Below are 461,373 nucleotides of genomic sequence, written 5' to 3'. Positions count from 1 at the left end.
GCGGGTTGGGCGCGATGTACATGCTCTGGCCCTGTGAGCCGCGTTCGTTGTTGCCCAGCGGGGTGCGCTGCATGTACCACCACGCATCGCGTGTGTCGAACAACGCAGCTTCCCGTTCCAGTGTCTCGTCGTCGATTTCGCGCAGCACGCTGTAGTCGTCGAGCACCCAGAAGCCCCGGCCGAACGATGCGCCGACGAGGTCGTCTTCACGACGCTGTATGGCCAGGTCGCGAAACGAGATCGTCGGTGCTTTTCCAGCAAGCTTGTTCCACTCGCTGCCGCCGTCGAGGGTGACGAACATCCCGAACTCGGTGGCCGCGAACATCAGCTTCGGATCGACGTGATCCTGGATCACACGCCAGACCAGATGGCGCTCGGGCAGATCGCCGGCGATGGACTGCCAGCTGCGGCCGCGGTTGGTGCTCTTGAGCAGGTAGGGTGCGAAGTCGCCGTACTTGTGGTTGTCGAGCGCAACGTAGACCGTGTCGGCGTCGAACAGGTCGGCCTTGATGTCATTGACGAAGGCGGTGTCGGGCACACCCGGCAGCTTGCCGACCTCGATTTCGCGCCAGCTCTCGCCGCCGTTTTCCGAGACCTGGATCAGGCCGTCGTCGGTACCGGCGTACAGCAGGCCTTCCTCGACCGGCGATTCGGCCAGGGAGGTGATGGTGTTGTAGTTCGACATCGCAAAGGTATCCCATGGCGCATCCCAGCTCCACTGGCGACCCATGACGTCGAGCTCGATGCGTTCCTGGTCGCGCGTGAGATCACCCGAAATCCGGGTCCAGCTGTCACCGCGATCCTCCGAGCGCCAGACCCGTTGCGAGGCATGGTAGATCCGCGCCGGCTCGTGCGGGCTGACCAGGATGGGGGCGTCCCAGTTGAACCGGTTCGGCGCCTCGTCCTGCCCGACCTGCGGCTGGATATAGACGATTTCGCCGGTGGTGCGGTCGTAGCGAACCAGGTTGCCCTGCTGCCAATGGGCGTAGACGATGTCGGGGTTTCCCGGTTCGGTCGCCGGTTGGTGGCCATCGCCGAACAGGATGACTTTCCAGTCCGAATTGCGAATGCCCGAGATGTTGTCGGTGCGCACCGGCCCGCCCTGGGTGTTGTTGTCCTGCGTGCCGCCGTATACGTTGTAGAACGGCTTGTCGTCATCGACGGCGACCTTGTAGAACTGGGTCACCGGCAGGTTGTCGATGAAGCGCCAGGTCGCGGCATGGTCGAAGGTCTCGTAGAGCCCACCGTCGGTGCCGATGAGCAGATAGTTCGGATCGTTTTTCCGGAACGCCAGGGCGTGGTTGTCGACGTGCTTGGAGTCGTCGGCAATCGACTCCCAGGTCGCGCCGCCGTCATCGGACACCGAAGCGCGCACGTCCATGAAATAGATCCGGTCGAAGCGGTGCGGGCTGGCGTAGATCTCCTGGTAATAGTGCGGACCGGTGCCGCCGGCGATGCGGTCGGACATCTTCTTCCACGAGGCACCGCGGTTGTCGGAGCGCCACACCCCGCCTTCGCGGCGGTTGGTTTCGATCGCCGCATACAGCACCTCGGGCTTCTGTGGCGAAATCGCCAGCCCGATCTTGCCCAAGTTGCCTTCAGGCAATCCCTTTTTCAGCTCGGTCCATGTCTCGCCGCCGTCACTCGAACGATAAATGCCCGAGTTCGGTCCGCCGCCAACGTAGGTCGCGACGGTCCGGTGACGCTGCCAGGTGGCCGCGTACAGCACGTTCGGGTCGCTCGGGTCCATGACCAGGTCGGTCGCACCGGTCCAGACATCGTCGCCTTCGTCACCGACCAGCGTCCGCGTCCAGTTCTCGCCGCCGTCGGTGGTCTTGTACAAGCCGCGCTCACCGCCGGAACTCCACAGCGGGCCCTCGGCGGCAACCCAGACGATGTCGGAATCTTCGGGATGAATGATGATCTTGGCGATGTGCTCGGAGCCCTCGAGCCCGACCTTGTTCCAGCTCGCGCCGCCGTCGTGGCTGACGTAGACGCCGTCGCCGTAGCCGACGTGGCGGCCGCCGACGTTCTCGCCAGTACCCACCCACACGGTACTGGGGTTCTTCGGATCGAGCGTGATCGCGCCGATCGAGTACGAGCCCTGCCCATCGAAGATCGACTCCCAGGTCGTGCCCGAGTTGGTGGTTTTCCACACGCCGCCGGAGCCTACCGCGACGTACCAGACGTTGTGGTTGTCGGGATGTATGGCGATGTCGGCGATCCGTCCGGACATGAACGCCGGGCCGAGGGTGCGCAACTCCAGTCCGGCCAGCGCCTTCTCCAGCGCCGACTTCTGTTCATCCTCGCCGTTGCCATTGTCTTGGGCCATCGCGTGCGAGCCGGCAAGCCCGGCGCCCAGCAAGGCGATGAAAACCAGTGATGCAAGAGTTCGATAGATCTTCATTTGCGTCCTCACGGGATCCTGTATCTTAAGTAGAACACCCAGGTTCGAGAAGCTGCCATGGAAGGGTCAGCCCGAACCGGAAACATCCTCTTCGTTAAACGCTGCAAGGTGGAACTCTACGGCCTCTTCGACCTCCCGGACACCGGGCTCCATCAGTTTCGGGACGTCACCGCCTGCCAGCACTTCCAGAACGGCATGCGCCCCATGAGAAAGCGAGGTGAGGTTATAACCGCCTTCCAGAACAAGGGCCAGACGCCCCTGGCAGTGCTGATCGGCAATCTCCTGCACGATCCGCGTGATCACCTTGAAACCATCGTAGGTCAGGTTCAGTGCCATATCGTTTCGGTGCGGATCAAATCCGGCTGAAACAAGCACCAGCTCGGGTTTGAAGTATTCGGCCGCCGGCACGAGAATTTCTCGAAACACCTTCTCGAAGGCAATGTCCCCGGCGGACTCCGGAAGGGGCACGTTGATGGTGTAGCCCTCCCCCAGGCCATCCCCCACTTCTTCCAGGTGTCCCGAACCGGGATAGAACGGCGCGGCACAGTGCGTGTCGAAAAACAGCACATCCGGGTCTGCCCAGAAAATATCCTGCGTGCCATTGCCATGGTGGGCGTCCCAGTCAATGATCAGGACGCGCTCCAGGCCCAACTTTGCCTGGGCATGCGCGGCAGCCACGGCAACATTGTTGAGCAGACAAAAACCGCGCGCACGCACGGGCTCTGCATGGTGGCCAGGCGGGCGAACCAGCGCGAATGCACTATCTGACTCACCCTTTACAACGCTTTCCACAGCAGCAATTGCATTGCCGGCGGCCGCGGTGGCTGCATCAACACTGGAGGGAGAAACGGCTGTTGTATCCCGATCAAGCCAGGCGCGTTGACCCGCCAGTGAGAAAATATGGTCCAGGTATGAGGTTGTATGCACCCGTGCAAGCTGGTCATAGCTGGCCGGTTTGGCACCTGTGCGAATCTGCACCCCGGCAATGGGATTTTCATCCAGATGCGCTTTGATTTCGGACAGGCGCCCCGGGTGCTCGGGATAGCTCCATTTGAAATCCAGCCCCTCGAGAACGGTCCTGACGCGCTTCTCCACCCGACTGGGCAGGAAGGGAAGCTCTACTTCGGGGTTGTGCTCAAGCATGATCTCGTCAAAAAACACATGAACGCTGCGATCGCCAATCACGTGACTCTCCCACTTTCGAAAAATCGTAATTCAGGGAAACCTCTGGAGTGACAGGTTGCCGATGCCATCGCTACTCCAGGGCGGCTTTTACGGTCGAAGTGTGTGCCGCGGCGTGAACGCCCGTGGTCTTGAACCCCAACTTCGTCCAGACCGCCTTGGCTTGCTTGTTTGTTGCCGAGTATTCGAGGACCAGTTCATGCGCATTGTGGCTTTCGGCAAACGCCACCAAATGCTTCAGCAGAGCGCTGAAAACGCCGCGGCTGCGAAAATCGGGCTCAACCCACACATCATCGATAACGCCCGTTCTATACTCCTCCGGCTCTGCCTGTTCCCAGATGCCCTGACTGCGATAGACATAGACATATCCCATGCCGACAAGACCCGCCTCGGGGCTATCCGCAACAAACAACCGTTTGTTCTCATCGTCCAGCGCTGAGCGCAGAATTTCCAAAAGGCGCCGGGATTCTTTTTTCTTGAGCTTCCGTGGTCCAGAACCAGCGACGTGGAGCGCAAGTTTGGCGAGGAACTCCACAAGCACCGGAAGGTCGGCCTCGGCTGCCTTCCTGATCGTAACTGATTGTTTTCGCGCTCTTTTCTCTGCCATGAATGCTATTGAGACTCCCAGCAACATCTTGCCCTGCCGCTTGATTAATGTACAGCAAAACAACATTCTGGTCAGATGACAGGGAACCCGACCACGGACAGGGACGTCGTCGTCATCGGCGCCGGGGCTGCCGGACTGATGTGTGCACTGAAAGCCGGAGCACGCGGGCGAGGCGTGCTCGTGCTCGACCATGCCAACAAGGTTGGCAAGAAGATCCTGATGTCCGGGGGTGGGCGCTGCAACTTCACCAATATCCACTCCACGCCTGAGCACTTTCTCTCGGCCAATCCGCACTTCTGCAAGTCGGCGTTGAGCCGATACACGCCGTGGGATTTCATTGCGCTGGTTGAAAAGCACGGCGTGCCTTTCCACGAAAAGAAACTCGGGCAGCTCTTCTGTGATCGATCCTCGAAAGACATCGTGTCACTGCTGCTGGCCGAATGTGAAGCGGTCGGAGTAGAGGTTCGTACACACTCACCGGCAGAGATTGAACAGCTCGGCCCGCCGCATTGCCTGAAAGTGGACTCGGAAACCATTCATTGCGAATCTCTGGTGATTGCCACCGGCGGATACTCGATTCCACGCATGGGCGCAACCGGATTCGGTTTCGACCTGGCCCGCTCGCTGGGACTGGCCATCCAGCCGACCCGGGCTGCCCTGGTACCCTTCGTGCTGGAGGGCCGCAAGCTCGACCAGATCGAAGGGCTCGCCGGGATATCGGTCGACACCGCCAGCGAGGCCAGTGGCGCCACGTTCCGGGAGAACATCCTGTTTACTCACAAGGGCCTGAGCGGCCCAGCCATGCTGCAGGTGTCGTCGTACTGGCAGCCGGGCGAGCCGGTAACCATCGACTTGCTGCCGGATCTCGACCTGGTCCAGCACTTGCGCAACGCGCGTCGACAGCGGCCGCGCACTCACCTCAAGAACGTGCTGGTCGAGCACCTGCCGCGCCGGCTGGTTCAGCGGTGGTGCGAATTGTGGCTCGGCGACCGACCGATGGCCGAGATCGGCGATGAGGAGATCGCCAATATCGCGGGCCACCTCAAGCCCTGGCGCGTGTGGCCGGCCGATACCGAAGGCTACCGCACGGCCGAGGTCACGCTGGGGGGCATCGATACCGATGCCCTGTCTTCGAAAACCATGGAATGCCGCGATCACCCAGGCCTTTTCTTTATCGGCGAAGTGGTGGATGTAACCGGCCATCTCGGTGGCCATAATTTCCAGTGGGCCTGGGCTTCGGGCCATGCGGCCGGCCAGGTCGTATAGGGTCAGATCGCGAAGCCACCCGGCGTGAAACGGCGCAGTTAAAAAAAGGCGGCCCCGGGGGGCCGCCTTGTAGTCTTACCTTCTGCGATTCAGATCAGAAAACGACCTGGGCAGTGTTGGAGCAGGTGGAGGTGCCCGCCTCGCAGATTTCGAAAGTATAGCTGCCGCCACCGCGGTTTTCACTCGACCAAGTGTAAGCGCCGTCATTTGCGGTGGTGGTGTGGAACGCACCGTTGACGTAGACATCCACATCCGTCGACGCGCCATCCCAGGTGAGATCTGCGTGGTGACGACCCTTGACCTTGTAGCCCGTGGCCGACAGGGTGATGCCATCGCTGACCGGCTCGCTGACCGTAACGCTCTGGCTCGAGCTGTCCGTCTGCCCGGCACTGTCGGTGACGGTGAGGGTCACCGTGTAGGTGCCGCCTGCCGCGTAGGTGTGGCTGGCGGTGGAGCCGGAAGCCGTTGCGCCGTCACCGAAGGCCCAAGCGTAGCTGGAGATGCCGTTGTCGTCCGACGAACTCGTGCCGTCGAAGGAACAGCCGAGATCGGTGCAGCCGTATGTGAAGGACGCGGTGGGCGGATCATCCGTGGTGGTGGTTGAAACGGTTACGCTGGAACTGGCGCTGTCAGTGGCGCCATCATCGTCAGTCACTGTAAGCGTGACGGTATACGTGCCGTCCGCGCCGTAGGTATGAGACGGGTTCTGCGCCGTGGAGCTTGAGCCATCGCCGAAGTCCCAGCTCCATGAGCTGATGCTGCCGTCACTGTCGCTGGAAGTATCGGTGAAGTCGCAGGTCAGCTCGGTGCAGCTGAACGTGAAACTGGCGCTTGGCGGTGTATTGGTGGTTCCACCACCGATTAAATCGACCGCAGCCTTGGCCTGGACGAGACCGTATCCGTAAGAATCATCACGCCCGGCAGCACCCAGATCTTCCGCGGTGACCTGCAAAACATTTCGGATATCGTTGTTGGTCAAAGTGGTGTCGGTACTCCAGACCAGCGCAGCAACCGCTGACACGTGTGGCGTTGCCATCGAGGTGCCGTTGTAATAGTCGTAGTTGCCGCTTTCCACGGTTACCGCCACGGTATTGCCGGTGCGACCTGACAGTTGCGCTCCGCTGGTGTCTGAGACCCCAACCGAGGGTATGGTGGTTGCCGTGGGGTCACTCAGGGCGCCGAACAGCATGCCGCTGACATTGTTGTAGATAACTGCGGCGACACCGCCACCGGCTTCACAGGCAAGTGTCTTGTCTTCAAAGGAAATATTGCCGCGCTCAATCAGGCAGACCTGACCACCGCCGCCGGGGCAGGTACTCTCGCCCAGACCGCAATCGACCAGCGCGCCTGAAGCTGTACCGGTCGTCGTGCCCTGCATCGCTGCAGCTTCGAATCCGGCACCGTCGGAATTGTCTGTAACGCTGACATTGAAGCCCATGCCCATTGGGACGGTCGACAGAACGCCAACACCCGGCGCCGCCAGTTCAACCGCCGCATTTTTCTGCGAGAAATCGGCCACGACCTTGTTGTCGTCAATAGCCGCCACAGAAACCACTGAATCATAGCTGGCGGGATAGCTGTTGTTGGTGGTGCCATCGTTACCAGCAGCTGCAATCGAGAGAATGCCATAGTTGTCGTTCAGATCCTGAAAGGCTGCATCCTCGGTCGAACTGGCGCAGCTGAAAGGTCCGCCACGGCCGCTGTCGGAACAACCCAGGCTCATGCTGATGATATTGGCACCTGCGTTAGCGCAGGTATAGGCAGCGTCGACCAGGTCCGAGGAATAAGTCCAGGCGCAGTCGGAACCACCGAAGACCTTCACGATATGCAGACCAATCTGGCCGCTGGGGTTCACACCCACGACGCCAACGCCATTACCCCCGATCGCTGCGACGGTCCCCGCCACATGGGTGCCGTGACCGCAAGCGTCGACTGACCATTGCCCGCTGCCGGAATCGTTGGTTCCGCTAAGATTGAGATTTCCACTCAGGTCTTCGTGCGAGGCGTCTATGCCAGAGTCAATGATGCAGACGGTCCGACTCGCGGTATTGCTGTCACTGACCTGGTCCGCCTGGACCATGGCAATGCCATAAGGTGAGACTTCGCCGAATGGGTAGCGGCGCTGGTCAACTTCGATATCGAAATTGGGATTACTGGAAAGGGCAGTAACGGCCTGATCAGGCAAGTAAGCTGCAACGGCACCAAGCCGATCAAGGGTACGTACAACATTGCCCTGATTCTGTATGACGGCGCTCTGTGCCTGTGCGGTATTTCCGTTCTTGGCCGTAATGATATAGCGGCCGTCTTCAGCCGCCTCCGATATGCCCATAGCGAGCATCAAAGCAGCCGCCAGGGCCGTTGTGATCAAGAAACGAATCATATGCGCTCTCCCGAGAAGGATGTTGAAGCTACATTGGGGGGGGGGGAAGCCCTGCCGGCGATTTAAAAATATGAATCAAAAAGTATACTTTTTACCGCACATCAGGGACTTACCCGAGCTTACACCCGCACCCGCGGCAAGTCAAAATCCCGAGTATTTCTGGCTGCGCACCCTATTCGAAACGGTCGCAGAAGATACCGCAGACGTGCCAACCCAGACCCTGAATGACATTCTGAGTGGTTTCGGCGTTGTCCTGGCTGCGCCAGGCCATCGCCACGCGATCGCCAACGCCACCGATTCCGGGGAATCCCTGACTGTTTACAGTCCAGGTGTTGATCAGCATCTGGGGACCGGCGAAGGAATCAACGCCATTGACGACCCGGCCCTCGATGCTATCGGGCTCGTTGTCCGGGCCGACACTTGACTCGCTCTGCCAGAGGACAAAGAAATTGTCGCCATACCCTGCCACCTTCGGCCAGTCCTGGTTTCCGTCAACAAGAGAGTTGATGCGGAAGTCCGGCCCAAGCGCTGCCAAAGTCGAACCGAAGAGGCGCCCACGGACTTCGGCTACAGTTCCCGGAGTGGTGTCGGTTCCTTCGGAATCGGTCCAGACAATCAGCACCCGACCGTCGTCAGACGAGGCCACTGCGCTTTCGTCACGGGGAGCGTTGACGGCGATAGTATTGACCTGGAATTCGTCACCCACGGGCGTGCCATTAGCGGCGAATCGACGAGCATGAATCTCGGGATTGGCCCAGACCACGACGAACCCGCCATCCGCAAGCGGCGCCACGTCACAATCGCGGACGGAGCCGGTATACAGCGCGTTGACCTGAAACTGATCACCGTTGGGCGTGCCGTCGGGGTTAACCAGACGCGCCTGGATCGTGATGTTGTTGAAGCCCGCAGTCTGTGTATTGTCGCTCTCCCAGCAGGCCACGTAGCCGCCACCACCCAGGGCCGAGACATTCGCACTGATATCGATCGCAATTTCCGGTAGCAGCGCACTCAGTACTCGCTCGCTGCCGACCTTTTGGCCGTCGGCATCGTAGGCCTGACTGCGCACCACCCGGCGATCGAAGTTATCCTCGGGCATGGGCGGCTCGCCGCTCTGCCAGATCACCAGGAACGAGTTGTCAGCCGCGACCGCGATCCGCGCCAAGTCCTGTGTGGAGTCGGTGTAGGTGTTGACCGTGACGGGATCGATCAGCGGCGTGCCACCGACATCGAAAATCCGCATGAAAACATCCTGGCCTGCCACGCCTCCGTTTGAGTCCCAGACGAAGATCTTGCGCCCGCGATAGTCCACTGCGGCATCCGGGTAGCGCGGATCGCCGCCCGGCTTGACCGCAAGCGGGCCATCAACCCAGAGTTCGGAATCGGGTTCGCCAGGGTGTTCAGCTCGGGCCTGAGGCGCGGCGGCGGCCAGTACAAGCAGACTGGCCAGCAGCGCGGAGTGCGTTAGCACGCGGGTACGATCGGACATCGCTCTCTCCCTTACCGCAACAAAGCGGCAGACCCCTTGCATTTCAAATAGCACAGGACCGGGCACAGGTCAAGACGCTCCGCGTCATAGTCAAAGAATCACGAATTTCCTGGCGTTTTCGGAATTGCTTACACTAGACCTTTCGCGCCACAGCGAACCGTGCATCTGACAGCCAGTGTTCAAGAAATTCATTCTCAATCACCGCCGCCAGATGGCTGCCGGCGATGGCAAGGGCCGGACCAGTGAGCGCGTGCGCCGGTGGCTGCGACGTTCCGGCTGCCTGACCTTCAAGCGCGAGCCCATTGCACGCGGCATCGGCGTCGGCCTTTTTGTCGGTCTGACCCCGACGGTCGGGCTACAGACCATGTTGATGCTGGCAGGCTGCCTGCTGATACGCGGCAATTTTCCAGCCGCATTCGCCATCTCCTGGGTCAGCAACCCAGTCACCCTGCCCCCGATGATCTACGCCTACCATGAACTGGGAGAATGGCTGTTCGGGTCCTGGGCGCAAACCTTGTTCAAGGGCTCCGATGCGATCGACAATGCGCTGATTGCGGTGTTGAGTACGGTCCTGGGCACGCTCCTGATCGCCATCCCCATCGCGCTGATCGGCTACTTCGCCTCGCTGGGCATATCGGAGGTCTGGCACCGCCGCCGCCACCGGGCCCGGGAGAAACGCCGCCAAGCCGCCCGAGACGAGCGTGAATCCTGAGTTCCTGGTCACCACAGTTCGGTATCGAACAGACTTGGCGGCCGCAGGCCACGTACATTCCATTCCAGTACATCGGCACGCTAATGCTTCAAAGGAGAAGATCAGATGAACAATACTCACGGGACGAAAAAAGGCACCCGGATTCTTAGCGCACTTTTCGCACTGCTGTTCGCCCTCGGCGGCAGCGCCATGCTGACCGGTTGCGAAGACCAGGGTCCCGCTGAAGAGGCTGGCGAGGAAATCGATGAAGCTATCGACGACACTGGCGACGCGATCGAAGATGCAGGAGACGACATCGACGATGAAACCGACAACGGCTAAGGCTCGATGCGGCCTGTCATCACTTGCAGTTCAGTGAGGCTCATCCGCGTCATCGCGCGCGCTATCTAGGCTGGCTTCTTCCGGCAACGGCGGTCCGGTAAAGATAAGGCTGAATTGCTCGGCGATTTCTATGATGCGGGGCACCCAGGCCTGCGACTAGTCACTCGAAGCCTTGAATTCATCCATCGCATTGTAGATATTGTCACGCCAGCCAACCGGATCCTTGATGCCAAAGAATTTGACCTCGGCATGGTCGGAACCCGAGGAATAGAATAAGAGATCACCAACCCCGAAAATCCGCTGGAATATACTCTGGTCGAGCTCGACACTGCGAAGATCGTTGATTCGAATGCTTTGCTGGTTTCTGGAAATGATTCCTTGGTGCCTGGAAACACGATTACCTTCGATCGTGAACTTCCAGGAAAACCGCTTGAATACCACGACACCGAGCGTTAGCAGTGCAAGAACAAGGAGCACACCGGCAACGACAACACTCTCGGCCACCCATTCCATGACAACGCTAGCCAGGGATGCAAGCAACAGCAAGAGTGCCAATGTCAATCCCGCCCAGTAGTTTCGCCACGCCGGGCGAAGCTGTACGTCGATACTCGGCATGCTGAATCTCCCGTCCGCTGATATTGCAGATGTGTCGAACCGGGAGTCTACCGCTTACCACGCGCACCGTGCAAAATCAGCGGAACAAGACACGATTGCGCAGTCAGGCAGTGTGCCTTGACAGGCTTCATCGCAGTTCGACCAGCTCAGACAGAAGCACTCATGCTCAAAGTGGCCGATCCCTGTCAACGGTGGATTAAGGGCGCTTCATTTGCTGGCGCTGCACACGCCAGCGTTCAAGCTGCGCCTGGATCGGCTCCGGGGCCACGACCTGCGGATTGGAATGGGGCGAAATGCCTTCGTCTTGTTCGCGCTCCTGAACCCGCTCTACAGCAGCGTCGAACGCGGCCCGAAAATCATCTGTCTCGCTCAGCGAATCGGCCAGGTAAGCGCGACCGAAATAGGTTAGATCGGCTTCGTCGGAACAGCCGAACGAGGTGCGGTCTGACGCGGCGGCCGCAATGATCATGGTGGTGTCATCTCGAATCGACTCGATGAAGCCGCCGGCATAGCAGGCCGAAACCACGACGACCTTCCATTTAATGCCGCTGGCGACCAGCATTTCGCCGAGTTCATCGGCGGCCAGGTCAGGCAGCATCATGTCGTTGAAATCAAGCACAAATCGATGGTCCTGGCTACCGTGGCTGGTCATGTAGACAAACAGAATGTCTTCGTCGTCCATGCGGTCGGCGAGCGTAATGAGCGTTTGTTCGAGACTGGTGCGCGTGGCCATGGGAATGCGTTCATAACTCGTGCGGCTGTTGACCAACGAGACCGAACGATTCTCAGTGCCGAACCGCGCATCGAACAAGTCAACGGCAAATGCCACCTCGCGCCGAAATACTTCCTGACTACCGTCACCGCCTACGGCGAGTAAATACAGATCGATTTTGTCAGGATTGCCGGGGTCGATCTCGGCAAGTGCGCTATCGAGTAGCTCCCCCTGGTTGTAGAGAACCGTCTCAACTGCCTGTCCACGACGGCCCGTTTCGGAACCCCCGTCGACGAGAGAGCCGTAGCGCCATATGCCGGTTTCGGCTTCACCGCCGTCGGCCGATGTCAACGTTCCCTCACCATGACGAAAACCGTATTCGAATTCGCCTTCATACACGCCGCCATCGGCGTATTCCATACGTCCGGACCCGTTCGGCTCGCCCTGATGAAATTCGCCGGTGTAGACATTGCCCTGAGTGTCGACGCGGCGACCCTGGCCCTGCAAGCCGCCATTGACGAACCGGCCCTCGTCGGTCGTACCATCAGCGTGGGTATAGGTGCCCTGAACCTGATCCCCTTCCTCGAACAACCCCTCGCGGACTTCGCCGTAGCGCGTTTCAAGACGCCCGTCGCCATGAAAATACCAGTTCTTCATCTCGCCTTCGTAACGGTTGCCGTTACCGTCGGTGTAGGTACCCTCAACGAATACATCTCGCTCGAAACGCCCCTCAAAGGCCTCACCCCCCGGTGCCTCCAGACGCCCGTCACCGTGCATCATCCCCGCCTGGAATTGGCCCTCATATACATCGCCGCTGGCGGCCTCAAGCTCCCCATCGCCCGACATCAATCCATCTTCGAACTCGCCGACATAGCGTGCGCCGTTCTCCCACTCAATTTCGCCCTCCCCATGTAAGCGTCCGTCAACCAGCGGCCCGAAATAGCGGCCCCCATCGGCCAGAACGACGTCAGGTGAATTGGACAGCGCGAGCAGCGAAACCGACACAACCAGCAGCAAGATCACGCTGGCGATGCTGGCGCGCACGAAGCTATTGGTCATTTCAAATCCCAGAATTCATTCAAGCTACAGACTACCCGAAATGGCGTTCGTCAGAAACGCGAGACATCTTCCACAAACTCAGTCGCCCTGCTTCCATTCAGACCCACCCAGCACCATTTCGCCGCCTTGCAGCAATTCAGAACCATTCATCCTTCATCGCAAGACAGGTGTCGTCCATGCGCTCTAGAATCTCGAGGTCGCGGGCGACAGCAGGCAATTCCCAGTGGAAAAAATAGCGGGCCGCCTGCATCTTGCCGCGATAGAAATTGCGATCTGCCTGACCGATATCGGCATCGAGCCGGGCGGCGGCAACATTGGCCTGCCTGAGCCACATCCAGGCCACCACGACATGGCCGAACAGATGCAGATAGACCGAGGCGTTGGCCAGGGCATTATCAGGCCCCACCTCGCCCAGCGCTTGACCGAGCCTGCGCGTCACCGCGCCGACCCGTTCGATGGTTTCCCCCAGTGACTGCGCCCACTCTTCACAGTGCGTGTCGGCGGCCGCCCTTATGTCGGCCTGAATCGCGCCGAACAGCAGTTCGAGCCCCTTTTTCTGCCAGACCTTGCGGCCCAGCAGGTCCAGGGCCTGGATGCCGTTGGTGCCTTCGTGGATTGGGTTGAGGCGATTGTCGCGCCAGCATTGCTCGACCGGGTACTCGCGGGTGTAGCCGGCACCGCCGTAGACCTGGATGGCCAGGTCGTTGGCCCGGGTGCCGTATTCGGACGGCCAGGCCTTGATGACCGGCGTGAGCAGGTCAAGCAGTTGCCGGGCCCGTTCGCGTTCGTCCCGTTCCGGATGGGTCTGGCTGTCGTCGACCAGCCTCGCGCCGTAGAGACACAAAGCGAGCGCACCCTCCACCCAGGCCTTCTGTGCCAGAAGCATCCGCCGGACATCGGCATGCTCGATGATGGGGACCGGCGCGCTGGCCGGATCCTTGTTCGAAGCGGGGCGTCCCTGAAGCCGTTCGCGGGCGTAGTCGAGACTGTGAAGGTAACCGCGATAGCCGATGGCCGCTGCGCCGAAACCGACACCCAGGCGGGCCTCGTTCATCATCTGGAACATATATTTCAGGCCCTGGTGCGGCTCGCCCACCAGGTAGCCGTGGCACGGCGCGTCGTCGCCGAAGCTCAGGGCGGTGGACGTGGTTCCGCGGTAACCCAGCTTGTGGATCAGCCCGGCCAACGAAATTCCATTGCGTTCAGCCGGACTGCCGTCGGCGTCCAGCCGGTACTTGGGCACGATGAACATGGAAATGCCCTTCACGCCGGCGGGTGCGCCCTTTATGCGGGCGAGTACCAGGTGAATGATGTTGTCGGCGAGTTCGTGTTCGCCACCTGAAATGTAGAGCTTGGCGCCCCGGATCAGGTAATGATCGTCCTCAGTGGGCGTGGCCGAAGTGGTCAGATCGGCCAGTGAGGAACCAGCCTGCGGTTCGGTCAGCGCCATGGTGCCTGTAAACCGGCCGTCGAGCATGGGCGGAAGGTAGGTCGAGCGCTGCAACTGAGACCCGAACAGCCGGATCACATTGGCCGCCGCCATGGTCAGGAAGGGATAGCCGGCGGTCCCGGGATTGGCCGCAACGAAAAAGCCATTGCAGGCGGTCATGACGCTCTCGGGCAGCTGCATGCCTCCGAGCGCCTCGTCGTAGCGCCCGGCAATGAAACCGGCCTCGGCATAGGCGTTGATCGCTTCCTTGACCTCGGGCCGCATCTTGACCCGCCCGTCGACGAAACGTGGTTCCTCGCGGTCGGCCACAGCGTTGTGCGGCGCGAATTTCTCCCTGGCGATGCGATCGGCCGAATCGATCACCGCGTCGAAGGTGTCACGATCATGCTCGCGAAACCGCTCCCGCTCGCACAGCCCAGCCGTATCCAGCACCTCGTAGAGCTGGAATTCGAGATCCCGCCGATCGAGCAACGCTTCGGTCATGAACAATCTCCCTTGTTAAGCATAGATCCGGACAGCTCCGGAGAGCTCAATGACTATCGGCACAGGCCATCAGGATGACACTGTTCGATAATACCGATTGGTGATCGGGAACAGTACATTGAACATCTCAGCATGCATTCGTTTCAGTCTGACAGGGGCGGCACTCATTTACTCGATGGCTATTTTGGCTGACGAAGCGCCCGCCAGCCTGGAAACGACCATTGCCTCGCTCGACACGGCTCTTTTCGAAGCATTCAACAATTGCGAAGATCCGGAAGAGTTGGCGCGGCATGAGGCCTTTTTCGCCGAGGACGTCGAGTTCTATCATGATCAGGGTGGAGCGACCTTCTCACGCGACGAGATGATCGAAGCAACGCGTAAAAACGCCTGCGGAAACTACTGGCGCGAGCGCATCGAGGGCAGTCTGGAGATCCACCCGATCGCGAACTTCGGCGCCATTGCGATCGGCAAGCACCGGTTCTGCGAATTCGCCACCGGCGATTGTCCGGGCGTGGCGGAATTTACCACCATCTGGCGCAATGATGGACACCGCTGGCGAGTCACGCGGGTTCTAAGCTACGGCCATCGTCCGAGCGAATAGCAAGAAGCGTTCCTGTTTTCCCTGCGGATGGCACCCGCGTCGCTGACGCACATCGCGTGGTCGCCCGGCCCGGGTTCGTCCTCGCCGGGGGATACATTTTCAGACAGCAGCCGATCCCGGAGATGATCTCAGTCCCTGATCAGCTGGACCTACTCCGCCTAAGGCGAAGTGGCAAGAAGCAACGGGATACATAGCGTCATGAATCGCACTATCACCAGATCACAAGATTTCAGCCAATCAATCTGGCCACCAAAGCCTGGTCGGGGAAATTGGAGAGGAACCGGATGTGGTGGAAGACTGCCCCGCGCCGCGCGATAATCAGTCGGCCGTCGTTGTTGTCCCGCGCGAAGTTGCCACCGCCAGCCACTCGTCCCAGCGCGGGTCAGTCCCCAGCGGCCGCAGGAACTCCGACGCCAGGGCAAAGCTTATGTACTCGCGCCGCGCCAGGTAGCCCTCTTCCCGTAACCTGTAGCCACGCTGCAGCCATTCGAAGGCCGGATTCGGGAGTCCGGCGAAGGCATACAGTTCGGCGAGACGTAGTTCCGGCAAGTCCATGGAAGCAGCCTGCAGACGTGCCACAACCTCGGCATCCGGCAAAGTACCGTCGATCACTACCCGAGCCATGGCCTCCAACCAGTCGGCTTCCGCCGTATCGCCCAGTTCCCGGGACAGTGCCAGGGCCGCCTGCGGATCGCCTTCCAGCAGGTGGAGCCGACCCAACATGTGGTGCAGGATCTGCTGGACCCGTTCTCCCTGCAGCAGACGTAGGGATTGCTCGATCAGTTCGCGGGCTTCGGCAAACTGGCCGTTCATGATCAGCAAGTTGGCCAGGTTGAAGCGATTGACAGCGGACAGCGGATCGATGGCCAGGGCCTCGCGCATCAGGGACACGGCCTGGTCCAGATCATTCCGCGCCTTGGCCATCCCAGCCAGGTTGCCCAGAATCAGGGCATTGTTGCGGCCCCGAGCCACGGCCTTGTCGAACAACTCCCTGGCGGTATCGACCTCTCCCTTGTAGTAATACCATTGGGCCAGTCGGGAATAAGCCTCCGGGTGTTCCGGGTCCAGCGCGATGGCGCGTTCGGCAGCCGACCGCATTTGCTCCAGGGCTTGTGCTTCCGGCATCTCGCCATGCGCTGCCAGAAGGTAATAGGCACCGGCCAGCCCGGCCCAGGCTTCGACCATATCCGGATCCAGTTCCACGGCTTCCCGGAACAGCGCCTGGGCTTGCAGCAGATCGCCGGTTTCCCTGCGGTGCAGCAGGAAGCGTGCCTCCACGTTGCGGGCATAGGCTCGCGGATCAGTGAGCCGCGGCTCGCGGGCTTCCATGTCGCCGGCCAGGCTGATCTCAAGGGCGCTGGCAACCGATCGGGCAATGTCGTCCTGGATGATGAAAATGTCGCCCAGTTCGCGCTCGAAGGTTTCGGACCAGAGGTGTGAGCTGTTGCCGGCATCAATAAGCTGCGCGGTCACGCGGATGCGGTTACCGGACGATCGTACACTGCCTTCCAGCACGTGGGTCACATTCAGGGTCGACGCCACCGTGGCGATATCCGGGAACTGGCCCTTGAAGGAAAATGACGAGGTTCGGGCTATCACTCGCAATTCAGGCAGGCCGGCCAGCACATTGATCAACTCCTCGGTAATGCCGTCGGCCAGGTAACCCTTGTCGCCGGCGGCACTGAGATCGGCGAAGGGCAATACCACGACGATTGCGTCACGGTCAGCCGGGATCTCGTCACCCGACGGGAGACCGCCATACCAGGGATTAAACCACCATGCGGCGGCCACCGAAAGCAACACCAGGATCATCGCCGCCAGTCTTGTCGGGCGACCACGGGGCTCGTCCAGGTCGTTTTCCGCCAGGGGTTCCGGCTTGACGCGGAGGCGATAGCCACGTCGCGGCAGGGTCTCGATGAGGCGGCGGAAGCGCTGGTCGCCGCCGGCAAGCACCAAGTGCCGCCGGAGCTGGTAGATGCACCGGGAAACCACATCCTCGGTCACCACCCGGTCATGCCAGATCCGGTCCAGCAACTCCGTGCGGGTCACGACACCACCTGCGGCGATGACCAGGGCTTCAAGCACCTGCATGACCTTGGGATCGACGCGCTCACTACCGCCGGGACCAACAATCCGGCCAGTGGCCACATCCACTCGAAGCCCGTCAAGGCGGAACCGACCAACTGGCTCCCCATCTGCAGCGGCATGCGTCGTCTCGTCCATAAACAGGATCCGCATGGTCCCCATCAGAAGAATATCAATGTTCCATCAGGATTGACAATCGCCTGCAGCGCATCAAGGAAACGGAGGGCCCGCACACCGGCCAGGAATACTGAATCCCGTTTGAAATCAGCCCGATATCAGGGCTTCGTCAGGACATTTGGGGCACCGCCCCCTCACAGTGATTCTCCGGGGCAATGACCCCGCTTAGGGACAATCCAGTGCGCACAGTCGACATTCCTGCGCACAGGAATCCCTCTCAAAGCACTCAACGCTACCGGAGGAACCCATGAAGCCACTCAGAATCACATACCTACTCACCGCCATCGCCATCGCCGGCTGGCCGCACCTGGCCGGCGCGGACGCGGTTACCGACTGGAATGCCAATGCCGGGGAAATCGCCAAGGCAGCGGTCATCTCTCCGGCGCAGGATCCATTTCATGAATCGCGCATCTACGCCATGGTGCATATCGCGATCCACGACGCCCTGAACGCCATCGATCGCAGGTCCCGTCCCTATGCATTCGACGGCCATGCGCCCGGTGCCTCGGCCGACGCCGCGGTGGCCGCCGCAGCCCACGGAGTGCTGGTGGCGGAACTGCCCGGCATCCCCGATGTATTCGCCGCTGCAGTTCCCGGCGCGGTGGCACTGGCAGACGCTTACTACGCAGACGCGCTGGCGGCGATACCCGACGGCCCGGCCAAATCCGACGGAATTTCAATCGGACAACAGGCGGCCGATTCGATCGTGGCACTTCGCACCGGAGACGGGGCGGATGCCGAGTTTCTCGACTTCGCCTTCCCCGAGGGCACGGCGCCGGGCGAGTACCGGTTTACCGAGGGTTTGCCGTTCGCCGCGGCACCAGCATGGGGCGATGTCACGCCGTTCGTCCTGAATCATGCCGCCCAGTTCCGGCCACCACCCCCGTACGCGGTCAGTTGTGGACAGCCGTCACCGGACCTGCACTCCGGGCGCTGCGAAAAGTATGCCGAAGATCTGTATGAGGTCCAGGTCCTGGGCGGCAACGATGCCACCGGACACGACCGCACGCCGGATCAGACCGAGATCGCGCTGTTCTGGATCGAAAGCTCCCCGCTGTCTTGGAACCGGCTGGCCAGGGATCTCTCCACGGCTAACGGGCTGGACTCGTGGGAGAACGCGCGCCTGTTCGGTATTCTCAATACCGCCATGGCCGACGGTTACATCGGATCCATGGAAACCAAGTACCACTACCGGTACTGGCGACCGGAAACAGCGATCCGGACGGCGAGCAGTGACGGGAATCCATGGACGGTGGAGGATACGCTCTGGACGCCTCTGACCCCGACACCGCCGATCCCCGACTACGATTCGGCCCATGCCGTGGAGGGCGCGTCTGCCGCGGAGGCCTTTCGCCAGTTCTTCGGCACCGATCTAATGGCCTTCGACGTCTGCAGCCTGAGCCTTCCCGATCCGGATACGCATTGCGGCGGCCCGGCCGAGATCCGGCGCAGTTTCTCCAGCTTTTCCGATGCCGCCCGGGAAAACGGTGAATCGCGAATTCTGGTCGGCTATCACTTCCGCCTGGCGGTAGAAATGGGACTGGAACACGGCCGCAAGATTGGCGCCCGGGCCGCCCAACTCTATTTCAAGCCCTTGAACTGACACCGGGACACACCCAATTCCGGACGCCAGACAGCTCCGTGATTCAACAGCCGGCTGGCACAGCCAGCCGGCGGACCGGAAACCGCCCTACGGCAACTACTGCAGCGCTTCCAGGCACTCCGCTTCTACCAGACTCAGCCATCGCTTGAGACAACCGGCAGGATGAGTCGACTTGGGTGATCTTCATCGTGGTGCAGTCGCACCGTCGCGGTGCGGGCATCGGCTGCGATCTGCTCGTGTACCGGTTTGGCGGCGTTGTAGTGGCGCTGGTTGTCGATGCCGTTGGCCGGCCGGATGAACAGCCGCAGGCGGCTGCCGTCGGCAATCTTGCGCGAGAACCAGTAGAAGCGGTCGAACACCAGCTTCTCGACTTTGCCCGGGCTCATCATGCGGACCTCGCGCGGACCGTCGCGGTGGCGCGCGCGTAGCGTCTGGCCGGCCAGCGCAATGCTGCTGCCGTCGGCGCGGATTTCGTAGAGCGTGGCGTCGATGTCGGTATCGGGCACGTCCATCTCGATAAAGGCTTCCAGTCGGACGTAGCCGCTGATCTCGGTAGCCTCGTCGAATGGCTCGGTGTGGAAGATCAACCCATCGCCGTGGGTCATCACCACCTCGGTCTGGTCGACGATGTAGTCGTCGGCCGTACCGCGCTCGGCCCTGGACGTATCCAGGGGATCGTAGACGTATTCGGAATAATCGCTGCCGGTATCCGGCTCGGGCGCCAGCACGCCAGATTGATAGATATTGTGCTTCGGGCGGTCCGCGCCGAGATTCAGAACGAGCTCGTCATCGGCGACCGCATCCAGCGATGGCGCCGATTTCCACTCGTTGGCGCCGGCGACAAAGTAGGTCACCCGATCAAGCAGGAACTCCGGCCGCTCGCCGTCTTCCATTGTCCAGCGGTACCAGTCGCGGTCGAGCGCGAAGGCATCGAACATCATCTTGTCGCCGAACTCGATGCCGCCAAACGACTGCGCGGGCATGCGCGTGCCGCTGTGGTTCCACGGGCCGAGCAAAAGGTAGTGCTTTTCCTTCGCCGCCTCGCTTCCATGGCGCATGTGTTCGCGGTAGTACTGCATCGCGCCGGGCTGGTCGCCGTCGTAGTAGCCGGTGATCGTCAGGATGGGCAGGTCGAGCCGGGCCAGTTCATCGGCCGACGGGACACGTGCCGCCCAGTAGTCGTCCATGACCGGCCGTGAGATCCACTCGTCGAACGTCTCGCTCGGCATGCCGACAAGCACGTCGAGTTCCTCGAACGCCAGGCCGGACTGGTGATACTCGAGGAACTTGCGCTCCCAGAAAGCGTTATCACCGAACGTGCGGCCCTGCGGCGTCACGCCGGCCGTGAGCGTCAGCCAGCGGATAACGTACGGGTACTGCACGTTGTCGTTCATCGGAAAATCGACGCCGTGATACGGCGAGGCAATCGGCACGATCGTATCGAGATTCTCGGGAAAATAGCGCGCCGTGACCCACTGGTTGTAGCCACCGTAAGAGCCGCCGCGCATACCGATCTTGCCGTTCGACCAGGGCTGTTCGGCAATCCACTGCACGATATCGTGGCCGTCGCGGCCGTCTTCGAGATCCAGCGGCTTGAACGACCCTTCACTGTTGCCCCGCCCGCGTGTGTCGACGATCAGGAACGCAAAGCCGTGCCGGGCGAAATACTGCGCATCGGGGTGATAGCGATCGCTGATATACGGCGTGATCGTCACTATCGTCGTCAACGGCCCGTCATCATCGAGCGAATAGCCGTCGGGCCGGTACAGCGTGCCATTGAGCACGGTGTCGTCGCGCACCGGAATCTCCACGCCCCAGGTGAAGTCGACATCTGTGTCAGCGCGGCCGACATCGTCGGGGGATTCGGCGACCGCCGTCGCGGAAAACATGACGCACAACGTGATTGCAAGCAAGTTCTTCATCGACAAGGTCCGTGACAACTGCGCCGAGCATAGCAGGACGACAGCAATTTCCTGCAATTCGCGGTTGTCCTGGTTTCCCTTGTCCGCTGCTGTTAGCGATAATCAGGCGGCGATGAGACGTTTAACACAGTCATATGCGCGGACTTGGTTGGGCCTGATGGTAGCCCTTGGTCTGGTCGCCTGCGCTGCCAATGGCCCGCCCGAAGCCGCTCCGGATGGTTTCGTGTTCGAGTCGTTCCAGGCCGATGGCAAGGCTGAAAGCGTCGTCGTTCTGGCGCCGGGATGTGGCGGGGTTTCGGACAAGGACCATACCCAACCGATGCGTCCGCTCGCCCGACGACTGTCGGCTCACGGGCATCACGTCGTGATCGCCGACTATGAAAGCGCCTATGGCATGAAGCGAACCTGCCATGGTGGTGCGCGTCTGGAGGATGTTGCAGATGCAATCGCGCTGGCCGCTGATCAGGGCCGCGTGGCCGCCGGACTTTCAGACCCGATCGCCCTCGTTGGCTGGTCGCTCGGCGGCTCGGGCGTGTTCCTGGCGGGCGACCGGGCCGGAGCCGATCGTGTCGTGGCGCTGTATCCGGACTGCACGCCCTTTGCATCCCTGTCGGTCCACATCGACTATCTCGTCCTGGCGGGTGCCGAGGACCGGCTGACGCCGCTTTCGGAGTGCGCGGGCATACGGGCGCGCAGCGAAGCAAACGGCGCGGAGTGGGTGATCTATCCGGAGACCTACCACGGCTTTGACTACAAGGCGTTTCGCGGCGGTCTCTCGGGACAGCGCAACGCCTCTCGCGACAGTTTTGTTGCCGTGAAATACGATGCCGAAGTGGCTGAAGATGCCCACCGGCGCATTCTCGATTTCCTGGACAGGGACGACACGGCCGACTAAGCGGGAGATTGCTCTGGAAACCGACGTCCTCATACTCTGATTTGCTCTTGATGCGCTATCTGGACCAGGCCTGAGGGCACATCGCTCACCGATTTGCGGCCAGACTGGTGCGGATTCGTTCTCTCACTTCCTCAAGCACCGCGAGCATATCCGCGGCGGTGGTGCCGGGATGGTTGTTGAACAACGCGAAGGGATTGCTGGCACGCCGATTGCGGGCCGGCAAGCGCTCGGTGATCGTAAAGACCACATCCAAAATTGCGGGCGGGACATTCCTGGAGCCCATCGGGGTCCGGCCTGTCACCTCCTTCGCCGCCTGTGCCCCGGCGCAGCGGAGGCTGTAGCGGTCGGCCTGCGTGGGGCAGGCACCGGGCACATCCCGTGGGTTCCAGGCATCGGGTGCAGAGAGTATCTCGATCGTCCGCTCGACAATGCGCAGATCGTCCTCGTTATACACCAGGCCGGGCCGCAGGCAGTCGTCACCACAATCGACCGAGGCCACCGACTCGCCCGCCACGATCGCAGCTACCCAGTCGCGAAGGCGATGGCCGTTCGATCGATAGTGGTAGAACAGATCCTGGTTCAGAACTGTGTGTCGAAACCCGCCGACCGTGAAGGACCGGAACTCCGGCACGTGCTCGCGGATGATCCGACGGTTGGCCCGAAGGCGCCGGAGAACGTCGAGGTCCTCGGCATCGGCAAGCTCCAGATAGAAGCGCTGTGTGGCGTCATGCGCATGGTCGAACTGGTAGAGCCGGAGGTTGGGCGCGGTGTGCGCGGCGTGGATGTAGACCGGGTTCATTCCCATATCGCCCTCGAAACGCTCCCACCCGCTGTGGCGACGCAGGACCTCGGGAACACCCCACTGGCCCGGATCAGCGCCGGGGATCTCCTCGCCGAAGCTCCCGAGTCCGTCACCGAGACCGACGACACGAGCCGACGGGTAATGCTGCGCCAGCAAACTGGCGTAGAACGGCGTTCCCAGCGCACCATCACTCTTACCCGCGACGAAGATCTCCCGCGGTGACTCAAAATTCGAGCGGATCCAGTCCATGGCGGCCATGGTGTTCGTCACCCCGCGGTGGTGGATCGTGAACTGCCGTGCTTCGCCGGACTCTGACTCCAGCGTGTAGGTCACGTCGCGGTCACCCAGGCGCCCATCCCCAGTGCATACCGGCACCGCCACCATCGAGTAGCCGGCAACGGGATTGTCCGGATGCTCCAGATCGAAAATCCCGCTCATCCCAGCCGGATCGCGCTTCGGTTCGACCGTCGAGGCGTACCTGAGAGCCTCCTGCTCGGGATCACACGTCCTGGCATCCCAGCACCCGCCTCCGGCATGCAGGTAAACCATCAGGCGATCAGGATCGGCCACGCGTGTGAAGAAGTGAAAGTCGTCCCCGTGAGCACAGGTGGTCTCGCCACCAGGGTGAAGCGTGTTCCAGCCGTCCTCGAGTTCGGAAAAATCGGGGAGCGCAGCATTCACCGGGCTGCTGTTCTCCTGAGCCTTAACCTGGACCGAATGCACCGAAGAATGAAAGTGTACGATTTTCCATTCGTCATTCGTCTTCTGCCAGACCTTGGTGACCACTTCCCTCTTGAATGAACGCGGGTCATCATCGGAGGGTTGGAAATCGATAGTCCTGATAAAATAGACAGCATCTTCCGCGAGCACGTGAAAGGCATCGTTGATCTCCGGCGAGCCAGACTTTTGCCCGAACGGTCGGGGGAGATTCCTGCAGAACTCCAGACCCTCCATCAAGTTAACTCGTCTTCCCCCCAGATAACGGGTGGCTTCGTCGCTGAAGAACGAAGCGACCTTATCGCAATCGCCTTCGATAAACGCCTTTTGCTCCTGTCGATGCTGTTCCTCGACTTCGGCCCGAACGGCCGCTTCGACTTCATCCGTTAGCGAATGTGCATGGCTCAGCGTCGGAACTGTGCCTACTACCAGAACGCATAATAGAACTGAGCATCTCATCATTGGTAATCCTATTTAGGGGCTTGCATTTCGTCATGGGCTCCGCTCTACCAATCATCTCACCCGATCGGCTGATCGACGGCCTGTTGCCAATTAAATCGGAATTCAGAGCAATTTACTGCCATCGATGTATCTCCACGCCAGTATGGATTTGGCGCAGATTGAAAAGGTATTGGCTTCCCCAACGCCCTCTCGGATCCTCAGAGAGACAATGAACGGCTGATCCTCGATCCGGATTCCATCCATAGATCTTGCTGACGACCAAGAACAAAAACCAGGCCACCCACGATTTGTACAGAAACAGCCGCGGCCCTGGTAGCAAGCCCCCGATCGGGCCTTCCGGTTGACCGGAACGTGCCGGGCGCCAGCCCATGCCCGAATACGGTCTCAGGCGCCCCCCGGAATGCTCGACATGCCAAATCGCGACCAATTCGGCCCCATTTTCAGCAGATTCTGAAGTCCAGCTGGGCACGAGGGGGCAGATACCGCCAGCAAAATTGTGGGTCTTCTGATTTTTGTACCCACAAAGTCAGTCGGCTATGATGTGACGCTATTCACGTTTTAAAATCTCACACGTGACAGGCAGGTCAGGGAGACCGAATCAATGAAGAACATGAACGCACTGGCGCTGGCCTTGGGTTGCCTATTATCAACAGCAGCGCCGGCACAGGACGAAGCAAGCGACCGGGCGGCCATTCTCGAATTGATCGACCAGGCATTTGCTGCGGTCGCCTCCGGCGATACGGACGACTGGCGTGCGATTCAGCTTGCTGAAGGGACCACGCTGTCGTTCCGCCCGGATGGCGAGCGGCCTCACTGCGGCGTGGATTCGATCGACGTGGTCAAGGTCGACGGTGTGTGGAAACTCGCCAACTTCATGTGGACGGTCGAGCCGGACGAGTCTCCCGACACGCCGCCTCTCGCGCAAGATGTCAGCGACGACTGATGCTGTTGCGCCGCCTCGCCACCGCCATCCGCCGCCAGGACTGGTTCATCGTCGTCATCGAATTCGTGATCGTGGTCGCCGGGATCTTCGTGGGCCTCCAGGTGACCGAGTGGAACGAACAACGCCAGTTGCGCGAGCGCGAATTGAATTACCTGGTGCGGCTGGCCGAGGACGTAGGCGCCATGCGCACCGAGATCGCTGAAATCCAGGAGCGCGCGAAAGGCCTCCCTGATAATGCTTTGCGCGCGTTCCGGGCGCTGGAAGCCTGCGACGCCGCGCTGGCCGAGCCGAACGATTTCCGGCTGACCTTCGCCTTCTACCAAAACCAGCGTACCGCGGTGCTGGTCGAGCGCACTTACGAAGAGATGCTTGCCTCCGGGGCACTGGCGGCAATGGCAGATCGACAACTTAGCAGTGCCATTGCCGGCATGTTCAGCGGGCTGCGCAACTACAAGCACTTCGTTACCGAAGTCCGGGTTTCACTGCCGGTGATTGACCAGGTGCTGTGGCGCCACCTTGATCTCTCCTACGATGAAGAAGGCGTGCCGACCCTCAGAAACTTCGATTTCGATGCGGCCTGTGCCAACCGGGAACTGCGCAACGCCGCCTGGGAAATCTACGACCTGTTCTGGGACTGGCAGCGCGCGACCGTACATGTCGCCGATCAACTGGACAGTTTCAGCATTCGCCTTGATGATCATCTGGCCGCACGCGGCGTTGCTGACGTGCGTTCCTGACGCTCAGACGACTCTGCCTATTCTGATTCAGCCAGGAAAATCGTGGGTATCTTGAACTTCCTGCTTTCTTGTCGTTAATAGGAAACCGGATTCTTGATGAAACGCCACAGTATCTTGCAGGCAATCGTCCAGCTTCGTGCGCGACGTTCGACCTGTCTCGATATCCGATCGATCGCGCTTCGATCATACAGATTCCCTCCCTGAATCACGGACTCGATCTTCCAGGTATTGCGAATATCTTCCAGTGGATTGGCGTTGAGCAAAACAAGATCCGCTCTCTTTCCAACTTCCACGGTGCCGTAATCAGCTTCAAGACCAAAGTATCGAGCAGGTTCCAGCGTCGCGGCGTGCAAGGCATCGGCCGGTGACAGACCCGCCCGCACCAGCTGCTCCATTTCCCGGTGCACATCGGCACCGGCGACGATGTAATCCGTTCCCACGAGCACCTTGACACCGGCGCGATGAGCGGCAGCCGTCAACTCCAGCCCTTTTTCGTAAAACTCCTGATAGGTCGCCCTCGCCTCAGACGATGGGTCCTGTGCGAGTGTCGCATTCACATCCTCCATCCACTGCCATTTCATCAATGGGTGCAGGTATCGCAAGAGTGGATCGTCACGAACAGCAGGCGCGTCTGCATAGGCATCCACCCAACGTGTCAGGTGTGTCGGGACATACCATGTCCCTTCGCGCTTCATTACCTCAAAAATGGCTTGTGCCATTCCTGGATCATGCTCATCGAGCATAAGCCGCCGGTTCTCGCGCCACTCCGGCGTACCCGCCAGCGTCCGAAGCTTTTCACTTCCGCTGAATGACTCATGGAGCATGAACCGAGCATGTTCAATGCTCTTCTGGTGCACCGCCGCTTCAATCGCGCTGACTGCATGCGGACGGTGCCCGACCACATCCAGACCAAGCTCCCGCGCCTCATCCACGAGTGCTAAGTAAGCGTCACGCGGAATTCGATCATAAACCTTGATCGCGTCCACACGGTCTGAAAAGTGCCGGACGAACGCCCGGGCCTGCTGCGGTGTGGCTGTTCCATAAAAATCCGGCAGTCCCTTCATCCGCGCAAGCATTCCGGGCCCATTGGCCATGAAACTTGTAGAAGCCATGATTCGGGGCCCGACCCGCTCGCCCTGTTCCACTTCGCGGCTCCATCGGCGTTTATCCTCGGGGCACGCAATGAACGGATCCTTAGGCTGCGGACAGCCCTGCATGTCGCGGACGTTTGTCACGCCGTATGCAGTGTAGAGGGGCATATCCAGCAGGGGTGAGACTGCATATACATGGACGTGCATGTCCCAGAGAGCTGGAATCAGGAATCGATCCGTCCCATCGAGATCAAGGTCAACTGACGGAACCTGGGTATCTGATGTATTGCCGACCGCCACAATTCGACCGCCTTCAACCAAGACGGTCTGCCCGGGTATCAAGGTCCCGTTCTGTATATCGACAATCGTGACATTGCTCAGCGCCAATCGCTCAAGACCCGGCGCGGGCTTGACCGAATCGAGAGGCCACAGCACGCCAACCGCAAATGCCACCAGAACACTCGCTACGACAATGGCGAGAGTGGCTATAACGCGCTTCAGATACCTTGCTTTCAACTGAACTCTCCAGTTTCGATGCACGCGTCGTGCACCAAAACATGGATCATACAAGGTTCACTCATTACGCGGCTGGACAGCCTGCACCCCGCCGACGCAGGTCGTTTGAACTACGGGCGCGCGTAGACTATCTCCCCGGATTTCGCCACCACGACCACCTTCTCCAGCACGGTCGGGTCCGTTGTCGGGTCGCCATCGACGATGATGAAATCGGCGAACTTGCCGGCCTCGAGCGTGCCAAGCTTGTTGCCCAGCCCCATATATTCTGCTGCCTGCCCGGTAGCGGCCCGAAGGATTTCGACGGCCGAGAGGCCATTTTCCCCGAGCAGCGCTACTTCTCTGTGGAACGCCTCACCCGGAGATAAATGGGGCGAATCGGTCCCAAGAACGATGAGACGAGGGTCCGCCTCTGCGATCCGGGCGAGCGTAGTGTGCATTCCCTCAAGCAATCCTTGCATAACCTGCGAAGTCTCATGGTCGCCCTGGGCGGCGGTGATCTCGGCAAAGCTATCGAAGATGGTCAGCGTCGTTGCCACCGACACGCCCTTTGCCTGCATGAGTTCGACAAGCCGCTCGACGTCCCCGGACTCCGACGAAGCGGCGGGAATGTGCACGAGACCGTCAAGGCCGGCCTCAATGGCATCGATGGCCTTGGCCGGCTGCTGGATGTGTGCGTACGCCCGCAGGTCCTGACCGTGGGCGGCGTCCACAATGGCACGCATCACTTCGGGCTCGAGCACACCACCCTCGCTTTCTTCCGCTGCCTCGTAAACAAACTTGATGAGGTCGACGCCCTCACGATCGACCCTGGCGACACCCGCACTGGCTTCCTGTGGCGTGGCCACTTCCACGGCGAGGTGCTCGCGGCACCACGGGTTCGGGCCGCCCTTGTCCAGGAAGCCGCAGAACGTAAAGACAGGGTGACCATCGGGCGCCGTGAACAATCGCCCAGCGGTGTAAATACGAGGTCCGAGGAGGCCACCCTCACGCACGCGATCACGCACCCCCGCAACGAAGGGCCAATAGTCTCCCGGTGACATCACCGTCGTGATACCCGCCTCGATGTAGTCACGCAGGCGTTCCGGCAAGCGTTCCTCGACATACTCAGCCATCGCAGCATCACTGCGCGGCTGCTCGAAGAGATTCTCCATCATCAGGTGCACGTGCGTATCAATGAGCCCGGGCATTACGGTGCCACCCGCCGCATCGATCCGGCTTGCCCCCGGCGCATCGATTGTTCCCTCGGCAACGGTCACGATGCGGTCCCCGGCCACCGCAATCGATCCACTCTCCAGAACAGTAACGTCACCAACAAATACTCGGGCATTCTCCACCACAAGCGTGGGCTCTGACGCAGAGGTGGCAAGGGGAATCTGCAGGAAGGCCAAGAGCAGCAGGGCGCTAATTCTAGGCATGACAGACCCCATTATCGGGTTGAAATGGTATGTGAATCCGCCAGCTAATGGCGCATCCTTACAGCAATCTAGCAGTGCTGACCGGATTCCTCAACTGAGCGGGAGAAATCCAGGACACCCATTAATCTGTGCAAATCGTGGATGCCCTGGTTTTCGGGTTCTCAATCGGACCCCCCGGGCGTGAGGATTTCGTCACCGCTAGTCCACCCAGGCGGCATGGCGTTCCACAACTTTTTCTGATTGTCGAGAATCATGCGCTGGTTGGCCAGTACCATCCGCTGGTTTTCAACCATCGTGCAGTAACGCAGCTTGTTGGACCCTGCCGTGGCGATTCTTCCCACGCCATCGCCAAGCCCGGAGAAAAGCGCTCCCCACTGCTTACGCGAATTCTGCTTCACGAGGATGCCGGGGTATCCATGTACCCCGGCCTTACCTTCCAGATGGGTCTCGCCCAACCCATCGAGGGTTTTGCCGAGCAAGGTCAACACAACACCAGCGCCAGTCGTGACCACGACGGCGTTCTGACTGAACGCCGGATCATCCAGCAGAATGTCACAACTACTCGGTGCGTCGAACTGCACGGATTGCTCCGCTGGCGCCAATGCCAGGGCGAGAAAGTCGAGGTGGAGCGCCAGTTCGGACAACATGTCCGAAAAACCCGACTCCATGATCGGAAGGTGACCGTCGAGCACCCGGTAGAGTGGAAAGAGCGCCCGGCCCGGAGCCTGCTGAACCAGTGATCTCAAGCGGCCGAAGTCGGCTTCGACATCCAGGTTGGCCGCCCGCAGCAGAGCGTTGTTGGACAGGGCGAAATCGTCGATCACGCCGAGCATCTCGCCGCGAAACTGCCCGCAGGGCGAGTTCGAATCGCAGTCATTGCCCAGGAACTCACCGCGACCTTCGTTCATTTCGTCGACGCGGCTCTTCAGATCGCCGACCGCCTCTTCGATGGTGTCCTGCAGGTTGAGGATCTTGGTACGGGCGTTCTGGACCCGGGTTGCCACGGTGCCCGCGTCGGTGGCGGCGTTGGCGGCACGGGAAGCAGCGTTCTCCGCATCGGAAAGCACCTTCTGGATATCGCTGTTCCACCACAAAAGCTGGAAGTCATCATCGTCCGCGCCGGCAATGCCGGAATGGACAAGGGCACAAAGGAGTAGAACGACAAGTGGCAGTCTGGAACGGGCTCGATGGATGTGTTCGTGCATGCCGGGACCTCCTCACAGTCCGAAACTGGAGCAAATAATCCGCTCATGCCGAAAATTGAATCCCAGGAGGGACCATCAACCCCGAACTGATTATGTGACGTGCATCACACTAATGTCAAATATCCTTCCGGCTCGGATTACGTGATCGCGGCTTGCGTAGCAGCGGCACCCCCACCCAGTCGGATCAGCCAGGAGAATCATGGGTGTCCTGGTTCTCGCCCTGGCCTGTGAGCCTGGCACCGAGCGTAATGATCGCCACGACAATAGCGCCGATCACGACGCCGAGAAGTCCGTCGAGCAACAGTCGCGTGACCGGCTCTAGCGGCCCGGTCACTGCCGCCCAGCCCTTGAAGAGGTGCTCGACCCAGGGGATGTTGTGCGAGAAAATGCCGCCGCCGACCAGAAACATTGCGAGGGTGCCCACGATCCCAAGGCCCTTCATCACTACCGGAGAGGCGCCGATAAGCCACTCTCCAAAACGGCCGATCCAGCCACCGCGTTTCGACAGTTTGATACCCAGGTCGTCGATCTTGACGATGCCGGCGACAAGTCCGTATACGACTACGACTACGAGCGCGCCGATGGCGACAAGTACGCCGAGCTGCACGCCCAGCGTGGCCGTGGCAACCGAGCCCAACGCGATGACGATGATCTCGGCCGACAGGATGAAGTCAGTACGAATTGCACCCTTGATCTTTTTCTTCTCGAAAGCGACCAGGTCGACCTTGGGATCTCTAAACGCCTTTTTCAGCTGCTCCTTCTCCTGCTTGTCGGCTTCGCTGTGGAAGAGCTTTTGGTGGACCTTGTGGGCACCCTCGTAGCATAAAAAGGCACCGCCGATCATCAACAGCGGCACGATCGCCCATGGGATGAACGCGCTGATCAGCAGCGCGGCCGGGATCAGGATGATCTTGTTGAGAGTCGCGCCCTTGGCAACTGCCCAGATGACAGACAGTTCGCGCTTGGCGGAGATGCCCGTGACCTGCTCGGCATTGACCGCCAGGTCGTCCGCAACCAGCGTCGCGGTCTTCTTGGCGGCGACCTTGGTCATCACGGAGACGTCATCGAGCAAGGTGGCGATGTCGTCGAGAAGACTGAGTAAGCTGGCTCCGGCCATGCCATGTCCCGTTCGGCGATTGTGGACAATCAGTCTGTCACAGTCGGGGCGGCTTGTGGCTCGTTCTGACCGGCGGACCGCTCGACACGCCAAGTCGCGGCCCTTCCGACCCCATTTTCAGCGGATTCAGATTTGCAACCGACCCCGGCGAGGCTAATTCAGCCGGGGAAATCATGGGCATCCTGGTTTACTCTCACACTTTTGACCGGGAGACGAAAATGAGGATCACCGTATTTTGGATGTTCGTCCTGGTTTTCTACGTCGGGACACCTTCGACGGCAGCCCCCGAAACTGCGCCGGGAACGGACGAGGCAGCTCTGCTCGCATCGCCCGAAGAAGTCTACTTCGAAAGCGAAGACCTTACGCTTTCAGGGCTGCTGTTCAGGCCGTCGTCGGTTGGTCCGTATCCGGCGGTTGTATTCATCCGCGGGTCGGGCCCGTCCAGTCGTGACAGTTATTGGGCAAGGGCCTTCGCCGAAGTCTTTCTTCGCCACAACATTGCCGTTCTATTGCCAGACAAGCGTGGATCGGACAAGTCCGAGGGCGATTGGCGGCACGCCGATTTCGAAGAACTGGCCGGCGACACGATTGCGGCCGTTGAATTCCTGAAGGCGCAACCTGGAATGCGCACGGACGCGGTCGGCATTGCCGGCCTCAGCCAGGGCGGCAAGATCGCACCGATCGCGGCGGCCGGGAGTGACGACATCGCCTTCGTGATCAACATCGTCGGCGCCGCCACAAGCCTCGTGGAGCAGGTTTCCTGGGAGATGTTTCATACCTTCCGGGAGGCGGGCGTGAGTGGCGTTGAGCTTCAGAAAGCGCTCGAGCTTCAGGTACTGGCCGAAAAGTATCTGCGTGGAGAAATCGACTGGGCGCGATTCGAGGCGGCGCTGTCGCGAGGGCTGGAAAGCCCCTGGCGGCCCGTAGCCGAGGGGTTCCCGCAGACCGAGGACGCCTGGCAATGGACGTTCTTCCGTGGCGTCGGCGACTACGATCCACTTCCGTTCTGGCGAGCCGTGAAACAACCGGTGCTGGTCATCTATGGGGAGGAAGACCGAAATGCGCCGGCTGTGCGCAGCACCTACCGCCTCCTTCGCGTATTCCTGGAGGAAGAGCACCCGGACGCCTCGGTGCACGTGATCGCCGGTGCCGGTCACGCGCTGTGGAACCCAGAGACGACGGATACACACATGCCGAAGCTTCATCCAGAAGTTCTGGAGACCTTGAACAGCTGGATCGGCAGCAGGTTGAGATAGTCAGCTATCTCGCCTGAATGACTGGCATCCGGATAGTCGAGCTGTCAGAAAAACCAAGGCTCCCTTGATGTTCAGGAAATTTCCTGCAAATCGTGGGTGTCCTGGTTTCTTCAAGTGGGCCGCACATAACAAAACCCCGGCCTTCTGGAACCGGGGTTTGTCCGCGAATAATTTGAGATTGGAGCGCTAGCGCTGGTCTCCTGATGCTCGGCAAACCTGACTGCTCGAAGAGCTTTCAAACTTGTCGCCAGATCTCAATGGAGAGAGCCTTCTAGCACCGCTTCACCCTTGTGAGGCTTTCGCGTGGGATACAGATTTACGCCTGTTGCGCATGCCTGTCAAGACTTTTCGATAAAAAAGTGACAAGAAATTTCATAACAATCATGTTCTTGCGGGCTTATTGCATTTTTGCAAAAACCCCGTGAACAAGATTTCATATCTAATTGATTGAACACCGAGTCAATCCCACCATACGCCGATACTCAGTGATCCCAAGCCTCTATCGGAGTCGTGTGATCACCAGGTGGGCTGATACAGGTTCTACTCCTCCAGCGAGAGGAGTGATCGTTAGCGCTGCGGGTGAACCAGCAGGATTCTGTACAGAGAGTATCGAGTCAACTGCTGTCGTCTCCACAAGAGCAATTCCTGCAATCTGAGAAGTACCCGTCGCACGGCCGACCACGGTATAGGCAAGCTCCGTCCCATTGAGTGTGAGCGTGAGCTGACCGGACTCGTCCACGCTGACTTGAAACATGACCTGGTAGGTGCCGATATCGGCCAGACCAGGGCGAGGATGATGCCGACCGAACGTAGCGCACGATTGAGCCGCGGCGGTTCGCTATCGGCCGGATCAGTAAGATGTGGTTTCGTGTTCATGAGAACTCCTCCAAATTCGAGAAGCCGGACTCAAGTGCACACGACAATCCAAAAAGCGCAAACACTCGAACTCTTGAGTGTCAACACTATCAACCCTGGTTCCGGACCTCAATTCCAGTCCTGAGTCCGAGATCGAAGATTCAGGATTCAGGACACCCACGCTTTTGGGTGTCGTTGTTATCCCTATTCCTGATTTAGGCCGCGACAGGCGCCGCGGGACTACGTGTACCGCTACCTGGAACTGCCCGCCAGCCAGCCCATGAGACCGCGGCCCCCAACGCAAAGCCGATCACCAGGGTGAGCCAGTCCGGCATGGATGCGTACAAAGCGAACCCGGCACGGAGCCACTCACTGCTTGGGCCGACGTACATCGCTACGGCCTGCACGGTCATCAGAATCGCCGCCAGCAGGAAAGGAGTGCGCCAGCGGCGATCACGAAGATACAGCACCACCGAAAAGACGATACTGATTCCGATAGAGATCACGATCGCATCGATTATTTGCTGCGGGAATTCGCTGCCGGTGAAGACCAGGAAAGGCATATGGTCCAGAATGATCCGACTGAACGCCGACTCGAAAAGGATCAACGGCGTTGACAGCATGTAACCCGCATGCAACCGAACGTTGCGACGATTGCTCAACGCCAGGTAGTACAGCGACAGGTAGGCGACGATGGCCACGGCCATGCCGATTCCAAAGCTGGGCGTCAGCCACTGACCGCTGCCGCCGTCGCTCGAAACGAAGCGCTCGGCGGAAACGTTGATGATCATGACGAAACCGACAATCAAGAACGGGAACAGGAAGAGACTGAGCATCCCGCCGTACCGGTGAAGATGCCTGCGGCGACTGTGGATCGACCAGTGCTGGATCATGAGCAGGATGACCCAGAGTGTGGCCGTAGTGGCGTGGACGTGGAAGGCCAGCGGCACTTCGGCGATCGGCACGAAATAGCTGCCCCAAAAGCCCACGATGATCGTCAGCAGCACAAAGCCGACGAAATAGTTCGCGTGTTTGTACGGCATGTCGGCCCTCCCTGGCCACAGCCCGGCTGAAATACTACGCGCCTTGCCGTACGGCGGCAAGCTAACGGAATCCGGGACACGGTGGATTTGTTACAGTGGATATCTAACTCATCAACGAGAGGCCAGCCATGCACACACGATACGCACTGCCCGCGCTGCTCGGAATCCTGCTTGCGTTCACCGTCCAGGCCCAGGACGAGAGGCCGTTCTCGGTTGAGCCCATCACCTCTTTCGACGAACCGTGGACGCTCACCTTTCTGCCGGACGGCCGGATGCTGGTCACCGAGAAGAAGGGGAATCTCAGGGTGGTCACGCAGGCGGGTCAGCAATCGGGACCGGTCGAAGGCCTGCCGGACGTCGATTATCGCGGCCAGGGCGGGCTGGGCGACGTGATCCTGCACCCGGACTACGCCGACAACGGAATCATCTACCTGAGCTACGCCGAGAGCGGCATCGGGGATGTCCGCGGTGCGGCGGTCATGCGCGCCGTCCTTGAGCTCGGCGAGCGCGGCGGTCGGCTCTCCGACGCGGAGGTGATCTGGCGCCAGTATCCGAAGGTACTCGACGACGGCCATTACGGGCATCGCCTCGCTTTCGACGACGAAGGCTATCTTTGGATCTCCTCCGGCGATCGACAGAAGTTCACGCCCGCCCAGGATATGCAGAGCAACTTGGGCAAGATCCTGCGTCTCGAGGAGGACGGTTCAATTCCGTCGGACAATCCCTTCGTGAACTACTTCGAAGAGGAAGCCCTGGTCGATGGAGTCGGCCCCTACAACGAGATCTGGACCCTGGGCCATCGCAACCCCTTGGGGATGGCCTTCGATGCCGACGGGCAGCTCTGGGCGATCGAGATGGGCCCGGCGGGCGGGGACGAGCTGAACCGCATCGTGCGGGGCGCCAACTACGGCTACCCGGTGGTCTCCAACGGCGATCATTATGACGGGCGCGATATACCGGATCACGACACCCGTCCGGAATTCACCGAGCCCGTGATCTCCTGGACGCCGGTCATCTCTCCGGGCGACCTCATGATCTACGGCGGCGAACTCTTCGAGGACTGGCGTGGGGACGCCTTTGCGGCCGGGCTGTCGTCCCAGGCCATCGTGCGAATCCGCTTCGACGGCGACAATGCCGCCGAACTCGAGCGCTATGACATGGGCGCGCGGATCCGAAGCATCGAAGAGGCACCGGACGGCAGCATCTGGGTACTCGAGGACGAGCGCGGCGAGAGTCAGGGACGGCTGTTGAAGCTCACACCTCAGGACTTGCCTTAGAAGCCGCCCTCCTCGAAACGGTCTGCGAAGAGTGTCAACACCACTTCACCGCTGCCGGCATCGAACAGACCGCCGGCCTGGCCCGGATTTCCGTTGGCATTGCCCTCGACATCCGCTGGTCTGTCCTGCAACTCGATATCGCGTCCCGCCGAACCGCTGAAGCAAGCGTCCACGGCGGGGGAATCCGGCTCGAGGCGCAGGTCGCCACCTGCCGCGGCGATGAATCGTGGGTCGGCTATCGCTGCCGAAGCAGTCGAGTCAGAAAGCGCCGCAGAAGATGCTGCGAAATTACAGCTTCCACCGAAGTTGCCCGATGACCCTACGTCCCACAGGAGGCTGTTGATTACGGTGGCGCTGACCGAGTCAGTACCCAGGAACAAGCTGATTGGTGCAGTACCCGAAGTTGTCGGATAGAAGTTGTCCGCCGTCGTGACGTGTTCGAACCGGATCTGACTTGTCCCGATACGCTCGGCAATGTAACGGGCCTCGTTGTCCCAGACCATGACGTTGGAGAGCGAAAGAGAGGACGATTCATCCGACACCGCCAACAGGGAAATCTGATCTTCACGCCCGGCGCTACTGCTGTTGCCTTCCATGTAGGTTTCGCTGATCGATATCCGAGCACCCTGGTCAACCCAGGCGACGGCACCGAAGAAATCATCACCCAGCTGGTTGAACGACAGGGTTGAGCAGCGCAACGGATCAGCGCAGGAGTCGACCGGAATTCGGTAGATTTGCACATAACTATTCTGGGTGGCATAGACGGCCGCCCCGCGCTCGGCCTGGTTGTTTTCGATCTTGGCGTTGGCCAGCAACACGTTGGTTTCCGCGCCTTCGGCATAGATACCACCACCGCGCTCGGCGCTGTTGTTCTTGACCAGAATCTGGGTCGTTTCCGATGCCGAGAGCGTGACCAGGGCAGACGAGAAAGCGGCAATCCCACCGCCATTGAACGTGGCGGTGTTGCTCTGAATCCAGGCCTTGTTCCGGAGGATTACCTGGCATGAACCGCGAGCATAGATACCACCACCCCACTGACCGGCGAAGTTGTTGGATATCGGGCCACCGACGTTGACGACTGCATCGTCGGTGCAATAAAGACCGCCTCCGAATCCGCCAGATACCGTATTGTCGAACAGCCAGCTCTCACTCTCCATGGAGAATCGGCCATTGCCCTGAACACGAACGGCGCCACCATTGTTCCTTACCCACACATTGTTCAGATCGAGCTCGCCTCCGTTTCCCACTTCCAGGGCTCGCACTCCACTGCCACTGAGCTCCAGGTCGACCAGCTCGATCACCGAGCTGCCGCCACTCGAGCCCGAGATTTCGAAGATCGGGTTACTGGCGCCCCCGTCGATGGTGGTGCGCCCGGCGGTGGGAGTGCCATCGCCACACGACGCGAATCCCCCGCGGATGCTCAAACCGCCCGTGCTGGTGCCGGGGTCGAAGCCGTTCAGCGCAAGATTGATGTCGGTGTGTGCAACGCCGTTCGCCAGATGGATCGCGTCATCGCCGGCTGCGAAAGCTGCGGTAAGAACGGCGGCTGACAGGCTGTTCGTCTCGCAGTTTCCGTCCGAGTTCGGGCCGACCCAGATCACGCGCGCCGAGACGGGCGCTGCAGATAGACTCGCCAGGATCAGCAGGAGCGTGAGGAAAGCGCACCAGCCGGGGCGATGAACGTTCACGGCGGTGACGCGGCCGGCCTGGCGAGGCGAAAGGTTCGTCGACCGGCACGAGATCGGCTTGAGGGATTGCTTGATCATTCGAAGCTTCCTTCTCCCAACAGGGAACTTGCCCGCAACACGGAATGCGGGGTCAGCCTATCTAACGACACGGGTCCGGTTTCCGTGCCAAGAATCGGGAGATCGGATTAAATGGACGAGATGTCCCATGCTGGGGACAGGATTCCCGCCAGCAAGACAACGAGGGGGAATGTGGGAGGATATCTGGGATGGGAATCCAGGAGAATCCAGCACACCTACAAATTCCTGGACGAGGAGATGCCTCCCGAACGGCTTTGGAAGGCTGCCGATCTGGGCCAGCGGCGGAAACCGTGGGTGTCCTGGTTTTTCGGTCCGAACTCAGTTGGAACCGTCAAAGCTGCTGCCGAAAATGCGGCCCGCTTCATTATCGACCGGCTCGTCGGTTTCGACCGTGTCATTGAAATGCCAGTTGATGTGCGAAGTGGGCGCCATCTTGATCGTCGCCCCGGACACCTGCCAGTGATTCGGGGCAATCGGCGAACCGGAGACACTGCACTGAGCGAATGAATGCCCGCCCATCCAGACGGTGATGTCACAGTTGCTGCCGACTCCTTCATACGAGATTTCCAGCTCGTAGCTATTCTCCGTGTCGTGCACGCGGTCCGTCCCCGCCATGGCCAGGCGCGCCATCGCCACGTCATCGTGTCCCAGCCCAGTACGTTTTTCACCATAGTAGATCCCCTGGTGCATGACCGCTTCGGCGGGCGTCAGACCGAGGCTACTCGAAACCTGTTTTCCGGCGACCGCAGGATAGGCGTGACCGGCCGGCAGGTCGGCCACGTCGACACTGTAGGTCGAGGCATCTACGACATCGGCAATCGAGAAGGGATTGTTGTTGCTCTTGCGAAACCAGTGCAGGTTCACGTCGTCGCCACGTTCGTCGTCGACGGTTGCGATCACGCCGTCACTGCCCGCGTGCAGGGTATAGCCATTATCCGGTCCGCTACCGGGGATGGCTCGCGCGAACCGGCGCTTGTCACCGCTCAGTCCCGACTCCGAGGCCAGGTTCGGGTGAGCCAGCCCGATGCAATGCCCGATTTCATGCAGCAGCACCGACTCGGCATCAACATGGTCAGCGGGCACACCGGATTCCGGCGACATCTGACTGTTGCCAAGGCTGGGCTCGAGTCGGTTCCAGTGCTGAATGCTGTTCTGTATGGCGATTGCCAGCTCGACCCTACTCTCACTTTCCGGATCGATGCAAACCGAGACCGTCACCTTGCCGCCCTCGCCAATGTAGCCGCTCGGGTGGGTAATCGTAGCCGGCTCCTGCAACAGGTCCGCAAAACTGAACGAACCCGCGAACACCGGGGCGCACACTCCCGATGTAAGGAGCAGAATCATCAGTGGGTAACTCGCATCACGCAAGGATTGGAGGCTCACCGCGTAGCGGCAGCGTGATTCACGATCCAGTCCATCAGCACCCGGTCAATATAGGCCGCCTCGGCCAGCGCCTGATTTCCGGGCATGACGCCTGCCCAATGATCGGGAGCCTGAATGCGGATATTGACCGGTGAACGACTGCCGGGATGCGTCCGGATCAAAACGACATCGGCGTCGTGCACCTGGTGAACTTTCCCGCTGCGGGTCAGACTGCGATGAACATCGATATCCTGCAGCGCCCGCTGGGCCTGCTCGGTTCGGGCGATTACGTTTTCCAGCGTATCGATATCGTATTCGCCCGGCTCCAGCATATGGTGCCCACCATTGCGCGCGTACGACGGAAGCTGCAGCTCCACGCGCCCATCGATGAGCCAACGCATGACATAGCGGTTCTCGTTCCCGGCACTCATTGAGTGGATGCGCACATACTCGATGAATGCCTCGCCCTCGACACCCTCCTCGGCTTTTGCCGGGGACGCGAACGCCAGGGTAAAGACGATTGCGGCAATGTCTGTGGCTGAAGTGACCATGGGCTTTCCAGGGCATGGCGCCATCACCTGACGAAGTCGACAAGCGTTGCAGCGTCTTGCGCTAACCCATGCTCGCTCCCATTCCGATGCCGGTCTGTTCGCCCCACCACACTGAACCATTCAGATGCGGGTCAGACGAGTGCGATGGCAATAGAAATACGCTCCATGCAGAGTGGCGAGCATCAAGGACAATTGTGTAAGCCGGTACGTCCGTCGCGTGTTTCCATGTGGCGCCGACCAGCGAAACGAAGATGGCAGAGACGCTGATTCGGTCCGGAGAATTGTGGGGGTCCTGATTTCTATTGCCAGAAGACCTCCCTGGCAGTATTCTCAGAGAGCGAAATTTTACCTGTTGACTGCAGGAACGACGACATCCCCGATGGCTCGCTCCCGATACAGGACATTGATGTCCGCCGTCGAATCCCGAATCCCGGTTTTCCTGACGGTTTCGAGCCACCCGGGAGTCCCTCATGAACCATTTCTTGCCCTGCCTGCTGCTGCTCGTCAGCGGCGCTTCGATCGCTCAGTCGGCTTGCCTGCCTTCTTCAACCACCGCCTGCCTGGTTCAGGAAAGGTTCGAAGTCACCGTCGCATTCGATACTGAGGCGGCCTCGTTCGTGCCGCCCGCCGTGGGCAGCGTTTCGGGCAACGCCGAGGTAGCCTTTCTAACCTCCGACACCGTCGCATTCTCTTTTTACGATGCCGAACAGATGGACGTGTACGTCAAGGTGCTTGCAGGATGCCCGGTCAACGACCGATTCTGGGTTTTCGCCGCCGGCGCCACCGACAGCCAGGTGACCGTCAGCGTGACCGATACCGCAACGGGTGAGACGATCGAATATTTCTCTCCGGCCGGGCAGGCGTTCGCACCGATCGCTGACACCGACGCGTTTGCGACATGCGACCAGCCTTTGCCGGCGGCGCAGACCAAAGGCCCCGCCGAACGGCTCCGGGATGATGTCCGGGGTACCTGTGGCGCGACCTTCTGCCTGCAGGATGACCGATTCGCGCTCGAAGTGGCTTTTTCGGCGAGTACCGGATCATCTGGACAGATCAGCAACGCCGCATCGGTGGATCACTCGGGGCTTGGCTGGGCTTTTGACAGCCTCAATCTGGACCTGCTCTCGACGGTGATCGACGGTCGTGCCGACAACACGGCGTTCTGGTTCCTGACCTCGCAAGTCGGCGACCTTGAACTTGAATACACGCTGACCGACACCGACACGGGGCGGACCAACACCTACCTCGACCCGCTGGGGCCCGGTCTTACGCTGCTCGACCGCGGCCAGCCGGTGGATGCAGAGATCCGTCAGACAGGGACACGAGGCGCCTCCGGTGACGCGGTTTCATTCGAGCTTATGCTGACCAATTCCGCCCCGGCCGAACGCACCTTCTCGGCCGCGATTCCGACGCCCCCGGGCACATCGAATCCCCGGTTCACGTGCTCGGCCGCCGACGGTGCAGTCTGTCCGCAAGCTTCGGGGAGCGGAGCGTTTCAGGTTGACGGTCCGCTGGCCCCCGGCGGTCGTCTGAGTTTCATCTACAGTCTGGATCTTGCGCAGCAGCCAACCCCGGATTTTCGGGTCGAGGCTTCGGTGGAAACGGCAGCTCACGCGCTTTCGGACGCCCGGACCCTGAACCGCGGTGTCGGGATCACCCCCGCGCCGTCACCCGTGCCCCTCGACGCCCGCTGGGCGCTGGCCATTCTTGCGATGATGGTGGCACTGCTCGCGGCCCGGCGGCTTGTCGGAGTTCGCGCCTGAGAGAAATCCAATCCAGGAAACCTACGATTATTATTGGATGGCGAGGCCGGCTCGGCCAAGTTAATCGTGGGGTTCTGGTTTCCTTGGTCAGCTTCCCCGTAGCCGCACGACGTGGCCGACCGCCGGGTCGGTTTTGCCGTCAAGCATTTCGCCGATGATGTCGCGCGCCGCGTCCAGGCCCTGCTGCTGGCGGACGTCGATCAACTGGTTGCCACGCACATAATCGAAAAATCTGACGGTCGCCTGACCGATTCGCTGCTCGAAGCCCGCAGTGCCCCAGTCGGCCTGGCGCTGCGCCACCCAGTCCGGGGCGAAGAAGAATTTCGGCTCCGGGCCGGGCAGATCGTCGGGCGCCTGGGGCGGCTCGTGGCGATGGGCGGCGCCTAGCGCGGCGTCGTAAACCAGCTTGTCGCCCAGATGCCGATGGATGCGCTTTTGCACGTCGACATTGCCGGCGACGTCCACGTACACGGTCGACCTGTCGGCTTCCAGATCCTCGAGGTCGTCGTAGGTCAGCGCACTGGCATAAAGACCCAGCCCGTCGACGAACTTGCGGTGCTCGGCCGACGTCAAGCCGATCGTTTCGATCGCCTTAAGCTGGTCTATGCAGAACGCGACCGCGTAGCCGGTCCGGCTCGATGCGCTGGAGAGCACGACGCGTTCGGCGCCGAAGAAATCGTTTTGAGCGAGAAAGTCGGCAAGCCCGTAGGCGGTGACGAACAGCGGCCGGAAGATCGCGTTCAGCGGTTCGGTGGCGTCGTCGTGGAGCGGGTTCTCGTCGGTGCGCTGATACCAGTTATAGACCGCCGGCAGTTCGCGCCGGTGTGGCGCCTCGTCGCGGAAGCTTTCCGACCCGGACTTGCCCGGATGCACCGTCAGATGCGTAGCGGTGGGGTAATACCCGAAAAATCGCTGGCCGACGTCGATGCCGTCGACGCCTGAATCGACCACGTCTGCGTAGCCCCAGACCGGCAGCAGACCCCAGCCCTCGACGCCGGTGGGGAAGAAATCCCAGTAGTGCAGCGCATCACCGAAGGCCGCATAGGTGATGTTGTTGACGGTCAGCGCGAACCGGTCCAGCGCCAGGATCACCTCGCCATCCAGCGCGTCGGGCCGCTGGCCGGGCGAGTCGGTCTTCATGTCGGAAAACCGATCGCGATTCATCAGAAGTCGGGTCACGGTCTGCTTGTCGTTCATGGTTTCGGCTCCGCTCGAATGTGATAACCATCGTGACGGATGGGTCGGGGAATCCAGTGCGATTCAGTCAGACCGAGGCAAGGCTGACTCAGCCAGGAAATTGATGGGTGTCCTGATTTTGGCATCATCCATCATTCAAGTAGCGGTCGAACCATCTAACGATTTCGACCGTCGAGGTCACGCGGTTCTCAGTCTTCTGCCAGCCGTGGCCTTCATCGGAGAAAAGGACGTATTTCACCGGCACGCCGCGTTCCTCGAGGTTGTCCACCACCTGCTCCGCTTCCACCACCGGCACATTCGTGTCGTTGGCGCCGTGTAGCACGATGGTCGGGGCCTTGACCTGGTCGACCCTGTGGATGGGTGAGAGCTCGCGCAGCAAGTCGGCCTCGGTTTCCGGGTCGCCGTACTCCACGGTCGAGATCGCGGCCATCCATGGCTCGGTGTTCTCGAAGAAAGTCTTGAAATTGACCACCCCGAAGAGGTTGGCGCCGGCGGCGAACAGGTCCGGGTACTCGGTGAGGCCGGCCATCACCATGTAACCGCCGTAGGAACCACCCATGATGCCCAGGCGGTCCGCATCGGCAATGCCCGCCTCAATCAGGTAGTCCGCCGACGCCTTGATGTCCTTCACCGCGTTGAACCGCAGCCGGCCGTTGTCCAGGTTGACGAAGGTTTTGCCGAACCCGGACGACCCCCGCACGTTGGGCGCGAACACCCCGATCCCCTGGCTCACCATCGCCTGGATGGTGGCGTTGAAGGATGGACGCTCCTGACCCTCGGGCCCGCCGTGGAAATCCAGCACGTAGGGCGCCGGCTCGCCGACGTCGCGGGGACGATACAGCCAACCCGACAGTTCCAGCCCGTCGTGGGCGTTGTAGCGCACCAGCTCGGGGGAAACCAGTGACTCGAAGTCAATCCCCCGCGGGTCGGTCTCGGTCACCTGGCGGAACTGCCCGCTCGCACGATCCAGGGTCCAGACATTGGTGGGCTCGTCCGAGCCCGACACGGTCAGCGTAAGCATGCGCCCGTCGCCGCTATAGTCGTTGACGCCCGCGATCTCGGCCGGGAGGGCCGGACCGGCCCGCATCTCGCTGGTCTCCAGATCGAAGACCGCCAGCTCACTGCGCCCGGCCGCGTTCCAGTTGAGGACCGCCTCCGTGTGCGCTTCGTTGACCTTGATACCGCTGAGCTCCGCGTCCTCGCGTTCCGCGATGAAGGCCATGGGCGACGCGCGGCCATCGGCATCGATGGTCACTTCTGCCAGGGCAACCATTTCGCGGCCGACATTGGAGGCAAAAATGATGCGCGAATTGCCGATGAAATGCGCATCCTGCGACAGCGCCACGCCCTCGTGGGGCGTCAGGAGCAGCTCCTCGCCGGTCTCGATATCGAGCAGATAGAGGTCGGTGTTGCCCCGCGATCGCATGCGCCAGATCACGGCGCGGCTGGAGTCTGGTGATATGTCGGAGACCGTACCGATTCCCGGGTTTTCCGCGATCAGCCTGGACTCGCCGTTCTGGGAGTCGTACAGGTACGCGTCCATCGAGCCGTCGCCCGCCTTGTTTGATGAGTAGGCCAGGTAACGGCCGTCGTCGCTCCACTCCCCGAGCCAGTTGTTGGTCTTGCCGCCCTCGGTGATGCGTTGCATGTCGCCGCCCTCCAGCGGGCGCAGGTAAATCTGGGTGTTCAGACCGCCGCCCGGGGCCAGGCTGAGGGCCAGGGTCTCCCCGTCGGGCGACCAGGACACGCCGCGGATCTGGTCAGTGACCTCGGTGATCTGCGTGGCTGCGCTACCGTCGAGGCTGGACAGGAAAAGCTGGGGCAGGCCCGGCTCGCTGGAGGTGTAGAGAATCCTGTCGCCCCCGGGAGAGAACAGGCCGCCATAGGCGCGGTCGAGAGCCGCCATGCGCTCGACCTTTGCCGCCAGGTCGTCGGCCTTCGGGTCAGCCTCGGCGGCCGGCGCGGGCTCAGTCTGAGGGCTAGCCGGTGTATCGGTGGATGGGTCCGAATCCGAGCCGCAGGCCGTCAGCCAGAAGCCGTTTGCCGCGAGAAACAGGACGCCCAGCGTTTTCAGGATGTGTCTCGGCATGATCTCATTCCTTTCATGGCGACGGGTGTATGAGAACTATAAGCGCCCCGTGGCGAAAAAATATACGAAAAAGTTCAGACATTTGTTGGCTTTTCAGCCATTTTCCTGTATAACGCGCGTGCAAGAAAGCTTCCCCCCAACGGCGCCACCCAGCGGTGAGCGCCGTTTCGTGCGTTTTCTGGCTCTAGCGGGACGACAAGTCCGCCCTATCGCCTTCGGCAAGGCGGTACCAGAGGGCCTTTCAACGCATGGCAGCTTTTCCACAAACCCACCCACTGGCAATAATAGAATCATGAGTGAACTTTCGCACTACCGAAACATCGGCATTTTTGCGCACGTTGATGCAGGCAAAACCACCACGACCGAGCGCATCCTGAAGCTGACCGGCAAGACCCACAAGATGGGTGAAGTACATGACGGCGCTGCCACCACCGATTTCATGGACCAGGAGCAGGAACGCGGCATCACGATTCAGTCCGCTGCGACCACTTGCTTCTGGAAGGACCACCGCCTGAATATCATCGACACGCCCGGACACGTGGACTTCACCGTTGAAGTCTATCGCTCCCTGAAAGTGCTTGATGGTGGTGTGGGCGTGTTCTGCGGTTCCGGCGGCGTTGAGCCCCAGTCGGAAACCAACTGGCGCTATGCCAACGATTCTGAAGTCGCGCGCATCATTTTCGTCAATAAGCTCGACCGCATTGGTGCTGACTTCTACCGGGTGGTCAAGCAGGTCAAGGACGTGCTGGCCGCCAACCCGCTGGTGATGGTATTGCCGATCGGCACCGAGAGTGACTTCAAGGGCGTGGTTGATCTGCTCACCCGCAAGGCCTACATCTGGGACGATACCGGCCTGCCCGAGAACTACGAGATTACCGATGTCCCTGCCGATATGGCGGACGACGTCGAGGCCTACCGTCAGGAGCTCATCGAGACCGCGGTCGAGATGGACGATGACCTGATGATGGCTTACATGGACGGCGATGAGCCCTCCATCGAAGACATCAAGCGCTGCATCCGCGAAGGCACCCGCACGCTGAAGTTCTTCCCGACCTACTGCGGTTCGGCGTTCAAGAACAAGGGCGTTCAGCTGGTTCTGGATGCGGTCGTTGATTACCTGCCGAGCCCCGACGAAGTGGAGCCGCAGGACCTGACCGACGAAGAAGGCAATCCCACCGGCGAGCATGCGCTGGTTTCCCTGGACGAGCCGTTCCGTGCGTTGGCATTCAAGATCATGGACGACCGATTCGGTGCCCTGACCTTCATCCGCATTTACTCCGGCAAGATCAAGAAGGGCGACACCATCCTGAACTCGGCGACCGGCAAGACCGAACGCGTGGGCCGTATGGTGGAAATGCACGCCAATGACCGCAATGAGATCGACTACGCTCATGCCGGTGACATCTTCGCCTGTGTGGGCATGAAAAATGTGCAGACGGGCCACACCCTGTGCGCCACGGACCACCCCTGCACCCTGGAAGCCATGGTCTTCCCGGAACCCGTGATCTCGATCGCGGTTGCACCGAAGGACAAGGCCGGCAGCGAAAAGATGGGCGTAGCCATCGGCAAGATGATTGCCGAGGACCCGTCCTTCCGCGTCGAGACCGATCAGGATTCCGGTGAGACCATCCTCAAGGGCATGGGCGAACTCCACCTGGATATCAAGGTCGACATCCTCAAGCGGACCTACGGCGTGGAGCTGGAAGTGGGTGAGCCCCAGGTGGCCTACCGCGAAACGATCACCCAGCCGGTGGAAGACAGCTACACCCACAAGAAGCAGTCCGGTGGTTCCGGTCAGTTCGGCAAGATCGATTACCGCATCAGGCCCGGCGAACCCGGTTCCGGCTTCAAGTTCGAGTCCAGCGTCGTCGGCGGCAACGTGCCCAAGGAATTCTTCCCCGCGATCGAGAAAGGCTTCGCCGGCATGATGGCGCAGGGCCCGCTGGCCGGCTTCCCCGTGCTGGACGTGGAGATTGAGCTCTTCGACGGCGCCTACCACTCGGTCGACTCCTCGGCAGTCGCATTCGAACTGGCAGCCAAGGGCGCGTTCCGTCAGTCCATGGTCAAGGCCGGACCGCAACTGATCGAACCGTTCATGAAGGTGGACGTGTTTACCCCTGAAGACAACGTGGGTGACGTGATCGGTGACCTCAACCGTCGCCGCGCCATGATCAAGGAACAGGAACCCAACCCGACCGGCATCCGCGTCAAGGCCGAAGCGCCGCTGGCGGAGATGTTCGGCTACATCGGCCACCTGCGTACCATCACCTCCGGCCGCGGTCAGTTCTCCATGGAGTTCTCCCACTACATGCCGTGCCCGCAGCAGATTGCCGAGAAGGTAATCGAAGCGGAGAAGGAACGCCAAGCGGCCAAGGCCAGCTAAGCGCGAACTTCATAGCGTGGAAATCAGGGCCCCGGCGGCGAAAGCTGCCGGGGCTTTTTTTATGAGTGGCCGGTTCTCGTTCCCGGTTCTCGCCGATTTGGAAGAAAGATCATGGATTTTGGCTGTTTCTCACCGGAGGCGAGCTCGCATTCCCATACACTGGTGAGCATGAATGCAGTCAACATCGAAATCTGGTCCGATATCGCCTGTCCCTGGTGCTGGATCGGCAAGCGCTCGCTGGAAGCGGCCATCGCATCCTCGGACCACGAGGTCGCAATCCGCTGGAGAGCCTTCGAGCTTAACCCGGACGCGCCGGCCGATGCGCCGGAAGCGGTCGATTACGTGGCCCGATTGGCGGACAAATACGGCACCAGCCGGGACGAGGCCGAGGGCTTCATCGCTCGCATGGTCGAGGCCGGCCGCGGGCGCGGTCTGGAAATCCGTTTCGATCGGATCCGGCCGTCGAATACCTTTGATGCCCACCGGCTTCTGGCGTTTGCCCATCGGCACGACCGCCAGACCGAGTTGAAGGAAAACCTGTTCCAGGCGTATCTGCATGAAGGGCGGTCTATCTCGGACCCCGAGACCCTGTTGGCGGTCGCGACTGAAACTGGTCTTGCCGCCAGCGACGTGTCGGCAGTACTCGAGGGCACCGATTACGCCGAGGACGTGCGCAACGACGAAGACCTGGCTCGCAAGCTCGGTATCACAGGCGTGCCCTGCTTCGTTTTCACACAGCTCAACGAGGGCATCTCCGGCGCGCAACCACCCGAGGTGCTGGGCGATGTGATCAACAGGGCTGCTCAAAGATAGACCGATTCTCGGTCCCGGGTCTCACGGATTTCGGAGAAAAAATCGTGGATGTCCTGGTTTTTCGTTCCTCGGCCTGGCCTCGGCTGTGCTGCTATGAAACGGCCGGGCGGCGGTATCCCAGCAATCTGGCCGGCAGCAGAACAATCGCCCGCAGCAGTGCGAAAAAGCCTTCAAATGCGATGCCGATCAGACGAAACGGCAGCAACAGCAGCCAGATCACCGGCCAGAGCAGCAGCACCAGCAGTGCCAGCGGCCAGCTGAGCACGAAGAGGATGCACCAGCAGATCGCGATCAAAAGTGTTTTCATGACGAAGAGCTCCTTCCGGTAACGAATCCTCGACCGACCGTGAGCGGGATTTCCGGGCCGGCGATGACTCTTGTCAGGAAAATTATAGGGATTCGATCGGCGGAACGACAGCGCCGGAAGTCATGGTTGCGTACTCACCTTCGGGCTCATTCTCAGCACATTCCGATGTCTCGCCAACCAGGTAGAGGCTGATTCAGCCAGGAGAATCGTGGGTGTCCTGGTTTTCTCGTCTCGCAATGAGGCTCAGCGCACTGACTCAATTGTGAAACCCTGACATTGTGTCTGCGGTGGCCCGTATGCACCCGATGCGGGATTTTGGCCGCTGAAACTCCAGTCAAGAGAAATGCACAACGAAGGTCATCACGTTCTGGATCGCTCTCAAGGACCTTTGAGGAACACTGTCCTGGCCGTCGCTTTTCTGGCCTGGCTGCCGATCTCGGGTGGCGCCGCGTCAGCTTCCGTCAAGTCCGACATACATCGATGCATCGGGGAAGACGACGTGACGATCTTCACCGATCGCGCCTGCAACGCGCTCAGGACACAGGACCGGGTAGAAGAACCTGTCCGACCAGCAGTACTCAACCCACCCTCGCCGCATCATGACTGCTCACGGCAGATCGAACTTTTCCACGCCCAGGTCAGTGCCGCGCTTGATTCAGGCGACGTCAACAAGCTTTCCGGCCTCTACCACTGGATGGAAGACACGCCAAACAGCGCCAACATACTGATGGACGAACTGCAAGTCATCAGCAGCCGGCGCCTGGTTGACGTCGAGGTCGAGTCGATCGAACTCGATGGCGAGGAACAGCCGACCCGGCTCTGGCTGGACCAGTATGTTCCCGAGCGCCCGGGCCAGACCATTCGCACGGATTTCAAGCTGGTCATGAACGGCGGCTGCTGGTGGCTGAAACGCTGATGAACTCCAGAACCTCGTCCCGACCTTCGGGAAAACCCTCCGCTGGAAATCAGCAAATGGGGTGCTTATACTTCCTATACGCTTGGCGTCGCTTGGCCTGCCCTCAGAAATGAGATACCTAATGAGACGCGCAGCGGCCCCTATGCGTCTGCCGGAGGATCAAGATGCGCCTAGCCTGTCTTTTGTCGTTATTGGCCACCATCTTCTTCAACAACCCTGCAACTGCCAACGATTGGAATAATCTCGCCGAACAGCACACGTTCGAATTGCAGGATTTCACCTTCCATAACGGTGAAACCCTGCCCTCGGTCACGATGAACGTTTACACACTCGGGGAACCGCGGCGCGATGAGGCCGGGAATATCTCCAATGCGGTGATGCTCTTGCATGGAACGGGCGGAAGTGGATTGTCACTCCTTCGCCCTTCGTTCGGTGACCAACTCTTTGGCCCGGGCCAACCGCTGGATATAGAACGCTACTACATCATCTCACCGGACAATCTGGGGCATGGCGACAGTTCAAAACCCAGTGACGGGCTGCGTGCCGCGTTCCCGCGTTACGATTACGATGACATGGTCCTCGCACAATACAGAGTGCTGACAGAGGATCTCCAGGTCCGGCAACTGGAAATGATCGTCGGAACCTCGATGGGTTGCATGCACAGCTTCATCTGGGGATTGGACCATCCCCGCTTCGCTCGCAGGCTTGTAAAATTAGCTTGCAATGCGATCGAAATTGCCGGCCGAAACCTGATGCTTCGCCAGATGGTCATAGACGGGTTCGAAAACGATCCAGCCTATGCGAACGGAAATTATCGCGATGCTGCCGATCTGGCGCTGGGTCAGCAAATATTCGCAAATGCGATCATAATGGCGGGCAGCAATCCATATCGCTTGCAGGCACAAGCCCCCACGCGCGCGGAAGCCATCGAATATCTTCGGGACTCCGTGGACAGAATACTCGCCAGGGCTGCCGATCCCAACGACACCATCTACCAATTTGGTTCTTCACGCCATTACGATCCGAGTTCCCGCCTCGAGCAAATCACGGTACCGGTGCTGTGGATCAATTCTGCCGACGATTTCATAAATCCTCCCGGACTCGGCAACCCGGAACAATTGGCTCAGCGAATGCCGAATGCTGAATTCGTCCTCATCCCCGCGAGCGAGGAAACAAGGGGCCATGGGACCCACACTCACTCGGTGTTTTGGACGAAGGAATTGTCGGACTTCCTGTCACGCTATCCTTGAACGCCGCATCAATATGAGACTCTCGAATTTGCCACCCTCACCGGAGCGCGATCGCTGGTCCTTGATGCCGATTGCGGCCATGGGGACCCTTGGTGCGACGCGGAAAACTTCCACGCCGCACTGAAGGCTTTCATCGAACGCGAATAGCCAGGGATTGGCCGCTACCGGCCAGGCGTGCGGCCGAGCCGAGAAAAATCGTGGGTGTCCTGGTTTTCCGCTCGCCAAGTATTGCCGGCGTTGTGCGGGCCTTCCCGTTACGCAAAACTATCCGGGGTCATTCCTCGTGCAATTCGACGATGGCTTCGATCTCGACGGCGATGTTCGACGGCAGCGAAGCCATACCCACTGCTGCGCGCGCGCCCTTGCCCGCCTCGCCGAACGCGGTCACGAACAGATCGGAAAAGCCGTTGATGACTTTTGGGTGATCCGTGAAATCGTCGGCGGCGTTGACCATGCCGAGGATTCGCACCACCTGTTTGACCCGCGACAGTTCGCCCACGGCCGATTTAATGGTCGCCAGCATGCAAAGCCCGGTCAGCTCGGCCGATCGCCGGCCCTGCTCCAGGGTCAGGTCGCGCCCGACCTTGCCGGTGGTGAAGTCATCGCCGCACTCGCCGTGGCCGGACAGGAACAGCAGATTGCCGGCCTGGCGGGACGTGACGTAGGTCGCGACCGGCTTCGGCGGCTCGGGAAGTTCATGGCCGGCGGCGGCCAGGCGTTCTTCCGGGGTCTCGGCGACGGCGCCGAAGCAGATGGCAATCAAAAGCAGACCGGCCAGCAATTGGTGGCGTATTGAAACTCCGGGATTATCTGATTTCATATCGGCTTCTCCAGTCTTTTGTCCGCAACGCGCGTTTCGGAATGACCTTTCGAACTTCCCGAATCAAAGGTTTCCGGCATCGACATCGCGCAGGAACCGGACAAGACCCATCATGTAGGTTTTCTGATCGTCGTACTGCGCCAGATGGCTGCCGTCCGGGCAGTGCAGGTAGCGGCCGCGTCCTACCTGTCCGGCCATCCATTCCATGTGCTTCGGGTTCATGGTGTCGTGCGCGGCGCCTATGGTCAGCGTCGGAACCGTGATCTGCGACAGGTCGGCGGAGCGGTTCCACTCGGCCAGTGTGGCGCCGGGCGTCATGCCGAACTCGCTGTAGCCTTGCATGTGCACGTAAATTTCCTTGTTGATGTGCTTGAAAGTGCGCATGATCGAATCGGGCCAATCTTCCAGCGGCATGCGCAGCACGTGCTCGGTGTAATGGTGCTGCATCAGCAACTCTTCGTAGCGCGGGTTCTCGTAATCGTCTTCGGCTTCCATGCGCTGGATTTCGGCAAACACCTCGGGATCCATCTGCGGGCCGAGCACATCGCGCGCGTAGCGGTTGTACTCGCCCACGTCGGAAACCATGTTCGAGATGATCAGGCCCTTGAGATTCCGCTGGTGTGCGAAGGCATACTCCATTGCCAGCATGCCGCCCCAGGACTGGCCCAGCAGAAAGAAGTTGTCCGGATTCAGTCCCAGTACCCGACGGACCTGTTCGACCTCGTCGACAAAATGCTCGATGGTCCACAACGTCGGATCGCCTGGCTGGTCGCTGTAGTACGAATCGATCTGGTCATAGTAGATGTACTCGATGCCCTCGCGCGGAAGCCAGCCGTCGAAGCATTCGAATAGCTCGTGCGTCGCACCGGGGCCGCCGTGTAACAGCAGTACACGGATCTTCGGGCTATTCCCGACGCGCCTGGTCCAGACCCGGAACGTTCCCCTGGGGGTTTCGATCGGAATCATATTGATGCCGCCGGTGAATTGGTCGTCGGCACCGGAATAATCCAGGTAATCGGACAGGTCTGTCATGGAATGATCCCGCCGTTCCGAAACCCCAAGCATAGCGGCAGTAGCTTGCGCCGACAAATCACGCAAAACCAGGACACCCACGAATTCTGCCAAGTCGCACCGCTGGACGCGCTGTGGATTCAGCCTGGAGGATCGTGGGTGTCCTGGTTTCTTCCCGACGGGCCGAACCCGATTCAGCTTTCGTCTCTCAGCCCGATGGTGTGAGCCCCTCCCGCCGTTACGTCGATCCAGCCCGAGAGCGGCGACGTGACGAGCGCAGCATCTCTCGGGGGGTCTCCACCTAGCTGGCCAAGGTTGTCATTGCCCCAGCAGTGCAGCGTCGTGCCGGCGACGACGCAGGCGTGGATGAGGGCGCGCCGCACACCGTCATCAACAACGTTCGCGCCGCCGACGCTTAACGCCTTGATGCCACCACCCAGGCTTGAGCCGGAGCCGATCAGGCAGCGCTCATAAAGATAGGCGCAGCCGGTGCCATACCACGCGTCTTCGCCCAGCACCTGCCTCAGGTTCCCCCAGCAGTACAACGTGCCGCGGGAAGTAACAGCGCACGTGTTGTTGTAGCCGGCGCTCAGCAGCGCCCAGTCACTGCCGGGCACCGAGTAGTGCGCCGACACGTCGACCGGGGTCGAGCTCCCCTCGCCCGCTTCGGAGCCGAACTGGTTGAGTCCGTTGTCGCCCCAGCAGAAAAGCCGGCCGCCACGATCTGGTTCGGCGAAGGTTTCGATCCCGCAGCTGTGGCGCAGTCCCAGGGCCACCTGGATCCAGGATCCGCCGACCTGCGTCGGTATGGAGCGCTGATCGAATGAGCCGATGCCCAGCTGCCCATCGTTGTTGGCTCCCCAGCAGTAGAGCCGTCCACCACCTCGGATTCCGCACACGTGACCTCCGCCGACCGAGGCGACGACATCGACCCAGTCCGAAGCCAAACCCACCCGCAGCGGAACCGACGAGCCCTCGTTGAGCGTCCCCTGCCCCAACACCCCGGAGCGGTCCCATCCCCAGCAATAGAGCTCACCGGCTCGGATGCCGCAGGTGTTCCCGCGTCCTGCGGACACGACCATCCATCCCGTGTCGCTTCCCACCTGCTCCGGAGACGAGCGGTTGTCCGTGTCACCGACGCCGAGCTGGCCTGAGCGATTCAGACCCCAGCACCACAACGTGTTGTCGACCTTGATTCCACAGCTGTGATAGCGGCCGGCGTCCATGTCAGCCCACGCGCTGGCGGAGATCTCCTGCGTGGGCAGCGCGGCCTGGCCACCCTCGTAGCCCAGCCCCAGCTGACCGCGGCTGTTGTCCCCCCAGACATAGGCATGCACCCGGCTGTCTGGCTGAACCGGTGTAGAGAACTCGAATCGATCACGGAAAACCGAATCCGCGACTTGCGCGACCGCACCACATGACGACAGTGCAAGGACGACAAGGCTCAGCTGAACGACATCTGATACTAGTTTCATCTCCACCTTCCCCGTCCGGCAGACCAGCGCCAGGGCGCCTGGCTGATCAACACATTTGCCATTACAGTCTGATCGCGCACTCGACGCCCCGGCACGACTGGCTGCGTGCCCGGCCATCTGCCGACCCAGCGGACGCGATCGCCTTGAGCCGGCTTTCAGAGCGCGGCCCTAGTCATACACACGTTCTTTCATCGCCTGATCCGCCAATTCGATTTGATATCCAGGACACCCATGAATCGTGGGAAGTCTTCTACATTCGAACGCGATACTTTCAGGATCGGAATCCAGGACACCCACGAATTCTGCCCAGTCGCACCGATCGACGCGCAGGTCGGAAAATGTCGCCTTCGTTCCTAGAAGATTTCCTACAAGTTATGAGTGGACCGGCCCTGGGTCCCGCTTCTCGCCGATTTGGCAGGCAGAATCGTGGGTGTCCTGGTTTCTTGCCTGTGCGAAACAGCATTGCAAAACGGGCCGCACGGGAGCAGAGTAAAAAGCCATACCATCATCACATCGCGTCCACATGGACGACTCCGGTCAGCGCAGCGAGGGGCTGAGAAGTCCCGCAGCACCAACCCGCACACCTGACGGCGTCTTGCATTGAGCGCAATGTTGTGGGAGTTCGAATGATATTCAGTTCCAGAACAACGATCTTCTTTCTGCCTGCCCTGCTGCTGTGCTGCGGCGCCAAGGCGCAGCTGATCCCGGAAACCTCGCAGGTCTTCAGCCAGAGCAGCGCAAGTTCGAAGACGGACCTGGGCGGTGGTGTCGAATTCGGTGACAGGATCGGACAGGCACTCGCTTCCGGTGATTTCAATGGTGACGGCCACCTGGATTTGGTGATTGCTGTTCCGTATGAAGACCAGGGAGATAACACCGAATCCGGTTGGGTCCACGTGGTCTACGGCAGGCGCGGCGGTCTGTCTGCCGAAGATGATGAGATCTGGAGTCAGGCTGGCACGATCGAAGGCCTGGTGGAACCAAGGGACGAAAGTGGCTTCTCGGTGACCACCGGTGATTTCAACGGCGACGGCATCGACGACCTGGCCTTTGGCGGCCCGGGCGAAGACATTGGCTCGATCTTTCGCGCCGGCGGCATCAACGTGATCTACGGATCGCCGTCAGGCCTGACTGATATCAACAATCGGGGGTTTAATCAGGACACTACGGGCATCAGCGGCGAATCAGAGGAAGGCGACCAAATGGGGTATTCGCTGGCCGCTGGCGATTTCAACAACGACGGCTTCGATGATGTGGCCATCGGCGTTCCGACCGAGGATATCGGCACGGTCGAAGATGCCGGCACGGTCCAGGTGCTGCTTGGCAGTGCGAGCGGGCTGGCCGCCGAAGGGAACTTCTTCCTGGATCGCAGTGCTGATGGCATGGGCGGTGTCGCCACCGATGATGTCTTCGGCAATGCACTCGCCGTCGGTGATTTCAACGGGGATCAGTTCCCCGACCTGGCCATCGGCGCACCGTTCGACTCACGCACGACTGATAACGCCGGGACGGTTCACCTCATCTACGGCGGGGTTGATGGCCCGGACCTGTCGACCAATGAAGTCTGGGGCCTGGACTCGCCCGGAATCGACCTGCTGCCCGCCCAGGGCGACGAATTCGGCAGCAGTTTCACCGTTGGTGACTTCGACGCCGATGGCTTCGATGACCTGGTGGTCGGCCTGCGCGGTTACCAGAACAGCACAGGTGCCGCGCTGGTCCTCCATGGCACCAATGAAGGGCTGGCGAGCGCGCGCCATCGGCTCCTGCAGCCAGGGGTCGACGGCTTTGCCGGCTCGCCCTTGCAGGAATCCCGGTTTGCCGACGACCTGACGGCCGGAGACATCAATGGCGATGGTGCTGACGAACTCATGGTTGGAAGCCGAGACCGCCACGTCGGTTTACAGCGCAGTGCCGGCGCGGTACTGATCGCCTATGGCGAACCGGGCGTCGGGCTGGTCAACGAGGGCAGCATGCTCTGGGACCGCTCCGACCTCGAAGTCGCCGGCAATCCCGTCAGCTACGACCGCTTCGGATCGGCCGTATTGCTGGCCGATTTCGACGGCGACGGCCTCGATGATGCCGTGATCAGCAGCCCAAATCGCGAAGTGGCCAATGTTTTGGAGGCCGGAGACGTGGTTGTGGTCTACAACTCGGGTACGTTGTTTGCGGATCGTCTCGAGGCCATTGGCAGTCCATTCAAGGATTGTGATGACTGTCCGGTGATGGTCAATATCCCCGGCGGGAGCTTCATGCAGGGCAGTCCACCCGGCGAGCCGCAGAGAAACACCGACGAAGGTCCGAGGCGGATGGTCAATGTCCCGACTTTCGCGATCAGCCAGACCGAGGTGACATTTGCGCAGTGGGATGCCTGCGTGGCTGACGGTGGCTGTGGGCACAATCCTGACGATGAAGGCTGGGGTCGTGGCGATCGCCCGGTGATCAATGTGAGCTGGAACCACGCCCAGCAGTATGTCACCTGGCTCAGCAACAAGTCCGGCCAGGACTACCGCCTGCCCTCGGAGTCGGAATGGGAATATGCCACCCGCGCCGGCACCACGGGCCGTTTCAACACCGGCGCCTGCATTTCCGGCGACCAGGCAAATTTCCGCGCCTCGACGACACCGGCAACGGGTTGCGCGACCGGCAACGAACCCCAGCAGACTCTGCCGGTTGCGAGCTTTGACCCCAATGCGTTCGGGCTGTACGACACCCATGGCAATGTCTGGGAGTGGGTGCAGGACTGCTGGAACGATAACTATGTAGATGGCCCGGTCGATGGCAGCGCCTGGATGTCGGGCGACTGCGACAAGGCTATGCTGCGGAGCGGTTCCTGGAGCAACGGCGGCCAGTTCGTGCGTTCGGCCTCCCGCAACTGGCAATACCACCGGGACTTCGGGTACGAAGGTGCCGGTTTCCGTTTAGCCAGATCAGCAACGCAGTGAGGGAAAACACCACAAGGAAACACCAGGACACCCCTGAATTCTGACAAGTCGCACCGGTCGACGCGAAGGTCGGAAAATGTCGCCGGTGTTCGCAGGAGATTTCCTTCAAGTCATGGGTGGACCGGCCCTGGGTCCCGCTTCTCGCCGATTTGGGAGACAGAATCGTGGGTGTCCTGGTTTTCCAATTCTCCTTTGAGCAATTACTCGATCCGCTGTTTCAACCGCTCCAGCGCAGCCTGAATTGCGGGCTGGCCCATGTAGGCAAAGCCTTCGAAATCACCGTGACGAGTCGGAACGGCCGGCAGCCCCGGTGCCTGCACGGTATCCGGAAGGACGACCGCCTCGTAGACGCGCTGTTCCCAGTCATTCGGATCCAGGTCGGGCAACTGCTCCAGCCGCACCATGACCCGGGTTCGATCGGGAAAATGGATCGTCACCATGCCGTCTTGTTCGGCCCGGCCCTGCGCAATAAAACGGCGCATCGCGCGAACGCGCGGATCGTTGAGATCCGCCGCCGAACAATCTTCGACGCCGTCGATCCAGCACTGTAAGCGGCGCACCAGCGCATCGCGATGACGACCTGCCGAACCGCCATCGGGCCCGACCAGATCGATGGCCGACCGGATGTTACTCTCCAGACCGAGGTCTGCGATCCGAACGGGATTGCTCTCAAAATCAGCAGGTTTCTGTGCGCCCCCCATGGAAAACCACGCACCGGCGGAAAGCACGAGCAGTGCCTTGATGAATCGAACCATTGACCATTTCCCTCAAGAACTGGCTTTTCAAGCTAGCGAGGGATTCTAGAGTCGTCGCACTAAAAGAGCGCCTGCCAATGCAACGAACGGCGCTTCTCCAACACTGGGGACTCGCGACAGCCACGATTTGTAGGAGATTTCCTACAAATCATGAGGTAACGATTCCCGGCCGTTTCCGTCACGGCCCGGACCCGATGCTCCCGTACACTTGGTTCCATGAGCAGCGAGCCTGATCAGCCGCCCGGCATATTCACCCAGATCCGGCCGCTGGCCACCTATGGCCGGCGCGCACTTTCCCTGGTTTGGGCGACCAGCCCGTGGCTCACGGTGGCGCTGGCGTTTCTCACGCTGGTCGCCGGCCTGCTGCCGGCCTCGATTGCCTATGTCGGCAAGTGGCTGGTCGACAGCGTGGTGGCCGCCATCCAGAACAACACGCTGACCGAGGCGGTGTGGTTCTGGCTCTCGCTGGAGGCCCTGCTAGTCGCCGCGATGGCCGCCTCCCAGACGGCGCTCAATATCTGCAACAACCTGCTGCGCGCGCGTCTGGGACACCGGGTCAACGTGATGATTCTGGAAAAGGCCCAGCAAATGGAACTGGCCCAGCTCGAGGACGCCGAGTTCTACGACCGGCTCACCCGCGCCCGGCGCGAGGCATCCACGCGACCGCTTTCGCTGGTTCAGAAGACCTTCGGCGTGATCCAGAACGGGATTGCCATCGTCAGCTTCAGCGGCCTGCTGTTCGCGTTCTCGCCGTGGGCGGTGCTGGTGCTGATCGCCGGCGGCCTGCCGGCCTTCCTGGCCGAAGCCAAATTTGCCGGTCAGGCCTTCCGGCTGTTCCAGTGGCGTTCGCCCGAGACGCGCGAAATGATGTACCTCGAATCGGTGCTGGCGCGGGAGGACTACACCAAGGAGGTCAAGCTGTTCGACCTGGCGCCGACCCTACTCCAGCGCTACAAGGACATCTTCACCAAAATCTTCCGCGAGGACCGCAAGCTGACCATCCGACGCGGCTGGTGGGCGTTCGGCCTTGGCCTCGTTGGCACCCTGGCGCTCTACGGCGCGTTCGCCTGGGTGGTGCTGGCCACCGTGGCCGGGCGCCTGACGCTGGGCCAGATGACGATGTACATGATGGTCTTCAAGCAAGGTCAGTCGGCCGTTAGTGCCAGCCTGACCTCGATCAACGGCATGTACGAGGACCATTTGTACCTGACCAGCCTGTACGAATTTCTCGAGCAGCCGGTGCGCGCGCGCGAAGGCAAGGTCAGTCAGGGCGAGACCCCCGGCCGCGGGCTCGAGATCGTGGATCTGTCCTTCCGCTATCCGGGCAGCGACACCCTGGCGCTCGATGGCATCAACCTCAAGCTGGAACCCGGTACGAGCCTGGCGCTGGTCGGCGAAAATGGGTCCGGCAAGACGACACTGACGAAGCTGATCGCCGGGCTCTACCAACTCGAAAGCGGCGACATCCGGCTCGACGGAACCTCGTTGCGCGACTGGGATGAACGGGCTCTGCAGGATCGCATCGGAGTGATCTTCCAGGATTTCGCGCGCTACCAGTGGCTGGTGGGCCACAACATCGGTGCCGGGGACGTCGAAGAGTTCGAGAGCCAATCGAAATGGCATACGGCCGCGATCAAAGGCCTGGCCGACGAGTTCATCCGCGACCTGCCGAAGGGCTACGAAACGCAACTGGGCCGCTGGTTCAAGGACGGACGCGAGCTGTCCGGCGGGCAATGGCAGAAGATCGCACTAGCCCGGGCCTTCATGCGGGAGCATGCCGACATCCTGATCCTGGACGAACCCACGGCAGCCATGGATGCTAAAGCCGAGGCTGAAGTGTTCCAGCACTTCCAGGCGATGGCTGGAAACCGCATTCTGATCCTGATCTCGCATCGCTTCTCGACCGTGCGCCAGGCCGACCTGATCGCAGTGATGGACCAGGGCTGCATCACCGAGATCGGTACGCATGAACAATTGATGGCGCTCGACGGCCAGTACGCCACCCTGTTCGAACTGCAGGCTGCCGCGTACCGCTAGGCCGCACTCTAAGCGCTGTGAAATTCGTGGGTGTCCTGGTTTTGCCCTTCCTAGCGGGAGGACGGCTTGTCCCCCAGCACGTTGTTGAGGCTATTGGGCTTGTATGTGCCCTCCCTCTTGGCCGTCTTGTCGGCACGCTTTTCCTTCAGCGTCTTGCCGGGCTTCTTCTTGCCTTCCCGGTGCTGGGTGTCTCTGCCTTTGGTCATAGTCGTCTCCACGAGGCACTCGCCGCCCATGGTGGGCGGGCATTGCGCCCACAATGATTGGACCGCTGGAAAGGGAGTTGATTCGGTCTGCGCGAACTTTCCTACAGCGCAACGCGGCAATCTCGGGATTGGCGTACTTCTTGGCCCGGCGGGAAAATCGTGGGTGTCCTGGTTTTCCCGAATTACCTTAGACTGAGGCCGGTTCATTGAACGGACAGGACTGATGACGGCAAGATGGTTTACACCGGCGCGCGCCGCCCTGGCCGTGCTCCTTTTGGCGGCCTGCACCAGCCAGGCTGAAACCGGCGAAGAGACCAGAGCGACGCTCGAAGCCGCCAACGCCGCGTATGACGCGGCGATTCTGGCGCAGGACCGCGCCGCGCTCGAGGCGCTGTACTCCGAGCGCTACCGATACTTGGCCGAGGACGGCGCGATGCGAGGCCGCGCGGAGAAGATCGCGTTTCTGACCGATCCGGCAAACCGGCTCACCGACGCGCGGAGCGAGGAAATTGAGGTGGAGGTCTTCACGGACGCCGCCCTCGTCACCGGCCGGTTTTCGGGGGGTTACATCGCGGACGGCCGCGAAGCGCGGTTCAGCGAGCACTTCACCACCGTCTGGGTCAAAGAGGACGGCGCGTGGCGGCTACGCTACGAACATGCCAGCCCACTGCCGGACACGCCCTAGGCGGGCGCGCCAGGCCAGAGCACCAACGCGGCCGCGCCTCTAGTGGAAAGTAGCCAAAAGCAGGACAGCCACGAATTCTGCCAAGTCGCACCGGTCGACGCGCAGGTCGGAAAATGCCGCCTGCGTTCCTAGAAGGTTTCCTTCAAGTCATGGGTAGACCGGTCCTGGTTCCCGCTTCTCGCCGATTTGGGAAACAGAATCGTGGGTGTCCTGGTTTTGTTGTCGGCTATCAGCATCGATCGGCACCCGCCTGGCGCTTATGGCCCACGGGCCCGGATTGAGCGTCAGCGAGCTGACCTCTCCGCCCGTGCGCTCGAAGCGGATGACATCGCGCGCGGGAAGATCAATGATGAATCGGTCACCGTCGGCCGCAAGAAGAGCGTGTTCTGGCTGGTCGAAGTAGATCTGGTCGATGCCTCCGTACCAGGCGACAAGGACGCCATCCTTTTCCCGAATTGCGACCCTGGCGAAGTCGGTGAACTCGAAGTCACCCACGAAGTCCGCCAACTCCGCCGGGGGCAGCGGGACGTCTAACGGTACGGGCTGCTCCGGCAGTTCCGGAACACTCGTCAGCACGGCGTCCCAAGCCAGCTCGGAGGCGATCATCGCGAGGTCGTGTGGCGTGAGGTCCGGGTTATCGACCTGGTCGGTCGAGACTGCGTAGAGAACATCGCCATCGTGCTGGGTGGCAAAGGGCTGGATGGCGCGGCTCATGGAACCGTGCACTTGCTTGGCCAGTCGCTCCAGGTGTGCGATAGGCAGCTTCTGATTGGTCACCACGAGCGTGAGCGTCGTGTTCGTGGTCGGCCCGCCGGCTGGAGCCTCACTTGCATCGTGGACACGCACCTCGAGCATTTCCCGAATTGATGGGCAATCGCGGTCAGGATCGTTGCGCGCGCAGCGCACGACCCGTCCATTCCGATCCACGATGGCGCCGACCGAATTGACCACGGTGAAGACACCGATCTTCGTGGGGCCGACCTGAGTGAAGGCGCCGCCCTGCCCCGAGTGCGGCCACCTATGGCTATTCGAGGCGCTGAGTGGTTCCGTGAAGTACACGCCCTGCATGGCAAACCTTCCGGCACCGTGGGGACCCAGGGGAAACTGACCGGGCCGGGCGTTCTCGAGTGCAACACGGCCCAGGCGGTCGTCCGGCGTGATGCGCGTCATGCGGCGGCCGCCGACGTCATAGATGATGGCTCCGACGGCTCCCGCGATGAAATTCGGGTTGCTGCGCTCGGCCTCGAGATGCTTCAGGGCGTTGGCCGCGCCGGTTGTTGCCGACAGCCCGTACCAGGAGCCGCCGGAGAACACGACCAGCTCCATCATCTTCCGATCCCATCCATTCATGAGCGCCGCAGCGTTGACGGTGCCGGGACTGCCACCCCGGACGTCGACCGCGGCCTTCACTGCGTCGGGGAAGTAGAACACGGTAGTGCCGGTCGGCCCTTCGTCATACTCAGCAACGCCGACGAGCATTTCGGGGAAGTCGAAGGTGAGCACGGACTCGGCTCGAGGAGTGACCGGGATCGGTTGTCCGGCATCGGCCGCGTGCGAGGCAGGTGCCGCGGCGAAGCACATGACCAGCACCAGCACCATCTGGCAAAACGGCGCCAGATCCCCTATCGAGTCGTCGAGAAACGGAAACGCTGCGACCTTCTCCAACGTCATCACCTATTGCCGTTCGTTCGGGTATACCACGATCGAGGTGGTCCAAACCTGGATAAGCCCGGTCACCGAGGTCACGCGGCTCTCGGTCTTCTGCCGGACATCGCCCTCGTCGGGAAACAAAGGTTCTCTAGGTGTCTGGCTTCCCAGGTCATCCTCGCGCCCGTGAATCGAAGTATAAGCGGCCAATTTCCTGATTTCCATTCGTACTCAGCGGAATCCAGCGAGATCCAGAACACCCACGAATTCTGCCAAGTCACACCGGTCGACGCGCATGTCGGAAAATACCGCCTGCGTTCGTAGGGGATTTCGTATAAGTCATGAGTGAAGCGGCCCTGGGTCCCGCTTATCGCCGATTTGGGAAACAGAATCGTGGGTGTCCTGTTTGCGAGTATGCGTATGCGTACTTCCAGGGAGAAACTTGGCGGGAACAGGCTGCAAACAGCGTGAACAGGAGTTGAGTGGTTCCAATCTGCCTTATCTCAAACTCAATGGAGCGAGGAAATGATCTCAATAGCAAGGGTTGGTGTTATCGCATTGGTCTGTTCATTTGCATTTGCGTGCTCGAACTCGGATTCAGGTAGTGATGGGTCATTATCAAGTAACGGAGACACTTCGTCCGGCGCGGTGCGCTCAAGTGCCGGCTTCCAACGGGTTGATGAACTATCGCCAGAAGTGGGCCGAGTATTCGAGAACTCCCCTAACCCATTCAAGAAGAAGTGCAATTTGAGCGAGGGACTTTGTGTCTGTGATAACGCTGGTGATTGTGCGGAATTGGTATTAAATTGTTGTCTCAATAAGATCTGCACTGAAAAGGCCTGCTCATGTAGTCATAACGGCAATTGCGACAGTGATGGCAATGTGAAAGATCATTAGAACCAGGACACCCAGGATTTGCAGGCTGCCGATCTGGCCAGCAGCATAGGCAATGGAGCAGTTGCGGTTTGCGCGACACGCGCAGAAAGCGAGTGCGGAATGCCGTCATGCGTGGATGGGGTGCTTCAGGCGAATTCGCGCTCAAGAAGCTACGAGAACAGCCAGAAACGCGGCTACCCGATTTTCATCCAGTTTCAGTTTGCCAGCGGATCGGGCCGTAACTGGAATTTGTAGACCTGGCTGGTAGTACCCTTGCCGGTCTCGGTGTGGAACGGCGCGCGGGTACTCAGCGTCGCCCAGACCGCGCGGCCTTTCCAGCCGGCGCCCGGATCGTCGATCCGACCGTCCATCCACTTCGTGTAGAAGCCGGTGGGATAAGGCACGCGCAACACGACCCATTCCCCATCGTTCCAGACAAGCAGGCCCTCGGACTCGTTGCCCGTGTTGATGGGCGTATTCGGCCCGAGGCCGAGCACGTCGTGCTGGTCAACCCAGGTGTAATAACTGGCTTCAGCACTTCCAGACTCATCCTCCAGCCCTTTGAGCTGGGGGAGCGGCTCCTCGTAGAACGTCCACCCTTCCGGGCAATGCTGACCGGTGGCATCCGGGCCGTTGAGCGGTCCCTGGCACGCCGAGCGGTCGAACCGGCCCAGGTGACCGCTGCCGAGGGCTACCCACGCCACCCCATTGCGGTCGATATCCATGCCGCGGGGGGAATAGCCCTCGATCGGCCCTCCTTCATCGTCCAGGGGCAAAGCGTAGTACTCAGTAAGGGCCGTTCGGGCCGGATCCTCCCCGGGCTCGATGCGTACAAGGCCGCCCGGGTAGCCCGGCATGGAGCCCCAGACCGAGCCGTCCGCTGCCGGGGCAACGGCATAGAGGCCGTAGAAGCCGGGCGTGATCCGCTTGTCCAGCTCCGGATCCACCGCTTGATCCGGCTCCACGTAGTCGTCGCGCTTGCCGTTGCCGTTCGTATCCAGGATGAACGGCGTCCACCCCTGGGCGGCTTCCTCGTCACCGGTCTCCAGGTACTCCTTTGTATCCAGATAGCCGATCACCGGGCCGCCCCCGCTCGTCCACAGCGTGTCCTGCTCGTCCTCGGCAAACATCAGGTGGTGCGTACTGAAGCACGTGGGAATCGGCGTGTACTCCCCGCTTTCGGGCTCATAGACGCCCAGGTGCCGCGTGGAGCGCTCGAGCGGGAATGCCTGGGCGGAAGGATGATCCGAACCCTCCCGGCAGTAATCGGGGGTTTCGAAGGCCCGCGCTGTGGCCGTGATCCATACCCGGCCCTCCGCATCGATCATCGGGTTATGGACGTTGGTTCGACTGTCCCAGATCAGTTCCTCTCCCCAGTACGGGGACGGGGCGGGCATCGACTGAGCCGGTGCGATCGGCGGATGCGGCTCGAGGGTATGCAGGGGAATCCGGCTCGCCTCGTGGACTTTCGGATCCAGCACGGGCAGGTAGTCGGCACTGGCTTCCAGTGCCCCATAGAGCTTGCCGTCGGAATTGACGGTCGGATCCCGGCGGTCTGTCGAGACCAGGTCGTGGAGATAGTCCTGGGGACCGGCCCAATCCCACTGGGTGATGACCACGTTTCGCTCGAGGCCCTGCGGACGGGGCGGCTCGGGCGGCAAGGCACCATCGGCGATCGCCTGCGTCCAGTTCGCGAACATCTGGAGTGTGCCGTCCCAACCCATCATGTTGGTACTCCCCATCATGCTCGCGCCGGCCTGGCCGGACTTGATGCGTCGCTCCCACGCCTCCCTGTGGGTCTCGAACTCACCCATCTCCGGGTGAAACTCGCGCGTCCCCCGGGTACCCATGCCGTGGCACCCCAGGCAGCTGAAGTTGAGGAAGCTCAGGAAGCCGGCCCGGTGCTGGATGTTGGCAGAAAACCCGTTGCCGTCCTGGCCGGTGCCCGGGAACGCGTCCCTGGAGGGGACCTCGAGCAGAGAGAGCCAGTATCCGGCCGGATAGTACTGCGCCGCCACTTGTGGATCGGGGGCTTCGACCGCCTCCAGATCAAGTGACGTGCCCGGGGTCGCCTCCTGCTTCGGAGAGTCCACAAGTCCGTAGCCCCGCACCCAGATCTCATAGGTGGCATCGGGAAGATCAGGGACCAGATAGCGACCCTCCTCGTCGGTGACCACGATGCGGGCGAACCGCGTCGGCAGATCGTGGGTTTCGGCGATCACCCATACCCCTGCCTCCGGCCCGTCTGGTCCCGTGACCACACCACCGACATCGTCCTCGCCCACTTCCACAACCTGATCGGCCTCGCCCACTTCCACAACCTGATCGGCCTCGCCCACTTCCACATCCTGATCGGCCTCGCAGGCAGTCAGCCCGACCAGAATGAGGACACAGAGAGACCACTGAATGGTTGCACTGAACACCGAGAGCAAGCCGGGGAAACGGTCTGACATGATGAGACCTCCTCAAGAATCGGTCCGGTGAAGGACAGGCTTATGCGGGATGTAATCTTGCCTATGGAAGTATAAGCGCCCTATTTCCTGAAATCCAAGAGCGAGAAAGGCCGGGGTCCCGGCAATGACTTCTGGCATTTGCCAGGAATGGCTTGGCACTCATAGAATGAAACTCTTACTTCTGCCGCTCACGCGCCGCTCCACTATGAAAGCACTGCTTATTGCCATTTGCTCGTGTCTGTTGTTTGTGCTGAGCTGGCCGCTTGCGCTGCTTGTCCTGCTCCTGTGGCCGCTGATCTGGCTGCTCAGCCTGCCCTTCCGGGTTCTGGGCATTGCCGTCGAGGGCGTGTTTGCTCTACTGCGCGCGATCGGCCTGCTGCCGGCCAGAATGCTGGGCTACCGCGACCGCACGGCCTGACGCGGCATGGGACTCAACAAGCGACAATACGCACTTATCGCCTTCCTTAGCGATAACAAGAAACAGATCGATGTAAATGAGCAGATCTATCGCAACCTAAACGACGCAAAAGATTGCCTCGTATTCACTCTTGATCTAGAGCTTCGCTTGGATCTTCTCCTAGAGAATTATGCTGCATTGGAACGTTACGTCATGAGAGCTGCGGTCAACAATGCCATATTCCCTGGACAGGCAAGCAGTGCGCTGTCTGAAACAAAGCATGAGATCAACCGACTTCTAGTTAACTTGCTGTCAAGTGCTCGGTTATATCTTGATCAAACAGCAAGCGCTATATCGCGATTCAAGCATTCACCAGAAGGCACTACCCAAGCGTTCAGGAATCTTCGCAAAAATGCTTACGACGGAGATTCGTCTTATCGCATTATGGAGGCGCTAAGAAACTACAGTCAGCACTGTAGTCTGCCCGCACACTCTATTTCTTTTAACACAAAAGTCGACGAATCTAATCCTGATTCCCCTCGCAATAGATATACGGTTTCTTTCGGAATAATGCCTCGAATGCTGGAAGCGGACACCCGCTTCAACCGCTCGGCACTAAAAGAGCTTCAAAGCATTTCCGATAGCCACGGTCGCGTAGAGGCATTCCCAATTGTTCGAGAGTACGTTAGCTATATTTCAGATATCCATTTGCGCGTTAAAAGAATGTATGAAAATCTTATAAATGGCGCAGATACCCTTTTTGAAAACACCTACTCAGATCTTAGATCTGAATCAGGTGAGGCACCTCACGCTGTGTTCTGCACCCGCGTCGATGGCGACGATTACACAGAACTTCCCATCAACAGAGACCTGATAATTGAGCGGAAGAATCTAGAAAGAAAACATGTGCTGTCTGGATCCTTTAACACCAGATATGCATCGTCACACTAGGAGCGATAATCCAGGACACCAACGACTTTTAGGGAATTTCAGGTTGCCCGGCACCCTCGCGAATGGATGCATCGCGTCCAAGGAACTGAATGCCGCTGCTACCGGGCGATTGGCTCAGCCGAAGCGTTGATGCTGAAGGCTGCTGATCTGGGCCAACCCCGACCTAATCTGGACCTCCGGTTGAATGGTATGAACCGGGCGCCAGCCCGTGCGTGAGTTCGGCCTCAGACCTCCGGCGAGCCGCTCGACACGCCAAATCAGGGCCACCTCGACTCCAACCTCAGCAGATTTTGATTTCCGGGCGACCACACCGAGGCTGATTTATCCGAGAAAATCGTGGGTGTCCTGGTTTTCGTCCCTGGTTTCTGCGACCCGGGAGAAGCTAACTCAACCCGGAAGATCCTGGGTGTCCGGGTTTTCGGGATTCTTCAGGCCAGGCTGAGTTGGGGCTTCCCGAGGGCGCCCTTGGCTGTGGGGCTCGGTGGGTCCAGCAGGCTGAAGACCAAGTTATCTAACTCCTCGACTGGAAGAGAAAGCTCCTTGGCTACGTGCGAGCGGGTAGTTCGCTCCTTCCAAAGTTCCTGAAACACCTTCTGAAGCACAACAGAACGCTCTCTTTCCATGCCTTCAGGCTCTGAGTCCTTCATAGTCGATCGGATTTCAATGCAGAATCCCCGGTACTGCCAATCGCTGAGAATGCCCTCTTTGTGGAGTCGATAGGCCAGTGCTGCGACCGAAACGCCCCACCGCTTCTTGAGCTTGACAAGCTGGCTAAGCGATCGAACATGCGAAGGAACGTTGCCCAGCATGTCCATAGTCGGAATGAGGAAGAAGGATGCGAACTGATCCGCCTCCTTCTCCGCTTCTCTGCCTTGGGGCTTACCATGGCGATGCAGGACCAAGTGCCCCAATTCGTGCATGGCGTCGAAGCGGCTCCGCTCCGCCGTTTTGAAAGTGTTCAAGAAAATAAAAGGTCGGTCGTTTCGCCAGCACGAGAACGCATCCACGTTCCGCGTGTCTTCCGCCAACGAGAAAATACGAACACCCTTGGACTCCAGCAGCTTGATGACATTAGAGACCGGCCGTTCGCCGATTCCCCAATAAGTCCGCAACGATCGGGCCGCGGCCTGTGGATCGCCCTCAAAGCGCATATCAGGGAGATCGACCTTCGGTAGGTTAAACCGTTCCTCTATCCAGTCGGATAGCTGCAGTGCCAGCGCCCCTGAATTGACTGCAGCGTCCTTTTCCTTTACCGACATGGTTGACAGTGACCTGAAGCTGATCGAGTCGACGCCGGGAACCTCTACATCGTCCCCAAAGAAGAACTCGTACGGGAAATTCAGCTGAGCAGCAATCGCCCTGAGCGTGTCGGCTTCGACATTCTCAGCCTTGCCGTTCTCGATCATTGAGAGGTATTGCGGCGTAATCCCGCTCTTTTCGGCAAGCTGGCGCGCTGTCAACTTCCTCCGCTTCCTGGCGAAAACGAGTCGGGTCGGGTTGAACACGGTTACGCCTTCTTGGTGACCGACACTTCGAAATCATCTTTATCGGATACTAAATCCTGCTCCTTGCCGTAAGGCTGCGGGTCGTCCTCCGAGCCGGTCAGGATGTAGACTCGCTCAAGGAGCTTACCAAAAGCGCCGTCTTCGATCCTGCTCGGTCGTGAAAGCTCAGCCTGAGGCTCCTCACTCCGGTTCGAAACGCAGAAGAACCACACTTCCTTGTTCTCACGAAGCCCATCCTCACCGGCCATTTCTTCAAAGAGGCAAAGTGTGCCGTTGTCGACCAGTTTGGTGACACCTTCCCTCTTCGGACAGATCGGACGGGGCTCAACGACACCGCAGGCAAAGTCGACGTTCTGAAAAAGGATGATGAGTCCACGCTGGCTGTTCTGGACCCCCTCGACTCCCTTCACGGAGTATCCTTCCCAGCCATTCAGCCTGAGAAACGCGCCTCGAAGGTTTGCCACGCCCGCCAAATACGACAACAGGCCTGGTGCGTTCTGAGGATGGAGCGGCGTGGCCTCATTTCGAGCCGCGGTTGCCGCCAAGGCGACATCTCGGAGAATCGAAGGCTCGCAGCCGAAGTCGTGCAGCTTGTTTCGAACCTCGAAGACAGATTTGTAGATTGCTGAGCGTGTCACTGGCACTCCAGTTGAAGTTTTTTCGCCTCAATTGTGGCACGAATTCTTCAACTGCGCAAGCAGGAAATGCAGAATTCCTCCGGTAATCCCCCGTTTTGGTGCGCCTCGAAAGTAGAGCCCGGTAAACTCTCCGTAGCAGAGGAGGCTCCGCCGGACGGACGTTGGCAGGTTGCCAAACATCCCCGTGAGTGGATGCATCGTGTCCAGGGAACTGAAAGCCGCTACTACCGGCCGATTGGCTCAGCCGAACCCCTCATACTGAGGGCTTCTGATCTAGGCCAACAATGGATGAAGGGTGTATCTGGAGAGTTTGTTCTCAAGACACTGAGGCAACAGACGCAGCCCTGGTAGTGTCCCGTTAAAGGCCCAACCCCTGACTCAGGCACTCACGTCGCCATCCCGTGGCCGAAATCGGCGTCAGACTCGCTGCCCGCCGCCCGAATCGTCAGATTTCCCCTCTCAAGACTTCCAATACAACATTCTCAGTTTCCCAGCCAACCAAGTCGAAACCAATTCACCCGGCAAAATCGTGGGTGTCCTGGTTCTTCCGTCTTGATTCGGTTCAGCGGCAGCAACAATCAGGCGGCGAAATCCCCTTGACGAGAGGGAGGCGTCCATATATGCCCTAGTTCTCTCTGGTTCTTCAATTTGGGTTGCGCGGCCCAGAAACTTGCAATATCCTCGTTATGATTGGTGGTGGAACCGCTATTGCTCCGGAGCGCGCTCCCATGTGGAGCCGTCCCTGTTGGACGACACTAATCTAGAGGAGTCATCACTCCTTGTCGCTCGCGACAAGCCTCAAAAAGTTGAGGCGAAACACTGCTACTTGCTGGGCGCTCCGGAGCATCTTTTTTGGAGATCGAACATGGGGGATGAAGGAACACGACTAGCGAGCCGTATTTGGTGGACAAGAAAAGCAAGGATTAAAGCGGAGCAACGGATGCTTCGCTATAACGCTTTTTTTAACGCTCTCCTGCTTTGGTATTCGTTCTCAGCCGTTGCAGCTAGTGTTTACTACTTGAATATAGCAACAGGAGACCAAACGGCCGAAACTATTTGGCTCATCTTCTCCATTCTAGTTTTAGCGCTCGCTGGATTCATGAACGGATTCAGATTTAAGGAACGGGCAATTCAATTTAAGCATGGGTACGAAGAACTCAGCACTTTATACGTTCGATTAGAAAGCCAAGACCTCGGAGCTTCAGACGCAGCTGAAGAATACCGTGAAATCCTCGCGCTATCTGAAAATCATCTCCAGAAAGACTACTTCGCAGCGCTCTGTGAGGAATTTATGATGAATGATGCCACCGATTTGGACAGAGAACCGAAGCTGTACGTCGTGGTGTCCTACATTTTCCACCTGTCAGCAGGTTTTCTTACCGGACTATTTCTCGTCTCTCTGCCTTTACTGGTTTTAGCCGCAGCCTTGCACATGTAGAAATGAAGACCGTAGCTAAAGAATTTGAAGAAACATTTAGCGAAACCTCGCTTCTGCACATTTGGAACACTCATATCAAACACACCAGCTCAACTGGAGTTGATAACGTAAGAGCTGTTGTATTCGAAACTTCCCTTAAAGAGAACATCTCGACAATATCCAAAAAGTGCCTTAATGGAGACTTTTCATTCACACGATATAAGTTGCGCCTGATTAGCAAAGGGAGAGGTAAAGCCCCGCGAGAAATTTCCATTCCAACTGTACGAGACCGACTGGTCTTAAAGGCCCTAAGCCAGTTGATCGCGAGTCGATTCTCAACAGATCTAAATAACCACCTTCCACAAAAAATTGTTGCGGATACAAAGAGGGAGATTCAGGCCCGCCCTCCTCTCGGGTACATAAAATCAGATATAAGGAACTTTTATCCCTCCATAAAGCACCAAGAACTACTGACTCGCTTAAGGAAGCGGATCCGTGATCCACGCGCTCTAAATCTTGTAGCGGACGCGATCGCGCAGCCTTCCGTATCTCATCAAAGACACAAAGGCCCGCTATCAACACTTGGTGTTCCCCAAGGTCTATCGGTATCAAATCTTCTTGCTGACCTTTATCTAAAAAACCTGGATGGCCACTACAGGAAACAGCAAAACATGCGCTATTTCCGATTTGTCGATGACGTCCTCATCTTACTGGACTCAGGCAACCGTGAAACGGTGCATGAGGAGCTTAGAGTTCGCTTCCGGCGACTAGGCCTAAAGATTCACCCGCTCAACGATCCGGAACGAAAGACTGTATGTGGAGATGCTACGGACCCCTTTCCCTACCTCGGATACATCTTCGACACAAACAGTATCCGCCCGCGCGAACTATCAATTACCAAACTCCGGGAATCCATAATTTCGCTTTTCACTTCTTTTAGACATGCAAAACAAAAAGACTTAAATTACCTCCAGTGGCGTATCAATTTACGTATCACAGGCTGCGTTTTCGAGGGAAAACGAAGGGGCTGGCTTATCTATTTTTCGGAAATTAACGACGAACCACTTTTGCATTCTTTGGATGCTTTCGTAATGAAGCTATGTAAGCGGTTTAATGCTGACTTCACTCCGAAAAAGTTCGTTCGGACATTTTTTGAAACGAATCATCGCAGGCATGAAACCAACTATATTCCAAACTTCGACGACTACTCCATTTCAAAAATGCGGAATTTACTAGAAGACTACTATGGGGAAAATGTCCAACAGCTAAGCAATGACGAAGTAAGGCTGCGATTCCATAAGAGGGTCGACAGGGAGACTAAAAAGCTTCTTCAGGATATCGGCAATTTCAGCTGATGACGGAATTCATTCCCCTCCTCATTAAATACCCCGCGGCTACGGATGCGACACTTGGTGCTTTCTGATTTGCGCCTAACATTGCAAAGGAATGCGCTCTACTTCGACGCATCTCTCTTCCAAATTCTTATCATGCAACGATCAGCAGAAAGAAGTGCACAGACCTCCGCTAGGCAAGGCTTCGCAGGATCTTGAGCACGCTAGTTCTCACCTTTCAGGCTTTAGAAGCTGACCAATCCCGCCTCAGCCACAGGTCGACGTCGTCTTTCAAATACTGCATCAGCTCAGAGACCGGCGGCAGCATCCGTGACTGCCCTGTTGGGGCATAGCAGTTTTTCCCAGTACGGTAGAAAACTGGGCCTCCGAACCATGCAGATTTGGTCAGAACAACACGCTTCTGCGCACCAACACAGGTGTTTTGAACGCGTGCCAGTTGGTAGTGATGCCGCCCCCCGTACCCGTTGTAAATCATCATGAGATCACCCTGCGCTAAGGGCTTATCAATAATGTACTGTTTGATAGCTTCTTCAGTCCAGCCAAAATAGGGGTGATCACCCTTGGCATCAATCTCGAGCTCTTTAGTCATAGTAACCGATCATCTCCTTCCATCTGTTTAATCTGCCTGAACAGTGCGCACCAATAAATTGTGTTCTCAGGAGGATTAGGGCTCATCCTGCTATTACATATCCTCCTCTACGAGCTGCCTCCCCTCTTCAAGAACATGCCTCGGAATAACGATAAACAGCAACTCTCTCGCTGCGATTATTACTTGCTCCCCATCTTCGTCATCAAAACTGACAGCGGGAACCACATCTGGACCATTTTCAAGGTGAAAGAACAGGTCGTAAGCTTGCTCTGGGTCCTCAATAAACGTTTCGAAGGGATCATCAGCATCACGCATATACATGAGCACTGGACCCTCATATCGCCCTGGTCCGGACGGAAAACTCGGCTCGAAAAGTATATGCAAGACCTGGACAAAATTCGGATTCACGGCAACCGATTTACCGTCAACGGTATCGAAACACAAAAATCCCTCATTTGTAGCGTTTACCGGATTGGCGGCCACTATTTCGCGGACACGATCGCGCTCCCGCTCTAGCACTTCAGCAACTAAAGGCTCAACTTGTCCTCGAAAGAAGAACTTCAGGAAGTAGCGATAAACCCCTTGCGCCATAAATCACTCCAAGAATGAAGGCTATCGAGGCCACAGGCGACTCGAAGAACCTGGGTGTGCATGCGATTCAGATTTTGACCAACGACTGGCCGGCTGTCACTCGGCGCATTCGCGTAGCCCGACGAAACGACAACCGAACTAAACAAAAGCGAACAACTTCATCAGTTCGCCATTAGCCTTCCCAGAGCCTCGCCCGGCTCATGCGCCCTCATAAAAGCCTCCCCAATCAAAAACGCCCCAATCCCTCCGTCTTGCAGCCTCTTTACATCTTCCGAGCTGTGAATCCCACTCTCCGAAACCACCAACCGATCCTCCGGCACCATCGGCGCCAACCTTAGCGTAGTCTCCAGGTCAGTAACAAACCGATGCAAATCCCGATTATTGATCCCCACCAGATCCCCAGGCACCGCCAACGCCCGCTCCATCTCTGCCTCGTCGTGCACTTCCACCAGCACAGCCAGCCCCACTTCCTTACCCAACGCGGCCAGTTCGGCAAGCTGGTCATCATCCAGCGCGGCAACAATCAACAACAGCGCATCGGCCCCTATGGCGCGGGTCTCGACGACCTGCCAAGGGTCGATAATGAAGTCCTTACGCAGGACGGGCAGGCGGCAGGCCGCTCTAGCCTCGACCAGGAAGGCCGACTGGCCGCCGAAGAAGCCTTCGTCGGTGAGGACGGACAGACAAGTCGCCCCACCCGCTTCGTAGCTCTTGGCGATCGCTTCGGGGTCGAAGTCGGGGCGGATGATGCCGGCAGAGGGCGAGGCGCGCTTGACCTCGGCGATAACGGCGTCCTTTGTGGCGGCCGCGCGGGTTTTCAGTTCGCCGGCAAAGTCGCGCGTGGGCGGCAGATCCTTGACGATTGCCTTGAGTTCTTCCAGTGGCCGGTCGGAGCGGCGGTGTTCGACTTCGTCTTTCTTGGCGGCCAGGATCTGCTTGAGGATGTCGGCGCTCACAGGGCGTAGCTCCGGGTGGCGTATTGCTTGAGGCGTTCCAGGCCGGCGCCGGTGGCGAGGATGTCTTTGGCCTGCTGGATGCCGGCTTCCAGGCTCTCGGCGCGGCCGGAGACGTAGATGGCCGCGCCGGCGTTGAGCGCGACCATGTCGGCGGCCGGGCCGGGCTCGCCGCCCAGGGCAGCTTCGACCAAGCCCAGGCTTTCTTTCGCATCGCCCACTTGCAGCGCGGCCAGGCTGGTGTGCTTGATGCCGTAATCGTTGGGCTGGATTTCCAGCTCGCTGATTTCGCCGTTCTTGAGTTCGGCGGCCTTGGTCGGCTCGACGATGGAGATTTCGTCGAGGCCGTCATGGCTGTGGACGACCAGCACGTGGCGGCTGCCCAGGGCGTGCATCACCTCGGCCAGGGGCAGGACCAATTCCGGGGCATACACGCCCAGCACCTGGTTGGGTGCGGCGGCGGGGTTGGTCAGGGGGCCGAGCAGGTTGAACAGGGTTCTCAAGCCCAGCGCCTTGCGCGGGCCGATGGCGTGCTTCATGGCCGTGTGGTGCTGCGGTGCGAACAAAAAGCCCACGCCCAGTTCGTCGATGAGGATGGCGACCTGTTCAGGCGTGAGGTCGAGCCGGCAGCCGGCGGCTTCGAGCACGTCGGCCGCACCCGACTTGCTGGATACCGAGCGATTGCCGTGCTTGGCCACGCGCACGCCGGCGGCGGCCGCGGCGAAGGCCGATGCGGTGGAGACGTTGAACAGCGAAGCGCCGTCGCCGCCGGTGCCGACGATATCGGTCAGGCCCTCGCGGTCGATGTCGACGCGCTGGGCGACCTGGCGCATCACCTCGGCGGCGGCGGCAATCTCGATCGGTGTCTCGCCCTTGACGCGCAGCGCCATGAGCAGGCCGCCGATCTGCGCCGGCTCGGCTTCGCCGGCCATGATCTCGTGCATGGCCGATCGCATCAGCTCGCCTTCGAGGTCGCGGCCTTCGGCCAGTTCGTTCAGGGCCTGCTTGATGGCGGTCATAGTTCTATCTTCATTGCTTTTGGTCCAGAAAATTCCTGAGCAGGTCGTGGCCATGGCGCGTGAGGATCGATTCGGGGTGGAACTGTACGCCCTCGACGGGCAGTTCCTTGTGCCTGAAACCCATGATCTCGTCCCGCTCGCCGTTTTTCTCAGTCCAGGCGGTCTCTTCCAGGCAGTCCGGCAGGGACTCACGCGCGACGATCAGCGAATGGTAACGCGTGGCCTCGAAGGGATTGCTCAAGCCCGCGAACACGCCCTTGTCAGTGTGGTGCATGTCTGAGACCTTGCCGTGCATGACTTCGCGGGCGCGCACCACCTCGCCGCCGAAGGCCTGGCCGATGGCCTGGTGGCCCAGGCAGACACCGAGTATCGGGAACACGCCGGCCAGTTCCTTGACCACGTCCAGGCACACGCCGGCCTCGTTGGGCGTGCACGGGCCCGGCGAGAGCACGATGCGGTCGGGCGCCAACTCACGAATGCCGGCAATATCGATGGCGTCGTTGCGCACGGTATGCACGTCCGCGCCCAGCTCGCCCAGGTACTGCACCAGGTTGTAGGTGAACGAGTCGTAGTTGTCGATCATCAGCACCTTCATCGGTGCAGTCCTCTGGCTGGGCTCATGCATCCTCCGGTGGGCGGATGCGGTCGAAGACATCTTCGGGCAGGGGCAGGAGCCTGGTACGGCGATGCTCCTCAGCATCGGCAGCCACCGTCTGGTGGTAGTCTTCCGGCACCTCGACGCCATCCAGTCCGAACCGGGCCATATCTTCGGCCGACAGGGCCCAGACGCAATTGCAATCCAGATCGTGGCCGACGACGGTGATGCGCGCGTCGACGCCGATTCGCTCGTAAAACGCTTTCTGACGCTCTCTTATTTGCTCGAGTTGGCGACGGAGCGACAGCCCGGTCCGAGGCTGGACGCGCGTCGGGATGTTCCAGCTGCGCTGTATCGCCGACCCGTGCCAGGTCACCGTGGCGCCTTCGGCAATGACTTTCCGGCGGCCCGCGGTGAAGACGTAGTTGGCACAGGATGAGTGACAGCCGGTGTTGACCGCTTTCACATCGAGCCCGTGTTCGAACACCAGCTCGCCCAGATCCATGCCGATCATCACGTCGCCGCCGGGCGATTCGATTGCCAGCCAGTTGATCGAGTCACCGTGCTTCTGGAGCAGCTTGGCCACCTCATCAACCGCCTCTTCGATCATCATCCCGCGATAGATGATGTGGTCAGCCTCGTGCCAGACTTCATAGCCCTTCGGTTCCGACGACTCCTCCGGCGAGGTCGCGCAAGCGCAGACAAGCAGAACGATAGCGATCAATATCAGCAAGTTTCGAAGTTTCATGACAGCCTCCCTCCTGCTTCACTCACCGCGCGGATCAGTGCGCGGCCCTTGTTGAGGGTTTCTTCCCATTCGGCCTGCGGGTCGGAGTCGGCGACGATGCCGGCGCCGGCCTGCAGGTGCAGGGTGTGGTCCTTGACCAGCGCGGTGCGGATGGCAATGGCCAGATCCGCGTTGCCGTGCCAGTCCAGGTGGCCGACCGCGCCGGCGTAGACGCCGCGGCGGACCGGCTCGAGTTCGTTGATGATTTCCATGGCGCGCACTTTCGGGGCGCCCGAGAGCGTGCCGGCCGGGAAGGTGGCGCGCAGCACGTCAATCGCGCTCATGTCGGTGTCGAGCTGGCCGTGGACTTCCGAGACCAGGTGCATGACGTGCGAGTAGCGCTCGATGACCATGCGGTCGGTCAGCTCGACCGTGCCGGTGGCGGCGATGCGGCCAATGTCGTTGCGGCCCAGGTCGATGAGCATCAGGTGCTCGGCCAGTTCCTTGGGATCGGCCTTGAGTTCCTCTTCAAGGCGGCGATCCTCTTCGGCCGTCTTGCCGCGCGGGCGTGTGCCGGCGATGGGGCGCACCATGGCCTCGCGGTCGGACACGCGCACCAGCACTTCGGGCGAGGAGCCGACGACCTGGAAGTCGCCGAAATCGAAAAAGTACATGTAGGGCGAGGGATTGAGGCTTCTCAAGGCCCGGTAGACGTCGAGCGGCCGGGCGGCCAGGTCCACGCTCATGCGCTGGGACAGCACCACCTGCATGGTGTCGCCGTCGAGGATGTATTGCTTGATGCGCGCAACCGCGTCCTTGAAGTCCTTTTCGGCAAAGCCGAAGCGGAAATCATCCTCGCCCGGGGCTTCGAGCGAGACCGGCGGCGGGTAGCCGGGCGAGCCGCTGCGCAGGCGATGGACGAGCTGGTCGAGGCGGCGATTGGTGTGGTCCCAGGCTTGTTCTTCGTCCGGGTCGGCATTGACGATCAGGTAGAGCCGGCCGGCCAGGTTGTCGAACACGGCCAGTTCCTCGGCTTCCAGCAGCAGGATCTCGGGCACGCCCAGCTCGTCGGGCTTGGCCGAAAAATCCAGCCTGGGTTCGAGGTGGGCGACCGTCTCGTAGCCGAAGTAGCCGACCAGGCCGCCACTGAAGCCGGGCAGTTCGTCCAGCTCGGGGGCCTTGCGGCTTTTGACCAGGGCGTCGATCTGTTCGAGCGGGTCGATGTCGTCGCTACGCTCGACGACGCGGCCGTATTCCAGGGATTCGAGCGTGCGACCCGTGGCGCGCCAGGCGCGGCGGCACGGCAGGCCGATTATGGAATATCGACCCCAGTTCTCGCCGCCCTCGACCGATTCGAGCAAAAAGGCGTTGGGGCCGTCGGCCAGCTTCAGGTAGACCGACAGCGGCGTATCCAGGTCGGCCGCAATCGAGCGCCAGACCGGAATGCGGTTGTAGCCTTCGCGGGCGAATTCCTCAAAACGGGCCGAATCCACTGGGCCATCCATCGAAAAGAACGAGCCGGCTATTGTATGCGCCCAAGCGCGGGCTGGCCATCAACAGCAACTATGTCGCCCCGGAAACCGCGAAGCGGTTATCCGGGGCCTTGCACGCTTCGGCTGGCAGTGAGTTTTGCCGTGCCGGCGTGAATGTGCGAGGTCCCGGATCGGGGTCCGGGACGACGATTCGCGTCGGTTTCGGGGCGCGCTGTCGTGGGCTACGGACCGGCATCTTCGAAGCGGTCGGAGAAGACCGAGATACTCAGAAACTCCGCTTCGACCGTGACATCGGAAGTGACGCCCGCATCCGTGCGCGGGTTCTCGGTGCTGCCGTCGCTCCACTGCGAGAAGAAGTAGCCGCTGTCCGGCACCGCTTCGACCGACGCGCCGTCGCTGCCGTGGTCGACGGTCTGCGTTGTCGTGCCGCTGATAGTGCCGTTGGCGCCGACCGTATAGGTCAGCGTGTAGCTATTGATCTCGTACTGGGCCGTCACCGTCAGGTTGCCTGTGACGTTGTCGAAGGGGACATCCCAGCCGGTGAAAGTGTAGCCCTCGCGCGTGGGATCGGCCGGAGCCGTCGCCGCCGAACCGTGATCCACGGTTTCAGCCTTCAGTTCGCTGCCGTCATGGTCGACGAAGGTGACCGTGTAGGAATTGATCTCGAATTCAGCTTCCACCGTCACATCGGCCTGCACATTGGTATCGGTGCGCGGATTGGCGGTGCTGGCGTCGCTCCACTGAACAAAGTGATAGCCGGTGTCGGGGACCGCTTCGACCGAGGTTCCGTCGCTGCCGTGGTCGACCGTCTGCGGCGTCGTGCCGCTGATCGATCCGTTGGCGCCAGCCGTGTAGGTTAGCTGATAGGTATCGATGGCGAATTCGGCTTCGACTGTGATGTCGGAGGTCACATTGGTGTCCGTGCGCGGGTTGGCGGTGTTGCCATCGCTCCACTGCACGAAATGGTAGTTGGCATCCGGTACCGCTTCGACCGACGTGCCGTCGCCGCCGTGGTCGACCGTCTGCGGTGTAGTACCGGTGACTGAACCGTTGGCGCCGGCCGTGTAGATCAGCGTGTAGGAAGCGGCTGTCTCGTAAGAAATCTCCAGGCACCATTCTGCCAGGGTGCCACTGAAATCACCGGCAACGTCCGCGGCATTCAGCGTCCAGGTTCCATCACTGGCCAAGCCGTCAAAGACCGACAGGGCCTCGTTGGGCGTGGGGTTACCGAACAGCGCAGGGGGCGAACCGCCACACTGATCTTCTACCGGCCCATCCGTGCCTTCGTCATCGAGCCAGAGATCAAAATCGTCAGCGGAACAGCCAAAACCGCCGTTCGTCACACCCGGTTGGTCGACCACGATGGCCTGAGTCGAGCTATCAGGATGGGTCAGGCTGAAGACAAGATCACCAACCCAATCATGATCCCCGCGTAAATAGAGATTGACATCGACGATGTTCTCGCTGGGGGTCACCGATAACGAATCGGAGACACCCGCCGTATCGCCATCCGGGATCGCTACGTTGGGTGCACTGCAAACCTGAACAATGCTTTCCGTGATGAAGCTGAAGGCCGATGAAACGACTCCGTCACCACAGGAGTTCACGGCGGTCACCCGCCAGTAGTAGGTCGTACTTTCATTCAAGGCAACCGGCAGATCGTAGCTAGTGCCTGCCACGGTCGCTGCATGCACGATGGAGCTGAAACCGGAATCAGTCGCGATATCAACTCGGTATTCCGAGGCATCAATGGCTGCATTCCAACTCAGAGAGGGCTGCAGGGAAATGCCGGCACTGCTGTCGGCGGGAGACTGCAAAGTTGTCTGATCGGGCGTTGCTGAGTCCACGTTCAGCGTCAAAAATGCACTCGCCGTATTGCCCGGATCCGCATCGTCGATGGCGATGGCCTCGATGTCATAGCTGCCGCTTGCAACGCTGCCCAGGCCGCTGATGGTCAGAACGGACTGATTGATTGGATACACGACCGGATTTTCCGAGTAGCTTTCCGAGGCGCCGGCTGGAAGGCTGGCGACCGACAGATCGGTAGTGCCACCGAACTGTTCGCTGAGTGTGAGCGTGGAGTCAACACTTCCCTCAGAAGAACACACACTCATTTCGAAAGGATCCAGGAGCACACCGGTATCGGCCAGTTCGCCGGTCATCACCAAGGAAAAATCCTGGCCACTCAGATCTGGCGGATTCTGCGCGGTGCTCACTGATGCCACTTCGATCTGCCATTCGCCGGTCACTGGTGACTCGACGTAGACATTCTCCACGTTGTTGATGGCGTCACGCCCAGCCGGATCCGGCTCCGACCATGCTGCGGTGAACTGATTACCCCGGTAAACCGTACCGTCGGGCGCCGTAATGATCAGATCGAGATCGTTGATATGACAGGGATCGCAACCGCCAGCGCCCGGCGGATCGGTCCATGTCATGGTCACACGGAACGGTTCAGTTGAAGAGTCGACGGCAATGCTCGTATCCCAACTTTCACCGGTGGAGAGATGATCGACCTCATGTTGATCGAAGTATCGAATCCCGTCAGGCACCGGGCCCTCAATGGCCTTGCGCAGGTTGATTCGGCCCCACCCCTGATCCATGGATGGAAACCCGAAGCCCATGTCAGTGGCAGTGTTGATCAGGGCCGCCTTAACCAGTGCTGGGCTGGGCATCGCGCCATGACGATCGAGATGGGCTTCCATGAACACCGCCGCAGCACCGGCCACAACCGGACTGGCCATGGAAGTGCCGGGCATCAGTGCATATTCACTGCCCGTCCAGGCCTGTTCCCATGGATTGGTGGCCGAAGGGTCCGTACTTTCGGTTGACAAGACATCGGAACCAGGCGCCACGACATCGGGCTTGATGCGCTGCTGGGCTGGGCCGCGTCCGGAAAAGCACGCCATGCTGTCGATGCCCGGGCCGCTACAATTACTGGGCACATAACTGCCACAACGATCGTTCTGCGACGCCCCGACGGTGATCGCGTTTTTGGCGTTGCCGGGTGTGCCGATTGTTTCGCTTGTGGGACCATCATTGCCCGCAGCGAAGATGATGGTCATCTGGTCGGAGATCGAAGTCGACGGATCGGCGTCTCGCACGGCGGCATCGATATCCGCAGTTTGGGCCAGATAACCATAGGTAGTGGTGTAGCCCCAGGAATTATTGGTCAGGTCGGCGCCCTGCTGGGCATGCCATTGCATCATTCCCGTCTCGGTCGTGCTACCGCCGTCAAAGATATTGTTGTGGGTAATGCTGGCATTCCAAGCGATACCCCGGGCATCGGGCAGCGGTGTCGTTTGATCACCGCAGTTGGACGTATTGTTGGGAGAACTGGCAGCACCGCGACCGGCCACCGTGCCCGTGACATGGGTACCGTGTGCATTGTCCGTTTCGGTCTCCGTACCCAGAAACGCCACGACACTTCCGGCCGGAAAATCCGGGTGGCTCAGATCCATTCCTGAATCGTTTACGCCCGCAATAATGCCCGAACCGGTATAACCCAGCCCGGGCTCGGTCCACACGGGCTCGGCATTGATGATGTAGTCCTTGGCTGCCAGGTTGTTGAACTTACGGCGCGGATATTCACCGTGCACGAACGCCACTTCGGGCACATCTTCCAGAAGCCTGGATAGGCCCGGGGCCGTTGCCAGGAACTGAGCCGCTCGGCGACCGGGACGGTACTCAGGGCCCTGTTGCAGAATGGCCAGCACCCGCCGATGGACATTGGACAGATCCGCATCGGCATGAAAAATGACCCGCACCAGCGCGCGTTCTCCAGACATCCGCATGCCGACAGCAGCAGCCGTGGCACGGCCCGAAAGCCAGTCGCTCACTTTCGGTGCAATGCGACTTGACTCAGGCAAAGGCAACGCATGCCGGATGACCTGGAAACCTTGAGAGGTCACAATTGATGTCGCGGCATCCTGGATCCTGGCACTGTCGCCGCGCACCACCAACCCATATGGGCTTGCGTGATCAACGATCGTTAGATCTTGAGCCTCGATCTCATCCCGCCACCGGGCATCGAGCGGCCCCACAAGGGAAAGGAGAAAATAACTGTTCGTGTGCGCCGAAAGTGCTTCCGGCTCATATCCATCCACAGTCCCGCGCCAGGAACGGTAACTCAGGGACTGCCGGTCCTCCAGTTCACTGCTCAAGCGGCGCAGCTGCAAAGGCAGCGAATTTGCCGGCGTACGAACAAGCCACCGACCCTGATACCCATGAATCAATTCGGCGTCCGCAGGCAATTGCCCGACCAATGCCTGTGGAACCATGAAATATTCCAAGGTCAATGCATCCGGCGAGCGCGAGCCAGGCTTCTCCGGGCCATCGGCGGCCCAGACCACTGACGAGAGAAAAATCGCCGTGAGCACAATGGAGACAAGCTGCGTGATGCGCTTGCGGTCAACATGCTGGTTTTTCACTGGTAAATCACCATCGTTGCCGCTAGATGTTCGGCGGCGTTGTCGTTTCAATTGAGGGATTGTGCTGGTGCGGTGCCGAATCAATATTCGAAATCTCTTATATCACCGCAACCCGTCGCATTCAATCGCCGCGCAGTGCCCGGATGACTTGGGCGTAGTCGTCCTGGCCGAAAATTGCTGACCCCGCAACGAGCGTATCGGCACCGGCCTCGCGGATCTCGGCCGCGTTGTTGGGTTTGACGCCGCCGTCGATTTCCAGGCGGATGTCGCGGCCGGAGTCGTCGATGATTTTTCTCGCCTGCTTGAGCTTCTCGAGGGCGGCGGGAATGAACTTCTGGCCGCCGAAGCCCGGGTTGACCGACATGATCAGCACCAGGTCGACCTTGTCGATGACCCACTCGAGGATGTCGAGCGGCGTGGCCGGGTTGAACACCAGGCCGGCCTTGCAGCCCTGTTCGCGGATCAGGGCCAGCGAGCGGTCGACGTGCTTGGTGGCTTCCGGATGGAAACTGATCACGCTGGCGCCGGCCTTGGCGAAATCGGGAATGATGCGGTCGACCGGCTCGACCATCAGGTGCACGTCGATGGGTGCGGTGATGCCGTGGTTTCTGAGCGCCTGGCAGACCATCGGGCCGATGGTGAGGTTGGGCACGTAGTGGTTGTCCATGACGTCGAAGTGCACCCAGTCGGCGCCGTCATCGAGCACCTGGGTGACTTCCTCGCCCAGGCGGGCGAAATCGGCGGAGAGAATGCTGGGCGCAATCAGGGTGGGCTGCTTCATGGCTGGATCAGGTGCGTATAATTCGGGGCTGGCCGACATTGTACCCGCCAACGTGAGCGACTACCCCGTCCCACCGCTGGAACTGCTGCACCAGGGCAAGGTGCGCGATATTTACGCCGTCGACGACGATCGCCTGCTGATCGTCGCCTCCGACCGCCTGTCGGCCTTCGACGTAGTCCTGCCCGACGCCATTCCGGGCAAGGGCGAGATTCTCACGCGCATTTCGAAGTTCTGGTTCGCCCAGTTCGCCGACCTGGTGCCCAACCACCTGCTCGACGGTGATCTAACCGAGATCGTCGGCAGCGCGGACCTGGCGGCCGAGCTGACACCGCGCAGCATGCTGGTCAAGCGCCTGAAGTCGCTGCCGGTCGAGGCCATCGTGCGCGGCTACCTGGCCGGGTCGGGCTGGAAGGACTACCAGAAGAGCGGCGGCATCTGCGGCATCGAGCTGCCCGAAGAGCTGGAACAGGCCGGCGCCCTGCCCGACCCGATCTTCACGCCTTCGACCAAGGCCGCCGTGGGCGATCACGACGAAAACATCGACATGGCCGCCATGCAAAAGCAGATCGGCGCCGAGCTGGCGCTTCGCATTCGCGACATCAGCCTGGCCATCTATCGCCGCGCTGCGGCCTTTGCGCGCGATCGCGGCATCATCATCGCCGACACCAAGTTCGAATTCGGCGTCGACGGTGACGGCGAGCTCTACCTGATCGACGAGTTGCTCACCCCCGACAGCTCGCGCTTCTGGCCGATCGATCAGTGGCGCCTGGGCACCAGCCCGCCCAGTTTCGACAAGCAGTTCGTGCGCGACTACCTGGAGACCCTGGACTGGGACAAGACCGCGCCGGGGCCCAAACTGCCCGCAGAAATCATCGAACAGACGGTGGCGCGCTACCGCGAGGCCGAACAACGCCTGCTCGATGCCGATGCATGAATTCGGCCCACAGCGCGTAGCGGCCGATTCAGCACTCGGCCGGGTCACCGCCGGCATTCTGTTTCTCACCCTGGCCACCGCCCTGGTGGTCCCGAATGCGCTCGACGCCGGCATGGTCGCTCTGGTGCTGCTGGCCCTGGGCTGGCTGCCCCGCCCCGACGGCTGGCGCCGGCATGAACTGCACCGCATGGAATGGCTGTTTCTGGCCAGCATCGTGGTCTACGTGGCCGCCTGGCTGCTGGCCTGGACCGGGCACGGCCTGGCCGAGGCGGGAAGCGGCACCACCGAGCGCCTGCTGAAGCTGCTGGGCGCGATTCCGGTGTTTCTCTACCTGCGCCGGGTCGACGGCCTGGAAGACTGGTGGTGGAACGGCCTGGTCGCCGGGGCCCTGCTGGCCGGCGGCTATGCCCTCTGGTGGTTGCTGACCGGACAGACGGGCGAGTACGACGCGCGCGTGACCGGCCCGACCAACCCGATCTATTTCGGCGGTTTCGCCATGGCCTACGCCCTGATGCTCATTCCCCGCCTGGCCGACGAACGCCAGTCCACGGGAGCGCGTTCGCTGGCGGGCCTGGCCGTGATGCTGGCCTTCGTTGCCAATGCCCTGTCGGGATCGCGCGGGGCCTGGCTGGCGATTCCGCTGCTGTTGGCGGTCTACCTGTTTACCGCCGGTGCGCGCCAGCCGATCCGGATGCGACTCGGCGTGCCGCTGGTCATTCTCGTGCTGAGCCTGGTCGTGCTGTTCGTGCCGACCCTGCCGATGAGCGAGCGGGTCAGCGAAACCCTGCTCGAACTGAGCCTGATCGCCGAGGGCACCAATGGCCAGGGCGGCATCGGCTTGCGCATGCAGATGTGGGAGATCGCGGCCGGCCTGATCCAGGCCGACCCGCTGTGGGGAACCGGGCCGGGCACGTTCCGGGTCGCGCTGGTGGAATCGGTTCAGGCCGGCCTGTATGACCCGGGCCTGCTGCGCTACGAGCATCCCCACAACCAGTACCTGTCGAGCCTGATCGAGGGCGGCGTCGGCCTTTTCGCCTGTCTGCTGCTGCTGCTGGCCGCGCCGATCCTGCTGGTCTCGCCGTTGAGCCGGACTTTCTCGCAGCAGTGTCGCTACCTGGCCTGGTGCGCGCTGGCTGCCGCCGTGGTGTTTGCGACCCTGGCCCTGTCCGAGTCGCTGTTCGAGCGCAATGCCGGTGTTGTCTGGCTGGCCTTTTTGGCCTCGGTCACGACCGCCCTGGCCGGCGGTAGCGCTCGGCAGCAATCAGTCCCGGGCGAGCGCGAGGATCCAGGCGGAGATCCCTGAGGCCGCGTCGCCGGCCTGCCATTGTTCCATTTGCCGGCACAAGTCCCGGGCCAGTTCCGGCTCGCGCTCGATGCGCAGAGCGGCCGCAGCAAGCCGATCGGGGTCGGGCTCGGCGGCAATCGCCGCACCGGCCTGTGCCAGACGCCTGGCCCGCGCGGGCTGATCGCGACCGCCGAGCGCTACCAGCACCAGCGGCCGAACGGCGGCGAATGCCTGGGCACTGAGCATGCTGCCGGCGCCGATCACGGCCAGTTTGGCCTCGCTCAGCAGGGCACCCACAGCGGCTGCCGGCATTTTCGGGATCACCAACACGTCCGGATCTGAATCGACCGGGCCGGCATACTGCGGCCCCATCACCACGACCGCCCGGCGACCGCTTTCGCGGCTGAATTTGCGGGCGGATTCAAGAAAGATCTCCGGCACCGGCCGGCCCTGCAGTTGATAGCCCCCGCCGCCGGGGATGAACACAGCGCCCGTATTGGGTGCCGGTAACTGATCGCGCCAGGGCTCGAGTGCTGCCGTATCGGCTAGCGGAATGACCGGCGGCGACAGTTCCGCCCGGCTGCCGGGGAAACAGGCCAGCAGCGCCCGTTCATGAAAATGCAGTCGCCGCTCAGGGCGATCGTCGATCACCACGTGCAGGTCCTGCCAGCGAAGCTGGCGCGGCCTGAACCCCTTGAGGCGCTTGCGGGGCCGGTTACTGATCCACACCACCCGGGCGCCGGCTTCCTTGGCAGCCCGCATCTGCCGGACCCGACCGCTGTGGTCGAAAACCACCACGTCGGGACGCAGGGCGCGGACTTGTTCAATCACCGCGTCGCCCGCTCGCGCCGGCGTGTCATCGAGCAGGTGGTAATCGAAGCGCTCGTCGCGTTCGACCCGGGCTTCGCGATGCAATAGAAAGGCAATCCCGGCGCTTTCGTCCTGGCGCCGGATCTCGCGCGCCAGGGTCAGGCAGCGGTAGTACTCGCCGCTGCCCTTCGGTCCGCTGGCCGGGGCCAGGAGAATGCGCACAGCCGCGCGATTCATGATTGTTGCCGCCGCTTGCGCTTGCGGTGTGGATTGACGCCTGGATAGCGATTCGCTTCGCCTTCAGGCGCGGTCTTGAAGCGGCGGTGGACCCAGAAGTACTGCGCCGGATCCTGCCGGATCTGGCGCTCGAGAAAGGCATTGAAGCGGGCCAGGTCGTACGCGTCGTCGCCGCTGGGAAAATGCTCGAACGGCGGTTCGATCACGACCCGGACACGGCCGGACTCGGCGTCGCGCAGCGGGTACATGCCCAGCACCACGGCATCGCCCATGCGCGCCATGTTGGAAATGCCGGTGGCGGTGGCCGTGGCCAGGCCGAAAAAGGGCACGAAGATCGAACGCTGCGGCCCGAAGTCCTGGTCGGGCGCGTACCACAGCAGCTTGCCGGCGCGCAGGTGACGCACCATGGCGCGCAGTTCGTTGCGCCGGAACATGCCCCGGGCGTAGCGCAGGCGGCCGCGGTTCTGGAATTTCTCGACCGCCTGGTTGCGCTGCGGCCGGTAAACACCCCAGGTCGGCGTGGCTTCACACAGCAACCGTCCACCCAGTTCGAGCGAGGTGGCATGCCCGGTCAGCAGCAGAATGCCCTTGCCGGTCGCGCGGGCCCGCTCGAGGTGCTCGAGACCCTCGACCGTGCCAAATCGCTCGTCGAGCGTGCCCGGCCGGCACCAGGCGATGGCGCCCTCGGCCAGCATCTCGGCGAGGAAGCGAAAGTGGCGCCGGACAACGTCCTGACGCTCTTCGGCACTCATCTCGGGAAAGCACAACTCGATGTTGCGCTCGGCAATCCGGCGACGCGACGGCAGAGCCAGTGCGAACAGCGGCCCGAGCGGGCGAACCAGGGCGCGCGCCGCGCCCGGGGGCATGCGGCCAAGCAGCCGGATCGGCTGAAGCAGGATCCAGGTCAGGAAGTCGATCATGCGGGTTGCCGTTGCTCGTCGACGCCGACCACCCGGCGCGCCGGGCCGGGGCCCGGATCATGAAGTAAACTCGTCGCCGTCATGCTTGCAGTCTACCGTTTGCTCATTGTTCTCGTCGCGCCCCTGGCGCTGATCTGGCTGCGCTGGAGAATCGCCGGACCGGCCGAGCTTCGCGCCCGCTGGAAAGAACGCCTCGGCCAGGTGCCGATGGCCGGCGAGCGGCCGGTCCTGTGGCTGCATGCCGCCTCGGTGGGCGAAGTCAACGCCATCGCCGCCCTGGTCGAGGCACTGCTCGAGCGCTATCCCGAACACAGCCTGGTCGTCAGTACGATCACGGTCACCGGCCGGGCCGAGGCGATTCGCCGATTTGGCGACCGGGTCGAGACGGTGTTCGCGCCGCTGGACACACCCTGGCTCGTCGGTCGCTGGCTCAAACGCATCCGTCCGCGGCTGGCCATGGTAGCCGAAACCGAGATCTGGCCCGAACTGTATCGCGGCTGCCGCAAGCGCGGCGTGCCCCTGGTGCTGGTCAATGCCCGGCTGGCGCCCTCGGCCATGCAGCGCTACGAACGCTTCCGGTCGCTGTTTGCCGGCGCCCTGTCCGCCGTCGACCTGGCGATCTGCCAGAGCGAGGATGACGCGCAGCGTTTTCGCGACCTGGGCATGGACAAGGATCGGGTCGCCATGGCCGGCAACCTCAAATTCGATCGCATCCTGCCCGACAACCTCGGCGCGACGGTCCGCCGGCTGCGCGAGCAGTGGGGCGAGCGGGCGACCTGGGTGGCCGGCAGCACGCGCCCGGGCGAAGAAACGATCGTGCTCGAGGCCCATCGGCAGTTGCGGGAGCGGCGTTCCGACGCCCTGCTGATACTCGCGCCCCGCCATCCCGATCGCAGCGTCGAGATCCGCGGCCTGATCGAAGAGGCCGGGATGAAACAGCAGTCGTTCGACGAAACCATCGAGGCGGATACGGCGATCGTGTTGGTCGATCGGATCGGTGTGTTGCAGTCCTGTTATGCGGCCGCGCCGGCCGCCTTCGTCGGCGGCAGCCTGGTCGATATCGGCGGTCACAACCTGCTCGAACCGGCCGCCTTCGGCAAGGCGGTCATCGCCGGCCCCCACCTGCATCAGCAGGCCGACTCGGCCCGGGCGCTACGCGCCAACGGTGCACTGCTGGAAGTCCACGATGCCGACGAACTGGCACAGGCGGTGGGGTCGATCTGGGAAGATCCTCAGTGCGCGCTCGACTACGGTCGGGCGGCCCTGGAGGTGGTGGAAAACGGGCGCGGCAGTGTCCGCCGCACCCTAAAATTGATCGAACCCCTGATCAGTTGACCAAGAGCTCGTTGACCCAGGCCAGATCGTCTTCGTTCAGGAGCCCGGCGGTCTGGCGCAGGCGCAACTGGTTAAGGATGAACTGGTGGCGGGCGTCGGAGTAGTTGCGCTCGGCCTGGTAGAAACGCTGCTCGGCCTGCAGCACGTCAACGATCGTGCGTGTACCTACCTCGAAACCGGCGTTGGTGGCCTCGAGCGCGCTATTGGCCGAAACCTGGGCCTGGCGGCGGGCTTCGACCTCCTGGATGCCGGCAACGATGGCACGGTAGGCGGTTTCGGTCTGGCGCTTGATGGCGCGCTCGGTCTGCGACAGCGTGGCATCGGCGGCGCGAAGTGAATAGCCGGCCTGGCGACGGCGCGATTGCGTGGCAAAGCCCGAGAAGATCGGGACATCCAGGACCAGGCCAACTTCCCAACCCTCATTTTCCAGGGTTGCTGATGCAATCGGTTCCTGCGTGACCGGATCGCGACCCACCCACTCGTTGTCGCTGAAGCTCGAATAACCCGCTTCGAGTCCCAGGCTCGGCAAGTGACCGGCTCGGGCAACACGCAGATCGGCCTGGGCTACATCGACCTGGGAACGCTGTTGCATCAACTGCGGATTGAGTTCCAGGGCCTGTGCCACCCACTCCTCGACATCGGACGGCTCGGGCATTTCCAGCGGGATTTCATTGGCCAGGCGCGCGAAGTTCTCGAACCACGCACCGGCGACTTCCCGCAACGCGTCGCGGGCATCCTCGAGGGCGTTCTCGGCCGTGATGACGCGCGCACGGGCCGCATCGTAGACCGCACGTGCTTCATGGACGTCGGTCACGGCCGCCAGACCGACCTCGAAACGCTGCTCGGCCTGCTCGAACTGGCGCTGAAGAGCGGTCTGCTCGGACTGGGCAAATCGCACCGAGTCGAGGGCCGTGAGCACATCGAAGTAGCGTTCCGAGACGCGAAACAGGAATGCCTGCCAGGCCTCTACATACTGTGCCTCGGCCACGCTCAGTTCAGCCCGCCCGCGATCGAGCCGGCCGTAATTGGCATCGTCGTAGATGCTCTGGCGCAGCGAGACGCTCCAGTTGTCAGTATCGGTGTCTTGCGATTCAAGCTCGGTACCGGCGATGGTCGTGGTTGAAGATCCCTGCCTGACGCCGGCCGAGGCATTGATGCTCGGCAGCAGACTGGCGCGGGCCTGGGTAGGGATTTCACCGGCCGCATTCAGCCGCTGCTCGGCGACGCGGATCTCGGCATCGTGGCTCTGCGCCAGCTCATAGACACCCATCAGGTCGACGGCGTTGGCCGTACTGCTCAGCCCCAGCGCGACCGCCAGGGTCAGGAAGATTTTGTTGCGATTGATCATGTGATTCGGCTCGCTTGAGAAATCAGAATTCGAACTCGGGCTTGTCTTCGGCGCCGATCAGGCGCGGCAGGTCGGTGTCGAACAGACTGTCGATCCGCCAGTGGTCTTGTTCCGTACGGGTCATGCAGATCGCCTCCATGGCCGGACTGAAACCGCGTACGGCAAACAGGCGACCACCGGCCTTGACCCACTGGCAGAAGCGCTCCGGGACGGACGCCGCCGAGGCGGTCACGACAACCACATCGAAGGATCCGTCGGGCTGGTAATCCGACAAGGCATCGGCGGCGATCACTTCGACCCCTTCAACACCGACGCTCTCGAGCCGACGTTCGGCCCGCTCGGCCAGTTTCGGCAGACACTCGACCGAGACGACCGAGGCACCCAGGTGGGCGAGACAGGCGGCGATGAAGCCCGAACCCGTGCCGATCTCGAGCACGCGCTGGCCAGGCTGGATCTCCAGCGACTGGAGCATCCGGCCTTCCTCGATCGGCTTCATCATGACCTGGTCGTCACCCAGCGGAATCCGCAGGTCGGAAAATGCCAGGCGGCGATACTTGGCCGGCACGAAATCCTCACGCGGCACTTCGCGCAGCGCATCAAGCACGGCGGGGTCGAGCACGTCCCAGGTGCGAACCTGCTGCTCGACCATGTTGAATCGGGCCTGTTCGAGATTGATCGACATGGCTGAAACTTCCAATGACTTTGATGACGGATTGCGGAGATATTGTACTCGGTCACGCATCAATTCGACTGTGCCAGTGGTCATGAACCGATTCGGTCCGTCCGAACCCGCTCGACCCCGGGCAGCGGCTGCTAACATGTTGCGATTGACCCCGCACCCGACAGGCACAGTTCATGACCGATCGCGCCCCCGAAACCGCCTCCGAAATCGCCCGCCGCCTCGACGACGACCTGCTCAAGCCCTGGCCGGGCTCGCGCATCGTCCACATCAGCGGCTCGCGCCCCGACATCCAGGTGCCGCTGAGGGAGATTCGCCAGCACGACACGCCGGCGACCTTCGGCGCCCAGCCCAATCCGCCGATTTACGTCTACGAGACGGCCGCGGCCTATATCGACCCCGAGACCCGGCCCGATCCGGCCGCGGGACTCGCGCCGCTGAGGCAGCCCTGGATCGACGCGCGCGCCGATACCGAAACCCTGGACAGGCGCTCGTCCGAGTTTGCCCGCGAGCAGGAGGCGCTGACGCCGGTCGAACTCAAGTTTCCGAATCGTCCCGCCCCGCGGCGCGCCCGGGCCGGCCAGAACCTCAGCCAGATGCACTACGCCCGCCAGGGCATCGTCACGCCCGAAATGGAGTACGTGGCGATCCGTGAGAATGCCGGGCTCGAACAGCTCGAGGACGCCTACCGGGCCGCGGGCCTGATGCAGCGCCATCCCGGCCAGGCGCGCGGCGCGAACCTGCCCGAGATCGTCACGCCCGAGTTCGTGCGCGACGAGATCGCCGCGGGCCGGGCCATCATTCCGGCCAACGTCAACCATCCGGAAGCCGAACCGATGATCATCGGCCGCAACTTCCGGGTGAAGGTCAATGCCAATATCGGCAATTCCGCGGTCAGGTCCTCGATCACCGACGAGGTCGAGAAACTGGTCTGGTCGCTCCGATTCGGCGCCGACACGGTGATGGACCTTTCGACCGGCAAGCACATCCACCAGACGCGCGAGTGGATCATCCGCAACTCGCCGGTGCCGATCGGCACCGTGCCGATCTACCAGGCCCTGGAAAAGGTCGGCGGCGTGCCCGAGGACCTGACCTGGGAGCTGTTCCGGGACACCCTCATCGAGCAGGCCGAGCAAGGCGTGGACTACTTCACCATCCATGCCGGCGTGCGCCTGCCCTTCGTGCCGATGACGGCCCGGCGTGTGACCGGCATCGTCTCGCGCGGCGGCTCGATCATGGCCAAGTGGTGCCTGGCACACCACCGCGAGAGCTTCTTGTACGAGCACTTCGAAGACATCTGCGAAATCATGAAGGCCTACGACGTCAGCTTCTCGCTGGGTGACGGCCTGCGCCCGGGCTCGATTGCCGATGCCAACGACCAGGCCCAGATGGCCGAGCTGCGCACCCTGGGCGAACTGACCACGATCGCCTGGAAACACGACTGCCAGGTGATGATCGAAGGCCCGGGCCACGTGCCGTTGCAGCTGATCGAGGAGAACATGACCGAGGAGCTCAAGCACTGCCACGAGGCACCTTTCTACACCCTGGGGCCACTGGTCACCGACATCGCCCCGGGCTATGACCACATCACCTCCGGCATCGGCGCGGCCAACATCGGCTGGCACGGCACGGCCATGCTCTGTTACGTCACGCCCAAGGAGCATCTGGGCCTGCCCGACAAGCACGATGTGCGCGTGGGCCTGGTGACCTACAAGATCGCCGCCCACGCCTCCGACCTGGCCAAGGGGCATCCCGGCGCCCAGCTGCGCGACAACGCGCTGTCGAAGGCGCGCTTCGAGTTCCGCTGGGAGGACCAGTTCAACCTGGGCCTCGACCCGGCCCGGGCGCGTGAATACCACGACCAGACCCTGCCCAAGGACGCCCACAAGGTGGCCCACTTCTGCTCCATGTGCGGGCCGAAGTTCTGCTCGATGAAGATCACCCAGGACGTGCGCGAGTACGCCGCCGAGCACGGACTCGACACCGACGAGGCGGTCGAGGCCGGGATGGAAGAGAAGGCGCAGGAATTCCGTGAGTCGGGGGCGGAGGTCTACCGCAAGCAGTAAGCCGGAGTACACTCAAGGACTGCATTCCATGGAGGAAGCCCCATGCGTATTCTGATTGCTGCCCTGACCCTCACCCTGGCACTCGGCGCGCAGGCCGGGTCGCTGGTTTTCGAGAATGTCCGCCTGGTCGATGTCAAGGACGGCTCGGTGTCGGAGCCGATGCGCGTCGGCGTGGTCGATGGCTTCATTGTCGATGCCGATTCGATCGAGCAGCCCGACGCGACCGTCGAGGCAGACGGTTTCCTGATTCCCGGCCTGGCGGAGATGCACGCCCATGTGCCGCAGATGCGCGCCGGCGAACAAGTGGTTCACGACACCCTGATGCTCTGGCTGGCCCACGGCATCACCACCGTTCGCGGCATGCTGGGCGAGCCGGGTCACCTGACGCTTCGTCAGCAGCTGGCCAACGGCGAGGTCCCCGGCCCGCGTCTGGTTACTTCCGGGCCCTCGTTCAACGGCAGTTCGGTTTCTTCGCCCGAGGCGGCACGCCGCATGGTCCTGGCCCAGCACGAGGCCGGCTACGACCTGCTCAAGCTGCATCCCGGCCTGTGGCCGCAGGCCTTCGACGCGATCGTCGAGAGTGCCGACCGGCTCGGCATCGACTACTCCGGTCATGTTTCCGTCGCCGTCGGACTGGAGCGCGTGTTCGAATCGAGCCAGGGCACGATCGATCATCTCGACGGCTATGCGCAACTGATGGTGCCGGAAGACCACGACCGCCACGGCACCGATCCGGGCCTGTTCGGCGTCAACCTGATCGACGGCATGGTCGCCGACCGCATTCCCGACCTGGCACGCCGAACCACCGATGCCGGCATCGCCAACGTCCCCACGCAGAGCCTGGTCGAGAACTGGGCGACCGGTGATGTCGACGCCTTGATGCAGCGCGACGCGATGCGCTGGATTCCGGCCGACATGGCGGCACAGTGGCGTGAGCGGGTCACGCAACTGCGTGCCAGCTACGACTCCAGCGCGGACGCCGAACGCTACGTCGAGCTGCGCCGACGACTGATCCGCGAACTGCACGAGGCCGGGGCGATGATCCTGGCCGGCGCCGATTCACCACAGATCCTGAGCGTGCCCGGCGATGCCATCCACCACGAGCTGGCGATCTATGTCGATGCCGGGCTGACACCCGCCGAAGCCCTGGCCACCGCGACTAGCAACGTGGCCGACTACCTGGGCGAGAAAAACCGCGGCTGCCTCGAGCCCGGCTGTGTGGCCGACCTGGTGTTGCTGGAGTCCAATCCGTTGGAAGACATCGACCACACCCGCTCAATCCAGGGCGTGATGCGCGCCGGCGAGTGGTTCGATCGCGGGCGGCTGGATACGGCGCTGGAGGCGATCGCCGAGCGTGCGGGTGGCGGTACGACCGAAAACCTTTGACACGCAAAGCAGCGAAGCAGCAAAGAACGCGAAGTTGATGAAAGATACTGAAAGAGGCAATCAGGAACCAAGCATTCTTTCTAATTACTTTTATTTTTTGTGAATTCTTTGCGTGCTTTGCTGCTTTGCTGCTTCGCTTTTATAGGATTTTCCTGCTCCATGAACCCGACAACTCCAAACACAGCCTACAACCCGCTCAGCTACATCGACCGCCTCGACGAGCGCGCCGTCGAATCGATCGAGCTGGTCGTGATCCATGCCACCGAGCTGCCCGACCTGGCGACGGCGCGGGAGTACGGCGAACGCATTCACCATGAAAGCTCGCAGACCGGCAATAGCGGGCACTTCTACATCGACCGCGACGGCAGCGTTGAACTATGGGTACCGCTCGAGCGCGTGGCACATCACGTGCGGGGTCACAACCGAAACTCGGTGGGGATCGAGCTGGTCAATCAGGGCCGTTGGCCGAACTGGCTCGACAGTCGCCACCAGGACTGGACCGAGGACTACAGCGAGGCGCAGATCGAGGCACTGATCAAGCTGCTGGAGAAACTGCAGACCGACCTACCCGGCCTGCAATCGATCGCCGGCCACGATGACCTGGACACCGGCGTGGTGAACGCCAGCGATGATGCATCGATCACGGTCCGAAGAAAAGTCGACCCCGGGCCGTTGTTTCCTTGGGGCGAAGTCGAAGCCCGAGTCGGTCTGAAGCGCTCTGGGATGTAAATCTTATAAACGCAAAGCAGCGAAGCAGCAAAGATCGCAAAGAAAACCTATTCTCTTTATTCTTTTAATCTTTCTTTGCGTCCTTCGCTGCTTAGCTGCTTTGCGTTTTAAAGGTTTTAAGGTTTTAAGGATCAACCCCCACTGCGATCCTTGAGCGCCGCAGTGACGATTTCTTCGATGTGGGGCGACAGGCCCTTCTTGTCCGCCAGTTTCTGCAGCTGTTCCTTCATCATTGCCGCGCGCTTGTCGTCATAGGCACCCCAGCGGTTGAAGGTGGTGGCCAGTCGGGCACCGACTTGCGGGTTGAAGTCGTCGAGCTGGTTGAGGACTTCACCGACCAGCCGGTAGCCGGCACCGTCGGCGCGGTGAAAGGCCACCGGGTTCCCCATCGCGAAGGCGCCGATCAGTGAGCGCACCTTGTTGGGGTTGTTGAGCCGGAAGGCGCTGTGATCCATCAGGCGGTGCACATCGTCGACCGCACTCGCGTCGGCGCGCGTGGCCTGGACGGTGAACCACTTGTCCATCACCAGCGGGTTGTCGGCGAAGCGCTGTTCGAAGTCGGCCAGTGCACGGTCGCCCCCCTCGAGTTCGTTGTGCGTGAGGATGCGGAAGGCGGCCAGGCGGTCGGTCATGTTATCGGCCTGCTCGTAGTGCTTCGAGGCCAGTTGATCGGCACCGTCCGACCCCCCCGCGGCCAGCAGCCCCAGCGCGACGTTGCGCAGGCGCCGGCGGGCGGCATCGGGTCCGTCGGCCGACCAGTCACCGCTCGGGGCCAGGGCTTCGAAACGCTCGAGCAGTCTCATCTCCAGTTGACGGCCGAGCAATTGCACCAACTTTTTGCGGGCCGCGTGGATCGCATCGACATCAACCGGACTGCGGTCCTGGGCCAGCTCGCCTTCCGATGGCAGGCTGAGCAATTCGGCGGCGAGTGCGGGATCACGGTCGGAGTCATCGAGCACGGCGGCCCAGGCCTCGACCAGCAGGTCGGCATCATGGTCTTCGCGCCCCTCGATCCAGTCACCGAGGACGCGCTCGCTCAGGCCGCGCATGGCACGCCAGCGGCTGAAAGGGTCGGGATCAAAGCCGGCCAGACGTGCCAGGTCGCGGCTGGACCAGTCGAACTCGAGCTTGACCGGGGCGGAGAAGTCCCGGAGCAGCGACGGCAGCGCATCGGCGGACAAGCCGCTGAAACGGAACTCGGCCTCGCTGTCGGTCAGCACCAGCAGACGGGTGTTCGGCCCGGATTCACTCTCTCCGGCCAGGGTGACCGGCAGCGGCCGGTTGTCGGCATCGAGGAAGCCGACCTTGACCGGGATCATCAGCGCGCCGAGGTTGCGGTTGTCGCGGTGATCGGACAGGTGCTGTTTGAGCGTGAGCACGAGTTCGCCGCTGTCGTCGTCGAAGCGCGTGTCGGCTTCGAGCGTCGGCGTGCCCACCTGGCGGTACCAGCGCTCGAACTGCTCGAGGTCGGTGTCGTTGGCATCGGCCATGGCGCGCCGGAAATCGTCGCAGGTAACGGCCTGGCCATCAAAGCGCTCGAAGTAGAGATCCATGCCGCGCCGGAAACCGTCGCGGCCGAGCAGGGTCTCGTACATGCGAACGACCTGTGCGCCCTTCTCGTAGACGGTGGCGGTGTAGAAATTGTTGATCTCGACGTAGCGCTCGGGCCGGATCGGATGCGCCATCGGCCCGTCATCCTCCGGGAACTGGCGCGCCATCAGGGCGGATACGTCCTGGATGCGTTTCACGCCCCGGGAGCGCTGGTCGGAGGTGAATTCCTGGTCGCGGTAAACCGTCAGCCCTTCCTTGAGGGTGAGCTGGAACCAGTCGCGGCAGGTAACGCGGTTGCCGGTCCAGTTGTGGAAGTACTCGTGGGCGATGACCGACTCGATGCCTTCGTAGTCGGCATCGGTCGCGGTTTCACGGTCGGCCAGCACGTAGCGGGCGTTGAAGATGTTGAGACTCTTGTTTTCCATCGCACCCATGTTGAAGTCGTGGGTGGCGACGACGTGGAAGACATCGAGATCGTATTCCAGTCCGAAGCGCTCCTCGTCCCAGGCCATCGAGCGCTTGAGACTGTCCATGGCGTGATCGAGCTGCGTGATGTTCTCCGGTTCGGAGTAGATCTTGAGTTTTACCTCGCGGCCGGACTGCGTGGTGAACGTGTCTTCCAGCACGTCGAGCTCACCGGCGACGATGGCGAACAGGTAGCTCGGCTTGGGGAACGGGTCGTCCCAGACCGCGAAGTGGCGACCGTCTTCGAGTTCACCGTCCTCGACGCAGTTGCCGTTGGACAGTAGGACGGGGAAGCGCTGGCGATCACCGGCCAGGCGCACGCGATAGGTCGCCATGACGTCGGGCCGGTCGGGGAACCAGGTGATCTTGCGGAAACCCTCGGCCTCGCACTGGGTCAGCAGCATGGCGCCGGAGCGGTAAAGGCCCTCGAGCGCGGTGTTGCGGTCGGGATGGATGAGCACCTCGACGGTCACCACGGCCCGATCGGGCACGTTCTCGACCACCAGGGCTTCGTCGCCGGAACGCTCTTCGAACGGCACGGATTCGCCGTCAATCTCGACGCGCCGGGTGTCCAGGTTGGCACCCGAAAGGGTCAAGGGCTCGGAGTCGACCTCCGGATTGCGCCGAACCGATATCCGGCTGATAACCCGGGTTTCGGCAGCGTCGAGGTCGAAATCGAGTTCTACATGATCGACCCACCAGGCCGGTGGCCGGTATTCCTGGCGGAGAACGGGGGTGCGAGGCTGGTCACCACGTGCGGACATGAAGAACTCCTGTACAGACTGGACGGGTAGTATAGGGGGATGCCTGTCGAATCCTCGCTAAAACCCGGTGACACCGTCCGTGCCCGGGAGCGGATCCGGTCGATGATCCGGGAAACCCCGGTCATGACATCCGATATTCTTGATGAGTTGACGGGCGCGACGCTGTTTTTCAAGTGCGAGCACCTCCAAGACACCGGATCGTTCAAGCTGCGCGGCGCCAGCCATGCGGTGTCGCAGCTACCCGCTGACTGCCCGGGGGTGGCCACGCACTCCTCCGGCAATCACGGTGCGGCTCTCGCCCGCGCAGCCTCCCTGCGCGGCTTTGCCGCCGACATCGTGGTGCCGGAAGGCGCGGTGGCCAGCAAGGTCGACAACATCCGCCGCCACGGCGGCACGATCCATTACTGCGAACCCACCCAGGCCGGCCGCGAAGCAGCCCTGGCCGCCCTGGTCGAGACCGGCCTGACGCCGGTGCCACCCTACGACGACGATCACATCATCGCCGGCCAAGGCACGGTCGGGCTGGAACTGCTCGAACAGGTGCCGAACCTGGATGTCATCGTGGCGCCGGTCGGCGGCGGCGGTCTCGTCTCGGGGATCGCTTTGGCGGCACTGACCTGTGAACACCACCGGCCGCAGGTCATCGCCGTCGAACCAGCCGGTGCCGACGACGTGATGCGCTCACTCGCAGCGGGCCGGCGGGTCGACGACCATCGGCCCGACACCATTGCCGATGGCCTACGCGCCCTGGTCGGCGAGCGCAACCTTGCGCTGATTCGGCAACATGTCGAGGCGGTCCTGCCGGTCAGCGAGGCGCAGATCATCTCGGCCATGGGCAACATCTGGCAACACCTCAAGCAAGTGGCCGAACCGTCGGGCGCGGTCGCCCTGGCCGGTGTGCTGGCGCACGCCGAGCGGTTTCGGAACCAACGGGTCGGCATCGTTATCAGCGGCGGCAACCTGGATGTCGCCGAACGGCTGGCGGGCCTCTGAATCACTCCGTAGGGCGACCCTGCCCGGCTGCCGGCAAAGCCGTCACGTGCCCGAGCGATGACTGGTATCCTGATCGCAATTCCTGAATCAGCTTCGAGGGGAGCCTTGCCTGTATGGAGTTATGGCTTTTGCGTCACGCCCGTGCCCGGGCGGCAGCGCAGGACGAGCACGATCGCGACCGGCCGTTGACCGATTCCGGGCGCCAGACGGCCGGCAATCTGCGTGAATGGATCCTTGAGTCGGGGCTGTCGGTACCCACCCGCGTGCGCGTCTCCCCGGCTACTCGCACGCGTGAAACGGCCAAGCTGGTCCTTGACGGTCTGGAAGCGCCCGAACAGGTGGTCGAACCGGCCCTGTGGGACGCGCTGGAGGAGGATCTCATCGGCGTGCTGCAGAGGAACGCCGACGCCGACTCGCTGATGCTGGTCGGCCACAATCCGGGCTTCGAATGGCTGGTGCAATGGCTGACCAACCAGCGGCCCCGCCTGGGCGTTCAGCCGGGCACACTGATCATCATCGATGCCGAGATGCCGCCCGCGCCTGGTTGCGGGCGAATTCGCCAGATCACTCAGCCCAGCGACCTGGCGTAGACTTCGGCCAGCCGCTCGATGCCTGCCTGATCCTCGGCCGAGAAACGACCCGGGCTGGGGCTGTCGATATCGAGCACACCGATCACCTGTCCGTCGACGATCAGGGGTACGACGATTTCCGAGCGGGAAGCCGGGTCACAGGCGATATGACCTTCGAATGCGTGCACGTCCTCGACTCGCTGGGTCGTGCGGGTGGCCGCGGCCGTGCCGCATACACCGCGCCCCATCTCGATGGTGACGCAGGCCGGCCGGCCCTGGAACGGTCCCACGATCAGTTCATTGCCTTCTAGAAAGTAGAACCCGGCCCAGTTGATTTCCGGCAGGCTGTCGAAGATCAGGGCGCTGAGATTCGCGGCGTTGGCAATGCGGTGCTTCTGTCCCGAAAGCAGACCCTCGGCCTGCTGTACCAATTCGTCGTAATTGACGGTGTTCTCGCTCATTGGGGCTTCCGAAAGATGAGTGTGCGGTTGTTGGCCGGCATCGCGATCTCGGCCTCCGGCAGCAGGCCGGCTCGTGTCCCGATCTGGATCACTTCACGCGCGTCGCGCAAACCCATGGCCGGGTCGCGCATTTGCAGGCTCTGATCGAATTTTCGATTGCTCTCGGCATCATAGCGTCCCGCGTCGTGAAACGGCCCATAGATGGCAAGCAATCCGCCAGCGGTCAGTATGCGGGCCGACTGTTCCAGGAGGGTCGGCGTATTCTTCCAGGGCATGATGTGCAGCGTGTTGGCCGTGAATACTGCGTCCCAGGGGCCGGACGGCCATTGGGATTCGACCACATCCAGTTCGATCGGTGCCGGCAGGTTCTCGCGCTCAAGCCGAGTCTTCAGACTCGCCAGGTGTTCACGCCGGTCGCTGGCCTGCCAGGCGTCCACATTCAATCGGTCGCTGAAATAGACGGCGTGCTGACCGGTACCGGAGCCGATCTCCAGGATCCGGGCAGCCGGCGGCAGCCACCGCTCCAGCACCCGGGCAATCGGTTCGGCGTTGCGCTCGGCCGCGTCGGACCAGGGTAGATCTCTTGCAGTCATGATTCAGACCCGCTGATTTGTCAGGCGTTGCCGCAGTTGTGCAACGGTCGGGGCCAACGCGTCGCGGGCCCGGTGCCGGCCGTCCCGGACCCGCGCCTCACCGCCCACTCGAACCTCGGCGATCATATCCGGCGCGTGGGCAAATACGAAAGCATCGAGCTGTTCTGCCGGGGGCAAGCCGGCAAGCAGTGGATGGGTGTCGCTGAGGACAACCAGGTCCGCGCGCCGGCCCAGGGCCAGTTCACCGACCGGCTGCTGTAGCGCCCGGGCGCCCGAACGCGCTGCCTGCTGCCAGAGTTCGGTCGCGATATTCGATTCCGTTTGGCAAAGCACGTTGCGCTGATGAAGCCGCAGGCGCTGTCCCCACTCGAGCAGGCGGAGCTCCTCGGCCGCGGAGACCACCAGATTGCTGTCGGATCCGATGGCTGCCCGACCGCCGCCTTGCAGATATTCGTAGACGGGAAACAGACCGTCGCCCAGATCCGCTTCGGTAGTCGGGCAGAGGCCGACGACTGCATCGCTTTGGGCCAGCAGTTCGACCTCGTGATCGTTGGCGTGAGTGGCATGAATCAGACACCAGCGCTCGTCCAGATCGACATGCGATTGCAGCAACTCGATCGGCCGGCAACCATGATGTTCGAGACAGGCTTCGACCTCGGCGGGTTGTTCGGAAATATGCAGATGTACCGGCCCTTCCGGTATCCGCTCGAGCAGCATAGGCAGGTCGGCAACATCGACCGCGCGCAGGGAATGCGGCGCGACGCCGACCCGGGTCAACGATGATCCGCCGGCGTGGCGCAGTTGTTCGATCAGCTCGATCAGTTCATCGAGGGACAAGCCGAACGGCTGCTGCCGCTCGCCCAGCGGCTGACGCCCGAAGCCGCCGTGCTGATACCACACCGGCAGCAGGGTCAGGCCGCAACCGGCCGATTCGGCCGCCTGCAGGATGCGGCCTGCCGTTTCAAACGGCGGCCGCCCGCCGATTCGGTGCGGGTAGTGAAACTCGCCGATCGTGGTGTAGCCGCCTTCGAGCAGTTCCATGAATCCATGGGCGGCAAGGGTCTGGAAAGCCTCGCCGTCGAGCATGGCCACCGCAGCGTACATCTGTTCGCGCCAGCTCCAGAAGCTGTCATCGACGGCACCACGACGACCGGTCAGTCCGGCAATCAGGCGCTGATGGATATGCGAATGCACGTCAACCATGCCGGGCAGCACCGCGCCCTCGATCTGCTCACTACCGGCCGGAGCGGGGCCGGACTCGATCCCGGCGATCAGGCCCTGTTGGTCGATCGTGAACACGACATCTTCTTGCCACCCCCGGGGCAGGAGCGCATGCCGACAGTGCAGGACGCGGGCACTCACTGTGGCCGCCACCGGGTCAGTCGGCCAATGATGTCGTGCAGGACGCTCACCAGTGGGGCCGCGCGTTCCGCGTCCCAGCGCGACGGATCGGTTTGGTCCATGTAGCAGGCCTGGGCGATCTCGAGCTGCAGGGCGTGGATCCCCTTCTCGGGCTGACCGTAGTGCCGGGTGATGTAACCGCCCTTGAAGCGACCGTCGACCACGTGGCTGAAGCCGCGCGCCTTGTCCAGCACATCCGCCACCGTCTGCCCCAGCTCGGGGTCGCAGCTGGCACCGTCGTTGGTGCCGAGATTCAGATCGGGCAAGCGACCTTCGAACAGACGCGGTACACGGCTGCGAATCGAATGCACGTCAAACAGCAACGCATGGCCGTGACGCTCGCGAATCCCATCGAGCGTCTGGCGCAGCTTGTCGTGATAGGGCTGCCAGTAGCGTTCGATTCGGTCTTCGATCTCCGCAGCATCCGGTGGATGGCCGGCGTACACGGGCTGGCCATCAAAGGCTTCGGTCGGCACCAGGCCCGTGGTGGGCCCGGCGTAAAGCGGCTGGTCGTCGCGGCCCCGGTTGAGGTCGATGACATAGCGCGAATGAAGCGCACGAAGCAAGCATGCCCCGAACGCCGGCGCCTGTTCGACCAGCCTGTGAACATGCCAGTCCGTGTCGGGAAGCGAACGGATCGGCGGGGCCAGGCGCGCTTCGATGCGTTCAGGAACGTTCAGGCCCGCATGTGGCACGTTGACCAACAGCGGTGTCGTTCCAGCGAGATACTCGTAGACCATACGGATATTGTACGGCCTCCAAAAAAGTGGGCCCGGCAGTGCCGGGCCCGTGATGGACTCAAAGTGAGCCGGCGATGCGGCTCGAGCGCCCTCAGGGCGCTGGGCACGACGGCGAAACGGCATTATTGGTGCCATTTATGCCGGTAGCGAGGAACGTGCCTACCGGCGTACCGCTCGGCGTCGTGAAGGTACAGGTGCCAGTGCGTGGGAAGCCTTCGGCATCGGCTGCCGCACACTCGGTCAGACCCACCGCCACGCGCGCGGTGGTTACTCCGTCGGCATCGGTCACGCCCGGGTCGGATTCGATTTCGAGCGTGCCACCCTCGGCTTCGCACTCACCGGTAAGATCCACGCCGGAAATCGGCTCACCCTCACCGTTGAGCAGGGTCAGGGTCACGGTTACCGATACGATGTTCGGCGACGGATCGTTGTAACGCGACGGACTAACCAGCAGCATGGCCGAGCCCGGCGGCACGACCTGGACGTCGGCCGTGGCCCCGCCCACGCTGAAGCGGATGAGCGACTCCTCACCTTCCGGCACCATGCCGGAGGTAGTCACCTCGGTAATGGTGCAACCGTCACCGGCGGAACCGGTCGGCAATTCGGTTCGGGCCGGCATGGGCTGGCCATCCAGGCTTCCATTCGCAGGCCCTTCGACAATGTCGCCTCGAATGAACACATCGTTGATTGGCGCGCCTAGCGCATCGCTCAGGCAAAGCTCGATGTTCGTGGTGGAATTGCCCTGAATTGAAGAAGGAGTGGCCGAAAGCCGGGCCGGGGCAATGCCCGGAAAGACCATGGCTTCGACATCGGCAACCGTCTGACTTTGATCGGCTTCGACCCGGTTTCCCTGGCCCCAGAGCACCAACGGCCGACCGATGGCGCTGATCGGATAAGTTAGCTCAACCGAACCGCGACCCTGAGTAGTCAGGCTGGTATGACTGTCGACCACGCCCATCCGCGAACGGCCAATCACCCAGGGAATGACGAAGCCATCGTTGACAATGCTGCCGCTACCGTCGTTGCGGTTAAAGTCTTCGGTCACGGTAATGGTCGATGAATCGATCACGCTTGCCACCGTGCGCGCAGCCTCGTGTTCACGGTTGCCGGGCACGCTCTTGCCGAACAGGGCCAACGTATCACCCGGTTCGACAGCCTCGTCGACCGTGGACGGATTGTCACCGAAGCCTTCTGGAGGATCGACAACGCTGAACAGGTTGCCACCCTCTTCCGGATTACCGTCGCCACCGGAGAACACGAACGTTCTCGGCAGGGTCTGGGTCAGCGGTGCATCGATCTTGCCGAAATCGATTGGCGTATTGGTGAGGACCGCGTTGCCCGCCTGGTCGCTTCCCTGTGCAGTGATGGTCAGTGAATAGGTGCCATCGGCATCGGGCGGAATCACTGCGCCGGTTTCGGGATCGATCTGCGGCTCCTGGTCGGTCTGGATGCTACCCACCACGCTGTTGGCAATGATGGCGCTGACCGAAGGACTGACGATTTCGAGACTGAACAGGCGGCCGTCGCCGACGCCTACCGTAGTCGTGGCCGTCAACGGGTCGAGCAGGTCATTGTCGACGTTGTTGTCGGCACGGTCGACCGTGGCCGTGATTTCGTGCGGACCGGTCTCGGTCGCGCCGCTGATCGAGAAGTTCGCCACACCATTGACCGTCTGCACACTGATCTCGGATCCGCTCACCGAGCCGGAAGCGCCAGTGCCGTTCAAACGGGCGTCGCTGCCATCGGGCGCATCCAGCGACAGAATGACGTTGTTGTACTCTGCCCCGCTGCCCTCCGGATCGGGCACGGGGTTGCCGCCGGAATCCGTGACGAACAGTGACACGCTCTTGCTGGTCGATCCACCCGATCCCTGCGTGTAGACAGGATCACTCGACATCGAGAAATCGAGGTTGGCCGGCAGGAAGTCGGCGGCTCCTTCGATGATTTCGATTTCGAAATCTTCCGAGAATGTATCGCCGGTTTCGGCGTCCTCCGCCGAAACACTGACGGTCAGCGTTCCCGGTTGATCAAAGCTGTGGACAAAAACGGTGGCGACACCGGCAGTCATGTTGACCGGCGCGCTTCCCATCAGCACGAAAAACTCGTTGACGTCATCGGTTTCCGGGTCGTCGAGTGTTGAAAACGCGCCGCGGCTGACCGGGGAAACGGCGACCGAAATCTGGCCTTCAACCACGCTGCCGGCACTACCGTCAGGGTTGTTGTAGCGCACGGTCAGCTCATTGATGAAGGGCGAGCCCATGAAGATCTCGACATTCTCATTGTTGGCCGGCATGGAGCTCGCGCCGCTGATTTCGAGGCGAGCGTCGGCATCGGGATCTTCAATCACTTCGATCTCGCGCGTGGTCGATACCGTTCCGGAGCCACTCGGGTTGGCTCCGGAGGCCGTCAGGGTGACCGGTCCAGTGCTGGAACGCGCCGTGAAGGTGAAATTGGCCTGCCCGCCGCTGGTGGTGGCAGTCGCCGATTCACCCGACGATCCACCCACGGGCGAAACGACACCGCGGTTGGTGTTGCTGGAGCGCAGCGTCACCGTGGTGCCGTCGGCAACCGCCGATCCGTCGGCAGCCCGGAAGCGCACACCAACCGAAGTGGAACTGTTGGTCGCAACCTCGCTCGATTCGACCGTGATACTCATGCTTGCCGATCCGCCGTCGTCGAACCCGCCCGAGGAACTGCCTCCGCAAGCGGCCAGGAGAGCGGCGGTCACCAGAATGATGCTATACCTGAATATCTTCATGAATCGAAATCCCGAGTTTTTTGATGTGATGTTCATGGCTGGATTGCTCCCTCGAACCGGTCAGTCGGCCACGACCCGTTCGTCGAGGATGGACGGAGTCACGAAGATCAGCAGCTCGCGCTTGAGTTCTTCGGTTCCGCGATTCCTGAACAGGGCGCCGAGCACCGGCACGTCGCCCAGGACCGGCACTTTGTCTTCCTGGTAGTTGCGTTCTTCCTGGAAGATGCCGCCGAGAACGACCGTCTGTCCGTTATCAACCAGCACACGGGTCCCCAGCTCGCGCGTGTCGATGCTCGGAATCTGCTGGCCGTTCTGCGTGACGAATACCTCGCCAATCGTGTCCTGCTTGACGGTGAGCTGAAGCTGAACGCGATTGTCGGGCGTAATCAGCGGCGTGACGCGAAGTTCCAGCACCGCGTCTTCGAACTCGATATTGGAGCTCTGTCCGCCGCCGCCGGTCTGGACCGACTCATAGGGAATGCGCACACCCTGATGGATATAGGCTTCGGCCTGGTTGGCCGTGATCACGCGCGGGTTGGAGATGACTTCACCCCGACCTTCACTTTCCAGGGCGCTGAGCTCGAGGTCGAGCAACATGTCCGCCGCCAGCACGCTGAAGCCGAGGCTGCCGGCCGGGTTGGAAACCGGCAGGTTGACGTTGAGGCGATCGCCCAGGCCGGGCACGCCCACCGGGGTCGACGAGCCGGTGCCGCCGCGTCGATTAGCGAGACCGTCACGGATCATGCCGTCGGTCCCTTCAGCCGTCGCCGCCATGGTGTAGAGATTACCGCGCGAATCCTGCCGGGCTCCGGTTACACCGAAGCGCACGCCGAGTTCGTGATTGAAGTCACTGCGGGCAATGACGATTCGCGATTCGATCTGGACCTGGCGCACCGGCCGGTCGAGATCAGCGACCAGCTCGCGCACCTGCTCGATACGCTCGGGGGTATCGTTGATCAACAGTGTATTGGTGCGCTGATCGATGGAGACTGAACCGCGCTCCGAAAGCAAGCCGGTCTCGGAAACTTCGCCTTCGGAGGCTGCGCGAATGAGCGTCGCCATTTCAGAGGCGTCAGCGTAACTCAGCGAGATAATCGCAGTGCGCAACGGCTCCAGGGTCTGCCGATCGGCACGCGCCTGGAGGATGGCCTGCTCACGTGCTGCGATTTCGTCAGTCGGCGCGATCCAGATGACGTTGCCCGACTCGCGCATGTCCAGGTTCTTCGATTCGAGCACGATATCCAGCGCCTGATCCCAGGGCACGTTGGTCAGCCGCAGGGTCAGATTGCCGGTGACCGAGTCGGATACGACGATGTTCTTCTCGGACACGTCGGCAATCAGGGCCAGCACCGACCGGACCTGGATGTCCTGGAAGTTCAGGGTGATCCGTTCGCCTTCGTAATCGCGATCCTCGAAGAAGGTCAGTTCACGATCGGCTGGAGCTTCTTCCTCTTCCGGCCGGCCGACTTCGATGACGACCTGGCCGCCGGACTGGTAAGCGAGATGCTCGTAGGCCCCGGCGATTTCCAGATTGAGGCGAACACGATCGCCGCGCTGCTCTGGTGTGATCATCTGGACCGGCGTGGCAAAGTCGGTGACATCGAGACGCTGGTGCAGATCCGAAGGCAGTTGCGTATCGAACAGATCCACACGCAGGCCGCCGGTGCGCTCATTGACCGAGAGATTAACGCCCGAGCGATCGACATCGACCAGAACACGGCTTGAGCCGTCATCGCCGCGCCGGAAGTCGATGCCGGTCACCTCGTAGCCGGCCGAACCGCCGGACATTGCCGTGCTGCTCGTAGCGCGTGAGGCGGCGGAAGCAGTCGTTCCGGTTTCGACAACCAGGGAAACGCTGTTGGCACCGACCTGCACCTCATACGGTGCGTTGCGGGCCATGTCGACGACCAGGCGTGTCCGACCACCGGCACTCAGGGCGGAGTAGCTTTGCGCCGGGCCGATATCAACCGGCACGCGTGACGCGTTCACGCTCGAGGTCGTATCCGGCAATTCAAGCACGATACGCGGTGGATTCTCGGTGGTGAAAACGGATGGATTGCCCGCCTCGCCATCCAGGCTAAGCACGAAGCGCACTTCTCCGGATCCACTTTCGACCTCTATATCCGTCAATTCCGTGGCCTGGGCCGCCGAGGCCATCCAGAACAGCCCGATCAGAAGCGATAACGCTTTGCTACTGCTGTTCATTGCCCATCTCCCGTTAATCGCCCATGAAGACTTCATCATGATGTTCATTCCTTGCCGGTATCCGGTTAGTCTTCAGCCATGGCCACGCGCACCCGGCGTTCGACCCAGCCGCCACGACCATCCTGTACAAGTTCACGCACTTCGACCTGGTTGGGCTCGACCGCCGTCACCAGACCATGATTCTGCCCCATGTAATTGCCTTCGCGTACCCGGTGGACTACGCTCTCGTTGTCGCGGATCAGGGCATACTCCACGTCATCCATTTCGATCGTCCCCACCATCGACAGGGTGTCGAGTGGAAATTCCTCCAGGTACTCCTTGCGCCGATCCGGGTCGGGACGCAACCCGCCTCCTTCGCCGGCCAGCTGCTCGTCCTGCTCATCGCGACCGCCCACGCCCCGGAACGGATCGCGCAGGCCTTCGCCCTCGTACGCGACGACTTCCGGCGTCTGAATCGGCGGTATCGGGTCAATCGGCTCGGGTTCGCGCTGGCGAACATCCGAGACCCAGTCACGCAGGTCATCCGTCCCCTTGGTGCAAGCAACTGCCAGCAGCGCCAGAGTCAGGATCATCAGGCTTCGAATCACCAGATTCATTGCCCACCTCCCGCGGTTACGGCACCGCCTTCGGTGTCATCGAGATAGCGGTACGTGGTCACCACCCCCTCCAGGCGCAGGCGGCCCGTGCCTTCGACGGGCTGCAGGGAAATGTCGCGCATCGTCAGGATGACAACTCGCGACAGTGATGCCACCGAACTGACGAAATTGCCGAACTCGTGGTAGGTGCCGACCATGCGTACATTGATCGGCTGCTCGGCATAGAAATCGCGCTTGATTTCAGCGCGTGGTTCGAACAGCTCGTTGTCAATGCCGGCCCCGAGCGCCGTCTGGGAGATATCGACCAGCAGCTCGGGCATTTCAGTGCGCGACGGTAGCTGGCGCAGCATCACCTCGAGCATCTCTTCCATCTCGGCCAACTGGGCCTTGTAGGCCTCAAGATTGGCAGCCTTCTCCTGCTTGGTGCTGAACTCCTGCTTGAGCTCGCTCTCGGTGCGCTCGCGTTCGGCCAGCGTCTCGCGCTTGTCCTTGACGATATAGAAATAGCCACCGATCAGGATGACCAGGGCCAGCAGCCCGAGCAGCAGAACCTTGACGCCGGTCGAAGCCGAACCGATGTTGCTGTAGTCGAGGTCTCTGATTTCCGAAAGATCCATGCGTCAATTCTCCTCGCCGGACGAATCGCCCGCTTCGTCTTCTTTGACCACTCTGGGCGAAGCGAGTCGCGCCCTCAATTCGAACCGGAACGGCTCGGCGCCGGCCCCTTCACCCGGGATCACCTCGATGATGCGCAATTCAGGTTGATGCAGCCACTCGGCGCTCTCGATGTTGCGCATGTAATCGGAAACCCGCGTTTCGGATTGTGTCGTCCCCAGGATAGTCAGTTCTTCACCCGCCTGGCGTACCGATGACAAGCGGACACCCTCGGGTACGGTCTGGGCCAGGTAGTTGAACAGGTGAACCATCATCGAGCGATTTTCCTGCAGCCGTTCAATGACGTTCTTGCGTGCCAGCAGGTTGTCGCGCCGCTCCTCGAGTTCCTCGATCTGCCTGATCTGATCATCGAGCGTCCTGATCTCGCCACGCAGGAAGTCGTTGCGCACCTCCTGGGCATCGATCTGGCGCTGCACCAGATGACCGGCCAGGAACACCAGCAGAACGGCCCCGATGGCGGTCGCCACCAGCCCGATCATGAAGTTTCTCTGTCGCTCCTGACGGCGATTCTCTCGCCAGGGCAGCAGGTTGATTCTCGCCATCAGTCAAACCCTCGCAACGCAAGCCCGCAGGCTGTGGTCAGTGCCGGCCGCGCTCGCTCCAGTCGTTTCGCATCGATGGCCGGCGCCAGGCGCATGCCCTCGACCGGGTCGGTGACCTCGCAGGAGACACCGACCTCGTCGCCAACAGCCTCGGCCAACCCTGGTGTCGAGGCCGCACCACCCGTGAGGTAGAGCGTGTTGATCCCCGAATAGTCGCTCGACGAAGAATAGAACTGCAGGGCACGACTGATCTGCTGGATGACATTCTGCCTGAAGGGCTCCAGGATCTCGTCCTCGAATCCGGCCGGCGGGGTCTCGCCGCGCTGCAGGAATGCAGCCTGCTCGATGTCCATGCCGTAGCGGCGCATGCAGTCCTCGATCAACTGCTGTCCGCCGAACGCGTGTTCGCGACTGTAAGTCATTCGACCGCCGCGCAACGCGATCAGCGTCGAGGCATTGGCGCCCATATTGAGCACGCCGACGGTCTCGGCATCATCCAGGCCCTCGCGCTTTCGAACCAGCTCGAAGGCGCTGGCCACCGCGTAGGACTCGACATCGACGAGGCGCAGGCTGAGTCCGGCCAGATCCGCGATTTCCGAGCACAGATCGACATTCTCGGTCTTGGAGGCCGCGAGCAGGATCTCGACCAGATCAGCATTGCGCGGCGCCGGCCCGAGCACCTCGAAATCCAGACTGACTTCTTCGCGTGGATACGGGATGTACTGCCCGGCCTCGACTTCGATCTGGGCCTCGATGTCATCTTCCGTGAGATCTGCGGGCAGATTGATGATCTTGGTGATCACCGCCGAGCCGCTGACCGCCATGGCGCAGGCCTTGGCTTTCGATCCCGAACGCTTGACGGCACGCCTGACGGCCTCGGCCACACGGTCGGTGTCACCGATTGCACCTTCGGAGATCGCGCCTTCCGGCACCGGCTCGATGGCAAATGCCTCGACCCGATAACCCGAGCCGCTGGCACCGAGCTGCAAAACCTTGATACTGCTTGATCCGATATCGACACCGAGCAATGGTGGTGGCGCTGTTCGGAACAGCTTGCTGAGAAAATCACTCATGTTTTTTCTTATGCCCTCGTGGTCGGCATGGCCCTGTCCATGTCATGGCTTGACCTGTCCGAAACGTCCCCCACAACGCCGGTCTGGACAAGCGTATGTCTGTGCTACCCTCTGCTCAAAGGTCGTCCGGATCTCAGTTCGTGGGCACTTTTGCCCCGGAACCCCGTCCAAGACGAGCGTCATTCCGACTTGTCTGTGCCTACATTTACCATAACTGATGGTTCGAATAAAGCCTTTAATAGTTTTTTCTATCCGCCTGTTTTTCCTGCTGTTCGCCTTGGGGCTAATTGGCGTGGTCGTGATCTGGCTGACGATTGTGCCGTCATTGCCCTCGGTAGAGTCGCTGCGCGACCTTAAACTGCAGGTTCCGTTGCGCATCTACTCGACCGACGGCGCGCTGATGGCCGAAATCGGTGAACAGCGCCGGCGACCGGTGGCGCTGGATGATATGCCGGAAAATCTCAAACTCGCATTTCTGTCGGCGGAAGACGATCGCTTCTACCGTCATCCCGGCGTCGACTGGCGTGGCACGACCCGGGCGGTGTGGCTGTACGCGCTGAGCATGGGCCGCGGACGGGTCCCGGGCGGCAGCACCATCACCCAGCAGGTCGCACGCCGCTTTTTCCTGTCGACCGACTATTCCGTCACGCGCAAGCTGCGCGAGATGTTGCTGGCCTTCAAGATCGAGCGTGAGCTCGAGAAGGACGAGATTCTCGAACTCTACCTCAACAAGGAGTTTCTGGGCCATCGCGCTTACGGCGTCGCTGCAGCGGCCCAGGTCTATTACGGCAAGACCCTCGAAGATCTGACCCTGGCCGAGATGGCGATGATCGCCGGCCTGCCCAAGGCGCCATCGCGCGACAACCCGATTTCCGGACCTGAGCGCGCCATGATCCGGCGCAACTGGATCCTGGGCCGAATGCTCGAACTCGGCCATATCTCGGAAGACGCGCATGCAAGCGCGGTCGCCCAACCCAATACGGCCAGTTTCCACGGCCCGGTGGTCGAACTGGAAGCGCCGTGGATCGCCGAGATGGTGCGCAGCGACGTGGTCGAACGGGTGGGCGCCGAGGCGGCCTACAGTGAGGGCCTTGTGGCGCTGACCACCATCGATTCGGACCTTCAGCGGGCCGCCGTCCGGGCCGTGCGCGACGGCCTGGTCGCCTACGACCGCCGGCATGGCTGGCGCGGCCCGGAAGACCGGATGCCGGCCGAGGCACTGTCCGACGATGACCGCATCGAGGACCGACTGGCTTCGATCCGTCCCATCGCCGATCAGCAGCCGGCCCTGGTGGAACAGGTCGAGGCTGAATCGGCCAGGCTGCGACTGGCTGGCGGGGAGTCGATTTCGATCACGCTCGAGAGCGTTGAGTGGGCTCGTCCCTTCCTCAACATCAACGCCGTCGGTTCGGCACCGGAAACCGTCGCCGACGTGCTCGAACCGGGTGACATCGTGCGCGTTCGCCGCGCCGGGGAGGGTTGGCAGCTGGCACAGCTACCCGAGGCCGAAGCGGCCCTGGTGAGCATGCAGGCCGGCACCGGCGAGATCCGGGCCCTGGTCGGTGGCATCGATTTCGCCCACAGCCAGTTCAATCGCGCCACCCAAAGTCAGCGCCAACCGGGATCTGCGTTCAAGCCCTTCATTTACGCGGCCGCCCTGGACCACGGCTTCACGCCGGCCTCGCGCGTCAACGATGCTCCGGTGGTGGTCAATGACCCCTCGATGGAGCGGGAGTGGAAGCCGACCAATTTCAGCCAGCGCTTCTTCGGCCCGACCCGGCTGCGCGAAGCCATGGTCAATTCCCGCAACCTGGTCAGTGTCCGCTTGCTGATGGACATGGGCATCGATACCGGTCGCGATTACGTCACGCGATTCGGGTTCGAGCGATCCAAGCTCCCCAACGGGCCATCGATGGCACTGGGTTCGGCAGCCATTACCCCGGTCGAACTCACGGCCGCCTATGCCGTGTTTGCCAATGGCGGCTTCGAAGTCGAACCGCAATATCTCTACAGTGTCCGCGACGCCGACGGCGAGAGCATCCTCGAGACCGAGTGGCGCCTGCCCTGCCCGGACTGCCCCGAGATTCCACCCCCAAACGAACCCGAGACAGCCGTCGAGGAATCCCCCGACGGCCCCCGGCAAATTCGCCCTGAACTGGCGCGTGAAAAGATTTCGGATGCGGACGAGTCCGGGACGGAACAAGATTACGAGCTGGTCGGGCCGCCGCGCCCACAGCATGCCGAGCGTGTCCTGTCGGGCCAGACCGCCTGGCTGATCGACTCGATGCTCGGCGACGTGGTGCGACGCGGCACCGGACGACGCGCACTCGCCCTCGAGCGCGGCGACCTGGCCGGGAAGACCGGCACCACCAACGATCTGCGCGACACCTGGTTTGCCGGCTACGGCGGTGACCTGGTCACGGTCGTGTGGCTCGGCCGCGACGACAACGAGTCGCTCGGCAGCCAGGAACAGGGCGGGCGCACGGCCCTGCCCCTGTGGGTGGATTTCATGGCAACCGCCCTCGAGGGCCGCCCGGAATCCACCCGGCCCACACCGATCGGTCTGACGCGCGCGCTGATCGATCCGGAAACGGGGCTGCGGGCCCGTCCCGGCGCACCCGGCGCGGTCCATGAATGGTTCCATGCCGATAATCTGCCGCCGCTGTCAGACCCCGAAGATTCGGGCGAGCAGGCCGACCCGTACGAAGTTTATTGATGACCCATGGGCAGTCGACAGCCGCCAAAGAACAATCGCATCCGGCTGGAAATCGCCGCCGAGGCTGCGCGCATCATGGCCACAGAGGGCCAGCGCGGTTTCCTGGCCGCCAAGGAGAAGGCCGCCAGCCGACTGGGTGCGAGCTCGCGCACCAGCCTGCCCTCGAACAGCGAGGTCGAGCAGGCCCTGCGTGAGTGGCAATTTCTGTATGGCGGCGAGTCGCTGCGGCAGACGCTGCTCGAGTTGCGCGAGGCTGCCCTGTCGGCCATGCATTTCCTGGCGCCGTTCCGGCCCAAGCTGGTCGGACCGGTGCTCGAGGGCACGGCCGACGAATTTTCGCGAATCAGCCTGCATGTGTTCGCCGACGATCCCGATGCCGTGGTTAGGTTCCTGATGGAACGCCACGTGCCGTTCACCCAGGAAGTGCGTCGCATTCGCTGGCACGACGGCAGCGGTCGCGATCTCGAAATCGTCGTCATCGAGGGCGGTGGCCACGCCATCGAGCTGATCCAGATGATCGGCCCGGACGCCCGCCAGGCTCCGCCGAGCCCGGTCGACGGGCGCGGCCAGCGCCGCGCCGGGGTGGCCGAGGTTGAGCGACTGCTGGCCGATTCAGGTTCGGTTCACCCGGATGAGCTATGGTCATGATCATGAAAAGTCGTGGACGCACGATCAAGCTATTGGCGCTCGCCATGCTGGGCCTGATGCTCAGTGGCTGCGTCACCTATTACGAGCGCGGTGACGGCGTCTATTACGAGCCACGCGCCCAGCGTGCGCACCATGTTGCGCTGATCGACCCGCTGGTTTACCCGTACTGGTCGCTCGACCATTTCTACTTTTCGCACTACTACCATCCGTACTCCGTCGTCGTGCATCGCTACGATCCCTGGTACTACCCCTTCCCGGGCTGGTACTACGCTCACCGCCCCGGCTACCACCACCCCTGGTATGGCTATGGATCGCGCTATCGCTACTACCAGCCCTGGTATGTCGGCGGCTACTTCAGTTTCGGCGACTACCGCAGCTCACACAGGCATCGCGTCAAGCAGCTCGATGCACGCCTGCATGAACTCGAAACGCGTCGCTCACTGGCGGTTCGCTCGCAGCGCCCGGACCGCACGGCGCTGATGCCGAGGGTCTCCCAGCGTCTGCCGGCCAACCGCCGCACGCCGACCGACCAGCGGCTGGCGCCCGCGCGCGGTCCGGCATTGGAGCGCCAGGACCGCAGCGGCCTGGCACTGGAGCGTCGCGCCGAACTGCTGCGGCGCCTGGATGATCGCGACAGACCCCGGACGATCGACCCGGTTGCATTGCCGGACAGTCGTAACCGGCCGCCGCAAACCTGGCGTCCGGAATCCTTGCCCAGCCGCCCGCCCGAGCGGACAGTGGAACGAACCCCGCCGCGTGACGGCGCGCGCAGCCAGGCACCCGTTCGCCAGCCTGCGGCTCCGCCGGCACGACAGCAACGCCCGCGAAATCCGGTGAGCGTGCCCGACAATCCCCCGTCCAGATCGCCCGCCAGAACGCGGGACCGGCCGCCGGCCCGCCCCAATCGCAGCAGTTCGGACACCCGCCGGGAACGCCGACACTGAGCTGGCCCGTTGTGCGGAACCTGCGCGCGGCGATACAATAAACCCTTGATTTCAAACCCTGTCGGTCAGAACCGATGCGTTATCCCGATTCATTTGATGTGATCGTCATCGGCGGCGGTCATGCCGGTACCGAGGCCGCCCTGGCCGCGGCGCGGGCGGGTGCGCGCACACTCCTGGCCACCCACGCGATCGAGACCATCGGTCAGATGAGCTGCAATCCGGCCATCGGCGGCATCGGCAAGGGCCATCTCGTCCGGGAACTCGATGCCCTGGGCGGCATCATGGCGCAAGCCGCAGATGCCGCCGGCATCCAGTGGCGGCGGCTCAACGCGCGCAAGGGCCCGGCCGTGCGCGCCACCCGTTGCCAGGCCGATCGCACGCTCTACCGCAACGCCATTCGTCGGGCGGTCGAAGCACAGGCTGGACTGACCCTGTTCCAACAGCCGGTCGACGACCTGATCGTCGAGGGCGATCGCGTGACCGGTGTGCGCACCGCCATGGGCCTGGACTTTCATGCCCCGGCCGTGGTGCTGACCACCGGCACATTCCTGGGCGGGCGCATCCATATCGGCGAGACCAAGCTGGCCGGTGGCCGGGCGGGCGATGCGCCGGCCAATGCCCTGGCCGCGCGCCTGCGCGAACTGCCGTTTGGCGTCGGCCGGCTCAAGACCGGCACGCCGCCACGCCTGGACGGCCGCAGCATCGACTTCTCCCGACTGGAGGAACAGCCCGGCGACGAACATCGGCCAGTCTTTTCCTTTCTCGGCCGACGCGAAGATCATCCCGAGCAGGTCTCGTGCTACATCACCCGCACCAACGAGAGCACGCACGAACTGATCCGCGACAATCTCGATCGTTCACCCATGTATGCCGGCGCCATCGAGGGCACGGGCCCGCGCTACTGCCCTTCGATCGAGGACAAGGTGGTGCGCTTCGCCGACAAGGACTCGCACCAGATCTTTCTTGAGCCTGAAGGACTGGGTCTCAACGAGTGGTACCCGAACGGCATCTCAACCAGCCTGCCCTTCGACGTGCAGATCGAGCTGGTGCGTTCGATTCCGGGGCTGGAACGGGCCCATATCACGCGCCCGGGCTACGCCATCGAATACGACTTCTTCGACCCGCGCGAACTCAAGCCCAGTCTCGAGACGCGACACCTGGCGGGGTTGTACTTTGCCGGGCAGATCAACGGCACCACAGGCTATGAAGAAGCCGCTGCCCAGGGCCTGATCGCCGGCCTGAATGCGGCCCGCCAGGCGCACGGCGAGGCGCCCTGGACACCCGGTCGCGACCAGGCCTACATCGGCGTCCTGATCGACGACCTGATTACCCAGGGCGCGCCCGAGCCCTACCGCATGTTTACCAGCCGGGCGGAATTCAGGCTGCACCTGCGCGAGGACAACGCCGACCTGCGCCTGACCGAAGCCGGCCGGGAGCTCAACCTGGTCGACGACAAGCGCTGGCAGCATTTCCGGCAGCGACGCGAAGCGATCGAGTGCGAGCGCGAGCGTCTGCGCGGACTGCGAATCCCGGCATCGTCGGAACTGGCCTCACGCGCGGCGCAGGCGCTGGCCGTGGAGATCCGCAAGGACACGACGGCCGAGGAACTGTTGCGTCGACCTGAAATCGACTACGACGCGCTGATGGCAGTCGAAGGCATCGGCCCCGGCGTCAATGCTGAAGATGTCGGCGAACAGGTCGCCATTCAGGTGCGCTACGCCGGCTACCTCGATCGCCAGCGCGCCGAGATCGATCGTCAGCGCAAGGCGGCCGAACAGACCATCCCCGAAGACTTTGCCTTCGAGACGGTCAAGGGCCTGTCATCCGAATTGCTCGAAAAGCTCGACAAGACCCGCCCGCACACCATCGATCAGGCCAGCCGGATTCCCGGCATGACGCCGGCCGCCATCTCGCAACTGCTGGTCTACCTCAAGCGCCACCGTTCGGCGGCGTGACCGGGGCGGATCGCCCGCCCCGGATCACCGTCAGCTTCCGTCCAGTTCCGACTGCCAGTTGCGCGGACGCATGCGCGTATCGACGATGCGTGCCGGTGTATCCGGCGGCAGAATCTGCAGGGTCTTGAGGAACTCGATGATGGCATCGCGGCCGTAGTCGTCGAGCGCGCGCCAGGCTTCCCAGCTGGCCAGGGCTTCGCCGCGGTGGGCTTCGATCGCCTCGCGCATGGTGGTGAACTTGCCGTGGTGGAAATACGGCGGTTCGTTGGCAATACCCCACAGCCGTTTGGTCAGGAAGCGGCAATTGCCGCCGTGAAATTCCGGCGTTCCCGGCAAGGCGTGCATGTTGAGTGATTCGCAGTTGGGGTCGTCCGGACCACTGGTGATGTCGTGGACTTTCATGTCCGTGAAAGCCGGCACGTGCACGGCCTGCGTGGCGGGATCGACCGCCAGGCGCGGCAACTCCAGTCGCCGGTCGTTCAGGTCGAAGACGAATTCCGGAGCCTCTCCGGGCTGCAGGTTACCGGACGGATTGTAGGGATTGGGTTCGGCGAACTCCCAGCCACCGTCGGTCAACGGCAACGACGGCGTGTGGCAGCTACCACATCCGACATCCATGAACAGCGCCTCGCCATCGGCCACGGCCTTCTCGATGTAGGCATTGCGCGGAATGACGCGGCCGGGTACACCCAGCTGGGCCTGGTAGGCGGTCAGCGCCGTGATGTCGGCCGTACTCAGGTTGTCGTCGTAACCGTCCTGGTCGACGTCGCCATGACCGGAACGCTCGACCGACTGGATCCCGTGGTGGTGATTGATCGCGTTGTTCGAAAACTGGCGCAGGGAAATCACGGCACTGGCCTGGTGAAATGGCCGGATGATCAGGCTGGGCGGCTGTTCGGCACCGCCGCTGGCCAGGCTCGGCGGCACCAGGCCTTCGACCTCATCGACGATCCAGCTGCCGTCGGCTGCCCTGGACAGGACACCGAAGGCCACGCCCTTGCTTTCCAACGAAACCGACTCGCCCGGCGCAAGCGCATCGCGCTGGCGCTGCAAGTCCGCGGTCATCTGGCGCGACAGCATCTCGATGTAGCCGGCACCGAACATGCCCAGGGTGGAACGTGAATTGGCAATCGTCTGCAGGGTCACCGGCAGGCCGATCTCGTCGAAGGCCCCGCGCGTGGCGAAGTCTTCCTCGTATTCGTCGAGGGCGTCAAAGGTCGCGAAATCGAAACGCTGCCCCAGCACGTGCACATTGGTGACGAAGTCACCGCCACCGCCGGAGCGCGGCATGTTGTGGCAGCCCGCACAGGAATTGGCGTCCGGGCCCGAGATGCGGTTGAAGTTGAATGGGAAGTCCAGCGGCGCATCGGGATCGGACAGCGGCGCACCCGTGCCCTTCAGTCCGCGCCGACCGGCCCCATCCTGGACGGTCCAATTGGCATCGAACAGGCGCTTGCCGTGTTGCAGGAGTTCGGGCAACGCGATCGTGAATTCCTCACCGTCGGCAAGGTAACGGGTCATGGCCACTTCGCGCCCGATCGGCGGTGGCTCGGAGCTGCACTCGACATCCGCACCGAGCATTTGCTTCAGTACGCACTCGCGATAATCGGGGATCTCCTGACCCGATACCGGCGAGGCCAGAACGGCGAGACACGCAGCGAAGGCCAAACCCCTCAAAACGATTCGCCACGACGCAGGCACAAAAGCCCCCTGTCCAGAGCGGTTTTCCAACCGCCCGAAGTCTGTCACTGTTTCCAATTGATATTTCCCTTTGTAGTTGTTTTTATTACTGCAGTTCAACCCGGGCAACTCCCGCCCGGACCGGTCTGAAGATCCGTTCAACTGCGATCGACCGCGTCGGCGGCATCCTTCCAGGCTTCGCGATCGATATTCAGGTCTGGAAACTGGTCGGGATCGAAAATCGGAACCTTGCCGGCACGCCACTGCCGATCGTAGTCATTCATCAGTCGGAAGCCGACTTTCATCAGCAACGCGAGCGCGACCAGGTTGAATACGGCCAGCAGGGCCATTGTCAGGTCGGCAAAGCTGAAGACGGTGGTCAGGTCCTGCATCGAACCCCACAGGATCAGGACCAGCATCAGCAGCCGGAAGATGATGAAAAAGACCGGGTTATCGGGCGTCATCCAGCTCGAGGAGTTCTCACCCAGGTAGAAATTGTAGAGAATCGAGCTGAACGCGAACAGGGTCAGGATGACGCTGACGAATGTCTGTCCCCAGGGCCCGACATGGTCCTGCAGGGCGAGCTGGGTGAGCACCACGCCGTCTTCGACCGGGCTGGCTTCGTAGATACCGGACATGAGAATGATCATGGCCGTCGCGGTGCAGATGATGGCCGTATCGATGAAGACGCTGAACGACTGCACGATGCCCTGGTTGACCGGGTGCGGCACGAAGGCCACCGCGGCGACATTGGGCGCGCTGCCCAGACCGGCCTCGTTGGAAAACAGGCCCCGACGAACCCCCATCATGATGGCCGCACCAATGCCGCCGCCGACGGCCTGCTCGAGGCCGAACGCGCTCTTGACGATCAGCGACATCACGCTCGGAATCTGGTCCACGTTGAGACCGACAACGGCTACGGCAACGATGACGTAAGCCACCGCCATGATCGGCACGACGATCTCGGTCACGCGCGAAATCCGCTGAACACCACCGAAGATGGTCAGCCCCACGACAATGGTCATGACGATGCCGGTGATGTGCATCGGAATATCGAAGGCTTGTTCCAGCGAGGACGAGGCGGTAAACGACTGCAAGGCCACAAAGGCCAGCCCGAAAGTGAACAGCAGCAGCAGGGTGAAGATCATGCCCAGCTTGCGACTGCCCAGACCGCGCTCCATGTAGTACATCGGCCCGCCGCGGAAGGTCGAGGACTTGAAATCGGCCACCTTGAAGGCCTGGGCCAGGGAACACTCGAAGAAACTGGTGGCCATGCCGATCAGGCCGACGACCCACATCCAGAACACGGCGCCGGGGCCGCCAAGCGTAATCGCCACGGCCACGCCGGCGATGTTGCCCGCGCCGACCCGCCCGGCCACGCTCAGGGTCAGGGCCTGGAAGGAGGAGACGTGTCCGGTATGGTGCTTGAAAGCCTGGCCCAGCACACGGAACATTTCCACGAAGTAGCGCAACTGGACAAAGCGCGAACCAATGGTGAAAACCAGGCCGATCGTGATGAGCACGACGACCAGGATGTAGGACCAGAGAAAGTCTGTTACGGCAGCCAGCATGAGTTGGAATCATCCCCGTTGGTGTCAGCAATCACGCCGGCCTTACCTTCCCCGACCGGCCGGCGTGAAGCCGCCATCATACTGAAAGCTCCTGGAGATTGGAACGCGCCGGACTCAGCGCGGCGCTTCGCACAGGCAGTGAGCCATCACGCCGGGTCGGCCGGACTGTGCCTGCGAGAAGACCAGGCGCAGGTCGTCAATCAGTTGCCGACCGAAGTCACCCGGCAACCACGCAGCGACGCCGAGTGTCGTATCGATTCCGGCCATGCGAATCGAGGCGGCACTCATGTCGACGAAGAACTGCTCGAAAGGCGTCAGCTGACGTTCGACGTAGTCCACCTCGTAGTCCTCGCCGATACCGGCACTGCGCGCGGCCGAGGCGATCGCCTGATCGAGTGTTCCGAGCTGATCGACCAGGCCGCGTTGCTGCGCCTGCTGTCCGCTCCAGACCCGGCCCTGGGCCACCTCGTCGACCTGCTCGAGCGACATGCGCCGATACTCGGCCACCAGCGAGATGAATTCCTGGTAGCCGTGTTCGATGAAGCTCTGCAGCAGCCTTCGGGCCGGCTCTTGCAGGGCGCGATCGGCACGCAGGGCACCGGACAGGGGCGTGGTGCCCACGCCATCGGTATGGATACCGATGCGGGCCAGGGTGTCCTGGAAGGTGGGGAAGAACCCGAAGATACCGATCGAGCCGGTCAGGGTGGTCGGATAGGCCCAGACCTCGTCGGCGCCCATGGCAATCCAGTAACCGCCGGAGGCGGCGACATTGCCCATGCTCACGATGACCGGCTTGCCGGCCTCCCTGAGCGCCATCATCTCGCTGCGAATCATCTCGGAGGCGAACGCACTGCCGCCACCGGAATCGACACGCAGGACGACGGCCTTGATGCGCTCGTCACGGGCGGCTTCCCTGAGCAGGCGCGAGGTCGATGCCGACCCGATCGTGCCCGGCGGCTGGTCCCCCTCGGTAATCGCGCCCTGGGCGACGACGATGCCGACACGGTCGGCCCGCGGATGCCATTCCCTGGAAGCGTTCACATAGGTTTCGAAATCGATCTGGCGGAAACCGCGTTCCGGGTCGCTGGCACCGCGGTTGGCCAGTTCAGCGCGCACCTCGGGACGATTGACCAGGCGATCGACCAGGCCGCGATCCAGCGCCATGGCCGCAATATCGCCGTCAGCCGCTTCCACCGCGTCGGAGAAATTCTCGGTCAGATCGACCAGCACTTCGACCGGCAGACCCCGATGAAGGGCCACCTGGTCCAGCCAGCTCTGCCACAATTCGCCCAACCAGGCTTGACTGGCCCGCCGGTCGGCTTCGGACATGTCGTTGCGAATGAACGGTTCCATCGCCGACTTGAACTCGCCGACACGGAAGAGATTGACGTCGACATCGAGCTTGTCGAGCCCTTCGGCGTAATACTGGCGATAGCGACCGTAGCCTTCGAACAGCAGCAACCCGTCGCGATCTAGCCAGATCTCGTCGGCCATGGACGCCAGCATGTAATGGCCCTGCATCATCATGCCGCCATGTGCGACGACCTGCTTGCCCGACTCGCGGAACTCGGCAAACGCATCGGCCAGTTCGGTCTGCATGCCCGGCGCCACGCCCCAAAGCTCGTCGGTGCGCACCAGCACCTGAACGATGCGATCGTCTTCGGCCGCGTAGTCGAGCGCCGCCAGGATGTCTCGCAGCCGGGTCTCCGGGGTCTCCTGACCGAGCGCCTCGTTGATCGCCCGCTCCATCGGCGTGCCCGTGTACTCTTCCACGATCAGGCCCTCGGGCGCGATCACCAGTGTGGTCCGCTCATCGACCAGAATCTCGTCGGAGGAGAAGAACAGCACCCGAATGACAAGCGCCAGCAGGATCAGGAACAGGATGTTGAATACGGCCATGCGAAAGGCCGTCAGGCCGCGCCAGAAGCCCAGCCAGAGCCGGACGAGCACGTTGGGTCTCGAGTTCGAAGTCATCGAAGGATGTTTGCGCTGGAAAAGAAGGCGTTCATTCTACCCAGCCAGCGTCCCGGCCCACAATGTGCCGTTGGTCATTGCTTCTCGAGCGTTACCCAATCAGCCGCGTGGCTCACGAGCCACTTCGCGGATCTCGTTCCAGGACGCCGTGATCCGCATGAAACGCCCGCCGAGCAGGAACGCGGCCACGGTCAGCCCGGCGATGATGCCGCACCACATGCCGGCCGGCCCCCAGTCAAGCCGGAAGGTCAGCCACCAGCCGAGGGACATGCCGACCAGCCAGTAGGCCAGAATGCTGTAGAGCATGGGCACGCGGGTATCCTTGAGCCCGCGCAGCGCGCCAGCGGCCGAGACCTGCAGGCAGTCGGCCAACTGGAACACGGCGGCGAAAAACAGCAGGCTGGCGGCCAGCGCGATGACCGCGGGATCGGAAGTATAGAGACGAACGATGGTCTCGGGGAAAAGCACGATGACCAGCGATGACAGCGCGCCGAAGGCCAGCGCCATCATCATGCCGACCACGCCGGCACGGCGCGCCCCGGCGCGGTCCTTGCGGCCCACCGCATTGCCGACACGCACGGTAATTGCGCCCGACAGGCCCAGCGGCACCATGAAGATCAGCCCCGAATAGTTGATCGCCACCTGGTGGGCGGCCACCGGAATCGTTCCGAGCGTGCCGATGGCCAACGCGGCGGCGACGAACAGGCTGACCTCGAGAAAAACCATCAAGCCGATGGGCAGACCCAGCCTGGCCAGCGCCAGAATTTCGCGTCGATCGGGTCCATCGAAGCGCGAGAATACCTGGAAGGGACGGTAGCGCGGCCGCCACAAAATCCAGCTCGCGATCATTCCCAATTGCAGCCACAACACGATCGCGGTGGCCCAGCCACAACCCTCGGCGCCCAGTTGCGGGAATCCCAACTTGCCGAACATCAGCACGTAATTGAGCGGCACGTTGATCAGGATGCCGACGACGCCGATATACATCGTCGGCCGGGTATAGCCGATTCCCTCGGAAAAGAAGCGCAGCACGAACATCCCGGCCAGCGCGGGTACGCCCCAGCTGATCGCCAGCAGGTAACGATTGGCCAGGTCGGCGACGGCCGGTTCCACGCCGATCAATGACATCACCCACTCGCCGCGGCGCATCAGCACGAACAAGACGGCCGAAACCATCAGTGCGAGCCAGAGTGCCTGGCGGGTCAGCTCCCCGGCCTGCCGACGCCGTCCCGCTCCCTCCAGTTGGGATACCGCGGCCGACACGGCCATCATCAGTCCGACAACGAAAACCATGCCGGCCGACCAGACCGACGAACCGACGGCCACGGCCGCGAGATCGAGTGCGCCCAGGCGGCCCGCCATCACGGTGTCGACAAAGCTCATGCCGTAGCTGGTCACCTGACCGACAATGAGGGGGCCGGCCAGCAGCAAGGTCCGGCGGATCTCGGCCGGCAGGTTGGGAGCGTGCGCGCTGGCGGACATGCGACTTGAAAGACGGCCGGAACCGGTTGAGGAAGCGGCATTGTCCGTTGCCCGACGGATGCATGCAAGCATGCGTACACGGCGCGGCTGTTATCCTGCCAGAGGCAATGAATGAGCCGGTAACGGCCGGTTCTCACTTACGGAGGCGGAGCATGCCCTTGCGACTGATTCTGATCTGTTTGAGCCTGGCATTGCTGAGCGCATGCAGCACACGCCAGGTCCAGGATTCCCTGGCCGGAGCAACCGCCCAGCAGCTGATGACGCACAGCATCGACGATCTGGCGCGAAGCCTGCCGGATGCGGACTTTGCTCCCCACGCCGGCAAGCGCATTCATCTTGCCAGCCACTTCGTCGAGTATACGGGTCTGCAGAATTACGCCGACCAGCGCCTGGCGGTCGAACTGGCCCGGCGCTTCGACATCAAGGTCGTCGAAGACCCGCTACTGGCAGACCTGCAGCTGCAGGTCTTCTACACGGCCCTGGGTACGGACCACAGCCGCAAGGGCTTCGTGCTGCCCATTGGATACATTCCCGGGGTGGATGACACGACCCAGATCGACCTGATCTCGCTCGACCAGTTCCACGGCGTGGCGGAGATGTATTACTTCCTGGGGCCTTCCGGCAGCGAGCAGCGAGGCGATGTGCTGCAGGCGCGCACCCGCACCGACGCGATCGGGCTGCCGATCATCACCATTCCCATCTCCAGCATCGACCGCAGCGGGGAAGGCGGGGACTGATTCGGGCTAGCCGTCCTTGAGGCGATTGCGAAAATCGCGCGCCAGGCGTTTGCCTTCTTCTACGCCCCATTGATCAAAGGCATTGATGTGCCAGACCACCGACAGGGCGTAGACGGCAGCTTCCAGGGTGGCCAGTAACCAGCCTAGCCTGCCGGCATCGAGTCGATCGACCAGCAAGGTTGCGACCGGCCGGCTACCGGGCAGCTTCTGGTGCGGTTCGCCGTCGCTGCGACCGTTGGCAAATGCGCTGGCCTGGGCATACAGATGGGCAAGCTGGCGACGCTGCCAGTCCGGGTGCTCGTGGTCAGCCTCGCGCGCGCCAACCAGAATCAGTGGGTGCGTGTCCGGCCCCTGATGCAGGGCCTGGAAAATCGAGTGCTGCAGGTCGGTTCCCAGCCCGCCAAAGATCAGCGGCACGGTTGGACCGTCGACCGGCTTGCCGTCGAGGTCGACACCCTTGCCAAGGCTTTCCATGAACAACTGTTGCAGGTAGTCGGCCAGCAGGGCCAGGCGTGGCTCGTAGCTGACGATACCCAGCGTGCTGCAGTCGAGTTCACGACGCAGGTAGTGAACCAACAGGCCGATAAGAACGGCCAGTCCGTTCGCATCGGGTTGCCCGTGAAAGTCGAGATCCGCTGCTTCGGCACCGGCCAGCAAGGCCCGGAAGCGTTGGGAACCGACAACGGCCGCGGCGCTTACGCCCACCGAGGACCACAGTGAAAAACGGCCGCCGGTCCAGGCAGGAAAAGCCAGAATGTGGTCATCGTCGAGTCCGAATTCCCGGGCACGATCGACGTTGGCGGTCGCCGCCCAGCTTCGCCGGGTCCAGTCGGCCCCCAGCCAGTCGCGCGCCGCACGCGCCTGCTCCAGGGTTTCCTCCGTGGAAAAGGATTTCGAGGCGATTACCAGGCCGGTGGTGGCCGGATCCAGCTGGCGGCACAAGCGCTCGAATCGCCGACCGTCGAGCGTCGACAGCCAGTGGACGCGCACGGCACTGTCATCTTCATCCAGCGCATCGGCCACCAGCCTCGGCCCCAGGTCCGAGCCGCCGATGCCGACATGCAACAGGTCGGTCAGGCCCGTCTCACCGGCGTGCAGCCGATCCGCAACGGCCAGGAAGCGATTGCGCCCGGCGATCAAATCCGCTCCCGCTTCCGGCGACAGGCCCTGGAACGGATCGTTGGCTCTCAGGGCCATGTGCAGCGCCGGCTGACCCTCGCTGGGATTGACGATTGCCCCGGAAAAAAGGCGCTCCACGGCCCCATCCAGGCCGCACGCAGCCGGAAGGCGCTGCAGGGACGAGAGCCCTTCGCGGGTCAGGGGGATATGGGAGAAATCAAGGGTCCAGCCGCCGCCGCGGCAGACGAAGTCGCGCGCCCGGTTCGGATCTTCCGCCAAGAGTTCGGATACGGGCGGAATGTTGTTTTTTTGCAACATCCCGGAACCGGTTTCAGGCAGCCTGGGCCGGCACGCCCTCGGCCGTGCGCGCGATGCGGTTCTCGGTGTCGGGATAGACCAGGCGCGGCCGGTGCAGCTCGGCCTCGGTTTCGCTCATGCGCGCATAGGCGGCAATAATGACCAGATCGCCCGGGCTGGCGCAGTGCGCCGCAGCGCCATTGACCGAGATGATGCCGCAGTCGCGCTCGGCCCGGATAGCGTATGTCACGAACCGTTCGCCGCTCGTAATATTGTAGATATGTACTTGTTCGTGCTCGAGAATTCCGGCCGCCTCGAGCAGGTTCCTGTCGATCGCACAGGACCCCTCGTAGTCACGTTCGACGCGCGTGACGGTCGCGCGATGAATCTTGCCCTTCAACATCGTCAATTGCATGTTGCCGAACCTCTGTCAACAAGGGTTTGGTGATAATGCGTCACCCAAAAAAAACCCCTCCCCTGGTCGAGGGAGGGGCAACGGATGTCGGAGTGATGTACCTCGCTTCGCGCCCTGCGACCTTGCTCAACCGTTGCGGTTTTACCAAGGTTGGTGGTAAGTCTACCACAGCAATTACAGATTGCCAAGAAAAGTGACCTCGGACACAGTCCGCAAAGCACGAGAATTCGAGTGACTACGCGCTCAAAAGTTCCATTGGCCTTCTCACCTGTTCCTCTATAGTGGTATTTCGACTCGCCACGGATGAGTTTTCATGAGCGCTCCGACCCCTGCCATGCCGGCGGAAACGGCGCCGGCGCTTTCGATGCACGGCATCGATCGCACGTTTCGCTCGGGCAAGCGATTGGTCCCGGTTCTACGCGGACTCGACCTCAAGATCGGAAGCGGCGAACGCGTGGCCGTCATGGGCGCCTCCGGCTCAGGCAAGTCCACCCTGCTCCACCTCGCCGCCGGAATGGACCGGCCCGATGCCGGGCAGGTCGAACTGCTGGGCCGCGATCTCGGTACCCTGGCCGAACCCCAAATGACACGGTTCCGCGCCCGCACGGTAGGCCTGGTATTCCAGGATTTCAACCTGATCGACTCGCTCAGCGCGGGTGAGAACATCGACCTGCCCCTGTGGCTGAACGGGCGGCCCCGGAAAAACGAAGCCCTCGACGAACTGACCGCGGCACTGGGCATCGATGAGCTGCTCGACCGCTTGCCCGAACAGCTATCAGGCGGCGAGAAACAGCGCGTGGCCATCGCGCGTGCGCTGGTCCATGAACCCGGCCTGATGCTGGCCGACGAGCCCACCGGCAGTCTCGACGAAAGCACGGCTGCAGATGTGCTCTCGCTGTTCGAGCAGATCACTGCACAACGCGGCTGTGCCCTGGTGCTGGTGACGCACAACCCGGCGGCAGCGGCCATCTGTGACCGACGCCTCGAGCTGCGCGGCGGACGCTTGCAGGAGATTTGATGCGCCTGCTGCTGCAGTCTTCGCGGCGATTCTTCCGGCGCCATCCCGGCCAGTTGATGCTGGCCCTGGCCGGCATGGCCGCCGGCGTGGCGGTCATGACCGGCGTGGCCCTGATGCGCGATGTCCTGGTCGATTCGCTCGACGGGGCCGCGACCGCCCTGGCCGGTGAGGACAGCCTGCGAATCAGCGCGGCAGACGGCCCCCTCGACGAAGCGATTTATGCCGAGCTGGCCACCCGAGCGGGCTCACCCACCCTGCTGCCGGTACTGGCACAAACCGTTCGCCACCGGGATCGGCACCTCGAATTGCTCGGTGTCGACCTGTTCGGCGGCGGTGCGCGCTCTGGTCGGCTGCCGCCCGGGCTGCCGGCCGAACTTCTGGCCTTGCCGGATGCCGTTGCCGTCAGCCCTTCGACCCTCGAACGTCTCGATCTCGAAGTCGGCGACACCCTGCCACTTCGCCACGGCCGTCGCGAAATCACGCTGACCGTCTCCGCACTGTTGCCCGAACACCGTGGATTCGACGACCGCCTACTCATGGACATTGCCGCGGCCCAGGACCGGCTCGACCGTTCGGGCGAACTGAGCTGGATTGACGCTCCGGCCACAGCCCGCGACTGGCTCAACGAAAACCTTCCCGAAGGCCTGGAGCTGCGCTCGGCCGACGCCCGGCGCAGTTCGGCCGCCCGCCTCACCGAGGGCATGCGCGCCAACTTAAGCGCCATGGGCCTGATCAGCCTGGCGGTGGGCCTGTTCGTGATCTTCAGCGTGCTGTCCTTCCTGCTGGTGCAGCGTCGACGGGCGCTGGCCATGCTGCGCGCCGTGGGCGTGACCCACGGCCGGATTGCGCTGCTGCTGTTGAGCGAAACGGCCGTGATCGCGGGGCTCGGCGCCCTGGCCGGGCTGGTGCTCGGCACGGTCCTGGCTGATGCACTGCTTGGCCTGGTCCGCGACCCGGTGGCCTCGCTCTACGATCTGCTGCCACCGGCCCGCGTCATGCCCACGACCGGACTCTACCTGGCATTGTGGGGCCTGGCCGTCGGCATGGCGCTGATCTCGATGACCGGGCTGTTGCGCGAGGCCCGCGGCATTCCGCCCGGCCAGTTGCTGCGTCGCAGCGACTCTCAGAACCGTGACTGGCATCCGTTGATCCTGGCCCTGGGCCTGCTGGCGCTTGCGCTGGCCGTCATCGGCTTTTCCGACAGCCTGCCGGCGGCCTTCGCCGGGCTGTTTCTCGGGCTGGCCGGCTGCGCACTGCTGGCCCCAGTGGCGGGGCTGCGCGTATTGCGAATATTCAAGTCCATCGCCGGTCGCAGCCTGGTCGCGCGCGCCCTGGCGCTGCTGCTGGCCGGGCGCCGGCGCATTGGCCCACCCCTGGCCGCGCTGGGTGTTTCGCTGGCGCTGGCGGCGGGCATTGCCATGATGGTGATGGGTTTCCGTGCCGCCGTCGATGACTGGATCGACCGCCTGCTGCAGGCCGACAGCTACGTCACCGCCAGCCGCGGCGCGCTCGATCCGGAACGGGTGGCCCGCATTTGCGATCTGCCGGACATCGCCGCCACCACCAGCGCGCGCCGCATCCCGCTGGAGGACGGCCGCGATCTCGTCGCCTACGATCTCCACGAACAAGCCTGGCGCGGCTTCGAATGGCTGGCCGGCGATTCACAGGCGGCCTGGGCGGCATTCAGCCAAGGCCAGGCCGTGGTGATCTCCGAACCGATGGCCCGTCGCAGCGGCCTTCAGGTTGGCGACACGGTCGAGATCAACGCAGCCAATGAAACGCTTGAACGACCGATCGCGGCGATCTACCGTGACTACGCCAGCGAGCGGGGCAGTATTGCGATTCACGCCCCCCTCTATCGCCGTGTGTTCGATGATCCGCTGCGCGACAGCATTGGCCTGTACTACGCCGATCCGCCGCCGGACCGGCAAGTGCTGCTGGAGGCACTCGCCGCAATCTCGGACGAACTGCGGCTCACCGCTCGCGAGCAAGTCCGCGACACCACCCTGGCGGTCTTCGATCGGACCTTCCGCATTTCCTGGGCCCTGGCGGCACTGGTCGGACTCATTTCCGTGATCGCCCTGGTCAGCGCCTTGCTGGCGCTCGGACTGGAACGCCGGCGCGACTATGCCACCCTGCGGGCGCTCGGACTCACACCGGCGCGACTCTACACCCTGGTCATCGCCCAGACCGCCGGCCTGGCCCTGGCCGCCGCCCTGGTGGCCGTGCCGATCGCCCTGGCCATCCACCTGGGCCTGTCGCTGGTCGTCCAGCCCCGGGCCTTTGGCTGGAGCCTGCCGCTGAGCTGGCCGCTGTTGCCGGCCGCGGCCTTGCTGCCACTCGCCGTCGTCTGCGGAGTGCTGGCCGGCCTCTACCCGGCCTGGCGGATCGGCCGACGGCCGCCCGCGCGGGAACTGAGAGGCGACTGAGATGGCCAGGGACTTCGCACTCCTCATTGCCGCCGCGCTGGCGCTCATCGCATGGCTTGCCTGGCAGGTCCAGCGCGACGATGCCTCGTCCGATGCGATGCAGGCCGGCGAATTGCTGGCCAGCGCGCCCGCGGAATTTCGGCGCGTGACCGGCCCGCGGGCATTCGAATTTCCCGCCGACCACGCCGCCCACCCAGGCTTTCGCAACGAGTGGTGGTATTTCACCGGCAATCTCGAAACACCCGAGGGCAAGCTACTCGGCTTCCAGTTCACCCTGTTTCGATTCGAGCTCGAGCCCGGTCCACGGCCGCAGTCGGCCTGGGCAAGCGATACCGTCTGGATGGCCCATCTGGCGCTGAGCGACATCCAATCGCGGACCTTCCATCAGGCCCAACGCTTCGCGCGCGGCGCACTCGGCCTGGCCGGCGCCGACACACATCGGTGGTGGTTGCGGGACTGGACGGTCGAACGCGTCGGCGACCGCTTCGAGTTGAGCGCATCGACCCCCGATTTCGACCTCGACCTGACGCTGGTGCCACAAAAGCCGATTGTGCTGCAGGGCGATGCCGGCTACAGCCGCAAGGGGCCCGAACCCGGTAATGCCTCGTACTATTATTCGATCACCCGTCTGGGCGTCGAGGGCGCGGTCCGGGTTGATCAGCGGGAGTGGCCGGTCAGCGGCCTGGCCTGGCTGGATCGCGAGTGGGGCTCGAGCCAGCTCGCCGCTGACCTGGCCGGCTGGGACTGGTTTTCCCTGCAGCTCGATGACGGGCGTGACCTGATGGTCTACCGGCTGCGCACCCAGGACGGCGAAGCCTCGCGCTTTTCCGCCGGCAAGCTCGTCGATCCCGACGGCAACGCGCGCACGCTCGGCCCCGAGGAGTTCACGGCGACACCCCAACGCCAATGGCGGGATCCCCAGGGCCACCGCTGGCCGGTCGCCTGGACGGTTGAGGTGCCTTCGGAGGACTTGAAGCTGGAAGTCGAGGCCCGCTTCGACGAGCAGCGCTGGACCGGCGCGGTCGACTACTGGGAAGGCGCGGTCAGCGTGCGCGATGCCGGCACGGGGGAATCAGTGGGGCGGGGCTATCTCGAACTGAGCGGCTATGCTGAGTGAATAAAGAATAAAACCTTTGAAACGCAAAGACGCAAAGCAGCAAAGAACGCGAAGAGAAGAGAAATTAATATTCAAAAGAGCTGTAGGGCCATAGAACTATTGCATCGGCGCTCCAGCAAATAGAAATCCCTTCAGTATCTTTGCGTCTTTGCTGCTTCGCTGCTTTGCGACATAAAGGTTTTTCTGGTCAACCTTCCACCGATCGGTCGACGAACACCTGCCCGTCGCGCATGACGAAGCGGACATCGTTGAGAACGGACACATCCTCGAGCGGGTTACCGTCCACGGCGATCAGGTCGGCGGCATAGCCGGATTGTAGCCGGCCCAGGACCTCTTCCTGCCCGAGTAGTTCGGCAGCATTGATGGTTGCTGTGCGCAGGGCATCGGCCGGGCTCATGCCGACCTCGACCATATAGCCGAATTCGGCTGCATTGCTGCCGTGCGGGCATACGCCACAGTCGGTGCCGAAGGCGATGCGCACGCCGGCGGCGTGGGCGCGTTCGAAGGTCTGCTGAATCACCGGCCCGATCCGCCGGGCCTTGTCCGCCACCACCGGCGGATAGTAGCCCTCCTCCTCGGCCTTTTCGGCGACGAACTTGCCGGCCGAAATGGTGGGTACGTACCAGGTGCCGCGCTCGATCATCATGGTCATGATCTCGTCGGTCATGTAGGTGCCGTGCTCGATCGAGTGAATGCCGGCAGCTACCGCGCGCTTCATGCCCTCGCTGCCGTGGGTGTGGGCGGCGACGTGCATGCCGTAGTCGGCGGCCGTCTCGATCACGGCGGTCAGTTCCTCATCGGTGAACTGGGCGTTGTCGCCGCTGCGGGCAACGCTCAGCACGCCGCCGGTGGCGGTGATCTTGATCAGGTCGGCACCGTCCTTGTAACGCTGGCGAACCGCCTGACGGGCCTCGGCCACGCCATTGAGTACGCCCTCGCGCGGGCCCGGGTCACCGGCCAGATCCTGGCGCCAGGCGTTGGTCGGATCGGCATGCCCGCCGGTGGTTGCCAGGGACTTGGCGGCGGTGAAGATGCGCGGCCCGGGGACGCGCCCGTCTTCGATCGCGTCGCGCAAGGCGACCGAGGCATTAAAGGAATCGCCCAGGTCACGCACGGTGGTAAACCCGGCCTCGAGTGTACGGCGCGCGTATTGTGCACCGCGCAGGGCAACATCGGCCTCGTCGAGGGTAAAGCGCTCGATATAGGCCGAAGGGCTGGACTCGGAGGTGATGTGCGTATGCATGTCCATCAGCCCCGGCAGACAGGTCAGCGAGGACAGATCCACCCGCTCGACGTCTTCGGCCCACTCCGGGTGTCCCGACTGCAACTCGGAAACCTTGCCGTCGACAATCACTACGGTATGCGCCCCAAGGCGCTCACCCGCATCGACATCAATCACCGACCCGCAGCGCACCCAGGTTTCCCCGAAAGCTGCACCGGCACAAGCCATCAACCCGACAAAAACCAACAATCGATTCATGTATTACTCCTCGCAACCCATAGTCAACTAAAACCTTAACAATCCTTACTCAGGGAGCCTCTGAAAACGTAGCGAGCGGGTGGCTGACGGTGGCCGCCGGAGCGCAGGAACCGCAGCGCAGGCGAAGTATCCGGTGCGGTTTGCGCGGAGCGCAAGGAGCACTGGATCGGAGCCGTCGCGCGTGTATATGTGAATACATGAGGATTCCGAGCACCGCCGGACGCCGTCAGGCACACGCGCAGTAGTTTTCAGAGGCTCCCTAAACGAGCCACCCGGCGATCAGCATCAAACTCATCACCACCAGCCACAACACCAGCATCCGCCAGGCCAGCTGATGGCCGCGCCGCAGCCCATCAGCGCGATCTGTCTCGGTGTCGATCAACGCTGTGGCCACGGCATCCAGGATTCCCGGCGCAAAGAACCACCAGGGCCGCTCGGCATGGTAGCGCTTCCAGGCCTGCACGACCCGGTCGAGGTCAGTGACCAGACCGGTCGCCAGGGTCATCAGTACCAGCACCGGCCACTCCAGCACCCAGCGCAGGCGCGCGAGCCAGTCGAGTTCGGCCGCCTTGAGATCATCGATCTGCATGGCCTTCTGACACAGCCGGTAGAGCAGCGCGCCGGGGATTCCGAGGAAAGTAAACCAGAACAGGATGGCGAACCAGCGCGAGCGAGCACCGTGCAGTACCGCGGCGGCCGCCTCGCTCGCGCCGGCATCCGATTCCAGACCGAGGGAGGCGGCCGCCTCCCGGCTATCGGCGTGACCCGGCTCGTCGAGCATGCGCTGGATGTCGCGATCAAGATCGCGTGGCCCCAGGGTATAAATGAAAACGACCAGGGCCAGCAGGGCCCAGCCCGCCAGGCCGAGCAGGGCTGTCATCAGCCAGGCCGCCAGCGCCGAGGCAATCACCACGGTCAGGATCAGCACCGCCAGCACCAATCCCGGCTGTTCCGGAAACCGCTGGCGCGTCTCATGGACTGGCCAGAGCAGCCAGTCGAAATTGCGCCAGCGGCCGACAGCCGTGAAGTAGTGACTGAGTACCAGCCCGGCGAGAACGATCAGAACAGTCATGGACGAGTGATACCACGAATCGGCAACCCGATGCCAGCCCGTGCCAGCCAGCGGCCTCTAATGAACGCAGGAGGCTTCGGAAAACGTAGTGAGCGGGCGGCTGACGGTGGCCGCCGGAGCGCAGGAACCGCAGTGTATGTGCGAATACATGAGGATTGCGAGCACCCGCCGGACGCCGTCAGCCGCTCGCTCACTGCGTTTTCCGGAGCCTCCTAGGCGACGCCGAAAGAGGAGCCACAACCGCAGGTCGTCGCGGCGTTGGGGTTGCGAATGACGAAGCGCGCGCCCTGCAGCGACTCGCTGTAATCGACCTCGGCGCCTTCCAGGTACTGAAAGCTCAGGGGATCGACCACCAGCGTGACCTCTTCGCGATCGACGGTGATGTCGCCATCCTCGACCTGCTCGTCGAAGGTGAAGCCGTACTGGAAACCCGAGCAGCCACCCCCGGTAATATAGACACGCAGCTTGAGCGCGGGATTGCCTTCCTCGAGGATGAGTTCGCGCACCTTGGAGGCAGCAGCAGGGGTGAAGATCATGGGTTCGGCATCGGTCATTGAAACGCTCCAGTCGCGGTCGAAAGCTTGGACACCGACAAAATGGTGATTGCTCCCATATCCTTCAATCATGCCCAAAAAGAAAGCGGCCTGTCGACCGCTTCAATAGGTAATGCCCCAAACCGGATGGATCAGCACACGTTATATTTGGATTTCATGATGTTGTATTTTCATGAATTTTTTATAATGTGCGCGTTGTTTATACCGTGCCCACCCCGGCTGCGTCAAGCCGCCGGCGCCAGGTCGGCGGCACGCGTTCACGCACCCCCACTCGACCGGAGAATCCGCCATGCGCTGGCTTGAAGCCTTTCACGTCGTCTTTGTCGTCACCTGGTTCGCCGGTCTGTTCTACCTGCCGCGACTATTCGTCTATGCCGCGGAAAACCCCGGCGGGCAGCGCTTTGAGCTGTTGATGGTGATGCAGAAGAGGCTGCTCGGCATCACCCACATCGGCGGGGCGCTGGCGATCGGTTTCGGGCTGGCCACCCTGGCCGGCGAACCCTGGCACCTGTCCGGCGGCGGCTGGATGCACGCCAAGCTGGCCCTGGTCGCCGGCCTGGTCGCCTATCACCTCTGGTGCTGGCGTCTGGTGCGGACCTTCGCCCGCGGCGAAAACCGCCACGGCTCGAAATGGTACCGGTTCTTCAATGAGGTGCCGGCGCTGTTCCTGATCGCGATCGTGGTGCTGGTGATCGTCAAACCCTTCTGAAAGACACGTTGGCTGGTTTGCTGGTTAGCTGGTTGGCTGGTTCGGCAACCGATCGGGTTGCGGGGCGGCTTCGCCGCGCTTGACCACGGGCACCCTGTCGACTTATCGGCTGATTCCAAGGCCAACGCGGCGCAGCCGCACTCCAAGGCCAGGCAGCTGCCGAACCAACCAACCAGCAAACGAGCCAACCAGCCAACAGGCCCTACTGGCGCAACCGCTATCAGGAGTCGCCAGCCCCCAGCATGTCTCTTGCCATGTAAAGCGCCGCAATCGTCCTGCCCTCACTACAGTCCTCGCGGCGGATGAGCGAGACCAGGTCGTTGAGCGGCCACTTGATTACCTCGATTTCCTCGGGCTCGTCGCCGGGCAGGCGTGAGGGATAGAGATCGCGGGCGAGAATCACGTGCGTTCGATGCGTCATGTAGCCGGGCGCCAGGGTCAGGTAGCCCAGTTCGGTCAGCGAATGCGCGGCATAGCCGCATTCTTCCTGCAGTTCGCGATTGGCGCCCTCGATGTGGGTCTCGCCCGGTTCGAGTCGCCCCTTGGGCAGGCCGAGTTCGTAGCGGTGCACACCGCAGGCGTATTCGCGGATCAGCAGCGCATGATCGTCGTCGGGCATGGCCACGACGATCACCGCGCCGACACCGCGACTGATCAGGCGCTCGTAGGTGCGCCGCTCGCCGTTGGCAAATTCGAGGTCGACTTGCTCGACCTTGAACAGGTCGGCGGGACGGCGTTCACGCCGGTCGTGGATGACGGGCAGGTCACGGGAAGTCTCGCGTTCACTCATGACGGGAGGATAGCAACTGACCGTGCAATTGGGGACAGGCTGCCAGCACCGAGGTGGTCTCCAGGCCGGGCTCATCGCCGGCCAGGTCGGTGAAGATGCCGCCGGCTTCGCGCACGATCACCGCAACCGCCGCGATGTCGAGGATATTGACATCGCTTTCGATCACCACATCCTGACCGCCATCGGCCAGGCGGTGGTAGGAATAGAAATCGCCGTAACCGCGCGAACGTGCCGCCCGCGACACGATCTCGCCGACCCAGCTCCAGCCGGCGCCGCGCGAGAGCGAGCGCAGGTTGCCGAAGCAGACGTCGGCCTGCTCGAGACGATCGACCGCCCGGGTCCGAACCGGTTGTCCGTTGATGAACGCCCCGCCCCCGCGCACCGCCCAGGCGGTTTCATTGAATGGCGGGGCCGACGAAACGCCGAGAACGAGTTCGCCGTCGATCATCAACGCGATCTGGGTCGACCAGAACGGCAGCTTGCGAATGAAGCTGCGGGTGCCGTCGATGGGATCGATCAGCCAGAGACAGTCGCCGTCGCCGTCCCGGCCGAATTCCTCGCCGAACAGGGCGTGATCGGGAAAGTGCTCGCGGATCACTTGCCGGATGGCCTGCTCGGCCTCCCGGTCGGCGACGGTGACCGGGCTTTCGTCGGCCTTGAGGTCGACCGCGATGTCGCCCCCGAAGTAGCGCATGGCCACGCGTTCGGCTGCTTCGGCCGCCTGTCGGGCAACGCTCAGCGCATGGTCCAGATCGATCATGCCATCGTTCCTTGTCCTTGTTGTTCGACATTTCTCGCCACCGAGCGGGCGCGAGAAACCTACCATCCCAGGGCACCGCTGAGCTGCACCCGCACCTGGCCATCGGGTTGCGGCTCGCCCAGCCAGGCAATCTGGCGCGCCAGTTCCGGGCGATCGGAGCGCGCACGCAACCACAGGTCCACGGTATAGCGATCGACCTCGAGGTCAATCCGGCCGCGCACCTGGATGGCACCCTCACGGGTCGATTCGACGCGCGCCTCCTGTCCCGATTCCCCGCTGCTGAGGGTAACGGTAATCTCGCCCAGCGACTCGTGCACGGTGCCCTCGAGCCGGGCGTTTTGCCAGACCAGCTGCCCATCGATTTGCGGCGCTCGATCCTCGGCAATCAGGGCCCGTTCGATATCGAGCATCACCTCGCCGCGCGGGCGGGCGTTGGCCAGCCAGAGCCGGACGTCGAGTCGATCCATGCTGATGGTGCCGCGCACGTCCACCAACTCCGTGCCGCCGGCGCCCGCTCGCCAGAATCCGGACAGGTCCGTGCCGACACCATCGGCCTGCCAGCGCCAGCTGCGGCCACCCTGCCAGGACCAGTCCAGATCGACCGGCACGAAGCCGGGCTGCCGCCAGGTAGCGTTGCCTTGCCAGAGCGTGCCGCGCACATCGTGCAGATCCTCACCAGCCTCGAGCCGCGGCATCACGACACTCGCCGGCAGGGTCACGATCACGATGACGGGAATTGCCAGCAGCGCCAGCCACAGAATCTTTCGCATCAACTCGCCCCGGAATCATTCACCAGGGTCACACGCACGTTGACGCGGCCTTCGGCCTCGGCGCGATCGACCTGGAGCTGGTCGACCTGGACCGGCCGGGTGCGGGCGAACTGTTCGAGCCAGCTCATGACCGTGACGAAATCGGCGCCTTCGAGCCAGACGCGGACCTGGCCGTCTCCAGATGGCTCGATACGCGCCACGCTGCCGGCCAGGCCGGCAGCCCGGGCGGTCTCATCGGTTACGCCGAGCAGGGAGCGTCCGTCCAGATCGCGATCGGGCCCGCTGTTGCGTCGAAGCTGCTCGGCCAGCGGTGCCACGGCCTCGAGCCAGCCAAGCAGGGCCTGCTGTTCGGCAATGCGCTCGCGTTCCTGTGCGCGCGCCTCGGCCAGCGGCTCCCAGATCCAGACGTAGACCAGCGCTGCCAGGGCCACGCCGAGCGCCAGGAGAATCAGCCGCCGCTGGCGCGGCTCGATCTGCTGCCAATAGGCCTTCATGCGCCACCCCGCTCGGCCACCCGGATGCGACCGGTGGCGCCTTCGTCATCGAGACTGGCCGACTGCACCTCGGCCGAAAGTTGCAGAGCCCGGAGTCGTTGTTCGAGCTCATCGAGCGCCGCGACGTCCGGAGCGCGCAATCCGAGTTCGAGCACGCCATTGCGATAGTCGATGCGATCAACCAGCAGATCCGGCTGCCCATCGATCACCGGTGCGACGCGATGCATCAGGTCGAGCAGGCCGGCGGCCTGACCGAAGCGCAAGCGTGCCAGCTCGCGTTCGGCCTGGGCTTGCGGTCGCACGATGCGGCCAACATCGGGAAAGGCCTCACGGAACTGCGCTTCGATGGCGGTCTCGAGGGAATCGGCGCGGGCCGCCAGCTGCCAGCGCTCCACGCCCGCGGTCATGATGCTGCCGACGACCAGGACAGCGGCCAGCACCGCCACCCAGCGCCAGCGGGTATGCGCCGCGGCGGCCGAACGCGGCGCCCAGGGACCGGATAACAGGTTGACCGGAACGCTGCGTGCGCGCTCGGCCAAGACTTGCAGCAGGGGCCGTCCGGCGGCGCCGTCGGCCGGATCGGAATCGGCAACCCAGTCGGGCATGTCACCGCCGTACCAGATCCATTCGGCTTCAGGCTGCGCCACCGACGCGATCATGTCGGCGGCCAACTCGCGATCGAAGCCGGCGAAGGACCACTCGCCCCAGCGCACCAGGATCCTGCCTTCATGCTCGGCCAGGCCGATCTGCCCGGGCTGCCAGGGCAGGCACAGCGCATCCGGCACCAGGCGCTCGGGCGCGAGATCGCCCAGGCGCGCCATGATTTCATCCATGGTCGCGTTGCCCACGCTCACGCAGTAAAGCCGGCCTTCGGCGTCACGTGGACCGGGCACGACATGTTCGTCCTCGGCGCTGCCGGCGAGGTGTTCCTCGGCCGCCCAGCGCAGGGCCTGGCGCAGGCGCTGACCACGCAGCGGCGGCAGGTCGAGCGTCAGCCCGAGGCACCGGGACGCGTCGACGAGGACCAGCGCCGGCCGGTCGGCAGGCCAGCCCGGAGCATCCTTCGAGGCCTGGCCGCGGTCGACAACGGCTCCGGAACGATCCAGCGCCAGCCACGGCCAGTCACGGCCGCAGGCGTGAATCACCAGGCTGTCGGAGCGCGCTCGCGCCATGTTCAGGGCACTCCCTGGCTGAGATAACGCCGGCCATCATAACCCGCCCCCGCGGCGTTGATCAGGCGGAAGTAGTCGCGTTCAACGCCGTCGAGCACCACCCGCGCCTGGGCCATGTACCAGCGACTGCGAATCACGATCCGGATCTGTTCGTCGGGCCGGATCACGCCCGCCACGAGCGGGTGTTCGCGAAACCGCACCGGGTCGGAGAACGGGCCGTCGGCGATCACCCGGCCGGCCTCTTCCACGCCCAGCTCCTCGATCACCGCCGCCAGCACTTCGGGCCGCGCCGTGTTGACGTTGACGCGCAGCTCGGATTCGGGCAAGGCCGCTACCAGCGGCTCGAGCTGTCGCCAGGCCGCCTCGTCCACGCTTCGGAGCCAGCGCAGCTCACTGGTATTGGCCAGGGGCACGCCGGCCGTGCGATAGGGCGGATCAAGGCGGCCGTAGTAATCGCTGGCGGCGCTGCCCGGCCGCGGCATGACCGCGCCGTCGAGCCAGTCGGCGAGTTCGTCGGCGATCACCGGCCGCAGACCGAGCAGCTCGAGCAGGCGGGCGAATGCGGCCCGTGCCTCGGTCGCCACGGCCCGGTCGGGATGGCCCAGGGCATTGAGGTTGAAGCGCCCGCCCTGGTCGACCACGCGACCCTGGACCATGCCGCCGGGCACCTCGAAAGGCACCGTCCAACTGTTGTCGAGAACGCCGGGATCAGCCCCCTCGGCGACGGCCTGACGCAACTTGTTCCCGGCCAGAAGTTCCATGCCGCGGGCGTACTGCCAGGCGCGTTCCGAGGCCAGCAGGGCCTCACCGCGGGCCAGCGAGCGCTGGCCGCGTTCGAGCATGGCCGTGGCGATTACCGCCGCCAGCGCAGCCGTTACCAGTGCGATCAAAAGCGCACTGCCGCGCTGTCGGCCTGGCTGTCGACGCCCCCCCCTCATTGCAACACCACCACGCGCCGGATGCGTCCGAACCGCCGGCTTTCCAGGACCGTCTCGATGGCCGTCGGCAAGCGGGCACTGGCCGCCTCTTCCAGCGGCCAGCCGGAATGCCAACTGCCCGTGCCGTCGCGAAAGCGGAATCGAAGGGCGGTGACATCGGCCAGCACGGTCTCGGTCACCGACCGGCTGCCGGGCGCGCGGTCGGTCACCGGCCAGTGGATGCGCTGCAGGTCGCTGCCGGACAGTCGCCAGCCGAAGCGCTGCAGCGTCGATCGGTCCAGCCCGGCCGGATTGGCCCAGCCTGCGCGTGTGCCGGCGAGTACGCGCTCGTCACCGACCAGTGCGGGCTCCAGACGGCCACCCGGGGCCAGGGCCGGGCGGGCAGCCAGCTGACGCAGATCGTTGTCGAGCCGGGCCACGGCGACCTGCACCGCGGCAAATTCATCGCTGCGATCGCGATGCGTTTCGGCCGCCCGGGCCAGGGCATCGAGGGCGACATAGGCGCTGGCCGCCAGGATGCCGAAGACGACCACGGCGACCAGCACCTCGACCAGGGTATAGCCACCGGCCCCTCGCATTCGGCCCGTCATGGCGCGATGAAACCGGTATGTAGCGTCACCGGCTCTGAACGCGCTTGGTCTGAATGCACGGCCACATCGACACGCAACAGTTCCTCACCCGGTGCCGGCTGGATCAGCATGTCCCAGTACCAGGTCCGGCCGCCCATTTCGCTTGTGCCCTGGCGGCGCCCGGTCGCCACCCCGCTTTCCAGCCGCAGTTCGGCCAGCGCATTGTCGGCAACCCACAGCGCCAGGCTGCGCTCTTCCATTTCGGCCTGGCCGTCGAGCACCTGGCTGCCGGCACGCCCCAGCGCGGCCACCGCCACGGCCACCACCACCAGGGCGACCAGCACTTCCAGCAGCGTGAAACCGCGGCGCGACTTCACCGCCCACGCTCCAGCGCCAGGCGTCCGCTCGCTTCACCGATCAGCGCCAGTGACTGCCCCTGCAGGCGAAAATCGAGGGAGAAGGGGCTCAGCTCGCCGAGTGGATGGCAGACGATCTGGGGCGCTTGCGGCGAGTCGCCCAGGGGCACGCGATGGCCATCGAGCACCAGCTCGAGCTGCGGCTCGCCGATCCAGCTTCGCGGCCGGTCCAGGCCCTCGTCAGGCAGCGGTACCCAGCCCTCGCCGGACGACTGCCAGAAGTCGTAGCCGGCTTCATCGAGGCGAATGCCGCGCGGGCGCGACTGGAACATCGACTGTTCGCACTGGTGCTCGATCAGCGCAGCCAGACGCTGCACCTGGGTATCGGGATCGGACGGCGCACGCCAGTTGCCCAGGCGCAGCACGACCAGGGCGGCAACGATGGCGGCAATCGCCACCACCACCAACACCTCGATCAACGTGAAGCCGGTGGATACCTCAGTCTTGCCAGTTGCCGATCTCAGCATTTATGCCCTCGCCGCCGGAGGTGCCGTTGGCCCCGAACGACCACACGTCGATCTCGCCGTGCACGCCGGGGTTGAGATACTGGTAGTCGTTGCCCCAGGGGTCTTTCATCAGGCGCTCGATATAGCCGCCCTGCTTCCAGTTGGGCGCTTCCGGCTGACCGGCGGGCTCGCGCACCAGTGCCTCCAGCCCCTGCTCGGTGGACGGGTAGGTATAGTTGTCGAGCTTGTACATGTTGAGTGCCGTCACCAGGGCCTGGATGTCCTGCTTGGCCTTGGTCACTCGTGCCCGGTCGGGTTCGTCCATGACGCGCGGCACCACGACCGCGGCCAGAATGCCGATAATGACGACCACAACCAGAATCTCGATCAGTGAAAAACCACCGTGAGCGCGCTTGTTCATTCGATTAACCGTTCCATGTCGATGCGTTATAGCCCGTCGCGGCTCATGATACGCGCAATCGATCCGGCAGCAAGCAACGGGCGGCCCTGATGCGCACGGTTCGCGCCTGGACCCAACAAGCGCTGGCGGTCGGCCGGTCGATCGAACTCGAAGCCGGTCCGGCCCGGCACCTGGTGCGCGTGTTACGCCTGAAGGCCGGCTACGGCGTCGTGCTGTTCAACGGCGACGGCAAGGAGTATCCCGCAACGATCGAGGAAACCGGCCCGGGCGATCGCTGCCGACTCCAGGTCGAACAGGCGCGGGAGGCGGACACCGAATCGCCACTGTCGATCACCCTGGTGCAGGCCATCGCCCGGGGCGACCGCATGGACTGGTGCATCCAGAAGGCCTGCGAACTGGGCGTGACCGCGATCCAGCCGGTCTTCACCGAACGCACCGAAGTGCGCCTGGACGAAAAGCGCGCCGACAAGCGGCTGCGCCATTGGCAACAGGTGGCCGTGGCCGCCTGCGAACAGTGCGGCCGGGTGCGCGTGCCGGAGATCAAGACGCCGCTGTCCCTGACCGATCTATCCGTCTCCGAGGGCCTGTCACTGTTTCTGGATCCGCAGGCCGAACGAAGATTGTCACAACTGAAACATCCCTCGGCGACACCCGTGCGGATCGTGATCGGCCCCGAAGGCGGGCTGAGCGAGGCCGAGACACGGTGGCTGGCAAGACAGGGCTTTATCGCCCTGCGCCTGGGCCCGCGGATCCTGCGCAGCGAAACCGCCGGCCCGGCCGTAATCGCCGCGCTCCAGGCCCGCTTCGGAGACTGGCAATGAATGTGACCGGCGACAACGGCGACTGGCTGCAGGTGCGCGTGAGCGTGGACGAAGCCCGGGTCGACGAGGCCGAAACCGCGCTGCTGGAAGCAGGCGCCCACGCCGTGACCCTGCTCGATGCCGCCGATGTGCCGGTGCACGAACCCCTGCCCGGCAGCACACCGATCTGGCCGCAGACCATCGTCGAAGGGCTGTTCGAGGCCGATGCCGATCGATCGACTGTTGCCGGCGTACTGGCCGACGCCGGCCTGGACCAAACGGCGGCCAGCCTGCAATTCGTCGAACTGGCCGGGCGCGACTGGGAGCGCGCCTGGATGGATCAATTCAAGCCGATGCGTTTCGGCCGCAACCTCTGGATCTGCCCCTCGCATCTCGAGCCCGACCCGGACTGGCCGCTGGTGATCCGGCTCGATCCCGGACTGGCCTTCGGCTCGGGCACCCATCCGACCACCGCGCTGTGCCTGGAATGGATCGACTCGCTCGAACTGGATGGCCGCGACGCGCTCGATTTCGGCTGCGGCTCCGGCGTGCTGGCGATTGCCTGTGCGCTCAAGGGCGCCACTCGCCTGGTCGCCGTCGATCACGATGCCCAGGCCCTGCTCGCCACCGAGGACAACGCCGTGCGTAACCGGCTCGACGGCCGAATCGAGACCCTGCTGCCCGAGGCCTTCCAGCAGCAGGATGCGAATCAGCGCCGTTTCGACCTGGTGCTGGCCAATATCCTGGCCGCGCCCCTGGTCGAACTGGCGCCGCAGCTGATCCAATGCCTGCGTCCGGGCGCCGAACTGGTGCTCTCCGGCATCCTGCCCGAACAGGCCGAGGGCGTCATCGCCGCCTACCAGCGCCTCGGCCAACCGCTGGACATGAGCGAACAAGACGGCTGGGTGCGGCTGGTTTTCCGATGCGAAGCCTCGGCAACATGATGGGCGTGCTGCGTTGGCTTCACTGCCAGATCACCGACCTGTTCACGGCCTTCGTGCTGCCACTGTTCGGCGCGCTGCTGCCGGCTCGCCTGACCAAGTCGCTGTTCTGGCGACTGGCGGCCTGGCCGGGGCTGTTTCCCGGACGCTACCCGTCGGCCCGCCGCAGTGCCCGGCATTTTTACGGCCGGGCCGGCGAACTGCCCCAGACCTGGGCCTGGACCACGCTGATGGAAGCCGCCGAGACCTGGCGACTGAAACTGGGCCTGTCGCCGCGGCTCGACGTCGAGGGCAACTGGCCGGACCGTCCCGGCTTCGTGGCGGCCAGCCTGCACTACGGCATCGGCACGGGCGTGCTCTGGCACCTGCGCGAGGCCGGTTTGTCGCCGCGTTTCGTCTTCCGGCCAGTGGCGCGCGGCGACCTGCCGGGCCGGCCGATCCTGCTGGCCTGGTATCGACTGCGCACACGCCTGATCGAGCGCCTGTGCCCGGCCGGGGCCATCACCACCGGCGGTGCCCGGCAAGAGATTGCCCGCACCCTCGAGCAGGGCGACGCCACGCCGGTGATCCTGTTCGACGCCCCTGATCTCGAGGGACGCTGGCAGCTCGAAATCGGGCGGGCACAGCTGGGGCTGCGCGCGGGCGGGACCCGACTGATCGAGCAGTCCGGCGCGCGAACCATATTCTTCCACGTGCGGGTCGATCGACAAAGCGGACGCAGCCGCCTGGCCATCGAAGCCCTGCCCGGCAACGACGGACTCGGTACGCAATTGGCCGCGCGCATGCAGGCCGTCATCGAGGCTGATCCCGGCCAGTGGCTGCTGTGGCACGGCATCGAAGGGCTCTACCCGCCGCGCGCTGCCGAAGCGGATCAGCCGCCGGCACCGCCCGGAGGTGATAGCATGCCGCGTCATTCCGACCCGCTGGACTGACACAGGGCCAGGGCCATGTCTGAGCACCCGTATTCCGAACCGGTTCGCAGCGCTCTGGCCGAAGAATGCCTGGCGGCGACCCTGCTTGCCCACTGCCGCTGGATGGACGAGGCGACCGCGCCGACGGCCATCGATACCGACATCCATCCCGACTGCCAGATGCTCGGGCATTCGCTGCGCGCCCACGGCGATGTCAACCGGGCCGTCAGCCAGTACTTCAGCGTGGCCATGCAGCAATACCAGGTGGTGCGCCAGCTGATCGAACGCCTGTTCGATGCGCCGACAGAGATCGACTTCCTGGACTTCGCCTGTGGCTTCGGCCGCCTGCTGCGCTTTCTGGTCCACAGCCTGCCGCGTGAGCACCTGTACGCTTCCGAGATTCAGGCCGACGCCCTGGCCTGGGTGGGCGAGCGCTACGGCGTCCACACCCTGCCTTCCGGACCTGACCCGGCCGACTTCGCGCCCGGCCGGCACTTCGACATGATCTGGGTCGCCTCGCTGTTCTCGCACCTGCCCGACGCGCTGTTCCGAAGCTGGCTCGAGCGCCTGGCCAAATCGCTCTCGCCCGGCGGCGTGCTGTGTTTCAGCGTGCACGACGAAGCGCTGCTGCCGCCCGATATGGCAGTCGGCGACAACGGGATGCTCTACATCGCCGGCAGCGAGAACGACGGGCTCGACCCGGCCATCTACGGCACCACCTTCGTGACGGCCGACTACGTAAAGTCGGTCATTACCGAGACAATCGGTGAGCACGCACGGGTGCGTCGCCTGCGCCGCCTGCTCGCCCACGAACAGGACGTCTACGTCGTCACCGGAGTTCACGGACCGGACCTGTCGCCGCTGGCGGAATTCAGGTGCGGCACCCGCGGCTGGCTCGACGAGCTCGAAGTCGATCAGGCCGCCGGCACGCTCTGGCTCAAGGGCTGGGCCGGTTCGCTTGACGAGATCGGCCTGGCCCACGTCGAAGTCCGCCTCAACGACCGGGTTATCCAACAGGAGGCAAGCGAGCCGACGCCGCGCGTGGCCGAGGTGCTTGGCCGGCCCGAACTGGCCCGCAGCGGCTTTTCCCTCAGCCTGCCCTTGCCTCCCGGGACCGATCCCTGGCTGGCGCTGTCGGCCGTGGCCGAGGACGGCGAACGCGCGCTGATTTATGCCGGGCGCATCAGCACGGCATGACCTTCGATTCGCTTACCTTCGCGCTGTTTATCGTCGCCCTTTGGGGCCTCGTGGCCTTGAGCCGCGGCTGGCGTATTCGCAAGTTCGAACTGCTGGCGGCCAGCTACCTCTTCTACGCCGCCTGGAATCCGGTCTTCATCTGGCTGCTGGTGGTCTCGACCGTGGTCGACTGGCACGCCGCCAAACGCCTGCATGCCAGCACCCATCAGGGCCGGCGCCGGGCCTGGCTGCTGCTGTCGATCATGGTCAACCTCGGGTTGCTGGGCTGGTTCAAGTACGCCGATTTCCTGATTGCCAACTACAACGAGCTGCTCGACTGGCTGGGATTGGGTCTGCAGTTTCAGGCGCCCCTGCTCGACCTGGTGCTGCCGATCGGTATTTCCTTCTACACCTTTCAGACCCTGAGCTACACCTTCGACGTTTATCGCCGGCGCATCACGCCGGGCGAGGACTTTGCAGACTACGCGCTCTACGTCAGCTTCTTCCCGCAACTGGTGGCCGGGCCGATCGTGCGCTACGAGCAGTTCGCGCCGCAGTTGGCCGCGGCGCGGCCGATGACAGCGGCCAATCTCGAGATCGGAACGGCCCTGATGGTCGGCGGGCTGTTCCTCAAGACCGTGCTCGCCGACAGCCTGTTCGCACCGGTGGTCGACACCGGCTTTGCCACCGCCGGCACCACCGGCACGCTGGCCGCCTGGGCGGCGATTTTTTCCTTCAGCGGTCAGATCTACTGCGATTTCGCCGGCTACTCGCTGTGTGCCATCGGCGCGGCGCGGGTGTTCGGCTTCGTACTGCCCAAGAACTTCCATGCACCCTATGCTGCCGTCGGCTTTTCCGATTTCTGGCGGCGCTGGCACATTTCGCTGTCGACCTGGATTCGCGACTACCTCTATTTCGGCCTGGGGGGTAACCGCCACGGCCGCGCGCGCACGCTCGGCAACCTGGTCATCACCATGGGCCTGGGCGGGCTGTGGCACGGCGCGGCCTGGACCTTCGTGCTGTGGGGCCTGGCTCACGGCCTGTGGCTGGTGATCGAGCATGCGCTGCGACCGCTGGGTCAGAAAGCCGCCTGGCTGGGCGCGCGCTTCATGCAGCCGATCTGGATCGCCATCACCTTCCTGGTCGTCACACTCACCTGGGTGCCATTCCGGGCCGAGAACCTGAACCAGGCCGGCCGCTTTCTGGCCGACCTGTTCTCCGCCGGCGATGCAGGCCTGAGCGTCGCCGGCTGGCTGGCGCTGGGCAGCATGACCGTGCTGCTGGCCTGGCACGCGCTGATCCGCCGGCGCGAGATCGAGCAGGACTACGTCAGGCTGACCTGGCCGCTGCGCGGCGTTTTCGTCGGAGCGCTGCTGGCCGCCGTACTGCTCAGCCCCGGCGAAAACCGGGCCTTCATCTACTTCCAGTTCTGACCATGCCTTCGCCGCGCCGACCCATCGCCGTCATCGTCCTGGCCCTGCTGGTGGCCGCGGGCACGATTGCCGCCTGGGAAGGACTCTGGCGCGCAAGGGGCTACGAACCGTCGCTCTACGACGACCCCGACCTGTGGGCGGCCCATCGCGATCGCGTCAGCCACGTCGACCAGACCCGCAATTTTGCCGTCGCTGGCGCCTCGCGCATTCAGCTGGCTTTCTCGACCGGGGCTTTCGAGCGGGCCATGCCCGGCTGGGAGGCGACCTCACTGGCCATCAACGGCCACTACCCGGTTGCGGTGCTTGAGGACCTGGCCGCTGACGAGCACTTTGCAGGTGTGCTGCTGGTGGCGGTCGACGCGCGCGGACTGGCGCACTGGTTCCGTGACATGAGCGCGCCCTGGGTGCGGCACTACGAGCGTGACTTCGGTCCGCAGCGCCGCGTGGAACGAGAACTGCTGAGCGCCCTGCAGCGGCGGCTGGTGAGCGCCGGCAGCGAGTTCAACCTGATGCAACGCCTGGTCGGCTGGTTCGCCGGCCAGCCGCCACCGCGTCACTACACACGCTTGCTGGATGACCGCACGATCGCCGCGGATTACGAACAGGCCGACGTACCGGGCCTGCGGCGGCACTTCGTCGCTTCGCTGGCGGAGGATTATCGACAACACCCGCCACCCGATGCCGAGCGCTGGCTTGAGGATCTCGAACCCGTACGGCAGGCTGTGCAGGCCATTCAGTCGCGCGGCGGGCGGGTTGTCTTCCTGCGCATGCCCACGGCCGACGAACACTGGGCGCTCGATCGGGAAAACTATCCGCGCAAGCGCTACTGGGATCGATTGGGCGCAGCGACCGGCGCGATCACCATCCACTTCGATGATCACCCGACATTGACCGCACTGGAGCTGCCGGACACCTCCCACATCGACCAGGGCGACCGCGCGCGCTTTACCCGGGCGCTCGTCAAGATCCTGCGCGAGCAGGGCGCACTTCCCTGAACACGTACCATCTCCAGTGCCTATGCGGGAGCTCGCGGTCAGCCAGGCCGTGCTGCAATGATAGGTGCGCGGTCCCGGCTCATTGGCCGGGACGACGGAGTTAGTTGGTCTTACCGAACGCCTCGATCGCCTTCATGATCTCCGCACGCGCCTCATCCGGCCCGTGCCAGCCCAGCACCTCGACCCACTTGCCCATTTCCAGATCCTTGTAGTGGCTGAAGAAGTGGCGGATGTTGCGGCGAGAGAAGGTGGCCAGGTCGTCGATCGACTGAATGTCCTCGTGCAACGGCGAAACCTTCTCGATCGGCAAAGCGGCGATCTTGACGTCGCGACCGGCCTCGTCGGACATCTCGAGAAAGCCGATCGGCCGGCAGCGGATGATCGAGCCCGGCATCAGCGGCACGCGAATGAGCACCATTACATCAAGCGGATCGCCATCCTCGGCCAGGGTATTGGGCACGAAACCGTAATTGCAGGGGTAGCGCATGGCCGTGGCCAGCAAGCGGTTGACGTGGATGGCTCCGGTGGCCTTGTCGACCTCGTACTTGACCGGCGGGCCGTCGAGGGGAATTTCGATGACGGCGTTGAAGTCGTCGGGCGGATTGACGCCCGGGGCAATGTCGTTGACGTTCATGCTGCGCCCCGCAGATCGAAGAGTCTGCGGGAATTATAGTGCCCGGGCCGGGATCAGCGAGTCAGACGGCGACGACGGACCATGGAACGACGCACTCGTCCGGCGGGGTCCGTGCGCCGACCTTCGCCTTTGGCGCCATCTTCGGATGAGGCTGAGCGATCGGCCTCCGCCTCGTCGGGCTCCGACGCCGCCTTCGGCTCAGGTTCCGGTTCCGGTTCCGGTTCCGGTTCCGGTTCGGGTTCGGGTTCGGGTTCGGGTTCGGGCTCGGGCTCGGGCTCTGGTTCCGGTTCTGGTTCCGGTTCTGGTTCTGGTTCTGGTTCTGGTTCCGGCTCGGGTTCCGGTTCTGGCTCCGGCTCGGGCTCGGGCTCGGGCTCCGGCGGCGCATGCAATAGCGAGCGGCCCGCGACTTCGAAATCGACCACGCCCGATACTCCCCGGACCTTCTCCAGCGCCTCCATCAGTGCTGTGGGGTCTTCAATCTCCGTTTCGCTTTCCGCCATCAACAACAGCTCTTGTCCCTCGTCGCCATCGACGAAACGATGGGACTGAAACTGCAGCCCGGCACGCGCCACCGCCGATATAGCGGCGGCAAGCATGCCCGACTTGCGGGTCAGCGAAAGCGTTACGACAACTTCGGTCATATCGGACGGGCCCCTCTGTTTGGCTAGTCGGCGACTGGCTGCTGGCAACCCCGGCTAGTCCCCGCATTTTTCAATGCGAAAGCCGGAAAAGGCCGCAGAGTATAGCAAGAAACGGCTTTTTTACTTACAATTACCCGGTTTTGCGGACTCGAGCACTTTAATCGGGTCCCGGTCACTGCCGATTTTTTCGCCATAACCTGCCTGTTTTTTTCGGGAGACAAGATGAACCAACTGATGATCCCCCCGGTGCTCGGGGTCGTGGGCCTTATCGTGGCCTTCATTCTCTATCGCGTGGTCATGAGCTACCCCGCCATGGAAGGCAAGCCCAGTCAGATCGCCGTGCTGATCCAGCAAGGCGCCTCGGCCTTCATGCGCCGCGAGCTGATCCTGATCGGCCTGTCGGTTGCCGTGATCTTCGTGGCCCTTTCGGTATCGGGTCTCGGAATCCAGACCGCGGTGTCCTTCCTGGTGGGCGCTATTTGCTCGGCCCTGGCCGGCTTTTTCGGCATGTTTGCCGCCACCCGTGCCAATGTGCGCACCACCACCGCCGCCCATGAGCACGGCGCCGCCAAGGCGCTCAGTGTGGCCTTCTACGGCGGCTCGGTCATGGGCATGCTGGTTGCCTCGCTGGGCCTGCTCGGCCTGGGCGCCCTCTACCTCGTCTTCGGCGCCGATCCCGAAACTGCCCATCGCATTCACGGCTTCGGCATGGGTGCCAGCGTTGTCGCCCTGTTCTATCGCGTCGGCGGCGGTATTTTCACCAAGTCGGCCGACGTCGGCGCCGACCTGGTCGGCAAGGTCGAGGCAGGCATTCCCGAAGATGACCCCCGCAACCCGGGCGTGATCGCCGACAACGTCGGTGACAACGTGGGTGACGTGGCCGGCATGGGCTCGGACATCTTTGAATCCTACTGCGGCTCGATGATCGCCACCGTGGCACTGGCAACCGTGATGGTGCAGCAGGCCGGCGGCGGCTACGTCGACGGCCTGGGCGAGGGCTCGGCCATCATGGGCCTGCCCCTGCTGCTGGCATCACTTGGCCTGGTCTGCTCGATCGGCGCCATCCTGCTGGTCCGCGCCTCCTCGGGCAAGAGCCCGGAAGTGGCGCTGCGCACCGGCACCATCTCGGCGGCTGTCGGCTTCATCGTACTGGCCTTCTTCCTGATTCGGTACCTTGGCATCGAAACCGGCGTCTGGTTCGCCGCCCTGATCGGGGCTGCCGGGGGCATCGTCATCGGCCTGTCAACCGAATACTTCACCGCCGGCAAGCCGGTGCGTGAAATTGCCCGCGCAGGCGAAACCGGCGCAGCCACGGTCATCATCGCCGGGTTGTCGACCGGCATGCGTTCGGTGGTCATTCCGGTGCTGTCGATCTGCGTGATGATTTTCGTTGCCAACCAGAGCGCCGATCTTTACGGTGTGGGTATTGCTGCCGTGGCCATGCTGGCCACCGTCGGCATGACCATGGCGATCGACGCCTACGGTCCCATCGCCGACAATGCCGGTGGCATCGCCGAAATGGCCGGCCTGGGTGAAGATACGCGCAAGATCACCGACTCGCTCGACGAGCTCGGCAACACCACGGCCGCCATCGGCAAGGGCTTCGCCATCGGAGCTGCCGCCATGGCCGCGCTGACCATCATCACGGCCTACATCGCCGAGGTCAGCCACCGCCTGCCGGGTTTCTCCCTGGAGATTTCCGATCCGAACGTGCTCATTGGCATGTTCATCGGCGGTATCTTTCCCTTCCTGGTCGCGGCCATCACCATGACCGCCGTGGGCGACGCCGCCTTTGAAATGATCCAGGAAATCCGCCGCCAGTTCCGCGAGATTCCGGGCCTGCTCGAAGGCAAGGCCGAACCGGACGCCCCGCGCTGCGTCGACATCGCCACCACCTCGGCCATCAAGCGCATGTTGCTGCCGGCTGCCCTGGCGGTGCTGGGTCCGGTCGTGATCGGATTCGGCCTGGGTGCCGAAGCACTCGGCGGCATGCTCGGCGGTGCGCTGCTCGGCTGCGTACTTTTGGCCCTGACCATGGCCAATGCCGGCGGCGCCTGGGACAACGCCAAGAAATACGTCGAAAAGGGCCACCATGGCGGCAAGGGCTCCGACACCCACAAGGCCAATGTCGTGGGTGACACCGTGGGCGATCCGCTCAAGGACACCTCGGGCCCATCGATGAACATCCTGATCAACGTCATGGCGATTGTCAGCCTGGTGATTGCACCGCTGCTGGCGCGCTGATCAGATCTCGTTCAAGAGAACCCATTGAAGCGCGGCCCCTGGCCGCGCTTTTTTTGTAACCGCAGATTACGCAGATTTACACAGATTAAATTGGGTCGAATTCCATTTTCTGCCCTGTTTCACCCGCCTTGGAATGCGTTCAATCAGGTTGCTGAAAAATCTGCGTCAATCTGCGTAATCTGCGGTTTCAGGCAACAGTGACCCAGTCCGGGAGAGCGTTCCAGACGGCTTTGAGTTCCCGCATGTGCTGGCGATACGCCGGACAGAGTTCAGCGACGCGTTGCCAGAACGCGGGCGAGTGGTTGGGATGCTCGAGGTGAACGAGTTCGTGGATGAGGACGTAGCGGCAGGCTTCGGGGGAGCAGAACAGCAGCCTGGCGTTGAGCGAGAGATTGCCGGTCGACGAACAGCTGCCCCAACGTGAGCGTTGATTACGGAAACTGACCCGGCCGTGGTCCATGCCGTGCATTTCGGCCAACTCATCCACCCAGGGGGTCAGCGCGCGGCGAGCCCGCCGCTTGAGCCAGTCCTGCAGGCGCAGGACGGTCGCCTGATTCGATTCGTTCGCTGGCAGATGCACGGACCGACCGGGTCGTTCGGAATCGCAATGGCGAACTTCTTCTTCCCCTTCGCCGTAGACCACGCACCAGTGTTCTCCCAGTGCTGGAAGCTCGATACGCATCGGGCGTAGGCCGAACATGGCCGGATCGCGCCCCGCCCTCTGCCGGGCCAATCGCTCCCGCACACGGGCAATCCAGCCTTCCTGCGTCGCCACGAAGCGATCAACCTCGCCACGCCGTACACCTCTGGGCGCCGTGACGACCAGCGCACCGTCGCGCTCGACGCGCAGCTTGACGCGTCGGGCCCGGGGATGGTGGCGAAGGCGGTAAGTCATGGCTGGTTGGCTGGTTGGCTGGTTGGCACAACATAGTACTGCGCTACCATACGCCGCCGGGCCGGAAGTGGCGATCGCAGATCACCGCAAGCCTGAACCGGCAAACAAGCGAACGAGCAAACCAGCCAACGAAATGATTAATCTTTCTGGAATCACCCTCCGCCACGGCCCCGAGCCCCTGCTCGAGGACGCTTCGGCCACGATCTATCCCGGTCACAAGGTCGGGCTGGTCGGGGCCAACGGCAGCGGAAAATCCAGCCTGTTCAGCCTGCTCCTGGGCGAGCTGTCGGTCGATCAGGGCGACGCGTCGGTTCCGGATGACTGGACCATTGGGTTCATGGCCCAGGAGATCGCCGATCTCGAGCGGCCAGCCATCGAGTACGTGATGGACGGTGACCAGCGCCTGCGAGATGCCGAAGCCGCGCTGGTCAGCGCCGAGAGCGGCAGCGACGGCCACGCCATTGCCGAGGCGCACGCCCGGCTGGACGATGCCGACAGTTACACGGCCCGCGCACGCGCCGGCTCCCTGCTCAATGGACTGGGCTTTTCGGCCGACGCGCACGAGAATCCGGTCGGCAGTTTCTCGGGGGGCTGGCGCATACGCCTGAGCCTGGCGCGGGCGCTGATGACCCCCTCGGACCTGCTCCTGCTCGACGAGCCAACCAATCACCTCGATATGGAAACCGTGGACTGGCTGGAGGGTTGGCTCAGGCGTTACGACGGCACGTTGGTGGTGATTTCGCACGACCGCGATTTTCTCGACAACGTGATCGAAGAAATCATCCACATCGAACAGCGGCAGCTCAACACCTACCGCGGTGGCTACAGCGACTTCGAGCGTCAGCGCGTCGAACAACTGGCCCAGCAGCAGGCGACCTTCGAGAAGCAGCAGCGCCAGATCGCGCATATGCAGCAGTTTGTCGACCGCTTCCGCGCCAAGGCGACCAAGGCGCGCCAGGCCCAGGCCCGGCTCAAGGCGATCGAACGCATGGAGCAGGTCGCCCCCGCACACGCCGATTCGCCCTTTGACTTCGTCTTTCCTGAACCGCGACGCGCATCCAATCCGCTGGTTCATCTCGAGAACGTACGGCTCGGTTACGGTCAGACGGTTGTGCTCGACGCCATTTCGACCAGCCTGGCGCCGGGTGATCGCATCGGTCTGCTCGGGCTCAACGGTGCCGGGAAATCGACCTTCGTTCGTGCCCTGGCCGGTGAGCTCGAACCCCTGGCCGGCCGCATCACGCTGACCCGCAACCTCAAAATCGGCTACTTCGCCCAGCACCAGCTCGAACAACTCGACCCCGAGGCCAGCCCGGTCACGCATCTGCAACGCATCGCTCCCGACGAGCGCGAGCAGAGCCTGCGCGATTTTCTCGGTGGCTTCGACTTTCGCGGCGATATGGCCACGGACCGGGTGGCACCGTTCTCGGGTGGGGAAAAGGCGCGCCTGGTGCTGGCCCTGCTGGTCTGGCAGGCGCCCAACCTGCTGCTGCTCGACGAACCGACCAACCACCTCGACCTCGAGATGCGTCACGCCCTGACCATGGCCCTGCAGGGCTTCGAAGGGGCCGTGGTGACGGTGTCCCACGACCGCCACCTGCTGCGCAATACGGTCGACGACTACTGGCTGGTGGCCGACGGCGGTGTGCGACCCTTCAAGGGCGATCTCGACGACTACCGCCGCTGGCTGCAGGAGCGCGGGAGCGCCGCTGGGGAGAGCGCCTCACCCGCCGCTTCCGAGGCTGCCAGGCCGCATTCGGCCGATGCCCGCAAGGCCAGGCGCCGCGACCAGGCCGAGCGCCGGGCCCGCATCAAACCGCTGCAGAACCGCGTCGACAAGCTCGACCGCCAGCTCGAACAGTCCAATCGCGCGCTGGCCGATCTCGAAACCGAACTGGCCGACCCGGCGCTATACGAAGACGACCAGTCCGAGCGCCTGCAACAATTGCTCGCCCGCCAGACCGAACTGCGGGAATCGCTGGATGAAATCGAGCAGGCGTGGATGGAGGCCGCCGAAGCGCTCGAAGCAGAACAAGGCTGACCGGCTTGTCGCTCCGGGCCGTTTCATTTATGTTGAACCGTCGTTCCTGAGGGCCCCCGACACGTGACCACGCTGCTTGCAATCGGCGACATGCATCTTGGACGGCCGCCGTCAGCGATCCCGGAGGATCTCGACCGGCGGCGCGACGCGCTCGGCCCGGAAGCGGCCTGGACGCGCTGCGTGGAACTTGCCCTGAACCGTAACGTGGACGCCGTGCTGCTCGCCGGTGACCTGGTCGATCAGGGTCGCGACTTCTTCGTCGGCTACGGCCAACTCAAGGCCGGCATCGAGCAGCTGGTGGCTGCCGACATACCCGTACTGGCCGTCGCCGGCAACCACGACACGCTTATCCTGCCGCGGCTGGCCGACGAAATCGACGGCCTCGAACTGCTCGGCGCCGGCGGCGAATGGCAGACACGCCGCCTCGGCAACCTGGACATTGTCGGCTGGTCGTTTCCGCGCGAGCAGGTCCGCCAGAGCCCACTGTCGAAGCTCCAAATCCAGCGCGGCAAGTACCCGGTCATCGGCTTGCTGCACTGCGATCTCGATCAGGCCGACAGCCCTTACGCTCCGGTCAGCACGAGCGAACTCGAGGCCACACCGGTCAACGCCTGGCTACTCGGCCACATTCATCGCCCCGACCGGCTCGACGGCGATCGGCCGATCGGCTATCTCGGCTCGGTCACCGCCCTGCGCGCTTCAGAAACCGGGCCGCGCGGGCCCTGGCTGTTGCAGGTCGGGAAACAGAAGATCACCGCCGAGCACCAACCCCTCGCACCGATGCGCTATGAAGCCATCGAAATCGACTGCACCGAACTCGACGATGCCGCCGGGCTCGGCGAACGCATTCTGGCCGGCACGCGCGATCGCATCCAGGGCCTGGCCGAGCACGATGAACCGCCGCTGGCGGTCGGCTTTCGCATCACGCTCACGGGACAAAGCGGCCGGGCCAGCGAGATCACGGCGGCCGCCGGCGAACTGGCCGCCGACGGCCGGTCGTGGAACGAGGCCGGCATCGCCTGCTTTATCCAGAAGATCGAGTCGGCGCTGCTGCCGCAGCTGGATCTCAAGCGCCTGGCCCGCCAGTCCGACCCGCGCGGCCTGCTCGCGCGACGGCTGCTGGCGCTCGAGGCGCCCGACAGCGAAGAGTACGATCGCCTGGTCCAGCGCGGCCGTGAAGCCATGAGCCCATTGATCGGTTCGCGCGAATTCCGGGATCTGGACCAGTCACTCGACGACGACACCGTCGCCGCCTGGCTGAAGCGCGCCAGCCGCCTGGCCCTGATTCGCCTGACCGATCAGCACGAGGACGCACGGTGAAGCTCGAGCGCATCGACATTCGCTCGCTGGCCGGGCTCGAAGGCCCGGTCTCGATCCGCTTTGCGCCCGATGCCGTCAATTTCATCACCGGCCCCAATGCCTCGGGCAAGTCCAGCATCGTACGAGCCGTCCGCGCCCTGCTTTACCCGGAACTCACACCGGGGTTCTGCCACATCCGGGCCCACTGGCGACTGGGCGAGCGAACACTGGAATGCGAACGCCATGGCGAACAGGTCACCTGGCTGGAAGGCAGCGAACCGGCACCGCCGCCGCCCCTGCCCGCCGCAGAGAGCATCGGTGCCTACCTGGTCAGCTCCGAGGACCTGGCCCGCCTGGGCGACACCGAGGAACACATCGCCGGCCAGGTCCGGACCCTGCTGGCCGGCGGCTACGACCTCGACGCGGTCCGGGCCGAAGCCCCGCTGGTCCGGCCACCCCGACCACAGAAGCGCTCGCGTGAACTCGCCGACCTGGCCCGCGCGATCGACGAGAAGCAAGCCGAGTACGACAGTCTCAAGGATGAACTTGACCGGCTCGACGCGCTGCAAGCCGAGTTTGCGGCCACCGGCGATGCGGCCACCCGCCTGCGCGCCTGCGAGGACGCACTGGCACTGGCCGACGCAATCGCTGCGCGAACGGCGCTGGAAAACACACTGATCGAGGAGTTTCCCGGCGGCATGGACCGCCTGCGCGGGGACGAACTCACCCGTCTCGACCAGATCGACGAGCAGCTTGCCCAGCGCCGCAAGGACATCGACCTGACCCGCCAGGCGCTGGAACAAGCCGAACAACGACTGACTGCCAGCGGCGGCGTCGACCCGCAACAGCTCGAAGCCGTGCAGGCCGAACTGGCCGACCGGCGCGATGCCCTGGCCGACATCGAGCGCCGTATCGACCAGCATGCCAGTGCCCTGGAACAGGCGCTGGCCGAACGCGAAAGCGCCGCTGCCCGGCTGGGCGGGCAGCACAAGGAAGAACCACCCGGTGCCTTGACGCCCGACGACGTCCAGCACATCGAGCGCCAAGTCGACAAGGTCCTCGACCAGCGCGAGAAACTGCGCGCCATCAGCGCCGAACTGGCGCGCCTGCACGTACCCGGCAGCGCCTCCCCGGACACCGCCCAGTCGCTGCTCCAGGCACGCGACGCGCTGGTCGACTGGCTCGAACACGCACGCCTGAGCGGCCTCGAGGGCGTGCTCTGGGGCGGACTCACCCTGACGGCTGTTTTGGCCGGCTGGCGAATGCTCGGACCGCGCGAGATCGAGCCCTTCGGTGAACTGGTGCTGCTGATCGCCCTGGCAGTCGGCATTCCGGCCGCATTGCTGGTGCGCTTCGTGCTGCGCTATCGCTACCTGGCCGCGGCCCGCTCGCGCTTTCTGGCCAGCGAGGTCGAAGCGCCGCTGAGCTGGGCCGAGAGCGAGGTCGAATCACGGCTCGAGCGACTCGAACAGGAACTGGCCGCGGCCACCAGCCGCGAGGTGCAGCACAATCGCGCCATCGAGTTGCGCGACCGACTCAACCTCGAGCGTGACAACCTGGAGCAGTCGCGCACCCGCCTGGAGGAGGCAGCCGGCAAGCACGGCCTGAGCGCCGAACCGCGCATGGACGCCGGGTTCCTGCTCTGGGCGCGCTACCTGCACGACTGGCAACGCGCTGACGAAGAAGTCCGAAAACAGAAAAAGTCGCTCGAGCAGGCCCGCTCGGCCCACGCCAGTGCCCGCGGCCAGGCCACCAAACTCCTTGAGCGGCATGGATTCGAAGCCCTGGACGACGTCTCCAGCCGCAAGCTCGCCACCGTGCTGCACCAACTGACGCCGCGCATGCGCACCAACGCCGAGCTGCACAACGAAATCCAGGCGCACCGCCACCGGCTCGGCGAACTCGAAGCCGACATCAAGATGCTCGATGAGCGCCACGGACAGGTATTCGAACAGGCCGGTCTGAAACCCGGCGCCCATGACACCCTGGTGCAGCGCATCGAGCAATTCGAGGAGTGGCGCCAGCTCGAGCAACAACGTCGCGATCGCTCACTCGAAGTCGCCCGTCTCGAGCAACGACTGGAAGGCGACGTGGCACTGTTGAAGCAGGCCCGTGAACAAAAACGCGATGCGCTCGAGCAGCAGCGCGAGCAACTGGCCGAACAGGCCGCGCGCCGCGACGAACTCAACCGCCACATCGCCACCATCCATACCCGGCATGAGGACCTCGTCAAGCGGCGCGAACTGCAGGCTTTGACCGGGCGCTACGAGAACTGCCGGCAGCAACTGGAAGAAGACTTCGAGGCCCAGCTATTGGCCATTGCCGGCGAAGTCATGGTCGAGGACGTTCGCAGTGCCCACCAGGCCGACAACGAGCCGGCCACGCTGCGCCGCGCCGGCCAGTGGTTCGAACGCTTCACTCGGCATCGCTACCGTCTGCGCTTCGGCGGCGAGTTCTTCGAGGCCTACGACACGCGCGCCGAGCGGGCGCTGGCGCTGACCAAGCTCTCGACCGCGACCCGGGCACAGCTGCTGCTGGCACTCAGGCTGGCCTGGATCGAGCAGGCCGAGCGCAACCGCGAACCGCTGCCGGTGTTCATGGACGAGGTATTGACCACCTCCGATCCAGACCGCTACCAGCTGGTGGTGCAGTCGGTCCAGGAAATCGTTGCTGGCGGACGACAGATGTTCTACCTCACCGCCCAAAGCGACGAGGCAACCGCCTGGGCTGCCTGGGCCGGCGACGGGCCACAGCCGCATACCGTCGATATGGCCGAGGTCCGGCGCGGCCAGGTGGAGCCCCTCAAGCTGGCCATGCCGGCGGGCGAGAGCCGCCGTCGCGAGGTGCCCGAGCCGGCCGACAAGGACCCGGAAACCTGGGCCCGGGAAGCCGGCATCAGCGCCATCAATCCCTGGCTGGGCACCGGTATGGTCAGCGTCTTCCACCTGCTCCACGACCGGCTCGAACTCGCCGCAAGACTGATGCGGGTCGAACTCGGCCGAGTCGGCGAGCTGAGCGGCTACATCGACAGCGAAGAAGACGATTCGATCATCGACGAAAACGAACGCGACCTGCTCAAACGACGTTGCAATGCTGCAGCCCTGATCCTCGATGACTGGCGAGCCCGTCATCACCGTCCGGTCGACGCCGGAACCCTGAGTGCCTTCGGCCAGATCACCGATACGTTCATGCCGCGGGTACTCGACCTGGTTGACGAGGTCGGCGGGCATCCCGTCCGGCTCATCGAGGGCCTGCATGCCGGCCAGGTCAGCCGCTTCCGCAATGACACCACCGAAGCGCTCGAGCAATGGCTGGTCGACAACCGTTACCTCGCCCTGCATCCCGACCACCCCGCCATCACCGCCGCCGAAATCGCCAGCCGCACTGGCCTGGCAGCAGAAGAAGCCGCCGACCTGCGCGAGTGGGTGGTCAGCGCCATCGATGATCCGCTCTCGAACCACCAGAGCTGACGAATGAGGACCGGGTCAGGCCGGCACCTGTTCTCGCTCCCGCGACTTGTCCTCCCGTGAAATCGTGCGATTTCGCGGGAGGATACCCTGCGATGCTCAAGCCGATCGGGGTCCACCTCAACTCGCTACGGGCCTTCGGCCCTCCGCTCAGACATCGGTGGCCCTTGTTCCGATCGGCTTTGCGCTTCTCGGCGGCGTCGAAGTCGCGAAAACAGGTGCCGGCCTGACCCTCACATGCCGTGACACACGCTCCACCAGATGCAAGGGCGCGCCGAAATCGGCGCTCGCGACTTCGACGCAGCCGAGGATCGCAGGCTCACGCGGATCAAGGACCGCCGATGTTTGAGCGGAGAGCCGAAGGCTCGTAGCGAGTTGAGGCGGGCCCCGCGTGAGGCGAGAACCGCAGGGAACCCGGCTGCTGAATCAGCCGATTCTGCAGCCGGGCAAGTCGTGGGAGTGAGCGGCGATTTCGGCGCGCCCGACCAGCCTATCCCTACAGATTTCTCCCATAGAACAACTCCTGCATCTCCTTGCGCAGGCGTTTCTCGATGCGAGTGCGCTGGCGTGTTTCGAGATCGTTGGCGTTGATGCCGAACAGGTAGTTGTCCAGTTCGAACTCCTTGAGCCGCATCTTGGTGTGGAACAGGTTTTCCTGGTAGACGTTGACGTCGATCATCTCGTAGGCCTTCTTGGTATCGCGGCTGAAGTAGTCCTGGATCGAGGTGATCTTGTGGTCAATGAAATGCTTGCGGCCGCGCACATCACGGGTGAAGCCCCGCACCCGATAGTCGACCGTGACGATGTCGGACTCAAAACTGTGAATCAGGTAGTTGAGTGCCTTCAGCGGCGAAATCACGCCACAGGTCGCCACGTCGATGTCGGCCCTGAAAGTGCAGATGCCGTCATGCGGATGACTTTCCGGATAGGTGTGAACCGTGATGTGGCTCTTGTCGAGGTGCCCGACCACCGACTCCGGCAGCGGCCCGGGCGCGGCCAAACCGGCTTCGCCGGCATTTTCGACCGGCTCCTCCGCAATCAGCATGGTCACACTCGCGCCCTGCGGCTCGTAGTCCTGGCGCGCGATGTTGAGGATGTCGGCACCGATGATGTGCGAGACGTCCGTCAGGATCTGCGTCAGCCGCTCGGCGTTGTAGGCTTCGTCGATATAGGCGATGTAGTCCTTGCGCTCGCCGCTGGAAGTGGCAAAGCACAGATCGTAGATGTTGAAGCTCAGTGCCTTGGTCAGGTTGTTGAAACCGTGGAGCTTGATGCGGCGTGAAACCATGCGGAAATTCCGTAATCGGCGCGGGCCAAACGCGCGATTATCGACGATCTGACCCGCTCGTTTCCACCCCGCAGGAGACGTCCGCCCGGGCACTCACTCACACGGAGTTTGACGTTCATCACGGACCACGGCAGAATTGATGATCATTAGCGGTGCCACACGGTGCCCAAGGGGCCGTCATCAAACACACAATCGAGCAGATGATGAAAGAATTCCAGTTCTACCCGATCGATCGGGAGGCGATGGATCGTTTCCTGAGTATTTGTCAGCGCCAGCATTTCCCGGCCAAGTCCACCGTGACGCGGCCCGGCGACCCTGGACAGAGCCTGTATTACATCATCGAGGGCTCGGTTTCGGTGTCGACCGAGGGAGACGACGGTCGCGAACTGATCCTGAGTTATCTCAACCCCGGCGACTTCATCGGTGAGATGGGCCTGTTCATGAAGCCCTCGCCGCGCGAATCACTGGTGCGCACCCGCACCAAGTGCGAAGTGGCAGAAGTCTCCTACGAGCGCCTGCGCGACGCGCTGGACAAGGAATTGAAGGAGCATGCCGTCGACATTCTCACGGCGATCGGCTCGAAATTGGCCCAGCGACTGCTCCACACCCGGCGCAAGGTTTACCACCTGGCCTTCCTCGACACCCAGGGTCGAATCGCCAAGACACTGATCGACCTGTGCAGCGAGCCGGATGCCATTTCGCACCCGGAAGGCACGCAGATCAAGGTCACGCGTCAGGAATTGAGTCGCATCGTCGGCTGCTCGCGCGAGATGGCCGGTCGGGTGATGAAAAGCCTCGAGGAAGAGGGCATGATCCGCGCCTCGGGCAAGACCGTCGTCGTTCTCGGCACTTTCAAGGGCGCACCGGGCTGACCGGCGCCGCCCGCGGCGTCACAGCAACCAGAGCGCGAGACCGGCGGCAGCGGCCAGCACGATTGCCACTGCCAGCCAGGGCATCCAGCGAGGGTGACCGGAGCTACCAGCCGTATCAGCCTCGTCGGGATTGTGAAAGCGGAATTCCACGCGACCGAAGCGGAGGCGATCGCCATCGCTCAGCGCCGCACTCGAGACTTTCTGCTCATTGACAAAAGTCCCGTTGGTCGACAGCAGGTTGACCACGCGCCAGCCGCCGGCGTCGCGGCTCAGACGGGCGTGTTCGGACGAAACACTGGCGTCGTCGATTCGCAGGTTACAGCTTTCGGCCCGGCCGATGACCATGCGCGCCGAAGTGAGGGCGAAGCTCTGGCCGCTGACACCCTCGCTCAGACCCGACAGCTCGGCCCGTGAGGTTGTGGACTCCGCCTCGGATGCTTCCCCGATCAGCTGGCTGACTTCCTCGCGACTGAAAACCTGGGTGCCCTGCGGCCCCTGGTCCCGACGTGCTCTGCGTTCATTGTCACTGGTCATGATCGTTATCTCCCGTTAGCGGCGCCGAAATGGCCATTTCCATCGCGCAGCCGGCGTCGGACCCTCCATTGGTGCAGCGACCACGACGACCGACACGTTGTCGTGCGCGCCTGCGGCCAGCGCGCCTTCGAGCAGGGCGTCGACCACCCGCACTGAATCGACATCTTCGGCCGCATTGAGAATTCGTTCAATCTCCGCGTCGCCGAGCTCCCCCGACAGGCCGTCGGAGCATAGCAGGATCAGATCGCCGGCCTGCCAGCGTCCCGTGACGACATCGACCCGCGGATCCTCGTTTCCGGCCAGGCCCAGACAATCGGTCAATACATGGCGTTGCGGGTGACGCGTGGCTTCATCCGGCGAGAGCGCGCCGGACGCGACCAGAGCCCCTGCCACGTTGTGATCCCGGGTCAACAGCTCGAGCCGACCCGTTGACGGAGAAAACCGGTAAGCACGGCTGTCGCCGACCCAGCAGACTTCGAACTCCGGCGCCCGCTCGGCCAGGGCGACGATGGTCGTTCCCATGTCGTTGTACTCGGGGCGGTTGTGCTGTTCGCCTCGGATGGCGTAGTGCGCCGCCACCACAGCATCGGCCAGCGCCGCGCCGCCGGCTACCTGTTCACGGACGGTTTCGCGCGCAACCTCGCTGGCCCGGGCACCCCCGGCATGGCCACCCATACCATCGGCTACCAGCCAAAGGCCCAGTTCGTCGTCGGCGAGAATGGCATCCTGGTTTTCCCTCCGCACGCGGCCGATATCGCTGACCGATGCCGACCGCCTGCTCCCCGACGTTTCCGTCACACTGCTCATGATTGTCGTATCGCGTAGAATTTCCGGTGTCTGCGGCCCGCCTGTCACGGCGGCCTGACCGTGTTTTCGGCCAGAATAGCCGATTTTTACCTCCACAGCGAACCCACTCGAAACGACCACAACGTGAACCCGCAAATCCCGACGGCCGCAACGACACACTGGCGCATCCTCAAGTTCGGTGGCAGCTCCGTGGCACGCGCCGAAAATTGGCCGCACATCGTCGCGCGAGTGCGCGAATTCAGCCAACAGGGGCAACCCGTGGTAGTGGTCGTTTCGGCCCTGCGCGGCGTGACCGACCGGCTGCAGGCGCATATCGACGATGGTGCACAAGCCGACAACGCGGTGCTGCTGGCCGAACTGGGCCAGCGTCATCGGCGCCTACTCGAAGAATGCGGGCTGGACCCAAGCGCACTCGACGAAACGCTGGCAGCGCTCCAGACCTTCCTGGACGGCGAGTACGATTCAAGCAGCCCGGCCAAACAGGCCCAACTGCTGGCGTTTGGTGAACGACTGTCGAGCCGATTGAGCGTGGCTCGACTCGAGCTCGACGGCGTCGCTGCGCAATGGCTCGACAGCCGCGACCTTCTGGTCAGCTTCGAGACCGAGTCGCGCTCCCGACGCGCGCGCTACCTGTCGGCACGTTGCCGACCGCAATCCGATCCGGCAAAAGCGAAAAGCCTGGCCAAGAAGAGCCGGGTCTGGGTGATGCCCGGATTCATCGCCGCCAATCCCGGCGGCGAGACGGTGCTGCTCGGACGCGGCGGATCGGACACCTCGGCAACATCGCTGGCAGCGGTGCTCGGCGCCCATACCGTGGACATCTTTTCGGACGTACCCGGCCTGTTCTCGGCCGACCCGCGGCACGTGCCGGGTGCCCGCCTGCTCAGGCAGGTTGGCTTCCGCGAAGCCCAGGAACTGGCCGCCATGGGAGCCAAAGCCCTGCATCCGGCAGCGCTGATTCCGGCCCACGAACACGGCATCGAAATCAAGATGCACCAGACCGACCGGCCCGACATCGAGGGCACGCGGATTACACCGGCGGCGCGCGAGCATGGTGCCCAGGTCAAGGCCATCGTCCAGCGCAAGCCGATTACCCTGGTTTCGCTCGAAGATATCGGCATGTGGCAGCAGGTCGGCTTTCTGGCCGCGGTGTTCGAGGTGTTCCGGCGGCTCGACCTGTCGGTCGACCAGGTCTCCACATCGGAGTCGAACGTGACACTCACGCTCGATCCCGATGCCAACGTGGCCGATCGACCCGTGCTCGAGGAACTCGCCCGCGAGTTGGGCAAGCTGTGCAAGGTCGAGATCCTGAGCGATTGCGCGACCGTCAGCCTGGTCGGGCTGGGCATCCGCACGATCCTGCACCGGCTCGGCCCGGCGCTGGAAGTGTTCGAGCAACGCCGCATCTTCCAGGTCAGCCAGGCGGCTAACGACCTCAACCTCACCTTTGTCGTCGAATCGCGCCACGCCGACCGCCTGGTCCAGCAGCTGCACCAGCAAGTCATTCCCGGCGGCGTCGGCGGCGACTCGGTGTTCGGCCCGACCTGGGAGCAGTTGTTCCGCAACGACGCCGGCCCGGTCGCAACCAAACCGTGGTGGCAAACGCGCCGCGAGGAACTGATCAAACTGATGGACGGCCGCGAATGCGCCTACGTCTATGACCTGCCGAGCGTGCGCGCTGCCTGCGAGCGGCTGCTGTCACTCGGCGCGGTCGATCGCGTGCTCTATTCGATGAAAGCCAATCCGCATCCGGAAATCCTGCGCACCGCGGTCAATGCCGGACTGGGCATCGAGTGCGTCTCGCTCAACGAGGCGCGGCGCGCGCTCGATTCCGTCAACGGACTTGCGGCAGGGGACATGTTGTTCACGCCCAACTTTGCCGGTCGTGCCGAGTATCGCCAGGCCGTCGAGCTGGGCCTGCCGCTGACCATCGACAACCTTTACGTACTCGAGCACTGGGGCAGCGACCTGGCCGGCCAGTCGGTCTTCCTGCGCCTGGATCCGGGCTCCGGGCTGGGCCATCACAAGCTGGTGCGGACCGCCGGCAGCCATGCCAAGTTCGGCATCCCCTTAAGCGAACTCGATCGCGCCCTGACCCTGTGTCGCGCCCACGATATTCGAATCAGGGGGCTGCACGCCCATACCGGCTCGGGCATCATGCATGCCGACAACTGGCACCGCAGCCTGGAAACCCTGGGCGAGGCCGCCCGGCGTATCGACTCGGTCGAAATCATCAACCTCGGCGGTGGCCTGGGTGTGCCGGATCGAGCCGACGAACTGCCGCTGGACATCGCCGCCATGGACGGCGGCCTGGCACAACTGCGCAAGCAGCTGCCGAGCTCGGTGCGCATCTGGATCGAGCCCGGACGCTACGTCGTCTCACCCGCCGGCGTGCTGCTGGCCCGGGTAACCCAGACCAAGGGCAAGGGCGATGTGCGCTACATCGGCCTGGCCACCGGCATGAACTCCCTGATTCGCCCGGCGCTCTACGGCGCCTGGCACGAAATCGTCAACCTCTCGCGCCTGGACGAGGGCGGCAACCGCGTCTACAACGTGGTCGGCCCGATCTGCGAAAGCGGCGACATCCTCGGCCTCGATCGACTGCTGCCCGACTCGCGCGAAGGCGACATCATGCTGATCGCCAACACGGGCGCCTACGGCGCGGCGATGGCCTCGCACTACAACCTGCGGGCGCCCGCGCCGGAACTGACTCTGGACTGAGCGCCCTCGGCGGGCGCCGGCTCCGCCAGACGTGCCACCGGCCGGAACAGTCGCCGGTAGCGGGCCGGCGTCAGGCCGGTCCGGCGCTTGAACAGCCGCCTGAAAAAGGATTCATCCTCGTAACCGACGCGGGCACAAATCTCGTCGACCGGCTCGCCGGTCGACTCGAGCAGCTGCTTGGCTTCCTCGACCCGCAGATTCTGCACATAGTCTTTCAGCGTCACGCCGGTGGCCCGCTTGAAACGCCGCTTGAGCGTTCGCTCCGCCAGCCCCGAGTATTCGGTGACCCCGGCAATCACCGCCTCGTCGGCAAAGTGGTCGGCCAGCCATCCCTCGCAGCGCCGGATGGCTGCATCGGCATGCAGAGTGTCGCGGACCAGCGGCTCGAAGGGGAGCTGACCCTCGCCGTGCCACTTGAGCAGATAGACCTTGGCGATGCGCAAGGCCTCCCCGGGGCTGATGTGCCGGGCGATGATGTGCAGCGCCAGATCATGCCAGGAGGTGGAGCCGCCGGCGGTGACGATGCGGCCCTCGGCATCGGCGACGACCAGATTGGGTTCGGGCCGGAAGTCGATTTGTGGGTATTCGCGCTCGAACAGCGCCCGGTAGCCCCAGTGAGAGGTGGCGGCGCAACCGTCGAGCAGCCCGCTTTCGGCCAGCATGATCGCGCCGGAGCAGGCTGAGTAGATCTCGGAACCGGCAGCGTAGGCAGCCTTGAGCCAGGTCATCAACTCCGGGTACCGGCCGTGAAAGGATTCCTCGGGACCCAGCCAGAGTTCCGGGAGGATGACGACAGGCGCAGCCGGTCCCTGCAGAATCGTTTTCTCCGGCACGACCGGCACCCCGTGCCCGCATCGAAACATCCCCGGGGCCGGTGCCACGATTTGCACACCCAGGCGCCTTTCAGCGGGCGATTCATGCGTCAGTGTCTGCCACAGTTCGCCGGCTGCCGACAGCACGTCGACCATGCCGTACAAGGCCGAACCGGCCGTTTCCGGTACCGCCACGATGTCGACCGCGACGAGCTTTCGGTCCGAATCATTCATTTTTTCGCCCCGCCTGGCACGAATGCCCCGATTTTGGCCCTTTTGCTGCTTAATTGCCAAATCGCCGTTGCTTAATCTGATCCTGCGCCCGAATGCTTCGGGCAATGACACAAACCACAGCAAGAGGATCGATACCATGCAACAGACACAGACGATGAACGGCCTGAACCTGGAACAGATGACCCAGACAGTACAGGCATTGAGCGACGACCCCGGCCTGGCCCAGTTTGAGTTCCGTGCCCGCAACACCTGGATCAGTGGCGGAGAGAACCGCTCTAAGATCAAGGACTTCTACGGTGCCGGCCAGGAAGACAGCTCGCGTGCCCAGGGCTGGGAATTCACCAACGGCGAACCGCCGGTGCTGCTCGGCGACAACGAGGGCGCCAACCCGGTCGAGTTCCTGCTGCACGCCCTGGCCGGTTGCGTGACCACCACCACGGTGCTGCACGCCGCCGCCCGTGGCATCACCATCCACCGGCTGTCGACCGAGCTGGAAGGCAGTATCGACTTGCAGGGCCTGCTCGGGCTCGACGAGGATGTTTCGGCCGGCTATGAGAACATCACCATCCGGATGGACATCGAGGCCGACTGCAGTGACGAGGAGCTCGATGACCTGCTGGCGTTTGCCCAGGGCCACTCGCCGGTCTGCAACACCGTGTGCCGGCCGGTTCCGGTGACGATCGAGCGGGTCGGCGCCGACGCACGTGCCGTGGCCTGAACCGGCTCGGCGCCAGGCGCGATCCCGAACTTCGGGATCGCGCACTTCAGGTCTCGAACCCGTCAAGCCAAGCAATTACCCGTTTCCGCAGTCGCCTGCGCGCGCCGGGGTCCTCAACGCTCTCGGCGGGCTCGGCCGGACGGTCAGGGAATTCCCGGACGACACGGTCGCGGGCTGAATCGGAGCCCCCGGCACGCCGGTTCAGTTCGTGACGACAACGGTCAGCGGCAGTCGCTCGAGCAGTCGACGGCCGCCGGGTGAGCCCAGCCAGCCGTCTCCGCGACGTACCACCAGTTCCACCACTCGCTCCTCGGCCAGGGCACGCAGCAGATCGCCGGTGCCAAGCGCCGGCAGGGCCCGCGAACGCCACCTCGGAACCGCATCCCCGAAGGCATCGGCCAGTCGCTCCGTGCCGTGAGCGCCGGCCGAGGGGGCCAGCAACACCACCAATTCTCGGCCGGCCATTCGGGCCCGTTCCACCGACAGGCCGATCATGGTGCGTCCGGAATCGACACTCTCGACCAGCACCGCGATCCGACCACGCTCGCTCGCCGGCGCGGCCGAACAGATGTACACCGTGCCGCCCGCCTCGCGCGCCAGCGTCAAGGACGCCCGGCCGAGCTTGCGCCCCAACCGTGCCGACCAGCCAACACGCCCGAGCACCAGGAAATCACCGGGCTCCGACAGGGCGAGCACTTCGTCCACCAGGCGTCCGTGCAAGACGACCAGCTCCCAAGCCAGATTCCGCGCATCGGCGACCTGCTCGATGGCCCGGCGGATGGTCGCAGGAGCGCGTTGCCGACGGCGGGTCAACTGCGCCTCGTAGAGCGGCCGGATCGACCCGGACACGGCGCCGATCTCACGGGCAAAGGAATATGCGGCGCTTCGAACGCGGTCCGGCTCTTCCACTGAAACGGCGAGCAGTGGCACGTCATGACGCCGCGCGAGATCGGCCCCGGCCTCTAGTGCATGCAGGGCGTCCGGGGACGCATCGACGAGAACGACGACCCTGGTCGGCGCCAGTTCATCGAGTGGGCTGTTCTCAGGCTTCTGCTCCATCGCCTTCCTGGCCCTTGTCGCGCTCTTCCCTGAACTTCCGGGCGATGCGCGCGAACTCCCGCAATCGGTCGGCAACGCGCCGGTTGAAACTGCCGTCGGGGTAATGGCCTTCGGCGTCGAGTTCGCCGGCGGTCATGCCGGTCAGCAGGTCGAGAGCATCGTTGACGGTCTCGGCCGGGTAGATCCGGAATCTGTCTTCGGACACCGCCTCGCGGACCGCCGGCTTGACCATCAGGTGCTCGACGTTGGCGGCCGGCACGATGACACCGTGCCCGTCGAGTTCTCCGGCCTGTCTGCATACGTCGAAGAATCCCTCGACCTTCTCGCTGATGCCGCCCACGGCCTGCACCTGTCCGTGCTGGTTGACCGATCCGGTCACGGCCAGGGACTGCCTGAGGGGCACGCCGGAAATGGCCGACAGCAGCGCGCAGGTCTCGGCGAGCGAGGCGGAATCACCCTCGATGCCACCGTAGGACTGCTCGAAGACCACGCTGCCCGACAGTGACAATTCATTGTCGGGCGCGTAGCGGCTGGCGATGAAACGCGACAGGATAAGCACGCCCTTGCTGTGAATGGGGCCGCCCAGTTTGACCTCCCGCTCGATGTCGACGACCTGGCCCCGACCCGGGCGTGCCGTGGCTGTGATCCGGGAGGGGCGCCCGAAACGAAAGTCGCCGAGCTGGATCACCGAAAGCCCGTTGAGCTGGGCCACGGCTTCGCCACTGGTGGAGACCATGACCGTGCCCCGGTCGATCTGCTCGAGGCTGGCCTGGCGCAGGCGGCCGGCTCGCTCATTGCGCTCGTCGATCGCGCGCTGCACGTGCTCGCGAGTGATCACCTCGGAATTCGCCTCTCCGGCCCAGTAGCCGGCCTCGGTCAGCACGTCGCGCAGCACCCGATCATCCGCGGTCAGCTTGCGCTGGTCGTCGGCAAGACGGCTCGCGTGCTCGACCATTCCGGCGACCGCTGAACGATCGAGCGGCGGCGTGTTCGACTGCCTGGCCAGGGAAGCGAGCATGCGAGCGTAGAGCGTGTGGTTGTCGTCGTTGCGCTCGATGTCGTCAGCGAAGTCGGCTTCGACCTTGAACAGCTCGAGAAAGTCTGGGTCGTAGTGCGCCAACAGGTAGTAGAGCAGCCGCTCGCCGACCAGCACCACCTTGACCGAGACCGGAATGTTCTCGGGTTGCAGGCTGCTGGTGCTGACCAGGCCGTAGAGCCGCTCGAGTGACTCGATACGCACGTTGCCGGAAAACAGCACGCGCTTGAGACTTTCCCAGGCCATCGGATGCGACAGGACTCGCCGGGCATCGAGGATCAGGTAGCCGCCGTTGGCCTTGTGCATGGATCCCGGGCGGATCATCGACACGTCGGTGTAGAGGGCACCGTTGCGCATCTGGTGCTCGATCCAGCCGACCAAGTGATGGTGCGTAGGCAGGTCCTCGTAGATAATCGGCGCACCCTCGGCTTCGGCATTGTCGACGAGCAGGTTGACGCGGAAGCGTTCGAGCAGTTCGTCGGGCGGGCCACTGCCTCGTCGCCCGCGCAGCGCCTCGGCGTTTTCGACCACATGCTCTCGGGCAGCATCCAGGTAGCTGGTCACGTCCGGTTCGTGCGACCAGTGATCCTTGAGTTCCCGTACCGGCCCGCCGAGCGCGAACAGAATCATTTCCTCGTTGAGCTCCCGTAGCCGGTTGCGAAGCTCCTTGCGCAACGCCGGGATGCGCTGGATCTCCTGCTGCAACTTCTTCTGCAGCTCGGCGACTTTGTCCTCGATCTTCTTGCGTTCGTCGTCGGGAAGCTTCTCGTATTCGTCGGGTTCCAGCACCTCGCCGTCACGCATCGGCGCCAGCGTAAACCCGCCGGGCCGGGAAATCAGTGCGATGCCGGATTCGTTGGCCTCCTCGCCGATCGCGCTCAGCCCCTTCTGCTGACGCTGCTCGAACCCTTCCTGTAGATCCTGCATCCGGCTCTGGTATTCCTCGCTCTCGAACACCGCCGCCACGCCAGTACGCAGTTCCTCGATGAAGCCGTCCATATCGCGACGCAGGCGCCGGCCATCGCCGGCGCTCAAACGGATGGCGCGCGGAGCGTCGGGCTCGGAGAAGTTGTAGACGTAGCACAGGTCCGGCGGCACGTTCTCATCAGCCGCGCGTTGCTCCAGAAAGCGGCGCACCAGGGCATGCCGGTCCACGCCGCGGGGACCGAGCACGAAGAGATTGAACCCGTGGTTGCGGATGCCAGTGCCGAACCGCATGGCCTGAAGGACCCGCTCCTGACCGACAGGATCGCCAAGCGGTTCCAGAGTTTCGGTGGTCTCGAAATCCAGACAGTCTTCCGGACAGCGCCGGTAGACCTGGTCAACGGCGAGCGGCTTGATGTCGGCCATGGAATTCCCCGTATCTCATCCTTCCGGTCTACTTTAACGCCGAGACAGTACCCACGGACAAGCTCACCCGCCGATTCAGCACACGCAATGACACCGGGTGCAAAAGGGACTATATTGATTTACAGTATCGGCATGGGTGCCGCCACCAGAAACAAGGGCCGAGGAGCCACCGCCAATCCGGATTCCCGATTCAGCCGTCGGCAACGGGAATGCTTCGATGACGGCTGGACGCAAGAGATCGAGGCATTGCCCGCATTGCCGACGACGGTGACAGCGGAGCGGGCGCGATCGATCATTTCGCACAACCGATCTCCGGACGTGCCCTTCGAGCAGTCGATCAATCCCTACAGGGGCTGCGAGCACGGCTGCGTGTACTGCTTTGCCCGGCCCTCGCATTCGTATCTGGACCTCTCGCCGGGCCTGGATTTCGAAACCCGGCTGTTCTACAAGGAAAATGCCGTCGAACTGCTCGAGGCCGAACTGCGCAAACCCGGCTACCGCTGCAAGACGATCGTGCTGGGGATCAATACCGATGCCTATCAACCGGTCGAACGGCGCCTGGGCCTCACGCGCCGGCTGCTGGAGCTGATGGCCGAGTATCGCCATCCGGTCAGCATCCTGACCAAGGGCATCACCATCCTGCGTGATCTCGAACTCCTCGAAGATCTGGCCCGGGATGGTCTCGTCTCGGTGTCGGTCAGCCTGACGACCCTGGACAACGACCTCAAGCGCAGGCTGGAGCCGCGCACGGCCTCACCCGCGGCGCGTCTTCGCATTCTCTCGGCGCTGCACGAGATCGGCATCCAGCCAGGAGTGATGGTCGCGCCGGTCATCCCGGCGATCAACGACCATGAAATCGAGTCCATCCTTGAAAGCTCGGCGCAGGCCGGCGCGGTCCGGGCCGGCTACGTCGTGCTGCGCCTGCCGCACGAGCTCAAGGGCCTGTTCCGGGAATGGCTGGCGACGCATTATCCCGAACGCGCCAGCCACGTCATGAGCCTGGTCCGACAACTGCATGGCGGGCGCGACTATGACCCGGCCTGGGGCAAGCGCCAGACGGGTCGGGGTGAGTTCGCCAAACTGATCTCCACGCGATTCCAGATTGCCCGGCGGCGCTTCGGGCTTGCCGGCGATCGCCGCGAGCCGCTCAACACGGCAATCTTCCGGCCTCCGACACGCAGTGGCGAACAGATGGCGCTGCCGTGGCAGGCTTGAATGTCCGAAATGTCGCTATTAGAAATGACAATCATGGCAGCGGCATGTCGATGCCATGATCATCATGTCAATCCAATCCACCGAGTCCGGCGCCGTGCTCAACCGTCGTCGCCGGAACATGGATTGACTCCCATCCGCAGCAGCTTGCCGACAGTATCGGCCTCACCCCAGTGTTCGACAATGCGACCGATGGCGGCTGTGGATCGGGCCATTCAATCTTTGCCATCTCTGCGCGCCCCGGCAACCGGCAGGATGGTGCCCACGGCCAGCGCCACCTGTCTTTCGCCTTCGTCATCGCAGGCGTAGACCGCGCACTGGCATACGGCCTGGCGACGACCGCTGCTGACAACCTCGGCGCGGGCGATCAGACGCCTTCCTCGCGCCGGCCTCAGATAGTGCACCTTGAATTCAGAGGTGAGGCTGTCGCCGAGCACCGAGCCACCGGCGAAAGTCAAAGCATTGTCGGCCAGGTAGCTCACGACCCCGCCGTGGGCAAAGCCGTGCTGCTGCAGCAGGCGCTCGTCGAGCTCGAGCTCCAGTTCGGCCCGGCCGGGCTCGAACCGGTTCAGGCGTGTGCCGAGCAGCTGGCTGAACGGCTGCGCCTGAAGAATACGACGGGCCATGTCGATCGTGGATTGTTCCATGGCGAGCCTCCTCATGCAAGCGGGTGCGAGACCGCACCGATCTGCGACAACGCGGGCTGCATGTCGATGGACAACCAGGTCTCGGCGATACGGCCATTTTCCAGACGGTAGAACACCATGCCGTCGAATTCCACTCTGCGGCCGGTCGCCGGCAGGCCGGCGAATTCGCCGGAGTGGGTAACCGCCACCGTCCACTGCACTGCGACATGCTCGTGGTCGGCAACCATGCGCGCAATGCGGAAATCCATCTCGGAAAATGATTTTCGGAATGTCCGGAACCAGTTCTTGTAGCTTTCCCGGTCATCCGGATTGCCACCGGCGAATCCGTGGCAGACGATCTGCGGATCCACCGTGCGATCGATCACTTCCAGATCAGGCAGACCCCAGGAGTGCGTTTTCGCCAGGAATTCCTTTACGGTTTCAACATTGGTTTCGATGAGTTCAGTTTTCATGAGCATATCTCCCGATCAGGCAGCAGCGTGCAGGACGTCGGCGACGGCTTCGACATGGAAGGTGTCGGCAGGTCCACCACCATTGCGGCACCATGCGTTGAAAATGATGGGCGAGAGCGTCTCCAGCCCACCGGCGACCGGCGGTAAATGGCTGGATACCACGCACTGCGGCGCCAGGGCACCGAACGCCTTGAGCGTAGCTCCCAACCCATCCCGATCGACCTGCCCCAGCCACGGCGAATCGACCGCGGACCATTGCACCATGCCTTCGCGCAGCGCCTGTACACCGGCATCCTCGGCCCGCTCGACCGGCCCGGGCAGCAGGGCGCCGTAGCAGTCTGCGGTGAACAGCAACCCGTCACCCGGATCGAACAATCCCAGCGTCTCCGGCGCGTCGTAATACGGCGGTCGGATCGGGAGCAGCCGTCGACCGCCGATCTCCAGCAACCCGCCCGGTTCGACGATCTGCATGCGCTCAGGACGGATGCCGGCCATCGCCAGCTTGCCCATGCCGAGAAAACTGGTCAGCACCTTCGCCGAAGGCGCCACTTCGAGTAGTGCCGCCAGATTGCCGACGTGGTCGGCATCGGCGTGACTGATCCAGATCCACTTCAGGTCGACCGGGTCGACGACCTCTCCAAGCCGCTCCAGCCAGTCATCGCGCAGCGCAGCCAGACCGGTATCGACCAGCAGCGGTTCGCTGCAGTTCAGCACCAGACTGTTTACGGCCAGCGCGCCCATACCGGGCACGGGCATGAACGAGGGCAGCAACTTCCAGTCGCCGGCGATCGCTCGCAGCGGCTGCATGATTGGTGTTTCGATACTTGCCATGACGGTGTCCTTTTTTCGATGAACATAACTGTTTATTGAAAATAAATAATAATCAAACAAAACGGGGTTGTCAATGCTTCAGTAAACAGTTATGTTTATCCAATGGCAAAGAAACGCAAGTACACGCAGAAGAAACGTGCCGAATCCGCCGAGGAAACCCGGCGCCGTATCGTCGAGGCCACCGTCGAGCTGCATCAGGAAATCGGTCCGCGCGCCACGACGATCAGCGCCATCGCCGAACGTGCCGGGGTGCAGCGACTGACGATCTACCGTCATTTCCCCGACGAGACCGCAGTCTTTCAGGCCTGCACCAGCCACTGGCTGGAAGACCACCCCTTGCCGGACCCGGGCAGCTGGCAGACCATCGATGATGCCGCCGAACGCACCCGGACGGCGTTGCGGACGCTCTATCGCTACTACGCACAAACCCAGGCCATGTGGGATGCGGCCCACCGCGACGAGCCCGACGTACCCGCACTGCAGCAGCCGATGGCAGCGGTACGGGAGTATCTCGCGGGCATTGCCGACGATCTGGTACGTGCGCTCTCAGTAGGTGGCCGTCCGAAGAAGGCGCTAACAGCCACAGCCCACCACGCGGTCGCGTTCCGAACCTGGCAGTCGCTAGACCAGGCCTCAATGACGCCGGATCAGGCCGCCGAAGCAGTCACGAACTGGATTGCCGCCAGCCGCTGAGCAGCGGCAACCCGGCGATCAACGCGGCCACGTATTCCCGCCCGAGCGGTATTGGCCCTGACTAAATCAACGACTGCCTATCAGCCCGGCGAGATAGGTATTGGCCTCGACCAGTTCGTACCCTGCTGTCTCCTCGACAAAGTGGCGCAGCCAATAGCTATGCCCGCTGCCATAGACAACCAGCACCCGGTCTCCCGGTTCGGCCACCCGGGTCAATTTGGCAAAGATGCGCGCGTTGCGCTCGTAGTAGCGTGCGTTCAGCAGCGCACCCGGCTGCTGTTCGTGGTCGGCCAGCTCCAGCAGGCCATAGTAGAACTGACGATGCCCACGATCGATCAACCGCGGCTGGTTGATCCAGAACAGGGCATGGCCGATCGTCTGTTCGGCATGCATGCGCCCCATCGTCTCGACCAGGGCAGCGGCCATTTGCTGAAGCGATTCGACTGCGTCGCTTCGGCCGCTGGAATCGGCAAACTCGGAAACGACGCCGAATGGGAAATAGTCGGTTTCGTCGCTTTGCTCATCGATGCCGTACACCGCCTCATGGCCAAGCCGATGCGCCAGCCGGTAGCCGATCTGCTCGCGTTCGTTCCGGACCTGTTTCAGGATATCCGGCGTGAAGTCCTCGAAAGCCGCCAGTGACAGGTCCTCCCGCCCGGACACAGCCTCGACGGCAATCTTGTCGGGCTGAAACGTCGCCAGTGCCTGCGCGACCTGCTCGAGCTGTTCTTGACGCGCCGGTACGGTGACATCGTCAACCTCGACGTTGTGCAGATCCTGGCCCGGATTGGCCAGGTGATAAGTGCCCAGGATCATGACCTCGACATCGCGGGCCTGCAGCGCAGGAGCGCACAGCGTGGTGATCAACAGCATCGTGGGCATCAAAACCAGTCTTTTCACGGCACTTTCCAATCATTCAATTCGTGTTTCACACCATTGTGCAGCCAGAGGGAGGGCGGCCACATGTGCCAACGGTCCTGCCTTACACCATCCCGGCCATTTCACTATCCACCCAATGGCCGTCAGGACGGAAAGACGCGAAAAGTCACCAACAGATACACCGCGTAGGCCAGGAGGAATATTGCGCCCTCGATGCGGCTCAGTCGCCGCCCGGTCCACAGCATGAACAGGACGGCCACGCTGCAGGCCAGCAGTACCCACTGATCGAACACCACCATCCGATGAGGCAAGGGCAGCTGCTGAAGCAATGACGAGACCCCGAGAATGCCGAGCAGGTTGAACAGGTTGCTGCCCAGGATGTTGCCCACGGCCACTTCGACCTGGCGTCGGATCGTTGCGATCAGGGAGACCGCCAGTTCGGGCAGCGACGTCCCCACCGCAACCAGGGTCAGGCCGATGACAGCTTCCGAAACGCCCAGGTCGCGGGCCAGGGCCACGGCGCCGAGCAACAGCACGCGCGATCCCGCGATCAACAGCAACAAACCGCCCATCGTGGCAACGACGATGTAGACAACCGACCGGTCCTTGCTGCCGGGGACGTCGGGAGTTTCCGATACGCCGGGCTGACTTGCCTGAAGGCTTCTTTCGCTTCGATAGGCCCAGGCCAGGTAGCCGGCAAGTCCGGCCAGCAGAATCAGCCCATCGATACGGCCCAGTGCGATGCCACCGGCGAGCACGATGACCAGTCCGCTGACCGCCACTCCGGCAACGCCGTCTCTCGACAAGCCCAGCGGCGTAACCGGCAAGGGCCGGACCACCGCACAGAGGCCGAGAATCAACAGGACATTAGCGATGTTGCTGCCCATTACATTGCCCAGCGCAATGCCCGGCTGATTGATCAAGGCGGCATCCACGCTGACCACCAGTTCGGGTGTAGACGTACCGAACCCGACCACGACCAGCCCGGTCAGCAGGGCGCTGATCTGCAAGCGCCGGGCCAGACCCAGCGCGCCGCTGATCAGCACCTCACCACCCAGAGTAAGCAGGCCAATTCCGGCGATTACCAGCAACAGGTCGATCCACATTGATCCAGCTCCCACGATTTCTGAATTCGAGTCTAACCCGTGGCCGATGCGATCAGCTTGAACCGCAGCGGCGATCAGGGCTATTCTGCATGGATCAGAGCCGATCGAATAACTGCCGCGAAGAAGCAGCCAAAAGGGAGCCCTTCATGAATCAGCCAGAGTCCGCCAAAGCCGTCACGGCTTCGCAGACGACCATCGAATTTCGCGGTGGCAAGGCGCTCAGCGCCCTGCCCATCCTGTTCTTCATCGCCTGGGCCATTTTCCAGTCCGGCCTGTTGGGCATCAGCGCTACCGGCGGCCTGATCGTCGGCATGCTCGTCGGCCTGATCCTGGGCATGCTGTTTGTCAAGGGCGACTGGAAGGAATACGCCAACACGGTGTTCGAGGGGATGGCCCAGCCCGTAGCGGTCACTGCCATCGTCGCCTGGTTGTGGGCCGGCATGTTCGCCGGCACGCTACAGGTCGGCGCCTTCGTCGACGGCCTGGGCTGGCTGGCCGTGGCCGCCGGCATCGGCCCACTGCTGTTCCCGGCCATCACGTTTCTGCTTGCAGCCCTGCTGGCGACCGGCATCGGCACCGGCTACGGCACGGTCATCGCCTTTGTCGCCCTGTTCTTCCCGGCCGGTGTGGCACTCGGCGCCGACCCGGTGATCATGTTCGGCGCGATCCTGTCGGGTGCGGTATTCGGCGACAACCTGGCGCCAGTCTCCGATACCACGATCGTCAGTGCGGTGACCCAGGATTCCGATGTCGGCGGCGTGGTCGCCAGCCGCTTCAAGTACGCCATTATCGCCGCCATCCTGTCGCTGATCGCCTACGTGATCGCCAGCGCCATGTTCAGCGGCAGCACCATCGCACCGGAAGTCGCCGAGGCCTTCCGCGCGCAGACCAATCCGGCCGGCCTGCTGCACCTGCTGTCCATGGGCGTGGTGATCTTTACCGCGATTGCCGGGCGGCACATCATCGAGGCCATTTCCTGGGGCCTGATCGTGGCGATTGTCGTCAATCTGGTCTTCGGCCTGGCGCCGGGCACGGACATGCTCGTATTCAATGTCGCCGAAGGCGGCTGGGCGGCCGCTACCTTCGGTGGCTGGCCGCTGGTCGAAGTGGTCGCCGCGGCCGATGCCGGTGTCGGCGGCAGCCTCTACGACGGGGCGCTCGGCTTTGCCGAACTGGCCGTATTGATCCTGCTGGTCATCGCCGGCGCACAGATCATGATGCGCGGTGGTGCCTTCCACGCGCTCGAGGACTGGCTGCTCGGGACTGTAGCCAAGACCGTGCGCTCGGCCGAGATGGTCATGGTGACCGTCACCGCCTCGATCAATGCGGCGATCACCATCAACACCGCCGCCCAGATCGCGGTGGCGCCCTACATCGCCACCATCGGCAAGCGCTTCAACATCAACGGCTACCGCCGCGCCAACATCCTGGATGCCAACACCTCGGCGCTGGGCTACATCTTCCCCTGGGCCGGCGGCGTGCTGGTCGGCTATACCCAGATGACGGCCCTGGTCGAGCAATACGACTGGTTCAGCACCGACATGGTGGTCGCGCCCATCCAGGCCTGGCCCTGGGTCTTCCACGGCTGGCTGCTGGTCATCGTCTTCCTGGTCTCGGCCTGGACAGGCTTCGGCCGCGAGTACACCACCGATCGCCTGAGCAACCGGAGTACAACATCATGAGCAAGGGACTGTTTGCCAACTGGCGTTTTCGCAGCAGCACGCCGACCTTCGAGCCGGGTGAGCAGCTCGAGGTTTACCTGACGAATTTCGATGGTAGCCGCGGTGAAGCGAGGGTCGGTGACACCATCCTCGAAGTCGAAGGCGCCTCGGCGGGGCAGGTCGATCAGCTGGTCGAGATCACTGTCGACTCCTTCGACAAGTCCGCCCACCGCGGCCAGGCGCGCATCCGCTCGGGCTGAGCAAAGTCGGCGACCTCCGTCACGGCTGTTTCCGGGCGATGCGCGCGTGCACCTCGCCCAGCTGCATCAGGGCTGCCGAGGCATACCAGGGGTGAAATTCGGCCTGCAGGCGCCCGGCCTCGATAGCCGGATCGCTGGCGGTCAACTCGCGCGCTGCCTCGACCGAATCGACGGCGAACACGAATGCACCGCGCAAGTCCCCGCCCTCGATGAACGGCCCGGCCAGTACCAGCACGCCCTCGTCGGCCAGCCGCCGGATGTTGGCCATGTGACCCTGTTGCAGCGCCATGGCGGCCTCGGGATCCTGGTCGGTATTTTCGCCGGCGTAGAGCATCACCAGCACATAGCGGCGCATGCCGTAGTCATCAGCACCCAGTTCTGCCGCCAGTTCGGCATCGAAACCACCCGATGGACCATCGGGGTTCTCGGCTGCCACTGCGCTGGGCAATATGCTCCAGGCCAGGCAGGCCAGGAGCGCTAGATAGCGGACTGAAGTATTCATCGTCGATTCCTGGTCCGGGTGATCCTGCGCCAGTCTGCCACATCTGTCAGGGGCTGGAGATCTGGTCCACAACCGGCTTGCGCATAGGCGGGCGCTTTCTCGCTCCGACGACTCTGCACGGGATAGCCGCTTCCAGCGACGCGGGCAAAAGAACGATCGGCAGGCTATGATGCGCGTTCCAAGGGAGGTTCACTGCAACATGAAACGGATCCGCTGGACGGCGGCGCTGATACCACCCCGGCGCGTCGGACTGATACCGACCTGGTTGTTCGTGCTGCTGGCGCTGGCCGCGTATCTCGCGACCGCGGTGCTGGCCCGCCAACTCGTCGGCGCCGGGCCTGTGGCCACCATCTGGCCGCCGGCCGCCGTGGCGCTGGCGGCACTGCTCCTGGGCGGCTGGTGGATGCTGCCGCTGATCATCCTCGGCGATATCCTGGCCATGAAACTCACGGGGCTGCCGACCCTGCCGCTGGCCGTGGTGGGCGGCACCGTGAGCCTGATCGCCGGTGTCGTGCTCTACCGGCGCATCGTATCCCGCGCACCTCTGCCCCAGCGCTTCAACGAAAGCGTCAGGCTCATTTTGATCGTGCTGCCCGTCATTGCAGCCATCACCGCCGTCACCGGCGTGGGTGCGCTCCGTCTTGCGGACCTGTTGGATCGCTTCTCGACGCCAATGCTGGTAACCAGTTGGTGGCTGGGCGACCTGCTCGGATTGATCGTCTTCACTCCCCTGCTGATGGCACTCGGCGCCCGACTCTGCGGTCTGACCGGCACGTTTCACAGCCGGAAGCGCGGTTACGCCTGGGAGCGTGCGATCGTGCCGGTGGTATCGATCGGTGCGTTGGCTGCAACCTGGCATCCCGCCCTGGCGCCGGGTTTCGCAACGATGGCCGAGCTGCCGGGCATCCACGTGGTTCCGATTCTGCTGGCGCTGTTCATGCTCATGCTGTGGAGCGCCCTGAGACTTTCCTCGCTGACCACCTTCCTGGTTACCCCGATACTTGTCGTTGCCGGTCTGCGACTCGGTCTGGCCGGCCTGGCATCGCTTGAATCGAGCGCCGTCATCGCCCAGTGGCTGGCGCTGCTGCCCACCCTGCTGGTGATGTCGGCAACAGCTCTGCTGATCGAAGCCGGTGACCGCGACCGTGACCAGTATGAACGCCGTCTACGCTTCCGGTCGCGCCACGACCCGCTCACCGGCCTGCTCAATCGCCGTGCATTTGCCGAGCAGGCACGAACCCGACTCAGCGGCGGAGACGAACCCTGGCTGCTCGGCTACATGGATCTCGACCAGTTTCAGTCCATCAACGACACGCTCGGACACGGCAGCGGCGACGAAATGCTCGCCGAACTGACCGAATCGATCCGGACGATCCTTGAACCCGAAGACTGCCTGGCCCGGTTGGGCGGCGACGAGTTCGGCTTGATCGTAAGTGGCCGCTGGGACGAAGTGGGTGAGCAGCGTATGCGAGCCCTGCACGGGCAGGTCGGCAAGTTCCGTTTCGTCCGTTCGGGACAATCATTTTCGACCCGCGCCACCATCGGCGTGACACCGCTTGCCGGCGACCCGGAGGACTACGAGCGGCTGCTCGGAACCGCCGATACCGCCTGCATCGCGGCCAAGGAAAGCGGCGGCAACCGCATCCTCTACTCCGCCGGACCGGATCGAGTCTACCGGCGTCTGGCCGAGATGCGCCAGATTCCGGTCATCCAGCAGGCCATCGACGAAGACCGGGTCGAGTTGTACGAACAACCGTTGTTCCGGCTGGATGGAAGTGAATCCAGCCCGATGATCGAAATCCTGTGCCGGCTCAGGAGCGACGAAGGCTACCTGCTGATGCCCGAGGCCTTCATCCCCGTTGCCGAACGCTTCGGCCTGATGCCTGCAGTCGACCGAATGGTCGTGCGCCACGCAATCGAGTGGCTCGGCAAGTGCGCCGCTCCGCCGCGGCGCTGTTTCATCAATCTGTCGGCTGCCTCGATCAACGACCCCGAATTTACCGCGTTTCTGATCGAAGCAATCAGTGACGATTCCGTCGACCCGTTCAGGCTGGGCTTCGAGATCACCGAAACGGCCGCCATCCAGCATTACGAAACCGCCAGTGACCTGATCGACCGATTGCGTGCCCTGGGGTGCCTGATCGCGCTCGACGATTTCGGAACGGGCATGTCATCGTTCGGTCACCTGCAACACCTGAACGTCGACATCGTCAAGATCGATGGGCAATTCGTCCGCGACTTGACCGAACGCCCCATCAACGAGGCCATCGTCCGTTCCATCGCCGAAATCGGACACAGTACCGGCATCCTGACCGTTGCTGAATGGGTCGAGTCGGCGGAAGTCGTCGCCATCATCAAACGCATCGGGATCGACTACGCTCAGGGCTACCATTTCGGTCGACCCAGCCCGGTGAAATGACACGGGCGACCCGAGATCGGCGGCACTCCAGGCACGACTCTCTCGGAGTTCCCGGACGAGTAGCCAGCCCAATCAGCTCGGATCGGATCGGATGAGTCTCGCGATCAGCCCTTCGAGCCAACGCAGGGCTTGCGGATACTCGCTCGCCCGGAACACGAACTCCTGCCCCCGCGAAGCCGATCGGAGGCGGGTAATGCCGCCCGAGTCCGACCAGCGAGCCGCGTCGCGATGGTAGGTCATGGCCGACCGGCCGTTGCCAGGATGCATCCACACCGGCAACCGCCAATGGCTGGGCAGGGATGAACCGGGGTCACTGAGCTGCAACAAGCGGTGATACCGGGGACAGACACCGCTGCCCGCAAGACCCGTCTTTCCGCCATTGGGAAAAATCAGTTCCTTGCGGCCAAGGTAGAGCACGTTGTCAGCCGATGCCGGATGACTGAAATGCGGGTGCTCCCGTGCCCAGCGCCGAATCGAGTCGGGACATTCCGCAACTGGAACCATATCGGCGATCTGCAGCCAGCCCCAGATCAGGTGAATGCGCGGCGAACTGCGATCGAAGCGGTATCGGCCATGCCGGCGCAGCACGCGCTGGAAGAGTCCGAAGAACACGAACAGGTCGCCCGGCCCAACGCCCTGGTTACGCAAATGCCCCTGAGCAGCGCCTTCCTGGCCGAACAGCGGCTGCCAGCCGGTCGGCCGCGGGCGGTCCTGGGCGACCAGATCGGGGTCGAGGTGGGCGCGCGAACTGCGACGAACACGGCCGCGCGTCAGGTTGGACACCAACTCGCCAACATCCCGTCCCGGCCCGCCAATCTCGCCGTAGCGCACCGGTGAGCTCGGATCGGGAATCGGCAGCGACACGATCCGCCCGTCCGGCAGAATCGGGCTGGGCACGCCACCGGCGGTGGAGTCGAACCCCTTGCGACTGAGGATGATCTTCACCCTCCTCATCGTGCCAGAGGACACACGGGCTTTCACCTCACCCGCTGCGCACCAATCTGCGTTAATCTGCGTTCATCTGCGCCCTCAACGACTCCTGAACCTCCATATGAGCAGTCAGTATCAAGCCTCCGACATCGAAGTCCTCCAGGGCCTGGAGCCGGTCCGGCGCCGGCCGGGCATGTATACCGACACCACCCGGCCCAATCACCTGGTGGCCGAGGTGGTCGACAACGCCGTCGACGAGGCCCTGGCCGGATATGCCAAACACATCGACGTGGTCCTGCACGAGGACGGCTCGATCGAAGTCACCGACGACGGTCGCGGCATGCCGGTCGACCCGCATCCGGAGCACAAACTCCCGGGTGTCGAACTCATCCTTACGCGCCTGCACGCCGGCGGCAAGTTTTCGGGCAAGAACTACAAGTTCTCCGGCGGGCTGCACGGCGTGGGCGTGTCGGTGGTCAATGCCCTGTCGAAGAAGCTCATCTGCCGCATCAAACGCAATGGCGAGGAACACGAGATCAGCTTCGCAGGCGGCGAGACCAATGCGCCGCTGACGGTCGTCGACTCGGTCGGCAAGCGCAACACCGGAACCCGGGTGCATTTCTGGCCGGATCCGCAGTACTTCGACTCGCCCAACATTTCACGCCCGCGCCTGAAGCACTTGCTCAAGGCCAAGGCCATCCTCTGTCCCGGCCTGGAAGTCAAACTCGACGACCGCGCCAACAATGAGACAGAGACCTGGCAGTTCGAAGACGGTCTGACCGACTACCTGACCGAGAGCCTCGAGGGTTTCGAGCGGGTCCCTGAAAAGCCTTTCACCGGCGAGTTCTCAGGTGCCGACCAGGAGGCCCAGTGGGCGCTGGCCTGGGTCCCCGAGGGCGAGCTGGTCCAGGAATCCTACGTCAACCTGATTCCCACCCCGGCCGGCGGAACGCACACCAACGGCCTGAGAACCGGACTGATCGAAGCCCTGCGCGAGTTCTGCGAGATCCGCAGCCTGCTTCCCAGAGGCGTCAAGCTGGCCCCGGAGGACGTCTGGGAACGGCTCAGTTTCTTGCTGTCGATCAAGCTCGAGGATCCGCAGTTCTCGGGCCAGACCAAGGAGCGGCTGTCGTCAAGATCGGCCGCCAGCTTCGTCTCGGGCGTGGTCAAGGACGCCTTCGCCCTGTGGCTGAACAAGCACGTCAACGACGGCGAGACCATTGCAAAGCTGGCCATCGACAATGCGCTCAAGCGCCAGAAGGCGCGCAAGAAGGTCGCCCGTCGCAAGGTCACCGCCGGCCCGGCCCTGCCCGGCAAGCTGGCCGACTGCGCTTCAACCGATCTGGAAGAAACCGAACTGTTCCTGGTGGAAGGGGACTCGGCGGGAGGCAGCGCCAAGCAGGCGCGCAACCGCGAGTACCAGGCGATCATGCCGCTCAGGGGCAAGATCCTCAACACCTGGGAGACCGACCCGGCCCAGGTTCTGCAGTCGCAGGAAGTCCATGACCTGGCGATCGCCATCGGCGTCGACCCGGGTTCCGACGACCTGGGCAAACTCCGCTACGGCAAGGTCATCATCCTGGCCGACGCCGATTCAGACGGCCTGCACATCGCCACCCTGTTATCCGCCCTGTTTCTCAAGCACTTCCGGCCGCTGGTCGACGCCGGCCGGGTGTTCGTGGCCATGCCGCCGCTGTTTCGCATCGATGTGGGCAAGCAGACCTTCTACGCACTCGATCACGAAGAGCGCAAGGGACTATTCGCCCGCATCGAAGCCGAGAAGCTCAAGGGCAAGGTCACCGAAACCCGCTTCAAGGGCCTGGGCGAAATGAGCCCGCTGCAGCTTCGCGAAACCACCATCGACCCCGACACGCGCCGCCTGCTGCAACTGACGGTCGACGACCCGGCGCAGACCGACGCCCTGATGGACATGTTGCTGGGCAAGAAACGCGCCGCCGACCGACGTGCCTGGCTGGAGGAAAAGGGGAATCTGGCGGAGATCGAGGTCTAAGCAACGCCCATCCGGCCCGGGCCACGCAGGCCGCGCCTATCGCTCATTATCTTCAATCGCGTTCGGGCAACGGGCTGAAGCGTTTAGCCTGCTACGGCCTATTCTGAACGACTTTCAGGTGGTACTGCGCCAGCGGTCCAGCCAGGCGCGCAGTTCGTCACCAGGCAGCGCAGGGCTCCAGAGAAATCCCTGCCCCAACTCGCAGCCCAGTTCGGCCAGAATGGTGGCCTGCGCTTCAGTCTCCACCCCCTCCGCAGTCACGCTCATATCGAGAGAATGTGCAGCCTCGATCATGGCGAGCACGAGCCGGCGGCTCTTGCCATCACCCTCGAGGGGTCGAATGAACGCGCGATCGATCTTGAGGTTCGTTGCCGGCAGCCGCCTCAAGTAGGCGAAGGATGAGTAGCCCGTGCCGAAGTCGTCAATGCTGACCCCGACGCCATGATCACGCAGACGGCTCAACAGCCGAATGGCCGTTTCGGGCTCGCGCATCAGTGTTGACTCGGTGATTTCGATCTCCATATGCTCCGGTGGTGTTCCCGTCTCGCGCAACCCCTTGATCAATTCGTTGACGAGCGTATCGTCGGCAAGGTTGCGTGGTGCGAAATTGATGCTGACCGGGACCAGGATGCCGCTGCGCGCGAAGTCAGTTGCGGTCCGCAAGACAAACTGCGTAAATGATTGAATCAGGCTGGTATTTTCCAGCTTGGGCATGAACGCGCCGGGAGCCACCAGACCGTCGCTGGCGCGCCACCGGATCAGTGCTTCCGCGCCGGCCGGCTCGCGCCGATCCAGAGTCAATTTGGGCTGGTAATGCAGCTCGAACTCGCCTCTCTCAAGGGCCTTTTCGGCCCGGGCGATCAACTGCATGGACTCACCGCCGGAACTTTCCAGCGCGGGCTCGTAGGTGACCCACTTGGATTCGCCTGAAATCGCCCTGCGCAAGGCGACACGTGCCCGCCGGATATACTCCTGCGGTTGGATTTCACCCTCGCCTCCTGCGTGCCCGATTCCTAGCGCAGGCTCGATCCGAACGGGTGCATCATCGACCTCCATGGAGGTACCGGCAACATCGTGCACCCTGCGAGCGAGCCGCTTCAATTCACGATGCCCTCTTGTTCGTGCGATGCAAGCCAGTTCGGAAGTGCTGAAGCGGTATACACACCGCAACTCGGGACAGACGCGCTGAAGGTGGTCTCCCAGTTCGCCCATGACGCGATCCGCCCGTTCGATGCCGATGACATCGACCAGTTCGACAAGATCAGTCGCTCTCACAAGTACGACCGCCAGCGTACCGGCCTCGGGGTTGGCGATCCTCACACCGAGGTCGTGCTTGAGAGCAGTCTGATTGAGCAGCCCGGACGTGGAATCAACGCGCGCCGCCCGGATCTGCTTGCGCGCCGCCTGTCGGAGAAAATCGAACAATCCCCCGGCTACGGTACCGACCATCAGGAAGACGCCTCCGCGAACCAGCCAGTGTTCGAGCGGCTGAGCGGTCGCATCAGCGACATCAAGTGGCATGAAGGGTCCGATCAACAGCGAACCGGCCAGGGCCATCGCCAGTCCACCGGCCAGTCCATAGGCAGCGGCCGCGAGCAGTACCGGCAGAAGCATGACGTAGGTATAAGCACCACTGGCTCCGCCGGTGTTGTACACAAGAAGCCAACAGCCCCAAAGCAGTGCCAGCAACCCCACACTCTTCAACAGATGGCGAAGCCAGCGGGATTGCACCGACGGCAGTTCTCTCGTCACGCGAGTCAATAGAGCATTCATGATGCGAGACCCCTCCACCGCAGTTCATCGGCAACGGTGCACCCTCACGAGGCCACCGCCTTCTCCAAAGCGCGCATCGCCCTGCAATGCACTCGCATTCTGGGCAAATGATATCTGCCCAATACAGATTTGCCGATTCAGACTATCAGCAGAGCCGTCCGACTGCACGCGTGGCCCCCGAAACGACTGAGGGCTTCCAAAGTCGGAACTCTTGCAATTATGAAGGGCTACTGGGCAAGAAACGCGCCGCCGACCGGCGTGCCTGGCTGGAGGAAAAGGGAAATTTGGCGGAAATCGAGGTCTGAAAATGGCTTTCAGCACTGGTACTGACAGTGAAAGCCATGCCATAATCGCCGCTCAATTACGAAACGCTTCGTGGAGTTTGCCAGATGATGAAATCAGTATTGCTCGCTGTTGTCAGCGCCCTCGTGCTTGCCGCCTGCGCCACCACCCCGCAGAGAACCCCTTCCCCGAACGATCCGTTCGCCATGCCGATCGAGGAGTTCCAGCAGGAGACGGCCAAGCTGCGGGCCAACCTGAAGGACGGGGAACCGCGCGAGCTCGATGAGAAGGAGTGGGAACGCCTGGACGAAATCCTGGCCAATATGGACGAGCTGGTGGGAGACGCGACCGAGATCGACCAGATCCCCATGAACAACCGGACCCGCCTCTACGAACTGCGTTCGAGCATGCTCAATCTGCTGGTCGGAGATGTCGAGGACGAAGTCGTGTGCTTTCGCCAGCAAACGACCGGCACTCGCTTGAAAGACCGGCAACGTTGCTACACCCTGGCTCAGCTCCAGGCTGAAAAGTTCGAAGCCGAAACTCTGATGCGCTACATCGATTCCATACCGCAGGGCATGGACGAGTCCGGCGGTTTCTGACCGCCGCACCGCAGGGCTGATACCCGGTGGCGCAGGATCTTGCGCCACCGGACTCCTCCTTCACGAACCCATCATGCGCGTTCTGGTCCAATCCAGATATGGAATCACGTTGCATGAACCCCACGCGTCGGCGCCTGATGAAGCTGGCGACCCTGTCGCTTCCACTGGTGTGGCTAGGCGCGGCCGGAAGGTGGGGACATGCGGGAGATGGCCCAATGTCTTTCGAAACCCTCGAACTTGAAGCGCGTCAGTGGCGCGAAATTCTCACGCCCGAACAGTTCCGCGTGCTGCGACGCGAAGGCACCGAACCCTCTCGTAGCAGCCCCCTCAATGACGAGAAGCGGGCTGGCATCTACATCTGCGCCGGCTGCTTTCTGCCGCTTTTCTCGAGCGAGCACAAGTTCGAATCAGGCACCGGCTGGCCCAGCTTCTACCAGCCGATGCATGCCGAACATGTCGACACAAAGAAGGATTTTCGCCTGATCTGGCCGCGCACCGAATACCACTGCGCACGCTGCGGCGGTCACCAGGGGCACGTCTTCGACGACGGGCCGGAACCGACCGGCCAGCGCTGGTGCAACAACGGCGTGGCGCTGGAATTCGTCCCGGAAGGCGAATCCCTTCCTGAGCTGCGCCGGGGCGAATGAATTCATGAAACCGCAGATGAACGCAGATGAACGCAACTATTTGCGACCCTTCGCCGCTGCGATCGTGTTCGTCCTGCTCATCGTCATGCACTCAGCAATGGCAGATGACAAAGAGCATGCGCGGGCGACCTTCGCTGGCGGCTGTTTCTGGTGCATGGAGCCACCCTACGACAAGGTTGAGGGCGTGATCGAAACCGTCTCCGGCTTCAGCGGCGGACACGTCGAAAACCCAACCTACGATCAAGTGGTTCGTGGCGGGACCGGGCACCTGGAAGTGGTCCAGGTGGTCTACGACCCGGAGAAGGTCGACTACGGGCAGTTACTCGAAATCTACTGGCGCAACGTCGATCCTTTCGACGGCGGTGGCCAATTTTGCGATCGTGGCGAAAGCTACCGCCCGGCCATCTTCGTCCACGATGACGAACAGTCCGAGCAGGCTCACGCCTCCCTGGAGGCGCTCGAGTCTTCCGGTCGATTCGACCAGCCGTTTGCCGTGACCATCGAGCCCTTCGAGGCTTTCTACGCGGCCGAGGACTACCACCAGGACTACTACCGCAAGAATTCGGTGCGCTACAAGTACTACCGCTGGAGCTGCGGGCGCGATCAGCGCCTGGAAGCCATTTGGGGCGATACGGCAGCCGAGAATTAATCAGCGATTCGCCCGGCCGTGACTTTTGTCACGCTCACTTCACGACCTGATCGGGCACCCTGTAGCCTGTCATCCGGAACAAACGGAGAGATTGCCGATGCAGTCCTTTGCACGAACCTTTGTTGAACTCTTGCTTGCCCTGTCGTTGTTCACGCTGTTGCCTTTGGCGCAGGCGGCAGAAATCGAACATGTCACTTCGGTCGAAGGTATCAGCGAATACCAGCTCGACAACGGGCTCAAGGTACTGCTTATGCCGGACGCGAGCCGCCCGACAACCACCATCAACATCACCTATTTTGTCGGGTCCAAGCATGAGAGCTACGGCGAGACCGGGATGGCGCACCTGCTCGAGCACATGGTGTTCTACGGCACCGAGAAGCACGAAGACATCAAGGCCGAAATCTCCGAACGCGGCGGGCGGGCCAACGGCACCACCTGGTACGACCGCACCAATTATTTCCAGACCCTGCCGGCCGGCGAGGAAAACCTCGAATGGGCCCTCGGCATGGAAGCCGACCGTATGGTCAACTCGCTGATCGACGGCGAGGACCTGGAATCGGAAATGACGGTCGTACGCAACGAATTCGAAATCGGTGAGAACAGTCCATTCCGCGTGCTGATGCAGCGCGTCATGGCCACCGCCTACCTGTGGCACGGCTACGGTCGCTCGACCATTGGCGCGCGCTCCGACATCGAGAACGTGCCAGTCGAGCGCCTGCGGGACTTCTATCGCCGTTACTACCAGCCCGACAACGCCATACTGATCCTGTCGGGCAACTTCGAGCCCGAACAGGCCCTAGCCCAGGTCAATGAACACTTCGGTGCCATTCCGGCACCCGAGCGCAGCGGCGACATGAAACTCTGGCCGACCTACACCCGTGACCCGGTCCAGGACGGCGAGCGCAGCGTCAACGTGCGACGCTCCGGCGAGTTTCAGATGGTGCTGGGCGCCTGGCATGTTCCGGCCGCAGCGCACGAGGACGCCGCCGCTGTTCAGGTACTCTCGCACGTACTTGGCGAGGCACCCTCGGGGCGCCTCCATCAGGCCCTGGTGGTTGAAGAACTGGCCAGCCAGGTCGGAACATTCGCAATGTCGCTGGGTGAGCCCGCCCTGCTGATGGCCTTCGCCCAGGTCGACAAGGACGACGATCTCGCCGCGGCACGCAATGCCCTGGTGGAGACGATCGACGCCCTCGAGGACAATCCGCCGACCGAGACCGAAGTGCAACGTGCCGTCAATGCACTCAAGCGCAATGTTGAAGTCACCCTCAACGACTCCAACCGTGTCGGCATCCAGCTTAGTGAATGGGCGGCCGCCGGCGACTGGCGGCTGATGCTGCTCAACCGTGACCGGCTCGACCAAGTCACGGTCGATGACGTGGTGCGCGTGGCCAACACCTATCTCACGCGCGACAACCGCACCATCGGCCAATTCATTCCCGAAGACGAGCCGCAACGTGCGGAAATCCCCGACGCGCCGGATGCCGAAAAGCTGCTCGCCGACTACCAAGGTCGCGAAGGGCGCAGCGAAGGCGAGTCTTTCGATCCCTCGGCCGAAAACATCGAGGAACGGCTGGTCCGTTTCGAGTTGTCCAACGGCGCCGAGGTGGTCCTTATGCCCAAGGAGACGCGCGGCGATCGGGTCCAGGGCCAGATCACGATGCGCATGGGCACGCTCGAAACACTGCGCGGGCCCAAGCCATCCGGCACGACCGCCAGCATGCTGATGCGCGGTTCGGAGCAATACGACCGACAGGCAATCCGGGATCGCGTCAGCGAGCTGCAGTCAACCCTGCGAATTGGCGGCAACAGCGATCTGTCGGCCAGCATGGAAAGCACGCGGGGCAATCTCGGTGAACTGCTGGCACTCACCGCGGAAGTGCTGCGCAATCCGACCTTCGAGGCCTCCGAACTGGAAGAATTGCGACGCCAACAGTTGACCCGACTGGACCAGGCACAGGACGACCCGATGTCGGTGGCCTCGCACAAGCTGCGGCGTCACGCCAATCAGTATCCACCGGATCACCCTGAATATACGGCCAGCTACGAAGAGGTCGAGGCTCGGATCAAGGCCGTTGAACGCCAGCAACTGGTCGATTTTCACGCGCGTTTCTACGGCTTCGGTCCCGGCACGACCATCAGTTTCGTCGGAGATTTCGACGCCGAGGAAGTAAAGGATGCCCTGGAATCCCTGTTTGGGGACTGGACCCCGGAGATTGCCTACGAGCGCTACGAGCGTCCTTATTTCCAGCCCGAACCGGCGGTTCTGGAAGCCCAGCTCGATGACAAGGCCAACGCCGGGCTGCTTGCCACGCACGCAATCCGGATGAACGATGAGCATCCCGACTATCCGGCACTCAAGCTGGCCGGGCACCTGCTCGGCGGCGGCTTTCTGAGCTCGCGCCTGGACGATCGCATACGCAACGAGGAGGGATTGAGCTACGGCGTCGGCGGCACCTTCAATGCCGACAGCATCGACGAAAACGGATCCTTCTATGCCTACGCCATGTACGCACCCGAAAATCGTGAGCGACTGATCGAGGTGCTGTTCGAGGTACTCAACGATGCCATTGACAACGGCTTCGACGAAGCTGAAGTGGCCGAAGGTCGTCGCGGCTACCTGCAACAGCTCGAACTGGCGCGCAGCAATGACGGCCAGTTGATGTCGATGCTCAACAGCAACCTTTACCTGGATCGCGACATGTTCCACCAGGCCGAATTCGAGCAGAAAGTCAGCGAACTGAGTGCCGAAGAGGTCAGCCAGGCGGTGCGCGAACATCTCGACCCGGAAAAGCTCAGCTACGCAGTGGCCGGAGACTTTGAGCAGGATTCGGAAGAAGAAGCCCAGGAGTAGGCCATGACTTCCCCGGCGGCGCCCTGAACGGATGCCGCCGGGGTATCATGCGCGGCATCATGTTTCGCCGTACCCTCCTTCCCCGCCTGGTCTACGGCCTATACCGTGGCTGGAGCGCCACCTGGCGCCTGCGGCGGCACGAACCGCCGGCAATGGCCGAATACCTCGCATCGGGCCAGCCCTTCGTCGTGGCCATGTGGCACGGCGACGAGCTCGGCATGGTCTGCTTCGGGCCGTTCTATCGTCTTGCCGTAATGGCCTCACACAGCAAGGACGGCGAGCTGCTGAACTACGTGCTGCGGCAGTTCGGATTCGCCACCGCCCGCGGTTCTTCCAGCCGCGGCGGCTCGAGCGCTCTGCGAGGCCTGATGCGCCTGGCCCGCCAGGGCTACTCGCCGGTGATCGCCGTCGACGGCCCACGTGGGCCGGTTCACAAGGCCAAGCCCGGTGTTCTCGAGCTCGCCCGGGTCACTGGCCTGCCGGTCTTTCCCTGCGCCATGGCCTGCAGCCGGCACATCCCGCTGCATCGCTCCTGGGACCTGACCGACCTGCCTACACCCTTCGCCAAAGTGCTGATCTACTGGGGTGATCCCATCGTGGTCGCGCGCGAAGGCGACGCGCGCTCTGCCGCAATGACACAGCAACTGGAAGACGCCATCAACACTTGCCGCCGCAAAGCCCGCGAAATGCTGCCAGACATCGACTAATTCACCGCGTGGTGAGGCCAGACATTATCCCCAGCGCCACGGTTCCGGTTTGTGAAAATGGAAGCCCTGGCCATACTGAACGCCAACCTCCCGCAAGCACTCCAGAATCTCGGGGCTGCTGACGTGTTCGGCCACTGTCGGAATGCCGATGACCTCGCCGACACGATGAATCGCTTCGATCATGGCCAGGTCGATCCGGGCGCCGGCGATATCCTTGACCAGTTCACCGTCGATCTTGAGATAGTCGATTGGCAAGGTCTTGAGGTAACCGAACGAGGACAAGCCACTTCCGAAATCATCCAGCATGACCTTGACGCCCAGCGCCCGCACGCTCTCGATGAACTCTACCGCTCGCTCAAGGCTGAGTATTGCGCTGCTTTCCGTGATCTCGAATGCGATCGCTTGCGGTGGCACGCGGGTTCGCTGCAATTCGTCGGCGACGAACGCCGCAAACTCCCGCTCTCCGAAGGAACTCCCTGACAGGTTGATGGAAAAGCGCTCGTCCTCCTGGTGTCGACCGGCGTCGAGACGGCGGCGAATGCCTTGGAGCACGTGGGACACGACCCAACGATCGATGGCAGACATCATGTTGTATCGTTCGGCGCCGGGAATGAAGCGATCCGGCATGACAAGCTCGCCGGCTCGATCTCGCATGCGTAGAAGAATCTCGTAATGACGCTCGCCATGATGCCCCGGAAGGAGCATGATCTTCTGAAAGTGAAGCTCGAAACGATCCTCCCTCAATGCATCGGTGATTTCCGCGGCAGCATCAATCTCCAATTGATGGCGACTTAGATCGCTGTCGTCAAAATGGTAGACCTGGATGCGATTGCGCCCCCTGTGTTTGGCGGAATAACACGCCTGGTCCGCCGCCATCAGGACCTCGGCCAAACTGGTATGGCCGGCCACATCGACTATGCCTATGGACATTCCAATGGTGAAGTTCCGACCTTCCCAGGAAAAGGAAAATTCGTTGATCAGCGCCAGGATTTTTCGCCCGACTTCTTCGGCCTTGACCATCGAACAGCCGTGCAGGATCAAACCGAACTCGTCGCCGCCAAGCCGTGCCAGGGTATCGGACTTACGCAACTGGTTACTCAGAAGCACTGCAAGCTGTCGTAGCAACTCATCGCCGGCATGATGGCCGCATGTATCATTCACCACCTTGAACTGATCGAGATCCATGTACAAAACTGCGTGCGAACGCCCGATAGCTCTCTGGTGATCGAGCATGTCCTTGAGAACCTGCTCGAACTTGCGTCGGTTGAACAGCCCGGTCAGCTCATCGTGCGCGGCCTGATAGGCCATTTCCCGAGTCACTCTGTGACGCTCGCTGACGTCGCTCATGGTGCCGATCATGCGATAGGCCTTACCCTCATCGTCGAGTAGAAACGTCCCGTTGTCCTCGGCCTGAATATAGTCACCGCCACGGGTTCGAAATCGGTACTCAACGTGATAGTGGCTACCCCTCACCTCCGCTTCATGTAATAGCGCCAGGGCCTCCCCGCGGTCTTCGGGATGAATTCGCGCAATCCACCCGTCCAGGTCGACGCCTGAAAGCGCTTCCGCCGTCTCCCCGGTGACCCGCTCGATCGCGCCGGACCAGTGGATGGCTCCGGTGGCGAGATCATAGTCATAAACAAGCTGACCGGTATTTTCGGCCATGATTCGGTAACGCTTTTCACTTTCCCGGAGTGCTGTTTCGGCCCGGACCCGCTCGCTTACGTCGCGCACGATGCCGTGAAAGCCAGCGGGCGTACCATTACTCGAAAGCAGCAGGGACAGCGACGTTTCAAGGTGCCGGCTTTTGGACTGGCGATCAGTGATTTCCCAGGAGAACCCCGGGTTCGGCTGACCGGTGTTGAAGACTACATTGCAGATATCGTAGACACGCTCCGCCGTGGCGGGCGTACACAAGTCCCGATAGGTAATTTTTTTGAGCGCTTCAGGATCACAGTCGAGTATGCGAGGCAAGGCTTCGTTGAAGAACAGAAAATTACCTTCAAGATCGACTTCGAAATAGCCGTCCTCGATGGTTTCAACGATGGTGCGGTACTTATCCTCGCTTTGCCGCAGCATCTCCTCGGACAGCTTCTGCTCTGTCACATCGCGATAAATGCCGTAAACGCCGACCTGACCTTCACCCAGAGTAACCGGATGACCCAGAATCGACACGTAAAGCATGGTGCCATCCTTCCGATAGCGGACGGTGTCCTTTCGGATCGACTGATGGTCAATGACGCGCCGCGTCAAGTCGCTGGCTTCTTCGTCCAACCCCCCATCGACAATCAGGCTATTGATCGGCCGGCCGACAACCTCGTCCTTGCGGTAGCCGAACATGTCCAGAAATCCGGGGTTAACGCGGACAATGCAATCACGATTGTCGAGCAGGACGATCCCTTCCGGCGCACTCTCGAACAACTTTCTGAATAGCGCCTGCTCGAGCGCCGGATCGGCCCCTTCGGTACGGAGGGCGTTGAATAGATCGGGCTTCTGGGTGAAGTTGACCATGCCAAGTATCCAATCACTCTTGAAACTGCCAACATTCGCCCCCGAATCGTCCGTCCCGAAAAAATGGAACCGGAAGCCATCATATGTCAGTGCCGTAGTTCACGCCAGTACCTGGCACCGGGCCATCGCTGCAGCCATCCGGGGGTGGTCTGAGGCCGCGGGCAATGGTTTAAACTACGTATCCATGAAGATCGCAAGCTGGAACGTCAATTCGCTCAAGGTTCGCCTGGAGCAGGTGCTCGACTGGATGGAACACCAGCGTCCCGACGTGCTCGGACTGCAGGAAACCAAACTGACAGACGAGAAGTTTCCCGTCGAGGCCATCGAGGCAGCCGGTTATCACGTGGCCTTCGCCGGCCAGCCGACCTACAACGGTGTTGCGCTGATTGCCCGAGAGCAACCACTCGATCTCATTACCGAGATCCCGGACTTTCCCGACGAACAGAAGCGCGTCATCGCCGGCACGATCGGCAATGTCCGAGTAATAAACCTCTACGTGGTCAACGGCAAGGAAGTCGGCTCCGACAAGTACGACTACAAGCTCGCCTGGCTGGAGGCCGTGCAAAAGTGGATCGCCGACGAACTCACGCGCCACGACAAGCTCGTCGTGATGGGCGATTTCAACATCGCGCCGGATGACCGCGACGTGCACGACCCCGAGGCCTGGCACGAGAAGATCCTCTGCTCGACACCCGAGCGCGAGGCGCTCAAGGCCATGCTGGACCTGGGTCTGCACGACAGCTTCCGGCTTTTCGAACAGCCGGAGGCGACCTTCTCCTGGTGGGACTATCGTGCCGCCGCTTTCCGCCGCGGCCTGGGCCTTCGCATCGACCTGGTGCTTTGCTCCGACGCGCTGAAGATGGCCTGCGCCGCAAGTTACGTCGACCAGGAGCCGCGCCGAAACGAGCGGCCTTCCGACCATGCCCCGGTCGCGGCGGAATTCAAGCTGTAATCAAACCGACCGGCCGGCGTTCGAGGTGAATGCCGTCAATCCGACCAGTTATCCGGGGAACTGAGATACCCGTGCAGTGCGGCAATTTCATCGTCGGTGAAACGCACGAATCGGGATCTGGCCACACCGGCCATCAGCCCCAACTCTTGTCCGCCCAGCGGTTCCCCAGCTCGCATAAGCGTTTCGAAATCCTCGCGCGAATACGCCAGTACGACGGCAAGACTGGGCGTCGAGCCATCAGGCGAACCGCGTAGATCGCTGCCATGGCACTCGGTGCAGACCGTATTGGCCAGGTAACGTCCGTAAGCTTCTTCATCGGAAGGTTCAGGCGGCGGCGAATGTTGATGGTCAATCACTTCGGCCGCAAGAAGTGATCCAAATTTCCGCTTGAAGAAGAATCCCATGACTCGGGCAACGGGTCCATACCTCGACTCCGGAAGGGTCTGCTCGCCTGCCGGCTGGCTGCGCAGATAGGCCAGGATCAGGCCCAGATCCCGATCACTGAGGGTTGAAAGCATTTCCGACGGCATGATGCGAAGGACGCTAGTGCCGTCCGGCTTTACGCCGTGGCGGATCGCGCGCTCCAGGTCTTTGGTGGAGTAGCGCGCAGCAAGTTCCCCAAGATCCGGTGCCACGACCCGGGTCCCGTCGAACAACTCGATCATCACCCCGCCAGTCGTAGTTCTGCCATGACAACCACCGGAGCAGCCTCGCAATTGCGCCAGGCGCTGACCTTCCTCGATGCTCGCTGCATCCGATGGCACGGCAATGTCTTCACCCGTGATGTCGTAGCTCCTGGCTAGATCACGACCCATGAGGATGTAGACAAGAATCACCGCAATCGCCGCCAGACCGACAATACCGAGCAAGGTCAGTCCGATCCACTTAAAAGTCCGCTTGATCCACATGACAGCCTCCCTGGTGTGACTCATGGAATGCGCGGAGTCGCCGACCAGCACACCCCGGAACATAGCGCTGACCCAGGTGTCGAGTCAAAACTCCCTTCCTGAATAGTCATACGTTGCGGGGGGTGAAATCGAGCCATTTGCAGGGGCTGGTTTGCCAACTCGCTGCCGCTGGGTTGGCTGATGCCACCGGGCGTCGTGGCGCCCTCGACTAGTCAAAGGCGATTTCGCCCGCCTGCTTCGCGGGCGCAGGATTGGTTGACGCCACTTGCCGCGGTGCGGCCCTCGACAAGTCAAAGGCGGTTTCGCCCGGCGCGCTTCGCGCGCACTTGCGGCGAGGTACTTTTTTGTCGCGCCAAAAAAGCACCCAAAAAATGCGCTTAAAAGATGACGGTCGCGTCTCAGGAGTACCTGGTCGGAGTGGCTTCACAAACTACGACTGGGGCTTCGCTTGAGCCCGGCTGCCGAACATGCTGGCTTACGATGACGCCTGCAGCGGCCCGCATCTGGCACAACGACTTCGAGTGGCGTACCACCCTGAGAGCTTGTCCCACCTTCAATCGAAGCCGACGCTGATCGAGGTCGTGCAATCTGGGTGCGGGCTACGCCAAGCCTTTATCGAAAACGCCATGTTTGACGACCGAGCAAGAGCGAAGGCAAAAGCGGTATCTCCGTTAAGCCCAGAAGACCTCTGGTCCTGCGGACCAACCGCGTCTTGTAAGAGCGTTTTTGGTGACTTTTGTCGCGACTGACAAAAGTTACTCGCCCAAAGAGCTTGCGAAGCAAGCCGGGCGAAACCGCCTTTGACTTGTCGAGACCCGCCAACCTGGCAGTAGCAACGCACTGCCCAGCGCCACAGGATTCAGTGGACTAGCCTGCGAAGCAGGCGGGCGAAATCGCCTTTGACCTGTCGAGGGCGCCACTGCGCCCAGTGGCAACAGCCAATCCAACGCCCAAGGCAAAGAAACGCCAAGCGCGGCGATTCACCCCAGAATCGCCTGCGCCCCACCCTCCAGGTTATACACCTGCGTATATCCCTGCTTCCGATAATGCTCGGCATACTGCTGCGAGGTCTGACCGATGTTGCACACGAACACCAGCGGCTGGTTGGGATCGCCGTCCTTGAGTTCGGCCATCAGGTCGGCATCGAGCACTCGGGCGAAGTCCAGCGGCTTTTCGGCGCGGTCGGTCTCGCTGCGGGTGTCAATCACCAGAAGCCGCTCACCCGAATTCATGCGCTCTTGCAGTTCGGCCGGCGTCATCTGCTTGACCGGTGCCGGCGCGCCCGGCAGGTCGAGCTTGAGCCCTTCTCCCTGGACGGTCTCGACCCAGTCGATGGTCGCACCCTTGGCGCGCTGGGCGCTGGCCAGGTCCATCAGCACGGTGATGCCGTTCGACTCGGTCTCGATCTCGCTGCCCTCCTTGGGCCCGACCTGGAACTGAGCGTCCCAGCCGGCGTCGATGGCGAAATGCAGGTGGTTGCCAGGGTAGGCCTCGAGAAACTCGCGGATCTTCACCGCCGCCTTGTCGGTGATGGTGATTTCCGGCGGGGTGCGGTCGGGCTTTTCCAGCCCGAACATTTCGTGCAGTTCGCCGGTGTTGAACATCTCGCCGATGATGTCGTTGCCGCCGACCAGTTCACCGTCGATGTAGAGTTGCGGGATGGTCGGCCAGTCGCCGTAGACCTTGATGCCCTCGCGGATCGATTCGTCCTCGAGCACGTTGTAGCTGGCGTAATCGCCCTCCAGCAGCTGATCCAGAATGCCGGCGGTCTTGGCCGAGAAACCGCACTGCGGCATCTTGGGGGTACCCTTCATGTAGAGCACCACGCGGTGGGAGGCAATCTGCGTTTCGATCTTTTCGCGAACGGCGGGGTCTAGAGACATGCGTGCAAGAACCTGATTAAGTGAGTTTCGATATTGATTGTTGGGCTTCGGGAGGCCACTATCAAGGCAATTGCGGCATTCCCGACGCATCGAAACATCGAACACGGTATCCTACTGGGTTCCCCGAACGTACGCCAACGTATGCCCCCGACGGGGCAGCGCGACCGGAGACCTGATTGAAGACACTGCATCATCCTGATTTCGAAAAAGATTCCTGTGGTTTCGGGCTGATCGCCCGGCTGGATGATGAAGCCCGTCACGACACCGTGGCCGATGCGGTTCAGGCCCTGGTGCGCCTGACCCACCGCGGTGCGGTGGCCCCCGACGGCAAGACCGGCGATGGATGCGGCCTGCTGCTCAAGCGCCCGGCCGAGTTCCTGCGTGCTGCGGCCGAGGACGCCGGCATCGAGGTGGGTGAGCGTTTTGCCGTGGGCATGGTCTTTCTGGCCAACGACGACGAGCGCGCCGAGGCGCAGAAGGCCGTTCTGGCCGCCGAGATCATCGCTCGGGACCTGACCGTGGCCGGCTGGCGCCGCGTGCCGATCGACCCGGAAGCCTGCGGTGAGTCCGCCCGCGCCACGCTGCCGCGGATCGAGCAGATTTTCGTGTGCCCGCCCGAGAACTTCGACGAAGACGATTTCGAGCGCCGGCTCTACCTGGCGCGCCGCCGCTGCGAGCAGTTCGACGGCGATCAACCGGACTACATCGCCAGCCTGTCGTCACGCACCATCAGCTACAAGGGCATGGTCATGCCCGAGTACCTGGCCCGCTTCTTCCCGGACCTGGCCGACGAGCGCATGAAAAGCTCGGTGGCGGTCTTCCACCAGCGTTTCTCGACCAACACGCTGCCGAAATGGGAACTGGCCCAGCCGTTTCGGATGCTGGCCCACAACGGCGAGATCAACACCATCCGCGGCAACCGCCACTGGACGCGGGCCAGGCGCAAGCTGCTGGCCTCGCCGCTGCTCGCCGAGCTGAGCGATATCGATCCGCCGGTCGCCATGCACGGTTCGGATTCGAGCACGCTCGACAACATGCTCGAGCTGCTGGTCGCCGGCGGCATGGACCTGCCGCAGGCGGTACGCATCCTGATTCCGCCAGCCTGGCAGACGGCCGACAACCTCGATGCCGACCTGCGTGCCTTCCACGAGTTCTTCGCTTTCCACCAGGAAGCCTGGGACGGCCCCGCCGGACTGGTGATGTGCGACGGCCGCTACGCGGTCTGTGCACTCGATCGAAACGGCCTGAGACCCGCGCGCTGGACCCGGACTACCGACAACCGGCTGATCGTCGCCTCCGAGACCGGCGTGGTCGACGTTCCGATCGAACAAGTCGCCGCCCGCGGCCGGCTCGGCCCGGGCCAGATCCTGGTCGCCGACCTCGAAACCGGCGAACTGCTCGATCACCGCGGCGTCGACGAGCAGCTCAAGAACCTTCATCCCTGGCAGGACTGGCTCAAGTCGGGCGTGCAATACCTCGATTCCGAACTGGTCGACGTACACATGGCCGCCGAGCCGTTCGACACCGACACGCTGGCCAGCTACCAGAAGATGTTCAATCTCTCGCGCGAGGAACGGCGCGAGGTGGTGGCGGTCCTGGCCAACACCCAGGCCGAGGCGATCGGCTCGATGGGCGACGACACGCCCATGCCGGTGCTCTCGACCAAGGTGCGCTCGCTGTTCGACTGCTTCCGTCAGCAGTTCGCCCAGGTCACCAACCCGGCCATCGACTCCCTGCGCGAGAGAATCGTGATGTCGCTCGAGACCGGCATCGGGCGCAAGGGCAACGTGTTCGAGCCCGGCCCCGAGCTGGCCGACCGCGTGGTGCTCAACTCGCCGGTGCTGTCGCAGCGCAAACTCAGGCAGCTGATCAACACGCCGCAGTTCGGCCTGTCCTCGGAGTTCCTCGATCTCAACGTGCCGGCCGACCAGCCGCTCGACGAGGCGCTGGCTGACCTGTGTCGCCAGGCCGAGAAAGCGGTCGACAACGGCACCCTGATCCTGCTGATCTCCGATCGCTACCTCAAGCGTGACCACCTGCCGGTCCACGCCCTGCTGGCCACCGGTGCAATCCACCATCACCTGCTCGAGACCGGTCAGCGGCCGCTGTGCAACCTGATCGTCGAGACTGCCACCGCCCGCGATCCGCACCATTTCGCCTGCCTGATCGGATTCGGCGCCACGGCGGTGTATCCCTATCTCGTCTACCAGACCCTGCAGGCGATGGCCAACGCGGGCGAATTCGACAACCCGCGCAACGAAGCCCTGCAACTCGGCCGGGCTTATCGCCGCGGTATCCGCAAGGGCCTGTACAAGATCATGTCCAAGATGGGCATCTCGACCATCGGCTCCTACCGCGGGTCGCAGCTGTTCGAGATCGTCGGTCTGGCCGATGAGGTCGTCGACCTGTGTTTCCCCGGCGCGGTCAGCCGTATCCAGGGCGCGACACTAGAAGACCTGCACGACGACCAGCGCAAGCTTGCCCGCTGGGCCTGGGAGAAGCGCGTGCCGATCGAGCACGGCGGCCTCTACCGCTACGTCGACAACGGCGAGTACCACGCCTGGAACCCCGATGTGGTCAAGGCCCTGCACCGGGCCGTGCAGTTCGAAGACCGCGCCGCCTGGGACGAGTACTCGCGCCGGGTCAACGAACGCGACCCGGCCACCTTGCGTGATCTGCTCAAGATCACCAGCCAGAATCAGCCGATCGACATCGACGAGGTCGAACCCGTCGAGGCCATCTACAAGCGCTTCGATTCGGCCGGTATGAGCCTGGGCGCCCTGTCGCCGGAAGCGCACGAGGCGATTGCGATGGCCATGAACCGGATCGGGGCGCGCTCGAATTCCGGCGAGGGTGGCGAGGATCCGGCCCGCTACGGCACCGAGAAACGCTCGAAGATCAAACAGATCGCCTCAGGGCGCTTCGGCGTCACACCCGAGTACCTGATCAACGCCGAGGTCATCCAGATCAAGATCGCCCAGGGCGCCAAACCCGGTGAGGGCGGCCAGTTGCCCGGTCACAAGGTCGACAAGCTGATCGCCCGGCTACGCTACGCCACGCCCGGCGTGGGCCTGATCTCGCCGCCGCCGCACCACGACATCTATTCGATCGAAGACCTGGCGCAGCTCATCTACGATCTCAAGCAGGTCAATCCCGAGGCCCTGGTCTCGGTCAAACTGGTCTCCGAGCCCGGCATCGGCACGGTCGCCGCCGGGGTGGTCAAGGCCTACGCCGACCTGATCACGGTCTCCGGCTACGACGGCGGCACGGGCGCCAGCCCGCTGACCTCGGTGAAGTACGCCGGCGCTCCCTGGGAACTGGGCCTGTCGGAAGTCCGCCAGGTGCTGATGGCCAACGACCTCAGAGGCCAGGTGCGAATCCAGGCCGACGGCGGCCTGAAAACCGCCGTGGACGTGGTCAAGGCCGCGATCCTGGGCGCCGAAAGCTTCGGTTTCGGCACCGCGCCGATGATCGCGATCGGCTGCAAGTACCTGCGCATCTGTCATCTCAACAACTGCGCCACCGGCGTGGCCACCCAGCACGAGGTGCTGCGCAAGAAGCACTTCATCGGTCTGCCCGAGATGCTGACCCACTTCTTCCGCTTCCTGGCCGAAGACGTGCGGGCCCTGCTGGCGGAACTGGGCGTGGCAAAACTGGAGGACCTGATCGGCCGGACCGAGTATCTCGAGCGCATCGAGGGGCTGACCGAGCGGCAGAATCGCCTCGATCTCTCGCCGATCCTGGCCGAGACCGGCCTGGAGACCGGCGCCGAGCGCTTCTGCGTGGCCGAGCGCAACCCGCCGCACGACAAGGGCGAGTTGGCCGAACGCATCGAAGCCGACACCGCCGAGGCCGTGAAGAGCCAGTCCGGTGGCCACTTCGAATACACCATCCGCAACAGCGACCGCTCGATCGGTGCGCGTCTGTCGGGCTTCATCGCCCGCCATCACGGCAATCAGGGCATGGCCGACTCGCCCCTCAGCCTGGACTTCACCGGCACCGCCGGCCAGAGCTTCGGGGCCTTCAACGCCGGCGGCCTGGATCTGACGCTGACCGGCGAGGCCAACGACTACGTCGGCAAGGGCATGACCGGCGGACGCATCGTTCTGCGCGTGCCCTCGACCATCCGCTACACCGCGGCTGCCACGCCGATCATGGGCAACACCTGCCTGTACGGCGCCACCGGCGGCGAGCTTTTTGCCGAGGGCCAGGCCGGCGAGCGCTTCGCCGTTCGAAATTCCGGGGCCATTACCGTCATCGAAGGCGCCGGCGATCACTGCTGCGAATACATGACCGGCGGCGTGGTGGTGGTACTGGGCAAGACCGGCATCAACTTCGGCGCCGGCATGACCGGCGGCTTCGCCTACGTGCTCGACCTCGACCGCGGCTTCGTCGACCGCTACAACCACGAGTTGATCGACATCCACCACATCGCGCCCGAAAGCATGGAAAACCACGTCCACCACCTGCGCAACCTGATCATGCAGCACCAGGAACTGACCGGCAGCCGGCACGCCGCCGAAGTGCTCGACGACTTCCGCCGCATGCTGCCCAAGTTCTGGCTGGTCAAGCCCAAGGCCGCCGACCTCGACGACCTGATCGCTTCACTGAGGAACGCGGCATGATCGTTTCGACCGGAGTTTATGGAGCCGCAGATTACGCAGATTTGCGCAGATTGAAACTGAACCGCTCTCCGATTTCACTCATTCGCGCAGCTTGTGCAGAATTGATAAAAAGGCCGCACTCTGTGAATTCTGTGGGCCCAGCCTTTTCAAATCTGCGTCAATCTGCGAAATCTGCGGTTTCGCGAACACCATGACCATGAAAAAACCGAGCACTCTTCATTTTCTCGAAAGCCCGCGCCGCAACCCCGAAGAGGTGGCCATCCCGATTCGTGTACGCGAGTGGGGGGAAATCTACGGGCAGTACGACGAAGACGGCGCGGCCGACCAGTCGGCGCGCTGCATCGACTGCGGCAATCCCTATTGCGAGTGGAAGTGCCCGGTCCACAACTACATTCCCGACTGGCTGCGCCTGGTCCGCCAGGGCCGCCTGTTCGAGGCCGCCGATCTGTGCCATCAGACCAATGCCCTGCCGGAGATGTGCGGACGCATCTGCCCGCAGGACCGGCTATGCGAGGGTGCGTGCACGCTCAATGACGGCCTGGGCGCGGTCACCATCGGCTCGGTCGAAAAGTACATCACCGACGAGGCCATCGAGCAGGGATGGCGCCCGGATCTTTCCCACGTACAGCCCACCGGGAAGAAAGTCGCCGTCATCGGCGCCGGACCCGCCGGCCTGGGTTGCGCCGACCGCCTGGTGCGCCACGGCGTCGAGGCGCATGTATATGACAAGTATCCGCGCATCGGCGGCCTGCTGACCTACGGCATCCCCCCGTTCAAACTCGAAAAAGAGGTGGTCGAAACGCGTCGGGAGATCATGGAAGGGATGGGTATTCACTTCCATCTCGGCCAGGAGGTGGGCAAGGATGTCTCGCTCGACGAACTGCTCGGGACCTACGATGCCGTCTTCCTCGGGATGGGCACCTACAAGTACGTCGATGGCCGCCTGGACAACCAGGACTTGCCTGGCGTGATTGCCTCCCTGCCCTACCTGATCGGCAATGTCAGCCAGGTCCTCGAAGAGCCGCTCACAGGTTTCGACTACGTGAATCTGAAGGATCAGCGTGTGGTCGTGCTGGGCGGCGGCGATACCGCCATGGATTGTGTACGCACGGCCATCCGCCAGGGCGCGAGCGAGGTCACCTGTGCCTACCGGCGCGACGAGGAGAACATGCCCGGCAGCCGGCGCGAGGTGAAGAACGCGAAAGACGAGGGCGTCCAGTTCCTGTTCAACCGCCAGCCGCTGGGCATCGTCGGCGACGGCAAGGCCGAAGGCGTCAGGCTGGCCGAAACACAGCTCGGCGAACCCGACGAGGCCGGGCGCCGGCGCCCCGAACCGGTGCCGGGCAGCGAGCAGGTGCTGGCCGCCGACACCGTGATCATCGCCTTTGGCTTTCGCCCCAATCCGCCGGAATGGCTGATGGCTGCCGGCGTGGACACCCACGAGGACGGCCGCCTGGTCGTTGGTGCAAATGGCCGCAGCGACTTCCAGACCAGCCACGACAGGATCTACGCTGGCGGCGACATGGTCCGTGGCGCCGACCTGGTGGTCACCGCCGTCTACGAGGGCCGCGAAGCCGCCCACGGCATTCTCGCCGACCTGGGTATCGAGGCCCCCACCGCCCAGCACGAAACCGCCGCAGCCGCGGGCTGAGCGCTCAGGTCCCTGGCGTGGCCGCTTCCGGCGCGGCCCGCCAGCGTTCAGCCTCCTCTGTTCGGCCGGCCCCGGCGTGAATCTCGGCGATCAATTCGCGGGTTTCCTGCAGGTCGTTGCCACCTTCAGACTCCGCCTGCCGCCGTTCATGCACGAACAGGGCATTCTCCAGCGCCTGCTCGTGCCGGCCCAGTTCGAGCTGCGCGCGAGCGGCCATTTCCAGCGCCCAGAGCCGGTCGGGATGATCAACGGACTGAAGTTGCTCCTGCCAACGCGCCACTTCCTCGAAATGCCTCAGCGCTTCGTCCGGCCGGTTGGACCTCAGCAGCGCATTACCCAGGTTCATTTGCAGCCTCAGCGTCGTCGGGTTGTGCCGGCCGTAGGTTTCCCGTCCCAGTCGGTAAATCTCGGAGAACTGGGCGATGGCCTCATCAAAGCGTTCGAGATCCAACAGGGTCGCCGCGATATTGTTCATTGCCCGGATCGAGGATGGATTGCGCCGGCCGAAGTGGGTACTCAGAATCTCGTAGACTTCAGTTTCCACCGCCAACGCCTCCTCGTGGCGACCCAGGCCGCTCAGAGCCGCACCGACATTGAGCATGGCGCTGTAGTAGGCGTTTTCGGTCTCGTCGAAGTGCCCGCGGGCGCGCTCCAGGCTTTGCTGGAACCAGTCCAGCGCGGCCTCCAGGTTGCCCGACAGGGCCTGCACATAGCCCAGGGTGTTGAGCGCCCGCACCGTGTATTCGTGGTGCGGACCGAGTTCGGCCTCGGCCCGCTCGAGATTGGCCCGGGCGGTTTCCAGCGCCGCTTCCGGGTGACCGGTATCGATCAGCAGATTGGCCCGGCTGTCCCAGGTGTCGTGGCGCAGGTCGAGCTGGCCCGGATCGTCGGGGTCCATGCGCGCCTCGATCTCATCGAGTTGCGCGCTGGCCGCTTCGTACTGGCCGCTTCTCGAAAGCAGGCGGTAGAGTTCCTGCCGGGCCTCCAGGGTCCGGGTGTGATCGGGCCCCAGGGCCTCGAGCCTCAGGTCGACGATGCGACCTGCCAGCGGCAGGCTCAACTCGATCATGCCCGCGCTGTTGTAGACGTCGCGGACCGTCTCGAACAGCGCAGCCTGCAGGTGTGGGTCGTCCGAGAAATCACGTTCGATGCTCTCGACCGCCCGCTCGAGCACGAACTCGTCGATCAGGTCCTGGGCCATATCAGTCGGGTTGATGCGTCCCACGGCCAGTTCGAAGGCTTCCCGGCCGGCCTGCACGGTGTCCGCGTCGGCACGCGGGTCGAACGACTGCTCGAACTGACTGCGAAGACGCTCGACAAAACCCTCGCCCAGCAGTCGGGGATCGATGTCACCGAGCATCGAGCGCTGAAAGCCGGTCATGCGTTCGAGCTCCTGGGTGCGTTCCTCGGCCAGCCGTTGCTGCTGGCGAGCCTCAGTCATTCCGATAACCGCGAGCGTCAAGCCGACCACCAGCGAGATTGCAACGATCGCGGCCGCGGATACCGACCACGCGTGGCGGGTCAGGAAGCGACGCAGGCGGTAGCCGCGCGAGTCTCCCATGGCGCGGACCGGACGGCCATCGAGCCAGGCACGAATGTCCTCGGCCAGTTCCACCGCGCCGGCATAGCGTGCCTCGCGATCGGGGTGCACGGCGCGGGTGGCGATGGCGTCGAGGTCACCCTGCAGTCGCCGGCGCAGACGCGGCAAGCCCATGCGCCGGTGACCGGCGAGGTCGACCGAATCGGCCGTTTCGGTTTTCAGAAGGTCGCTGGGCCGGGGCGGGTGCCTTTCGGTCAGGCGCTGACGCAGCATCGAGGACTCGGTATCCCGAAACAGGTCGGGATCGTGCGGTCCGCGGTCGACGAGCAGTTCGTAGAGCATCACGCCGAGCGAATACACGTCGCTGCGGGTATCGATCGGCGCACCTTCCTCGAACAGCTCCGGGCTCATGTAGAACGGCGTTCCCGCCGAGCTTTCCGCCTGATGCTCACTGGGCGAAGCGGCCGTAGTGGCAATCCCGAAATCGATGATTTTCGGGGCGGGCACCCCATCAATCATCGAAACCAGCACATTGGCCGGCTTGAGATCGCGATGGATCATGCCCTTCTGGTGCGCGTGGGAAATGCCCTGGCAGATGCGGATGAACAGTTCGAGCCGCTCGCGCAGGCTCAGGCGGTGTTCCTTGCAGAAGCTATCGAGCGGCTGCCCGCGAACGTACTCCATGACGAAATACGGAAAGCCGTCGGGGTTGGTGCCGGCATCGTAGATCTGGGCAATGGCCGGGTGGTGCATCTGCGCCAGGGCCTGGCGCTCGACCAGGAAGCGGACCTCGGTGATCGGGTTGCGGATCTGCTTGCGAATCAGCTTGATCGCCACTTCGCGGTCAACCGGCTCGGTCTGTCGCGCCAGGAAGACCTGCCCCATCCCGCCGCTGCCCAGCGGGCGGATGATCTGGTAACCCGGCAGGTTCAGTTCGGCATCCTGCTCCGGAGCGGAATTCTCCGCGCCCGAGAGCACCTGCGTGGCGTCATCGCGCGATGAGTCGTCGGATCGATCGTTATTCATGGCGGGCTGGTCCGGCCCGTCGGGCCGATTTCCCTCTTGTCACGAGGCCCCATTATGCATTGAAGCCAATCCCGACCGGCCCGCCGCTTGTCGCTCCGCGGGGCCGGTGTTAGCCTCGAATCCCGTTCCCCATCCTCCCGGATTGTCCCGAGCCTCGACATGAACAATACAGGCACCCGACTTCGCGGCTCGCTGTGGCGATGCTTGCGTGACGTCGACGACTTCCTCGACCGTCACGGCTGGCAGCGCACCCGGGGCGTGGGAAAGTCCGTCTGGCGGAGATTGGGTCCGCTGGTTCTGGGACGGCAATCGGCCGTCGGCGCGCGGGCTCATCAGCAAGCGGATAAAAAGGTCAACCTCGAGGGCCGCTTTTGTGCCGCGCCGTTTCGCCAGTTCGATGTATACGAAGGCGGGCCGGTGCACCTGTGCTGTTCATCCTGGCTGCCGACGGCCGCAGGTGACCTCAACCGGCAGTCGGTCGAACAGGCCTGGAACTCGAAGACCGCCCAGGCCATCCGCGCCAGCATCCATGACGGCAGCTTCCGTTACTGCAACCACGCCGTCTGTCCGGCGATCCAGGACGATACCCTGCCGACCGTCGAACAGGCGCGCGAGGATCCGGAACTGCAACGCATCATCGACGATCGGCTGACCCGGCTGGAGAGCCTGCCGTGGTTCATCAATCTGTGCAACGACGCGTCCTGCAATCTCTGGTGTCCCAGCTGCCGGACGCATCGCATCAACCACACCGACGGGGACACGCTGACGAAACTCCGGCGTGTGCAGGCACAAATCGAGGAGACCCTGTTTGCCCATCCAAGCGAGCGGCATTTCCACATCAACGTCACCGGCTCCGGCGACCCGTTCGCCTCGCGCATCTTCCGCGAGTTCCTGTTCGGGCTCGACGGCAGGGATTTTCCGAACCTGAAGATCAACCTCCAGACCAACGGCGTCCTGCTCACGCCCAAGAACTGGCGGCGCATGGAACGCATCCATCGCAACATCGAGACCGTGCTGGTGTCGTTCGACGCCGCCTGCCCCGAAACCTACGCCGTCACGCGCCGGGGTGGCCACTGGGCCACGCTGATCGACAATGTGCGGGCACTCGGCGAGTTTCGCCGGCGCGGCGAACTGGGTCATTTGCGCCTGGATTTCGTGGTTCAGCAGGCCAACTACCGCGAGATGCCGGCCTTCGTCGAACTGGCCGAGTCCCTGGGCGCGGACGCGGCCAGTTTTTCGAAGATTCTCGATTGGGGCACCTGGTCGCGGTCGATGTTCGAATTGCAGTGCATCTGGCGGGAAGACCATCCCGAATTCGACCAGTTCATGGAGGTCCTGCGTGACCCGGGACTGTCGCGGCCCGGCGTCATTCTGGGCAATATCGCGCCCTATCGAAACAGGGCCCTGTCAGACAACCGGGAACAGATCGGATCAGCCGCCTGAGTTGCCTTTCCATGCCCGACTAGGGACCGTAGGGGCCGCCGTCATCTTCCGGTTCATCGCCTTCGTCTTCCTCGTCCTTCAGCACGGGATCCTCGGCACGGTCTCCGGGGGCATCGATGGGAATCGGTTCGCCTTTCCAGTCCTCCGGAACGGCCTCGTCGTCAAGGTATTGCTGAAGTCGGTGTCGTCGATGGCGCTGGTTTTCAAACTGGATCTCGAGGGTGAAAGTCAGGCGCCAGTCACTACGCCGCTCACCGGTGTCCAAATCCAGGGGCCAGGCGTGTTCGGGCTGGATTTCGTAGAACAACCAGTGGCGCAGGAACTGGCGCCGGTAGCGCAGGGCCACGAAATACTCCTCGGTCTCGAAATCGGGCTCGGTATGCCCCCAGGCACCGACTTCAGCCCGCACGGCACTCTTGATGTCGAGCTGTCGGAAGGACACCAGACCGGTGCGCCAATCGATGCCGTCGGATTTCTGCGACCAGGTGCCGCGAGCGCTCCAGCGCAGCAGCCGATCGCGATCAGGGAGCCACTCCCAGTCCAGTCGCGTCGTCAGGCCCAGGCCTTCATCGCGCTCCCAGAAAGCTGACTGGGTGAAGCGGCCCAGGGTGCGATCAGTCAGGCCGCGGATGTGGCGATAGCGTCCGCGGACGCGGGGATTGAGCGAACCGCTGCTGACGCGCACGGTGCCGTCGAGGTCGAAACGGCTGCGAGCGCGCTCACTGGCAATAAAGCGCAAGCCCAGGCGAGTCCGGTTTTCCGGGTCATCGAAGGCGCCGGTGTCGGGATAGTCGCCCTCCAGTTCTTCGTCGCGGGCGATGAGCAGGCGCACCCGCTCGGACAGGCGCGGCAGAATCAGGTTGGCACGAACGCCGGCGCGGTACTTCCAGCCTTCCGACTGATCCCAGTGGGCAGCATTGCGAAGGCGAATGAAGCTGCCGACCGGGTTCTCCTCGAGTGTGCGCGGATCGCCGAAGAAGCCGTCAAACCAGGCGGCCGGTTCGCACAGGCGCTGGCTGAGATAGGAATGGGTCAGGTCGAGCCAGCCTTCCGGCCGGCCCGCTTCGTCGCGGCAGGAGATCTCCATCAGGCGCTCCTGGCGCGCTTCACGTTCGTCTGACTCATCCTGCGCTGCCGGCTCCTCGGCGGCCAATACCGGGATGACCGTGCAAATCGCCACCAGCAGCGCGATCCCGTGCGCTTTCATGACACAATTCCCAACGACATGAACCGTACCCATCCTCCAGGCGATCCAGGACCCCGGGAATCATGATACGTCAAGAATCCGGCCCCGCCCATTCAACTTGCAAGGCCTGCCGGTCATGACCTCGAACGCCTCTGACTCGCGTCCCTACGCCGATCTGTCGCCGGATTGCGTACTCGACGCCCTGGAAGCGCTCGGGACGGTCACCGACGGCCGGCTGCTCGCGCTCAACAGCTTCGAGAATCGGGTCTGGCAAGTCGGCCGGGAAGGCGACGAACCGGTGGTGGTGAAGTTCTATCGGCCCGCGCGCTGGTCCGACGACGCCATCATCGAGGAACACGCATTCACGCTCGAGCTGGCCGCGGCCGGCCTGTCGGTGGTGGCGCCGATGGTCATCGACGAGCGCACGCTGCACGAGCACGCCGGCTATCGCTTCGCCGTCTTCCCGAGGCGCGGCGGGCGCGCCCCCGAACCGGCCCACGAGCCGACGCTGCGGCGCCTGGGCACGACCCTGGGACGAATGCATGCCGTGGGCGCATCGAAGACCTTTGAGCACCGCCCGGAGCTGACCGTCGAAAACCGTGGACGCGAGCCGGTGCGATGGCTGGTCGAGCATCAGTGGCTGCCCGCGCACCTGGAATCGCCATTTGCCAGCCTGGCCGAACACCTGCTCGAAGCGGTCGAGGCCGCCTTCGACCGCGCCGGAAAGTACCGCACGATCCGTCTGCACGGCGACTGCCACCCGGGCAATATCCTCTGGCGCGACGACCAAGCACATTTTGTCGACCTCGACGACTGTCTGACCGGCCCGGCCGTGCAGGATCTGTGGATGCTGATCTCCGGCAGTCGCGAGGAGCGCGAACGGCAGTTCGGATGGCTGCTTGAGGGCTATCGCCAGTTCCACGATTTCGACCCGCGCGAACTGCACCTGATCGAGGCCCTGCGCACCCTGCGCATGCTCTACTTCCAGACCTGGCTGGCCCGGCGCTGGGACGATCCCGCCTTTCCGGCCGCCTTTCCCTGGTTCGGCGAAGATCGGCATTGGGAGAACATCATCGGCCAGCTGCGCGAACAGCTCGGTGAACTGAGCGAAGCGCCGCTCCAGATCGACCCGGTCTGACATGGCCCTGCCGGTCGATACCGACCGATTTGCCCGAGCAGCGCAAGGCCTGCTCGAAGACGGCTGGTGGGTCGGCGAAAACGCCCTCGATGCGCAACTGGTCGAACGCCTGCGTTCCGATCTCGAAACGCTGATCGTCGAAGACCGCCTGCATCGCGCGGGCATCGGCCGCGAACGTGACTACCACGTCGACCGCGCCATCCGCAGCGACCGCGTTTTCTGGCTGACCCGCCGACGACCTGTGCAGCACGAGTTCCTGGAGCGCATGGAGGCGCTGCGCCTGGCACTCAATCGCGAGCTGTTCCTGGGCCTGTTCGAGTTCGAGGCCCACTATGCCCACTACCCGCCCGGCGGGCACTACAAGACGCACTACGACAGCTTCCGCGGTGCGGCCAACCGGATCGTTTCGACCGTCGCCTACCTGACCGACAACTGGCAACCCGGCGACGGCGGGGAGCTGGTGATCTATGCCGAGAACAACGACGAGATTCTGGCGACGGTCGAACCGCGCGCCGGCACCTTCGTGCTGTTCATGAGCGAGGAAATCCCGCACGAAGTCCTGCCGTCGCACACCGACCGCACCAGCATCGCCGGCTGGTTCCGGCTGAACAGCTCGATCGGCGGGCAGATCGATCCGCCGAGGTGAGCTGCGGACGCGCCCCGCCCGACTGGGATAAACGGGTGGCGGGCGAGAGCGGCCGGTTTCGTTACACCGGGTAGGACCACACATAACGGACCGTAGAGGCATGAGTCAAGCCGCACAGACCGAAGCCAATGAATTCGTGGAGTTCTGGAACGACACCCTGGCCGTCAAGTTCGAGCGCTTCCGCGAAATCCTGATGAACGGGCTGAGCTACCACAGCACCAAGCCACTCGGAGAACTGGACCTGCCTGCGGGCAGCCGGGTTCTCGATGTCGGTTGCGGCTGGGGCGATACCGCTATTGAGCTTGCCCGAATGACCGGTCCGGACGGCTATGTCCTGGGGATGGACTGCGTCGATCAGTTTCTCGAAAAGGGTCGACAGGACGCGGCGAGTGCCGGACTGGACAACATCGAATTCATCGCCGGCGATGTCGAGTCCTATCCGTTCCGGAGCGACTTCGATTTCGTCTTTTCGCGCTTTGGCATGATGTTTTTCAGCAATCCGGTAGCGGCGATGCGCAACGTCCGCACGGCCCTCAAGCCCAAAGGCCGGCTGATGTTCATCGTCTGGCGACGGATCGAGGAGAATCCCTGGGCGCGCGTGCCCAAGGAAGTCGTGCTGCAGTATCTTCCCGAACCCGGCGACGATGCCCGCACCTGCGGGCCGGGTCCGTTCTCGATGGCCAACTCGGAGATGGTCGAGAAGCAACTGGAGATCGCCGGTTTCGAAAACATCGCGTTCGAGCCGGTCGACGGCCCGGTCACGGTCGGCGACTCGATTGCCAATGCCATCGAATTCCAGTTGGCCATCGGCCCGGCCGGGGAGGTCTTCCGCGAAGCCGGCGAAATCGCCGAGCAACGGCGCGAGGAAGTCGAGCAGGCCTTGTCGGCCGCTCTGTCCGACTACCTGGATGACGGCAAGGTCGTCATGCCGTCGGGTTCCTGGCTGGTCACGGCCGACCGGGCCGACTGACAGGCGGGGCCGGTCGCAGCCCCGGGGCCCGGGAATCACCCGGTCCGGGATTCGATTTGTCCATCCCGCAATTGCCACAGGCACGGAGCCCAGTGGATCAGGCGAAATTAATTGACCGGTCGACCAGTTAATTGTAAACTTCGGGCATGAACGATTCCGCCACCCGTGATCCGGACCTCACTCGCGCCCGCATGCTCAAGGCCGCTTTCGAACTGTTCGTGGACAAGGGCTTCGCGGCCGTGAGCATGCGTGAACTCGCCGAGCGCTCGGGCGTCACCAAGAGCCTGATCCACCACCATTTCGGCACCAAGGAAGCGCTCTGGGATGCAGTCAAGGAAGCGGCCTTCTCACGCTACTACGAAGGCCAGAAGGCCGAACTCGAAGGCACGGATTCTCCCGACTCGGAACTCCTCAAGAATGGGGTCATCCGCTATTTCCGATTCCTCCAGGAAAACCCCCAGGTCGTGCGGCTCTTTACCTGGATGCACCTGGAAGGCGATACCACCTGCAACGAGATGGATGCCGAGCTGGTCCGGCTTGGCGCCCGGCGCGTACGCGAAGCGCAGGAGGCCGGGCTGCTCCGCGCCGATGTCAACCCCACCCACGTCGTCACTGTCTTCATCCACGCCTGTTCGCAATGGTTCGAGGTGCGCCCCCAGCACAAGAACTGGGAGGGGATCGGCAGCGACGACGAGTATCTCGAGGATTTCCTCAAGATCTTCATGGACGGCCTGGCACCTCGAACCACCGGACCGGAAACCGACAGCAACTAAGGCGAATGGATTATGAGTTTCAGCAACCTTTTTCACGCGCCAATAACTGACCGGCCGGCCAGTTTACTGCGCAAGGCCCGACACATCGGGGTCCTTATCATTTTCCTCGGATTGGCCGGGGCTATGGTCGCTTGCACCGGCGAAACGGACGCCCAGGGGCAGGCGCCCGAGTCGGGGCAACCGGTGCGCGTAGCTGCCGTGAGCGACGGCAAGCCGCCGGTGCGGCTACGCCTGCCGGGTGTGACCCGGGCAGTACAACGGGCCGACCTGGCCTTCCTGCACAGCGGGCAGCTGGCCGAACGCCTGGTCCGACGCGGTGAGAAGGTCAGCGCCGGGCAGGCGCTGGCCATCCTGCACAACCCGTCCCTGATGCCGGGCGTATCGGGCGCCGAAGCCCGCGTGCGAGAACTCGACGAACAACTGCAGCAACTCGAGCGAGAAACGCAGCGCCTGACCAACCTGCACGAGCGCGATCTGGTCTCCACCGATGAACTCGATCGGGTGCGCGCGCAGCGCAATGCCGCCCGCCAGGCGCGCAGCCAGGCGCAGGCCCGCCTCGAAGAAGCGCGCGAGCAGCTTGCCGAGGCTACCATCCGGGCACCCTTCCCGGGCCGCGTCGCGGCCCTGCCCGTTGAACCGGGACACTTCGTCAGTCCCGGCCAGACGATCGTATCGATCAGCTCGCCCGAGCGTCTCGAGGTTGCCGTCGACCTGTCGGCCCGCCAGGCGCAATCGTTGATCGCGGGTCAGTCCGCACTGGTGCGCAGACTCAACGGCGGGCCGCAGCTGACCGGAACAATCCGGGAAATCGGCCTGCCCGCACCCGGGCAGCCGGCCACCGCCGTGATCGAACTGCCCGAAACCGACTGGCCCGAGTGGTCACCCGGCCAGGCTGTGCACGTCGAACTGGCCTGGACCAACGGCGAACAACTGACCGTACCCCTCGATGCTCTCATCGATACCGGCGACGGCCTGCCCCACGTATTCCGGGTCCGCGGCCAGCTGGCTGAGCTGGTCAGCGTTGTTCCCGGCGAACTCGACGGCGCCCAAGTGCAGGTCGCCGGCGAAATTGAACCCGGCGACGAGGTGGTCATCGCCGGGCACGGCCAGCTGCTGGACGGTGAACGGGTGCGGGTACTGCGATGAAACTGATGCAAGCCGCCCTGCACCGCCGGCGCCTGATCCTGGCCGGCGTGGTGATGCTGTCGCTGATCGGCCTGGCTGCCTGGTTCAGCATGGACCGGCAGGAAGACCCGTTCTTTCCTCACCGCTACGGCAACATCCAGGTCGCCTGGCCCGGCGCCGAACCGGCGGAAATCGAGAGACTGGTCCTCGACCCGCTGGAAGAAGAGATCGCCGGCATCGAGGACGTCAACGACATACGCGGGACCGCGCGGCTGGGCTTTGCCCACGTGATCGTCGGCATGCATCAGCATGTTTACGACACCGACGCTGTCTGGGACCGCATTCGCGTGGCTGTCGAACAGGCCGAGCGTCGCTTTCCCGAAGGCGCAGGCCCGGCCGTCATCGAGGACCGCTCGATGGAAACTCACGGCATTGTGCTGGCCGTGACCGGCTCGAACGATTTGCTCGAACTGCTCGACGCTGCCCGCGAACTACGCCGCGACCTTTTCCGCATACCCGATGTCGGACGCATCGACCTGCTGGCCGACCCCGGGGAGCGGCTCGTGATTCGACTGGACGATGCCAGTGTGATGGCCAGCGGTGTCAATCTGGAATCGCTGGCCGGGCAGATCGCCGAGCGCAATCGGGTCGTACCCGGCGGCTCGCTGGCCAGCGGCGGCCGCAACCTGGTCGTACGCCCGCTGACGGATTTCGAGGACATCGACGAACTGGCCAGAACCCCGATTCGTACCGCCAGCGGGCAAGTCGTAGAGCTGAGCGAGATCGCCAGCATTGATCTGGGGCCGGAGGAGCCGGCCGTCGAACGCATGTGGGTCAACGGCGAGCCCGCGATCGGACTCGGCATTGTCATTCCCGAGAACCGGCTCAATGCCGTGCGCTTCGGTCGCAACGCACGAGCGGTGATCGACGAGCTACGCGAAGAATACGCACCGCTGGAAATCCGGGAAGTGTTCTACCAGCCGCGTTGGGTGGAAAAGCGCCTGGCGGAACTGGGCCGGTCGCTGCTGATCGGCGTCGGCAGCGTGGCTCTCGTACTCCTGCTGGCCATGGGCCCGCGGCTGGGCCTGGTCGTTGCCACGCTGCTGCCGGTTGTGACACTCAGCGGCTTGGCGATTTACGCCCTGGGCGGTGGCGTACTCCACCAGATGGCGATCGCCGGCATGGTAATTGCCCTCGGCATGCTCGTGGACAACGCCATCGTGATGGTCGAAAACCTGCAGTGGCATCTCGACCGTGGCATGCGTCGGAGCCGCGCAGCGGTGAGCGCAGTATCCGAACTGGCTGGCCCGCTGGCGGCCGCGACGGGTACCACGATTGCGGCGTTCACCCCACTGCTCCTGTCAACCGGCGATACAGCCGACTTCACGCGCGCCATTCCGACCATGGTGATGCTGATACTGGTGGTGAGCTATCTCTACGCCGTGATCGTCACACCCGCCGTAGCCGCCGTGCTGCTCAGACCGGGTGACGGCGAAGCCTCCGCAAGGCTTGAACATGTCGGTCAGAATCTTGGCCGTATGGCGGTCCAACGTCCGTGGCCGGTCATGGGCGCAACCGCGCTACTGATCGTCGCGGCGCTGAGCATAAGCAGCTTCATGCAACGCGACTTCTTTCCCAGTACCGACCGCAACCAACTCATTGTCGACCTGTATTTCGCCGAAGGCACGCGGCTGGAGCACACTGCGCTGAAGGCCAGCGATCTGGCCGCTTCCATGGAAAACCTGCCCCAGGTCCGGGCTGTTCATCATTTCGCCGGCTTCAGCGGGCCACGCTTCTACTACAACCTGATTGAAATTCCGCGCTCGCCCCACCTGGCCCGGCTGGTCGTCGTCACCGAAGACGATTCCCAGCTTCCCGAAGTCATGAACTGGGTCGACCGGTTCGTGCCCAACCGCATTCCCGACGCCCAGGTCGTCGCCCATCGGCTCGGACAGGGGCCGCCAGTGGATGCACCGGTGGAAGTGCTGCTCTACGGCGAAGATGCCGCCGAACTGGCGCGTGCCAGCCGGCAAGTCATGGCCGCGATGCGCGCCACGTCCGGTGCACGCGATGTGCGCCACAAGCTCGGCGACGGCATGCCGACGTTGACTTTCACCATCGACGATGCAGAGGCGATACGCCACGGCATCAATCGCTCCGATCTCGCTAATGTGCTCACCCAGGCCAGTTTCGGTGATCAGATTTCGACTTGGCGCGCAGGCCGAGAACCGGTGCCCATCCGCCTGCGAAGCCCCGAGGGCGAGAGCCTGCCCGAGCGCGCGCTGGCCGGATTACAGGTTTCCACCGCCACTGGCCCGGTGCCCCTGGACCAGTTCGTGCGGATCGAACTCGGGCTCGAACCGGCCGTCATCCATCATCGCGACCTCCAGCGCGTCACTTCGGTGCTGGCCGAGACGACCGATGAAGTGACCTACAACCAGGTGGTGAGCGAACTGCAACCTCGCCTCGAGGCGCTGGACCTCCCGGCCGGCATCCGAATGGAACAGGGCGGTTCAGCCGCGGAGGCCAGCACCGCAAACAGTGCACTATTCAGCTCGCTGCCCATCGGCGTGGCGCTGCTGATCGGCTTTCTGCTGTGGCAGTTCAATTCGTTCCGTCTGGTCGGACTGGTGCTGCTGACCGTGCCGCTGGCGGCCATCGGTGTGGTGCCGGGTCTGATCCTGGCCGGCCAGCCCTTCAGCTTTACCGCCACCTTGGGCGTGGTGGCGCTGATCGGGATCGTGGTCAACAATGCCATCGTGCTCATCGACGTGATCCAGACCAACCGAAGGGACGGGCTGACCGTCGAGCAAGCCGTCTCAGGCGCCGTGGGCCGACGCATCCGGCCGATCCTGCTGACCACCGCCACAACCATCGTCGGGTTGCTGCCGCTGACCTTCACGCAGTCGACGCTGTGGCCGCCCATGGCCTGGGCCATCATTTCGGGCCTGCTTGCGGCGACCTTGCTGACCCTGGTGGTGATTCCGGCCGCCTACCGGCTGATCGAATCCGATCAGCGATAGACGGCCGAAAGGAAACTACTCCACGTAGCTCAGGCTAAAAGAGCAGTGGTAACCACATATGTCGTAATGAGCTATAAGCCTTCAAGCAAGGTATACAGAATGTGAGTAGTGCCCGCCTCGTGAACAACGAATCTTGCACTCTTGTAGGCGTACGTTTCACCTGGGTTATAGTCCAAGATCACCTCCTGAGTAAATGCCGGACGTGCCATGCCTCGTTCAGTGAATTCCTTGTACACAAACCTAATCTCGCCAGCTGCAACGCCGGCATATGTAAGAGTTGCTGTGGGGCCCGAGCTCCGCCCGCGAGAACCGTCACGCGGCTCTAGATGTTCCGTATGGGTCACCTCAACTGGGTTGGGGAGAGGAACTGAATAGACATTGGCAGGAACTAAATCCTCATCGCGGTCGCGGGCGTACCACCACCAAAAGAAGTCAGTTGCAACATCCTGTCCCGTTGGAACAAATAGACCGCCGTATGCCTTACGCGATCCGAACGGCGTTAAGTACCGATAGTACTTTCCCTGGCTTGATTCAGCGACCAACTTATACGGACCAGCTTTAAGGGGAAATCGAAAAACATGTCGCTTGTGTTCAACTTCGAGCTCCGGCTGTGGATCAATGGTTATTGCCGGGTACTTATTTGAAGGAGGACGATAATCAAACTCTCCTGCTTCAAGCATGACATCGCCAACTTCTGCCCGAGATCGAGTTAGCGGATCTGGCTCATGCAATTGCCCCGGAACGAAATCGGGGTCAACGGGTGACAATCCACGCATGCTGCCAATGTCACTGGCGCAGCTGACGCAAATAAGAACTGTTGCTGCGACCATGCCAGCCAACATCACTGAACGGCTTGGTTTCATCTTCTAGATTCTCCCCAAATTCCCAAGTGATCCGATTCTGCTCAAATAGCTGATTGGTGTCAATCGCGTAAATTTCAAAACGGGCGATGTGTCGGCCACCGGTCGCTAAATACGGCCGAAGTTTCAATCCTGAAGTCGATTTCTACCTGCAGTGAATAAAAGAAGTGCGGAGGAACTGCATCCAATACGCTACAGAAAGCCACAACCCTAATAGTCACACCCCTGAGGCCCAGATTCAATTGACCTAGGTGCTACCTGTCGCTAACCTGTGGGCGAAATCGGGATCTCGGCCCAGCGGGTCCAGACCTTTGTGCGGCTCGGCAAGAGCGAGGCCTGGCAATCTTCGACACCAGTCAGCATCCGAGCCACTGCGGTTGCCGTCGGCGCCAATGCGGCCTAGAATACGCGGTCTTGGGGCGATTAGCTCAGCGGGAGAGCACTGTCTTCACACGGCAGGGGTCGCTGGTTCGAACCCAGCATCGCCCACCACCGAACCCAGGCCGAAAGGCCGTGAAAAGCCCATGATCTTCATGGGCTTTTTTGTGTCAGCAGGCGTGGCCCGGATCGAGGGATACGATCGGAAGGCAGACCTTTTCAGTGCACCTCGAAATCGTCGGCAAAGATGAGGTCCAATCCGGTGCCGGCAACGACGCTCGACGTCGTCGATCCGGTACGACCATCGGAGTCGGTCGCCGTGAGGGTGATCTGGTGGGAACCGAGGGAGAGGCCGTTGTCCAGTGCAACCGTTTCTCCGGTGCCAAGGATGCCGTCCCGGTCGGAGCTCCACTCCAGGGCCGTGCCGGCGAGGCGACCTTCCTCGGGATCCCAGGCGTCGCCCCGAAGGATCATGGGGGCACCTGCCACCACGGTGGCGCCATTGGCGGGCATGGTGATCCCCGGATGAGGGGCCCCTGCGTCTATCTCGAAGGCCCCGGAGGTGGCCTCGGCAGTGTGGAAGCCGTCGCTGACCAGGACTCTCACCCTGGCAGTCTGACTGGCGGCAAGGAAACGCGTCGGGGCGTCGAAGGAGGCACCTCCTTCCAGGCCCATGGCCAGGGTTTCCCAGGTCGCCCCGTCGTCGTAGCTCAGGAGCACTGTGATTTCTAGGGGGTCACCATCCGCGTCTTCCGCGTCCCATTCGATCGCGATGGCACCGCTCGCCGTCGAGGCGGGCGCCGGCGAGGTGATCGAAACGGTCGGGGGATTGGGCGAGGCGCCAAGAGAAGCAGACTCGCCAGTTGTCGTATCAGTGACGACGAGACCCGCCGGCTCCGTGGCCGCGGGAACGGGGACGGCGGCGAAGAAAAAACCGTCCTCTGGCCCGAGCCCGAACTGCAGGTTCTCATGATCCCCATCCAGCAGAAGAGCGACGCTCCGCGAGGCGATCTCGGCCCCGGAGCCGTCAACGAGAGCGACACTGACGTCTCCGGCCTCGTAAGGTTGGTCCATGCCGAGCAAACGGACGGCGGGCTCGATGACAAGGGTTCCGTCGATAGCATCGACGCTTCCGGAGACGAGGATGAACTCTTCGAGCTCTCCGCGGGAAAGCGTGGATTCCGTTTCCGTGGCGCCCGCAGGCTCGCCGGCGTTAGCCAGGACCTCCCGCAGCCGCTGATAGGTGTACGTCGACGGCCAGCGATCCTGGCCAGCATCCGGCGCGTTGCAATAAGACATCAGCGCGGTGCTTTGGCGGGGATCCACGACAGCCAGGTGCTCAAAACCGCTCTCATAGGCTCGGGGCGAGAAGCCCCAGACCTCCTCGTCCACGCCGGCGCCGAGAGGACCGATGGTCGGCCAGGTGAACTCCCACTTATCCTCGGTGGCCGATTCGTTCTCCACGCCCGGAATCTCCTCGACCCAGGGATGGAGGTTCGAGGCCAAACGACTATACTTCGAGCCGCAGATCCCGACCGAGTTCGCGCCCTGGTGCTCAACCACCGCGTGGGCCCGCCCGTAGTTGTGGGCAGCCTCGTGCACGCCGATGTTGCGGGGGCGGCCTCCGTCACCGGGCAGACCGAAACCGTTCAGGTAGGTCGCTGCGGTCTTCAGCAAAGCCATGCCAGATTTTGTAGAGGTCGGCCAGCGGTGGCGCAGGAAGCCCCAACTGCGCAGATTGGGCGGGTAGCGGACCGGGTTCAGGCTGCGGTCCATCCAGCGCATATTGGCCAGGCGGCGATTTGCCTTGAGCAGGGTCGGAGCTCGATTGAAACTGCCGACGTCGCGGTAGCGGTAGTCCACCACATCCGTCGGGAAGGCGTCGGTGACCCGCAGCCGCTGCTCCCGCAACTCCCGCTCCCCCGGTGCGGTGAACTCCCCACCGAGCTGGGTGATCTCCAGTGTTATCGCCCCGCCCGTCAATCCGGATGTATTCAGGGTCAGGTCTTCGTGCTTTCCTCGCAATGTGATTATGTCGTATCCCTCGTTGCGCCCATCAACGATCACCCGTCCGTCCCGGGCGCCCAGCACCGCTTCAACGGCACCCTCAACCTCTTCGGCGGTCGCCTCGACGTCGAGGGCATCGCTGAAATCCCCGTCGCTGACCAGCTTGAAGGTCCCGGCGGCATCGTCGCTGCGGCGAAGCGCCCGGACCTCGTTCGAGTCGTAAGGTATCGAAACGAACTCGGCGATGGGGCGGTCCGGCGCCTCAAAGACAACAACGTCGACACAATCCGGCTTGCCGTCGGGCTCGGCGCAGGTAAGGCCAGAGGTGATGGAGGGTTCGAAGGAAAGCTCCAGGACTTGGTTTGAGGGCTTCGTCCACGAGCGGGGCAAAATGAAATTGAGGCTGCCGTCCGGATCTGCTCGCACGGATTCGTTCTTGTCCGTGTCCGGGTCGTCAAGCACCGAGGCGTCCTCGACGACGGCAACAGGACCGTTCACCGGCTCGAGCGGGCTTCCGGAGAGGGCCTCACCGCTGGCAGTACCATGGAGCAGTCCGGTCATCTCGGTGGGGCTGGTCGGTCCGCCGGTTTCAAAGAAGACCCGCACCACGGTATCCTTGCCTTCGTAAAGCGGGATGGTGTTCCTCCAGGTCTGGATGGTCTGGTTGACCTCGATCGCCCGAAGGACGGGACCGTCGCTGGACACCACCTCCAGATCCTGACAGGAGTGGCCGCTCTCATCACCCTCGGTGTCGAAGGCCCGGGCACAGATGCGTCGAGTACCCACGGTGTTGAACGAGAGTGTGCCCTCCCCGGTTTCGATTACCTCGTCGTAGGCGCCGTCCTGGGCCTCAAGAGGTAGCCACTCGCCAGAGTCAACCTGGACTTCGGTCCCGGTGATCACCGTGTCCCCAGATCCGGTGTCATCGGCGTGGACCAGCACGCGGACGACCTCGAGCGTGCCGGCGGGCGACGGCGTCAAGTCAAGCTCCGGTGGCTCCAGGCCGTAGGGGCGAATCTGTCCAGCATAGACGAAGGCGGCGCCGTCGGAGACGCCGTCGGGAGATGCCTTCCAATCGCCGAGACCGAGGTCGGCCAGCCCGTCGCCGGTGACATCGCCGAGGCCACCAGTGTAGGCTTTGGTCTGGCTGGTCACGTGCCAGCGCTTCGTGGCGTCGAGATCGGGCACGATGCCACCGTGAAGGGGATCAAGGATGGCATGGGCCGACTGAAAGTAGTTACCGTCGGCGGTGTGCTGCAGCACGATCACCAAATCCCCGCGCTCGTCGCCGTCAAGATCCCCGGCATCGTCGATCCATAGGATCGGTGTTCCGATGACACCCTCGAACGTGGCCAGGGTGGCAAGATTGGTGCCGTCGTGGATTGTCACCCGGTTCTTCAGGTCCTCCGCATACTGCCCGTCCCAAGGGATCCGACCCCAGACCACCGCCAGCTCGCCGACGCCGTCGCCGGTCCGGTCGCCGATCCCTGCCACGTCCTTACCCAGCGAGGTGTAGAGGTCACCCTGAATCCGCAGGGCCTCGCCATCTGCGATGTTACGGGAGGTGCGATCGGCTTGACCGTAAACGAGGAAAGCAGCGCCGCGGCCCGACTCCATCGAGGGAAGACCCACGAACAGGTCATCGAAGTCGTCGCCGTCGGTGTCCCCGGCCCCGGCGACGGCGCTGAAGAACTCTGAGCCGGAGGTCTCGGCGACGATCAGGCGCGTGGCTCGACTCTCGTCTCCCGACACGGCTCCCGTGAGGTCGATGGCTCGCGACTCGGCGGCGCCGTAGACGACAAAGAGGTCATAGGAACCGCCCAACACGGCGATGTCGTCGTAGCCGTCGCCGTCGAAGTCCCCAATAGCGTCAACTTCCCGCTGACCGCCGCTGGCGATGGCGGTGCCACCATTGGTGATGAGAAAGCCGTCGGCGTTGCCACCTGCAAGAGCAATGTCCCCCAGGTCGACGGTCCGGCTTTCGGTCCCTCCAAAGACAACGTAGCCGTCGGGCTCGTGGGCCCCCAGTATCAAGACGTCATCGTAGCCGTCGTTGTTCATGTCCCCTGCTGCCGTCACCACCTCCCCGTCATCGGCGCCCCCGATGATCCGGATTCCGGGAATGCCGTCCGGCTGCGCCACAGTGGCCAGCGCGACATCGCCGGTGACGGGTCCGAAGATCACCCAGATCTCGCCGGACCCCGAGAGACTTTCCCGAGCCCCCACCACCACATCGGCAATGCCGTCACCATTGACGTCCCCCGCGCCATCGACGGCGAAGATCCGCTGGCTGGTTCCGTCCCCGAGAAAGATGGCGGCAGCGTCCTCAGGGCCCGGAGCCGGGTTGTCCACTGGTCGTCGAGTCGGTGCGGCTTCAGCGGGAGATGCAGCGGCGACGAAGAGCACCCCGATCAGCAAGAAACAAGAGAGTTTGTCCAGGGAAATCCACCCTCCCCGGTTTTCGGAAGGGGCTTGGGGGCCCCATCCCCGCTGCCGCCCGTGCCTGCCTGTCTCGCCCATCTGCGGGCGAACGGTATCGAGCTTAATGCAGCGTGTTCGGGTCAGCCCGGCCAGCTGTTCCAAGGCCCTCGGCCACTCCCGCACCCCCATCGCCGCGCCAAAGAGCGCAGCCAGCGCTTGACCGAATTGTCTCCCTTGGGTGGCCGCCATACCCCAGCCGAAATGTGATGCCTATCACACTTATGCCTGAAAATGTGCGAAATATCAAATCAGGCTACCGCTCGAACGTCGGGCAAAGCGCCACGCGGGACTTCCTGATCATTCGCCCCGAGAAGTGGATGTCGCGGCCATTCGTCTACTTACCTGGTGGCATTATTGCAGGGTCGGCTTTCCGGCCCCGTTTCCTTTTTTAACCATCCAATCCCTTAGGGACAATTGCGTAGTGACGCTCCAGGTCGCCGCCGCATAGGATGCCGTCATCGACGACACCCAAGCGGAGGACGATTCGTGACCCGTCTGATCAATGCAATTCGGCTGCGCCTCGACGGCGCCGGTCTGTGGCTGGCGCCACTGGGCCTGAGGCTGCTTCTTTTCTACGAGTTTTTCAACGCCGGCACGAACAAGCTCGGCGCTGGCAGCGAAGCACCGGGCTGGTTCGCCGGGCAGGACTTTCCCGTACCCTTCGGGCTGCTGCCGGCCAATCTGAACTGGCTCCTGGTCACCTGGGGCGAAATCCTGGCCGCCGTGCTGCTCCTGCTTGGACTGTTCACGCGCTTCGCCGCTTTCACGCTTGTCGTCATCACCACCGTCGCCATTGCCGCGGTGCACTGGCCGGAAAGCTGGAGCAGCCTGTCGCAGTTGTGGGAAGGCTACTCGGTCTCCCGCGTCATGGACGACGATGAGTTCCGCGGCAACTTCCGCATTCCCCTGCTGTTTCTGGCCATGCTGCTGCCGTTGCTGTTTGCAGGTGGTGGCAGACTGAGCCTGGATCGCCTGATCCTGCGCCTGACCGACAACCTGGATTCCGACCAGCCGATGGTCGATGCCACGGCTTTCGCCATCGCCGCCCTGGTGGGCGCGATCATGACAATCTGGCTGATTCCGTCCTGGGGCCTGGTCCTGTTCGCTCTGGCCGTCGCACTGCTGGTCCGTGGCAGAATGACGAGCCGGCCACCCCGCCATGCCGATCCGTGAACAACGTGCCGACCAGCAGCCAGCCCGAACGCACTTACGCACCCTGCGTCTTCGTTACCGACGATGATGCATCAGTACGGGATGCGATCGGCTTCCTGCTCCAGTCGGAGCAGCTCGATCACCTGCTCTGTGCGACCGCCGACGAGCTGCTCGAGATGGTCTCACCTCAGCACCGCGGCTGCATTCTGCTCGACGTGCGCATGCCCGGCCTCGACGGTCTGCAGGCCCAGCAGGCGCTCAACGAACGAGGCATTCGACTGCCGGTAATTTTCATCTCTGGTCATGCCGACATCAGCACGGCCGTGCGCGCGGTGCAGGCCGGCGCGCTGGATTTTCTGGAAAAGCCATTCGACGACGAACTACTGCTCGAAAAGGTCCGCAACGCCCTCGATCTGGACCAGTCCGACTGGGAGAACGAACACGAACGCGACGACATCGAGCAGCGCATCGCTGCATTGACACCGCGCGAACGCCAGGTGGTCGAAGGGATCCTGGACTGCAAGCTCAACAAGATCATCGCCGATGATCTCGACATCAGCGTGCGCACCGTCGAGATCCACCGCGCCAACGCGCTCGACAAACTCGGCGCGCGCAACAGTTCGGAAATGATCCGGATGGTGCTGTCGAGTCACAGCTACCGCGACTGGCTGCTTTAAGTGTGATCTCTCAGTAGGTTGTCCACACGGACCGTCCAAGACAGACTGATGGGTGTCGAGCTCATCATTCAGTCAAGGAGGTCCGAGTGGACATACACAAGAATGCCAAGTTAACGCCGCGAGGTCGAGAGGGGCTGGTCAAATTGGTGATCGATTCAGGTTGGAGCCAGCGGCAAGCGGCCGCCGCCTATCACGTCGATCCCAAGACGGTTTCCCGCTGGGTGGCTCGCTACAAGGCCGAGGGCCCGTGCGGCCTGGAAGATCGCTCGAGCCGTCCTCGCAACTGCCCTCATCGCACGCCTAGAGCCGTGATCAGGCGAATCTGTCGCCTGCGCCGCAAGGACCGGCTGACGATGGCCGAGATCGGCCGTCGCGAGAAGGTCAGCCGGGCAACGGTTGCTCGGATTCTGGCAGCCCACGGCCTCAATCTGCTCTCGGAGTTAGATCCCAAGCCGCCTGTCCAACGCTACGAGCATCCACATCCCGGCGCCCTGGTGCACCTCGACATCAAGAAACTGGCGCGCTTCCGCGTGCCCGGTCACCGGGTGACCGGGATGCCCCGCAAAGACTCCAAGGGCATCGGCTGGGAGCATGCGCACGTCGCCATCGATGATCACAGTCGCGTCGGTCAAATCCAGATGTGGCCTGATGAGACCTCGGCCACTGCGTGGCGGGCGCTGATCGCCACGGTGCGCTACTTCCGGTCACTGGGCGTGCGTATCGAGCGGATCTTGACCGACAACGGGAGTTGCTACCGGAGCTACCAGTTCGCCCGCTGCTGCCGACGCCTGGGCATCAAACACAGGCGCACCAAGCCTTACTCGCCACAGACCAACGGCAAGGCCGAGCGCTTCATCCAGACCGCAATCCGAGAGTGGGCTTACGGTCACAGCTACAATACGAGCGAGATCCGGGCAGCAGAGCTGCCACGTTGGGTACATCGCTATAACTGGCACCGACGCCACGGCGGCATCGGTGGACGAACCCCCATCAGCCGCTTAGGGCTGTCCGGGGACAACCTGCTGAGACTGCACATTTAAGGAGCTTCGAAGACAGGCTCGAAAGCTGCCCGGGATCAGTCCTCGACAGCGGCCATGGCACGATGGATCGGCAGGCTGAAACAGAAGGTCGCCCCCGGACCTTCGGTATTCTCGACCCAAATCCGGCCGCGGTGACGATCGACCACCGAGCGGCACAGCGACAGACCGATCCCCAGGCCCTGCTTGCGTGTGCTCACGAACGGGTCGAACAGGCGCTCGCCCAGACTTGCATCCACACCCTTGCCGGTGTCGCGGACGCAGATGACGACCTGCTCGTCCTCGGTGCGGGCATCAACGCAAAGTTCGCGGCGCGGATTGTCACTGTCGTTGATCGCATCGATGCCGTTTCTGACCAGGTTGAAGATGACCTGCTGGATCAGCACCGCGTCGACGCGCACGGTCGGCAATTCCTCCGGCGCGGAAATTTCCAACCGAACGTGATGGTGGCGCGCCTCGGTTTCCAGCAACACCCGGCATTCCCTGACGAGATGGGCTGCGGGAACCGGCCGCGGCTTCATCTCACCACGCTTGATGAACGTGCGCAGCTTGCTTACGACCTGCCGCGCGTGCTGCGCACTTTTCAGAGACCGATCGAGGCCCTGGCGCAGGTCGTCTTCAGCAAGCCGGCCCTGATCGAGCATTTTCTGCAGGGTCTGGCTGTAGGTGATGATCGCGGTCAGTGGCTGGTTGACTTCGTGGGCCAGTGCCGAGGCCAATTCGCCCATCGAACCCAGCCGGGAAACATGCGCCAACTCAGCCAGGTGTTGCCGTGCCCGAGCCTCGCTGTCGCGCAGGGCTCGCTCGGCCTGCAAGCGCTCGATCTCGGCGCCAGCGCGCGCGGCAATGATGCGAAACATCGATTCGACCACGGCATCCTCGGACATCGGCTTGCGACCGTAGACCGCGATATGGCCGAGGGTCCGTCCATCGCTCGGCGCCAGCACCGGAATACCGATGAAACTCTCGGGACTCCCTTCCTCAGCCGCCCACTCCGGAAAGCGCCTGGAAAGATCGTCGGGATAGAAGCAGAAGGCGCCGCCGTGGATCACTTCCTCGCACGGCGTTCCAACCAGATCGAACTCGATGTTCTCGGCCACACCCTCACCTTCCCAGAAGGCGAGCGTGCGGACATGGTTTTCGGGATACTCCAGGCATTCCGTTGCCAGGGCAGCGTGAACGTCCAGGCTCTGGGCCAGACGCGTGACCAGGGCCCGGAAATAGTCGCCGCCGGTCAGGGGCGCGGTCACCTCGTGGATCATGGCCACCATCTCGTCGGCGCGCCAAGGACGCCCGGGATGACGACCGACACGCTCCTCCGGGACGGTACTGCTTGCGTCCGGTAACAAACCCAGCCAGTTGGAAATTGCACGAAAGCTCATATTCCGATGATATGACCGATGGGACAGGCCGGGCAAATGCGGATCATGCGATGATGCGTCTGTATTGGATCCCCGAGAACAGAAAGGACGCGCTGTCCATGGAATGGTTGAGCTGGGAACTGTTGATCTGGCCAGGCTGGGTGCTGGCGGTCCTGCTGGTGATCATCGGCCTGGCCGGGACCATTCTCCCCATACTGCCCGGTGTGCCGATCGTGCTGCTGGGACTGGTGCTGATGGCCTGGCTGGACGGCTTCGTGCACGTCGGCTGGGGTACGCTCCTGTGGCTCGCCTTCCTGACCGTTCTGTCGGTGCTGATCGACTTCATCGCCACCGCCGAGGGTGCCCGACGATTCGGCGCCGGCCGCTACGCAATCCTCGGCGCCACCCTTGGACTGCTGGTCGGTCTGTTCTTCGGCATCATCGGGATTCTGCTCGGCCCGTTCGTGGGCGCCGTGCTCGGCCACATGGCCGGGAAAGCCAACCTGGATGATTCGCTTCGCGCCGGCTTTGGCGCCAGCATCGGTGTCGTGGTCGGAACCGTGGCCGGTGCGGCCATCGGGGCGATCATGGTGGTCTGGTTCGCGCTGGCCTGGTGGCTTTAAACGAACGAACTCACGCACAGGCTGATCAACCCGCCGGAGAAGATCCCCAGGGCGAGCATGGCCACGCCGTTGATGGTGAGCACCGCGCGGAAGTCGACCGGGGCGGTGACCGGCTCGGGGTTGTCCGGCTCGTCGAAGTACATCAGCTTGACTACGCGCAGGTAGTAGAAGGCACCAATCACAGCCGTGACGACGGCGATGATCGAGAGTCCGGTATAACCGGCTGAAAGGGCCGCGGCGATCACCTGCCACTTGGCGAAGAATCCGACGAAAACCGGAATGCCGGCCAGCGAGAACATGATCATCAGCATCATCAGCGCGTGCCAGGGGTTGCGCCGGGCCAGGCCCTTGACGTCGTCGAGGTTCTCGGCCTCGACGCCGTTGTTCGACAGCAGGATCAGCACGGCGAAGGCGCCGGCGGACATGATGGCGTAGGCGATGGCGTAGAACATGGCGGCGGCATAGCCCTCGGGCGTGGCCGGCAGCAGGCCCAGCAGGATGAAACCGACGTGGGCGATGGTCGAGTAGGCCAGCATGCGCTTGATATTGGACTGGGCAATGGCGACCACGTTACCGAGAATCATCGACAGCGCGGCCAGCACCACCAGCATGCCCTGCCATTCGCTGTGCAACGCGATCATGCCATTGTCGAGCAGGCGAATCGCCAGCGCCACGGCCGCCAACTTGGGCACGGAACTCAAGAACAGCGTGATCGGTAACGGCGCTCCGTGGTAGACGTCGGGGATCCACATGTGCAGCGGCACCGCCCCGAGCTTGAAGGCAATCCCGAGAACGATGAAGACCAGGCCGAAGGAAAGCAGCATGTCCTCGCCCACACCTGCGCTCAGTGCCGTGGAGAGCTCACCCAGGGCCAGGCTGCCGGTCGCCCCGAATATGAAGCTCATGCCGAACAGCATCAGCCCCGAGGCCAACGAGCCGAGCACGAAGTATTTCATCGCCGCCTCCGAGCCCTGCATGGAATTGCGATCGAGTGCGACCAGCGCGTAACTCGACAAGGTCAGCAGTTCCAGGCCCAGGTAGATGGTCAGCAGGGAGCCGGCGGAGATCAGCACCATGGTGCCCAGCAATGCGAACAGGCTGAGTGTGTAGAACTCACCCTTGAACAGACCGAACGAACGCAGGTAGTGCTTGGCGTAGACAAATACCCCGATAAAGATCAGGTAACTGAAGACCTTGAGGACGTCGCCAAACCGATCGCGCACGAAGCTCTCACTGAAGGCGTAGACCGTTTCACCGGAAGGCATCATCAGCCGCAGGCTGAGGATGGTGGCGAAAATCAGCGTCACCACCGCCAGGGTATGCGTCAGCCCACGCCGTTCGTCGGAAATGAACAGGTCGGCCAGCAGGATCACGCAGGCCATGCTGAGCACGAAAATCTCGGGTAGCGCCAGTTGCAGTTCAGCGATCGTCATGTCGAGTTATCCAGTCTTGCTCTGCATGATGTGCTCGACCAGGTTCTGGATCGAGGGCTCCATGAGTTCGATTAGGGGGAATGGCCACAGACCCAGGCCCAGCGTGAAGACCGCCAGGACCGTCAGCATGAACCACTCGCGGCCGTCCAGATCCTTGAGCGTGGCTACGTTGTCATTGGCCACCTCACCGTAAAACACACGCTTGACCAGCCACAGACTGTAGGCCGCGCCCAGGATCAGGGTCATGGCCGCGGCAAAGGCAAACCAGAAACTGGCGTGGAAGGCGGCCAGGATCACCATGAATTCGCCGACAAATCCGGACGTGCCCGGCAGGCCGGAATTGGCCATGAAGAACAGCACCGCGAACATGGCGAACCACGGCATGGTGTTGGCCACGCCACCGTAGGCCGAAATCTCGCGGCTGTGGACCCGGTCGTAGAGCACACCGACGGCCAGGAACATCGCACCCGAGATGAAGCCGTGCGAGATCATCTGCACCATGGCGCCCGACATACCCAGTCCGGCGCCGGTCACTTCACCGGTGTTGCGGGAGATGGCGAACGCCAGGAACATGCCGAGCGTGACGAAGCCCATGTGCGAGATCGAACTGTAGGCGATCAGCTTCTTCATGTCGCTCTGGGCCAGGGCGACGAAGCCGATATAGACAATGGCGATCAGGGACAGGGCGATGACCAGCCAATCCAGGTAAGCGGCCGCATCGGGCGCGATCGGCAACGCAAAGCGCAGCAGACCATAGCCGCCGATCTTGAGCATCACGGCGGCCAGCACTACCGAACCACCGGTGGGCGCCTCAACGTGCGCGTCCGGCAACCAGGTATGTACTGGCCACATCGGCACCTTGACCGCAAAAGCGATCAGGAAGGCGAGGAAGACCCAGATCTGCGCGGTCAGGGAAAACGGGTGCTGCTGCAGGTCGGCGACGGCAAAGCTGCCCGAATCCAGGTACAGCCACAGCAACGCGATCAACATGAACACCGAGCCGAAGAAGGTGAACAGGAAGAACTTGATGGTGGCGTAGATCCGGTTGGGCCCGCCCCAGATGCCGATGATCAGGAACATCGGCACCAGGATGGCTTCGAAGAAGACGTAGAACAGGATGGCATCGAGCGCGGCGAACATGCCGGTCATCAGCGCATGCAACATCAGGAATGCAGCCATGTACTGATGCGGACGGTCAGTGATGCGCCAGCCACCGACGATAACCAGCACGCAGATCAGGGTGTTGAGCAGGATCAGCGGCAGCGACAGTCCGTCGATACCGAGATGATAGTGAATGTTGAACGCCTCGATCCAGCTCGTCTTTTCAACGAACTGCATCTGGGCACTCGTTGCATCGAATCCAACATACAGCAACAGCGACAGGCCGAAAGTGACCAGCGCGATCATCAGCGCCAGCGGACGCACCAACTCGGGTGTGCGCTCACCCAGCGCCGCGACAACAACCGCGCCGGCAATCGGAATCCAGGTCAGCAGACTCAGCAGTGGCCAATCCAACATCAGTTAGTCCTTTAGCTCGCCATGTGCATGACTGATTCGTCGCGAGACGGATCCAGGCCCTGTAGATGCGGCAATTCGCGACCAAGCGAACCGCAGGCGTACTGACAGGTACGTTGAGGATTCGCGACCGAGTGAAGTGCCGCAGATGCAGGGCCTGGGTACGTCGTAGTAGAAGCAGTCATGTACATGGTGAGCTCAACCTCAGCGGAGCAGAACGAACGACGCCACGAGCGCGACCAGCGCGACCACCATGACGAAAGCGTAGTGGAACAGGAAGCCGGACTGTAGCTGGCGCAGCGCGGCCGACATGCGGCCGACCATCCGGGCCGAACCGTTGACCATCCAGCCGTCGATGACGGTGCGGTCACCGCCGCGCGACAGTCCGGAAGCAATGCTCAGCCCGGCGCCGGCCAGAATCTTCTGGTACAGGTCGTCGAAACCGTACTTGTTGTCGAGCAGCTTCCACACGGCATGGAAGCGCTGCTTGACCGAATCGGCCAGGCCTGGATTGAACAGGTAAACGTAGGTCGATATGCCCACGCCCAGCATGGCCAGCCAGAACACCGGCGTCAGGAAACCGTGCAGGGCAAAGGCCAGAACGCCGTGATCGAACTTGCCGGCGAGATTATTGGCTACGACATCATTGGCCTCGCGCACGAATATCGAGTCCGCCATGGCGCCGCCGAAAAGCAGCGGCTCGACCGTAAAGTAGCCGATCGCCAGCGACGGGATGGCCAGCAGGATCAGCGGGACGGTCACCACCGCGGGCGTTTCGTGCGCATGCGAACGGGTTTCCTCGTCCATGCGCGTCGGCCCGTGGAAAGTCAGATACAGCATGCGGAAGGTATACAGCGCGGTGATCACCACGCCTGCCATGACCGCGAAGTAGGCGAATCCGGCGCCGGGGCGATCAGCATAGTGGACCGCCTCGATGATCAGGTCCTTCGAGAAGAAGCCGGAGAAAAATGGAAAGCCGATCAGGGCGAGCGAACCGATCCAGGCCGTGGCGGCGGTGATTGGCATGTATTTGCCCAGGCCGCCCATCTCGCGCATGTCCTGCTTGTGGTGAAGTGCAATGATGACCGAGCCGGCGGCCAGGAACAGCAACGCCTTGAAAAAGGCGTGGGTCATCAGGTGGAAGATCGCCACCGAGTAGGCCGAAGCCCCGAGGGCCACGGTCATGTAGCCGAGCTGGGACAGGGTCGAATAGGCGACCACGCGCTTGATGTCGTTCTGGACGATACCGACCAGGCCCATGAACAGGGCGGTGATGGCGCCGATGACCAGGATGAAGCTCAGGGCCACCTCCGAGGTCTCGAAGATCGGCGACAGGCGCGCGACCATGAAGATGCCGGCAGTGACCATGGTGGCGGCGTGAATCAGGGCCGAAATCGGCGTCGGGCCTTCCATCGAGTCGGGCAGCCACACGTGCAGCGGCACCTGCGCGGATTTACCCATGGCGCCGATGAACAGGCAGATGCATATGACCGTCATCAGTGACCATTCGCTGCTTCCGAACAGGCTGATGGTGGTGCCATCGACTTCAGGCACCCGGGCGAACACTTCGCCGTAATGCAGCGAGCCCATGTAGACCACAATGGCAGCGATGCCGAGCAGAAAGCCGAAGTCGCCGACGCGGTTGACCAGGAAGGCCTTGAGGTTGGCCTTCACGGCCGTGTCCTTCTTGAACCAGAAGCCGATGAGCAGGTAGGACACCAGGCCAACGGCTTCCCAGCCGAAAAACAGCTGCAGGAAGTTATTGGCCATCACCAGCATCAGCATGGCGAAAGTGAACAGGTTGATATAGGCGAAGAAGCGCTGGTAGCCGGGATCGTCGTGCATATAGCCGATGGTGTAGATGTGCACCATCAGTGACACGAAGGTCACCACCGTCATCATCAGGGCGGTCAGGCTGTCGACCAAAAATCCGACCTCGAAGCGGATACCGTCGGTCACCGCCCAGGTGTAGACGGTGTAGTCCATCACCGGCAGGCCGTTGAAGAAGACCTGCCAGGCCACGTACGCCGACAGCGCAGCCGAACCGGCCACCGCAAGGATGGTGATCCAGTGCGCGCCCGCACGACCGACCTGGTGACGCAACAAACCAGCCACGGCACTGCCGACCAGCGGCAGCAACGGTATCAACAGCAGTACGGTCTCAATACTCACAAGATCTCCCCGCATGCACGAGTTCCTGAAACCGCAGATTTCGCAGATGTACGCTGATTAGCGAAAGACCGATTTGCCATGACTGTTTGCCAAATCGGTGATCGCATAAGTGTTTTCTCCGAACTCATCTTCATGATTTTTCTTTATATAAATCTGCGCTAATCTGCGAAATCTGCGGTTACAAAATTAACCCTTAAGGTCGGCGATATCCTCGACGCTGATCGAGCGGCGGTTTCTGAACAGCACCACCAGCAGCGCCAGGCCGATGGCGGCCTCGGCCGCGGCCACGGTCAGGATGAAGAACACGAACACCTGGCCGTCGAGCACATCGAGGAAGCGGGAAAAAGCAATGAAATTCATGTTCACCGCCAACAGCATCAACTCGATGCACATCAGCAAAATGAGCACGTTCTTTCGATTGAGAAAAATACCGGCCACGGCAATGCAGAAAAGGACCGCACCAAGGGTGATGAAATGCGCCAGTGTCAGCATCAGGCATCCTCCCCTTCGCTTTTCATCTTGACCACGCGCAGGCGCTCGTCGCGCTTGACACGCACCTGGCGACTCGGATCCTGGCGTCTACTCTCCGGACGCCGGCGATGGGTCAGTGCAATAGCTGCAATGATGGCAACCAGCAGCAGTACGGCTGCAATTTCGAAGGCGTAGAGATATTCGGTATAGAGCAGCTCACCGATCGCGCTGGTGTGACTGTAGTCGTCACCCTCGGCCGCGGGTAGCGGAACGGCCTCCATGCCGCGCGTCCAGACCACCAGGAACAACTGGACGGCCATGGCCAGCGCCACCAGCACTCCAGCAGGCAGGTAGCGGGTAAAGCCTTCCTTGACCGGCGTGACATTGACGTCGAGCATCATCACGACGAAAAGGAACAGCACCATGACCGCACCGACGTAGACGAGCACCAGCGTGATGGCCAGGAACTCGGCCTGCAGCAGCACCCAGATGCAGGCTGCCGAGAAGAAACTGAGTATAAGAAACAGTACCGCATGAATCGGGTTGCCCACCGTGATGACACTGAGCGCCGAGAGGACCAGGACGGTACTGAACAGGTAAAAGACGATTTCGATGATTGGCATACCAGTCAGACCCTTAACGGAAAGGAGCGTCTTGCGCGCGGTTGGCAGCGATGCTTTCCTCGAAGCGATCGCCGATGGCCAGCAGTTGCTGCTTGTCGACCACCTTTTCCGACTTGTGCTCCATGTGGTACTCACCGATGTCCGTGAGCACGATCGAGTCGACCGGGCAGGACTCCTCGCAGAAACCGCAGTAGATGCACTTGAACAGGTCGATGTCATACCGGGTCGTACGCCGGGTGTTATCGTCACGATTGTGTGACTCGATCGTGATCGCCAGGGCCGGGCAGACCGCCTCGCAGAGCTTGCAGGCAATGCAACGCTCTTCACCGTTCGGATAGCGTCGCAACGCATGCAGACCGCGATAGCGCGGTGACTTGGGTGTCTTTTCTTCCGGATAGTTGAGTGTATCCCTGGGCGCCACGCCGAAGCGCCAGGTCACCGCCATGCCGCGAAACAGCTCGAGCAGCATCAGCGAACGAAGATATCGGGTAATCGCTTGCATAAGAACCTCGATCAGCCTCCGAACCAGCCCATCACGCGAAACACGCCGGCGACCATGATCCACACGATGGTAATCGGAATGAAGACCTTCCAGCCCAGGCGCATGATCTGGTCATAGCGATAGCGCGGGAAGGTTGCCCGGAACCACAGGAACAGGAAGCAGAAGAAAGCCGTTTTGGCCAGGAACCAGTGCACGCCGCCCTCGCCGAGGAGCGTGTCGCCCACGACCGGGAGGCCGGCGAACGGCGACAGCCAGCCACCCATGAACAGCAGCGCCGCCAGCGCCGAGATCAGGATCATGTTGGCGTACTCGGCCAGGAAGAACACGGCAAAGCCGGCACCGGAGTATTCGACGTGAAATCCGGCCACGATCTCCGATTCACCCTCGGCCACGTCAAAGGGCGCACGGTTGGTCTCGGCCACGCCGGAAACGAAGTAGATCACGAACAGTGGCAGTAGCGGCAGCCAGTACCAGGTGAAGATGTTGCCGGACTGGGCTTCGACGATCGCAGTCAGATTGAGCGTGCCGGCCAGCACGATCACGCCGACCAGGGCAAAGCCCATTGCAATTTCGTAGGAAACCGTCTGAGCGGCCGCGCGCAGCCCCCCCATGAGCGCGTACTTGGAGTTCGACGCCCAACCGCCGAGCAGGATGCCATAGACACCCATCGAGGTCAGCGCCAGCACCAGCAGGAGCCCGGCATCGATGTCGGCCAACACCAGCCAGTCATCGAACGGCACAACGGCCCAGGCGGTCAGGGCCGGTGCCAGCGACAGCAGCGGGGCAAGCACGAACAGGAACTTGCTGGAGTTGGCCGGAACAATCAGTTCCTTGAACAGCATCTTCACCACGTCGGCAAAGGGCTGCAGCAGCCCCAACGGACCGATGCGGTTCGGGCCGCGGCGGGCATGCATGTAGCCGAGCACCTTGCGTTCGAAATAGGTGTAGTAGGCCACGGCGATGGTGACCGGGAAGATGATCAGCATGATCTTCGTTACGGTCCACAGCAGGGTGGTCAACTGCTCGGTCATGCCGACACCTCCAGGCTGATCTCGCCACCACCGGCGCCCAGTTCGCTGACCGGACAGACGGCCACCGGCAAGCCGACCGCGCCGGGAGCAACACGGGCGTCGATGACCAGCGCCATTTCGGTGCTGGCTTTGCCCTGGACAACGCGTACCCGCTCGGCGCCTTCCAGGCCGTGGCGTCGCGCCGTGGCCGGATGGACACGTACCGCGGTCGGGCCTGCCTGATTGGTTTGCTGCAACGCCGGCGCTCGGCGCTGCAGGCTGTCGCCGGCATAGAGCGGCACTTCACCCGTTCGCCACAGCGTTTCACCCTCGGCCTCGAACGGGTCGATGAGTTTGTCATGCGCGGGATCGATTGCTTCGGCCGCCAGCGCCCGCTCGGTCACGGACTCGAGCGTGTCAAAATCGAAGCCATCGGCACCGGCCAGCTCACCCAGTCGGCGCAGGATTTTCCAGCCTGGACGGGCTTCGCCAGGGGGTTTTCCGACCGCTTCGAGCCATTCGCGATGACCGTCGGCATTGATCCAGCTGCCGGCGGTCTCGGGCAGCGGCGCCAGCGGCAACAGCACATTGGCCGTTTCGCGCAATACGCTGTTGTCAAAAGTCGTGACCGCAACCACCGAGGCCGCGCCTTCGAGCGCCCGCTTCGATGCAGCCGGATCGGCCAGGTCGAAATCAGGCTCGAGATCCCACAGCAGGTAGGCCTGCCGGCCCTTCTCGATCATGGCGCGGGCATTGAGCCCACCGGACCCCGGCACGCTGCCGGCAGCCCAGGCGCCCATGCTGTTGGCCGGGCCGGGCAGCACCACCAGGGCGACTTCCAGCGCTTGGGCCAGCCACTCGGCAATCTGTCGCAGCCAGCCGGCCTCGGGGTGATTGAGCGCCTGGTCGCCGAGCAGCAGCACGCCGGAGTCGGCGTCCTTGAGCATGCTCGCGACCTGCTGGACTTCCGGCTCGGGATGGCGCGCGGCGATGAACTCGCCCAGCTTGCCCTCGGGCTCCTTCGCACCGGTCAGGTCGGCGGCGGCCTTGGCCAGCCGGGCGAAGGTGTCGACCATCGCCTGCGGCGGCACGATCAGGCGCTCGGCCAGGTCAAAATGAAAGTCCCAGGCCACGCTGTTGAGATCGGCGATCTTCGCGCCGTTGAGGCGCCAGGCCGTACGCACACGATGGCCGAGGATCGGCTGTTCGTGACGGATATTGCTGCCGACCAGAACGATGGCATCGGCTTCGGCGATCTTTGCCTTCGGCACATCGAGATGGCCACGGCCGGCTTGCGGATGTGAGAAGTCGAGCAGGCGCAGACGGTGATCGATATTCTCGCTGCCCATGGCGCGCGCCATGCTGGCCGCAAGGAAGTGCTCTTCCACAGTGGCCCGCGGGGAGACCAGCACGCCCAGCTCCGAGCCGCCATGCGTCTCGACGGCGCCCTTGAGTGCGCGGGCGGCGGCATTGAGCGCCTCGTCCCAGCTCGCTTCGCGCCATTGCCCGTCGACCTTGAGCTGCGGCGTGGTCAGGCGATCGGCCGACTGCAGGCCGAAGTGGCTGTAGCGGTCGCGGTCGGCCAGCCAGCACTCGTTGACCGCTTCGTTGTCGCGCGGCACGGCGCGCATGATCTTCGACCCACGCGTGTGATAGAACAAGTGCGAACCCAGGCAGTCATGCGTGCCGATGGACTTGCGCGCACGCATTTCCCACGGCCGCGCGGTGTGCCGGAACGGCTTGTTGGTCAGCGCGCCGACCGGACACAGGTCGATGACGTTACCCGACAGCTCGGAGTTGATATTGCGCTCGACGAAGGTGCCGATTTCCAGGTGTTCACCGCGGCTCATGCCGCCAAGCTCGCAGGTGCCGGCGATTTCCTCGAGGAAGCGCACACAGCGCGTGCAATGGATGCAGCGGGTCATGTCGGTTTCGATCAGGGGACCGACGTTTTTGTCGCGCACCACCCGCTTGCGCTCGGTAAAGCGCGACACCGAGCGGCCGTAGCCCATGGCCAGGTCCTGCAGCTCGCACTCGCCGCCCTGATCGCAGATCGGGCAATCGAGCGGATGGTTGATCAGCAGGAATTCCATCACCCCACGCTGGGCATCGACGGTACGGCGCGACTCGGTGAATACCTTCATACCGTCGGCCACCGGCGTGGCGCAAGCTGGCAGCGGCTTGGGCGCCTTTTCGACGTCGACCAGGCACATGCGGCAATTGGCCGCGATCGACAGCTTGTGGTGATAACAGAAACGCGGAATGTCGATCCCGGCACGGTCGGTCACCTGGATGATCATCTCGCCCTTCTTCGCCTCGAGCGCTCGCCCGTCGACCTCGATGGTGACGATATCGTCCTGTTTGTTTTCGGCAGTAGCCATCGTCAGTCCGAAGTTTGAATATTTGTGCAAACCGCAGATGAACGCGGATGAACGCGGATAAAGTTCATTGAAACCAAGCCGGCGCGAGCTTGTGGCCGAGCAATGCGCGCGCAAACGATCAAGCTATTGCTTTTCAATCTGTGTTCATCTGCGTTCATCTGCGGTTCCAAATTAAAGTCCTAAGCCGCTTCGCCAACGCTATCGGTCACCATCGAGCGGCCGTGTTCAATGTAGTACTCAAATTCTTCGCGGAAATGCTTGAGGAAACCCTGCACCGGCCAGGCGGCGGCTTCACCGAAGGCGCAGATGGTGTGGCCTTCGATCTGCGTCGTGACCGATGCCAGCGTATCCAGGTCTTCCATCTTTCCCTGCCCGGCCATGATTCGCTTGAGCATGCGATACATCCAGCCCGTGCCTTCGCGACAGGGCGTGCACTGGCCGCAGGATTCGGCGTAGTAGAAACGCGCGATACGGGTGCAGGCCGCGACCATGTCGGTGGTCTCGTCCATGACGATCACCGCGCCCGAACCCAGGCCGGAGCCGGCTTTCTGGATGGCGTCGTAGTCCATCGTCAGGTCCATCATGACATCGGCCGGCAGCACCGGCATCGAAGAACCGCCCGGGATCACGCCCTTGAGCTTGTTGCCGTCACGCATCCCGCCGGCCATTTCCAGCAGCTCGGCAAACGGCGTGCCCAGCGGCACTTCGAAATTGCCCGGTTTGGCCACGTGGCCGGAGACCGAGAAGATCTTCGGGCCACCGTTGTTGGGCTTGCCCAGTTCCAGGAACCAGTCACCGCCGTTGCGCAAGATCGCGGGGACCGAGGCCAGGGTCTCGGTATTGTTGATGGTGGTCGGACGCCCGTAAACACCGAAGTTGGCCGGAAACGGCGGCTTGAAGCGCGGCTGGCCCTTCTTGCCCTCGAGCGACTCCATCAGCGCGGTTTCCTCGCCGCAGATGTAGGCGCCGGCACCGAGCAGGTTGTGGATATCCATATCGATACCGGAACCCTGGATATCCCGGCCGAGGTAGCCCGCCTCGTAGGCTTCCTTGAGGGCGGCCTCGACGCGCTCGAACGGCTCGTGATGAAATTCCCCGCGCAGGTAATTGAAAGCCACGGTGGCGCCCATCGAGTAGGCGGCAATGGCCATGCCCTCGAGCAGCGCGTGCGGGTTGTAGCGCAGAATGTCGCGGTCGTGGCAGGTGCCCGGTTCGGATTCGTCGGAATTGCACACCAGGTACTTCTGCCCGGGTGCCGAGCGCGGCATGAACGACCACTTCAGGCCAGTGGGGAAACCGGCGCCGCCGCGGCCGCGCAGGGCCGATTTCTTGACTGTCTCGATGATCTCTTCCTGGGGGGTCTTGTCCTTGAGGATCTTCTCCCAGGCCTGCCAGCCGCCGTGCTTGCGATAAGCCTCGAGCGTCCAGCAGTTCTCTTCGTCGAGATGTGTGAAACAGACGTTGTGTTCAGCCATGGTCCATCACTCCAACCCATCCAGAATCTCATCGACTTTCTCGGGCGTGAGATTCTCGTGGTAGTGGCCGTCGACGATCATCATCGGGGCGCCGACGCAGGCGGCCAGGCACTCTTCCTCGCGCTTGAGAAAGATGCGGCCGTCCGGCGTGGTCTCGCCGATACGCGTGCCGAGCTTCTTCTCGACGTGCTCGACGATCTTGTCCGAGCCGCAGAGCGAGCACGAGATGTTGGTGCAGATCGAGATCGAGTGACGGCCGACCGGCTCGGTCTCGATCATCGAATAGAAAGTCGCGACCTCGTAGGTCCAAACCGGAGGCACTTCCAGGTATTCCGCCACGGCATCCATCAATTCAGCACTGATCCAGCCACCGTTTTGGTGCTGGGCGGCCACCAGGGCCTGAATAATGGCCGAGCGCCGGCCCTCGATACCCTCCGGGAACTTGGCCCGCCAGTGATCGATTTCACGGCGAGTCTCCTCGTCGAGTAGCTCAGCCTTGCCGGCAACCGGGCTGACAGTCGCGTTATCCGTCATCGGTCGATTTCTCCGAACACAATGTCCTGCGTGGCGATGAGTGCCGCAATGTCGGCCAACATATGACCCTGGGCCATTTCATGCATTGCCGCGAGATGCGCATAACCTGGCGCACGCAAATGCACGCGGAAAGGCTTGTTGGCGCCGTCGGATACCAGGTAGCAACCGAACTCGCCCTTGGGTGCTTCGACCGAAGCGTAGGTCTCGCCCTCGGGTACACAGTAGCCCTCGGTGAATAGCTTGAAGTGATGAATGAGTGCTTCCATGTCGTCCTTCATCTCTTCGCGTGTCGGCGGGGCTACCTTGAAATCTCGCACGATGACCGGACCGGGGTTGTCGCGCAACCAGGCGACGCACTGCTTGATGATCTTCGCCGACTGGCGCATCTCCTCGACACGCACCAGGTAGCGGTCGTAGCAGTCGCCGTTGGTGCCGACCGGGATATCGAAATCGACCTCGCGGTACTTGGCGTAGGGCTGCTTCTTGCGCAAATCCCATTCGACGCCGCTGCTCCTGAGCATCGGGCCGGTAAAGCCAAGTTGCAGCGCACGTTCGGGGCTGACTGCTCCGATACCGACGGTACGCTGCTTCCAGATACGGTTGTCGGTCAGCAGGGTTTCGTAGTCGTCGACGCGGTCGAAAAAGTCGTCGGTAAAGGCCTCGATGAAATCGAGCAGGCTGCCCTGGCGCCACTGGTTCATCCGCTCGAGATCCTTGCCCTTGCGCCAGCGCGATTCGGCCACCTTGGGCATTTCCTCGGGCAGGTCGCGGTAGACGCCGCCGGGCCGGTAGTAGGTGGCATGCATGCGCGTACCCGAAACCGCCTCGTAGACATCCAACAGGTGCTCACGCTCGCGGAAGGCGTAGAGAAAGACCGCCATGGCGCCTAGGTCGAGCGCGTTCGAGCCGATCCACATCAGGTGATTGAGGATGCGCGTGATCTCGTCGAACATGGTGCGGATCCAAAGGGCCCGCTCCGGTGCCTCGACGTCGAGCAGCTTCTCGATGGCCATGACATAGGCGTGCTCGTTACACATCATCGAGACGTAATCGAGCCGGTCCATGTATCCGATCGAGTGATTGTAGGGCTTGGATTCCGCCAACTTCTCGGTCGCTCGGTGAAGCAGGCCGACATGCGGATCGGCTCGGACCACCGTTTCGCCGTCGAGCTCGAGAATGAGTCGCAGCACGCCGTGGGCAGCCGGATGCTGCGGCCCGAAGTTGATGGTGAAGTTGCGAATCTCGCTCACGATCCTGTGCCTTCAAGCTTCTGATCAATGTAGCGGCTGTCGCGCCGCACCACGCGGGCCACGGTCACGCGCGGCTCGATTTCGACGGGCTCGTAGACCACTCGGCCCTTGTCCTCGTCGTAGCGAACGGTGACGTTGCCGATCAGCGGGAAATCCTTGCGGAACGGATGGCCGATGAAGCCGTAATCGGTCATGATTCGGCGAAGATCCGGATGCCCCTCGAAGACGATGCCGAACAGGTCGAAGGCCTCGCGCTCGTACCAGTTGACCGAATTCCAGACTTCGATCAGCGAGGGCAGCACCGGCAGTTCATTGTCCGGCGCAAAGCAGCGCAGACGCAGTCTTCGGTTGTGCCTGATCGACAAGAGCTGCACGACCGCGGCAAAACGGTTCTGAATTTCACCGGCTTCCGGGCGCTCTTCCCAGGAAAACCGACCCGGCCCGAGCGCATCGGCCGCGCGCGAATATCCCTCGCTGGTGGCCTCGGCCGTTTCCCACTCGTCATCGCCGTAGCCGAGGTAGTCGATGCCGCACAAGTCGATCAGTTGCTCGAAGGCCAGCTCAGGTTCGTCGCGCAGCAGAAAGGCCGCATCAAGCCAGTGATCGCGTGCAACCTCGATCGTGAGCTGCCCCCGATATTCGGTCATCGAAGCAATGCGCTCGCCGAGAATGTCTGTCAGCGACTGGGCCAGCGCCTGGTTGCGGGAGGAAAACTGGGTCATGATCGGGCGATGGTGTGGGTGCGGCGGATCTTCTTGTAGAGCTGCAGGATGCCGTAGACCAGCGCTTCGGCCGTCGGCGGGCAACCGGGCACGTAGATGTCAACCGGCACGATGCGGTCGCAACCGCGGGTGACCGCGTAGGAATAATGGTAGTAACCACCGCCGTTGGAGCACGAGCCCATGGAAATGACCCACTTGGGATCGGGCATCTGGTCATAAACCTTCCTGAGCGCCGGGGCCATCTTGTTGACCAGGGTCCCGGCCACGATCATCACGTCCGACTGCCGCGGGGTGGGTCGGAAGATCATGCCGAAGCGGTCGAGGTCGTAGCGCGAAGCGGCCGCATGCATCATTTCCACGGCGCAGCAAGCCAGGCCGAAGGTCACCGGCCACATCGATCCGGTACGCGCCCAGTTGATCAGCGCATCGGCACTGGTGGTCACGAACCCCTTCTCGAGCAGTGGGTTGTCGCCGCCGGGGCGCAGAATGTCGTCAACCTGGCCCTCGGGAACCGGGTTGTGCATGATCTCGCTTATTCCCATTCCAGCGCTCCCTTCTTCCATTCATAAATAAAGCCGATCACCAGAATCAGCAGGAACACGCCCATCGCCACCAGGCCCGTCATGCCGACGGCGTCGAGCGCCACCGCCCAGGGAAAGAGGAAGGCGATTTCCAGGTCGAAAATAATGAACAGAATGGCGACCAGGTAGAAGCGCACGTCAAACTTCATGCGCGAGTCCTCGAACGCCTCGAAACCGCATTCGTAGGGCGAGAGCTTTTCAGCGGAGGGGCGTCGCGGCCCGAGAATGCCGCCGACCAGCAGCAGGCCCACACCCATGCCCAGGGCAATGGCAAGAAACAGCAGAATCGAAAAGTAGTCAGCCAGCATCCGTATTCCTGCCAGTCGATCGTTGTTGCCGCACGAGCGATGGCATCGTGGCGGCTAGTTCAAATGGTGCCGAAGGCCGGACTCGAACCGGCACGGCCAAAAGGCCACTGCCCCCTCAAGACAGCGTGTCTACCAATTCCACCACTTCGGCATTGTCCATGGTTTGACGAGCATCAAAAGCAGTCGTCAGCCGGCGGACGGCGGCTCCTCGGGTTCGGACTGGTCATCCGTTGCCTCCTCCTCGCCAACCGGAACCTCGAGAAATTCATCATCGGCTTCCGTCTCGGGCGTTTCGGGCGCATCCTCGGCAGCAGCTTCCTCACCCTGCTCAGCCGCGGGCCCGTCTATCTGGCCAGCCACACCAAGGTCATCGACGGTCTGACCAATATCGCCGCTGCGCGCCACCATCACGGCCATCGTCAGACTGATGCCGAAAAACGCCACGCCCAGCCAGCTGGTGAGCTTGGTCAGGAACCCGGTCGCACCACGCGACCCGAACACCGTGCCGGAAGCGCCGGAACCGAAAGCGGCACCCATGGTCGCGCCCGGTCCCCTCTGGACCAGTATGATGGCCACCAACGCGGCAGCAACCAACACCTGAAAAACGATCAGAACCGTATACATCCAAACAATCTCGTTTCAAACAATTAGGGATCAGGCCGCCTGGTAGATGCCCATGAAGGACTCGGCCTGCAGCGACGCGCCGCCGATCAGACCACCATCGATGTCATCTCGGGCAAACAAATCAGCGGCATTGTCGGGCTTGACGCTGCCACCGTAAAGGATCCTGACTCGGCCGGCTATTGTAGCATCCTCAGCGGCCAGCTGCGCTCTGATCGCCGCGTGAACTTCCTGTGCCTGCTCCGGGCTGGCGGTCTTGCCAGTACCGATCGCCCAGACCGGCTCGTAGGCCACGATCGCCCGCGCGAAGGCCTGGATACCGGCCGTTTCGAGGACGGCAGCGATCTGCTCCCCAACCACTTCGCGGGTGCGACCGGCTTCGCGCGCTTCCAGGGATTCGCCAACGCACAGAATCGGCTGCAGACCCGCGTCCTGGGCGGCGACGAACTTGCGTGCCACCAGTTCGCTGGTCTCGCCATGTCGGCTGCGCCGCTCGGAATGACCAACCAGGACATGCGAGCAGTTCCAGTCGGACAGCATCGCGCCGGAGACTTCTCCGGTATAGGCGCCGCTGGCGTGGGCGCTCAGATCCTGCGCGCCGAGCAGCACCGGGGTGGCATCGGTCAGGGAGTCGACCAGCGGCAGGTAGGGGAAAGGCGGCAACACCATGACTTCGGCCGATCGATTCGGATCGAGCCGGGCGAGAATGCCGCCAATCAGGCTGCGAATCTCGGGCTTGCTGCCGTGCATTTTCCAGTTGCCAGCAATCAGCTTGGTGCGCATGGTCTTCACCACACAGGCGTCGGAAGGGAGGCAGATTCTACTGTTTTTGGACCGACGGGTCGACGCTCAGCGGCCAATTCCCCCACCACAAGACCTTCACATCCGTGTAGTGGACGATCACCTGTTCAACTCAATATCAATTGAAACCACGGAATACACGGAACACACGGAACACACGGATGACATCCGATCGGAAAAAGTGACCTTCCGTGCTTTCCGTGTATTCCGTGGTTGCTTCGATTCTTCGACTCTACTGACCCCAGCGGCTATCTACTCGGCACCGGCGACGGTCATCTCCTCGATCAGCAGCGAGCCGGTGCGGATGTTGCGGCGAGTATCGATGTCGGTGCCCGCCGCCACCAGCTTGCCCAGCATGTCGCGCAGATGGCCGGCGATCGTGATTTCCTCGACCGCGTGGGCGATCTCGCCGTTCTCGACCCGGAAGCCGGCGGCGCCACGCGAATAGTCGCCGGTGACCAGGTTGACACCCTGCCCCATCACTTCGGTCACCAGCAGCCCGTTGCCCATCTCGGCCAGCAACTCATTGAAGTCCAGGCTGCCGCCGTCGAACTCGAGGTTGTGCACCCCGCCGGCATTGGCCGTCGTTTCGAGCCCGAGCCGACGCGCCGAATAACTGCTCAACACGTAACGGGCCAGCACACCGTCATCGACCAGGGGCGACTCGCGTGTGGCCACGCCTTCACCATCGAATGCGGCCGATTTCGCCGCGCCCTTCAGCCGGGGACGCTCGATCAGCGACGCCCAGCCGGGTAGGACAGGCTCGCCGACGGCGTCGAGCAGGTAGCTGCTGCGCCGGTAGAGATTGCCGCCGGAGACCGCGCCCACCAGGTGGCCGATCAGGCCGCGTGCGACTTCCGGGGCGAACAGCACCGGCATGCGTCCGCCAGGCATGCGGTCGGCGCCCAGGCGCCGAACCGTGCGCAGCGCCGCGCCGCGGCCGGTGACTTCCGGTGCAGCCAGCGCCTGCCAGGCGCGCGCGCTGTCCCAGTCGTAGTCGCGCTGCATGCCCGATTCGTCGCCGGCGATCAACACGCAGCTTTGCGAAAACAGGGTGCCGCGCACGGGGCCGATAAATCCATGCGAGTTGGCATAGATTCCAATGCTGGATTCGCTGCTCACGCTCGCACCTTCGGAATTGCTGATACGCGCGTCGGCGTCCCGTCCTGCCTGCTCGATTTCCATGGCGCGGGCGACGAGGTCGTCCAGGGTCAGCGAATGCGGATGCCACAGGTCCAGATCCGGAAATTCGGTGGCCATCAACGACGCCTCGGCCAGGCCGGCGGCCCGGTCACGCTGCGTGTAACGAGCGATGGCCAGTGCCCGCTCGACGGTCTCGTCAATCGCCCCGGGCCGCAGGTCGCCGGTACTGGCATGGCCGCTGCACTGACGGCAGTACACCGTGACCTGGACCGTACGATCACGCGCCTCCTCCAGGGTTTCGATTTCACCCATGCGCACGCCGGCCTCGCGCGCCAGGCCCGAGGACACCGAGACTTCGGCCTGGTCCGCGCCGCCGGCCTTCGCCCGCTCGAGCACGCGCTGGGCGATACCGACCAGCAGTTCGGTTTCCCGGTCGGGGTCATGGACAAGCGAATCGCTGCCCGAAGCCTGTAGCTGGCTGGATGTCATGCTGCGAATTCCATGTGTTGATTCAGGGTTGGCCGGTCCAAATACGTCAACCGGTGCCGCCCACGGTCAGTCCGTCGATTCTCAGCGTGGGCTGGCCGACACCCACCGGGACGCCCTGGCCTTCCTTGCCGCACACACCAATGCCGCTGTCGAGCTCGAGGTCGTTGCCGACCATGCCGACACGGGTGAGTACGTCCGGGCCGTTGCCGATCAGGGTCGCACCCTTGATAGCGGCGCCGACCTTGCCGTTTTTCACACGGTAAGCCTCGGAAGCGGCGAACACGAACTTGCCCGAGGTGATATCAACCTGGCCGCCGTTGAAGCCGACCGCGTAAATACCGTCCTCGACCGAGGCGATGATCTCGCCCGGATCGTGCTTGCCGGGCAGCATGTAGGTATTGGTCATGCGCGGCATCGGCAAGTGGGCGAAGGATTCGCGCCGGCCGTTGCCGGTTGGCTGCATACCCATCAGGCGGGCATTGAGCCGGTCCTGCATGTAACCGACCAGGCGCCCCTTCTCGATCAGCGTCGTACACGAGGTGGGCGTACCCTCGTCGTCGATGTTGAGCGAACCGCGCCGGTCGGCCAGGGTGCCGTCGTCGACCACCGTGCATTCCTCGGTGGCAACCCGGTCGCCCATGCGGTTGGCAAAGGCGGAAATACCCTTGCGGTTGAAGTCACCTTCCAGTCCGTGCCCGACCGCCTCGTGCAGCAGCACGCCCGGCCAGCCGGAGCCGAGCACGACAGTCATGTGCCCGGCCGGCGCGGATTCAGCGGTGAGATTGACCGCGGCGATGCGCACCGCCTCGTGCGCGTGCTGCTGCCAGAACTCCGGCTCCATCACGGCCTCGAGCGACCAGCGGCCGCCACCGCCAGACATGCCCTGCTCGCGGCGACCATCCTCTTCCATCAGGACCCGTACGTCCAGTCGCACCAGTGGCCGAACATCACCGGCCAGAACACCATCGGTGGCCGCGACCAGAATCGACTCGTGGCTGGCGGCCAGGTTGACGCTGACCTGACTGATGCGCTGGTCGAGCGAACGCACGTAGGCGTCGATGGTGCGCAGTAACTCCACGCGTTCGGCCGAACTGCCGCCGCCGACCGGGTCATGGGCGCCGTAGCGTACCGGCACGTCGACCGGCCGGCCCACCCGGACCATGCCATTGCCTCCGGAGCGGGCAATCGCCCGCGCACTGCCGGCGGCATCAAGCAGCGCCGGCAGGGCCATCGAATCAGCATAAGCGAAGCCCGTTCCGGCACCCGAGACGGCGCGAACGCCCACGCCCTGGTCGGAATCATAGCTGCCGTTCTTGACCGCGCCGTCTTCCAGCGCCCAGCCTTCGGCCAGCCGGTGCTGGAAATACAGCTCGCCAAAATCGATCTGTGACGAGACCAGCCGGCCTAGCGCCAGCTCCAGTTCAGTTTCGCCCAGGCCGGACGGAACCAGCAGGCTGTCGAGTACTTGTCGATACATGGGTTGGATATTCGGTCGTTAGGTCCTTGTTTCAATCCGGAGTGTCTTCAGCCGAGTCGGCGGCGTCCGGCAAATCGGCCGCTCGCGTCTCGACCAGTTCCACCTGCGGATCTTCCCACGAACCGGTTACCCGGTAGCGGGCCTCGGCAATGCCCTGCAGTGGACGCTCGAGCAGACTGCGCAAGATCAGTCCGGCGGCGGCACCTGCCGGGCCGCCGGTCAACACGCCAATGATCGGCAGGGTATTGCTCACACCCGGTTCGACCACGATGAGCTGATCGTAGGTTCGCGCCCCCATGTCAGTCGCGCCGGAAACCTCGATATCGGCTGCCGGTGAATCGATGCTGAGCCCGTCGGTACGGGCCACGCCCGAGGCCAGCTCGAAACGCCCCTCGATCCGGTCGAAAGCCAGGCCCTGCGAGAATACGTCGCGAAAGTCGAGCGCCAGACGGCGCGGAATCGTGCTGATACTGACCAGACCGATCAAGCGGCCGGCGCCGGGACGCGCTTCGGGGATATTGCCGTCGTACATGTCCAGATCGAGCACGCCATCGAGACGGGCCAGGGAAAAGTCGGCCGGCGAGCCCGGCCAGCTTCCGGACAACTCGATCTGTGAGCGACCGACACTCAGGCCGGTTTCGTAACCAAAGGACTTCAGCAGGGGGTCGAAGTCGAGACTGATCAGACGCCCCTCGAACTGGGTGATCGGGCCGTCATCGCTGGTAATCCAGCGTCCGTAGCCGCTCAGCTCCAGGTACGGGCCATCGATCTCCATCCGCTCGAACTCGACGCCATCGCGCCGGGAATGGCTTTCCATGCGCACCCGGCCGAGCGTCAGCCCGCGATAACTCAGATCCTCGATCAGCAGGTGCATGGGCGGCGCATCGCTGGGCACCTGGGTGTCGGTCTGCTCCGGCATGGGAGCGGCTTCGAGTTGGTCAGTGGATTCCTCGTCGATGAGTTCCTCGAGGTGCAGATGCTGAAGATCAATGGCCATCACCCGCCCGGAGTCGAGCGGAACGGGAATGGTCACGTCACCGCTGACCGAATCGCCCTGGAGTGTCAGCTTCCAGTTGTTTGATTCGCGCAGCAGATCGAGCTCCAGGGCCTCCAGGCTCACTCCGCCGTAATCGAGCTTATCGAGTGAGAGGCTTGCCCGACCCCGGGGCGCCGACCCGGTCGGCGCTACCGGTAGCCGGGACAACTCAGCAGACCAGGCCGACAAATCGAGCCGGTCCAGCGACCCGGCGACCGCGAAATCATCGCCCTCGGGCAATTCCGGCGCCGGCTGGCCCAGCCCGGCAGTCAGTTGCCACTGACCGGCACGCTGCCGCGCCGACAGCGCCAGACGCTCGGCCAGGCTGGCGTCCAGCGCGAGGCCATCCTGGCCGGAAGTCAGATCCACGGACAGCTCGATGGCGGTATCGGCGGCCTTGATCAGCGGTTCCGGCAAATCGCTTTCCAGTCCTTGGAGATTCGAGTCCAGCGTCAGCCGCCAGCCCTCGGCGCTCTCCCGCCGCTGGAGTCGGGCACGCCAGTCGCTCACACCGGACAGCCTGTCGGCCAGCGGCCGCCAGCGCGCATCCGGCGCCAGTACCCTCGCCGGCGACAGTCGACCGTCGAGCGACATCCAGGCCTCCGCTCCGAATGCCGCCTCGAGACTCAGCCATTGATCCTCCCCCGTTCCAAGTTGCAGCCGGGCTGGTGCAATGCCGTCACGGTCGAAGGCGACGTCTCCGGTCACCCCGGAAAATGCCAGTCCGGCCTGCGGCAGGGCGATCACGGTATCGTCGAAAACCGCACGGCCTTGCAACTGCCAGGACGGCATGTCGCGAACCGGCAGCACCAGGCCGGTCGACAGGTTCAGCGTCCCTTCGCCGCGCAAGGGCTCGAGGAACTGCGACCAGTTCTCGAACGGAAAGCTCGCGATCAATGTGCGTAGCGCCTCGGCGCGGGCACCGACGGTGGCCAGATCCAGGGTCAGCTCCGGTCTGCTCAGGTCAGGTATCAACACACGCTCGGCGGTCACCTCGACCTGACCGAGCTCGCCCCGCTCGACGCGGCCCGACAGACTGCGCCCGACGAAATCGACCTGCCCGCTCATGGCCTGAGCCTGCGGCCAGCCGGGCCAGAAGTCCAAGTCGGCCCCGGCGAAATCGATCCAGGCCTGGAAATCACCTGCGAACCAGTTTCTGAACTTGTGCCCCAGACGAAAATGGTAATTGATTCCGCCGTTTGCGCCAGCCACGCCCAGCAGCGCATGGTCAAGCCACTCGAGCGCCCGCGGCGGGATTTGCCCGGCCGGTAACCAGGGCCGCGGATCGACCGGTTCGATCACGTCGCCCTCGACCAGGAAATCCAGGAAAGGACGGCCGCCGCCGAGCCAGACCCAGCCATCGGCGCGCGCCTCGGCCTCGGGACGCCGCCCGGCGATGCCGTCAAGCTGTACGGCCCCGGGAGAGACGATGACCCGGCCGGAAATCGCTTCAATTGGAATGGGCTGGCGCATCTTCGCTGGCCAGTCGATAACCGGACTGCCCGAAAGCGTGAAACTGGCGCGGTCACCGACGATACCCAGCTCGGCGTCGATACCCGAGACCGCGGCGCGATCATCCGGCAGATCGAAAGCAAAGTTCTCGACCCGGCCGGACAGGCGATGCAGGGATCCGGGATGGCGATACAGGCCGGTGACCGCTTCCAGACGACCGGACAATTGCGTCGGCCAGTGCTGCCAGCCACCCAGCCAGCGATCAAGCATTCCGTGAACAGCAGCCAGATCGAGCGCCGGAATGTCGGCCGCCCAGAGCCCGGCGTCGTGGGCCATCACGATATCCCGCGCAACCGATTCCCCACTGCTGTCGAGCCTGACCAATTGCGCATCGATACGTCGATCCCGGCGCTCGGCACGTAGTTGCCCCGATACAGAAAAATCGTCGTCGCCGGTGACGCCGAAGTCGAGTGCCGACCAGCTCCCCTGCCCCCGACGCCAGCCGAAACGCAGGTCAGCCTCGAGTCGATCCGGCGGCAACTCGACGCCACCGGGAACCAGCGCCGCGAGCCCGGTCGAGTCCAGCGACAGCCCCTCGATGCCGGCGCGACCGAGCACTTCGTCGACGCTTCCGTCGGCATGACCCGCCCGCGCGGCCAGCGACAGCTTCGCCTCGGGCTCCAGGGCCAGATGCAAATCGGCCAGCAGCTCCATACGCTCGGTATTGCGGCGAATCACGCCTTCCGAAAGGACCATCTCGAGAGCCGGCCGCTCCCGGGGCAGCACTCGAACGCGCGCATCGCGGATCAGCAGCTCGCCGCCGAGGCTCTGGCTTCCCTGGGCTCCACCGCCGAGTTCACCGCCGCGTTCCAGGCGCAGACCCCAGCGCCCCGAATCGTCCTCGACCACCGCCAGGTCCAGGCCCAGCACGACCAGCCTGAACGGCGAGCGGTCCGCACGCAGCAGGTCGGGCAGGTACATCTCCAGGATCGCTCGACCGACATGTGCCAGCGGTTCGTCTTCACTACCGGCACGCACGCCCACCAGGGTGATGGTCGGTGTCAGCCGCGGCCAGCGCACCTCGACGTGCTCGATCTCGACTTCTTCACCGAGACCCTCCGCCAGGCGGATTTCCAGCCAGGGCCTGAGTTCATCGGCGTAGGGAATCAGCAAGCGGCCGATACCGACCAGAACCGCCGTGACGATAATCAGGGCGGCGACCAGTGCCACCAGCCACTGGCTCAATAGCTGCAGCGCCGTTCCGAGGCGCGTTCGACGAACTGTCTTTACCTCCGAACTCAAAGCAGTACCACGTCGAACTGATCCTGCCCGTACTGCTCCTCGGGCTGGAAGCAGATGCTGGTGCCGAGCTGCTCGGTCAGTTCTGCCAGCGAACGATGATGCTCTTCGAGCATGCGATCGACGACCGGCGGGCTGGTCATGACGCGCATCTGACCCGTCTCGAACTGGCGCACCGCGCGCAGGATCTCCCGGAAAATTTCCGAACAGACCGTATCCACGCTCTTGACCCGGCCGCGGCCCTCGCAGGCCGGACAGGGCTCGCACAGGCGATGCTCCAGGCTTTCGGTCGTGCGCTTGCGCGTCATCTCGACCAGGCCCAGGTCGGTGATGTCCGACACCGTGGTGCGGGCATGATCACGCTCCAGGGCACGCTGCAGGGTACGCAAGACCTGGCGCTTGTGATCAACATCGGTCATGTCGATGAAATCGATGATGATGATGCCGCCGAGATTGCGCAACCTGAGCTGGCGCGCGATTGCCTGCGCCGCTTCGAGATTCGTCTTGTAGATGGTTTCTTCGAGGTTGCGGTGACCGAGGTAGGAACCGGTATTGACGTCGACGGTGGTCATCGCCTCGGTCTGATCAATGGTCAGGTGACCACCGGATTTCAGCGGCGTGGTGCGATTGAGCGCACGCTCGATTTCAGTTTCGACCCCGTAGAGGTCAAACAGCGGACCCTCGCCGTCGTAAAACTCTATCCGGTCGACCCACTCGGGAAAAAACTCACCGGCGAACTTCACCGCCCGCCGCCAGGTTTCGCGATCGTCGATGCGCACCTTCTCGATCCCGGCATGCATCAAATCCCTCAGTGACCGATACGGCAGCGAAAGATCCTCGTAAACGCACTGCCCGGCCACTGCATCGGAGGCATCGACTTCGATACGCGGCCAGAGGCGGCGCAGGTAATCGACGTCGCGTTCGAGCGCTTCGCGCTCCACGCCTTCGGCATTGGTGCGGATGATGAAGCCGTGCCCCGTCGCTTCGCCAAGGCACTCACGCAGGAGGCCGCGCAGTCGGTCGCGCTCCTCCTCGACCTCGATACGCACCGATACGCCCAGACTGTCGACCCCGGGCAGCAGCACCAGATAACGCGAGGGAATGCTCAGCTGGGTGGTCAGTCTCGCGCCCTTGCTGCCGAGCGGGTCCTTGATGACCTGGACGAGCAACTGCTGCCCCTGGCTGATCAACTCGGTGATCAGCGGAATGGGACGCGCTTCACCGTTTTCGTCGAGTTCGGGCTGACGCGGAACGATGTCGGCCGCATGCAGAAACGCCGTGCGCTCCAGGCCAATATTAACGAAAGCCGCCTGCATGCCCGGCAGCACACGCTCGACCCGGCCCTGATAGATGTTGCCGACATAGCTGGACTCGCCGCTACGCTCGATGTAGAGCTCCTGCAGCAGCCCGCTTTCGACCACCGCTACCCGTCGCTCGGTGGGCGAGACATTGATCAGGATTTCGTCGCTCACAGGGCCATTCCCGCCGTTTCAGGTCACTGCAGGCAAGAATAGCACCCGATCAGGCCAATCCGGCCTCACGCAGCAGCTCGCCGGTCTCGAACAGGGGCAGGCCGACGACGCCGCTGTAGCTGCCGGTCAGGCGACGCACCCAGACCCCGGCCGCGCCCTGGATGCCATAGGCCCCGGCCTTGTCGTGCGGCTCGCCGGACGCGACATAGCGCGCGATCCAGGCGGCGGGCAGCTCGGCTAAGTCGACCGCTGTGACGCTCAGGCGCTCATCGATCCGGCCGTCCGGTGCCACCAGGGCGACAGCCGACAACACTTCATGCTCGCGACCGGAGAGCGCCGCGAGCATGTTGCTCGCCTCGTCATCATCGAGCGGCTTGCCGAGAATTTCTCCATCGAGCACGACGGCAGTATCCGAGCCGATCACGAAACATCCGTTACCTCGCACTTGCATGGCCAGCGCCTTTTCCCGCGCCATGCGTCGCACGTAGTCAGTCGGCACCTCACCCTCGCCGACCGACTCATCGATATGCGCCGGCCGGACATCAAAATCGATGTCGAACAGCGACAACAGTTCGCGGCGGCGAGGGGAGGCGGAAGCGAGAATCAGGCGTTTGCGATCGTTCATGGGATCGTTAAGCGCGATGATACGGATGCCCGGCAAGAATCATCGAAGCCCGATACAGCTGCTCAGCCACCAACACGCGAACCAGCATATGCGGCAGGGTGGCCGGGCCCAGGGACCAGCGTTCGTGGGCCGCGGCCAGCAGATCCGTATCAAGGCCGTCGGCGCCACCGATCAGGAAGCAGACCGGGTCGCCTTCGAGTTGCCATTGTTCCAGGCGTTCGGCCAGCTTTTCGGTCGACCAGGGCCGAGCCGTGATCTCCAGGGCGACGATGCGGGCTCGTTCGGGCAACTTCTGGCGCAGGCGCTCGCCTTCCACGCCCTGCTCGCGTCCGGCCCCGGCCTTGCCTGCGACCGCCACCTCGACCAAGTCGAGAGCAAGATGGGCCGGCATCCGGCGGGCATATTCCTCCCAGCCTTCCGCCACCCAGCCGGGCATGCGGGTGCCCACCGCGGCGACCGTCAGACGCATGTCAGCCCCCGGCGCTGGTTCGCGTCGCCGGCGGTGCCGTCCAGAGTTTCTCGAGGTTGTAAAAAGCGCGCGTCTGCGGCTGCATGACGTGAACGATCACGTCGGCCAGGTCGACCAACACCCATTGGGATTCGTCGGCGCCCTCGACGCCCAGCGGCTGGATACCGCGAGACTTGGCGCGCTGGACCAGGCGATCGGCCATGGCCTTGACCTGCCGCGACGAGGTGCCCGAAGCAATGATCATGTAATCGGCGAAGCTGCTGCGCTCGACCAGGTCGATGACCTGGATGTCCTGCGCCTTGGCGTCTTCGAGGGTGGAAACCGCGAGATCCCGCAGAGCCTGCGGGTCGAGTCTTTGCTTGTCGCTCAAGGAGTCACTCATGGGTGGATTCAGGCTCCATTTTACGCCTTGTCCGGCTAGCTTTCACCGCAACCGTACAGGCCGTGCTTGCGGATATAGGCCAGCACCGTGGACGGCAGCAGGAAACGCGGATCGCGCCCTTCTGCCAACTGGTTGCGAATATCGGTCGAGGAGATCGCCAGTTGCGTGACGCCAACGGTACAGACCCGCCCGGCCGGGGCCTCCGACAGCTTCCTTACGCTGCGCACCCGGCGATCGCGCAGCACCTCGGCCACCTCCCCGCTGTAGCGCGGCCGGCTGCGCGGGCGTTTCATCACCACCAGGTGGGCGAGATCGAACAGTTCACGCCAGCGGTGCCAACCGCTGAGCTGGTTGGCCGCATCCTGGCCCAGGCAGAACAGGATCGGGCGCTGGCCGGCTTCCTCCCTGATCGTGGCCAGGGTATCGACCATGTAAGACGGACCTTCGCGGCGCACTTCGCGTTCGTCCACCGCCAGGTCCGGATAAGGCGCCAGCGCCAGTTCCAGCATGGCCAGGCGATGATAGGCCTCGGCCCCGGTATGATCCCGGTGCGGTGGCTGGCCGGCCGGCAGCAGCCGAAAATCATCGACCCCGAGTTTCTCGCAAACCTCGGCGGCCGCGCGCAGGTGCCCGTAATGGACCGGATCGAAGGTGCCGCCGAAGATGGCGGTGGCCCGGATCATGCCGCGCAATACTCCGGCCGGTTGGTCGCCAGCGCCACGCTCAGTCGCTCCAGACACAGCCAGAAGGCATCACGCCCGGTCGATTTCGAAAGCTGGTCCAGCTCGGACAGCTGCGACAAGGACTCACGTACGACCCGGGGCGAAAGCCGACGTGCCGCATCGGCAATCGCCTGCTGCCGAGATTTCCACACCTTGAGGGCGGTGAAAGCCTGCGCTGCGGAGTGCTGGCGCGAGAGCAGCTGGAAACTGCCGATGGTCTGGAGCTCGCGCGCCAGCGCGCCGACGATCAGCGGCATCGGCGTGTCGGCCTCGCGCAAGCCGCGGATGCAGCGCAGCGCAGCGCCCGGCTGACCGGAAAAGACCAGCTCGACCAGTCGGAAACTATCGAAGCGCGCGCTGTCGGCCACTGCCGCACGGACTTCTTGGAGCCCGACCTGCCCGCCCGGATAAAGCAACGCCAGGCGCTCGATTTCCTGCGCGGCGGCCAGCAGGTTGCCCTCGAGGCGCTCGGCCAGGAAGCGACTGGCGGCGGCGTCGGCATTCAGGCCGCGGCTTCGCATGCGCGCGGCAATCCACTGCGGCAGCCGATTCGGCTTGACCTTCCAGCACGGCACATAGACGCCGGCGGCATCGAGCGCCTTGACCCAGGCCGTGCTCTCGCTCCTGATCTCCCACTCATCGCACTTGACCAGCAGGATGTCGTCACCGCCCCGGCCAACGAAATCGCGTAGCACCGAGCCCCCTTCGCGACCGGGCTTGCCCGAAGGCAGGCGCACTTCCACCAGGCGCTGGGTGGCGAACAGGGAACTGGTCTCGGTAGCGCTACCGAGCTGACTCCAGTCGAAGCGCGCATCGGCTTCAAGCACAATCCGCTCTGCCACGCCGGCCTCGCGTGCCCCGCTTCGGATTGCATCGCAGGCTTCTTCGATCAGCAAGGGCTCCTGCCCGGCGACCAGGTAGACCGGGTCCAGTCCCTGCTTCAGGCGCTGCGGCAGTTTTTCGGGAAACAGTTTCACGAGCCCGCCAACGCTTCCAGGCGCCGGACCAGACGTGACGCCATGGAGCGGCTCAGATCGTCGCGCAGGAACTCTTCCTCGCGCTGAGCCGCCAGAATCTCGTTTTCATCGAAACTGTAGTCACGCGTGATGCGCATCCGGTCGCGCTCGAGCACGACTTCGCCAGAGGGGTCTTCCAGCCGCCAATTCACCTCGAAGACCAGCAGGTATTCACGCACTCGCGCCTGGCCCGAAACCGACAGCGGCTGCCGCGACATGCTCTGCGATTCGATGCGCAAGGTGGCCGCTTGCCCATCCGAATGGCTGACGCGCTCGACCCCGTTGGCCTCCAGCAACAGGCCGAGTTCGCGCACGAACAGGGTGCTGTCATCTGCTGCCGCCACAAAAGTGCGGTCCATGAAGGCCGGCAAACGAGCCTCGCCCCGGAGCTGGAATCCGCAGGCGGCCAGCAGCGAGACGAGCAACACGGTGAAGACTACGCGGTGCATCAGCCGACCACGATATTGAGCAGCTTGTCGGGCACCAGGATCACCTTGCGCACGGTCTTGCCCTCGACGTGGCGGGCCACGTTGTCGTCGGCCAGGGCAGCGGCCTGTACCGTATCCTGGTCTGCACCCGGCGCCACTTCGACCCGGCCGCGAACCTTGCCGTTGACCTGCACGACCACGGTTACCGCTGCGCGCTGGAGCGCAGCGTCGTCCACGGCCGGCCACCCGGCCTCGAATACCGAGCCGTCGCGGCCGAGGTCGCGCCAAAGCGCTTCGGCGATATGTGGCGCGACCGGGGCGATCAGGCGCACCACGGCCTCCCAGGCTTCCTGCAGCAGTACTCGGCCCGGCTCGTCCTCGGCTTCGAAACGCTGCAGCTCGTTGCAGAATTCCATGATCGCCGCGATCGCGGTATTGAAAGTCTGCCGCCGGCCCATGTCGTCGCCGACCTTGGCGATGGTCTCGTGCAGGCGGGTACGCAACTCACGTGCGGGGCCTTCGAGTTGTTCGGGCTTGCCGCCGGGCAAGGCGCCGTCAGCAACATGGGCCTGAACGCCGGCATACAGGCGTTTGAGAAAACGCCAGGCACCTTCCACGCCCGCCTCCGACCATTCCAGCGACTGCTCGGGTGGGGCGGCAAACATCGAAAACAGGCGCACGGTGTCGGCGCCGTAGGTATCGACCAGTGACTGCGGATCGACGCCGTTGTTCTTGGACTTGGCCATCTTCTCGATGCCGCCGGGCGTGACCGGCTTTTCGTCATCTTTGAGCACCGCCTTGACGATCTGCCCCTTGGCGTCGCGCTGGACTTCGACGTCGGCCGGGTTGAACCAGGTCTTGCGACCCGATCGGTCCTCGCGATAGTAGGTTTCGGCCAGCACCATGCCCTGGGTGAGCAGGCGGGCGAACGGCTCGTCGATACCGACGAGGCCCTCATCACGCATCAGCTTGGTCCAGAAACGCGCATAGAGCAGGTGCAGGATGGCGTGCTCGATACCGCCGATGTACTGGTCGACCGGCATCCACTGATCGGCGCGCTCGTCGACCATGGCGCGATCGTTGTCCGGGCCGGTGAAGCGCAGGAAATACCACGACGAATCGACGAAGGTGTCCATCGTGTCGGTCTCGCGCTTCGCTTGCGCGCCGCACTTCGGGCAGGTCGTGTCCAGAAAGGCCCCGCAACGGTTGAGCGGGTTGCCCGAGCCGTCCGGGACGAGCTCTTCGGGCAGGACCACCGGCAGGTCAGATTCCGGCACCGGCACGTCCCCGCACGCATCACAGTGGATGATCGGAATCGGGCAGCCCCAGTAGCGCTGGCGCGAAATCCCCCAGTCGCGCAGGCGAAACTGGGTCCGGGCACGACCGGCACCCTGCTTTTCCAGCTCGGCGACGATCGCCTCGAATCCCTTCGACCACTCGAGGTCGTCGTAGGGCCCGGAATTGACCAGGTGGCCTTCCTTGGCGGCGTAGTCGTCGTGCCAGTTTCGATCGTCGTATTCCTGCTCGTCGGGCAGGCTGATCACCTGCCGGATGGGCAGGCCATACTTGTTGGCGAACTCGAAATCACGCTCGTCGTGGCCGGGCACCGCCATGATCGCACCTTCGCCGTAGGCCATCAGCACGTAATTGGCGACCCACACTGGCAACTCGTCACCGGTGAGCGGATGCACGGCCTTCAGACCGGTGTCCATGCCTTTCTTTTCCTGGGTGGCGATATCGGCTTCCGATACTCCGCCCTTCTGGCACTCGGCGATGAAATCGGCCAGGGCAGGATCGTTCTCGGCGGCCTGCTTCGCCAGCGGGTGTTCGGCGGCCACGGCCATGAAGGTCGCGCCCATCAGCGTGTCCGGACGCGTGGTGAATACCTTGATGGTTTCACCCCCGCAGCTGAACTCGATTTCGGCGCCCTCGCTCTTGCCGATCCAGTTGGCCTGCATGGTGCGCACCCGCTCGGGCCAGCCTTCGAGCTGGTCGAGGCTCTCGAGCAACTCCTCGGCATAGTCGGTGATGCGCAGGTAGTACATCGGGATTTCGCGCTTTTCCACCGGTGCGCCGGTGCGCCAGCCGCAGCCGTCGATGACCTGCTCGTTGGCCAGCACGGTCTGGTCGACCGGATCCCAGTTGACGGTGCCGGTCTTCTTGTAGGCGATGCCGCGCTCGAGCAGGCGCAGGAAAAACCACTGGTTCCAGCGGTAGTATTCGGGGTCGCAGGTGGCCAGCTCGCGCTCCCAGTCAATGGCGAAGCCCAACTGCTTGAGCTGGCCGCGCATATGCTCGATGTTGTCGCGCGTCCATTTCGCCGGAGGCACACTGTTGGCCATGGCGGCGTTCTCTGCCGGCAGGCCGAAGGCGTCCCAGCCCATCGGCTGGAGCACACGCCTGCCCTGCATGCGGTGGTAGCGCGAGATGACGTCGCTGATGGTGTAGTTGCGCATGTGGCCCATGTGCAACTTGCCCGAGGGGTAGGGAAACATGCTGAGGCAGTAGAAACGCTCGCCGCCACCGGACTCGGCCCGGTCAGCATGGTTTTCTTCCCAATGGCGCTGCATCTCCGGCTCGATTCGGCCGGGCTGGTAACTATCTGACACCGTCTGTCTGGATCCTGCAGATACTTCGATTCAAAACAGGCGCCGCCCCGTGGCGGGGCGGCGCATTCGTTCGGCGGGGAGCCGAATTACTGATCGCCGTCGTCCTCGACGGATTCGTCAGCCTTTTCCAAAAGCTCGTTCCAGGTCTCCTGGGCTTCGTTCCAGGCATCGCGGGCCCGGGCGCTGGCGCCTTCCCAGCTGTCGCCGGCATACTGGCTAGCCTCTTCCCAGGCTTCTGCGGCACGCTCCTGCGCGCGCTCGGCCGCCTCGCGGGCTTCTTCCCAGGCTTCACCACCCTCTTCCTCGGCAACCGCCAGGGCTTCATTGGTCTTGTCGCGGGCGTCCTCGGCCAATTCTCGAGCGCGTTCCCACAGCCGCTCGGCAGCCGCTTCGGACTCACTGGCCGCCTCATCGGCGGCATCTTCGGCCTCGTCCCAGGCCTCTGCCGCCTCTTCCCCGGCCTCATCGACCGCTTCGGCCGCCTCGTCGCCGGCTTCCTCGATCTGGCCCTCTTCCTCGGACTGGCAAGCCGCCAGCGCCAGAATCAACATCAGAATCCACAGATTACGCATAGCTTCACTCCTCGAGATGCGCCTGTCGCGCCTTCAAATGGAACACTTATCCTAACGCCAAACCCGACGCGAGACACTCGTTTCGTAGGCATCGCAACCCCTTCGCAGCAAACCGTGGATCAGTCCGGCGTGCCGTAGACATCGGCCAGCCATTGCCAGATTGAGCGCAAACCCTGCGCTTCGCCGCCAGCCGGCCGGCCCGGTCGGTCAGAAAGGTTCCAGGCGTAGATATCGAGGTGGTACCAGTCGATGCCGGATTCGACAAAGTGATCGAGGAACAGGGCCGCGGTGAGGCTGCCGCCGAAACTGCTGGTACCGGTGTTGGAGATGTCGGCGATGGCCGGCTGGATCTGCTGCCGATAAGGCTCGAACAGGGGCATCTGCCAGAGCGGATCCTCGACAGCGAAGCTGAGGTCCTGGATTGTCCGGGCCGAGTCGATATCGCGGGCATAGATCGGCGGCAGGTCCTCGCCCAGGGCGACGCGGGCCGCGCCGGTCAGGGTGGCAAAATCGATGATGCGCTCGGCGCCCTCTTCCGAAGCCAGGGTCAGCGCGTCGGAAAGCACCACGCGGCCCTCGGCATCGGTATTGCCGATCTCCACGCTGGTGCCCTTGCGGGTGCGAATGATGTCCGACGGCCGGTAAGCATTGCCGGCGATCGCATTCTCGACGGCCGGGATATAGACCCGCAGATTCACGTCCAGGCCCAGGGTCATGATCAGCTTGGCCAGGCCGAGCACATGGGCGGCACCCCCCATGTCCTTCTTCATCAGCACCATGCCGGAACCGGGCTTGATGTTGAGACCGCCGGAGTCGAAGATCACGCCCTTGCCAACCAGCGCCAGGGCCGGCGCATCCTCGCGCCCCCACTGCATGCGGATCAGGCGTGGCGCGCGGCTGGCCGCCTGGCCGACCACGTGGATGGCCGGGAACTCGCGCTCAAGCCGTTCACCCTGAAAAACCTGGAAATCGGCAGCGCGCTCATCCGCCAGTCCTTCGGCCGTCTCGGCCAGCTCGCCCGGACCCAGGTCGATGGCCGGCGTATTGACCAGGTCACGCACGAAACAGGATGCATCGACGAAGGCTCGCACGCGTTCGGGCTCAGAACCATCGAGCACCAGGCGGGCGCGCGGGCGATCGAGCTGCTTGTAGCGATCAAAGCGATAGCCGCCCAGGCCCCAGCCGACTGCGGCGCGGTCACGTTCCTCGTCGGCCCAGTCGACCTCGAGGTGATAATCGCCCTCGGGCAGGGCGGCCGGCAGGTGCGCCAGGGCCCACAGGCGGTCGGTGCTTTCCCGCCCGGCCAGTACGGCCCCGATGCCGCCGTGCTCGCCCGGCACCAGCAGGTGACTGCCGGCGCCGGCCTTGAACCCGCTGGCCTCGACCCAGTCGCGCCAGGCCGGCGGGGCCGATTGCTTCCAGCTTTCCAGGCCCGCCTTGTCGACGGAATAAACGGGAATGGATCGGCTCGACGAGTCAATGAACATGGGTGATTTCGCTGGCTGGGAAACAGGCCGACAGGATAGCGCATCCGGTCCGGGACTCCACCGAAAATCCCCCGCCTCAGTAGCCCGACCGGCCTCTCCGGCGGCGCACCAGCGCACCCGGTGACTTGACCAGTTCGTAGATCAGCAGCGCCAGCAGCACACCGACGCCGGTCCATATCAATGAAGGCGCATCCACAGGTACTGCCGGCGTGAAAACCTCCCAGGCCCGCTGAGCGATCTCGCTGTCGGCGTGGCGCAGCATCAGCACGGGCTGCATCAGGGGAGAAGCCTCGGCAATGGCCGAATAGGTCGCTTCCAGTTCGGTCACCCGATCGGCAAAGCCATGGGCTGCCTGCGCCCGCTCGGCGGCGGTCAAATCCGGGACGAGCACACCGCGCTCGACCAGATCGAGCGTACGCCGCGCCTCGTCGAGATGCCCCCCAAGGCGCTGCAAGTAAGCCTGGGTAAAGGCGGGTGCCTGCGACAAACCCATGCCGCCGCCGGCCCCGGAAACAGCGCTGCCCAGATTGTCGAACTTGCGGCCGACCCATCCCATGCCATGCAGTCTCCGACCACCCTTGCAGCAAGTCAAGCCAGGCCATGGCCGGCGCTTGGCGCCGAATGCCGTCAACTGACCGTTGCTGTCACCAAGGCGCCGCGGGCGCGCGGCCGATCCACCCCCCCGAAACCGGAAAATCCTCGACAATACGGTCTACAATTTGAACTCGCGCAAGTAAAACCGAAAGATGGCGCGGTATTTGCATGTAGGTACTCATGAGCGTCGCAACCGACCATCAAACCGTCCGCCCCCGCATCCTGTTTGTCGACGACAGCAGACTGATGCGCGCCTGTGCCGTGCGCATTCTCGGCCAGGACTTTGATCTGGCACTGGCCGAATCCGCCGAGCAGGCCTGGGAGTTGCTGCAGACCGACCGTGAGATCCAGGCGGTCTTTTCCGACCTGTTCATGACTGGCAAGAGCGGACTGGATTTGCTCAAGCAGATGCGTACCTCCGAGCGCCGCGAGCTGGCCGACATGCCGATGGTGCTCATTACCGGTGAAGAAGACGGCGAGAAGCGCCGTCGGGATGCGCTCGGACTGGGTGCAACCGACTTCATCTCCAAGCCCTTCCAGGCCAGTGAACTGATGGCCCGCGCGCGGGCCTACGCCCGCACCGGCGAGTCGAGTCGCCGCCTGCGCCTGCTCGAGCAGGACCACCATGTCGACACCGAATCGGGTGTGGGCAACCGGCGCTACCTGGAGGAACGGCTACTCCAGGCAATGAGCTTTGCGCACCGCCACCAGCAGCCGCTGGCGATGATGCACCTCAGGCTAGACGGCCTGACCGAATTGCTCGAAGACCTGGGCAGAACGCACGCTGCGCGGGCCATGGGTCGCATCGGTGAGACCCTGAGCCGGCGAATCCGGCGCGAGGATACCGTGTTCCGTTCCGGCGAAGAGTGCTTCACCTTCCTGCTGCCGGCGACCACCGCCGAGGGCGCCGAAACACTCAAGTCGCGCTTCCTGCCCGATCTCGATGAACTCGGCCTGGGCACTGACGAGGCGGCGCTCGCCGTCCGACCCGGGTTCGTCGTCCAGGTGCCGCCGCCACCGAACGGTCGCGACGCAGCCCAGATCATCGATGAAGGTCTTGCCGGCGAAACTGTTCCGGTGCAGCCCTCGAGGAACGAGCCCAGTCTGCCGGACCTCGAACAGGCGTTGCGCATGATCGAGCGCGGCGATCAGGACCAGCTGCGGCCGTTCCTGGCAAGGCTCGAGCAGCAGCTGCGCCCATTGATCGAAGCCATCGAGGCGGGAAAACGCCAGGGCTTTCGGAGAGAATCACGCCGTCCCTGGGACAGGCTGGACTGAGCCAGGGAGCCGCTCCCGCAGCCACTCGGCCAGCGTCCCGAACCCCCGCTCCAGCGCGGTCTCCATGGCCGCAACCGCAGCCTCGACATCACCACCGCCGGTGGCTTCGCGCTCGCCGATCCTGATCGTGTCGACGATCACCCCGAAGCGATCGAGCAGACGAACGGTCAACTCAAGCTCCGCCTCGAGCGAGCCGCCTTCCTCGACCAGCTCGAAACGCCTGAGCTCCATGTCCAGCCGGTGATCGGCGACCAGGGCGCCGTGCCGACCGACGGTGGCGACGCGACCGTCGAGCGCATCGACCAGCAAATCCTGCACCAGGTCGGGCGCGCGGTCGTTCCAGGCCACGCCGGCCCAGGGCATCAGGCTGCGACCGCGACGCACCAGGATGCTTCTCGAATCACGGGTGCGGTCGGCCTGTGGTCGGGCCACGGACAGCACGGCTTCGAGCGGCGTTTGGTCACCCGGCCCGATTGTGTCAAGCTGTGGCGCCAGCACGCGGAAATTGCGTTCCGCGCCACCGATGGTGCAGGCCGACAGGACCAACGAGGCCGTCAGCAGGAAAATCCATCTTTTGGTGAGCGTCCTCATTGCGGTCGATACTCCTCGGCTTTTTCGCCGCCGAGCAGGAACCCGGCGGGATTACGCTCGATCTTCTCGGTCAGCGCCGAAAGCTCGTCGATCAGGCGGCGGAACTCCTGCACGGCCGGACCCATCGGCGTCAGCACCTCGTCGCCGAAGCCGGCCACTGCGGCCTCGTTGCGCGCGACCATGCCATCGATGCGCTCGGAGGCCTCGGCCAGCTTCGCCATGGCATCCCGCAATTCCTCGCCGGCCTCGGGGAAGGTTTCGACCAGGCTCGGCTCGAGCTGCTCGAACGCGTCGGCGATGTCGGTCACAACCCGGCGCAGGTCCGCCATGAGCGGCACCAGGTCCTGGCTGCCACGGTGCAGGTTGGCCACGATCTCGCCGATGCGCTCGCCTTCGCCGCCCAGCACCTGCGTGAATCGATCGATGTTGTCGAGCGTGGTACTGACTCGCTCGGCGTTTTCCTCGCTGAGGAACTCCAGCAAGCGCAGCATCACCTGGCTGGCCGTGCTGGCAATATCCTCGGAAGTCTCGATCAGACGCTGCAGGCCCGACTCCTCGGCGATGATGATTGGCACGTCCTGTCCCGCCTCGGCTTTCAGTGGCGGACTGTCGGCGCTGCCACCCCGAAGCTGAATGGTCGAAACACCGGTCAGGCCGGAAACCGAAAGGCGAGCCGTGGTGTCCTCACGCAACGGCGCTTCGGCCTGAATCCGGATCACGGCGATGACGCGGCCCGGATCATCGGGCGACAGGTTCAGGTCACGCACGCTGCCCATGTTGATGCCGTTGTACTGCACCACCGAGCCGTCACTCAGCCCGCTGACCGGCTGCAGGAAATGGACCTCGATCTGCTGCCAGGCCTGGTCGCTGGCCCAGCGGGCCGACCACAGGCCGCCGAACACGAGCAGGATCGCGCCGAGCAGCGTGAAGGCCCCGATCAGGACGTGGTTGGCCCGTGGTTCCATTTTTGGCGTCTCTCGCTTGTGTGTGCCGCACCGGCCTGGCGCGCCCGCGGTCCGTGAAAATAGTCCTGCACCCAGGGATGGTCGAAAGCGGCCACCTCCGCCAGCGTGCCACTGACCAGGATGCGTTGCTCACCAATCACGGCGATGCGGTCGCAGATGGCATAGAGCGTATCAAGATCGTGCGTGATCAGGAATACCGTCAGGCCGAGTGCATCGGTCAGGGTGCGCAGCAACTCGTCGAAAGCAGCCGCACCGATCGGATCCAGGCCGGCGGTGGGCTCGTCGAGAAAAAGCAACTCCGGATCGAGTGCCAGCGCCCGGGCCAGGCCGGCACGCTTGCGCATGCCGCCGGATAGCTCCGAGGGAAACTTCGAACAGGCCGATAGCGGCAGCCCGACCAGTCGGATCTTCAGCCGGGCCAGCGCGAGGCGCAGTTCGGCCGACAGCTCCGGAAAATGCGTACTCAGCGGCACCTCCACGTTCTCTCGCACCGTCAGCGATGAGAACAATGCACCGTCCTGGAACAGCACCCCGGTACGACGCCGCAGCAGGCGCCGGGTTTCACGTGCCGGATCGATGCGCTGGCCCAATACCTCGATCGTGCCGGCCTGCGCCGCACGGAGTCCCAGGATGGCACGCATCAATACCGACTTGCCGCTGCCCGATCCGCCGACCACACCGAGGATTTCTCCGCGGTTGACGTCAAGGTCCAGGCCCTGGTGAACCGTATGCGTGCCGAAGCGATTGACCAGGCCGCGCACGGCAATCACCGGCTCACCCTGTCGATGTACCGCGCTCACCAGCCCAACTCCATAAAGAACACGGCCGCCAGGGCGTCGATGACGATCACCCAGGTGATGCTCTGTACGACCGCTGATGTGGTGCGCTCACCCACCGACTGCGCTGTACCGGCAACCTTGAAGCCCTCGAGGCAGCCGATCAGCGCGATCGTGGCGGCAAACAACGGCGCCTTCGCCAGTCCGACCAGATAGTGCCGCAGTTCAACCATCTCCTGCATGCGGTGGAGGAACATGCTCGGCTCGATGTCGAGGGCCAGCACACAAACCGCCAGGCCACCGAGAAACCCCGCTGCCGTGGCCAGCAGCGCCAGGATGGGCAGCATGACGATCAGGGCCAGTAGTCGCGGCAGCACCAGCACCACGATCGGATCCAGGCCGAGCGTCCGCATGGCGTCGATTTCCTCGCGCGACTTCATGGTGCCGATCTGAGCGGTAAACGCACTGGCCGTGCGGCCGGCCAGAAGAATGGCGGTCAGCAATACGCCGAATTCGCGCAGGAAGGAATAGGTAATCAGATCGACCACGAACAGCACGGCGCCGAAATCCCTGAGCACGGTCGCTCCGAGATACGCCACCACTGCACCGACCAGGAAGCTCAGCAAGGCGGCCAGCGGCAGCGCATTCAGCCCGGTCTGCTGCATGTGATGCACAGTGGCAGTGACCCGCCATTCGGCCGGTCGCAGAACGGTGGCAAAAAAACGTGCCAGCGCCAATCCGAGAAAGCCCACCATCAGGCGCAGGTTGCCACCCGCACCCGTCATCGCCCGCCCGATATCGCCCAGCCATTCCTGCCACAACGGCGGCAGTGGCGCCTCCTGATCCTCAGATTCGGAGCGCATGGCGCCGGCCACCACGTCGAAAAGGGCCTGGTGCTCGGGCTGGAGATTGATTGCCGCATGATCGATGGCCACGCGCTCGGCAATCCTGAGCAGCAGCAGTGCTCCGGCCGCGTCCAGACGTTCTATTTCGCTCGCGTCCAGCACTTCGGCGCTGCCGTCGAGCCGATGCACCAGTTGATCAAGATCCGGCGCCGCATCCAGCCACCACGCGCCGCTCGCAACGAGCCGCTCGGGCTGGTCGGGATCACGATCGATTCTTGGGGCTTCAGGCATCAGGCCAGAGTGCAGCCGACTGGGGACTGGCTACAAGTTAGCAGAAACCCGCCGACGCGGGTGGGCAGCCATTCGACGACCTTGAAGGACGGTGCTAGACTCGACAGCCCCGCCACTCGGCGCCGCACCACTTGGGGAGGTGACCCATGGTCAGGCCCTTGCACTTGATAGCCGCCATCATGCTCGCAGTCTTCGCGCTGCCAGCCCTCGCGTCCCAACCCCTGCTCATTTACGAACGCACCCACGCCCAGGTAGCCCACGAAGACAATACCTTCCGTCTGGTGTTGTTCGATGACGATTTCGTCGAGCTGCATTTCCCCTTCTACAGTCCACAGGCCGGAGATTACCGCTGGCAAGTCAGCTCGGCCGAACGTGAGGCTTTGCTCAATCTGGCCGCACCGATTGCGGGGGTCGATGCTCGAAGCCTAGTGGAATTGGAGAGTCGGCAGGGGACCCTGGAGCATGCCGTGGTCACCGATGCCGACCCGGTCACCATCGAACTCAATGACGCCAGCCGCGGCAGCAATCGCGTGACCGCCCCGTCGCCGGAAATCTGGGCGCGCAACCTGCCCGACGGCCACGAGATGGCGGCGGTTGCCGATATCGCGCGACACTTGGCCGATTGGATGCGGGAGCATGTGCGGGAGCTTCAGCCATGAAAACGACCCGCAGCATTCTGGCCCTTGCAGTTGGCGCCGCACTGAGTGCCAGTGCATCGGCCGGCACATTTATTTTTGCAGAGAGTCAGGAGAACCCGGATATCATTGTGCACCCGATCGGCTACACCGGCGCCGGAGGCACGCTCAGTATCTCGGTTTGCATCGCAACGACTTCCGAAAGCCAGAGCGATCTGGAGATTCCGGTACGGAACGCAATCAATACATGGAACACCTTCCAGCCGTCAAAGAGCAATGTTACCCGCGGCGATCCCCAACTGGACAACAACGAATTCGATATCGAGAGCGTGCTGCTGCACGAGGTCGGACATTGCATCGGGCTGGCCCATCCCAACCTGGCCAATGAATCCAACCTTCCCGACCCCGACGACTGGGATTACGCCAAGACACTCAAGACCGGCGGCAGCTACGATCTTGGTATTGGCGGCGACGGTGTGCGTGGAAGCCGCGACGATCAGCGCGGTGACGATGTCAATCTCAACTGGTTCCGGATCGGCAGTAATGATCCGTTCCTGTTCGAGTCAGAGATCGATCTGGACACTTACTCCAATGATGTTGCCGATCTCCCCGGGGGGCACGCGTTTGTGGAAATCGCCTCCTATGATGTGTCGCAATTGCGCGGCGAGGGTGCCGGCGAAGGTGTGATGAATCAACTAACACTAAACCAGGAAACCCAGCGTCAAATTCACAATGAAGACGCTACCACCCTCCGCATCGGCCGTTCAGGTGCCGATGAAGATCAGGGTACCGCTGACGACTACGATATAGAGCTGGTTTACGGCGGCATATCTGATAGTTGCGACATCACCGTCGAGATGACGGGCGGCGGATTCGGCGTCTGCAACGTGTCGGCGACAAGCGCTGGCCTGCCCGCCAACCACTTGCGAATTACAACCGGGACGATCACCCTCGGATCCACCGGCAGTGTCAACTGGTTTTTCAACGACACACTCAGTGGCGGCGGCATCTTCCACGACCGTTTCGAGCAATAAACGCCGAGCTACTCGAAAGTCACCAGGTAGCCCACGCCCCGCCGGCGGATCTCCAACATCAGTTCGCGGTCTTCGGCAACGGGGAACTGCTCACGCAGTTCACCCAGGCTGCGCACCGCACTGCGGTTGACCGCGACGATCACATCGCCAGCCCGCAGGCCGGCATCCCAGGCCGAAGAGTTGCGCCGCACTTCCTCGACCAGCACGCCAAGAACACGGCTGCGGTCGGGGATACGAACCAGCCGGGCGCCCTCGAGACGCTCATCGAGGCGATGCGCCGAGATGCGGGCGTCGAGGTCTTCCTCGATGGGCACGCGCACAGACTGCTCCTCGCCGCCACGCAGGTACTCGACGCGCACACGTGTGCCGACCGCCAGCAGACCCTCGATATTGCGCAGGCCCTGGGCATTCTCGACCGGCCGGCCGTCGATAGCGACGATCACGTCGCCGGCCTCGAGCCCGGCTTCGCGCAGGGCCGAGTCCTCGCTCATCTGCGTGATCACCGCCCCGCGGGTGGTTTCCAGCTCGAGCGCCTCGCGCAGTTCCTCGTTGAGATCCTGCACTTCCGCGCCGAATGAACCGCGCCGGACTTCGCCGAACTCGATCAATTGCGACATGACATGCGCGGCCGTGCTGGCCGGAATGGCGAAGCCGATGCCGACATTGCCGCCCGAGGGCGTGAAGATCGCAGTGTTGATGCCGACCAGCTGGCCGCGCAAATCGATCAGCGCGCCGCCGGAGTTGCCGGGATTGATGGACGCATCGGTCTGGATGAAATTCTGGTACTCGAGACCGCGCAGGCCCTGCCTGCCCAGCGCCGAGACGATGCCCGAGGTGACTGTCTGGCCCAGGCCGAAAGGGTTGCCCACGGCGACGACGAAATCGCCGACCCGGAGTCGGTCGGACTCGTCGAGCGGCAACTCGTACAGGTCCTCGGCCTTGACGCGAATCACGGCCAGGTCGGTGTCGCGGTCGGAGCCGACAAACTCGGCCGACAGCTCGCGGCCATCCTCGAGACGAACAGCGATGTCGTCGGCGCCGTCAATGACGTGATTGTTGGTCAGCACGTAGCCACCCTCGGCATCGACGATCACGCCCGAGCCCAGGCTTTGCTGAACGCGCTCACGCGGCACGCTCGGAAAGTCGAAGAAACGGCGGAAGAAAGGGTCGTCAAAAAAAGGACTGGTACGCACCTGCACCCGCGTGCGCGTATGCACGTTGACCACCGCCGGCATGACCTCCTCGAGAATCGGGGCCAGCGACGGAACGGGCTCACCGTCGACCTCGGCCGGCAGCGCAGCCGAAGCGGACCGGACAACCAGCATCAGAAACAGAAAAAGGGCGAACGGGAATCGGTTCGTCATGACCAGGCCTCGAAATGGATCGCTATGCATTGCAACGCCGGCTTGGACTGGACAGGCGCTTGCGGGTTCAACCCGTCCGCCAAGGCTTGCAATTGACCACAAAATCGGGATGATAAAGGCGCAATCGGGAATTCGCTACCCAACATCTTGGGGTCGGCTGACTTGCGGAGCACCAGATGCTGAATCTCGACCAGCAAGTACTGCGCACTGACGTGACCGGAATGCCGCTCGAATGGATCGGCTACCAGGATGCGGTTCGGCTGATCGTTCTCGAACAGGTCTGCTATTCGCTTGGCAGTGTGCTGTATCGATTGCATGGCGGCATCAACGCCTGCAGCGGCAGGCGGACCGAAATTCCGGTCAATGCCATCATTGCCACCCACGGCTCGCATCCCGACGCCCATCGTTTCTACGACCGCTACACCCCGCCGCTTTCGAACCGCGCCCTGTTCCGGCGTGATGAAAACCTGTGCCTGTATTGCGGCGAGCAGTTTGGCGAGCGTGCGCTCTCACGCGACCATGTCCAGCCATTGGCGCAGGGTGGGCAGGACACCTGGGCCAACGTGGTCACGGCCTGCAAGCGCTGCAACAACCACAAGGGCTCACTCACGCCGGAACAAGCCGGCATGCAACTGCTGGCCATTCCGTTCACGCCGACCCATGCCGAGTACGTCTACCTGCAGGGGCGGCGCATCCTGGCCGACCAGATGGAATTCCTGCTGGCCCATTTCCCACGCAACAGCGTACTCAGAAAGCGCCTGACCGGCATCGCCTGATGCCCGAAGTACCGCCGAACCCGCAGCGCCAGCAGGCCTATCTGGTCGACGCCAGCGTCTACATCTTCCGCGCCTGGTATTCGATGCCGGACCGCTTCGTTGATCCCCACGGCCGGCCGACCAACGCCGTTTACGGCTTCGCCCGCTTTTTGTGCGAGCTGCTCGAACAGACCCGGGCCGAACACATCGCCGTGGCCTTCGACGAGTCGCTGACCACCTCGTTTCGCAACGAGATCTACCCCGCCTACAAGGCCAATCGCGAGCCCGCCCCCGAAGAACTCAAACGGCAGTTCGCCTGGTGCCAGGATCTCAGCCGCTCACTCGGCGTCCAGGTACATGCGGACGGCTATTACGAGGCCGATGACCTGATCGCAACCCTGGCGACCCAATGCCGTGTGCGCAATCAACCGGTATGCGTGGTCACCGGCGACAAGGATCTGGCGCAACTGCTGCAGGACGGTAACGATCACTGGTGGGACTTCTCGCGCCGCCGACGCCTGGACCATCGCGGTGTGTTCGAGCACTTCGGCGTGTATCCGCACCAGATTGCCGATTTCCTGGCCCTGACCGGCGACGCGGTCGACAACATACCCGGGGTGCCCGGGGTCGGGCCCAAGACCGCCGTCGCCCTGCTGGGGCATTTCGACACCCTCGACTCGATCTATGATCGGCTCGACGAGATTGAATACCTCAGCATCCGCGGCGCGAAAACGCTGGCGAGAAAACTGCGTGAGCACGAGGCCGCCGCCCGCCTCGCGCGCGAATTGACCGGGCTTCACTGCGAGGTACCGAAGCTGGCCGAAAACGGCGGCCTGGCCAGGACGACCGGCGACGGCGACGCCCTGGATGCCCTGTTCGACGGGCTCGGCTTCGGCCGCCCGCTACGCGAACGGCTCCACCGCCTGCGCGATCAGCCCTCGCCGTCCCCCTCACCTTCGTCGGATGACTGAGCTTCCCTACTCTGGCGCTTGAGCTGATCGAGAATGTCCTGGCCGACCACCTGCACCGAGGCGTTATCGACGTCGAGCGTCATGATCGGCACCGGCGAGAGTTCGTCGACCGGATTACCCTCGCGATCGACGTGCTGCCAGTGACTGGCACCGAGGAAATACAGATCCTGACCGTTCATCACGCCAAAGGTGGGCGTGTCGAATTCCTCCCGTGCGGCCGCCAACGGAGCCACCGCGGTCACGCCCAGGCCGTCGGCGCCAAGCTTCAGCCGCACCACGCGCTGCGGCGTGATGGCGTTCTGAATGGCAACCAGGTGATCGTTCCAGAAAAACAGCCCATCGATACCGCCGGCATTGAAGGTCTCCGGCACGGCCAAGTGCCAGGCTTGTTTGCCGCCGGTGGTGTCGACGACGAAGATTCCCAGCTCATAGTCGGCGACGTAGAGCAGGCTGTCGTCCTCGCTCAGTGCCAGACCGCGCAGACTGGTGAAATTGGGATGACCGAAGAATGGCCTGAGCTGTTCGGCGCCCGGGTCGAGCCGATAGATCATCGGTGCCTGGGTATCGGCCACGAACACCGTACCGTCTCCGGCGAGCGCGAGTGATCCGAGCAGGTTGCGGCCGCTGCCGCTGCTGATCGGATACTCCTCCTGCAGTTCGCCGCTCTCAAGATCCAGGCGCAGCAGAGCGCTGCGAACGCCATCCTCGCGCGGCTCGCCCTGAAACTGCGAGACCGAGCCGGTCGCCACCCAAAGGTGGCCGCGTTGGGCGTCGACGAGCAGGTCGAAGACCGACTGCAGCTCAGGGATGTCCTCGGGCGAAGCGAAACGGTTCCAGTCCTCACCGTTGTCGCTGGTCAGGATCAGGCCGTCGCGCACCGTGCCGACGAAAACCCGGCCTTCGCCGTCCACCGCCAGGGCTTCGGGCATGGGGTATTGTGTACCCAGCTCGGACCAGGTGGTGACATCGCCAAAAGGCTCGCCGGCCTCCGTCATCAGGGTTTCGAGATGGTTATACAGGTTGTGCTCGCGAAGCGGTTCGACCGCGTCGATCTCGCTCCAGTTTTCCGACAGGCCCTGCTGCTGCATCTTGAGCATCATGTCGAAGGCGGCGCTGAGATCGCCGAGACGGGCATTGCCCTCGACCAGGTGGCGCATGAAGTCCTGGTTATAGGGACGCAGGCGGTGTAGCTCCTCGGTGGCCTCGACCCAGGCCTCGATGTCCTGGCGGCGGTAGGCATTGGCGGCCTTTTGAAACCAGTACCCCATTTGCTGGCCCGGCGCCGGCTGCTGCTTCCCGGCCGAAGCATTGTCAGAGTTGTCGGCCCGTTCCGGTGCGGACTGAGCCGCAGCCCCGAGGGCCGCAAGCGAGCCGACGAGCAGGGTGAACACGAGTGCGGAAATGCGCATAATTCTTCCTGTCTGGATTCCAAAATCTGAGTTGACGACTGCGGGCATTGGGACTGCCGATTGTCCGATTCGTTCAGCCGGATCAACCGCGACTCCAAGGAGCCCCATGTCTGACCAAAGCAGCCTATTGTACGACGGCCGTTACCTGCGGCTGGTGGAACGCAGCGGCTGGGAACTGGTTTCACGCCATCACCGCGTGGCGGTATTGGTCGCCTGGACGCCGGCCGATGAACTGCTGCTGGTCGAGCAGTTCCGGATTCCCGTCAACCGCCGCACGATCGAATTACCGGCCGGACTGGTCGGCGATGAAGCCGGCCGGCAGGACGAACCGCTGCTCGAAGCCGCGCGTCGCGAACTCGAGGAGGAAACCGGCTGGCGCGCCGGCCGGGTCGAGGAGATCATGGCCTGCCCGACCTCGGCCGGCATGACCGACGAAATGGCGGTGTTCGTTCAGGCCAGTGCGCTCGAGCAAGTCGGTGAGGGCGGCGGGGGCGACAGCGAGGACATCACGGTGCATGCCGTGGGTCGAGACGACATCGATGCCTGGCTGTCGGCCCGGTACAAGGCTGGACTGGCGATCGACCCCAAGGTCTATACAGCGCTGTACTGGTCGCGACCGCGCGATTGACCCCGGGGGTGCTTCAGACCAGCCAGCGTCCAATCCCCGTGGCCAGCAGCAACAGCGCACTCACTCCAATCACCACCCAGGTCAGGGCAGTGCCCCAGAAACGGCCGAAGGAAATGCCGGATTGTCGATTGAGCCCGAAGAAGCCGTGCAGCACACGAGCGACGATCAACACAAGGCTCAGTCCATTCAGCGCCCACGCGGGGAGCGCCGTACCGGCCTCCAGGCACAGCAGCAGGAGCAACGCCAACGGCACATACTCGGCAAAGTTGGCGTGAGCCCGAACCGCTCGGTCGAGCGTCTCGTGACCGCCGGAGCCGAGGCCGACGCGCAAAGTCCGGCGCAGGTACACCACCCGCAAGGACAGGCCCAGGAAGATCAACGCCAGCAGTCCGGCGTGCAGCGGAACAATGGTCAGTGACATGAATGGAAGCTCTCTCTTTTCGAAATCGCCAGTATAGTCCGGGTGTTAGACTTCCAGGTCCCTATGAACGGCAAGACCATCCAACATGAAACGATCCCTGATCCTGGCAGCACTGCTCGCCTGCACCACCGCTATGGCTGAATCGCCCGTGGCCATCGCCATTCACGGCGGCGCCGGCACCATCCTGCCGGAGAACATGACAGCCGAACGCGAGAAAGCCATTCGCAGTGCCCTCGAACAGTCGATCCGCGCCGGCCACGAAGTGCTGGAAGCGGGCGGCCCGTCGCTCGAGGCGGTCGCAACCGCCCTGCGCGTTCTCGAGGACGCACCCGAATTCAATGCCGGCCGCGGCGCGGTGCTGACCAACACCGGCACGGTCGAGATGGACGCATCGATCATGGACGGCCGCACCCTCAATGCCGGCGCAGTGGCATCGGTCAAGCGCATTCGCCACCCGATCGACGCCGCAAAACGCGTCCTGCACGACTCCCCGCACGTGATGCTGATGGGCGAAGGGGCCATGAGCTTCGCCGAAGAACACGGCCTGGAGTTCAAGGACGAGGACTGGTTCATCACCGACTTTCGGCGCGAACAACTCGAATCCATCCAGGCCGATGAACAAGCCGCCACCCAGTTGTCGGAGGACTGGTACTCGACCGTCGGTGCTGTAGCCCTCGACGCCGACGGCAACCTGGCCGCCGCCACCTCCACCGGGGGCATGGCCAACAAGCGCTGGGGCCGGGTTGGCGATTCGCCCATCATCGGCGCCGGCACGTATGCCGATAATCGTTCATGCGCCGTCTCGGCGACCGGCCACGGCGAATTCTTTATCCGCCACGTCGTTGCCTACAGCATCTGCAGCCTGATGCGCCACGGTGGCGCCACACTGCACGAAGCCGCCGACTCGATCATCAACGGCACCCTCAAGGAACTCGGTGCTGACGGCGGCGTGATTGCCATCGATGCCGAAGGCCATATCGCCATGCCGTTCAACACCGCTGGCATGTATCGGGCCACCATCGACACCGAGGGACAACTGCAGATCGCCATCTATCGCGACGAGTAATTCAGAAGGCAACACGATCCGCCATGACTCAGACCCTATTCAGGGACGATGCCTACCAGCGAAGCTGCCGCGCCATCGTCACCGAAGTGACCGATGCCGGCGTCATCCTCGACGCCACGGTGTTCTATCCGCAAGGCGGCGGCCAGCCCGGCGATATCGGCAAGCTGAGCTGGGCGGACCAACAGGCTGACGTGGTCGACACGCGCCTCGACGGCGAGGGCCGCATCGTCCATTACCTGGTCGAGGGAGCAGCGGTGCCCGAACCGGGCACGTCGGTGGTGGCTGAAATCGATTTCGAGCGCCGCCACCGCCTGATGCGCATGCACACCTGTCTGCACCTGCTCTCGGCCGTGCTGCCCTACCCGGTGACCGGCGGCCAGGTCGCCGACGGCTCGGGCCGGCTGGACTTCGACCTGCCCGACCCGCCCGACAAGGAAGACGTCGAGCGGGAACTCAATGCGCTCATCGCCGCCGATCACACCGTCGGGTCACGCTGGATCGACGAGGCCGAACTCGAGGCCCATCCCGAACTGGTCAAGACGATGTCGGTGGCGCCGCCGAAGGGCGCCGGGCGCATCCGCCTGATCGAGATCCCCGGTGTCGACCTGCAGCCCTGCGGCGGCACGCACGTGGCGCGCACCGGCGAGATCGGCCCGGTGCGGGTCCGGAAAATCGAGAAGAAGGGTCGCCAGAACCGGCGCGTCAAGCTCGAACTGGCCGGCTGATCACGGAAGGTGGGAATGGAACTGATGTCGTTTGCATGCCCCTGGTGCGGGGAGCACAACGAGCTGCCGCTCGACCCCGGGGAGTTCGGCCAGCAGGTTGTGATGGACTGTGCGGTCTGTTGCCGGCCGATCGAGATCGACCTGCCGGCCGACGGCGAGGGCCAGCCGGCGATTCGCGGCGAGGGTCAGTAGCCCGTCAGTGTGTTCCGAGGCCCAGGTTGCGGCACAGGGCCAGGCAGGCGCGGGAACGGTTGAGCGTGTAGAAGTGCAGGCCGGGGGCCCCACCCTCGAGCAGGCGACGGCACAGATCCGATACCACGTCCTCGCCGAATTCACGTAGCGAGTCCAGGTCACCGTCCTCTTCCCAGGCGCTGATTCGCTTGGCGATCCACAGCGGAATCTCGGCCCCGCACATGCGCGAAAAGCGCGCCAGGCCCGAATAGTTGGTGATCGGCATGATGCCGGGCACGACCGGAATTTCGACACCCTCGGCCCGGACTTCATCGACGAAGCGGAAATAGCTTTCCGGATTGAAGAAGTACTGGGTGATGGCGCCATTGGCACCTGCCTCGACCTTGGCCCGGAAATGCTCGAGATCGGCCCGCGGTGTGGGTGATTCCGGATGGTGTTCCGGATAGCAGGCCACCTCGATATGAAAGCGATCGCCGTAGTGTTCACGAATGAAGCGCACCAGGTCGACGGCGTGGTCGAACACGCCCGTGCCACCGCCAGAGGGCCGATCGCCGCGCAGCACCACCAGGCGCCCGATGCCGGCGTCGCGATAGCGATCAAGCAGGTCGCGGATGCTGTCGATGTCCTCGGACATGCAGGAGATGTGCGGAGCAGCTTCGACGCCGGTGGCCTCGCGGATGCCCAGCACCGTATCCCGGGTCCGATCGCGCGTTGATCCACCAGCGCCGAAAGTGACCGACATGTAGGCGGGCTTCAGTGCCGCAAGCCGATCGCGGGTCCGCTCGAACGTCTCCTGCTGCTTCTCGTTCTTGGGTGGAAAGAACTCGAAGCTCAACTGCGGATTATTCATAAAGGTTTCAGCGTTCAGGTTTCGGGTTTCAGGGCGGGCTCCGTTCCAGATTTTCCTGAAAACTGAACCCTGAACCCTGAAACCCTACTTTTCCCTAGTACCGATAGTGCTCCGGCTTGTACGGCCCCTCGACCGACACGCCGATGTAGTCGGCCTGTTCCGGTCTGAGCTCGGTCAGGCGAACGCCGATGCGCTCCAGGTGCAAGCGGGCGACCTTTTCGTCCAGGTGCTTGGGCAACACGTAGACCTGGTTGTCGTAGCGTTCGCCGTGCTTGAACAGTTCGATCTGGGCCAGGGTCTGGTTGGTGAAGCTGTTCGACATCACGAAGCTCGGGTGACCGGTGGCACAACCCAGGTTCACCAGGCGACCCCGGGCAAGCAGGATGATCTTCTTGCCGTCGGGGAAGGTGATGTGGTCGACCTGCGGCTTGATCTCGTCCCATTCGTACTGTTCCAGGCTGGCAACATCGATCTCGTTGTCGAAGTGACCGATGTTGCACACGATCGCCTCGTCCTTCATGCGCCGCATGTGGTCGTGATTGATGACGTTGTAGTTGCCGGTGGCGGACACGAAAATGTCGGCCGCCTCGACGATACCCTCATCTTCGAGGTTGACCACCTTGTAGCCTTCCATGGCTGCCTGCAAGGCGCAGATCGGATCGACCTCGGTAATCCAGACGTTGGCCGAAAGCGCGCGCAACGATTGCGCCGAACCCTTGCCGACATCGCCGTAGCCGCAGACGATTGCGGTCTTGCCGGCGATCATTACATCGGTGGCGCGCTTGATGGCGTCGACCAGCGATTCACGGCAACCATAGAGGTTGTCGAACTTTGACTTGGTGACCGAGTCGTTGACGTTGATGGCGGGAAACTTGAGCGTGCCTTCCTTTTCCATACGATAGAGACGATTGACCCCGGTGGTGGTCTCCTCGGTCACCCCCTGGATGTTGGCGAGCGCATCGGAATACCAGCCGGGATTGCTCTCCAGGCGCTTCTTGATGGCCGCGAACAGGGCCTTTTCCTCCTCGCTGCCCGGATTGTCGAGCACGCTCGGATCCTGCTCGGCCTGGGCACCCAGGTTGAGCAACAACGTGGCATCACCGCCGTCGTCGAGAATCATGTTGGCGGTCTGCCCATCGGGCCACTGGAAGATGCGGTGAGTAAATTCCCAGTACTCATCGAGCGTCTCGCCCTTGAAGGCGAACACGGGGATGCCGCGCTCGGCAATCGCGGCCGCGGCGTGATCCTGGGTGGAGTAGATGTTGCACGATGCCCAGCGCACTTCCGCGCCCAGCTCGATCAGGGTCTCGATCAGCACGGCGGTCTGAATGGTCATGTGCAGGGAGCCGGCAATTCGCGCGCCCTTGAGCGGCTGGTCGTCGGCATACTCGGCGCGGGTCTGCATCAGGCCCGGCATTTCGGTCTCGGCGATCTTCATTTCCTTGCGGCCGAAATCGGCCAGGCTCGGATCTGCGACATGGAAGTCCTTGTCGGTCGGAGCGTACTGCTCGTCGAAGAGCACGCCTTTCTTCACGTCTTCGGGGTTGGCGTTCATGGTTGCTTACCTCGTGATTCTTTCCATTTTTGAAAAATCGTCGATTCATCCGACCTAGTCGGCTTCGATACCTGGTGTGAAGTGTCAAGTGTGAAGTGTTAAGTGGCGGGCCTCCGGTTGGGCCTTTCTTTTACTTCACACTTCACACTTTTCACTTAACACTTTGTCATTCAGATTCCCGCGTCAGCGCGCAGGGCCTCGGCCTTGTCGGTCTTCTCCCAGCTGAAGGTCGTGAAATGCTCGGTCACTTCGTGTCCGTCGCGGATGACTTTCGCCGAGGTTTCCTGCGGCTGACGCCCGAAATGACCGTGGGTCGCAGTTTCGCGATACATCGGGTGCAACAGGTCAAGTGCCTTGAGGATGCCATAGGGCCTGAGATCGAAATGTCGACGGATGAGTGTCTCGATCGTCTCCTCGGGGATCTTGTTGGTGCCGAAAGTCGTGACCGACACCGAAGTCGGCTCAGCAACGCCGATCGCGTAGCTGACCTGCACCTCGCACTTGTCGGCCAGGCCGGCGGCGACCACGTTCTTGGCCACGTAGCGGCCGGCATAGGTAGCCGAGCGGTCCACCTTGGACGGATCCTTGCCCGAAAAGGCACCACCGCCGTGGCGTGCCATGCCACCGTAAGTATCAACGATGATCTTGCGGCCGGTCAGGCCGGCGTCTCCCACCGGCCCGCCGATGACGAACTTGCCAGTCGGATTGATGTGGTATCGCGTCTTGCCGTGCAGCCATTCTGCCGGCAGCACGGGCTCGATGATGTGCTTGCGCACCCCCTCGCGAATCTCCTCGAGTCCGACGCCCTCATCATGCTGGGTCGACAGCACGACGGCATCGATGGCCACCGGCTGGCCATCCTCATAGCGCAGCGTGAGCTGACTTTTGGCATCCGGCCTGAGCCAGGGCAACGGATTGTCACTGTGCTTGCGCACCCGCGTCTGCTGTTCGACCAGGCGATGCGCGTAATAGATCGGCGCAGGCATCAATACATCTGTTTCATTCGAGGCATAGCCAAACATCAAACCCTGGTCGCCGGCACCCTGGTCTTCGGGAATCTCGCGGTCGACCCCCCGGGCGATGTCCGGTGACTGCTTGCCGATCATGTTGATCACCGAGCAGGTGTGGCCGTCGAAACCGACATTCGAGGAGTTGTAGCCGATATCAACGATGACCTGCCGGATCAGCTCCTCGAGATCGACCCAGGCAGTGGTCGTGATCTCGCCGCCGACGATCACCGCTCCGGTCTTGAGAAAGGTCTCGCAGGCGACGCGGGCGTGCGGATCCTGCGCCAGGATGCCGTCGAGGATGGCGTCGGAAATCTGGTCGGCCATCTTGTCCGGATGGCCTTCCGAGACGGATTCGGAGGTGAAGAGATACGGTCGCATGGGTCTATTATCTTTTAATCGGGATAGAAAGATATGCATTGTAGCGCAGTGTCTCCCGGCTTGCATCCCGGCGCCGTTGGCGGAACACTGACAGCGACTCGACCGGCGAGACTGGAATTTGTCCTGGGAAACCCTGGCGCTGCTGTTGTTCCACGCGCTCCTAGCCCCCGCTACCGCCGTGCACGCGCTGCTGTACAAGCGCGAAGCGCGCGGGGCTTTCGGCTGGATTGCCGTATGTATCGTCACGCCCGTGGCCGGCCCCGTCCTCTACCTGTTCTTCGGTCTCAACCGAACCCGTAACCGGGCGCGGCGATTTTCGATGCCGGCACTGTACTCGGGTGAACGCGGCGGGACCGTGGATGAACCGCACCCCCTGCCCGATGGACTGCCCAGCCCGCTTGTCGAGCTGGCCCGCAGCGGCCGGGCACTCAGCCGACATCCACTGGCATCAGGCAATACCATCGAGCCTCTGTTCAATGGTGAACAGGCTTACCCGGCCATGCTCGAGGCGATCGAATCGGCACGGGAACGTATTTGCCTGACGACCTACATCTTCGATCACGACAAAACCGGCGAGGCGTTCACCCAGGCCCTGAGCGATGCGGTCAAACGGGGCGTGGATGTGCGCGTGCTGATCGACGGTGTGGGAGAGTGGTACGCGCGACCCCGGGCCAGCGGGCGGCTCGCCCGGGCGGGCGTTCGCTGCGCGCGCTTCCTGCCGCCGCGCCTGCTGCCGCCGTCGATGTCGATCAATCTGCGCAATCACCACAAGATCCTGGTGGTCGACGACCGTGTCGGCTTCACCGGTGGCCTGAACATCAGCGACCGGCACCGGGTCGACGAAGCCGGCATTTCGCAACCAACGGCTGATGTGCATTTCCGCCTGTTCGGTCCGGTGGTCGGACAACTGACCCTGGAGTTCCAGCGCAGCTGGGAGTTCGCCACCGGCGAAGCCATCGAACATCGCCCCGTGATCGAGCCGGAGCCAGGCGCACTCCTGTGCCGGACGATCACGGACGGTCCCGACGAGGACCTCGACCGGCTGACCATGCTGCTGTCGGCAGCCGCGGCCAGCGCCCGTCAGTCGGTGCGCATCATGACGCCCTATTTCCTGCCGCCGCGTGAACTCATCGGCGCGCTGCAGGCCGCGGCCGTGCGCGGCATCGACGTCCACATCGTGTTGCCCGAAAGAAGCAACCTGCCCTATGTCGACTGGGCCACGCGCAATATGCTCTGGGAACTATTGTTTCGCGGCGTTCGGGTGAGCTACCAGCCGCCCCCCTTCAATCACGGCAAGCTGTTCGTGATCGACGATTTCTATTGCCTGATCGGCTCGACCAACTGGGATCTCCGGAGTCTCAGGCTCAATTTCGAGCTGCAGGTCGAGGCCTACGGCCCGGAGCTGGCGGGTCGGCTATCGGCATGCATCGATCAGGCCGCCGCGGCCGGCCGTGCGGTTACCCTCGAGGAGGTCGACAACCGAGGCTTCCCGGCCCGCCTGCGCGATGCCGCCTGCTGGCTGTTCTCACCCTATCTCTAGTCGCCGAGATTGGCCGGGGATGGCGCGCGTTGACGGGAATTTCGCGGCCCGCTTTGGTAATATTCGCCGTTCTATGCGCTACTTCCTGTCACTCGCCTTCATACTTGCCGCCCTGTGGCTCGGGATCTCGGGCGTCTACAAGCCGGCCATCCTGGCCCTCGGCGCGGCCTCGGTGCTGCTCGTGGTGTGGCTGTCGGCGCGGATGGAAGTGGTCGGCACCGAGCACAACCCGGCGCTCTATTCCTGGCGGCTACCGGTCTACTGGGCCTGGCTGATCGGGCAGATCGTCAGCGCGAATGTGCACGTTGCCCGGCTGGTCCTGCAACCACAGCGCATTCATCCACGGGTGATCCGCGCGCCGGTGCCGCTAGAGACACCGGTCGCCAAGGTGACCTACGCCAACTCGATCACGCTGACGCCCGGCACTGTGACGCTTCAGCTCGAAGATGACTTCATCGAGGTCCATGCCATCGACGACCATTCGGCCGCCGGTATCGAAGACGGCAGTATGGCCAAGCGCCTTCGCTGGCTCGAACAGGGCCGGGAAGCCAGCCGGTGACTATTGTGCTGATGATCACCGTGCTGGCAGTCTTCCTGACCATGGCGCTGGCGCTCGTGCGCGCCTTCAAGGGGCCGACCAACTATGACCGCATCCTGGCGGTCAACGTATTCGGAACCAAAACCGTGCTGGTCGTCGCCCTGATCGTGTTCATCACCGGTCACGACGATCTCGTCGATGTGGCGCTGGTCTACGCGCTGATCAACTTCATCACCGTGGTCGCCGTTCTCAAGCTGGTCAAGATGCGCGACCTGGCTGCATCCAGGGAAGGAGACATCACCGATGGTTGAAGTGGTGCTCGACTGGATTTCCTGGCTGATGCTGCTGACCGGCGGTCTGGTAGCCGTTATCGGCGGCTTGGGTCTGCTGCGCTTTCCCGATCTGTACACGCGCCTGCACGCTGGCGGCATGACCGACACCCTGTGCACGCTATTGATCATCGGCGGACTGATCCTGCAGGCCGGCCTGAGCATCCTTTCGATCAAGCTGGCCCTGATCCTCCTGTTCATGCTGTTCACTGCGCCGACGGCCTCGCATGCGCTGGCACGGGCCGCCATGGTCGACAACGTGAAACCGTGGACCGACGAAGGAGCGCCGCCATCGAAGTCCTGATCGACATCGCCCTGCTGTTCCTGCTGGTCGTCGTGGCCGTGGCGGTCGTGCGCATGCGCGACCTGTTCGCCTCGGTCATGCTGTTCGCCATCTATTCCTTGTTGAGTGCCGGCCTGTTTGCCGTGCTCGACGCCGGCGACGTGGCCTTGACCGAAGCGGCCGTGGGAGCGGGTATCAGCACGCTATTGGTGCTGGCGGTGCTGACGGTGGCGCGCCGCGACGAGACGATCGTGCCGGGAAACAATTGGCCAGCGCTGATCGTGGTCGTGGTTACCGGGGCAGCCCTGATCTGGGCCACACTCGATTTGCCCGAATTCGGCGCGCCTGACAATCCCGTCCACACCCACGTTGCGCCCTACTACATCGAGCAGGCCTACCCGGATATGGGCGTACCCAACATGGTCGCTGCCGTGCTCGCCAGCTACCGTTCGATCGATACCATCGGCGAGGCCTTTGTAATCCTCACCGCCGGCCTGGCGGTGTGGGCCCTGTTGTCGGTTCGCCCGCAGCGGCGCCGCAAATTGCCGCCCGAGGGGAAGGACGCGCGATGAGAGAACACGGCATCCTTCGCGTCGTCGCCCGCTTCCTGATTCCATTGATCATGCTGTTCGGGCTCTACATCCAGTTCCACGGCGACTATTCGCCCGGCGGCGGTTTCCAGGCCGGCGTGGTGTTTGCAGCCGCCTGGATCCTGTTCGTGCTGATCTACGGCCTGGAGGACGCGCTCAAGGTCATTCCCGAGCGGGCCATGTTCGTGCTCATGCTGCTGGGCGTGCTGATCTACGCCGCGGTTGGCATTGCCGGCGTGCTGCTGGGTGGGCATTTCCTCGATTTCTATCCGCTGCTGCCGGGCAAGCATGCGGCCCAGCAGTTCGGAATCATTACGGTCGAACTGGGCGTGGGCCTGACGGTGGCGACCGTGATGATGCTGGTGTTCACGCAGTTCGCCCGCCGCCGTGAGTTGCTGGCCCTGGCCGAGGACGAGGCGGACTGATGGCGGCACTCGGTCACATCAACTACTGGATCGTCGTTGTCCTGATGATGATCGGCTTCTACTGCGTCATTGCCCGGGGCAACATGGCCAAGAAGATGATGGGGCTGAACATCTTTCAGACTTCGGTGTTCATCCTGTTCATCTCCGCCGGCAAGATCATCGGCGGCTCAACGCCGATCCTGCGCGAAGGGGTGGATGTCTACTCCAACCCCTTGCCGCACGTACTCATCCTCACCGCCATTGTCGTCGGCGTGGCCACCACGGCCGTCGGCCTGGCCCTGGCCATGCGCATCAAGGAGGCCTACGGCACGATCGAGGATGACCTGATCCACGACGACGAACCCGCGGCCGCCGACGAGGACAATCGATGACGCTGATCGAATGGATGCCGTTCAGCGTGCTGGTGCCGCTGATCGCCGCACCCGTATGCGCCCTGCTGCCCGGACGCATGCTGCCGTGGCTGCTGGCCTTGCTCGCGGCCGCGGCCAGCACGCTGATCGCCGCACTCGTCCTGCCCGCGGCGATGGCCGGCCCGCTGTCCTATGCTTTCGGTAACTGGCCGCCGCCGATCGGCATCGAATACCGCGTCGATGGCGCCAACGCCTTTGTCGCCCTCTTGGTCAGCGGCCTGGCCGTGCTGGCCACGCTGTGGGGGCGCAAAAGCGTCGATGACGAACTCGGCGAACGCCAGGGCGTGTTCTACAGCCTGTTCCTGCTCGCCCTGGCCGGGCTGATGGGCATCACGCTCACCGGCGATGCATTCAACGTGTTTGTCTTCCTCGAGATTTCCTCGCTGTCGACCTACGCGCTGATCGCCCACGGCCCCGACCGCCGTGCCCTGCTGGCTTCGTTCCGCTATCTGATCATGGGCACCGTCGGCGCCACCTTCTTCCTGATCGGCGTCGGCTTTCTCTACATCATGACCGGCACGCTCAACATGGTCGACCTCGCTGAGCGCCTGCCACAGGTGGCCGACACCCGCACCGTGCAGGTGGCGTTGGCTTTCATCATCGTCGGCATGGGCCTCAAGCTGGCCATGCTGCCGCTGCATCTGTGGCTGCCCAACGCCTACACTTACGCCCCCAATTTCATCAGTGTGTTCATCGCCGGCACGGCCACCAAGGTGGCGCTGTACGTGATGATCCGCATGATCTACACGGTCTTCGGCGCTGATTACAGTTACGGCGTTCTGCCGCTGGCCGCGGTATTCCTGGCGCTTGCCCTGGCCGGGATGTTCATTGGCGCCTGGACCGCCATCTTCCAGGCCAATCTCAAGCGCATGCTGGCCTGGTCGTCGATTTCTCAGGTCGGCTACATGCTGCTCGGCCTGGCGCTGGGCACGGCCGCCGGACTGACCGCTTCTTTCCTGCACCTGTTCAACCACGCGCTGATCAAGGCCGCGCTGTTCATGGCTGTGGGGACGGTCGCCTGGCGGGTCGGCTCGGTTCGGATCGAGGCCTTCCATGGCCTGGGGCGACAGATGCCCTGGACCATGACCGCTTTCGCCCTGGCCGGGCTGTCAATCATCGGCATTCCGACCACGGCCGGCTTCATCAGCAAGTGGTACCTGATCATGGCCGCCATGGATGCCGGCCAGCCCTGGCTGGTGGCGCTGATTGTCATCAGTTCACTGATGGCGGTCATCTACGTCTGGCGGGTGGTCGAAGCGGCCTGGTTCAAGTCACGACCGGCTGAGGCCGAGCCGGTGCGGGAGGCACCCCTTGCGCTGCTGGTGCCGCTGTGGCTGGTGGTCGGGCTCAACTTCTGGTTCGGGCTCGACACCCGCCTGCCAGTGGCCGGCGCCACGGCCGCAGCCCAGGCCCTGATCGGGTCGACGGGGGCGCTGCCATGAGCCCGGTAACCGTCATCCTGATCCCCTTCTTTGGCGCCATCGCCATCGCCCTGGCCGGGCGCTGGCCGAAGCTGCGCGACGGGCTTGGCTGGCTGGCCGCCATCGTCTTCTTCATCGGCGTTCTTCAGCAGATCGGGCCGGTGCTCGACGGCGCCGGGCGGGAGCAGACGCTGTGGTCGATCCTGCCGGGACTGGAGATCGCCTTCCGGGTCGAGCCGCTGGGCCTGCTGTTCGCCCTGGTGGCCTCCGGGCTGTGGCTGGTGGCCACGCTCTACGCCCAGAGCTACATGAAGGCGCTGAACTACCCGCATCTCGGCCGTTTCTTTGCCTGCTATGCGCTGGCGCTGGGCGCGGCTGCCGGCGTGGCCTTTGCCGACAACCTGATCACGCTGTTCATCTTCTACGAGATCCTGACCCTTTCGACCTACCCACTGGTCACCCACTCGGGCAGCGAGGATGCACGCCGCGGCGGTCGCATCTACCTGGGCGTCTTGCTGACGACCTCGATCGGGCTGCTGTTGGTCGCCATCTTGTGGACGTATTTCGCCACCGGCACGGTCGACTTCGAGCAAGGCGGCATTCTCGCCGGCCAAATCGACGAAAGCTGGTTACCGCTGCTGGCCGGGCTGTTTTTCTTCGGCATCGGCAAAGCCGCCCTGATGCCGGTGCACCGCTGGCTGCCCGCGGCGATGGTTGCGCCGGCCCCGGTCAGTGCCCTGCTGCACGCCGTAGCCGTGGTCAAGGCGGGCGTATTCACGGTGCTCAAGATCGCCGTGTATATCTTCGGCATCGACCTGCTGGCCGAAACCCAGGCGAGCCTGTGGATCGCCTGGGTGGCCGCGTTTACCATCCTGGCCGCTTCGCTGATCGCCCTCACGCTCGACGATCTCAAGGCTCGCCTGGCCTACTCGACCATCAGCCAGCTCAGCTACGTCGTGCTCGGCGCGCTGGTCGCCACGCCACTGGCCCTGCTCGGCGCCATCCTGCAACTGGCCATGCACGCGGTGGCCAAGATCACGCTTTTCTTCGGCGCCGGCGCGATCCAGGTCGCCCACCAGCGCAAGAAGATTTCGCAGCTCGACGGCCTGGGCCGCGTCATGCCCTACACCTTCGCCGCGTTCACCATCGCCAGCCTGAGCATCATCGGCCTGCCGGTATTCGCCGGCATGTGGTCGAAGTGGTACCTGGTTGCCGGAACCCTCGAGGGCGGACACTGGGCGCTGGTCGCCACCCTGATTGCCAGCTCGCTGCTCAATATCGTCTACCTGCTGGTGGTCCCGATGCGCGCCTTCTTCGGCCGGCCCGACGAGACGCTCGACACCAGCCGGATCCAGGAAGCCCCGTGGCCGATGGTGGCCGCAATGGTGCTGACTTCGGGCGGCTGCATAGCACTGTTCTTTTTCCCGGAGCCGCTGTTCCGGCTGGCCTCGATGGTGCCTGGAGGATGAAAGCATGAGCGAGCCGAACCGCAATGACACCGGCTGGGCGGACAACCCCGTCATCAAGCAGCGCATTCGTGCCGCCCTCTACATCGTGTGCGCACTGCTGCTGGGCGTGGAGCTCCTGATTCACCGCCACACTTACAACGACGTGGAATCGATCCCGTTCTTCCACGCCCTCTACGGCTTCGCCGCGCTGGTCTTCGCGGTGCTGGTGGCCAAGGGCCTGCGCGCATTGGTCAAGCGCGACGAGGATTACTATGATTCCTGAGTTCCACCCGGTCTGGCCCTTCCTGATCGCCGCTGCGCTCGTGCCGGTCACACGCGGCTGGCTGCGGGCCGTCGTGCTGCTCGCCGCACCCATTATTGGGGGGCTGCAGTTTTTCGACATGGAACTGGACGTGACCCGCAGCATGAGTCTGCTGGGCCTGGAACTGATTCCCTATCGCGCCGACTCGCTGAGCTACATTTTCGGCATCGCCTTCCATATCGGTGCGCTGATGTCGATCCTGTTCGCGCTGAAAGTGCGCGACACACTGCAGCAGGTCAGCGGCCTGCTCTACATAGCCGCGGGCATGGGCGTGCTGTTCGCCGGCGACCTGCTGACGCTGTTCATTCAGTGGGAACTGCTGGGATTGACCTCGGCCGGCCTGATCTTCGCCGGCCGAACGCCCGAGGCCGTGGCTGCCGGGCTGCGCTACCTGGTCTACCAGGTCCTTTCCGGCGTGCTGCTGATGGCCGGCGCACTGCTGATCTGGCTCGATACCGGCAGCCTGGCATTCGAAGCCATGACGCTCGACGGCCCGGCGACCTGGCTGATCTTTCTCGCCTTCGGCCTGAAGGCCGGCTTCCCGCTCCTGCACAACTGGATTCCCGACAGCTATCCCGCCGGTACGCCGACCGGATCGGTCTTTTTGTGCATCTTCACCACCAAGGCCGCCATTTACGCCCTGGCGCGCGGTTTTCCCGGCACCGAACTGTTGATCTACATCGGGGCGGTGATGGCATTCTTTCCCATTTTCTACGCCATCATCGAGAACAACCTGCGGCGCGTCCTTTCCTACTCGATCATCAACCAGCTCGGGTTCATGACCGTGGGCATCGGCATTGGCACGGAGCTTTCACTCAACGGCACCGCCGCACACGCCTTCGCCCATATCATTTACAAGGCGCTACTGTTCATGTCGATGGGTGCGTTGTTGCAGCAGGCGGGCACGGTCAGCGCCAGCAAGCTGGGCGGACTCTATCGCCAGATGCCCTGGACGGCGACCTTCTGCATCATTGGTGCCGCATCGATTTCGGCCTTTCCGCTGTTGAGCGGCTTCGTGTCCAAGGCGATGATCATGAGCGCGCTGATCAAGACCGATCACCTGCTGATCTGGCTGGTCATGCTGTTCGCATCGGCCGGCGTGCTCGAACATGCCGGCATCAAGATCCCCTATTTCGGGTTCTTCTCGCGCCATGGCCACGCCGAAGCCCGGGAGGCCCCACTGAACATGCTGCTGGCCATGGGTCTGGCTGCGTTCCTTTGTATTGGTATCGGCGTCTATCCCCAGGCGCTGTACGCGATCCTGCCCTACGACTACGAGTACTGGCCCTACGACGTCACCCACGTCCTGATCCAGATGCAACTGCTGTTGTTCGCGACCCTGGCGATCGTGTGGATGCACCGCTCAGGGCGCTACCCGGCCGAAATTCCTTCGACCAACCTGGACGCGGACTGGTTTGCGCGGCGCGCCGTGCCGACTCTGGCCCAACGGATTCACGCCACGCTTACGGCGGCCGGGAACTGGCTGTCGAGCACTGGCTGGCGGGTCGGATCAAGCGTGGTTACAAGCAATGTAGAGCGCGGGCTCGGCCGGACCTCGCCAGTCGGCACCATGGCCCTGTGGGTGGCGATTTTGCTGGCGGTGATGCTGATGTTCGGGATACTGGAAGTGTGAAGGGGCGGTGCGTTTCTTCACACTGAACACTTCACACTAATCCTCGTCGCGCTTGCGACGGTTGACGACTCGATATTCGACGTCAATCAGGCCATCATCGGACTTGCGCGAGCGTGAACCGCCCAGCCAGCGTCGCACCGTAAGGACCACAAAGCCGATGACTGCCATACCGACGGCGATGGCCAGAAAGACCAGCCCGAGAAGAAAACTCAGCGCGAGAATGCCGATACCCAGCAGCACGAGGCCCAGGCGGGCCAGGGGGCTGGTTGGCGGCTGATAGAATCGTTGCCATGGATCTTGCATGGAAAATCAGACTCCGTGAATGACTCAGTGTTCCTGTGTCCGTCCGATGAGCTGGTCGAAGGCCGTTACCGGGAGTTCCGGATTGAACAGGGCGGCGACCCCGTGTGGCTGATCGCAACCCGGATTGGCGAGTCGCCGCGGGCCTGGCTAAACGTCTGCCCACACCAGGGTCGTCCGCTCAATTTTGCACCCGATCGATTCCTGACCGACCCGGAGCAGCGCCTGGTCTGCGCCCATCACGGCGCCGTGTTCGAGCCCGACGGGGGCGTGTGTGTATCCGGCCCCTGCCAGCGAGCATCCCTGACCGCCGTGCCGGTCAGTGAAAACGAAGGACGCGTCAGTGTCGAGTGCACAACACCCATCAATACACCAGGTTGATCATGAACAGCATGACCGTCATGAACAACACGCTCATGAACGCGCCGACACGCACGAAGTCCTTCACCTTGTAGCCGCCCGGACCCATGATCAGGGCATTGACCGGATGGGTCGGCAGGATAAATGCGTTCGAAGTGGACAGCGCGATCAGCAATGCGTAAACCGCCGGGTTGCCGCCGGTGGCCAGGGCAATGTTGATGGCGATCGGCACCAGCAGCACGGTCGCGCCCACGTTGGACATGACCAGAGTGAAAAGGGTGGCCATCAGCGCCAGCACCAGTTGCATGACCAGTTGCGGCACATCGCCGAGCAGCGCCAGCACCTGCTCGGCCAGCCAGGCGGCCGTGCCCGTGACCTCCATGGCGATCCCGAGGGGTATCAGGCCGGCCATCAGGAACACGGTTTTCCAGCTCACTGCCGAGTAGGCTTCGTCCATGCTCAAGACGCCGGTGAGCACCATGCCGATGGCGCCGGCCATCAGCGCCACCGATAGCTGGAAATCGGTAAACAGGATCAGGAACAGACTCAGCCCGAAGAAGCTCACCGCATGCAAGACCTTCTGCGGCCGCTGCTCCTCCTTCGGAATGTCGGTGGCAACGATAAAATCCTTGTCCCGCGCGACGTTGGCCAGGTCGCGCCAGGTCGAATGGCTGACCAGACAGTCCCCCACCACCAGCACTTCTTCCCGCAAATCTTCGGTGATGATCTCATTGCGTCGGTTGATTGCCAGCACCGATATACCGAAACGCGATCGCAGCCGGGCCTCGCCGATACTCTGGCCAATCAGCTTCGATCCCGGCGGGATGACGACCTCCGAGATACCCGCACGGGAGGGGTTGAACAGCCTTCCGAAGGTGCGCAGACGGGGCTGGAGCCGCAGGTTATTGGCCAGGGCGAACTCGCCGACCTCGTCGCGCGTTCCCATCACCCCCAGCACGGTACCGACCCAGATCATTTCATCGGCCGGCGGGGCGAGTCGCGGACTGTCAGTGTTCTGTATGGCCAGCATCAGCGGCGCGCCCGCCAGGCTCTCGGCCTCGGCGATACGCATGCCGACCAGCGGCGAGTCGACCGTCACCAGCATCTCGTAGATGTCGCCCTCGATGCCGTAGACATCCTTGAAGTAATTCTTGGTGCGGCCCGGCGAAGCCGCCCGCTTTTCCTCGGTTCGCGGCAGAAGAGCAGCGCTGGCCACCATGAAGAACAGCAACGTGGCGGCCAGCAGGGCCAACCCGACCAGGGTGACATCGAAAAGCTGGAACGGCTGGATTGCTTCGGCGCCCGGCGGCAGAGAGCGGTTTGATGTCTGGATCAGGTCGTTGAGCAGGATCAGTGGCGAGGAACCGACCATGGTGACGGTTCCGCCGACAATCGCGGCAAAACCCATGGGCATCAACAGCCGCGACAGCGGCAGATCCAGACGCGCGGAGATACGGCTGACCACCGGCAGGAACAGTGCAGTGGCGCCCACGTTCTGCATGAAACTCGACGTCAGCCCGACGGTTCCGGCAATCAGGGTGCGGATACGTGGCTCGGCCGGACCGCCGATCTTGACGATCAGCGACGAAACCGTGTTCATCACCCCGGTCCGATCCAGGCCGGCGCCGAGGATCATCACGGCAATAATGGCGATGACGGCATTCGAAGCGAAGCCGGAAAAAAGCTGATCAGCGGGAATCAAACCCAAAAGGCCCACCAGCACCATCATGCAGATGGCGGCCACGTCGAGGCGGACCAGCTCGGTGACGAACAGAAACACCGTCAGACCCAGCAGCATCAGCACCAGAACCATGTCGCCGCTGAGTGTCAGGCCGCTGTTCATTCCCGGGTCGCGTCAGTCCGATTGATTGGAGGGATGTGCTTGCTTGATTACCTTACCCGATGGTCGCCGCCCGTGCTCGAATTTTCAGCCCCTTGCCGCATAGCGAGTCGGATCGGGCACCCCGGCGGACTCGAAGCCATCCCGCCGCAGCCGGCAGGAATCGCAGCGGCCGCAGGCGCGGCCGTTTTCATCGGCCTGGTAACACGACACCGTCTGCGCGTAGTCCACGCCCAGGGCCGTACCATGACGGATGATCTCGGCCTTGGACAGTTCGATCAGCGGCGCATGGACACGAAAACGCGCCCCCTTGACACCTGCGCGCGTCGCCACGCCGGCCAGTTCCTCGAAGGCACTGACGAACTGTGGCCGGCAGTCCGGATAGCCGGAGTAGTCGACCGCGTTGACTCCGATAAACAGGTCCTGTGCTCCGAGCACCTCGGCATATCCGAGCGCGAGCGACAACAGCAGCGTGTTGCGCGCGGGAACGTACGTGACGGGGATGTCTTCCGAGGCCGACTCGGGCACATCGATGTCATCGGTGAGCGCCGAGCCGCCGATCGCCCTTAGATCCACGCGCACGACCCGGTGCGAAGCCGCCCCCAACCCCGTGGCCACGCGCTCGGCCGCTGCCAGTTCGGCAGTATGGCGCTGGCCGTAATCGACCGCCAGCGTGTGGCATTCGAAGCCCTGCTCGACGGCGTCGGCCAGCACCGTGGCGGAATCCAGACCACCGGATAAGAGGACGACCGCTCGGCGGGCAGACTCAACCATTCACCGTTCCCGAATCCGTCGTGATGTGATCCTTTCCGCCCGCCTGCTCTGCCCGGAAGCCGTTCAAACGCGTCTACTTACGCGGGCCTTTCGTATCTGGCGCGCCCGGCAGGATTCGAACCTGCGACCCCCGCCTTCGGAGGGCGGTACTCTATCCAGCTGAGCTACGGGCGCGTGCGGCGGGTATTGTAACCTAACGACCCGTGCGCTGGTCTGCGGCGGAGACTGGGCGAACGAACCGCTCAAGGGCGATAGTGCTTTGACCTCGGCGCGCGAACACCTCAACGACTCGAACGGTTTTCCCCGTCCGCCTGTCCGGCGATCATGTCGGCGATTTCCCCGGCAGGCACCGGCCGCGAGAACAGAAATCCCTGTGCGTAGGTGCAATGGTAGCCGGCCAGCATTTCCAGCTGTTCCTCGGTTTCGACGCCTTCGGCCACGGTCTGCATACCCAGTTCCGCCGCGAGGGTGCAGATCGTGCGGGTAATCGCCTGGTCTTCCGGATCGGAAACGATGTCGCGCACGAAACCGCGATCGATTTTGACGACTGAAATCGGGAAGTTCTTGAGGTAACTCAATGAGGAATAGCCGATACCGAAGTCGTCGACGGCGATTCGCATGCCGATCTCGTCGAGCTTGTGCAGCATGCGCCGGTTGCGCGCCAGGTTCTCGATCAACACCTCTTCGGTAATTTCGAGGTGGAGCTGTTCGGGTTCGACGCGATGCTGGTGCAGTAATACGCTCAACTGTTCGGCGAAGCCGGCCTCGTGGATCTGCGCGCCCGAAACATTGACTGCAAGCCACGGCAGTCGGTCGCTGCGCGACTTCCAGCCGGCCAGGTCCGACAGTGCGCGATCGAGCACAAACTCCCCCAGACGGCCGATGATTCCGGTCTCCTCCGCCACCCGGATGAATTCCTGGGGCGGCACCGCGTAGCCATCGCGATGATCCCAGCGCAGCAGGGCCTCGACGCCGCACATGTTCAGGTCGGCGACGGTGTAGATGGGCTGGTAGACAACCCGGAACTCGCCGTCTTCGAGCGCATGCCGAATATCGCGGCTCAGGTTCAGCCGGTGCTGTGCCTGGGCGAACATTTCGCGCGTAAACACCGCGAACTGGTTGCGCCCGGCATTCTTGGCCTTGAACAGCGCCGTGTCGGCATTCTGAATCAACTCGCTGACCGAACGCCCTGATTCGGGATAGTAGGCAATACCTATGCTGGCCGAAATGAAGAGCCGATGGTCCTCGATGGCAAAACCACCGTCGAGCGCCCGCAGGATGTTTCCGGCCAGCTGCTCGACCTGCTCGCGGTTGTCGCGCCGCGCCACGACCAGGAATTCGTCACCACCGTGCCGACCGACGAAATCGCGGTCGCGCAGCACGCCGGCCAGACGCCGGGGCACCTCGCACAGCAACTGGTCGCCGAGCTGATGACCGAGCGTGTCGTTGATGTCCTTGAACTGGTCAAGATCGAGAAACAGTAGTGCGAGCTGTCCGTCCTCGCTGCCGTGACGTTCGATCAGTTCGGCCAGGTAGACCGTAATACCTGACCGGTTGGGCAGGCCGGTCAGGGCATCGTTGTGCACCAGGAATTCGAGTTCGCGCTCGGCCGTTTCGCGCTCCCCGATTTCTCGCTCGAGGTGGCGATTGGAGCGCGCCAACACGCGGGCCTGGCCGCTTGCACTGAGCCCGAGATAGACCACTGCCGCCAGCAAAAGCGACAGGAGAATTCCGCTGATCAACACCGCCAGCGGCATGTGCGAGCTGAGTTGCGCGCGTGTGGCCGCGCCCAGCGAGAACTCGAACAGGAAACCTTCCTCGTCTTCATCGAGATCAACCCTGAAGCCGGCATCCCAGTCGGTCGTGGTGGAGCGACGCAGGGGGAAGGGATAGACTTCGCGGCCGCGGGCAACCGCGTGCAGATCCAGCGCGTCCCTGAACATCGACGGGATCATGGCATCAATGGCCGACGGGATATCCATGGTCGCTGCCAGATACCCGACATGATCCTTGTCGGTTCCTATCGGGAGAAGAAAACTGATGCCGGGACGGCCGTCCGGCATGTAGGTCGGTCGCGTCACCACCAGCTCGCCGCTCACCTCGGCTCGGGCCAGGGCCGGGCGATAGCCTTCGTCAACCGGGAAGACTTCACCGGGCTCTGCAATCCGCGCTCCACGGCTCTGAAGCCAGAGGATTTCGAGCTCGGGCGAGAGTACCGCCAGCGCGCGATAATAATCGTAGTGGCCGAGATACAAATCGGCGTTGAGCTGCCAGCCACCGCGGTCGTCCAGCCCGTAATGGGCCAGCCGAGCAGTCATGCGCTGCTGCGCATTGATCTGCTCACGCAGGTCGGTGAGCATGTCGGCCTCGATGTAGCTGGCCAGGTTCGATACATATCGCTGCAGCGAGGCTCTCTCGACCGACTCCAGCCCATTGAACAAAAGGATCGTTCCCACCACGCCGGCAACCAGCACCAGTCCGGCAAGCCAGGGTGCCATACGCGAAGGATCGAACGATTCAGGGACGCCGGCTGGATCGCTGGAGATCACCGGCCGGCTCCCGGCGCTTCCGGGCCCGATGCTGGACGCTTGAACGAAGTCATGAAGAAGGGATAAAACGTGTATGCGGCCGCTCGGGCCGGTGAAAACACCAGTATAGCCCAGGGCACGCTAAACTGACGACATGGATACACTCAAGGCGCTCCTGGCCGGGCTGCTGGTCGGCATCATCCTGATCGAAAGCCTTGCTACGGGACTCGCAGTGCTGCTGCCGACCGACCTGCTGTCCGTTTCTTTCGCGGGCGGGCGCATCCCTGCCTGGCCGCTTTTCCCGTTGCCAGCGCTCATCTGGCTGCTGGGCAGTGTGGCTGCCGGTGCCATGGCAACCGCCATGCGCCGGCACGCAGTCGCCGGCATGGTCTGCGGTGCACTTCTCGCCGTCTCGGCTTTTGTGCTGGTCAACCTGACCACGCCCGGCAATCCAATGGCGCTGCTGGCCGCGGCCGTGCCGCTGGCCGGAGCGGCAGCCGGCAGCGCGCTGGCCCGGCGCCTGGATCTCTCCGCAGGCGCAACGGCGCCCTAAGGAACCTCTGAACAACTCTGGTAGATGCCGCTGTATCATCGGCCGGGCAATCGGTATAATTGCCGACTTTGCGGCCCGCATCCCGGGCCATGTCCCGATTTTCTGCAATACGAGGTCTGTCCGGCGTGTCCGAGGAACATGATCGACAATTCATAAAAACCTTCAGCGCGGTTCTGGCCGGGCTGGTTGCCTTCACGGTTGTCATCATCGTGCTGGCACTGATTATTCACCAGCGGGAATTCGACGGCGAACAAAGCGCCGCTCGCCAGGCCGCGGTGGAAGAACGGCTCAAACCCGTGGCAGGCATCTACGCCGGCGAAACCGGGCGGGCTGCCGCGCAAGAAGCGGCGCAGGCGGCCGAGAGTGAGCAAGCCGAGGTGGCCTTCGACGGCTCAACCGACGGCGAAATGATCTATGGCCGGGTCTGTGCTGCCTGTCACGATTCGGGAGCAGCGGGCGCGCCGACGCTCGAGACCAGCACCTGGGGCGATCGTCTCGACAAGGGTCGGGACGAACTGGTGGCCTCAGCCATCAATGGCCTCAATGCCATGCCGCCGCGTGGCGGCCGGTCGGACCTCAGCGACGAACAGGTCGGCGCATCGGTCGACTACATGCTCGACCAACTCGAAGACTGAAGCGCTTCCCGCTCTCGGGCAACCCGCGCCTGAAGCACCGGAAACATCTCCAGAAATGCCTGCTCGATGGCCGCCTGCCGGTCATCGAGCAGACGCGCGCCGTGCGCCAGTGGCCAGGTTCGGCCGTGACGTCGCGCCAACAGCGTGAAGATCTCCTCCAGCATCGAACGTTCCCCGTAGCGCTGCCACAGCCCGCGCCTTTCCGCCCACAGGCTGAAGCGCACCAGGCGTGGCGGCAGGGTCGGTCGGTGCCGGGCCAACAGGTCGTCGATTTCGTCGGCCAACGTCGACAACTGAACATCGCCAAAACGCTGCCAGTGGCGTGTCAGCATGTGGTCGAACAGCACGTCCAGGATCACGCCGCCATAGCGTCGCCAGGGCGGCTCCAGGGTTTCGAGCACGGCGGTCACGGCCGGGTGGGCATCACTGAGTGTGTCGATGCGACGATGCAGGATCACTCCGGCCGCCCAGTCTGGCGGCAGTTCGTTCAGGGCGGCACGACCCTTGATGTGGTCGCCCAGAAAGGCGCCCAGACGCAAGCCCTCGTCGGTGCCGGCCAGGACCACGTGAGCCAGATGATTCATGCCATTGGGGAGCCTGCAGCGCGCTGGGCGGGTGAGTTATGATGATGCCCCCGCCGACCCGGCGCTGGCAACCGCGAAGGATCACCGATGGAGACCGACCCGGCCAAGTTCCCGAGCGATGCGTGCGAGTTCTTCCTGACCGGCCCGGCCGGTCGGATCGAGTGCCTGGCCGACGTGCCGGAAGCCGGCAAGGAACGTCCGGCCACGGCTGTGCTGTGCCATCCGCATCCCCAGCATAGCGGCACGATGCGCAACAAGGTCGTGACCATCATGGAGCGCAGTTTGCGCGAACTCGGACTGCGCACGGTGCGCTTCAACTTTCGCGGCGTGAATGAAAGCGAGGGCGAGTTCGACGATGGCGAGGGTGAAACCGAGGACCTGCTGGCCGTGGTCGAGTGGGTCCGCAAGGTTCGTCCGGACGACGATCTGTGGCTGGGCGGCTTTTCCTTCGGTTCCTACATTGCACTCAAGGCCGCCCAGGATCTGCCGGTGCGACAGCTGATCTCGATTGCACCACCGGTCGAGCGCTACGGCTTTGCCGACCTGCAGCCGCCCAACTGCCCGTGGCTGGTCGTGCAGGGAGACGAGGACGAGGTGGTCTCACCCGAGGCGGTCTTCGATTGGGCTGAAAAACTAGGTCAGGATGCAGACCTGGTGACCATGGAAGGCACCGGGCATTTCTTCCATCGCCGGCTGATGGATCTGCGCGGGTTGATCAAGAATCACGTCCAACCCAACCTGCCCTGAGCGTTACAAGCATGGCCGACCCGGGGCCGCAGGCACGCTATCAGGCGCTGATCGACGACGACCGCATCGAACCCGATGCCGCCCAGCGCCGCATCATCGAGACCCTGCAACAGCGCTTCGACGCCCTGCAGCAACGGCAGCCGGGTTGGCTCGACCGCTGGCGTCGCCGCTATCCGGCCGTGAAAGGGCTCTACATCCATGGCCGGGTCGGACGCGGCAAGACGCTGCTGATGGATACCTTCGCCGAAAGTCTCGACGCCGGGGGTGTCGCCGTCTGGCGTATTCATTTCCATCGCTTCATGGACCGGGTGCACGACGAACTCAAGGCGCGCGGCAGCGCTCGTGATCCGCTGCCGGCCATCGCCCGCGACGTGGCCGGTCGCTGCCGCGTCCTGTGCTTCGACGAGTTCCACGTCAGCGACATCGGTGATGCCATGCTCCTCGGCGGCCTGCTCCAGCCGCTGTTGGCCCGCGGCCTGACCCTGATCGCCACCAGCAACACCGCACCGGCAGATCTCTACGCCGACGGCCTGCAGCGCGAACGCTTCGTGCCGGCGATCGAGGCGATCGAAAACAACTGCGAAGTGGTCGAACTGACGGCCGAGACCGACTATCGCTTGCGCGAACTCAGCCGCCATCGCATTTATTACCATCCCATCGACGAGGCGACGCGCGAGGAACTGGAGACAGAATTCCGGTCGCTGACCCGCGGCGCGCCAAACGACAACCGCCCCCTGGAAGTTCGAGGTCGCCAGCTCCAGCCGTTGAAACGAGCGGCTTCGGTCGCCTGGTTCGACTTCGACACGCTGTGCCGCGGCCACCGCGCCAGCGGCGATTACATCGAGCTGGCCCGGCACTTCTCCACGCTTTTCGTCAGCGAGGTCCCGGTGCTGGAAGAGCAGGACAACGACGCGGCGCGCCGCTTCATCCACCTGGTCGACGAGTGCTACGACCGCGCCGTCAAACTGGTGATTTCGGCCGAGTCAGCCCCCGAATCACTCTACCGCGGCAAACGCCTGGCCGCGCCGTTCGAGCGCACCGTCTCGCGCTTGATCGAAATGCAGAGCCACGATTACCTGGGACGCGAACACCGACCTTAGGGTTCGCTGGTTCGCTGGTTCGCTGGTTCGGCAACGGCTAGCATCATTGCCGAACCAGCGAACCAGCGAACCAGCGAACTAGCCAACCCTTAAACCTCGATCAAGGTCTCGATGACATGCTGCACATAGGTGTCGAAATCGGACTCATCCCTGTCCGGCACCAGCCCCTGGGCCTGGAGCTGCAAGTAGCCGACATAGGATGAGTACATCAGGTTGGCTCGATGCCGCGCCTTGATCGCGTCCAGGCCCAGCTCCTCGAGCGCGCTGGCGAGGTACTTCAGCCGCCGCTCGGTCACACGTCGCAGCACCGGGCCGATGCGCGGATCGTCTGGACTGGCGCACAGAGCGACATATATGCGGTGGGTGAGCGTCTGGCGGCTGGTACGCCAGACGAAGTCGGTCAGGCGTTCGGTCGGCTCGGTAGCAGCATGCAGCGAAAGCTTGAGGTGCTGGCTGTCCTGCTGCTCCCAGCGCTCGAGCGCGCGCGCCAAAAGCTCATCGCGCCCGGGAAAATGCCAGTAGAAACTGCCCTTGGTGATGCCCAGGCGCCGCGCCAGCGGCTCGACGCGAAGTGCCGCAATGCCCTTTTCGGCAATCAGCGCCAGCGCCGCCTGCTCCCAGTCGGCCGGAGTCAACGAGGTCTTCTCGCTGCTACTGTTACTTTCGGTACTTGATTTGGCCATGATGATCCGCGATGGTACTCCAATGGGGGTATGGCGAGATCGAAGCGCACTTGTGCCGGCGCCTCATCGAACCAATATGAAACGTGATTGACTAACTAACAGGGTAATCCCATACTCTGCCGTATGGAAGCTGTACGCAAACTCAATGACGATATCCGCCGGCGCCAGATCTGGACCGATGACGGCATCCGCCTGAGCCTTCGCTATTATGGCGACGATCGGGCGCCGTGTGTGCTGATGGCCCATGGCTTTGGCCAAACCCAGTACGCTTGGGAGGAAACCGGCCGGCGCCTGGCGGCAGCCGGCTGGCAGGCGGTCAGTTACGACGCCCGCGGACATGGCGAAAGCGATCGCGCACCCAGCGGCGAATACGACTTCGAGCAGTTCATCGAGGATTTCCGACGCGTCTGCGCGTCCCTGCCCAACCACCCGGCGGTGATCGGTGCGTCCATGGGCGGCCTGACCGCACTGCTGGCGCATTCGGAAAAACCCAAGGTCGAGCTGGCCTCACTGGTGCTGGTCGATATCGCGCCGCGCTGGGACGACAGCGGCGTGGAGGCCATGCTGGCTTTCATGCGACAGAATCCCAAGGGCTTTGAAACGCTCGAGGAGGCCATCGAGGCGGTGCGCGGGTTTCTCCCACATCGCCGCCACAACGGCTCGAGCGACGGCCTGACCCGCAACCTGCGCCAGGGTGGCGATGGCCGCTGGTACTGGCACTGGGACCCGGCCATGCTGGCCCTGGCCGAGAAAAGCAGCAATCTCCAGTCGCGCCTGAAGTCGGCTTCGCGCCGGCTCAAGATTCCGACCCTGCTGGTCGCCGGCAGCCACAGTGAGATGATCGGCCAGGAGCACATCGAGGAATTCCTCAAACTGGCGCCGCACGCTGAACAGGCCACCGTGGAAGACGCCACCCACATGGTGGCCGGTGACCGCAATGACCATTTCATGGGCGCCGTCACACCGTTTCTGAAACGGCAGGCCGCGCAAGGAGCCACCTGATCATGACCCTTATCCTGTTTTTGCTGGCCCTGCTCGTCGCCGGGCTGGCCTGCGCCTATTTGCGGGCTTCGGCCGCGATCTGGACGGGCGTGACCGGTGCCGTCGGGCTCGGCTTCACCATCGCCGGCGAACCGGGCTGGATCAGCCTGACCCTGTTCTGGCTGCTCTTCCTGCCGGTCGCCGCGGTAATCAACAACCGCAGCTGGCGGCGAGAGTTCATTACGCGGCGCGTGCTGGAAAGCTTCCAGGGCATGGTGCCCAAGATTTCGGAGACCGAACAGGTCGCGCTCGATGCCGGCACGGTCGGCTTCGAGGGCGAGATCTTCGGCGGCAATCCGCGCTGGAGCCGCTTCATCAAGAAACCGCTGCACGAGCTCAGCACCGAGGAACAGGCCTTTATCGACGGGCCGGTCGAGGAGTTGTGCGGCATGATCGACGAGTGGGAGTTCACCCACTACCGCGCCGGAACCTCCGACGAAGTCTGGGAACACCTGAAGAAAAACAAATACTTCGGCATGATCATTCCGAAGGAGTACGGCGGCCTGGGCTTTTCGGCGGTGGCGCACCGCGCCGTGCTCGAGAAGGTCGGCGGCCTGAGCTCCACGGTCGGATCGATCGTGGCGGTGCCCAACTCGCTCGGCCCGGCCGAGCTGCTGCTCCACTATGGCACCGACGAACAGAAGGACCGCTACCTGCCCCGCCTGGCCTCGGGCGATGAAATCCCCTGCTTCGGCCTGACCAGCACCGTGGCCGGGTCCGACGCGACCTCCATCGTCGACCACGGCATCATCTGCAAGGGCAAGTTCAAGGGCAAGGAAACCCTGGGCATCAAGCTAAACTTCGAAAAGCGCTACATCACGCTGGCGCCGGTCGCCACCGTTGTCGGGCTGGCCTTCCGGCTCTACGATCCGGACGGCCTGATCGGCGACACCAAGGACATCGGCATTTCCGTCGCCCTGCTGCCGGCCGATACGCCGGGCATGGACATCGGTCGGCGCCACTTTCCGCTCAATAACCCGTTTCCGAACGGGCCGATCCGGGGCAAGGATGTGTTCGTGCCGCTGGATTACCTGCTCGGCGGTACCGACTACGCCGGCCAGGGCTGGCGCATGCTGGTCGAATCGCTGTCCGTGGGCCGTGCCATTTCGCTGCCCTCGTCGACCACCGGCGGCGCCAAGGCGGCGACCATGGTCACCGGGGCCTATGCCCGCATTCGCAAACAGTTCGGCCTGCCCATCGGCCGCTTCGAAGGCGTGGAAGAAGCCTTGGCGCGCATGGCCGGTTACACCTACGCCATCAGTGCACTGAGCCGCCAGACAGCTTCTGCCGTGGACGACGGCGAGCGCCCGGCCGTGCCCGGCGCGATCGCCAAGTACCACTCCACGGAGATGAGCCGCGAAGTCCTGCGCGACGCCATGGACATCCACGGCGGCAAGGGCATCATTCTCGGGCCGAAGAATTACCTCGGCCGCGCCTGGGAAGGCGCGCCGATCTGGATCACCGTCGAGGGCGCCAACATCATGACGCGCTCGCTGATGATCTTCGGCCAGGGCGCGATTCGCTGTCACCCCTACGTGCTCAAGGAACTCGAGGCGCTCCAGATCGACGACGAGGAAGAACGCCTGGTCGAATTCGACAAGCTGCTGTTTGCCCACATCGGCCACTCCATCTCCAGCGCCACGCGCTCTTTCGTGCTGGGCCTGAGTTTCGCGAAATTCGCGGCGGTGCCGGGCGACCGGCGCACGCGCAAGTACTATCGCAAGCTCAGCCGCTACTGCGCCGCGTTCGCCTACCTGGCCGACGTGGCCATGCTCACCTACGGCGGCAAGCTGAAGATGAAGGAGAAGATCTCCGGTCGTCTCGGCGACGCCCTGAGCCAGCTCTACATCTGCTCGGCGATGCTGCGCCGTTTCGAACATGAAGCGAGGCCGGCGGCCGATCAGCCGATCATGGCCTGGGCCTTCCACGATGCGATCTACAAGATCCAGCGTGCCTTCAGCGGGGTGATCGACAACTATCCCATCGGCTGGATGCGTCCGCTGCTGCGCCTGGTGGTCTTCCCGCTCGGACAGAGGGAAAGCGCCCCCAACGATCGGCTCGGCCACAAGGTCGCCTCCCTGCTGCTCTCGCCCTCGGATACCCGCGATCGCCTCACGCGCGGGTGCTACAAGACTGCTCGTGAAGGCTACTGGCCGGGCATCATGGAAGAACTGCTGCCCGACGTGATCGCTGCCGAGCCGGTCGAACGCAAGCTGATCAAGGCGGAGCGTGCCGGCCAGATCGCCGGCTATACCTTCGAGGAACGTGTCGAACAGGCGCGCAAGAAAGACATCCTGACTGCCAAGGAGGTCGAGCTGCTGCTCGACGTGCGCCGCCGCAGCATGGAAGTCATCGCCACCGACGATTTCGATCTCGCCGAATTGCAGGCCGGATTGACCGAGACGGGGGACGCGATTCGCGGCGCCCGTGAGTCCAGGGCGGCCTGACACTGTAGGGCGCTTGTACGCTATACTGCTTCGCGCCGGTCGGCACCGCCCTCCGGCGCTTTTGTTTGAACAATCGGTAACAGGTGATTCGGGAAACCGGTGCAAGTCCGGTACTGCCCCCGCAACTGTAACCGGCATCGACAGCACGTCGATGCGGCTGGATGAAACCACTCCGGAGCAATCCGGGGGAAGGTCCAGCCCGGCAAGCCTTGCGGCCTGCCGCCGGAAGTCAGGAGACCGGCCTGTTGCCCAATTCGACCGGGGTTGCGGCGGGCAACCGGAGAAGCGTCGGCTGAACGTCTCACGGGCCGTTCCCGACTGTTCCCTGTGCTCCCCCAACCCCCGCAACGCGCGGGTGAGCGCAAGGAGCATCAATGAACTTTCGTTACCTGACCGGGCTGGCTGCCGCCGGCCTCATCTCCGTTTCAACCATCGTCTCCGCCGATTCCTGGGACGGCGAACCCATCGTGGTGACCGCCAGCCGAAGCCCTGCCGCCACGGGCGATTCTCTGACGCGCAGTAGCGTGATCGATCGCGACGCGATTGAAGCCAGCCAGGCCGGCGACCTGCTGGAACTGCTCAGGCTCGAAGCCGGTATTGACGTCGCGCGGGGCGGCGGCCCGGGCAGCCAGACCGCCGTGTTCATGCGCGGCAGTAACTCCAATCACGTCCTGGTGCTGATCGACGGCGTGCGCGTATCGGCCGCCGGCACCGGTGCCTTTGCCTGGGAGAACCTCGACCCGGCCATCATCGAGCGCGTCGAGATCGTGCGTGGGCCGCGCGCGGCGCGCTATGGCTCGGATGCCATCGGCGGCGTTATCCAGATTTTCACGCGTCGCCCGGACGGGGCGCAATTCCGGGTCGGCTACGGCCGCTACGACGACCGGCGTGCCTCGGCCGGCTGGGGGACGCGAAATTTCGGACTGAGCGTCGCCATGCGTCGCTTCGACGGCTTCTCGGCCCAGAATGAAAACGGCTTTGCCTTCGACCCCGACGATGACGGCTTCGACAACGACAGTCTGGCCCTGGGCGGTGAACTCGGCCTGGCCGGTGGCACCTGGTCCTGGAATGCCCGCGCCAGCGACGGCCAGGTCGAATTCGACCAGGGCGTTTCGGACATGCGCAACTATTCCGCCCGCACCGAGTACCGCAGCGCCCTGTCCGGCCCCTGGCAGTGGCAAGCCTCGATCGGGCTGCATCGCGACCGCCTGGAGACCGAGACGGCTTTCTCCGATTCAGAGACCGTCACCCGCCGCCTGCAGACCGGCATCCAGGCTGAACGGGCACTGGGAAATAACCAGCTCTGGCTGCTGGGTGTGGATGCCTGGCGTGAATCGGGCTACAGCGCGGACAGCTGGTCGGGCGACCGTTACAACATCGGTGCCTGGACCGGCCTGGAAGGTCGCCACAATTCATTCGACTGGGAAATGAGCCTGCGCGTCGACGAGGACGAGTTGTTCGGATCGGCCACCACCGGCAGCCTGGCCGGCGGCTGGCGGCCGAGTGAGGACTGGCGGCTGTTCGCCCGTTTCGGCCGCGCCTTTCGCGCGCCGAACTTCAACCAGCTCTACTCGCCGGGCTTCGGCGGCCTGTTCGCCGGCAACCCGGACCTCGATCCGGAAACCGCGCAATCCGGAGAACTGGGACTGGACTGGACGCCCACGGACCGCCAGCAATTCGACCTGAGCCTGTTCGAGCAGCGCATCGACGACCTGATCGACTTTTCCGGACCGGATTTCCAGGCCATCAACATCAATCGTGCGCGCATTCGCGGCGCCGAACTCGTTCACCGCTTCAACGCGGGTCAGTGGCACAGTCAGACGAGCCTGACGTGGCAGGATCCGGAGAACCGCGACAGCGGCGACCGGCTGCTGCGCCGTCCGGAAGAAAAGGCCCACACCACCCTCGACTACCGTTTCGACAACGGCGGCTGGGCTGGTCTCGAGGTCAGCTACACCGGCGAGCGCGCCGACGTCGGCGGCGTCGAACTGGAAGACTTCACTCTGGTCAACCTGCGCGCCGGATGGCCGCTGGGTACAGGCTTCCGGATCGAAGGCCGGATCGACAACCTCACCGATCGCGACTACGAACCCCTGGCCGGCTTCAATGCCCCCGGCCGAAGCTTGTTCGTCGCCCTCAGCTGGCAGGACTAATCGGCCTGCGTTTGGGCTGAACGCGAAGCGGGTCCTGCGGCGCGCTCATACGAAACCTGCGGTTTCGAAATCGCTCGCCACAGGACCCGCTTCGCTACTGTGGGTTCCTGCCGGTTTCAGAACATCCCGGTTTCGAGGCGCGCTTCCTCGCTCATCATGTGCTGGTTCCACGGCGGGTCGAAGACCAGGCGGACGTCGACCTTGTCGATGGTGGGAATGCGGGCGATGCGATCCTCGACGTCGGCGACCAGGATGTCGCCCATGCCACAGCCGGGGGCGGTCAGCGTCATGTCGATCGCCACATGCCGGGTCTCGTCATCGACTTTGGTGATATCGCACTCGTAGATGAGCCCAAGATCGAGAACGTTGATCGGAATTTCGGGGTCGTACACGGTCTTGAGCTGGCTCATGACCAGTTCCTCGACGTCCTCGTCGGTGGCGTTCTCGGGCAATCGGGGCGCCGGCGGCGGCTCCTTGCCGATGGCATCGGCCTCGTCGCCGGCCAGTCGGAACAGGCGACCGTCGACATAAATGGTGAAACTGCCGCCCATCTGCTGGGTGATATAGCCCACGGTGCCGGCCGGCAGCTCGACCGGCGCGCCCTCGGGCACCATCACCACCTCGCAGTCGCGTTCGAATTTCACCGGTGTGTAGGAGTTGCCGAACATGGACCACCCGAAACAGGATTGATTTGGTCCCTATTATATCCGGCTGGGAGAGCGATGATTCAACGGGGCTGAAGTTCGCGCAGCAAAAATCTTTAAAACGCAAAGCAGCGAAGCAGCAAAGGGCGCAAAGAATGAAAATCCAAAATCTTGAAAATCCAATTTAATTGCAAAAGAATTTTCTATTTAATGGTTGTCTTCGCGATCTTCGCTGCTTAGCTGCTTTGCGTTTTAAAGGTTTTAAAGGCCGAAACTCCCAACCCTACTAGTCCCCCAGCCCCAGGGCCCGTTCGGCCGCCTGTCGCGTCATTGGGTGGTAGCCGGGGCGGGCGCGCTCGTAAACTTCGATGGCCCAGTCCCGTCCCCAGTCAGTGTCGGCCAGGGCGCCGTAGAGCGGACGCGTGAACTTGTTGCGCCCGACTTCCAGCAAGAACGCCTCAAGTCGCTCGATACCCGGCTCGTAGCGCGCCTCGATCGAGCGCATCAGCCACTGGTAGAGGATTTCGTAGTTGTCCGAGTCGGTCAGTGAGAAGGCGGCATCCAGCGCCGTCATGCGCTCGCCGTCGAGTTCGTCCTCGAGCCCAATCAGGAAGTGCAGCCACTGGTAGACCGACCACTGATCGGCCGGCAGCTCGTCGAGCGCCGCGTTGCCCGCCAGCCAGCGCTGGCGCCAGTCGTCGACGCGCTCGAAGGCATCCGACTCGGGCGCGACAGCATATTCGGGGAGGCCTGGCTGATAGAGCCACTGGTCGACTTCGTCCATGCTCAGGGCATCGGTGTGTTTCGAGACCAGGTTGTTCTCGAGGTAGGCGCGGAAGGTCTGTGTCGAAATCGACTCAAAGGCGAAATGGTCGAAGTAGGCGCGCAGGAATTCATCGATGGCCGCGCGCCCGACGCGGTGCTCGATCCAGTCGAGGAAAAAGCGGCCCTTGGCGTAGGGCACGCCGATGAAGGCGTCATCGGGATCGCGCTCGTCGACGTCGAGCACGAGACTGGCCATGCCGTCCTCGGTCGACTCCAGTTCCTCGACCAGTCCCTCCCATTCCAGCACGGCGAGCTGGCGCTCGACTTCCTCGCCGTAGAGCGCTTCCATGATGCGCGACTCGAAATAGACCGTAAAACCCTCGTTGAGCCACAAGTCACGCCAGGCGGCATTGGTCACGAGATTGCCCGACCAGGAATGCGCCAGTTCGTGTGCCACGAGGGCCAGCAGGCTGCCGTCGCCGGCAATGATGGTCGGCGTGACGAAGCTCAGGCGCGGGTTCTCCATGCCGCCGAAGGGAAAGCTCGGTGGCAGCACCAGCAGGTCGTAACGGCCCCAGCGGTACTCGCCGTAGAGATCGACGCCAATGTCGATCATTTCCTCGAGTACGTCGAATTCCTCGGCCGCGGCCTCGATCCACTCGGGTTCGGCGTAGACCCCCGAACGCTCGCCGGTCTCGGCGAATTCCAGGTCACCGATGGCAATCGCCATCAGATAGGACGGCACCGGCTGGGGCATGTGAAAGCGGTATTCGCCGGAGTCGTTGCGCTCGAAGGGATTGCCGGCCGCCCCCATGACGGCCATGAGATGCTCAGGCACGCGAACGGTGGCATCGAAGGTGTAGCGCACCGCCGGTGTGTCCTGCAGCGGCACCCAGGTGCGCGCGTAGTGAGGCTGGCTCTGCGAGAACATGAAAGACTCGCCCGAGGAAGTCTGTTCGCCATCGAGCCACTGCAGCCCGAAGGCTTCGGGCGAGCTGGCGAAGTCAATGCGGACCGCTTCGACCCCTTCCGGCAGAAGGATGACGAGCGGCCGGCCCAGCGAGCCTTTCTCTTCACCCACACTCCAGGAAAGCGGACGATGATTGCCGTCCGACTCGGGCGCGGTAACGTCTCGAATATCCAGCCCGCGGGTATCGAGCACCAAGCGGGGATGATCGGGATCGACGCGCTCGAGATCGAGCCTGACGTAACCGGACAGCACATGCGCGTCCATGTCGGCATCCAGATCCAACCGCAGGTGTTCGACGCGCACCTTCTCGTACTCGGCAAAGCTGTGCGGGTCGGTCCCGGTCCGGACCTGCCATTCCTCAGCGGGCGCGAGTGATTCACTCGATTCTTTACCCTGACACGCCGCAAGCAGCAGTATGCAAATTGCGGCCAGCAGCCATTCATTCATTCGTCCAGTCATTTCTATTTCCTTGGTCTCTGGCGCAAAGCCTAAAGATTCCAGCGGGACGCTAAATCAGCCTTCCGTGAATTCCGTGTCTTCCGTGGTTAACTTTCCGGGCAGGCATGACGCGCACTAGAGTGCGTCATCGCCCTCTTCGCCGGTACGGATGCGCACGGCCCGCTCGACGTCGGTGACGAAGATCTTGCCGTCGCCGATGCGCCCGGACGAAGCGGTCTCGACGATGGTCTCGACGACTCTCTCCGCATCGTCGTCGGGCACGGCGATCTCGAGCTTGAGCTTGGGCAGGAAGTCGACGACATACTCGGCCCCCCGGTAGAGCTCCGTGTGCCCCTTCTGGCGCCCAAAACCCTTGACCTCGCTGACGGTCATGCCGGTCACGCCGACCTCGCCGAGTGCATCGCGCACATCGTCGAGCTTGAATGGTTTGATGATGGCGGTAATCAGTTTCATGACTCTCTCACGTGAAATTTAAAACCGCAGATGAACGCAGATTAACGCAGATTGGGGACTGAAGGGCACTGTCGAGGTACCACGAAGGCCACGGGCGCCAAATCCCGGCGACTCGACAGCCACGCACCGCAACGATGCAAACGCAAATCTGCGTCCATCTGCGTTAATCTGCGGTTTGAATCGTTTCTGAAAAAACTCATGCGCCCCGACTTCCAGACCCTCGACGAAATCACCCGCAAACTGGCCGCGGCCGTACCGCGCGAGCTTCGCACCGCCCGCGCCGAACTGGAAGAGCAGTTCCGCGCCGTACTCGAATCCGCCTTCGACCGCATGGATCTGGTCACGCGAGAGGAATTCGAGATTCAGAAGAAGGTGCTTCTTCGAACGCGGGAGAAACTCGAGGCGCTCGAGCAAAAGCTTGACCAGCAGTCTGGCTGAATTCTTCAAGCCGGCATGGCGTGGTGACGCCGCCTGCCGCGGTGCGGGCTTCGACACGTCAACTTCTGTTCCGCCCGCCCGCTTCGCGGGCTGATGGCGGGTAACTTTTTTCCCGCGCGAAAAAAGTAACCAAAAAACGCGCTTAAAAGCAGGCGGTTACGCCTCTAAAATCTTGCCGCGGAGTGGCTTCACGGACTGTGACTGGGGCTTTGCTTGGGCCCGGCTGCCGAACATGCTGACTTGCGGTAACGCCTGCCGCGGCCCGCATCTGGCACTACGACTTCGAATGGCGCACCACCCCCGACCGCTGTCCCACCCTTAGTCGAAGCCAACCCCGATCGAGGTCGTGCTGTCTGGGTGCGGGCTACGAAAAGGCTTTATCGAAAACGCCATGTTTCACGACCGAGTCATCGCGAAGCCAAAAGCCGTATCTCCGTTAAGCCCTGAAGCCCTCTGGTCTTGCGGACCAACCGCGTCTTCTAAGAGCGTTTTTGGTGACTTTTGTCGCGACTGACAAAAGTTACTCGCCCAAAGAGCTTGCGAAGCAAGCCGGGCGAAACAGAAGTTGACTTGTCGAGGCCCGCGCCGCGACCAGCGGCATCAACCAATCTAACGCCCAAATAACCACTCAAAAACCGCCATCCTGGCGAAAACCCCCATCTTCACCTGCTCGAGAATCAACGAGCGTTCGCCGTCGGCCACGGCGGCGTCAATCTCCATACCGCGATTGATCGGCCCCGGGTGCATCACCCGGCAGTCCGGGGCAGCCTGCTCCAGGTCGGCCTCCTTCAAACCCCAGTCGGCAGAATAAGACTCGCGATCGGGCCAGCCGGCGCGGTCCATGCGCTCGTGCTGGACGCGCAGCATCATCACCACGTCGGCGCCGCGAACGGCGTCGGCGAGATTGTCATGCAGGCTGGCAGTCGGCACCGGGGCACGCTCGGGCAGCAGTTCCGGCGGACCGGCCAGGCGAACCTCTGGCACTCCCAGGCGCTGCCACAGGCGCAGCCCGGATGCGGCCACCCGGGAGTGGCGGATATCGCCGACGATGGCCAGCTTCAGCTGGGCGAAGTCGATGCCGCGAGCCCGCAGCGTGGCCGCGTCCAGCAGCGCCTGGCTGGGATGCGCATGCGTGCCGTCGCCGGCATTGACCAGGTGCACACCCTTAACCGCCTTTGCCAACCGGCTGATCCGATGACTTTCGGGATGCCGCAACACGACGGCGTCGACCCCCATGGCTGTCAGCGTGGCCACCGTATCTTCCAGCGACTCGCCCTTGGTGGCCGAGGAGTGTTCAAGCTCGATGTTGACCACCCGCAGGCCCAGGCGGCCGGCAGCCAGCTCGAAGGACACGCGGGTGCGGGTGCTGGGCTCGTAGAACAGGTTGGCGACAGTCGCTCGCACCTGCATGGCCTCACCCCCTGCAGCCAGGGCGCAGGCCCGATTGAGAATGTGCTCGATGTCGTTGTCGCTCAAGCGGTCGATATCGAGCAGATGTCGGTCCGTCATGGATGTTCCCCCATCCAGGATTCCAGGATCAGGCTGGCGGCCACGCTGTCGAGTCGCTCGGCATCGCGGCGCTTGGCGCGCCCCTGCTGGCGGCGGCTGGCGTGGTGCTCGGCGGCGGCATGCGAAGTCAGACGCTCGTCGTGAAAACGAATGTCGATTGCGTCATGTCGTTTGGCCAACCGGGAGGCGAAATCCCGCACGCGCCGGCTCATGTCGGACTCATCACCGTCGCCGCCCAGCGGAAGGCCGATGACCAGCAGCGCCGGACGCCACTGCGATAGCACGTCATCGAGCTGCTCCATCAGGCTGTCGGTGTCGCGATAGCGGATCGGTTCGAGCGGACGGGCCGATCCGGTCAGATGGTGGCCAACCGCCAGTCCCACGGTGCGCAGTCCAAAATCGATTCCCAGCAGCGTACCCGCCGGCTCAGGCATGCCCGCCGGCCGGCTGCAGGCTGGACACGTCAATGCCCAGGCGGGCGACAGCCCGCTCCCAGCGCTCATCGACCGGCAGATCGAAGATGATGTCGGCGCTGGCCATCACGCTCAGCCAGGCATTTTCGCGCATCTCGTTTTCGAGCTGCCCGGACTCCCAACCGGAGTAACCGAGTGCGACCAGGAACTTTTCCGGGCCTTCGCCCGCGGCAATCGCCTCGAGCACGTCGCGCGAGGTGGTCACGCAGATGCCGTCACCCACCTCGACGGTGGCTTCCCAGCTACGATCGCGGCTGTGCAGGACAAAGCCGCGCTCGGGGTGAACCGGACCGCCGGTGTACACCGGCATGCCGCCCAGCTCGGGGTCATCACACTCGATGCTGAGCTGCTCAAGCACGTCCTCGAGCACGTACTCCGATTGCCGGTTGACGGTAATCCCCAGCGCGCCTTCTTCGTTGTGCTGGCACAGCAGGGTCACTCCGCGCATGAAGTTTGGGTCTTCCATGCCCGGCATGGCGATCAGGAATTGCTGCTCAAGATAACTCACGATTACATTCTATACGGGGTGGACACCTAGGCAATATGGGGGGCAGGGATCCCCTGATCAATGTTCCCTGTGCGCCATCATCCACCCTGCAGCACGCCGGAACTCGAGAACTGCCAGGTGCGGGTGATGGTCAACACGTCGACCTCGCGCCGGATCTCCTCGGGCAGTGGCGCGAACGGCGACGACAGCCGCACGATCCGCACGGCCGCTTCATCAAGCACATCGTGGCCCGACGAGCGCAGCACCCGGATGCGACCGACACTGCCGTCTTCGAACACGTCGACGCTGAGCACCAGGGAGCCGGCGAGGTTACGCCGGCGTGCCCGTTCGGGATAGTTGAGATTGCCGACGCGCTCGACCTTTCCGACCCAGGAGCGCATATAGCCGGCATAGAGATGTTCGCGCGTGTTGGCCGAGATGAACTTGCGCCGGGGGCGCTGGGCAAAATCGGCCGAATCGCTGATCCGTTCGTGCGACACCCGGGCCGTTGCCCTGGCCTGCTCCATCAATTCGCTGGTGGAAATTTCCACCGCGGGGTCATCCTCGCTGGCTTCGGCCACGGGTTCGGGCTGTTGGCTGTCTTCGACCTGCACCGTTTCGGGGCTGGATTCGGGCTCATCCTGCGCAGCGTCGGTCTGCTCGCGTTCGATCTCGCCATCAGCCGGATCCGTGCTGGGCGTCATCGGCTCGGCCGGCCGCTCGGCCTCCTCGGTAGTTCCGGTACCGCGCTGATTGGCCTGGGCCAGGAAATCCGCTTCCTCGGGCGCCTCCTCGGTGGCCCATTCGACCAGCACGACATCGAGACTGCTGGGGACATCGTCCGGGCGCTCGCCCAGAAACTCGAAATGCACCAGGCCGATGATGGCCGCGTGCAGGCCGACAGCCACCGCCGCGGCGATGGCCAGGGAATCACTACCGCGTGGTTTCGCGGACATGGCAGTCATGGGTCGATAGCATCGAACAGTTCACCACTGATGTTGATGCCGAACTGTGCATCCAGTTCCCGCACGCAGGTCGGCGAGGTGACGTTGACTTCGGTGAGACGGTCGCCGATCACGTCCAGGCCGGCAAATTCGATGCCGTGCTCGAGCAGTACCGGGCCGACGGTTGCGGCGATGCGGCGGTCGGCCTCGCCCAGCGGCTGGCCTTCGCCGCGACCGCCACGCGCCAGGTTGCCCCGGAAGTCTTCCTGCCCGGGTATGCGGGCCAACAGATACTCGATCGGCTTCCCGTGCACCAGCAGTATGCGCTTGTCGCCCTGGTCGATGGCCGGCAGGTACTCCTGGGCCATGGCCAGGCGTTGCCCGCTGTCGGTCAGGGTCTCGATGATCACGTTGAGATTGCGGTCCCCGTCTTCGCTCAGGAACACGCTTTTCCCGCCCATGCCGTCGAGCGGCTTGAGCACCGCCCGGCCGGCACGGCCGACGAAATCGCGCAAGGATGCCGCATCGGCGCTGACCAGGGTGTCGGGGATCAGATCGGGAAAATGGGCAATGGCCAGCTTTTCGTTGAAATCGCGCAGCGCTTGCGGTCGGTTAACCACCTTCGCCCCGGCCGTCTCGGCGCGCTCCAGCAGGTACGTGGCCATCAGGTAGTTGGTATCGACCGGCGGGTCGGAACGCATCAGAACCAGGTCATCCTCCCCCAGCGGCCGCGTGATCGGTGCGCCGAGTTCGAACCAGTCCGACGGATCGTCGCGTACTGTCACCGGGCGCATCCGGGCGTGCACCACGGCCCCGTCCAGAAACAGATCGGTGTCGCCCAGGTACCACAGGCGATAGCCACGGCGCTGCCCCTCGAGAAGCATGGCAAACGAGGTGTCCTTGACGATGTTGATGGCCGAAATGTCGTCCATGACGACCACGAGGTTGTTGCGCATGCGAGCTCCGTTGAGTCAGACTGACCGCGGTCAGGTTGGGTCCGGTGGCCGGGTATCCGGAAAAACTCCCGTAAACCCATGGACTTCTGTGACACAATTCTACTGGATTGGTAAATCGGTCAGAGTTAGACTAACCTAGGCCGCTATGGTCTGTAATCACTGATATCAGCAGCTTCGGGTGGACGATGAGCGACGAACAGAACACGGAAACAGGGGGAAACGGGTCGAACGATCTGGAAGGGCTGAAAGTCCTCCTGATCGACGACAGCCGCACGATCCGTCGTTCCGCGGAAACGATGCTCAGCCGCGAGGGCTGCGAAGTAATCACGGCCAATGACGGTTTCGAGGCCCTGGCGCTGATTCACAAGCACGAGCCGGACCTGATTTTCGTCGATATCATGATGCCGCGTCTGGACGGCTACCAGACCTGCGCCATCATCAAGAACAACGCGCGCTTCAGGGACGTTCCCGTAGTCATGCTGACCAGCAAGGACGGATTGTTCGACAAGGCGCGGGGCCGCATCGTCGGCTCCGACCATTACCTGACCAAACCGTTTACCCGGGATGAGCTGCTCAGCACCGTCAGGGATCAGCTTGATCGCCACGAGGCTGCCTGAGCCTGGCCGTGCAAGGAAATTCGAGAGGGACGATGCAAGGGGACCAGCAACTTTCAACCGCAGCCGAATCAGGGCGCCTGTCGCTTTTCGCCAGGCTGTCCGAATATGAGCGCAGGAGCCTCGGCCACGACGTTGGCGAGGCTGCCAGACAGCAGCAGATCAGCAACTGGGATGGCGTGGTCTTTCGACTGGGCGATCACTACCTGACCTGCCGAATCGACCAGGTCGACGAAATCATCGCCTTTCCGAGTTTTACGCCCATCCCGGGCGCCAAGGAGTGGCTGCTGGGTATCGCCAATGTACGCGGCAACCTGGCCCCGGTTTCGGACCTCGGCTGGTTCCTGTTCGGCAGCCGCACCCCGATCACCAATCGCACGCGCCTGATCATGACGCGCCTGCAGGGACGCCTGGCCGGACTCATGGTCGACGAGGTGTTCGGCCAGCGCCATTTTCACACCAATGACCTCAAGGCCGACTCAAGCTGGGGCGAAACACCCCTGGCCGGCCTGGTCGAAAAGCAATTCGAAACCAGTGAACGCAACTGGGGCGTGCTCGAGATTGATGCCCTGCAGCGCAACCAGGCATTCGTCAATGGTGCACGCGATGACTGAGACTCGACTCCGATATCGGGCGCGGCGATTTGTGGCCCAGCCGGCCGGATTGCGCCCGAATGAACCGAAAACCTACGGCTGCCCGGCGACTGGCCTGACGCCTTGCAGCCCCGCAAGATCCAACAATGAGGTGAAGGCATGAGTAGCGTCGTGACTCAAACAATGCAGCAGCGACTGTCTCCAGCACAGTCCCTGTTGTTCATCCTGCTGGTGGCCCTGCTGGGTCTGGTGGCATACAACTTCTACCTGCTCAACCAGCGCAACGTGCAGGAAACCCAGTATCTGGGCCTGACCACGGAGATCCAGGTGCGTGCCCAGCAGCTGGCCAAAGCGGCCGGTGAAGCCGCCGTGGGCAACTTCGACGCTTTCGACGAGCTGCGCGAGACGCGCAACATCATCGACCAGTCGATCGACGAACTGCGCAATGGCAACCCGGAAACCAATCTGCCGCCCTCGCCGGACCGGGTCAATGCGCCACTGTCAACGCTGGAGGAAATCTGGTCGGGGATCGATAACAATGCCTCTCGAATCCTCGATCGATCCGACCTGGTGGTCGAACTGGGTGACGCCGCCTCGGCGTTTTCGGGCAACATCCCGCAGCTCCAGGCCCAGTCCGACGAGGTCGTGCGGCGCATGATCGAAACCGGCGCCCCGACCGTACAGATCTACGTCGCCAGCCGGCAGCTCGCGCTGGCCGACCGCATGCTCCGGCGCGTCAACGACATCCTCGCTGGCGGCCAGGGCGCCATCACCGCCGCCGACGCCTTCAGCCGCGACGCCAGCCTGTTCGATCGCGTGCTCCAGGGCCTGATCAACGGCGACGAGGGCCTTGGTCTACAGGCGGTGCGCAACAGCCGCGTGCTCGAGGCACTGGCCGAAGTCGTACCGATCTTCGAGGAGATCCGACTGGACGTCGACACCATCCTGACGGCCTCGACCGACTTGTTCGAGGTGCGCGACGCAGCCGATGAAATCTTCCTCGACGCCGAGGACCTTACTGACCAGGCTCGTGACCTGGCCAACGACTACGCCACCCTCGGCGAGGGCGTTGTGTGGCCGTCACTGCTGGCCGGCCTGGCACTGGCCGCCGGTGCCCTGTTGATCCTGTTCCTGATCGGTGCCGGTGCCTACTTCCAGCAGCGCCGCGCCGCGAAACAGACGGCCGCAGTCAACCAGCGAAACCAGGAAGCCATTCTGCGACTGCTCGACGAAATGTCCTCGCTCGCCGACGGTGACCTGACCGTACAGGCCACCGTGACCGAGGACGTCACCGGCGCCATCGCCGACTCGGTCAACTACGCCGTGGAGGCCTTGCGCGACCTGGTCTCGGGCGTCAACACCACCGCCCAGCAGGTGGCCGCCCAGGCCCAGGAAACCCGGGCCACCACCACGCAACTGGCCGAGGCCAGCGAGCACCAGGCGAAGGAGATTCGTTCGGCCACCGAAACCATCAACGAAATGGCGCAGTCCTTCGATGACATGGCCCAGCGTTCCAGCGAGTCGGCCGATGTCGCACAGAACTCGGTCGAGATCGCCAACCGCGGCGCCGATATGGTGCGCCAGACAATCACCGGCATGGACAGCATTCGCGACCAGATCCAGGAAACATCCAAGCGAATCAAGCGACTGGGTGAGTCCTCCCAGGAAATTGGCGACATCGTCGAACTGATTAACGGCATTTCCGAACAGACCAACGTGCTCGCCCTCAACGCTGCCATTCAGGCCGCTTCGGCCGGTGGCGCCGGCCGCGGTTTCGCGGTGGTTGCTGACGAAGTCCAGCGCCTGGCCGAACGCGCCACCAACGCCACGCGGCGAATCGAGGCCCTGGTGCAAACCATTCAGGCCGACACTTCCGAGGCCGTCACCTCGATGGAGCAAACGACCTCGCAGGTGGTCTCCGGGGCGCGACTCGCCGAGGACGCCGGTGACGCGCTGGGGTCCATTGAAAACGTGTCCAAGGACCTGGCGGGACTGATTCAGCAGATTTCCCAGCAGGCCCAGAAGGAGTCGAAGAACGCAACGCGCATCGCGCAGATGATGAACTCGATTCGCGATATCTCCATCCAGACCACGGAAGGTACCGGCCAGACGGCGAAGTCGGTGGCCAACCTGGCTGAGCTGGTACGCGAACTGCGCGACTCGGTGGCCGACTTCAAGCTGCCCGAAGACGAGGACTGATCGCCCGGCGGGCGGGCCTTCAACGGCCCGTCCGAAGCCAGCGTACCCAGAGGCCGAAAGACATGCGTTGTAGCCGATTGAACCACATGCCGACATGAGCAGCTCGACGACCAATCAGTCCCTGCAGTGGACCCGCCCGCTTCTCGACGAGTTGGGCCAGGACATCATGCAGGCCGTCGAGCGATGGAGTGGCGCCGCCGATGAGCGCGACCCGGCTGATCTCGACGCCGCCATCGAGGCCAGCCGGCGCATTGCCGGCAGCCTGTCGGTGCTCGAGTTCGACAGCGGCGAGCTTCTGGGCGAGGCCATGGCCGGCACGCTTGCGGCCCTTCGCGAGAGTGATTTCGAGCGCGAAAGCGAAGCGCTCGACGCCCTGATGGACGCCGCGGCCACTCTGCCGGACTACCTCGACTACCTGGAAAATACCGGTCGTGATGCACCGATGGTGGTGCTGTCGACCATCAACAACCTGCGCACGGTCATTGGCGAATCGCCGCTCGATGAAACGCGTTTTTTCCAGCCGCCGCTGGCCTCGGTCGAATTGCCCGAGGGCGAGCAGGGCCCTTCGGCCGAGACGCTGCGCCGCGACTATCAGCACGCCCTGCGCGGTTTCCTGATCGATAACCACGACGGCGAAGCGCTGCGTTCACTCACCACGGTCGGGCTGGCAATGCGCGATCATGCCGGACTGCCGCAACCGGCTCGCCGCACGGGCTGGGCTGCCGCTGCCGTTTCCGAGGCGCTGGCCAACGGCGAGATCGAGGGCAGTCCGGACATCGCCCGACTGTATGCCGGGCTCGATGCGCTGCTCAAGTCACTGGCCGAGGGCAACGTCGAGATAGACGAGAAGTCCGACGACCTCTGCCGCAGCTTCCTGCTTCACCTGTCCCAGGCGCAACCTGGCGGCGAAATCGCCGGCGAAGCCTACGCCGCATTCACTCTGGACGAGCACGGACTCGACGCCAGCGGCCAGACGGGAGCGTTTCTGGCGGGGCGCAATCGCGCGCTCTTCGCCGCGGTCACGCAGGCGGCGCGCGAGGATCTGGCGCGAATCAAGGACGCCCTGGGCACGCAGCTCGAACGATCCAGCGCCGACCCGGACTTGATCGACCAACAGACCCAGCTGCTCGAATCAGTCGGCGAAAGCCTGGCCATGCTGGGTCTCGAGAACCTGGCCGGCCGGATCAAGAACCAGGCCGGCCGCCTGTCAGAACTCGGCTCGGACCCCGAAGACCCGGCCCTGCTGGCCGTGGCGCGTGAGCTCCTGGTGGTGGAATCGCAGCTCGAGGAGAACTACTCCGTGGCCGACGATGTGGCGGCGGGGGCGGAATCCGAAGGCGAATCGGCCACCCTGCTACCCACGTCTGAATGGCGTCGCGTCATCAGGCAGCTGCTGGTCGAAGCCGGCGAGGACCTGTCGCATGCCAAGAGCCTGCTCGATGCCCTCAACCGCGGCAAGGCCGATGCCGACGCCGGGCGCGAAGCGCACGAAATGCTCGAACGGATCGCCGCGGTACTGGCCATGGCCGAACTCGATGACGGCGCTGGCATGCTCACCGCCGCCGCGCGCCTGGTCCAGGTCGAGCTGATCGACCACGACTCGGCCGACCCGGAGCAGCTCGAAACCCTGGCCGAGGCGTTGACCGTTTCGGAGTTCTATTTCGACGCGCGGACACGGCTCGACGAGAAAGGCAGGAATTTCTTTGCCGAGACGCGCAGGCGTCTGGAGGCTCTTGGCTACTGGCCGGACTCGACAGCGGCGGGCGACGAGACGGAGATCAGCTCGGAAGCGGCAGAAGAAGGGACACTGCAAGCCGACGCCGACAGTGCCGATTACGAGTGGGACGACTCGAAGATCGAGGCGGACGAAACCGATGAGGTGCCGGAAGCCGAAGAGGTTGACGAGACCGAAGCGCCGGAACCGGAAGACACACCGGCAGAGCCTTCAGCCGAAGCCATCATGGGTGGCATGGACGATTTCGACATCGTCGAGATCTTCCTCGAGGAATTCGATCAGGAGCACGAAACCCTGCAGGCCATGTTGCCGCGCTGGCGCAAGGAGCCGGACGACAACGAAGTGCTCACCACCATCCGGCGCTCCTTCCACTCGCTCAAGGGTTCGGGCCGGATGGCCGGGGCCGAGGAAATCGGCGAATTTGCCTGGCAATTCGAAAACCTGATGAATCAGGTGCTCGAAGGCCAACTCGATGCCAGCGAGGGAACCATCGAACTGGTCGAATCGGCCGTGGTGATGCTGCCGAGCATGCGCGCCCGGCTCAGCGGCGAGGGCGAGGCCGAATACGACGAGGCGGCCTGCTCCGAACTGGCCACCCGCGCCGAGCGCATCGTTGCCGGCGAAGAAGCGCCGGTCGCCCAGGGAAGTGCCGGGGGTGCCGAGGTCGAGGGCCTCGATTCGACCCTGATCGAACTGATGGTCAAGGAGCTTTCGGAAAACCTCGAAACCCTCGACAACTGGGTCGAGCAGGCGCTCGATGCCGACGTGCCGCAACTGGTCGACGATGGCCTGGTGCGTGCAGTGCACACCATGAAAGGCACCATGCGCCTGGCGCCGATTGGCAACGAAAACGACACCGCCCAGGTCTTCGAGCAGTACCTTGAAGAACTGGCCCACGACGGCGAAGCACCCGACGAGGCCGGCCTCGAGGCCATTATTGCTTGCCAGGAACTGTTCCAGAAGCGTCTCGACCGCCTCCAGGGCGGTGATGTCGACGACAGCGAATTCGAGACCGCCGAACTAACCGACGAACTGCGCCGCCTGCACGGCATGGCCTACGGCGAAGGCCAGGCGGCAGCGCCCGCGCATGCCGAGAAGCCGGCCGAACCCGAGCCAGAGGAGGTCGACGCCGACGAACCCGCATTCAGTTCCGATGCCGGCGAGACCGTCGATTTCGACGCCGATGCGGGCGAAGTCTTCGGCATGGACGATACCGACGTGCCGGAAGGAACCGAAGCGGCGTCGAGCGAGCTTGAGGAACCCGAGGCTGACGAGGGCGCACACGCCGACGAAGACGAGCAGGCCGAGGAGACCGAGGAAGCGCCCGAGGAAACCCTGCCGGAGCCCGAAACGGAGTCCGCGGACGAGATCGAAGACCTGTCGACCGACGAGCAGGAGGAAGCCGAAGCGCTCGATATCGACGAAGCACAAGACGAGCAGGCTGCCGAAGAGGCGCTCGCCGAAGTCGAAGAAGACGTCGACGAGGACGAGGCCGAGGTATCGTCAGTCGAAGAACACGCCGCCGAAGAAGACGAGACCGAGTCGGCCGAGGCACTCTATGCCGACGTCGACGAAAGCCTGCTCGAAGCCTTCCTCGAGGAAGCCCACGAAGTGCTCGAACACGCCGACGACTCGCTGCAGCAGTGGCGTGAGACGCCGGAAGACAAGGCACTGGTGACCGGGCTGCAGCGCGACCTGCATACCATCAAGGGCAGCTCCCGCATGGTCGGGCTCGATCCCATCGGGTCAGTCGCTCATGTGATGGAGGAATTGCTGGAAGGCATCGCCGCCGGCCTGCACCGCGCCACCGCCGAGCGGATCGATGCACTCGAAGCCGGCTGCGACCACCTGCATGCCATGGTCGAGGCAGTCGACAAGCGCGAGCCGATGCCCAAGGCCCCCACCGGCGGCCTGTTCCCGGAGCGGGCCGAGGCATTCGAGGAAGTCGAAGAGCTGCCGGAACTGATCGAGGAAGAAGTCGCCACCGAGCGACCCGATCAGGCGGCAAGCGACGTGTCCCGAACCGAAACCCTGCGCGTGCCGGCCAACCTGGTCGATGAATTGGTCAACTTCGCCGGCGAGATCAGCATTTTCCGCTCGCGCCTGGAAGAGCAGATCAACGTCTTCCGCAATAACGTGGCCGAAGTCGACGAAACGGTCCTGCGCCTGCGCGACCAGCTCAGAAAACTGGAAATCGAGACCGAGGCACAGATTCTGGCCCGTTATGAGCGCGAGCACGGGCCGACCGACGAAACCTTCGACCCGCTTGAACTTGACCGCTACTCGACCATCCAGCAGCTGTCGCGTGCGCTGGGCGAATCGGTCAGCGACTTGACCAGCCTGACCACCATCCTCGACGATGCCACGCGCCAGTCCGAAACCCTGCTGATGCAGCAATCGCGGGTCAATACCGAATTGCAGGAAGGCTTGATGCAGGCCCGCATGGTGGCCTTCGGCACCCTGCTGCCGCGCTTCCGTCGCGTGATTCGCAACGCTTCTCGTGAACTCGACCGGCAGGCTCAGCTCAAGGTCGACATCGAGGGCGAGGGCGAGCTCGACCGCAACGTCCTCGACCGCATCACGGCGCCCATGGAACACCTGCTGCGCAACTCAGTCAGCCACGGCATCGAATCGCCCGAACAGCGGCGCAAGGCCGGCAAGCCGGAAACCGGGACCATTCACGTCGACGTCAGCCGCGAGGCCACCGAACTGGTATTGCGCGTTTCCGACGATGGCGCCGGTTTCGACTTCGACGCCATTCGCCGACGGGGCGCCGAGAAGGGCCTGCTCGTCAACCCCGAGCAGGCCAGCGAACGCGAGTTGTCACAGCTCATCTTCCGACCGGGTTTCAGCACGGCAACCGAAGTCAGCGAACTGGCCGGACGCGGAATCGGCATGGATGTGGTCGCCAATGAGGTGCGCCAGATCGGTGGCAGCGTCGCCGCTCAGAGCGAACCCGGAAAAGGCTCCAGCTTCACCATTCGCATTCCGCTCTCACTGACGGTCATGCAGGCCATCATGGTGCGCGTTTCCGACCGCCAGTTTGCCATCCCGCTGCAGTCGGTTCGCGGGGTCACCCGCATGCTGCCGAGCGAGTGGGAGCGCCAGATCAACTCCGCCGAGCCGCACCAGGAATACGCCGGCGACCACTACCCGCTGCTTGAGCTCGAAACGCAGCTTGGCTTCACGGCCGAGGATCTGCCCGACCACACCCTGTCGCTGCTGATGATCGAGGCCGGCGAGCACCGCGCCGCACTGCGTGTGAGCGAACTGCAGGGGCATCGTGAAATCGTGATCAAGCCGGTCGGGCCGCAGGTCAGCTCGATTACCGGCATTCTTGGCGGCACCATCACCGGCGACGGCCAGGTCATCCCGATTCTCGACATGGGCCCGCTGATCCGCCGCGCCTTCGACCGCGACCTGCTGCCGGGTCACGAGGGTGAATACGAGCATGCCGAAAGCCAGGCGCAGGAAGTCAAGCGCACGCCGCTGGTGATGGTGGTTGATGATTCGATCACGATGCGACGCGTGACCGCGCGCGTGCTTGAACACCGTGGTCTGGAAGTCGTCACAGCCCGCGACGGACTCGACGCGGTCGAGAGCATGTTCGAACGGGTGCCCGACCTGATCCTGCTCGACATCGAGATGCCGCGCATGGATGGTTATGAGCTGGCCACCCACGTTCGCAACGATCCGCGCCTGAAGCATGTGCCGATGGTGATGATCACATCGCGCAGTGGCGAAAAGCACCGCCAGCACGCCAAGGAGCTGGGCGTCGACGGTTACCTGACCAAGCCCTACCAGGAAGGCGATCTGGTCGAAGAGGTCTTCGACCGCCTCAAGCTGCCCGTGCCGCAAGGATGAGTCCGAGCATGTCAGAAACCGAAATTCGAAGCGTGATGGTGCCCTTGACTGGCATCGATGTCCTCATCCCCAACGCCAGCGTGGCCGAAGTGGTGAGCTACTCCGAACCCGAGCCGATTCCTGAGGCCGCCGAGTGGGTGCTGGGCACCGTGCTCTGGCACGGCTGGCAAGTGCCGGTGATCAGCTATGCGCATTTGATCGAAGAAGCGGAAAAGGAAAAGACGAACGGCTCGCGGCTTTGCATCATCAAGACCCTGATCGACACCGATCGCATGCCCTACATGGCGATCCTCGCGCAGGGCCACCCCAAGCTCACAACGGTCACCGAGGACAATCTCGAAGAAGTGCCGACCGAAACCAACCCGATCGCCGTGGCCGGCCGCGTCCAGGTCGATGGCCGCGAAGCGGTTATCCCCGATCTCGACCGCCTGGGCCACCTCGTCGCCCATGCAGCATTTGGTGCCTTGCCGCTGACCAGCTAACGTCCAAAGCACAACCGCTTAGACGCAAAGAAAATACGAAAGACAGAAACCTTGTAACCACGGAAGGCACGGAACACACGGAATCTCGAATAAAGAACTTCTTATTCCGTGACTTCCGTGTTTTCCGTGGTTTCTTTGTTCTTCTTTGCGTCTTAGCAGTTCAAGCTTTTCCAATTCCTCGACGGACTCAGGGTTTGAGCAGCTTCTCCAGGTAGTGGATGTTCGTCCCACCCTGGCGGAAGCCGGAGTCGCGCATCAGGCGCTGGTGCAGCGGGATGTTGGTAACCACACCCTTGAGAACGATCTCGTCGAGCGCGACGCGCATGCGCTCGATGGCGGCCCCGCGTGTTTCGCCGTAGGCGATCAATTTCCCAATCATCGAGTCGTAATTGGGCGGCACCTTGTAGCCGTCGTAGATATGTGAGTCCACCCGGATGCCCGGGCCGCCGGGCGCGTGAAAGGCCTCGATGGTGCCCGGCTGCGGGATGAACTTTACCGGATCCTCGGCGTTGATACGGCACTCCACGGCATGGCCCTGGATCTTCACGTCCTCCTGCGTGAACGGCAGCTTCTCGCCGGCGGCCGCCAGGATCTGGGCGCGGATCAGGTCCAGTCCGGTCACGCATTCGGTGACCGGATGCTCGACCTGGATGCGCGTGTTCATCTCGATGAAATAGAACTCGCCGTCCTCGTAGAGGAACTCGAAGGTTCCCGCGCCGAGATAGCCGATGCGCTTGCAGGCATCGGTGCAGATCTTGCCGATGTGCGCACGCTCGTCGGGCGTGATGCCGGGCGCCGGCGCTTCCTCGATGACCTTCTGGTGGCGGCGCTGCATCGAGCAGTCGCGCTCGCCCAGGTGCACGGCATTGCCGTGGCTGTCGGCCAACACCTGGATCTCGACATGACGCGGGTTGGTCAGGAACTTTTCCATGTAGACAGTCGGGTCGCCGAAGCCGCTGCGCGCTTCCTGGCGCGTGAGGCTGATCGACTTGATCAGGTCCTCCGGGCGCTCGACCACGCGCATGCCGCGCCCGCCGCCGCCGGCCGCCGCCTTGATCAGCACCGGGTAGCCGATTTCGTCGGCCAGCTTGCGCGAGCGCCGGTCGTCATCGTCGAGCGGGCCGTTGGAGCCGGGCACGCAGGGCACGCCGGCTTGCCGCATGGCATTGATGGCAGACACCTTGTCGCCCATCAGCCGGATCGTTTCGGCGCGCGGTCCGATGAACGTGAAACCCGACTCCTCGATGCGCTCGGCAAAATCGGCATTCTCCGCCAGGAAACCGTAACCGGGATGCACGGCCTCAGCGTCGGTCACCTCCATGGCCGCCACGATGGCCGGAACGTTGAGATAGCTCTGGTTGGCAGGCGGCGGTCCGATGCAGACCGACTCGTCGGCCATACCGACGTGCTTGAGATTGCGATCGACGGTCGAGTGCACGGCCACGGTGCGAATACCCATGGCGTGACAAGCCCGCAGAATGCGCAGCGCGATCTCGCCACGGTTGGCGATCAGTACCTTCTTGAACGGTGCCATGGTGCGTCAGGCCTTCCGGATCACGAACAGGGGCTCGTCGAACTCGACGGGCTGGCCGTCCTCGACCAGCACGGCGACCACCTTGCCGCCAAATTCCGCCTCGATCTGATTGAACATCTTCATCGCCTCGACCAGGCACAGGGTGTCGCCGGCCGAGACCGTGCTGCCCTCGCGAACGAAGGGCTCCGATTCCGGATTGGGCGAGTTGTAGAACGTACCGACCATCGGCGAGCGCACGATTTCGCCTTCGGGCAGCGCTTCATCCTTTCCGGCTTCGGCCGGAGCCGACTCCGAGGGCGCAGGTGCTGCCTGCTGGGCCGGCTGCGGAGGCGCCTGCACCGGAATCTGCGTGGCTTGGGCGCCAGCCTGCTGGGCATGATGGCGAATCAGTCGAACCGACTCCTCACCTTCGTGAATTTCGATTTCCGCCAGCTCGGATTCCTCGAGCAGTTCGATCAGTTTCTTGATTTTTCTCAGATCCATGGACTATCCCGAAGCATTAGTTCTGTTGATGACAGCTTGCAGCGCCAGCCGGTAGGAATCCGCCCCGAATCCGCTGATCACGCCAAAGGCAAGATCGCTGAAGTATGAGCGGTGCCGGAACGGTTCGCGGCGATGCGGGTTACTCAGATGAATTTCGATAAAAGGCAGATCAACAGCAGCCAGCGCATCACGCAGGGCCACCGAGGTGTGCGTGAATGCGGCCGGATTGATCAGGATCCAGTCGGTCCCGTCCGATCGGGCAGCCTGGATGCGATCGACCAGCTCGTGCTCGGCATTGGACTGGAAGGTCTCCAGCACAATGCCGTGCCCTGATGCGAACTCGTCCAGGCCGGCGTCGATCGAAGCGAGCGTCTCGCTACCGTAAATCGCCGGCTCGCGCTCGCCAAGCAGGTTCAGATTGGGACCGTGAACGACCAGAACGGCGGTCATGCCGTCTCCTGCCATGAAAGAATCGCGAGTGTGCCGCATGTAGCCGAAAATGTCCACACGTTCGGTGGAGTTCGGCGAAGATACGGTGGCGAATGGTCGGGTTTGGTTGGCTGGTTGCTAGTCAGAGCACTTCGCTCAGCACCTCGTCGAGTTCCTCGGCGGTGACCTCGCCGTAGTGCTGCCAGCGAACGGTCCCCTCTGCGTCGACCAGGACGGTGTAGGGCAAGGCGCCGGCATCGTTGCCCCAGGCGCGCTGAGTGTCCATGACGTCGTTCTGGCCGACCAGGATCGGGTAGTCGACGCCGATTTCCTCGACGAAGCGCGCCACCGGTTCGGGGTCGTCGAGGGCGATGCCGACCACTCGCAGCTTGTCCGCATGGCGTTCGCTGGCGTCTTGCAGCACCGGCATCTCGCGCCGACAGGGTGTACACCACGTGGCCCAGAAGTTGACCAGCAGCGTGTGGTCGGCAAAGGCGGCGTCGGTGACGGTTTCTCCAGCCAGGTTGCGGTGGCTGAAGCCGGGCTGAGCTTCACCGACGCCTGCTCCGGCCTGGCCCGGATCGGGCAAGCCCTGATCGCGGTTGGTCAGCCAGGCCAGGCCGGCACCGATGGCAAAGCCCAGCACGGCGACGGTCAGGAACAGCCGCCAACCTGTCACCGCGCCACCTCGTCGAGGAGCGCACCGAACTCGTCCGGACCCATGAACCCGAACATACGGTAGCGCTCGAGCTCTTCGCCATCGGCAAAGAACAGGTAGGCCGGCGGACCGATCAGGCCGAAGTGTTGCAACATGGCCTTGTGGTCATCGTTGTAGGCGGTGATGTCGGACTTGAGCAGGGTGAATCCGGACATTCGTTCGGCCACCCCGGGATCGGTAAAGGTGCGTCGCTCCATGCGCACGCAGTCGACGCACCAGTCGGCATAGAAGTCGAGGAAAACGGGCCGATCGGAAGCGGCCACAGCGGCCTGCAATTGTTCCAGGGTCTGTACCTCGCGGAACTCGACCGCGGCCGCCTGGCTCGACGCCGCGCCGCCGCCGGCCAGGTGATGCAGCGGGCGCATCCAGTCGCGTCCGCCGGAGGCCGCACCGATAAGCTGTACGATGCCGACGACCAGCAGGATCACGCCCAGGCTCTGCCACAACTTGCGCCAGCCGCTCGCGGCCGGCTCCAGGCGGGTGAGTGCGCCGAGGTACACGCCGCAGGCAATCGCCAGGCTGCCCCAGAGCAGCATCACCGTGGCAGGCGCCAGGATGCGCTCGAGCATCCAGATGGCCAGCGCCAGCAGGCCGACACCGAACACCGCCTTGACGGCATTCATCCAGCCGCCGGCACGCGGCAGCAGTTTGCCGGCCGAAGTTCCCCAGATGATCAGCGGTATACCCATGCCCAGGGCCATGGAAAACAATGCCAGGCCGCCGAGCACGGCATCGCCGGTCTGGCCGATGTAGATCAGCGCACCCATCAGCGCGGGGGCGACGCAGGGGCCGACGATCAGTGCCGAAAGCGCGCCCATGATGGCCGCACCGGCCAGGGTGCCGCCCTCGGCCCGATTGGACCACTCGTTCAGGCGCGTCTGCAGCCAGGACGGCAGCTGCAGCTCGTAGAAACCGAACATGGCCATGGCCAGGGCCACGAACAGGGCGGCGAAGGACACCAGAACCACCGGATGCTGGAACAGCGCCTGCAGGTTTTGACCGAACAAGCCGGCGACCACGCCAAAAGCGGTATAGACCAGGGCCATGGCCAGTACGTAGACCAGCGACAGGCGGAAGGCCCGGCCGGTGGTCATGCGATCGCCCTCGCCGGCAATCAGTCCGGACAGGATCGGCACCATCGGGAACACGCAGGGCGTGAAGGCCAGCAGCAGGCCGGCGAGCAGAAACAGGCTCATGGCCACGACCGGACGTCCAGCCAGCGCCGCGGCAAGCCGGTCCTGCTCGGAAGCCGGGGCGACGCTGGGCGCCGGCTGTTGTTCGCGTTCGGCCGGGGCGCCGATGGCCGCGTCCGCCGCCGGCATCGAAACCGGAATGCTGCGCTCCATGGGCGGATAGCAGATGCCTTCATCGAGGCAGCCCTGGAAAGCCACATCCAGCGTCAGTTCGCGTGCCCCGCCGGCCGGGCGCGACAGCGAGACCGGAATCTCGACCTCGCCGAAATAGACCCATGTGTCGCCGAAGTACTCGTCCGTCTTGGGTTCTCCCGGCGGCATCTCGAAGGCCGTAACGCTAACGTCATCCTCACGTACGCTGAAATCGAAGGACTCCCGGTACAGGTAGTAGTCCGGTTGCGCGGTGGCCCGCACGAGAATGCCGCCGTCGCCGTCGGCGATGGCCTCGATACGGAAGGCCTCCTCGGCCGGAAGGGCCTGGCGCTGACTGCCCAGCAGCGCGCCCAGGGCATCGCCCGAACCGCGCCCGGTGCCGGCAAACGGTGAACGCCCGCCGGAGCCCGCCGCTCCTTCGGAGGCGCCCGGGATTCGGACACTGACTTCCTGGCGATGCGGCGGATAGCACACGCCGAGGTCGGCGCAGCCCTGAAAAGCCACGCGGGCACCGACCTGGCCGTCATCGCCGGCCGCCTCGACCGGAACGCGAATGCTGACCGAATCGCGGTAGGTCTCGGTCTCGCCGAAGAACTCGTCGACCGTCGCCTCGCCCGGCGGTATCTCGGGCGCACCAAGTTCGACACCGTCACCGATGGGCTCGACCTTGAAAGCATGGCGGTAGAGGTAATAGCCCTCGGCGATGTCCCAGGTCAGGACGAGCGCGCCGGCCTGCGCATCGGCTTCAAGCGCAAAGGCTTCCTCGACCGGGAGCAGATCGTCAGGGCTGATCTGGGAGAAAACCGCCAGCGGCCAGAGGCAGGCCAGCAGCGCAGCGGCCCGGAATCGTCTTGTTGTCATTGAACCCAGTCCCTAATCCATTGCAGGTAGTCATCCAGCCCGTCGGCCACCGGAACGACGAGCACTTCGGGCACCTCGTAGGGGTGATGCCTGACCAGTTCGTTCTTGAGGGCGTGCACCCGTGCCCGGGTCGTCTTGATGGTCAACGGAATCTCGCTTTCGGTTTCGATCGCGCCCTGCCAGGGATAGATCGAGGTGACCACCGCACCGGCCGACACACAGGCCGCCAGCCGTTGTTCGACCAGCATGGCCGACAGACGTTCGGCCGTTTCCCGGTCGGGGCAGGTCGTCAGCACCAGACAGATTTCATCGCTCATGGTTCACCGCACTCCAGCGTGAATGTGCTGCCCGCAATATCGACGCGAGCGGCCCATATTCTGACAGGCCGACGATGGCGGCACAAAAATCTCTCGGCACGCCCACGAAACCACTTGAAATGCGCATTCACGGGCTCCATTTCGCAAGCGTGTCGGCGCTTTCGCGGCGAAGCATCGTTTCGCGCGGCGCGCCTCCAGGTCAGACAGGGCCAGCCGGTACGGTTCGAACCGGGCCGGGTGGTCTGTCACATCACAATCAACTGTATAACGACAGGGAGAAATACCCATGAAACTGCGTCCCTTACATGATCGCGTCATCGTCAAGCGCATGGAAGAAGAGCGCACCACCCCGGGCGGGATCGTCATTCCCGACAGCGCCACCGAAAAGCCGATTCGCGGCGAAGTGGTTGCAGTCGGCAACGGCAAGATCCTCGACAATGGGGAACAGCGTGCGCTGGATGTGAAGGTGGGCGACAAGGTGCTGTTCGGCAAGTACTCCGGCACCGAGGTCAAGGTCGACGACGACGAACTACTGGTGATGCGTGAAGACGACATCATGGCCGTGGTCGAGTCCTGAAACGACGCCTGCGAATCAACCTGACATCCCAAGACTCAAGATCTAGAGGAAATCAATCATGAGCGCCAAAGAAGTAAGATTTTCAGAAGACGCCCGCAACAAGATTCTCAAGGGCGTCGACGTACTGGCTCGCGCAGTCAGCGTCACTCTCGGCCCCAAGGGCCGCAATGTCCTGCTCGAAAAGAGCTTCGGTGCGCCGACCATGACCAAGGACGGTGTGTCCGTGGCCAAGGAAATCGAACTGGAAGACAAGTTCGAGAACATGGGTGCCCAGATGGTCAAGGAAGTCGCTTCCCAGACTTCCGACGAGGCCGGTGACGGCACCACCACTGCAACCGTGCTGGCCCACGCCATGCTGCGCGAGGGCGTCAAGTCGGTTGCCGCCGGCATGAACCCGATGGACCTCAAGCGCGGTATCGACAAGGCCGTCAAGGCCGCGGTCGAGGAACTCAAGAAGCTCTCCACCCCCTGCGATACCGACAAGTCCATCGCCCAGGTCGGCACCATTTCGGCCAACAGCGATGAAGAGATCGGCAAGATCATCGCCGAGGCCATGGGCAAGGTCGGCAAGGAAGGCGTGATCACGGTCGAAGAAGGCCAGTCGCTCGACAACGAACTGTCGGTCGTCGAAGGTATGCAGTTCGATCGTGGCTACCTCTCGCCCTACTTCGTGACCGATCAGCAGACCATGCAGGTCGAGCTCGAAAACCCCTACATCCTGCTGCACGACAAGAAGATCTCCAACGTGCGTGAACTGCTGCCGATCCTTGAAGGCGTGGCCAAGCAGTCGCGTAGCCTGCTGATCTGTGCCGAGGACATCGAGGGCGAGGCCCTGGCCACCCTGGTGGTCAACAACCTGCGCGGCACGGTCAAGGTCGCTGCCGTCAAGGCACCCGGCTTCGGCGACCGCCGCAAGGCGATGCTGGAAGACATGGCTGTCCTGACCGGTGGCCAGGTCATCTCCGAGGAAGTCGGCATGAGCCTCGAGAAGACCACCATCGAAGAACTCGGTTCGGCCAAGAAGGTCCAGATCGACAAGGAAAACACGACCATCATCGACGGTTCGGGTGACGGTGCCGCGATCGAGAGCCGGGTCGGCCAGATCCGTGCCCAGATCGAGGATGCCAGCTCCGACTACGATCGCGAAAAGTTGCAGGAACGCGTGGCCAAGCTGGCCGGCGGCGTGGCCGTGATCAAGGTCGGTGCCGCCACCGAAATCGAGATGAAGGAAAAGAAGGCCCGCGTCGAAGACGCCCTGCACGCTACGCGTGCGGCCGTCGAGGAGGGCGTGGTGCCCGGCGGCGGTACCGCACTGGTCCGTGCCCGTGCAGCGATCGAAAAGCTCACCGGCGACAACGACGACCAGACCGTGGGCATCAAGATCGCCCTGCGTGCGATGGAAGAGCCGCTCAGGAAGATCGTGTCCAACTCCGGCGGTGAACCGTCAGTCATCCTGGCCCAGGTCACCGAAGGCAAGGGTAACTACGGCTACAACGCCGCCACGGGCGAGTTCGTCGACATGATCGATGCCGGCATTCTCGACCCGACCAAGGTCACGCGTACTGCCCTGCAGAACGCCGCCTCGGTCTCCGGCCTGATGATCACCACCGAGTGTGCCATTGCCGAGTTCCCGCAGAAGGACGAAGGCGGCGGCCCGGACATGGGTGGCATGGGCGGAATGGGTGGTATGGGCGGAATGGGCGGCATGATGTAGTCCCCGCGGCCGCATCTCCCGGCCCAGGGAGGCGCTTCCCCTCGAGGCGAAATGCTCACGTACCATCAAGGTACACGCGCGACGGCTCCAGTCGGGGGCTTCTTGCCAAGGGCAAGCCGCCCCCGACATTCCGCCTGCGCTGCGCTTCCGCCTCGAGGCTCATCGCCACCCTGAACCGGGACCTGCGCCCGCTCGCTCGTTGCCCATCGACAACAAGCAGCCTGTTCGAGAAACCCCGGCCTCTGTGCCGGGGTTTTTTTGTTGCGTTCAATTCATCCTGCGGTCTGCCCTGCGATCCAGTGTTGGGTAGGGAGAATCACGTAAGGCCGCCGATCGTGCCCGATGCTAGTCTTGTACTTCGTTCAATCGAGGGTCTGAATCATGTTCAAGAACAAGAAACTGCCCATCGCGCTGTTCATCATGCGCGTGAGCGTTTTCATCGTCATGGCGATGTGGTCGATCGACAAGCTGGTTAATCCGGGCCATGCCACCGCGGTATTCGAGAACTTCTATTTCATCTCGGGCATGAGTAGCACAATTCTGCTCGTCATCGGGCTGGTGCAGCTGGCCATCGAGATCGCGTTCGTGCTCGGACTGTGGAAGTTCTGGACCTACGGCTTCGTGATGATCACGCATGCCGTATCGACGCTATCGTCATGGCAGCAGTATCTCGACCCGTTCAACAACATGCTGTTCCTGGCCGCCATCCCCATGCTCGGCGCCTGCATCGCCCTGTTCATGCTGCGCGACGAGGACCGGCACCTGTCGCTGGGTTGATGTCTCCCCACGTATCTCGATCGATCGCGTAGGTCGGGGTCGCATCCCCGACCCACGGCGCCTTCGTCCACGCTTGCCCGGCGGCCGTCGGGTATCCTGTCGGCAGCGATGAACGACACGGCCGATAACAACGACAACGAGCGATTCAAACGACCGTCGCGGCGCAGCAATCCCGACGGCGAGGCCCGGCGCGTAGGCGTCGAGCTCGAGATGGCCGGAATCCGGCCGCACCAGGTCGCCGAGGCGGTGGTCGATGCCGTCGGCGGCCACATCGAGGTCGAAAACGCCTTCGTCACGCACGTTCGCGACACCGAAGTGGGTGACTTCCGGATCGAGCTGGACGCGGACCTGCTCAAGAGCCGCCAGTACCAGGAATTGCTGGCGGAGTTCGGCATCAACATCGGCGAGGGCGACGAGCGCGAGCAGATCGAGACGCTGATCTCGCGCGTGGCCGGCCTGGTCGTGCCGCTCGAGCTGGTCGGACCGCCGGTGCCCTGGACCGAACTCGAAACCCTCGACGGCATCCGCGAGCGACTCCACCGGGCCGGTGCACGCGGCACCCAGTCCTCGCCCCTGTATGCCTTCGGCATGCAGCTCAATGCCGAGGTGGCCAGCCTGGATTCCGACTACCTGCTGTCGATCATTCGCGCCTTCCTGCTCAGCTACGACGAGCTCATCGAGGCCGAGCGCGTGGACTTGTCGCGGCGAATCTCCCCCTATGTGCAGCCCTTTCCCGAGGAATACGTCGCCCACGTCCTCCAGGCCGATTACGCCCCCGACCGGGATGAACTGATCGACGACTACCTGCGGCTGACGCCGACGCGAAACCGGCCGCTCGATCTCTTGCCGCTGTTCGCCCACCTGGACGAGGACAGGATCATGAACGCACCGGTGGAGGCCCACCTGGTCAAGCCGCGGCCGGCCTTTCACTACCGCCTGCCCAACTGCCTGATCGACGACCCGGACTGGTCGCTGGCGACGGTCTGGAACCGCTGGATCGAGGTGGAACGACTGGCCGACGATCCCGAGCGCCTGGAGAGCCGACGCGTCCGCCGCCTTTCGAGTTCCAGCGTTTTGCGCCGCTGGCTCTCGCGCGCATGGCGCAAACTTCGCAGATGAGCGCCCGGCCCGTGATCGGCGTCACCGGTCCGGATCGCGGGGGCCTGGCTGCCTGGTGGTTCACGGCCCTGGCCGTTCGCCGCGCCGGCGGCCGGGCGCTGAGAATCCGCCCTCGCAAACCGATCGGAATCGAACGACTCGACGGTCTGATCATCGGCGGGGGCGCTGATGTCAGTCCGCGACTCTACGGCCAGCGACCGCACCAGCGAGCGGGCCAAATGACCGACCGCAGCGTCTCGGGCTGGCGGCGTGTTCTAGGCTTTGTTCTGCTCCCGCTGGTATTCGTCCTGCGGCGCCTGCTCACAACCAAGCACGGCGGTCCATCACCCAAGCGCGACCGCCTCGAAAAGACCCTGATCGAACAGGCACGCCGGCGCCGCCTGCCGATTCTGGGCATCTGCCGCGGCATGCAGTTGATCAACGTCACCCTGGGCGGGTCGCTCCACCAGCACATCCAGGGCTTCTATGACGAATACCCCGCCATTCGATCGGTGCTGCCGCGAAAATGCATCGAGGTCCAAGCCGGCTCGCACCTGGCCGAATTGCTGGGACTTGATCGAACCTGGGTCAACGCCCTGCATTCCCAGGCCATCGACTGCCTTGCCGAAGACCTGGTCGTGAGTGCGCGCGAGGCCAACGGTATCATTCAAGCCATCGAACACCCGGACGCGCCCTGGCTACTGGGCGTGCAGTGGCACCCGGAGTACCTGCCGCAGCGGCGCCGGCAGCAGGCCCTGTTCCGCGAACTGGTCCGGCAGGCAACCCGTAACGAGGCAGCATGAAGCGACCCGTCGACAAGCTGGACCGCGAGTTTCTCGCCGCGCACTGTCGTTTCGCCGCCGAAGCCTGGCGCCGTTTCGACGACGCGCCGGACCCGGAGACTGCGGTGTCGCCACCGGACGAAGCCGCGCTGCTCGCCGATCCGGCCACCGAACTTCGGCGATACCGGCAACTGCAGTCGGTCCACATCCTGTGGCGCGACCTGGCTGGTGAGGCCGACATCGAGACGACCGGCCGGGCCCTGTCGGCGCTGGCGCGCGAGTGTATTGAACTCGCCCTGACCGCCGCCGAAGCGCGCATTGCCGAACGGCACGGCAGCCTCGAGGGCGACAATGCCGAGCACAAACACCTGATCGTGTTCGGTCTGGGCAAGCTCGGCGGCGACGAACTCAATTTCAACTCCGATATCGACCTGGTCTTCGCCCACAATGCCGCCGGACGCAGCAGCGGACCGCGACGGATCGACGCGGCCGAATGGATGAAACGGGTCGCGCGCGAGCTGATCAGCCTGCTTGACGCGGTCGACGCGCACGGCCGCGCGTGGATCGTCGACACCCGCCTGCGTCCCTTCGGCGAGGCCGGCGCCCTGGTCTGGTCGACACCGGCGATGGAGCAGTATTTCCTGAGCGAGGGCCGGACCTGGGAACGCTATGCCTGGCTCAAGGCCGCGCCGGTCGCCGGCGACATCGCCGGTGGGAAGGCGCTGATCGAAGCCCTGCAACCGTTCATCTACCGCCGCTACCTCGACTACGGCATCTTCGAGAGCCTGCGCGACCTGCACCGGCAGATCGATGCCAATGCCCGTTCACGCAGCGACCGCGATGACATCAAACGCGGCCGCGGCGGTATCCGCGAACTGGAATTCCTGGTCCAGAGCCTGCAGATTCTGCGCGGCGGACGCGCGCCGTCCCTGCGCCGGCCCGGCTTTCTGCCGGCCCTGAGCGCCTGCCGCGAGCTCGACCTGCTGCCGACCGAAGAGGTCGAAACGCTCCGCTCGGCCTACGGCTTTCTTCGACTGCTGGAGAACCGTCTCCAGGCCATGACCGCCCGACAGGGCCACGATCTGCCCGACTCAGCCGACCAACGGGCCAGACTGGCCCGGCTCATGAATTGCGAGGGATGGGACGACTTGGCGGCCGAACTCGACCACTACCGCAAAACCGTCCGCAAGAAATTCAGCCAGCAATTCCTGGATCCCGATAGCGACGCGACGGAACCGGCCTCGCTCTGGCCGCCGGGCGAGGATATCCACGAGCGTCTGCAAGCGACCGGCTTTGAGCAGCCCAAGGAGGCCGCCGAGCTTCTGCAGCGCAGCCATGCCAGCCTGGCCAAGCGTGCCCTGAGCGCCGAAGGTCGGCGGCGCCTGGAGCACCTCATGCCAAAACTGATTCAGGCCATCGGTCGACAGCAGCCGCCGGATACCGGCCTGGCCGACCTGCTGCGCCTGGTCGACCAGGTTTCGCGCCGCTCAGCCTACCTGGCGCTGTTGCGCGAACGGCCGGAAACGCTCGAACGCCTGGTCCGCGTTTTCCATCTCAGCCAGCGAGTGGCCGAATGGATCATCGCCTCGCCACAGCTGATCGACGATCTGCTCGACCCGATCAATGGCTTCGAACTGCCCGCACCACCGACGCCCGACCCGGACGATCTGGAGGCCAGCCTGTGGGCCCTGTCGCGCTGGCGCCAGGCCGGTTTCCTGCGCACGGCCCTGGCCGAACTTGACGAGCGGATCGATGCGCCGGATGCCGCAAGGCAGTTGAGCGACATGGCAGAAGTCATCCTCGAACGCGTGCTGGCACTGGCCGGTGGCCAGGACAGCGACCTGGCGATCATCGGCTATGGCAATCTCGGGGCCCGCCAACTGCACTTCGAGTCCGACCTCGACCTGGTCTTTCTGCACCGTGAGGGCGAGGCACCAAGACGCATCGTCCAGCGCCTGATCAATGCCCTGCAGATGCCCCTGCCGGGCGGGCGGCTGTTCGAGATCGACACCCGGCTGCGGCCCAATGGCCGCGCCGGCATGCTGGTTTCCAGTCTCGAAAGTTTCGACGATTACCAGTTCAACAAGGCCTGGACCTGGGAACACCAGGCCCTGATCCGGGCGCGCTGGGTGGCCGGTGATGATGCACTCGAGTCCGAATTCGAGCGAATCCGGCAACACGTGCTTTGCCGACCCCGTGACCCCGGGCAAGTGGCCGCCGACCTGGCCGAGATGCGTCGACGGCAGCGGCAGGACCGACGCGAATCCCCGGTCAAGGGCTCGCTGAACGACCTGCAGTTCCTGGCCGAACTGGGCCTGCTCGTCAACGCTGACAAGCATCCCGAGCTGATTGAACAGCGCAGCACGCGAGACCAGCTTGCCGCACTGGCCGACATCGGCTGGCTGGACCAGGCCGATGGCGAAACCTTGACCGGCTACTGGCAAGCGCTGCAGCGCCACCGTCATTTCGACTGGCTGCGCCGCGATCCCGGGCCGCTCGACGATGCCGCCCTGCGCGATGACATCGAGCGACTCTGGGGCCGGTACTTCGGCTCCGGATCCGATGACTGATCGCAGCGACGCCAGGCAGCTGATTGCCCTGCAGCGCCGCCTGGCGCAATCGGTGATCGAGCAGGATGATCTGAGCAGGCCGGTTCAGTTGATCGCCGGAGTCGACGCCGCCTTTCCCGACCGTGGCGGCACCACCCGGGCGGCCGCCGTGCTAATGCGCTATCCCGACCTGGAGGTGATCGACCAGGCCGTCGCGCAACGGCCGACGAGCCTGCCCTACATCCCGGGTTTGTTGTCGTTTCGCGAACTGCCCGCCGTGCTGGACGCTATCGAAGCCCTTTCGCAGACGCCGGATCTGGTGCTCTGCGACGGCCAGGGCCGCGCCCATCCACGCCGCTTCGGCATCGCCTGCCATCTGGGTGTCGAAACCGGCCTGGCGACCATTGGTGTTGGCAAGAGCCGTCTGTGCGGCCAGCACAAGGAGCCGGGAATCGCAAAAGGGAGCGCCGTCGACCTGGTCGACGGCGATGACATCATCGGTCGGGTGATTCGATCACGCCACAACGTGCGCCCGATCTTCGTGTCGATCGGCCATCGCGTCGATCTGGATGCTGCGGTGAACTGGACGCTGGCCTGCACCACGCGCTACCGGCTGCCCGAACCGATCCGGCGTGCCGATCGCTTGGCCGGCCAAAGATAACTCTAGATCGGTCGCCTCAAAAGGCCGTCTACTTCTAGAAATCGTTGGAAAATGTAGCGAGCGGGTGGCTGACGGCGGCCGCCGGAACGCAGGGACCGGAGTGTATGTGAGAATACATGAGGATCCCGAGTACCGCCGGACGCCGTCAGGCGCACGCGCAGTAGTTTTCCAGCGATTTCTCAGCTTTCGTCGAGGTGCTCGCGGTAAGCCTCGGCGTCCATCAGTTCGTCGAGTTCACCGGGATCGTCGAGCTTGACTGAAAACAGCCAGCCATCGCCGTACGGGTCGTTGTTGACGATCTCGGGCGTATCGGCGAGTGCCTCGTTGACGACCACGATCTCGCCGGAAACCGGGCAATAGATGTCGGAGGCGGCCTTGACCGACTCGACCACCGCACAGGCGTCACCACGTCCGAAGGTCTCGCCCTCTTCGGGAAGTTCGACGAACACCAGGTCACCCAGCTGCCCCTGGGCATGGTCGCTGATGCCGACCTTGACCACGCCTTCTTCTTCCTGGCTGATCCACTCGTGGCTTTCCGCGTAACGCAGATCGGAAGGAATATCGCTCATGAAGCCGTCCCTGGAGAAACTGGGCAGATTCTATCAATAAACCGCCGTGCTGCCGACACCCGCTAGCTCGTTATCAGCGCGGCTGCAGGCAGATGCTCCGACGCTGGCGCAAATTGAGCCAGTGTGCGGTGATGAGCACCACGCCGCCGATGGAAGTCAGCAGCGAAGCGGCCAGCGGCGTCAGCACCGTAGCCTCGAGAAAGGCGGCGAGCAGCAGGATGAGCAGGCCGCCAGCACCGGCGAGCAGCAGCCCGACCTGGCCGTGAGCGCGGTAGCCGATCACGAAAGCCGACAGGCTGACCGGTACGATGAGGATCAACAGCAGGCGATGGAAAAGGTCGGAGCCGAAGAAACCGAGCGAGACGACCGGCGCCAGCACAATGGCCAGCGTCAGGGCGACGCACTGCGCCAGGCAGACTGCAGACACACCGATACCGGCCCGGTCCAAGAAGGAACCGGTTCGGACTTCGTCAGTGTCTCGAAAAACGACCGCCATGGGGTGATCTGCCTGGCTCGGTGAGCGGAATCGATATGATATAACATTTTCGGCGCGCCCGAAACCGCGTTGTTGGGCCGGCACCCTAGAATGGCGTCATGGACTTCACTCTCGCGCCGATCCGGCCCGCCCGCCTCGACTGGCAGGCGGGCACGCCATTCGCCCGCGACTACGGCGACAGCTATTTCATGCCCGGCCGCGGCCGCGAGGAAAGCCGGGTGGTCTTCATCGAGGGCAATGGACTGCCCGCGCGCTTCGCGGCCCTGCCGTCGGAAGCGGCCTTCATCATCGGCGAGACCGGTTTCGGCACCGGCCTGAACTGCCTGCTGGCCGCGCAGTGTTTTCTCGAGCACGCTCCGCACGACGCCACGCTGCAACTCTACTCGGCCGAACGCCACCCCCTGACCCGGCAAGACCTGGCCACGGCCCTGGCACTCTGGCCCGAACTCGGGGCCCTGGGGAAAGCCCTGCTCGAAGCCTGGCCGCCGCCGGCACCGGGGTTTCACCGCATCCGGCTCGCGCCACGGGTCGAACTGACGCTGATGTTCGGCGATGCCGCCCTGCTCTGGCCCCAGGGCCCGAAACGTGTCGACGCCTGGTTTCTCGACGGCTTCGCACCGGCCCGCAATCCCCAGCTCTGGACCGCCGAACTGCTCGGCACCCTCGCCCGCCATTCGTGCCCCGGCGCGACCGCCGCCACTTTCACTGCCGCCGGCCAGGTCCGGCGCGACCTGGACGAAGCCGGTTTCCAGGTCGAGCGACGTCCCGGTTTCGGCGGCAAACGCCATCGACTGGTGGCGCAAATGCCCGGCGAGTGGCGGCCACGGCGACGGCGTCGGGGAAGCGCCCTGGTCGTCGGTGCCGGTCTGGCCGGGGCGACCACCGCCCGCGCACTGGCCGAGCGCGGCTGGCAGGTCCGGGTGCTCGACCCGGCGCTGTCGGCGCCGGCTCCGGCTGCCCTGAACGCCGTGCTCTACGCCACTGCCAGCCATCACCTCAATGCCCAGAACCGCTTCTACCTGGGCGCTTTCCTGCATGCACAGCGCTGGCTGGAAAGGCTGGGCTTCCCGCGCAATGAAGACGATGGTCGACTCGAGGGCGTTATCCAGCACCTGGTCGACCCGCGAGTGGCGCGGAAAACGTGCCGTGCAGTCGACAGTGGGACCTGGCCGCGGGAGATGCTCGCACCGCTTGGCGAGGCGCTTGTGCGCTTCGAGGGCGCCGGCTACCTGCGTCCGGGCAACTGGTGTCGCTTCCTGCTCGATCACCCCGACATTTCGACGACGGTCGCGCGCGCCAGTTCGATCTCCCGCGACCTGCCGGTCGGAGTGGTTCTGGGCTCAGGCGATCGACTCGAGGCCGATGCCGTCGTTGTGTGTACGGCCGGCGCCACTGACCAGTTCGACGGCATGAACTGGTTGCCTCTGCGGACCGTACGCGGGCAAGTCACCTTTTGCCGGGCCACGAAGGCCAGTCTGCAGTGGCGGGAAGCGCACTGTCACACCGGCTATGTCACGCCGGCCTTCGAGGGCGTGCATTGCATCGGCGCCACCTTTGATCGCCAGCGCCAGTCGGCCGTCGTCGACCCCGTCGACGACCAGCACAACCTGGCCGAACTGGAACGCAACGTTCCGGCCCTCTGGCAGGGCCTCGGCGGCAGCCGCATCGAAGTCGTCGGTCAGCACGCCGGCCTCCGCTGCCAGTCGGGCGACTGGCTGCCGCTGGTGGGCCCCCTGCCGGATCCCTCGACCAACCCGCACACCCTGAATGAGCGGGTGTGGCTGAACGTCGCCCACGGCTCGCGCGGATTAACCCATACGCCGCTGTGCGCGGATCTGATCGCCGACCAGCTGTCGGGCCATCCTGTGGCCACCGATACCGGGGTCGTGGCATCACTCGCTCCCGAGCGATTCATCGAACGCCGGCGTCGCCGCGAACCCGGCTGGCGACCATAGGCAAGGGCAGTATTCACTGGAATCCCGGCTGCCCCACCTGCGCAGGCCGCTGCGCTACTTTCTGCAGCTGCGAGGCTTCGAAGCCGCTGGCTTCGAGAAGGTCGAGCAAGGCCTGGTAGCGAGCATTGGAAAGCTCGGGCTCGCGCGCCATGATCCAGGCGTACTCGCGCGAAGGGTGCCCGACCACCGCCCACTCGTACGCCTCGTCAAGGCCGATGATGTAGTAGCCGAATCGAATCGGCCAGTAGAATTGAACCTTCCACTGTGCGTTGGTCTCCTCGTCGACGACCCAGGCCACACCCTTCATTTCTTCCTCGGGCGCGTCAAAACTGCCGTCGCGGTAGCGGTAGATGTCGTCGATCCGGCCGTCCTCGCGCAGCCGGTAGATGGCCCGCCCGGCGACGTTGCCCCGCTCGCCGAAGTAGGGAATGTTGGCAATCACGTACCACTGCCCCATGTACCGCTCGAGATCGACCCGCTCCACCGTCTCCAGCGGCGGCCCACCCCGCATCATGGCGCAGCCCGACAGCGCCAGCAGCGCGAGTATTGAGAAGAATGGTTTCATTTCGATGCTCCGTTCCACGAATGCCGCGAAACGTAGCGCCTGGACCGTGAAGGAAAGTGCAGGGGAAAGGAGAAATGGTGCCGGCTGAGAGATTCGAACTCCCGACCTACTGATTACAAATCAGCCGCTCTACCACCTGAGCTAAGCCGGCAACGAGGCTTGAGGAATTACCAAAATACTCTGGAAATCAATTCTAATCGTTCCGGTGGTGCGAGTTTCAAGCGCAGCTTGAAAAAAGCGCCGCCGGGACACCGCAGCAGCTCTACCAACTGAGCTAAGCCGGCAACCCGCAAAATTGTACCGAAAAGCGGCAGCGCGGTCCTCGCCTTGCGTTCCCAATCGGCGTTAATCATGTATACTTTATACATGAATGGGATCGGCACTTCGCAGTTCCGACGAGGCGTGAAACCCCCGCAGGCGCGCACGCTGTGGCGGGCCATCGCCTGGACCAGCGTGAGCCTGGGCGCCGTTGGTGCGGTCTTGCCGGTGATGCCGACCACGCCGTTCCTGCTGGTGGCCCTGTGGGCCGGCACCCGGTCGTCACCGCGGCTGCGTTTCAGGCTCTACCGGCACCCGCGCTTCGGCCCCACCTTGCGGGCCTGGCAGCGCCATCGCGTCGTCCCGGTCCGCGCCAAGTGGACCGCTGCCCTGGCCATGATGCTCAGTGCGCTGGTGATGTGGGCTGCCGGTGCCCCAACCGCGGTTCTGGCTGCAGTCGGCCTGGTCTTCGTGACGGTCGGATCGTTCATTCTCACGCGGCCCTCGAGGCCACCCCAAGTCGAGCCTCGCGCAACATGAGCAGCCACGCATCCGTCATGACCGGTTCACGGGAATGGGCCCTCTGGGCCTTTCCCTTCCGCCCGTTTTTCCTGGCCACCGGCGCATACGCCATCCTGACCCTGGTCGGCTGGCTGGGCATACTGATCCCTGGCTGGCCCCTGGCCGGCGACCATCCGCCCATGCAGTGGCACAGCCACGAGATGCTCTTCGGCGTGGTCGCCGCGGCCATCGCCGGCTTTCTGCTCACCGCCATGTGCAACTGGACCGGCGCCGAACCGTTGTCGGGGCGCCGTTTGCAGGGCCTGTTCGCGCTGTGGCTGGCCGGGCGCGTGGCCATGTGGCTGTCCGGCACACTGCCGCATGCTGTCGTTGCCCTGGTCGACCTGGCATTCCTGGCCGCGGTTGCAGCCTGCGCCGCTTACGTCATCATCCGTGCGGGCAACATGCGCAACCTGCCGCTGGTGGCCGTCATCACCCTGCTGTGGCTGGCCAACGGCCTGTTCCACGCCGGACTGGCCACCGGAGATGCCGCACTGTTGCGCGGTGCGGAACTCGGCACCATGGGCCTGATCGTCATGCTGATGGTCCTCATCGGCGGGCGCATCACGCCGGCTTTCACGCGCAACTGGCTGCTGCGCAACGGCCGCGATCCGGGCGTCGTCCGAACTCGCCCGTGGCTGGAAGCCACCACGGTGGCCGCCACCGCCCTGCTGATCGTGCTGTTGCTCGTTGGCGTACCGTCGATGGTCCTGGCCGTCGCGGCAGCGGTCGCCGGCACCGCCAACCTGCTGCGCGTGGCCGGCTGGTCGGGCTGGCAGACGCGCCAGGAACCGCTGCTGTGGATCCTGCATCTCGGCTATGCCTGGATTCCGCTGGGCCTGCTCCTGCTGGCCGCGAGCGAGGCTTTCGGCCAGATCGCCCCGACCGCCTGGCTGCATGCACTGGGGCCGGGCGCAATGGGTGTCCTGATCATCGGTGTCATGTCGCGGGTTGCGCTGGGCCACACGGGCCGGCCGCTGGCCCTGCCGCGCGGCGCGGTCGCCAGCTACGTCCTGATCCTCGTTGCCGCCCTGAGCCGCCTGGTGACTGCACTCGGCTGGTTGCCCTGGCAGTTCGGGATCGTGCTCAGTTCCGCAGCCTGGATTGGCGCCTTTGCCGTCTTCCTCTGGCTGTATGCGCCCATCCTGGTCCGGCCGCGTGCCGACGGCCAGCCCGGCTGAGGCAAAGACCATGCGCCTGACCCATCATGTCGATCTGTCCCTGCGGGTACTGATGCACCTGGCGCTGACCGGCGAACGCCGCGTCACCATCCAGGCGATCTCCGAGGCTTTCAGTATCTCGCGCAATCACCTGATGAAAGTCGTGCATGCCCTGGCCCGGCACGGCTACATCGAATCGACCCGCGGCAGCGGCGGCGGCATTCGCCTGGCCTGGCCGCCCAAGGGGATCAACGTTGGCGAGGTGGTTCAGTCCATGGAGCCCGATTTCGGCCTGGTGGAATGCTTCCGGCCCGAGAACCGCTGCATCATCACGCCGGCCTGTGCCCTGCCTGCCATGCTCGACGAAGCCCTGCGCGCGTTCCTGGCCGTCCTCAAGCAGTACACGCTGGCCGACCTGGTCAGCCCGCGCGTCGCCCCCGAGATGGCGCGACTGCTGTCAATCCGGCTCGATCCGCCGACCCGGAACTGAACCGACTCGCGAATCGTGGCAAAGCGGTAGAATGCCGCGCCATGGAACTGATCGACATCGGCTGCAACCTCACTCACGATTCATTCGACGCTGACCGCGAAGCGGTCATCGACCATGCCCGCGCCGCCGGCGTGGTCCAGATGATCGTCACCGGGGCCACGGAACAAGGCAGTACCCAGTCACTGGAACTGGCCGCGACCCGGCCGGACGTGCTGTTCGCCACCGCTGGCGTTCACCCTCACCATGCCGAGGACGTCGGCGCCGACACGCTCAGCGTACTCGCCGAACTGCACCGCAACGAGCGCGTGGTGGCCGTGGGTGAATGCGGGCTGGACTACTTCCGGGACTTCTCGCCGCGCCCGGCCCAGCGCCGCGCCTTCGAGCGTCAGCTCGAGCTCGCTGTCGACTGCGGCAAACCGGTGTTCCTGCACCAGCGCGACGCCCACGACGACTTCATTGCCATATTCCGTGAGTTTCGGCCACAACTGGCCGGCGCGGTGGTGCACTGTTTCACCGACACCCGAGAAGCCATGCTCGAATACCTGGAAATGGACTGCCATATCGGGATTACCGGCTGGATCTGCGACGAACGCCGCGGCCGGCACCTGAAGGAGTTCGTGCACGAGATTCCGGCGGATCGCCTGATGATCGAGACCGACGCGCCCTACCTCAAGCCGCGCAACATGAAGCCGAAAATCAAGACCCGCCGCAACGAACCGCAGTGGCTGCCCTGGATCGCCGGCACCGTGGCCGCCTGCCGCGGCGTCACGCCCGACCAGCTGGCCAGGGAGACTACTGCCACTGCGAGGCGCTTCTTTCGACTGACCGACTAACCAGGCATGTCCGTCGGGGATGTAATCCCGACCTACTTACTCTGGCCCACATCCCTCGTTTTGGTCATTCGAACATTCGTATTTCGAACTTGTTTCGAATTTGGTGCTTGAGATTTGGTGCTTCCCCCGACGCTACGCCGCAGCAGCGGCCTGGCGCAATGTGGCCAGGCGGCGCGCCTGCATCTTGAGGCGGTATTCGAGTTCGCGGTAGCGAGTTGACAGCTCGGTGCGGCGCCACTTGTCGCGTAACGCAGCCTTGCCGGCGGCGACACGATCGGCCTGGACGGCCTGCCACTGAGCCACGGTGTCCTTGAACTGCTGGTACTCGCGATCGAGCGTTTCCGCCCAGCTCATCGCCTGGGGATCCCCTGCCAGGCGTTCCTGCAACTCCTGGAACTGCACCTGCAGCCGGGCGCGGCGAATCTTGAAGCGCGGCGTGCGCCGCAACTCGAAGGCCATGCCCAGCCAGGACGCCGTGGCAATCAGCCACTTGCCCGGGTCGAACTGCCACCAGCGCACGCCGTTGCGATAATCGGCCTGAAAGGCGTGGTGGAAGTTGTGATAACCCTCACCCCAGGTCAGCAAAGCCACCAGGCCGCTGTCCCGTGACGTGTTATCGAGATTGTGGGTGCGCTTGCCCAGCGTGTGAGCCAGGGAATTGATAAAGAACGTGCACTGCTGCGAAAACGCCAGGCGGAATGCGCCGGCCAGCAGCACCATGCCGACGATATCGCCAACCAGCCAGCCCAGCAGCAACGGCAGGCCGAGATTCATGCCCCAGGTCAGCGGCCAATAGTTGCGGTGCTGCCACATGACGATCGGATCGCGCTCGAGATCGCGCACCTGGTCGAAATCGATTTCGCTGGTCGGCCACTTTCTGAGCATCCAGCCCATATGGGCATGCCAGAATCCGGACTTGATCGAATGCGGATCGCGCTCGACGTCGTCAACGTAGCGATGGTGAACGCGGTGACGCGCCGTCCAGACCAGCACCGAATTCTGCAGCGACTGGGCGCCGAAAATGGCGAAGAACAATCGCAGCGGCCAGGCCGCCTTGTAAGTGCGGTGCGACCAAAGGCGATGGTATCCAGCGGTGATCGACAGCCCGCTGAGCACCCAGAAGATACCCGCGAACAGCCAGCTCCATCCACTAAAGCCCTGAGTCAGGCCCCAGATCGGCGCGGCCACGAAGCCGAGCAGGCCAATGGCGATAAAAAAGGTCAGGTTCTCGGGAACCAGGTCGGGCTTCTTGTCAGTCATTGCAGTTTCATGCTCCAGAGTGTGCCGACCCTTCGCAGGAACGGCCGGTACTCGGTTATCGGTTACTTGAAAAATTGAATGGAAAGCGGATAGGGCCAGACTTCACCTTCACTGGCCTTGACGCCGCCGATGATCGGGAAAATCAGGCTCACGAGGGCAAGCGCCATGAGCAGCAGAAAACCGATGCCGACAATCATCAGAACGAAGCTGACGATGCAGTAAATCACGGCGCTGATCATCCAGTTGAACACCACGTGACCATGCGGCACCAGCCCGGGCAGGCTGTCCTTCTTCAGAATGTAGATGACGATGGGTACGACCAGTCCGGCCAGCGGAACCACCAGCCCCGACAGCATCGACAGATGCAGGATCATGGCCCAGTTCTGGGTTTCCTTGTCGACGTCACTCGTAGTGGTCTGCTCGAACTGTTCTTCGTTCATCGTTGAAATTCCTTAAGTCCTGGTTGCGACCCGGTTCGCGAGAGCCACGAGAATACCGCAGCTGCCGGTCCGGCGCCAAGGCGGGATCAAGATTTTTCGTCCTTCTCGGAGGGTCGTTTCCAGCCCGGGATGCTGCGTTGCCGCGCCCGGGCCAGGGTGAGCTGGCCGGCCGGTGCCTCGCCTGAAATCACGCTGCCGGCACCAATGGTGGCGTCCTTGCCTACTGAGACAGGCGCAACCAGGGAAGAGTTCGACCCGATGAAGGCGCCCTCGCCGATCAATGTGCGGTGCTTGTTGACCCCATCGTAGTTGCAGGTGATGGTGCCGGCTCCGATATTGGCCTGTTCGCCGACTTCCGCATCACCGATGTAACTCAGGTGCGAGGCCTTGGCGCCGGCGCCCAGCTTGGCCTTCTTGGTTTCGACGAAGTTGCCGACTTTCACGCCGTCGGCCAGTTCCGTGCCGGGCCGCAGGCGGGCAAAAGGCCCGACCGAGCAGGCGCCGGTGCTGCGTACGCCCTCGAGCACACTCAGCGGCTCCACGCGGGTGCCGGCCGCAAGGTCGCAGTCGCGGATCACGCAACCGGGCCCGATGATCACGCCGTCGCCGAAGCGATTGCGACCCTCGAGCACCACGTTGACGTCGATGACGACATCACGGCCGCACTCGACCGGACCGCGAACCTGAACGGTATCGGGGTCGAGCAGCGTTGCGCCGGCAGCCAGCAGGGCGCCGCGTGCCCGGCGCTGATACACGCGCTCGAGTTCGGCGAGCTGGGCGCGATCGTTGGCGCCGAGCAGTTCGTCGGGCCATTCGGCCACGACGGCATCCACCACCCGGTCCGCGTCGGCGGCAATGCCGATGCAGTCGGTCAGGTAGTACTCGCCCTGGGCGTTGTCATCGCCGACCCGCTCGAGCCAGATCGACAGGTCACTCGCGGCGGCACACAGCACACCGCTGTTGACCTCCTCGATGCGCCGCTCCTCTTCGTTGGCGTCTTTTTCTTCGCGGATCGATGCCACGCGGCCATCGCGTCGAACGATCCGCCCGTAACCGGCGGGATCTTCGGCAATGAAACTGAGCACGGCCAGATCGGCCGGGTTTTCGAGCAGGCGCTTTAGCGTGTCGGCGCGAATCAGGGGCATATCGCCCGGCAGCACCAGCACGCGCGCGGCCTCATCGACCTGCGGCAGGGCCTGGGCGACGGCATGGCCGGTGCCACGGCGCTCGGCCTGCAGCACCCAGTCGATGTCGTCCCCGCCGATGGCGTCCCGGACCTGATCGGCCCCGGCGCCGATCACGATACGAATCGCGCCCGGTTCGAGGCTGCGCGCGGCTTCGACCAGATGCGCCAGCATCGGCCGGCCACCGACCGGTTGCAGCACCTTGGGCCGGGCCGAATTCATGCGCTTGCCTTCGCCGGCGGCGAGAATGATCACTTCGAGCATGGAGTCAGGGCCGATCTGGGAATATGTCCAGTATAAAAGAAGGCCCCGGGCGAGGGAGAACCCGGGGCCTGTAGTCGGATCCGGTTTGGGGACTGTAACCGAATCCTGTCGGTCCGCCTAGGGAGGGAAGCGGACCACACCATGCGCATGGTGAATATTGAGACCAGAGCCCTTGCGCAAAAGTTCCTAAAATTCAGTCGATTTTGAAAAAAATTTTTAACGTTACAAATCAATGTGTTAGTGGGCGGACTCCCAGTCTTTCCCACTACCAACTTCGACCAGGAGCTCGACTTTCAGTTCCGCCGCCGATTGCATACGCTCGACGACCCCGTCTCGAACCTTCTCCAGGGCGCCTTCCTCGACCTCCAGGATCAGTTCATCGTGGACCTGCATGACCAACTTCGCCGGCACCGATTCGGACTGGATCCAGGCATCGACATCGATCATGGCGCGCTTGATGATGTCGGCCGCCGACCCCTGCATGGGCGCGTTGATGGCGGCGCGCTCAGCCGCTTGCCGGCGCTGGCCGTTGCGCGAGCGAATCTCGTCGGCCCACAGGCGACGGCCGAACAAGGTCTCGACGTAGCCCTGCTCGCGCGCACGCTCGCGGATGTCATCCATGAACTCGCGCACACCGGGATAGCGTTCGAAGTAGCGGTCGATGTAATCCTGGGCTTCGCCCCGGGGCAGTTCGAGCTGGCGCGACAGGCCCCAGGCGCTCATGCCGTACATCAAGCCGAAGTTGATCGCCTTGGCCGCGCGGCGCTGGTCGTGACCGACCTCGTCAACGGCGAGACCGAACACCTCGGCGGCGGTGGCGCGGTGAATGTCCTCGCCGTCGGCAAAGGCAGCAAGCAGGCGCTCGTCGCCGGACAGGTGTGCCATGATCCGCAACTCGATCTGCGAGTAGTCGGCAGCCAGTAACACGGTGCCTTTCGGCGCGATGAAGGCCTTGCGGATCCGGCGGCCCTCGGGCGTGCGGATGGGAATGTTCTGCAGGTTGGGATCGGTCGACGACAGCCGGCCCGTGGCCGCCACCGCCTGGTGATAGTGCGTGTGGATCCGGCCCGTACGCGGATGAATCCGCTCGGGCAGGCGGTCGGTGTAGGTGTTCTTGAGCTTGGCCAGGCCGCGGTGTTCGAGAATCAGCTTGGGCAATGCGTGGCCTTCGATCGCCAATTCCTGCAGCACGTCCTCGGCCGTCGAGGGCTGCCCCTTGGGTGTCTTGCGCTTGACCGGCAGACCGAGTTGCTCGAACAGGATTTCCTGCAGCTGCCTGGGCGAGCCCAGGTTGAATTCCTGGCCGGCTTCCTCGTAGGCGGCTTCGACCAGTTCGCCCAGACGCTTCTCGATTTCACCGCTTTGCTCGGCCAGCACATCGGCGTCCAGCGCCACGCCGGTTCGCTCCATGCGGGCCAGCACGGGAATCAACGGGATTTCCAGATCACGGTAGACGCGGCAGGGCCCTTCGAGCTTCTCGAGCCGGGGCCAGAGATGTTCGTGCAGCGCCAGCGTGACCTCGGCGTCCTCGCCGGCGTATTCGGCCGCAGTGGCCACCGGCACCTGGTCGAAGGTGAGCTGCTTCTTGCCCTTTCCGGCGACCGATTCGAAAGAGATCGTCTGACGCCCGAGATAGCGCGTGGCCAGCGAATCCATATCGTGGCGAGTGCCGGTCGAATGGAAGGTATAGGACTCGAGCATGGTGTCGTGCCGGATCCCGTTGAGTGCGATGCCGGCACGCTCGAGCACATTGAGGTCGTACTTGAGATGCTGGCCAACCTTCGGCCGACTCTCGTCCTCGATGATGCCGCGCAGGGCCTCGATCGCTTCGCCGAAGGTGAACTCGTTGTCCTGATCGGCATGCGCCAGCGGCACATACCAGGCCCGGCCGGCCTCGATCGCGAAGGAAAACCCGACCAGGTCGGCGTCCAGCGGTTCCAGGCTGGTGGTCTCGGTGTCGAAAGCGATCAGCTCGGCTGATTCCAGTGCATCAACCAGGGCCTCAAGCTGTTGCCTTGTGGTGACTGTCTCGACTTCGAGTTCGCCGCCGGAATCCGAGCTTTCGCCTTCCTTGTCGCTGTACTGCTTCAGCCAGGTCGAAAATCCGTGGCGCTTGAGCAGCTCGATCATGCGCTCGCGGTCGGGTTCGGTCCGCTTGAGCGCCTCGAGCCCGCCCTCGAGTTTCACCGAGTCGTCGAGCGCAACCAGTTCACGCGAGAGCCTGAGCTGATCGAGTCCGGCGCGCAGGTTCTCGCCGATCTTGCCGCCAACTTCGTCGGCGTGCTCGATCACGCCGTCGAGGTCGCCGTAGGCTTTCAACCACTTGGCCGCCGTCTTCGGCCCGACCTTTTCGATGCCCGGAATGTTGTCAGACGTGTCGCCGGTCAGCGCCAGCAGATCGGCCACCCGTTCAGGGCCGACGCCGAACTTCCCTTCCACCGCCTCGGGATCGTAGCGCTTGTCCTGCATCGTGTCTTCGAGCACGACGCCGTCGGTAACCAACTGCGCCAGATCCTTGTCGCCTGAGGAGATCAGTACGGGCCGGCCTTCCTTACGCGCCCGGCGCGTGAGCGTGGCGATGACATCATCGGCTTCCACCCCCTCGACCACCAGTCGGGGCAGGCCCATGGCGTCAATCAGCTCGTGCAGCGGCTCGATCTGCGACCTGAGCTCGTCGGGCATGGGTGGGCGCGTGGCCTTGTACTCGGCGTAGGTGTCGTGCCGGAAGGTCTTGCCCGGCGCGTCGAAGATCACGGCGGCATACTCGGGCTCATATTGCTCGATCATGCGCCGGACCATGTTGGCCACGCCGAAAACCGCTCCCGTGGGCCGGCCATCCCCGCTGGTCAGGCTGGGCAGGGCGTGGAACGCGCGATACAGGTAGGACGAACCGTCAACCAGGCAGAGTGGCGAAGTGTCGGACATGGAACGGGTTCCGTGGGCTGAACACGGGTCATGATAATGCAAGCCTGGACCCCGCCACCGGCTTCCACGTGACGGAACTCCCGATACTGTGCATTACTGATAGACTGGAATCAGTCGATCTGGCGGAGGTTCCCATGAAACGATTTGCCATGCTGTTGCCGGCACTGATGATGGCCGGAATCACAGTCGCCCAGGACGAGGAATCCGATCAGCCAACACCTTCGGACGCCCCACCACCACCGCCGATTCGCGAACCGATGCCGCCCAAGGTACAGGATCCCGACGAACAGATCGCGCCACAGGTGGTCATCCGCCGCGAGGACGATCGCATGATCGAGGAGTATTCATCCGACGGCCAGATCTACATGGTGAAGATCACGCCCCTCGGTGGCGGGCCGTCCTACTACCTGATCGACACCGACGGCGACGGCGAACTCGAAAGCCGCCACGAGCATATGGAGCCGGTGATGCCAGCGTACTGGAAGATCGCGGAGTGGTAGTTTTTTGGTTGGCTGGTTAGCTGGTTGGCTGGTTAGCGTGTTGGCTGCTTAGCTGGTCGGTCAGGGCCAGATACTGTTCAAGCGTCAGCGTCTCCGCGCGGGCTTTGGGGTCGACGCCGGCTGATTCGATCTGTTTTTCGTCCAGCAAGCCCTTGAGCGCGTTGCGCAGGGTTTTTCGGCGCTGGCCGAAGGCGTGGCGGACGACTTTTTCGAGAGCGGGCAGGCGTGCGAGCATGGCTTCGTCGAGTGCCTTGGGCCGCATGCGGATGATGGCCGAATCGACTTTCGGCGGCGGGTTGAAAGCTTCCGGTGGCACGCTGAACAAGCGCTCCATGCGGCAGTGAAAGCCGGCCATCACTGACAGGCGCCCGTACTGCTTCGACCCCGGCTGGGCCACCAGGCGGTCGACGACCTCTTTTTGCAGCATGAAGTGCATGTCCACGATGGCCTGGCGCCAGCGAAACAGGTGGAACAGGATCGGTGTGGAAATGTTGTAGGGAAGATTTCCGACCACGCGGACACGCTCGCCGGCCACCGCGGTCAGGTCGATTTCCAGCACGTCGGCCTGGATCACTTTCAGCCGCTCGGGGAAACCCAGGCGTTCGGGCAGCGCCGCGGCCAGGTCGCGGTCGAGTTCGATTGCCGTTATCCGCGCGCCGGCTTCCAGCAAGGGGCCCGTCAGCACCCCTTCTCCGGGACCGATCTCGATGAGGACTTCATCCGCAAGCGGCCGAATGGCTGAAACCAGTCGGCCAATGACCGTGGCATCGTGCAGGAAATGCTGGCCGAAGCGCTTGCGCGGCCGGTGTGACTTCATTGTTCCGGACGCCGCAGGCTGCGCGCCAGATTGACCGCCGCGATCAGGCTGCCGGTTTCGGCCTTGCCGCTGCCGGCCAGCTCCAGCGCCGTACCGTGGTCGACCGAAGTCCGGATGAACGGCAGGCCCAGCGTGACGTTGACGGCGTGTCCAAAACCAACGTGCTTGAGCACGGGCAGGCCCTGGTCGTGGTACATCGCCAGCACGGCATCAAACTGGCGCAGGCGATCCGGCACGAAAGCGGTATCGGCCGGCAGCGGGCCGACCAGGTCGATGCTACCGCGCAGCGCCTTCATGACCGGCTCGATCACCTCGATCTCCTCCCGGCCCAGGTAGCCGCCCTCGCCGGCATGCGGGTTGAGTCCCAGCACGGCGATCTTCGGCCGCCGCAGATCGAACTGCTGGCGCAGTGCCTGGTCAAGGATGCGCAAGGTCGATTCGAGCCGCTCGCCGGTGACGGCATCGGCCACTTCGCGCAGGGGCAGGTGCGTGGTCACCAGGGCTACGCGTACGCGGCCGGCAGCCAGCATCATCACGACCCGTTCGACATCAGCCCGCCCGGCAAGGAATTCGGTATGACCGCTGAATTCAATGCCAGCCTGGTTGATCACGCCCTTGTGCACCGGCCCGGTGACCAGGCCATGAACGCGGCCGGCCAGGCAGTGATCGGCAGCAATCTCCAGACATTCGAGAACGTAGGCGGCGTTGGCCGGATCGAGCCGGCCGGGCTGGACCGGCGCCTTGAGCGCCACCGGCAGACAGCGGATGCCGCCAGTGGCGTCGGCCCCGACGCCGTCCACTTCCAGCACCGGGGTTTCAAGGCCGATCGCCCCGATGGTTTGCCGCAGCAGATCCGGATCGGCGACGACGATCAGCGAGGGATCGAGTGCCGCCACACGGCAGGCCAGCTCGGGGCCGATGCCCGCCGGCTCTCCCGGCGTAATCAGTAGTGGCTGCAGGATCGTGCCGGCCACACCCGGCCTACAGGCGAATCTCGACGAAGGACTCGCTGCGGAGCTGGCGCAGGAAACGATCCACCTCTTCCTGTGCCTTCTGCTCGGACAGCATTTCACGCGCTTCGGACCGAAGCACCTCTTCGGTGCGATCGCTCTCCCTGACCTCCAGCAACTTGATCAGATGCCAGCCATTCGGACTCTGGAAGGGATCGCTGAGCTCACCCGGCTCGAGCGATTCGACCTGCTCGCGTACATAGGGTCCATAAGCGCCGGCCGGGAACCAGTCGAGCAAACCGCCGAGATTGGCGGTGGACTGGTCACTGGAATATTCGCGCGCCAGTTCGGCAAAGTCCTCGCCGTCTTCGATCCGTTCGCGCAGATCCTCGATGCGCTCGCGCGCCTCATCGGTGGTGATCAGTTCCGACGGGGAAATCAGCAGGTGCCTGGCGCGATACTCCGTTACGATCACCTCGCTACGCTCGCGCACGTCGCGCACCTGCAGGATGATGACGCCGGCAGGCGTGCGCAACGGTTCACTCACCTCGCCCGGTGAGAGCCCCTCGACGGCATCGGCAAAGACCGGCGGCAGCGCGCTGATATTGCGCCAGCCAACGTCGCCGCCCTCGAGCGCATCGGGCGCCTGGGAATAGCTGATCGCCGCCGACGAGAAGCTCATGCCCTCATCGAGCCGATCGTAGATTTCCTCGACCCTGGCTTCGGCCTCGCGAAACTGGTCGGGCGAGGCCGATTCCGGCACCGAAACCACGATCTGCGAAAGCAGGTATTCGCGGCCGCCGAACTGATCGGAAGCCATCAGGATTTCAACCTCGGTATCGCTGATCTCGTCCATCGAGCTCATGACCCGCTGCTGCAGCCGCGATATCATGATCTCGTCCCGGATTTCGCTCCGGAACTGCTCGAAACTCGTACCCTCGGCCTCGACCGCCTGACGCAGCTGACCACCAGTGAGTTCGTTTTGCCGTGCGACGCGATTGAGCGCGTCGTCGACGTCGGCGTCGGAGACCCGGATGCCGGTCGACTCAGCGCGCAAAATCTGCAGGCGTTGCATGATCAGCCGCTCGAGCACTTGCTCTTCAAGCACATTGCGCGGCGGCAGATTTTCACCGCGACTCTCCACCTGGCGCACGATGCCATCGATTGCCTGGTCAAGCTCGCTTTGCAGGATCACGTCCTCTTCGACCAGTGCGACGATGCTGTCGATCGGCTGGCGTTCGGTCTGTGCCATGAGCACCAGCGGAAGGCACAGGGCCAGCGCCGGCAGAATTCGTATCATTGCCTTTGTCATTGCAATCTCGATCTTCCTTGGTGTGATGTCGTTCAGTAACGGGCCTGGTCGGCGAACAGGCGGTACGGCGCTCGCCCGACACTGCCCAGTCCCTTGAGAACCAGCTCGACGAAAAACGCCGTGCGCTTGTCGGACTCGCGATCGCTAACCCATTCGCGGGCCGTGAAGCGCAGCGACCAGCAGCAACTGTCGTACTCGACGCCGCCGAGCACCTCCAGTGTCTCATTTTCCTGGAAGGAATACGTTACGCGGCCGATAAGATTCAGGTTTTCATTGACCGGGTAGCGAAAGCGAACATCGGCCTGGTCGACCCGGTCCTGGCGGAAACGGTAGCCCAGCGCGACCTGCTGGCCATCATCCCCGCCCCAGTTCAGACCAAAGCGCGCCACTTGTGTTTCATCCGATTCCAGGTCGTACTGCAGTCCCGCGTTCAGCGCCACCTGACGGGCAGGTCGCCAGGTCATCTCGGCCACGGTGGCCGACTGATCGCGCCGTTCGCGCGGTTGATCGTCGAGCTGAACCCGCAGATCGGTGAAATGAAAGATCTGCCCGACGCTCATCTCGAAGCGGCTGTAGCCGTCCCCGGCATCGAGCAGGCGCGAGGTGAGCGCCGCCGTGAGCTGATTGGCGTCACCGTGCCGATCCGGTCCACTGAAGCGGTTGTAGTGGAACAGCTGGCTGAAGCCGAAGGTCAGTTCGCGGGTGTCGAAATCCGGCAACGCGTCCTGGTCGCGGTAGGGCACGTAAAGGTAGTACAGGCGAGGCTCTAGGGTCTGGATGCGGTCGCCGTCGAGGGCGCGCTCGAAGGCCAGGCCGGCATCGACCGTGGCCACCGGCATGGTCCGGGTCGGACTGGACTCGTCCGCGCCGTCGAGCTGGTAGGCCGTCGAACGTACACCGAGGCTCGGTCGCAGATGCCAGCCCGGCGCCACGTAGTCGTAATGCACGCGCGGAAACAGGTCGACGCGCCCGCCGGTCGTGCCCTGCTCACGATCGAAATAGACCAGTTCACTGTCAAGCGAAAAGCGCAGACGCCCGGGCAGCGGACGATCGATCGTCAAGGTCGTTCGCGGCAAACGCCGGTAGGGCTCGCGCGACGGCCCGACGCTTTCGTCGAGCACCTGGAAGACATCGGCCTCCAGTGCCAGCGCCCAGTAGCGCCCGCTGCCACGCAGGCTGGCCGCGGAACGCAGGAAGGGAATGGACGAGGCATGCAGGTCGCCGCCCAGGTCGACGAAATAGTCATCGTCGCTGGCTCGCTTGAGGCTGGCACCGGCAGCCCAGTCCTGAGCGAGCCGGGCATGGTAGTCGAACTCGCCGAAGTAGCGGCCTCGGTCGGCGCGCCGATCATCCGGCAGCCATTCGATTTCGAGTTCACCGGATTGTCGCGGCGTCAGAAAGCGGTGCTCCAGCCCCAGCATGGCGCCGCGCTTTTCGATCCAGCGACCGGTCAGGGTGGCATCCTGATTGGGCGCGATGTTCCAGTACCAGGGCACCGAGATATCTACGCCGTCATCGGCCGAATAACCGAAACCGGGATAGAGGAATCCGGTCTTGCGACGGTCGTCGAGCGGAAAGGTCAGCCACGGCGTGTAGAGCAGCGGTACGCCCTTGAAGGTCAGTCGCGCATTGCGCGCCGTGCCCACCCCTTCTTCGAGGTCCATGTCGACCCGCGAGGCCTGGAGTTGCCAATCTGGCTGTTCCGGCGGACAGGTGGTGAAATCGAAAGTCTGGAGACGGGCGTGCTCGGGATCGAACATTTCGACCGAGGCGGCCGAACCACGTCCGGTCGTGCCGGGAATGGTGTAGCCCACCGTCTCGAAGCGTCCGGCCCGGCCGCGTGTGTCATACCGGGCGCTGCCGGCATCGACGTTGAGCTGCGGCCCGCTGTAGCGCATCCAGCCGGGAATATCGACCCGCCCGGTTGCCGTGTCGTAGATCAGTTCGTCGGTCTCGAGTTGCTGGCCGTCCTGCACCAGGCGAACGCCGTCGCGAAACGTCACGAGCCGGCCGCGCTCGGCGGAAAATGTTTCCGCCTGGATATCGGTGGACCCGCGCAGGCTCTCCGGCGGCCGCTCCGGGATGCGCAACTGGGCCGGCGGCGGGCAGGACAGGGCCTCACGCTGGGCCAGGGCCGAGGCAGGCGCCAGGGCAACGGCAATCGCGGCAGTCAGTAGACGAAGCGGGTACAAGACGGAATCCGGCAGCGGGCGAACCGGTAAAGTTTGCACATCCCCCGCCATTGTTCAATGCCCGCCGTGCAGAAACGTCGCTCTTTGTTCGGCATCGGCCTCGCTTAGCCGTTCGACGTGCTGGTACAGGCAAGCCAATTGGGCATCGCAGCGTTCGTGAAATAACGCCTCGAACGCCTCGATGCCGGACTCGTAGGTGGCCACCAGTGCCAGGTGGGCATTGTTGATGGGCCGGTCGATCCAGCCCTGCAGGCGATCGCCGCCGGGACGCTCGGTCAGCGCTCGCAGTTCATCTTTCAATCTCTCGAAGGCCTGTACACGCGCCTGCTCCAGCGCGGATTCTTGTTCGAGCGTCGCGAACTGCTCGGCCAGACGCTGACGGGCATCCAGCAGGAGATTTGTAAGCTTTGCGTCGAGTTCCCGCTCGGCGCGCCACGCATCCAGCGCTTCGTCATCGCCGCGCTCACCCAGCCAGCGGCGAACCCCCTCGCGCCCGACAAAGGTGGCGAACGCCTCGTTGAAGGCCGTATCGCCGGACACGTACAACAGCTCGTGACTGAGCTCATGGAAGATCAGCTCGGCCAGGTGGGCATCGGACAGGGTCAGCATGCTGTCGAGCACCGGGTCAGCAAACCAGCCCAGGGTGGAATAGGCGGTGGCCGGGAAGACAGCCACGTCCAGGCCCTCTTCGGCCAGGCGGCGGGCCTCGGACTGGGCGCGCTCGAGGCGAAAGTAACCGCGATAGGCCAGGCAGCCAACCAGCGGATAGCACCAGGTCTCGGGCACCACTGAAAAGCGCGGAGCGGCCACCACGTTCCACAACGGGGCGTCTCGCTCGAGATCCGCGTAGAGGGTGTAACTGCGGCTGTCGGGCAGGCCGAGTTCCCGGGTGGCAAAGGCACGCATTTCGAGCACGGTTTCCAGGCGATGCCGCAGCGGTTCCGGCGTAGCGGGATCGGCGATCTTATCTGCGATATCCTCGCGTTTGGCGAGCACTTCGATCTGCCCGCGCGCAGCCTGGCCGTACCACGCGATCGTGGCACAGCCGCTGACGAGCCCCGCCATGACCACAAGGAGCACCGACTTGAGCGACGACTGGTACCTGGACGACGAATTCTGGCGCAACTTCGGCTCGCTGATGTTCAATGCCGAAACCTTCGCACGCGGCGAGGCGGAAGCCAAGCAGCTGCTCGAATTACTCGGTCACCCCACCGGCCGGGCCCTCGACCTGGGCTGCGGCCCCGGCCGCCATACCCTGCCGCTGGCACGCGCCGGCCTGGACGTCACCGCGGTCGACACCAGCCCATCGCTGCTCGAACAGCTCGAGGATGCACGAGGCGAGCTGCCGATCGAGACCGTGCACGCCGACATGCGCGAGTACGTGCGTGAGGCGGACTTCGACCTGGTCATCGTGATGTGGACCAGCTTCGGCTACTTCACCGACGAGGCCGATCATCGCCGGGTCCTCGAAAACATCCGTACCAGCCTGGCGCCGGGCGGGCGCCTGGTCCTCGACCTGGTCGGCCTGGAATACCTCTGCCACAACCTCCAGCCCGTGCACCTGACCGAATACGAAGATGGTCGAATGCTGGTCGAGCGCCCGGCGCTGATTGAGCAGATGCGCCGAGTTGAAAATGAATGGCTGTTGATCGAGGGCGACCGTGTCCACCACCGCCAATGGTCCCACCGGGTCTGGTCAGCCGGAGAAATTCGATGGCTCCTGGACGCCGCGGGGCTGGAGACCGAGGCGATCTACGGTTCGTACGACGGTGACGACTATGACCTGGAAGCCGAAAGGCTGATCGTTGTCGCGAGCGCTCGCTAAAGCTGCATTCTGAAGAAGGCGATCGGCATGTCCTCTCGACGGGCAATCGTCTCGCGGGCGCTCTTGATGCACTCGAAGCGCAGGCCAAGTTTTTCGGCCACGGCCTTGGAGGCAGTATTGGGCGGGTCGATGACGGCCACCAGGGTTTTCAGCCCCATCACGTCACGGGCATGATCGACGAACGCGCGGGCCGCCTCGGTGGCAAAGCCCTGTCCCCAGTGTTCCTTCCAGATCCACCAGCCGAGCTCGAACTCGCCGTCGTCGAGCTGCTGCAATCCGACCAGGCCGATGACCTCTCCCGTCTCGCTGAGCTCGGCCGCCCCAAAACACACGCCGTGCTTCGCCAGATGCCCCTGCTGGCGCTCGAGCATCTCGTCAATCGCCTCGTCGGACCAGGTCCGTCCCTGGGTGACATAGCGCATCATCTCCGGGTCGCGCACCATCCGCTCGAGCGCGGGACGATCCTCCGGTTGCCAGGGCCGGATGGTCAGCCGCTCGGTCCGCAGTGTGGTCACTTTCAGCCCACCAGAATCCCGGCCCAGGCGGCGTTGAGCAGCGACACCAGCGTTCCGCCGAGGACTGCCTTGAGGCCGAGCTGGGCCAGATCAGGGCGGCGTGAGGGCGAAATGCCGCCGATACCGCCAATCTGGATGGCGATCGAGGCGAAGTTGGCAAAGCCGCACAGCGCGTAGGTCGAGATCAACACCGCGCGCTCGGACAGCTCCGCCTGCATTTCGGTCAGCGCCACGTAGGCAACAAACTCGTTGGCGACGATCTTCTGGCCGATCAGCCCGCCCACGGCCACGGCCTCGTCCAGCGGCACGCCGGCAAGGATGGCCAGCGGCGCGCAAACCCAGCCGAGGATCAGGGCCAGCTCGATCGGCTGGCCGACCAGGCTTTCCAGGCCGGTGATCTGGCCGAACCAGCCCAGCGGCCCGTTGATCAGGGCGATCAGCGCCAGGAAGGCGAGCAGCATGGCGCCGACGTTGAGCGCCAGTTTCAGGCCCTCGCCGGCACCGCCGGCGGCAGCCTCGATCAGATTGGTATGCGGCCGCTCGATGGCAGTGCGCACGCTGCCGGCTGTTTCCGACTCCTGTGTTTCGGGCATCAGCAGCTTGGCCACGACCAGGGCTGCCGGGGCGGCCATGATCGAGGCCGAAATCAGGTGCTTGGCGAAGAAAGCCTGCTGCGCCGGATCGGCGCCGCCGAGCAGCATCACGTAGGCCGCCAGCACACCGCCGGCGATGGTCGACATGCCGCCGGTCATCAGCGCGAACAGCTCGGACCGGGTCATGCCGGCAATGAACGGGCGCACCACCAGCGGCGCCTCGGTCTGGCCGACAAAAACATTGGCGGCGGTAGCCAGGGACTCGCTGCCGGAGACTTTCATGAAACGGGTCATGACCCAGGCCATGACCTCGACCAGCTTCTGCATGATGCCGACGTGATACAGGCAGGCCATCAGCGAGGCGAAGAAAATGATCGTCGGCAGCACCTGAAAAGCGAAGATGAAACCGAACTGCTCGGAGTCGGCCAGCGGCCCGAAGATGAATTCGGCGCCGGCACTGGTATAGCCGATCAGCGTGACGAACAGTTGCCCGAGCTGATCGAACAGGATCTTGCCCAGCGGCACCCACAGCACGAAGATGGCCAGCAACAGCTGCAGCACCAGGCCGACGATGATCGTCTGCCAGGCAATCTGCCGGCGCGCCGCGGACAGGGTCCACGCAATGCCCAGCAGCACGAAAATGCCGGCCAGGCCGAGAATGCTCTGGATCACTAGGTTCGACTCCCTCGCTTTATTCGCGCCGCTACTTTTAACACATTTGCCCGGCACGACGCCGTGACTCGAACGCCCATTCGAAGACTACAATGAGACCGTATCCGGATGGACGCCGGCCTGCCTGGCCGGTTTCGTCGCCCGTTTTCGTTAATGGGGTACAACGAACTGCGGCCTGCGCGCGACACCACGCGCAGTGCGGCATCCGACGACTGATTGCAGGAGGAAGAATGATGTACATGAGATTGATTGCGGGCCTGTGCGCCGTGGGAATGCTGACTGCATGCCCCGCCCAGACCACCACCCAAGTGCGCGACAGCGGCCAGTCGCCCAGCATGGAAGAAGCCCGCTCGGCCGCCTATAACGGCCCGCAGGCGCGCATCGCCGTGGCCCGCTTCGAGAACAAGGCGGGCAGTTCGGGCAATTGGTGGAACCAGTCCATCGGTGATGGCATGGCCGACATGCTCACCACCGCCCTGTTCAATTCCGGCCGCTTCATCGTGCTCGAACGCCAGGCCATCGACGACGTATTGGGTGAACAGGACTTCGGCGCGAGCGGCCGCGTAAGGGAAGACACCGCCGCGGCCATCGGCGAGATCGAGGGTGCCGAACTGATGGTCGTCGCCGCCATCACGGAGTTTTCCGAAAATGCCAGCGGCACGCGCGGTTCATTCGGTGGCAGCCGCATCGGTCGGGTGATCGGCGGCATTGCCGGCGGCTCGAGCAGCGCGCACATGGCCATCGACTTGCGCATCATCGACACCAATACCAGCCGCGTCCTGGCCGCCACCAGCGTCGAAGGCGAAGCCAAGGACTTCGACATCGGCGGCGCCCTGGCCGGCTACACCGGCAGCCACGCCCTGGGCGGTTCGCTGTCAACCTGGGAAAACACGCCGCGCGAGAAGGCGCTGCGCCAGGTCATCGGCAAGGCGGTGGAGGAAGTCGTGCGCCGCACGCCCCAGCGCTACTACCGTCACGGCGGTGGCCAGTCGGCTAGCTACCAGGCATCCAGTTCCGGCGGCAGCGGCGGTGGCAGCGGCGAACGCGTCGTGATCACCGCCAACTCGCTCAACGTACGCTCGGGCCCGAACGGCGAAAGCGCCGTCGCTTACAGCCTGTCTTCAGGCAATATCGTCAACGTGACAGCCCGCGCCGGCGACTGGCTGCAGGTTCGCGACGACCAGGGCCGCACAGGCTGGATTGCATCGGAGCACACGCTCGAAGTGCAGTGATTGGGGCGACTGTCGTCGCCTGACGTTTGAGGGGCCCCGCTGGTTGGCGGGGCCCTTTTTATTTGCGCGGTTTTTGTTGTGCGGCGGCGCTGGTTTGGCTGTCGCCACCGGCCGCCGTGGCGGCCTCGACACTTCAAAAGCGGTTTCGTCCGCCTGCTGCGCAGGCACAGGAATGGCGGGCGCCACGGGTCGCGGCGCGGGCCTCGACAAGTCAACTTCTGTTTCGCCCGGCTTGCTTCGCAAGCTCTTTGGGCGAGTAACTTTTGTCAGTCGCGACAAAAGTCACCAAAAACGCTCTTAGAAGACGCGGTTGTTCCGCAGGACCAGATGGCTTCAGGGCTTAACGGAGATACCGCTTTTGCCTTCGCGAGGGCTCGGTCGTGAAACAGGGCGTTTTCGATAAAGTCTTGGCGTAGCCCGCACCCAGACAGCACGACTTCGATCGGGGTCGGCTTCGATAAATGATGAGACAGAAACCAGAGCTGGTACGCCACTCGAAGTCGCAGTGCCCGATGCGGGCCGCGCCAGGCGTTATCGCAAGCCAGCATGTTCCGCAGCCGGGCCAAAGCGAAGCCCCAGCCGTAGTCTGTGAAGCCGCTCCGCGGCGAGACTTTAGAGGCGTAACCGCCTGCTTTTAAGCGCGTTTTTTGGTTACTTTTTTCGCGCGGGAAAAAAGTTACCCGCCATCAGCCCGCGAAGCGGGCGGGCGGAACAGAAGTTGACTTGTCGGGGCTCGCACAGCGACCCGTGGCGTCAGCCAATCCAGCGCCTGCGCAGCAGGCGGGCGCAACCGTTTTTGACGTGTCGAGGCCACCACGGCACCCAGTGGCCCCACGTCAATCAAATTGACTCCGAATTCCCTCCAACCACGGCCGCACTGACTGCACAGCACGCTCAGTCGCGTTCAAGGAGGTAAATTCGATCTGCTCGACCGGCGAGGTCCCCAGTTGCTGCATGGCGTGCAAGTCGTAGGTGGTCGCCTCGAGTTGGGCGATGTAGGCGGTTTCGACGCGGTTGTAGTACTGCAGTTCGCGCTCGCCGGCCGGCAGGGCGCGGGCCACCACCACGTAGCGGGCGCCGGCTTCCAGCGCGGGTTCGGACAGGCCCGCCAGGTCGACTTCTTCGTCTTCGACATAGCGGCGGTAGCCGCTGACGAAGCTGCGCTCGATCAGTGGGTGATTGCCTGTACGCAGGGCCGACTCGATTTCGCGCACCATCGGGTCGGCGATGACCGGATCGCCCACGCCGATTACGACCACACCGCGCGGTGGCGGTGCGGCTGCCGGCTCGGGGCGGGTTTCTGCGGGCGCCATCGCCGCGTCATTGGCTTCGGTATCGGCCATGGCCATACTGCGGTTGTCATCATGCGAACCGGACTCTGGCACGGGCTCCGAGGATTCGGGCACGGCTTCGGCAACGTCGGCTTCCGCTTCGGCCGAATCCGGATCGGAGGCCGCCGTGTCGGACTGTGCCATTTGTTCTTCATCTTTGACGGCGGACAAATTCGGATCGGAGTCGCCGGTTTCGTTCGACGTCGCCTCCGGAGCGGCATCCCCCGACTCCTCGGCCACGGCCTGTCCGGCGCGGGCCACTGCCGCGGCGCCGCTTGGCGTGGCCGGATCGGGACCCTCCGAAACCGCTTCGTCATCGGCCTTCTGTGATTCCGACGCAGTCGGTTCGGATGACTCGGCAACCGACCCGGCCGGGTCTTCGCTGCTGCCCGGCAACCAGGCCGTCGCGCGCTGCCAGGCGGAAGGATCCAGGCGCGCCACTCCGAAACCGGCCGCTGCCAGCACGACCAGCAGCACAGCGGCGATGGCCAGCCAGCGTCCAGCGCGACTGGATCTCTTCTTCGGTACCGGTACGGGGTGATGCGTCCTGCTATTTTCCTCAATCACAGCCGTCGCCTCGGGCGCACTGGCCGTAGCAGTCGCGGTGGCGGCGGTCTGCATGCGCCCGGTGGCCAGCGCGGCAGTCACCTCTCGCTCGGCCGTTGTCGGTCCGGAATCGGAGCGCTCTACCGGCTCGGTTCGGCCGGTCTTGAGCGGTGCCATATCGGACAGCAGCGCCGACCAGTCGGCATAGCGGTCTTCCGGCTTGACCGCCAGCAGCTTGCGCAGGATCGACAGCACGCGCTCGTCGACCCGGCCTTCCAGGGCGGAAAGGTCCGGGAAACCCTCTTTTGCCAGCTGCGCGAAGGTCTGCTTGAGATCATGCCCGGGCATCAGCCGCTCGCCGGTCAGCATCTCGTAGTAGACGGCGCCGAGCGAGAACATGTCGCCGCGCGCATCGACGGGATCGCCGGTGAGCGCCTCGGGCGGCAGGTAGCCGGGCGTGCCCATGATGGTCTGGCTGCCGGTTTCGGACTGTTCGGCCACCGCGCAGGCAATACCGAAATCGGTCAATACGGCGCGTGCGCGCCGGTCGAGCATGATGTTGCCAGGCTTGACGTCACGGTGGACGATGCCTTCCTCGGCGGCGGCCGAGAGCGCGTGGGCAGCCTGCTCGGTCACCCGGCGGGCCATCTCGGGCGAGCACTGGCCCTCGCGGTCGATGAAATCGGCCAGCGATTCGCCGTCGACATACTCCATCACGAAATAGGGCTTGCCCTCGTGCTCGTCGGCGACGAAGATCTGCGCGATGTTGGGGTGATTGAGCGCAGCCACGTTGCGCGCTTCGCGCAGGAAGCGGGCGACGACGATTTCGTCTTCGCTCAGTTCCTCGCTCAGGCACTTGATGGCGATGAAGCGTTCGAGCTTGGGATCGAGCGCCTTGTAGACCACGCCCATGCCGCCGCGGCCGAGTTCGCTGATGATGTGATAGCGTCCAAGCACCTGCGCCATGTCCGTCTCCTTCTGCCCCGCTCCCCGGCCTGCTGCGGCCCTGTGCCCGGCAATATAGCAGAGGGTGGCTTAAACCCCGGATGAACCGATTCCAGCCGTTTTGCCGACACCTTCAGTTAACGGCAAATCGGCCTGGATTCGGCCATGGGAGGCAATTCGCCGGCGGCGATCAGTCGGTTTCGACGTAGACGCTGACTTCGCGCGTGGCGCGGAAGGTGATTTCGGGATGGCGTTCCTCGGCCAGCTGCAGGTTGACCCGGGTGGGCGCGAGGTAGACCAGCTGGCCGCCACCGTCTTCGGCCAGGTGACGCTCGTTCTTGTCGCGGAATTTCGCCAGCGCACGCTCGTCCTCGCAGCTCACCCAGCGGCAGGTAGCGACGTTGACCGGCTCGAACACGGCCTCGACGTTGTATTCGGACTTGAGCCGGTAGGCAACCACATCGAACTGCAACACACCGACTGCACCGAGCACCAGGTCGTTGCCGAACAGCGGCTTGAAGAACTGGGTCGCGCCTTCTTCGGACAACTGGGTCAGCCCCTTGGTCAGCGCCTTGAGCTTGAGCGGGTCCTTCAGCTGCACGCGCCGGAACAGCTCGGGCGCGAAACTCGGGATGCCGGCAAACTGCAGTTTCTCGCCTTCGGTGAAGGTATCGCCGATGCCGATCGTGCCGTGGTTGTGCAAACCGACGATATCGCCCGGGTAGGCGTACTCGGCCACGGCGCGTTCGTCGGCCATGAAGGTCAGTGCACCGTGCGTGCGCTGTTCCTTGCCCAGCCGGACGTGGTGCAGCTTCATGCCTTTCTCGAATCGACCCGAGCACACGCGCATGAAGGCCATGCGGTCGCGGTGGGCCGGGTCCATGTTGGCCTGCACCTTGAACACGAAGCCGGTGCACTTGTCTTCGGCCGGCTCGACAGCGCGGCCCAGGGTGGCGCGCGGCTGCGGCTGCGGCGCGTGCTCGACGAACTCGTCGAGCAGGGGAATCACGCCGAAATTGTTCAGGGCCGAGCCGAAGAACACCGGCGTCTGCTGACCCTGGAGATAGCGATCCAGGTCGAAGTCATGGCTGGCGCCCTTGACCAGCTCGATCTCGTCCCTGAGTTCGGCAGCGATGTCGCCCAGGGCCTCGTCGGCTTCCTTTGAGTCGATGCCGGGGATGATCTTCGGATCCTGGCGCATATAGTTCTTGCCCGACTCGTAGAGATGAATCTCGTCGCGGATCAGGTGGTAGATGCCCTTGAGCCTGCGCCCCATGCCGATCGGCCAGGTCACCGGCGCGCATTCGATGCCCAGCACTTCTTCGACCTCGTCGAGCAATTCGATCGGTTCGCGACCCTCGCGATCGAGCTTGTTGATGAAGGTGAAGATCGGCGTGTCGCGCATGCGGCACACGTCCATCAGCTTGATGGTGCGCTCCTCCACCCCCTTGGCGCAGTCGATCACCATCAGTGCCGAGTCCACCGCAGTGAGCACGCGATAGGTGTCTTCGGAGAAGTCGGCGTGGCCGGGCGTGTCGAGCAGGTTGACGATGCGCTCGTGATAGGGGAACTGCATCACCGAGGAGGTAATCGAGATGCCGCGCTCCTTTTCCATCTCCATCCAGTCGGAGGTGGCGTGGCGCGAGGCCTTGCGCGACTTGACCGAACCCGCGAGCTGAATCGCCCCGCCGAAGAGCAGGAACTTCTCGGTCAGCGTGGTCTTGCCGGCGTCCGGGTGCGAGATGATCGCGAAAGTGCGCCGGCGTTCGATTTCCGCGGTCAGGTTCGGCATGGTCATGAATCTTGGGAAAAACACGCCATTATACCGGCGCAGCCGGGTCCGGCGCATGGTCCGACGGCCAACGGATTTGCGTGAGTCAGATGACTCTCGTAGGATCAGTAAAGGGGACAGTTGGCATCGGCAAGGAATGGCGCATGAAGTGCACTCGATCCACCCGAACGGCCTTGACGGGCATCCTTATGGCTTTGGGCGGCAGCCTGTGGGCCACTTCACCGCTGGCTGACACGCCAGACCAGGATCTGCTGCCGCTGCTCTACGAAACCCTCGGCGGCGAAAACTGGCACAACAACGACGGCTGGCTCGACCCGGGCGTCGACTGGTGCGACTGGTACGGGGTGCACTGCTTCGAGACCGAATTCAGACGACTCGAACTGCCGGACAACAATCTGGCCGGCGCCTTGACACCCGAACTGGCAGAGCTGTTGTTCGTAAAACAGGCACCGAAATACGAAATTGATCTCAGCGGTAACGCCATCGGCGGCGAACTGCCCTACTTCCCCTGGCGCACCGAAACCGTGGACCTTTCCGGCAACGCCCTAACCGGCTCCCTGCCCGGGTTCACGGACGAAGAACGGCCCAACGATTACGTTCTCGAGCGCCTCAGGCTGGCCCGGAATGACTTCGAGGGGAGCGTTCCGGCCAACTGGGCGCGTTTGTTCCTTCGCTGGCTCGACCTGGCCGACAACCGGCTGGATGCAGGCCACGAATACGCCTTTGCCGCGATGCACACGGCCTGGCAGAGTTTCCTCCGTCTCAACGGCAACCGCTTCAGCGGCGTACTGACCGCCGAGATCACCGCTTACGCACTCGCCGAGCGCGGCGATTCGAACACCGGCGCCGGCCTCGACATCTGTTTCAACGATTTAACGGTCAACGACCCCGCTGTTCGGGACTGGATCGCGGCCCGCCACGTGGGCTCGCCGGACTTCGAACAGTGCCTGGGCCGGGAACGGACGACCGTGGATGCCACACTCAGCGGTAGCTGGTACCACCCCGAGCGCCCGGGTGAAGGGGTATCACTGATGATGCTCGAAAACGGGGCACCGCTGCTCTACAGCTTCTCCTTCGACTCCGAAGGTCGCCTGCAGTGGCTTTTCGAGGTCGGTGAATCGGGCGAGCACTGGCTACGGTGGGATCCATTGCGCGAAACGCGCGGCCATTTCGGCGAAGGAATCGCGCGCGATGACGACTACACCTTCATCCGGTCTACCGGCCGATTCCGTTTCGACCGCGTCGGCGAAGACACGCTGAGCCTCCACCGCCACTACTACGATCTGGTCGCCTGCGGCCCCTGGGGACCCCAATCGCCTCCCAGCGGCCCCTTGCTTTGCGCGCCGCCGCTGTTCGACGATCGACTCGACTACCAGCGCCTCTCGAACCTGGCCGGCACCACCTGCGACAACCAGAATCGCCAGACCCAGGAATTCTCGGGAGCCTGGTACAACCCCGAGCGCGCCGGCGAGGGTTTTATCGTCGAGGTCCTGTCCGACGGCAAAGCCGTCGTCTACTGGTTCACCCACAAGCCGGACGGCTCCGGAGAACAGGCCTGGATGACGGGTGTGGGCGAGGCCCGCTGGGTGATGCCCCTGCCGCCGAACACAACCAATGTGAGCCTGACCTTCGACGAGGTATATCAGCCGGTCGGCGGCCAGTTCGGGCCGGCGTTCGATCCGGCCGACTTGGAGATGGTCGATTGGGGCGAGTTGAGCATGCATTTCAGGGCACCAGACTCAGGCGAGATCCAATGGAACAGCCATCTTGAGGAGTACGGCACTGGCAGCTACGCAATCGAACGCCTGGCCCGGCCGATGCTGGCCGAGTGCGGGGAGCAATGAATATGAAACCTGCCAGGGCAGCACCGCCAATCCTGGCCGGTCTGGTGATTCCCCAGGCCATCCTGGCCACCTTGGCGCTGGTCCTGGCCGCCGGCGCGTCCGCGAGCCCGGCACCTCCGCCCCCGATCGATGAACTGACCGGTTTTTACGAAGCGACGGGCGGCGACAACTGGCGTCGCAATGACCACTGGCTCGACGAGGAGGTCCATCACTGCCAATGGTACGGAATCCGCTGTGATGCGGGCCTGTCGATATCGCCCATGACGGGGGTGGTACTGCCGGACAACAACCTGGTCGGCAATGTCGCCGATGCGATTGAATGGATCGAGACACTCCCCCTAGATTCTTCTAGTGCCCCGGCTCGGATCGACCTGACCGGAAACCAACTCACTGGAGAGTTGCCCCGGCTGTTGCCGTTCGATCAGCTGGACTTGTCGGAAAACCTTATCACCGGTGCGCTGCCGGAGATCGACGAGTCGACCGGCGAATGGCTGCGGACTCTGGATCTTTCCGGCAACCAGCTTAGCGGCCCGATTCCCGCGTCGTGGGCCGGACTGGAGCTGGCCGAGCTGAGGCTGGATCGCAACCGACTGACCGGGGAGATCGAAGTCGCCATTGATGCTATGTCCATGACTGATTCAATTCGGCTGGACCTGGCCGACAATCAGTTCAGCGGCCAGATTCCTGCCGCGTTGATGGCGCTCCTGCCGTACCCGCTGGATGAGCGTCAAACCGGCTCGATGGAAGACGGCTGGAAACCCGCCTTTCCGCCCGGACTGAACCTGTGCTGGAACGACTTCGACCCGCCGGCCGGTGAGCTGGCCGACTTCATCGCACTGCATCATCACGGCGGCCGCTTTGCAGAATGCCAGCGACCACAAGTCCCCATCGACCCCACCATCAGCGGCTCCTGGTTCAACCCGGACCGCAGCGGCGAGGGATTCGTGCAGCAGCTGCTCGACAACGGGCGGATGCTGCTGTTCTGGTTCACCTATCCCCGGGACGAGACCGCGGGCCAGCGCTGGTTCCTGGGCCTGGAGCCTGCCGGCGACACCGGGGTCTGGATGGAAGACCTGCTTGCGCCTGTCGGCCAATTCGGTTCTGGAGATCGCGAGTCCGAAACCCCGCGCGAGGAACTCGACCAGGAGATTCCTTTCCGACTGTCGATCAACCGCCTCGACGAGAAGGAGCAGCACATCGCCTACAGCCGCTCGGTGGTGCTCGGCGGCAGCGCGACCGGCCTGGCCTCCTTCGGGCTGGATTCCCTGCGCTACGACCAGATCGCCCTGAGCCAACTGGCCGGCACCACCTGTGAAGATCAAAGCGAATTTCAGGCGTATTCCGGTGCCTGGTACAACCCCGAGCGCTCCGGTGAGGGTTTTGTCGTCGAGGTCCTGCCCGACGATGAGATTGTCGTCTACTGGTTTACCTACAAACCCGACGATTCCGGCCAGCAGGCCTGGATGGTGGGCACCGGAACCATTGAGCACACCTTTACTGTGGCTGCACCGCCGCCGGGTCCAAATCCGGTCGGTATCGCGGAACTCGAAACCATGCACCAGCCCGCGGGCGGTGTCTTCGGCGCGGACTTCGATTCCACCGCTGTCGAGTTCGTCGAGTGGGGCAGCCTCACCCTGGAATTGCTCGACGACGGCAGTGCGCGTGTCCAATGGGACAGCCTGTTGGAGGGCTTCGGTAGCGGAAGCTACCCGCTCGAGCACCTCGCCCGGCCGATGCTGGCCGACTGCGACTGATCAGTCGGCTTCGATAAATGGCGGGATTTGCCGTCCGATGAGTCATTGGGCTAATCTCGATACTGGGGCAAGAAGGAAGGTAGGCATAACTTATGAGACAGAAGCCGGTTCCACACATCGCTCTACCGGCCGCACTGATCGGCGCCACCCTCTGTGCCGGCCAGGCGCTGGCACAATTGCCCGAAGACGATCAGGCAATCCTCGAAGCATTCTTCATCGCCGCCAACGGCGAGAACTGGCGCCGCAACGACGGCTGGCTCGAGCCCGGCAGCGATGCCTGCGATTGGTACGGTGTGGACTGTCAAAGCCCATTGAGTACCGACCCTGACTTCGTGGGCACGCTGGATCTGAGCGGGAACAGTCTCTCCGGCACGCTGGACACGCGCATCTTCGAGATCGTGCACGAGCGCCTGGACCTGAGCGACAACGCCCTGGGCGGCACCCTCGATCATCAGCCAGCCTCCCCGGGTGAGGTGGATCTTTCAAACAACTCGTTCGAGGGCAGCCTGCCGTCGGAAACGAGCGACGAGACATCCGACTCCAACTGGTATCTCGATCTGTCGGGCAACGACTTCGAGGGCGAGGTGCCCGAGTCCTGGGAAGGCCGGATCTGGCTCAGCCTGGCCAACAATCGCCTCGAGGGCCTGCCCCTGTCCGCGTTTGAGTACGCGGGCGGCTCGTTCGGGCGCTTTCTCGACCTGTCGGACAATCAGTTCTCCGGCACGATTCCAACCGACATCATGGAAAGCGATTTCGCAATGCACAACGGCGGATCGCGCTGGGGCGGCGGCATCAACCTGTGCTGGAACGACTGGTCGCTGCCGGAAAGCGCCGAGTTTCACGAGTGGCTCGAGAACCATCACGTCGGGGGCGAATACGAGCGCTGCCTGTCCGGCAACCGCCAGCCTATCGATCTGACAATCAGCGGCAGCTGGTACCACCCGGATCGCAGTGGCGAGGGCAATGCCGTGCAGGTCCTCGACAACGGGATGGTTCTCAACTACTTCTTTACTTTCGATGAGGATGGCAAGCAGCAGTGGCTGGTCGGCATCGACCCTGCGGCAGAAAACAGTGTGTCCTGGCGCGAACTGTTGCGCACCAGGGGCCGTTTTGACTCAGGCCTTCTGGCGCCGGAGGAAGACGCGATCGAGGTCCGCGGCAGCTTCCGCATCGATCGTCTCGACAACGATCGCGTTCTGGCCGAGCGCGTCTATATCGATGAGACCAGCCTCCCATGCCTGGCCGTCTACCCGCCGCCGGTGGGTTGTTCAGGCAGCAGCCTGTCCGATCGTCGCGAATACCAGCGCCTGTCGAGTCTGGCTGGCACTTCTTGCGCCAATCAGTCGACCCATCAGGAATACTCAGGTGCCTGGTACAACCCCGAGCGCTCGGGTGAAGGGTTCATTTTGGAAGTATTGTCCGATGACCGCGCCGTCATTTACTGGTTCACCTACACCCCGGACGATTCCGGCCAACAGGCGTGGATCGTGGGTGTCGGGGCATTCGACGAGAGTGGCATCGTCATAGGAACCCCACCCCCTGGCGGTGCGGTTGCGGCGCTCGACTTCGCCGCGATGGTACAACCGCTCGGCACCGCATTCGGCCCCGACTTCGACAGCAGTGAAATCGATTATCTCGACTGGGGCAGCCTGAGACTGGCGTTCCATGAAGACGGCAGCGCAAGAGTATCCTGGGATTCTGAACTCGACGAGTATGGCGCCGGTGAATACGCCCTCGAACGCCTCGCGCGACCCAAGCTGGCCGAGTGCGACTGACAGTTAGTCGGTTACGAGCACTTGCCCCGGCTCGGGGATAACCGACTGCCCGTCATCGCCTTCGAACTCGAACGGCACCGAGGTCAGATTCATGTCGCGATTGACCTGCACGACAAAGTGCAGGTGCGGGCCGGTCGAGAAGCCGGTGTTGCCCGAGTGGCCGATGCGCTGGCCGCGGCGGACGTGCTGGCCGTCACGCACGAGCACCCCTTCGTAATCCAGGTGGGCATAGACAGCCATCGAACCGTCGTCGTGCAGGATGCGCACGAAATTGGCGCGCGGGCCATAGCGGTCGGGATTGTCGCCGGTGCCATGAAAATGCCGCGCCACGTCCATCACCACGCCCTCGCGGGCGGCATGCACCGGCGTACCGACCGGCATCTGGATATCGACCGCATGAAAACCGGACGCCTCGCTATGGCTGTACTCGCCGCCGAACGCCTGACCGATTCGATAGGAGGACCCCGGCGCTATGGGCGGACGGTAGGGTCGATCCGGGGCATGCCGGGCGTCCGGCTGGCCGGGCAGGCTGGCGGTCTGCAGGCGATAACTCCAGGAACGACGCGGCTCCAGCGGGCCGAATGTCACCAGCTCGCGCTCGGCCTGGGCTTCGAGCACGAACACCGCCGGCAGTGCCGGCTCGCTGACTACGTTGTCGGACTCGGCCAGTGAAACCCGTACCGCAACCGGGCCGTGAATGCGATTACGGAACAGCCACACCGGCGCTTCATCCGGGCCGGTCCGCCGCAACGCGATCAGGTCCTCGGGTTCGGCCACCGCCCGCTGCATCTCGACCGGCCGGTCCGTATCCGGCTTCCGATCGGTGAAGTGCTTCACCCCGTTCTCGTCTTCCCAGATATAGATCGTCTGGGCCAATGCTGGCGACGAGGATGCCAGCAACAACGCGGCCGTCACCGCCATCGACCAGCCTCGCCTCACTGCCTCACCCTTCACACTTCACACTGAACACTTCACACCCACCTCAACACTCGATGACGTTGACAGCCAACCCGCCGCGCGATGTCTCCTTGTACTTGGACTTCATATCGCGCCCGGTATCACGCATGGTCTTGATCACCTTGTCCAGGCTGACGCGATGCTTGCCGTCGCCGGCCATGGCCATGCGGGTGGCGTTGACGGCCTTGACCGCGCCCATGGCGTTGCGCTCGATGCAGGGAATCTGCACCAGCCCGCCGACCGGGTCGCAGGTCAGCCCGAGGTTGTGTTCCATGCCGATTTCGGCGGCGTTCTCGACCTGGCTCATGGAGCCGCCGCGAGCGGCGGTGAGCCCGCCGGCGGCCATCGAGCAGGCCACCCCGACTTCGCCCTGGCAGCCGACCTCGGCGCCGGAAATCGAGGCGTTCTCCTTGTAGAGAATGCCGATCGCGCCTGCGGTGAGCAAAAACTCGATCACGCCGTCCTCGTCAGCGTCGCGAACGAATCGCCGGTAGTAATGCAGTACGGCCGGGATGATGCCCGCTGCGCCGTTGGTCGGTGCGGTCACCACCCGCCCACCGGCGGCATTTTCCTCGTTGACAGCCAGGGCGTAGAGATTGATCCAGTCGAGCTGGTCGAGATTGTCTTCCTCGGCCCGCGCGCACAGCTTCTTGTACAGGGCCGGCGCCCGTCTTGCCACCTTCAGCCCACCCGGCAAGGTGCCTTCCATGCCGATACCGCGATCGACGCATTCCTGCATTGCCTGCCAGATTTCGAGCAGCCCTTCACGTATTTCCGCCTTGCTTCGCCAGGCCTGTTCGTTGGCCAGCATGACTTCGCTGATGCGAAGATCGCGCTCGGCGCAGGTCGCCAGCAATTCATCGCCGCTCGAGAACGGGTACGCCTGTGGCGTCTCATCGGCGACGATGCGATCGGCCGCCGCCTCGTCGGCGTTGACCACGAAACCGCCGCCGACCGAGTAGTACTCGCGCGAGAGCAATTCGGCGCCGTCGGCATCGAAGGCACTAAAGCGCATGCCGTTGGGATGGTGCGGCAGGGTCTGGCGCTTGTGGAAGATCAGATCCTTGCGCAGGTCGACCGCGATCTCGCGCGTGCCGGCCAGTCGCATGCGCCCGGTTTCGGCAATCTCGTCCATGCGCCGCGGGATATGGTCGGGATCGACGCGGTCGGGCATCTCGCCTTCCAGGCCCATCAGCACGGCTCTGTCCGAGCCGTGACCACGACCAGTATGCCCGAGTGAGCCGAACAGGTCGGACTGAACGCGCGCCACCTGCTCGAACCGTCCCGATTCGTCGAGGCGCCGGACAAAAGTTGCCGCCGCGCGCATCGGGCCCACGGTGTGGGAACTCGACGGTCCGACGCCGATCTTGAACAAGTCGAATATGCTGACAGCCATCGTTTCAGTCTAGCCTTTTTGAACCCCGGCAACATGCCGACGCGCTGGATTCGGAACCGCTAAAATGAAATACTTGCCGACCCCACGAATCCCGACCCGGTTGTCATGAAACTCAAGTTCTATACGCGCCCGGACTGCAGCCTCTGCGACAAGGCCGAAGCCCTGCTCGCCGAGGGTGGTTTCGGCAAGACCTACGAGAAGGTCGATATCGAGACCGACCTGGAACTCCTGGACCGCTACGGCGAAAAGATCCCGGTGCTGCACAACACCGACACCGGCGAGAAGCTGTCGTGGCCGTTTACCGCATCGCAGGTGCGCGAACTGGTCGAAGACTGACGTGAGTCGGGCCATTTCCCACGTCGACGCCGCCCGGCTGGAACAGGCCCTGCTGGCCGGTATCGCCAACGTCTTCCGCCACCGCGACCAGATCAACGCCATCAATGTCTTTCCGGTGGCCGACAGCGATACCGGCACCAACCTCGTCTTCACCCTGGCCAGCGTCCGAAAGGCGATCGAGAGCCAGCCCGGCCGCAGTCTGCCGGAGCTGTTGCACTGCATCGCCGACGCCGCCCTCGACGGCGCGCGTGGCAATTCCGGCGCGATCATGGCGCAGTACTTCCAGGGCGTGAGCGAATCGAGCGCCGGCTACCAGGTTCTCGACAGCCGCCGCCTGGCCACTGTTTCGGCGGCCGGCGCGCGCTCGGCCTGGTCGGCCATGTCCGAACCGGTGCCCGGCACCCTGCCGACCGTACTCGAAGATTTTGCCGACGAGCTCGGCCGCCTGGCCACTGACGGCGTCGACGATGTGCGCGAGCTGTTCCGGCGCGGCCTCGAGCGGGCCCGCCAGTCACTGGCCGGCACCACCGAACAACTCGCCGCCCTGCGTGACGCCGGCGTGGTCGACGCCGGCGCCCAGGGCTTCGTCGACCTGCTCGAGGGCATCTGGCAGTACATGCGCAGCGGCCGCATGCCGAAGTTCTCGACCGAAGCGCTGTTTTCGCGCACGGCCAACACCGCCGAGCAGCCGGCACCCGAAGCACACCGCTTCTGCACCGAATGCCTGATTGCCGGCGAACGCCTGGACATTGCCGCCCTGCGTCAACAGCTGGAAGCACTCGACGCCAGCTCGCTGGTGGTGGCCGGCAGCGAGCGCCGTGCCCGCGTGCACATCCACACCGACAGTCCGGGCGAAGTCTTCCAGATCTGCGGCAACATCGGCGAAATCCAGCAGCAGAAGGCCGACGACATGACCCGCCAGCACGGCCTGATGAACCACCCGGGCAGCGTGGCAATCGTGACCGATTCGGCCGCCGACCTGCCGGCCGAGGAAATCGAACGCCTCGGCATCCATGTCGTGCCCGTGCGCTTGAACTTCGGCGAGGAAGAGTTTCTCGACAAGCTCACCATGACCCCGGCCGAGTTCTACGCCCGCCTTTCCGATGCCGCCGAACACCCGCAGACCTCACAGCCGCCGCCGGCCGATTTCCGGCGCCAGTTCGAGCTGCTCACCTCGCACGGCCTGGAAGTGCTGGCCATCCAGCTCTCGGGCCGGCTCAGCGGCACGCTACAGGCCGCCGTACAGACCGCCGAACGGGTCGATGCCGAGAACATCGAGGTGTTCGACAGCCGCAATGCCGCCTGCGGCCAGGGCCTGATGGTGCTGTGGGCAGCCGAAGCCGCGGCACGCGGCTGGGAACGGGTCGCCATTCGTGCGCGCCTGGCGGAAACGCGCCAACAGTTCCGCACCTTCGCCCTGGCCCGCGACCTGAGCTGGGGCGTGCGCGGCGGGCGCATCAAGCCCTGGATGGAAAAGCTGGCCCGGCGGCTGCGCCTCAATCCGATCCTGACCGCCTCGCCCGAGGGCGAACTGGTCGCCCGCGGGGCGATCGCCGGGCGCTCGCGCACGGTCGAGAAGTTCAGTCGCTACCTGCTCAGGCGCATGGACGGCGAGCGTACCTACCGGATCATCATCAGCCACACCGACGCCGAGGCCGATGCCCGCCGCCTGCGTGAACTGATCCTTGCCGGACACCCCCAGGTCGATGCCTGCTGGGTGGTCGAGGCCAGCCCGGCGGTCGGCGCCCATGCCGGTCCCGGCACGCTGCTCGCCGGCCTGCACGTCTGGAACCCGCCGGAGAGACGCCATGATTGAGCTCGTCGTCATTGCCGTTGGCGGTTACCTGGTGGGCTCGATCTCGGGCTCGCTGCTGCTCGGCCGCCTGCGCGACATCGATATTCGCACCATGGGCTCGGGCAACGCCGGCGGCACCAATGCCTTGCGCACAGTCGGCTGGCAATTCGCCCTGGGCGTGGTCGTCATCGACGTCGGCAAGGGCGCCGTCTCGGCCGGTCTGCTGCCGCTGCTTGCGCCCTGGCTAGCCAGCGATCCGCTGAGTTTCACAACGCTGGCGGCCGTAGGCGGATTCACCGCCGTGCTTGGCCACGTCTGGCCAGTGTATTTCCGCTTTCGCGGCGGCAAGGGGGCCGGCACTGCCGTGGGCGCGATTGCCGTTGCCGCCCCCTGGTGCCTGGCGCCGCTGCTGCTGGTCTGGCTGGTCACCCTGATCGGCACCGGTTACGTCGGCCTGGCAACGATCCTGGCGGGCTTGAGCCTGGTGCCGTCGATGTGGCTGTTCGGCCCGGACCCGCTGCCGACGGCTCTGGCCGCGCTGGCCATCGCCCTGGCCGTGCTGCTGATATACACCCACCGCGCCAATCTGGCCCGCATGCGGGCCGGCGACGAGAATCGCTTCGAAAAAGCACGCCTGCTCCGGCGGCGCTGAACGATCCGACCGAGCCATGCAACCCAGCCTCCATGAACTCTTCATCCGCCTGGCCGACGGCCGCGTCCACAACGGCGCCGAGCTGGCCGAAGCCTTCGGCATCACGCGCGCAGCGGTGTGGAAACGCGTGGAAGGCTTGCGCCGGCTGGGGCTGGCCATCGGTGGCACGGCCGGCGACGGTTACCGCCTGGAACGGCCAGTCGAGCTGCTCGACCGGGAACGGATTCGTGGGCAGATTTCGAACAGGGACATCGAAGTCGAGGTTGCCGGCGCCGTGGATTCGACCAATGCCCGCTTGACCGACCGAAGCAGCCCGCACGGCCTGGCCCTGGTGGCCGAGGCACAGACCGCCGGTCGCGGCCGCCGCGGTCGCGCCTGGCTGTCACCGGCCGGCAGCGGGCTCTACCTGTCGCTGGGCTGGCACTTCGAGTCCGGCCTGGCCGGCCTGGCACCGCTCAGCCTGGTGGTCGGCCTGACCGTGGCCGAAACACTCGAGCGTGAATGCGGCGCGCCGGTGCGCGTCAAGTGGCCCAACGACCTGTTCGTCGCCGAGACCAAGCTCGGCGGCTGCCTGGTCGAAATCGGCGGCGCCGCTGAAGGACCCTGCCGCGCCGCCGTCGGGGTGGGGATCAACCTGTATCACACTGAGGGCCACGCGGGTATCGACCAGGCCACGGCGGCACTCGAAGACCACGGCCAGCTGCCCGGTCGCAACCAACTGGCCGCCGCCCTGATCGACGCACTGGCGGGGGCGCTGGCGCGCTTCGATCGCGACGGCTTCGAACCGTTCCGGGCACGCTGGCCGGCCTTCGATACGCTCGCCGACCGGGTCATCCGCATCCTGCACGAGGGCCGGCCTGAACAGACCGGCACGGCCTGCGGCATTGATGCCCAGGGCCGGCTGCTGGTCGAAACCGCCGAGGGCCTCCAGGCGATCGGCAGCGGGGAGGTCAGTATCCGTGCCATCTGAATTGTTGATCGACATCGGCCACTCGCGCATCAAGTGGGGGCTGGCCGAAAATGGCGCACTGATGCCCGACAGCGTGGGCCGGTCGGGCGGCGATAACCCGTCGGAGCTGTTCAAGTTGATCGGGAAAAAACAGATTGAGCGAGCCCTGATCTGCGGCCAGTCCCGGCCCGAACGGGTCCGCGCCGTTGCCGAACGGGCACGTCACGCCGGCCTGGAAACCGATATCATCACCACCGGCGACCGTACCCTGCCGGTGGCCCCGGCCTACAAGTCGCTGGGCTGCGATCGCTGGCTGGCCCTGCAATGGCCATGGCTTGCGCATCGCTCTCCGATGCTGGTGGTCGACTGCGGTACGGCAATCACGGTCGACGTGGTCGACGCGGCCGGACAGCATCGCGGCGGCTGGATCATGGCCGGCATCGAGGCGGCCCGCGCCGGATTGTTCAACTTCGCCCCGGGGCTCAACCGCGAGCTGCCGGAAATCGAGCGCATCGACCGCCCCGCCCCCGACACTGCACGCGCCCTGGTGCGCGGCAGCGCGCTGATGGCCGCCGGTGCAATCGACCGGGCCGCAGCGTCGGCCGAGCGGTTCCTCGGCGAGCCACTCGAGGCCTGGCTGACCGGCGGCGACGCGGCCGAAATCCGGCCGCACCTGGCACGGACCTTTCATCACGAACGGCACCTGGTACTACTCGGACTGGCAATGGCATCGCAATGACAATGAACGCTCTCGACTGGCGCTGGATCGGCGTGGGCCTGCTCGCAGCCAACGCCCTGCTGTTCATACTCGGCCAGCTCGGCAGCGAGCCGCCGCCGACCCGCGACGGCGAGATGCCTGCACTGGACCCCGCACTGCCGCTCGCCGAGTTGGTCGAACAACCGCGGGGCCAGTCCGACGCGACCAGCGCGTCCTGCTACACCATCGGCCCGCTGCCCACGCTGCTCGCGCAGCAGCGTGCGGTCGATCGGCTGCGCTCCTTTTCGAGCCAGATCGCTGCCCGCCAGACCATGGCGGACAGTGATCGCGGCTGGTGGGTCTACCTGCCGACCAACAGCCGCAGCGAAGCGCTGGCCATGACCCGCCGCCTGGCCGAACGCGGCGTGGAGGACTACTACGTGGTGGCCGGCGGCGACCTGGAAAATGCGGTGTCGGTCGGCCTGTACGAAAAAATCGACAACGCCCGCCAGCGCCAGCGCCAGATCCGCGCCATGGGCTTCGATGCGCAGCTCGAGGTACGGCGCGAGAATGCACCCCAGTTCTGGGTCGACTACCGCGTCGAGCCCGGCGAGTCGCCGCCCTGGCGCTTCATCGTGCGCGCCTCGCCCGGCGCGCAACGGCTTGCGTTACCCTGCAGCGACACTCGCCCGATCGACAGCAACGGAGCCTGATCGATGGAATTCCGCCTGAGCGCCCGGATCTTTTCCAGTCCGGCCGGCCCCTGGCTGCGGCTGATGCGCTTCGACCGGCCGATCGGCATCGCGCTCTTGCTGTGGCCGACGTGGTGGGGCCTGTGGTTCGCCGCCGGCGGCATGCCCAGCCTGAAGAATCTGCTCATCTTCACCCTCGGCGTCATCGTCATGCGTGCCGCCGGCTGCGTCATCAACGACTATGCCGATCGCGAGCTCGACCCGCATGTGGCACGCACTGTCGACCGGCCCATTGCCGCCGGCGAAATCACTGCCCGCCAGGCGCTGCTGGTTTTCTTCGCCCTGCTCGCCGCGGCCTTCGTGCTGGTGTTGATGACCAACCGTCTGACCATCCTGATGGCCTTGTTCGGCGCATTGCTGGCCGCCACCTATCCGTTCTTTAAACGCTTCACGCATTTCCCGCAGCTGGTGCTCGGCGCCTCGTTCAGCTGGGCCATTCCAATGGCCTTCGCCGCCGAGGCCGGGCAGGTCCCGGCGCTGGCCTGGTGGCTGTTCGCGGCCAACTTCATCTGGACGGTGATCTACGATACCCAGTACGCCATGGCCGACCGCGCCGATGATCTGAAAGTCGGCGTCAAGTCCACGGCGATCGCATTTGGCCGCGCCGATGTGCCCATCCTGGGTGCGCTGATGGGCATCGTGACCGCACTGTTCGTGATCATCGGCCTGCGTTACTTGCCCGAACCGGCCTGGTTCACCGCCGTGGCGCTGGTCTTCCTGCACTTCCAGCTGCAACTGTGGCGTATCCGCAAGCGCGACCCGGTCGCCTGCTTTCGCTCGTTCCTCAGCAACCACTGGGTCGGGCTGTTCATCTTTCTCGGCGCAGTCGTTTCCCTGGCCATGAGCAGTAGTTTTGCAGTGGTTTCCTAGGCTCGCGCCACGACCCAGACATCAATGTGATCCACGCCGCTCCTTCTGAGAGCCCGCGCGCAGGCATCAAGCGTGGCGCCGGTGGTCATGACATCGTCGATCAGTGCGACATGGCGGATGCGGTAGCTGCGCCGACGCGCCCTAAAGGCGCCACGAACATTGCCACCGCGCCGGGCCGCCGGCAGGGCCAACTGGGCCGGCGTGGCGCGCGATCGGACCAGCAAGTCGGCCACCGGGATCTGTCCCAGGCAGCGGGACAGGTCGCGGGCCAGCATTTCCGACTGATTGAAGCCGCGCCACAGGCGCCGTCGCCAATGCAGGGGCACCGGCACCAGGGCCTGCGGACGCGGCGCACCCAACCGTGCCAGCCGGCGCGCGGTCAGGCCCGCCAGCACGCGCCCGGCAGCCAGGTCGTGGCGAAACTTGAAGCGGTGGACCAGCGCCTCGACCGCGCCGGAGTACTCGAATGCCGGCCAGGTGAGCTCGAAAGCCGGCGGACGACGAATACAGCGTCCGCAGAAGTCGACCGGTTCCGGCAGCGGCAAACCACACTGCCGGCAGGCGGCGGCCACGGCCGGCAAATCGCCCTCGCAGCCGATGCAGCAGTCCAGACCCGCGCGCCCGCGCTGACCGCAGATCAGGCATACTGGCGGCAGCAAGATGCGATTGACGAACTTCAGAGGCGACATGCCCGGCATGTGGTCCCGTTCCAGCCTCCTATCCCTCATGAACGCAGACTATCACCGATGAACGAAGGCGCCGATCAAGCCGCCCTGCGCCGGCGTTTCGACGCCATCGCCGAGACCTTCGACGAGCACGCCGCGCTGGTCCGGGAGGTTGGCAGTCGCCTGCTCGAGCGCCTCGACGGCTTGCGTTTCTCGCCGCGACAAATCGCCGATCTCGGCTGCGGCACCGGTCACCAGACCCTGGCCCTGCATGAGCGCTTTTCAGAACTGCCCATCCTCGCCCTCGATCAGTCCCGCGGCATGCTGGCCCAGGCGCGGCGCAGGCGCGGCCGCTGGCGGCCGAAGTACGCGCTCGTCGAGGCCGATTTCCACACCCTGCCGCTGGCCGAAGCCAGCGTCGACCTGGTCCATGCCTGCCTGTCGCTGCAATGGAGCGACCGGCTCGAAGCCACATTGCGCGGACTTCGGCGCATCATGCGTCCCGGCGGCCTGGTGCTGGTGGCGCTCAACGGGCCGGACACACTCACCGAGCTCTCGCAAACCGGCGCCGTGATCGACTGCGGCAACGCCTGCCACGCCCAGGAACTGGGCGACCGACTCACCCGCGCCGGCTTCCAGGAGCCGGTACTCGATACCGACTGGCTGACGCTCAGCTATTCGCATATCGGCGACCTGCTGGCCGATCTTGACCATTTGGGCATCGGCTATTCGCTGCCCGACGATCCCGAATCACTTGAATCGCAACTTCCGAGAAATGCCGAGGGTGCGCTGATCGTGACCTGGGAAGTGGTCTATGCCTCGGCCTGGTCGCCCGACGAAGGCCAGCCGATCCGAACCGAACGGGGCGAGGAAGCCAGCGTCTCGATCAGCAGTCTCGGCATTCGCCGCCGGCCAGGGGATTGAAGGCCCACTTAGTTGCCGCCATGATATTCTTTCGCCTCTTTCCGGCGGGCGACACCGCCGGAGCATGACTCTCAGCCCCAAGATACTTAAATCATGTCCGAAAAGCAGAAACAGATCGACGCCCACAATCAGGCCACCAACGAATTCATCGAGTTGGCCAACAAGATGGTCAATGAACGCGGTTTCGAACAGAACCTTGTCTCAGCCGCCTTGATGGCCGCCTCGGGCGTCTACGCCACCTTCGCCGCTGCCGGCAACCAGGGCTTCCTGGCCGAAGGCGGTATCGACAAGGTCGCGACGATGTACAAGAACAACCTGGCCTACATCCAGGAACGCAAGCGCGAGGACCTCGAAGCCAAGGGACTCAAGCCGGTTCCCAAGGCGGAAGCCGACAAACAGGCCAGCAACCCCACCGACACCAAAAGCGAATGATCACTCGGGCCCTTAGCTCAGCTGGTTAGAGCAGCCGACTCATAATCGGTAGGTCGCTGGTTCAAGTCCAGCAGGGCCCACCACTTTTCGCCTTTCGTCAACCTGAATGGTTGGGGAACCATAAATTGGCCGCTTTGGCCACTTTATGGTCACCAGGGAAGCATAAAGTGGCCACCCCAGCCACTGCTGGGCGGCGGCTTCCTTCGTTACGGATTACCGGCGCACATGGAGTCGCGACCCCAAGGCAAAATGACCGGATCGCGCCAACCGCCCTAGAGGAGCTCAAGGCCTCTGGAGCCTCGACCGGCCCACTCTTCATGGGGAACGGGGTCCCTATCCCCACTTGAACCAGAATTGGGCCCGAATCGCGAGGCTGCCGACCTGCAGGGGCTCAGGTTTCGCGACCTCCGGCATTCCTAAGCCTCGATACCGATCAATCGCCGGGCATTCGCTGTACTAGGTCCAGCAGGCTCTCGGACACTCGGACCCGAAGGTCACGATACGGTACACCCACCGGTCAAAGGAGGAACTCCAGAAGACCGCTGACATCGCCGCCAAAAGGATAGAAGCAGCTACCAAGTAGCAATCCCGCCTGGGCCGTGTTTGGTGCTCAGGCATCGGGTTGCGTTCTTTTTTGGTCAGAAGCAAGCTCTCCAGGCGGCTTAGGCCGAGATCGGGCCACGCTTGCACTAGCCTTTGACCGCACAGCTATCCAGAAGGTAGCCTAAATAACATTGCGTGAGGGAGTTTTATAAAATGAGGGTATCTTGATCCGGCCGTCGACTCTCAATGGATATCTGTGACTTCATGTCACTGGCCCTCAGCCAAATTCCACTTCTCACAGGTAGCAAACCTAATGAACACGCTACTTTTTTTTATCAAACAATTTGTTTATCTACTCGCTTTGCTGGTCGCATTGACGGCTTGTTCTAGCTATCCAAGCCGATCTGTATCAACGCTGGACTACCGCCAACAAGCGTTGAGCGCGGATGAGTGCGCCGAGCATTACTCGCGAATTAATAGACGGCTCAATATGGCAGCTGACATCCGGAGTAGCAAGTGGCAGGTGGGATTGAGTGATAGCCTTGATCGTTTCGATACCAGCCTTTTTAGAGACTGGATGCAAGCAGCTTCAACCGGACGTATCAGCTTATATACTCGAACCAAGGGTTTCCCCTTTGCGCCGCATATCATGAACTATGACCTAATGGGCGATATCTACTACTACGGGTGCAAAGCTGAAAAACAGTCGGCTCTAGACAAAGCGTGGAGCGGTGATCGCAGCGGAACTCAGCCGAATTTTGAAAAGGCGGCAAAACATTACGAGTTCGCAGCTATCGGGCATGTTCCGCGTTCGCAGTATCGTTTTGGACGCATGCTGCTTGCAGGTCAGGGCATTGAGAAAGATGAGAGCATGGGCATACAGTGGATAACATCCGCTGCTATCGAGGGCCATAATGAAGCACGCCGTTTCATGAGATCACTCGGCTTAAGTGTGCCTGAAGAGATATCGCCAAATACTTTTTCCAGGCTCGCTCAAAATGAGAGGGCGAGGCAACTTGCATGGTCTCGTTCAGTACAGGAGCGACAACGAAGAACGCGGCAGACATGGGGCGAACTATTGCAGCTCTCGCTAGCCGCGTTCGGCGCTTACTACTCAGGAGCAAACTCGGCCACAGGACCTTCAGACCTAACGGGCTCTAATTATCCGAGCGATCGCCTCCAGCAGCGACCAGTATTAAGAGTGAAGCCGTCCTATTGCTACAGCAACGTTACCGTTAACGTTAGTGGCGGGGACTATGCCATTTTTGCGAACGGAGTGATTACTACGTTCTGTTACTGACTAGGAGGGCAACTCGCCTAAGAAAATAGGCCCGCACCGACACCTAGACCGGAATTGAGCCCGGATATGTGAGCTCGCAGACCCTCAGGGCCTCAGCCTACGCCATCTTAGGCACTCCTACGCCTCGATGCCGGACTGTCGCTAATTCCCACGATGAGGCACCGCAGCTGGATGGCCAACTGCCACCAGAACATCATGAGGCGTTGAACCGCGCGACCGCTTTTGTCGGGCATAATCCAAAATCTAGACGGGCACGGTGCTAAGAGAGCCTGGCGGCGACCGCGTGGGGCTTCCCTGATATGCTCAGTTTCCCGCATTGCTTCTGGCTCGAATTCCGGGGTACGGTCGCAATCGGCCATTTCACTCTTGGCCAGTCAAACAACTATTCTACAAAATATATTAACGTTAGAGAAAACGCCTGGAGCCAACCATGAGCAGAGAGCTTAAACGGATACGCCGAAGGAAGGCAGCCCAAAAAAAGATTGATGACATTTGGGAGCATTCTAATTCCAGTTTGATCGTTCACTATTCATGCGAGAGTTTTTATGATACCGAAGAAGGCAAGACTCCAAGAGTCACCTCTATTGCTGTTAGAAATCTCGCATCAGGCCAGACGGAATCCTTTTCCATACACAAGATTGCTGAGCAGAGGCAGTTGCCCTTTGATGAAATTCATAAAAACTATGATGACCTCGAAAGAGAGATGCTTGCGGAGTTCTTCGATTTTGCGAGAACCCACCAGCATTTCAATTGGATCCACTGGAACATGAGAGACATTAATTATGGGTTTGCCGCCTTGGAGCACAGATTCAGGGTTCTGGGTGGAGATCCCGTTGAAATTTTAGAAGACCGAAAGTTCGATTTAGCTAGGGCACTTGTGAGTATTTACGGACTTGGTTATATCGGACACCCTCGCTTACAGAAGCTTATAGAAAAGAACAAGATTACTGATCGAGGCTTCCTCACAGGAGCCGATGAAGCCGAGGCCTTTGATAACAAGGAATACGTTAAGCTTCACCAGTCAACGCTAAGAAAGGTCGATATCCTAGCCAACATATTCGAGCGCACTGCCGATAACTCAATAAGAACTAATGCAGGCTGGCTAGAAAGAAATGCCGCACATCCAAAAATAATCGTGGAACTTATCCGAGAGCATTGGGCTTGGTCACTCATCGTCATGATTGCGATAGTGGTTGGATTAATTGGTCGTGTCACAGAATTATTTTAACAATCGCCTAAATATGGAAATGGGCAGACCCGCTCAGTCTATAACGATCTTTGCCCTCAATAAGAAGGACCCTAGAACCTCAGGCTTTCCAAAGTAAAGCCTGCACGATGGACGAAGATCTAAAAGAAGTAGCCAGATGCTTCTGCGAGGCAAAGTCGGGATCCGTTGACCCCAGCCCGCGACTCCTAAAAATAAATCAAATTATCGAAGGCAGTTTCGACCTCAGCTCTGATCAGCAGTCGATATTATCGCAAGCATGCCTACCGAACGGTAAGATTCCACTTTCCCATCGTATTAAAATGCTAGAAGATCTCCTGAATCAGCTGTTCAAATTCAAGAACTATTGCTATCTATACCACCATAATTTTCTTTTTTAGCGAACTCACAGCTGAGGCGGATCCAAAACCTCGCCCTCCAACTAACCGGTCCACTGACGAAAGAAATTGCGCAGCATGCGGTGGCGGCACTGTGCTGAAAAGCACTCCGCTTATGCCGTTTCTCGAACTGCTGCGTAACAGTCGGCCACTATAAATCAAGGCTGGCGCCGCGCGCGCGCAGCCATTCCTTCCGCTCTCGCCAGTCGGGGAGAATCTTGTCCACCTCGTTCCAGAAGGCATCAGAGTGGTTACGGTGGTGGAAATGACAAAGCTCGTGAACGGCAATGTAGTCGATGATGCGCGGCGGTGCCATCATGCACTTCCAGTGGAAATTTAGGGTGCCGCTACGTCCGCAACTAGCCCATCGGTAGCCCATATCCTTAACTCGAATCGCTCGTACTGCAACGCCAGCCTTGGGGGCGAAATAGCCCACGCGATCCTTAAAACGCTTCTGGCCCCGGTCAGTGTAGAACTGCTCGAACGCGGCCCTTGCGGCCGGCGTGCCGCCCTGCTCAATCAAGTCGCGACTCAAGAGAAAGCGACCGTCTCTTAGCTTCAGCGAGCACTCCTGACCGGAAACCAAGCTGAGACGGTATGCCTTGCCCAGATAAAGGAAGGTCTCGCCGTTGACCCACTCGCGGGCTACTGCGGCGGAGTTCAAGTCCTTCCTTTCGGCCAGGTTTCGATAAATCCACATCCGTTTCCGCTCGACAAGGTCATCCACCTGCTCGGGTGCCAGGCCTGCAGACGGCCGTACAACTACTTGTCCGTTGCGTTCGATCACGATATCCGTGGTTCTTCGCTGGCTGCCAGGCACGAGCTGGTATTCGATGTCTCGAACGCGTCTCGGTGTCATCGTGCGTCTCTCTTTCGTTCTGCGCCTTGAAGCAGGGCATCGTGACGATTCTTCGCGAGTTTCATAATCTCCACGGCAATACGTTCCCTGTGCACCTTTAGCTCCGCGATGCCAGTCAGGGCTAGTGCCGTCTTTATTTCACTACGAGTTCTTTTCTGCTTGTCCGCGTTCTTCCAGAAATCGATACTGCCGATACTATCTTGCAGAGTTTCTACAATGGCCTCCATTAGTGAGCGCATTGCTGGTTTGGCGTTCTCGGGCACCTCGCCGTCGTCGAATGCCTCGTTCGCAATGTGGTCGTAGAAGGTCGTGGCCTCTCGGGTCATGCCTTCCTCTCCCTGGCTACGGCCTTCGGCCGCTTCCTTGCGCAAGTGCTCTAGTTCTTCGGCCAGCTTCTCCCACTCGCCCTGATACTGACCAATCAGCCGCTCAACTTTCTCTGACAAGCTCTTGTAGAAGGCCGGATCCTCGTCGTGGTGAACGGTGCAATGCTTGCGGATGGCATGCTCCATCTCGCTCGCCTTTGCCTCTGAATTTCCGCCCGCGTGTTCATTCAGCTTCTCGACGAAGTCGTCCGAGAGCAGTTCGACAGGTGCCACCTTAGGGTTGATGCCCAGGCTGATCAGGTGCTCATTGATCAGATCCCGCACTTTCTGGCCGGCATCGCCCAGATTCAGGGTGTCATCCTTGTAACGCTCTTTCGCCACCCGCTGGATGTAGCCCAAGCGTCTGGCCGGCACCCGGTAAGGCTGCGCGGCGGCATGGGGCAGGATGATATCCAGGCTGGCCAGGAACTTCTTCAGATAGACATCGAAATCCGCGCGAATCTTCTCGTCCTTCAGCAGCTTCACCGCCTCGTGGACTACCGTCGCGTCGGCCTCGACGTCGGCCAGTTCCCCCTCCACAAATTCCTGCACCTGCCCCACTCTGTGCTCTGAAAACAACTGCAGCAGGCGCTGGTAGCGCTCTTGCAGCACGGGCACCTCGGAGGTGATGCTCTTCAGCCCATCGGCCAGCTCCTGTTGTTCGTCGGTGGCCGCATAGAGGGTCAACGCCTCGGTCAGCTTGCTGGTCAGGCCGATGTAGTCCACCACATAGCCTCGCTGCTTGCCCTTCTTCACCCGGTTGGTGCGGGCGATGGCCTGCAGCAGGGTGTGCTCGCGGATCTTCTTGTCTAGGTACATCACCTGCTCGATGGGCGCGTCAAAACCGGTCATCAGCATGTCGCAGACCACCAGGAAAGCTATGCCGCTGTGGGGCTGGTCCGGATCGTCGAATGCGAAGGGCTTGCAGAAGTTCTCCACCGCGTTCCAGGCGCGGGCCTGTTTGCGGGCCTCGGTGACCCAGGCGGCCTCATTGGTGCCGTCGCTGGAGATCACTACCACCGCCTTCAGGAACTCGATTCGGCGGATCTTCTCCTCGTCAGATTCGGGCCGGACTCGCAGCGCTTCAACCGTCTCGGCCAACGTCCGGTGGATGGCCTTCTGGTAGCGAACCGCTGCCAGCTTGGAGTGACATACCACCTGCGCCTTGAAGCCATTGGGAAAGATATGCTCCAAGTAATGCTGAACCATGTCTTTCGCAATGGCCTCTATACGCTGCTCGGCCTCCAGAATGTCGCCGGTGGCGCCGTATTTCTTCTTGATCGCGAGCAGTTCCTCCTCGCTGCGCTCACGGAACAGGTTCTCAAACTTGTGCTCGAACTCCGCCTTCTCATTCAGCGCCGCGTCGGCGGTACGGCCCTCGTAGAGGATCTGCAGGGTGGTGCCATCCTCCACCGCATCCATCAGCTTGTACTTGTCGATGTATTCGCCGAAGCGCTTCACGGTACGCTTCTCGCCATGGCGCTCGGTGATCAGCGGCGTCCCCGTGAAGGCGACGCGCGCGGCGTTGGGGAAAGCCTCGAAGATGTTCTCGCCCAGCTCCGAGCTCTGGGTACGGTGGGCCTCGTCGATCATCAGCACAATGCGCGAGGAAGGATTAACCACCCCGAATGTGTCCTTACCCGGTATGGCCTGGTAAGTGCCCAGCGCATCTGCCACCGAAGTCGGAAGGCTCACATCCGCTACCTGGAACTTGTGCGCCATCACCATATTAATATCGGACTGGTCCGTAGCCAGATTCCGGCGCAGCGCCTCGCGGCTGTCCACCACGTTGACCCGCCCGCCGATCAGGGTGGCGGTTTTCGCCAGCTGTTCCTCTAGGTCCACCCGATCGTTGATCAGCACGATCTTGTAGTCATGCAGATCCTTCGAGGCCCGCAGCATGCGCGCCACGAAGACCATGGTCAGACTCTTGCCGGAGCCCTGGGTGTGCCAGACCACCCCGCTTTTGTCCTCGGCCGTCTTGCCGTTCCGCAGGCGCTCAAGAATGCGCCCGGCGGCGCGGAACTGCTGGTAGCGCCCCACCACCTTGATGCGCGGCCCGCCGTCCGTATCCATAAAAACCGAACACGTGCGCAGCAGTCGCAGCAGGTTCGGCTTGTTGAGCAGGCCGACAATCAATCGCTGCTGCGGGTCCAGACCCTCGGCTTCCCTGTCTTCCCGGGGCCAGAGCGTCTTCCAAGGGTAGAAATGCTCCTCGCCGGAAGTGATGGTGCCGTAGTCCGCCTCCGCCCCGCTGCTGCGGATCAGCAACAGATTGCTGTGGAATAGCCGCGGCTCGCCCTCCTTAAGGCCGTGGGCGGCGGTGTCCTCGCGGCGGTTCATATAGCGCTGCAGCTGGCGGAAGGCCTCTTCCATGGGGTTGGCGCAGGTGGGCCCGCCTTTTTTGCACTCCACCACCCCCAGTGGAATGCCGTTCACGAACAGCACAATGTCCGGGATGATGAATTGCTTGACGCAGCCTGGGGTATCAATGCGAAACTGGTTGATGGCCAGGAAGTGATTGTTCTCCGGCGTATCGAAGTCGATCAGCTGCACTACTGGGTCCTGCTCACCGGTCTCCTCGTTGACATCCACCTGGGCCTTGAGCAGCAGCTTCTGTACTGCCTCGTTGGCCTCCAGCAGGGTGCGGTTGGGCTGACGAAGCAACTGCTCCTGCAGATCCAGCAGTTGTTTGTCGGTCAGCCAGGTATTGTCGCCCGTGCCGGGATTGATCGCCGCCACCGCCCGGGTGAACACCTCCGGCAGCAGCCACTGGCGGAATGACGCGCGACGGCTCCTAGCCGGGTCCGAGGGAATCTCCCGGCCCTGATCAATAATGTCCCAGCCCTGCGCCTGTAGCTGCTCCAGAAAGGGCTGCTCAACTCCCGAGTACTCAGACATGGGCAGCCTCGGGTTCAGCCTCCGGCTCGACCTGGACTGGAACTTTCCCGGTGAGGAGGTCATGCATCAAGCCGTTTTTTTGCTTCAACAACTTCTCCAGTCCCAAACTTTCTACTTCAATGCGGCGTTGAATCGCATCAAATTTTGAGCACATCAAACGCTGCTCGCTTATAGTTGGAAGCGGAACACTCAACCGTTTTAGATTCCCTGTATTTATTCTTGGTCTTGTAACACCTTGTTCGAATCGCCGTATTTGCTTTCTGGCGCTTTCACTATTCAAGAACAACATGAAAAACTTATTGATCGCTATACTTGGAATGCATCGCGCGCGAAAGCAATCAGCTTTATTTACGGCTGGAGGGAGATCCACAGGATAGGAACATGATCGTCCAACCGGAAATCTCTCTTCACCCAATCCTGCTATCAAAACGTCTTTAGGGAAAACCTGGTTTCTCAATAATCCAGAAGCGTGCTTCTCGGATATGTACGCTCTATCTGAATCGTTATACTCATACTCCAAAACATTCTGTAGCCTGACCACCCGAACACCAGGATCCTGCACGTAATGCTCTGTTTTTAAGTTTGACCCAAAAGGCCCATCTACCAGGCTCTCTAAAATGTCAGAGACACCTGAGATCCTCCACGCTTTCGGAATCCATCCAATCGGCGTTCCCTGATACAACTCCGGGGCCTGTTCACGGGAGGGGCGTAGTTGGCCGTCGGGGCCGATGCCGCGAGTAAAGAGGTCCTGCATCAGTCCGGCCTTGATCTGCTCGTACTTGACGATCAGCGCCTCAGTCTTTTCAATGGTCCGGTCGGCAGTTTGCACGATGCAGGCAATTTTCCGTTGAATGCCCAGCGAAGGTAAGCGCACAGGCGTATAGGCGATTGCCTTGCTGGGCAAGCCGTATCGGGTTGAGCCAGCGGCAAACCTTGAGAAGTATCGGGCTGTCTCAGACTGAGCAAGCTGCTCGCTCAGAAAAATGGAATTGACGCGAGTCTGGTCTGGTTTTAGCAGGGCCAGATGATATGCACACACCAGCCCCTCAATTTCCTCAACGACAACCGCCGGAATTCCGATGTCATAGGGAGTTTCTGAATCCTTCGTAATTAAGACATCACCATCTTCAACCTTAAACCTCTCAATCTCGGCCTGGGTAGCAGTGGCTTGCATAAAGTCCAGCTTTGAGCTTATGTACTCATTGCTGTACACATCCATATAGTTACAAAGGAGCACACGGCTCTCTCCAGCAACGCTCTTCTTATCCACGTTGCTTATCCTTATGTCGGAGATCTCTGACAGAGCATGAGTTTCGAATTTAGGCATAGCCCAACTCCAGCAGAAACTGCTCCAACTGCGTTGATGCCTCATCCCGCTCCGCCTCGACCTGACGGGCAGTCACGGCATATTTGCTCCAGAGGTTTTCCACCGCTCGGATACAGGCCCGCTGCTCGGCGCGCAAGTAGCCCTGGTAGATGTTCAGCAACAGCGTCCTGAGTCGCTCGATAATCACGGTGCGGGCCTCGTCCACGGAGATTTTCTCGCGGGCGTTGGCCACCAGTTCGTCGCGCCGGTTATCAATCGTCTTTAGAGTCGCTTTTAGTTCTTTGGCCTCGTCCTCCAGGGCCTTGTGGCGGGCCAGCTGCTCCTCGATGGTCTGCGCGGTGTTCCAGGTGTGCTGCCCCTGGGCGACTGCCTCGCGCAAAGGCTCGATCCACTCGCTCTCAAAGCCAACCTCTCCCGCCAGCTCGACAATGCGCAAGCCGTTCTGGAACTCGGCGTCTTTCTGGGACAGCCCCTCACTGCAGTAGTAGCCCTTCTTGCTGCCCTTGGGCAGCCGGTCAGCGGCCTTCAATTCGGCGAAGATAGTGCCGGCCAGTTGCTTGACGCTCTTAAGCTGTTGCTTCCATTCGGCCTTGGCGGCCTTCAATTCGTCGCGCTTGTCTTTGACCTCTTCGCCGGGCAATACGCCGGTGTCGTCCGTGTCCTCGAAGTCCTCCTCGTCGGCAGCGGCGAAGAGGGCCTGCAATTCGGCCAGGCGGGCCCGAGCCTGTTCCTGCTCCTCCAGCACCTCGGGGAACTGGCTTTCCAGAATATCGTCCTCGGGGATCAGTTCCGGGCCCCAGCCGCTGGCGGCGATAGACTTGAAGTCGGCCTTGAGGCTGTCGAAGAAGCTGGCCAGAGCGCCGCGTACCTGGAAGGGGGTGAGCAGGCCGTTGTCCGCCAGGGCGGTTTCCATACCGGTGAGCAGCTGGCTGCGCATCACATAGACATTATGCGGCCTGGCTTGCTGGTTGTCGGCATCCGGCGCCAGTGCCTCGACAACGGGCAGATTTTCCTGCCACCAAGTCTCAAGACGGTCGGTAACGGCCTGGTTGGCCGCCGCCACGCCAAGGTGGTCGTTAATCAGGGGGGCGATATCGCGCTTGTCGGTGAGCGCCTGGGCGAAATCCCGGTAATCGCCATCCCTCGGCACGAAGAGGCCTTCCCTCAGACCCTCGTAATTGGCCCAGTAGCGTTCCAGGCGGTCGATCTCGGCCTGGGGCACGCCGCCGTTCAGGTGGGCGCGTACGTCGTGGGGCTCGGGCGGCGGGGCGTTATCCACGTAGCGGCGGATATTGCAGTTGTAGTCTTCGTCGCGGATTTCCACCACCGGCACCGGGCGCGCATAGGCGGGAATTTCCTCACCCTGGCGGTAGGCGTAAATGATCTTGTCGATATCCTCCGGGCGCAGGTGGTTCTGAGCTTTGCCCTCGCGGTATTCGCGGTCGGCGTTGATAAAGAGCACGCTGTCGCGCTCCCGGGCGCCGGCCTTGTTGAGCACCAGCAGGCAGGCGGGGATGCCGGTGCCGTAGAAGAGGTTGCCGGGCAGGCCGATCACCGCCTCCAAGTAGCCCTGCTCGATGAAGTACTTGCGCGCCTCGCGCTCCTCGCCGCCACGGAATAGCACCCCATGGGGCATTACCGTGGCCATGCGGCCATCGCTCTTTAGCACGGCCAGCATGTGCTGGACAAACATCAGGTCCGCCTTCTTGCCCTTCTCCGGCATCATTACCGGGAAGCGGCCGGGAAACTTGAGATCTTTCTTGATGTAGTTCTGGCTGAACGGCGGATTCGCCACCACGCGGTCGAAGCGCTTGAGCTCGTTGTTCTCGTCCAGGTGCTGGGGCTCGCGGATCGTGTCTTCCTGACGGATATCGGCATGGGAGATGCCGTGCAACAGCATATTCATCTTGCAGATCGACCAGGTGGTGCCGATCTTCTCCTGCCCATACAGCGCCAACTCTCGTGCGTCGCCACCCTTCTCGCGCAGAAAATCACGCATCTGAATCAACATGCCCCCGGAGCCAGCGGTGGGGTCGTAGACGCTCATCCGCTCTTCGGGATCACAGATTTCCACGCAGAGGCGTACCACCTCCCAGGGGGTGTAGAACTCGCCGGCCTTCTTCCCCGCAGAATCGGCGAAGTACTTAATCAGCCATTCGTAGGCAGCGCCCAGGAGATCGGGAAACTCAAAGTCCTCATCGCGAAGGGGAATCTTCTCGAAGTTCTGGACGAAGTCGGCCAGGGTGTCGTCATCCAGGGTGCGCTGCCCGATCTTGCGGTTGAAGTTGATGCCGCTGAGCACATCTTGCAGGGCATCAGGGTTGGCGTCCTCGATGGCCGCCAGAGCCTTGTTTAGCGTTGTCCCGACATTCTCCTTGACGTGCTTGAGGGCCGGCCGATCAATGACCTTCATCTCGCCGACCTCGACCACCTCCTCCTGCCAGGGCTCGTTCCAGCGGGCCCGGGGCGGCACATAGAAATACTTACCCGAGTAGTGATCAGGGTCCTCTAACTCTGTGGCGATATCCGCCTCACCCATGCCTTGCGCCGCGAACTGCTTGTGGAGCTCCTCACGGCGCTCATCGAAAAGATCGCTGGCGCGCTTGAGGAACAGCATGCCAAACACATACTCTTTGTATTCACTCGCGTCCATGCTGCCTCGGAGGTCGTCGCAGGCGCGAAGCAGCAGGCTCTCGAGCTGAGTCAGGGTTAGTTTCATTTCAACCAATCAGTTGCAATAGATAAACAAGCAATGGGTAGATTAACGACCTAAATCGGCCAGAAAAGGCGTGTAAGGGGAATCAAGCTCCGAGTTTCCTGGTCAGCATTCTCATAGTTCTCGACCAGGGCCTTGAACAGGTCATTCAGGTCCCACAGCATCAACGGAATATTTGCGCGATCAGCCTCATAACGGGCATCCTTTGTAAACCCGGCAGTGGAGACGAAGAGGCCCTTGTCGCTGGCGTGGCGCCCGCCAACTAGGTTACGGATCTCTTTGCTATCGGCGGACTTACTGGCACGGTGCTTGACCTCTACGATAATTCTCGGGGACTCGAAGCCAAAACCGTCCGGTGAGGCCAGGACATCTACGCCGAGGTCCGAGCCCTCAGCTGAAACCCGCGTTTTATAGCCCATGGAACGCAGGACTCCCGCCACCAAATGCTCCATCTGTCGTGGACTCAGGCGGTTGATACGGTCCTTCGTTATCTCGTCGGCCCGATCCCGGTAGCCTTCGAGCAGGGCGTCCTCGTCTTCGTCTTCCGACTCGATGGGCTCGTGAGAACCGGTCTCGGGCGCTCCTCGACCTGACAGGGCACGAAGTATCTCCGCCGCTACGTCATCTGGAAGCCGGAAAAGGGTCAGCGTGGACCCCAGAGAGTTGCGGGCGCCAGATGACAGGACGTCTCGTTCGACCTCGCCCTCCCAGTCCACGGCGCGATAATGTTGGAAATCACCGATGGTGCCCGGCTGGTGGCGATAGGCGCTGGCGATGGTGCCCACGTGGTAGACCCGACGACTGGAGTCGTAGGTCACCACCCGATCGCCCTGCTGGACCTCGTCGCGGAATCGAATCCACTGGCTGGCCGCCGTCTGGACCCTCCCCGGCTTGAAATCAGGGCGTTCCTTCTTAAGGGCCTCAATAAGGGCCTGCTTGTCTGAAAATTGGCCCAGATCCCCGACTGGAGCGGCCCCAAGGGCCACGAGCCCGTTTTCGACGAATTCGTCGGCCAGCCGGCCGCCGGAAGCCGATCGCACCATCCAGAGCGTCATGAAATCCCCTCAACCTGATGTTCAACGGCAAGCTTACCGCAGAACCCAGACTGCGCCCAAGCCTGGACCTGCCCAGTGGCAAGGCCTACCGTCCTCCAGGCATCAGTCGTTTCTGCCATCTTGGCCGTCTTCAGGCAACTCCTCCAAACTGGCAAAAGCAGCCTCCAGTGCACTCCGAATCGTAAGATCGAGAGATGCCCTGACGTCCTTCATTTCCCACCAGTCCTGGGGATCCGCGTCGTAGAAAGTCCGGAGCGCTCGGCAAATTCGCTTGTTCGGCCAGTTTGTGGAGTAAATCTCCTCAATCTCGGCGAGGAGCGTTGCCTCCGGGGGCGAACTCTCGAGCTTCCACCTCTCTTCGCTCGTAAGGCAATTCTTTACCACCACCTGCCACCCAATGAGAATGGCGGGAATAGCCTTCTCGGGCTCGTTTCGGCAGCCGGACAGCGCAGTCTCGGAGAGGCGGAGACCCCGGACGACCTTCATCACGTCCAACTCATGGCCTCGATCTACCATCGCGCACCTCCTATATCACCGGACAACGGAGCGAATCTTTCCCGCCGGCGGCACGTATCTCGCAACCAATCGACGGATGTGGTTTTTGGACAAGTCGCTTCTTCTAGCCAAGTATCTCTGGGCGGACTTTCTTGAGATCTCCCGAGAATCTGCCAAGAACTTGAATACGAGTGTTCGAGCCATCTCCTCTCTGCGCTGTCGCCGATCGTTTACTAGCCGCTGATACGCTGACTTGACCTCCTCGGCGAATGCCGGAAAGTGGTACTCAATCGCACCCGTCGAAGTCTTGGCAGCAACTGCGAGCTTTGAAAGCGGCGGCGGCTCCTGGAATGACTTGCGCGCAGCCACCAATCGCTCCAGAAACTCCTGCCGGTGTATCCGGGGCCGCTTCGGGCGCGGTCTGAGGTTTGCAGGCAAGTCCATTAGCCAGGCGGGATCCAAAACCTTCGTTACCGGCTCAAGACGGCCCGACAAAAGTCCGTACAGGCTTACACCGAGCCTATAAGCGACTCGCCGTAAGACTGGTAATGTGAGTTCCTTATCGCCGCAGGCGATGGATATGCAGTCGTCGCGCGGAACCAGCTCCCACAAGCGCCTCTCTTCCTCCCGCTCCCAAACCTCATCGAACAAGGCATCGACACATTTCCGGGCAGCCTCCTGACTGAGAGTGGACGTTGGTTCGGCACTTATCCCGGCCACCAGATCGACCAGGTCTTGCACATAGAGCTGCTCATGCGAATGGGTAGGTTCGGTAGCACTTTCGGTGGACAGCTGCATCCCACATCGGACACAGGTATCGATACTGCCCCTCATTGCCAGAGAGTCCTGCCTCGACCCACAACTAGGGCATCGACTTACAAGCTGGCACATGTGAAGATGGCAGGCGCAATAGTCGCGAAACCCCCAAAGCAAGTGCCAATATGCGGGCTGTCCAGTTTGGATTTGCTCCTGCAGACAGAGTGGGCACCACGCTACGTAGTCTCGGAACACCCGTCTTTGGCGACCAAACTCCCGCCCTAGCGCGAGAAAGGTAGTGGCTGAAAGCCCAACCATTCCCGTAGCTGCTTCGAGATCCTCCACCAATCTCCTATTGAATGAAGTCGGCCGAAGCAGGTGGATCAGCCGTGGGATCGCATATTCAGATCTAACCATCTCGTCGCAACAACGAGGGTCACCCGCATAGCGATTAAGAACCAATGATCTTAATTCATTGGGCGACAGAGCATGGACACTAGCGAGGCGCACGACATACGACGGCAAGGACTCCACTGTGGCTGAACCAACGCCTATAGGTCGAAGCTTAAACAGACTCATTTGTTGAACTTCTTCTTGTAAACCCGATTTCTAATCTCAAACGGCTTGAGCTTACGCCGCTTGCGCTTAGGCTCCGCCTCTTCAACCTGAGAGGCTGGCCCCCATTCCTTCGCCTGCTCGCTCCAGACAACCGGCTCTTTGACCGGGGTTTTGTTTAGCAGCTCTTCACCAAGCCGAATCTCGGCCGCGATCGATGCCAAATCCCCGTCGTTGCGCCGGGCCTCATCCATATACTTCCAGGCCAAAACCTCCGAACCGTCGGACACCATCTTCGCCATTGCTATCCGCAACCAACGGCCCACAGCGCCGACCACCCCTAAGCTGTGTTCATGGATGTATCCGGCCCAGTCAATTAGAGAGCCTACACCGCGCTCAAATTGAATACCTTTAGAATACCAATCGAGAATGCCCATAAAGTCGTCTGCGTCCTCAGGCGTGGCGTGGTATCTGGGCATCTCGAGAAGTGAGGATCGGCCCACCATGTGATTCGAAGCTCTTAGCATGCCCACAATGGGATAGGCGCCAGTCAGGACAAGGGTTACATTTGCGTTTGAAGCAAAGGACTTGAACGAGTCCAGAATGGCTGTTCTCGCGCGGGGCGAACTTCCGTGCCACTGGATGTGCTGGGCTTCGTCGATAGCAAGATAGCGTGACTTCAGATGGCGTAAGGCTCGCTCACATGCGGTCATCAGGTCAGCGGTCGTCCGCCTATCTGTCCTGCTGACGTTCTGCGCCCGGTGGCGCCCATCTTCGACGTGGGCCGAAAAGGCTGGATGGTTCAGAGCCTCTGCCAAATCCGAGAAAAATGCTTTTGAGCTGAACCGGCCCTCTTGAGCCTTATTTTCAGCCTCGACATAAACGAAAGGATGCTCAATCGAAGAATCATTTCCGGAGCTCTCGAGGTATTCGCGCTCTAGCCGTTCGAGGACAGACGTCTTTCCCGCTCGTGAAGGCCCAGTTAGTACGACGACCTCCCCAGGTTCTGAAAACGTCAACTCCGTTTGCAAGTTGGATAACGCCTTCTTATAGGTTCGGTGGTGCAACTTCCTTGTACGTAACTGTTGGAGTTTTTCTTCATACCACTTCATCTTAGTCCTCCTGCTCATCGTGTTCGACATTAACGCGCCTTGCGCGCCTGAATACATCATCCGCGGAAGTTGAGCAGGCTGGCTTCGGCTTCTTGCACTCAGCACCCTTAGCCTTCTTCTCTTGAAATCGCGCTCGGTCTTCCTCCGCTAAAGCCACAAGCCTGGAATGCTGACTTTCAGTAGCTAATTCATTCAATTTTGTCCTGGCTTCAGCCCCCTCGAGCTTTAAGGCTGCATCTAGCTTGCGTGCGTTCTCGGAGAGCCCTTCGAATCGCTCATACCCCGCTGCAGTGGCGCATTTCCACCGATCTTCACTGAGGTAATAGATCAGATAGGGATTCTCACAGTCCTCTCTGACTTCGCGAGTCCGCGGTCCTGTGGTGAGGTTGTCTGCTACTGGTGAGTAGTGCCGATTCAATTTCTGGATAGTGCCTCGGTCGGAGATTCGGTAGTCGCCGGAATCTACGGATGTTGCAATTAGAAAGGCCTGATCAATCTCAACCGGCGCACCACTCATTGGAAACCTCTGCATCAGATCCTTAAAGTGGAGCGTCCGACTCAGCATGTTTCCAGAAACGATTCTGTCGTTGTATCCAGTAACCGCTTCTTCGAGCTTTTTATAAATGGCAGGTAAGTCATCACAGACCTTGTCTGTGGGCTTGAAGCCTTTTGACCGCGATCGACCGCTCCATTCGACGCAGTTGGCTGGATAGTCTTTGATGAAGGTAGTGCGCAATGTTGCGAATGCCCCTTCTGCCAGCCCATTGAACCGGCTATTGGCACTTGGGCTGGTTGAATAGGTGAACTCATACTCCGCCGACAGTTGGCGGGTGAACACCGAGTCCATGTCCTTTCCGCCGTCGGTATGCAGCGCCTCGAATATCCGCCCGTACTTTCTTGCAATGTGTCTAACTACCAGCGCGAAAACTCGTCGTGACGGCTGCTTCAGGGTGATAATGAAGTAGAGAATGCATCCGGTCGCTTCATCCGTAACCACCGTTAGCCAAGGCTTAACTATGGCAACGCCCTGGGATGACTCGGCTACTGTGATGAAGAGCTTCATCGGGGTATGGTCCATGACGACCCGCTCAAATGGCCTCTGTGCTCTTGCATGGCGCTTGATCGCAGGCGTTGAACCACGCGCTTGGTTTGCGGCCCTTCGGCCTCCAGCTGACCTTGCCAACTGCACAGGGTCCAATGTGGAGTACTTTTTGAGGAAGGTCTTTTTTGAAACCGGAGGATACTTGGCGTGAAACTTTCTAGCTTCAACGCGGTAGGTGATGTACGCCTTGTTTTTCGACGGGAATTTCCTACTGGGGATTTCACTGATGAAGGAGTCTAGGAAATCTCTGACGGCTGGCGCCACTTTCGACAGCCTGTTTCCTCGCTTGTGGAATGCCGGCATCAGGGCTTTGGCGCGTGGCGCACTAGCTCCGAGCGCCTTAATTTTCTCTCGATACCGCCTCCCCGTTCGTGTATCTAGGTTCTCAGCCCCTCGCTTCTGGCCATAGTGCTCCACTGCTTTTCGATTTCCCAGCACCGCTATGTCAACGTCATCAAAGCCCTGCTTATGGGTAGACAGAACGCTCTCGATTGCGAAATTGAGCATTTCCTGGTTCGCGGCAATGATCGCGCAATCGTCGACAAGCGATTGACGCTTGAGGGCCGCGTGTAGAATTCCACGGTCAATTAGCCATAGGGCTCCCTCAAACATCTCCTGGCCATACTGCTCGCGCACGTGTCCGAGGGTAAGAAACGTTTTTCGGGAAAGCTGGTCTGTGAGGGTACTGGTGATTCTTTCGCTGGGCCGGGTTACGCCTACGCGCACCCGGTGTAATAGGTCATTGTTCCTTGCCTCCAACCTGGAGATGTTCTCTGCCAATCCCACCTCAAATTCAATTCCTAGATCAGCAAAATGGCTTTCGAGTGGGATAAAGTGGAATCTATCGTCCTTCTTCACCCAGTCTTTTGGTCGGTCGGCGACGAGTTTCTTTGCGTCCTCGGTTGTTTTTACTTCGACAACAACGATCGAGTCAGACTTCAGGACAAGAAGGTCTGGGGTCTGTTCGCCATAAATGGGGCGCCCACGTATGTCGTGCGTATAACAAGCCACTGGCTCGGGCTGAGCGTGGTACTCAAGAATGTCTTCGCTTTGTTGTTCGAGATTCCGTATCCATGCAAGCTCCTCTCTGCTCTCGAAGCAGCGTGTTGCTTCGTTAATCCTTGAGTAGGTTTGGCCCTTGACTGACTGCTCTGCACCCCACCCAATCTGCCGCGTCGGAGCGGTTTCTCGACTCTTGATCACGTATTGGCGTCCCGCTTCCGGGATTCCCAATCCGGAAAGGTATGCCTCAAGTTCGGTGTCGGATAACATTGTCCCCTCCATGTCTCGGGCATGACTCGCCCGTCCCCGGGCGTCTGGAGTATTGACGCGCCAGGTTAGTTGTGGATAATGGAGGGTGCCGGAGAAGCCAAAACTACGGCACCATCCTCAGAGCCCCGGGCTGCAACCCGGGGCTTTGTCGTTCTTGCGTCAGTCTATTTCACGACCATCATCTCTTCTCCATTCCGCTCCAAGGCCAAGCGTTGCTCAATCGCGTCAGCCACCTCCCGGGTGCGGGCAAGTAAGGTGCGCCTGCCTGGGAAGCGACCAAGTCGCACGGGTAGATTTCCAGCGGCATGCGCCTGACGGACCGCGCTAGCAGATGGGTACTTCAAAACGCGCGCCAGCTCATCAACAGTCAGAACGGGTCCGTAGGCCTCGAAGAGGTCGGAGTAGGTTCCGGTTTCGGTGTCGCTCTGCATCGATGGCTGAGTCTGTCGGCTACTAGTTATGACTGGAGAGTACAACAAAAATCCCGGCCTGTACAGCGGCCCAAAATGTCCGTTTTTATCATAAAAATCATGAAATTAGGATACGATTTTTTATGAACTTTTCGGCCGTCCAATGGGTGCCACGTAGCCTTTTAATTTGCTTTCATTTTTTCAGTTTTGGATCGGAATCTTGGTGTGAAGTGATATGACTCAATCCGTTCCCGAGTACCGCCAGCGCCCTTGGAAACTGGCGGTTTGGGGCTGTTTAGACTGAGAATCGGATACAGATTTACGGTTTCGAGAAAATTGTTGGCGCGCGGAGCAGCACTGAAATGGATGACAGGGGCCTGAGCGGCCTGAAACCCGGCTCTCCAGCCCTTGTGCCTTAGCATCGTGGGAAGCGCGCCGGCCCCTGTGGCGCGTCCCAACACGCCACACCATATAGACCGGCTCAAAGCAAGAAGCTAGCGAAACTAGGCGTATCCTCCGGCAGCGACCCGATCCAGGTATCGCTCCAGCGCAGACAGTCGCCCCATTTTCAGCAAGTCTTCGGCAGTCAAGTCTCCGAAACTAGGCAAGGATTGCGATCGAAACCAGGCGAAAGCAATTCGGGGGTGACCGGCCCACGGCGCCGTGCGCTCCAAGATGCGCGTAAGCGCCAGGAACCGACGCTGGGCCGCCTCAGAGCACCGCTGTGAGTTCTCGGGGGCATCTCCGAGGGACAGGCCCGTAGCGGCCACCAAATCGGCCTTGGTGACGAGCAGGATCCCAGCCAGTGCATCAACGTCCACCGTTCCGTCAGCTCGTATGACCTGGCTCGTCCAGCCCGAAGGTTCGCTCATGGAATGCCCAGTAAGCTCAAGATTTCCACCTTCCTGAGAGTGTACTCCAAGTCGCGCGAGGCCCGACTCGGCCCCGCTGACCCCAGGGCGGCTGCGCGAAACCCCTGCGCTACAATGAAGCCGGGTGAAAGCAAAGGGCAGTCCATGCGCGCGAAACCCACAGAAATCGCCAAAGCTCTGGGACTGGCGAACGCGGAGTCCGTCACGCTCCTCGATTTGGCGCACCGCTGCGAGGAAGGACTTCCAAAGTCCTGCTTCCTGCGGCTCCACGAAACTCTGGCGCCAGAAGGCCAGAAGTTCCTCAATTCACTGATTTCGCCCGCCTCGCTCGGTCGGCGCAAGGACGGAAAGCTGACCCCTTGCGAGAGTGACGGCACAGTCCGCTTGGCCCACTGCTGGCAAATGGCGTTGGAAACATTCCAAGACGAAAGCAAGGCCAGGCGATTTCTGTCCGGCCCGCATCCCCTACTTGGTGGTCGCCCACCGATGGCGGTATTGGCCGGAAGCACCTGCGGCGCTGAAGTCATTTATCAGCTATTGGGTCGACTGCGATATGGTTCGGCGGCTTGAGGTGCCGTAGTGTGGCCCGAGTAGCTGTAGATAACTAATGCAAGATCCATTGACTTTGCGCCAAAACTTCTGGTTCCATGGTGAAGACTAGTTCTTACTATCCGCAACGATAAATCAAAATACCCATGGGGTCATCTAAGACCAAGCTTATCTACAAGAATGCCTGCGGGCCTAAGGTAACGACCGGTGATTATAAGCAAGCTTGCCATTGAGAATTTTCGGGGCATCAGGAAGGCTGAAGTTGAGATGTCTGGGCACACGTTGCTAGTTGGCGGTAACAATGTTGGAAAATCCACTATTTGCGAAGCGCTTGAGTTAGCGCTTTCACCCGACCGACAAAACCGCTTTCCGGTTGTTGAGGAATACGACTTCTACAATGCTCGATATCTTGACGACGAAGGCAACCCTTGTCCTGTTCGTATTGAGGTCTTGTTAACCAATGTAACGCCAACTATCGAGAAGAGTTGTGCGAACTATCTTGAACGTTGGGACCCCGCAAATCGCCGAATCCTCAAACAGGGCGAGATCGACGAAGTCGATAACGATGATTATGAATGGTGCCTGCGTCTTCTCACGCTTGCACGCTACAACCCTGATGAGGACGAATTCGAAGCATTTACCTTCTATTCTTCCAAGTACGACCCAGAGAACGAAGGCGATAGTCGCGTCCCCCGGGCCGTTCGCCGATGTTTCGGATTCCTCTACCTGAGGGCGCTTCGGACAGGCTCCCGGGCACTTAGTCTCGAGCGTGGCTCACTGCTTGATATCATTCTGCGAACCCAGAGCCTACAGACCGGCATCTGGGAACATCTGCGCACGCGTCTCAAGAATCTTGACCCACCCATCCAAGAGGGTGCAACAAAGTTGACACCGGTACTCCAGACCGTCGAGCGCCGCATCTCTGAGTATATCGCGATGGACCAACCTGGCGACGCAACCCGTCTATTTGTGTCGCAGCTCACCCGGGAGCATCTTCGCAAAACAATCAGCTTTTTCATTAGGCTAACCGCCGATCAGGAGCCGGTGCCATTTCAGGCTGCGGGCACTGGCACGCTTAATACGCTTGTGCTCGCACTGCTTTCGTTTATCGCTGAACTCAAGGAAGAGAACGTAATTTTCGCAATGGAGGAGCCGGAAATTGCACTTCCTCCACACACACAGCGGCGAGTTGCCAATTACCTTATAAACAATACCACGCAGTGCCTGGTTACCTCGCATTCGCCCTATGTGATCGAAAAGTTCGATCCGCCCCGCATAGCTCTCCTGCGACGCAGTGGGACCGGCGAAGTTACCGGCAAGCCCGTCGCTCTCGGGAGCATGAAAGCCAAGACCTACCAGCGGTACGTCAGGCGCGGCCTCGCCGAGGGAATGCTAGGCCGAGGCGTCGTCGTTGTCGAGGGATTGACTGAGCAGCTCGCGCTTACCGCAGCTGCTGAAATTATGCAGGCAGCAGACGACGAGATTTACCCACTTGATCTCGCTGGCGTCACACTAATTTCAGCTGACGGTGACGGTAACATCTCCGAACTTGGTCGCTTTTTCGTCCAACTCGGCCTGCCGACATTCGCCTTTCTCGATAAGAAGAAACGCCCGGGCAAAGAAGCAGACGCACTCAATGAAGCCGGGTTCGAACTTGTTAACGAGATTGATTATCTCGGAATGGAAGACCTTTTGGCCGAGGAAGTACCACTAGACCATCAGTGGGCCTACCTGGAATTTCTGCGAGATGGTGCGCTAGCACCAAAGACAGGTATTCCTGCTTCCCGTCCGGATGATCAAGCCGTGCGCTTGCTGACCAAAAACGTGCTTAAGGACCACAAAGGCTGGGGTCGCGCGGCCGAACTGCTCGAATATTGCGAGCCTGGAGAACTTCCACCGTCTATCACCGACTTTCTCGACACGCTTTTTGCGCACTTCCCAAAACCACAGATCGCACCGATTTCGGATGAGCATGCGGAAGATGGAGAACTAGGAACTGAATCCGCGGGCGACGCGCAGAAAACGCCAGGGAAATGACCGAGCTGGTTATTTGCAAAAAGCGCCGACGCATTCTTGAGGCCACCGGTCACGTTCTCGTCACAGGTGGACCTGGAAGCGGAAAGACGACGATCGCGCTGAGAAAGGCCGTCGAACGGATTGAACAGGGACTTGAGCCAGGGCAGAAGGTACTGTTCCTGAGCTTCTCGCGCGCTGCAGTGTCCCGAATCGTCGATTCGGCAAAACGGGATCTTCCCCTAGCGCTGCGCCGCTATCTCGAGATCCAGACGTTCCATTCATTCTGCTGGCAGCTCCTCCAGGGACATGCCTACCTACTCGGTTCGCCGCGCCGCCTTGAAATCATGCTGCCACACGACGAGCGCGCTCACCGCAGCGGCGCAACCAAAGTTGACAAAGACTGGATCGTCGAGCGTGAGCGGTTATTTGCCGAGGAGGGGCGGATTATCTTTGACCTCTTCGCGCCGAAAGCATTGGAACTACTTTCACGCAGCGACGCACTCAGGCGCGTCATCGCCGGGCGCTATCCACTTGTGATAGTCGACGAAGCACAGGATACCGGTGAACAGCAATGGGCATGCATTCGCGAGCTCTGTGAGCTTGTGCAGCTTGTTTTCCTGGCCGACCTCGAGCAACAAATATACGACTTCCGGCCCGATGTCAGCGAGGACCGCGTCATAGAGATTGAAAATGCAATCGGGCCAATGCGCGTCGAGCTTGGCATGCAGAACAATCGAAGCCCCGGCGTCGAGATCGTTAGCTTCGGTAATGACATCCTCTCGAATCAGCCGAGGGGCTATAGATATGAGGGCATTCACCATCACCAGTTCAATCCGAAGCAGAAGACCCGCGATCTTTCAATCCGCAAGGCTGTTGGAACGATCTATAAGCTAATTAGGGAAAGAACCGGTGCAGCGCCTAAGAGCGTTGCTGTTCTTACCAATTGGGGGAAAGGCGTCGCAATTATCGCTCGGGCCTTACAAGGTGGAGAGGATCAGAAGGCAATCCCGCACCGCGTCGTCATAGACGAAGCCAACGTTTTCCTTGCCACACGCGTAGTTGCCAAGCTTTTGGAACCGATAGATGATGAATGGCAGAGCCTTTCGAGCGCACTCGATCTTCTATCACAGCTCTACCGCGCCAAAGGAAAGACAACCAAAGCTGAGCAGCTTCTAAGGAATGCACAAAGCGCTCGCGAACAAGCCCTGCGCGGACCGGCAAAAGCGCCGCGTGCGCTTAAGGCTATAATTAACTCGCTAAAGGCCGAAGAGTTTACCGGCAATCCAGGCACGGATTGGCTTGACGTCCGCCGCCGACTTCAGGCATCGGGAGTTGCCGAACTGAAGCTCGTCGCAGGACTTGTTGTGTACTTGATGGCGTTCAATCGCGGCCGACGGATCTCTGACAGCCTAACCGAGGCCTGGCTGCAGACCGGAAGCTACCAAAACGCAAACTCTCTTATTGAGGCCGCGATCACCCAAGATCAGCTCGCAGGCGGCGACGGCGAGCTCCAGGGCATCAATGTGATGACCATCCACAAGTCGAAGGGCAAGGAGTTCGACGGTGTCGTTCTTGTTCATATCGGCAACAACATCTCCCCGCTATGCCCCGATTGGGAAAAGGCGCCCCACACAAAGAGCCGCAAGCTTCTTCGAGTGGGCGTGACTCGCGCACGACACGATGCACTCCTCCTGACCGATGCGTTTTCTCCGTGTTTTCTCCTGAAGGGACACAATCTCAAACGTGACGGGCCTAGCAAGACAAACGAAACCCGGTAAGGAGCCCTGGATCTTCAGCGCCAGCCGCATAGAATCCGAGCCAATCGGCGAGCTTCAAGCTCGCCGCTGGCGGCTCGGGAGGGGCCGGAACTTGCTTGAATTGGTCATAATTTACCAGCGGGAATGGCGCGAAGGCAAAACGAAGGGCGCGACTAGACCCTGGATCCTTTATTAAGCGCGCCACATTATTTCCGGCAGGACGTTTCCTTGTAGCGGCCTAGCCTAGAAACAGCTTCACCGTCGATAGTTATCGGGCACTCGATCTGGGATTTGCCCAACCGCTGTGCTCAAAGGTGCTCAACGTAGATTCACTGCAACATTACCCTTCTCCAATTTCCCCATCAGCTACAAGCCAAACTTCTCTCCGTTTGGGTCAGCAATGGGGACAGAAAAAATTCGGACATAAAATCCTCCTTGTTTAATGTCCCCAACCAATGCTGGGGATTGTGTTCTGGATGATACGCGCACTTAACTGGGCGATTCAAGCACTCCCTTCTTACGTTTCCCCCAGCAACTCCTTCTTGCGCTCCTCGAATTCCTCCTGGGATATGTCGCCCTTGTCCTTTAGCTCGGACCAGTACATCAGCTCCTGCGCGGCCTTCATGTTTCCTTTGCGCTTGAAACTGATCTTTAGGCGCCTAACGAGGCCGGCTAGGCGGCTAAAGAAAGTAGCTATGCGGGAGTGAACTACTCTGGCACCTCTTCGGACCGGCCCGGACCGCAAGAGCTTCACCAACAAAGCCAAGGCAATAACACCCCCAATAAGACTGCCCCCCAGAATAATCCTCTGTCTCTTGTCTTCAGCTTGTTTTGCGACGGCTGCTTGCCTGTTTAGCTCATCTGCCTCTTCAAAAAACTCAGTGAGATATGCCGCATAACCAACCGGGGGTCGGAAAGAGAAGGTGTGCGACTCTGAGGGGTTCAAACGAGAATGAAACCCTTTCTTATGTACTTCAGCATCAAAAACCTCGTCATTTGCCAGCGATTTTTGAATGAAACTGAGAGGCGAACGCACACTCCAAGCATTGCTACCACCGAAATCAGAAGGGCGCCGCTCATGGCCGCCAATATTTATTTCATCCCAGAATGTTAGCTCGATAGGCAGCTCAAGCTCCCTCCTACACCAAACGCTATAAGGAGCATAATCCTCCGGTTCATGCTGCCCAACGTTGGGACGAGGAGCTCTTCCCCGAGAATCGCCCATCCCATTTCTATATAGATCTGGTCGCAAAGCCTCGCAGCTCTCTATATAGGAAAAATCTCCGACCGGCGTGTTCCAGGTGGCTTTGGCAGACCCATTTGGATAGACCTTGAACGAAGGAACTCTTCCGTATGAAGCCTCCGACTGTTCGGGAACAGTGATCAGAATGGCCGCGAACAGCGCTAGGGAAAAAAGGGCTGTGACCCTCACTCGAAAACTACGTGCCTTCATGAAATCCCCCTTCAGGAGTCAGATTACGGACGGTTGCCGATATAGATGGATTGCGCGGACATTATAGGTCCTTTCATAGGCGCCCAGTCCGAAACTCGTCGGCCGAATGGAGTTAGGCAACTGCTAAACTCCGGTTATTGCGTTTGGTAACTGGTGCTGCAGACAAGAGAGGTGGCGCACACTATTCGAATCGTTACGTGACCAGGCTGGGCATATTCAGAATCTGCACTTGCCTGCATTAAGGGCTTCAATATAATGGTCTGCGGGCGGTTGGCGTTCACCATTTGGATTACAGCAGCGCTTCTCCTGAACAGGGTGGCGGCACCGTTCGCTCGCGCCATGAAAAAGCCTACAAACTTCGGGGCTGACCTCATTTAACCAAGATCTTCTACCACGATAAAACAGGAAAAATATCTTTATGCGTGCTTTGCTGCTGCTGGCTATGGTAATCCCAATATCCGCTATTTGCTCCGATTACCCTTCTCTCCAAGATCAATATGAAGTTCCGGAGCGATACCGAATTGAAACGGTCAATCAACTTGATGCATATTTCGATCCCTTAAACCAATTTGAAAGAAAGGTAGCGTTGGTCTTTTCCTACATGCTTTTCGAGGGCGAGTCCAGTCGACTGATGGAGGAACTAGGTCATGGGAGTGGCGGGGTGCATGTAATTGAGTTAACACTGGAGCTGTATAGGGCCTTAGCACAACGTCACGATTTCGACGATATGTCAGACTACATCTTGCGTTCTCGTGATCAAAATGCCCAAGACGACGAGCTCACAAGGTTGAAGCGGAGCTTCATGCAGCCGGTCATTTCACAGGTTGAGTCTTCCGAACCCGAAAATATGGGGGTTGCCGAAGACGTCGGAATGTTAGCAAAAGACATTTTGCTCGCGTATGCGCGCGACAACGCTTTTGCCACTGAGGAGCAGAAGGAAAGTGAAGGCGAAGAAGCGTCGGAACGAGCCGCTCAGATCCAAGATGCAACGAGTGCAGATCTACCCCAGCGGATGAGCGCCACCATGAATCTCGAGAAAGTCATTCGGTCGGGTTCCGTGCTGACTCTCGTGATGAGAATTTCATCAGACGAAGAGGGTTTGATGGAGCTTTGGGATAGTACGGGAAAATCTAGGGCAGAGATGCACTATGAGTTCCTGTCCAAAAGCCGGAACGGCGTTTGTTCCGAAGGCGGAGTGAACAGGGCCTACATTAGGTTAGGCGGCACCATTGCATACCTATATCTCTTCTCAGACGGCAGTAAATTTTTGACCAATACAATTCATTCTTGCAGCTAGGAGCTTTCACGCTAATACTCGGCGTCACAGCCTGAAGAAGATAGTTCAGAAGAGTGAGGTCGACCAGCCCCGGCCTCTGGTCGGGGCGGCGGCTGCCATCAGGTCGACAAGGTCGGGCTGACGAAGCCCAGTTGGTACAGCGCCCTGGTAACCCCCCGGAAATTGGTGTTGCTCAGAAGTGGAATGTTCTCATAATGGAGCAACAGGAGATTCCACGTGCGCAAATCACGCTTTAGCGACCACCAGATCCTCAGCATTCTCAGGGAGGCTGAGACCGGGCTTAGGACGTGCAGACAGGCTTCAGCTCGATGCGTTCCAGAAGTTGGACCGCTCTGTTCCTAGCGGACTCGCTATTCGACAAGTAAGATATCGTTATGAGGGCCTCTCTCGATCCTAGAGGTACGTGAAGCTGCTGGACGCGCATCATAGAGTCTGGAAAATTGTTGCTTGGCCTTAGATATTCAATTAGGTAAGCCGGTTTTTCGTCAACAGCCCTCGTATCAAAGCTCAGATCCTCGAATGTAGCCCACAAATCTCTTGCTTTTCGGCTAAGGCTTGACATCTCATCTTCTAGGCCGATCCGTAGCTCATCGATCACTCCTTTTTTGTTCGCAAGGATCTCGGCCTCAGCATCTGCTGGGCAGATCGTGTATTCCAGCGGCATAAAAGATACTCGTAGATAGACCTCAGATGGCTTCGGATAAGAGCTGACTGCCAACGATGCAATGTGTACGTCTTCCATATCCAAGCGCCTCAGCGCCTCATCCCGTACGCCCTCTCGAGCTTCTCGGTCCCCGACGGCCCAAGAACGAGGATAGTAAACTGTCACCAGGTTCCCTACGGTTACAGAAGTAAGTGATTCCACATCTACTGCTGCATCTAGCGGGCAACACGCCAAAAACGCGAGAGCAGCGAGCAGTGTATGTAAAGGCTGGGCCTTTTTCAAAACTGATTCAGTCTGATTTAGTTATTGTGCAGGATGCTTTGCAACAAAGAGTGCAAGTCCGACTGCAAATCCCGTGGGGAATCACTCAAGGGCTTGGAGGAATACACATGGATACCTAAGGGAATAGAATTCACCAAAGTAATGGCACCCAAGCCGCGAATATGCCTCGGTGCAGCAGCATTCTCAACGCTAAAATTTGTCGCCATGTAGATCGCGTTGCCGTCACGGCCAATTGGCGCTTGCTTTACAGACGAAACATCCATCCCAGCTCGTTCCAGTAGGGTTTCCGCCTCTGACTCAATGGCCGTAAAGTCAATCTCAGGGAGCTGCCCGCCGATGTTGCTGAGAAATTCCTCCCGACTGAAAGGAAGGCGGCGAAACGTTCCACTAGGACCAATCATCTGTACTTGAAGCCAGTGAAAAACCTCATCTGAGTTACCTGCCGCGTACTTGGCAAGCTCAGAGCACTCCGCAGCCGCGTGGAGGATTCGTACAGACTGAGGCATCATGTCGCGGGAGTGCTTGAGCATCTCGCCTTCCCGCCCTTTATCTTTGATTGAACAGTATCCGTCTGGAAGCCTAACTGAGAGCTGCCCGCCCAAAGCACGAACAGATACTGTTTTGGAATGAACTGCTTGCCCCTCCCTATTCTGGCTTCCTCGCAATGGGTGGCTGCCGTCTTGGGCCACGCTAGCTTGTTGTGATTGGGAGAGCATCAGGAGACATAAAACAACCGGCATTTTTGCCATTGACGCAAACCTGCTGGCAGCTGATGAGACACTTTCCCTCAATTGCCCGTAACTTTGTTCCATTCAGAATGCCCCCTTTGTGGCTATCAGCAATTGTTAAACACGCACGTAGTCTATATCAAACGCGCGCTTACCTGCAGCTTAGCTAAATCTAGCCTGTCTGTGTTCTGGCGCCGCCGTGCACCGCCGTGGTCCCGAGGCAGGAAGTTCAGGAATGCGCAACCAGACACTCAAGCTTTCCTTCTTGGCCCCCAGTGAGACGCTGGAGGTCCTCGACGAGCTCGAAATCGAGCCTACCCTTTCAGACAATGCCCTCGAGAGGGACGAGGCCACACCCGATTGCTCGGGTGGGTCTTGCAGCGCAGTTCGCGATAGACTCATGCTCCCAAATTAACTGCGGCTCTCAGGATAGGTGGCCTTTAGCCGGTCCGACTGAAGAAGATAAGCTGTCCAGGCGCTGGTGAACAATGCCGAAATGACGACCGAGCCGATCGCGAATGCAAGGGGGCCGTTCTCGTGGGTCATTAGCTCCCCAACAAACAGAGGAGGGAGCACCAAGTATTCAATGGCCGTACAAATGGGCCATGCGATCCAGATGAGGAACACCGTAAGGCGGATGGTGGACCACCGCTTGTCTTGCCGCAGGTCCTTGAGTAGAGCGACGCCAATAAAGAATTTGATTGCCAGCAAGACATAGTTGGCGGCGGCCAAATTCTGAAGACCCTGTGGCGCATCAAACCCTTGCATAGCGTTGTATAGATTCGACGCTTCTATGATGGGCCATGCAATCAAGAAGAAGCAAAGAATTCTCAGCCATGGCCCCATGCCTTTATACGGCTCAACCGCTTTCTTTGGAGACTCGGGAGACGAGCCCTTGGAGAATGTGGTGTACCCACCTGAATCATTGAGAAGCGTCCGGGTCTGATCAGGCCCGCCTCCCTGATCGCGGCGGGCTTGATTCGATTTTTCGGATGTCTTCGATCCGCCTTCGTCTTCCCGGGACGTCTCTGCCGCTTCGGAGCTCTCTTCTGATTCAGTCGCGACCGAATCCATCGGATATCCGCACCTGGGGCACGAGATCGCTCGATCCGAAATCTCTGATTCGCACTCCGGACAGGCTATGAGACTCACGCTACCCCCAAAAAATTAGATCCGGAATCGCCGATTGAATCGCCGTGGATGTTGCAGACGCCAATTAGCTTCATCATATGCGGGCGACCAGCGAGCTTCAAGCATACCGTGAAGTGGGGAAGCGCCTCCGGCGTAGCTCAAGCCATAGACGGGCTGCCCGAAGCCTTGGAGCAAGGCGGCCCGAGATTATGCTGGACGGTCGAGTTCCTATAATGCAGCGAGGAAATTTGCTATCTGGTCTTTGGACCGGGCATGCGCGTTTCTATGCCCTGTTTTTTGAGCGCTTTATTTGTTGTCGCCCAACAGGTGGTCAGTCGAAGCACACGAAGACCGAGCCCCCTTGTTCAGTAGGCATCACGGGCGCCGAGGGGGCCCCAATTGACAGAACATCCACATCCCTGTAAAAGTCAAAGCATCGCCACTCGAAAGGAAAATAGGCACGGAGCCCATCCTTTGGATGGAACCATTTTAGGAACCAAATGAGTCACTTAGAGGCTTGGCCACTTTATGCTTCCTCAAACTGGCCACTTTATGCTTCCCCAACCACTGAAACTATGGGCTCACATCCGCGAGCTCTGTATACTGTCGCACAGACGACTGGGTGATCCGATCTTAGTCTGGCTGCACATCCATGGATGGGTGCGGCGAGGCTGAACCGACCGCCGCAGCCATTGCCCGAGAGCAATCGATGCAGGTCACCCAATGACGCAGTTGACGCGCTACGGCCAAATGCTGGCCGAAGTGGACGAGCATGAAGCGTCTGCCGGAGTCGCGCCCAGGCCCACCAGTCCGGCCCCGATCACCCTGCTGCCGAGCGATTACCCGCGCGGCCGGCATCCGGAGCCGTCGCTGGCGCGCATCGAACGCGGGCTGACGGCGGATCGGCTCGTTGCGTTGCGCGCACTCGCGGCGCAGCATGGGGTCGAACTGCAGGCGGTGCTCGCCGCGGCCACCGCGCTTTGGTTGGCGCGACTGTCGGGCGATGACACGGTGCGCTTTGCCTGGTGGCCGGCCAGCGACCCGGCGCTTCCGGGCCAGCGCGGCCAACAACAATTGACGTTGCAGGTCGACCCGGCCGCACCGTTCACCCGCCTGCTCAATGCCGCCGCGGCCGCGTTGCAGACCGCGGGCGAGCAGGCACCGGATGATCCGGCGGCGGTGTCGGTCGCGCTGTATCCCGATCCGGACGCGCTCGCCGATGCCGTTTCGGGGCAACGTGCCGAGGCGACTGCGCTGCCCTGCCGCAGCGACCTGTGTGAAGTGTCGCTGGAAATCGCGTTCGGCCAGGCCGATGCGCGGCTCGAATGCCACTACCAGACCAACCTGTTCTCGGCGGCGACGATCAGCCACTGGCTCGACAGCTTCGACTGCCTGCTGGCATCGATGGTCGAAACGCCTGTCGCCGCAGTCGGCGGCCTGGCGCTGCTCGGTGAGGCCACCCGCGCCGCGCTCGACGGCTGGCAGCCGCGGTTCCGGCCGCTACCCGACAGCGGCTGGATCCATCGCAGCGTCGATGCCAGCCGGCAGCGTCATCCCGAGCGACCCGCGTTGCAATGTCACGACGGCCGGCTCGATTACGCGGGACTCGCCGCGCGCAGCAACCGCATCGCCCACGCGCTGCAGGCACGCGGCGTCGGCCCGGGGGCGCGGGTCGGCCTGTGCCTGGAACGCGACCTCGAGATGCTGCCGTCGATGCTCGCGGTGCTCAAGTGCGGCGCCGCGTACGTGCCGCTCGACCCGAGCTACCCGCCCGAGCGTCTCCATTTCAAGGTGCTCGATGCTGGCCTCGCGCTGGTGGTATCGAACCGGCGGCTGCTCGACATGCTGCGGCTGCCGATTGCCGAGCATCTGCTGATCGACCAGGACCGCGACGAGATTGACGCGTGCAGCGACGCCGACATCGACCTGCTGCCGGCCGACGCCGATCCGCGCCTGACACCGGCCTACGTGATCTACACCTCGGGGTCGACCGGCAAGCCCAAGGGGGTCGTGGTGCCGCACGCCACGGTCGCCAATTTGCTGCACGGCATGGCCGAACGACCGGGCTTCGCCGCCGACGACCGGCTGGTTGCGGTGACCACGCTGTCGTTCGACATGTCGGTACTGGAGCTGCTGCTGCCGCTGTGGGTCGGTGGCGAAGTGGTGCTCGCGACCCGCGAACAAGTTGCCGACGGGCGCAAGCTGCGCCGGCTGATCGAAGCGTCCGGTGCCAACACCGTGCAGGCGACCCCGGCCTCGTGGTGGCTGCTGCTCGACGCCGGCTTCCAGCCGCCGGCGGGATTCCGCGCGCTGTGCGGCGGCGAAGCACTGCCGGCCGACATCGCCAAGCAGCTCACGACCGACGGTGCCGAGCTGTGGAACCTGTACGGTCCAACCGAGACCACGGTGTACTCCACCTGCTGGAAGGTCGAGCCGCGCACGCGCGGCATCGCGATCGGCCAGCCCATCCGCAACACCCACTTGCGCGTGCTTGATGCGTACGGACAACAATGCCCGGTCGGCGTCAGCGGCGAGATCTGCATCGGTGGCGACGGCGTCGCGCTCGGCTACTGGCAGCGCCCGGAGTTGACCGCCGATCGCTTCGTGCCGGACCGCTTCCTGCCGGCCGAGCCGGGCGAGCCGCCGCGCATGCTCTACCGCACCGGCGATCGTGGGCGCTGGTGCTCGGACGGTCAGATCGAGCACCAGGGGCGCTTCGACCACCAGATCAAGCTGCGCGGCTACCGGATCGAGCTCGGCGAGATCGAGGCGCGGCTCACCGCGCTCGAGAGCGTCGCGCGAAGCCTGGTAATCGTGCGCGAGGACCGTCCCGGCGACCAGCGGCTGGTCGCCTACATCGTGCCGACACCGGGTCACGTGCCCGATACCGCGGGCATACGCGCTGCGTTGCGCCGTTTCCTGCCCGAATACATGGTGCCTCAGCATCTGGTGGTGCTGGCCGAGATACCCCGGTTGCCGAACGGCAAGACCAACCGCGCCGCACTGCCACCGCCGCTGACCAACGGCACCGCCAGCACCCGCTCGCCGCAGTCGCCGCTGCAGGCCTTGTTCCACAAGCTGTGGGCTGAGGTGCTCGGCCACGACGAGTTCGGCATCGACGACAGCTTTTTCGACCTCGGCGGCTACTCCTTGATCGCGGTGTCCATGTTCCACCAGGCCGAGCAGCAGACCGGCGTCAATCTCCCGCTGGCGACGCTGGAGCGTGCACCGACCATCGCGACGCTTGCGTCGGCGTTCGCCGCGGCCGGGTCGCGGGTCAGCGACAGCGCGGTGCGGCCGAGCATGATCCCGGTTGCCGAGGACGTCTGGCGGCCGCTTGTGCCGATCCGCCCGGCCGGGCACGAGACCCCGCTGTTCCTGGTGCACGCGGTCGGCGGCAACGTGATGAATTACCGCGCACTGGCCCGGGCGCTGCCGGCGGATGTGCCGGTGTACGGCCTGCAGGCGGTCGGCCTCGACGGGCTCACCGCGCCGCTGACATCGATCCCGGCGATGGCCGAGCGCTACGTCGGCGAGATTGTCGGCAAGCAACCGAAGGGGCCGTACCGGATCGGTGGCGGCTCAATGGGCGGCGTGGTCGCGTTCGAGATCGCCCGCAGGCTGCGGGCGCGCGGTGAGCGGGTCGAGCTGCTCGCGATGTTCGACAGCGAGATGCCGCAGTGGCGCAATCGCGAGGCCGCACGCGTGCCGACCCGCAGCCTGCGCGCAGGGCTGCGCGAATTGCTCGATGGCAGCGCCGGTGCGCTACTGCGCCGCGTTTCGGCGTCGCTGTCGAGCCGCGGGCGGATACTCGCCGATCGGACGCGGGTGTCCGGCTATCGCCTGCTCGGGCGTGCGCTGCCGCATTCGGTGCGCTACCGCTACCTCGAGCGGGTCAGCCTGCGTGCCTATCAGGCTTACGTGCCCGGCGAGTACGACGACGAAATCACGCTGTTCCTGGCCAGCGACGGCCGTGCCGGTCGCGACTTCGACCCGACGCTCGGCTGGAGCGAGGTAGTCGGCGAGCGCGTGCGTGTGGTGCCGGTGGGCGGCACCCATGCGGATCTGATCTCGCGGGCCAGCCTCGCCGCTGCGCTGGGCACGGCGCTCGACGCCGGTGCCGGCCGCTCCGGCGATCCATCGACGAAACCCGGGGAAGCCGGCATGACCACCGACGCACGCACACCGCGGGTCACCGCGCTCGTCCCCGCCTACAACGCCGGCGCGTACCTCGCGCAGGCGCTCGACAGCGCGCTGGCACAGCGCTTCAGCGACTTCGAGGTGGTGGTGGTCGATGACGGCTCCACCGACGACACCGGCACGATCGCCGACCGCTATGCCGCTGCGCATCCCGAGCACATCCGGGTGATCCACCAGTCGAACGCCGGCTTGCCGGCGGCGCGCAACGCGGCGATCGCGGCCGCCCGCGGCGAACTGTTCGCATTGCTCGATTCCGACGACCTGTGGAAGCCCGATCACCTGCAGCTCGCGGTGGCCGCGTTCGACGCCAACCCGCAGCTTGGCCTCGTGCACGCCAACATCGAGCGAATCGATGCCCGCGGACACTGGATCATGACCTGCGGCCCGCGCTGGCGCGACGTGCGCGACCCGTACGCGGCAATTGCGTTGCGGCTCGAGCACGTGTCCTGCCCGACCGTGGTGTTCCACCGCCGCTGCGTCGAGGCAGTCGGCGCGTTCGATCTGCAATTCACCGGGCTGGGCTGCGAAGACCGCGACCTGTGGCTGCGCATCGCCGAGCGCTTCCCGATCCGCTACCTCGACGTGGTCACCGCCAGCTACCGGCTGCACGACAACAACATGAGCGCCAACCACGGCAAGATGGCCGCTGCGCGACTGAAACTGCTCAACAAGCTGCGCAGCTCACAGCGCGGTGCGGCGATCGCTGACCATGTCGCAGTGATGATCGAGAGTGACCGCGGACTCGAGATGCACGATGCCGGACGGCGCGGGGACGCATTGCTGGCGCAGCTGCATGCGCTGCGTCGCCGACCTCAGTCATGGCTGATCTGGCGCCGTACGTTCGGGCTGGCACGCCGCTACGCGACCGGCGCGCCGACCGCGCGACCGGCGGATCGGGCGGAAGGCGGCCCGGCTGCCTGATCGGATCAGGATCTACTTTCGTCGGATTCTTCGTAGAAAGTAGCCTTGTCGGCATACATGCGTCGGTCGGCGGCCTGTAGCACTTGAGACGGCTCGTGGCAATCGGACCCAGCCGCTCCAACGCTGATCTCGGCCGGAATTTCGGAGGACCGGCCATCCGGCAATTGAATTTCGATGGGCGAACTGCGCGCTGCCGATTGCAGTCGTTCAACAACGTCCCACACATCATCCTCACGACAGGTCGGGCACAGCACGACAAATTCATCGCCCCCAAACCGGGCCACCAGATCACTGTCGCGGGTAGAGTGCCGTAAACGTTCAGCAATGGTGCAAATGAGTTGATCTCCGGCCTGATGGCCGAGCCTGTCATTGGTGCCTTTTAGCCCAATGACATCGAACACGATGACGGAAAAGTCGGCCGAGGGATACTGTCGCTTTCGGGCGATGGCAGCGGCCAGGTGCTCGTCGAAATAGCCCCGGTTGAACAGACCTGTCAACGCATCGGTTTCCGAGGTCTTTCGCAATTCCTCGATCAGAAGTTTGTTTTGAACGGCGGAAGCCAATCGGTTTACGAAAAGGTCAATAACGCCGGAGAAAGCTGATGCGACCCGATCGCGTATCACCAGGTAACCCGCTGCCTGGTCGAGGTGATGTCCCATTGGGATAACCACAACCATCTGGTCGTCTCCAGCCCTGAACGTACATGGCGCATCGCCCTTGCCATTCGCCCCCAGCGCCTGCACGATCTCGTCCTGGTGCTGCTTGTCGAGATTGCGAAATCCCGCGTGAATGAGCTGCCGCGGTCGGCGTTTCTCGAAAAGCAGCAAGCCGAAAGGAAAGCCAGGATGGTCGCGCTCGAAATGCTCGAGCATTCGGTCCGTCAGATCGGCAATGTCATTCGCCTCGCTACTCAGGGTTTCGACTTCCAGCAGCGATCGGAATATTTCGTTGTTCCGGTTGATGGTCTGGTGGGCGGCGCTCAACTGCTTGTACTGACGGTAAAAGATGAGTCCCACCGACAGCATGTAGCCCGCTGAGAGAGTTCCAACGTAGATGGCGAACCAGGTCGTATAGTTGGGTTGGAATTCGAAACCGGCCCAGAGCACCCACAAGAGGGCCGCCAGAATGAAAATACCCGCGGCCAGCGCCATCCGCCCCACGCCACCGACCACGGCGCTGTTGAGGGTAGTGGCGGTGAACAGCATAAAGGTCAGCCACAAATTGAAGCCCATTGCAGCAGCCCAAAGCCCGAGCAGTGCAGGATCAATGGCCAGGTTGATCAGTTCTGCCCGTCTGGAATCAGCAGCCACACGCGTATGCAGGAAAGCCAGGTGCGGATAAATCAGAAATGAAAGCACGGCCAGCAACAGGCTCGTTGTCCCCAGATCGCGCTCAACCGAGAGCAGCAGAATGCCGATAAAAACGGCGATGAAACTCACTGCCCGGGGGAAATAGTTGGTGCGGGCAATACGATGGAGCGACTGAAGGTCAGCGAACACTGGCAATTTAATTCTCTGTCTTTTGTGAGGTTGTCGCTTTGAGGAGCATACACGTTTTCTCTGATGGGCCACGCTGCACTCGCGGCTCCGAATCCTGGTTTCGAACAGGATGAATTCTTTCAAGGTTGTTGACAGCTCACCCACAAACTGCTTACATTTCCACCATGAGTTCCGAACACTCCATCCACTTCAACTTCGAGATGTGCATGTGCATGTGTCTGCAAGCCTCTGCTGCGGATGCGTGTACGGCTGTGTTCTGACCTAACGAAACCACCGAATCACGTAAAAACCCGCAGCGGCCAGGCCGGTGCGGGTTTTTCTTTGTTCAATTCCCCACCTGTCTCCCGCTGCGGCAAGCCCGACCCACCGCAACCCGAGGAGACAGACCGTGAGCAACGACAAGCAACGACGATTCGAGACCCTGCAGGTCCACGCCGGGCAGGAGCCGGCGCCGGGCACCAACGCCCGGGCCGTGCCGATCTACCAGACCAGCTCGTATACCTTCGACGATGCCGACCACGGGGCGCGCCTGTTCGCGCTCGAGGAGTTCGGCAATATCTACTCGCGCATCATGAACCCGACCACCGACGTGTTCGAGCAGCGCATTGCCGCGCTCGAAGGCGGCGTGGCGGCCGTTGCCACGGCCTCGGGCCAGGCCGCGCAGCTGATCGCCATCACGACCCTCGCCCGGGCCGGCGACAACATCGTCGCAGGCTCCGCGCTCTACGGCGGAACCTGGAATCAGTTCAAGGTGACCCTGCCCCGGCTGGGCATCGAGGTTCGACTGGTCGAGGACGACGACCCGGCCGCCTTTGCCGCGCAGATCGACGAAAACACCCGGGCGATCTACGCAGAGACCATCGGCAACCCCGGCTTCCACATCCCCGACTTTGAGGGGCTGTCGGCCCTGGCCAGGCGCGAAGGGCTGCCGCTGATCATCGACAACACCTTCGGTGCCGGCGGCTACCTGGCCCGGCCGATCGAGCACGGCGCCGATATCGTGGTCGAGTCGGCCACCAAGTGGATCGGCGGTCACGGCACCTCCATCGGCGGGGTGATCGTGGACGCCGGCACATTCGACTGGGGCAACGGCCGCTTTCCACTGTTTACCGAACCGGCGCCGGGTTACCACGGGCTGAACTTCTGGGAGGCTTTCGGCCCGGACAGCCCTTTCGGCAACATCGCGTTCGCCATCCGTGCCCGGGTCGAGGGCCTGCGCGATCTCGGCCCGGCGCTTGCCCCCTTCAACAGCTTCTTGTTCCTGCAGGGACTCGAGACCCTCTCGCTGAGAGTGCAGCGCCATGTCGACAACACCCAGGCACTGGCCGAGTGGCTTGAACGGCATCCAGCGGTGGAATGGGTCAACTACCCCGGCCTGCCCAACCATCCCTCCCACGAGCGCGCCAAGCGCTATCTCGAGCACGGCTTCGGCGCGGTGCTGACCTTCGGCATTCGCGGCGGCGAAGCGGCCGGCCGGCAGTTCATCGACAGCGTCGAGCTGGCCAGCCACCTGGCCAACGTGGGGGATGCCAAGACCCTGGTGATCCATCCGGCCAGCACCACCCATCAACAGTTGAGCGAGGAAGAACGCCGTGCTGCCGGGGTCACCAGTGAGCTGATCCGCGTCTCGGTGGGTATCGAGCATATTGACGACATCATCGACGACTTTGCCGGCGCCTTCGAACGGGCCGGACTGGCAGCCGCGGCATGAACGGCAACGATCGTGTCATCACCATAGAAAACCCGCCGCCGCTTACCGGCGGCGGGCGACTGGATCGGCTCGAGATTGCGTTTCGGACCTGGGGCCGGCTCGACGCCGGCGCCGCCAATGCCGTGCTGGTCTGCCCGGCATTGACCGGCGACCGTCATCTCGAACGCTGGTGGCCTGGCTTGCTCGGGCCCGGTCGCAGCCTGGACCCGAACACCGACTTCATCGTCGCGGCCGACGCGCTCGGCGGCAGCGGTGGCACGACCGGGCCGGCACACCGGCGCGGATTGCGGCCCTGGGGCGAGCGATTTCCGCAGGTGTCGGTGCGCGACATGGTCGCAGTGCAACGATTGCTGATCGATGCGCTGGGGATTCGGCGTCTCAAACTGGTGATCGGGGCGTCCCTGGGCGGCATGCAGGTACTGGAATGGCAGGTCGCCCATCCCGACCGGCTCGAGTCGGCCGCGGTCATCGCTGCCCCGGCCCGGCAAACAGCCTGGGCCAGCGCCCTCAACCATGCCCAGCGCCGGGCGCTGGCCGAGCACGGCGATCTCGAACTGGCGCGCATGATCGCCATGCTCAGTTATCGGCACTGGGACAACCTCGACGGCCGTTTCGGACCCGATAGCGGCAACGAACGCAGCGCCCAGGGGTGGCTCGACCATCACGGCCGCGCCCTGCGCCAGCGCTTCGACCCGGTCAGCTACCGGCGATTGATGGACGCCATGGACGGCCATGACCTGGGCCGCGGGCGCTGGGGATGGCGCAAGGCCGTCCGCGGCGTCGATGTCCGCACGCTGATCGTGGGCATCCGCTCGGATCTGCTCTATCCGCCGCGCGATCAGCAGGCACTGGCCGAGGTCATCCCGCATGCGCAAACGGCCTGGCTGGATGCGACGCAGGGGCACGACGCGTTCCTGATCGAACAGGACCGGCTTGACCGGATCATCTGCGGCTTCCGGCGCGAGGCCGCAGGCCAGGCCACTTTGCAGGAGGCTTCCGCATGACGACGACTCGCATTCACAGCACGCGAACGCCGGCGTTCGTCGAGTTCCAGGCCAGCCCCGGTCATCGCCGACCGGTTGCCGCCCCCAGCAATGTGGACGTGGCGGTCATCGGCCACAGCGGCCAGGTGGGTTCGGCGCTGCTTGCGCGCCTGGATCGAACGACCGAGGCCCCGGAACTGCCGGGCCTGCAATTGCGCGAAGGCATCAATCGCAGCCGGCACCTGCTGGTGGGCGATGGTTCGGTCAATCAACAGGACAGAAACCCGGGCACGCTCTCCGGACTGGGCGCGAGACTGCTTGCCGGCGGGCGGCCGGCCGTTATCGTCGACTGCACCGCCGACGCAACGCTTCCCCGGCACTACCCCGAATGGCTGCGCGCAGGCATTGGCGTGGTCACGCCCAACAAGCACGGATTCTCCGGCGACCCCGAGCTGTACCGTTCGATCATGCAGGCCGCGAGAAAGGGTCGTGCACCGCTGAATTACTCGGCCACCGTGGGTGCCGGCCTGCCGGTCATCGATACACTCAAGCGACTTCGACGCGCCGGCGTGAAACCCGCAGCCATCACCGCTGCGGTCTCCGGCACGCTTTCGCATGTGTTCACCCGCCTGTCGGCCGGACAGCCCCTTTCGGAAGCCGTAGCCGATGCCCGCCATCGCGGTTTTACCGAACCGGACCCGCTCGAGGACCTGTCCGGACGCGACGTGGCGCGCAAGCTCGTCATCATGCTGCGCGAGGCCGGCCTGAGCCAGGTCCGGGTCGAACTTGAACCGGTCGTGCCGGATGCCTGGGCGGCGGCTCTCCCCGGCCAGGTCGATACGATCGAAGCCTTGCGGGAAAAGGACGCCGGCTGGCGAGAGAAGATCGTCGAAGCGCAGCGCGATGAACGCGTCTGGACCTACCTGGCCCGCTTCGACGGCCGAACGGCCCGGGTGGGCCCGGTCGAGGTCTCACGAGACAGCGCATTTGCCGGGCTAGCCGGCAGCGGCAACCGCATCAGCATCGAGTCGGCCGAGGGCGAAGCCATCGATATCCACGGCCCGGGCGCCGGTGTGGACGTCACCGCCACGGCCGTGCTGGCCGACCTGGTCGATGCTGCGTTTCTGCTAACCCGGAAAGGCTGACCGATGCCGGCCGGCTACTGCGATTGCTCCGGCGGTGATGAATCATCACTGCTTCGGCGGTAGAGAAATTCCTGCATGCCGTTGCCCAGCAGCATGGTGCGCTCGGAACTGAATCCCGGCAGGCGCTTCTCGAGCGCCTTGGGCGTGTACCGGGGCGCAGCGATCGTGGCCGTACCCAGCGGATGATCGGCCCCGATCTCCTCGTCCTCGGGCGAAAAGGACAGCGGCCGGGCGGGCATCTGCTTGGCCGAGTACTCGATCAGGGCGTGCAAGCGCGCACCCGGTGCGCTGCGCTCGGCAAGGCGCGCACCCAGCGCCTCGATCAGCGCGGGCGAGAGATAGTTGAGCAGGTTCCAGCACAGCACCAGATCGACCCGTTCGCCGCCGGTGGCCGGCAGCAAGCGGTCGAGCCAGCGCGACACCTCGGCCGGTTCGTCAGGATCCGGCAGGTGCTCCAGGCTGGCGGGCAGATCGATTACGTCGAGCCGGCAGCGAAATCGGCTGAACAGTTCGATCGTTCCCGAGCGCGCCCGGCCCAGATCGAGGACGACGCGCCGGCGATCGTCCTCGAACGGTTCCAGGGCCAGGGCGAAAAGCGGCGCACGAACCGAGTCGCGACCGCTTTCCTCAAGCGGCCGGGCCGCGTTGCTGCTGTCCATTGGCAAGAAGCGAGGCTTAGAGGTTCAGTTCCCGCGCCGCCGATCCGGCACCGTTGCCGCTGGCGGACTTGCCCGAGCCGGTATCCCGGGATTGGCTCTTGCCGGAACCGGCATCTCCGGACTTGCCGGAACCGGCCTCGGCCGACTTGGCAGACGCGGTCTCGGCCGGCTTGCCCGACTTGCGATCGGCAAATGCCTTGCTCAGGGACTCGCTTTTCGCGTCCATGTCGATCGAGCCGTTGAATTGCGCGCCGTCTTCCAGGCTGACCCGCGGCGAAGTGATGCTGCCCTTCACCCGGGCCGACTTGCGGATGACGACCTGCTCAGCGGCATAGAGATTGCCGTCCATGTGACCGTCGACGAAGATCGAGTGTGCATAGACATCGGCCTGAACATCCCCCTGGCCGCCAATCGTCACACTGTTGTTCTTCAGTTCGACGGTCCCCTTGACCTTGCCTTCGATGACCACGTCCTCGTCGCCGCGAAGCTTGCCGTCAACCTGGATTGACGGACCGATCATGGCCGTACCGCCGGACTGGCGCGGCACTGAACGCGGCTTGGGCGCCTCGTTATCGGAACCGGACCGTTCGCTGGTGGAGGAATCGGACTCGTATTGATCGCGCTTGTTGAACATACCTGCTTACCTGTTTGGGGGATTGGGGGCTGTTCAAGCTACTCCGCGCAGGCGAAACGGTCAAGTAGCGCGCCCGCCGGGATGGCGGGCCGCATGCGGTCACTCGAGCCGTTCGTGACGGGCGTCACATCAGTCGAGGTCGAGGAAACTCCGGAGCTGTTCCGAGCGCGTCGGATGGCGCAGCTTTCTGAGCGCCTTGGCCTCTATTTGACGAATGCGCTCGCGGGTGACGTCGAACTGCTTGCCGACTTCCTCGAGAGTGTGGTCGGTGTTCATGTCGATGCCGAAGCGCATCCTGAGCACCTTGGCCTCGCGCGGGGTCAGTCCCGAGAGCACCTTCTGCACCGTATCGGTCAGGCCGGTGGTGGTGGCCGTGTCGATCGGCGAGAGGATGTTGGCATCCTCGATGAAATCGCCCAGGTGCGAATCCTCGTCGTCGCCAATGGGCGTCTCCATCGAGATCGGCTCCTTGGCGATCTTGAGCACCTTGCGCACCTTGTCCTCGGGCATCTCCATGCGCACCGCCAGTTCTTCCGGCGTGGGCTCGCGGCCCATTTCCTGCAGCATCTGCCTGGAAATCCGGTTGAGCTTGTTGATCGTCTCGATCATGTGCACCGGGATGCGGATGGTGCGCGCCTGGTCGGCGATCGAACGCGTGATCGCCTGGCGAATCCACCAGGTGGCGTAGGTCGAGAACTTGTAGCCGCGGCGGTATTCGAACTTGTCGACGGCCTTCATCAGGCCGATGTTGCCTTCCTGGATCAGGTCCAGGAACTGCAGGCCGCGGTTGGTGTACTTCTTGGCAATCGAAATGACCAGGCGCAGGTTGGCCTCGACCATTTCCTTCTTGGCGCGGCGGGCCTTTGCCTCGCCGATGGACATGGCGCGGTTGAGCTCGAGCAGATCGCCGACCGGAATGCGCTGATCGCGCTCGAAGCGGGCCAGCTTTTCCTGCAGTTCGGCCAGTTCTTCCTTGTGCTCGCGAATCCCCTTGGCCCAGGTTGTTCGGCGGCGGGTCAGGCCGGCCAGCCACTCCGGATCGCTGGCATTGTCGCGGAAGCTGGTGATGAATTCCTTGCGCGGCATGCTGGCGCGGTCGACGCAGATCTGCATGATGGTGCGCTCGATATCACGGGTGCGTGCCACCTGGAAACGCATGCGGTCGATCAGGTAGTCGAACAGACGCGGCGGCAGCTTCAGGCGCATGAACTGTTCGGCAATCAGTTCGCGCAGTTCCGACGCCTTGGGGCTGTTCGGGCCATAGCGGTCGTGCAGCTTGACGAAATGTTCGTGCAGCTTGCGCATCTCGTCGAAGAACTGAGTCACCTGCTCGGGGTCGGGCAAGGTGTTGACCGTCGGCGCCGGCTTGTCCTCGTCTTCCTCTTCGTCCTCGTCGATGTACTCGGATTCCTCTTCCACGGCCGCTTCCATCGCGTCCTGGGAGATCAGGTCCATCTCGGCGAGCAGGGTGGGATTGATGAAGCCGCTGACCAGTTCGTTGAGGCGCAGGGTGCCTTCCTTCCAGCTCTCGACTTCCTCCATCAGGGTCTCGATGGTGCCCGGGAACCGCGCCAGCGCCTGATTGACCTGGTTGAGCCCGTCCTCGATGCGCTTGGCGATGTCGATCTCGTCCTCACGCGTGAGCAACGAGACTGAACCCATCTCGCGCATGTACATGCGCACCGGATCGGTGGTTCGCCCCAACTCGGTTTCGACCGCCGCCAGCGCCGCCTCGGCATCCTGCTGGGCGGTTTCATCGTCCGCGTCGCTGCTGGCCGAGTCGTTGAGGATCAGGTCATCGGCATCTTCGGGTTCCTCTTCCAGGACCTTGATGCCCATGTCGTTGATCATGTTGACGATATCCTCGATCTGTTCAGGATCGACGATATCGCCCGGCAGGTGGTCATTGACCTGGGTGTAGGTCAGCCAGTTGCCCTGTTCACGGCCTTTCTGAATCAGCTGCTTGAGCTGAGAGGGTCGCGGTGCGTTGTCCATAGCTTGGTTTTCGAGTGTCATAATTGCCTGTCGTCTAGCCGGAGACTGAGCAGCCGGCGCAACTCGCTGGTTCGGACTTCATCGAGCCCCCCTTCGTTCAGTTGGGCCTGCTGAAGCTCGCGAATTCTGGTCTTTACCCTTTGACGACGGATTCTGGCCAGAGTTTGTGTCAATGCCGTCGACATTTCTTCCGGATCGGCGATGACATTACGTACAGCCAGACGCGCCAACCAGGGCGCCTCGGGACGGTCTCGCCAGGTTTCCAGAAGCTTAGCCGTAGAAAGTTGGGGTTTGTGACGGCAAAAGTCAATCAATTCCTGCAGAAAATCCACCCCGCGAACGCTCGCCGGCCCATCCAACACGTCCGGCGACAGGTCGGCAGCCAGCGACGGTTGCTGCACGATCAGGGCCACGGCGTACTGTACCGGAGTAAGCGAGCGGTCTTCGCCATCGTCCGGCAAGCGCCTTGTGGCCGTCGGCGGAGCAGTCTGCTGGATACGGCCGCCGTGGCCGGTGCGTCGCACCAATTCGTCGCGCATCATGTCGGCGAACGCCCCTTCGGGCATCTTGTCCAGGTAGGGCTCGGACAGGGCCACCAGCCGGGCACGTCCGTCGAGTGTGCTCATATCGACCGACTCGGCCAGGTGATCGAAGAAAAACTCAGACAGGGGCCGCGCCTGATCGAGCAGTTGCGAGAAGGCCTCGGCACCATGATCGCGGACCAGCGAGTCCGGATCCTCGCCCTCGGGCAGGAACAGGAATCGCACCTCGCGATTGGCTTTCATCGCCGGTAGTGCCGCTTCCAGCCCGCGCCAGGCGGCCTGGCGGCCGGCCCGGTCACCGTCGAAGCAGAACACCACCACCGGCGAGGCGCGAAACAGCAACTCCAGGTGGTCGGCCGTGACCGACGTGCCGAGCGTGGCGACCGCGTTGGTGAAGCCGAACTGGTGCAGGGCGGCGGCGTCCATGTAGCCTTCGACCACCAGCAGGCGTTCCGGCAGGCCGCCGCGGCGCACCTGGTAGAGCCGATAGAGCTCGCGCCCCTTGTGGAACACCGGCGTTTCGGGCGAATTCATGTACTTCGGCCCGCGCTCAGCCAGCGCACGGCCCCCGAAGGCAATCACGCGGCCGCGGCGGTCGTGAATGGGGAACATGACCCGGTCGCGGAACTTGTCGATCACCCGGCCATCCCGGCGGGTGATCAGGCCGGCTTCCTCGAGCTCCTGCGGCCGGAAGCCCTCGGCAATCAAGTGATCGGCCAGGGCCTGCCAGGCTTCCGGCGCGTAGCCGATACCGAATTCATCGACGGTGGCCTTGTCGAAGCCGCGCGCTTTCAGGTAGTCGCGGGCGGTCTCGGAAGCGCCGAGCTGGCGCCGGAACCAGGCCTGCGCCTGACCCAGGGCCTGGTAGAGCCGATCGTTTGGCTTGGTCGGCGCCTGGCCGGCCTCGCGCGGCACTTCCAGCCCGGCGCTGTGCGCCAGTTCCTCGATGGCAGCCGGAAATTCCAGCCCGTCGTATTCCATGACGAAACCGATGGCCGTGCCGTGGGCGCCGCATCCGAAGCAGTGGTAGAACTGCTTGTCGGTGCTGACGGTAAACGAGGGGGTTTTTTCGTCGTGAAACGGGCACAAGGCCTTGTGCTCGCCGCGCCCGGCCGACTTGAGTTCGACGCGCGCGCCGATCACCTCGACGATGTCGATGCGTTCGAGCAGGGTTTCAATGAAGTCTTCGGGGATGCGGCCGGGCACGCCTGGGGCCCGTGGCTCAGCCGGCCAGTCGCGAGCGGACCAGTCCGGAAACCTTGCCCATGTCGGCCCGGCCCTGCAGGCGGGGCTTGAGCAAGCCCATGACCTGACCCATGGCCTTCATGTCGCTAGCGTCGGCTTCGGCAATGGCCTGGTCTACGGCCTCGGCGAGCTCATCGTCGGAGAGCTGTTCGGGCAGATAGGTTTCCAGCACCGTGATTTCGGCTTCTTCGACGTCGGCCAGCTCGGGACGGTTGCCGGCCCGGTACTGCTCGGCCGATTCGCGACGCTGCTTGATCATCTTCTCGACCACCGCCAGCACCTGGACATCGTCGAGCTCGATGCGCTCGTCGATCTCACGCTGCTTGATCGCCGCCGTCACCATGCGCAGGATCTTCAGGCGTGCCTTGTCGCCGGAGCGCATGGCCTGCTTGACGTCTTCATTGATCCGCGCTTTCAGCGACACGACGATTCCCCGGAGGAGAAGTGGCGTAAAATGGAGCTTTAGTAGAGCCGCTTGCGATTGACGCGCTCGCGCGAAAGCTTGCGCAGGTGGCGCTTGACCGCAGCCGCCTTCTTGCGCTTGCGTTCCTGGGTCGGCTTCTCGTAGAACTCGCGACGCCGGGCTTCGGCAACCACGCCGGCCTTTTCGCAGGAGCGCTTGAAGCGACGCAGGGCGTACTCAAACGGCTCGTTTTCCTTGACCTTTACGCTGGGCATGAACTCTCTCTGTCCCGGAATTGTGGAAAGCTGACCATTATAAACCGCCAAATGCCCGCCATGCAAAACATTCTCGGCATCGAAACCTCCTGTGACGAGACCGGCGTGGCGCTCTACCACCCCGAGCGCGGTCTGGTCGCCGACCTGGTCTATACCCAGGCCGATCACGCAGCCTACGGCGGCGTCGTGCCGGAGCTGGCTTCGCGCGACCACGTGCGCAAGCTGCCGGGCATGCTGCGCGAACTGCTCGACCGGGCCAAAATGACCGCCGGGGACATCGATGCAGTCGCCTACACCGCCGGCCCCGGCCTGGCCGGCGCCCTGCTGGTGGGCGCCTCCACCGGCGTGGCAATGGCCGCGGCACTGGACCGGCCGGCCATTGCCGTCCACCACATGGAGGGCCACCTGCTTTCGCCGCTGCTCGAGGACCCGGCGCCGGACTTTCCCTTCGTCGCCCTGCTGGTCTCGGGCGGCCACACCATGCTGGTGGCGGTCGAAGCCTTCGGTCGCTATCGGCTGCTGGGCGAGACTCTCGACGATGCTGCCGGCGAGGCCTTCGACAAGACCGCCCGGCTGCTCGGCCTGGGCTATCCCGGCGGCCCGGAAGTGGCACGCCTGGCCGAGAGCGGCAATCGCGACCGCTTCGACTTTCCGCGCCCGATGGTCAATCGACCCGGGCTGGATTTCAGTTTTTCGGGGCTCAAGACCCATACGCGCGAACTGATCAAGCGGGTCGAGGAGACGGATTATCCCGACATCGCCGCCGGCTTCGAGCAGGCCGTGGCCGAAACCCTGGCGATCAAATGCCGACGGGCACTCAAGGAGACCCGAATGAAGCGCCTGGTGATCGCCGGCGGGGTGAGCGCCAACCGCCGCCTGCGCGCCGAACTCGAAACACGCCTGCCCGGCCAGGTCTACTACCCATCCCTCAGAATGTGCACCGACAATGGTGCGATGATTGCCCATGCGGGGTGGTACCGGAGGGGGGAAGGGACGAAGGATGGGAAGATCGCAGTCAAACCGAGGTGGCCAATTGACTCGTTGGCTTCCCGGAATTTTTAACCAGCAAACCAGCCAACAAGCGAACCAGCCAACCCCATGGACATCGTCTTCATCAACGACCTCGACATCGAGACCGTCATCGGCATCTACGACTGGGAACGCAAGATTCGCCAGGTGGTGCGGGTGAACCTCGAGATGAGTACCGACGTTCGCAAGGCGGCAGCCAGCGACCGCATCGATGACGCCCTCGACTACAAGGCGGTGGCCAAGCGCCTGATCGGCTTCGTCGAGAACAGTTCCTTCCAGCTGGTCGAAACCCTGGCCGAACGCTGTGCGGAAATCGTGCTGGGCGAGTTCCCGGTCGGTTGGCTGCGGCTGCGCGTGGACAAGCCGGGTGCCGTGCGCGGTGCAAAATCGGTGGGCATCGTCATCGAGCGGGGGCGACGCCCATGAGTACCGTCTACCTGGGCCTGGGCTCGAATCAAGACGCCGAGCGCAACCTCCGCTCCGGCATCCGCACGCTCTATCGCCGATTCGACAACACGGCGATCTCGCCGGTCTATCGCTCTGCCGCCGTGGGCTTTTCCGGCGAGGACTTCCTCAACTGCGCGGCGCGCATCGACACCGACCTGTCACCGACCCAACTCAAGGCCTGGCTGACCGAACTGGAAGATACACACGGGCGCGACCGCAACCAGCCCAAGTTTTCCGACCGGACCCTGGATATCGACATCCTGCTCCACGACGACAAGGTCGGCGATTTCGACGGCTTGAGCCTGCCCCGCGACGAAATCCTCAAATACGCCCATGTTCTCAAGCCGCTGGCCGACCTGGCGCCACAGTTGAAGCACCCGGAAACGGGAAAGACGTTTGCCGAGCATTGGGAAGAGTTCGAGGGCGACCGCTCGCTGGAACCCGCAGACCTGGGCGGCAAGCAAAGCTCCTCGCCAAACTGGTGGGGGAGTGGTTAAGAATAATTGGGTTTCAGGGTTCAGTGTTCAGGTTTCAGGGGCGGGCTACCGAGAGCAGTGCGGGGCGACTTCGCCGCAATGGCCGGATACCCGAACCCCGAACCCCGAAATCTGAAACCTATTCCCGCAAGCCACCAAACCCAAAGGACACATAGTAATCCGCCGGAGGCAAATCCCGATGAGCAATCTCCTCGACCACCCCACCCCCGACAACGCCCTCCTCCTCCTGGTCGATGTCCAGGGCAAACTGGCGCGCATCATGCACGAGTCGGACGCCATGATTCACCAGCAGGGCGTGCTGATCGAGGCCTGCCGGCTGCTCGAGGTGCCGGTCGTCTGGGCCGAGCAGTTGCCCGAAAAACTGGGTCCGACCGTGCCGGAGCTGGTCGAAAAGCTCGACGGGCATACGCCCTGTGCCAAGGACAGTTTCGGCTGCTGGGGCGACGAGACGCTGCGCCAGGCCATTCGGGATTCCGGACGCGACCGCATCGTGCTGGCCGGCATCGAGACGCATGTCTGCGTGTGGCAGACGGCCGCGGCCCTGCGCGCGGAAGGTTACGAGGTCCACCTAGTCTGCGACGCAGTCTCGTCGCGCTCGGTCTTCAACCGCGACATCGCTTTCCAGCGCATGGCGGCTGCCGGCGTGCATCTGAGCAATGTCGAGATGGTGCTGTTCGAGCTGATGGGCGATGCCGGCCATCCGAGGTTCCGGGACGTCACGCGCCTGCTCAAATAGTCGCATCGGAGTTTTTGAAACCGCAGATTTCGCAGATTCACGCAGATGGCGTTCTTCAGGAGAAATGCTGTCGAATTGCCAGCCTCGCGCTAGCCGGCAATGGGCTGCTATTTCGGGGATAATTGCGGCTGATCCCGATACACCGTGACTCATTGTGAGCGAATCGCAAGCCGAACTGATCGCAGCCGTCCACCAGCGCGAATGGTTCTATCCCTTTGAGCTGCCCGACGGCAGTTCAACCGCCTCCTACCTACCCGATTCGGCCGTGGCCGTGCACGAAACGCGGCTGGCCATGATGCGCAAGGTACTCGAGCCGGTGCTGGCCGGGGAGTCGCTGTCGGCGCTGGACCTGGCCTCGCACCAGGGCTGGTTCAGCATGCACCTGGCGCAGCTGGGTTGCTCGCGGGTCAACGGCCTGGAGCCACGCGAGGGCCACGTGGCCGATTCCCGGCTGATGATGCGCGCGCTGGGGCTGGACTCCGTGTCCTTCGTTCAGTCCGATATCGAGCACATCGACCAGGCGGGCGTCGAACCGGCCGATATCGTACTGATGCTCGGCCTGCTCTACCACCTGGAAAACCCGGTTCTGGCCATTCGCGCTGCCCACCGCTACTGCCGGCGCGTGTGCCTGATCGAAACCCAGGTCGGGCCGCATCTCTCCGGGCCGCTGGACTGGGGCAGCTACGAGTTCGTTCGGCCGATCCAGGGCTGCTTCAGCGTGATCGACGAAACCGACGAGACCCACGGCCCGGAAGCCTCGACCGGTGGCATCTGCCTGGCGCCGAGCGCGCCGACGCTGGTGTGGATCATGCAGAAGGTCGGTTTTCGCGACGTCGCCCTGATCGAGCCCCCGCCAGACGGCTACGAGCAGCACCGCCACCACAAGCGCGTGATGGCGGTCGGCTGGATCTGACGGCAGGGAACCAACCGTTCAGAGATTCAGAAGCCGCCCGCCGTCGACGGCCAGGATCTGCCCGGTGACGTAGGGCGCGTCGAGCGCCAGGAAGGCCACCGCATCCGCAATGTCCTCCGGCCGGCCCTGGCGCTCGAGCGGAATGCGATCGAGAATCTGCTGGCTTGCCTCTGGAGACTGTTCACCCTCGGGCCAGAGGATGGCGCCCGGCGCCACGCCGTTGACCCGGATTGCCGGCGCCAGGTCACGGGCCAGGGATCGCGTCTGCATGACCAGTCCGGCCTTGGCCTGGCTGTAGATCGTGTGGCGCGAGAGCGGCACCAGGCCGTGAATGTCGACCAGGTTGACGATCGCACCCCGGCAACGCCCCAACTCGGAAGCACAGGCCTGGCTGAGAAAGAACGGCGCGCGCAGGTTGCTGGCCATCAGCGCGTCCCAGTCTTCGGCCTTGGCCTCGGCGACCGGTGTGGGATAGAAGCCCGAGGCATTGTTGACCAGCACGTCGATGCGCCCGAAGGCGCTCATGGCCGCCGCCCGAATCGCCCCGAACGCCGCGTCCTCGGCCAGGTCGGCCTGCACAAGCGCCACCGAATCGGCGCGCTTTCTGAGCAATTCGTCGCGCAGGGCCCGGGCCTCGTCGGCCGAGCCGCGATAGTGGATGACGACGTCGAGACCGCGCTCGTGCAAGCTGCGGGCAATGACCGCGCCAATGCGGCGCGCAGCGCCGGTTACAATCGCCACACGTCCACGCGGCTTGCCTTCGGTCGATGTCATCGCGTACTCCGTCTCTGTCCCTGCCCGAACCGCCCAAAGAGCTGGCGGCCCTGAGCGAACGATTGTGCAACAGGATCACCGCCGAAATCGAATCGGCCGGCTCCATACCCTTCGACCGCTACATGAACCTGGCCTTGTACGAGCCGGGACTGGGCTATTACGTCAACGGCCTGCACAAGTTCGGCGCCTCGGGCGATTTCGTCACCGCCCCGGAACAGGGCGGTCTGTTCGCCCGTGCCGTGGCGCGGCAGTGTACCGAGGTCGCCGAATCCCTCGGCTCGGACTGGACGCTGATGGAACTCGGCGCCGGCTCGGGCGTACTCGCCCGCGACCTGCTTCTGGCCCTGCCCGTGCCGCCGGCGGAATACCTGATTCTCGAGCCGAGCGCGCCGCTGCGGGAAATCCAGCGCGAAACGCTTGACGCCCTGCCCGAAACGTTGCGCGATCGCGTGCGCTGGCTCGATACGCCGCCACAGCCGCCGCTGGACGGCGTGATCATTGCCAATGAAGTCCTCGATGCGCTGCCGGTGGCACGCTTCGGCCGCGTCGATGGCCGGTTCGTGGAACACTGCGTCGGCCTGGGCGAGCAGCGTTTCAACTGGCAGGAGAGCGTGCCCGGCAGGCGGCTTCAAGCCGCCCTCGAACAGCTGGCCCAGGCACTGCCGGAGCCGCTGCCCGACGGCTATGTCAGCGAAATCTGCGTCGATCTGCCCGACTGGCTCGAAACCATAAGCGCGCCCCTGCGCCGGGGGCTGATCCTGATGATCGACTACGGCTATCCCCGCGCCGAGTTCTACCACCCCGACCGCAGCGGCGGCACCCTGGTCTGCCATTATCGTCACCGCGCCCACTTCGACCCTTTCGTCTGGCCCGGCCTGACCGACCTTTCGGCCTTCGTCGACTTTACCGCCGTGGCCGAGGCGGCCAACTCGCTTGGCCTGGAGATTGCCGGCTTCACCAGCCAGGCCGGGTTCCTGCTCGGCCTGGGCATCCACGACGCCGTCGAGCAGGCGCGCGACGATGAACAACGTCTCAAGCTGGCCGGCGAACTCAAGCGCCTGACCCTGCCCGGCGAGATGGGCGAGAAGTTCAAGGTGATCGGCTTGACGCGAAACTTCGACGAGCGCCTGAGCGGATTCGACTTGATGAGCCAATTGCACAGGCTCTGAAGGCCCCCTGGTGCCTGGTCCGTGGTCCCTGGTCCCTTAATCCCTCTAGACCCCCGATTCTAAATCCGGGCCCTATCATCGACCGTGAGATAAACTCGGCGAGCCGCCATGCCCAAGACCTATGACTACATCATCGTTGGGGCCGGATCAGCCGGCTGCGTGCTCGCCAACCGGCTGAGCGCGGACCCCGACGTCAGCGTGCTGCTGCTCGAGGCCGGCCCGCGCGACTGGAATCCTTTCATCCACATGCCCGCCGGGCTGGCGCGCCTGGTCAACTTCAAGTCGCTCAACTGGAATTACGAGACCGAACCCGAACCGGCACTCAACAACCGCCGGCTCTACTGGCCACGCGGCAAGGTCCTGGGCGGCTCGAGCTCGATCAACGCCATGTGCTACGCACGCGGGCACCGCACCGACTACGACGACTGGGCCGCGGCCGGCAATCCGGGCTGGAGCTGGACCGAGGTGCTGCCCTATTTCCTGCGCTCCGAGGATCAGTCGCGGGGGAAATCCGACTTGCACGCCACCGGTGGCCCCTTGAGCGTGTCCGACCTCAGCTACACCAACGCGCTCAGCGACGTGTTCATCCAGGCCGCCGAGCAGGCCGGCATCGCCCGCAACCCCGATTTCAACGGGCCGGCCCAGCGCGGCGCGGGCTTCTACCAGGTCACCCAGCGCGACGGCCGGCGCTGCAGCACGGCTGCCGGATTTCTCAATCCGGTCCGGTCGCGTCCCAATCTGACCGTGTTGACCGGCGCACTCACCCTGGGCCTGACCTGGGCCGGGCCGGATCGCATCGGTGGCGTACGCTATCGCCGCCGCGGCATGACGCATACGGCCAATGCCGAGCGCGAAGTGCTGCTGGCCGCCGGCACCATCAATTCACCCCAGCTCATGATGCTTTCGGGTATCGGTCCGGCCGGAATGCTCGAAGCGGCGGGTGTAGAAGTCCGGCACGATCGCTCAGGCGTGGGACAGAACCTGCAGGATCACCTCGATATCTGCACGCTCACCCGATGCTCGCAGCCGGTGACCTACGATCAGCTCAACGAACTCCGCGTCGGCCTGCAGTACTACCTGCACCACGAGGGCGAGGGTACGTCCAATATCGCCGAGGCCGGGGCGTTTCTCGTCAGCGGTCGCGGTCGCAACGACCGGCCCGACATCCAGATGCACTTCGTGCCGGCTCTGCTCGACGATCACGGCCGCAATCGCCTGCCCGGCGACGGCTATACCCTCCACGCCTGCCCCTTGAGACCCGAAAGCCGCGGCCACCTGGCGCTGCGATCGACCGACCCGCGCGAACCGATCGCGATCCACGCCAACTACCTCAGCGCGCCCGAGGACCTCGAAATGATGCTCGAATGCGTCCGGCTCTCGCGCAGCGTCCTCGAGCAACCGGCCTTTCGCCCGTTCCGCGCGCACGAGATCTTCCCGGGCGGCGAGGTGCGTGACCGCGACAGCCTGATCGACTTCATCCGCACCAAGGCCGAGACCATCTACCACCCCGTCGGCACCTGCCGGATGGGCAATGACGCCGACTCGGTCGTCGACCCGCAATTGCGGGTCCGCGGCGTCGGGGGCCTGCGCGTGGTCGACGCCTCGATCATGCCGTCCCTGGTCGGGGGCAACACCAACGCCCCCACGATCATGATTGCCGAGAAAGCTGCCGCGATGATTCACAACGAAGCCACGAGTCAAGGCTCAGGCGCTTCCCGCGCCGCCTGAACACCCTTCGAAGGGTTTCCTGAGAAAAGCTTCACGGTTTCCTCAAGTCCTTTCCGGATCGCCTGCCAATACTGGTGATCAAGCGTCACGAACCCGCGGCGCGCGATTCGGAAATCAGACCACAAGGAGACCGTCATGATTCGCTTCACCAATTTCAGAGTCATACTGCTTGCCGCTTTCGGCCTGCTCGCACACACCGCCGTGTCCACGAGTGCCCTCGCCCAATCCGGTCCACCGGATGACAGCGGACCGAGCCACCGCTGGTGCGTCCTGATGGGCATGCTCGGCGGCGGCATGCCGCCGGAGTGTCAGGAGGAAAACGAACACGATTACAACGCCGACCTCGACCAACTTCGCCTGGCCACGGTGGCGTTTCACAGCCATGACGTGGCGGCGGCAGCCGGCTGGGACACGCCGATCAGCGAGTGCGTCGAAGCACCGCCCGGCGGCATGGGCTATCACATCGCCAACCTCGACTACCTGGCCGACGATGGCCGCCTGAGCCTGCTTACTCCCGAGGTGCTGCTGTATGCGCCCACCGAAGACGGCTCGATGGAATTCCTGGGCGTGGAATACATCATCCCGGCCGAGGACTGGCCGCACGCGCATGCACCCGAGTTCCTGGGCCAGGAATTGCACTTCAACCCGATGCTCGGGATCTGGGCGCTGCACGTCTGGTCGGCCCGCGGCAACCCGGACGGCCTGTTCGAGGATTTCAATCCGGAAGTGAACTGCGCATTCGCGCAGGGCGAAGACTGATCGGCAATCACTGCGCTTGACGGGGCGGGCGGCACCGCCGCCCGGCTCGACGGTATTTGCCGTTCAGGAACCGGTCTTTGCCATCTGCGGTAGCGGCACATGCAGCAACGCACAGACCAGGCGCAGCAGGTCGAGTTCGGCCTCGGTGACCTGCTCGTCCTGCGCCGCACAGCGCAGCAGGGCCAGCACCAGGGCCTGGCGGGATGCCGGGCGAAGCGCATCCAGGCGCGGCAACACGCGGTCGAGGGCTTCCCGCCAATCGCCGATCGTGGGCATCGGCGGCACCTCGCCTGCAATCTCGGTCATGCCGGCCGCAAACGCCCGCTCGGCACCTGTCGGGTCATCCGGATGTCCGTGTCTTGCCAGAATGGCCACCAGCTCGGCGGCCTCCTTCATGCGCGCAGTCATTCTGCGCTTGCCCGGGCCGTGGGCCTGCGAGGGCCGTAGCGCGTCCCGGATCTGGCTGTTGACCAGGCGCGAAAGCGCATACTCGTGTACGTCGACGCGCCCGTCTGCCGCAATCAGACGCTCGACCAGGCGCATGAACTCGACCAGCTGAGCTTCCGGACGCCGGCGAAGCTGTGGAAACGCCATCTCGACCAGCGGCAGTTTCAGGGATCGGGACAATTCGCCGGCGGCCGCCTGGAACAACTCCCGAACCCGGCGCTCACTGTCGGTACCGAGCGACTCGGCAATCGCCAGCAGCTGTAACTCACGCACTTCCGGATCCTGATCAAGCAACAGGCTGCAGACCAGTTCCTCGGCCCATTCATCGGAATGTGCGGCCCGCTCCAGCGCCTCCGGGATCGCGGCCACCATCATGGCGGCAGTCATCGCTTCGAACATGCCCGGCTGCCCGATTCGCTCGGCCAGGCTGCCCAGATCGGTCGCCATGCCGGCGGGGTCAACGCCCCGCTCCATTTCCCGGGCACGATCCCGGCGTTCGGCTTCTTCCGCCTCGGCCTTGCGCGCCTGTGCGTGACGATTCATCTCGCGCGCGATCTGCTCCAACTCCTCTGGCCGGAACGACGGATCGACGGCCTTGATGCGTTTCTCCAGCGGCGGGTGGGTGGCGAACATCTGGTAACCCATGCCGGTGGAAAACAGCATGTGCCCGACCTCCTCGCTGTCAGCGGTCAGGAACGAGCCTGCCTGATGCGCGCCGATCTTCTTGAGCGCATTGCCGATGCCGTCGGGATTGCGGGTGAACTGCACGGCCGAGGCGTCGGCCAGGAATTCGCGCTGACGCGAGACGGCGGCCTTGATCCAGCGCCCGAAGAACAGACCGACATAGCCCAGCACGACGATGCCCAGACCGGCCAGTACGGCCGGGGCCGCATTGCGGCTGTCACGGGCGAAACGCGCCGAATACAGCAGCTTGCGCCCGACAATGGCGATCACCAGGATGCCGAAAAGGAACCCGATCAGGCGGATATTGAGCCGCATGTCACCATTGAGGACATGGCTGAACTCGTGGGCGATGACGCCTTGCAGTTCGTCCCGATCGAGGTGCTCGAGCGTACCGCGCGTGACGGCCACGGCCGCATCGGCCGGCGAGAAACCCGCCGCGAAGGCGTTGATGCCCTGCTCGTGTTCGAGCACGTAGATTTCGGGCACCGGCACGCCGGACGCGATCGCCATTTCCTCGACCACGTTGCGCAGGCGCTGGCGCAGCGGGTCGGAGGGGGCGGCATCGATGCGCGAGCCGCCCAGCGCCTGTGCCACCTCTCCGCCACCGCCGCGCAACTGCAGGGAGCGGATCGCACTGGCGCCGAGGATGACGCCGCCAGTGATCACCGTTGCTCCAATCAGGGTCCAGGGGTCGGAACCGACGGAGAAATAGACGAACACATCCACCGCGGCGATGATCGCCAGTACGGCCAGGGCGAACATGACGACCAGCCAGCGAGTCTGGCGGCGGGCCTTGTCCTGGTGTTCGAAGAAGTTCAAGATCAGCCGAAGTCGACCTGCACCGCTTCGCGCTTGGCCGGATCGTCGATCTCGAGCAGTTCAGCCGGCTTGAAGCTGAACATGCCAGCGATGATGTTGCTCGGGAAGCTCTCGCGCAGGATGTTGTAGTTCATCACCATGTCGTTGAAGGCCTGGCGGGCAAAGGCCACCTTGTTTTCGGTGCTGGTCAGCTCCTCGGAGAGCTGCATCATGTTCTGGTTGGCCTTGAGATCCGGATAGCTTTCCGACAGGGCAAACAGACGGCCAAGCGCACCGGACAGGCCCTGCTCGGCCTCGGACAGCTTGCGCATCGCGTTCGGATCGGAGGGGTCGGCCGCGGTCTGTTTGAGCTGCTGGTGCGCACCGTTGCGGGCCTGGATCACCGCCTCGAGCGTTTCGCGTTCGTGGCTCATGTACTTCTTGGCCACTTCGACCAGATTGGGAATCAGGTCGTGACGGCGGTTGAGCTGCACGTCAATCTGGGCAAAGGCGTTCTTGTAGCGATTGCGGGCCGCCACCAGGCGGTTGTAGAGCGTGACGGCGAATACGCCGGCAGCAAGGATCAGGATCAGCAGCACCCATTCCATGGCAATTCCCTCGGGTCGAAGACTGCGCTCAGTTTACCCCGTGCATGAAGCGCCGTCAGCGCCTAGTGCCCACCAGCCAGGCGCAGGTCGAGCAGCAGCCCGATCAGGCGGCTTTCAACCAGCGGCCAGCGCAGGAAATGGGCCTCGTCGGGCAGGTGCGGCGTTGTCGCCTTGCGTGAGGCGAAAGGCGACTGCAGCCAGACCAGCGCATCGGCCCGGCTGCGCCACTCGTCGAGGCGGCCAGCCTCGGATTCCTCAAGGGCGTGCGGATCGACCAGCAACAGGCCGCAGGTCCGCGGTTCGGTGTGGGCATCGACGACGGTCAGGCTCCAGCGCCGGGCCAGTCGCCGCAGCACACGCAGCACCTGCGGCTCGACGCAGGCGCAGATGACCAGGTCGTCGAGCAGCGAGGTCATTCGCCCCACGGGCGGCTCGAACACCTCATCGAAGACCGGCAGGCGAACGCGGAAACGGCTGCCGGCGTGGCAGGCCGGCATCAGCTCGAGTGTGCCGTCCATGGCGTGGACCAGTCGCCGGCAGATCGCCAGACCGAGCCCGGAGCCGCTGTGGGTGCGGGTAATCGAGGCGTCGAGCTGGGTGAAGGGTTCGAACAGGCGCTCGCGATCCTGTGGCCCGATGCCCGGCCCCGAGTCGGCAACGATCAGCACCAGCTGGTTGTCGGCCCCAACCTCCGCCACCAGCTCGACGCCGCCTTCGGAAGTGAACTTGACGGCATTGGAGAGCAGGTTGCCCAGAACCTGGGTCATGCGGTCGCTGTCGCCCACGGCGGTCAGCGGCAAGGCAGAGGCGATTCGCAGCCGCAGGTCCAGGCCCTTTTGGGCCGCGTTGGGCGCGTGCAGATCGACCACCTGCTCGAGCGTCGCCATCAGGTCGAAAGGCTGGGCATTGAGACTCAGGCGCCCGGCCTCGATGCGTGAGATGTCGAGCACGTCATCAATGATGCGCTGAAGCTGGAGACCGGACTGCCGCAAGGTGTCGAGGATGTCCTGCTGCCCCGGTTCGGTTTCGGTCTGGTAGAGCAGATCGACCATGCCCAGCACGCCGTGCAGGGGCGTGCGAATCTCGTGGCTCATGGTGGCCAGGAACTCGGACTTGGCCGAACTGGCCTGCTCGGCCCGCTCGGCAAGCATTCGCACACGCTGCAGCAGCATGGCGTTGTGCAGTGCCTGTCCGGCCATCTCTTCGAACAGGGGCAGCCGCTCGGCGTGGTCAGGATGGAAGCCGCCCTCGCCGGCTTCCACCACCACCCGCGCGATATCGCGCTGCGCGACGCTCAGACTGACAGCCAGGCGTCGCTTGCCATCGGCCGTTTCGAGCGCCCGTCGCCAGTCCTGGCGCGACGGGGGTGAGGCCGCCTCGTCCGTGCAGACGATCTCGCGCGGCAAACGCTCGTCGACGAAGCCGAGGCAGGCCTGCTGACCTCCGACTACCCGCAGCACTTCGCCGGCAATGGTGGCCGCAAGATCCAGCGGTTCGAGGCTCTGGTTGAGCCGCTCGATGACCTGCCGCTGTTCCTCGGCCAACTGACGTTTCTGACGCGCCTCGCGGAACTCGCGACGGCGGCGAACGGAACGACGATAGCCCTGTACACCGGCGCCGGCACCGGTCACACCCACCACGAAGTAGGCTGCAATCGCCCAGCCGCTGAGCCAGGGCGGGCGCTCGATGGTGATCAGCACCTCGTCGCCCGATTCGTTCCATGGCCCCCCCGGCGGCGCGGCCTGCACGCGAAAGCGATATCGGCCCGGCGCCAGATTCGAATAGTAGTGACGGGTCTGACCGATCACTTCGAGCCAGTCCTCGTCCCAGCCTTCGAGCATCAGGCGGAAGCGGTTGCGATCCGGGGCAACGAAGGAGTTGGCAAGAAAATCGAGGTACAGATTGTTGTTGTCATGCCGGAGTGTCACGTTCTCTACATCGGACGAGCCCAGCGCGACCAGCCGGTCGCCGGCCTGAAGCCGAGTCAGGTGAACACCCGGTGCGGCTTCCACACTGCGTAGTCGACCGGGATGGATCACGACGATACCGCCACGTCCGCCCGCCGCGATGCGGCCATCGGGCAGCTGGGTGCCCGTACCGGTCTGAAATTCGATGGCCGGCAAACCATCGTTACTCGACAGGTGGCGCAGCTGGCCGTCACTGACGCGCAAAGTAGCCAAACCGCTGGAACGCACGAGCCAGACCACGCCGTGCTCATCCGGAACGATGTCGAGAGTGCGCCCTGGCGGCAGTCGGCCGGTCAGGTTGTACGTGGCATCCGGCTCGATCCGGTCAGCGTCAAAACGCCACTGCTGGACAAGGTCGTCGCTGGCGGTCCAGAGCGTTGATTCCTGCCAGCTTGCATCGGCCAGGCGGGCCTCGGGAATCCCCACCACGGCCTTGAATCCGTCGGCCTCGCTCCAGCGATAGACCGTATCCCCGCCGGCCACCCACCATGACGCATCCGGACCTTCGATCAGTGCGGCCGGTCGCTCTTCGGGCAGGTGATAACGACCCTGGCCGTCAGGGTGGAAGTGCTCGCGCTCACCGGATTGTGTGTCGAGCAGGAAGATCCCCCGGTCGGCGGTGCGTACCCACAAACGGGTGTCGTCGAGCCAGCGCACGTCCAGGTAGGTCCCGTCATCGACCTGGCGGCGCTCCATCAGAATTTCAGGCTCGCTGTCGTCACCGCGCTTGAGGCGAAGGATGCGGGCATGACTGGCGACGACCAGATCGATCTCGCGTTCGCGGATGGCCACCACCGATGAAGTGTGCAGGGAGCGCCGAAGCGCGCTCAAATCGGAATCGAGGCCGGAATCGCTGCCGTCCACGCGCAAGTGCTGCAGTTGCCCGGGTACGCCGCCGACCCAGAGCGTACCGTCCTGATAACCCGGCGCCAGTGCGGATACGGTATCGAGCTCGAGCGGCGAGTCAGCCGACGCCGGCAACGGCTGGTAGCGTTCGAATGCGGTGGTCCCCGGCGCCATGTAGGCAATGCCGCTGCGCGCAGTTCGCAACCACAGGCCGCCCTCGTGATCGAACAGCAGGCCATAGAGCTGGTTGGTGGGCAGGCTGTCCGGCAGTCCCGGGATGGCCCGGACCCGCTGCAAATCATCGGACTGGCCCCGCTGCCATCGATACAGCCCGCCTGACGATGCCAGCAGGATGTCGCCGGAATGCGGATCTGGAGCGAGTGCGGTGACCGTACCGATGTCTTCAAGCAGTACCTTCGGCTCACGATTTGTCGCGTCTTCCAATGAGCCGAGGGTGTAGATCGATCCCTGCATCGAAAACAGGATTTCGCCACCGGCTTCCTGGACGAACATCGGAATTGCGCCCTCGGGCGGGTCATAAACGGTTTGGAATTGCTCAGTCTCAGGCTGGAACACGGAGATACGGCGCGTCTGCACCAGCCACACACGGCAGAGTGAATCCACGCTGAGATGGAACTGGAATCCCTCGGCAGCCAGGCCGAACTCTTCGCTCTGCGGAAAATGGGTCAGCCGGTCGCTGCCGGGATCGAAGACAGCCACACCTTCGCGCATGTAGGCCATCCAGATTCGGCCGCGACAGTCTTCGGCCATGGACCAGATATTGTCGGCGGCAAGCCGGCCGCCTTCGTCGGCGTGGTCGAGATGGGTGCGCTGCTCGAGACCGGGACCGATCTGCACAACACCACGATCCTCGACGCCCACCCAGACTGTGCCGTCACTGTGGGCGAGCAGGGACATGATATTGCGCGCCGGCAGGGGGTCGGGCTGATCTGGATCGGCGCCGATCACGTTGATCCGTCCACCCTCGTACCGGACCAGGCCGCCCTGCGTGCCAATCCAGACGTAACCGTGCCGATCCTGCACCATCGTCTCGATGCGACTGTCGGGCAGGCCATCAGCCACGCCGATATTGCGGAACACCGGACCGAGATCCGAAGCCGAAACGACTTCGGGAGACAGGAATATCAGGACAACGACGCACAGCCGTGCTGCCGCTCGGTTCATGACCGTCCCCTCGCTCGGCACCCCATCACCCTCATGCGTTGCGCAGAACCAATCCGGCGTCGCAGGCCGCCCTCACGGTCTGCTACGGCCAGCCTCTTGGGCTATCTAATACAGCGGGGGGTACAAAAGCATGAGCGCCGCGCCCAGATCACGCTCACCGGTGCTGTCCAGCTCTTCACGGCTGAACACGGTGATCGGATAGGCGGAGTGCAACTCAGGGTCATCGCCATCCTTGCGGTGGCGAATACGACTGCCTGTGACGGTATAGGTCGTTTCGGTATGGCTGGGTGTATCGGCGACCTGATCGCCGATCTGCGGATGATCTGCGCCGGTCGTCGCGCAGCCGGCCAGGCCGAGCAACATGCCGGCGGAAAGTGCGGAGATAAGGTGGCTTTTCATGAGACTCCTCCTGGCCAGATGCCAAGTTGGTACCATTTAGACTATATCACGCCGCAAATTATCCCAAGATCAATGGGAGACAGCCTGTCAATGCCCGAATGAAACCGCTGACCCCTGCTCAACAGGCCACGGCCGCCCAGGCCCAGAAGCTCCGGAATGCCGGAAATCCATCGCAAGCGCTGAAGCTGGCCGAAGACCTGGCACGGCAGGCGCGCGGGGCGCCCGACGCATTGCTGTTGCTGGCCGTATGCCGCGCCGAGTTGCGTGATTTCGACGGTTCCGAACGCGCCTTTCGAGCGGCCCTCGAACTGGCGCCGGATCACCCCCTGATTCTCGTCAACTTCGCGACCATGCTCAAGCGGGCCGGCAGGCCAGCGGATGCCATGCAGGCCTACGAGCGGGCGATCAAGCGCGATCCCAACCTGGATGCCGGCTGGCTGGGCCTGGCACGCTCGGCCTGCGAATGCGGCGAGCTGACACGAGCTGATGAAGCCATCGGCCGATTTCTCGAACGCCATCCGGATTCGGCCACGGGCTGGTACGAGCGGGGCAGGATCGAGCGGGCAGGTGAAGCGTATGAGAAGGCCCGGGACGCGTTTGCCCGGGCCTCCGAGCTGGACCCGAAAAACGGACTCCATGACGCCAGCCGTGCCGTGATGGAACGACTGATGGGCCGGCCGGACGCCGCGCTAGCCAGCTTTGAAAAAGCTCGCACCAAGGGCCTTTGGAACGCCGAGGTGGAGAATACCCGAATCGGCACGCTGCTCGATTGCGGCCAGATCGAGCAGGCCTACCAGCAGGTGGAATCCCTCCTCGCACGGTACCCCGACTACGCACCTGCCTACGAAACCATGGCCGACATCCTGTGGGAGTACGGCGGCACCCTGGAAATCGAAACGGATCCGTCCGACGTCTTCAGGAAAGCGATTGATCAGGTCGACAACACGCGCGAGATTCGCAGGGCCTATGCCGAGTTTCTGCTCAAGGCCCGACGCAACGACGAAGCCGTCGAGGTCATCGAAACCCTGCGCCGGGACGACGACAATCCCATTCTGATGACCTTGCAGGCCAATGCGCTGGAAAACAGCCGTCGGTTCTCGGAGTCGGGAACCCTGTATCGTCAGGCCTACGAGTTGTTGGGAGATTCCAGAGCTGACTTTCTGTGCGCCTATGTTCGGCACTTGCTGCGGGGTGGGGAATGGCAGGAAGCCGCGGCGCGGGCCAGCGCGGCCATCAAGGTGGCACCCGACAACCAGGAAGCCTGGGCCTACCTGGCTACCGCATGGCGCTTGCTCGACGACCCGCGCGAGTTCTGGCTGTGCGACTACGAGAATGCCATCACCTTCATCGAAGTGCCGCCTCCCCCTGGCTATCCCGACAGTGAGAGCTATCTGCAAGCCCTGCGCCAGTATCTCGATTCGCTGCACCGCGCCACCCGGGAACCGATCCAGCAGAGCTTGCGAAACGGGTCCCAGACCGCTGGACGGCTGTTCGGCAGATCGGAACCGGTCATCGGACAGACCCAACAAGCCCTGACCTCGGCCATCGAGCAATGGCTGTCAGGATTGGCGCGGAATGAGGAACATCCCTTCTACCGGAGAAATACGGGCAGGATTCGCTATACGGGATCCTGGTCGGTGAAGCTTCGTGCGTCCGGCCGGCATGTCAACCACATTCACCCGCAAGGCTGGATCAGTTCCGCGTATTACGTCTCACTGCCCGAGTCCGTTCGCGAAACCCCCGCTGACAGCGATGATATCTCCGGCTGCATCCAGTTCGGTCAACCCCCGGATGAACTGGGGCTGGATCTGTCGCCTCGCCGGATCATCCGGCCACGTGAGGGCTTTCTGGCGCTGTTCCCGTCTTACATGTGGCATGGCACTGTGCCCTTCGAGGATGAAAGCCCGCGCATGACCATTGCCTTCGACATGCGGGCACGGTCCGACTGAGCGGCAGTCGGGCCGCCCCGAATGGCTGTTGTGGCGACTCCGAACCCTGTGCTAGGCTCGCCCGCGTGAACACATCTCGCTGGCTCGTCCACCCCCTGACCATCGTTGCGCATCGTGCCGGCCGTTTCTCGCTGGGCCGGCTGTCCGGCAGTACGCCTGTCGTGCCCATCGACTGGCCGGATATCGTTCTGTTACAGCAATTTCTGTCGCCGACGGCGCCGGAACAAGCGGCAGCTGCCCTGATCGACGGGCCGGCCACCCCTTATCTTCCGGGTCGTCCCGCACCGACTGCCGTGCGGCAACGATTCATGCAGCTTCGCCAGGCCGGCGCACTGGTCGACGCGGAGCAATCATCTGCGCCAGACGATACCGGCGAAATTCTTACGCTCGACTCACTCAACGACAAGGCGCCGATCGATCCCGAGCAGCGGCTGCGACTGTTCAGGAATTTTCTCCTGCAACCGACTGCCGGAGCGTTTGCCCTGCGCAGTACCCGGCATGACCGTGTCCACCGGATCGACCTGGAACTGGCACTGGCACTGATCTTCCTTGCCAATGGCCGCAGCATCAGCGAAATCAGTTCGGGACCGGGCAGCGTGCTGCAGCACGACAGATTGGTGAAGGCGGGCCGGTGGGCAGTGGACGAGGGCCTGGCCCGCCGCGTTGACGGCAATGGTTCGGTCGCTGCCGGCGACTACCGCAAGCAGGTTCCCCTGAGAAAGGCCAGCGGCCCGGACTGGCGCGAACTCGAAGCCGACGGCCGCATTCCGATCTATTTCGTGCCGCATATGGAAAACCATTTCCCACTGGCCCTGGGCATGATCTTCAGTGGCATTGAACACTGGAATGAAGGCGAACTGCTCGAGCGCTACCTACCCATACCGATCAGCTATCTGTCCCCCGGACAACTGCTGGAAGGTCCGTACCGCAAGTTTGGTCGCGGTATCTGGATGTTTTCAAACTACATGTGGTCGCTCGATCACAACCTGTCGGTTTCAGCTGCCGTCAAGCGGAATGACGCGGGCAACATCACCATTCATGGCGGCCCCAGCACGCCGGAATACGAGCAGGCTTGCGAGGATTTCATGGCCCGCAACCGTTCGGTAGACATCGCCGTGCATGGCGAGGGCGAAGTCGCCGCCTGCCAGGTCCTGGCTGCCATCGAGCGGCTGGACAACGGAGCGTTGCAACCCACCGACCGACTGTCCGACGTTCCCGGCATCACTTTCCGTCAACCGGGAGGCGGTCGGCGAGACCTGACGAGAACCGATGCGCGGATGCGCATGCCGTCGCCCGACAGTGTTCCTTCCCCTTACATCGAGGGGATATTCGATGCCTATGAAGCCCGCGTCGAGGCTGCCATTATTGAGACCAATCGCGGCTGCCCGTTCCGTTGCACGTTCTGCGACTGGGGATCGGCAACCAACCAGAAAGTCACGCGTTTCGAACTCAATCGGGTTCAGGGCGAGCTGGACTGGATTGGACGCAACCGAATCGGCGTGCTGTGGATCGCCGATGCCAACTTCGGCATGCTCAAGCGGGATCTGGCCATTGCCGAAAATATCGTCGACGTCAAACGACGATACGGGTATCCGCAGGAAGTGGTCGTCAACTACACGAAAAATGCCAACGAACGCCTGGCGGAGATCATCCGGGTATTCACCGAGGGCGGCATCATCAGCCAGGGCATCATCTCCATCCAGACGACCGATCCGGAAACGCTCAAGATTATCGACCGGGAAAACATCAAGACCGAGAAGTACGATCGATTGCTCGAGATTTTCTCCGAATTGGGTCTGCCGCTTTCCACCGACCTGATGATCGGCCTTCCGGGCATCACACCGGACGCGTTCGACAAGGACCTGCAGCGTTACATCGATGCTGATGTTTCGGTCAAGGCCTACCCGACACAACTGCTGCCCAACAGTCCGATGGCGCATCCGGACTACATGAAGAAATATCAAATCGAGGTCGACGAGAACGGGTTCTTGCTGTCGTGTTCCTCCTATACCCGCGCCGAGCTGGAACAGATGAAGTTCACCTACCACGTCTACACCGTGGCCGATGGCTACGGGTGCCTGCGGCACGTGTTGCGCTTCCTCCAGTGGGAGCACGGCATTGGGGCCATGCAAATGATCAACGATCTGGCCAGCAGCTATCGGAAGGAGCCCGACCGCTATCCGTTCATCGGCTGGGTCATACGTTTCTTCAGCCTGGACAAGTGCATGCCAGGTGGATGGCGAGCCTTCTTCGATGAGGTCGCGGCATTCGTATATGACCGCTACGGGATCGAGCGCGACTCGGCATTCGACGTGGTGCTCGATGTCAATGAAGCTGTAATGCCGGATGAAGCGCGCGACTATCCGATGACAGTGTCACTGGCCCATGACTACGTGGCCTGGTTCCATGACCGCAGCCGTCGCGACAGGCCGGCCGCGCAAGCACTGTCGGACTATCCGCCCGGAGAGCTCGAGGTTACGGATCCCAACCGGATGACCGAGATCGACTTCGACTACCAGCAGTACGACACCCACCAGTTTTTCTGGGAGCTCCACTGCCCGGTGTCACGCATCAAGTCCACCGTGGATCATGAAGCCGAACCCGAGGCGCATTCCGAAACGGCGACGGCATCCTAAAAAACCGATCCTTCACGTAGCCCACTACGCGACATTCACCGTCTCCGGTAATGGAAAAGGAAACTCAATCTTCGGGCTGGTAATGCTTCCAGTGATCGGGCGCGCGATAGCGGCCTTGCTCGGATGCGGCCTGGACGGCCGTTGTCATGGAATCGTGGAATTGGATCCCCAGCTCGGCGCAGAGCGGGGCCAGCGCGGCGCGCGGATCCTCCAGCAGGGCTTCCAGCCGGCACTCCACGATGCGCAGCGGCAAAGCCTCTCCAAACTCGGCCATCAGCTCCAGTTCCCGCTGCCAGGCCCGGAACATGGTCGGCACCTGACGATACCCCAGCAGGCGCCACTGCATCTTCAGGTAGCGGGAATCGGCGACAGGATGAACGAACACGGCGCCGGGAAACAAGCGCGCCAGAAGCGCGAGATCGAGGGCCTGAACCGCGGCTGGCTCAAGCACGATCGACCGTCCGGAATAGCCTCGCAGGTAGGCCCGGCGCTTGGCGTGGAGCTCGAACGGGTCGCGATCGGCGAGTGCGCCCGGATCGACCGGCAGCCCCAGCCGCTCCTTGCGGCGGGCCCAGTCTGAGTGGGGCAAAGCGGTAATCGACTCGCTGGTGGCCAGCGCCGAAACGATCAGATCCCGGCCGGTACAGGGCCAACCGCCGACAAAAACCATTTGGGCTGCACCGTCCGGCTGGTCAGAAGCTGGTCTATCCATCGCATTGAACCCGGCAACAATGCGTTGCCCCGCTGCTTCGTCGACTTCGAGGTAAGCCGTTTCGCCCAAATACGGGCGCTGCCATCCGGTCTGATCAAGCAGTTCGGCGGCCTGCCCGTATGCGCGCGTTTGATCCAACAGGTCCACCAGTCGGGCCCGGGTCAGCGTCGCCTGTTCATGGCCGAGGCGGGGACGATCGAGCAGCGAGCGCAGTGTATCGATGGCCAGTTCGGGGCGACCGGCCAGACGGAAGAGATTGGCGATCTCCCAATGTGCAGCAGGCGAAAGTCGCTTTTCCCCCACAATGGGCTCGAGCACGGCCGCGACCTCGGCGGACTGGTCCGCCTGCAGGCTTGTCCGCGCAACCTCGATACGAACCCGCGTAACCAGCTCGGGATCACTGGAGCCGAGCAGTTGCCTGGACAGTTCCAGGCTCTGCGTCAGGTCACCCTTTGCATGTGCCAGCAGGGCCTGTGTCCAGAGCTGCAACTCGTCGGGCAATCCGGTCTGCGCCGACAATTCGCTCAACTCCTCGAGGGCGTCGACATCGCCTGAATGCAATGCCAGCTCGGACACATCGCGAATCAGCTCGGGATCCAGGGCCTCGGCGGAGATCAGCCGGATAACCTGCCTGGCTTCGCGCATCCGGCCCATGCTTGCAAGGCTTATGGCAAAAGCGGATGCATTGCTGCTGTCGGCCAGACCGAGTTGGCGCGCGGCAGCAAAGCTTTCAGCCGCCGCGGCGTGCTTCCCCATCCTCTGGTAAAGATGGCCAGCGGTATTGAGCACATGAGCATTCTCGTGCGCAAGCCGCGTGGCATTGGCCAGGCAACGGTCGGCAAATCCATGCAGGCCCTTGGCCACGAAGACCCGTGCCAGAGCCAATTGGGCCATCGCATCTTCCGGCTCGGTCTGTATCGCACGGGAAGCGTAGTCGTTGGCCGCTTCCGCGTCATTGATTTCGAGCATCAGCTCTGCCAGGCTGACCAGCGCTGGCACATGGTTGGCATCCGCACGCAGGGCAGTCTTCAGCCCCGAAATCGCTTTGTCCCGATCCCCCTCGAATCGGTGCATGCGCGCCAGCACGGTCCATGCGGGCGCGTGGCCGGGATCCTGCTTTATGCAAGCCTCAAGATGCTTCCGAGCCTGGTCGATGCGACCGTCTGCGGCAAGCAATCGGCCCAGGTCAAAGCGGATGTCGGTTCGTTCCGGATTGGCGGCCACGATCTGATCGAGTCGCTTCCGCGCCGCGTCGTCCTGACCCGACTTTTCTTCGGCGAGCGCCAGCAAATAGGAAAGTTCTTCATCCTCCGGCCAACGACCCAGCGACTGCTGACACAGCTGTGCCGCAGCTTCGGCCTTTCCAGACGCAAGCTGCTCGCGAATTTCGCGGAGAAACTCTGAATACGATTCCATGGCAGGCCCCGTACCGCTCCGGAGAGGAGCGGTGCGATACTGAAGTGATGACGGATCAGTGCTTACTGATCTTGTTCCGAGTCTTCGTCTTCCGTCTCGGGTTCCGGCTGGTTCTGTTGGGCATTTTCCTCGGCGAGAAGCTCCTGACATTCCTCGCTGAGACTCGAACCGGCGAGCTGCCGGGCACGGCAGGAGGTAAGCTGACGCTCCCGCGCGGCTTCAGCCAGGCGCGCTTCCTGATCTTGCTCGAGCTGGGCCTGTCGACGCTCCGTCTGATTGATCGCGGAAATATAGTTGCGCCATTCGTTGGCTTCGCGGCGCGTCCTGTCGAAACGCTGCGCGTTCTCGAAGGCTTCCGCCGCCACCATGCGCTGTTCGCGATCACCCGGACCCGCCTGATTGAAACGGGCATTGCCGAGTAGCAACCAGGCGTCGGCACGCGTGTCTTCGTCGAGACCGCCCCGCTCCAGGGCGTTCTCGAAGGCAGCCTCCGCACCCTCGTTGTCCTCGTTGGCCATCAGTGACTGACCCAGCCGGAAATACAGCTCACCGTCTTCGGCAAGCCGCGCGGCTTCACGCAGAACCGGAATGGACTTCTCGTGTTCGCGCGCCTGGCTCCACAGCTGGGACAGCAGTTTCAGATTGTCGACAGTTCGCTCGACATTGCCGGCTTCCATTTGCCGTTCGAGCAATTGCGCGCCCCGGTGCGGGTTGCTGAAGCTCGAGTAATACTGCGCCAGCAGGACGATATCCCGTTCTTCCTCGGTGAGACCGTTGAGATATGCCGTTTCAATCGCCGAAAATGCCTTGTACTGTTCCTGCTGCTCCGAGTAGAGGGCCGAGAGCTGTCGCCAGAACGTCAGGTTGTCGGGCCAGATCGACACCATCTCCTCGAGTAATTCGGTGCGCTCCGGAATCATTTCGAGGTTGTTGAGCACGGCGTTCTTGACTTCGTAATAACGCTGTTCCGGCTCGGGCGACGTTTCAATGGCCTGGGTGATCGGCTCGAGGGCTGCACGATAATCCTCGAGGTTGTAGTGGGCAGCGGCCACCATGAAGTACGTCGTGTGCGTAATCTCGACGTCTTCCAGCGCCATCCACTCTTCGAAGAACTCAAGCGATCGTTCGTATTGTTCGGTAACGAAATACAGCTGCGCCAGGTTGAAACGCAGCCGGTTCTGCTGTTCCACCGGCAGGGCATTGAGCTGAAGTGCCTCGCTGTAATCCTCCAGCGCAGCGTCGATGTTCTCCAGATTGATGTGTGCCGTACCCCGGATCTGAAGCACAGTCGCGCGGTCGAAGGGCTTCATGTCCTCGCCGCGATCGGCCATCAACTCGTTGAGATCTTGCAGGGCACCCTGCGGATCGTCTTCTTCAATCTTTTCATAGGCCTCAAGCAGGGCGTTGGCAACCCGCGGGTCGAGCATCTGGGATTGTTGGCCCAGCGCCGGTCCGGCAGCCAGCAACAAGACGGCAACCGCGACCAGGAGCGCAATGGCGCTTTTCAGATGATTCGAAACGGGGATCACTCTGCTTCCTCCAGTGTGAAATCGATGGCCGTACGCACACCAAAGCGAGGTTGCGCGACATCGTCAACGACCTTCGGGTTGTAGCGCCAGCGCTGGACGGCTCGGATCGCCGCTCGATTGAGGCAGGAATTGGTCGAATCGATCACCTCGGGATTGACCACACTGCCTTCCGGAGACACATCGAACTGCAGCACCACCGTCTCCACCGGTCGTGCGCGATCCATGCACCGCTGGGGATATTGCGGCGGAATCCGCACCAGTGGCTGCGCATCGCGATCCGGGTTGAAGCCTGTGCCGATATTCAGATCAACATTCGACAGATCCGGCAAGGCACCCATCTGCACGTTGGTCGACGGACGGAAATCAGGGTCGCTGACCGTCGGTGGCGGCGGCGGTGGTTGATCCAGCACCGGTCGCTGCAGGTCCTGCCTTCTCTGATCGGTGGTGTCCTCGATCTGGCGCGTTACGTTGATTTCGATGGACGCGTCGTCGTCGAGCTGAACGTCCTGTTGCTGCGTGATGACCGTAGCCAACAGCATGAACAGGCCAATGGTGACGATCACGGCCACCGGGATGCCGCCAAAGAGTCTGGGTAAAGTACTCACTGATGCCTAACCGAAACCGCTACTACGTCATCAACACCCGCGGCGCGAATCTGGTCGAGTACTTCGACCATGTATTCGCTGTGGGCGTTCCCGTCGGCCTGAATGACCGCGCTGCCGCGAGGATTCTCTCGCCGCAGCCGATCAATGGCCGCACGAACACCGTCCAGCGGGACCTCTTCTTGATTGATCCAGATGGTGTTGTCCGAATCGATCGCCACCAGCACCGACACCAATCGCTGCTCCTCGGCCGTATCGGCGTCGGGGCGCTCGACAGTTACGCCGGGCTCCTTGATGAAGGTGGCCGTGACGATGAAAAAGATCAGCATGATGAACACGATGTCGAGCAGCGGCGTCACATTGACGTCGCTGTCGTCACCGGCACCTGATCTGTTGGAACGTCTAAGCATGATTGATTCGGACCTCTAACCGTCCCGTTGCTGAATGGCAATTGCCGGATCGACGCCCGCCTGCCTGGCCTGGTCGAGCACCAGCACGCTGGTCTCCACAGTGGCGTCGGGCGCAGCACTCAACAAGACCACGCCGCGCGGATTCTCGGCCTTGAACGCCTCGATCACGGGTTTGACCGAGCGGGGATCGATGATTCGTCCCTGATCGACCACCACGAAACCATCGTTTCGAACGCTGAGCACCATGCTCGGCGGCGGCCGCGTTTGCTCTTCCGGCGGATTGTCGTCGGGCGTCTTCATGCCGATCCCGATTTCGTCGAGGAACGTCGCCGTGACGATAAAGAAGATCAACAGAATGAAAACGATGTCGAGCAGCGGCGTGATGTTGACCTCTGCTTCTTCCGAATCACCGCCTGACAAGCGACCAATTCTTCCGTAGCCGTACGCCATGGCGGTTTCGACATCGAGTTCCTCGGATGCACGTTGCGCGATGACTTCGTTCTTCCGGTCGAGGTAACTCAGCGAAAAGACACCCGTCAGGGAAACCGCCAGGCCAGTCATCGTCGGAATCGTGGCCCTCGAAATCCCTTCGGCCATGGCGCGCGCATTGGATGCGCCGGTTTCGACGATGACCTGGAAAACCTCGATCATCCCGGTCACGGTGCCAAGCAGACCAAGCAGGGGCGTAATCAGGATCAGCGCCTTGATCACGTTCATGAAACGGTCGTTCTCGACCTGAACTTCGGAGATCAGCCGTTCACGAAAAGCAAACTGCTGCCAACTGCTGTCGTAGCTTCGGCCCTCCCAGCGCTTGCGCTGCGACTTGCACAGCTGCGGACCGGCAAACCAGAAATACAGCAGCCTCTCCCCGATCAGCAGCCACATCAGGGCGGTGCTGAACAACAGCACCACCACGACCGGGCCACCGGCTTCGAGATAGCCACCGATAACCTGCGCGATATGCACCGGATTGAGCAGTTCCAGGAACACGGTCATTCAGCCTCGTAGTTCGTCAGCGTCACTTGTGCTCGCCGGCATCGGCGACAAAGCTGACCGACTGCTCTTCAAGAATCTGTGACAGTCGACGCGATGAACCGGACGCAAATGCGTGCAGGAGCAGAAGCGGAACGGCTGCGATCAGGCCGAGCACCGTGGTGATCAGGGCCTGTGAAATACCGCCGGCCATGAGCTTCGGATCGCCGGTACCGAACAGGGTGATCGCCTGGAAAGTCACGATCATGCCGATAACCGTACCGAGCAGCCCCATCAGCGGCGTGACGGCCGCCAGCACCTTGACGATGTTCAGGCCGCGTTCGAGCTTGGGAATCTCCTGCAACACGGCATCATCCAGATGCAGCTGCAGGGTCTCGAGGTCTTCACTCTTGTGTTCCTCGTAGGCGAGCATGATCCGGCCCAGCGGGTTCGACTTGGACGGCGTCGAGGAATTCATCTGCGCCCTGACCTGCATCGAAGTAATCAGCAGCATCACCCAGCGATACACGGCCAGGAGAATACCGAAGAAAGCCACGACGATGATCGCGTAGCCGATCCAGCCACCCTGGTCGACGCGCTCACGCGTCGTCGGGGTGTCCTTGACCAGACCCAGCAGGGAACCGAGAGACGGGTCGATCATGCCGCGCACGACGCCCTCGCCAGAGTGCTCGTAGACTCGTTCCGCCGCGCTAACCGCACCGCCGCCGGGCTGCCGGACCAGGTAGCGCAACTGGCCACCCTGGTTGACCATATAACCCTCGTCGGTAAAGGCGGAAAACGGACCGATGCGGACCACGCTTCGATTCTCGGAGCGGTTGTCTTCCAGAACCACGGGCGCATCGTAACGGACGACCCGGCCTTGTTCACCGGCTTCCTGAAGCATGGTGAACCACAGATCCTCGAGCTGCTGAATGGTCGGCAGCCGGCTGGCCTGCGCCATTTCCGTCAATTCTTCGCTGCGACCCTCGAACTGCGTCGAGATCAGGGAATCATCCAGTTGCTCGGCCAGGTCGGTTGCGGCAGCGCGCGCCACGCCGAACAACTCACCGAATTCGCCCTGCCGATCCGACAGCTGCGCGCGGAGTTCTTCAAGTTCGCGGTCGAGTTCGTTGCGCAGATTCTCCAGGCGGCTGGCTTCATCCTCGGCGGCAGACACCTGGTTGCGTACCCGGCTCAGCTCCTGTTGCTGATTTTCCTGTCGGCGAAGAAAGCGCGCTTCGCGCTCCTGATTCTCCTGCGAGACCTCGCGGCGCTCTTGCTGCATGGCGCGCAGCACTTCGTCGAGGGTCTGCGGGCCACTCTGGTTGCCCTCCTGGGCAAGCAGGTTCGAAGACAGGCCGGTCAGGGCCAGCGTCAGGACCGTCACAACGAGGACGGCGCGCGCTGCACTGCGACCAAAAATGGTTCGGTTGGAAACGTTGGAAGCCATAGTGACCCTTCCCTGGGACGTTTGATTCGAGTTCATTGCGTGGCGATTCATCACTGTTCCATGCCTCCCTTATTCCGCATCCGCCGGAGCGCGGACCGGGATGAACATCAGATCGGGCGGGATCTGCTCACGCGCGATGCGCGAGGCAGTCCTGACGTCCTGGAGGTAGGAACGGTCGAGATCGACCCAGTTACCGTCTTCGGGCACGTAGCGCTTGAGCACTTCGTCATTGTCGGTTCGGAAAATAAGCGCCACTCGACCGATACGCAGGAATTCCACATTCTCGTAAAGGCGTCCGTCGGCTTCGATATCGCCACGGTAAGACTCGATCGTCCGGCCGTATTCGTTTTCGATCTGGTAGGCCTCGATCACCAGGCGGTAGCGCTGAGCCGGCGACAGCTCGGGATCCTCGATGGCATTCTTCAGGCGAGTGACGCGCGCCCGCCGCTCTTCCATCAGGAAGGGCAGGTCCGCCTCGACCAGTTGATCGAGCGCATCGACCATGTCGTCCATCAGCGGCTGCATGGCGCGCTGCAGACTGGCGATGTTGTTGATGTCTTCCTCGAGCGAGGCAAGCTCACGACGCTGCGAATCAACCTGTCGCTGCTGGGACGCGTTGTAGCGCTCGAGCTGCTCGAGCTGCTTGAGCAGCGCGCGGTAGTCGTTCAGCATTCGCTGCGTCTCGGCGTCGATGTTGTCGATACGCTCCTGCGATTGAGCCGTATCCTGAGCAGTGCTGCGGCTCGTATCGAGAACCGGATCGACTTCCTGAGTTTGCGCGCTGAATGCGACGAGCAGCAAAAGGCTGCCTGCTGCAATGCCGGCGAGAGTGAATTGCTTGCGATTGATCAGTGTCTTCATGCCCAGTCCGTCACGGTGGTTTGGGTTGTCGAGTTGCCGCGGCCAATGTTGAGCCCGCGCAGAAAGATCGGCATTTTACACACGTGTTCGCAACGAACGCAAGCGCGTGCCGGATTTCCGCTCAGAGCCCATCATACGGGCCTTCAGGCGCCCTTCATCGGCCACGACAGCGGGCTTTGCGGCGCCTCACACGCAAATGCATTTCATTGGCACTTGAGGGGCCGCGTCAATTTTTCGTGAATCTGCGACACGTTACAGTGTCTAATGATTAAGCACAACTTCGATCATCGAGCGGAACGCTCACGGGCCCTATGAACTGGATCTTCGCAGCCACTTTCTCGCTCGCCATCTCGGGCGATCTGCTACCCCCGCAGCCGGACGAGGTGTTGCGGCTGCCGGATTCCGTGATCAGCGAGCTGGACAGCCGGGTCATCGATCGTAGCCGGCTGTCCGACAAGCGGCTCGATCTCCTGGTCGAGTACATGTTTGCCGATGACGGCCTGGACTTCAGCTACATCGTCGGGCCGACTCGCAACCCCGCCGGCACCTATGCCGCCGGAGAGGGGAACTGCCTGTCGTTCACACTGCTCTTCCTGGCCCTGGCCGATCAGGTTGGAATCAACGCCGCCCCACGTGAGGTTCGGGTGCCGCTGAATTGGCGCAGGGACGGCTCCGCGCTGTTCGAGTCGGGCCATGTCAATGTCCTGGTGCGCACCGAAGCCCGACGAGCAGTCGTGGACTTCGAGCCCGATCCCGATCTTTCCCGCCGTTTGTCGCTCAAGCAACGGAGTAATCGTATCAGCCGGGAGCGTGTTCTGGCCCACTTCTACAACAACCGGGCCGCGGAATTGCTCGGAGAGGGAAAACCCGGCCTGGCGCGGCTGTGGAGCGAACATGCCGTCACGCTCGATCCCGACTTTACGGCGGCACTCAACAATCGAGGCGTGATCGAAGCCCGCCTGGGCGAGCACGATCGCGCGCTGACCTTCTACCGGCGCGCGCTGGCCATCGACACCGATAACCGCAGTGCCCTGTTCAACATGCACGAACTGTTTCGGCGGACCGGCCAACGACAACGGGCCGACGAAGCGCTCGACCGGCTCGAGGCGCTTCGCTCAAGCGACCCTTACGTGCACTGGGCGCTAGCCCGCAATCTCGAACGCCTGGGTGAATTCAAACGAGCCGAAAAACTCTACCTGCGCGCCATTCGCATGAAGGACGACGATCCCCTTTTCCACACCGGCCTGGCACAGGTCGCCCTGGCCCTGGGCGACCACGAGCGGGCCGAACGTGCGTTATCACAAGCCATCGCGCTCAGCCGCGATCAACCGAACCAGGAAATCCGCTGGAACGAACAACTGCTGTTCCTGAAGGCACGGCTACCGGGCGTCTGAGCGCCACCTCACCACCGGGCCTGCTCATCCCCCAACCGCCAGCTCCGCTTCGGGTACGCCGCCATCGATCAATTGCTGACGCAGCGCCCGCAGGTGGTTTTCGTAATGCCGCCAGCGGCCGGAGGCACTCTTGTAAAGGGGCTGCCGCACCTGCCAATAACTGGCGGTTCGAACCGCCGAGCGTGAGCGGTGAAAATCCAGGCAGGCCTTTTCCCAATCCAGTTCGAGGAACTCGAGCATCGAACGAATGACGGGCTCCGGGTCGGCCACCAGCTCATCGTAGCGAACTTCGTGGATCAGCCCCGGGAAAGCCGCCTGCCAGTGGGACATCAGCCGTCGATACTGGAGGTAATAATGCCCAATGCTGTCCAGGGCGCAGGCATAGGGCGCCATGCGTGGATCGAGGTGGTGCATGTAGATCGACAGCGCCGTATCGAGCGGGTTGCGAACCGTATGGATCACGCGTGCGTCCGGAAACAGCCGCCGGATCAGCCCGATGAACAGGAAATTGGGCGGGCGCTTGTCGGTTACGATCTGCCCGGAGTCGAGATCGGGAAGATGTTGGTGCAGGCCCTTGTGGTACGCATCCGCCAGACGGGCCGCGACCTTGGCATCGAGGTTGGCGGCAGCCTGGGGAAACGGCTGCAGGTGCTGCATTACCAGGCGCGGCAGCAAATCGAGTTCGCCGCCGGAAATCACCCTGGAATGCGCACCCAATACTTGCTCGACCAGGGTCGAACCCGAACGATACATGCCGAGGACAAATACAGGGCCGACAGTATCTGCGGCAGAACCCGCCAGCGGCGCTGACGATGCCGGAAAGCTTTTGATTAGAGCGTCGACCACGTGCTCCTGACGCGCCGGCTGGTAGCCCGGCGCCTGACCGGTTGTGGCCTGCTTGCCGGAGCGCATGGCAGCAATGGCCTGATCGTGCAGCCCCAGGCGATCGTAGCTGCGGGCCAGCGCAAGATAGAGATTCGTCTTGGCGACCGGGTCCTTGTCAGCATGGTCAGTCGCGGCCTCGAGGGCCTGCAGGCGAGGGTCGTCAGCCTCCTCTGGCGGGTCCAGATGTGCTATGCGGGCAAGCGCCTCGAGCCGGATCGGATCCGAGACCGGCAAGTCCTCCTGCAAGCGCCGGTAACAGGCCAGAGCCTCGTCGCGCTGCCCGGCCTCCTCGAGCAGGTTGCCGAGATTGAGCCGGGCCGGCGAATAAGCGGCATTGCAATCCAGAGCCGAAAGCAGGGCAGCCCGGGCCTCATCGTCGCGATTGAGATCACTGCTCAGAATGGCGGCGCGGTTGAGGTGAACCTCCTCGGGCTGCGCCACACCTCTTGCCAGGGCCTCGTCGTAGGCATTCAAGGCCTCTTCAAAATGCCCGAGCCGGCGCAGGACCCAGGCCAGGTTGTACCAATCGTCAGGTTCATGCGGATGCTGGTCGACCAGGCGACGGAAGCCTAGTGCAGCACGCTCATAGTCACCGCGTGCCTGGCTCAGCATGGCTTGTCGGCGCAGGGAATCGACCGATTCAGGCAAGCCTATCTCCCGTTTGGTTTGACGAATCGCAGACGCCAGCCGACCAGATTGTCTCCGGCGTGATACTGCGGGGCGCTTTCCTCGCAGACCAGACTATTGGACTGGGCAATTCGCTTGAGCGAATCGATGCCGTCATCGTCCAGTGCCCGCTCCAGCAAGTCCTGGAGTCGGCGCACGGAAAGGCGCATTTCCTCTTCGGCGCGATCAACCTCCAGGGTCACCTTTTCCGCTCGATCGCGCCTGCGCAGGACAAGCAGTTGCCTGACCGCGTCCAGTGCCACATCGAGCACCCGCCCCTTGCCCGAGGGAGCGAGATCGGCATGGGCTTCCTTCAAGCGGCGAATTGCATTTTGCAAATCACGCGCTGCGGGATGGTCACGACTTGGCTGATGGTCGTCCATCGCTACCAGCCGGCGCAATCGACGATAGATGCGTGTCTCGCCCAGGACCAGTTCTGCCTCGGCCATCGTCTGGCGAGCATTGCGGGCCAGCAGCGAGTCTACGTGGTGGGTTACGAACTGGGCGCGTCCACCCGGCTTGAGCACGCGGGCCACTTCGCCGATCGCGGCCTCGGGTTCGCTGTATTCAAGCGCATAGTGTCCGCACAGCGCATCGATACTTTCGGCGTCAAAAGGCAATCGCTCGGTGGCCACGCCGGGATGGAACCGGCAACCGGAAAAACGCTTTTCTGCATCGGGAACGTGCCGAAGGGGATCGATCTGCGCGAGGTCCGTGCCATGAATCTCCCACGACTTCGACAGGCCACGGGCTGTCTCTGCAATGATCTGGACCACGGCGCCATTGCCCGTGCCGATATCCAGTACCACGGAGCCGTCGGGTAGCTCTGAGAGAAACTCCGTCCAGACCGACTCGAGCTCCTGGTCATATCCTCCCGCACTGGTCGTCGGGCAGGTCGACAGCAGGCCGCCACGATAGTAGGTCTCCCAGTGTTTGAGACTCAACTGTTCGTCACTCCAGTGTCCATGGATCCGGGTTGCCCCGGCCGTTCGAATGCGTCCACGCCGAGCCGAAAAAAATGCGGCGGGCCGAGTCGGCCCGCCGCATGGTCTTGCGTCTTCCTGAAGTTCAGGCGGACTTCTTAGAAGTGCGCACCGAGCCTCACGAAGAGGTAACGACCCACCTGGTCATACCCGCCAATCGAGTTGCCGTTGAGCCCCAGCGTGGAGCCGACTATCGGCGGTTCCTTGTCCAGGATGTTGTTCACACCTGCAGTCACTTCGTAGCGCTCGCCGAAGCTCATCGAGCCGGAGAGATCGAAGAAGCTGTAGGAACCCAGACCATTACCGCGGCCAACCAGCAGCTGGTCGGTCGTGCCCGGCTCGCCACTGGTGAGCTCGTAGTCCATGGCACCGGTATAGCGCCAGCGGGTGCTGAGCGTCCAGTCGCCTCGGGTGTAGTTGACCGAGAGGATATGACGCCAGTCGGGCTGCTGACAGCTGGTGTTGATGTTGCCAGCACAGTCGTAGGTAGCGTCGTCATTGACACCCGGCAGCGGGGCGACTTCCTGCTCCAGGAAGTACACACCAGCCAGAGACGCGTTGACCATGCCACCGGCAAACTGCATCCGGTGCCTCACGTTCAGGTCAACACCCCGGAAGGTGAACTCGCCGAAGTTGTCGTTCAGGTTCTCGATATGACCCGAACTGGCCGGATTGGACCCGACCCAGAGATCGCCCGTGGACGGATTACGGTTGACCTTGTCGCACAGGAACGGATCGCCGGTCAGACCGCAGAAGCGCAGGATGGTCTCGGCGCCAATGGAACCGATGCGTTCTTCCATCTCGATCTGCCAGTAGTCAACGGCAACAGTCAGGCCGTCGATCGGCTGGGCCACCACACCGAGGGAGAAGGTGTCGGCTTCTTCCGGATCCAGGTTGGGGTTGCCACCAACGAACTGGTTGTACTGCGCGGCCGGGCTTTCCGGCACGCTGCCGTACTGGGCTGCCGTGACACCGGTGTTGGCGCACTGGGCCTCGCTAAATGCAGGACTGGCACCGGCACAGGGGTCATCCCCACCCCACAGCGCAATCTGCTGCTGGGCAAACAGGTCGTTCGTGTTCCCTGCGCGAATGGCCCGGTTGAAGCCACCGCGGATGCGGTAGTCCTGGGCAAACTGCGACGTGAAACCGACCTTCCAGGTATTGACGCCACCGGACGTGCTGTAGTCCGAATAACGATAGCCCAGGTCAAGCGTGAGGTGATCGATCGCGCCCATATCGGCGAGAACCGGCACAGCCGCCTCGGTGAAGAACTCGTCAACGCGAATCTCACCTGAGACCGGCGGACGCGGGCCACCCAGGCCGGCGAAGTTGCCGGCAGCCATGTTGGCGTCACTCAGGCGGTTGTATTCCTCACGACGCCATTCGTAACCGGCGACCAGCGAAATCGGCAGGCCGTCGGCGCTTGGCAGGGCGAAACCGGTATCGCCGGTGACGTAACCACTGATGACCTGCAACTGGTTACGACCCTGGCGCATGCCGACGCCACCCTGGGCGGCAGCCTGCTCCGGCGTGATGTTGTTCGACCACACGTCGTAGGGCACACAGCTGCTCGACGATCCCGGCGGGCACAGCCGCAGCGACTCATCCAGACGCGACGGAATGTAGTCGTTCTGGTTGGCCTCGGACGAGGAATTGCGGGCCTGCATGAAGTAGAAGTCATACGACCAGTTGTTGTTGATGTTGCCCTCGGCACCGGCCGTGATGCGGAAGTTGGAAGCTTCCAGGTTGGCGATACGCGGACCGCCCTCGATGTTGCGCTTACCGACGTAGATCGGACCGACGGTGCCGCTCAGGTCGAAGTCGTCGCAGAAGCTGCCAAGGAACGGCTCGTCACAGTCCAGATCCAACCGGTTGACGAAGAACGTACCCGACTGGGCGATCTGCACGTCATTGTTGGTGTTGGCGAACATGCCCTCGATGTACGGACGGAAATGGTCGTTGACCTCATAAGTGATCGAGGTACCGAACGTCCATCGCTGGTCCGGACGCTGGAAGTGGTTGATCGGGGCGTAGTTGTAAATCTGGCCCAGTCCCGATTGCCAGGAGCCTTCTCCACCCGGGCGGTGAGCCCAGAAATCGCCGGTGTTCGCGATGTAGTCCGGATCGAAGACCAGGAAGTTCGGCTGCGGAGCCGTGGACGAACCACCGCATGCCGTGCCGCCCTGGTTGAGCGCACAAGACGAGTAGTCGCGCTCGCCCTGCAGCAGGGCGTCGTTCTCGCGGTAGGTCACCCAGCCCATGGCGTGACCGCGGCCGCCGTCGAAGAAGCCGCCGGCACTGACGTCGGCGAACAGGGACTTGCCATCCGGGCCAATGTTACCGGACTCGTAGTCGAAACCGGCGTCGTCCTGCAGCCCCTGCATGTAATCGTTATCGTTGTTGTGCTGGTAACCGGACCAGCCCGCCTCGGCGCTGAAGCCGGTGAATTCGTCGTCGAGAATGAAGTTGACAACACCGGCCATGGCGTCGGAACCGTACACGGCCGAAGCGCCACCGGTGAGGATTTCGACATTCTTGACCATCGCGGCCGGAATGGTGTTCAAGTCACGCGCCTCGGAGCGGATACCGCCCGGGGGCAGGCGTCGGCCGTTGACCAGCACCAGGGTGCGGCTCGAGCCCATACCGCGCAGGCTGACGGTCGGATAACCGGCAGTCGGGTTGACGGTGAAGGCGTCGCTGACCGCGGCGGCCTGCGGATAATTGCCGACCAGGTCTTCGATACGGGTGGTACCGGAGTACTGGATTTCTTCCTCACCGATCTCGGTGACCGGGGCCGAAGACGTCACGACGGGGCTGACGATACGGCTACCGGTAACCTGTACGCGCTCGATCGTGTCGGAATCGTCCTCCTCTTCGTCGTCTTCTTGGGCTCCAGCCGGCGCGGCAGTCATTGCCAGGCTGGCGATGACCCCCGCCCCGAGGGCGTAATGTATCGCCATTGATAGTGGGTTACGGTTGTGCTTCATCAGACTCTCCATTGTCTTTTGATTTCTGGTTGCAGCATTCGATACTAGTATCGACAGCATTTATATGTGTCGGAGCGGATGCACCATCCCTCGATACTCGCGCACAAGCGCGGTCCGAACGACTCGGCCCTCCAACTCATCGCCGATACTAGCACTATCACTGTTCGATGAAAAGGGGCTTGTTAAGCGATTGTTATTCGATTTTTAGCCCCATTCTTTCAAGTAACTTATTGTTTCTGTTTATATTTCCAGAAACGGTTCGAAATTCGGTCCGCCTCGATCGACATCCGGCCTTAATCAGTAACTCACACTCGCGCGGCTCAAGTCAGGGCCTGTCGCACCCGGTCGAGCTCGGCATCGAGCGCCTCCGGGACACGTTTGCCGAAGGTGCTGAGGTGGGCGGCGACCGCATCGACTTCCTCGCGCCACTCGCCGGCATCGACGGCCAGCAGTTCATCCATGGCGGGTTGCTCGTCCAGTCCCTCGAGGTTGATGTCGCCACCGTTCGGCAACAGGCCGACCGGCGTCTCGCGCGCCTCGATCTCACCCCGGCAGCGCGCCAGGATCCACTCGAGCACGCGCATGTTGTCGCCGAAACCCGGCCAGATAAAGCCGCCGTCTTCGTCGCGCCGGAACCAGTTGACCTGGAAGATCTTCGGCGGAGTCTTCAGCTTGCCGCCGACTTCCAGCCAGTGCTTCCAGTAGTCGCCGAAGTGGTACCCGCAGAACGGCTTCATCGCCATGGGGTCACGCCGCACCACGCCGACCTGGCCGGTGGCGGCGGCGGTCGTCTCCGAGGCCATGCCGGCGCCCAGCAGCACACCGTGGTTCCAGTCGCGCGCTTCCATCACCAGCGGTGCCAGCCGCGCGCGGCGACCACCAAAGATGATTGCGTCAATGGGCACACCCTGTGGGCTTTCGGCCTGATCGGAATAGCTCGGGCAGCGATCGATCGACACGGTGAAGCGCGAATTCGGATGAGCCGCCGGGCCGTGCTTGGGATCGAAGGGGCGGCCGCGCCAGTCCTTCGCCGGCTTGCCCTGATCCAGACCTTCCCACCAGGGCCGGTTGTCCTCGGTGACGGCAACGTTGGTAAAGATCGTGTCGCGGTCGAGCATGGCCAGGGCGTTGGGATTGGTCTTCTTGCTCGTGCCCGGAGCAACACCGAAGAAGCCGGCTTCGGGGTTGATCGCCCACAGCCGGCCGTCCTCGCCCGGGTGCAGCCAGCAGATGTCGTCGCCCACCGTCCAAACTTTCCAGCCGGACTCGCGATAGGCCTCGGGCGGGATCAGCATGGCCAGGTTGGTCTTGCCGCAAGCCGACGGGAAGGCACCGGCGATGTAGCGCACCTCGCCTTCGGGATTCTCGATACCGACGATCAGCATGTGTTCGGCCAGCCAGCCTTCGGTACGGGCCTGGTAGCTGGCGATACGCAGCGCGTGGCACTTCTTGCCGAGCAATGCGTTGCCGCCGTAGCCCGATCCGAAGCTCTGGATACTGAGCTCTTCGGGGAAATGCACGATGTAACGACGATCCGGGTCCAGGTCGCCGGTCGAGTGAAGACCCTTGACGAAGTGGCCATCGCGCTCAATACGCTCGAGCGCTTTCGAACCCATGCGCGTCATCAACCGCATGTTCACCACGACGTAGGGACTATCGGTGATCTCCACGCCGCAGCGTGACAACGGCGAATCGATCGGCCCCATGCAGTAGGGCACGACATACATCGTGCGCCCTTCCATGCAGCCGGCGAACAGCCCTTTCATCAGGGCATGGGCCTCGGCCGGCGCCATCCAGTTGTTGTTGGGGCCGGCATCTTCCTCGCGCGCGCTGCACACGAAGGTCAGGTGTTCGACCCGCGCGACATCGGCCGGATCGGAGCGGTGCAGATAGCAGTCGGGATGGGTTTCAGGGTTAAGGCGCTCGAGATCGCCCGACTCGAGCATTTCGGCGATCAGGCGTTTGTTTTCAGCGCCGGAGCCGTCGCACCAGTGCACGCGCGCGGCGCGAGTGTGGGCCGCGACCTGGTCGACCCAGTCGTTGAGTGCTTGCAGATTGGAAGACATCGATTGGTCCGGTTGGGAGCGTCGGGATCAATCAGGCAGGATAGCCGGTCGGGTTTGGCGATTCAATAATCCTCGTTTTCAAAAGCCCGAAATCGGGGCTTCGAGGCATCGGGTGGTACCGGGGTGGGGCTTCGAGGCATCGTGCGGTACCGGGCGGGGGCTTCGAGGCATCGGGTGGCACCGGGCAAAAGGCGCCCGCCACGCCCCGCCACAGCACCACCAGCACCTACACCTTGAACTTGGGCAACTTCTGCTCCACGAAACTGAACTCCGGCCGCACGTACTTCGGCAGCCCGTCCTTGCCGTAAGGCGGGTAGTCCTCGCCTCTGATCAAGGGCTCGAGATAGGTGCGGCAACTCGGCGTGATACCGAAGCCGTCGGTCGAGATGAACTTCTTCGGCATCTTCTTCTCGCGATTGGCGATTCGCGACAGCGGTGCCGATTCGATCTTCCAGCGATAGGGCTTGTCGGAGGTGCGCCTGATCACCGGCATCACACCCGACTCGCCCTTGAGCGCAAGCTTCACCGCCGCCTCGCCCACGGCCCGGGCATGGTCGACGTCGGTCTTCGATGCGATGTGGCGGGCCGAGCGCTGCAGATAGTCGCTGACCGCCCAGTGATACTTGTAGCCGAGGTTCGATTTCACGATCTCGGCCACCGCCGGCGCCACGCCGCCGAGCTGCTTGTGACCGAACGCATCCGTTGTGCCGGCATCGGAAAGAAATTCGCCCTTGCTGTTCTTCACACCCTCAGACACGACGATCGAGCAGTAGCCATTTTCTACCACCGATTTCTTCACCGCCTGGCAGAATTTCTTCTCGTCGAAAGGCACTTCGGGGAACAGGATGATCTGCGGCGGGTCGCCCTTCTCATGTGCGGCCAGCCCGCCCGCGGCCGCAATCCAGCCGGCGTGGCGCCCCATCACCTCCATGATGAACACCTTGGTCGAGCTCGAGGCCATCGCCATCACGTCCAGACTGGCTTCCAGGATCGACACCGCCACGTACTTGGCCACCGAACCGAATCCCGGACAGTTGTCGGTCACCGCCAGGTCGTTATCGATGGTCTTCGGGATGCCGATGCACTGCACCGGAAAACCGAGCTTGTCGCCAATCTGCGAGACCTTCCAGGCGGTGTCGGCCGAATCGTTGCCGCCGTTGTAGAAGAAATATCCGATGTTATGGGCCTTGAAGACATCGATCAGGCGCTCGTACTCGCGCCGGTTGTCCTCGATCGACTTGAGCTTGTAGCGGCAGGAGCCGAACGCACCGCCGGGCGTGTGCCCGAGCGCAGTCACTTCGGATTTCTTCATCTGGCTCGTGTCGATCAGCCGCTCCTCGAGCGCGCCCATGATCCCGTCGCGCGCGGCCAGCACCTTGCCGATGCGATCCCGGTTGGCCCGGGCTTCCTCGAGCACGGCACCAGCGGTGGCATTGATCACCGGCGTCACCCCGCCGGACTGGGCATAAAGGATGTTCCTCTTCTTTGGCATGACGCGTTCTCGTGATCGGAGCCTGTTGGAAGGATAGCGAATCATGGACGGGTTCGCTGGTTGGCTGGCTTCATTTGACAGCCCCCGCCCTTCCGGTTAGCTTTGTCGGCTTGATTCCACTGATGCCAAGCGCTGGCGCTCAAAACCCATGCGTATCGTACTGCTCGGCCCGCCCGGCTCCGGCAAGGGCACCCAGGCTGCAATGCTCAAGGAACGGCTCGGCGTTCCGCATATTTCCACCGGCGAGCTGCTGCGCGCCGCCGTGGCCGATGGCACCGAGCTCGGCAAGAAGGCCAAGGCCGCGATGGACGCCGGCCAGCTCGTCTCCGATGACCTGATGCTCGGCCTGATCGAGGAAAAGCTCGGTCGGCCCGAGGTCGCGCCCGGCTTCATCCTTGACGGCTACCCGCGCAACCTGGCCCAGGCCAGGGCCCTCGACGAACTGCTCGATCGCCTGGGCCAGCCGATCGATCGTGCGCTGGAACTGACGGTCGACGAAGAACAGATCGTTCAGCGCCTGGCCAAGCGTGCCGAAGAGGAAGGTCGCTCCGATGACACCGAAGAGGTGGTGCGCAACCGACTGGCCGTCTA

General features: G+C 62.9%; 376 protein-coding genes, 5 tRNA genes and 1 riboswitch (2 of these 382 running past the window's edge). Of the genes, 162 read left to right on the top strand and 219 right to left on the bottom strand.

What is annotated here, in order from left to right; translation table 11 throughout:
- From G4Y73_RS03050 to G4Y73_RS03040, 3 genes are all read right to left on the bottom strand, one after another.
- A protein-coding gene (locus tag G4Y73_RS03050; RefSeq protein ID WP_205596461.1) for a hypothetical protein crosses the window boundary here: on the bottom strand, positions 1-2,407 show its 5' portion. It extends 911 nt beyond the left edge of the window; only the first 2,407 of its 3,318 coding nucleotides appear in the window; its start codon is at positions 2,405-2,407; its stop codon lies off the left edge, out of view.
- Between the two features lie 66 nt (positions 2,408-2,473).
- On the bottom strand, positions 2,474-3,592 hold the full coding sequence (locus G4Y73_RS03045; RefSeq protein ID WP_346426820.1) for a histone deacetylase: 1,119 nt from the start codon (positions 3,590-3,592) through the stop codon (positions 2,474-2,476).
- Positions 3,593-3,662: 70 nt separating this feature from the next.
- Positions 3,663-4,196: a GNAT family N-acetyltransferase gene (locus G4Y73_RS03040; RefSeq protein WP_164229237.1), complete on the bottom strand. Its 534-nt coding sequence runs from the start codon at positions 4,194-4,196 to the stop codon at positions 3,663-3,665.
- A gap of 75 nt (positions 4,197-4,271) precedes the next feature.
- Between G4Y73_RS03040 and G4Y73_RS03035 the strand changes: the two genes are divergently transcribed.
- A complete protein-coding gene (locus tag G4Y73_RS03035) occupies positions 4,272-5,462 on the top strand; it encodes an NAD(P)/FAD-dependent oxidoreductase (RefSeq protein ID WP_164229235.1) in 1,191 nt (396 codons plus the stop codon).
- Between the two features lie 94 nt (positions 5,463-5,556).
- On the opposite strand, the gene G4Y73_RS03030 is transcribed toward G4Y73_RS03035, so the two are convergent.
- Complete coding sequence (locus G4Y73_RS03030; RefSeq protein WP_164229233.1) at positions 5,557-7,842, bottom strand: S8 family serine peptidase; 2,286 nt, start codon at positions 7,840-7,842, stop codon at positions 5,557-5,559.
- A gap of 172 nt (positions 7,843-8,014) precedes the next feature.
- On the bottom strand, positions 8,015-9,328 hold the full coding sequence (locus G4Y73_RS03025) for a hypothetical protein (RefSeq protein ID WP_164229230.1): 1,314 nt from the start codon (positions 9,326-9,328) through the stop codon (positions 8,015-8,017).
- A gap of 175 nt (positions 9,329-9,503) precedes the next feature.
- Here G4Y73_RS03025 and G4Y73_RS03020 point away from each other — a divergent pair, with 175 nt between their 5' ends.
- Both G4Y73_RS03020 and G4Y73_RS03015 read left to right on the top strand, forming a co-directional pair.
- Positions 9,504-10,040, top strand: coding sequence for a DUF2062 domain-containing protein (locus tag G4Y73_RS03020; protein ID WP_164229227.1), 537 nt, complete (start codon positions 9,504-9,506; stop codon positions 10,038-10,040).
- Between the two features lie 105 nt (positions 10,041-10,145).
- Complete coding sequence (locus tag G4Y73_RS03015; RefSeq protein WP_164229225.1) at positions 10,146-10,361, top strand: hypothetical protein; 216 nt, start codon at positions 10,146-10,148, stop codon at positions 10,359-10,361.
- Positions 10,362-10,517: 156 nt separating this feature from the next.
- Here G4Y73_RS03015 and G4Y73_RS03010 read toward each other — a convergent pair whose 3' ends face one another.
- From G4Y73_RS03010 to G4Y73_RS03000, 3 genes are all read right to left on the bottom strand, one after another.
- On the bottom strand, positions 10,518-10,976 hold the full coding sequence (locus G4Y73_RS03010; RefSeq protein WP_164229223.1) for a PH domain-containing protein: 459 nt from the start codon (positions 10,974-10,976) through the stop codon (positions 10,518-10,520).
- Between the two features lie 196 nt (positions 10,977-11,172).
- On the bottom strand, positions 11,173-12,747 hold the full coding sequence (locus tag G4Y73_RS03005; protein WP_164229220.1) for a C13 family peptidase: 1,575 nt from the start codon (positions 12,745-12,747) through the stop codon (positions 11,173-11,175).
- Between the two features lie 136 nt (positions 12,748-12,883).
- Entirely contained in the window at positions 12,884-14,680 is a 1,797-nt protein-coding gene (locus tag G4Y73_RS03000; protein WP_164229218.1) for an acyl-CoA dehydrogenase, read from the bottom strand.
- Positions 14,681-14,780: 100 nt separating this feature from the next.
- On the opposite strand from G4Y73_RS03000, the gene G4Y73_RS02995 reads away from it, so the two are divergent.
- Positions 14,781-15,281, top strand: coding sequence for a nuclear transport factor 2 family protein (locus tag G4Y73_RS02995; protein ID WP_346426840.1), 501 nt, complete (start codon positions 14,781-14,783; stop codon positions 15,279-15,281).
- 318 nt (positions 15,282-15,599) lie between these two features.
- On the opposite strand, the gene G4Y73_RS02990 is transcribed toward G4Y73_RS02995, so the two are convergent.
- Positions 15,600-17,519: a tetratricopeptide repeat protein gene (locus tag G4Y73_RS02990; protein WP_164229216.1), complete on the bottom strand. Its 1,920-nt coding sequence runs from the start codon at positions 17,517-17,519 to the stop codon at positions 15,600-15,602.
- A 271-nt stretch (positions 17,520-17,790) separates the two neighbouring features.
- Between G4Y73_RS02990 and G4Y73_RS02985 the strand changes: the two genes are divergently transcribed.
- Positions 17,791-19,146, top strand: coding sequence for a vanadium-dependent haloperoxidase (locus G4Y73_RS02985; protein WP_164229213.1), 1,356 nt, complete (start codon positions 17,791-17,793; stop codon positions 19,144-19,146).
- Positions 19,147-19,280: 134 nt separating this feature from the next.
- Here G4Y73_RS02985 and G4Y73_RS02980 read toward each other — a convergent pair whose 3' ends face one another.
- A complete protein-coding gene (locus tag G4Y73_RS02980; protein WP_164229210.1) occupies positions 19,281-21,068 on the bottom strand; it encodes a CocE/NonD family hydrolase in 1,788 nt (595 codons plus the stop codon).
- Here G4Y73_RS02980 and G4Y73_RS02975 point away from each other — a divergent pair.
- Entirely contained in the window at positions 21,034-21,963 is a 930-nt protein-coding gene (locus tag G4Y73_RS02975; protein ID WP_164229208.1) for a dienelactone hydrolase family protein, read from the top strand. The genes G4Y73_RS02980 and G4Y73_RS02975 overlap by 35 nt on opposite strands.
- Positions 21,964-22,048: 85 nt before the next feature.
- Here the strand turns inward: G4Y73_RS02975 and G4Y73_RS02970 are convergent, their stop codons facing one another.
- Positions 22,049-23,944, bottom strand: a complete 1,896-nt coding sequence (locus tag G4Y73_RS02970; protein WP_164229205.1) for a pectin acetylesterase-family hydrolase — start codon at positions 23,942-23,944, stop codon at positions 22,049-22,051.
- A gap of 601 nt (positions 23,945-24,545) precedes the next feature.
- On the opposite strand from G4Y73_RS02970, the gene G4Y73_RS02965 reads away from it, so the two are divergent.
- Together G4Y73_RS02965 and G4Y73_RS02960 are read left to right on the top strand one after the other, a co-directional pair.
- Positions 24,546-24,887 carry a hypothetical protein gene (locus tag G4Y73_RS02965; protein WP_164229203.1) on the top strand — a complete coding sequence of 114 codons (342 nt, stop codon included), beginning with the start codon at positions 24,546-24,548 and terminating at the stop codon, positions 24,885-24,887.
- Positions 24,887-25,624 carry a hypothetical protein gene (locus G4Y73_RS02960; RefSeq protein WP_164229200.1) on the top strand — a complete coding sequence of 246 codons (738 nt, stop codon included), beginning with the start codon at positions 24,887-24,889 and terminating at the stop codon, positions 25,622-25,624. Before G4Y73_RS02965 ends, G4Y73_RS02960 begins: the two co-directional genes overlap by 1 nt.
- A 74-nt stretch (positions 25,625-25,698) precedes the next feature.
- Here the strand turns inward: G4Y73_RS02960 and G4Y73_RS02955 are convergent, their stop codons facing one another.
- The 4 genes from G4Y73_RS02955 to G4Y73_RS02940 form a co-directional block, all read right to left on the bottom strand.
- The gene (locus tag G4Y73_RS02955; RefSeq protein WP_205596459.1) at positions 25,699-27,285 is read right to left on the bottom strand and encodes an amidohydrolase family protein; all 1,587 of its coding nucleotides are present in this window, start codon (positions 27,283-27,285) and stop codon (positions 25,699-25,701) included.
- Positions 27,286-27,341: 56 nt separating this feature from the next.
- A complete protein-coding gene (locus tag G4Y73_RS02950; RefSeq protein ID WP_164229198.1) occupies positions 27,342-28,646 on the bottom strand; it encodes an amidohydrolase family protein in 1,305 nt (434 codons plus the stop codon).
- Between the two features lie 161 nt (positions 28,647-28,807).
- Entirely contained in the window at positions 28,808-29,851 is a 1,044-nt protein-coding gene (locus tag G4Y73_RS02945) for a hypothetical protein (protein WP_164229196.1), read from the bottom strand.
- A gap of 184 nt (positions 29,852-30,035) precedes the next feature.
- Positions 30,036-30,968 carry a DUF808 domain-containing protein gene (locus G4Y73_RS02940; protein WP_164229194.1) on the bottom strand — a complete coding sequence of 311 codons (933 nt, stop codon included), beginning with the start codon at positions 30,966-30,968 and terminating at the stop codon, positions 30,036-30,038.
- Positions 30,969-31,186: 218 nt separating this feature from the next.
- On the opposite strand from G4Y73_RS02940, the gene G4Y73_RS02935 reads away from it, so the two are divergent.
- A complete protein-coding gene (locus G4Y73_RS02935; protein WP_164229191.1) occupies positions 31,187-32,224 on the top strand; it encodes an alpha/beta fold hydrolase in 1,038 nt (345 codons plus the stop codon).
- 1,070 nt (positions 32,225-33,294) lie between these two features.
- On the opposite strand, the gene G4Y73_RS02930 is transcribed toward G4Y73_RS02935, so the two are convergent.
- A complete protein-coding gene (locus tag G4Y73_RS02930) occupies positions 33,295-34,182 on the bottom strand; it encodes a hypothetical protein (protein WP_164229188.1) in 888 nt (295 codons plus the stop codon).
- 68 nt (positions 34,183-34,250) lie between these two features.
- Here G4Y73_RS02930 and G4Y73_RS02925 point away from each other — a divergent pair, with 68 nt between their 5' ends.
- The gene (locus tag G4Y73_RS02925; RefSeq protein ID WP_164229186.1) at positions 34,251-35,399 is read left to right on the top strand and encodes a PQQ-dependent sugar dehydrogenase; all 1,149 of its coding nucleotides are present in this window, start codon (positions 34,251-34,253) and stop codon (positions 35,397-35,399) included.
- Here the strand turns inward: G4Y73_RS02925 and G4Y73_RS02920 are convergent.
- The 3 genes from G4Y73_RS02920 to G4Y73_RS02910 form a co-directional block, all read right to left on the bottom strand.
- On the bottom strand, positions 35,396-37,165 hold the full coding sequence (locus G4Y73_RS02920) for a right-handed parallel beta-helix repeat-containing protein (protein ID WP_164229184.1): 1,770 nt from the start codon (positions 37,163-37,165) through the stop codon (positions 35,396-35,398). The two genes, G4Y73_RS02925 and G4Y73_RS02920, sit on opposite strands and share 4 nt — an antisense overlap.
- A 318-nt stretch (positions 37,166-37,483) precedes the next feature.
- Positions 37,484-38,509: a hypothetical protein gene (locus G4Y73_RS02915; protein ID WP_164229182.1), complete on the bottom strand. Its 1,026-nt coding sequence runs from the start codon at positions 38,507-38,509 to the stop codon at positions 37,484-37,486.
- 35 nt (positions 38,510-38,544) lie between these two features.
- Positions 38,545-39,078: a hypothetical protein gene (locus G4Y73_RS02910; protein WP_164229180.1), complete on the bottom strand. Its 534-nt coding sequence runs from the start codon at positions 39,076-39,078 to the stop codon at positions 38,545-38,547.
- Between the two features lie 482 nt (positions 39,079-39,560).
- Between G4Y73_RS02910 and G4Y73_RS02905 the strand changes: the two genes are divergently transcribed.
- A complete protein-coding gene (locus tag G4Y73_RS02905; RefSeq protein WP_164229178.1) occupies positions 39,561-40,841 on the top strand; it encodes a hypothetical protein in 1,281 nt (426 codons plus the stop codon).
- Positions 40,842-40,928: 87 nt separating this feature from the next.
- On the opposite strand, the gene G4Y73_RS02900 is transcribed toward G4Y73_RS02905, so the two are convergent.
- Positions 40,929-42,038 carry a DUF2855 family protein gene (locus tag G4Y73_RS02900; protein WP_164229176.1) on the bottom strand — a complete coding sequence of 370 codons (1,110 nt, stop codon included), beginning with the start codon at positions 42,036-42,038 and terminating at the stop codon, positions 40,929-40,931.
- A 124-nt stretch (positions 42,039-42,162) separates the two neighbouring features.
- On the bottom strand, positions 42,163-44,127 hold the full coding sequence (locus G4Y73_RS02895; protein WP_164229173.1) for a S9 family peptidase: 1,965 nt from the start codon (positions 44,125-44,127) through the stop codon (positions 42,163-42,165).
- A 292-nt stretch (positions 44,128-44,419) separates the two neighbouring features.
- On the opposite strand from G4Y73_RS02895, the gene fusA reads away from it, so the two are divergent.
- Both fusA and G4Y73_RS02885 read left to right on the top strand, forming a co-directional pair.
- The gene (gene fusA / locus G4Y73_RS02890) at positions 44,420-46,510 is read left to right on the top strand and encodes an elongation factor G (RefSeq protein ID WP_164229171.1); all 2,091 of its coding nucleotides are present in this window, start codon (positions 44,420-44,422) and stop codon (positions 46,508-46,510) included.
- Between the two features lie 168 nt (positions 46,511-46,678).
- Positions 46,679-47,323: a DsbA family oxidoreductase gene (locus G4Y73_RS02885; RefSeq protein ID WP_240451180.1), complete on the top strand. Its 645-nt coding sequence runs from the start codon at positions 46,679-46,681 to the stop codon at positions 47,321-47,323.
- A gap of 91 nt (positions 47,324-47,414) precedes the next feature.
- Here G4Y73_RS02885 and G4Y73_RS02880 read toward each other — a convergent pair whose 3' ends face one another.
- Positions 47,415-47,630 (bottom strand): hypothetical protein, encoded by a 216-nt coding sequence (locus tag G4Y73_RS02880; protein ID WP_164229167.1) that lies wholly within the window; start codon positions 47,628-47,630, stop codon positions 47,415-47,417.
- A gap of 499 nt (positions 47,631-48,129) precedes the next feature.
- Here G4Y73_RS02880 and G4Y73_RS02875 point away from each other — a divergent pair, with 499 nt between their 5' ends.
- Positions 48,130-48,546, top strand: coding sequence for a hypothetical protein (locus tag G4Y73_RS02875; protein WP_164229165.1), 417 nt, complete (start codon positions 48,130-48,132; stop codon positions 48,544-48,546).
- A gap of 164 nt (positions 48,547-48,710) precedes the next feature.
- A complete protein-coding gene (locus G4Y73_RS02870; RefSeq protein WP_164229163.1) occupies positions 48,711-49,796 on the top strand; it encodes an alpha/beta fold hydrolase in 1,086 nt (361 codons plus the stop codon).
- Positions 49,797-50,070: 274 nt separating this feature from the next.
- On the opposite strand, the gene G4Y73_RS02865 is transcribed toward G4Y73_RS02870, so the two are convergent.
- The 3 genes from G4Y73_RS02865 to G4Y73_RS02855 all read right to left on the bottom strand — a co-directional run bounded on the left by G4Y73_RS02865 (position 50,071) and on the right by G4Y73_RS02855 (position 53,102).
- Positions 50,071-50,616: a RidA family protein gene (locus tag G4Y73_RS02865; protein WP_164229161.1), complete on the bottom strand. Its 546-nt coding sequence runs from the start codon at positions 50,614-50,616 to the stop codon at positions 50,071-50,073.
- Positions 50,617-50,679: 63 nt separating this feature from the next.
- Positions 50,680-51,648, bottom strand: a complete 969-nt coding sequence (locus tag G4Y73_RS02860) for a proline iminopeptidase-family hydrolase (protein ID WP_164229159.1) — start codon at positions 51,646-51,648, stop codon at positions 50,680-50,682.
- 173 nt (positions 51,649-51,821) lie between these two features.
- A complete protein-coding gene (locus tag G4Y73_RS02855; protein WP_164229158.1) occupies positions 51,822-53,102 on the bottom strand; it encodes a hypothetical protein in 1,281 nt (426 codons plus the stop codon).
- 626 nt (positions 53,103-53,728) lie between these two features.
- Between G4Y73_RS02855 and G4Y73_RS02850 the strand changes: the two genes are divergently transcribed.
- Complete coding sequence (locus G4Y73_RS02850; protein WP_164229156.1) at positions 53,729-56,044, top strand: SUMF1/EgtB/PvdO family nonheme iron enzyme; 2,316 nt, start codon at positions 53,729-53,731, stop codon at positions 56,042-56,044.
- Between the two features lie 200 nt (positions 56,045-56,244).
- Here G4Y73_RS02850 and G4Y73_RS02845 read toward each other — a convergent pair whose 3' ends face one another.
- Positions 56,245-56,799, bottom strand: a complete 555-nt coding sequence (locus G4Y73_RS02845; RefSeq protein ID WP_164229154.1) for a hypothetical protein — start codon at positions 56,797-56,799, stop codon at positions 56,245-56,247.
- A 216-nt stretch (positions 56,800-57,015) separates the two neighbouring features.
- Here G4Y73_RS02845 and G4Y73_RS02840 point away from each other — a divergent pair, with 216 nt between their 5' ends.
- Positions 57,016-58,836 (top strand): ABC transporter ATP-binding protein, encoded by a 1,821-nt coding sequence (locus G4Y73_RS02840; RefSeq protein ID WP_164229152.1) that lies wholly within the window; start codon positions 57,016-57,018, stop codon positions 58,834-58,836.
- A 50-nt stretch (positions 58,837-58,886) separates the two neighbouring features.
- Here the strand turns inward: G4Y73_RS02840 and G4Y73_RS02835 are convergent, their stop codons facing one another.
- Complete coding sequence (locus tag G4Y73_RS02835; protein ID WP_164229148.1) at positions 58,887-59,042, bottom strand: hypothetical protein; 156 nt, start codon at positions 59,040-59,042, stop codon at positions 58,887-58,889.
- A 223-nt stretch (positions 59,043-59,265) separates the two neighbouring features.
- Here G4Y73_RS02835 and G4Y73_RS02830 point away from each other — a divergent pair, with 223 nt between their 5' ends.
- On the top strand, positions 59,266-59,727 hold the full coding sequence (locus tag G4Y73_RS02830; protein WP_164229144.1) for a nuclear transport factor 2 family protein: 462 nt from the start codon (positions 59,266-59,268) through the stop codon (positions 59,725-59,727).
- 147 nt (positions 59,728-59,874) lie between these two features.
- Here G4Y73_RS02830 and G4Y73_RS02825 read toward each other — a convergent pair whose 3' ends face one another.
- Together G4Y73_RS02825 and G4Y73_RS02820 are read right to left on the bottom strand one after the other, a co-directional pair.
- Entirely contained in the window at positions 59,875-61,398 is a 1,524-nt protein-coding gene (locus tag G4Y73_RS02825; RefSeq protein ID WP_164229142.1) for a P1 family peptidase, read from the bottom strand.
- A gap of 1,067 nt (positions 61,399-62,465) precedes the next feature.
- On the bottom strand, positions 62,466-64,703 hold the full coding sequence (locus G4Y73_RS02820; protein WP_164229140.1) for a carboxypeptidase-like regulatory domain-containing protein: 2,238 nt from the start codon (positions 64,701-64,703) through the stop codon (positions 62,466-62,468).
- Positions 64,704-64,908: 205 nt separating this feature from the next.
- Here G4Y73_RS02820 and G4Y73_RS02815 point away from each other — a divergent pair, with 205 nt between their 5' ends.
- Together G4Y73_RS02815 and G4Y73_RS02810 are read left to right on the top strand one after the other, a co-directional pair.
- Positions 64,909-65,121 carry a hypothetical protein gene (locus G4Y73_RS02815; protein WP_164229138.1) on the top strand — a complete coding sequence of 71 codons (213 nt, stop codon included), beginning with the start codon at positions 64,909-64,911 and terminating at the stop codon, positions 65,119-65,121.
- Between the two features lie 6 nt (positions 65,122-65,127).
- Entirely contained in the window at positions 65,128-66,051 is a 924-nt protein-coding gene (locus G4Y73_RS02810; RefSeq protein WP_164229136.1) for a hypothetical protein, read from the top strand.
- A gap of 428 nt (positions 66,052-66,479) precedes the next feature.
- Here the strand turns inward: G4Y73_RS02810 and G4Y73_RS02805 are convergent, their stop codons facing one another.
- Positions 66,480-67,556: an ImmA/IrrE family metallo-endopeptidase gene (locus G4Y73_RS02805; protein ID WP_164229134.1), complete on the bottom strand. Its 1,077-nt coding sequence runs from the start codon at positions 67,554-67,556 to the stop codon at positions 66,480-66,482.
- Positions 67,557-67,558: 2 nt separating this feature from the next.
- Positions 67,559-68,194, bottom strand: a complete 636-nt coding sequence (locus tag G4Y73_RS02800) for a hypothetical protein (protein ID WP_164229132.1) — start codon at positions 68,192-68,194, stop codon at positions 67,559-67,561.
- A 745-nt stretch (positions 68,195-68,939) separates the two neighbouring features.
- On the opposite strand from G4Y73_RS02800, the gene G4Y73_RS02795 reads away from it, so the two are divergent.
- Together G4Y73_RS02795 and G4Y73_RS02790 are read left to right on the top strand one after the other, a co-directional pair.
- Positions 68,940-69,632, top strand: coding sequence for an SLATT domain-containing protein (locus G4Y73_RS02795; RefSeq protein ID WP_164229130.1), 693 nt, complete (start codon positions 68,940-68,942; stop codon positions 69,630-69,632).
- A 2-nt stretch (positions 69,633-69,634) separates the two neighbouring features.
- Positions 69,635-70,966, top strand: a complete 1,332-nt coding sequence (locus G4Y73_RS02790; protein ID WP_164229128.1) for a reverse transcriptase domain-containing protein — start codon at positions 69,635-69,637, stop codon at positions 70,964-70,966.
- Between the two features lie 214 nt (positions 70,967-71,180).
- Here G4Y73_RS02790 and G4Y73_RS02785 read toward each other — a convergent pair whose 3' ends face one another.
- The 9 genes from G4Y73_RS02785 to rpe all read right to left on the bottom strand — a co-directional run bounded on the left by G4Y73_RS02785 (position 71,181) and on the right by rpe (position 82,141).
- Positions 71,181-71,552 (bottom strand): hypothetical protein, encoded by a 372-nt coding sequence (locus tag G4Y73_RS02785; RefSeq protein ID WP_164229125.1) that lies wholly within the window; start codon positions 71,550-71,552, stop codon positions 71,181-71,183.
- Positions 71,553-71,645: 93 nt separating this feature from the next.
- Complete coding sequence (locus tag G4Y73_RS02780) at positions 71,646-72,143, bottom strand: hypothetical protein (RefSeq protein ID WP_164229123.1); 498 nt, start codon at positions 72,141-72,143, stop codon at positions 71,646-71,648.
- Between the two features lie 161 nt (positions 72,144-72,304).
- Positions 72,305-73,099: an indole-3-glycerol phosphate synthase TrpC gene (trpC, locus tag G4Y73_RS02775; RefSeq protein WP_164229121.1), complete on the bottom strand. Its 795-nt coding sequence runs from the start codon at positions 73,097-73,099 to the stop codon at positions 72,305-72,307.
- On the bottom strand, positions 73,096-74,115 hold the full coding sequence (trpD, locus tag G4Y73_RS02770; RefSeq protein ID WP_164229119.1) for an anthranilate phosphoribosyltransferase: 1,020 nt from the start codon (positions 74,113-74,115) through the stop codon (positions 73,096-73,098). The genes trpC and trpD overlap by 4 nt, the downstream gene beginning before the upstream one ends.
- A gap of 10 nt (positions 74,116-74,125) precedes the next feature.
- A complete protein-coding gene (locus G4Y73_RS02765) occupies positions 74,126-74,710 on the bottom strand; it encodes an aminodeoxychorismate/anthranilate synthase component II (protein WP_240451123.1) in 585 nt (194 codons plus the stop codon).
- Positions 74,711-74,732: 22 nt separating this feature from the next.
- A complete protein-coding gene (locus G4Y73_RS02760) occupies positions 74,733-75,458 on the bottom strand; it encodes a hypothetical protein (protein WP_164229116.1) in 726 nt (241 codons plus the stop codon).
- The gene (gene trpE / locus G4Y73_RS02755; protein ID WP_346426819.1) at positions 75,455-76,930 is read right to left on the bottom strand and encodes an anthranilate synthase component I; all 1,476 of its coding nucleotides are present in this window, start codon (positions 76,928-76,930) and stop codon (positions 75,455-75,457) included. Before trpE ends, G4Y73_RS02760 begins: the two co-directional genes overlap by 4 nt.
- Positions 76,931-77,151: 221 nt before the next feature.
- Positions 77,152-81,360, bottom strand: a complete 4,209-nt coding sequence (locus tag G4Y73_RS02750; RefSeq protein ID WP_164229110.1) for a S8 family serine peptidase — start codon at positions 81,358-81,360, stop codon at positions 77,152-77,154.
- Between the two features lie 121 nt (positions 81,361-81,481).
- Entirely contained in the window at positions 81,482-82,141 is a 660-nt protein-coding gene (rpe, locus tag G4Y73_RS02745; protein ID WP_164229107.1) for a ribulose-phosphate 3-epimerase, read from the bottom strand.
- Between the two features lie 52 nt (positions 82,142-82,193).
- On the opposite strand from rpe, the gene G4Y73_RS02740 reads away from it, so the two are divergent.
- Together G4Y73_RS02740 and G4Y73_RS02735 are read left to right on the top strand one after the other, a co-directional pair.
- A complete protein-coding gene (locus G4Y73_RS02740; protein ID WP_346426818.1) occupies positions 82,194-83,075 on the top strand; it encodes a phosphoribosylaminoimidazolesuccinocarboxamide synthase in 882 nt (293 codons plus the stop codon).
- Positions 83,068-84,378 (top strand): O-antigen ligase family protein, encoded by a 1,311-nt coding sequence (locus G4Y73_RS02735; protein ID WP_164229102.1) that lies wholly within the window; start codon positions 83,068-83,070, stop codon positions 84,376-84,378. Before G4Y73_RS02740 ends, G4Y73_RS02735 begins: the two co-directional genes overlap by 8 nt.
- Here G4Y73_RS02735 and G4Y73_RS02730 read toward each other — a convergent pair.
- Both G4Y73_RS02730 and G4Y73_RS02725 read right to left on the bottom strand, forming a co-directional pair.
- Positions 84,337-85,407: a hypothetical protein gene (locus tag G4Y73_RS02730; RefSeq protein ID WP_164229100.1), complete on the bottom strand. Its 1,071-nt coding sequence runs from the start codon at positions 85,405-85,407 to the stop codon at positions 84,337-84,339. The genes G4Y73_RS02735 and G4Y73_RS02730 overlap by 42 nt on opposite strands.
- Positions 85,404-86,327: a lipid A biosynthesis lauroyl acyltransferase gene (locus G4Y73_RS02725; protein WP_164229098.1), complete on the bottom strand. Its 924-nt coding sequence runs from the start codon at positions 86,325-86,327 to the stop codon at positions 85,404-85,406. The genes G4Y73_RS02730 and G4Y73_RS02725 overlap by 4 nt, the downstream gene beginning before the upstream one ends.
- A gap of 81 nt (positions 86,328-86,408) precedes the next feature.
- Between G4Y73_RS02725 and G4Y73_RS02720 the strand changes: the two genes are divergently transcribed.
- On the top strand, positions 86,409-87,662 hold the full coding sequence (locus tag G4Y73_RS02720) for a 3-deoxy-D-manno-octulosonic acid transferase (protein WP_164229096.1): 1,254 nt from the start codon (positions 86,409-86,411) through the stop codon (positions 87,660-87,662).
- Here G4Y73_RS02720 and G4Y73_RS02715 read toward each other — a convergent pair.
- Both G4Y73_RS02715 and G4Y73_RS02710 read right to left on the bottom strand, forming a co-directional pair.
- Complete coding sequence (locus G4Y73_RS02715; protein ID WP_164229094.1) at positions 87,655-89,010, bottom strand: TolC family outer membrane protein; 1,356 nt, start codon at positions 89,008-89,010, stop codon at positions 87,655-87,657. The genes G4Y73_RS02720 and G4Y73_RS02715 overlap by 8 nt on opposite strands.
- Positions 89,011-89,032: 22 nt before the next feature.
- Positions 89,033-89,692, bottom strand: a complete 660-nt coding sequence (locus G4Y73_RS02710; RefSeq protein WP_164229092.1) for a protein-L-isoaspartate O-methyltransferase — start codon at positions 89,690-89,692, stop codon at positions 89,033-89,035.
- Between the two features lie 173 nt (positions 89,693-89,865).
- Here G4Y73_RS02710 and thiC point away from each other — a divergent pair, with 173 nt between their 5' ends.
- From thiC to G4Y73_RS02695, 3 genes are all read left to right on the top strand, one after another.
- Entirely contained in the window at positions 89,866-91,755 is a 1,890-nt protein-coding gene (gene thiC, locus G4Y73_RS02705) for a phosphomethylpyrimidine synthase ThiC (RefSeq protein ID WP_164229090.1), read from the top strand.
- A 42-nt stretch (positions 91,756-91,797) separates the two neighbouring features.
- Positions 91,798-93,141, top strand: a complete 1,344-nt coding sequence (locus G4Y73_RS02700; RefSeq protein WP_164229089.1) for an amidohydrolase family protein — start codon at positions 91,798-91,800, stop codon at positions 93,139-93,141.
- Positions 93,142-93,300: 159 nt separating this feature from the next.
- Positions 93,301-93,870 (top strand): N-acetylmuramoyl-L-alanine amidase, encoded by a 570-nt coding sequence (locus G4Y73_RS02695; protein WP_164229088.1) that lies wholly within the window; start codon positions 93,301-93,303, stop codon positions 93,868-93,870.
- Positions 93,871-94,001: 131 nt separating this feature from the next.
- Here the strand turns inward: G4Y73_RS02695 and pepN are convergent, their stop codons facing one another.
- The gene (gene pepN / locus G4Y73_RS02690) at positions 94,002-96,650 is read right to left on the bottom strand and encodes an aminopeptidase N (RefSeq protein WP_164229086.1); all 2,649 of its coding nucleotides are present in this window, start codon (positions 96,648-96,650) and stop codon (positions 94,002-94,004) included.
- A gap of 102 nt (positions 96,651-96,752) precedes the next feature.
- Here pepN and G4Y73_RS02685 point away from each other — a divergent pair, with 102 nt between their 5' ends.
- Together G4Y73_RS02685 and G4Y73_RS02680 are read left to right on the top strand one after the other, a co-directional pair.
- Entirely contained in the window at positions 96,753-97,643 is an 891-nt protein-coding gene (locus G4Y73_RS02685; RefSeq protein ID WP_205596458.1) for a threonine/serine dehydratase, read from the top strand.
- 113 nt (positions 97,644-97,756) lie between these two features.
- Positions 97,757-98,233: a histidine phosphatase family protein gene (locus G4Y73_RS02680; protein WP_164229083.1), complete on the top strand. Its 477-nt coding sequence runs from the start codon at positions 97,757-97,759 to the stop codon at positions 98,231-98,233.
- Here the strand turns inward: G4Y73_RS02680 and G4Y73_RS02675 are convergent.
- From G4Y73_RS02675 to pilM, 10 genes are all read right to left on the bottom strand, one after another.
- The gene (locus G4Y73_RS02675; protein WP_164229081.1) at positions 98,212-98,673 is read right to left on the bottom strand and encodes a GAF domain-containing protein; all 462 of its coding nucleotides are present in this window, start codon (positions 98,671-98,673) and stop codon (positions 98,212-98,214) included. The genes G4Y73_RS02680 and G4Y73_RS02675 overlap by 22 nt on opposite strands.
- The gene (locus G4Y73_RS02670; RefSeq protein ID WP_164229079.1) at positions 98,670-99,266 is read right to left on the bottom strand and encodes a DUF938 domain-containing protein; all 597 of its coding nucleotides are present in this window, start codon (positions 99,264-99,266) and stop codon (positions 98,670-98,672) included. The genes G4Y73_RS02675 and G4Y73_RS02670 overlap by 4 nt, the downstream gene beginning before the upstream one ends.
- Before the next feature lie 3 nt (positions 99,267-99,269).
- Positions 99,270-100,628: a formimidoylglutamate deiminase gene (locus tag G4Y73_RS02665; protein WP_164229078.1), complete on the bottom strand. Its 1,359-nt coding sequence runs from the start codon at positions 100,626-100,628 to the stop codon at positions 99,270-99,272.
- A complete protein-coding gene (hutG, locus tag G4Y73_RS02660; protein WP_164229076.1) occupies positions 100,625-101,407 on the bottom strand; it encodes an N-formylglutamate deformylase in 783 nt (260 codons plus the stop codon). The genes G4Y73_RS02665 and hutG overlap by 4 nt, the downstream gene beginning before the upstream one ends.
- 91 nt (positions 101,408-101,498) lie before the next feature.
- Positions 101,499-104,165: a hypothetical protein gene (locus G4Y73_RS02655; RefSeq protein WP_164229074.1), complete on the bottom strand. Its 2,667-nt coding sequence runs from the start codon at positions 104,163-104,165 to the stop codon at positions 101,499-101,501.
- Positions 104,166-104,225: 60 nt separating this feature from the next.
- Positions 104,226-106,370, bottom strand: coding sequence for a type IV pilus secretin PilQ (locus G4Y73_RS02650; protein WP_164229072.1), 2,145 nt, complete (start codon positions 106,368-106,370; stop codon positions 104,226-104,228).
- Positions 106,371-106,435: 65 nt separating this feature from the next.
- Positions 106,436-106,966 carry a pilus assembly protein PilP gene (locus G4Y73_RS02645; protein WP_164229070.1) on the bottom strand — a complete coding sequence of 177 codons (531 nt, stop codon included), beginning with the start codon at positions 106,964-106,966 and terminating at the stop codon, positions 106,436-106,438.
- Complete coding sequence (locus G4Y73_RS02640) at positions 106,963-107,583, bottom strand: type 4a pilus biogenesis protein PilO (protein WP_164229068.1); 621 nt, start codon at positions 107,581-107,583, stop codon at positions 106,963-106,965. Before G4Y73_RS02640 ends, G4Y73_RS02645 begins: the two co-directional genes overlap by 4 nt.
- Positions 107,584-107,586: 3 nt before the next feature.
- Positions 107,587-108,183, bottom strand: coding sequence for a PilN domain-containing protein (locus tag G4Y73_RS02635; RefSeq protein WP_164229067.1), 597 nt, complete (start codon positions 108,181-108,183; stop codon positions 107,587-107,589).
- Positions 108,183-109,256 (bottom strand): type IV pilus assembly protein PilM, encoded by a 1,074-nt coding sequence (gene pilM / locus G4Y73_RS02630; protein WP_164229065.1) that lies wholly within the window; start codon positions 109,254-109,256, stop codon positions 108,183-108,185. Before pilM ends, G4Y73_RS02635 begins: the two co-directional genes overlap by 1 nt.
- A gap of 217 nt (positions 109,257-109,473) precedes the next feature.
- Here pilM and G4Y73_RS02625 point away from each other — a divergent pair, with 217 nt between their 5' ends.
- From G4Y73_RS02625 to mnmG, 4 genes are all read left to right on the top strand, one after another.
- Positions 109,474-111,972 (top strand): penicillin-binding protein 1A, encoded by a 2,499-nt coding sequence (locus tag G4Y73_RS02625; protein ID WP_164229063.1) that lies wholly within the window; start codon positions 109,474-109,476, stop codon positions 111,970-111,972.
- A gap of 6 nt (positions 111,973-111,978) precedes the next feature.
- A complete protein-coding gene (locus G4Y73_RS02620) occupies positions 111,979-112,620 on the top strand; it encodes a hypothetical protein (RefSeq protein WP_164229061.1) in 642 nt (213 codons plus the stop codon).
- Positions 112,617-113,564, top strand: coding sequence for a hypothetical protein (locus G4Y73_RS02615; protein ID WP_164229059.1), 948 nt, complete (start codon positions 112,617-112,619; stop codon positions 113,562-113,564). Before G4Y73_RS02620 ends, G4Y73_RS02615 begins: the two co-directional genes overlap by 4 nt.
- Before the next feature lie 74 nt (positions 113,565-113,638).
- On the top strand, positions 113,639-115,519 hold the full coding sequence (gene mnmG / locus G4Y73_RS02610) for a tRNA uridine-5-carboxymethylaminomethyl(34) synthesis enzyme MnmG (protein WP_164229057.1): 1,881 nt from the start codon (positions 113,639-113,641) through the stop codon (positions 115,517-115,519).
- 30 nt (positions 115,520-115,549) lie between these two features.
- Here mnmG and G4Y73_RS02605 read toward each other — a convergent pair whose 3' ends face one another.
- The 4 genes from G4Y73_RS02605 to G4Y73_RS02590 form a co-directional block, all read right to left on the bottom strand.
- Entirely contained in the window at positions 115,550-117,187 is a 1,638-nt protein-coding gene (locus G4Y73_RS02605) for a di-heme oxidoredictase family protein (protein WP_205596457.1), read from the bottom strand.
- Between the two features lie 170 nt (positions 117,188-117,357).
- A complete protein-coding gene (locus G4Y73_RS02600; RefSeq protein WP_164229055.1) occupies positions 117,358-118,770 on the bottom strand; it encodes an alanine/glycine:cation symporter family protein in 1,413 nt (470 codons plus the stop codon).
- 114 nt (positions 118,771-118,884) lie between these two features.
- Positions 118,885-120,744, bottom strand: a complete 1,860-nt coding sequence (gene sppA / locus G4Y73_RS02595; protein WP_164229053.1) for a signal peptide peptidase SppA — start codon at positions 120,742-120,744, stop codon at positions 118,885-118,887.
- Positions 120,745-120,843: 99 nt separating this feature from the next.
- Positions 120,844-122,226: an MATE family efflux transporter gene (locus G4Y73_RS02590; RefSeq protein ID WP_164229051.1), complete on the bottom strand. Its 1,383-nt coding sequence runs from the start codon at positions 122,224-122,226 to the stop codon at positions 120,844-120,846.
- A 152-nt stretch (positions 122,227-122,378) separates the two neighbouring features.
- Here G4Y73_RS02590 and G4Y73_RS02585 point away from each other — a divergent pair, with 152 nt between their 5' ends.
- On the top strand, positions 122,379-122,963 hold the full coding sequence (locus G4Y73_RS02585; protein WP_164229049.1) for a hypothetical protein: 585 nt from the start codon (positions 122,379-122,381) through the stop codon (positions 122,961-122,963).
- Positions 122,964-122,969: 6 nt separating this feature from the next.
- Here G4Y73_RS02585 and G4Y73_RS02580 read toward each other — a convergent pair whose 3' ends face one another.
- Together G4Y73_RS02580 and panD are read right to left on the bottom strand one after the other, a co-directional pair.
- Entirely contained in the window at positions 122,970-124,361 is a 1,392-nt protein-coding gene (locus G4Y73_RS02580; protein ID WP_164229046.1) for a glucose-6-phosphate isomerase, read from the bottom strand.
- Between the two features lie 52 nt (positions 124,362-124,413).
- The gene (gene panD / locus G4Y73_RS02575; protein ID WP_164229044.1) at positions 124,414-124,794 is read right to left on the bottom strand and encodes an aspartate 1-decarboxylase; all 381 of its coding nucleotides are present in this window, start codon (positions 124,792-124,794) and stop codon (positions 124,414-124,416) included.
- A 313-nt stretch (positions 124,795-125,107) separates the two neighbouring features.
- Here panD and G4Y73_RS02570 point away from each other — a divergent pair, with 313 nt between their 5' ends.
- The 3 genes from G4Y73_RS02570 to G4Y73_RS02560 are packed head-to-tail and all read left to right on the top strand — an operon-like array spanning position 125,108 to position 129,358.
- The gene (locus tag G4Y73_RS02570) at positions 125,108-125,812 is read left to right on the top strand and encodes an ABC transporter ATP-binding protein (RefSeq protein WP_205596456.1); all 705 of its coding nucleotides are present in this window, start codon (positions 125,108-125,110) and stop codon (positions 125,810-125,812) included.
- Complete coding sequence (locus tag G4Y73_RS02565; RefSeq protein WP_164229042.1) at positions 125,812-128,241, top strand: FtsX-like permease family protein; 2,430 nt, start codon at positions 125,812-125,814, stop codon at positions 128,239-128,241. The genes G4Y73_RS02570 and G4Y73_RS02565 overlap by 1 nt, the downstream gene beginning before the upstream one ends.
- Position 128,242: 1 nt before the next feature.
- Entirely contained in the window at positions 128,243-129,358 is a 1,116-nt protein-coding gene (locus G4Y73_RS02560; RefSeq protein WP_164229040.1) for a lipocalin-like domain-containing protein, read from the top strand.
- Between the two features lie 187 nt (positions 129,359-129,545).
- Here the strand turns inward: G4Y73_RS02560 and G4Y73_RS02555 are convergent, their stop codons facing one another.
- The 3 genes from G4Y73_RS02555 to erpA form a co-directional block, all read right to left on the bottom strand.
- A complete protein-coding gene (locus tag G4Y73_RS02555) occupies positions 129,546-130,838 on the bottom strand; it encodes an amidohydrolase family protein (RefSeq protein WP_205596455.1) in 1,293 nt (430 codons plus the stop codon).
- Between the two features lie 259 nt (positions 130,839-131,097).
- Positions 131,098-131,910, bottom strand: coding sequence for a hypothetical protein (locus G4Y73_RS02550; RefSeq protein ID WP_164229038.1), 813 nt, complete (start codon positions 131,908-131,910; stop codon positions 131,098-131,100).
- 212 nt (positions 131,911-132,122) lie between these two features.
- The gene (gene erpA / locus G4Y73_RS02545) at positions 132,123-132,464 is read right to left on the bottom strand and encodes an iron-sulfur cluster insertion protein ErpA (protein WP_164229036.1); all 342 of its coding nucleotides are present in this window, start codon (positions 132,462-132,464) and stop codon (positions 132,123-132,125) included.
- A 289-nt stretch (positions 132,465-132,753) separates the two neighbouring features.
- On the opposite strand from erpA, the gene G4Y73_RS02540 reads away from it, so the two are divergent.
- Positions 132,754-133,173 carry a CopD family protein gene (locus tag G4Y73_RS02540; RefSeq protein WP_164229034.1) on the top strand — a complete coding sequence of 140 codons (420 nt, stop codon included), beginning with the start codon at positions 132,754-132,756 and terminating at the stop codon, positions 133,171-133,173.
- A gap of 220 nt (positions 133,174-133,393) precedes the next feature.
- Here the strand turns inward: G4Y73_RS02540 and nudE are convergent, their stop codons facing one another.
- The 10 genes from nudE to gspG all read right to left on the bottom strand — a co-directional run bounded on the left by nudE (position 133,394) and on the right by gspG (position 139,949).
- Positions 133,394-133,963, bottom strand: coding sequence for an ADP compounds hydrolase NudE (gene nudE, locus G4Y73_RS02535; protein ID WP_164229032.1), 570 nt, complete (start codon positions 133,961-133,963; stop codon positions 133,394-133,396).
- Positions 133,956-134,702: an inositol monophosphatase family protein gene (locus G4Y73_RS02530; protein ID WP_164231181.1), complete on the bottom strand. Its 747-nt coding sequence runs from the start codon at positions 134,700-134,702 to the stop codon at positions 133,956-133,958. The genes nudE and G4Y73_RS02530 overlap by 8 nt, the downstream gene beginning before the upstream one ends.
- An 80-nt stretch (positions 134,703-134,782) precedes the next feature.
- The gene (gene gspN / locus G4Y73_RS02525) at positions 134,783-135,493 is read right to left on the bottom strand and encodes a type II secretion system protein N (protein WP_164229031.1); all 711 of its coding nucleotides are present in this window, start codon (positions 135,491-135,493) and stop codon (positions 134,783-134,785) included.
- Positions 135,493-135,987, bottom strand: coding sequence for a type II secretion system protein M (locus tag G4Y73_RS02520; RefSeq protein ID WP_164229029.1), 495 nt, complete (start codon positions 135,985-135,987; stop codon positions 135,493-135,495). Before G4Y73_RS02520 ends, gspN begins: the two co-directional genes overlap by 1 nt.
- Entirely contained in the window at positions 135,984-137,159 is a 1,176-nt protein-coding gene (gene gspL, locus G4Y73_RS02515) for a type II secretion system protein GspL (RefSeq protein ID WP_164229027.1), read from the bottom strand. Before gspL ends, G4Y73_RS02520 begins: the two co-directional genes overlap by 4 nt.
- A 2-nt stretch (positions 137,160-137,161) precedes the next feature.
- Positions 137,162-138,097, bottom strand: coding sequence for a type II secretion system minor pseudopilin GspK (gene gspK, locus G4Y73_RS02510; RefSeq protein WP_276207517.1), 936 nt, complete (start codon positions 138,095-138,097; stop codon positions 137,162-137,164).
- On the bottom strand, positions 138,094-138,675 hold the full coding sequence (gspJ, locus tag G4Y73_RS02505; protein ID WP_164229023.1) for a type II secretion system minor pseudopilin GspJ: 582 nt from the start codon (positions 138,673-138,675) through the stop codon (positions 138,094-138,096). The genes gspK and gspJ overlap by 4 nt, the downstream gene beginning before the upstream one ends.
- A gap of 8 nt (positions 138,676-138,683) precedes the next feature.
- Positions 138,684-139,043 carry a type II secretion system minor pseudopilin GspI gene (gspI, locus tag G4Y73_RS02500; RefSeq protein ID WP_164229020.1) on the bottom strand — a complete coding sequence of 120 codons (360 nt, stop codon included), beginning with the start codon at positions 139,041-139,043 and terminating at the stop codon, positions 138,684-138,686.
- Positions 139,040-139,549, bottom strand: a complete 510-nt coding sequence (locus tag G4Y73_RS02495; protein ID WP_164229019.1) for a prepilin-type N-terminal cleavage/methylation domain-containing protein — start codon at positions 139,547-139,549, stop codon at positions 139,040-139,042. The genes gspI and G4Y73_RS02495 overlap by 4 nt, the downstream gene beginning before the upstream one ends.
- On the bottom strand, positions 139,521-139,949 hold the full coding sequence (gene gspG / locus G4Y73_RS02490) for a type II secretion system major pseudopilin GspG (protein WP_164229017.1): 429 nt from the start codon (positions 139,947-139,949) through the stop codon (positions 139,521-139,523). The genes G4Y73_RS02495 and gspG overlap by 29 nt, the downstream gene beginning before the upstream one ends.
- Before the next feature lie 89 nt (positions 139,950-140,038).
- Here gspG and G4Y73_RS02485 point away from each other — a divergent pair, with 89 nt between their 5' ends.
- From G4Y73_RS02485 to G4Y73_RS02460, 6 genes are read left to right on the top strand one after another with little or no spacing between them, the layout of a single operon-like run.
- Positions 140,039-140,770, top strand: a complete 732-nt coding sequence (locus G4Y73_RS02485) for a 16S rRNA (uracil(1498)-N(3))-methyltransferase (RefSeq protein ID WP_164229015.1) — start codon at positions 140,039-140,041, stop codon at positions 140,768-140,770.
- Positions 140,767-141,693: a 50S ribosomal protein L11 methyltransferase gene (prmA, locus tag G4Y73_RS02480; RefSeq protein ID WP_164229013.1), complete on the top strand. Its 927-nt coding sequence runs from the start codon at positions 140,767-140,769 to the stop codon at positions 141,691-141,693. The genes G4Y73_RS02485 and prmA overlap by 4 nt, the downstream gene beginning before the upstream one ends.
- Positions 141,672-142,622, top strand: a complete 951-nt coding sequence (locus tag G4Y73_RS02475) for a hypothetical protein (protein ID WP_164229011.1) — start codon at positions 141,672-141,674, stop codon at positions 142,620-142,622. The genes prmA and G4Y73_RS02475 overlap by 22 nt, the downstream gene beginning before the upstream one ends.
- A gap of 15 nt (positions 142,623-142,637) precedes the next feature.
- Positions 142,638-143,798 carry a class I SAM-dependent methyltransferase gene (locus G4Y73_RS02470; RefSeq protein ID WP_164229009.1) on the top strand — a complete coding sequence of 387 codons (1,161 nt, stop codon included), beginning with the start codon at positions 142,638-142,640 and terminating at the stop codon, positions 143,796-143,798.
- Positions 143,795-145,210: an MBOAT family protein gene (locus tag G4Y73_RS02465; protein ID WP_164229007.1), complete on the top strand. Its 1,416-nt coding sequence runs from the start codon at positions 143,795-143,797 to the stop codon at positions 145,208-145,210. Before G4Y73_RS02470 ends, G4Y73_RS02465 begins: the two co-directional genes overlap by 4 nt.
- Positions 145,211-145,212: 2 nt before the next feature.
- Entirely contained in the window at positions 145,213-146,205 is a 993-nt protein-coding gene (locus G4Y73_RS02460) for a hypothetical protein (RefSeq protein WP_164229005.1), read from the top strand.
- A 100-nt stretch (positions 146,206-146,305) separates the two neighbouring features.
- Here G4Y73_RS02460 and ppa read toward each other — a convergent pair whose 3' ends face one another.
- Positions 146,306-146,839 (bottom strand): inorganic diphosphatase, encoded by a 534-nt coding sequence (gene ppa, locus G4Y73_RS02455; protein WP_164229002.1) that lies wholly within the window; start codon positions 146,837-146,839, stop codon positions 146,306-146,308.
- A 53-nt stretch (positions 146,840-146,892) separates the two neighbouring features.
- Complete coding sequence (locus G4Y73_RS13930; protein ID WP_205596454.1) at positions 146,893-147,480, bottom strand: hypothetical protein; 588 nt, start codon at positions 147,478-147,480, stop codon at positions 146,893-146,895.
- 222 nt (positions 147,481-147,702) lie between these two features.
- Between G4Y73_RS13930 and G4Y73_RS02445 the strand changes: the two genes are divergently transcribed.
- Positions 147,703-149,724 carry a sodium-translocating pyrophosphatase gene (locus tag G4Y73_RS02445; RefSeq protein ID WP_164229000.1) on the top strand — a complete coding sequence of 674 codons (2,022 nt, stop codon included), beginning with the start codon at positions 147,703-147,705 and terminating at the stop codon, positions 149,722-149,724.
- A gap of 187 nt (positions 149,725-149,911) precedes the next feature.
- On the opposite strand, the gene G4Y73_RS02440 is transcribed toward G4Y73_RS02445, so the two are convergent.
- Complete coding sequence (locus G4Y73_RS02440) at positions 149,912-150,619, bottom strand: SprT family zinc-dependent metalloprotease (RefSeq protein WP_164228998.1); 708 nt, start codon at positions 150,617-150,619, stop codon at positions 149,912-149,914.
- A gap of 133 nt (positions 150,620-150,752) precedes the next feature.
- Between G4Y73_RS02440 and G4Y73_RS02435 the strand changes: the two genes are divergently transcribed.
- The 3 genes from G4Y73_RS02435 (at position 150,753) to G4Y73_RS02425 (ending at position 157,429) form a co-directional block, all read left to right on the top strand.
- Positions 150,753-152,660 (top strand): ATP-binding cassette domain-containing protein, encoded by a 1,908-nt coding sequence (locus G4Y73_RS02435; protein WP_164228996.1) that lies wholly within the window; start codon positions 150,753-150,755, stop codon positions 152,658-152,660.
- A 63-nt stretch (positions 152,661-152,723) separates the two neighbouring features.
- The gene (locus G4Y73_RS02430; RefSeq protein WP_164228994.1) at positions 152,724-153,980 is read left to right on the top strand and encodes a DNA repair exonuclease; all 1,257 of its coding nucleotides are present in this window, start codon (positions 152,724-152,726) and stop codon (positions 153,978-153,980) included.
- Positions 153,977-157,429 carry a hypothetical protein gene (locus tag G4Y73_RS02425; RefSeq protein ID WP_164228992.1) on the top strand — a complete coding sequence of 1,151 codons (3,453 nt, stop codon included), beginning with the start codon at positions 153,977-153,979 and terminating at the stop codon, positions 157,427-157,429. Before G4Y73_RS02430 ends, G4Y73_RS02425 begins: the two co-directional genes overlap by 4 nt.
- 493 nt (positions 157,430-157,922) lie before the next feature.
- On the opposite strand, the gene speD is transcribed toward G4Y73_RS02425, so the two are convergent.
- Positions 157,923-158,714, bottom strand: a complete 792-nt coding sequence (speD, locus tag G4Y73_RS02420; RefSeq protein ID WP_164228990.1) for an adenosylmethionine decarboxylase — start codon at positions 158,712-158,714, stop codon at positions 157,923-157,925.
- Between the two features lie 200 nt (positions 158,715-158,914).
- Between speD and crp the strand changes: the two genes are divergently transcribed.
- Positions 158,915-159,586: a cAMP-activated global transcriptional regulator CRP gene (gene crp / locus G4Y73_RS02415; RefSeq protein ID WP_240451122.1), complete on the top strand. Its 672-nt coding sequence runs from the start codon at positions 158,915-158,917 to the stop codon at positions 159,584-159,586.
- A gap of 18 nt (positions 159,587-159,604) precedes the next feature.
- Here the strand turns inward: crp and G4Y73_RS02410 are convergent, their stop codons facing one another.
- On the bottom strand, positions 159,605-160,120 hold the full coding sequence (locus G4Y73_RS02410; RefSeq protein WP_164228988.1) for an FHA domain-containing protein: 516 nt from the start codon (positions 160,118-160,120) through the stop codon (positions 159,605-159,607).
- 15 nt (positions 160,121-160,135) lie between these two features.
- The gene (locus G4Y73_RS02405; protein WP_164228986.1) at positions 160,136-160,927 is read right to left on the bottom strand and encodes a protein phosphatase 2C domain-containing protein; all 792 of its coding nucleotides are present in this window, start codon (positions 160,925-160,927) and stop codon (positions 160,136-160,138) included.
- Between the two features lie 123 nt (positions 160,928-161,050).
- On the opposite strand from G4Y73_RS02405, the gene G4Y73_RS02400 reads away from it, so the two are divergent.
- A complete protein-coding gene (locus tag G4Y73_RS02400; protein WP_164228984.1) occupies positions 161,051-163,648 on the top strand; it encodes a bifunctional aspartate kinase/diaminopimelate decarboxylase in 2,598 nt (865 codons plus the stop codon).
- Here the strand turns inward: G4Y73_RS02400 and G4Y73_RS02395 are convergent.
- Complete coding sequence (locus G4Y73_RS02395; protein ID WP_164228982.1) at positions 163,606-164,694, bottom strand: helix-turn-helix domain-containing protein; 1,089 nt, start codon at positions 164,692-164,694, stop codon at positions 163,606-163,608. The two genes, G4Y73_RS02400 and G4Y73_RS02395, sit on opposite strands and share 43 nt — an antisense overlap.
- Before the next feature lie 136 nt (positions 164,695-164,830).
- Between G4Y73_RS02395 and G4Y73_RS02390 the strand changes: the two genes are divergently transcribed.
- Positions 164,831-165,412, top strand: a complete 582-nt coding sequence (locus G4Y73_RS02390; protein WP_164228980.1) for an OsmC family protein — start codon at positions 164,831-164,833, stop codon at positions 165,410-165,412.
- Positions 165,413-165,613: 201 nt separating this feature from the next.
- Here the strand turns inward: G4Y73_RS02390 and G4Y73_RS02385 are convergent, their stop codons facing one another.
- Together G4Y73_RS02385 and G4Y73_RS02380 are read right to left on the bottom strand one after the other, a co-directional pair.
- Entirely contained in the window at positions 165,614-166,471 is an 858-nt protein-coding gene (locus G4Y73_RS02385) for a universal stress protein (protein WP_164228978.1), read from the bottom strand.
- On the bottom strand, positions 166,455-168,857 hold the full coding sequence (locus tag G4Y73_RS02380; RefSeq protein ID WP_164228976.1) for an ATP-binding protein: 2,403 nt from the start codon (positions 168,855-168,857) through the stop codon (positions 166,455-166,457). The genes G4Y73_RS02385 and G4Y73_RS02380 overlap by 17 nt, the downstream gene beginning before the upstream one ends.
- Before the next feature lie 132 nt (positions 168,858-168,989).
- On the opposite strand from G4Y73_RS02380, the gene G4Y73_RS02375 reads away from it, so the two are divergent.
- The gene (locus G4Y73_RS02375) at positions 168,990-170,072 is read left to right on the top strand and encodes a PA0069 family radical SAM protein (RefSeq protein ID WP_164228973.1); all 1,083 of its coding nucleotides are present in this window, start codon (positions 168,990-168,992) and stop codon (positions 170,070-170,072) included.
- Between the two features lie 212 nt (positions 170,073-170,284).
- Here the strand turns inward: G4Y73_RS02375 and G4Y73_RS02370 are convergent, their stop codons facing one another.
- From G4Y73_RS02370 to G4Y73_RS02360, 3 genes are read right to left on the bottom strand one after another with little or no spacing between them, the layout of a single operon-like run.
- On the bottom strand, positions 170,285-170,716 hold the full coding sequence (locus G4Y73_RS02370; RefSeq protein WP_164228970.1) for a PaaI family thioesterase: 432 nt from the start codon (positions 170,714-170,716) through the stop codon (positions 170,285-170,287).
- 11 nt (positions 170,717-170,727) lie between these two features.
- The gene (locus tag G4Y73_RS02365) at positions 170,728-171,168 is read right to left on the bottom strand and encodes an ester cyclase (RefSeq protein ID WP_164228968.1); all 441 of its coding nucleotides are present in this window, start codon (positions 171,166-171,168) and stop codon (positions 170,728-170,730) included.
- A 15-nt stretch (positions 171,169-171,183) separates the two neighbouring features.
- Complete coding sequence (locus tag G4Y73_RS02360) at positions 171,184-171,999, bottom strand: MBL fold metallo-hydrolase (protein WP_164228966.1); 816 nt, start codon at positions 171,997-171,999, stop codon at positions 171,184-171,186.
- Positions 172,000-172,101: 102 nt separating this feature from the next.
- On the opposite strand from G4Y73_RS02360, the gene G4Y73_RS02355 reads away from it, so the two are divergent.
- The gene (locus tag G4Y73_RS02355; protein WP_164228964.1) at positions 172,102-172,692 is read left to right on the top strand and encodes a TetR/AcrR family transcriptional regulator; all 591 of its coding nucleotides are present in this window, start codon (positions 172,102-172,104) and stop codon (positions 172,690-172,692) included.
- Positions 172,693-172,758: 66 nt separating this feature from the next.
- Here the strand turns inward: G4Y73_RS02355 and G4Y73_RS02350 are convergent, their stop codons facing one another.
- Together G4Y73_RS02350 and G4Y73_RS02345 are read right to left on the bottom strand one after the other, a co-directional pair.
- Positions 172,759-173,592: a DUF5694 domain-containing protein gene (locus tag G4Y73_RS02350; RefSeq protein WP_164228962.1), complete on the bottom strand. Its 834-nt coding sequence runs from the start codon at positions 173,590-173,592 to the stop codon at positions 172,759-172,761.
- A 122-nt stretch (positions 173,593-173,714) separates the two neighbouring features.
- Entirely contained in the window at positions 173,715-174,677 is a 963-nt protein-coding gene (locus G4Y73_RS02345; protein WP_164228960.1) for a calcium/sodium antiporter, read from the bottom strand.
- A 146-nt stretch (positions 174,678-174,823) separates the two neighbouring features.
- On the opposite strand from G4Y73_RS02345, the gene G4Y73_RS02340 reads away from it, so the two are divergent.
- Both G4Y73_RS02340 and G4Y73_RS02335 read left to right on the top strand, forming a co-directional pair.
- Positions 174,824-176,359 (top strand): Na+/H+ antiporter NhaC family protein, encoded by a 1,536-nt coding sequence (locus G4Y73_RS02340; protein ID WP_164228958.1) that lies wholly within the window; start codon positions 174,824-174,826, stop codon positions 176,357-176,359.
- Positions 176,356-176,598, top strand: coding sequence for a hypothetical protein (locus G4Y73_RS02335; protein ID WP_164228956.1), 243 nt, complete (start codon positions 176,356-176,358; stop codon positions 176,596-176,598). The genes G4Y73_RS02340 and G4Y73_RS02335 overlap by 4 nt, the downstream gene beginning before the upstream one ends.
- A 19-nt stretch (positions 176,599-176,617) precedes the next feature.
- Here the strand turns inward: G4Y73_RS02335 and G4Y73_RS02330 are convergent, their stop codons facing one another.
- Positions 176,618-177,100 (bottom strand): YciI family protein, encoded by a 483-nt coding sequence (locus G4Y73_RS02330; RefSeq protein ID WP_164228954.1) that lies wholly within the window; start codon positions 177,098-177,100, stop codon positions 176,618-176,620.
- 199 nt (positions 177,101-177,299) lie between these two features.
- On the opposite strand from G4Y73_RS02330, the gene G4Y73_RS02325 reads away from it, so the two are divergent.
- Positions 177,300-179,519: an EAL domain-containing protein gene (locus G4Y73_RS02325; RefSeq protein ID WP_164228952.1), complete on the top strand. Its 2,220-nt coding sequence runs from the start codon at positions 177,300-177,302 to the stop codon at positions 179,517-179,519.
- Between the two features lie 72 nt (positions 179,520-179,591).
- Here the strand turns inward: G4Y73_RS02325 and G4Y73_RS02320 are convergent, their stop codons facing one another.
- Positions 179,592-180,464, bottom strand: a complete 873-nt coding sequence (locus G4Y73_RS02320; protein WP_164228950.1) for a hypothetical protein — start codon at positions 180,462-180,464, stop codon at positions 179,592-179,594.
- Positions 180,465-180,570: 106 nt separating this feature from the next.
- On the opposite strand from G4Y73_RS02320, the gene parE reads away from it, so the two are divergent.
- On the top strand, positions 180,571-182,460 hold the full coding sequence (gene parE / locus G4Y73_RS02315) for a DNA topoisomerase IV subunit B (RefSeq protein ID WP_164228948.1): 1,890 nt from the start codon (positions 180,571-180,573) through the stop codon (positions 182,458-182,460).
- Positions 182,461-182,574: 114 nt separating this feature from the next.
- On the opposite strand, the gene G4Y73_RS02310 is transcribed toward parE, so the two are convergent.
- Positions 182,575-184,074 carry a bifunctional diguanylate cyclase/phosphodiesterase gene (locus G4Y73_RS02310; RefSeq protein ID WP_164228946.1) on the bottom strand — a complete coding sequence of 500 codons (1,500 nt, stop codon included), beginning with the start codon at positions 184,072-184,074 and terminating at the stop codon, positions 182,575-182,577.
- A gap of 548 nt (positions 184,075-184,622) precedes the next feature.
- Here G4Y73_RS02310 and G4Y73_RS02305 point away from each other — a divergent pair.
- The 5 genes from G4Y73_RS02305 to G4Y73_RS02285 all read left to right on the top strand — a co-directional run bounded on the left by G4Y73_RS02305 (position 184,623) and on the right by G4Y73_RS02285 (position 189,974).
- Entirely contained in the window at positions 184,623-185,117 is a 495-nt protein-coding gene (locus G4Y73_RS02305) for a hypothetical protein (RefSeq protein WP_164228944.1), read from the top strand.
- Between the two features lie 215 nt (positions 185,118-185,332).
- The gene (msrB, locus tag G4Y73_RS02300; RefSeq protein WP_240451120.1) at positions 185,333-185,764 is read left to right on the top strand and encodes a peptide-methionine (R)-S-oxide reductase MsrB; all 432 of its coding nucleotides are present in this window, start codon (positions 185,333-185,335) and stop codon (positions 185,762-185,764) included.
- A gap of 4 nt (positions 185,765-185,768) precedes the next feature.
- On the top strand, positions 185,769-186,413 hold the full coding sequence (msrA, locus tag G4Y73_RS02295) for a peptide-methionine (S)-S-oxide reductase MsrA (RefSeq protein WP_346426817.1): 645 nt from the start codon (positions 185,769-185,771) through the stop codon (positions 186,411-186,413).
- Positions 186,414-186,510: 97 nt separating this feature from the next.
- Positions 186,511-189,267 carry a pitrilysin family protein gene (locus G4Y73_RS02290; RefSeq protein WP_164228942.1) on the top strand — a complete coding sequence of 919 codons (2,757 nt, stop codon included), beginning with the start codon at positions 186,511-186,513 and terminating at the stop codon, positions 189,265-189,267.
- A gap of 59 nt (positions 189,268-189,326) precedes the next feature.
- Complete coding sequence (locus G4Y73_RS02285; RefSeq protein ID WP_164228940.1) at positions 189,327-189,974, top strand: lysophospholipid acyltransferase family protein; 648 nt, start codon at positions 189,327-189,329, stop codon at positions 189,972-189,974.
- Between the two features lie 24 nt (positions 189,975-189,998).
- On the opposite strand, the gene G4Y73_RS02280 is transcribed toward G4Y73_RS02285, so the two are convergent.
- Entirely contained in the window at positions 189,999-192,485 is a 2,487-nt protein-coding gene (locus G4Y73_RS02280) for an EAL domain-containing protein (RefSeq protein ID WP_164228938.1), read from the bottom strand.
- 184 nt (positions 192,486-192,669) lie between these two features.
- On the opposite strand from G4Y73_RS02280, the gene xth reads away from it, so the two are divergent.
- Positions 192,670-193,437, top strand: coding sequence for an exodeoxyribonuclease III (gene xth / locus G4Y73_RS02275; RefSeq protein WP_164228936.1), 768 nt, complete (start codon positions 192,670-192,672; stop codon positions 193,435-193,437).
- Between the two features lie 35 nt (positions 193,438-193,472).
- Here the strand turns inward: xth and G4Y73_RS02270 are convergent, their stop codons facing one another.
- Complete coding sequence (locus G4Y73_RS02270) at positions 193,473-194,345, bottom strand: c-type cytochrome (RefSeq protein ID WP_164228934.1); 873 nt, start codon at positions 194,343-194,345, stop codon at positions 193,473-193,475.
- 980 nt (positions 194,346-195,325) lie between these two features.
- Entirely contained in the window at positions 195,326-196,228 is a 903-nt protein-coding gene (grxD, locus tag G4Y73_RS14240; RefSeq protein WP_164228932.1) for a Grx4 family monothiol glutaredoxin, read from the bottom strand.
- 176 nt (positions 196,229-196,404) lie between these two features.
- Here grxD and gltB point away from each other — a divergent pair, with 176 nt between their 5' ends.
- Together gltB and G4Y73_RS02255 are read left to right on the top strand one after the other, a co-directional pair.
- Positions 196,405-200,853 (top strand): glutamate synthase large subunit, encoded by a 4,449-nt coding sequence (gene gltB / locus G4Y73_RS02260; protein WP_164228931.1) that lies wholly within the window; start codon positions 196,405-196,407, stop codon positions 200,851-200,853.
- A gap of 196 nt (positions 200,854-201,049) precedes the next feature.
- Positions 201,050-202,504, top strand: coding sequence for an FAD-dependent oxidoreductase (locus G4Y73_RS02255; RefSeq protein WP_164228929.1), 1,455 nt, complete (start codon positions 201,050-201,052; stop codon positions 202,502-202,504).
- A 4-nt stretch (positions 202,505-202,508) separates the two neighbouring features.
- Here the strand turns inward: G4Y73_RS02255 and G4Y73_RS02250 are convergent, their stop codons facing one another.
- Positions 202,509-205,070, bottom strand: coding sequence for a serine/threonine-protein kinase (locus G4Y73_RS02250; protein WP_164228927.1), 2,562 nt, complete (start codon positions 205,068-205,070; stop codon positions 202,509-202,511).
- 159 nt (positions 205,071-205,229) lie between these two features.
- Between G4Y73_RS02250 and G4Y73_RS02245 the strand changes: the two genes are divergently transcribed.
- Positions 205,230-206,513, top strand: a complete 1,284-nt coding sequence (locus G4Y73_RS02245; protein WP_164228926.1) for a radical SAM protein — start codon at positions 205,230-205,232, stop codon at positions 206,511-206,513.
- A gap of 19 nt (positions 206,514-206,532) precedes the next feature.
- Here G4Y73_RS02245 and G4Y73_RS02240 read toward each other — a convergent pair whose 3' ends face one another.
- Positions 206,533-207,720 carry a hypothetical protein gene (locus tag G4Y73_RS02240; protein ID WP_164228925.1) on the bottom strand — a complete coding sequence of 396 codons (1,188 nt, stop codon included), beginning with the start codon at positions 207,718-207,720 and terminating at the stop codon, positions 206,533-206,535.
- Positions 207,721-207,835: 115 nt separating this feature from the next.
- Between G4Y73_RS02240 and G4Y73_RS02235 the strand changes: the two genes are divergently transcribed.
- The 6 genes from G4Y73_RS02235 to G4Y73_RS02210 all read left to right on the top strand — a co-directional run bounded on the left by G4Y73_RS02235 (position 207,836) and on the right by G4Y73_RS02210 (position 215,374).
- Complete coding sequence (locus G4Y73_RS02235; RefSeq protein ID WP_164228923.1) at positions 207,836-208,837, top strand: serine/threonine protein kinase; 1,002 nt, start codon at positions 207,836-207,838, stop codon at positions 208,835-208,837.
- 1 nt (position 208,838) lies between these two features.
- The gene (locus G4Y73_RS02230) at positions 208,839-209,483 is read left to right on the top strand and encodes a 2OG-Fe(II) oxygenase (RefSeq protein WP_164228921.1); all 645 of its coding nucleotides are present in this window, start codon (positions 208,839-208,841) and stop codon (positions 209,481-209,483) included.
- Positions 209,484-209,583: 100 nt separating this feature from the next.
- Entirely contained in the window at positions 209,584-210,453 is an 870-nt protein-coding gene (locus G4Y73_RS02225) for a class I SAM-dependent methyltransferase (protein ID WP_164228919.1), read from the top strand.
- Between the two features lie 146 nt (positions 210,454-210,599).
- Positions 210,600-211,226: a TetR/AcrR family transcriptional regulator gene (locus G4Y73_RS02220; RefSeq protein WP_164228917.1), complete on the top strand. Its 627-nt coding sequence runs from the start codon at positions 210,600-210,602 to the stop codon at positions 211,224-211,226.
- A 123-nt stretch (positions 211,227-211,349) separates the two neighbouring features.
- Positions 211,350-212,372, top strand: a complete 1,023-nt coding sequence (locus G4Y73_RS02215) for an efflux RND transporter periplasmic adaptor subunit (protein ID WP_164228915.1) — start codon at positions 211,350-211,352, stop codon at positions 212,370-212,372.
- Positions 212,369-215,374, top strand: coding sequence for an efflux RND transporter permease subunit (locus tag G4Y73_RS02210; RefSeq protein ID WP_164228913.1), 3,006 nt, complete (start codon positions 212,369-212,371; stop codon positions 215,372-215,374). The genes G4Y73_RS02215 and G4Y73_RS02210 overlap by 4 nt, the downstream gene beginning before the upstream one ends.
- A 71-nt stretch (positions 215,375-215,445) precedes the next feature.
- Here the strand turns inward: G4Y73_RS02210 and G4Y73_RS02205 are convergent, their stop codons facing one another.
- Positions 215,446-216,237 carry a hypothetical protein gene (locus tag G4Y73_RS02205; protein ID WP_164228912.1) on the bottom strand — a complete coding sequence of 264 codons (792 nt, stop codon included), beginning with the start codon at positions 216,235-216,237 and terminating at the stop codon, positions 215,446-215,448.
- Positions 216,238-216,651: 414 nt separating this feature from the next.
- Here G4Y73_RS02205 and G4Y73_RS02200 point away from each other — a divergent pair.
- Positions 216,652-216,726: transfer RNA gene (locus tag G4Y73_RS02200), tRNA-Val, on the top strand.
- Positions 216,727-216,831: 105 nt separating this feature from the next.
- On the opposite strand, the gene G4Y73_RS02195 is transcribed toward G4Y73_RS02200, so the two are convergent.
- The gene (locus G4Y73_RS02195) at positions 216,832-221,202 is read right to left on the bottom strand and encodes an FG-GAP repeat protein (protein WP_164228910.1); all 4,371 of its coding nucleotides are present in this window, start codon (positions 221,200-221,202) and stop codon (positions 216,832-216,834) included.
- 384 nt (positions 221,203-221,586) lie between these two features.
- On the opposite strand from G4Y73_RS02195, the gene G4Y73_RS02190 reads away from it, so the two are divergent.
- From G4Y73_RS02190 to G4Y73_RS02180, 3 genes are all read left to right on the top strand, one after another.
- Positions 221,587-222,273, top strand: coding sequence for a DoxX family protein (locus G4Y73_RS02190; RefSeq protein ID WP_164228908.1), 687 nt, complete (start codon positions 221,587-221,589; stop codon positions 222,271-222,273).
- Positions 222,270-222,929 (top strand): response regulator, encoded by a 660-nt coding sequence (locus tag G4Y73_RS02185; RefSeq protein WP_346426816.1) that lies wholly within the window; start codon positions 222,270-222,272, stop codon positions 222,927-222,929. The genes G4Y73_RS02190 and G4Y73_RS02185 overlap by 4 nt, the downstream gene beginning before the upstream one ends.
- Positions 222,930-223,015: 86 nt before the next feature.
- Complete coding sequence (locus tag G4Y73_RS02180) at positions 223,016-223,969, top strand: IS481 family transposase (RefSeq protein WP_164228906.1); 954 nt, start codon at positions 223,016-223,018, stop codon at positions 223,967-223,969.
- Positions 223,970-224,004: 35 nt separating this feature from the next.
- Here the strand turns inward: G4Y73_RS02180 and G4Y73_RS02175 are convergent, their stop codons facing one another.
- On the bottom strand, positions 224,005-225,348 hold the full coding sequence (locus G4Y73_RS02175; RefSeq protein ID WP_164228904.1) for an ATP-binding protein: 1,344 nt from the start codon (positions 225,346-225,348) through the stop codon (positions 224,005-224,007).
- A 50-nt stretch (positions 225,349-225,398) separates the two neighbouring features.
- Between G4Y73_RS02175 and G4Y73_RS02170 the strand changes: the two genes are divergently transcribed.
- Entirely contained in the window at positions 225,399-225,950 is a 552-nt protein-coding gene (locus tag G4Y73_RS02170) for a DUF456 domain-containing protein (RefSeq protein WP_240451119.1), read from the top strand.
- Here the strand turns inward: G4Y73_RS02170 and nuoN are convergent.
- From nuoN to G4Y73_RS02015, 31 genes are all read right to left on the bottom strand, one after another.
- A complete protein-coding gene (gene nuoN / locus G4Y73_RS02165) occupies positions 225,947-227,383 on the bottom strand; it encodes an NADH-quinone oxidoreductase subunit NuoN (protein ID WP_164228902.1) in 1,437 nt (478 codons plus the stop codon). The genes G4Y73_RS02170 and nuoN overlap by 4 nt on opposite strands.
- 6 nt (positions 227,384-227,389) lie before the next feature.
- Positions 227,390-228,904: an NADH-quinone oxidoreductase subunit M gene (locus tag G4Y73_RS02160; protein WP_164231175.1), complete on the bottom strand. Its 1,515-nt coding sequence runs from the start codon at positions 228,902-228,904 to the stop codon at positions 227,390-227,392.
- 198 nt (positions 228,905-229,102) lie between these two features.
- Positions 229,103-231,064, bottom strand: coding sequence for an NADH-quinone oxidoreductase subunit L (gene nuoL / locus G4Y73_RS02155; protein ID WP_164231174.1), 1,962 nt, complete (start codon positions 231,062-231,064; stop codon positions 229,103-229,105).
- A 192-nt stretch (positions 231,065-231,256) separates the two neighbouring features.
- Complete coding sequence (gene nuoK, locus G4Y73_RS02150) at positions 231,257-231,562, bottom strand: NADH-quinone oxidoreductase subunit NuoK (RefSeq protein ID WP_164228900.1); 306 nt, start codon at positions 231,560-231,562, stop codon at positions 231,257-231,259.
- Positions 231,562-232,164 (bottom strand): NADH-quinone oxidoreductase subunit J, encoded by a 603-nt coding sequence (locus G4Y73_RS02145; protein ID WP_164228899.1) that lies wholly within the window; start codon positions 232,162-232,164, stop codon positions 231,562-231,564. The genes nuoK and G4Y73_RS02145 overlap by 1 nt, the downstream gene beginning before the upstream one ends.
- A gap of 13 nt (positions 232,165-232,177) precedes the next feature.
- Positions 232,178-232,666 (bottom strand): NADH-quinone oxidoreductase subunit NuoI, encoded by a 489-nt coding sequence (gene nuoI / locus G4Y73_RS02140; protein WP_164228897.1) that lies wholly within the window; start codon positions 232,664-232,666, stop codon positions 232,178-232,180.
- 11 nt (positions 232,667-232,677) lie between these two features.
- Positions 232,678-233,697, bottom strand: coding sequence for an NADH-quinone oxidoreductase subunit NuoH (gene nuoH / locus G4Y73_RS02135; RefSeq protein ID WP_164228895.1), 1,020 nt, complete (start codon positions 233,695-233,697; stop codon positions 232,678-232,680).
- Positions 233,694-236,057 carry an NADH-quinone oxidoreductase subunit NuoG gene (nuoG, locus tag G4Y73_RS02130; protein WP_164228894.1) on the bottom strand — a complete coding sequence of 788 codons (2,364 nt, stop codon included), beginning with the start codon at positions 236,055-236,057 and terminating at the stop codon, positions 233,694-233,696. The genes nuoH and nuoG overlap by 4 nt, the downstream gene beginning before the upstream one ends.
- 179 nt (positions 236,058-236,236) lie before the next feature.
- A complete protein-coding gene (gene nuoF, locus G4Y73_RS02125) occupies positions 236,237-237,532 on the bottom strand; it encodes an NADH-quinone oxidoreductase subunit NuoF (RefSeq protein WP_164228892.1) in 1,296 nt (431 codons plus the stop codon).
- A 6-nt stretch (positions 237,533-237,538) separates the two neighbouring features.
- On the bottom strand, positions 237,539-238,066 hold the full coding sequence (gene nuoE / locus G4Y73_RS02120; protein ID WP_164228890.1) for an NADH-quinone oxidoreductase subunit NuoE: 528 nt from the start codon (positions 238,064-238,066) through the stop codon (positions 237,539-237,541).
- Positions 238,063-239,316 (bottom strand): NADH-quinone oxidoreductase subunit D, encoded by a 1,254-nt coding sequence (locus tag G4Y73_RS02115; RefSeq protein ID WP_164228888.1) that lies wholly within the window; start codon positions 239,314-239,316, stop codon positions 238,063-238,065. Before G4Y73_RS02115 ends, nuoE begins: the two co-directional genes overlap by 4 nt.
- On the bottom strand, positions 239,313-240,038 hold the full coding sequence (locus tag G4Y73_RS02110) for an NADH-quinone oxidoreductase subunit C (protein WP_164228886.1): 726 nt from the start codon (positions 240,036-240,038) through the stop codon (positions 239,313-239,315). The genes G4Y73_RS02115 and G4Y73_RS02110 overlap by 4 nt, the downstream gene beginning before the upstream one ends.
- A complete protein-coding gene (locus G4Y73_RS02105; RefSeq protein ID WP_164228885.1) occupies positions 240,035-240,580 on the bottom strand; it encodes an NADH-quinone oxidoreductase subunit B in 546 nt (181 codons plus the stop codon). The genes G4Y73_RS02110 and G4Y73_RS02105 overlap by 4 nt, the downstream gene beginning before the upstream one ends.
- A complete protein-coding gene (gene ndhC / locus G4Y73_RS02100; RefSeq protein WP_164228883.1) occupies positions 240,571-240,927 on the bottom strand; it encodes an NADH-quinone oxidoreductase subunit A in 357 nt (118 codons plus the stop codon). The genes G4Y73_RS02105 and ndhC overlap by 10 nt, the downstream gene beginning before the upstream one ends.
- Positions 240,928-240,991: 64 nt before the next feature.
- A tRNA-Leu gene (locus tag G4Y73_RS02095) sits at positions 240,992-241,078 on the bottom strand.
- A gap of 35 nt (positions 241,079-241,113) precedes the next feature.
- The gene (gene secG / locus G4Y73_RS02090; RefSeq protein WP_164228882.1) at positions 241,114-241,551 is read right to left on the bottom strand and encodes a preprotein translocase subunit SecG; all 438 of its coding nucleotides are present in this window, start codon (positions 241,549-241,551) and stop codon (positions 241,114-241,116) included.
- 30 nt (positions 241,552-241,581) lie between these two features.
- Complete coding sequence (gene tpiA / locus G4Y73_RS02085; protein ID WP_164228880.1) at positions 241,582-242,331, bottom strand: triose-phosphate isomerase; 750 nt, start codon at positions 242,329-242,331, stop codon at positions 241,582-241,584.
- Between the two features lie 270 nt (positions 242,332-242,601).
- Positions 242,602-243,981, bottom strand: a complete 1,380-nt coding sequence (pmbA, locus tag G4Y73_RS02080) for a metalloprotease PmbA (protein ID WP_164228878.1) — start codon at positions 243,979-243,981, stop codon at positions 242,602-242,604.
- Between the two features lie 46 nt (positions 243,982-244,027).
- Positions 244,028-245,458 carry a metalloprotease TldD gene (tldD, locus tag G4Y73_RS02075; protein ID WP_164228876.1) on the bottom strand — a complete coding sequence of 477 codons (1,431 nt, stop codon included), beginning with the start codon at positions 245,456-245,458 and terminating at the stop codon, positions 244,028-244,030.
- Positions 245,459-245,489: 31 nt separating this feature from the next.
- Complete coding sequence (locus tag G4Y73_RS02070; protein WP_164228874.1) at positions 245,490-249,191, bottom strand: AsmA-like C-terminal region-containing protein; 3,702 nt, start codon at positions 249,189-249,191, stop codon at positions 245,490-245,492.
- A 53-nt stretch (positions 249,192-249,244) separates the two neighbouring features.
- Complete coding sequence (gene rng / locus G4Y73_RS02065; protein ID WP_164228872.1) at positions 249,245-250,717, bottom strand: ribonuclease G; 1,473 nt, start codon at positions 250,715-250,717, stop codon at positions 249,245-249,247.
- A gap of 49 nt (positions 250,718-250,766) precedes the next feature.
- Positions 250,767-251,342 carry a nucleoside triphosphate pyrophosphatase gene (locus G4Y73_RS02060; protein ID WP_164228870.1) on the bottom strand — a complete coding sequence of 192 codons (576 nt, stop codon included), beginning with the start codon at positions 251,340-251,342 and terminating at the stop codon, positions 250,767-250,769.
- 7 nt (positions 251,343-251,349) lie between these two features.
- Positions 251,350-251,811 carry a 23S rRNA (pseudouridine(1915)-N(3))-methyltransferase RlmH gene (gene rlmH / locus G4Y73_RS02055; protein ID WP_164228868.1) on the bottom strand — a complete coding sequence of 154 codons (462 nt, stop codon included), beginning with the start codon at positions 251,809-251,811 and terminating at the stop codon, positions 251,350-251,352.
- Between the two features lies 1 nt (position 251,812).
- The gene (gene rsfS / locus G4Y73_RS02050; protein ID WP_164228866.1) at positions 251,813-252,193 is read right to left on the bottom strand and encodes a ribosome silencing factor; all 381 of its coding nucleotides are present in this window, start codon (positions 252,191-252,193) and stop codon (positions 251,813-251,815) included.
- Between the two features lie 35 nt (positions 252,194-252,228).
- Positions 252,229-252,876, bottom strand: a complete 648-nt coding sequence (nadD, locus tag G4Y73_RS02045; protein ID WP_164228864.1) for a nicotinate-nucleotide adenylyltransferase — start codon at positions 252,874-252,876, stop codon at positions 252,229-252,231.
- Complete coding sequence (holA, locus tag G4Y73_RS02040; protein WP_164228862.1) at positions 252,873-253,892, bottom strand: DNA polymerase III subunit delta; 1,020 nt, start codon at positions 253,890-253,892, stop codon at positions 252,873-252,875. Before holA ends, nadD begins: the two co-directional genes overlap by 4 nt.
- Positions 253,889-254,380, bottom strand: a complete 492-nt coding sequence (gene lptE / locus G4Y73_RS02035; RefSeq protein ID WP_164228860.1) for an LPS assembly lipoprotein LptE — start codon at positions 254,378-254,380, stop codon at positions 253,889-253,891. Before lptE ends, holA begins: the two co-directional genes overlap by 4 nt.
- Positions 254,380-256,968 (bottom strand): leucine--tRNA ligase, encoded by a 2,589-nt coding sequence (gene leuS, locus G4Y73_RS02030; protein ID WP_164228858.1) that lies wholly within the window; start codon positions 256,966-256,968, stop codon positions 254,380-254,382. Before leuS ends, lptE begins: the two co-directional genes overlap by 1 nt.
- An 86-nt stretch (positions 256,969-257,054) precedes the next feature.
- Positions 257,055-257,540: an energy transducer TonB gene (locus G4Y73_RS02025; RefSeq protein ID WP_164228856.1), complete on the bottom strand. Its 486-nt coding sequence runs from the start codon at positions 257,538-257,540 to the stop codon at positions 257,055-257,057.
- A 119-nt stretch (positions 257,541-257,659) separates the two neighbouring features.
- On the bottom strand, positions 257,660-259,027 hold the full coding sequence (locus G4Y73_RS02020) for a leucyl aminopeptidase family protein (RefSeq protein WP_164228854.1): 1,368 nt from the start codon (positions 259,025-259,027) through the stop codon (positions 257,660-257,662).
- A 76-nt stretch (positions 259,028-259,103) separates the two neighbouring features.
- Positions 259,104-259,583 (bottom strand): DUF2937 family protein, encoded by a 480-nt coding sequence (locus G4Y73_RS02015; RefSeq protein WP_164228852.1) that lies wholly within the window; start codon positions 259,581-259,583, stop codon positions 259,104-259,106.
- Positions 259,584-259,801: 218 nt separating this feature from the next.
- On the opposite strand from G4Y73_RS02015, the gene G4Y73_RS02010 reads away from it, so the two are divergent.
- Complete coding sequence (locus G4Y73_RS02010) at positions 259,802-260,899, top strand: response regulator (RefSeq protein WP_164228850.1); 1,098 nt, start codon at positions 259,802-259,804, stop codon at positions 260,897-260,899.
- Here the strand turns inward: G4Y73_RS02010 and G4Y73_RS02005 are convergent.
- The 4 genes from G4Y73_RS02005 to G4Y73_RS01990 are packed head-to-tail and all read right to left on the bottom strand — an operon-like array spanning position 260,870 to position 264,367.
- Positions 260,870-261,490, bottom strand: coding sequence for an ABC-type transport auxiliary lipoprotein family protein (locus G4Y73_RS02005; RefSeq protein ID WP_164228848.1), 621 nt, complete (start codon positions 261,488-261,490; stop codon positions 260,870-260,872). The genes G4Y73_RS02010 and G4Y73_RS02005 overlap by 30 nt on opposite strands.
- Positions 261,487-262,455, bottom strand: a complete 969-nt coding sequence (locus G4Y73_RS02000) for an MlaD family protein (RefSeq protein ID WP_164228846.1) — start codon at positions 262,453-262,455, stop codon at positions 261,487-261,489. Before G4Y73_RS02000 ends, G4Y73_RS02005 begins: the two co-directional genes overlap by 4 nt.
- Complete coding sequence (locus G4Y73_RS01995) at positions 262,428-263,255, bottom strand: ATP-binding cassette domain-containing protein (RefSeq protein WP_346426815.1); 828 nt, start codon at positions 263,253-263,255, stop codon at positions 262,428-262,430. The genes G4Y73_RS02000 and G4Y73_RS01995 overlap by 28 nt, the downstream gene beginning before the upstream one ends.
- Positions 263,252-264,367, bottom strand: a complete 1,116-nt coding sequence (locus tag G4Y73_RS01990) for an ABC transporter permease (RefSeq protein ID WP_164228844.1) — start codon at positions 264,365-264,367, stop codon at positions 263,252-263,254. Before G4Y73_RS01990 ends, G4Y73_RS01995 begins: the two co-directional genes overlap by 4 nt.
- Positions 264,368-264,513: 146 nt before the next feature.
- Here G4Y73_RS01990 and G4Y73_RS01985 point away from each other — a divergent pair, with 146 nt between their 5' ends.
- Together G4Y73_RS01985 and G4Y73_RS01980 are read left to right on the top strand one after the other, a co-directional pair.
- A complete protein-coding gene (locus G4Y73_RS01985) occupies positions 264,514-265,026 on the top strand; it encodes a hypothetical protein (RefSeq protein WP_164228842.1) in 513 nt (170 codons plus the stop codon).
- Positions 265,023-266,036: a hypothetical protein gene (locus G4Y73_RS01980; protein WP_164228840.1), complete on the top strand. Its 1,014-nt coding sequence runs from the start codon at positions 265,023-265,025 to the stop codon at positions 266,034-266,036. The genes G4Y73_RS01985 and G4Y73_RS01980 overlap by 4 nt, the downstream gene beginning before the upstream one ends.
- An 8-nt stretch (positions 266,037-266,044) precedes the next feature.
- Here the strand turns inward: G4Y73_RS01980 and G4Y73_RS01975 are convergent, their stop codons facing one another.
- On the bottom strand, positions 266,045-267,400 hold the full coding sequence (locus tag G4Y73_RS01975; protein ID WP_164228838.1) for a Do family serine endopeptidase: 1,356 nt from the start codon (positions 267,398-267,400) through the stop codon (positions 266,045-266,047).
- Between the two features lie 176 nt (positions 267,401-267,576).
- On the opposite strand from G4Y73_RS01975, the gene G4Y73_RS01970 reads away from it, so the two are divergent.
- Both G4Y73_RS01970 and G4Y73_RS01965 read left to right on the top strand, forming a co-directional pair.
- A complete protein-coding gene (locus tag G4Y73_RS01970) occupies positions 267,577-268,176 on the top strand; it encodes an HNH endonuclease (protein WP_164228836.1) in 600 nt (199 codons plus the stop codon).
- On the top strand, positions 268,176-269,126 hold the full coding sequence (locus G4Y73_RS01965) for a 5'-3' exonuclease H3TH domain-containing protein (RefSeq protein ID WP_164228834.1): 951 nt from the start codon (positions 268,176-268,178) through the stop codon (positions 269,124-269,126). The genes G4Y73_RS01970 and G4Y73_RS01965 overlap by 1 nt, the downstream gene beginning before the upstream one ends.
- Here G4Y73_RS01965 and G4Y73_RS01960 read toward each other — a convergent pair.
- Positions 269,087-270,535: a hypothetical protein gene (locus G4Y73_RS01960; protein ID WP_164228832.1), complete on the bottom strand. Its 1,449-nt coding sequence runs from the start codon at positions 270,533-270,535 to the stop codon at positions 269,087-269,089. The genes G4Y73_RS01965 and G4Y73_RS01960 overlap by 40 nt on opposite strands.
- Before the next feature lie 106 nt (positions 270,536-270,641).
- Here G4Y73_RS01960 and G4Y73_RS01955 point away from each other — a divergent pair, with 106 nt between their 5' ends.
- Positions 270,642-271,163 (top strand): NUDIX hydrolase, encoded by a 522-nt coding sequence (locus G4Y73_RS01955; protein WP_164228830.1) that lies wholly within the window; start codon positions 270,642-270,644, stop codon positions 271,161-271,163.
- A 13-nt stretch (positions 271,164-271,176) separates the two neighbouring features.
- On the opposite strand, the gene G4Y73_RS01950 is transcribed toward G4Y73_RS01955, so the two are convergent.
- The gene (locus tag G4Y73_RS01950; RefSeq protein ID WP_164228828.1) at positions 271,177-271,584 is read right to left on the bottom strand and encodes an MAPEG family protein; all 408 of its coding nucleotides are present in this window, start codon (positions 271,582-271,584) and stop codon (positions 271,177-271,179) included.
- Positions 271,585-271,669: 85 nt separating this feature from the next.
- Here G4Y73_RS01950 and G4Y73_RS01945 point away from each other — a divergent pair, with 85 nt between their 5' ends.
- Genes G4Y73_RS01945 through G4Y73_RS01935 form a run of 3 tightly spaced genes read left to right on the top strand, consistent with a single transcriptional unit; the run spans position 271,670 to position 273,567 of the window.
- Positions 271,670-272,650, top strand: coding sequence for an isoaspartyl peptidase/L-asparaginase (locus G4Y73_RS01945; protein WP_164228826.1), 981 nt, complete (start codon positions 271,670-271,672; stop codon positions 272,648-272,650).
- 23 nt (positions 272,651-272,673) lie between these two features.
- On the top strand, positions 272,674-273,375 hold the full coding sequence (locus G4Y73_RS01940; RefSeq protein ID WP_164228824.1) for an alanyl-tRNA editing protein: 702 nt from the start codon (positions 272,674-272,676) through the stop codon (positions 273,373-273,375).
- Between the two features lie 24 nt (positions 273,376-273,399).
- Positions 273,400-273,567 carry a CPXCG motif-containing cysteine-rich protein gene (locus tag G4Y73_RS01935; protein WP_205596451.1) on the top strand — a complete coding sequence of 56 codons (168 nt, stop codon included), beginning with the start codon at positions 273,400-273,402 and terminating at the stop codon, positions 273,565-273,567.
- A gap of 4 nt (positions 273,568-273,571) precedes the next feature.
- Here G4Y73_RS01935 and metF read toward each other — a convergent pair whose 3' ends face one another.
- From metF to metK, 3 genes are all read right to left on the bottom strand, one after another.
- Complete coding sequence (gene metF, locus G4Y73_RS01930; RefSeq protein ID WP_164228819.1) at positions 273,572-274,417, bottom strand: methylenetetrahydrofolate reductase [NAD(P)H]; 846 nt, start codon at positions 274,415-274,417, stop codon at positions 273,572-273,574.
- A gap of 94 nt (positions 274,418-274,511) precedes the next feature.
- Positions 274,512-275,972, bottom strand: a complete 1,461-nt coding sequence (gene ahcY, locus G4Y73_RS01925) for an adenosylhomocysteinase (RefSeq protein ID WP_164228817.1) — start codon at positions 275,970-275,972, stop codon at positions 274,512-274,514.
- 170 nt (positions 275,973-276,142) lie between these two features.
- Positions 276,143-277,360, bottom strand: a complete 1,218-nt coding sequence (metK, locus tag G4Y73_RS01920; protein ID WP_164228815.1) for a methionine adenosyltransferase — start codon at positions 277,358-277,360, stop codon at positions 276,143-276,145.
- Between the two features lie 118 nt (positions 277,361-277,478).
- Between metK and G4Y73_RS01915 the strand changes: the two genes are divergently transcribed.
- The 11 genes from G4Y73_RS01915 to G4Y73_RS01865 are packed head-to-tail and all read left to right on the top strand — an operon-like array spanning position 277,479 to position 286,299.
- Entirely contained in the window at positions 277,479-278,900 is a 1,422-nt protein-coding gene (locus tag G4Y73_RS01915) for a phospholipase D-like domain-containing protein (RefSeq protein WP_164228813.1), read from the top strand.
- Between the two features lie 19 nt (positions 278,901-278,919).
- Complete coding sequence (locus G4Y73_RS01910; RefSeq protein ID WP_164228811.1) at positions 278,920-279,459, top strand: Na+/H+ antiporter subunit E; 540 nt, start codon at positions 278,920-278,922, stop codon at positions 279,457-279,459.
- A complete protein-coding gene (locus tag G4Y73_RS01905; protein WP_346426814.1) occupies positions 279,456-279,749 on the top strand; it encodes a monovalent cation/H+ antiporter complex subunit F in 294 nt (97 codons plus the stop codon). Before G4Y73_RS01910 ends, G4Y73_RS01905 begins: the two co-directional genes overlap by 4 nt.
- A complete protein-coding gene (gene mnhG, locus G4Y73_RS01900) occupies positions 279,742-280,071 on the top strand; it encodes a monovalent cation/H(+) antiporter subunit G (protein WP_164228809.1) in 330 nt (109 codons plus the stop codon). The genes G4Y73_RS01905 and mnhG overlap by 8 nt, the downstream gene beginning before the upstream one ends.
- Positions 280,035-280,622 (top strand): DUF4040 domain-containing protein, encoded by a 588-nt coding sequence (locus G4Y73_RS01895; protein ID WP_346426813.1) that lies wholly within the window; start codon positions 280,035-280,037, stop codon positions 280,620-280,622. The genes mnhG and G4Y73_RS01895 overlap by 37 nt, the downstream gene beginning before the upstream one ends.
- Positions 280,619-281,065 (top strand): Na(+)/H(+) antiporter subunit B, encoded by a 447-nt coding sequence (locus G4Y73_RS01890; RefSeq protein WP_164228807.1) that lies wholly within the window; start codon positions 280,619-280,621, stop codon positions 281,063-281,065. The genes G4Y73_RS01895 and G4Y73_RS01890 overlap by 4 nt, the downstream gene beginning before the upstream one ends.
- Positions 281,065-281,436: a cation:proton antiporter subunit C gene (locus G4Y73_RS01885; RefSeq protein ID WP_205596450.1), complete on the top strand. Its 372-nt coding sequence runs from the start codon at positions 281,065-281,067 to the stop codon at positions 281,434-281,436. Before G4Y73_RS01890 ends, G4Y73_RS01885 begins: the two co-directional genes overlap by 1 nt.
- Positions 281,433-282,917: a monovalent cation/H+ antiporter subunit D family protein gene (locus G4Y73_RS01880; protein ID WP_205596449.1), complete on the top strand. Its 1,485-nt coding sequence runs from the start codon at positions 281,433-281,435 to the stop codon at positions 282,915-282,917. Before G4Y73_RS01885 ends, G4Y73_RS01880 begins: the two co-directional genes overlap by 4 nt.
- The gene (locus G4Y73_RS01875; RefSeq protein ID WP_164228805.1) at positions 282,914-284,365 is read left to right on the top strand and encodes a proton-conducting transporter membrane subunit; all 1,452 of its coding nucleotides are present in this window, start codon (positions 282,914-282,916) and stop codon (positions 284,363-284,365) included. Before G4Y73_RS01880 ends, G4Y73_RS01875 begins: the two co-directional genes overlap by 4 nt.
- Positions 284,366-284,369: 4 nt before the next feature.
- Complete coding sequence (locus G4Y73_RS01870; RefSeq protein ID WP_164228803.1) at positions 284,370-284,627, top strand: hypothetical protein; 258 nt, start codon at positions 284,370-284,372, stop codon at positions 284,625-284,627.
- Positions 284,617-286,299, top strand: a complete 1,683-nt coding sequence (locus tag G4Y73_RS01865) for a Na(+)/H(+) antiporter subunit D (RefSeq protein WP_164228801.1) — start codon at positions 284,617-284,619, stop codon at positions 286,297-286,299. The genes G4Y73_RS01870 and G4Y73_RS01865 overlap by 11 nt, the downstream gene beginning before the upstream one ends.
- A gap of 36 nt (positions 286,300-286,335) precedes the next feature.
- On the opposite strand, the gene G4Y73_RS01860 is transcribed toward G4Y73_RS01865, so the two are convergent.
- Positions 286,336-286,602, bottom strand: coding sequence for a hypothetical protein (locus G4Y73_RS01860; protein ID WP_164228799.1), 267 nt, complete (start codon positions 286,600-286,602; stop codon positions 286,336-286,338).
- A gap of 15 nt (positions 286,603-286,617) precedes the next feature.
- On the opposite strand from G4Y73_RS01860, the gene G4Y73_RS01855 reads away from it, so the two are divergent.
- Positions 286,618-286,980, top strand: coding sequence for a Rieske 2Fe-2S domain-containing protein (locus G4Y73_RS01855; protein WP_164228797.1), 363 nt, complete (start codon positions 286,618-286,620; stop codon positions 286,978-286,980).
- Here G4Y73_RS01855 and G4Y73_RS01850 read toward each other — a convergent pair.
- The 4 genes from G4Y73_RS01850 to G4Y73_RS01835 form a co-directional block, all read right to left on the bottom strand.
- Positions 286,964-288,802 (bottom strand): SLC13 family permease, encoded by a 1,839-nt coding sequence (locus tag G4Y73_RS01850; RefSeq protein ID WP_205596448.1) that lies wholly within the window; start codon positions 288,800-288,802, stop codon positions 286,964-286,966. The genes G4Y73_RS01855 and G4Y73_RS01850 overlap by 17 nt on opposite strands.
- A gap of 84 nt (positions 288,803-288,886) precedes the next feature.
- Positions 288,887-289,573, bottom strand: coding sequence for a 7-cyano-7-deazaguanine synthase QueC (queC, locus tag G4Y73_RS01845; RefSeq protein ID WP_164228796.1), 687 nt, complete (start codon positions 289,571-289,573; stop codon positions 288,887-288,889).
- A gap of 97 nt (positions 289,574-289,670) precedes the next feature.
- Positions 289,671-289,747, bottom strand: a tRNA-Arg gene (locus G4Y73_RS01840).
- Between the two features lie 107 nt (positions 289,748-289,854).
- A complete protein-coding gene (locus G4Y73_RS01835; RefSeq protein WP_164228794.1) occupies positions 289,855-292,071 on the bottom strand; it encodes an EAL domain-containing protein in 2,217 nt (738 codons plus the stop codon).
- Between the two features lie 184 nt (positions 292,072-292,255).
- Between G4Y73_RS01835 and G4Y73_RS01830 the strand changes: the two genes are divergently transcribed.
- The gene (locus G4Y73_RS01830; protein WP_164228793.1) at positions 292,256-292,654 is read left to right on the top strand and encodes a hypothetical protein; all 399 of its coding nucleotides are present in this window, start codon (positions 292,256-292,258) and stop codon (positions 292,652-292,654) included.
- 89 nt (positions 292,655-292,743) lie between these two features.
- Positions 292,744-293,289 (top strand): c-type cytochrome, encoded by a 546-nt coding sequence (locus tag G4Y73_RS13985; RefSeq protein WP_164228791.1) that lies wholly within the window; start codon positions 292,744-292,746, stop codon positions 293,287-293,289.
- Here the strand turns inward: G4Y73_RS13985 and G4Y73_RS01820 are convergent.
- The gene (locus tag G4Y73_RS01820) at positions 293,262-293,873 is read right to left on the bottom strand and encodes an ACP phosphodiesterase (protein WP_164228789.1); all 612 of its coding nucleotides are present in this window, start codon (positions 293,871-293,873) and stop codon (positions 293,262-293,264) included. The two genes, G4Y73_RS13985 and G4Y73_RS01820, sit on opposite strands and share 28 nt — an antisense overlap.
- An 87-nt stretch (positions 293,874-293,960) precedes the next feature.
- Between G4Y73_RS01820 and G4Y73_RS01815 the strand changes: the two genes are divergently transcribed.
- Together G4Y73_RS01815 and zapE are read left to right on the top strand one after the other, a co-directional pair.
- Positions 293,961-294,620, top strand: coding sequence for an alpha/beta fold hydrolase (locus tag G4Y73_RS01815; protein WP_164228787.1), 660 nt, complete (start codon positions 293,961-293,963; stop codon positions 294,618-294,620).
- A gap of 11 nt (positions 294,621-294,631) precedes the next feature.
- Entirely contained in the window at positions 294,632-295,720 is a 1,089-nt protein-coding gene (gene zapE, locus G4Y73_RS01810; RefSeq protein WP_164228785.1) for a cell division protein ZapE, read from the top strand.
- Between the two features lie 89 nt (positions 295,721-295,809).
- On the opposite strand, the gene G4Y73_RS01805 is transcribed toward zapE, so the two are convergent.
- On the bottom strand, positions 295,810-296,403 hold the full coding sequence (locus tag G4Y73_RS01805) for a TetR/AcrR family transcriptional regulator (protein WP_164228783.1): 594 nt from the start codon (positions 296,401-296,403) through the stop codon (positions 295,810-295,812).
- A 123-nt stretch (positions 296,404-296,526) separates the two neighbouring features.
- On the opposite strand from G4Y73_RS01805, the gene G4Y73_RS01800 reads away from it, so the two are divergent.
- From G4Y73_RS01800 to G4Y73_RS01790, 3 genes are all read left to right on the top strand, one after another.
- The gene (locus G4Y73_RS01800) at positions 296,527-297,405 is read left to right on the top strand and encodes an alpha/beta hydrolase (protein ID WP_164228781.1); all 879 of its coding nucleotides are present in this window, start codon (positions 296,527-296,529) and stop codon (positions 297,403-297,405) included.
- A gap of 2 nt (positions 297,406-297,407) precedes the next feature.
- On the top strand, positions 297,408-299,891 hold the full coding sequence (locus tag G4Y73_RS01795; protein ID WP_164228779.1) for an acyl-CoA dehydrogenase: 2,484 nt from the start codon (positions 297,408-297,410) through the stop codon (positions 299,889-299,891).
- 36 nt (positions 299,892-299,927) lie between these two features.
- Positions 299,928-300,152: riboswitch (cobalamin riboswitch) on the top strand.
- Positions 300,153-300,265: 113 nt separating this feature from the next.
- Complete coding sequence (locus G4Y73_RS01790; protein ID WP_164228777.1) at positions 300,266-302,044, top strand: TonB-dependent receptor; 1,779 nt, start codon at positions 300,266-300,268, stop codon at positions 302,042-302,044.
- Between the two features lie 116 nt (positions 302,045-302,160).
- Here G4Y73_RS01790 and sufT read toward each other — a convergent pair whose 3' ends face one another.
- From sufT to G4Y73_RS01775, 3 genes are all read right to left on the bottom strand, one after another.
- Complete coding sequence (gene sufT, locus G4Y73_RS01785) at positions 302,161-302,712, bottom strand: putative Fe-S cluster assembly protein SufT (protein ID WP_164228774.1); 552 nt, start codon at positions 302,710-302,712, stop codon at positions 302,161-302,163.
- A gap of 262 nt (positions 302,713-302,974) precedes the next feature.
- Complete coding sequence (locus tag G4Y73_RS01780) at positions 302,975-304,882, bottom strand: M1 family metallopeptidase (RefSeq protein ID WP_164228772.1); 1,908 nt, start codon at positions 304,880-304,882, stop codon at positions 302,975-302,977.
- Positions 304,883-304,996: 114 nt separating this feature from the next.
- Positions 304,997-305,335 carry a P-II family nitrogen regulator gene (locus G4Y73_RS01775; protein ID WP_164228770.1) on the bottom strand — a complete coding sequence of 113 codons (339 nt, stop codon included), beginning with the start codon at positions 305,333-305,335 and terminating at the stop codon, positions 304,997-304,999.
- Positions 305,336-305,533: 198 nt separating this feature from the next.
- On the opposite strand from G4Y73_RS01775, the gene G4Y73_RS01770 reads away from it, so the two are divergent.
- Positions 305,534-305,773: an accessory factor UbiK family protein gene (locus G4Y73_RS01770; protein WP_164228768.1), complete on the top strand. Its 240-nt coding sequence runs from the start codon at positions 305,534-305,536 to the stop codon at positions 305,771-305,773.
- Positions 305,774-306,382: 609 nt separating this feature from the next.
- On the opposite strand, the gene G4Y73_RS01765 is transcribed toward G4Y73_RS01770, so the two are convergent.
- From G4Y73_RS01765 to gshB, 5 genes are all read right to left on the bottom strand, one after another.
- Positions 306,383-307,282, bottom strand: a complete 900-nt coding sequence (locus tag G4Y73_RS01765; protein ID WP_164228766.1) for an aspartate carbamoyltransferase catalytic subunit — start codon at positions 307,280-307,282, stop codon at positions 306,383-306,385.
- A complete protein-coding gene (ruvX, locus tag G4Y73_RS01760; RefSeq protein WP_164228764.1) occupies positions 307,279-307,716 on the bottom strand; it encodes a Holliday junction resolvase RuvX in 438 nt (145 codons plus the stop codon). The genes G4Y73_RS01765 and ruvX overlap by 4 nt, the downstream gene beginning before the upstream one ends.
- Positions 307,709-308,230: a YqgE/AlgH family protein gene (locus G4Y73_RS01755; RefSeq protein ID WP_164231167.1), complete on the bottom strand. Its 522-nt coding sequence runs from the start codon at positions 308,228-308,230 to the stop codon at positions 307,709-307,711. The genes ruvX and G4Y73_RS01755 overlap by 8 nt, the downstream gene beginning before the upstream one ends.
- Positions 308,231-308,340: 110 nt before the next feature.
- Positions 308,341-309,198 (bottom strand): energy transducer TonB, encoded by an 858-nt coding sequence (locus G4Y73_RS01750; protein ID WP_164228762.1) that lies wholly within the window; start codon positions 309,196-309,198, stop codon positions 308,341-308,343.
- 5 nt (positions 309,199-309,203) lie between these two features.
- Entirely contained in the window at positions 309,204-310,142 is a 939-nt protein-coding gene (gene gshB / locus G4Y73_RS01745) for a glutathione synthase (RefSeq protein WP_164228760.1), read from the bottom strand.
- Between the two features lie 185 nt (positions 310,143-310,327).
- Here gshB and G4Y73_RS01740 point away from each other — a divergent pair, with 185 nt between their 5' ends.
- From G4Y73_RS01740 to G4Y73_RS01720, 5 genes are all read left to right on the top strand, one after another.
- A complete protein-coding gene (locus G4Y73_RS01740; protein WP_164228758.1) occupies positions 310,328-310,759 on the top strand; it encodes a response regulator in 432 nt (143 codons plus the stop codon).
- Between the two features lie 32 nt (positions 310,760-310,791).
- Complete coding sequence (locus G4Y73_RS01735; protein ID WP_164228756.1) at positions 310,792-311,370, top strand: chemotaxis protein CheW; 579 nt, start codon at positions 310,792-310,794, stop codon at positions 311,368-311,370.
- Positions 311,371-311,520: 150 nt separating this feature from the next.
- Positions 311,521-313,548, top strand: a complete 2,028-nt coding sequence (locus tag G4Y73_RS01730) for a methyl-accepting chemotaxis protein (RefSeq protein WP_346426812.1) — start codon at positions 311,521-311,523, stop codon at positions 313,546-313,548.
- A gap of 94 nt (positions 313,549-313,642) precedes the next feature.
- Complete coding sequence (locus G4Y73_RS01725; protein WP_164228754.1) at positions 313,643-319,147, top strand: Hpt domain-containing protein; 5,505 nt, start codon at positions 313,643-313,645, stop codon at positions 319,145-319,147.
- 8 nt (positions 319,148-319,155) lie between these two features.
- Positions 319,156-319,629 (top strand): chemotaxis protein CheW, encoded by a 474-nt coding sequence (locus G4Y73_RS01720; RefSeq protein ID WP_164228752.1) that lies wholly within the window; start codon positions 319,156-319,158, stop codon positions 319,627-319,629.
- A gap of 187 nt (positions 319,630-319,816) precedes the next feature.
- On the opposite strand, the gene accC is transcribed toward G4Y73_RS01720, so the two are convergent.
- From accC to cutA, 6 genes are all read right to left on the bottom strand, one after another.
- Positions 319,817-321,163: an acetyl-CoA carboxylase biotin carboxylase subunit gene (accC, locus tag G4Y73_RS01715; RefSeq protein ID WP_164228750.1), complete on the bottom strand. Its 1,347-nt coding sequence runs from the start codon at positions 321,161-321,163 to the stop codon at positions 319,817-319,819.
- 6 nt (positions 321,164-321,169) lie between these two features.
- Positions 321,170-321,646 carry an acetyl-CoA carboxylase biotin carboxyl carrier protein gene (gene accB, locus G4Y73_RS01710; RefSeq protein WP_164228748.1) on the bottom strand — a complete coding sequence of 159 codons (477 nt, stop codon included), beginning with the start codon at positions 321,644-321,646 and terminating at the stop codon, positions 321,170-321,172.
- 3 nt (positions 321,647-321,649) lie between these two features.
- Positions 321,650-322,096: a type II 3-dehydroquinate dehydratase gene (gene aroQ, locus G4Y73_RS01705; protein WP_164228746.1), complete on the bottom strand. Its 447-nt coding sequence runs from the start codon at positions 322,094-322,096 to the stop codon at positions 321,650-321,652.
- Positions 322,097-322,217: 121 nt separating this feature from the next.
- Complete coding sequence (locus G4Y73_RS01700; RefSeq protein ID WP_164228744.1) at positions 322,218-322,754, bottom strand: TlpA disulfide reductase family protein; 537 nt, start codon at positions 322,752-322,754, stop codon at positions 322,218-322,220.
- The gene (gene dsbD / locus G4Y73_RS01695; protein ID WP_164228742.1) at positions 322,751-325,000 is read right to left on the bottom strand and encodes a protein-disulfide reductase DsbD; all 2,250 of its coding nucleotides are present in this window, start codon (positions 324,998-325,000) and stop codon (positions 322,751-322,753) included. The genes G4Y73_RS01700 and dsbD overlap by 4 nt, the downstream gene beginning before the upstream one ends.
- Entirely contained in the window at positions 324,997-325,317 is a 321-nt protein-coding gene (gene cutA, locus G4Y73_RS01690; protein ID WP_164228740.1) for a divalent-cation tolerance protein CutA, read from the bottom strand. The genes dsbD and cutA overlap by 4 nt, the downstream gene beginning before the upstream one ends.
- Positions 325,318-325,603: 286 nt before the next feature.
- Here cutA and groES point away from each other — a divergent pair, with 286 nt between their 5' ends.
- The 7 genes from groES to nfi all read left to right on the top strand — a co-directional run bounded on the left by groES (position 325,604) and on the right by nfi (position 333,475).
- Positions 325,604-325,894, top strand: a complete 291-nt coding sequence (groES, locus tag G4Y73_RS01685) for a co-chaperone GroES (protein WP_164228738.1) — start codon at positions 325,604-325,606, stop codon at positions 325,892-325,894.
- 58 nt (positions 325,895-325,952) lie between these two features.
- Positions 325,953-327,608, top strand: coding sequence for a chaperonin GroEL (gene groL / locus G4Y73_RS01680; RefSeq protein ID WP_164228736.1), 1,656 nt, complete (start codon positions 325,953-325,955; stop codon positions 327,606-327,608).
- A 381-nt stretch (positions 327,609-327,989) separates the two neighbouring features.
- Entirely contained in the window at positions 327,990-328,385 is a 396-nt protein-coding gene (locus G4Y73_RS01675; RefSeq protein ID WP_164228735.1) for a hypothetical protein, read from the top strand.
- A 108-nt stretch (positions 328,386-328,493) separates the two neighbouring features.
- Positions 328,494-329,504 carry an amidoligase family protein gene (locus tag G4Y73_RS01670; protein WP_164228733.1) on the top strand — a complete coding sequence of 337 codons (1,011 nt, stop codon included), beginning with the start codon at positions 328,494-328,496 and terminating at the stop codon, positions 329,502-329,504.
- Complete coding sequence (locus G4Y73_RS01665; RefSeq protein ID WP_164228732.1) at positions 329,501-330,286, top strand: gamma-glutamyl-gamma-aminobutyrate hydrolase family protein; 786 nt, start codon at positions 329,501-329,503, stop codon at positions 330,284-330,286. Before G4Y73_RS01670 ends, G4Y73_RS01665 begins: the two co-directional genes overlap by 4 nt.
- Positions 330,283-332,835, top strand: a complete 2,553-nt coding sequence (glnE, locus tag G4Y73_RS01660) for a bifunctional [glutamate--ammonia ligase]-adenylyl-L-tyrosine phosphorylase/[glutamate--ammonia-ligase] adenylyltransferase (RefSeq protein WP_164228730.1) — start codon at positions 330,283-330,285, stop codon at positions 332,833-332,835. Before G4Y73_RS01665 ends, glnE begins: the two co-directional genes overlap by 4 nt.
- Positions 332,828-333,475 carry a deoxyribonuclease V gene (gene nfi, locus G4Y73_RS01655; protein WP_164228728.1) on the top strand — a complete coding sequence of 216 codons (648 nt, stop codon included), beginning with the start codon at positions 332,828-332,830 and terminating at the stop codon, positions 333,473-333,475. The genes glnE and nfi overlap by 8 nt, the downstream gene beginning before the upstream one ends.
- Before the next feature lie 179 nt (positions 333,476-333,654).
- Here the strand turns inward: nfi and gcvH are convergent, their stop codons facing one another.
- Positions 333,655-334,044 (bottom strand): glycine cleavage system protein GcvH, encoded by a 390-nt coding sequence (gene gcvH / locus G4Y73_RS01650; RefSeq protein ID WP_164228726.1) that lies wholly within the window; start codon positions 334,042-334,044, stop codon positions 333,655-333,657.
- Between the two features lie 73 nt (positions 334,045-334,117).
- The gene (locus G4Y73_RS01645) at positions 334,118-334,540 is read right to left on the bottom strand and encodes a MerC domain-containing protein (protein ID WP_164228724.1); all 423 of its coding nucleotides are present in this window, start codon (positions 334,538-334,540) and stop codon (positions 334,118-334,120) included.
- A gap of 98 nt (positions 334,541-334,638) precedes the next feature.
- Here G4Y73_RS01645 and mnmC point away from each other — a divergent pair, with 98 nt between their 5' ends.
- Entirely contained in the window at positions 334,639-336,495 is a 1,857-nt protein-coding gene (gene mnmC / locus G4Y73_RS01640; RefSeq protein ID WP_164228722.1) for a bifunctional tRNA (5-methylaminomethyl-2-thiouridine)(34)-methyltransferase MnmD/FAD-dependent 5-carboxymethylaminomethyl-2-thiouridine(34) oxidoreductase MnmC, read from the top strand.
- A gap of 13 nt (positions 336,496-336,508) precedes the next feature.
- Here the strand turns inward: mnmC and G4Y73_RS01635 are convergent, their stop codons facing one another.
- The 3 genes from G4Y73_RS01635 to G4Y73_RS01625 form a co-directional block, all read right to left on the bottom strand.
- A complete protein-coding gene (locus tag G4Y73_RS01635; protein ID WP_205596446.1) occupies positions 336,509-337,060 on the bottom strand; it encodes a lipocalin family protein in 552 nt (183 codons plus the stop codon).
- 75 nt (positions 337,061-337,135) lie between these two features.
- A tRNA-Thr gene (locus G4Y73_RS01630) sits at positions 337,136-337,211 on the bottom strand.
- A 16-nt stretch (positions 337,212-337,227) separates the two neighbouring features.
- Positions 337,228-337,428 (bottom strand): hypothetical protein, encoded by a 201-nt coding sequence (locus tag G4Y73_RS01625; protein WP_164228386.1) that lies wholly within the window; start codon positions 337,426-337,428, stop codon positions 337,228-337,230.
- A gap of 34 nt (positions 337,429-337,462) precedes the next feature.
- Between G4Y73_RS01625 and G4Y73_RS01620 the strand changes: the two genes are divergently transcribed.
- Genes G4Y73_RS01620 through G4Y73_RS01605 form a run of 4 tightly spaced genes read left to right on the top strand, consistent with a single transcriptional unit; the run spans position 337,463 to position 340,362 of the window.
- Positions 337,463-337,858, top strand: coding sequence for a YbaN family protein (locus tag G4Y73_RS01620; RefSeq protein ID WP_205596445.1), 396 nt, complete (start codon positions 337,463-337,465; stop codon positions 337,856-337,858).
- Positions 337,855-339,060, top strand: coding sequence for an NnrS family protein (locus tag G4Y73_RS01615; RefSeq protein WP_240451117.1), 1,206 nt, complete (start codon positions 337,855-337,857; stop codon positions 339,058-339,060). Before G4Y73_RS01620 ends, G4Y73_RS01615 begins: the two co-directional genes overlap by 4 nt.
- 10 nt (positions 339,061-339,070) lie before the next feature.
- Entirely contained in the window at positions 339,071-339,529 is a 459-nt protein-coding gene (locus tag G4Y73_RS01610; protein WP_164228719.1) for an Rrf2 family transcriptional regulator, read from the top strand.
- 41 nt (positions 339,530-339,570) lie between these two features.
- Positions 339,571-340,362, top strand: coding sequence for a TatD family hydrolase (locus tag G4Y73_RS01605; RefSeq protein ID WP_164228717.1), 792 nt, complete (start codon positions 339,571-339,573; stop codon positions 340,360-340,362).
- Positions 340,363-340,494: 132 nt separating this feature from the next.
- Here G4Y73_RS01605 and G4Y73_RS01600 read toward each other — a convergent pair whose 3' ends face one another.
- From G4Y73_RS01600 to polA, 4 genes are all read right to left on the bottom strand, one after another.
- Complete coding sequence (locus tag G4Y73_RS01600; RefSeq protein WP_164228715.1) at positions 340,495-341,622, bottom strand: acyl-CoA desaturase; 1,128 nt, start codon at positions 341,620-341,622, stop codon at positions 340,495-340,497.
- Between the two features lie 62 nt (positions 341,623-341,684).
- Positions 341,685-342,062: a DUF4870 domain-containing protein gene (locus G4Y73_RS01595; protein WP_164228714.1), complete on the bottom strand. Its 378-nt coding sequence runs from the start codon at positions 342,060-342,062 to the stop codon at positions 341,685-341,687.
- 86 nt (positions 342,063-342,148) lie between these two features.
- Positions 342,149-343,510, bottom strand: a complete 1,362-nt coding sequence (gene glmU, locus G4Y73_RS01590; protein ID WP_164228712.1) for a bifunctional UDP-N-acetylglucosamine diphosphorylase/glucosamine-1-phosphate N-acetyltransferase GlmU — start codon at positions 343,508-343,510, stop codon at positions 342,149-342,151.
- 237 nt (positions 343,511-343,747) lie between these two features.
- Complete coding sequence (polA, locus tag G4Y73_RS01585; protein ID WP_164228710.1) at positions 343,748-346,435, bottom strand: DNA polymerase I; 2,688 nt, start codon at positions 346,433-346,435, stop codon at positions 343,748-343,750.
- 134 nt (positions 346,436-346,569) lie between these two features.
- On the opposite strand from polA, the gene G4Y73_RS01580 reads away from it, so the two are divergent.
- A complete protein-coding gene (locus G4Y73_RS01580) occupies positions 346,570-346,935 on the top strand; it encodes a DUF2782 domain-containing protein (RefSeq protein WP_205596444.1) in 366 nt (121 codons plus the stop codon).
- A gap of 16 nt (positions 346,936-346,951) precedes the next feature.
- On the opposite strand, the gene rsmA is transcribed toward G4Y73_RS01580, so the two are convergent.
- From rsmA to G4Y73_RS01555, 5 genes are read right to left on the bottom strand one after another with little or no spacing between them, the layout of a single operon-like run.
- Positions 346,952-347,752, bottom strand: a complete 801-nt coding sequence (gene rsmA, locus G4Y73_RS01575; protein ID WP_164228708.1) for a 16S rRNA (adenine(1518)-N(6)/adenine(1519)-N(6))-dimethyltransferase RsmA — start codon at positions 347,750-347,752, stop codon at positions 346,952-346,954.
- Positions 347,749-348,726, bottom strand: coding sequence for a 4-hydroxythreonine-4-phosphate dehydrogenase PdxA (gene pdxA, locus G4Y73_RS01570; protein WP_346426811.1), 978 nt, complete (start codon positions 348,724-348,726; stop codon positions 347,749-347,751). Before pdxA ends, rsmA begins: the two co-directional genes overlap by 4 nt.
- A 7-nt stretch (positions 348,727-348,733) precedes the next feature.
- On the bottom strand, positions 348,734-350,002 hold the full coding sequence (locus G4Y73_RS01565) for a peptidylprolyl isomerase (RefSeq protein WP_164228706.1): 1,269 nt from the start codon (positions 350,000-350,002) through the stop codon (positions 348,734-348,736).
- A gap of 44 nt (positions 350,003-350,046) precedes the next feature.
- The gene (lptD, locus tag G4Y73_RS01560; protein WP_164228704.1) at positions 350,047-352,206 is read right to left on the bottom strand and encodes an LPS assembly protein LptD; all 2,160 of its coding nucleotides are present in this window, start codon (positions 352,204-352,206) and stop codon (positions 350,047-350,049) included.
- Positions 352,207-352,260: 54 nt separating this feature from the next.
- Positions 352,261-353,271 (bottom strand): aminopeptidase, encoded by a 1,011-nt coding sequence (locus G4Y73_RS01555; protein ID WP_164228702.1) that lies wholly within the window; start codon positions 353,269-353,271, stop codon positions 352,261-352,263.
- Between G4Y73_RS01555 and G4Y73_RS01550 the strand changes: the two genes are divergently transcribed.
- Positions 353,270-354,031, top strand: a complete 762-nt coding sequence (locus G4Y73_RS01550) for a class I SAM-dependent methyltransferase (protein WP_164228700.1) — start codon at positions 353,270-353,272, stop codon at positions 354,029-354,031. The two genes, G4Y73_RS01555 and G4Y73_RS01550, sit on opposite strands and share 2 nt — an antisense overlap.
- On the opposite strand, the gene G4Y73_RS01545 is transcribed toward G4Y73_RS01550, so the two are convergent.
- On the bottom strand, positions 354,028-354,546 hold the full coding sequence (locus G4Y73_RS01545; protein WP_164228699.1) for a GNAT family N-acetyltransferase: 519 nt from the start codon (positions 354,544-354,546) through the stop codon (positions 354,028-354,030). The genes G4Y73_RS01550 and G4Y73_RS01545 overlap by 4 nt on opposite strands.
- A 2-nt stretch (positions 354,547-354,548) precedes the next feature.
- Positions 354,549-355,811 (bottom strand): nucleoside transporter C-terminal domain-containing protein, encoded by a 1,263-nt coding sequence (locus G4Y73_RS01540; protein WP_164228697.1) that lies wholly within the window; start codon positions 355,809-355,811, stop codon positions 354,549-354,551.
- A gap of 239 nt (positions 355,812-356,050) precedes the next feature.
- On the opposite strand from G4Y73_RS01540, the gene G4Y73_RS01535 reads away from it, so the two are divergent.
- Positions 356,051-357,043: a CsgG/HfaB family protein gene (locus tag G4Y73_RS01535; RefSeq protein ID WP_164228695.1), complete on the top strand. Its 993-nt coding sequence runs from the start codon at positions 356,051-356,053 to the stop codon at positions 357,041-357,043.
- 836 nt (positions 357,044-357,879) lie between these two features.
- On the opposite strand, the gene G4Y73_RS01530 is transcribed toward G4Y73_RS01535, so the two are convergent.
- Both G4Y73_RS01530 and G4Y73_RS01525 read right to left on the bottom strand, forming a co-directional pair.
- On the bottom strand, positions 357,880-359,886 hold the full coding sequence (locus tag G4Y73_RS01530; RefSeq protein ID WP_164228693.1) for a serine/threonine-protein kinase: 2,007 nt from the start codon (positions 359,884-359,886) through the stop codon (positions 357,880-357,882).
- Positions 359,887-360,055: 169 nt separating this feature from the next.
- On the bottom strand, positions 360,056-361,657 hold the full coding sequence (locus G4Y73_RS01525; protein ID WP_164228692.1) for a peptide chain release factor 3: 1,602 nt from the start codon (positions 361,655-361,657) through the stop codon (positions 360,056-360,058).
- 143 nt (positions 361,658-361,800) lie between these two features.
- On the opposite strand from G4Y73_RS01525, the gene G4Y73_RS01520 reads away from it, so the two are divergent.
- The 3 genes from G4Y73_RS01520 to G4Y73_RS01510 all read left to right on the top strand — a co-directional run bounded on the left by G4Y73_RS01520 (position 361,801) and on the right by G4Y73_RS01510 (position 367,030).
- Positions 361,801-363,501 carry a hypothetical protein gene (locus G4Y73_RS01520; protein ID WP_164228690.1) on the top strand — a complete coding sequence of 567 codons (1,701 nt, stop codon included), beginning with the start codon at positions 361,801-361,803 and terminating at the stop codon, positions 363,499-363,501.
- Between the two features lie 2 nt (positions 363,502-363,503).
- Positions 363,504-365,255, top strand: coding sequence for a hypothetical protein (locus G4Y73_RS01515; RefSeq protein WP_164228688.1), 1,752 nt, complete (start codon positions 363,504-363,506; stop codon positions 365,253-365,255).
- A 92-nt stretch (positions 365,256-365,347) separates the two neighbouring features.
- Complete coding sequence (locus tag G4Y73_RS01510) at positions 365,348-367,030, top strand: hypothetical protein (RefSeq protein ID WP_164228686.1); 1,683 nt, start codon at positions 365,348-365,350, stop codon at positions 367,028-367,030.
- Between the two features lie 3 nt (positions 367,031-367,033).
- Here G4Y73_RS01510 and G4Y73_RS01505 read toward each other — a convergent pair whose 3' ends face one another.
- Together G4Y73_RS01505 and G4Y73_RS01500 are read right to left on the bottom strand one after the other, a co-directional pair.
- Positions 367,034-367,951, bottom strand: coding sequence for a M23 family metallopeptidase (locus G4Y73_RS01505; protein ID WP_164228684.1), 918 nt, complete (start codon positions 367,949-367,951; stop codon positions 367,034-367,036).
- Positions 367,952-368,012: 61 nt separating this feature from the next.
- Positions 368,013-369,383 carry an L-serine ammonia-lyase gene (locus G4Y73_RS01500; protein ID WP_164228682.1) on the bottom strand — a complete coding sequence of 457 codons (1,371 nt, stop codon included), beginning with the start codon at positions 369,381-369,383 and terminating at the stop codon, positions 368,013-368,015.
- 105 nt (positions 369,384-369,488) lie between these two features.
- Between G4Y73_RS01500 and G4Y73_RS01495 the strand changes: the two genes are divergently transcribed.
- From G4Y73_RS01495 to ubiA, 7 genes are read left to right on the top strand one after another with little or no spacing between them, the layout of a single operon-like run.
- Positions 369,489-369,719 carry a glutaredoxin family protein gene (locus G4Y73_RS01495; protein WP_164228680.1) on the top strand — a complete coding sequence of 77 codons (231 nt, stop codon included), beginning with the start codon at positions 369,489-369,491 and terminating at the stop codon, positions 369,717-369,719.
- Position 369,720: 1 nt separating this feature from the next.
- Positions 369,721-371,535, top strand: coding sequence for a DegV family protein (locus G4Y73_RS01490; protein ID WP_164228678.1), 1,815 nt, complete (start codon positions 369,721-369,723; stop codon positions 371,533-371,535).
- The gene (gene plsY / locus G4Y73_RS01485) at positions 371,528-372,166 is read left to right on the top strand and encodes a glycerol-3-phosphate 1-O-acyltransferase PlsY (RefSeq protein WP_164228676.1); all 639 of its coding nucleotides are present in this window, start codon (positions 371,528-371,530) and stop codon (positions 372,164-372,166) included. Before G4Y73_RS01490 ends, plsY begins: the two co-directional genes overlap by 8 nt.
- Positions 372,167-372,182: 16 nt before the next feature.
- Positions 372,183-373,136 carry a biotin--[acetyl-CoA-carboxylase] ligase gene (locus G4Y73_RS01480; RefSeq protein ID WP_164228674.1) on the top strand — a complete coding sequence of 318 codons (954 nt, stop codon included), beginning with the start codon at positions 372,183-372,185 and terminating at the stop codon, positions 373,134-373,136.
- Positions 373,126-373,854 (top strand): type III pantothenate kinase, encoded by a 729-nt coding sequence (locus G4Y73_RS01475; RefSeq protein ID WP_164228672.1) that lies wholly within the window; start codon positions 373,126-373,128, stop codon positions 373,852-373,854. Before G4Y73_RS01480 ends, G4Y73_RS01475 begins: the two co-directional genes overlap by 11 nt.
- On the top strand, positions 373,851-374,525 hold the full coding sequence (locus G4Y73_RS01470) for an SPOR domain-containing protein (RefSeq protein ID WP_164228671.1): 675 nt from the start codon (positions 373,851-373,853) through the stop codon (positions 374,523-374,525). Before G4Y73_RS01475 ends, G4Y73_RS01470 begins: the two co-directional genes overlap by 4 nt.
- Positions 374,526-374,528: 3 nt before the next feature.
- Positions 374,529-375,434, top strand: coding sequence for a 4-hydroxybenzoate octaprenyltransferase (ubiA, locus tag G4Y73_RS01465; protein ID WP_164228669.1), 906 nt, complete (start codon positions 374,529-374,531; stop codon positions 375,432-375,434).
- Here ubiA and G4Y73_RS01460 read toward each other — a convergent pair.
- Entirely contained in the window at positions 375,431-376,123 is a 693-nt protein-coding gene (locus G4Y73_RS01460; RefSeq protein WP_164228667.1) for a ComF family protein, read from the bottom strand. The two genes, ubiA and G4Y73_RS01460, sit on opposite strands and share 4 nt — an antisense overlap.
- Before the next feature lie 57 nt (positions 376,124-376,180).
- Here G4Y73_RS01460 and G4Y73_RS01455 point away from each other — a divergent pair, with 57 nt between their 5' ends.
- From G4Y73_RS01455 to G4Y73_RS01435, 5 genes are all read left to right on the top strand, one after another.
- Positions 376,181-377,023: a methyltransferase domain-containing protein gene (locus tag G4Y73_RS01455; RefSeq protein ID WP_164228665.1), complete on the top strand. Its 843-nt coding sequence runs from the start codon at positions 376,181-376,183 to the stop codon at positions 377,021-377,023.
- Positions 377,024-377,116: 93 nt separating this feature from the next.
- Positions 377,117-377,455: a DUF3144 domain-containing protein gene (locus G4Y73_RS01450; RefSeq protein WP_164228664.1), complete on the top strand. Its 339-nt coding sequence runs from the start codon at positions 377,117-377,119 to the stop codon at positions 377,453-377,455.
- Between the two features lie 6 nt (positions 377,456-377,461).
- A tRNA-Ile gene (locus G4Y73_RS01445) sits at positions 377,462-377,538 on the top strand.
- 773 nt (positions 377,539-378,311) lie between these two features.
- Positions 378,312-379,298, top strand: a complete 987-nt coding sequence (locus tag G4Y73_RS01440) for a sel1 repeat family protein (RefSeq protein WP_164228662.1) — start codon at positions 378,312-378,314, stop codon at positions 379,296-379,298.
- 430 nt (positions 379,299-379,728) lie between these two features.
- Complete coding sequence (locus G4Y73_RS01435; protein WP_164228660.1) at positions 379,729-380,526, top strand: hypothetical protein; 798 nt, start codon at positions 379,729-379,731, stop codon at positions 380,524-380,526.
- Positions 380,527-381,051: 525 nt separating this feature from the next.
- Here G4Y73_RS01435 and G4Y73_RS01430 read toward each other — a convergent pair.
- From G4Y73_RS01430 to G4Y73_RS01390, 9 genes are all read right to left on the bottom strand, one after another.
- Positions 381,052-381,759, bottom strand: coding sequence for a SprT family zinc-dependent metalloprotease (locus G4Y73_RS01430; protein WP_164228658.1), 708 nt, complete (start codon positions 381,757-381,759; stop codon positions 381,052-381,054).
- On the bottom strand, positions 381,756-385,025 hold the full coding sequence (locus G4Y73_RS01425) for an HsdR family type I site-specific deoxyribonuclease (RefSeq protein ID WP_164228657.1): 3,270 nt from the start codon (positions 385,023-385,025) through the stop codon (positions 381,756-381,758). Before G4Y73_RS01425 ends, G4Y73_RS01430 begins: the two co-directional genes overlap by 4 nt.
- Positions 385,018-386,352: a restriction endonuclease subunit S gene (locus G4Y73_RS01420; RefSeq protein ID WP_164228655.1), complete on the bottom strand. Its 1,335-nt coding sequence runs from the start codon at positions 386,350-386,352 to the stop codon at positions 385,018-385,020. Before G4Y73_RS01420 ends, G4Y73_RS01425 begins: the two co-directional genes overlap by 8 nt.
- Positions 386,345-389,071 carry a class I SAM-dependent DNA methyltransferase gene (locus G4Y73_RS01415; protein ID WP_164228653.1) on the bottom strand — a complete coding sequence of 909 codons (2,727 nt, stop codon included), beginning with the start codon at positions 389,069-389,071 and terminating at the stop codon, positions 386,345-386,347. Before G4Y73_RS01415 ends, G4Y73_RS01420 begins: the two co-directional genes overlap by 8 nt.
- A 50-nt stretch (positions 389,072-389,121) precedes the next feature.
- Positions 389,122-390,123 carry a restriction endonuclease gene (locus tag G4Y73_RS01410; protein ID WP_240451116.1) on the bottom strand — a complete coding sequence of 334 codons (1,002 nt, stop codon included), beginning with the start codon at positions 390,121-390,123 and terminating at the stop codon, positions 389,122-389,124.
- A 102-nt stretch (positions 390,124-390,225) separates the two neighbouring features.
- Positions 390,226-390,612, bottom strand: a complete 387-nt coding sequence (locus G4Y73_RS01405) for a hypothetical protein (RefSeq protein ID WP_164228651.1) — start codon at positions 390,610-390,612, stop codon at positions 390,226-390,228.
- Between the two features lie 42 nt (positions 390,613-390,654).
- Positions 390,655-391,269 (bottom strand): hypothetical protein, encoded by a 615-nt coding sequence (locus tag G4Y73_RS13980; RefSeq protein ID WP_240451115.1) that lies wholly within the window; start codon positions 391,267-391,269, stop codon positions 390,655-390,657.
- A gap of 680 nt (positions 391,270-391,949) precedes the next feature.
- Complete coding sequence (locus G4Y73_RS01395) at positions 391,950-393,041, bottom strand: ATP-binding protein (RefSeq protein WP_164228646.1); 1,092 nt, start codon at positions 393,039-393,041, stop codon at positions 391,950-391,952.
- A 1-nt stretch (position 393,042) separates the two neighbouring features.
- On the bottom strand, positions 393,043-395,415 hold the full coding sequence (locus tag G4Y73_RS01390) for a DDE-type integrase/transposase/recombinase (protein ID WP_164228644.1): 2,373 nt from the start codon (positions 395,413-395,415) through the stop codon (positions 393,043-393,045).
- A gap of 1,396 nt (positions 395,416-396,811) precedes the next feature.
- Between G4Y73_RS01390 and G4Y73_RS01385 the strand changes: the two genes are divergently transcribed.
- The 3 genes from G4Y73_RS01385 to G4Y73_RS01375 all read left to right on the top strand — a co-directional run bounded on the left by G4Y73_RS01385 (position 396,812) and on the right by G4Y73_RS01375 (position 401,040).
- Positions 396,812-397,267: an antitoxin Xre/MbcA/ParS toxin-binding domain-containing protein gene (locus tag G4Y73_RS01385; protein ID WP_164228642.1), complete on the top strand. Its 456-nt coding sequence runs from the start codon at positions 396,812-396,814 to the stop codon at positions 397,265-397,267.
- Positions 397,268-397,453: 186 nt separating this feature from the next.
- Entirely contained in the window at positions 397,454-399,283 is a 1,830-nt protein-coding gene (locus tag G4Y73_RS01380) for an AAA family ATPase (RefSeq protein ID WP_164228640.1), read from the top strand.
- Positions 399,280-401,040: an ATP-dependent helicase gene (locus G4Y73_RS01375; protein WP_164228638.1), complete on the top strand. Its 1,761-nt coding sequence runs from the start codon at positions 399,280-399,282 to the stop codon at positions 401,038-401,040. The genes G4Y73_RS01380 and G4Y73_RS01375 overlap by 4 nt, the downstream gene beginning before the upstream one ends.
- Before the next feature lie 496 nt (positions 401,041-401,536).
- Here the strand turns inward: G4Y73_RS01375 and G4Y73_RS01370 are convergent, their stop codons facing one another.
- Complete coding sequence (locus G4Y73_RS01370) at positions 401,537-402,472, bottom strand: SHOCT domain-containing protein (RefSeq protein ID WP_164228636.1); 936 nt, start codon at positions 402,470-402,472, stop codon at positions 401,537-401,539.
- A 418-nt stretch (positions 402,473-402,890) separates the two neighbouring features.
- On the opposite strand from G4Y73_RS01370, the gene G4Y73_RS01365 reads away from it, so the two are divergent.
- Positions 402,891-403,769, top strand: coding sequence for a hypothetical protein (locus G4Y73_RS01365; RefSeq protein ID WP_164228634.1), 879 nt, complete (start codon positions 402,891-402,893; stop codon positions 403,767-403,769).
- A 280-nt stretch (positions 403,770-404,049) separates the two neighbouring features.
- On the opposite strand, the gene G4Y73_RS01360 is transcribed toward G4Y73_RS01365, so the two are convergent.
- From G4Y73_RS01360 to G4Y73_RS01350, 3 genes are all read right to left on the bottom strand, one after another.
- Positions 404,050-404,511, bottom strand: coding sequence for a hypothetical protein (locus G4Y73_RS01360; RefSeq protein WP_164228632.1), 462 nt, complete (start codon positions 404,509-404,511; stop codon positions 404,050-404,052).
- Positions 404,512-404,732: 221 nt separating this feature from the next.
- Positions 404,733-405,527 carry a hypothetical protein gene (locus G4Y73_RS01355; RefSeq protein ID WP_164228630.1) on the bottom strand — a complete coding sequence of 265 codons (795 nt, stop codon included), beginning with the start codon at positions 405,525-405,527 and terminating at the stop codon, positions 404,733-404,735.
- 327 nt (positions 405,528-405,854) lie between these two features.
- Positions 405,855-406,517 (bottom strand): DUF2569 family protein, encoded by a 663-nt coding sequence (locus G4Y73_RS01350; RefSeq protein WP_164228628.1) that lies wholly within the window; start codon positions 406,515-406,517, stop codon positions 405,855-405,857.
- A 780-nt stretch (positions 406,518-407,297) separates the two neighbouring features.
- Between G4Y73_RS01350 and G4Y73_RS01345 the strand changes: the two genes are divergently transcribed.
- Complete coding sequence (locus G4Y73_RS01345; protein WP_164228627.1) at positions 407,298-411,695, top strand: amino acid adenylation domain-containing protein; 4,398 nt, start codon at positions 407,298-407,300, stop codon at positions 411,693-411,695.
- Between the two features lie 5 nt (positions 411,696-411,700).
- Here the strand turns inward: G4Y73_RS01345 and G4Y73_RS01340 are convergent, their stop codons facing one another.
- Positions 411,701-413,194 (bottom strand): GGDEF domain-containing protein, encoded by a 1,494-nt coding sequence (locus G4Y73_RS01340; RefSeq protein ID WP_164228626.1) that lies wholly within the window; start codon positions 413,192-413,194, stop codon positions 411,701-411,703.
- Positions 413,195-413,582: 388 nt separating this feature from the next.
- Here G4Y73_RS01340 and G4Y73_RS01335 point away from each other — a divergent pair, with 388 nt between their 5' ends.
- Genes G4Y73_RS01335 through G4Y73_RS01325 form a run of 3 tightly spaced genes read left to right on the top strand, consistent with a single transcriptional unit; the run spans position 413,583 to position 417,033 of the window.
- A complete protein-coding gene (locus G4Y73_RS01335) occupies positions 413,583-414,905 on the top strand; it encodes an O-acetylhomoserine aminocarboxypropyltransferase/cysteine synthase (protein WP_346426810.1) in 1,323 nt (440 codons plus the stop codon).
- Positions 414,902-415,909 (top strand): homoserine O-acetyltransferase, encoded by a 1,008-nt coding sequence (gene metX / locus G4Y73_RS01330; protein ID WP_164228624.1) that lies wholly within the window; start codon positions 414,902-414,904, stop codon positions 415,907-415,909. The genes G4Y73_RS01335 and metX overlap by 4 nt, the downstream gene beginning before the upstream one ends.
- The gene (locus G4Y73_RS01325; protein ID WP_164228623.1) at positions 415,906-417,033 is read left to right on the top strand and encodes a hypothetical protein; all 1,128 of its coding nucleotides are present in this window, start codon (positions 415,906-415,908) and stop codon (positions 417,031-417,033) included. Before metX ends, G4Y73_RS01325 begins: the two co-directional genes overlap by 4 nt.
- Positions 417,034-417,047: 14 nt before the next feature.
- Here the strand turns inward: G4Y73_RS01325 and G4Y73_RS01320 are convergent, their stop codons facing one another.
- The 6 genes from G4Y73_RS01320 to rpsU form a co-directional block, all read right to left on the bottom strand.
- Positions 417,048-417,692: a hypothetical protein gene (locus G4Y73_RS01320; protein WP_164228622.1), complete on the bottom strand. Its 645-nt coding sequence runs from the start codon at positions 417,690-417,692 to the stop codon at positions 417,048-417,050.
- 16 nt (positions 417,693-417,708) lie between these two features.
- Positions 417,709-418,326, bottom strand: a complete 618-nt coding sequence (locus tag G4Y73_RS01315) for a polymer-forming cytoskeletal protein (RefSeq protein WP_164228620.1) — start codon at positions 418,324-418,326, stop codon at positions 417,709-417,711.
- A 129-nt stretch (positions 418,327-418,455) separates the two neighbouring features.
- Entirely contained in the window at positions 418,456-420,321 is a 1,866-nt protein-coding gene (gene rpoD, locus G4Y73_RS01310; RefSeq protein WP_164228618.1) for an RNA polymerase sigma factor RpoD, read from the bottom strand.
- Between the two features lie 17 nt (positions 420,322-420,338).
- Positions 420,339-422,069, bottom strand: coding sequence for a DNA primase (dnaG, locus tag G4Y73_RS01305; protein WP_164228616.1), 1,731 nt, complete (start codon positions 422,067-422,069; stop codon positions 420,339-420,341).
- Between the two features lie 16 nt (positions 422,070-422,085).
- A complete protein-coding gene (locus tag G4Y73_RS01300; RefSeq protein WP_164228614.1) occupies positions 422,086-422,532 on the bottom strand; it encodes a GatB/YqeY domain-containing protein in 447 nt (148 codons plus the stop codon).
- A 38-nt stretch (positions 422,533-422,570) separates the two neighbouring features.
- Entirely contained in the window at positions 422,571-422,786 is a 216-nt protein-coding gene (gene rpsU / locus G4Y73_RS01295) for a 30S ribosomal protein S21 (protein ID WP_116650542.1), read from the bottom strand.
- A 60-nt stretch (positions 422,787-422,846) separates the two neighbouring features.
- On the opposite strand from rpsU, the gene tsaD reads away from it, so the two are divergent.
- From tsaD to G4Y73_RS01270, 5 genes are all read left to right on the top strand, one after another.
- The gene (tsaD, locus tag G4Y73_RS01290) at positions 422,847-423,848 is read left to right on the top strand and encodes a tRNA (adenosine(37)-N6)-threonylcarbamoyltransferase complex transferase subunit TsaD (RefSeq protein WP_164228612.1); all 1,002 of its coding nucleotides are present in this window, start codon (positions 422,847-422,849) and stop codon (positions 423,846-423,848) included.
- Positions 423,849-423,884: 36 nt separating this feature from the next.
- Complete coding sequence (folB, locus tag G4Y73_RS01285; RefSeq protein ID WP_164228610.1) at positions 423,885-424,241, top strand: dihydroneopterin aldolase; 357 nt, start codon at positions 423,885-423,887, stop codon at positions 424,239-424,241.
- A complete protein-coding gene (gene folK, locus G4Y73_RS01280) occupies positions 424,238-424,759 on the top strand; it encodes a 2-amino-4-hydroxy-6-hydroxymethyldihydropteridine diphosphokinase (RefSeq protein WP_164228608.1) in 522 nt (173 codons plus the stop codon). Before folB ends, folK begins: the two co-directional genes overlap by 4 nt.
- A 178-nt stretch (positions 424,760-424,937) precedes the next feature.
- A complete protein-coding gene (locus G4Y73_RS01275; protein WP_164228606.1) occupies positions 424,938-425,495 on the top strand; it encodes a hydrolase in 558 nt (185 codons plus the stop codon).
- Positions 425,496-425,649: 154 nt separating this feature from the next.
- Complete coding sequence (locus tag G4Y73_RS01270) at positions 425,650-426,408, top strand: class I SAM-dependent methyltransferase (protein WP_164228604.1); 759 nt, start codon at positions 425,650-425,652, stop codon at positions 426,406-426,408.
- 18 nt (positions 426,409-426,426) lie between these two features.
- Here G4Y73_RS01270 and G4Y73_RS01265 read toward each other — a convergent pair whose 3' ends face one another.
- Positions 426,427-427,149 (bottom strand): pteridine reductase, encoded by a 723-nt coding sequence (locus G4Y73_RS01265; protein WP_346426839.1) that lies wholly within the window; start codon positions 427,147-427,149, stop codon positions 426,427-426,429.
- Positions 427,150-427,175: 26 nt separating this feature from the next.
- Between G4Y73_RS01265 and G4Y73_RS01260 the strand changes: the two genes are divergently transcribed.
- The 3 genes from G4Y73_RS01260 (at position 427,176) to G4Y73_RS01250 (ending at position 430,838) form a co-directional block, all read left to right on the top strand.
- Positions 427,176-428,351: an SAM-dependent methyltransferase gene (locus G4Y73_RS01260; RefSeq protein WP_164228600.1), complete on the top strand. Its 1,176-nt coding sequence runs from the start codon at positions 427,176-427,178 to the stop codon at positions 428,349-428,351.
- Between the two features lie 108 nt (positions 428,352-428,459).
- Complete coding sequence (locus G4Y73_RS01255; protein WP_164228598.1) at positions 428,460-430,079, top strand: choline dehydrogenase; 1,620 nt, start codon at positions 428,460-428,462, stop codon at positions 430,077-430,079.
- A gap of 135 nt (positions 430,080-430,214) precedes the next feature.
- Positions 430,215-430,838 carry a hypothetical protein gene (locus tag G4Y73_RS01250; RefSeq protein WP_164228596.1) on the top strand — a complete coding sequence of 208 codons (624 nt, stop codon included), beginning with the start codon at positions 430,215-430,217 and terminating at the stop codon, positions 430,836-430,838.
- Between the two features lie 63 nt (positions 430,839-430,901).
- Here G4Y73_RS01250 and G4Y73_RS01245 read toward each other — a convergent pair whose 3' ends face one another.
- The 4 genes from G4Y73_RS01245 to G4Y73_RS01230 all read right to left on the bottom strand — a co-directional run bounded on the left by G4Y73_RS01245 (position 430,902) and on the right by G4Y73_RS01230 (position 437,772).
- On the bottom strand, positions 430,902-432,788 hold the full coding sequence (locus tag G4Y73_RS01245) for a M48 family metallopeptidase (RefSeq protein ID WP_164228594.1): 1,887 nt from the start codon (positions 432,786-432,788) through the stop codon (positions 430,902-430,904).
- Positions 432,789-432,790: 2 nt separating this feature from the next.
- A complete protein-coding gene (locus G4Y73_RS01240; RefSeq protein ID WP_164228592.1) occupies positions 432,791-433,375 on the bottom strand; it encodes a LemA family protein in 585 nt (194 codons plus the stop codon).
- Positions 433,376-433,437: 62 nt separating this feature from the next.
- Positions 433,438-437,373 carry an ATP-binding protein gene (locus G4Y73_RS01235; protein ID WP_164228590.1) on the bottom strand — a complete coding sequence of 1,312 codons (3,936 nt, stop codon included), beginning with the start codon at positions 437,371-437,373 and terminating at the stop codon, positions 433,438-433,440.
- Between the two features lie 105 nt (positions 437,374-437,478).
- Positions 437,479-437,772 carry a hypothetical protein gene (locus tag G4Y73_RS01230; protein WP_164228588.1) on the bottom strand — a complete coding sequence of 98 codons (294 nt, stop codon included), beginning with the start codon at positions 437,770-437,772 and terminating at the stop codon, positions 437,479-437,481.
- Between the two features lie 98 nt (positions 437,773-437,870).
- On the opposite strand from G4Y73_RS01230, the gene G4Y73_RS01225 reads away from it, so the two are divergent.
- Together G4Y73_RS01225 and G4Y73_RS14235 are read left to right on the top strand one after the other, a co-directional pair.
- On the top strand, positions 437,871-439,721 hold the full coding sequence (locus tag G4Y73_RS01225) for a tetratricopeptide repeat protein (RefSeq protein ID WP_164228586.1): 1,851 nt from the start codon (positions 437,871-437,873) through the stop codon (positions 439,719-439,721).
- A gap of 65 nt (positions 439,722-439,786) precedes the next feature.
- Positions 439,787-442,357: a radical SAM protein gene (locus G4Y73_RS14235; RefSeq protein WP_164228584.1), complete on the top strand. Its 2,571-nt coding sequence runs from the start codon at positions 439,787-439,789 to the stop codon at positions 442,355-442,357.
- A gap of 64 nt (positions 442,358-442,421) precedes the next feature.
- On the opposite strand, the gene G4Y73_RS01215 is transcribed toward G4Y73_RS14235, so the two are convergent.
- The 7 genes from G4Y73_RS01215 to G4Y73_RS01185 form a co-directional block, all read right to left on the bottom strand.
- Positions 442,422-444,635, bottom strand: coding sequence for a tetratricopeptide repeat protein (locus tag G4Y73_RS01215; protein ID WP_276207515.1), 2,214 nt, complete (start codon positions 444,633-444,635; stop codon positions 442,422-442,424).
- On the bottom strand, positions 444,548-446,014 hold the full coding sequence (locus G4Y73_RS01210) for a tetratricopeptide repeat protein (RefSeq protein ID WP_164228579.1): 1,467 nt from the start codon (positions 446,012-446,014) through the stop codon (positions 444,548-444,550). The genes G4Y73_RS01215 and G4Y73_RS01210 overlap by 88 nt, the downstream gene beginning before the upstream one ends.
- Positions 446,011-446,619: an energy transducer TonB gene (locus G4Y73_RS14230; protein WP_164228578.1), complete on the bottom strand. Its 609-nt coding sequence runs from the start codon at positions 446,617-446,619 to the stop codon at positions 446,011-446,013. Before G4Y73_RS14230 ends, G4Y73_RS01210 begins: the two co-directional genes overlap by 4 nt.
- Entirely contained in the window at positions 446,616-447,026 is a 411-nt protein-coding gene (locus G4Y73_RS01200) for a biopolymer transporter ExbD (protein ID WP_164228576.1), read from the bottom strand. Before G4Y73_RS01200 ends, G4Y73_RS14230 begins: the two co-directional genes overlap by 4 nt.
- A 15-nt stretch (positions 447,027-447,041) precedes the next feature.
- Positions 447,042-448,022 (bottom strand): biopolymer transporter ExbD, encoded by a 981-nt coding sequence (locus tag G4Y73_RS01195; protein WP_164228574.1) that lies wholly within the window; start codon positions 448,020-448,022, stop codon positions 447,042-447,044.
- A 22-nt stretch (positions 448,023-448,044) separates the two neighbouring features.
- Positions 448,045-449,448 carry a MotA/TolQ/ExbB proton channel family protein gene (locus G4Y73_RS01190; protein ID WP_164228572.1) on the bottom strand — a complete coding sequence of 468 codons (1,404 nt, stop codon included), beginning with the start codon at positions 449,446-449,448 and terminating at the stop codon, positions 448,045-448,047.
- Between the two features lie 69 nt (positions 449,449-449,517).
- Positions 449,518-450,309 carry a DUF3450 domain-containing protein gene (locus tag G4Y73_RS01185; protein WP_164228570.1) on the bottom strand — a complete coding sequence of 264 codons (792 nt, stop codon included), beginning with the start codon at positions 450,307-450,309 and terminating at the stop codon, positions 449,518-449,520.
- A gap of 311 nt (positions 450,310-450,620) precedes the next feature.
- Between G4Y73_RS01185 and G4Y73_RS01180 the strand changes: the two genes are divergently transcribed.
- Positions 450,621-451,703 carry a tetratricopeptide repeat protein gene (locus G4Y73_RS01180; RefSeq protein ID WP_164228569.1) on the top strand — a complete coding sequence of 361 codons (1,083 nt, stop codon included), beginning with the start codon at positions 450,621-450,623 and terminating at the stop codon, positions 451,701-451,703.
- Positions 451,704-451,727: 24 nt separating this feature from the next.
- Here G4Y73_RS01180 and G4Y73_RS01175 read toward each other — a convergent pair whose 3' ends face one another.
- The 5 genes from G4Y73_RS01175 to G4Y73_RS01155 all read right to left on the bottom strand — a co-directional run bounded on the left by G4Y73_RS01175 (position 451,728) and on the right by G4Y73_RS01155 (position 460,782).
- On the bottom strand, positions 451,728-453,236 hold the full coding sequence (locus G4Y73_RS01175) for a sulfotransferase (RefSeq protein WP_164228567.1): 1,509 nt from the start codon (positions 453,234-453,236) through the stop codon (positions 451,728-451,730).
- Between the two features lie 2 nt (positions 453,237-453,238).
- Entirely contained in the window at positions 453,239-454,198 is a 960-nt protein-coding gene (locus tag G4Y73_RS01170) for a class I SAM-dependent methyltransferase (RefSeq protein ID WP_164228565.1), read from the bottom strand.
- A 137-nt stretch (positions 454,199-454,335) separates the two neighbouring features.
- Positions 454,336-457,224, bottom strand: a complete 2,889-nt coding sequence (locus G4Y73_RS01165; protein ID WP_164228563.1) for a TonB-dependent receptor — start codon at positions 457,222-457,224, stop codon at positions 454,336-454,338.
- 320 nt (positions 457,225-457,544) lie between these two features.
- Positions 457,545-459,290 (bottom strand): phosphoenolpyruvate carboxykinase (GTP), encoded by a 1,746-nt coding sequence (locus G4Y73_RS01160; protein WP_164228561.1) that lies wholly within the window; start codon positions 459,288-459,290, stop codon positions 457,545-457,547.
- Positions 459,291-459,516: 226 nt separating this feature from the next.
- Positions 459,517-460,782, bottom strand: coding sequence for a 6-phosphofructokinase (locus G4Y73_RS01155; RefSeq protein ID WP_164228560.1), 1,266 nt, complete (start codon positions 460,780-460,782; stop codon positions 459,517-459,519).
- A 148-nt stretch (positions 460,783-460,930) separates the two neighbouring features.
- Between G4Y73_RS01155 and G4Y73_RS01150 the strand changes: the two genes are divergently transcribed.
- Positions 460,931-461,373, top strand: partial view of an adenylate kinase gene (locus G4Y73_RS01150; RefSeq protein ID WP_164228558.1) — the 5' portion only. 118 nt of this gene lie beyond the right edge of the window; the window shows 443 of its 561 coding nt (coding positions 1-443); its start codon is at positions 460,931-460,933; its stop codon lies beyond the right edge, outside the window.

Origin of the sequence: Wenzhouxiangella sp. XN201 (genome assembly GCF_011008905.1) — a bacterium.
Lineage (GTDB): Bacteria > Pseudomonadota > Gammaproteobacteria > Xanthomonadales > Wenzhouxiangellaceae > Wenzhouxiangella.
This window is presented reverse-complemented; position numbering and strand designations above follow the sequence as displayed.

Excerpts from the sequence above, each read along its gene's own strand:
- G4Y73_RS02465 (WP_164229007.1), top strand. The coding sequence starts at position 143,795 with ATGACCTTCGATTCGCTTACCTTCGCGCTGTTTATCGTCGCCCTTTGG.
- G4Y73_RS02920 (WP_164229184.1), bottom strand. The coding sequence starts at position 37,165 with ATGATCAAGCAATCCCTCAAGCCGATCTCGTGCCGGTCGACGAACCTT.
- G4Y73_RS01230 (WP_164228588.1), bottom strand. The coding sequence starts at position 437,772 with ATGAAAAGCCACCTTATCTCCGCACTTTCCGCCGGCATGTTGCTCGGC.
- G4Y73_RS13930 (WP_205596454.1), bottom strand. The coding sequence starts at position 147,480 with ATGACCGAAGTTGTCGTAACGCTTTCGCTGACCCGCAAGTCGGGCATG.
- G4Y73_RS02285 (WP_164228940.1), top strand. The coding sequence starts at position 189,327 with ATGTTTCGCCGTACCCTCCTTCCCCGCCTGGTCTACGGCCTATACCGT.
- sufT (WP_164228774.1), bottom strand. The coding sequence starts at position 302,712 with ATGTTCGGCAACTCCTACACACCGGTGAAATTCGAACGCGACTGCGAG.
- G4Y73_RS01890 (WP_164228807.1), top strand. The coding sequence starts at position 280,619 with ATGAGAGAACACGGCATCCTTCGCGTCGTCGCCCGCTTCCTGATTCCA.
- G4Y73_RS02355 (WP_164228964.1), top strand. The coding sequence starts at position 172,102 with ATGGCAAAGAAACGCAAGTACACGCAGAAGAAACGTGCCGAATCCGCC.
- gspK (WP_276207517.1), bottom strand. The coding sequence starts at position 138,097 with ATGAGGGGGGGGCGTCGACAGCCAGGCCGACAGCGCGGCAGTGCGCTT.
- G4Y73_RS01645 (WP_164228724.1), bottom strand. The coding sequence starts at position 334,540 with ATGGCGGTCGTTTTTCGAGACACTGACGAAGTCCGAACCGGTTCCTTC.
- G4Y73_RS02950 (WP_164229198.1), bottom strand. The coding sequence starts at position 28,646 with ATGCCTAGAATTAGCGCCCTGCTGCTCTTGGCCTTCCTGCAGATTCCC.
- G4Y73_RS02385 (WP_164228978.1), bottom strand. The coding sequence starts at position 166,471 with ATGGAGCAGAAGCCTGAGAACAGCCCACTCGATGAACTGGCGCCGACC.
- G4Y73_RS02970 (WP_164229205.1), bottom strand. The coding sequence starts at position 23,944 with ATGATGAGATGCTCAGTTCTATTATGCGTTCTGGTAGTAGGCACAGTT.
- G4Y73_RS02765 (WP_240451123.1), bottom strand. The coding sequence starts at position 74,710 with ATGAAGGTGCTGATGATCGACAACTACGACTCGTTCACCTACAACCTG.
- G4Y73_RS02025 (WP_164228856.1), bottom strand. The coding sequence starts at position 257,540 with ATGCGTAATCTGTGGATTCTGATGTTGATTCTGGCGCTGGCGGCTTGC.
- aroQ (WP_164228746.1), bottom strand. The coding sequence starts at position 322,096 with ATGACCGCCGTTCTGGTCGTTCACGGTCCCAATCTGAACCTGCTTGGC.
- G4Y73_RS02640 (WP_164229068.1), bottom strand. The coding sequence starts at position 107,583 with ATGGATCTTTCGGAAATCAGAGACCTCGACTACAGCAACATCGGTTCG.
- G4Y73_RS01955 (WP_164228830.1), top strand. The coding sequence starts at position 270,642 with ATGTCTGACCAAAGCAGCCTATTGTACGACGGCCGTTACCTGCGGCTG.
- G4Y73_RS02520 (WP_164229029.1), bottom strand. The coding sequence starts at position 135,987 with ATGAAGGCCTATTGGCAGCAGATCGAGCCGCGCCAGCGGCGGCTGATT.
- G4Y73_RS02645 (WP_164229070.1), bottom strand. The coding sequence starts at position 106,966 with ATGAATCTGGTGATTCGAAGCCTGATGATCCTGACTCTGGCGCTGCTG.
- dsbD (WP_164228742.1), bottom strand. The coding sequence starts at position 325,000 with ATGACAACAAGACGATTCCGGGCCGCTGCGCTGCTGGCCTGCCTCTGG.
- G4Y73_RS02380 (WP_164228976.1), bottom strand. The coding sequence starts at position 168,857 with ATGGCCGACATCAAGCCGCTCGCCGTTGACCAGGTCTACCGGCGCTGT.
- G4Y73_RS02540 (WP_164229034.1), top strand. The coding sequence starts at position 132,754 with ATGCGCTGGCTTGAAGCCTTTCACGTCGTCTTTGTCGTCACCTGGTTC.
- G4Y73_RS02225 (WP_164228919.1), top strand. The coding sequence starts at position 209,584 with ATGAGTCAAGCCGCACAGACCGAAGCCAATGAATTCGTGGAGTTCTGG.
- G4Y73_RS01990 (WP_164228844.1), bottom strand. The coding sequence starts at position 264,367 with ATGCCTGAAGCCCCAAGAATCGATCGTGATCCCGACCAGCCCGAGCGG.
- G4Y73_RS01325 (WP_164228623.1), top strand. The coding sequence starts at position 415,906 with ATGACGACGACTCGCATTCACAGCACGCGAACGCCGGCGTTCGTCGAG.
- G4Y73_RS03015 (WP_164229225.1), top strand. The coding sequence starts at position 10,146 with ATGAACAATACTCACGGGACGAAAAAAGGCACCCGGATTCTTAGCGCA.
- G4Y73_RS02210 (WP_164228913.1), top strand. The coding sequence starts at position 212,369 with ATGAAACTGATGCAAGCCGCCCTGCACCGCCGGCGCCTGATCCTGGCC.
- G4Y73_RS02220 (WP_164228917.1), top strand. The coding sequence starts at position 210,600 with ATGAACGATTCCGCCACCCGTGATCCGGACCTCACTCGCGCCCGCATG.
- G4Y73_RS02570 (WP_205596456.1), top strand. The coding sequence starts at position 125,108 with ATGAGCGCTCCGACCCCTGCCATGCCGGCGGAAACGGCGCCGGCGCTT.
- G4Y73_RS02710 (WP_164229092.1), bottom strand. The coding sequence starts at position 89,692 with ATGTCGATCAATCTCGAACAGGCCCGATTCAACATGGTCGAGCAGCAG.
- G4Y73_RS02615 (WP_164229059.1), top strand. The coding sequence starts at position 112,617 with ATGATCATGAAAAGTCGTGGACGCACGATCAAGCTATTGGCGCTCGCC.
- G4Y73_RS02470 (WP_164229009.1), top strand. The coding sequence starts at position 142,638 with ATGTCTGAGCACCCGTATTCCGAACCGGTTCGCAGCGCTCTGGCCGAA.
- G4Y73_RS02900 (WP_164229176.1), bottom strand. The coding sequence starts at position 42,038 with ATGAACGACAAGCAGACCGTGACCCGACTTCTGATGAATCGCGATCGG.
- G4Y73_RS02170 (WP_240451119.1), top strand. The coding sequence starts at position 225,399 with ATGATGCGTCTGTATTGGATCCCCGAGAACAGAAAGGACGCGCTGTCC.
- secG (WP_164228882.1), bottom strand. The coding sequence starts at position 241,551 with ATGTATACGGTTCTGATCGTTTTTCAGGTGTTGGTTGCTGCCGCGTTG.
- G4Y73_RS02550 (WP_164229038.1), bottom strand. The coding sequence starts at position 131,910 with ATGACTGTTCTGATCGTTCTCGCCGGGCTGGTACTCAGTCACTACTTC.
- G4Y73_RS02725 (WP_164229098.1), bottom strand. The coding sequence starts at position 86,327 with ATGATCGACTTCCTGACCTGGATCCTGCTTCAGCCGATCCGGCTGCTT.
- G4Y73_RS01350 (WP_164228628.1), bottom strand. The coding sequence starts at position 406,517 with ATGGATTCGGTCGCGACTGAATCAGAAGAGAGCTCCGAAGCGGCAGAG.
- G4Y73_RS01215 (WP_276207515.1), bottom strand. The coding sequence starts at position 444,635 with ATGTCAGGAGCTTCTCGCCGAGGAAAATGCCCAACAGAACCAGCCGGA.
- G4Y73_RS02495 (WP_164229019.1), bottom strand. The coding sequence starts at position 139,549 with ATGCTGAGATCGGCAACTGGCAAGACTGAGGTATCCACCGGCTTCACG.
- G4Y73_RS01460 (WP_164228667.1), bottom strand. The coding sequence starts at position 376,123 with ATGTCGCCTCTGAAGTTCGTCAATCGCATCTTGCTGCCGCCAGTATGC.
- G4Y73_RS02565 (WP_164229042.1), top strand. The coding sequence starts at position 125,812 with ATGCGCCTGCTGCTGCAGTCTTCGCGGCGATTCTTCCGGCGCCATCCC.
- G4Y73_RS01740 (WP_164228758.1), top strand. The coding sequence starts at position 310,328 with ATGAGCGACGAACAGAACACGGAAACAGGGGGAAACGGGTCGAACGAT.
- G4Y73_RS01535 (WP_164228695.1), top strand. The coding sequence starts at position 356,051 with ATGAGATTGATTGCGGGCCTGTGCGCCGTGGGAATGCTGACTGCATGC.
- tldD (WP_164228876.1), bottom strand. The coding sequence starts at position 245,458 with ATGTATCGACAAGTACTCGACAGCCTGCTGGTTCCGTCCGGCCTGGGC.
- G4Y73_RS01345 (WP_164228627.1), top strand. The coding sequence starts at position 407,298 with ATGACGCAGTTGACGCGCTACGGCCAAATGCTGGCCGAAGTGGACGAG.
- G4Y73_RS01635 (WP_205596446.1), bottom strand. The coding sequence starts at position 337,060 with ATGAAACCATTCTTCTCAATACTCGCGCTGCTGGCGCTGTCGGGCTGC.
- folB (WP_164228610.1), top strand. The coding sequence starts at position 423,885 with ATGGACATCGTCTTCATCAACGACCTCGACATCGAGACCGTCATCGGC.
- G4Y73_RS03010 (WP_164229223.1), bottom strand. The coding sequence starts at position 10,976 with ATGCCGAGTATCGACGTACAGCTTCGCCCGGCGTGGCGAAACTACTGG.
- metX (WP_164228624.1), top strand. The coding sequence starts at position 414,902 with ATGAACGGCAACGATCGTGTCATCACCATAGAAAACCCGCCGCCGCTT.
- G4Y73_RS02675 (WP_164229081.1), bottom strand. The coding sequence starts at position 98,673 with ATGAGCGAGAACACCGTCAATTACGACGAATTGGTACAGCAGGCCGAG.
- G4Y73_RS02825 (WP_164229142.1), bottom strand. The coding sequence starts at position 61,398 with ATGACGTTGGAGAAGGTCGCAGCGTTTCCGTTTCTCGACGACTCGATA.
- nadD (WP_164228864.1), bottom strand. The coding sequence starts at position 252,876 with ATGATCCGGGCCACCGCCATCTTCGGCGGCACCTTCGATCCGGTCCAT.
- G4Y73_RS02885 (WP_240451180.1), top strand. The coding sequence starts at position 46,679 with ATGAATGCAGTCAACATCGAAATCTGGTCCGATATCGCCTGTCCCTGG.
- G4Y73_RS01355 (WP_164228630.1), bottom strand. The coding sequence starts at position 405,527 with ATGGAACAAAGTTACGGGCAATTGAGGGAAAGTGTCTCATCAGCTGCC.
- G4Y73_RS01625 (WP_164228386.1), bottom strand. The coding sequence starts at position 337,428 with ATGTATAAAGTATACATGATTAACGCCGATTGGGAACGCAAGGCGAGG.
- G4Y73_RS02685 (WP_205596458.1), top strand. The coding sequence starts at position 96,753 with ATGATCCGGGAAACCCCGGTCATGACATCCGATATTCTTGATGAGTTG.
- G4Y73_RS02330 (WP_164228954.1), bottom strand. The coding sequence starts at position 177,100 with ATGAATACTTCAGTCCGCTATCTAGCGCTCCTGGCCTGCCTGGCCTGG.
- G4Y73_RS02345 (WP_164228960.1), bottom strand. The coding sequence starts at position 174,677 with ATGTGGATCGACCTGTTGCTGGTAATCGCCGGAATTGGCCTGCTTACT.
- erpA (WP_164229036.1), bottom strand. The coding sequence starts at position 132,464 with ATGACCGATGCCGAACCCATGATCTTCACCCCTGCTGCTGCCTCCAAG.
- ndhC (WP_164228883.1), bottom strand. The coding sequence starts at position 240,927 with ATGCTGGCTGACTACTTTTCGATTCTGCTGTTTCTTGCCATTGCCCTG.
- G4Y73_RS02375 (WP_164228973.1), top strand. The coding sequence starts at position 168,990 with ATGGGTGCCGCCACCAGAAACAAGGGCCGAGGAGCCACCGCCAATCCG.
- msrB (WP_240451120.1), top strand. The coding sequence starts at position 185,333 with ATGTCTTTCGAAACCCTCGAACTTGAAGCGCGTCAGTGGCGCGAAATT.
- gspG (WP_164229017.1), bottom strand. The coding sequence starts at position 139,949 with ATGAACAAGCGCGCTCACGGTGGTTTTTCACTGATCGAGATTCTGGTT.
- G4Y73_RS02830 (WP_164229144.1), top strand. The coding sequence starts at position 59,266 with ATGACGGCAAGATGGTTTACACCGGCGCGCGCCGCCCTGGCCGTGCTC.
- G4Y73_RS02870 (WP_164229163.1), top strand. The coding sequence starts at position 48,711 with ATGCGCCTAGCCTGTCTTTTGTCGTTATTGGCCACCATCTTCTTCAAC.
- G4Y73_RS02670 (WP_164229079.1), bottom strand. The coding sequence starts at position 99,266 with ATGACTGCAAGAGATCTACCCTGGTCCGACGCGGCCGAGCGCAACGCC.
- G4Y73_RS01455 (WP_164228665.1), top strand. The coding sequence starts at position 376,181 with ATGAACGAAGGCGCCGATCAAGCCGCCCTGCGCCGGCGTTTCGACGCC.
- G4Y73_RS02625 (WP_164229063.1), top strand. The coding sequence starts at position 109,474 with ATGGTTCGAATAAAGCCTTTAATAGTTTTTTCTATCCGCCTGTTTTTC.
- nuoF (WP_164228892.1), bottom strand. The coding sequence starts at position 237,532 with ATGGCTGAACACAACGTCTGTTTCACACATCTCGACGAAGAGAACTGC.
- G4Y73_RS01165 (WP_164228563.1), bottom strand. The coding sequence starts at position 457,224 with ATGAAGCACAACCGTAACCCACTATCAATGGCGATACATTACGCCCTC.
- G4Y73_RS02555 (WP_205596455.1), bottom strand. The coding sequence starts at position 130,838 with ATGAATCGATTGTTGGTTTTTGTCGGGTTGATGGCTTGTGCCGGTGCA.
- G4Y73_RS02915 (WP_164229182.1), bottom strand. The coding sequence starts at position 38,509 with ATGATTCTGCTCCTTACATCGGGAGTGTGCGCCCCGGTGTTCGCGGGT.
- G4Y73_RS01815 (WP_164228787.1), top strand. The coding sequence starts at position 293,961 with ATGGAGACCGACCCGGCCAAGTTCCCGAGCGATGCGTGCGAGTTCTTC.
- sppA (WP_164229053.1), bottom strand. The coding sequence starts at position 120,744 with ATGACTTCGAACTCGAGACCCAACGTGCTCGTCCGGCTCTGGCTGGGC.
- G4Y73_RS02780 (WP_164229123.1), bottom strand. The coding sequence starts at position 72,143 with ATGGCGCAAGGGGTTTATCGCTACTTCCTGAAGTTCTTCTTTCGAGGA.
- G4Y73_RS01820 (WP_164228789.1), bottom strand. The coding sequence starts at position 293,873 with ATGAATCATCTGGCTCACGTGGTCCTGGCCGGCACCGACGAGGGCTTG.
- G4Y73_RS02245 (WP_164228926.1), top strand. The coding sequence starts at position 205,230 with ATGAACAATACAGGCACCCGACTTCGCGGCTCGCTGTGGCGATGCTTG.
- G4Y73_RS02960 (WP_164229200.1), top strand. The coding sequence starts at position 24,887 with ATGCTGTTGCGCCGCCTCGCCACCGCCATCCGCCGCCAGGACTGGTTC.
- G4Y73_RS02060 (WP_164228870.1), bottom strand. The coding sequence starts at position 251,342 with ATGAACGATCGCAAACGCCTGATTCTCGCTTCCGCCTCCCCTCGCCGC.
- tpiA (WP_164228880.1), bottom strand. The coding sequence starts at position 242,331 with ATGCGCACCAAGCTGATTGCTGGCAACTGGAAAATGCACGGCAGCAAG.
- G4Y73_RS01555 (WP_164228702.1), bottom strand. The coding sequence starts at position 353,271 with ATGGCGGGGCTCGTCAGCGGCTGTGCCACGATCGCGTGGTACGGCCAG.
- G4Y73_RS01260 (WP_164228600.1), top strand. The coding sequence starts at position 427,176 with ATGTCATCGCGTACTCCGTCTCTGTCCCTGCCCGAACCGCCCAAAGAG.
- G4Y73_RS02240 (WP_164228925.1), bottom strand. The coding sequence starts at position 207,720 with ATGAAAGCGCACGGGATCGCGCTGCTGGTGGCGATTTGCACGGTCATC.
- panD (WP_164229044.1), bottom strand. The coding sequence starts at position 124,794 with ATGCAATTGACGATGTTGAAGGGCAAGATTCATCGCGCGACCGTCACG.
- mnhG (WP_164228809.1), top strand. The coding sequence starts at position 279,742 with ATGGTTGAAGTGGTGCTCGACTGGATTTCCTGGCTGATGCTGCTGACC.
- G4Y73_RS01605 (WP_164228717.1), top strand. The coding sequence starts at position 339,571 with ATGGAACTGATCGACATCGGCTGCAACCTCACTCACGATTCATTCGAC.
- G4Y73_RS02325 (WP_164228952.1), top strand. The coding sequence starts at position 177,300 with ATGAAACGGATCCGCTGGACGGCGGCGCTGATACCACCCCGGCGCGTC.
- G4Y73_RS02405 (WP_164228986.1), bottom strand. The coding sequence starts at position 160,927 with ATGAGCAGTGTGACGGAAACGTCGGGGAGCAGGCGGTCGGCATCGGTC.
- G4Y73_RS01775 (WP_164228770.1), bottom strand. The coding sequence starts at position 305,335 with ATGAAACTGATTACCGCCATCATCAAACCATTCAAGCTCGACGATGTG.
- G4Y73_RS01865 (WP_164228801.1), top strand. The coding sequence starts at position 284,617 with ATGATTCCTGAGTTCCACCCGGTCTGGCCCTTCCTGATCGCCGCTGCG.
- G4Y73_RS01160 (WP_164228561.1), bottom strand. The coding sequence starts at position 459,290 with ATGTCTTCCAATCTGCAAGCACTCAACGACTGGGTCGACCAGGTCGCG.
- G4Y73_RS01385 (WP_164228642.1), top strand. The coding sequence starts at position 396,812 with ATGAAGCCGGGTGAAAGCAAAGGGCAGTCCATGCGCGCGAAACCCACA.
- G4Y73_RS02205 (WP_164228912.1), bottom strand. The coding sequence starts at position 216,237 with ATGAAACCAAGCCGTTCAGTGATGTTGGCTGGCATGGTCGCAGCAACA.
- pmbA (WP_164228878.1), bottom strand. The coding sequence starts at position 243,981 with ATGACATCCAGCCAGCTACAGGCTTCGGGCAGCGATTCGCTTGTCCAT.
- G4Y73_RS02105 (WP_164228885.1), bottom strand. The coding sequence starts at position 240,580 with ATGGGAATAAGCGAGATCATGCACAACCCGGTTCCCGAGGGCCAGGTT.
- G4Y73_RS01410 (WP_240451116.1), bottom strand. The coding sequence starts at position 390,123 with ATGACGCTCTGGATGGTGCGATCGGCTTCCGGCGGCCGGCTGGCCGAC.
- G4Y73_RS02935 (WP_164229191.1), top strand. The coding sequence starts at position 31,187 with ATGAGGATCACCGTATTTTGGATGTTCGTCCTGGTTTTCTACGTCGGG.
- G4Y73_RS01975 (WP_164228838.1), bottom strand. The coding sequence starts at position 267,400 with ATGACGAACCGATTCCCGTTCGCCCTTTTTCTGTTTCTGATGCTGGTT.
- gspJ (WP_164229023.1), bottom strand. The coding sequence starts at position 138,675 with ATGCGAGGGGCCGGTGGCTATACCCTGGTCGAGGTGCTGGTCGCCGTG.
- G4Y73_RS01940 (WP_164228824.1), top strand. The coding sequence starts at position 272,674 with ATGACTCAGACCCTATTCAGGGACGATGCCTACCAGCGAAGCTGCCGC.
- G4Y73_RS01980 (WP_164228840.1), top strand. The coding sequence starts at position 265,023 with ATGAAAACGACCCGCAGCATTCTGGCCCTTGCAGTTGGCGCCGCACTG.
- G4Y73_RS02005 (WP_164228848.1), bottom strand. The coding sequence starts at position 261,490 with ATGAGGACGCTCACCAAAAGATGGATTTTCCTGCTGACGGCCTCGTTG.
- G4Y73_RS01375 (WP_164228638.1), top strand. The coding sequence starts at position 399,280 with ATGACCGAGCTGGTTATTTGCAAAAAGCGCCGACGCATTCTTGAGGCC.
- G4Y73_RS02015 (WP_164228852.1), bottom strand. The coding sequence starts at position 259,583 with ATGGGATGGGTCGGCCGCAAGTTCGACAATCTGGGCAGCGCTGTTTCC.
- nfi (WP_164228728.1), top strand. The coding sequence starts at position 332,828 with ATGACTGATCGCAGCGACGCCAGGCAGCTGATTGCCCTGCAGCGCCGC.
- G4Y73_RS02175 (WP_164228904.1), bottom strand. The coding sequence starts at position 225,348 with ATGAGCTTTCGTGCAATTTCCAACTGGCTGGGTTTGTTACCGGACGCA.
- G4Y73_RS02650 (WP_164229072.1), bottom strand. The coding sequence starts at position 106,370 with ATGAACAGCAGTAGCAAAGCGTTATCGCTTCTGATCGGGCTGTTCTGG.
- G4Y73_RS02485 (WP_164229015.1), top strand. The coding sequence starts at position 140,039 with ATGCGCACGGTTCGCGCCTGGACCCAACAAGCGCTGGCGGTCGGCCGG.
- G4Y73_RS02370 (WP_164228970.1), bottom strand. The coding sequence starts at position 170,716 with ATGGAACAATCCACGATCGACATGGCCCGTCGTATTCTTCAGGCGCAG.
- mnmC (WP_164228722.1), top strand. The coding sequence starts at position 334,639 with ATGGACTTCACTCTCGCGCCGATCCGGCCCGCCCGCCTCGACTGGCAG.
- G4Y73_RS02305 (WP_164228944.1), top strand. The coding sequence starts at position 184,623 with ATGATGAAATCAGTATTGCTCGCTGTTGTCAGCGCCCTCGTGCTTGCC.
- G4Y73_RS01395 (WP_164228646.1), bottom strand. The coding sequence starts at position 393,041 with ATGAAGTGGTATGAAGAAAAACTCCAACAGTTACGTACAAGGAAGTTG.
- G4Y73_RS01835 (WP_164228794.1), bottom strand. The coding sequence starts at position 292,071 with ATGGCACCCTGGCTTGCCGGACTGGTGCTGGTTGCCGGCGTGGTGGGA.
- G4Y73_RS01780 (WP_164228772.1), bottom strand. The coding sequence starts at position 304,882 with ATGACTGGACGAATGAATGAATGGCTGCTGGCCGCAATTTGCATACTG.
- G4Y73_RS01965 (WP_164228834.1), top strand. The coding sequence starts at position 268,176 with ATGCCCGAAGTACCGCCGAACCCGCAGCGCCAGCAGGCCTATCTGGTC.
- G4Y73_RS02700 (WP_164229089.1), top strand. The coding sequence starts at position 91,798 with ATGCGTATTCTGATTGCTGCCCTGACCCTCACCCTGGCACTCGGCGCG.
- cutA (WP_164228740.1), bottom strand. The coding sequence starts at position 325,317 with ATGAGCGATGAAATCTGTCTGGTGCTGACGACCTGCCCCGACCGGGAA.
- G4Y73_RS01870 (WP_164228803.1), top strand. The coding sequence starts at position 284,370 with ATGAGCGAGCCGAACCGCAATGACACCGGCTGGGCGGACAACCCCGTC.
- G4Y73_RS01765 (WP_164228766.1), bottom strand. The coding sequence starts at position 307,282 with ATGACGGACCGACATCTGCTCGATATCGACCGCTTGAGCGACAACGAC.
- G4Y73_RS02215 (WP_164228915.1), top strand. The coding sequence starts at position 211,350 with ATGGTCGCTTGCACCGGCGAAACGGACGCCCAGGGGCAGGCGCCCGAG.
- G4Y73_RS01255 (WP_164228598.1), top strand. The coding sequence starts at position 428,460 with ATGCCCAAGACCTATGACTACATCATCGTTGGGGCCGGATCAGCCGGC.
- polA (WP_164228710.1), bottom strand. The coding sequence starts at position 346,435 with ATGTCCGACACTTCGCCACTCTGCCTGGTTGACGGTTCGTCCTACCTG.
- G4Y73_RS01435 (WP_164228660.1), top strand. The coding sequence starts at position 379,729 with ATGAGCAGAGAGCTTAAACGGATACGCCGAAGGAAGGCAGCCCAAAAA.
- G4Y73_RS02020 (WP_164228854.1), bottom strand. The coding sequence starts at position 259,027 with ATGTTCATTGACTCGTCGAGCCGATCCATTCCCGTTTATTCCGTCGAC.
- G4Y73_RS02440 (WP_164228998.1), bottom strand. The coding sequence starts at position 150,619 with ATGACTTACCGCCTTCGCCACCATCCCCGGGCCCGACGCGTCAAGCTG.
- G4Y73_RS01790 (WP_164228777.1), top strand. The coding sequence starts at position 300,266 with ATGAACTTTCGTTACCTGACCGGGCTGGCTGCCGCCGGCCTCATCTCC.
- prmA (WP_164229013.1), top strand. The coding sequence starts at position 140,767 with ATGAATGTGACCGGCGACAACGGCGACTGGCTGCAGGTGCGCGTGAGC.
- G4Y73_RS01420 (WP_164228655.1), bottom strand. The coding sequence starts at position 386,352 with ATGCCTAAATTCGAAACTCATGCTCTGTCAGAGATCTCCGACATAAGG.
- G4Y73_RS01190 (WP_164228572.1), bottom strand. The coding sequence starts at position 449,448 with ATGGCTTCCAACGTTTCCAACCGAACCATTTTTGGTCGCAGTGCAGCG.
- G4Y73_RS03025 (WP_164229230.1), bottom strand. The coding sequence starts at position 9,328 with ATGTCCGATCGTACCCGCGTGCTAACGCACTCCGCGCTGCTGGCCAGT.
- G4Y73_RS02110 (WP_164228886.1), bottom strand. The coding sequence starts at position 240,038 with ATGACCCAGTTTTCCTCCCGCAACCAGGCGCTGGCCCAGTCGCTGACA.
- grxD (WP_164228932.1), bottom strand. The coding sequence starts at position 196,228 with ATGTCTCTAGACCCCGCCGTTCGCGAAAAGATCGAAACGCAGATTGCC.
- G4Y73_RS02460 (WP_164229005.1), top strand. The coding sequence starts at position 145,213 with ATGCCTTCGCCGCGCCGACCCATCGCCGTCATCGTCCTGGCCCTGCTG.
- G4Y73_RS02655 (WP_164229074.1), bottom strand. The coding sequence starts at position 104,165 with ATGAAGATATTCAGGTATAGCATCATTCTGGTGACCGCCGCTCTCCTG.
- tsaD (WP_164228612.1), top strand. The coding sequence starts at position 422,847 with ATGCAAAACATTCTCGGCATCGAAACCTCCTGTGACGAGACCGGCGTG.
- G4Y73_RS02845 (WP_164229154.1), bottom strand. The coding sequence starts at position 56,799 with ATGGTTCGATTCATCAAGGCACTGCTCGTGCTTTCCGCCGGTGCGTGG.
- G4Y73_RS01670 (WP_164228733.1), top strand. The coding sequence starts at position 328,494 with ATGAACGACACGGCCGATAACAACGACAACGAGCGATTCAAACGACCG.
- gspL (WP_164229027.1), bottom strand. The coding sequence starts at position 137,159 with ATGGCGCGAGCGCGCTCCGACAGCCTGGTGATTCACGCCTGCGGCCGT.
- G4Y73_RS02925 (WP_164229186.1), top strand. The coding sequence starts at position 34,251 with ATGCACACACGATACGCACTGCCCGCGCTGCTCGGAATCCTGCTTGCG.
- G4Y73_RS02270 (WP_164228934.1), bottom strand. The coding sequence starts at position 194,345 with ATGTGGATCAAGCGGACTTTTAAGTGGATCGGACTGACCTTGCTCGGT.
- G4Y73_RS01320 (WP_164228622.1), bottom strand. The coding sequence starts at position 417,692 with ATGGACAGCAGCAACGCGGCCCGGCCGCTTGAGGAAAGCGGTCGCGAC.
- gcvH (WP_164228726.1), bottom strand. The coding sequence starts at position 334,044 with ATGAGCGATATTCCTTCCGATCTGCGTTACGCGGAAAGCCACGAGTGG.
- G4Y73_RS02000 (WP_164228846.1), bottom strand. The coding sequence starts at position 262,455 with ATGGAACCACGGGCCAACCACGTCCTGATCGGGGCCTTCACGCTGCTC.
- G4Y73_RS02585 (WP_164229049.1), top strand. The coding sequence starts at position 122,379 with ATGCCCTTGCGACTGATTCTGATCTGTTTGAGCCTGGCATTGCTGAGC.
- G4Y73_RS02990 (WP_164229216.1), bottom strand. The coding sequence starts at position 17,519 with ATGCGGATCCTGTTTATGGACGAGACGACGCATGCCGCTGCAGATGGG.
- G4Y73_RS01600 (WP_164228715.1), bottom strand. The coding sequence starts at position 341,622 with ATGACTGACAAGAAGCCCGACCTGGTTCCCGAGAACCTGACCTTTTTT.
- G4Y73_RS02010 (WP_164228850.1), top strand. The coding sequence starts at position 259,802 with ATGAGCGTCGCAACCGACCATCAAACCGTCCGCCCCCGCATCCTGTTT.
- G4Y73_RS01185 (WP_164228570.1), bottom strand. The coding sequence starts at position 450,309 with ATGAAGACACTGATCAATCGCAAGCAATTCACTCTCGCCGGCATTGCA.
- G4Y73_RS02695 (WP_164229088.1), top strand. The coding sequence starts at position 93,301 with ATGAACCCGACAACTCCAAACACAGCCTACAACCCGCTCAGCTACATC.
- G4Y73_RS02250 (WP_164228927.1), bottom strand. The coding sequence starts at position 205,070 with ATGAATAACGATCGATCCGACGACTCATCGCGCGATGACGCCACGCAG.
- G4Y73_RS13985 (WP_164228791.1), top strand. The coding sequence starts at position 292,744 with ATGTCCCGATTTTCTGCAATACGAGGTCTGTCCGGCGTGTCCGAGGAA.
- zapE (WP_164228785.1), top strand. The coding sequence starts at position 294,632 with ATGGCCGACCCGGGGCCGCAGGCACGCTATCAGGCGCTGATCGACGAC.
- G4Y73_RS02680 (WP_164229083.1), top strand. The coding sequence starts at position 97,757 with ATGGAGTTATGGCTTTTGCGTCACGCCCGTGCCCGGGCGGCAGCGCAG.
- lptE (WP_164228860.1), bottom strand. The coding sequence starts at position 254,380 with ATGCACCGCGTAGTCTTCACCGTGTTGCTCGTCTCGCTGCTGGCCGCC.
- G4Y73_RS02910 (WP_164229180.1), bottom strand. The coding sequence starts at position 39,078 with ATGGTCACTTCAGCCACAGACATTGCCGCAATCGTCTTTACCCTGGCG.
- G4Y73_RS01225 (WP_164228586.1), top strand. The coding sequence starts at position 437,871 with ATGAAACCGCTGACCCCTGCTCAACAGGCCACGGCCGCCCAGGCCCAG.
- G4Y73_RS01875 (WP_164228805.1), top strand. The coding sequence starts at position 282,914 with ATGAGCCCGGTAACCGTCATCCTGATCCCCTTCTTTGGCGCCATCGCC.
- G4Y73_RS03035 (WP_164229235.1), top strand. The coding sequence starts at position 4,272 with ATGACAGGGAACCCGACCACGGACAGGGACGTCGTCGTCATCGGCGCC.
- G4Y73_RS02835 (WP_164229148.1), bottom strand. The coding sequence starts at position 59,042 with ATGACCAAAGGCAGAGACACCCAGCACCGGGAAGGCAAGAAGAAGCCC.
- groL (WP_164228736.1), top strand. The coding sequence starts at position 325,953 with ATGAGCGCCAAAGAAGTAAGATTTTCAGAAGACGCCCGCAACAAGATT.
- G4Y73_RS02335 (WP_164228956.1), top strand. The coding sequence starts at position 176,356 with ATGAGCAAGGGACTGTTTGCCAACTGGCGTTTTCGCAGCAGCACGCCG.
- pepN (WP_164229086.1), bottom strand. The coding sequence starts at position 96,650 with ATGTCCGCACGTGGTGACCAGCCTCGCACCCCCGTTCTCCGCCAGGAA.
- G4Y73_RS02445 (WP_164229000.1), top strand. The coding sequence starts at position 147,703 with ATGAACCAACTGATGATCCCCCCGGTGCTCGGGGTCGTGGGCCTTATC.
- G4Y73_RS01770 (WP_164228768.1), top strand. The coding sequence starts at position 305,534 with ATGCGCCCCGACTTCCAGACCCTCGACGAAATCACCCGCAAACTGGCC.
- G4Y73_RS02865 (WP_164229161.1), bottom strand. The coding sequence starts at position 50,616 with ATGAAATCAGATAATCCCGGAGTTTCAATACGCCACCAATTGCTGGCC.
- G4Y73_RS01370 (WP_164228636.1), bottom strand. The coding sequence starts at position 402,472 with ATGAAGGCACGTAGTTTTCGAGTGAGGGTCACAGCCCTTTTTTCCCTA.
- G4Y73_RS02720 (WP_164229096.1), top strand. The coding sequence starts at position 86,409 with ATGCTTGCAGTCTACCGTTTGCTCATTGTTCTCGTCGCGCCCCTGGCG.
- G4Y73_RS01805 (WP_164228783.1), bottom strand. The coding sequence starts at position 296,403 with ATGGCCAAATCAAGTACCGAAAGTAACAGTAGCAGCGAGAAGACCTCG.
- G4Y73_RS02560 (WP_164229040.1), top strand. The coding sequence starts at position 128,243 with ATGGCCAGGGACTTCGCACTCCTCATTGCCGCCGCGCTGGCGCTCATC.
- G4Y73_RS01960 (WP_164228832.1), bottom strand. The coding sequence starts at position 270,535 with ATGCGCATTTCCGCACTCGTGTTCACCCTGCTCGTCGGCTCGCTTGCG.
- G4Y73_RS01910 (WP_164228811.1), top strand. The coding sequence starts at position 278,920 with ATGGCGCGCGTTGACGGGAATTTCGCGGCCCGCTTTGGTAATATTCGC.
- G4Y73_RS01200 (WP_164228576.1), bottom strand. The coding sequence starts at position 447,026 with ATGCTTAGACGTTCCAACAGATCAGGTGCCGGTGACGACAGCGACGTC.
- gshB (WP_164228760.1), bottom strand. The coding sequence starts at position 310,142 with ATGCGCAACAACCTCGTGGTCGTCATGGACGACATTTCGGCCATCAAC.
- G4Y73_RS01550 (WP_164228700.1), top strand. The coding sequence starts at position 353,270 with ATGACCACAAGGAGCACCGACTTGAGCGACGACTGGTACCTGGACGAC.
- fusA (WP_164229171.1), top strand. The coding sequence starts at position 44,420 with ATGAGTGAACTTTCGCACTACCGAAACATCGGCATTTTTGCGCACGTT.
- G4Y73_RS02760 (WP_164229116.1), bottom strand. The coding sequence starts at position 75,458 with ATGAAACTTCGAAACTTGCTGATATTGATCGCTATCGTTCTGCTTGTC.
- glmU (WP_164228712.1), bottom strand. The coding sequence starts at position 343,510 with ATGCTCGAAGTGATCATTCTCGCCGCCGGCGAAGGCAAGCGCATGAAT.
- G4Y73_RS02980 (WP_164229210.1), bottom strand. The coding sequence starts at position 21,068 with ATGAAGAACTTGCTTGCAATCACGTTGTGCGTCATGTTTTCCGCGACG.
- rpsU (WP_116650542.1), bottom strand. The coding sequence starts at position 422,786 with ATGCCCAGCGTAAAGGTCAAGGAAAACGAGCCGTTTGAGTACGCCCTG.
- G4Y73_RS01750 (WP_164228762.1), bottom strand. The coding sequence starts at position 309,198 with ATGTCCGCGAAACCACGCGGTAGTGATTCCCTGGCCATCGCCGCGGCG.
- rlmH (WP_164228868.1), bottom strand. The coding sequence starts at position 251,811 with ATGCGTCTGACGGTCGCCGCGGTGGGCACCCGCATGCCCGGCTGGGTG.
- trpD (WP_164229119.1), bottom strand. The coding sequence starts at position 74,115 with ATGACCGCCATCAAGCAGGCCCTGAACGAACTGGCCGAAGGCCGCGAC.
- G4Y73_RS01755 (WP_164231167.1), bottom strand. The coding sequence starts at position 308,230 with ATGCCGGGCATGGAAGACCCAAACTTCATGCGCGGAGTGACCCTGCTG.
- G4Y73_RS01615 (WP_240451117.1), top strand. The coding sequence starts at position 337,855 with ATGAGCAGCCACGCATCCGTCATGACCGGTTCACGGGAATGGGCCCTC.
- ruvX (WP_164228764.1), bottom strand. The coding sequence starts at position 307,716 with ATGCCTGAGCCGGCGGGTACGCTGCTGGGAATCGATTTTGGACTGCGC.
- G4Y73_RS02895 (WP_164229173.1), bottom strand. The coding sequence starts at position 44,127 with ATGCCGAGACACATCCTGAAAACGCTGGGCGTCCTGTTTCTCGCGGCA.
- G4Y73_RS02635 (WP_164229067.1), bottom strand. The coding sequence starts at position 108,183 with ATGGCGAGAATCAACCTGCTGCCCTGGCGAGAGAATCGCCGTCAGGAG.
- G4Y73_RS01480 (WP_164228674.1), top strand. The coding sequence starts at position 372,183 with ATGCAACCCAGCCTCCATGAACTCTTCATCCGCCTGGCCGACGGCCGC.
- queC (WP_164228796.1), bottom strand. The coding sequence starts at position 289,573 with ATGGTTGAGTCTGCCCGCCGAGCGGTCGTCCTCTTATCCGGTGGTCTG.
- hutG (WP_164229076.1), bottom strand. The coding sequence starts at position 101,407 with ATGGTCTACGAGTATCTCGCTGGAACGACACCGCTGTTGGTCAACGTG.
- nuoE (WP_164228890.1), bottom strand. The coding sequence starts at position 238,066 with ATGACGGATAACGCGACTGTCAGCCCGGTTGCCGGCAAGGCTGAGCTA.
- G4Y73_RS01610 (WP_164228719.1), top strand. The coding sequence starts at position 339,071 with ATGCGCCTGACCCATCATGTCGATCTGTCCCTGCGGGTACTGATGCAC.
- nuoH (WP_164228895.1), bottom strand. The coding sequence starts at position 233,697 with ATGACCGAGCAGTTGACCACCCTGCTGTGGACCGTAACGAAGATCATG.
- G4Y73_RS02815 (WP_164229138.1), top strand. The coding sequence starts at position 64,909 with ATGAAAGCACTGCTTATTGCCATTTGCTCGTGTCTGTTGTTTGTGCTG.
- G4Y73_RS03030 (WP_164229233.1), bottom strand. The coding sequence starts at position 7,842 with ATGATTCGTTTCTTGATCACAACGGCCCTGGCGGCTGCTTTGATGCTC.
- G4Y73_RS01505 (WP_164228684.1), bottom strand. The coding sequence starts at position 367,951 with ATGGCGGTGACGGCCGCGTTGTTGCTGGCATCCTCGTCGCCAGCATTG.
- G4Y73_RS02730 (WP_164229100.1), bottom strand. The coding sequence starts at position 85,407 with ATGAATCGCGCGGCTGTGCGCATTCTCCTGGCCCCGGCCAGCGGACCG.
- G4Y73_RS01390 (WP_164228644.1), bottom strand. The coding sequence starts at position 395,415 with ATGTTATCCGACACCGAACTTGAGGCATACCTTTCCGGATTGGGAATC.
- G4Y73_RS01365 (WP_164228634.1), top strand. The coding sequence starts at position 402,891 with ATGCGTGCTTTGCTGCTGCTGGCTATGGTAATCCCAATATCCGCTATT.
- G4Y73_RS01935 (WP_205596451.1), top strand. The coding sequence starts at position 273,400 with ATGTCGTTTGCATGCCCCTGGTGCGGGGAGCACAACGAGCTGCCGCTC.
- G4Y73_RS01195 (WP_164228574.1), bottom strand. The coding sequence starts at position 448,022 with ATGACCGTGTTCCTGGAACTGCTCAATCCGGTGCATATCGCGCAGGTT.
- G4Y73_RS02810 (WP_164229136.1), top strand. The coding sequence starts at position 65,128 with ATGGGACTCAACAAGCGACAATACGCACTTATCGCCTTCCTTAGCGAT.
- G4Y73_RS01970 (WP_164228836.1), top strand. The coding sequence starts at position 267,577 with ATGCTGAATCTCGACCAGCAAGTACTGCGCACTGACGTGACCGGAATG.
- G4Y73_RS01180 (WP_164228569.1), top strand. The coding sequence starts at position 450,621 with ATGAACTGGATCTTCGCAGCCACTTTCTCGCTCGCCATCTCGGGCGAT.
- G4Y73_RS01950 (WP_164228828.1), bottom strand. The coding sequence starts at position 271,584 with ATGTCACTGACCATTGTTCCGCTGCACGCCGGACTGCTGGCGTTGATC.
- G4Y73_RS01520 (WP_164228690.1), top strand. The coding sequence starts at position 361,801 with ATGAAGTGCACTCGATCCACCCGAACGGCCTTGACGGGCATCCTTATG.
- G4Y73_RS02940 (WP_164229194.1), bottom strand. The coding sequence starts at position 30,968 with ATGGCCGGAGCCAGCTTACTCAGTCTTCTCGACGACATCGCCACCTTG.
- G4Y73_RS01725 (WP_164228754.1), top strand. The coding sequence starts at position 313,643 with ATGAGCAGCTCGACGACCAATCAGTCCCTGCAGTGGACCCGCCCGCTT.
- G4Y73_RS01450 (WP_164228664.1), top strand. The coding sequence starts at position 377,117 with ATGTCCGAAAAGCAGAAACAGATCGACGCCCACAATCAGGCCACCAAC.
- G4Y73_RS02255 (WP_164228929.1), top strand. The coding sequence starts at position 201,050 with ATGAAAAAACCGAGCACTCTTCATTTTCTCGAAAGCCCGCGCCGCAAC.
- crp (WP_240451122.1), top strand. The coding sequence starts at position 158,915 with ATGATGAAAGAATTCCAGTTCTACCCGATCGATCGGGAGGCGATGGAT.
- G4Y73_RS02850 (WP_164229156.1), top strand. The coding sequence starts at position 53,729 with ATGATATTCAGTTCCAGAACAACGATCTTCTTTCTGCCTGCCCTGCTG.
- G4Y73_RS02840 (WP_164229152.1), top strand. The coding sequence starts at position 57,016 with ATGAGCAGCGAGCCTGATCAGCCGCCCGGCATATTCACCCAGATCCGG.
- G4Y73_RS01850 (WP_205596448.1), bottom strand. The coding sequence starts at position 288,802 with ATGAACAGCGGCCTGACACTCAGCGGCGACATGGTTCTGGTGCTGATG.
- G4Y73_RS01510 (WP_164228686.1), top strand. The coding sequence starts at position 365,348 with ATGAGACAGAAGCCGGTTCCACACATCGCTCTACCGGCCGCACTGATC.
- G4Y73_RS03005 (WP_164229220.1), bottom strand. The coding sequence starts at position 12,747 with ATGACCAATAGCTTCGTGCGCGCCAGCATCGCCAGCGTGATCTTGCTG.
- metF (WP_164228819.1), bottom strand. The coding sequence starts at position 274,417 with ATGAATAATCCGCAGTTGAGCTTCGAGTTCTTTCCACCCAAGAACGAG.
- G4Y73_RS02310 (WP_164228946.1), bottom strand. The coding sequence starts at position 184,074 with ATGCTTCTGCCGGTACTGCTCGCGGCCGCTGCCTATGGACTGGCCGGT.
- G4Y73_RS01860 (WP_164228799.1), bottom strand. The coding sequence starts at position 286,602 with ATGCAAGATCCATGGCAACGATTCTATCAGCCGCCAACCAGCCCCCTG.
- rsfS (WP_164228866.1), bottom strand. The coding sequence starts at position 252,193 with ATGAGTGACTCCTTGAGCGACAAGCAAAGACTCGACCCGCAGGCTCTG.
- G4Y73_RS02435 (WP_164228996.1), top strand. The coding sequence starts at position 150,753 with ATGATTAATCTTTCTGGAATCACCCTCCGCCACGGCCCCGAGCCCCTG.
- G4Y73_RS02945 (WP_164229196.1), bottom strand. The coding sequence starts at position 29,851 with ATGCACGAACACATCCATCGAGCCCGTTCCAGACTGCCACTTGTCGTT.
- G4Y73_RS01885 (WP_205596450.1), top strand. The coding sequence starts at position 281,065 with ATGGCGGCACTCGGTCACATCAACTACTGGATCGTCGTTGTCCTGATG.
- G4Y73_RS02390 (WP_164228980.1), top strand. The coding sequence starts at position 164,831 with ATGCAACAGACACAGACGATGAACGGCCTGAACCTGGAACAGATGACC.
- G4Y73_RS01240 (WP_164228592.1), bottom strand. The coding sequence starts at position 433,375 with ATGGAATGGGTGCTGCTGATCCTGATCCTTGCTGCCGGCGTATTCGCC.
- G4Y73_RS01565 (WP_164228706.1), bottom strand. The coding sequence starts at position 350,002 with ATGATACGAATTCTGCCGGCGCTGGCCCTGTGCCTTCCGCTGGTGCTC.
- G4Y73_RS02855 (WP_164229158.1), bottom strand. The coding sequence starts at position 53,102 with ATGAAACTAGTATCAGATGTCGTTCAGCTGAGCCTTGTCGTCCTTGCA.
- G4Y73_RS02860 (WP_164229159.1), bottom strand. The coding sequence starts at position 51,648 with ATGACAGACCTGTCCGATTACCTGGATTATTCCGGTGCCGACGACCAA.
- G4Y73_RS01580 (WP_205596444.1), top strand. The coding sequence starts at position 346,570 with ATGAAACGATTTGCCATGCTGTTGCCGGCACTGATGATGGCCGGAATC.
- plsY (WP_164228676.1), top strand. The coding sequence starts at position 371,528 with ATGATTGAGCTCGTCGTCATTGCCGTTGGCGGTTACCTGGTGGGCTCG.
- G4Y73_RS01415 (WP_164228653.1), bottom strand. The coding sequence starts at position 389,071 with ATGAAACTAACCCTGACTCAGCTCGAGAGCCTGCTGCTTCGCGCCTGC.
- G4Y73_RS01595 (WP_164228714.1), bottom strand. The coding sequence starts at position 342,062 with ATGAACGAAGAACAGTTCGAGCAGACCACTACGAGTGACGTCGACAAG.
- G4Y73_RS01430 (WP_164228658.1), bottom strand. The coding sequence starts at position 381,759 with ATGACACCGAGACGCGTTCGAGACATCGAATACCAGCTCGTGCCTGGC.
- G4Y73_RS01275 (WP_164228606.1), top strand. The coding sequence starts at position 424,938 with ATGAGCAATCTCCTCGACCACCCCACCCCCGACAACGCCCTCCTCCTC.
- G4Y73_RS01440 (WP_164228662.1), top strand. The coding sequence starts at position 378,312 with ATGAACACGCTACTTTTTTTTATCAAACAATTTGTTTATCTACTCGCT.
- G4Y73_RS02340 (WP_164228958.1), top strand. The coding sequence starts at position 174,824 with ATGAATCAGCCAGAGTCCGCCAAAGCCGTCACGGCTTCGCAGACGACC.
- rsmA (WP_164228708.1), bottom strand. The coding sequence starts at position 347,752 with ATGAAGTCACACCGGCCGCGCAAGCGCTTCGGCCAGCATTTCCTGCAC.
- G4Y73_RS02985 (WP_164229213.1), top strand. The coding sequence starts at position 17,791 with ATGAAGCCACTCAGAATCACATACCTACTCACCGCCATCGCCATCGCC.
- G4Y73_RS02290 (WP_164228942.1), top strand. The coding sequence starts at position 186,511 with ATGCAGTCCTTTGCACGAACCTTTGTTGAACTCTTGCTTGCCCTGTCG.
- gspN (WP_164229031.1), bottom strand. The coding sequence starts at position 135,493 with ATGCGAAAGATTCTGTGGCTGGCGCTGCTGGCAATTCCCGTCATCGTG.
- folK (WP_164228608.1), top strand. The coding sequence starts at position 424,238 with ATGAGTACCGTCTACCTGGGCCTGGGCTCGAATCAAGACGCCGAGCGC.
- speD (WP_164228990.1), bottom strand. The coding sequence starts at position 158,714 with ATGGTTTCACGCCGCATCAAGCTCCACGGTTTCAACAACCTGACCAAG.
- G4Y73_RS03040 (WP_164229237.1), bottom strand. The coding sequence starts at position 4,196 with ATGGCAGAGAAAAGAGCGCGAAAACAATCAGTTACGATCAGGAAGGCA.
- G4Y73_RS01500 (WP_164228682.1), bottom strand. The coding sequence starts at position 369,383 with ATGGCTGTCAGCATATTCGACTTGTTCAAGATCGGCGTCGGACCGTCG.
- parE (WP_164228948.1), top strand. The coding sequence starts at position 180,571 with ATGAGCAGTCAGTATCAAGCCTCCGACATCGAAGTCCTCCAGGGCCTG.
- rpe (WP_164229107.1), bottom strand. The coding sequence starts at position 82,141 with ATGAAGCAGCCCACCCTGATTGCGCCCAGCATTCTCTCCGCCGATTTC.
- G4Y73_RS01515 (WP_164228688.1), top strand. The coding sequence starts at position 363,504 with ATGAAACCTGCCAGGGCAGCACCGCCAATCCTGGCCGGTCTGGTGATT.
- ubiA (WP_164228669.1), top strand. The coding sequence starts at position 374,529 with ATGGAATTCCGCCTGAGCGCCCGGATCTTTTCCAGTCCGGCCGGCCCC.
- nuoI (WP_164228897.1), bottom strand. The coding sequence starts at position 232,666 with ATGCAAGCGATTACCCGATATCTTCGTTCGCTGATGCTGCTCGAGCTG.
- xth (WP_164228936.1), top strand. The coding sequence starts at position 192,670 with ATGAAGATCGCAAGCTGGAACGTCAATTCGCTCAAGGTTCGCCTGGAG.
- nuoG (WP_164228894.1), bottom strand. The coding sequence starts at position 236,057 with ATGGCTACTGCCGAAAACAAACAGGACGATATCGTCACCATCGAGGTC.
- G4Y73_RS01800 (WP_164228781.1), top strand. The coding sequence starts at position 296,527 with ATGGAAGCTGTACGCAAACTCAATGACGATATCCGCCGGCGCCAGATC.
- G4Y73_RS01470 (WP_164228671.1), top strand. The coding sequence starts at position 373,851 with ATGACAATGAACGCTCTCGACTGGCGCTGGATCGGCGTGGGCCTGCTC.
- pilM (WP_164229065.1), bottom strand. The coding sequence starts at position 109,256 with ATGAGTGATTTTCTCAGCAAGCTGTTCCGAACAGCGCCACCACCATTG.
- nuoN (WP_164228902.1), bottom strand. The coding sequence starts at position 227,383 with ATGACGATCGCTGAACTGCAACTGGCGCTACCCGAGATTTTCGTGCTC.
- groES (WP_164228738.1), top strand. The coding sequence starts at position 325,604 with ATGAAACTGCGTCCCTTACATGATCGCGTCATCGTCAAGCGCATGGAA.
- G4Y73_RS01495 (WP_164228680.1), top strand. The coding sequence starts at position 369,489 with ATGAAACTCAAGTTCTATACGCGCCCGGACTGCAGCCTCTGCGACAAG.
- G4Y73_RS01250 (WP_164228596.1), top strand. The coding sequence starts at position 430,215 with ATGATTCGCTTCACCAATTTCAGAGTCATACTGCTTGCCGCTTTCGGC.
- G4Y73_RS01880 (WP_205596449.1), top strand. The coding sequence starts at position 281,433 with ATGACGCTGATCGAATGGATGCCGTTCAGCGTGCTGGTGCCGCTGATC.
- G4Y73_RS01735 (WP_164228756.1), top strand. The coding sequence starts at position 310,792 with ATGCAAGGGGACCAGCAACTTTCAACCGCAGCCGAATCAGGGCGCCTG.
- mnmG (WP_164229057.1), top strand. The coding sequence starts at position 113,639 with ATGCGTTATCCCGATTCATTTGATGTGATCGTCATCGGCGGCGGTCAT.
- G4Y73_RS03000 (WP_164229218.1), bottom strand. The coding sequence starts at position 14,680 with ATGACCGAAGCGTTGCTCGATCGGCGGGATCTCGAATTCCAGCTCTAC.
- accB (WP_164228748.1), bottom strand. The coding sequence starts at position 321,646 with ATGGATCTGAGAAAAATCAAGAAACTGATCGAACTGCTCGAGGAATCC.
- nuoK (WP_164228900.1), bottom strand. The coding sequence starts at position 231,562 with ATGCTGACACTGGCGCATTTCATCACCCTTGGTGCGGTCCTTTTCTGC.
- G4Y73_RS02785 (WP_164229125.1), bottom strand. The coding sequence starts at position 71,552 with ATGACTAAAGAGCTCGAGATTGATGCCAAGGGTGATCACCCCTATTTT.
- G4Y73_RS02735 (WP_164229102.1), top strand. The coding sequence starts at position 83,068 with ATGCATGAATTCGGCCCACAGCGCGTAGCGGCCGATTCAGCACTCGGC.
- G4Y73_RS02235 (WP_164228923.1), top strand. The coding sequence starts at position 207,836 with ATGACCTCGAACGCCTCTGACTCGCGTCCCTACGCCGATCTGTCGCCG.
- G4Y73_RS02790 (WP_164229128.1), top strand. The coding sequence starts at position 69,635 with ATGAAGACCGTAGCTAAAGAATTTGAAGAAACATTTAGCGAAACCTCG.
- G4Y73_RS01530 (WP_164228693.1), bottom strand. The coding sequence starts at position 359,886 with ATGGCGCAGGTGCTTGGACGCTATCACATCATCAGCGAACTCGGCCGC.
- G4Y73_RS01795 (WP_164228779.1), top strand. The coding sequence starts at position 297,408 with ATGACCCTTATCCTGTTTTTGCTGGCCCTGCTCGTCGCCGGGCTGGCC.
- ppa (WP_164229002.1), bottom strand. The coding sequence starts at position 146,839 with ATGAACGTCAACGACATTGCCCCGGGCGTCAATCCGCCCGACGACTTC.
- accC (WP_164228750.1), bottom strand. The coding sequence starts at position 321,163 with ATGGCACCGTTCAAGAAGGTACTGATCGCCAACCGTGGCGAGATCGCG.
- G4Y73_RS01315 (WP_164228620.1), bottom strand. The coding sequence starts at position 418,326 with ATGTTCAACAAGCGCGATCAATACGAGTCCGATTCCTCCACCAGCGAA.
- G4Y73_RS01675 (WP_164228735.1), top strand. The coding sequence starts at position 327,990 with ATGTTCAAGAACAAGAAACTGCCCATCGCGCTGTTCATCATGCGCGTG.
- G4Y73_RS02280 (WP_164228938.1), bottom strand. The coding sequence starts at position 192,485 with ATGGTCAACTTCACCCAGAAGCCCGATCTATTCAACGCCCTCCGTACC.
- G4Y73_RS01665 (WP_164228732.1), top strand. The coding sequence starts at position 329,501 with ATGAGCGCCCGGCCCGTGATCGGCGTCACCGGTCCGGATCGCGGGGGC.
- G4Y73_RS01155 (WP_164228560.1), bottom strand. The coding sequence starts at position 460,782 with ATGCCAAAGAAGAGGAACATCCTTTATGCCCAGTCCGGCGGGGTGACG.
- G4Y73_RS02360 (WP_164228966.1), bottom strand. The coding sequence starts at position 171,999 with ATGGCAAGTATCGAAACACCAATCATGCAGCCGCTGCGAGCGATCGCC.
- G4Y73_RS02145 (WP_164228899.1), bottom strand. The coding sequence starts at position 232,164 with ATGCCAATCATCGAAATCGTCTTTTACCTGTTCAGTACCGTCCTGGTC.
- G4Y73_RS01945 (WP_164228826.1), top strand. The coding sequence starts at position 271,670 with ATGAAACGATCCCTGATCCTGGCAGCACTGCTCGCCTGCACCACCGCT.
- G4Y73_RS02395 (WP_164228982.1), bottom strand. The coding sequence starts at position 164,694 with ATGAATGATTCGGACCGAAAGCTCGTCGCGGTCGACATCGTGGCGGTA.
- metK (WP_164228815.1), bottom strand. The coding sequence starts at position 277,360 with ATGCGACCGTATCTCTTCACCTCCGAATCCGTCTCGGAAGGCCATCCG.
- G4Y73_RS01425 (WP_164228657.1), bottom strand. The coding sequence starts at position 385,025 with ATGTCTGAGTACTCGGGAGTTGAGCAGCCCTTTCTGGAGCAGCTACAG.
- G4Y73_RS02965 (WP_164229203.1), top strand. The coding sequence starts at position 24,546 with ATGAAGAACATGAACGCACTGGCGCTGGCCTTGGGTTGCCTATTATCA.
- G4Y73_RS02620 (WP_164229061.1), top strand. The coding sequence starts at position 111,979 with ATGGGCAGTCGACAGCCGCCAAAGAACAATCGCATCCGGCTGGAAATC.
- G4Y73_RS02410 (WP_164228988.1), bottom strand. The coding sequence starts at position 160,120 with ATGACCAGTGACAATGAACGCAGAGCACGTCGGGACCAGGGGCCGCAG.
- G4Y73_RS02975 (WP_164229208.1), top strand. The coding sequence starts at position 21,034 with ATGACGCACAACGTGATTGCAAGCAAGTTCTTCATCGACAAGGTCCGT.
- ahcY (WP_164228817.1), bottom strand. The coding sequence starts at position 275,972 with ATGAACGCCAACCCCGAAGACGTGAAGAAAGGCGTGCTCTTCGACGAG.
- G4Y73_RS02365 (WP_164228968.1), bottom strand. The coding sequence starts at position 171,168 with ATGAAAACTGAACTCATCGAAACCAATGTTGAAACCGTAAAGGAATTC.
- nudE (WP_164229032.1), bottom strand. The coding sequence starts at position 133,963 with ATGAGTGAACGCGAGACTTCCCGTGACCTGCCCGTCATCCACGACCGG.
- G4Y73_RS02880 (WP_164229167.1), bottom strand. The coding sequence starts at position 47,630 with ATGAAAACACTTTTGATCGCGATCTGCTGGTGCATCCTCTTCGTGCTC.
- G4Y73_RS02715 (WP_164229094.1), bottom strand. The coding sequence starts at position 89,010 with ATGATCAATCGCAACAAAATCTTCCTGACCCTGGCGGTCGCGCTGGGG.
- G4Y73_RS02820 (WP_164229140.1), bottom strand. The coding sequence starts at position 64,703 with ATGTCAGACCGTTTCCCCGGCTTGCTCTCGGTGTTCAGTGCAACCATT.
- G4Y73_RS02475 (WP_164229011.1), top strand. The coding sequence starts at position 141,672 with ATGCGAAGCCTCGGCAACATGATGGGCGTGCTGCGTTGGCTTCACTGC.
- msrA (WP_346426817.1), top strand. The coding sequence starts at position 185,769 with ATGAAACCGCAGATGAACGCAGATGAACGCAACTATTTGCGACCCTTC.
- glnE (WP_164228730.1), top strand. The coding sequence starts at position 330,283 with ATGAAGCGACCCGTCGACAAGCTGGACCGCGAGTTTCTCGCCGCGCAC.
- G4Y73_RS01235 (WP_164228590.1), bottom strand. The coding sequence starts at position 437,373 with ATGAACCGAGCGGCAGCACGGCTGTGCGTCGTTGTCCTGATATTCCTG.
- G4Y73_RS01720 (WP_164228752.1), top strand. The coding sequence starts at position 319,156 with ATGTCAGAAACCGAAATTCGAAGCGTGATGGTGCCCTTGACTGGCATC.
- rpoD (WP_164228618.1), bottom strand. The coding sequence starts at position 420,321 with ATGGACAACGCACCGCGACCCTCTCAGCTCAAGCAGCTGATTCAGAAA.
- G4Y73_RS01525 (WP_164228692.1), bottom strand. The coding sequence starts at position 361,657 with ATGCCGAACCTGACCGCGGAAATCGAACGCCGGCGCACTTTCGCGATC.
- thiC (WP_164229090.1), top strand. The coding sequence starts at position 89,866 with ATGACCGATCGCGCCCCCGAAACCGCCTCCGAAATCGCCCGCCGCCTC.
- G4Y73_RS01830 (WP_164228793.1), top strand. The coding sequence starts at position 292,256 with ATGGATACACTCAAGGCGCTCCTGGCCGGGCTGCTGGTCGGCATCATC.
- G4Y73_RS02230 (WP_164228921.1), top strand. The coding sequence starts at position 208,839 with ATGGCCCTGCCGGTCGATACCGACCGATTTGCCCGAGCAGCGCAAGGC.
- G4Y73_RS02600 (WP_164229055.1), bottom strand. The coding sequence starts at position 118,770 with ATGCTGGCTGCCGTAACAGACTTTCTCTGGTCCTACATCCTGGTCGTC.
- G4Y73_RS01985 (WP_164228842.1), top strand. The coding sequence starts at position 264,514 with ATGGTCAGGCCCTTGCACTTGATAGCCGCCATCATGCTCGCAGTCTTC.
- G4Y73_RS02590 (WP_164229051.1), bottom strand. The coding sequence starts at position 122,226 with ATGTCCGCCAGCGCGCACGCTCCCAACCTGCCGGCCGAGATCCGCCGG.
- G4Y73_RS01360 (WP_164228632.1), bottom strand. The coding sequence starts at position 404,511 with ATGGAAGACGTACACATTGCATCGTTGGCAGTCAGCTCTTATCCGAAG.